Annotated in this window: 444 protein-coding genes, 12 tRNA genes and 6 pseudogenes (1 of these 462 only partly in view); 178 read left to right on the forward strand and 284 right to left on the reverse strand. The window is 30.2% G+C overall.

Going from position 1 to position 461,373, the window contains the following annotated elements:
- Positions 1-60: 60 nt before the first annotated feature.
- Genes CPIN18021_RS06150 through CPIN18021_RS06165 form a run of 4 tightly spaced genes read right to left on the reverse strand, consistent with a single transcriptional unit; the run spans position 61 to position 2,785 of the window.
- Positions 61-516 carry a hypothetical protein gene (locus tag CPIN18021_RS06150; RefSeq protein ID WP_078423580.1) on the reverse strand — a complete coding sequence of 152 codons (456 nt, stop codon included), beginning with the start codon at positions 514-516 and terminating at the stop codon, positions 61-63.
- Between the two features lie 10 nt (positions 517-526).
- Positions 527-1,216 carry a lysophospholipid acyltransferase family protein gene (locus CPIN18021_RS06155; RefSeq protein WP_226995905.1) on the reverse strand — a complete coding sequence of 230 codons (690 nt, stop codon included), beginning with the start codon at positions 1,214-1,216 and terminating at the stop codon, positions 527-529.
- A 28-nt stretch (positions 1,217-1,244) separates the two neighbouring features.
- Complete coding sequence (gene miaB / locus CPIN18021_RS06160; protein WP_193431660.1) at positions 1,245-2,546, reverse strand: tRNA (N6-isopentenyl adenosine(37)-C2)-methylthiotransferase MiaB; 1,302 nt, start codon at positions 2,544-2,546, stop codon at positions 1,245-1,247.
- The gene (locus tag CPIN18021_RS06165) at positions 2,543-2,785 is read right to left on the reverse strand and encodes an HP0268 family nuclease (RefSeq protein ID WP_069632526.1); all 243 of its coding nucleotides are present in this window, start codon (positions 2,783-2,785) and stop codon (positions 2,543-2,545) included. The genes miaB and CPIN18021_RS06165 overlap by 4 nt, the downstream gene beginning before the upstream one ends.
- A gap of 160 nt (positions 2,786-2,945) precedes the next feature.
- Here CPIN18021_RS06165 and nusA point away from each other — a divergent pair, with 160 nt between their 5' ends.
- Entirely contained in the window at positions 2,946-4,049 is a 1,104-nt protein-coding gene (gene nusA, locus CPIN18021_RS06170) for a transcription termination factor NusA (RefSeq protein WP_078423583.1), read from the forward strand.
- A gap of 42 nt (positions 4,050-4,091) precedes the next feature.
- Here nusA and CPIN18021_RS06175 read toward each other — a convergent pair whose 3' ends face one another.
- From CPIN18021_RS06175 to CPIN18021_RS06195, 6 genes are all read right to left on the reverse strand, one after another.
- A complete protein-coding gene (locus CPIN18021_RS06175; RefSeq protein ID WP_078423584.1) occupies positions 4,092-4,517 on the reverse strand; it encodes a copper resistance protein NlpE in 426 nt (141 codons plus the stop codon).
- Between the two features lie 69 nt (positions 4,518-4,586).
- Positions 4,587-5,384, reverse strand: coding sequence for a pyrroline-5-carboxylate reductase (gene proC, locus CPIN18021_RS06180; RefSeq protein ID WP_078424656.1), 798 nt, complete (start codon positions 5,382-5,384; stop codon positions 4,587-4,589).
- Positions 5,385-5,386: 2 nt separating this feature from the next.
- A complete protein-coding gene (locus CPIN18021_RS06185) occupies positions 5,387-6,634 on the reverse strand; it encodes a glutamate-5-semialdehyde dehydrogenase (protein WP_078423586.1) in 1,248 nt (415 codons plus the stop codon).
- Between the two features lie 3 nt (positions 6,635-6,637).
- The gene (gene proB / locus CPIN18021_RS06190) at positions 6,638-7,372 is read right to left on the reverse strand and encodes a glutamate 5-kinase (protein ID WP_236844860.1); all 735 of its coding nucleotides are present in this window, start codon (positions 7,370-7,372) and stop codon (positions 6,638-6,640) included.
- Positions 7,341-7,760 (reverse strand): amino acid kinase family protein, encoded by a 420-nt coding sequence (locus CPIN18021_RS09085; protein WP_236844861.1) that lies wholly within the window; start codon positions 7,758-7,760, stop codon positions 7,341-7,343. Before CPIN18021_RS09085 ends, proB begins: the two co-directional genes overlap by 32 nt.
- Before the next feature lie 8 nt (positions 7,761-7,768).
- Entirely contained in the window at positions 7,769-8,527 is a 759-nt protein-coding gene (locus CPIN18021_RS06195) for an exodeoxyribonuclease III (protein WP_078423588.1), read from the reverse strand.
- Between the two features lie 64 nt (positions 8,528-8,591).
- Here CPIN18021_RS06195 and CPIN18021_RS06200 point away from each other — a divergent pair, with 64 nt between their 5' ends.
- Entirely contained in the window at positions 8,592-8,828 is a 237-nt protein-coding gene (locus tag CPIN18021_RS06200) for a replication/maintenance protein RepL (RefSeq protein ID WP_078423589.1), read from the forward strand.
- Here the strand turns inward: CPIN18021_RS06200 and recO are convergent.
- The 54 genes and pseudogenes from recO to mscL all read right to left on the reverse strand — a co-directional run bounded on the left by recO (position 8,814) and on the right by mscL (position 56,772).
- A complete protein-coding gene (gene recO, locus CPIN18021_RS06205) occupies positions 8,814-9,428 on the reverse strand; it encodes a recombination protein RecO (RefSeq protein ID WP_078423590.1) in 615 nt (204 codons plus the stop codon). The genes CPIN18021_RS06200 and recO overlap by 15 nt on opposite strands.
- Positions 9,429-9,434: 6 nt before the next feature.
- Positions 9,435-10,352 (reverse strand): tRNA dihydrouridine synthase, encoded by a 918-nt coding sequence (locus tag CPIN18021_RS06210; RefSeq protein WP_078424657.1) that lies wholly within the window; start codon positions 10,350-10,352, stop codon positions 9,435-9,437.
- Positions 10,349-11,350 (reverse strand): uroporphyrinogen III synthase HEM4, encoded by a 1,002-nt coding sequence (locus CPIN18021_RS06215; RefSeq protein ID WP_078424658.1) that lies wholly within the window; start codon positions 11,348-11,350, stop codon positions 10,349-10,351. Before CPIN18021_RS06215 ends, CPIN18021_RS06210 begins: the two co-directional genes overlap by 4 nt.
- Positions 11,351-11,362: 12 nt before the next feature.
- Complete coding sequence (gene dksA / locus CPIN18021_RS06220; protein WP_078423593.1) at positions 11,363-11,719, reverse strand: RNA polymerase-binding protein DksA; 357 nt, start codon at positions 11,717-11,719, stop codon at positions 11,363-11,365.
- An 8-nt stretch (positions 11,720-11,727) separates the two neighbouring features.
- The gene (locus CPIN18021_RS06225; RefSeq protein WP_078423594.1) at positions 11,728-12,183 is read right to left on the reverse strand and encodes a 23S rRNA (pseudouridine(1915)-N(3))-methyltransferase RlmH; all 456 of its coding nucleotides are present in this window, start codon (positions 12,181-12,183) and stop codon (positions 11,728-11,730) included.
- Between the two features lie 34 nt (positions 12,184-12,217).
- Positions 12,218-13,069, reverse strand: coding sequence for an acetyl-CoA carboxylase, carboxyltransferase subunit beta (accD, locus tag CPIN18021_RS06230; protein ID WP_078423595.1), 852 nt, complete (start codon positions 13,067-13,069; stop codon positions 12,218-12,220).
- A gap of 87 nt (positions 13,070-13,156) precedes the next feature.
- Positions 13,157-13,930 carry a 3'(2'),5'-bisphosphate nucleotidase CysQ family protein gene (locus CPIN18021_RS06235; protein ID WP_226995906.1) on the reverse strand — a complete coding sequence of 258 codons (774 nt, stop codon included), beginning with the start codon at positions 13,928-13,930 and terminating at the stop codon, positions 13,157-13,159.
- Between the two features lies 1 nt (position 13,931).
- Positions 13,932-15,206: a citrate synthase gene (locus CPIN18021_RS06240; RefSeq protein WP_078424659.1), complete on the reverse strand. Its 1,275-nt coding sequence runs from the start codon at positions 15,204-15,206 to the stop codon at positions 13,932-13,934.
- Positions 15,203-16,372: a cation:proton antiporter gene (locus tag CPIN18021_RS06245; RefSeq protein WP_078423598.1), complete on the reverse strand. Its 1,170-nt coding sequence runs from the start codon at positions 16,370-16,372 to the stop codon at positions 15,203-15,205. Before CPIN18021_RS06245 ends, CPIN18021_RS06240 begins: the two co-directional genes overlap by 4 nt.
- Before the next feature lie 268 nt (positions 16,373-16,640).
- Positions 16,641-17,378: a tRNA 2-thiocytidine biosynthesis TtcA family protein gene (locus CPIN18021_RS06250; protein ID WP_078387909.1), complete on the reverse strand. Its 738-nt coding sequence runs from the start codon at positions 17,376-17,378 to the stop codon at positions 16,641-16,643.
- On the reverse strand, positions 17,375-18,058 hold the full coding sequence (locus CPIN18021_RS06255) for a 5'-methylthioadenosine/adenosylhomocysteine nucleosidase (RefSeq protein ID WP_078423599.1): 684 nt from the start codon (positions 18,056-18,058) through the stop codon (positions 17,375-17,377). Before CPIN18021_RS06255 ends, CPIN18021_RS06250 begins: the two co-directional genes overlap by 4 nt.
- On the reverse strand, positions 18,055-18,987 hold the full coding sequence (fabD, locus tag CPIN18021_RS06260; protein WP_078423600.1) for an ACP S-malonyltransferase: 933 nt from the start codon (positions 18,985-18,987) through the stop codon (positions 18,055-18,057). The genes CPIN18021_RS06255 and fabD overlap by 4 nt, the downstream gene beginning before the upstream one ends.
- Positions 18,988-18,989: 2 nt before the next feature.
- Complete coding sequence (locus tag CPIN18021_RS06265; RefSeq protein ID WP_078423601.1) at positions 18,990-19,604, reverse strand: FKBP-type peptidyl-prolyl cis-trans isomerase; 615 nt, start codon at positions 19,602-19,604, stop codon at positions 18,990-18,992.
- Between the two features lie 65 nt (positions 19,605-19,669).
- A complete protein-coding gene (locus CPIN18021_RS06270) occupies positions 19,670-20,509 on the reverse strand; it encodes a tetratricopeptide repeat protein (protein WP_078423602.1) in 840 nt (279 codons plus the stop codon).
- Positions 20,510-20,521: 12 nt separating this feature from the next.
- Complete coding sequence (locus CPIN18021_RS06275) at positions 20,522-21,037, reverse strand: OmpA family protein (RefSeq protein WP_078387914.1); 516 nt, start codon at positions 21,035-21,037, stop codon at positions 20,522-20,524.
- A gap of 57 nt (positions 21,038-21,094) precedes the next feature.
- The gene (gene tolB, locus CPIN18021_RS06280) at positions 21,095-22,357 is read right to left on the reverse strand and encodes a Tol-Pal system protein TolB (RefSeq protein WP_078423603.1); all 1,263 of its coding nucleotides are present in this window, start codon (positions 22,355-22,357) and stop codon (positions 21,095-21,097) included.
- Positions 22,358-22,458: 101 nt separating this feature from the next.
- Entirely contained in the window at positions 22,459-23,256 is a 798-nt protein-coding gene (locus CPIN18021_RS06285; RefSeq protein WP_193431643.1) for a TonB C-terminal domain-containing protein, read from the reverse strand.
- 8 nt (positions 23,257-23,264) lie between these two features.
- The gene (locus CPIN18021_RS06290; protein WP_372236849.1) at positions 23,265-23,663 is read right to left on the reverse strand and encodes a biopolymer transporter ExbD; all 399 of its coding nucleotides are present in this window, start codon (positions 23,661-23,663) and stop codon (positions 23,265-23,267) included.
- Positions 23,656-24,234, reverse strand: a complete 579-nt coding sequence (locus CPIN18021_RS06295) for a MotA/TolQ/ExbB proton channel family protein (RefSeq protein WP_078423605.1) — start codon at positions 24,232-24,234, stop codon at positions 23,656-23,658. The genes CPIN18021_RS06290 and CPIN18021_RS06295 overlap by 8 nt, the downstream gene beginning before the upstream one ends.
- Positions 24,234-24,623, reverse strand: a complete 390-nt coding sequence (gene atpC, locus CPIN18021_RS06300) for an ATP synthase F1 subunit epsilon (protein ID WP_078423606.1) — start codon at positions 24,621-24,623, stop codon at positions 24,234-24,236. The genes CPIN18021_RS06295 and atpC overlap by 1 nt, the downstream gene beginning before the upstream one ends.
- A 19-nt stretch (positions 24,624-24,642) precedes the next feature.
- Positions 24,643-26,040, reverse strand: a complete 1,398-nt coding sequence (gene atpD, locus CPIN18021_RS06305) for a F0F1 ATP synthase subunit beta (RefSeq protein ID WP_078423607.1) — start codon at positions 26,038-26,040, stop codon at positions 24,643-24,645.
- A gap of 14 nt (positions 26,041-26,054) precedes the next feature.
- Positions 26,055-26,942: an ATP synthase F1 subunit gamma gene (atpG, locus tag CPIN18021_RS06310; RefSeq protein WP_078423608.1), complete on the reverse strand. Its 888-nt coding sequence runs from the start codon at positions 26,940-26,942 to the stop codon at positions 26,055-26,057.
- A gap of 9 nt (positions 26,943-26,951) precedes the next feature.
- Positions 26,952-28,469 carry a F0F1 ATP synthase subunit alpha gene (atpA, locus tag CPIN18021_RS06315; protein ID WP_078424660.1) on the reverse strand — a complete coding sequence of 506 codons (1,518 nt, stop codon included), beginning with the start codon at positions 28,467-28,469 and terminating at the stop codon, positions 26,952-26,954.
- A 14-nt stretch (positions 28,470-28,483) separates the two neighbouring features.
- Entirely contained in the window at positions 28,484-29,014 is a 531-nt protein-coding gene (locus tag CPIN18021_RS06320; RefSeq protein ID WP_078423610.1) for a F0F1 ATP synthase subunit delta, read from the reverse strand.
- A complete protein-coding gene (locus CPIN18021_RS06325) occupies positions 29,014-29,526 on the reverse strand; it encodes a F0F1 ATP synthase subunit B (RefSeq protein WP_078424661.1) in 513 nt (170 codons plus the stop codon). The genes CPIN18021_RS06320 and CPIN18021_RS06325 overlap by 1 nt, the downstream gene beginning before the upstream one ends.
- Positions 29,527-29,529: 3 nt before the next feature.
- The gene (locus tag CPIN18021_RS06330) at positions 29,530-29,952 is read right to left on the reverse strand and encodes a FoF1 ATP synthase subunit B' (protein WP_078423612.1); all 423 of its coding nucleotides are present in this window, start codon (positions 29,950-29,952) and stop codon (positions 29,530-29,532) included.
- A gap of 85 nt (positions 29,953-30,037) precedes the next feature.
- Complete coding sequence (locus CPIN18021_RS06335; RefSeq protein ID WP_078423613.1) at positions 30,038-30,895, reverse strand: ParB/RepB/Spo0J family partition protein; 858 nt, start codon at positions 30,893-30,895, stop codon at positions 30,038-30,040.
- 2 nt (positions 30,896-30,897) lie between these two features.
- Entirely contained in the window at positions 30,898-31,683 is a 786-nt protein-coding gene (locus tag CPIN18021_RS06340) for a ParA family protein (protein WP_069633433.1), read from the reverse strand.
- Positions 31,680-32,315 carry a biotin--[acetyl-CoA-carboxylase] ligase gene (locus CPIN18021_RS06345; protein WP_078424884.1) on the reverse strand — a complete coding sequence of 212 codons (636 nt, stop codon included), beginning with the start codon at positions 32,313-32,315 and terminating at the stop codon, positions 31,680-31,682. Before CPIN18021_RS06345 ends, CPIN18021_RS06340 begins: the two co-directional genes overlap by 4 nt.
- Positions 32,296-33,201, reverse strand: a complete 906-nt coding sequence (fmt, locus tag CPIN18021_RS06350; RefSeq protein WP_078424662.1) for a methionyl-tRNA formyltransferase — start codon at positions 33,199-33,201, stop codon at positions 32,296-32,298. The genes CPIN18021_RS06345 and fmt overlap by 20 nt, the downstream gene beginning before the upstream one ends.
- Positions 33,202-33,542: 341 nt before the next feature.
- A tRNA-Leu gene (locus CPIN18021_RS06355) sits at positions 33,543-33,627 on the reverse strand.
- Positions 33,628-33,672: 45 nt separating this feature from the next.
- Complete coding sequence (locus CPIN18021_RS06360) at positions 33,673-33,993, reverse strand: F0F1 ATP synthase subunit C (protein ID WP_078423615.1); 321 nt, start codon at positions 33,991-33,993, stop codon at positions 33,673-33,675.
- A 145-nt stretch (positions 33,994-34,138) separates the two neighbouring features.
- Positions 34,139-34,909, reverse strand: a complete 771-nt coding sequence (locus CPIN18021_RS09095) for an MFS transporter (protein ID WP_219335848.1) — start codon at positions 34,907-34,909, stop codon at positions 34,139-34,141.
- Positions 34,897-35,594 (reverse strand): annotated as a pseudogene (locus CPIN18021_RS09100) (MFS transporter). Before CPIN18021_RS09100 ends, CPIN18021_RS09095 begins: the two are co-directional and overlap by 13 nt.
- Before the next feature lie 111 nt (positions 35,595-35,705).
- Positions 35,706-36,434 carry a CDP-diacylglycerol--serine O-phosphatidyltransferase gene (pssA, locus tag CPIN18021_RS06370; RefSeq protein WP_078423616.1) on the reverse strand — a complete coding sequence of 243 codons (729 nt, stop codon included), beginning with the start codon at positions 36,432-36,434 and terminating at the stop codon, positions 35,706-35,708.
- 67 nt (positions 36,435-36,501) lie between these two features.
- Positions 36,502-38,409, reverse strand: coding sequence for an ATP-dependent zinc metalloprotease FtsH (gene ftsH, locus CPIN18021_RS06375; RefSeq protein ID WP_078424663.1), 1,908 nt, complete (start codon positions 38,407-38,409; stop codon positions 36,502-36,504).
- 17 nt (positions 38,410-38,426) lie between these two features.
- Positions 38,427-39,254: a 50S ribosomal protein L11 methyltransferase gene (locus CPIN18021_RS06380; RefSeq protein WP_078424664.1), complete on the reverse strand. Its 828-nt coding sequence runs from the start codon at positions 39,252-39,254 to the stop codon at positions 38,427-38,429.
- Positions 39,254-39,619: a chemotaxis response regulator CheY gene (locus CPIN18021_RS06385; protein ID WP_078424665.1), complete on the reverse strand. Its 366-nt coding sequence runs from the start codon at positions 39,617-39,619 to the stop codon at positions 39,254-39,256. Before CPIN18021_RS06385 ends, CPIN18021_RS06380 begins: the two co-directional genes overlap by 1 nt.
- Before the next feature lie 168 nt (positions 39,620-39,787).
- A complete protein-coding gene (locus CPIN18021_RS06390; RefSeq protein WP_078424666.1) occupies positions 39,788-40,678 on the reverse strand; it encodes a PDC sensor domain-containing protein in 891 nt (296 codons plus the stop codon).
- A 3-nt stretch (positions 40,679-40,681) separates the two neighbouring features.
- The gene (pglF, locus tag CPIN18021_RS06395) at positions 40,682-42,466 is read right to left on the reverse strand and encodes a UDP-N-acetylglucosamine 4,6-dehydratase (configuration-retaining) (RefSeq protein WP_078424885.1); all 1,785 of its coding nucleotides are present in this window, start codon (positions 42,464-42,466) and stop codon (positions 40,682-40,684) included.
- Positions 42,460-43,557: a UDP-N-acetylbacillosamine transaminase gene (pglE, locus tag CPIN18021_RS06400; RefSeq protein WP_078423619.1), complete on the reverse strand. Its 1,098-nt coding sequence runs from the start codon at positions 43,555-43,557 to the stop codon at positions 42,460-42,462. The genes pglF and pglE overlap by 7 nt, the downstream gene beginning before the upstream one ends.
- 136 nt (positions 43,558-43,693) lie before the next feature.
- Positions 43,694-44,545, reverse strand: coding sequence for a universal stress protein (locus CPIN18021_RS06405; RefSeq protein ID WP_078424667.1), 852 nt, complete (start codon positions 44,543-44,545; stop codon positions 43,694-43,696).
- An 18-nt stretch (positions 44,546-44,563) separates the two neighbouring features.
- On the reverse strand, positions 44,564-46,738 hold the full coding sequence (locus CPIN18021_RS06410; RefSeq protein WP_078423621.1) for a polyribonucleotide nucleotidyltransferase: 2,175 nt from the start codon (positions 46,736-46,738) through the stop codon (positions 44,564-44,566).
- Positions 46,728-47,435, reverse strand: a complete 708-nt coding sequence (locus CPIN18021_RS06415; protein ID WP_078423622.1) for a phosphoribosyltransferase family protein — start codon at positions 47,433-47,435, stop codon at positions 46,728-46,730. The genes CPIN18021_RS06410 and CPIN18021_RS06415 overlap by 11 nt, the downstream gene beginning before the upstream one ends.
- Positions 47,432-49,576 carry an LPS-assembly protein LptD gene (locus tag CPIN18021_RS06420; protein WP_078424668.1) on the reverse strand — a complete coding sequence of 715 codons (2,145 nt, stop codon included), beginning with the start codon at positions 49,574-49,576 and terminating at the stop codon, positions 47,432-47,434. Before CPIN18021_RS06420 ends, CPIN18021_RS06415 begins: the two co-directional genes overlap by 4 nt.
- Positions 49,566-50,018, reverse strand: coding sequence for an RDD family protein (locus CPIN18021_RS06425; RefSeq protein WP_078424669.1), 453 nt, complete (start codon positions 50,016-50,018; stop codon positions 49,566-49,568). The genes CPIN18021_RS06420 and CPIN18021_RS06425 overlap by 11 nt, the downstream gene beginning before the upstream one ends.
- The gene (gene purD / locus CPIN18021_RS06430; RefSeq protein WP_078424670.1) at positions 50,008-51,261 is read right to left on the reverse strand and encodes a phosphoribosylamine--glycine ligase; all 1,254 of its coding nucleotides are present in this window, start codon (positions 51,259-51,261) and stop codon (positions 50,008-50,010) included. The genes CPIN18021_RS06425 and purD overlap by 11 nt, the downstream gene beginning before the upstream one ends.
- A gap of 232 nt (positions 51,262-51,493) precedes the next feature.
- A complete protein-coding gene (locus tag CPIN18021_RS06435; RefSeq protein WP_078424671.1) occupies positions 51,494-52,129 on the reverse strand; it encodes a uroporphyrinogen-III synthase in 636 nt (211 codons plus the stop codon).
- Positions 52,130-52,150: 21 nt separating this feature from the next.
- Complete coding sequence (locus tag CPIN18021_RS06440) at positions 52,151-52,603, reverse strand: hypothetical protein (RefSeq protein WP_078424672.1); 453 nt, start codon at positions 52,601-52,603, stop codon at positions 52,151-52,153.
- A 2-nt stretch (positions 52,604-52,605) separates the two neighbouring features.
- Positions 52,606-53,517: an SPFH domain-containing protein gene (locus tag CPIN18021_RS06445; protein ID WP_078424673.1), complete on the reverse strand. Its 912-nt coding sequence runs from the start codon at positions 53,515-53,517 to the stop codon at positions 52,606-52,608.
- Between the two features lie 135 nt (positions 53,518-53,652).
- Complete coding sequence (locus tag CPIN18021_RS06450) at positions 53,653-55,014, reverse strand: multiheme c-type cytochrome (protein ID WP_078423628.1); 1,362 nt, start codon at positions 55,012-55,014, stop codon at positions 53,653-53,655.
- A 3-nt stretch (positions 55,015-55,017) separates the two neighbouring features.
- Positions 55,018-55,590 (reverse strand): cytochrome c3 family protein, encoded by a 573-nt coding sequence (locus tag CPIN18021_RS06455; protein ID WP_069632361.1) that lies wholly within the window; start codon positions 55,588-55,590, stop codon positions 55,018-55,020.
- 122 nt (positions 55,591-55,712) lie between these two features.
- Positions 55,713-56,348: a Crp/Fnr family transcriptional regulator gene (locus CPIN18021_RS06460; RefSeq protein WP_089503414.1), complete on the reverse strand. Its 636-nt coding sequence runs from the start codon at positions 56,346-56,348 to the stop codon at positions 55,713-55,715.
- Between the two features lie 25 nt (positions 56,349-56,373).
- Positions 56,374-56,772 (reverse strand): large-conductance mechanosensitive channel protein MscL, encoded by a 399-nt coding sequence (gene mscL / locus CPIN18021_RS06465; RefSeq protein WP_078423630.1) that lies wholly within the window; start codon positions 56,770-56,772, stop codon positions 56,374-56,376.
- A gap of 131 nt (positions 56,773-56,903) precedes the next feature.
- Here mscL and CPIN18021_RS06470 point away from each other — a divergent pair, with 131 nt between their 5' ends.
- From CPIN18021_RS06470 to CPIN18021_RS06480, 3 genes are read left to right on the forward strand one after another with little or no spacing between them, the layout of a single operon-like run.
- Positions 56,904-58,178 (forward strand): glutamate--tRNA ligase, encoded by a 1,275-nt coding sequence (locus CPIN18021_RS06470; protein WP_078424675.1) that lies wholly within the window; start codon positions 56,904-56,906, stop codon positions 58,176-58,178.
- Positions 58,175-58,468: a YggT family protein gene (locus CPIN18021_RS06475; protein ID WP_078423632.1), complete on the forward strand. Its 294-nt coding sequence runs from the start codon at positions 58,175-58,177 to the stop codon at positions 58,466-58,468. The genes CPIN18021_RS06470 and CPIN18021_RS06475 overlap by 4 nt, the downstream gene beginning before the upstream one ends.
- Positions 58,446-60,080: a lytic transglycosylase domain-containing protein gene (locus tag CPIN18021_RS06480; protein ID WP_078424676.1), complete on the forward strand. Its 1,635-nt coding sequence runs from the start codon at positions 58,446-58,448 to the stop codon at positions 60,078-60,080. The genes CPIN18021_RS06475 and CPIN18021_RS06480 overlap by 23 nt, the downstream gene beginning before the upstream one ends.
- Here the strand turns inward: CPIN18021_RS06480 and CPIN18021_RS06485 are convergent.
- The gene (locus CPIN18021_RS06485) at positions 60,001-60,492 is read right to left on the reverse strand and encodes a hypothetical protein (protein ID WP_078424677.1); all 492 of its coding nucleotides are present in this window, start codon (positions 60,490-60,492) and stop codon (positions 60,001-60,003) included. The two genes, CPIN18021_RS06480 and CPIN18021_RS06485, sit on opposite strands and share 80 nt — an antisense overlap.
- 113 nt (positions 60,493-60,605) lie before the next feature.
- On the opposite strand from CPIN18021_RS06485, the gene mobB reads away from it, so the two are divergent.
- Genes mobB through CPIN18021_RS06510 form a run of 5 tightly spaced genes read left to right on the forward strand, consistent with a single transcriptional unit; the run spans position 60,606 to position 65,049 of the window.
- Complete coding sequence (mobB, locus tag CPIN18021_RS06490; RefSeq protein ID WP_069636826.1) at positions 60,606-61,088, forward strand: molybdopterin-guanine dinucleotide biosynthesis protein B; 483 nt, start codon at positions 60,606-60,608, stop codon at positions 61,086-61,088.
- A complete protein-coding gene (locus tag CPIN18021_RS06495; RefSeq protein WP_078423635.1) occupies positions 61,089-61,949 on the forward strand; it encodes a class 1 fructose-bisphosphatase in 861 nt (286 codons plus the stop codon).
- Positions 61,942-62,145 carry a hypothetical protein gene (locus CPIN18021_RS06500; protein ID WP_078423636.1) on the forward strand — a complete coding sequence of 68 codons (204 nt, stop codon included), beginning with the start codon at positions 61,942-61,944 and terminating at the stop codon, positions 62,143-62,145. The genes CPIN18021_RS06495 and CPIN18021_RS06500 overlap by 8 nt, the downstream gene beginning before the upstream one ends.
- Positions 62,146-62,166: 21 nt before the next feature.
- Positions 62,167-64,071, forward strand: coding sequence for a methionine--tRNA ligase (gene metG / locus CPIN18021_RS06505; RefSeq protein WP_078423637.1), 1,905 nt, complete (start codon positions 62,167-62,169; stop codon positions 64,069-64,071).
- A complete protein-coding gene (locus tag CPIN18021_RS06510; RefSeq protein WP_078423638.1) occupies positions 64,072-65,049 on the forward strand; it encodes a hypothetical protein in 978 nt (325 codons plus the stop codon). It abuts the gene before it with no gap.
- Between the two features lies 1 nt (position 65,050).
- On the opposite strand, the gene CPIN18021_RS06515 is transcribed toward CPIN18021_RS06510, so the two are convergent.
- Genes CPIN18021_RS06515 through CPIN18021_RS06525 form a run of 3 tightly spaced genes read right to left on the reverse strand, consistent with a single transcriptional unit; the run spans position 65,051 to position 67,096 of the window.
- Positions 65,051-65,584 (reverse strand): hypothetical protein, encoded by a 534-nt coding sequence (locus CPIN18021_RS06515; RefSeq protein WP_078423639.1) that lies wholly within the window; start codon positions 65,582-65,584, stop codon positions 65,051-65,053.
- Entirely contained in the window at positions 65,577-66,098 is a 522-nt protein-coding gene (locus CPIN18021_RS06520) for a hypothetical protein (RefSeq protein WP_078423640.1), read from the reverse strand. Before CPIN18021_RS06520 ends, CPIN18021_RS06515 begins: the two co-directional genes overlap by 8 nt.
- The gene (locus CPIN18021_RS06525; RefSeq protein WP_078423641.1) at positions 66,095-67,096 is read right to left on the reverse strand and encodes a DUF8341 domain-containing protein; all 1,002 of its coding nucleotides are present in this window, start codon (positions 67,094-67,096) and stop codon (positions 66,095-66,097) included. Before CPIN18021_RS06525 ends, CPIN18021_RS06520 begins: the two co-directional genes overlap by 4 nt.
- 114 nt (positions 67,097-67,210) lie before the next feature.
- Here CPIN18021_RS06525 and ciaB point away from each other — a divergent pair, with 114 nt between their 5' ends.
- Positions 67,211-69,034, forward strand: a complete 1,824-nt coding sequence (gene ciaB / locus CPIN18021_RS06530; RefSeq protein WP_078424678.1) for an invasion protein CiaB — start codon at positions 67,211-67,213, stop codon at positions 69,032-69,034.
- A gap of 617 nt (positions 69,035-69,651) precedes the next feature.
- On the opposite strand, the gene CPIN18021_RS08950 is transcribed toward ciaB, so the two are convergent.
- Complete coding sequence (locus tag CPIN18021_RS08950; protein WP_162272896.1) at positions 69,652-69,891, reverse strand: hypothetical protein; 240 nt, start codon at positions 69,889-69,891, stop codon at positions 69,652-69,654.
- Between the two features lie 43 nt (positions 69,892-69,934).
- Between CPIN18021_RS08950 and CPIN18021_RS08955 the strand changes: the two genes are divergently transcribed.
- Positions 69,935-71,413 carry an EAL domain-containing protein gene (locus CPIN18021_RS08955; protein WP_162272897.1) on the forward strand — a complete coding sequence of 493 codons (1,479 nt, stop codon included), beginning with the start codon at positions 69,935-69,937 and terminating at the stop codon, positions 71,411-71,413.
- Here CPIN18021_RS08955 and CPIN18021_RS06540 read toward each other — a convergent pair.
- Positions 71,405-71,944 carry a hypothetical protein gene (locus CPIN18021_RS06540; RefSeq protein ID WP_078423644.1) on the reverse strand — a complete coding sequence of 180 codons (540 nt, stop codon included), beginning with the start codon at positions 71,942-71,944 and terminating at the stop codon, positions 71,405-71,407. The two genes, CPIN18021_RS08955 and CPIN18021_RS06540, sit on opposite strands and share 9 nt — an antisense overlap.
- 93 nt (positions 71,945-72,037) lie before the next feature.
- On the opposite strand from CPIN18021_RS06540, the gene CPIN18021_RS06545 reads away from it, so the two are divergent.
- The 14 genes from CPIN18021_RS06545 to hemE all read left to right on the forward strand — a co-directional run bounded on the left by CPIN18021_RS06545 (position 72,038) and on the right by hemE (position 86,528).
- Positions 72,038-74,368, forward strand: a complete 2,331-nt coding sequence (locus CPIN18021_RS06545; RefSeq protein ID WP_078424680.1) for a GGDEF domain-containing phosphodiesterase — start codon at positions 72,038-72,040, stop codon at positions 74,366-74,368.
- Entirely contained in the window at positions 74,358-75,218 is an 861-nt protein-coding gene (locus tag CPIN18021_RS06550; protein ID WP_078424681.1) for an NAD(+) kinase, read from the forward strand. Before CPIN18021_RS06545 ends, CPIN18021_RS06550 begins: the two co-directional genes overlap by 11 nt.
- On the forward strand, positions 75,215-76,729 hold the full coding sequence (locus CPIN18021_RS06555; RefSeq protein ID WP_078424682.1) for an AAA family ATPase: 1,515 nt from the start codon (positions 75,215-75,217) through the stop codon (positions 76,727-76,729). Before CPIN18021_RS06550 ends, CPIN18021_RS06555 begins: the two co-directional genes overlap by 4 nt.
- Positions 76,730-76,833: 104 nt before the next feature.
- Positions 76,834-78,090, forward strand: coding sequence for a GGDEF domain-containing response regulator (locus CPIN18021_RS06560; RefSeq protein WP_078397712.1), 1,257 nt, complete (start codon positions 76,834-76,836; stop codon positions 78,088-78,090).
- Entirely contained in the window at positions 78,087-78,875 is a 789-nt protein-coding gene (locus CPIN18021_RS06565; RefSeq protein WP_078424683.1) for a TatD family hydrolase, read from the forward strand. The genes CPIN18021_RS06560 and CPIN18021_RS06565 overlap by 4 nt, the downstream gene beginning before the upstream one ends.
- An 8-nt stretch (positions 78,876-78,883) precedes the next feature.
- The gene (locus CPIN18021_RS06570) at positions 78,884-80,098 is read left to right on the forward strand and encodes a lytic transglycosylase domain-containing protein (RefSeq protein WP_078397714.1); all 1,215 of its coding nucleotides are present in this window, start codon (positions 78,884-78,886) and stop codon (positions 80,096-80,098) included.
- Positions 80,085-80,855 (forward strand): septal ring lytic transglycosylase RlpA family protein, encoded by a 771-nt coding sequence (locus tag CPIN18021_RS06575; RefSeq protein ID WP_418226050.1) that lies wholly within the window; start codon positions 80,085-80,087, stop codon positions 80,853-80,855. The genes CPIN18021_RS06570 and CPIN18021_RS06575 overlap by 14 nt, the downstream gene beginning before the upstream one ends.
- Positions 80,856-80,918: 63 nt before the next feature.
- Positions 80,919-81,407: a KdsC family phosphatase gene (locus tag CPIN18021_RS06580; RefSeq protein ID WP_069632337.1), complete on the forward strand. Its 489-nt coding sequence runs from the start codon at positions 80,919-80,921 to the stop codon at positions 81,405-81,407.
- Positions 81,398-81,916 (forward strand): LPS export ABC transporter periplasmic protein LptC, encoded by a 519-nt coding sequence (gene lptC / locus CPIN18021_RS06585; RefSeq protein WP_078423650.1) that lies wholly within the window; start codon positions 81,398-81,400, stop codon positions 81,914-81,916. Before CPIN18021_RS06580 ends, lptC begins: the two co-directional genes overlap by 10 nt.
- Positions 81,898-82,371, forward strand: a complete 474-nt coding sequence (gene lptA / locus CPIN18021_RS06590) for a lipopolysaccharide transport periplasmic protein LptA (protein ID WP_078423651.1) — start codon at positions 81,898-81,900, stop codon at positions 82,369-82,371. Before lptC ends, lptA begins: the two co-directional genes overlap by 19 nt.
- Positions 82,368-82,973: a ribosome biogenesis GTP-binding protein YihA/YsxC gene (gene yihA, locus CPIN18021_RS06595; RefSeq protein WP_078423652.1), complete on the forward strand. Its 606-nt coding sequence runs from the start codon at positions 82,368-82,370 to the stop codon at positions 82,971-82,973. The genes lptA and yihA overlap by 4 nt, the downstream gene beginning before the upstream one ends.
- A gap of 12 nt (positions 82,974-82,985) precedes the next feature.
- A complete protein-coding gene (locus tag CPIN18021_RS06600; RefSeq protein WP_078423653.1) occupies positions 82,986-83,477 on the forward strand; it encodes a hypothetical protein in 492 nt (163 codons plus the stop codon).
- Positions 83,474-85,303 carry a penicillin-binding protein 2 gene (gene mrdA, locus CPIN18021_RS06605; RefSeq protein WP_078424684.1) on the forward strand — a complete coding sequence of 610 codons (1,830 nt, stop codon included), beginning with the start codon at positions 83,474-83,476 and terminating at the stop codon, positions 85,301-85,303. Before CPIN18021_RS06600 ends, mrdA begins: the two co-directional genes overlap by 4 nt.
- Positions 85,304-85,505: 202 nt before the next feature.
- Positions 85,506-86,528 carry a uroporphyrinogen decarboxylase gene (hemE, locus tag CPIN18021_RS06610; RefSeq protein WP_078424685.1) on the forward strand — a complete coding sequence of 341 codons (1,023 nt, stop codon included), beginning with the start codon at positions 85,506-85,508 and terminating at the stop codon, positions 86,526-86,528.
- Positions 86,529-87,060: 532 nt separating this feature from the next.
- Here hemE and CPIN18021_RS08925 read toward each other — a convergent pair.
- The 5 genes from CPIN18021_RS08925 to tupB form a co-directional block, all read right to left on the reverse strand.
- Complete coding sequence (locus CPIN18021_RS08925) at positions 87,061-87,210, reverse strand: hypothetical protein (RefSeq protein ID WP_157886673.1); 150 nt, start codon at positions 87,208-87,210, stop codon at positions 87,061-87,063.
- Positions 87,211-87,375: 165 nt separating this feature from the next.
- Positions 87,376-88,590 carry a glucose-6-phosphate isomerase gene (locus CPIN18021_RS06615; RefSeq protein ID WP_078424686.1) on the reverse strand — a complete coding sequence of 405 codons (1,215 nt, stop codon included), beginning with the start codon at positions 88,588-88,590 and terminating at the stop codon, positions 87,376-87,378.
- A complete protein-coding gene (gene galU / locus CPIN18021_RS06620; protein WP_078423657.1) occupies positions 88,583-89,407 on the reverse strand; it encodes a UTP--glucose-1-phosphate uridylyltransferase GalU in 825 nt (274 codons plus the stop codon). The genes CPIN18021_RS06615 and galU overlap by 8 nt, the downstream gene beginning before the upstream one ends.
- Positions 89,408-89,447: 40 nt before the next feature.
- A complete protein-coding gene (gene tupC / locus CPIN18021_RS06625) occupies positions 89,448-90,404 on the reverse strand; it encodes a tungstate ABC transporter ATP-binding protein TupC (protein WP_078423658.1) in 957 nt (318 codons plus the stop codon).
- Positions 90,401-91,093, reverse strand: coding sequence for a tungstate ABC transporter permease TupB (tupB, locus tag CPIN18021_RS06630; RefSeq protein ID WP_078424059.1), 693 nt, complete (start codon positions 91,091-91,093; stop codon positions 90,401-90,403). The genes tupC and tupB overlap by 4 nt, the downstream gene beginning before the upstream one ends.
- Before the next feature lie 76 nt (positions 91,094-91,169).
- Between tupB and tupA the strand changes: the two genes are divergently transcribed.
- The 6 genes from tupA (at position 91,170) to CPIN18021_RS06660 (ending at position 97,078) form a co-directional block, all read left to right on the forward strand.
- Entirely contained in the window at positions 91,170-91,988 is an 819-nt protein-coding gene (gene tupA, locus CPIN18021_RS06635) for a tungstate ABC transporter substrate-binding protein TupA (protein WP_078423659.1), read from the forward strand.
- A gap of 34 nt (positions 91,989-92,022) precedes the next feature.
- The gene (locus CPIN18021_RS06640) at positions 92,023-92,646 is read left to right on the forward strand and encodes an IMPACT family protein (protein WP_078424687.1); all 624 of its coding nucleotides are present in this window, start codon (positions 92,023-92,025) and stop codon (positions 92,644-92,646) included.
- A gap of 93 nt (positions 92,647-92,739) precedes the next feature.
- Positions 92,740-93,555, forward strand: a complete 816-nt coding sequence (gene lgt / locus CPIN18021_RS06645; RefSeq protein WP_078424688.1) for a prolipoprotein diacylglyceryl transferase — start codon at positions 92,740-92,742, stop codon at positions 93,553-93,555.
- Between the two features lie 92 nt (positions 93,556-93,647).
- Positions 93,648-94,355 (forward strand): fumarate reductase cytochrome b subunit, encoded by a 708-nt coding sequence (locus CPIN18021_RS06650; protein ID WP_078424689.1) that lies wholly within the window; start codon positions 93,648-93,650, stop codon positions 94,353-94,355.
- Between the two features lie 22 nt (positions 94,356-94,377).
- Positions 94,378-96,366 carry a fumarate reductase flavoprotein subunit gene (locus tag CPIN18021_RS06655; protein WP_078424690.1) on the forward strand — a complete coding sequence of 663 codons (1,989 nt, stop codon included), beginning with the start codon at positions 94,378-94,380 and terminating at the stop codon, positions 96,364-96,366.
- The gene (locus CPIN18021_RS06660; RefSeq protein WP_078423664.1) at positions 96,359-97,078 is read left to right on the forward strand and encodes a fumarate reductase iron-sulfur subunit; all 720 of its coding nucleotides are present in this window, start codon (positions 96,359-96,361) and stop codon (positions 97,076-97,078) included. The genes CPIN18021_RS06655 and CPIN18021_RS06660 overlap by 8 nt, the downstream gene beginning before the upstream one ends.
- Before the next feature lie 150 nt (positions 97,079-97,228).
- On the opposite strand, the gene CPIN18021_RS06665 is transcribed toward CPIN18021_RS06660, so the two are convergent.
- From CPIN18021_RS06665 to CPIN18021_RS06700, 8 genes are read right to left on the reverse strand one after another with little or no spacing between them, the layout of a single operon-like run.
- Entirely contained in the window at positions 97,229-97,657 is a 429-nt protein-coding gene (locus CPIN18021_RS06665; protein ID WP_078423665.1) for a DoxX family protein, read from the reverse strand.
- 59 nt (positions 97,658-97,716) lie between these two features.
- The gene (locus CPIN18021_RS06670; protein WP_069632319.1) at positions 97,717-97,983 is read right to left on the reverse strand and encodes a FlhB-like flagellar biosynthesis protein; all 267 of its coding nucleotides are present in this window, start codon (positions 97,981-97,983) and stop codon (positions 97,717-97,719) included.
- Positions 97,983-99,632, reverse strand: coding sequence for a flagellar hook-length control protein FliK (locus tag CPIN18021_RS06675; protein ID WP_078423666.1), 1,650 nt, complete (start codon positions 99,630-99,632; stop codon positions 97,983-97,985). Before CPIN18021_RS06675 ends, CPIN18021_RS06670 begins: the two co-directional genes overlap by 1 nt.
- A gap of 3 nt (positions 99,633-99,635) precedes the next feature.
- Positions 99,636-100,874 (reverse strand): MFS transporter, encoded by a 1,239-nt coding sequence (locus CPIN18021_RS06680; protein WP_078397725.1) that lies wholly within the window; start codon positions 100,872-100,874, stop codon positions 99,636-99,638.
- 22 nt (positions 100,875-100,896) lie between these two features.
- Positions 100,897-101,403 carry a hypothetical protein gene (locus tag CPIN18021_RS06685; protein WP_078424691.1) on the reverse strand — a complete coding sequence of 169 codons (507 nt, stop codon included), beginning with the start codon at positions 101,401-101,403 and terminating at the stop codon, positions 100,897-100,899.
- A complete protein-coding gene (locus CPIN18021_RS06690) occupies positions 101,360-101,626 on the reverse strand; it encodes an AtpZ/AtpI family protein (RefSeq protein WP_078423668.1) in 267 nt (88 codons plus the stop codon). Before CPIN18021_RS06690 ends, CPIN18021_RS06685 begins: the two co-directional genes overlap by 44 nt.
- Positions 101,626-102,903, reverse strand: coding sequence for a glutamate-1-semialdehyde 2,1-aminomutase (hemL, locus tag CPIN18021_RS06695; RefSeq protein WP_078423669.1), 1,278 nt, complete (start codon positions 102,901-102,903; stop codon positions 101,626-101,628). Before hemL ends, CPIN18021_RS06690 begins: the two co-directional genes overlap by 1 nt.
- Positions 102,900-103,298 carry a c-type cytochrome gene (locus CPIN18021_RS06700; RefSeq protein ID WP_078424692.1) on the reverse strand — a complete coding sequence of 133 codons (399 nt, stop codon included), beginning with the start codon at positions 103,296-103,298 and terminating at the stop codon, positions 102,900-102,902. The genes hemL and CPIN18021_RS06700 overlap by 4 nt, the downstream gene beginning before the upstream one ends.
- 87 nt (positions 103,299-103,385) lie before the next feature.
- Here CPIN18021_RS06700 and folD point away from each other — a divergent pair, with 87 nt between their 5' ends.
- Genes folD through ychF form a run of 9 tightly spaced genes read left to right on the forward strand, consistent with a single transcriptional unit; the run spans position 103,386 to position 110,263 of the window.
- Positions 103,386-104,249, forward strand: coding sequence for a bifunctional methylenetetrahydrofolate dehydrogenase/methenyltetrahydrofolate cyclohydrolase FolD (folD, locus tag CPIN18021_RS06705; protein WP_078424693.1), 864 nt, complete (start codon positions 103,386-103,388; stop codon positions 104,247-104,249).
- 21 nt (positions 104,250-104,270) lie between these two features.
- Complete coding sequence (gene lepB, locus CPIN18021_RS06710) at positions 104,271-105,134, forward strand: signal peptidase I (protein ID WP_078423671.1); 864 nt, start codon at positions 104,271-104,273, stop codon at positions 105,132-105,134.
- A complete protein-coding gene (locus CPIN18021_RS06715) occupies positions 105,121-105,762 on the forward strand; it encodes a site-2 protease family protein (RefSeq protein WP_078423672.1) in 642 nt (213 codons plus the stop codon). The genes lepB and CPIN18021_RS06715 overlap by 14 nt, the downstream gene beginning before the upstream one ends.
- A 15-nt stretch (positions 105,763-105,777) precedes the next feature.
- Positions 105,778-106,221, forward strand: a complete 444-nt coding sequence (rpiB, locus tag CPIN18021_RS06720; RefSeq protein WP_078423673.1) for a ribose 5-phosphate isomerase B — start codon at positions 105,778-105,780, stop codon at positions 106,219-106,221.
- A complete protein-coding gene (locus CPIN18021_RS06725) occupies positions 106,221-106,550 on the forward strand; it encodes a hypothetical protein (RefSeq protein ID WP_372236781.1) in 330 nt (109 codons plus the stop codon). The genes rpiB and CPIN18021_RS06725 overlap by 1 nt, the downstream gene beginning before the upstream one ends.
- An 8-nt stretch (positions 106,551-106,558) precedes the next feature.
- Positions 106,559-107,107, forward strand: a complete 549-nt coding sequence (locus CPIN18021_RS06730) for an adenine phosphoribosyltransferase (protein ID WP_078424694.1) — start codon at positions 106,559-106,561, stop codon at positions 107,105-107,107.
- On the forward strand, positions 107,108-107,716 hold the full coding sequence (locus tag CPIN18021_RS06735; protein ID WP_078424695.1) for a DedA family protein: 609 nt from the start codon (positions 107,108-107,110) through the stop codon (positions 107,714-107,716).
- Complete coding sequence (locus CPIN18021_RS06740) at positions 107,706-109,160, forward strand: leucyl aminopeptidase (RefSeq protein ID WP_078424696.1); 1,455 nt, start codon at positions 107,706-107,708, stop codon at positions 109,158-109,160. Before CPIN18021_RS06735 ends, CPIN18021_RS06740 begins: the two co-directional genes overlap by 11 nt.
- Positions 109,160-110,263, forward strand: a complete 1,104-nt coding sequence (gene ychF, locus CPIN18021_RS06745; RefSeq protein ID WP_078424697.1) for a redox-regulated ATPase YchF — start codon at positions 109,160-109,162, stop codon at positions 110,261-110,263. The genes CPIN18021_RS06740 and ychF overlap by 1 nt, the downstream gene beginning before the upstream one ends.
- 12 nt (positions 110,264-110,275) lie before the next feature.
- On the opposite strand, the gene CPIN18021_RS06750 is transcribed toward ychF, so the two are convergent.
- From CPIN18021_RS06750 to CPIN18021_RS09215, 19 genes and pseudogenes are all read right to left on the reverse strand, one after another.
- The gene (locus CPIN18021_RS06750) at positions 110,276-110,833 is read right to left on the reverse strand and encodes an ABC-type transport auxiliary lipoprotein family protein (RefSeq protein WP_078423678.1); all 558 of its coding nucleotides are present in this window, start codon (positions 110,831-110,833) and stop codon (positions 110,276-110,278) included.
- Between the two features lie 3 nt (positions 110,834-110,836).
- Positions 110,837-111,745, reverse strand: coding sequence for an MlaD family protein (locus CPIN18021_RS06755; protein WP_078424698.1), 909 nt, complete (start codon positions 111,743-111,745; stop codon positions 110,837-110,839).
- Complete coding sequence (locus CPIN18021_RS06760) at positions 111,735-112,484, reverse strand: ABC transporter ATP-binding protein (protein WP_078423680.1); 750 nt, start codon at positions 112,482-112,484, stop codon at positions 111,735-111,737. The genes CPIN18021_RS06755 and CPIN18021_RS06760 overlap by 11 nt, the downstream gene beginning before the upstream one ends.
- The gene (locus CPIN18021_RS06765; protein WP_226995908.1) at positions 112,481-113,587 is read right to left on the reverse strand and encodes an MlaE family ABC transporter permease; all 1,107 of its coding nucleotides are present in this window, start codon (positions 113,585-113,587) and stop codon (positions 112,481-112,483) included. The genes CPIN18021_RS06760 and CPIN18021_RS06765 overlap by 4 nt, the downstream gene beginning before the upstream one ends.
- A 55-nt stretch (positions 113,588-113,642) precedes the next feature.
- Positions 113,643-115,085 carry an acetyl-CoA carboxylase subunit A gene (locus tag CPIN18021_RS06770; RefSeq protein WP_078423681.1) on the reverse strand — a complete coding sequence of 481 codons (1,443 nt, stop codon included), beginning with the start codon at positions 115,083-115,085 and terminating at the stop codon, positions 113,643-113,645.
- A gap of 41 nt (positions 115,086-115,126) precedes the next feature.
- Positions 115,127-116,950, reverse strand: a complete 1,824-nt coding sequence (selB, locus tag CPIN18021_RS06775; RefSeq protein ID WP_078424699.1) for a selenocysteine-specific translation elongation factor — start codon at positions 116,948-116,950, stop codon at positions 115,127-115,129.
- On the reverse strand, positions 116,943-118,271 hold the full coding sequence (gene selA, locus CPIN18021_RS06780; RefSeq protein WP_078423683.1) for an L-seryl-tRNA(Sec) selenium transferase: 1,329 nt from the start codon (positions 118,269-118,271) through the stop codon (positions 116,943-116,945). The genes selB and selA overlap by 8 nt, the downstream gene beginning before the upstream one ends.
- A gap of 29 nt (positions 118,272-118,300) precedes the next feature.
- The gene (locus CPIN18021_RS06785) at positions 118,301-119,953 is read right to left on the reverse strand and encodes a formate--tetrahydrofolate ligase (protein ID WP_078424700.1); all 1,653 of its coding nucleotides are present in this window, start codon (positions 119,951-119,953) and stop codon (positions 118,301-118,303) included.
- Positions 119,953-120,369, reverse strand: coding sequence for a ribosome maturation factor RimP (rimP, locus tag CPIN18021_RS06790; protein WP_078424701.1), 417 nt, complete (start codon positions 120,367-120,369; stop codon positions 119,953-119,955). The genes CPIN18021_RS06785 and rimP overlap by 1 nt, the downstream gene beginning before the upstream one ends.
- A complete protein-coding gene (gene rbfA, locus CPIN18021_RS06795; RefSeq protein WP_078423686.1) occupies positions 120,362-120,727 on the reverse strand; it encodes a 30S ribosome-binding factor RbfA in 366 nt (121 codons plus the stop codon). The genes rimP and rbfA overlap by 8 nt, the downstream gene beginning before the upstream one ends.
- Positions 120,724-123,357: a translation initiation factor IF-2 gene (infB, locus tag CPIN18021_RS06800; RefSeq protein WP_078423687.1), complete on the reverse strand. Its 2,634-nt coding sequence runs from the start codon at positions 123,355-123,357 to the stop codon at positions 120,724-120,726. Before infB ends, rbfA begins: the two co-directional genes overlap by 4 nt.
- The gene (locus tag CPIN18021_RS06805; RefSeq protein ID WP_078423688.1) at positions 123,350-123,595 is read right to left on the reverse strand and encodes a hypothetical protein; all 246 of its coding nucleotides are present in this window, start codon (positions 123,593-123,595) and stop codon (positions 123,350-123,352) included. The genes infB and CPIN18021_RS06805 overlap by 8 nt, the downstream gene beginning before the upstream one ends.
- 22 nt (positions 123,596-123,617) lie before the next feature.
- Positions 123,618-124,502 carry a homoserine kinase gene (gene thrB, locus CPIN18021_RS06810; protein WP_078424702.1) on the reverse strand — a complete coding sequence of 295 codons (885 nt, stop codon included), beginning with the start codon at positions 124,500-124,502 and terminating at the stop codon, positions 123,618-123,620.
- An 8-nt stretch (positions 124,503-124,510) separates the two neighbouring features.
- On the reverse strand, positions 124,511-124,915 hold the full coding sequence (locus tag CPIN18021_RS06815) for a glycoprotease (protein WP_078424703.1): 405 nt from the start codon (positions 124,913-124,915) through the stop codon (positions 124,511-124,513).
- 38 nt (positions 124,916-124,953) lie between these two features.
- Positions 124,954-125,838: a UDP-3-O-acyl-N-acetylglucosamine deacetylase gene (lpxC, locus tag CPIN18021_RS06820; protein WP_078424704.1), complete on the reverse strand. Its 885-nt coding sequence runs from the start codon at positions 125,836-125,838 to the stop codon at positions 124,954-124,956.
- Between the two features lie 13 nt (positions 125,839-125,851).
- Positions 125,852-127,222, reverse strand: a complete 1,371-nt coding sequence (pgp6, locus tag CPIN18021_RS06825; RefSeq protein ID WP_078423691.1) for a peptidoglycan metallopeptidase Pgp6 — start codon at positions 127,220-127,222, stop codon at positions 125,852-125,854.
- Positions 127,223-127,305: 83 nt separating this feature from the next.
- Complete coding sequence (locus tag CPIN18021_RS09205) at positions 127,306-127,497, reverse strand: prephenate dehydrogenase dimerization domain-containing protein (RefSeq protein ID WP_418225493.1); 192 nt, start codon at positions 127,495-127,497, stop codon at positions 127,306-127,308.
- A 26-nt stretch (positions 127,498-127,523) separates the two neighbouring features.
- The gene (locus tag CPIN18021_RS09210; RefSeq protein ID WP_418225639.1) at positions 127,524-127,652 is read right to left on the reverse strand and encodes a prephenate dehydrogenase dimerization domain-containing protein; all 129 of its coding nucleotides are present in this window, start codon (positions 127,650-127,652) and stop codon (positions 127,524-127,526) included.
- A gap of 48 nt (positions 127,653-127,700) precedes the next feature.
- A pseudogene (locus CPIN18021_RS09215) lies at positions 127,701-128,101 on the reverse strand (prephenate dehydrogenase/arogenate dehydrogenase family protein); the annotation flags it as partial.
- Between the two features lie 120 nt (positions 128,102-128,221).
- Between CPIN18021_RS09215 and bamA the strand changes: the two are divergent.
- From bamA to CPIN18021_RS06845, 3 genes are all read left to right on the forward strand, one after another.
- Complete coding sequence (bamA, locus tag CPIN18021_RS06835) at positions 128,222-130,456, forward strand: outer membrane protein assembly factor BamA (RefSeq protein WP_078423692.1); 2,235 nt, start codon at positions 128,222-128,224, stop codon at positions 130,454-130,456.
- A gap of 124 nt (positions 130,457-130,580) precedes the next feature.
- Entirely contained in the window at positions 130,581-132,959 is a 2,379-nt protein-coding gene (locus CPIN18021_RS06840) for a heavy metal translocating P-type ATPase (protein WP_078423693.1), read from the forward strand.
- A gap of 2 nt (positions 132,960-132,961) precedes the next feature.
- The gene (locus tag CPIN18021_RS06845; RefSeq protein WP_078423694.1) at positions 132,962-133,192 is read left to right on the forward strand and encodes a cbb3-type cytochrome oxidase assembly protein; all 231 of its coding nucleotides are present in this window, start codon (positions 132,962-132,964) and stop codon (positions 133,190-133,192) included.
- A gap of 3 nt (positions 133,193-133,195) precedes the next feature.
- Here CPIN18021_RS06845 and CPIN18021_RS06850 read toward each other — a convergent pair whose 3' ends face one another.
- The 10 genes from CPIN18021_RS06850 to CPIN18021_RS06895 all read right to left on the reverse strand — a co-directional run bounded on the left by CPIN18021_RS06850 (position 133,196) and on the right by CPIN18021_RS06895 (position 139,276).
- Positions 133,196-133,705 carry a YqhA family protein gene (locus tag CPIN18021_RS06850; RefSeq protein WP_069632287.1) on the reverse strand — a complete coding sequence of 170 codons (510 nt, stop codon included), beginning with the start codon at positions 133,703-133,705 and terminating at the stop codon, positions 133,196-133,198.
- A 71-nt stretch (positions 133,706-133,776) separates the two neighbouring features.
- Entirely contained in the window at positions 133,777-134,610 is an 834-nt protein-coding gene (gene modD, locus CPIN18021_RS06855; protein WP_226995910.1) for a ModD protein, read from the reverse strand.
- A complete protein-coding gene (locus CPIN18021_RS06860) occupies positions 134,597-134,869 on the reverse strand; it encodes a helicase (protein WP_078423696.1) in 273 nt (90 codons plus the stop codon). Before CPIN18021_RS06860 ends, modD begins: the two co-directional genes overlap by 14 nt.
- Positions 134,859-136,928 (reverse strand): heavy metal translocating P-type ATPase, encoded by a 2,070-nt coding sequence (locus CPIN18021_RS06865; protein WP_089503393.1) that lies wholly within the window; start codon positions 136,926-136,928, stop codon positions 134,859-134,861. The genes CPIN18021_RS06860 and CPIN18021_RS06865 overlap by 11 nt, the downstream gene beginning before the upstream one ends.
- On the reverse strand, positions 136,912-137,202 hold the full coding sequence (locus CPIN18021_RS06870) for an oxidoreductase (RefSeq protein ID WP_078423698.1): 291 nt from the start codon (positions 137,200-137,202) through the stop codon (positions 136,912-136,914). The genes CPIN18021_RS06865 and CPIN18021_RS06870 overlap by 17 nt, the downstream gene beginning before the upstream one ends.
- Before the next feature lie 15 nt (positions 137,203-137,217).
- Positions 137,218-137,520: a hypothetical protein gene (locus CPIN18021_RS06875; protein WP_078423699.1), complete on the reverse strand. Its 303-nt coding sequence runs from the start codon at positions 137,518-137,520 to the stop codon at positions 137,218-137,220.
- An 11-nt stretch (positions 137,521-137,531) separates the two neighbouring features.
- Positions 137,532-137,795, reverse strand: a complete 264-nt coding sequence (locus CPIN18021_RS06880; protein ID WP_078423700.1) for a hypothetical protein — start codon at positions 137,793-137,795, stop codon at positions 137,532-137,534.
- Position 137,796: 1 nt separating this feature from the next.
- Positions 137,797-138,435 carry a hypothetical protein gene (locus tag CPIN18021_RS06885; protein WP_078423701.1) on the reverse strand — a complete coding sequence of 213 codons (639 nt, stop codon included), beginning with the start codon at positions 138,433-138,435 and terminating at the stop codon, positions 137,797-137,799.
- Entirely contained in the window at positions 138,425-138,748 is a 324-nt protein-coding gene (locus CPIN18021_RS06890; RefSeq protein ID WP_078423702.1) for an HMA2 domain-containing protein, read from the reverse strand. The genes CPIN18021_RS06885 and CPIN18021_RS06890 overlap by 11 nt, the downstream gene beginning before the upstream one ends.
- An 81-nt stretch (positions 138,749-138,829) precedes the next feature.
- A complete protein-coding gene (locus CPIN18021_RS06895; RefSeq protein WP_078423703.1) occupies positions 138,830-139,276 on the reverse strand; it encodes a Fur family transcriptional regulator in 447 nt (148 codons plus the stop codon).
- A gap of 132 nt (positions 139,277-139,408) precedes the next feature.
- Between CPIN18021_RS06895 and CPIN18021_RS06900 the strand changes: the two genes are divergently transcribed.
- Positions 139,409-139,618, forward strand: coding sequence for a hypothetical protein (locus CPIN18021_RS06900; protein WP_069632279.1), 210 nt, complete (start codon positions 139,409-139,411; stop codon positions 139,616-139,618).
- Positions 139,619-139,642: 24 nt separating this feature from the next.
- Here the strand turns inward: CPIN18021_RS06900 and CPIN18021_RS06905 are convergent, their stop codons facing one another.
- Complete coding sequence (locus tag CPIN18021_RS06905) at positions 139,643-140,302, reverse strand: lipid-binding SYLF domain-containing protein (RefSeq protein WP_078424705.1); 660 nt, start codon at positions 140,300-140,302, stop codon at positions 139,643-139,645.
- A 142-nt stretch (positions 140,303-140,444) separates the two neighbouring features.
- Here CPIN18021_RS06905 and CPIN18021_RS06910 point away from each other — a divergent pair, with 142 nt between their 5' ends.
- From CPIN18021_RS06910 to CPIN18021_RS06925, 4 genes are all read left to right on the forward strand, one after another.
- Positions 140,445-141,059 carry a trimeric intracellular cation channel family protein gene (locus CPIN18021_RS06910; RefSeq protein WP_078423705.1) on the forward strand — a complete coding sequence of 205 codons (615 nt, stop codon included), beginning with the start codon at positions 140,445-140,447 and terminating at the stop codon, positions 141,057-141,059.
- 101 nt (positions 141,060-141,160) lie between these two features.
- Positions 141,161-141,760 (forward strand): peroxiredoxin, encoded by a 600-nt coding sequence (locus CPIN18021_RS06915; protein ID WP_078423706.1) that lies wholly within the window; start codon positions 141,161-141,163, stop codon positions 141,758-141,760.
- Positions 141,761-141,901: 141 nt separating this feature from the next.
- Entirely contained in the window at positions 141,902-142,984 is a 1,083-nt protein-coding gene (locus tag CPIN18021_RS06920; protein WP_078424706.1) for a PilZ domain-containing protein, read from the forward strand.
- Positions 142,981-145,245: an ATP-binding protein gene (locus CPIN18021_RS06925; RefSeq protein WP_078423708.1), complete on the forward strand. Its 2,265-nt coding sequence runs from the start codon at positions 142,981-142,983 to the stop codon at positions 145,243-145,245. The genes CPIN18021_RS06920 and CPIN18021_RS06925 overlap by 4 nt, the downstream gene beginning before the upstream one ends.
- A 3-nt stretch (positions 145,246-145,248) precedes the next feature.
- On the opposite strand, the gene CPIN18021_RS06930 is transcribed toward CPIN18021_RS06925, so the two are convergent.
- From CPIN18021_RS06930 to CPIN18021_RS06940, 3 genes are read right to left on the reverse strand one after another with little or no spacing between them, the layout of a single operon-like run.
- Positions 145,249-146,082, reverse strand: a complete 834-nt coding sequence (locus CPIN18021_RS06930; RefSeq protein ID WP_078424707.1) for an excinuclease ABC subunit A — start codon at positions 146,080-146,082, stop codon at positions 145,249-145,251.
- Positions 146,079-146,399, reverse strand: coding sequence for a flagellar motor switch protein FliN (gene fliN, locus CPIN18021_RS06935; protein ID WP_078423710.1), 321 nt, complete (start codon positions 146,397-146,399; stop codon positions 146,079-146,081). The genes CPIN18021_RS06930 and fliN overlap by 4 nt, the downstream gene beginning before the upstream one ends.
- Complete coding sequence (locus CPIN18021_RS06940) at positions 146,396-146,818, reverse strand: chemotaxis protein CheX (protein ID WP_078423711.1); 423 nt, start codon at positions 146,816-146,818, stop codon at positions 146,396-146,398. The genes fliN and CPIN18021_RS06940 overlap by 4 nt, the downstream gene beginning before the upstream one ends.
- Before the next feature lie 302 nt (positions 146,819-147,120).
- Here CPIN18021_RS06940 and CPIN18021_RS06945 point away from each other — a divergent pair, with 302 nt between their 5' ends.
- Together CPIN18021_RS06945 and CPIN18021_RS06950 are read left to right on the forward strand one after the other, a co-directional pair.
- A complete protein-coding gene (locus tag CPIN18021_RS06945; protein ID WP_078423712.1) occupies positions 147,121-147,852 on the forward strand; it encodes a sulfite exporter TauE/SafE family protein in 732 nt (243 codons plus the stop codon).
- Between the two features lie 85 nt (positions 147,853-147,937).
- Positions 147,938-148,849 (forward strand): glycosyltransferase family A protein, encoded by a 912-nt coding sequence (locus CPIN18021_RS06950; RefSeq protein ID WP_078423713.1) that lies wholly within the window; start codon positions 147,938-147,940, stop codon positions 148,847-148,849.
- Between the two features lie 30 nt (positions 148,850-148,879).
- Here the strand turns inward: CPIN18021_RS06950 and CPIN18021_RS06955 are convergent, their stop codons facing one another.
- On the reverse strand, positions 148,880-149,887 hold the full coding sequence (locus CPIN18021_RS06955) for a 3'-5' exonuclease (RefSeq protein ID WP_078424708.1): 1,008 nt from the start codon (positions 149,885-149,887) through the stop codon (positions 148,880-148,882).
- A 62-nt stretch (positions 149,888-149,949) separates the two neighbouring features.
- On the opposite strand from CPIN18021_RS06955, the gene waaC reads away from it, so the two are divergent.
- Genes waaC through rfaQ form a run of 4 tightly spaced genes read left to right on the forward strand, consistent with a single transcriptional unit; the run spans position 149,950 to position 153,580 of the window.
- Positions 149,950-150,915: a lipopolysaccharide heptosyltransferase I gene (waaC, locus tag CPIN18021_RS06960; RefSeq protein ID WP_078424709.1), complete on the forward strand. Its 966-nt coding sequence runs from the start codon at positions 149,950-149,952 to the stop codon at positions 150,913-150,915.
- Positions 150,908-151,810: a lipid A biosynthesis lauroyl acyltransferase gene (locus CPIN18021_RS06965; RefSeq protein ID WP_078423716.1), complete on the forward strand. Its 903-nt coding sequence runs from the start codon at positions 150,908-150,910 to the stop codon at positions 151,808-151,810. The genes waaC and CPIN18021_RS06965 overlap by 8 nt, the downstream gene beginning before the upstream one ends.
- Positions 151,800-152,507 (forward strand): glycosyltransferase family 2 protein, encoded by a 708-nt coding sequence (locus CPIN18021_RS06970; RefSeq protein ID WP_078424710.1) that lies wholly within the window; start codon positions 151,800-151,802, stop codon positions 152,505-152,507. Before CPIN18021_RS06965 ends, CPIN18021_RS06970 begins: the two co-directional genes overlap by 11 nt.
- Positions 152,504-153,580 (forward strand): putative lipopolysaccharide heptosyltransferase III, encoded by a 1,077-nt coding sequence (rfaQ, locus tag CPIN18021_RS06975; RefSeq protein WP_078424711.1) that lies wholly within the window; start codon positions 152,504-152,506, stop codon positions 153,578-153,580. Before CPIN18021_RS06970 ends, rfaQ begins: the two co-directional genes overlap by 4 nt.
- Here the strand turns inward: rfaQ and CPIN18021_RS06980 are convergent.
- The 5 genes from CPIN18021_RS06980 to CPIN18021_RS07000 all read right to left on the reverse strand — a co-directional run bounded on the left by CPIN18021_RS06980 (position 153,570) and on the right by CPIN18021_RS07000 (position 158,748).
- A complete protein-coding gene (locus CPIN18021_RS06980; RefSeq protein WP_078423719.1) occupies positions 153,570-154,340 on the reverse strand; it encodes a polysaccharide deacetylase family protein in 771 nt (256 codons plus the stop codon). The two genes, rfaQ and CPIN18021_RS06980, sit on opposite strands and share 11 nt — an antisense overlap.
- A 16-nt stretch (positions 154,341-154,356) precedes the next feature.
- Positions 154,357-155,427, reverse strand: coding sequence for a glycosyltransferase (locus CPIN18021_RS06985; protein ID WP_078424712.1), 1,071 nt, complete (start codon positions 155,425-155,427; stop codon positions 154,357-154,359).
- Between the two features lies 1 nt (position 155,428).
- Positions 155,429-156,508, reverse strand: a complete 1,080-nt coding sequence (locus CPIN18021_RS06990) for a glycosyltransferase family protein (RefSeq protein WP_078424713.1) — start codon at positions 156,506-156,508, stop codon at positions 155,429-155,431.
- A 127-nt stretch (positions 156,509-156,635) separates the two neighbouring features.
- Positions 156,636-157,718, reverse strand: a complete 1,083-nt coding sequence (locus CPIN18021_RS06995; protein WP_078424714.1) for a glycosyltransferase family 9 protein — start codon at positions 157,716-157,718, stop codon at positions 156,636-156,638.
- Positions 157,705-158,748, reverse strand: a complete 1,044-nt coding sequence (locus CPIN18021_RS07000) for a glycosyltransferase family 4 protein (protein ID WP_078424715.1) — start codon at positions 158,746-158,748, stop codon at positions 157,705-157,707. The genes CPIN18021_RS06995 and CPIN18021_RS07000 overlap by 14 nt, the downstream gene beginning before the upstream one ends.
- Positions 158,749-158,843: 95 nt before the next feature.
- Between CPIN18021_RS07000 and CPIN18021_RS07005 the strand changes: the two genes are divergently transcribed.
- The 3 genes from CPIN18021_RS07005 to CPIN18021_RS07015 are packed head-to-tail and all read left to right on the forward strand — an operon-like array spanning position 158,844 to position 161,295.
- Positions 158,844-159,878, forward strand: coding sequence for a glycosyltransferase family 4 protein (locus tag CPIN18021_RS07005; protein ID WP_078424716.1), 1,035 nt, complete (start codon positions 158,844-158,846; stop codon positions 159,876-159,878).
- On the forward strand, positions 159,875-160,804 hold the full coding sequence (waaF, locus tag CPIN18021_RS07010) for a lipopolysaccharide heptosyltransferase II (protein ID WP_078424717.1): 930 nt from the start codon (positions 159,875-159,877) through the stop codon (positions 160,802-160,804). Before CPIN18021_RS07005 ends, waaF begins: the two co-directional genes overlap by 4 nt.
- Positions 160,801-161,295 carry a hypothetical protein gene (locus tag CPIN18021_RS07015; RefSeq protein WP_078423727.1) on the forward strand — a complete coding sequence of 165 codons (495 nt, stop codon included), beginning with the start codon at positions 160,801-160,803 and terminating at the stop codon, positions 161,293-161,295. Before waaF ends, CPIN18021_RS07015 begins: the two co-directional genes overlap by 4 nt.
- Here the strand turns inward: CPIN18021_RS07015 and CPIN18021_RS07020 are convergent.
- The 17 genes from CPIN18021_RS07020 to CPIN18021_RS07100 all read right to left on the reverse strand — a co-directional run bounded on the left by CPIN18021_RS07020 (position 161,290) and on the right by CPIN18021_RS07100 (position 176,294).
- The gene (locus tag CPIN18021_RS07020) at positions 161,290-161,760 is read right to left on the reverse strand and encodes a thioredoxin domain-containing protein (RefSeq protein WP_226995911.1); all 471 of its coding nucleotides are present in this window, start codon (positions 161,758-161,760) and stop codon (positions 161,290-161,292) included. The two genes, CPIN18021_RS07015 and CPIN18021_RS07020, sit on opposite strands and share 6 nt — an antisense overlap.
- An 11-nt stretch (positions 161,761-161,771) precedes the next feature.
- The gene (gene modB, locus CPIN18021_RS07025; protein WP_078423728.1) at positions 161,772-162,449 is read right to left on the reverse strand and encodes a molybdate ABC transporter permease subunit; all 678 of its coding nucleotides are present in this window, start codon (positions 162,447-162,449) and stop codon (positions 161,772-161,774) included.
- Between the two features lie 95 nt (positions 162,450-162,544).
- Positions 162,545-167,053 carry a DNA-directed RNA polymerase subunit beta' gene (gene rpoC, locus CPIN18021_RS07030; protein WP_078423729.1) on the reverse strand — a complete coding sequence of 1,503 codons (4,509 nt, stop codon included), beginning with the start codon at positions 167,051-167,053 and terminating at the stop codon, positions 162,545-162,547.
- Positions 167,046-171,185: a DNA-directed RNA polymerase subunit beta gene (gene rpoB, locus CPIN18021_RS07035; protein WP_078423730.1), complete on the reverse strand. Its 4,140-nt coding sequence runs from the start codon at positions 171,183-171,185 to the stop codon at positions 167,046-167,048. Before rpoB ends, rpoC begins: the two co-directional genes overlap by 8 nt.
- A gap of 112 nt (positions 171,186-171,297) precedes the next feature.
- Positions 171,298-171,669 (reverse strand): 50S ribosomal protein L7/L12, encoded by a 372-nt coding sequence (gene rplL, locus CPIN18021_RS07040; protein ID WP_069636338.1) that lies wholly within the window; start codon positions 171,667-171,669, stop codon positions 171,298-171,300.
- 18 nt (positions 171,670-171,687) lie between these two features.
- Positions 171,688-172,173, reverse strand: a complete 486-nt coding sequence (gene rplJ, locus CPIN18021_RS07045; protein WP_078397758.1) for a 50S ribosomal protein L10 — start codon at positions 172,171-172,173, stop codon at positions 171,688-171,690.
- 99 nt (positions 172,174-172,272) lie between these two features.
- Entirely contained in the window at positions 172,273-172,974 is a 702-nt protein-coding gene (gene rplA / locus CPIN18021_RS07050) for a 50S ribosomal protein L1 (RefSeq protein ID WP_078397759.1), read from the reverse strand.
- A 65-nt stretch (positions 172,975-173,039) separates the two neighbouring features.
- Positions 173,040-173,465, reverse strand: a complete 426-nt coding sequence (gene rplK, locus CPIN18021_RS07055) for a 50S ribosomal protein L11 (RefSeq protein WP_069632250.1) — start codon at positions 173,463-173,465, stop codon at positions 173,040-173,042.
- Between the two features lie 11 nt (positions 173,466-173,476).
- Positions 173,477-174,007: a transcription termination/antitermination protein NusG gene (gene nusG, locus CPIN18021_RS07060; RefSeq protein ID WP_069632249.1), complete on the reverse strand. Its 531-nt coding sequence runs from the start codon at positions 174,005-174,007 to the stop codon at positions 173,477-173,479.
- Positions 174,008-174,018: 11 nt separating this feature from the next.
- Positions 174,019-174,198 (reverse strand): preprotein translocase subunit SecE, encoded by a 180-nt coding sequence (gene secE / locus CPIN18021_RS07065; protein ID WP_069632248.1) that lies wholly within the window; start codon positions 174,196-174,198, stop codon positions 174,019-174,021.
- A 16-nt stretch (positions 174,199-174,214) separates the two neighbouring features.
- A tRNA-Trp gene (locus CPIN18021_RS07070) sits at positions 174,215-174,290 on the reverse strand.
- Positions 174,291-174,302: 12 nt separating this feature from the next.
- Complete coding sequence (gene rpmG, locus CPIN18021_RS07075; RefSeq protein ID WP_069632247.1) at positions 174,303-174,461, reverse strand: 50S ribosomal protein L33; 159 nt, start codon at positions 174,459-174,461, stop codon at positions 174,303-174,305.
- Positions 174,462-174,518: 57 nt separating this feature from the next.
- Positions 174,519-175,718 (reverse strand): elongation factor Tu, encoded by a 1,200-nt coding sequence (gene tuf, locus CPIN18021_RS07080; protein ID WP_078423731.1) that lies wholly within the window; start codon positions 175,716-175,718, stop codon positions 174,519-174,521.
- A gap of 73 nt (positions 175,719-175,791) precedes the next feature.
- Positions 175,792-175,866, reverse strand: a tRNA-Thr gene (locus tag CPIN18021_RS07085).
- Positions 175,867-175,990: 124 nt separating this feature from the next.
- Positions 175,991-176,067, reverse strand: a tRNA-Gly gene (locus CPIN18021_RS07090).
- 8 nt (positions 176,068-176,075) lie between these two features.
- Positions 176,076-176,160 (reverse strand) — tRNA-Tyr (locus tag CPIN18021_RS07095).
- 58 nt (positions 176,161-176,218) lie between these two features.
- Positions 176,219-176,294, reverse strand: a tRNA-Thr gene (locus CPIN18021_RS07100).
- Between the two features lie 148 nt (positions 176,295-176,442).
- On the opposite strand from CPIN18021_RS07100, the gene CPIN18021_RS07105 reads away from it, so the two are divergent.
- On the forward strand, positions 176,443-176,679 hold the full coding sequence (locus tag CPIN18021_RS07105; RefSeq protein WP_078423732.1) for a flagellar biosynthesis protein: 237 nt from the start codon (positions 176,443-176,445) through the stop codon (positions 176,677-176,679).
- Here CPIN18021_RS07105 and CPIN18021_RS07110 read toward each other — a convergent pair.
- The 12 genes from CPIN18021_RS07110 to hemB all read right to left on the reverse strand — a co-directional run bounded on the left by CPIN18021_RS07110 (position 176,676) and on the right by hemB (position 190,450).
- Positions 176,676-177,299, reverse strand: coding sequence for a transglutaminase-like cysteine peptidase (locus CPIN18021_RS07110; protein WP_078424718.1), 624 nt, complete (start codon positions 177,297-177,299; stop codon positions 176,676-176,678). The two genes, CPIN18021_RS07105 and CPIN18021_RS07110, sit on opposite strands and share 4 nt — an antisense overlap.
- Positions 177,296-177,916, reverse strand: coding sequence for a helix-turn-helix transcriptional regulator (locus CPIN18021_RS07115; RefSeq protein ID WP_078424719.1), 621 nt, complete (start codon positions 177,914-177,916; stop codon positions 177,296-177,298). The genes CPIN18021_RS07110 and CPIN18021_RS07115 overlap by 4 nt, the downstream gene beginning before the upstream one ends.
- Position 177,917: 1 nt before the next feature.
- Complete coding sequence (locus CPIN18021_RS07120) at positions 177,918-178,427, reverse strand: DUF5416 family protein (protein ID WP_078423735.1); 510 nt, start codon at positions 178,425-178,427, stop codon at positions 177,918-177,920.
- Between the two features lie 10 nt (positions 178,428-178,437).
- The gene (locus CPIN18021_RS07125) at positions 178,438-179,730 is read right to left on the reverse strand and encodes an HlyD family type I secretion periplasmic adaptor subunit (RefSeq protein WP_372236852.1); all 1,293 of its coding nucleotides are present in this window, start codon (positions 179,728-179,730) and stop codon (positions 178,438-178,440) included.
- A gap of 162 nt (positions 179,731-179,892) precedes the next feature.
- Entirely contained in the window at positions 179,893-182,031 is a 2,139-nt protein-coding gene (locus CPIN18021_RS07130) for a type I secretion system permease/ATPase (protein WP_078424720.1), read from the reverse strand.
- 3 nt (positions 182,032-182,034) lie between these two features.
- Positions 182,035-183,984, reverse strand: coding sequence for a bifunctional diguanylate cyclase/phosphodiesterase (locus CPIN18021_RS07135; RefSeq protein ID WP_078423738.1), 1,950 nt, complete (start codon positions 183,982-183,984; stop codon positions 182,035-182,037).
- Positions 183,981-184,646 (reverse strand): transglutaminase-like cysteine peptidase, encoded by a 666-nt coding sequence (locus CPIN18021_RS07140; protein WP_078423739.1) that lies wholly within the window; start codon positions 184,644-184,646, stop codon positions 183,981-183,983. Before CPIN18021_RS07140 ends, CPIN18021_RS07135 begins: the two co-directional genes overlap by 4 nt.
- Positions 184,647-184,655: 9 nt before the next feature.
- Positions 184,656-185,981 (reverse strand): TolC family outer membrane protein, encoded by a 1,326-nt coding sequence (locus CPIN18021_RS07145; RefSeq protein ID WP_372236853.1) that lies wholly within the window; start codon positions 185,979-185,981, stop codon positions 184,656-184,658.
- A gap of 717 nt (positions 185,982-186,698) precedes the next feature.
- Positions 186,699-188,060 (reverse strand): oxygen-independent coproporphyrinogen III oxidase, encoded by a 1,362-nt coding sequence (gene hemN / locus CPIN18021_RS07150; protein WP_078424722.1) that lies wholly within the window; start codon positions 188,058-188,060, stop codon positions 186,699-186,701.
- On the reverse strand, positions 188,053-188,538 hold the full coding sequence (locus CPIN18021_RS07155) for a DUF2603 domain-containing protein (RefSeq protein ID WP_069637653.1): 486 nt from the start codon (positions 188,536-188,538) through the stop codon (positions 188,053-188,055). Before CPIN18021_RS07155 ends, hemN begins: the two co-directional genes overlap by 8 nt.
- Positions 188,539-188,561: 23 nt before the next feature.
- Positions 188,562-189,476 (reverse strand): ornithine carbamoyltransferase, encoded by a 915-nt coding sequence (argF, locus tag CPIN18021_RS07160; protein WP_078423742.1) that lies wholly within the window; start codon positions 189,474-189,476, stop codon positions 188,562-188,564.
- Positions 189,473-190,450 (reverse strand): porphobilinogen synthase, encoded by a 978-nt coding sequence (gene hemB / locus CPIN18021_RS07165; protein ID WP_078423743.1) that lies wholly within the window; start codon positions 190,448-190,450, stop codon positions 189,473-189,475. The genes argF and hemB overlap by 4 nt, the downstream gene beginning before the upstream one ends.
- Before the next feature lie 63 nt (positions 190,451-190,513).
- Between hemB and ribA the strand changes: the two genes are divergently transcribed.
- The 9 genes from ribA to CPIN18021_RS07210 all read left to right on the forward strand — a co-directional run bounded on the left by ribA (position 190,514) and on the right by CPIN18021_RS07210 (position 196,082).
- Positions 190,514-191,086, forward strand: a complete 573-nt coding sequence (ribA, locus tag CPIN18021_RS07170; RefSeq protein ID WP_078423744.1) for a GTP cyclohydrolase II — start codon at positions 190,514-190,516, stop codon at positions 191,084-191,086.
- Positions 191,079-191,606 carry a 16S rRNA (guanine(527)-N(7))-methyltransferase RsmG gene (gene rsmG / locus CPIN18021_RS07175; protein WP_078424723.1) on the forward strand — a complete coding sequence of 176 codons (528 nt, stop codon included), beginning with the start codon at positions 191,079-191,081 and terminating at the stop codon, positions 191,604-191,606. Before ribA ends, rsmG begins: the two co-directional genes overlap by 8 nt.
- Positions 191,603-191,806 (forward strand): PP0621 family protein, encoded by a 204-nt coding sequence (locus tag CPIN18021_RS07180; RefSeq protein WP_069637649.1) that lies wholly within the window; start codon positions 191,603-191,605, stop codon positions 191,804-191,806. Before rsmG ends, CPIN18021_RS07180 begins: the two co-directional genes overlap by 4 nt.
- Positions 191,807-192,181, forward strand: coding sequence for a hypothetical protein (locus CPIN18021_RS07185; protein ID WP_078423746.1), 375 nt, complete (start codon positions 191,807-191,809; stop codon positions 192,179-192,181).
- On the forward strand, positions 192,168-193,013 hold the full coding sequence (htpX, locus tag CPIN18021_RS07190) for a zinc metalloprotease HtpX (RefSeq protein ID WP_078424724.1): 846 nt from the start codon (positions 192,168-192,170) through the stop codon (positions 193,011-193,013). The genes CPIN18021_RS07185 and htpX overlap by 14 nt, the downstream gene beginning before the upstream one ends.
- A gap of 95 nt (positions 193,014-193,108) precedes the next feature.
- Complete coding sequence (locus tag CPIN18021_RS07195) at positions 193,109-194,452, forward strand: FAD-dependent oxidoreductase (protein ID WP_078423748.1); 1,344 nt, start codon at positions 193,109-193,111, stop codon at positions 194,450-194,452.
- A gap of 99 nt (positions 194,453-194,551) precedes the next feature.
- Complete coding sequence (locus CPIN18021_RS07200) at positions 194,552-194,986, forward strand: Dps family protein (RefSeq protein ID WP_078423749.1); 435 nt, start codon at positions 194,552-194,554, stop codon at positions 194,984-194,986.
- Positions 194,987-195,179: 193 nt separating this feature from the next.
- Positions 195,180-195,863 (forward strand): MqnA/MqnD/SBP family protein, encoded by a 684-nt coding sequence (locus CPIN18021_RS07205; RefSeq protein ID WP_078423750.1) that lies wholly within the window; start codon positions 195,180-195,182, stop codon positions 195,861-195,863.
- Positions 195,864-195,872: 9 nt separating this feature from the next.
- On the forward strand, positions 195,873-196,082 hold the full coding sequence (locus CPIN18021_RS07210; RefSeq protein WP_069633163.1) for an alkylphosphonate utilization protein: 210 nt from the start codon (positions 195,873-195,875) through the stop codon (positions 196,080-196,082).
- 51 nt (positions 196,083-196,133) lie between these two features.
- Here the strand turns inward: CPIN18021_RS07210 and CPIN18021_RS07215 are convergent, their stop codons facing one another.
- Complete coding sequence (locus CPIN18021_RS07215; protein ID WP_069633162.1) at positions 196,134-197,240, reverse strand: FtsW/RodA/SpoVE family cell cycle protein; 1,107 nt, start codon at positions 197,238-197,240, stop codon at positions 196,134-196,136.
- 47 nt (positions 197,241-197,287) lie between these two features.
- On the opposite strand from CPIN18021_RS07215, the gene CPIN18021_RS07220 reads away from it, so the two are divergent.
- From CPIN18021_RS07220 to bioA, 7 genes are read left to right on the forward strand one after another with little or no spacing between them, the layout of a single operon-like run.
- Positions 197,288-198,262, forward strand: coding sequence for an RluA family pseudouridine synthase (locus CPIN18021_RS07220; RefSeq protein ID WP_078424725.1), 975 nt, complete (start codon positions 197,288-197,290; stop codon positions 198,260-198,262).
- The gene (locus CPIN18021_RS07225) at positions 198,192-199,403 is read left to right on the forward strand and encodes a fibronectin type III domain-containing protein (RefSeq protein ID WP_078423752.1); all 1,212 of its coding nucleotides are present in this window, start codon (positions 198,192-198,194) and stop codon (positions 199,401-199,403) included. Before CPIN18021_RS07220 ends, CPIN18021_RS07225 begins: the two co-directional genes overlap by 71 nt.
- A complete protein-coding gene (gene trmB / locus CPIN18021_RS07230) occupies positions 199,403-200,587 on the forward strand; it encodes a tRNA (guanosine(46)-N7)-methyltransferase TrmB (protein WP_078423753.1) in 1,185 nt (394 codons plus the stop codon). The genes CPIN18021_RS07225 and trmB overlap by 1 nt, the downstream gene beginning before the upstream one ends.
- A complete protein-coding gene (locus CPIN18021_RS07235; RefSeq protein ID WP_078423754.1) occupies positions 200,575-201,246 on the forward strand; it encodes a cell division ATP-binding protein FtsE in 672 nt (223 codons plus the stop codon). Before trmB ends, CPIN18021_RS07235 begins: the two co-directional genes overlap by 13 nt.
- Entirely contained in the window at positions 201,233-202,033 is an 801-nt protein-coding gene (locus CPIN18021_RS07240; protein WP_078423755.1) for a cell division FtsX domain-containing protein, read from the forward strand. The genes CPIN18021_RS07235 and CPIN18021_RS07240 overlap by 14 nt, the downstream gene beginning before the upstream one ends.
- A gap of 6 nt (positions 202,034-202,039) precedes the next feature.
- Positions 202,040-203,251 (forward strand): murein hydrolase activator EnvC family protein, encoded by a 1,212-nt coding sequence (locus CPIN18021_RS07245; RefSeq protein ID WP_078423756.1) that lies wholly within the window; start codon positions 202,040-202,042, stop codon positions 203,249-203,251.
- 20 nt (positions 203,252-203,271) lie between these two features.
- Complete coding sequence (bioA, locus tag CPIN18021_RS07250; protein WP_078423757.1) at positions 203,272-204,615, forward strand: adenosylmethionine--8-amino-7-oxononanoate transaminase; 1,344 nt, start codon at positions 203,272-203,274, stop codon at positions 204,613-204,615.
- 4 nt (positions 204,616-204,619) lie between these two features.
- On the opposite strand, the gene bioD is transcribed toward bioA, so the two are convergent.
- Entirely contained in the window at positions 204,620-205,285 is a 666-nt protein-coding gene (bioD, locus tag CPIN18021_RS07255) for a dethiobiotin synthase (RefSeq protein WP_078424726.1), read from the reverse strand.
- A 109-nt stretch (positions 205,286-205,394) separates the two neighbouring features.
- Between bioD and pyrH the strand changes: the two genes are divergently transcribed.
- The 7 genes and pseudogenes from pyrH (at position 205,395) to mnmC (ending at position 214,045) form a co-directional block, all read left to right on the forward strand.
- Positions 205,395-206,111, forward strand: a complete 717-nt coding sequence (pyrH, locus tag CPIN18021_RS07260) for a UMP kinase (RefSeq protein ID WP_078423759.1) — start codon at positions 205,395-205,397, stop codon at positions 206,109-206,111.
- 14 nt (positions 206,112-206,125) lie between these two features.
- The gene (locus CPIN18021_RS07265) at positions 206,126-206,341 is read left to right on the forward strand and encodes a DNA-directed RNA polymerase subunit omega (RefSeq protein WP_069633152.1); all 216 of its coding nucleotides are present in this window, start codon (positions 206,126-206,128) and stop codon (positions 206,339-206,341) included.
- Positions 206,328-208,505: a RelA/SpoT family protein gene (locus CPIN18021_RS07270; protein WP_078424727.1), complete on the forward strand. Its 2,178-nt coding sequence runs from the start codon at positions 206,328-206,330 to the stop codon at positions 208,503-208,505. The genes CPIN18021_RS07265 and CPIN18021_RS07270 overlap by 14 nt, the downstream gene beginning before the upstream one ends.
- A gap of 23 nt (positions 208,506-208,528) precedes the next feature.
- Positions 208,529-209,731 carry a tyrosine--tRNA ligase gene (gene tyrS / locus CPIN18021_RS07275; RefSeq protein ID WP_226995961.1) on the forward strand — a complete coding sequence of 401 codons (1,203 nt, stop codon included), beginning with the start codon at positions 208,529-208,531 and terminating at the stop codon, positions 209,729-209,731.
- Entirely contained in the window at positions 209,732-210,829 is a 1,098-nt protein-coding gene (locus CPIN18021_RS07280) for a nitronate monooxygenase (protein WP_078424728.1), read from the forward strand.
- Between the two features lie 688 nt (positions 210,830-211,517).
- A pseudogene (locus CPIN18021_RS09250) lies at positions 211,518-212,201 on the forward strand (N-acetylmuramoyl-L-alanine amidase family protein); the annotation flags it as partial.
- The gene (mnmC, locus tag CPIN18021_RS07290; protein WP_078424730.1) at positions 212,198-214,045 is read left to right on the forward strand and encodes a bifunctional tRNA (5-methylaminomethyl-2-thiouridine)(34)-methyltransferase MnmC2/FAD-dependent 5-carboxymethylaminomethyl-2-thiouridine(34) oxidoreductase MnmC1; all 1,848 of its coding nucleotides are present in this window, start codon (positions 212,198-212,200) and stop codon (positions 214,043-214,045) included. The pseudogene CPIN18021_RS09250 and the gene mnmC, both read left to right, overlap by 4 nt.
- A gap of 27 nt (positions 214,046-214,072) precedes the next feature.
- Here the strand turns inward: mnmC and CPIN18021_RS08930 are convergent, their stop codons facing one another.
- From CPIN18021_RS08930 to ilvD, 10 genes are all read right to left on the reverse strand, one after another.
- The gene (locus CPIN18021_RS08930; RefSeq protein ID WP_157888052.1) at positions 214,073-214,234 is read right to left on the reverse strand and encodes a hypothetical protein; all 162 of its coding nucleotides are present in this window, start codon (positions 214,232-214,234) and stop codon (positions 214,073-214,075) included.
- 329 nt (positions 214,235-214,563) lie between these two features.
- On the reverse strand, positions 214,564-214,770 hold the full coding sequence (locus tag CPIN18021_RS09220) for a 5'-nucleotidase C-terminal domain-containing protein (RefSeq protein WP_078423763.1): 207 nt from the start codon (positions 214,768-214,770) through the stop codon (positions 214,564-214,566).
- Between the two features lie 433 nt (positions 214,771-215,203).
- Positions 215,204-215,485, reverse strand: a complete 282-nt coding sequence (locus CPIN18021_RS07300; RefSeq protein WP_078423764.1) for a hypothetical protein — start codon at positions 215,483-215,485, stop codon at positions 215,204-215,206.
- Between the two features lie 113 nt (positions 215,486-215,598).
- The gene (locus CPIN18021_RS07305; protein WP_180375146.1) at positions 215,599-216,360 is read right to left on the reverse strand and encodes a class I SAM-dependent methyltransferase; all 762 of its coding nucleotides are present in this window, start codon (positions 216,358-216,360) and stop codon (positions 215,599-215,601) included.
- Positions 216,361-216,507: 147 nt separating this feature from the next.
- Entirely contained in the window at positions 216,508-218,373 is a 1,866-nt protein-coding gene (gene mnmG / locus CPIN18021_RS07310; protein WP_078424731.1) for a tRNA uridine-5-carboxymethylaminomethyl(34) synthesis enzyme MnmG, read from the reverse strand.
- 83 nt (positions 218,374-218,456) lie between these two features.
- The gene (locus tag CPIN18021_RS07315) at positions 218,457-219,026 is read right to left on the reverse strand and encodes a hypothetical protein (protein WP_078423767.1); all 570 of its coding nucleotides are present in this window, start codon (positions 219,024-219,026) and stop codon (positions 218,457-218,459) included.
- A 21-nt stretch (positions 219,027-219,047) separates the two neighbouring features.
- The gene (locus tag CPIN18021_RS07320) at positions 219,048-219,638 is read right to left on the reverse strand and encodes a hypothetical protein (protein WP_157886674.1); all 591 of its coding nucleotides are present in this window, start codon (positions 219,636-219,638) and stop codon (positions 219,048-219,050) included.
- 67 nt (positions 219,639-219,705) lie between these two features.
- Complete coding sequence (locus CPIN18021_RS07325) at positions 219,706-220,404, reverse strand: hypothetical protein (RefSeq protein WP_078423769.1); 699 nt, start codon at positions 220,402-220,404, stop codon at positions 219,706-219,708.
- A gap of 80 nt (positions 220,405-220,484) precedes the next feature.
- Positions 220,485-221,006: an isoprenylcysteine carboxyl methyltransferase family protein gene (locus CPIN18021_RS07330; protein WP_078423770.1), complete on the reverse strand. Its 522-nt coding sequence runs from the start codon at positions 221,004-221,006 to the stop codon at positions 220,485-220,487.
- Between the two features lie 134 nt (positions 221,007-221,140).
- A complete protein-coding gene (ilvD, locus tag CPIN18021_RS07335; RefSeq protein WP_078424732.1) occupies positions 221,141-222,814 on the reverse strand; it encodes a dihydroxy-acid dehydratase in 1,674 nt (557 codons plus the stop codon).
- A 162-nt stretch (positions 222,815-222,976) separates the two neighbouring features.
- Between ilvD and CPIN18021_RS07340 the strand changes: the two genes are divergently transcribed.
- The gene (locus CPIN18021_RS07340; protein WP_078423772.1) at positions 222,977-224,344 is read left to right on the forward strand and encodes a Na+/H+ antiporter NhaC family protein; all 1,368 of its coding nucleotides are present in this window, start codon (positions 222,977-222,979) and stop codon (positions 224,342-224,344) included.
- A 44-nt stretch (positions 224,345-224,388) separates the two neighbouring features.
- Here CPIN18021_RS07340 and CPIN18021_RS07345 read toward each other — a convergent pair whose 3' ends face one another.
- The 5 genes from CPIN18021_RS07345 to CPIN18021_RS07365 form a co-directional block, all read right to left on the reverse strand.
- On the reverse strand, positions 224,389-225,075 hold the full coding sequence (locus tag CPIN18021_RS07345) for an NYN domain-containing protein (protein ID WP_078423773.1): 687 nt from the start codon (positions 225,073-225,075) through the stop codon (positions 224,389-224,391).
- Between the two features lie 244 nt (positions 225,076-225,319).
- On the reverse strand, positions 225,320-226,213 hold the full coding sequence (locus tag CPIN18021_RS07350; RefSeq protein WP_078423774.1) for a DMT family transporter: 894 nt from the start codon (positions 226,211-226,213) through the stop codon (positions 225,320-225,322).
- Positions 226,213-227,100 (reverse strand): DMT family transporter, encoded by an 888-nt coding sequence (locus CPIN18021_RS07355; RefSeq protein WP_226995977.1) that lies wholly within the window; start codon positions 227,098-227,100, stop codon positions 226,213-226,215. Before CPIN18021_RS07355 ends, CPIN18021_RS07350 begins: the two co-directional genes overlap by 1 nt.
- A 29-nt stretch (positions 227,101-227,129) precedes the next feature.
- The gene (locus CPIN18021_RS07360; protein WP_078424734.1) at positions 227,130-228,005 is read right to left on the reverse strand and encodes a DMT family transporter; all 876 of its coding nucleotides are present in this window, start codon (positions 228,003-228,005) and stop codon (positions 227,130-227,132) included.
- A gap of 12 nt (positions 228,006-228,017) precedes the next feature.
- Complete coding sequence (locus CPIN18021_RS07365; protein ID WP_078424735.1) at positions 228,018-228,770, reverse strand: DUF4197 domain-containing protein; 753 nt, start codon at positions 228,768-228,770, stop codon at positions 228,018-228,020.
- Positions 228,771-228,893: 123 nt separating this feature from the next.
- Between CPIN18021_RS07365 and CPIN18021_RS07370 the strand changes: the two genes are divergently transcribed.
- Positions 228,894-228,981: transfer RNA gene (locus CPIN18021_RS07370), tRNA-Ser, on the forward strand.
- A gap of 136 nt (positions 228,982-229,117) precedes the next feature.
- On the opposite strand, the gene CPIN18021_RS07375 is transcribed toward CPIN18021_RS07370, so the two are convergent.
- The 7 genes from CPIN18021_RS07375 to rpe all read right to left on the reverse strand — a co-directional run bounded on the left by CPIN18021_RS07375 (position 229,118) and on the right by rpe (position 234,913).
- Positions 229,118-230,443, reverse strand: coding sequence for an L-cystine transporter (locus tag CPIN18021_RS07375; RefSeq protein WP_078424736.1), 1,326 nt, complete (start codon positions 230,441-230,443; stop codon positions 229,118-229,120).
- 101 nt (positions 230,444-230,544) lie between these two features.
- The gene (locus tag CPIN18021_RS09140) at positions 230,545-230,673 is read right to left on the reverse strand and encodes a hypothetical protein (protein WP_257787926.1); all 129 of its coding nucleotides are present in this window, start codon (positions 230,671-230,673) and stop codon (positions 230,545-230,547) included.
- A 145-nt stretch (positions 230,674-230,818) separates the two neighbouring features.
- Positions 230,819-231,862 (reverse strand): AI-2E family transporter, encoded by a 1,044-nt coding sequence (locus tag CPIN18021_RS07380; RefSeq protein ID WP_226995962.1) that lies wholly within the window; start codon positions 231,860-231,862, stop codon positions 230,819-230,821.
- Positions 231,858-232,865 carry a Holliday junction branch migration DNA helicase RuvB gene (gene ruvB, locus CPIN18021_RS07385; RefSeq protein ID WP_078423779.1) on the reverse strand — a complete coding sequence of 336 codons (1,008 nt, stop codon included), beginning with the start codon at positions 232,863-232,865 and terminating at the stop codon, positions 231,858-231,860. Before ruvB ends, CPIN18021_RS07380 begins: the two co-directional genes overlap by 5 nt.
- Positions 232,866-232,988: 123 nt before the next feature.
- A complete protein-coding gene (locus tag CPIN18021_RS07390) occupies positions 232,989-233,402 on the reverse strand; it encodes an acyl-CoA thioesterase (RefSeq protein WP_069637621.1) in 414 nt (137 codons plus the stop codon).
- Between the two features lie 102 nt (positions 233,403-233,504).
- On the reverse strand, positions 233,505-234,269 hold the full coding sequence (locus tag CPIN18021_RS07395; RefSeq protein ID WP_078423780.1) for a 3'-5' exonuclease: 765 nt from the start codon (positions 234,267-234,269) through the stop codon (positions 233,505-233,507).
- Entirely contained in the window at positions 234,266-234,913 is a 648-nt protein-coding gene (rpe, locus tag CPIN18021_RS07400; protein ID WP_078423781.1) for a ribulose-phosphate 3-epimerase, read from the reverse strand. The genes CPIN18021_RS07395 and rpe overlap by 4 nt, the downstream gene beginning before the upstream one ends.
- 149 nt (positions 234,914-235,062) lie before the next feature.
- Here rpe and rpmB point away from each other — a divergent pair, with 149 nt between their 5' ends.
- From rpmB to rplT, 7 genes are all read left to right on the forward strand, one after another.
- On the forward strand, positions 235,063-235,254 hold the full coding sequence (gene rpmB, locus CPIN18021_RS07405) for a 50S ribosomal protein L28 (RefSeq protein WP_069633127.1): 192 nt from the start codon (positions 235,063-235,065) through the stop codon (positions 235,252-235,254).
- Between the two features lie 33 nt (positions 235,255-235,287).
- Entirely contained in the window at positions 235,288-236,418 is a 1,131-nt protein-coding gene (locus CPIN18021_RS07410; RefSeq protein ID WP_078423782.1) for a potassium channel family protein, read from the forward strand.
- Between the two features lie 115 nt (positions 236,419-236,533).
- Positions 236,534-238,324, forward strand: coding sequence for a translation elongation factor 4 (gene lepA / locus CPIN18021_RS07415; protein WP_078424737.1), 1,791 nt, complete (start codon positions 236,534-236,536; stop codon positions 238,322-238,324).
- A gap of 10 nt (positions 238,325-238,334) precedes the next feature.
- Entirely contained in the window at positions 238,335-239,057 is a 723-nt protein-coding gene (locus tag CPIN18021_RS07420; protein WP_078424738.1) for a YajG family lipoprotein, read from the forward strand.
- Positions 239,058-239,627 carry a ComF family protein gene (locus tag CPIN18021_RS07425; protein ID WP_078423785.1) on the forward strand — a complete coding sequence of 190 codons (570 nt, stop codon included), beginning with the start codon at positions 239,058-239,060 and terminating at the stop codon, positions 239,625-239,627. It abuts the gene before it with no gap.
- Between the two features lie 81 nt (positions 239,628-239,708).
- On the forward strand, positions 239,709-239,900 hold the full coding sequence (gene rpmI / locus CPIN18021_RS07430; RefSeq protein ID WP_069633122.1) for a 50S ribosomal protein L35: 192 nt from the start codon (positions 239,709-239,711) through the stop codon (positions 239,898-239,900).
- 110 nt (positions 239,901-240,010) lie between these two features.
- Entirely contained in the window at positions 240,011-240,367 is a 357-nt protein-coding gene (gene rplT, locus CPIN18021_RS07435; RefSeq protein ID WP_069633121.1) for a 50S ribosomal protein L20, read from the forward strand.
- Between the two features lie 477 nt (positions 240,368-240,844).
- On the opposite strand, the gene CPIN18021_RS07440 is transcribed toward rplT, so the two are convergent.
- The 6 genes from CPIN18021_RS07440 to secA all read right to left on the reverse strand — a co-directional run bounded on the left by CPIN18021_RS07440 (position 240,845) and on the right by secA (position 263,466).
- Entirely contained in the window at positions 240,845-256,969 is a 16,125-nt protein-coding gene (locus tag CPIN18021_RS07440; protein WP_078424739.1) for a hemagglutinin repeat-containing protein, read from the reverse strand.
- A gap of 15 nt (positions 256,970-256,984) precedes the next feature.
- Positions 256,985-258,406: a ShlB/FhaC/HecB family hemolysin secretion/activation protein gene (locus CPIN18021_RS07445; RefSeq protein ID WP_089503415.1), complete on the reverse strand. Its 1,422-nt coding sequence runs from the start codon at positions 258,404-258,406 to the stop codon at positions 256,985-256,987.
- A 26-nt stretch (positions 258,407-258,432) separates the two neighbouring features.
- Positions 258,433-258,687 (reverse strand): hypothetical protein, encoded by a 255-nt coding sequence (locus CPIN18021_RS08775; protein WP_089503416.1) that lies wholly within the window; start codon positions 258,685-258,687, stop codon positions 258,433-258,435.
- Positions 258,688-259,046: 359 nt separating this feature from the next.
- On the reverse strand, positions 259,047-259,532 hold the full coding sequence (locus CPIN18021_RS07450; RefSeq protein WP_078424740.1) for a hypothetical protein: 486 nt from the start codon (positions 259,530-259,532) through the stop codon (positions 259,047-259,049).
- Positions 259,533-259,645: 113 nt separating this feature from the next.
- Positions 259,646-260,842 carry an ABC transporter permease gene (locus CPIN18021_RS07455; RefSeq protein ID WP_078424887.1) on the reverse strand — a complete coding sequence of 399 codons (1,197 nt, stop codon included), beginning with the start codon at positions 260,840-260,842 and terminating at the stop codon, positions 259,646-259,648.
- A gap of 23 nt (positions 260,843-260,865) precedes the next feature.
- A complete protein-coding gene (gene secA, locus CPIN18021_RS07460; RefSeq protein ID WP_078424741.1) occupies positions 260,866-263,466 on the reverse strand; it encodes a preprotein translocase subunit SecA in 2,601 nt (866 codons plus the stop codon).
- Positions 263,467-263,566: 100 nt separating this feature from the next.
- On the opposite strand from secA, the gene lolA reads away from it, so the two are divergent.
- Complete coding sequence (gene lolA, locus CPIN18021_RS07465) at positions 263,567-264,079, forward strand: LolA-like outer membrane lipoprotein chaperone (RefSeq protein ID WP_078423790.1); 513 nt, start codon at positions 263,567-263,569, stop codon at positions 264,077-264,079.
- 2 nt (positions 264,080-264,081) lie between these two features.
- Here the strand turns inward: lolA and CPIN18021_RS07470 are convergent, their stop codons facing one another.
- Together CPIN18021_RS07470 and CPIN18021_RS07475 are read right to left on the reverse strand one after the other, a co-directional pair.
- Positions 264,082-264,591, reverse strand: coding sequence for a hypothetical protein (locus CPIN18021_RS07470; protein ID WP_078424742.1), 510 nt, complete (start codon positions 264,589-264,591; stop codon positions 264,082-264,084).
- Positions 264,592-264,593: 2 nt separating this feature from the next.
- The gene (locus CPIN18021_RS07475) at positions 264,594-265,916 is read right to left on the reverse strand and encodes an ATP-dependent DNA helicase (RefSeq protein WP_078424743.1); all 1,323 of its coding nucleotides are present in this window, start codon (positions 265,914-265,916) and stop codon (positions 264,594-264,596) included.
- Positions 265,917-266,007: 91 nt separating this feature from the next.
- Here CPIN18021_RS07475 and CPIN18021_RS07480 point away from each other — a divergent pair, with 91 nt between their 5' ends.
- On the forward strand, positions 266,008-267,282 hold the full coding sequence (locus CPIN18021_RS07480; RefSeq protein ID WP_078424744.1) for an SH3 domain-containing C40 family peptidase: 1,275 nt from the start codon (positions 266,008-266,010) through the stop codon (positions 267,280-267,282).
- 280 nt (positions 267,283-267,562) lie between these two features.
- Here the strand turns inward: CPIN18021_RS07480 and CPIN18021_RS07485 are convergent, their stop codons facing one another.
- The 3 genes from CPIN18021_RS07485 to ilvC are packed head-to-tail and all read right to left on the reverse strand — an operon-like array spanning position 267,563 to position 270,593.
- Positions 267,563-268,342, reverse strand: coding sequence for a DNA-processing protein DprA (locus CPIN18021_RS07485; RefSeq protein ID WP_078424745.1), 780 nt, complete (start codon positions 268,340-268,342; stop codon positions 267,563-267,565).
- Complete coding sequence (locus CPIN18021_RS07490) at positions 268,326-269,570, reverse strand: divergent polysaccharide deacetylase family protein (RefSeq protein ID WP_078424746.1); 1,245 nt, start codon at positions 269,568-269,570, stop codon at positions 268,326-268,328. The genes CPIN18021_RS07485 and CPIN18021_RS07490 overlap by 17 nt, the downstream gene beginning before the upstream one ends.
- Positions 269,571-270,593, reverse strand: coding sequence for a ketol-acid reductoisomerase (ilvC, locus tag CPIN18021_RS07495; RefSeq protein WP_078423796.1), 1,023 nt, complete (start codon positions 270,591-270,593; stop codon positions 269,571-269,573). It abuts the gene before it with no gap.
- A 184-nt stretch (positions 270,594-270,777) separates the two neighbouring features.
- Between ilvC and CPIN18021_RS07500 the strand changes: the two genes are divergently transcribed.
- The 7 genes from CPIN18021_RS07500 to CPIN18021_RS07530 all read left to right on the forward strand — a co-directional run bounded on the left by CPIN18021_RS07500 (position 270,778) and on the right by CPIN18021_RS07530 (position 276,156).
- A complete protein-coding gene (locus CPIN18021_RS07500) occupies positions 270,778-271,596 on the forward strand; it encodes an HDOD domain-containing protein (RefSeq protein WP_078424747.1) in 819 nt (272 codons plus the stop codon).
- Positions 271,593-273,503 (forward strand): RNB domain-containing ribonuclease, encoded by a 1,911-nt coding sequence (locus tag CPIN18021_RS07505; RefSeq protein WP_078424748.1) that lies wholly within the window; start codon positions 271,593-271,595, stop codon positions 273,501-273,503. The genes CPIN18021_RS07500 and CPIN18021_RS07505 overlap by 4 nt, the downstream gene beginning before the upstream one ends.
- A 4-nt stretch (positions 273,504-273,507) precedes the next feature.
- On the forward strand, positions 273,508-274,506 hold the full coding sequence (holA, locus tag CPIN18021_RS07510) for a DNA polymerase III subunit delta (RefSeq protein ID WP_078423799.1): 999 nt from the start codon (positions 273,508-273,510) through the stop codon (positions 274,504-274,506).
- A gap of 110 nt (positions 274,507-274,616) precedes the next feature.
- The gene (gene rpsF / locus CPIN18021_RS07515; protein ID WP_078423800.1) at positions 274,617-275,036 is read left to right on the forward strand and encodes a 30S ribosomal protein S6; all 420 of its coding nucleotides are present in this window, start codon (positions 274,617-274,619) and stop codon (positions 275,034-275,036) included.
- A 10-nt stretch (positions 275,037-275,046) separates the two neighbouring features.
- A complete protein-coding gene (locus CPIN18021_RS07520) occupies positions 275,047-275,616 on the forward strand; it encodes a single-stranded DNA-binding protein (protein ID WP_078424749.1) in 570 nt (189 codons plus the stop codon).
- A 12-nt stretch (positions 275,617-275,628) separates the two neighbouring features.
- Positions 275,629-275,889, forward strand: coding sequence for a 30S ribosomal protein S18 (gene rpsR, locus CPIN18021_RS07525; RefSeq protein ID WP_069632966.1), 261 nt, complete (start codon positions 275,629-275,631; stop codon positions 275,887-275,889).
- Between the two features lie 51 nt (positions 275,890-275,940).
- Positions 275,941-276,156, forward strand: coding sequence for an ATP-binding protein (locus CPIN18021_RS07530; RefSeq protein ID WP_069638266.1), 216 nt, complete (start codon positions 275,941-275,943; stop codon positions 276,154-276,156).
- Between the two features lie 297 nt (positions 276,157-276,453).
- On the opposite strand, the gene CPIN18021_RS07535 is transcribed toward CPIN18021_RS07530, so the two are convergent.
- The 35 genes from CPIN18021_RS07535 to CPIN18021_RS07705 all read right to left on the reverse strand — a co-directional run bounded on the left by CPIN18021_RS07535 (position 276,454) and on the right by CPIN18021_RS07705 (position 313,501).
- Positions 276,454-277,314: an autotransporter domain-containing protein gene (locus CPIN18021_RS07535; RefSeq protein ID WP_078424750.1), complete on the reverse strand. Its 861-nt coding sequence runs from the start codon at positions 277,312-277,314 to the stop codon at positions 276,454-276,456.
- Positions 277,315-277,943: 629 nt separating this feature from the next.
- Complete coding sequence (locus CPIN18021_RS07540; protein ID WP_078424751.1) at positions 277,944-278,732, reverse strand: undecaprenyl-diphosphate phosphatase; 789 nt, start codon at positions 278,730-278,732, stop codon at positions 277,944-277,946.
- The gene (gene tkt, locus CPIN18021_RS07545; protein WP_078423804.1) at positions 278,732-280,642 is read right to left on the reverse strand and encodes a transketolase; all 1,911 of its coding nucleotides are present in this window, start codon (positions 280,640-280,642) and stop codon (positions 278,732-278,734) included. Before tkt ends, CPIN18021_RS07540 begins: the two co-directional genes overlap by 1 nt.
- Positions 280,643-280,644: 2 nt before the next feature.
- A complete protein-coding gene (locus CPIN18021_RS07550; protein ID WP_078423805.1) occupies positions 280,645-281,490 on the reverse strand; it encodes a polyprenyl synthetase family protein in 846 nt (281 codons plus the stop codon).
- Positions 281,487-282,581, reverse strand: coding sequence for a DUF7488 domain-containing protein (locus CPIN18021_RS07555; protein ID WP_078424752.1), 1,095 nt, complete (start codon positions 282,579-282,581; stop codon positions 281,487-281,489). The genes CPIN18021_RS07550 and CPIN18021_RS07555 overlap by 4 nt, the downstream gene beginning before the upstream one ends.
- Before the next feature lie 9 nt (positions 282,582-282,590).
- On the reverse strand, positions 282,591-282,902 hold the full coding sequence (locus CPIN18021_RS07560; RefSeq protein WP_078423806.1) for a YbaB/EbfC family nucleoid-associated protein: 312 nt from the start codon (positions 282,900-282,902) through the stop codon (positions 282,591-282,593).
- 77 nt (positions 282,903-282,979) lie between these two features.
- The gene (locus CPIN18021_RS07565) at positions 282,980-284,473 is read right to left on the reverse strand and encodes a class I SAM-dependent methyltransferase (RefSeq protein WP_078424753.1); all 1,494 of its coding nucleotides are present in this window, start codon (positions 284,471-284,473) and stop codon (positions 282,980-282,982) included.
- A gap of 2 nt (positions 284,474-284,475) precedes the next feature.
- Complete coding sequence (locus CPIN18021_RS07570) at positions 284,476-285,579, reverse strand: DNA adenine methylase (protein ID WP_418226055.1); 1,104 nt, start codon at positions 285,577-285,579, stop codon at positions 284,476-284,478.
- A gap of 1 nt (position 285,580) precedes the next feature.
- A complete protein-coding gene (gene serC, locus CPIN18021_RS07575; protein ID WP_078424755.1) occupies positions 285,581-286,654 on the reverse strand; it encodes a phosphoserine transaminase in 1,074 nt (357 codons plus the stop codon).
- A gap of 9 nt (positions 286,655-286,663) precedes the next feature.
- Positions 286,664-287,830, reverse strand: a complete 1,167-nt coding sequence (gene xseA / locus CPIN18021_RS07580) for an exodeoxyribonuclease VII large subunit (protein WP_078424756.1) — start codon at positions 287,828-287,830, stop codon at positions 286,664-286,666.
- Positions 287,824-288,540: a bifunctional demethylmenaquinone methyltransferase/2-methoxy-6-polyprenyl-1,4-benzoquinol methylase UbiE gene (gene ubiE / locus CPIN18021_RS07585; protein ID WP_078423811.1), complete on the reverse strand. Its 717-nt coding sequence runs from the start codon at positions 288,538-288,540 to the stop codon at positions 287,824-287,826. The genes xseA and ubiE overlap by 7 nt, the downstream gene beginning before the upstream one ends.
- Before the next feature lie 16 nt (positions 288,541-288,556).
- Entirely contained in the window at positions 288,557-289,864 is a 1,308-nt protein-coding gene (locus tag CPIN18021_RS07590; protein WP_078424757.1) for a CYTH domain-containing protein, read from the reverse strand.
- A 100-nt stretch (positions 289,865-289,964) separates the two neighbouring features.
- Positions 289,965-290,375: a Fur family transcriptional regulator gene (locus CPIN18021_RS07595; protein WP_078423813.1), complete on the reverse strand. Its 411-nt coding sequence runs from the start codon at positions 290,373-290,375 to the stop codon at positions 289,965-289,967.
- A 71-nt stretch (positions 290,376-290,446) separates the two neighbouring features.
- Entirely contained in the window at positions 290,447-292,279 is a 1,833-nt protein-coding gene (gene dxs / locus CPIN18021_RS07600; RefSeq protein WP_078423814.1) for a 1-deoxy-D-xylulose-5-phosphate synthase, read from the reverse strand.
- 3 nt (positions 292,280-292,282) lie between these two features.
- Positions 292,283-293,107 carry a flagellar assembly protein FliH gene (fliH, locus tag CPIN18021_RS07605; protein ID WP_078423815.1) on the reverse strand — a complete coding sequence of 275 codons (825 nt, stop codon included), beginning with the start codon at positions 293,105-293,107 and terminating at the stop codon, positions 292,283-292,285.
- A complete protein-coding gene (gene fliG / locus CPIN18021_RS07610) occupies positions 293,107-294,138 on the reverse strand; it encodes a flagellar motor switch protein FliG (protein WP_069632982.1) in 1,032 nt (343 codons plus the stop codon). The genes fliH and fliG overlap by 1 nt, the downstream gene beginning before the upstream one ends.
- Complete coding sequence (fliF, locus tag CPIN18021_RS07615) at positions 294,139-295,836, reverse strand: flagellar basal-body MS-ring/collar protein FliF (RefSeq protein WP_078424758.1); 1,698 nt, start codon at positions 295,834-295,836, stop codon at positions 294,139-294,141.
- 4 nt (positions 295,837-295,840) lie between these two features.
- Positions 295,841-296,941, reverse strand: a complete 1,101-nt coding sequence (hisC, locus tag CPIN18021_RS07620) for a histidinol-phosphate transaminase (protein ID WP_078424759.1) — start codon at positions 296,939-296,941, stop codon at positions 295,841-295,843.
- Positions 296,938-298,017 carry a prephenate dehydratase gene (gene pheA, locus CPIN18021_RS07625; protein ID WP_078423818.1) on the reverse strand — a complete coding sequence of 360 codons (1,080 nt, stop codon included), beginning with the start codon at positions 298,015-298,017 and terminating at the stop codon, positions 296,938-296,940. The genes hisC and pheA overlap by 4 nt, the downstream gene beginning before the upstream one ends.
- On the reverse strand, positions 298,017-299,219 hold the full coding sequence (lysA, locus tag CPIN18021_RS07630; protein WP_078424760.1) for a diaminopimelate decarboxylase: 1,203 nt from the start codon (positions 299,217-299,219) through the stop codon (positions 298,017-298,019). Before lysA ends, pheA begins: the two co-directional genes overlap by 1 nt.
- 56 nt (positions 299,220-299,275) lie before the next feature.
- Positions 299,276-300,340, reverse strand: coding sequence for an LptF/LptG family permease (locus CPIN18021_RS07635; RefSeq protein ID WP_078423820.1), 1,065 nt, complete (start codon positions 300,338-300,340; stop codon positions 299,276-299,278).
- Between the two features lie 22 nt (positions 300,341-300,362).
- Complete coding sequence (gene pth, locus CPIN18021_RS07640) at positions 300,363-300,914, reverse strand: aminoacyl-tRNA hydrolase (protein WP_078424761.1); 552 nt, start codon at positions 300,912-300,914, stop codon at positions 300,363-300,365.
- A gap of 13 nt (positions 300,915-300,927) precedes the next feature.
- Complete coding sequence (locus CPIN18021_RS07645) at positions 300,928-301,464, reverse strand: 50S ribosomal protein L25/general stress protein Ctc (RefSeq protein WP_078397804.1); 537 nt, start codon at positions 301,462-301,464, stop codon at positions 300,928-300,930.
- 59 nt (positions 301,465-301,523) lie between these two features.
- The gene (locus CPIN18021_RS07650) at positions 301,524-302,738 is read right to left on the reverse strand and encodes a type IV pilus twitching motility protein PilT (protein WP_078423822.1); all 1,215 of its coding nucleotides are present in this window, start codon (positions 302,736-302,738) and stop codon (positions 301,524-301,526) included.
- Complete coding sequence (locus tag CPIN18021_RS07655; RefSeq protein WP_078424762.1) at positions 302,738-303,736, reverse strand: transaldolase; 999 nt, start codon at positions 303,734-303,736, stop codon at positions 302,738-302,740. The genes CPIN18021_RS07650 and CPIN18021_RS07655 overlap by 1 nt, the downstream gene beginning before the upstream one ends.
- 7 nt (positions 303,737-303,743) lie before the next feature.
- Entirely contained in the window at positions 303,744-304,367 is a 624-nt protein-coding gene (gene serB / locus CPIN18021_RS07660) for a phosphoserine phosphatase SerB (RefSeq protein ID WP_078423824.1), read from the reverse strand.
- 8 nt (positions 304,368-304,375) lie between these two features.
- The gene (locus CPIN18021_RS07665; RefSeq protein ID WP_078423825.1) at positions 304,376-304,876 is read right to left on the reverse strand and encodes a chemotaxis protein CheW; all 501 of its coding nucleotides are present in this window, start codon (positions 304,874-304,876) and stop codon (positions 304,376-304,378) included.
- Between the two features lie 10 nt (positions 304,877-304,886).
- The gene (locus CPIN18021_RS07670) at positions 304,887-307,190 is read right to left on the reverse strand and encodes a hybrid sensor histidine kinase/response regulator (protein WP_078424763.1); all 2,304 of its coding nucleotides are present in this window, start codon (positions 307,188-307,190) and stop codon (positions 304,887-304,889) included.
- A 9-nt stretch (positions 307,191-307,199) separates the two neighbouring features.
- Entirely contained in the window at positions 307,200-308,159 is a 960-nt protein-coding gene (locus tag CPIN18021_RS07675; RefSeq protein ID WP_078423827.1) for a chemotaxis protein, read from the reverse strand.
- A gap of 10 nt (positions 308,160-308,169) precedes the next feature.
- Positions 308,170-308,895, reverse strand: a complete 726-nt coding sequence (locus CPIN18021_RS07680) for a UDP-2,3-diacylglucosamine diphosphatase (protein ID WP_078423828.1) — start codon at positions 308,893-308,895, stop codon at positions 308,170-308,172.
- Positions 308,896-308,914: 19 nt separating this feature from the next.
- Positions 308,915-309,397 carry a transcription elongation factor GreA gene (gene greA, locus CPIN18021_RS07685; RefSeq protein ID WP_069638251.1) on the reverse strand — a complete coding sequence of 161 codons (483 nt, stop codon included), beginning with the start codon at positions 309,395-309,397 and terminating at the stop codon, positions 308,915-308,917.
- A complete protein-coding gene (gene lpxB / locus CPIN18021_RS07690; protein ID WP_078424764.1) occupies positions 309,390-310,433 on the reverse strand; it encodes a lipid-A-disaccharide synthase in 1,044 nt (347 codons plus the stop codon). The genes greA and lpxB overlap by 8 nt, the downstream gene beginning before the upstream one ends.
- Positions 310,434-310,439: 6 nt before the next feature.
- Positions 310,440-311,117, reverse strand: coding sequence for a tRNA threonylcarbamoyladenosine dehydratase (locus CPIN18021_RS07695; protein WP_078423830.1), 678 nt, complete (start codon positions 311,115-311,117; stop codon positions 310,440-310,442).
- 201 nt (positions 311,118-311,318) lie between these two features.
- A complete protein-coding gene (gene surE / locus CPIN18021_RS07700) occupies positions 311,319-312,089 on the reverse strand; it encodes a 5'/3'-nucleotidase SurE (RefSeq protein ID WP_078424765.1) in 771 nt (256 codons plus the stop codon).
- A gap of 8 nt (positions 312,090-312,097) precedes the next feature.
- Entirely contained in the window at positions 312,098-313,501 is a 1,404-nt protein-coding gene (locus CPIN18021_RS07705; RefSeq protein ID WP_078423832.1) for an alanine/glycine:cation symporter family protein, read from the reverse strand.
- Positions 313,502-313,835: 334 nt separating this feature from the next.
- Here CPIN18021_RS07705 and CPIN18021_RS07710 point away from each other — a divergent pair, with 334 nt between their 5' ends.
- From CPIN18021_RS07710 to CPIN18021_RS07755, 9 genes are all read left to right on the forward strand, one after another.
- The gene (locus CPIN18021_RS07710; protein WP_078424766.1) at positions 313,836-315,059 is read left to right on the forward strand and encodes an aromatic amino acid transport family protein; all 1,224 of its coding nucleotides are present in this window, start codon (positions 313,836-313,838) and stop codon (positions 315,057-315,059) included.
- Positions 315,060-315,064: 5 nt separating this feature from the next.
- Complete coding sequence (locus CPIN18021_RS07715; RefSeq protein WP_078423834.1) at positions 315,065-316,432, forward strand: L-serine ammonia-lyase; 1,368 nt, start codon at positions 315,065-315,067, stop codon at positions 316,430-316,432.
- 382 nt (positions 316,433-316,814) lie between these two features.
- Entirely contained in the window at positions 316,815-317,024 is a 210-nt protein-coding gene (locus tag CPIN18021_RS07720; RefSeq protein ID WP_078424767.1) for a Tat pathway signal protein, read from the forward strand.
- A gap of 10 nt (positions 317,025-317,034) precedes the next feature.
- Positions 317,035-319,989 carry a formate dehydrogenase subunit alpha gene (locus CPIN18021_RS07730; protein ID WP_226995978.1) on the forward strand — a complete coding sequence of 985 codons (2,955 nt, stop codon included), beginning with the start codon at positions 317,035-317,037 and terminating at the stop codon, positions 319,987-319,989.
- Positions 319,990-319,999: 10 nt separating this feature from the next.
- Positions 320,000-320,554 carry a formate dehydrogenase FDH3 subunit beta gene (fdh3B, locus tag CPIN18021_RS07735; RefSeq protein ID WP_078423838.1) on the forward strand — a complete coding sequence of 185 codons (555 nt, stop codon included), beginning with the start codon at positions 320,000-320,002 and terminating at the stop codon, positions 320,552-320,554.
- A 256-nt stretch (positions 320,555-320,810) separates the two neighbouring features.
- Positions 320,811-322,373 (forward strand): flagellin B, encoded by a 1,563-nt coding sequence (locus CPIN18021_RS07740; protein ID WP_078424770.1) that lies wholly within the window; start codon positions 320,811-320,813, stop codon positions 322,371-322,373.
- A 152-nt stretch (positions 322,374-322,525) separates the two neighbouring features.
- On the forward strand, positions 322,526-322,723 hold the full coding sequence (locus CPIN18021_RS07745) for a type II toxin-antitoxin system RelE/ParE family toxin (RefSeq protein ID WP_226996008.1): 198 nt from the start codon (positions 322,526-322,528) through the stop codon (positions 322,721-322,723).
- A complete protein-coding gene (locus tag CPIN18021_RS07750) occupies positions 322,710-322,988 on the forward strand; it encodes a helix-turn-helix domain-containing protein (protein WP_078423953.1) in 279 nt (92 codons plus the stop codon). The genes CPIN18021_RS07745 and CPIN18021_RS07750 overlap by 14 nt, the downstream gene beginning before the upstream one ends.
- A 326-nt stretch (positions 322,989-323,314) precedes the next feature.
- On the forward strand, positions 323,315-324,853 hold the full coding sequence (locus CPIN18021_RS07755; protein ID WP_078424771.1) for a flagellin B: 1,539 nt from the start codon (positions 323,315-323,317) through the stop codon (positions 324,851-324,853).
- Between the two features lie 60 nt (positions 324,854-324,913).
- On the opposite strand, the gene CPIN18021_RS07760 is transcribed toward CPIN18021_RS07755, so the two are convergent.
- Together CPIN18021_RS07760 and rdgB are read right to left on the reverse strand one after the other, a co-directional pair.
- Positions 324,914-326,137, reverse strand: coding sequence for a saccharopine dehydrogenase family protein (locus tag CPIN18021_RS07760; RefSeq protein WP_069636812.1), 1,224 nt, complete (start codon positions 326,135-326,137; stop codon positions 324,914-324,916).
- A 94-nt stretch (positions 326,138-326,231) separates the two neighbouring features.
- Positions 326,232-326,849: an RdgB/HAM1 family non-canonical purine NTP pyrophosphatase gene (gene rdgB, locus CPIN18021_RS07765; protein ID WP_078424772.1), complete on the reverse strand. Its 618-nt coding sequence runs from the start codon at positions 326,847-326,849 to the stop codon at positions 326,232-326,234.
- Between the two features lie 108 nt (positions 326,850-326,957).
- Here rdgB and CPIN18021_RS07770 point away from each other — a divergent pair, with 108 nt between their 5' ends.
- Positions 326,958-328,256 carry an MFS transporter gene (locus CPIN18021_RS07770; protein WP_078424773.1) on the forward strand — a complete coding sequence of 433 codons (1,299 nt, stop codon included), beginning with the start codon at positions 326,958-326,960 and terminating at the stop codon, positions 328,254-328,256.
- Between the two features lie 124 nt (positions 328,257-328,380).
- The gene (nifJ, locus tag CPIN18021_RS07775; RefSeq protein WP_078424774.1) at positions 328,381-331,947 is read left to right on the forward strand and encodes a pyruvate:ferredoxin (flavodoxin) oxidoreductase; all 3,567 of its coding nucleotides are present in this window, start codon (positions 328,381-328,383) and stop codon (positions 331,945-331,947) included.
- 493 nt (positions 331,948-332,440) lie between these two features.
- Here the strand turns inward: nifJ and CPIN18021_RS07780 are convergent, their stop codons facing one another.
- From CPIN18021_RS07780 to recA, 7 genes and pseudogenes are all read right to left on the reverse strand, one after another.
- Positions 332,441-334,657: an autotransporter outer membrane beta-barrel domain-containing protein gene (locus CPIN18021_RS07780; RefSeq protein WP_078424775.1), complete on the reverse strand. Its 2,217-nt coding sequence runs from the start codon at positions 334,655-334,657 to the stop codon at positions 332,441-332,443.
- Positions 334,658-334,863: 206 nt separating this feature from the next.
- Entirely contained in the window at positions 334,864-335,496 is a 633-nt protein-coding gene (locus tag CPIN18021_RS07785; RefSeq protein ID WP_078423846.1) for an NAD(P)H-dependent oxidoreductase, read from the reverse strand.
- A 17-nt stretch (positions 335,497-335,513) separates the two neighbouring features.
- A pseudogene (locus CPIN18021_RS07790) lies at positions 335,514-335,735 on the reverse strand (NAD(P)H-dependent oxidoreductase); the annotation flags it as partial.
- A 51-nt stretch (positions 335,736-335,786) separates the two neighbouring features.
- The gene (locus CPIN18021_RS07795; RefSeq protein WP_078424777.1) at positions 335,787-336,599 is read right to left on the reverse strand and encodes an AMIN domain-containing protein; all 813 of its coding nucleotides are present in this window, start codon (positions 336,597-336,599) and stop codon (positions 335,787-335,789) included.
- A gap of 5 nt (positions 336,600-336,604) precedes the next feature.
- Positions 336,605-336,892: a septum formation initiator gene (locus tag CPIN18021_RS07800; RefSeq protein WP_078423849.1), complete on the reverse strand. Its 288-nt coding sequence runs from the start codon at positions 336,890-336,892 to the stop codon at positions 336,605-336,607.
- On the reverse strand, positions 336,889-338,139 hold the full coding sequence (gene eno, locus CPIN18021_RS07805) for a phosphopyruvate hydratase (protein WP_078424778.1): 1,251 nt from the start codon (positions 338,137-338,139) through the stop codon (positions 336,889-336,891). Before eno ends, CPIN18021_RS07800 begins: the two co-directional genes overlap by 4 nt.
- Positions 338,139-339,236, reverse strand: a complete 1,098-nt coding sequence (gene recA, locus CPIN18021_RS07810) for a recombinase RecA (RefSeq protein ID WP_078424779.1) — start codon at positions 339,234-339,236, stop codon at positions 338,139-338,141. The genes eno and recA overlap by 1 nt, the downstream gene beginning before the upstream one ends.
- A gap of 542 nt (positions 339,237-339,778) precedes the next feature.
- Between recA and CPIN18021_RS07815 the strand changes: the two genes are divergently transcribed.
- Positions 339,779-341,236 (forward strand): alanine/glycine:cation symporter family protein, encoded by a 1,458-nt coding sequence (locus CPIN18021_RS07815; RefSeq protein WP_078423852.1) that lies wholly within the window; start codon positions 339,779-339,781, stop codon positions 341,234-341,236.
- Positions 341,237-341,490: 254 nt separating this feature from the next.
- Here CPIN18021_RS07815 and CPIN18021_RS07820 read toward each other — a convergent pair whose 3' ends face one another.
- The 3 genes from CPIN18021_RS07820 to CPIN18021_RS07830 are packed head-to-tail and all read right to left on the reverse strand — an operon-like array spanning position 341,491 to position 344,346.
- The gene (locus CPIN18021_RS07820; protein ID WP_226996009.1) at positions 341,491-342,618 is read right to left on the reverse strand and encodes a cytochrome d ubiquinol oxidase subunit II; all 1,128 of its coding nucleotides are present in this window, start codon (positions 342,616-342,618) and stop codon (positions 341,491-341,493) included.
- On the reverse strand, positions 342,612-344,129 hold the full coding sequence (locus CPIN18021_RS07825) for a cytochrome ubiquinol oxidase subunit I (protein WP_078424781.1): 1,518 nt from the start codon (positions 344,127-344,129) through the stop codon (positions 342,612-342,614). Before CPIN18021_RS07825 ends, CPIN18021_RS07820 begins: the two co-directional genes overlap by 7 nt.
- A 1-nt stretch (position 344,130) precedes the next feature.
- Positions 344,131-344,346: a DUF4492 domain-containing protein gene (locus tag CPIN18021_RS07830; RefSeq protein ID WP_078423855.1), complete on the reverse strand. Its 216-nt coding sequence runs from the start codon at positions 344,344-344,346 to the stop codon at positions 344,131-344,133.
- A gap of 162 nt (positions 344,347-344,508) precedes the next feature.
- Here CPIN18021_RS07830 and CPIN18021_RS07835 point away from each other — a divergent pair, with 162 nt between their 5' ends.
- A complete protein-coding gene (locus CPIN18021_RS07835) occupies positions 344,509-346,140 on the forward strand; it encodes a CTP synthase (protein WP_078423856.1) in 1,632 nt (543 codons plus the stop codon).
- On the forward strand, positions 346,124-347,701 hold the full coding sequence (gene recJ / locus CPIN18021_RS07840) for a single-stranded-DNA-specific exonuclease RecJ (protein WP_226995979.1): 1,578 nt from the start codon (positions 346,124-346,126) through the stop codon (positions 347,699-347,701). The genes CPIN18021_RS07835 and recJ overlap by 17 nt, the downstream gene beginning before the upstream one ends.
- 35 nt (positions 347,702-347,736) lie before the next feature.
- Here the strand turns inward: recJ and CPIN18021_RS07845 are convergent, their stop codons facing one another.
- The 15 genes from CPIN18021_RS07845 to CPIN18021_RS07920 all read right to left on the reverse strand — a co-directional run bounded on the left by CPIN18021_RS07845 (position 347,737) and on the right by CPIN18021_RS07920 (position 361,230).
- Positions 347,737-348,522, reverse strand: a complete 786-nt coding sequence (locus tag CPIN18021_RS07845) for a DNA-methyltransferase (protein WP_078424783.1) — start codon at positions 348,520-348,522, stop codon at positions 347,737-347,739.
- Positions 348,519-349,040, reverse strand: coding sequence for a PD-(D/E)XK nuclease superfamily protein (locus CPIN18021_RS07850; RefSeq protein ID WP_078424784.1), 522 nt, complete (start codon positions 349,038-349,040; stop codon positions 348,519-348,521). The genes CPIN18021_RS07845 and CPIN18021_RS07850 overlap by 4 nt, the downstream gene beginning before the upstream one ends.
- Positions 349,037-352,300, reverse strand: coding sequence for a carbamoyl-phosphate synthase large subunit (gene carB / locus CPIN18021_RS07855; RefSeq protein ID WP_078424785.1), 3,264 nt, complete (start codon positions 352,298-352,300; stop codon positions 349,037-349,039). The genes CPIN18021_RS07850 and carB overlap by 4 nt, the downstream gene beginning before the upstream one ends.
- Complete coding sequence (gene mreC / locus CPIN18021_RS07860; protein ID WP_078423859.1) at positions 352,300-353,055, reverse strand: rod shape-determining protein MreC; 756 nt, start codon at positions 353,053-353,055, stop codon at positions 352,300-352,302. The genes carB and mreC overlap by 1 nt, the downstream gene beginning before the upstream one ends.
- Entirely contained in the window at positions 353,045-354,082 is a 1,038-nt protein-coding gene (locus CPIN18021_RS07865) for a rod shape-determining protein (protein ID WP_069633276.1), read from the reverse strand. Before CPIN18021_RS07865 ends, mreC begins: the two co-directional genes overlap by 11 nt.
- Before the next feature lie 11 nt (positions 354,083-354,093).
- Positions 354,094-355,326, reverse strand: coding sequence for an ATP-dependent Clp protease ATP-binding subunit ClpX (gene clpX, locus CPIN18021_RS07870; RefSeq protein ID WP_078423860.1), 1,233 nt, complete (start codon positions 355,324-355,326; stop codon positions 354,094-354,096).
- Positions 355,326-356,114: an acyl-ACP--UDP-N-acetylglucosamine O-acyltransferase gene (lpxA, locus tag CPIN18021_RS07875; protein ID WP_078423861.1), complete on the reverse strand. Its 789-nt coding sequence runs from the start codon at positions 356,112-356,114 to the stop codon at positions 355,326-355,328. The genes clpX and lpxA overlap by 1 nt, the downstream gene beginning before the upstream one ends.
- 7 nt (positions 356,115-356,121) lie before the next feature.
- Positions 356,122-356,568 (reverse strand): 3-hydroxyacyl-ACP dehydratase FabZ, encoded by a 447-nt coding sequence (gene fabZ / locus CPIN18021_RS07880; RefSeq protein WP_069633273.1) that lies wholly within the window; start codon positions 356,566-356,568, stop codon positions 356,122-356,124.
- A 101-nt stretch (positions 356,569-356,669) separates the two neighbouring features.
- On the reverse strand, positions 356,670-357,077 hold the full coding sequence (locus CPIN18021_RS07885) for a prepilin-type N-terminal cleavage/methylation domain-containing protein (RefSeq protein ID WP_078423862.1): 408 nt from the start codon (positions 357,075-357,077) through the stop codon (positions 356,670-356,672).
- A gap of 9 nt (positions 357,078-357,086) precedes the next feature.
- Positions 357,087-357,638, reverse strand: a complete 552-nt coding sequence (locus CPIN18021_RS07890; RefSeq protein ID WP_078423863.1) for a DUF2393 family protein — start codon at positions 357,636-357,638, stop codon at positions 357,087-357,089.
- Complete coding sequence (locus CPIN18021_RS07895; RefSeq protein ID WP_078423864.1) at positions 357,638-358,168, reverse strand: DUF2393 family protein; 531 nt, start codon at positions 358,166-358,168, stop codon at positions 357,638-357,640. The genes CPIN18021_RS07890 and CPIN18021_RS07895 overlap by 1 nt, the downstream gene beginning before the upstream one ends.
- Before the next feature lie 227 nt (positions 358,169-358,395).
- On the reverse strand, positions 358,396-359,508 hold the full coding sequence (locus CPIN18021_RS07905; protein WP_078423866.1) for a prohibitin family protein: 1,113 nt from the start codon (positions 359,506-359,508) through the stop codon (positions 358,396-358,398).
- A 15-nt stretch (positions 359,509-359,523) separates the two neighbouring features.
- Positions 359,524-360,438, reverse strand: coding sequence for a branched-chain amino acid transaminase (locus CPIN18021_RS07910; RefSeq protein WP_078423867.1), 915 nt, complete (start codon positions 360,436-360,438; stop codon positions 359,524-359,526).
- An 88-nt stretch (positions 360,439-360,526) separates the two neighbouring features.
- A complete protein-coding gene (bcp, locus tag CPIN18021_RS07915; protein WP_078424786.1) occupies positions 360,527-361,030 on the reverse strand; it encodes a thioredoxin-dependent thiol peroxidase in 504 nt (167 codons plus the stop codon).
- Positions 361,027-361,230, reverse strand: coding sequence for a tautomerase family protein (locus tag CPIN18021_RS07920; protein ID WP_078423869.1), 204 nt, complete (start codon positions 361,228-361,230; stop codon positions 361,027-361,029). The genes bcp and CPIN18021_RS07920 overlap by 4 nt, the downstream gene beginning before the upstream one ends.
- A 109-nt stretch (positions 361,231-361,339) precedes the next feature.
- Between CPIN18021_RS07920 and CPIN18021_RS07925 the strand changes: the two genes are divergently transcribed.
- From CPIN18021_RS07925 to CPIN18021_RS07980, 12 genes are all read left to right on the forward strand, one after another.
- Positions 361,340-361,762, forward strand: a complete 423-nt coding sequence (locus CPIN18021_RS07925; protein WP_078424787.1) for a hypothetical protein — start codon at positions 361,340-361,342, stop codon at positions 361,760-361,762.
- A gap of 9 nt (positions 361,763-361,771) precedes the next feature.
- Complete coding sequence (locus tag CPIN18021_RS07930) at positions 361,772-361,954, forward strand: hypothetical protein (protein WP_078424788.1); 183 nt, start codon at positions 361,772-361,774, stop codon at positions 361,952-361,954.
- Positions 361,951-363,450, forward strand: coding sequence for a hypothetical protein (locus tag CPIN18021_RS07935; RefSeq protein WP_157888054.1), 1,500 nt, complete (start codon positions 361,951-361,953; stop codon positions 363,448-363,450). Before CPIN18021_RS07930 ends, CPIN18021_RS07935 begins: the two co-directional genes overlap by 4 nt.
- 257 nt (positions 363,451-363,707) lie before the next feature.
- Positions 363,708-365,339 (forward strand): ShlB/FhaC/HecB family hemolysin secretion/activation protein, encoded by a 1,632-nt coding sequence (locus CPIN18021_RS07940; RefSeq protein ID WP_078423873.1) that lies wholly within the window; start codon positions 363,708-363,710, stop codon positions 365,337-365,339.
- A 17-nt stretch (positions 365,340-365,356) separates the two neighbouring features.
- Complete coding sequence (locus tag CPIN18021_RS07945) at positions 365,357-373,987, forward strand: two-partner secretion domain-containing protein (protein WP_162273642.1); 8,631 nt, start codon at positions 365,357-365,359, stop codon at positions 373,985-373,987.
- Positions 373,984-375,468 carry a hypothetical protein gene (locus CPIN18021_RS07950; protein WP_078424791.1) on the forward strand — a complete coding sequence of 495 codons (1,485 nt, stop codon included), beginning with the start codon at positions 373,984-373,986 and terminating at the stop codon, positions 375,466-375,468. Before CPIN18021_RS07945 ends, CPIN18021_RS07950 begins: the two co-directional genes overlap by 4 nt.
- 243 nt (positions 375,469-375,711) lie before the next feature.
- Positions 375,712-377,817 (forward strand): hemagglutinin repeat-containing protein, encoded by a 2,106-nt coding sequence (locus CPIN18021_RS07955; RefSeq protein WP_078424792.1) that lies wholly within the window; start codon positions 375,712-375,714, stop codon positions 377,815-377,817.
- A complete protein-coding gene (locus CPIN18021_RS07960; RefSeq protein ID WP_157888055.1) occupies positions 377,814-379,304 on the forward strand; it encodes a hypothetical protein in 1,491 nt (496 codons plus the stop codon). Before CPIN18021_RS07955 ends, CPIN18021_RS07960 begins: the two co-directional genes overlap by 4 nt.
- Before the next feature lie 306 nt (positions 379,305-379,610).
- Positions 379,611-379,796, forward strand: a complete 186-nt coding sequence (locus CPIN18021_RS07965) for a hypothetical protein (protein WP_078423878.1) — start codon at positions 379,611-379,613, stop codon at positions 379,794-379,796.
- A 120-nt stretch (positions 379,797-379,916) separates the two neighbouring features.
- Positions 379,917-380,276: a hypothetical protein gene (locus CPIN18021_RS07970; RefSeq protein ID WP_078423879.1), complete on the forward strand. Its 360-nt coding sequence runs from the start codon at positions 379,917-379,919 to the stop codon at positions 380,274-380,276.
- 9 nt (positions 380,277-380,285) lie between these two features.
- The gene (locus CPIN18021_RS07975) at positions 380,286-381,431 is read left to right on the forward strand and encodes an iron-containing alcohol dehydrogenase (protein ID WP_078424794.1); all 1,146 of its coding nucleotides are present in this window, start codon (positions 380,286-380,288) and stop codon (positions 381,429-381,431) included.
- The gene (locus CPIN18021_RS07980) at positions 381,421-381,990 is read left to right on the forward strand and encodes a ribonuclease HII (protein ID WP_069638183.1); all 570 of its coding nucleotides are present in this window, start codon (positions 381,421-381,423) and stop codon (positions 381,988-381,990) included. Before CPIN18021_RS07975 ends, CPIN18021_RS07980 begins: the two co-directional genes overlap by 11 nt.
- 35 nt (positions 381,991-382,025) lie before the next feature.
- Here CPIN18021_RS07980 and CPIN18021_RS07985 read toward each other — a convergent pair whose 3' ends face one another.
- From CPIN18021_RS07985 to CPIN18021_RS08010, 6 genes are all read right to left on the reverse strand, one after another.
- Positions 382,026-385,130 (reverse strand): autotransporter domain-containing protein, encoded by a 3,105-nt coding sequence (locus CPIN18021_RS07985; protein WP_078424795.1) that lies wholly within the window; start codon positions 385,128-385,130, stop codon positions 382,026-382,028.
- Between the two features lie 113 nt (positions 385,131-385,243).
- The gene (locus CPIN18021_RS07990) at positions 385,244-385,882 is read right to left on the reverse strand and encodes a protein-L-isoaspartate(D-aspartate) O-methyltransferase (RefSeq protein WP_078424796.1); all 639 of its coding nucleotides are present in this window, start codon (positions 385,880-385,882) and stop codon (positions 385,244-385,246) included.
- Between the two features lie 2 nt (positions 385,883-385,884).
- Positions 385,885-386,967, reverse strand: a complete 1,083-nt coding sequence (locus CPIN18021_RS07995; protein WP_078424797.1) for a hypothetical protein — start codon at positions 386,965-386,967, stop codon at positions 385,885-385,887.
- Between the two features lie 11 nt (positions 386,968-386,978).
- Entirely contained in the window at positions 386,979-388,421 is a 1,443-nt protein-coding gene (locus CPIN18021_RS08000; RefSeq protein ID WP_078424798.1) for an MBOAT family O-acyltransferase, read from the reverse strand.
- A 1-nt stretch (position 388,422) separates the two neighbouring features.
- Positions 388,423-389,511, reverse strand: a complete 1,089-nt coding sequence (locus CPIN18021_RS08005; RefSeq protein WP_078424799.1) for a hypothetical protein — start codon at positions 389,509-389,511, stop codon at positions 388,423-388,425.
- A 185-nt stretch (positions 389,512-389,696) separates the two neighbouring features.
- Entirely contained in the window at positions 389,697-390,719 is a 1,023-nt protein-coding gene (locus CPIN18021_RS08010) for a ribonucleotide-diphosphate reductase subunit beta (protein ID WP_078423886.1), read from the reverse strand.
- A gap of 95 nt (positions 390,720-390,814) precedes the next feature.
- Between CPIN18021_RS08010 and CPIN18021_RS08015 the strand changes: the two genes are divergently transcribed.
- The 12 genes from CPIN18021_RS08015 to CPIN18021_RS08065 all read left to right on the forward strand — a co-directional run bounded on the left by CPIN18021_RS08015 (position 390,815) and on the right by CPIN18021_RS08065 (position 403,006).
- Positions 390,815-391,237: a Sua5 YciO YrdC YwlC family protein gene (locus CPIN18021_RS08015; protein WP_078423887.1), complete on the forward strand. Its 423-nt coding sequence runs from the start codon at positions 390,815-390,817 to the stop codon at positions 391,235-391,237.
- A gap of 87 nt (positions 391,238-391,324) precedes the next feature.
- A complete protein-coding gene (gene gdhA / locus CPIN18021_RS08020; protein WP_078424800.1) occupies positions 391,325-392,683 on the forward strand; it encodes an NADP-specific glutamate dehydrogenase in 1,359 nt (452 codons plus the stop codon).
- Positions 392,684-392,988: 305 nt separating this feature from the next.
- Positions 392,989-394,809, forward strand: coding sequence for a threonine--tRNA ligase (thrS, locus tag CPIN18021_RS08025; protein WP_078423889.1), 1,821 nt, complete (start codon positions 392,989-392,991; stop codon positions 394,807-394,809).
- Entirely contained in the window at positions 394,806-395,321 is a 516-nt protein-coding gene (infC, locus tag CPIN18021_RS08030; protein WP_078423890.1) for a translation initiation factor IF-3, read from the forward strand. Before thrS ends, infC begins: the two co-directional genes overlap by 4 nt.
- A 50-nt stretch (positions 395,322-395,371) precedes the next feature.
- Entirely contained in the window at positions 395,372-396,262 is an 891-nt protein-coding gene (locus CPIN18021_RS08035) for a choline kinase family protein (RefSeq protein ID WP_078424801.1), read from the forward strand.
- Complete coding sequence (locus CPIN18021_RS08040) at positions 396,256-396,984, forward strand: EamA family transporter (RefSeq protein ID WP_078424802.1); 729 nt, start codon at positions 396,256-396,258, stop codon at positions 396,982-396,984. Before CPIN18021_RS08035 ends, CPIN18021_RS08040 begins: the two co-directional genes overlap by 7 nt.
- Positions 396,936-397,118: a hypothetical protein gene (locus tag CPIN18021_RS09255; RefSeq protein WP_472297431.1), complete on the forward strand. Its 183-nt coding sequence runs from the start codon at positions 396,936-396,938 to the stop codon at positions 397,116-397,118. The genes CPIN18021_RS08040 and CPIN18021_RS09255 overlap by 49 nt, the downstream gene beginning before the upstream one ends.
- A gap of 8 nt (positions 397,119-397,126) precedes the next feature.
- On the forward strand, positions 397,127-397,825 hold the full coding sequence (locus CPIN18021_RS08045) for an NTP transferase domain-containing protein (protein WP_078424803.1): 699 nt from the start codon (positions 397,127-397,129) through the stop codon (positions 397,823-397,825).
- The gene (locus tag CPIN18021_RS08050) at positions 397,813-398,631 is read left to right on the forward strand and encodes a LicD family protein (RefSeq protein ID WP_078424804.1); all 819 of its coding nucleotides are present in this window, start codon (positions 397,813-397,815) and stop codon (positions 398,629-398,631) included. The genes CPIN18021_RS08045 and CPIN18021_RS08050 overlap by 13 nt, the downstream gene beginning before the upstream one ends.
- A 75-nt stretch (positions 398,632-398,706) precedes the next feature.
- The gene (locus CPIN18021_RS08055; protein WP_078423891.1) at positions 398,707-399,717 is read left to right on the forward strand and encodes a bifunctional 3,4-dihydroxy-2-butanone 4-phosphate synthase/GTP cyclohydrolase II; all 1,011 of its coding nucleotides are present in this window, start codon (positions 398,707-398,709) and stop codon (positions 399,715-399,717) included.
- A gap of 155 nt (positions 399,718-399,872) precedes the next feature.
- Positions 399,873-400,445 (forward strand): cytochrome C, encoded by a 573-nt coding sequence (locus tag CPIN18021_RS08060; protein ID WP_078423892.1) that lies wholly within the window; start codon positions 399,873-399,875, stop codon positions 400,443-400,445.
- Between the two features lie 56 nt (positions 400,446-400,501).
- On the forward strand, positions 400,502-403,006 hold the full coding sequence (locus tag CPIN18021_RS08065) for a molybdopterin-dependent oxidoreductase (RefSeq protein ID WP_418226056.1): 2,505 nt from the start codon (positions 400,502-400,504) through the stop codon (positions 403,004-403,006).
- A gap of 28 nt (positions 403,007-403,034) precedes the next feature.
- Here CPIN18021_RS08065 and CPIN18021_RS08070 read toward each other — a convergent pair whose 3' ends face one another.
- Positions 403,035-403,262: a DUF2798 domain-containing protein gene (locus CPIN18021_RS08070; RefSeq protein WP_078423894.1), complete on the reverse strand. Its 228-nt coding sequence runs from the start codon at positions 403,260-403,262 to the stop codon at positions 403,035-403,037.
- Positions 403,263-403,290: 28 nt separating this feature from the next.
- The gene (locus tag CPIN18021_RS08075; protein WP_226995915.1) at positions 403,291-403,815 is read right to left on the reverse strand and encodes a helix-turn-helix domain-containing protein; all 525 of its coding nucleotides are present in this window, start codon (positions 403,813-403,815) and stop codon (positions 403,291-403,293) included.
- A 278-nt stretch (positions 403,816-404,093) separates the two neighbouring features.
- Here CPIN18021_RS08075 and CPIN18021_RS08080 point away from each other — a divergent pair, with 278 nt between their 5' ends.
- A complete protein-coding gene (locus CPIN18021_RS08080) occupies positions 404,094-406,475 on the forward strand; it encodes a molybdopterin-dependent oxidoreductase (protein ID WP_078424806.1) in 2,382 nt (793 codons plus the stop codon).
- Positions 406,476-407,009: a hypothetical protein gene (locus tag CPIN18021_RS08085; RefSeq protein ID WP_078423896.1), complete on the forward strand. Its 534-nt coding sequence runs from the start codon at positions 406,476-406,478 to the stop codon at positions 407,007-407,009.
- Between the two features lie 503 nt (positions 407,010-407,512).
- On the opposite strand, the gene CPIN18021_RS08090 is transcribed toward CPIN18021_RS08085, so the two are convergent.
- Positions 407,513-407,588, reverse strand: a tRNA-Ala gene (locus tag CPIN18021_RS08090).
- Positions 407,589-407,721: 133 nt separating this feature from the next.
- Here CPIN18021_RS08090 and CPIN18021_RS08095 point away from each other — a divergent pair.
- From CPIN18021_RS08095 to fldA, 7 genes and pseudogenes are all read left to right on the forward strand, one after another.
- Positions 407,722-407,796: transfer RNA gene (locus CPIN18021_RS08095), tRNA-Gly, on the forward strand.
- Positions 407,797-407,808: 12 nt separating this feature from the next.
- Positions 407,809-407,894, forward strand: a tRNA-Leu gene (locus CPIN18021_RS08100).
- Positions 407,895-408,215: 321 nt separating this feature from the next.
- Positions 408,216-408,353, forward strand: a pseudogene (locus tag CPIN18021_RS09225) (Arm DNA-binding domain-containing protein); the annotation flags it as partial.
- Positions 408,354-408,581, forward strand: a complete 228-nt coding sequence (locus tag CPIN18021_RS09090) for a phage integrase central domain-containing protein (protein ID WP_236844863.1) — start codon at positions 408,354-408,356, stop codon at positions 408,579-408,581.
- A gap of 256 nt (positions 408,582-408,837) precedes the next feature.
- Positions 408,838-409,155 (forward strand): DUF2325 domain-containing protein, encoded by a 318-nt coding sequence (locus CPIN18021_RS08110; protein WP_069632762.1) that lies wholly within the window; start codon positions 408,838-408,840, stop codon positions 409,153-409,155.
- Complete coding sequence (locus tag CPIN18021_RS08115) at positions 409,156-409,890, forward strand: hypothetical protein (protein WP_078423898.1); 735 nt, start codon at positions 409,156-409,158, stop codon at positions 409,888-409,890. It begins immediately after the preceding gene.
- Complete coding sequence (gene fldA / locus CPIN18021_RS08120; protein ID WP_226995967.1) at positions 409,890-410,384, forward strand: flavodoxin FldA; 495 nt, start codon at positions 409,890-409,892, stop codon at positions 410,382-410,384. The genes CPIN18021_RS08115 and fldA overlap by 1 nt, the downstream gene beginning before the upstream one ends.
- A 37-nt stretch (positions 410,385-410,421) precedes the next feature.
- Here the strand turns inward: fldA and CPIN18021_RS08125 are convergent, their stop codons facing one another.
- Both CPIN18021_RS08125 and CPIN18021_RS08130 read right to left on the reverse strand, forming a co-directional pair.
- Complete coding sequence (locus tag CPIN18021_RS08125) at positions 410,422-410,811, reverse strand: thiamine-phosphate pyrophosphorylase (protein WP_078424067.1); 390 nt, start codon at positions 410,809-410,811, stop codon at positions 410,422-410,424.
- The gene (locus CPIN18021_RS08130; RefSeq protein WP_078424808.1) at positions 410,804-411,505 is read right to left on the reverse strand and encodes a Bax inhibitor-1/YccA family protein; all 702 of its coding nucleotides are present in this window, start codon (positions 411,503-411,505) and stop codon (positions 410,804-410,806) included. Before CPIN18021_RS08130 ends, CPIN18021_RS08125 begins: the two co-directional genes overlap by 8 nt.
- A 171-nt stretch (positions 411,506-411,676) precedes the next feature.
- On the opposite strand from CPIN18021_RS08130, the gene CPIN18021_RS08135 reads away from it, so the two are divergent.
- The 6 genes from CPIN18021_RS08135 to sodB all read left to right on the forward strand — a co-directional run bounded on the left by CPIN18021_RS08135 (position 411,677) and on the right by sodB (position 417,157).
- A complete protein-coding gene (locus CPIN18021_RS08135; protein WP_078423900.1) occupies positions 411,677-412,303 on the forward strand; it encodes a carbonic anhydrase in 627 nt (208 codons plus the stop codon).
- A gap of 8 nt (positions 412,304-412,311) precedes the next feature.
- Positions 412,312-414,132 carry a mechanosensitive ion channel family protein gene (locus CPIN18021_RS08140; protein WP_078423901.1) on the forward strand — a complete coding sequence of 607 codons (1,821 nt, stop codon included), beginning with the start codon at positions 412,312-412,314 and terminating at the stop codon, positions 414,130-414,132.
- A gap of 32 nt (positions 414,133-414,164) precedes the next feature.
- Positions 414,165-414,314, forward strand: a complete 150-nt coding sequence (locus CPIN18021_RS08935; RefSeq protein ID WP_153300950.1) for a hypothetical protein — start codon at positions 414,165-414,167, stop codon at positions 414,312-414,314.
- Between the two features lie 2 nt (positions 414,315-414,316).
- Positions 414,317-415,399 carry a GGDEF domain-containing protein gene (locus CPIN18021_RS08145; RefSeq protein ID WP_078423902.1) on the forward strand — a complete coding sequence of 361 codons (1,083 nt, stop codon included), beginning with the start codon at positions 414,317-414,319 and terminating at the stop codon, positions 415,397-415,399.
- A complete protein-coding gene (locus CPIN18021_RS08150) occupies positions 415,396-416,457 on the forward strand; it encodes a GGDEF domain-containing protein (RefSeq protein ID WP_078423903.1) in 1,062 nt (353 codons plus the stop codon). The genes CPIN18021_RS08145 and CPIN18021_RS08150 overlap by 4 nt, the downstream gene beginning before the upstream one ends.
- 82 nt (positions 416,458-416,539) lie before the next feature.
- Positions 416,540-417,157, forward strand: a complete 618-nt coding sequence (gene sodB / locus CPIN18021_RS08155) for a superoxide dismutase [Fe] (RefSeq protein WP_078424809.1) — start codon at positions 416,540-416,542, stop codon at positions 417,155-417,157.
- Between the two features lie 165 nt (positions 417,158-417,322).
- Here the strand turns inward: sodB and CPIN18021_RS08160 are convergent.
- Positions 417,323-417,397, reverse strand: a tRNA-Glu gene (locus tag CPIN18021_RS08160).
- 300 nt (positions 417,398-417,697) lie between these two features.
- Here CPIN18021_RS08160 and CPIN18021_RS08165 point away from each other — a divergent pair.
- From CPIN18021_RS08165 to tpx, 10 genes are all read left to right on the forward strand, one after another.
- Complete coding sequence (locus tag CPIN18021_RS08165) at positions 417,698-418,006, forward strand: hypothetical protein (RefSeq protein WP_141080396.1); 309 nt, start codon at positions 417,698-417,700, stop codon at positions 418,004-418,006.
- Entirely contained in the window at positions 418,003-418,857 is an 855-nt protein-coding gene (nfo, locus tag CPIN18021_RS08170) for a deoxyribonuclease IV (protein ID WP_078423906.1), read from the forward strand. The genes CPIN18021_RS08165 and nfo overlap by 4 nt, the downstream gene beginning before the upstream one ends.
- A complete protein-coding gene (locus tag CPIN18021_RS08175) occupies positions 418,850-420,112 on the forward strand; it encodes an OmpP1/FadL family transporter (RefSeq protein ID WP_078424810.1) in 1,263 nt (420 codons plus the stop codon). Before nfo ends, CPIN18021_RS08175 begins: the two co-directional genes overlap by 8 nt.
- A gap of 9 nt (positions 420,113-420,121) precedes the next feature.
- Positions 420,122-421,738: a long-chain-fatty-acid--CoA ligase gene (locus CPIN18021_RS08180; RefSeq protein WP_078423908.1), complete on the forward strand. Its 1,617-nt coding sequence runs from the start codon at positions 420,122-420,124 to the stop codon at positions 421,736-421,738.
- Positions 421,738-423,456: an ATP-binding protein gene (locus CPIN18021_RS08185; protein ID WP_078424811.1), complete on the forward strand. Its 1,719-nt coding sequence runs from the start codon at positions 421,738-421,740 to the stop codon at positions 423,454-423,456. Before CPIN18021_RS08180 ends, CPIN18021_RS08185 begins: the two co-directional genes overlap by 1 nt.
- Positions 423,457-423,605: 149 nt before the next feature.
- Entirely contained in the window at positions 423,606-423,932 is a 327-nt protein-coding gene (secG, locus tag CPIN18021_RS08190) for a preprotein translocase subunit SecG (protein ID WP_078423910.1), read from the forward strand.
- Positions 423,933-423,946: 14 nt separating this feature from the next.
- Positions 423,947-424,504 (forward strand): ribosome recycling factor, encoded by a 558-nt coding sequence (gene frr / locus CPIN18021_RS08195; protein WP_078398156.1) that lies wholly within the window; start codon positions 423,947-423,949, stop codon positions 424,502-424,504.
- A 5-nt stretch (positions 424,505-424,509) separates the two neighbouring features.
- Entirely contained in the window at positions 424,510-425,121 is a 612-nt protein-coding gene (gene pyrE, locus CPIN18021_RS08200; protein ID WP_078423911.1) for an orotate phosphoribosyltransferase, read from the forward strand.
- A 1-nt stretch (position 425,122) separates the two neighbouring features.
- Positions 425,123-425,554, forward strand: a complete 432-nt coding sequence (locus tag CPIN18021_RS08205; RefSeq protein WP_226995916.1) for an RDD family protein — start codon at positions 425,123-425,125, stop codon at positions 425,552-425,554.
- Positions 425,555-425,617: 63 nt separating this feature from the next.
- Positions 425,618-426,103 carry a thiol peroxidase gene (gene tpx, locus CPIN18021_RS08210; protein WP_078423912.1) on the forward strand — a complete coding sequence of 162 codons (486 nt, stop codon included), beginning with the start codon at positions 425,618-425,620 and terminating at the stop codon, positions 426,101-426,103.
- A 485-nt stretch (positions 426,104-426,588) separates the two neighbouring features.
- Here tpx and CPIN18021_RS08215 read toward each other — a convergent pair whose 3' ends face one another.
- Genes CPIN18021_RS08215 through gatC form a run of 9 tightly spaced genes read right to left on the reverse strand, consistent with a single transcriptional unit; the run spans position 426,589 to position 434,060 of the window.
- Positions 426,589-427,380 (reverse strand): shikimate dehydrogenase, encoded by a 792-nt coding sequence (locus tag CPIN18021_RS08215; protein WP_078423913.1) that lies wholly within the window; start codon positions 427,378-427,380, stop codon positions 426,589-426,591.
- 1 nt (position 427,381) lies between these two features.
- Complete coding sequence (locus tag CPIN18021_RS08220; RefSeq protein WP_078423914.1) at positions 427,382-428,230, reverse strand: SPOR domain-containing protein; 849 nt, start codon at positions 428,228-428,230, stop codon at positions 427,382-427,384.
- An 11-nt stretch (positions 428,231-428,241) separates the two neighbouring features.
- The gene (locus tag CPIN18021_RS08225; protein WP_078424069.1) at positions 428,242-428,784 is read right to left on the reverse strand and encodes a DUF1882 domain-containing protein; all 543 of its coding nucleotides are present in this window, start codon (positions 428,782-428,784) and stop codon (positions 428,242-428,244) included.
- Complete coding sequence (locus CPIN18021_RS08230; protein ID WP_078424812.1) at positions 428,784-430,028, reverse strand: serine hydroxymethyltransferase; 1,245 nt, start codon at positions 430,026-430,028, stop codon at positions 428,784-428,786. The genes CPIN18021_RS08225 and CPIN18021_RS08230 overlap by 1 nt, the downstream gene beginning before the upstream one ends.
- 2 nt (positions 430,029-430,030) lie before the next feature.
- Positions 430,031-431,539 carry a lysine--tRNA ligase gene (gene lysS, locus CPIN18021_RS08235; RefSeq protein ID WP_078423916.1) on the reverse strand — a complete coding sequence of 503 codons (1,509 nt, stop codon included), beginning with the start codon at positions 431,537-431,539 and terminating at the stop codon, positions 430,031-430,033.
- 2 nt (positions 431,540-431,541) lie between these two features.
- Positions 431,542-432,009 carry a Fur family transcriptional regulator gene (locus tag CPIN18021_RS08240; RefSeq protein WP_078423917.1) on the reverse strand — a complete coding sequence of 156 codons (468 nt, stop codon included), beginning with the start codon at positions 432,007-432,009 and terminating at the stop codon, positions 431,542-431,544.
- Positions 432,006-432,662: a CvpA family protein gene (locus CPIN18021_RS08245; protein ID WP_078423918.1), complete on the reverse strand. Its 657-nt coding sequence runs from the start codon at positions 432,660-432,662 to the stop codon at positions 432,006-432,008. Before CPIN18021_RS08245 ends, CPIN18021_RS08240 begins: the two co-directional genes overlap by 4 nt.
- Positions 432,662-433,759 carry a type IV pilus twitching motility protein PilT gene (locus CPIN18021_RS08250; protein ID WP_078424813.1) on the reverse strand — a complete coding sequence of 366 codons (1,098 nt, stop codon included), beginning with the start codon at positions 433,757-433,759 and terminating at the stop codon, positions 432,662-432,664. The genes CPIN18021_RS08245 and CPIN18021_RS08250 overlap by 1 nt, the downstream gene beginning before the upstream one ends.
- Before the next feature lie 13 nt (positions 433,760-433,772).
- Positions 433,773-434,060, reverse strand: a complete 288-nt coding sequence (gatC, locus tag CPIN18021_RS08255) for an Asp-tRNA(Asn)/Glu-tRNA(Gln) amidotransferase subunit GatC (protein ID WP_078423920.1) — start codon at positions 434,058-434,060, stop codon at positions 433,773-433,775.
- Between the two features lie 123 nt (positions 434,061-434,183).
- Here gatC and CPIN18021_RS08260 point away from each other — a divergent pair, with 123 nt between their 5' ends.
- The 5 genes and pseudogenes from CPIN18021_RS08260 (at position 434,184) to hisG (ending at position 437,293) form a co-directional block, all read left to right on the forward strand.
- On the forward strand, positions 434,184-434,747 hold the full coding sequence (locus CPIN18021_RS08260; protein ID WP_078423921.1) for a hypothetical protein: 564 nt from the start codon (positions 434,184-434,186) through the stop codon (positions 434,745-434,747).
- Entirely contained in the window at positions 434,744-435,748 is a 1,005-nt protein-coding gene (locus CPIN18021_RS08265; protein ID WP_078423922.1) for an L-seryl-tRNA selenium transferase, read from the forward strand. Before CPIN18021_RS08260 ends, CPIN18021_RS08265 begins: the two co-directional genes overlap by 4 nt.
- Positions 435,748-436,080 carry a hypothetical protein gene (locus tag CPIN18021_RS08270; protein ID WP_078423923.1) on the forward strand — a complete coding sequence of 111 codons (333 nt, stop codon included), beginning with the start codon at positions 435,748-435,750 and terminating at the stop codon, positions 436,078-436,080. Before CPIN18021_RS08265 ends, CPIN18021_RS08270 begins: the two co-directional genes overlap by 1 nt.
- The gene (locus tag CPIN18021_RS08275; RefSeq protein WP_078424814.1) at positions 436,067-436,693 is read left to right on the forward strand and encodes a type III pantothenate kinase; all 627 of its coding nucleotides are present in this window, start codon (positions 436,067-436,069) and stop codon (positions 436,691-436,693) included. The genes CPIN18021_RS08270 and CPIN18021_RS08275 overlap by 14 nt, the downstream gene beginning before the upstream one ends.
- Positions 436,687-437,293 (forward strand): annotated as a pseudogene (gene hisG / locus CPIN18021_RS09165) (ATP phosphoribosyltransferase). Before CPIN18021_RS08275 ends, hisG begins: the two are co-directional and overlap by 7 nt.
- Here the strand turns inward: hisG and CPIN18021_RS08285 are convergent.
- The 11 genes from CPIN18021_RS08285 to CPIN18021_RS08335 form a co-directional block, all read right to left on the reverse strand.
- Entirely contained in the window at positions 437,282-437,854 is a 573-nt protein-coding gene (locus CPIN18021_RS08285; RefSeq protein ID WP_078424815.1) for a MotE family protein, read from the reverse strand. The pseudogene hisG and the gene CPIN18021_RS08285 overlap by 12 nt on opposite strands.
- A complete protein-coding gene (locus tag CPIN18021_RS08290) occupies positions 437,851-438,276 on the reverse strand; it encodes a flagellar FliJ family protein (RefSeq protein WP_078424816.1) in 426 nt (141 codons plus the stop codon). The genes CPIN18021_RS08285 and CPIN18021_RS08290 overlap by 4 nt, the downstream gene beginning before the upstream one ends.
- Positions 438,273-439,523, reverse strand: a complete 1,251-nt coding sequence (locus CPIN18021_RS08295; RefSeq protein ID WP_078424817.1) for an adenylosuccinate synthase — start codon at positions 439,521-439,523, stop codon at positions 438,273-438,275. The genes CPIN18021_RS08290 and CPIN18021_RS08295 overlap by 4 nt, the downstream gene beginning before the upstream one ends.
- Positions 439,524-439,603: 80 nt before the next feature.
- On the reverse strand, positions 439,604-443,644 hold the full coding sequence (locus CPIN18021_RS08300; RefSeq protein ID WP_162272899.1) for an EAL domain-containing protein: 4,041 nt from the start codon (positions 443,642-443,644) through the stop codon (positions 439,604-439,606).
- 194 nt (positions 443,645-443,838) lie between these two features.
- The gene (gene dapE, locus CPIN18021_RS08305; protein WP_078423929.1) at positions 443,839-444,930 is read right to left on the reverse strand and encodes a succinyl-diaminopimelate desuccinylase; all 1,092 of its coding nucleotides are present in this window, start codon (positions 444,928-444,930) and stop codon (positions 443,839-443,841) included.
- Positions 444,927-446,819, reverse strand: a complete 1,893-nt coding sequence (locus CPIN18021_RS08310) for an EAL domain-containing protein (RefSeq protein ID WP_078424818.1) — start codon at positions 446,817-446,819, stop codon at positions 444,927-444,929. Before CPIN18021_RS08310 ends, dapE begins: the two co-directional genes overlap by 4 nt.
- A 63-nt stretch (positions 446,820-446,882) precedes the next feature.
- On the reverse strand, positions 446,883-449,099 hold the full coding sequence (locus CPIN18021_RS08315) for an endonuclease MutS2 (protein ID WP_078424819.1): 2,217 nt from the start codon (positions 449,097-449,099) through the stop codon (positions 446,883-446,885).
- The gene (locus tag CPIN18021_RS08320; protein ID WP_078423932.1) at positions 449,089-449,439 is read right to left on the reverse strand and encodes a hypothetical protein; all 351 of its coding nucleotides are present in this window, start codon (positions 449,437-449,439) and stop codon (positions 449,089-449,091) included. Before CPIN18021_RS08320 ends, CPIN18021_RS08315 begins: the two co-directional genes overlap by 11 nt.
- A complete protein-coding gene (locus CPIN18021_RS08325; protein ID WP_078424820.1) occupies positions 449,433-449,756 on the reverse strand; it encodes a hypothetical protein in 324 nt (107 codons plus the stop codon). Before CPIN18021_RS08325 ends, CPIN18021_RS08320 begins: the two co-directional genes overlap by 7 nt.
- Positions 449,756-451,063 carry a UDP-N-acetylmuramate--L-alanine ligase gene (murC, locus tag CPIN18021_RS08330; RefSeq protein WP_078424821.1) on the reverse strand — a complete coding sequence of 436 codons (1,308 nt, stop codon included), beginning with the start codon at positions 451,061-451,063 and terminating at the stop codon, positions 449,756-449,758. Before murC ends, CPIN18021_RS08325 begins: the two co-directional genes overlap by 1 nt.
- 35 nt (positions 451,064-451,098) lie before the next feature.
- Positions 451,099-451,659: a DNA-3-methyladenine glycosylase I gene (locus CPIN18021_RS08335; protein ID WP_418225516.1), complete on the reverse strand. Its 561-nt coding sequence runs from the start codon at positions 451,657-451,659 to the stop codon at positions 451,099-451,101.
- A gap of 249 nt (positions 451,660-451,908) precedes the next feature.
- Between CPIN18021_RS08335 and CPIN18021_RS08340 the strand changes: the two genes are divergently transcribed.
- The 7 genes from CPIN18021_RS08340 to CPIN18021_RS09145 all read left to right on the forward strand — a co-directional run bounded on the left by CPIN18021_RS08340 (position 451,909) and on the right by CPIN18021_RS09145 (position 455,743).
- Positions 451,909-452,283 carry a rhodanese-like domain-containing protein gene (locus CPIN18021_RS08340; protein ID WP_078423935.1) on the forward strand — a complete coding sequence of 125 codons (375 nt, stop codon included), beginning with the start codon at positions 451,909-451,911 and terminating at the stop codon, positions 452,281-452,283.
- Positions 452,284-452,285: 2 nt separating this feature from the next.
- Positions 452,286-452,660 (forward strand): rhodanese-like domain-containing protein, encoded by a 375-nt coding sequence (locus CPIN18021_RS08345; RefSeq protein ID WP_069638138.1) that lies wholly within the window; start codon positions 452,286-452,288, stop codon positions 452,658-452,660.
- A 77-nt stretch (positions 452,661-452,737) separates the two neighbouring features.
- A tRNA-Ile gene (locus CPIN18021_RS08350) sits at positions 452,738-452,814 on the forward strand.
- A gap of 203 nt (positions 452,815-453,017) precedes the next feature.
- Positions 453,018-453,686: a class I SAM-dependent methyltransferase gene (locus tag CPIN18021_RS08355; RefSeq protein WP_078423936.1), complete on the forward strand. Its 669-nt coding sequence runs from the start codon at positions 453,018-453,020 to the stop codon at positions 453,684-453,686.
- A gap of 45 nt (positions 453,687-453,731) precedes the next feature.
- The gene (locus CPIN18021_RS08360) at positions 453,732-455,234 is read left to right on the forward strand and encodes an AMP-binding protein (protein WP_226996012.1); all 1,503 of its coding nucleotides are present in this window, start codon (positions 453,732-453,734) and stop codon (positions 455,232-455,234) included.
- The gene (locus CPIN18021_RS08365) at positions 455,231-455,461 is read left to right on the forward strand and encodes an acyl carrier protein (RefSeq protein WP_078423938.1); all 231 of its coding nucleotides are present in this window, start codon (positions 455,231-455,233) and stop codon (positions 455,459-455,461) included. The genes CPIN18021_RS08360 and CPIN18021_RS08365 overlap by 4 nt, the downstream gene beginning before the upstream one ends.
- 147 nt (positions 455,462-455,608) lie before the next feature.
- Complete coding sequence (locus tag CPIN18021_RS09145; RefSeq protein ID WP_257617001.1) at positions 455,609-455,743, forward strand: hypothetical protein; 135 nt, start codon at positions 455,609-455,611, stop codon at positions 455,741-455,743.
- Positions 455,744-455,781: 38 nt separating this feature from the next.
- On the opposite strand, the gene CPIN18021_RS08370 is transcribed toward CPIN18021_RS09145, so the two are convergent.
- The gene (locus CPIN18021_RS08370) at positions 455,782-456,012 is read right to left on the reverse strand and encodes an acyl carrier protein (protein WP_078423939.1); all 231 of its coding nucleotides are present in this window, start codon (positions 456,010-456,012) and stop codon (positions 455,782-455,784) included.
- 136 nt (positions 456,013-456,148) lie between these two features.
- On the opposite strand from CPIN18021_RS08370, the gene CPIN18021_RS08375 reads away from it, so the two are divergent.
- Complete coding sequence (locus tag CPIN18021_RS08375; RefSeq protein ID WP_078424823.1) at positions 456,149-456,931, forward strand: AAC(3) family N-acetyltransferase; 783 nt, start codon at positions 456,149-456,151, stop codon at positions 456,929-456,931.
- 76 nt (positions 456,932-457,007) lie between these two features.
- Complete coding sequence (locus CPIN18021_RS08380) at positions 457,008-457,679, forward strand: class I SAM-dependent methyltransferase (protein ID WP_078423941.1); 672 nt, start codon at positions 457,008-457,010, stop codon at positions 457,677-457,679.
- Between the two features lie 189 nt (positions 457,680-457,868).
- Here CPIN18021_RS08380 and CPIN18021_RS08385 read toward each other — a convergent pair whose 3' ends face one another.
- Positions 457,869-458,108: a hypothetical protein gene (locus tag CPIN18021_RS08385; protein ID WP_078423942.1), complete on the reverse strand. Its 240-nt coding sequence runs from the start codon at positions 458,106-458,108 to the stop codon at positions 457,869-457,871.
- 47 nt (positions 458,109-458,155) lie between these two features.
- Positions 458,156-459,211 carry a Rossmann-fold NAD(P)-binding domain-containing protein gene (locus tag CPIN18021_RS08390; protein WP_078423943.1) on the reverse strand — a complete coding sequence of 352 codons (1,056 nt, stop codon included), beginning with the start codon at positions 459,209-459,211 and terminating at the stop codon, positions 458,156-458,158.
- A gap of 135 nt (positions 459,212-459,346) precedes the next feature.
- Between CPIN18021_RS08390 and CPIN18021_RS08395 the strand changes: the two genes are divergently transcribed.
- On the forward strand, positions 459,347-460,126 hold the full coding sequence (locus tag CPIN18021_RS08395) for an AAC(3) family N-acetyltransferase (protein WP_078423944.1): 780 nt from the start codon (positions 459,347-459,349) through the stop codon (positions 460,124-460,126).
- Positions 460,127-460,158: 32 nt separating this feature from the next.
- Here CPIN18021_RS08395 and CPIN18021_RS08400 read toward each other — a convergent pair whose 3' ends face one another.
- On the reverse strand, positions 460,159-461,373 hold the 3' portion of the coding sequence (locus CPIN18021_RS08400; RefSeq protein WP_078424889.1) for an amino acid adenylation domain-containing protein. 270 nt of this gene lie beyond the right edge of the window; 1,215 of the gene's 1,485 nt are visible here — the last part of the coding sequence; its start codon lies beyond the right edge, outside the window; it ends in the stop codon at positions 460,159-460,161.

Genomic DNA, 461,373 nt, shown 5'->3' on the forward strand with positions numbered 1-461,373 from the left:
AACACCTTATATATAATTAAATAATTTTAAAAGTATAATTTATTATATATACAAAAATGCTTAAATTTCAAAAAGTTCGTATTTTAATTTTTTAAAGATTTCTTGTTTTTTGGTAGCTTCTTCTAAAAACTGAGTATCTGATGTAGAGCTAACAACACTATCTAATTCATCTATCATAATATCACAAATTAGGCGTATTCTTTCTTTATTTGCTATACCAACCTTACCTTTTGAGATATCTTGTATCTTTTTTAGATACTCATTGGCTTGTGATATATATCTTTTGTATTTGAGTATATCTTCATTTTTTTTAAACAAAGACTGAGCCATTTTATTGTATTTATCAAGTTCGTATGATTTTTTGCTAAGTTCGTATGATTTGTCATAATTTTGTAGTTCATAATAAAATTTAGCTTTAAACGAAAGTTGGTAAGATTCATTTGTAGCAAAAAACAAAGCACAAGCACTTAGTATCAAAATAACTACAGCAACAGGCAAGGTCTTATTAAAAAGCATAGCTTATCTTTCAATGCTTTTTAGCATTTTTAGACCACCATTGTTTTAGGTTTAGTACAAATTCTTCTTTATGTTCTAAAATGCTTTTGCCATTAGGATTTTTTTCACTCTCAAGCCACATCTTAGTTTGAAGCTCTTCTTTTGCGGCATCAATATCAAGTTCATTAAAGCTCAAAGGCTTTGAGAGAGTAAAATTTATAGTAGAAAATGGCTTTGGAATTATCATTTTATCCCAGCTTCTTAGTTCCCAAAAAGAGCTTGCTTCGTAATTTAGGATATAAATATCTCTGTTTGTTTTTTGAGCTATTGCAATAGCCCCATCGGCTATACTATGTCTTGGTCCACGAGGACCATCTGGCGTAATGATAATATCAACACCCTCTTTTATATTTTTTAGTGCGTTTATCAAAACTTTAGCACCACCTTTTGAGCTACTACCTCTTATTGTAGATATGCCAAAAAATTTAATTATTCTTGTGATTATCTCGCCATCTCTATGATCACTTATAACAACCTTACCTTTTCTTTTTTTGTTAAAATCACAAGTCCAATACCTAAGGTAAGCAAAGCTCATAAAAGCCAGTCTTGAATGCCAAAATACAACAACACAGCTATCATTTGGAAGTTTATTTTTTGAATATGTTTTTTTACAAGTTAGAAATATAACCCAAACAAGTAGATAAAAAACATATACTATCAAATTGATAAATATGCTTTTTTTTATTCTACTATATGAGGTTTCCATATAAGACCATTCTTTTTGGATTGTCAACACGGACTTTAAGGGTCTTACCTAAAAGCTCCTCGCTTCCGTTTACTTGAACCAAAAAGTTATTAAAGCTCCTACCGGCTACTCCACCATTTGCGCGCAACTCTTCAAAATAAACATCAAAAATTTTATCTTTTTGAGCAGCTACAATCTCATCTAGAATTTCAGTATGCCTACTTTGTAAAAAAGTAAGCCTTTTTGAAGCAATATCCTCAGGAACTTGATTTGTAAACTCAGCCGCTTTTGTCATAGGGCGAGGAGAGTATTTAAAGCTAAAAATTTGTTCAAATCTAACTTTTTCTATAACGTCCATTGTATCCATAAACTCTTCATCGCTCTCGCCAGGAAAAGCAACTATAATATCAGTGCTAATACTAACATCAGGGCAAAGCGAGCGAAGTTTTAAGGCTCTATCTAAAAACCACTCCTTTGTATATCCCCTTTTCATCTCTTTTAAGACTTTTGTATTTCCACTTTGAAGTGGCATATGCATTGATTTACAAATTTTATCATTTTGGCTAAAAACTTCTAAAAATTTATCATCCATATGCAAAGGATGAGGACTTGTAAATCTAATACGTTCTAATCCATTTATTTCACTTAGTTTTACCAAAAGATCGCTAAAATCAATTTTTTCATGGCTACTTGAAAATCTTTTACCATAGTTATTTACGTTTTGACCCAATAAAAAAATCTCTTTTGCACCACTATCAATAGCTTTTTTTGCTTCGTTTAGAATTAAATTTAAAGGTATTGAAATTTCATCTCCACGAGTATGAGGCACTATACAATAGGTGCATTTTTTATCACAGCCTATTGATATATTTATGTATGACTTAAATGGAGAGCCTCTAAACTCGCCAAAAGCATAATCACTTTCATCGTAATTTATATCAGTACTTACAAACTTTGGGGTATTTACAGCGGTTGATATTTTACTGATATTTCTAGCCCCTAAAACAAAATCAACATAAGGGGCCTTTTTAAATATCTCACCTCCAAGATGACTAGCTGTACAACCACAAACACCTATCTTCGCACCTTTTTTCTTTACTTTTTCAAAAGCACCAACCTCGCTAAAAAGCTTATGCACAGGCTTTTCTCTAACCGAGCAGGTGTTTATAAGTATTAAATCAGCATCGCTTATATCTTGTGTTAATTCATAATTCTCTTTGCTTTTTAGCTCTGCGATCATATGCTCGCTATCACGAACATTCATCGCACAACCCAAAGTTTGAATAAAAAGCTTTTTACTCATTATAATATATGCACTTCATACATATAGTCTTTATCATCAAGACCATATTTAACAACACGATGATAAACACTTAGACCTTTTTCTTCAAAAAACTCAACTAATTCAATAAGTTGTTTATGACTATTATCTTTATCAAAATAAAAAATTTTCTGACCCTCTTTACTTACGGCAGCTTCAATCTTGTCCAAAGATATTGTTTTTGGCTTTGAACTAAGCTCGGATCTTGCAAGTTTTAACTCCATTTTTTATCCTTCCTTATAACTTTAAGCTGATTAGTATATCAAAAATGGCATAAAACATATATTAAAGTTTTTATTAGTAACAAAATTGTATAATCAGCACAAATCTTCAAAATTTTAAATTCCCTAGAATTTATCATTTATGACTACAAGTGGAGAAAAAATGGAAAGAATTTCAGATATCATAGAATCAATAGCAAATGAAAAAAATTTGGATATAGAAGATGTAAAGGAGCGTGTAAAAAGGGCTCTTATAAACACAGCAAAACATGTTTATGGTCACAACTACGAGTATGATGTTGCCATAGATACCAATAAAACAATAAAACTATATCAAAAAACAACAATTGTTTATGATGACGATGAGAGATTGGAAGAAGACAACGAACATTTTATAAGCCTAAAAGAGGCAAGAAATATTGACAATAGTGTTGAAGTTGGCGATGAGCTAACATATGAACTAAGCCTTGATAATCTAGGAAGAACAGCTGCACAAACATTGCATAAAGAGCTTGAGTATCATATCCAAAGGCTTGTTGAGGATAAAATTTTTGAAAAATACAACCAGATGCAAGGACAGATAGTTTTTGGAACTGTTGTAAGAGTTGATGAACAAGAAAATACATTTATCGAGATTGAAGAGTTAAGAGCTATTTTACCAAGAAAAAATAGAATAAAAGGCGAAATCTTTAAGGTAGGAAATGTAGTAAAAGCCGTTATAAGAAAAGTATTTGCTGACAAAAATTTGGGCATAAAAGTTGAGTTAAGCAGAACATCTCCAAGATTTTTAGACGCTCTTTTAAAGGCTGAAGTACCAGAAATAAACGATGGTGGAATCATAATTCAAAATAGCGCAAGAATACCGGGGGAAAGAGCTAAAGTAGCGCTTTCATCAGTATCTCCTATGATAGATCCAATTGGCGCTACTGTTGGAACAAAAGGTGTTAGAATAAATGCTGTAAGTAAAGAGTTAAATAATGAAAACATTGATGTAGTTGAGTATTCAAGCGAACCTGTTATTTTTATAACAAGAGCTATGAGTCCGGCAATAATTAATTCAGTTACAATAGAAGGACAAAAAGCTATAGTTTCTCTCGTAAGTGAACAAAAAAGCAAAGCTATAGGAAAAAGTGGTATTAATATAAGGCTTGCAAGTATGCTTACCGGATATGAGATAGAATTAAGAGATCTTGGAACAAGTTCTTCTGAATCACAAGAGTCAAATACTATGACAAAAGATTTAAAAGCCTTATTTGGGGATTTATAATAATTATTTTATAAAATCAGTGGTAAAACCACTGATTTGTTTTTACATTTTTTTAAACACGTAAAACTTAGCCATAGGTCCTGTAACTTCTTTACCTTCAGCATCTAGCATTTTTAAACTTTTATTATCCACTCTAAACATACTTGTTTTATTGTATTTATTTACAACTGTAACGATATCACCTTTTACACTATAAGTTCCGCTTGATTTTTCTGTATATTGTTCACCGCCTTTATACTCCATTAAAGACTCGAAATTACCATCATTTTTTAATACTAAAGTAGTATCTATAGCTTCGCAAGAAGCGCAAGGTAAGACAGCCTTATAAACACCAGCAACACTATACATATCGTAACTTGAAACAACTTTATCTTGCATATCGTTCATAGAAGAACTACTATTATTCATAGCGCAACCTGCAAATAAAGCAACTGTACAAACAGCTAAAAAACTATTTTTTATTTTCATCAAATATCCTTTTTTAAAAAATTTTACGTTATTATATTCAAATGTCTTAAAAATTAGATTAATAAAGCACTATTTATTTATATTTTTTGATTTTTTTGAAGCTAAAATCACAGCATCTATAACCAAACCCCTAAAACCACCATTCTCCAAAGATCTTACGGCCTCTATTGTGGTGCCATTAGGAGAACAAACTTTGTCTTTTAAAACAGATGGATGCATACCTGTTTTATTTATCATATATGCGCTTGAAGATACTGCATCTGCTGCTATTTTTATAGCCAAATCTTTTGGTAACCCCTCAAATACACCACCATCAGCCAAAGCATCTACAAACATACAAACATAAGCCGGAAGCGAACCTGATATACCTACAAATGCATGCATTTGTTCTTGGCTTATCTGATAAACTACACCAAAACTTTCAAGAAGTTTTATTGTATTTTTTTTATCATTTTCATTGCAATTTTCGTCAAAACAAACACCAGTTACAGATCTTAAAACACTAGCTGGTGTATTTGGCATAGCTCTTACTACTTTTGTATCTAAACCAAGTATATCTTTAATATCTTCTATAGTAATACCGGCTGCTATACTTAGCAAAATAGATTTTTTATCAAAAAATGGCTTTATTTTCTCTAATAATTTAGGATAAGAGTTTGGCTTAACGGCTGGAATTAAGATATCAACAACCTTTGCAACACTACACTCATCATCACATATATTTACACCAAGCTCTTTTAATCCATCTAGTTTATTTTCACTTTTATCAAACACAAAAATATCTTGTGCTTTTACGAAATTTGAGCTGTTTATGCCATCTGTTATGGCTTTACCCATATTTCCAAAACCTATAATTCCTATTTTCAAAATTACTCCCTTATTTGTCCGCTACCATAAACTACATATTTTTTTGAAGTAAGTGCTTCAAGACCCATAGGTCCTCTAGTATGCATTTTTTGAGTAGAAATTCCTATCTCAGAACCAAAACCAAACTCTCCACCATCACTAAATCTAGTGGAGGCATTTGCATACACAACAGCACTATCTATCAAATTTAAAAATTTATTTATATTATTATAATCTTTACTCAATATACTTTCTGAATGATGAGTTGAGTTTTGATTTATATATAAGATAGCTTCATCTATATCTTTCACTACTTTTACAGATAAAATAAAATCCAAAAATTCAGTAGAGAAATCCTCTCTCGTGGCTTTTTTAACATTATCAAACCCTTGAAAATTTTCAAATATTTTTTCATCTATTCTAAACTCAACATTTTCAAGTAAATTTAGCAATATAAGCAATATCTTCTCAGCTATGCTTTCATGCAAAACCAGGCATTCAAGCGAATTACAAGTGCTAGGTCTTTGTGTCTTAGCATTTTTGATAATTTTTAAAGCATCATCTATATCAGCACTCTTATCAACATATATATGGCAAATCCCCTCACCTGTTTGAATAACTGGTATAGTTGAGTTGTTTTTTATATAATCTTTTAATTTAGCTCCTCCACGGGGTATTAAAACATCTATAAATTTATCTTGTTTTACAAGCTCATCAAGCTCGCTCTTATCAGAACCTATTATCTGCAAAAACCCATCAGCAAGACCAAATTTTTTACCTATATCACGAAAAAGCTCACATAAACACAAATTTGAATTTATTGCATTTGATGAACCGCGAAGTATAAGTGCATTTTGGGTTTTTAGTGCGATAGCTGCTGAGTCTATCGTAACATTTGGTCTGCTTTCATATATCATAGCCACTACGCCAAGAGGAACACTTACCTGTGTTATTTGCATACCGCTTTGGTGTTTAAATCCATCAAGTATTTTTCCTATTGGATTTTTTTGATTTGCTATTTGCAATACACTATCAGCCATACTTTCTATACGTTCATTATTAAGAGTAAGCCTATCTATCAAAGCTTCACTTAAAGAACTCTCTCTTGCATTTTTTATATCTTTTTTGTTTGCCTCTTTTATAAGCTCTTTTTTAAGCAATAGCTCATTTGAAACAGCTCTAAGTATCTCATTTTTTTTACTTTCTGATAAACTTAAAAGTTCTTTACTTGCACTTTTTGCCAAAGAAACCATATCTATTATCTTGCTCATTTTTTAACCTTTGCCTAAAACTATATTATCTGCATGCATTATATCATCTTCATATTTATAAGCTAAAATTTGCTCTATTTCATCACTCTTTTTGCCTTTTATTAATGAAATTTGTTTTGAAGAATAATTACTTATGCCACGAGCTATAATCTCTTTATTATTTAAAATCTCAACGATTTCTCCTCTGTGAAAATCACCAATAACATCTAAAATTCCAACAGCAAGCAAGCTTTTGCCAGATTTTAGAGCGAGTTTAGCTCCATCATCAATTACAACCTCTCCTTTATTTTTTGCGCCATAAGCAAGCCAATATTTTTTCAAACTAACCTTTTTATCATTAGCCAAAAACAAAGTACCCTCATTTGAATCTTTTAAGACATTTAACAAAACATTATCTTTTTTACCATTTGCGATTATTAAATTAGTTCCTATTTGTGAAGTCATTTTGGCTGATTTTATCTTTGTTTTCATTCCGCCTGTACCAAATTTACTGCCCTCATCTCCAGCCATTTTTTCAATATCTTCATCTATATTTTTTACTAAATTTATAATCTTTGCATCTTTGTATAAATTTGGATTTTTATCATATAAACCATCAATATCGCTTAAAATTATAAGCAAATCAGCATCAATAAGACCAGCCACCAACGCACTTAATGTATCATTGTCCCCTACTTTTAACTCATCCGCGACAACGGTATCGTTTTCATTTATGATAGGTATGATATTTTTTTTCAAGCAATGCCGCACATACATTTCTAGCGTTTAAATATCTCTTTCTGTCTTCAAAATCACCACGAGTAAGCAAAATTTGTGCTATATTTTTTGAATAAGCCCAAAATATCCTCTCATAAAGATGCATAAGCGCAACCTGCCCAACAGCCGCAAGTGCTTGTTTTTGGTTTATATTTTTTGGTTTTTGAGCGATATTGAGTATACCCATACCAGCACCAACTGCGCCTGATGTTACTATAATTACTTGCTTGTTATCATCACATAGCTTGCAAATATCGGCTACTATATTTTTTATCAAGCCCTCATTTAAAGAACCATTTTCGTTTGTAAGAGTTGAAGTTCCTATCTTAATAACAATTTTTTTAGAATCTTTTAAAAGCTCTTTACGCATAGCATATCCTATATATCTATTTCTATTCCAACTGGACAATGATCGCTTCCTATTATATCACTTAAGATAAAGGCATTTTTAAGCCTATCTTTCAAGCCTTGTGATACGAAAAAATAATCAATTCTCCAACCTACATTTTTAGCCCTAGCACCAAAGCGATAACTCCACCAAGAATAAGCATCTATTTTATCTGGGTTAAAATGCCTAAATGTGTCTATAAAGCCATTTGATAAAACCTCATCTATCCAAGCTCTTTCAATGGGTAAAAATCCTGAAGTTTTTGAATTTGCCTTTGGGTTTTTAAGATCAATCTCTTGATGTGCGGTATTTACATCACCACAAAAAATAACATGCTTTCCACTATCTAAAATTTCATTACAATATTTTAAAAATGCGGCATAAAAATCCATCTTGTGTTTTAAGCGCTCATCATCTTTTTGACCATTTGGAAAGTATATATTAAAAAGAACAATATCACCAAATCTATGCTCTAAAACTCTGCCCTCGGTATCATCAAAAAATTGAGATTTTAAACAACTTGTTTGAAATTTACTAAGGCTCATAACCCCAGAATAACCGGCTTTTTGAGCTGAGTTTGAGTTTATTTCACTAAAACCAAGATTATACATTTGCGCTGGTATATCATCTTGTTTTGCCTTAATTTCTTGAAGTGCTAAAAAATCAGGCTTATGCTCATCCAACCACTCAAACGCATTTTTGGACACCACAGCACGAAGACCATTAACATTCCAACTTATTAATTTCAAATTTAATCCTTTTTTATTTGTTATAATACCGTTTAAAATTTAATAAATTAATAAGTGAGATATTTTGAACGATATAGAAAAGAGTATTTTTTCAGCGATTCATGGAGAGAAAAAAATACAAATTATAGATTTTTTGATACAAAATATAGGCGAACATGGTTTTATAAATTTAAAAATAGATGAAATATGCAAAGCAACTAACACAAGCAAACCCACAGTTTTACAGACATTTAAGCTTTTAGAAAATGCAAAAGTCTTTAAAAAAATAAAAAATGGAGTGTATGAGCTAAAAACCTTCTAACAAGATAGAATAAAGCTCATTTACATCACTCTCATCAAGCATTAATGTGCTTTTATTATCAAAAAGATATTCTATTTTTTTAAGCTCAAAAGAAAATTTATTTAAACAATTTTTATGTCCTGGCAAAAGACTACGAGCAAAACATACATTATCACTTATAACCTCATCACATATAAAGCATTCAAACTCACTATGAAGCCTACCCTCATGTTCTAAAATTTTAACATAAGATTGTAAAATCAATCGCTTTGGATTTTGTTTATCCATCCTTTTTGCACAAAAATCAATCTCATTAAAATAAATTTCATCAATATCTTCAACATCTTTTAAATGCATATATAAAAGTCTCATAAACTGTTGCCAAACTATAAATTTTTCCCTATCAAGTAGCCATTTAAAACCCATATGCAAAACAGTTCTTAAATGAGGTAAGAAATTCATACTACTTATAAGTTCAAAATCTATTTTATATCCATTCACTAAAATAGAATGTCTAGCCCCATAAAACCTATATGATTTTACAACAAATTTATCGGTTAATATATAAACAATAAGGTCTTCTTCTTTTACCTTTTGAGTATGTAAAATATAGCCTTGCATAAAAACTTAGAAAAATTCTTCAATTCTTTTTTTAATTAGTTCAGCTTGTTGTATTCTGTTTATTTCATTTCTAAAAGAAGCTGCATCATCCATGCCTTTGCTATATCTATGTAAATGCTTTCTAAAAATCACAGTTCCTTGATCTCCATAGTATTTAAGCATAGAATCAAAATGAGCCAAAATAATGTCACGCTTAAGTGAGTCTGATACTTGATTTTCATTTTTTATCTGTGAAAATATCCAAGGATTTCCGATACTAGCTCTGCCTATCATAATCCCGTCAGCATCTGTTATATCTAGTACTTGTTTGTAGTTATCAAAGCTAATGTCGCCATTTGCTATAACTGGAATTTTAACACTTCTTCTGGCTCTAGCTATGGCTTCATAATCTACATCTTGCGTATATCCACCGGCTCTAGTTCTTCCGTGAATAGCTATATAATCAGCTCCAGCTTCTTCACAGGCTTTTGCTATTTTTTCTGGTATTTTTTCATTAAAACCAAGTCTTACTTTAACACTAGTTGTTTTTTTATTTGATCTGTTTTTAATGATTTCAACAACTTTTTTTAAATGATCAAGATCTTGCAAAAGTGCTGAGCCACTTTTTTGCCTTACTACTTTTGGCACAGGACAGCCGCAATTTAAATCAATTCCATCAATTCCATCAATTTTATTTAAAATTTCAACAGCCTTTTTTACCACATCCAAATCAGTCCCAGCTATTTGAACTATATACGGATCTTCTAATGGTGATTTTTGTATCATTCTTAATGTTTTTGAGTTTTCATAAACCAAAGCATTAGAACTTATCATCTCACTAACTGTAACATCGCAACCAAATTGCTTAACAACCTCCCTTAATGGAAGGTCAGAAAAGCCAGCTAAAGGAGCTAAAAATAATACTTTTTTACTAAAATCAATCATTTAAAAAACAGTTCGCTTGAAATATTTTTATTGTTCTCTTTTAAAAATAAAAGTATTTTTATCTCAGCAAAATCATCAGCGTCAGTGCCTTGTAAATACTCTCTTAATTCATCCAATAAAACAAGTTCATAAAGCACATACAAATATGCCTTTGTAGCATTTTGATGATCATGCTTTATCTTTTCAAACATGCTTTTATATGATTCTGGTTTTAACTTAGTTTTTAAAATCATAGCTGCTTTTAGGTATTGCTCTTGATTAATACCTTGATTGTTTAAAATTTCATAAATTTCATCTGATGTCATATTTATATCATCATCACAATATCTTTGAAGAACATTTACAATATAATCTGTTTCTTTACTATTTAGCATATATCTTCTTATATCAGCAAAGCTTCCGCATTCTATTAATTTATTTAAAGCTGCTGCATCAATAAGGTCATTAAAACTATCTCGTTTTAAAATTTCCAAATAATAATCTTTTAATTTTTCAATCTTATTTAGTTCATTTTGTATAAACAAAGGATTATCTTTTGAAAGTCTATATTTTTTAAGATCAACTATTTCTCCAGCTTTTACTGATTTTACATTTTTTATAACCGTATCTAGCTCAGGATTATCAATCTCAATATTTTTATACAACCCCCAAGGAGATAATATTCTAGCTACAGCTGAAGAAGTTTTATGAAATTCTGTTCTAAATTCTTTATTACTAGGTAGTGCTAAAAATATCTCTTTAACAAACTCATTATAAAGACTTGTATCTCTTTTTATAAAATGTTTATATCTATAAAAGCCGATACTATGATAAAATATATGCAATGTAGCCAATACAGCAAATAAAGCTACAGGCAAAACAAACCAAATTGCTATTGGCAACTCAAGATTGTAGCTAAATACATTAATACTATAATTACCGTTGTTTAAAACATAAACTATAGCTGCAACTAGCAACAAATATATAAAAGAATACGCAATAAATGATCTAGTCTTCATAATCAAACTCCTTTATTTTGTAGATGTTTTTTCAACTATCTCTCTACAAGATATACAATACCTAGCATGAGGCTTAGCCTTGAGCCTAGCAATAGAAATATCTTCTTCGCACATTTCGCATATACCATATGTTTTATTAAAAATCTTACTTAAAGATCTATCTATTTCATCAAGCTCAAATTTTTGTTTTGAAGAGATAGATTGTTCTATTAATTCATCTGTATTTATAGATGCTATATCCATCTCATCACTAACGCCACTACCACGCAAACCATGAACCTCTTGGACAGCATCTGATATATTTTTCTTAATTTGCCATTTTCTATCTTCAAGCATTTTTTTAAAATAATCTAAATCATTTTGAGTCATCTATTTCCTTATTTATGATATGGGTGATTTGCTTTTATACAAAGACCTCTAAAAATTTGTTCAAACAAAACAAGTTTTGCTATCTTATGAGCCATAGTAAGCTTACTTAATCTAATAACTAAATTTGACTTGGACTTAAACTCTTCGCTTAATCCATAAGCGCCACCTATAAAAAATTTTATATCTGAATTTTGATCAAAAATCTTAGCAAATTCCTTGCTAGTAAATTCCTTTCCTCTTTCATCAAGAGATACACAAAAACCTCTCATGCTTGGTAAATAAATATCATCATAGGCCTTATAAGCCTCTTTTTGTCCTATGCTTTGGGCTTTTGCAATTTTGTCATTAAAAATTATATTATCATTTATTTTTGCATATTTTGATGACATTTTAATATAAGAGTCTATCTCTTCTTCAAAATTACCAAAACGACTTTTTTGTATACTAAAAACTGAAATTTCCACCAAAATATCCTAATTTTTAATGCTTCTAATTATCCTAAATTTCATCATTCTTGCAAAGCAAATCTATTATATCGCTTAAATATTTTTTATGCTCACTTCTAGGAACTATTGCATCAATCAAACCATGTTCTAATAAAAACTCAGCCCTTTGAAAGCCTTCTGGCAAATCAGCACCTATAGTTTGCTTAATAACTCTTTGACCAGCAAATCCTATAAGGGCTCCTGGTTCTGCTATGATTATATCTCCAAGCCAAGCAAAAGATGCACTAACTCCACCCATAGTAGGATCTGTTAATATGGAAATATATGGAACTTTGGCCTCATCCAGTAACTTCAAAGCAGCAGAAGTCTTTGACATTTGCATTAGCGAAAATGTGCTTTCTTGCATTCTAGCACCACCAGATGCGCTAACTATAACAAGTGGTTCTCTTTTCTCTAAAGCTCTTTTTATAGCTCTAACTATCTTTTCACCTTCAACTGATGCCAAAGAGCCACCCATAAAAGAAAAATCAAACACCACAAGCTGTATGTTGTGACCGCCACATTTAGCCTCTCCAGATATCACAGAGCTAAAACGACCAGTTTTATCTTCGCCTTCTAATATTCGCTTTTTATAAGATTTTTTATCTACAAATTTAAGCGGATCTACCGGTTTTAGCTTGGAATCAAACTCAACAAATGTATCTTCATCACATATCAAATTTATTCTATCGTGCGGATTTAATCTCATATGATAATTACATTTTGGACAAACATTATAAGAAGATTGAACCTCTTTATAATACATAAGAGCACCGCAATGATCACACTTAACCCAATGGCTAGGAGCCTCTTTTGGGTCTGGCTGTGTCTTTCTTATTTTAGAAAATATATCAATAAAACTCATATTTACAACCTAACTTTATTAAAGAAAATTGTCCGATTATATCCTAAATTTTCTTATCTTTACTTGTATTTTTCAATTTTATAAATTTTAAACCTCAAAAACATGCCTTAAAATCTCATCTTTTTTATCTATAAATTCTTTGCTTATGCATATAAAAAACGGACTTTTTAATTTTGTAACACTATAAGTCATTGGCTCTTTTGTATAAACATCGATAGCAATTCCACCACAAGATCTCATCAAAGCATCTCCAGCACAATTATCCCAAATGCTACTAGGTCCCATTCTTAGATAAATACCACTAGTTTCAGCCAAACGACAAAACTTTATAGCCGAGCCAAGTTTTTGTGGTCTAAAACCGAGCTTATTCGCCAAAGAATTATGCTTTATGTCATCTGACTGATGGCTAGCATAAACAATGCCCTTATCACAGACAATTTCATTTAAATTTATTACGCTATTAACTTTATAATTATTGTCTAATTTTTCTTTAAATGCACCGTTTTCACTACCATAAAAAAGCTCATTCGTCATTGGTATAAATATCACGCCTAGTATTGGAGTAAAGTTTTTCACCAAAGATATACAAATACAAAACTCACTACTTTTTTCTATAAAACCACTTGTTCCATCAAGTGGATCTATAAGCCAAAACATATCTGAGTTGTTTGTTAAAATTTTCTCTTCCGAACAAATAGGAATTTTAGTTTGTTCAAGTATTTTGAAGATAATGTTATTAGAGGCAATATCCGCTGTTGTTACAGGAGATTTGTCTTTTTTTAAACTTACTTCAAAATCATTATAATGTCTTAAAATTTCAAACCCGGCATTTATAGCTGCTTGCTTTGCTAAAAAAAGCAACTCATCTTGGTGCTTTATCTGTATCTCCTATGTATAATTGTCTTGGTCTAACTATCTTTATAGTATCTTGTTCTTTAAGTTCCATCCACTGGCTTATCCAACCAGGAGTTCTTCCTATAACAAAAATAACAGCAAACATATCATTTGGAATTCCAAGTGCTTTTAGAATAAGCCCAGAATGAAAATCAACATTTGGATAAAGGTTTCTTGAAACAAAATACTCATCGCTTAAAACTATCTCTTCTATTTTATTTGCTACCTTTATAAGTTCTGAGTTTATACCTATCTCATCTATAAGCTCATCTCTCATTGTCTTTAAAACTTTGGCACGAGGATCAAAATTCTTATAAACTCTATGCCCAAATCCCATAAGCCTAAAAGGATCGTTTTTGTCTTTAGCTCTTGCGATATACTTATCAACATTTTCAACACTACCTATCTCTTCCAGCTGTCTTATAACGCCTTCGTTAGCACCACCATGAGCCCAGCCCCACAATGCCCCTATTCCTGCTGATATACATGCGTATGGATGAGCATGAGTTGAACCAACTGTTCTAACAGTTGTTGTAGAGGCGTTTTGTTCGTGATCTGCGTGAAGCATAAAAACAGTATCTAAAGCCTTAATTTCAATAGGTTTTAAATCAACATGTTCGTAAGGATAAGCACGCATCATATATAAAAAATTTTCAGTAAATCCTCTGTCTAAATTCGGATATATAATAGGATATCCTCTTGAAAAACGATAACTAAAAGCAGCAATAGTTGGTATTTTTGCTATTATCCTCATAGCCATCTCTCTATACTCCTCTGGTTTATCCATATTTAAATGATCAGCATAAAAAGCAGAAAGAGCTGAAACAGAGGCTTGTAAGATAGCCATAGGATGAGCTTTACTTGGAAAAGCATCAAAAATTTTCATCATACCTTCATGTATATATGATCTTTTTTTAAGCTCATACCTAAAGTTATCGAACTCATCTTTAGTTGGTAATTTTTTATTTAAAAGCAAATAAGCGACATCTAAAAATGTTTTATTTTTAGCAAGATAGGCTATGTCATAGCCTCTATACATCAACTCACCTTTTAAACCATCTATATAAGTTATGCTAGAACGGCACATAGCTGTAGATGTATAACCACGGTCAAAAGTAAACATGCCTGTTTTGGAAAAGAATGATGATATATCTATCGCATCAGGACCTTTTGTCCCTTTTAATATATCAAATTCATAACTTTTACCATTTCTGTTGTCAATAAGAGTCGCTGTATTTTTCATGCTAAAACCTTTTTCTCTGTTTTTTGTTTTGTGTTGGCTATGATTTTTATACACACAAGCATAATTATAGCCTGAAGTAAGCTAGCAAGTATAAAAGATGAGTAATTTTCATCACTTATATTGCCTGCACTGTGTGCTATGGTAGCAAATGCAACTAAAAGCGTAAGCGGCATAGACTGAGAAAGTGAATACAAAATCATATCTTTAAAACTTAATATTCTTACAAATACCAAACTCGCAACAATGCGACAAATAAGCATTAAAAAAACAATAAAAAAGGCATATGTAACAACTGAACCTATAAGCAAATTATTAAGCTTTAGTGTTGTTCCTATATAAACAAAAAATATAGGAACTAAAAATCCAAATCCAAAACTACCAAGCTTATGTGGTAAATCTTTTTTATGATCAAAAAAGGTTGCTATAAACATACCTGCTATAAAAACACCAAATGCTATTTCAAGTTTTAGATATATCATGAGTGCTATCATTGCAAAAAACAGTGCTATGCTTAGTCTTATGTCTTTTTCGTTTTTATCATAATGAGGCATAAATATCACTTTTAAGTTTGGATACCACCAAAAAATAACAACCAATAACTTATATCCAATAGAACTAATAAGCAAAAACCCAATCAAATAAATAATGCTAAACCAAAACTCACTTGATGAACCAAATTCCAAAAATGAAGCTGTAAAAGTTAATATAACTATACTCACAACCTCTCCAATAGAGCCTATCAACATACTTAGATTTAGCCATTTAACATCTTTGCCATACTCTTTAAAAAGAGTAAAAATCATACCAACACTCATTATAGGTATTATGATTATAAAAATTTTATTAAGATTTAAGGCAAAGGTTACAATACTAGAAAGAACATAAAGAAGTACGATATATAAAAGTCCTTTTTTTATAGTGTTTTTATCTGCGCTTAAAACAACTCTTAAATCTATTTCCATTCCGGCTAAAAACATCAAAAACAAAAAAGCCACATGGCTTACCATTTCAAAAGTTTCATTATGCTGTATAAAGCCAAAATATCCAGCCAAACTTCCAAGTAATATCTCAATTGGAGCAACCGAAATATTTAGTAACCTAGAAAAATAAGGCGATGAAAAAATTATAAAAGCTAAAGCTATTAATATAGAAAGTCCATCATGCATGTAATTATCCAATAATTATTATTTATAATAAAAGCAATTATTATATCTTATATAATTATAAATTTATATAAATTGATAATATTTCAAACTTTTAAATTATAAAATTTTAATTACTCTGTGATGGATAATATAATTACCAATTAGGATTTTAATTAACGTTACAATAATATATTATTATTTATGAATTGGATTTTATTACAATTAAAGATATATAATATAACTTCAAAAAATAATAAAACCCAACAAAAAACTAAAAAATATATCAATACTAATTAAAAAAAGTATCTGTATGTATATTTTCAAATGCAGCTTTTAAAGATAAGAAAAGCTTTGGATTTTCTTTTTCTAAGCTTGCTAATAGTGCCTTAGTCTCAGCTCTTGCATGAGGCATCTTGACATCAAATCTCATTGCAGGACAAGCCTCATCTCCAACAACTGTTAGATTGTTTCTTATAGCATTTTCCCTTAAAGCTCTTTCTCTAACAAATATAAAAGGCCTTATTACTTCTATCCCATTTTTTGCTTTATATTTTGGAGCAAGAGTTCTTAATGCACCATTGTATGTAAAATTCATAAAAAAGCTTTCAGCGGCATCATCGAGATGATGAGCTATAGCTAATTTATTGAAATTATTATTTATAGCATATGTGTATAGATATCCTCTTCTCATTCTTGAAAAAAAACTACAAAAACTAGAGTTTTGTCTAATCTTTTCTTTAGAAATTTCAAAGATAGAACTATCTATAACTTCATGTTCTATACCATGTTCGTTACAATGCTTAGTTAGATAATCGTAGTTTTCGCCCATACCATAGCTTAAAGTTACAGCCTTAAACTCAAATTTATCTGGCGAAACATTTTGTATATGCTTTAAGACATGAGCTAAGGCCAAACTGTCCTTGCCGCCGCTTAAACCTAACAAAATTCTATCGTTTTTTTGTATCATCTTATATTTGGCATTAGTTTTACCAACTTTTGATAACAATTTTTTACTAATATCAATCATAATTCTTCAACCATACTTAAAACAAACTCGGCACTAAGCTTAGCTGAACTTTTAAGAAATTCATCAAAATCAAACTCAGCACCGCCACCAGCCTCATCACTTATCGCTCTAAGCATAAAAAATGGAATACCTAACTGTTTGCAAACTTGTGCAACACTTGCACCCTCCATCTCAACTACATCCGCCTTAAATGTATCTTTTATCCAGTCTTTGATGGATTGTTTACATATAAACTGATCGCCTGTTGCTATAATTCCACTTTTTAAATCTATAGACTTATTGCCAGCAACTTTTTTAGCTATCTCGTTTAATCCATCATCTGTTTTGGTAAAAATTTCTATACCAGGAACATATCCATTTGGATGTCCAAAAGCTGTAATGTCGAGGTCGTGTTGGGCTAGTGATGTAGCATAAAACAGATCACCGATTTTCAAATCATCCCTTAAAGCACCAGCAACCCCTGTAAAAATGAGTTTTTGTGCTTTAAATCTTTCAATCATAATACTAGCAGTTATAGTGGAATTTACCTTGCCTATCTTAGAATAAGCCACTACTATATCTTTGCCTTTATAGTTTGATATATAAAATTTATTTGTAGCATACGATATAGTTTCATAATTTTCAAGAGATTCTAAAATAGGTGTTATTTCTTCTTCCATTGCTCCAAGAATCGCTATCATTTACCCTCCAAAAAATCAATCACTTCATCCATACTTTTTACATCTGTAATGCTTAATGTTGGCTTATTTGTGATTTTCTTATTCATTCCTTTTAATATATTAGAACCTATTTCAATAAAACAATCAACATTATTTTCAAAATTCTTAATACTTTGTTTATATAAAACAGGTGAGACTAGTTGCTGTTTTAGCAATCCTAAGGCATTTGTTTTTTCTGTGTATACATTTGCATTTGCATTTGAGACAACAGGCAAAAAAGAATCTTTTATATATAATTCAAGTTTGCCATATAGTTTATCACTAGCACTTTCTAAAATAGGACAATGGCTAGCTACCGACATATTTAAAAGCATAGTTTTTTTTGCACCGGCCTCTTTAAAAGTTGGTTGAAGTGCATCTAGATCATCTTTTATGCCAGCAACTACTATTTGCCTATCACAATTATAGTTTGCAGCATATACTTGCTTTCCTTGCAATAATGCATTTTTACAAATATCTTCTACTTTTTGATCATCTAACCCTAGTATCACCATCATACCAGCACCTTTGCCATCGCAAGCTTCTTGCATAAATTTGCCTCTTAAATTCACGATTTTGATACCGTCTATAAAATCAAAAGCACCATTTACGCATAACGCACTAAATTCTCCAAGAGAGTGTCCTAAAGAAAATTCCTGATTAAGCTCTATCTTTGTTTTTAATGCTTCATAAGTCATTAATGAGTTTAATACTATTGCAGGTTGGGTAAATTCGCTAATATTTAATTCTTCATTTTCTGCAAAAAGTAATTTTTCAAAATCAATATCTAATGACTGACTGGCTTTATATAATAAATCTTTAGATTGTTGGAAATTTAGGTAAAAATCTTTACCCATTCCAACATTTTGAGAACCTTGACCTGCAAATATAAAAGCATATTTTAAAGACATTTTTAATGATGTCCTCCGCAGCAGCCACCTTCTTTATGATCATGGTGATGCCCATGTCCTCCACAACAACCGCCTTCTTCGTGGTCATGATGATGTCCATGTCCTCCGCAGCAGCCACCTTCTTTTTCTCCATGACTACCACAACCGCAACTATGTTTACCAGCAACTATTCCGGTAGCTAGTTCATCCTCGCTAGCATCTCTTACTTCTAATATTTCTACATTAAAAAGTAAATCTTTGCCAGCATAAGGATGATTAAAATCAACCATTACTTCATCTTCGCCTATTGCTTTTACAATAACTCTAACATTTGAACCATCTTCGCCTTGTCCAAACAATTCCATGCCTTCTCTTAATTCGATGCCAGCAAATTGCTCTTTTGGTAGGGCTTGAACTGCAGAGCTGTCGTATTCCCCGCAAGCATTAGCAGCTTTTATTGTTATAATTGTCTTATCACCTTCTTTAAGCTTTAAAATTTCATCCTCTAAATTTTGGATAATATGACCTCTTCCAGTCATAAATGAAATCCCACCATTTTCCATATTTGTTTCTAATACTTCACCAGTGTTTGCATCTTTTAATTCGTAAAACATAGTTATTACTTGATCTTTGTTCACAATAATCTCCTTAAATTTTTGATAATGGTTGAGATTATATCTAAAAAAGCTTAATTATTTTTTTACTATTTTCTATCTGGAGATGCTTGTGCTTCTTTTGTTTCTGGATATCCAATTTTTAGAGCTTTATAGAATCTATTAGCACTGCTAGTATCACCAACTTTATCAAAACTTATGGCGGTATGATATAAAAGTTTTGGTAGATAAGATGCTTTATCATCCATTTCTATACTTTTTTGGTAATATGCTATAGCATTGGCATATAGTTTATTTTTATATTCTATCTCACCAAGATAAAAATTGGATGTAGCTGGTCTATTGTTTTTTTCTATTAAGTATTCAAAGTGTTCTTTTGCATCATCTAGTTTATTTTCATTAAATAATTTTACAGCATTTTTATATATATCATTATTGCTTTTGCTAGAAAAATTATTCTTATTTGATTTAGTAGTTACTTTTTTTTCTTCTTTTGGTTTTATCTCTTTTTTGTCTATAAGAGTTCCTAACTGTTTTAGTGTTTTTGTTATTTTTGTGTAATTTTTTTCTTGAATTTTTCTTGTTTCTTCTACATATTGCTTTAGTGATTCAAATGAGGTATTTGAAGAGTTAAGATCGCTTAGCATTCTAGAGTCAATCTCATTAAGGCGTTGCTCTAATTTATAAATTCTAGCACTAAGGCTTTCAACAATACTTTGTAAACCTTGTATTTGTTCTTGATTTGTATTTAAATTTGATTCTAGTGTTGCTACATTGTGCTTGTTTTTTAAAACCTCTTTTTCACCTTCTGTTAACCCGTAAGGATTAGCTGTATCTAAATTTCCAGCATTAAATACAGAAATTTCACCTGCCAAAGAAGCAGCGGTTATAGAGCTTATAACCGCTAATGAAAAAATATTTTTTATCATAGTACTAAAAAATTAAGGTAGAACTTTAAATTCAACACGTCTATTTTGAGCATCGCAAGATTTTGATTTGCTAGCGCAAACTGGATTGCTTTCACCATAGCTTACAACTGATATTCTATCTGCCGAAACACCATTTTTTACTAGAGCATCTTTTGTGCTTTTTGCTCTTTTTAAACCAAGTGCGTAGTTATACTCATCTGTTCCCCACTCATCGCAGTTTCCTTCAACTTTTATAGATAAGTTGTTTGCTTGTGTGTTAGTAAATAAAGCAGCATTTAAACTAACTTTTCCTTGTTGATCAGCTGATATATTAAACTTATCAAAATCAAAATATATATTTTGAACTTTTGATTGTACGCTTGATATTAGAGCATTTAATCTATCGGTATCACTCATTTCGTACACAACTTCCTCAGCAGTTGATGGTTCTACAACGTCAGCACTCATATCTACCTCAGGGGTTTTTTGAGAACATCCAGCAAATAGCAATCCAGCCACAGCTAAACCAGTTAATAATACATTTTTCATAAATTTATACCTCTCTATGTTTGAAATTTATAATATTATATCACAATTTAAAATATATTACCAATCTATTGATTGAATTTTTCCTATTTTTAGTGGAAATTGAAAACTTTTATTTTCATTAATCCTAATAACACCTAACGAACTTTGGCTTCCAATTTGTTTTATAAATACTACGCTTTCTCCATCGCTTGAAAATCTAGGATAATTATTTTTTCCATTTGCCGTTAGTTGTCTTATAAAGTCTGTTTTTGTTGATATCATATAGATATTAAATGAATTACTTGGATCGCTACTATTTTCTCTACTAGAATAAACTATGTAATTTCCATAAGTAGTTACTGAATTGTTATTTTTTCCATGAAAGACCATTTGCTCAACACTTTTTGTATATATATCTGTAGCAAAAATATTTGGATAACCAAGTCTGTCAGATACAAAAACAATCCTGCTGTCGTTATCAACAAAGTTGCCATTTACATCTATGCCGATATAATTTGTTACTTGATTTAAGCTTTTAGTTTTTAAATCATATACATAAATATCTGGCTGATCTTGTGGAGCCATCGTTAATAAAATTTTTTGACCATCCTTGCTAACATCTGAAGCAATTAACATACCATTGCTATCAATTATTTTTGTTTTATTTCCATTAGTTAGATTGTATCTAAAAAGCGTAGGTTTATTATTTACATATCCAGTGTAGTAAAATATGCTTTGTTCTTTATTGCCCCATTTTGGAAAAATATTTAATTTACCACCTATTATTGTTTTTTGATATGTCAATGTATAGTCAGCCACAACTATATCACTCTCTTTTGCTGATGTGTATTTTGAAAAAATTATAAATTTTTCCATCCATTCAACAGATGGTAGATTTAGCTCTTTTGTTAGATCAACTATACTTTTGTGAGCTAAAAATGGATATTTTTCACCATTTAAAAGATAATTTTTTTGATACTTAGTTAAACCTGTTTTTGCGTCTATAAGTTTTGTTTGGAGTGTTATATCAGAATCGATAGAACCTTGTAGGGCATATCTAAATATAAATTGAGTTCCATCGTTTAATACATTTGTTAATTCATCACCTTCAAAGTTGGCAATATTTTCACTTTTAATGATTTCAAAATCAGCACTAACTTTTAAATCCCCAAGCATAATTTTAAAAAATTTCTCTTTTAAATTAAGATCTTGCATATTCTCACTAGCATCTTGAAGTGCTATTTTTGGCAATGCAATGCCTTGATTTATAACAGATATTGTTGCATCAGAAGCAAACATAAATGTTAACATAATATGTAAAGCTAAAATAATTTTCTTCATATATACTCCATTTTATTTTTTTATATCGTATAAAAAATATCCTTTTGTAAGGATAAAATATAGTAATATTTTAGTCTTTTATTTTAAATAATAAATTTCTTTTACAGCTTATCTTCTAAAAATAAATTTAAAGATATACTTCTATTGTTGTTTGAATGCGGAAATTTTTCTGTGGTTAACTTGTTTAAGAATTTTCTTACTTTTTTATTGAAATTATCATCAAGAGATAGCTTTATTATTTCATAATTAAAATTTCCGTAAGCGTCTATTAGAATTTTTATAAGAGCCTTATTATCGGAATCAGCCTTATAGCTTCTCCAAGCTCTTTCAATTTGATTTTGTATAGCACCTAGTAATGGATCATATGTTCCAGTACTTTGACTTTCTGGAGTTTTTGCTACTTCGTCTATTTTTAAACTTTCTATGATATTTGTCGCTTTGTTTATTTTTGTTGTTGAGTTTTTTTTCTCATCTTTTTTTCTGCTTTGTATTTTTGTACTTTTTTTCTCTTTTTGCTGTAATTGTTTTGTATCTATATCTTTAAATAAGTCTTTTAAACTAGGTTTTTTTTCACTAACTACAACTTGCTCTTCTTCTTTTTGTGCTGCCTGTGTTGTTTGTTTATTTGTGGTGTTTGTTTTTTCTTTTTCTTCTTGCTTCTTTTCAGGTTGATCTTCTTTTGCTATTTCTTTTTCTTCTTTCTTTTCTGGTGCTTTTATCTCAGTTGATAACTCTTGTTCTACGATCATAACATCCATAAAAGAATCTTTTTTATCTGTGTATTTTTTAATTGGATCTGTAAAAGTTGAAATATTTATTAAAATAATAGCAACAATACTTACATATAAGCAAAGAGAAACCAAAAAAGAGCTTATTGTGGGAAATTTAAAATTTAACATAAAGTTATTTAATTTGTTTGCAATGCTACTTTGGTAAATCCGGAGTTTTTAAGCGTTTTTAACGCAAACATAACATCATCATATTTTAGATTTTTATCGGCTTTTATGTAAACCGGCGAGTTTTTCTCATACTTTTGCCCAATTAACAATATATTATCTGGAAATTCTTCTAAAGACATTTTATGCTGTTCTATTTTAATTTCACGTTTTTCATTTATAAAAACGGTCAAATCTTTTTGTAAGGTATTTGATGACTTTGTTTTAGAACCGGTTGGCAAGTTGATATCTTCTTGATAAACTATAGTTGGCATAGTAACCATTAATATAGCTAATAATACAAGCATAATATCAACAAGTGGTGTTATGTTTAATTCTGGCACATCATCATCAAATTTAAAATCAGCCAATTTCATCCTTTATACCAAGTATTACATCGGCTTGACGCTGCAAAACACCTATAAGTTCATATGCTTTTCTTTTTATTAGAAGATTGAAAGTATATGCTGGTATAGCGACAAATATTCCAGCCCCAGTAGCGATAAGTGCTTCTGATATAGCAGGAGCGATAACATTTAAAGATGTATTAGCACTACTTCCTAAATTAGAAAATGTTTCTAAAATAGACACTACGGTTCCAAAAAGACCTATAAATGGAGATGTAGATGCAATAATTCCAAGCCATACTAGACCGCTAGTTGACTTTCTTTCAGCTAAATTTAAAGCTATATTTAGCTTTTCTTTTGTTAAGCCATTTGAAATAAATTTCTTAAAAAAAGAATCTCTTGGTAAATTTTTAGCACCCATCAACAAAGACTCAAGAGCATTTTGTTCTTTTCTTTGAAATGCTCCAAGTCCTGTCATTCTAGAAAATAATATTGTAAAACTTATTATAAAATATAAAGAAAGCCAAGATAATACAAATATGGTTATAAAGCTACTCTTAGAAAAATAGTTTAAAACAATATCTATAGATGTCATTACTTATTTCTCGCAATATTTTCCATTTTTGATATAGTAGCAGCAAATGCATTTTTATCACTACTTATACTATTAAATAACTCCTTAGCTTTATTTAGCGAATCAGATAAATCACTTTCGCTATTTCCTGATATATAAACAGCACCATCTGCAAGTATAGTTACTTTTTCTTCATCTATCTTAGCATAACCCCAATTTATAGCAACTATATCGTGCTTGTTATCCAAATCTTGTATGTCTATTATGCCTGCTTGAAGAAGTGAAACCAAGGAAGCATGACTTGGTAAAACACCAAATTCGCCATCGCTTCCAGGCAGTACAACACTACTTACATCGCCAGAAAAAACTTGCCCTTGAGGTGTAACTATTTCTAAATGTAATTTATTCATTTATGCTTCCTTTTTAGGCTTAAGACTTAAGTTTTTCAGCTTTAGCAATAGCCTCTTCTATACTTCCAACCATATAAAATGCTGCTTCCGGAAGTTCATCATATTTACCTTCTAATATGCCTTTAAATCCGGCTATACTTTCTTCAAGACTAACATATTTTCCAGGACTACCTGTAAAAACTTCAGCAACAAAGAATGGCTGAGATAAAAATCTCTCTATCTTTCTTGCTCTATCAACTGTTAATTTATCTTCTTCGCTAAGTTCATCCATACCTAATATAGCTATGATATCTTGCAAATCTTTATATTTTTGAAGCACAGCTTGAACACCACGAGCAACTTTATAGTGTTCTTCTCCAAGAATTTGTGGGTCTAGCATACGAGATGTTGAGTCGAGTGGATCAACTGCTGGGTAGATACCTTTTTCAGCTATAGCACGGTTTAGAACTGTTGTAGCATCAAGGTGAGCAAAAACAGTTGCCGGTGCTGGGTCTGTCAAGTCATCAGCTGGAACATAAACAGCTTGAACTGATGTAATTGAACCTTTTTTTGTAGATGTAATTCTTTCTTGGAATTTACCCATTTCACTTGCTAGTGTAGGTTGATAACCAACCGCTGATGGGATACGACCAAGTAAGGCTGACATCTCTGCACCTGATTGAGAAAAACGGAATATATTATCTATAAACATCAATACATCAAGACCCATTTCATCTCTAAAATACTCAGCCATTGTTAAACCAGTAAGTGCTATACGGTTTCTTGCTCCTGGTGGTTCGTTCATCTGTCCATAGCACAGTGCAACTTTATCCAATACGTTTGACTCTTTCATTTCATGATAAAGGTCATTACCCTCTCTTGTTCTTTCACCAACGCCAGCAAATACAGAATAACCACTATGTTTAAAAGCAACATTGTGAATAAGTTCCATAATAATGACTGTTTTTCCAACTCCAGCACCACCAAATAAGCCAACTTTTCCTCCCTTTGCATAAGGAGCTAGTAAGTCAACGACTTTTATACCTGTTTCAAAAATTTCACTTTTTGTGCTTTGTTCTTCAAATGGAGGCGGATCTCTATGGATAGACCAATGATTTTCAAATTTAATATCTTCACCTTCGTCAATCAAATCACCAACAACGTTAAAAATTCTACCCAAAACCTTTTCACCAACTGGTATGCTAATAGGTGTTCCTAATGCAGTAGCTTCAAGACCTCTTGTAAGCCCTTCACTCATATCCATCGCAATAGTTCTAACTCTATTATCTCCTAAGTGTGCAGCTACTTCTAAAACCAGTCTATTTTTTTTGCCTTCAACATCAAAGAAAACTTCAATAGCTTCATTAATCTTTGGCAAATAGTCATTAAAATCAACGTCTACTACGGGACCCATTACTTGACTAATAATACCCTTCATTTATACTCCTTATCTTATTTCATTGACTCAACACCACTTATTATCTCAATAAGTTCGGTGGTTATGGATTCTTGTCTAGCTTTGTTGTAAGCTAGGTTTAACTGCTTAACTCTTTCTTTAGCGTTATTTGTTGCATTGTCCATAGCTTGCATTCTTGCACTATGTTCAGCGGCTAATGAGTCAACCAGTGAAAAATACATATTGTATTCAAAATATTTTTTAAGCAATTCATCTAAAATTTTTGAACTACCATCTTCAGGTTCAAATTCTATCAATGAATCTGTCTTTACATCAGATGTTTTTGGTGGCTCTATCGGCGCAATATCTGTAATTTTTATCTCTTGCGAAATCATATTTTTATAGCCGTTATGAACCAATATTATCTTATCTGTTACACCATTTATAAAATCATTTATAGCATCTTGTATAATTTCCTGAGATTTTTCATATGTTGGAGAAGAGCTAACACCTGCATGCTTTTTAAGTAGCTCAACACCTTGAAAATTAAAAAACTCAATGCCTTTTTTTCCAACAGCACGCAAACGAACTTTTGCATTTTGTGATTTATATTCTTCTACTAATCTTCTCACATTTTTAATGGTTTGAACATTAAATCCGCCACACAATCCTTTGTCTGCGGTAACAAAAATAATATCTACCTTTTCAACTTTCTTAGAAATATTGAAAAAATTACTTTCATTTGCAACTGCTGTATATTGGTTTATTTTATATGCTATTTCTGATAAAACCTCATTTATTTTAAGAGCATAAACTCTAGACTTTCTCGCCGCCTCTTCTGCTTTTCTAAGTTTTGCAGTAGAGACAAGCTTCATAGCTCGAGTAGTCTTTTGAGTATTTTGAACACTCTTAATTTTTCTTTTTATATCTTTTAAATTTGACATTTTTTAGCCTTAATTAGAAGAAAAAGTCGCTTTAAACTCTTTAATTACTTTATGTAAAATCTCTTCTAGCTCTTTATCTATTGCTTTTTTTGTTCTTATTTGTTCAAAAATTTCTGGTGATTTTGCTTCAACATAAGGATATAATTCAGCTTCAAATTTTGTAACACTTGAAGTTTCAATATCATCAAGATATCCTTTAGAACCAGCAAATATTATCAATACTTGATTCTCAACAGGAAGTGGAGAATAAGGAGGTTGTTTTAAAACTTCAACCATTTTTTGTCCACGCTCTAGCTGCTTTCTCGAACTTTCATCAAGATCACTTGCAAATTGAGCAAATGCTTGAAGCTCACGATATTGGGCGAGGTCTAGTCTTAAATTTCCAGAAACTTGTTTAGTAGCCTTTATCTGTGCTGAACCACCAACCCTTGAAACAGAAAGTCCAACGTTGATAGCAGGGCGAATTCCTGAGTTAAACAAGTCTGATTCTAAGAATATCTGACCATCTGTTATTGATATAACGTTTGTTGGTATATATGCAGAAACGTCACCAGCTTGTGTTTCTATGATAGGTAAAGCTGTTAAAGAACCAGCACCAAGCTCATCATTTAGTTTACTAGCTCTTTCAAGCAATCTTGAGTGTAGATAAAATACATCTCCCGGATAAGCTTCACGACCTGGAGGACGACGTAAAATAAGAGACATTTCACGATATGCTACAGCGTGTTTTGATAAATCATCATATATAATCAATGCATGACGAGAGTTATCTCTAAAATATTCACCCATTGTTACACCAGCATATGGTGCAAGATATTGTAATGCAGCGGCATCACTTGCACCAGCACTTACAACGATAGTGTAGTCCATAGCTCCATATTCTTCAAGTTTTTTTACAACTTGTGCAACTGTTGATTGCTTTTGACCTATGGCAACATATATACATACTACATCTTGACCTCTTTGGTTTATTATAGTATCTATCGCAACAGTTGTTTTTCCTGTTTGTCTATCGCCAATTATTAATTCACGTTGTCCACGACCTATCGGAACAAGTGCATCAATAGCTTTAATACCTGTTTGAAGAGGCTCGTGAACTGATTTTCTAGCCATAATTCCCTTAGCTTTTTCTTCAACGAATCTAGTTTCTGTAGCTTCTATTGGTCCTTTTGCATCTATAGGTTCACCAAGTGCATTTACAACACGACCTATTAGAGCATCACCAACTGGAACACGAAGTAGCTTTTTTAATCTTTTTACAGATGTTCCTTCTGAAATAGTATTTGTTTTACCAAGTACAACTATACCAACACTACTTTCTTCAAGGTTAAGAGCCATTCCTCTTTCGCCACTTTCAAATTCAACCATCTCGCCAGCCATAATGTTTTTAAGTCCATAAACATTTGCAACACCATCAGCAACAGATATAACCTTACCTGTCTCTTCAACATCGATATTTAATTCAAAATTTTCAATTCTCTCTTTGATGATAGTGCTAATTTCATCAGCTTTATTTTTAACACTCACGCGTATGCTCCTTCTTAAATTGCTTTTAATATATATTCGTTAATTTGTGCCTTCAGTCTATCTACCGAAAAGCTAACCTCTATGCCTAATTCATCTAATTCTACTTTTATTCCATTGTATTTCTTTTTTACAACATCAAGCTTAATGTTTGCATTAAACTTCTTTGAGAATTTCTCTTCTATATCCTCTTTTTGTTTATTGTCTAATTCAACTTCGCCATATATTTTACCAATGTAAACATTTTGCATATTAGCTTTTTTTGTTTTTAGCTCAGCCAATATAGCTGGAATTAGTTCAAGTCTTTTATTTTTAGCTAACAATTTTATTAAATTATTAAATTTATCATTACTACTTGTAGCCAATGATATTAAAAAATCAACTTTTAAATCATTTTTTAAAGCTGGCATAGTTATGATATTTTGAAATTTTTCATTTTCAAAAGCACTAGATATATTTTCCAAATTCTCAATAAAAATATCCAAATCAGTTGAAGAAGAGCCATTTAAAATAGCTTTTACATATTTTTTTGCAACTATTTCATTCATTATGCAACCTTTTTAAGTATTATATTTACAAGCTCTTTTTGATCTAATTTTAAATCTTTATTGTCAAATATGTTGTTTAATATTTCATTTACTAGATTTTTAACCATCTTTCTTTCTTCAAATTCTTTTTGTTCTTTGAAACTTTTTTCTAGGTTTAAAATATCCAGTTCGCTCTCTTTTTTGATTTTTTCTTTTATAATAATAGCCTCTTTTTTAGCAGTTTCTATAAGATTTGCAGCATTTATTTTTGAGTCTTCAACTCTTCTTAATACTTCATCTCTTTTGTTGTTTGATGCTTTTAATTTTTCTTGTATGCTATCAAGTTTATTTGCTATTGAATTTATTCTATCTAGATACATTTGTTTCAAAGGTTTTGCTATAAAATATAACAATATACCAAAAAATAATAAAAAATTAAGAGTTCTTTCTACTATATCATAGTTTGCATGTTCTGAAGATGCTAGCAAAAAAACAGGGGTCATAAAAAATAATATTTTATATTTTGAGATCATGGTTTAAATCCTTGCTATTTTATTATTTAATATTTCTTTCAACTCAGGCACTTTCAGCATGAGTTCATTTTTTAATGCATCTTTTTTGCTGTTTAATTCTTCTGTAAATTTTAAATATTCTTCTTCAAGATGTAATTTTTTTTGTTTTATTTCAGCTTGTGCTAATGTTTTTGAAGAATTTAAAGCTTCTTGTTTTATAGCATTTGCTTCATTTCTTGCATTTGAAATAATGCTTTGTATCTCTTGTTCGTAAACTCCAAGGTCGCTGTTATTTTTGTTAACACTATCCTCTTTATCTTTTATAAAAGTATTTCTGTCATCTAGAAATTTAAGCATTGGCTTATAAAGCAATGAATTTAAAACAGCAATTAGAATCAGAAAAATAATAGCTGTTAAGATAACAAGACTAGGATTTATTTCTAACATCTATCCTCCTTAATTTTTATAAATAATTTAAATTACCAATGATTTTACAATAAAATACAAAAAAGTTATATTAAATTTTTGAAAATTATTCTAATTTATCTAAAAATGCTTGAATTTGCGAAACATCTTTAAATTCTAAAATAACTTTTTTATTTTGAATTTTTGTTTTTATTTTAAAATTTTCAAGTGATTTTTTTAATCTTATTAGCTCATTTTGATGTTCAAATTCCACGCTTTGTTTTTTATTGGTTGACACGTTTTTGGTTTTTAGTTTTTTTACTAATTTTTCCGTGTCTCTAACGTTTAGTTTTTGACCGATTATTGTATCTACGATAAGTTTTTCATTCTCAGGACTTAAACCAACTATGATTTTAGCATGACCCTGGGAAAGTTTTTCTTCTACCAATAAATCCTGTGTTGAAGGAAGTAAGGTTAACAATCTCATTGTGTTTGTTATTTGTGTTCTTGACTTATGTAAGATATCAGCCAAAGCCTCTTGTGTGATTTGATATTCGTTTATCAGCTCTTTGTATGATAATGCAAGCTCTATTGAGTTTAGGTTCTCTCTTTGTATATTTTCAATAAGAGCAAGTTCTCTTAGATTATTAGATTCTATATCGGCTATTATTGCTGAGATTTTTTCTTTGCCAAGAAGTTTTGTTGCCCTAAGTCTTCGCTCTCCTGCTATAAGCATATAGCCATCATCTTTTTGAATAACAACTATTGGTTGAATTAGTCCGTGTCTTTTTATGCTTTCGCTAAGTTCATCAAGTGCTTCTTTGTTGAAATTTTTTCTTGGTTGATATGGGTTATTTGATATAAGCGAGATATTTATTTGTTTTACTATGCTTTTATCGGTTTCAAATACTTTGTTGTAAGCGGCTTCAACATCGCTAAATACAACACCAAAATCTCTTCCGCCAAGTCCTGTTTTTTTTGCCATTATTACTCCAAGATAGAATATGCTAAGTTTTGATATGCTAAAGAACCAGCTGATTTTATATCATACAATATGACCGGTTTGCCAAAGCTAGGGCTTTCAGCTAGCTTAACATTTCTTGGGATTACAACCAAATCATCATCTGGGTTTAGTCCACACATAAAAAGCTTATGCTTAAAATGTTGTTTTAGATTTGTTACAACATCTTTTGCTAGATTATTTTGAGAGCTAAACATAGTTGGCAAAAATCCTTTTACGTTAAGCTTTGGATTTGTTTCACTTTTTACTAGTTTGATTGTATTTAACATCATTGCAAGACCTTCCAATGCATAAAATTCGCACTGAACAGGTATGATAACACTATCACTTGCACTTAATGCATTTATAGTCAGGCTTCCAAGCGCCGGAGGACTGTCTATTATAACAAAATCATAATCGCTTCTTATCTCATCAAGTTTGTTTTTTAATACAAGTTTAAAATCCCTGCTCTTATCATCAAATTCTCTTTCTATTCCTACTAAGCCTATATTTGCAGGTGCCAAAAATAGAGTTGGTATCTGTGTTTTTAGCACTATTTCTGATAATTTTTTTGATCCTGTTAAGACATGATAGATATTAAACTCATAATCACTTCTATTAAAGCCCATGCCAGTTGTAGCATTTGCTTGTGGATCTATATCTATAAGCAGAACTTTTTTTTCTGCTACAGCTAGAGAAGCTGCTAAATTTACAGCAGTTGTTGTTTTACCAACTCCACCTTTTTGGTTTGCTATAGTTATTACTTCACTCATCTTAAAGAATACACCTTTTTATTGTTTATAAAAATAGCTCCATCTTCACAAAGCGTAGCTTGCGACAGATCAACACTATATCCATCAATATGTGTTATGAACTTTTTTGATTTTTCGAATTCTATCTTAAATTTGCTAAAAATATGCTTCCATGAAATCATTTTATCTATTTGCTCGCAAAAGCCCCATACTATGCTATCTGCCGACAAATTTATATCTAAAATGTCCGCATTTTCTGGAGATTTAACTAAATTTAATCCTAAGCTAATTATGTAATTGTCGTTTATTTTTGTGCTTAAAATTCCACCTATTTTCCTATCATTTATATAAAAATCATTAGGCCATTTTACCCATACATTTGACCCAAATGATTTAAGATATTCTTTTAAAATCATAGAAAAATATATAGATATTGAGGCATCATTTAAATCATTTGGTATACTGTTTTTATCAACACAAACAGACAAAAAAAGATTGCCTTCATATCCAAGCCAACTATTACCACGACTACCAACACCATTTGTTTGTATCTTGGTTGATATAGTATGGGGCGGTTTTATGGCATTTGATTTTAGCAAATTTACTAAATGCAGATGTGTTGATTCACATTCATCAAGAAATTCTACTACCAACTTTAAGCCTCTTTCCATTTATAAAATCTATAGCCTTAACCGCCTTTTTACCAGGTTCTTGTATGCTAAAAATTTCTACCGAAAAATCACGTGTAGCAACAAAAAAGCTTTTTTCGGTTATATCTATTATTTCTTCGCAATTACCCTTTTTATTACTTGGTTTTAAATCAATAATTTTTAATCCATTTTCTAAAAATATACTAGGCCAAGGATCAAAAGCTCTAAATTTATTATAAATTTCAGCCGTTGTATCTTTAAAACTAACAAGCCCCATTTGTTTTGTGATTTTTTTGCAATAACTTGCATTGCCTTCATCTTGTTTTATATGTTTTAGAGTATTGAAATTTTTAAGTGTAGATATGATTAATCTCCCAGCCATTTGAGCTAATTCATCAAACAACTCTTTGCTTGTTTTGTGCTCACAGGTTGTATACTCAAACTCAAGCATATCGCCTGTATCAAGCCCTTCATTCATAAGCATCGTTGTTACTCCGGTTTGTTTTTCTCCAGCTAATAATGCTGATTGGATAGGGCTAGCGCCTCTATATTTTGGTAAAATAGATGCATGTAAGTTTATACAGGGGGTTATTTTTAAAATATCTTTTGGTAAAATTTTACCATAAGCAGCAACAACTATAAAATCAGGATTTAATTCTTTTATTTTTTTTATTGTATCCTCATCCCTCAAATTTTTTGGCTGAAAAATATCTATTTTGTATCCATTTTCTTGTAAAAATAGCTTCACACTTGGCGGTGTTAAAATTTGTTTTCTTCCCACTGGTCTATCTGGATTTGTAAAAACAGCTAATACTTCTATACCTTCAATTAAAATTTGACGCAAAATCTCAGTAGCATAATCAGGCGTTCCCATAAAAATTATCTTCATAAATTCCCCCTTTTTGATAAATTTCTAAATAAATAAAAAATGAATATTATCTTAAATATGATTAAAAAGCGTTTTAATCGAGAAAATTTATAAATGCAATAAATTTATATTTGATTAATATGTTTTATTTTATTATAGCGACACTCAATAAACTAAAAATAAAAAATTAATTCCAAGGATTAATGACGGATGCTATAAATTTTTAATAAAAATTTATAAAGGGCAATAAAGGCGAAAATAATACAGCAAAAGTTATTAGCAAAATTTTAAATAGCAAAGATAATCAAAATTATTATTTAATGCCAACAAGTAAGCATAGATGTATATAATAGAAAATTAGATGGTGCGACCTGCGAGACTTGAACTCGCACACCTACTGGCACTACCCCCTCAAGATAGCGTGTCTACCAATTCCACCAAGGTCGCAAAGATAATATGCCCTATAAAATATAGAGCATAAAAAATTATTTATTATCCAAGCATAGGGTTACCGTATAGAACGATAAGAGTTATAACCAATGCGTAAATAACTTGTGCTTCGACCATCGCAAGAGCAACAAACATGGTTGTCATAAGCTTACTAGCAACGCCGGGATTTCTAGCTGTTCCACTAATAGTAGCAGCAGCGGTATTTCCCATACCTATAGCACCACCAAGAGCAGCAAGGCCAAGACCTATACCAGCAGCTAAAACAGAAGCTGATCTAATCATTGAGTTGTTCATTTCACCATCTGCACCTGCAGCAAATGCAAAAGCAGTGAGAGATAAAAGTAATAAAACGATTTTTTTCATCGTCATTCTCCTTAAAATTTTAAAGCTTATTTCGGATCTATCCCCTACTTTATAAAGCCTTATGAGCTGAAATAATACATAAAAAAAGCTTTGTTTTACTTAAAATACACTATATATTTTCTAATTTTATGTTAAATATATTTTATTAGCTCATGCCTACAAAATGTTTTATGTTAGGTTTTTCTCCTTGATGATATGCATTAACTTCTGCTTGAAGCATAGCATCAACCTTAGAAACCCTATTGTGCTGCCTTAAATGCTCTGCCCAATTTTCAACAAAAAACCATTCAAGCAAAATTTCCTCATCGTGAGTGCTTTGAACTATCCCCCAAGCATACGCACCATCTTTTTTTCTATGTTCTGCTAGTTTTTTTATTTTATGTAAAAACTCTTCTTGGTCTGATTTTTTTACTAAATACTCAACTTGAACCAAAACAGGCGAACGATGTAAATCTATCTTAGAATGAGTATATGACTCTTCCCAATGCTGTGCTGGATTTAAATCATCTTCTCCAAGTGGTAGTTTTTTTCTACTAGCTAAAATATTTGCTACAACTAGCAAAATAGCAGCCCCAACCAAAGTAAGGCTTATACCAATATACTGAGCAACAACACCCCATATCAAACTACCAGCAGTCATTGCGCCATTAAAGGTAGTAATATATATGGCAAGTGAGCGACCACGAACCCAATTTGGCAATATAGTTTGAGTTACACTATTAAGAGTTGTTAAAGCTATAATCCAAGCTGAAGCTAAGAAAAATACAGCAATTACAGCTATAAATTTAGGTGGCGCAAAAGACAAACCAAGCATAACAATGCCGCTTAAAATAGCTGATAATACTATTAACTTGTCAGAATCAAACCTTTTTCTTAGTCTTGGAAGAACAATAGCACCAAGACCTATTGAAGCCAAAAGTATTCCGTAAAATCCAACATGCCTGATAAAAGCTTACGAGCGACCAAAGGAAGTAAAGCCCACATAGCACTAACAAATATAAAATATATAATAGTTCTAAACAAAACTGCATGTAAAGGTTTGCTTGATTTTGCATATCTAAGACCTGCTCTAAAAGCACCGCCAAAGTTTTCAAAAAGCTCATCTTTAACTTTTACTTGTGGCTTCCACCAAAGTAAAGCAGAGATAACAAAAACATAGCTTATAACATCCATTCCATAAGCAAAATAAGCACCAAACTGAGCTAAAACAACACCACCCACAGCAGGCCCAACAGCCCTTGCTATATTTATCACTAATGAATTTAAAGCGACTGCGTTTTTTAACTCTTTGCGTTGCACTAATTCAGGAACTATTGTCTGCCAAGTAGGTTCCATTAAAGCAGCACCTATACCACCAACAAAGGTAAACAAAACCAAAGTAGCAACAGACTGGAGTCCAGTCATAGATAAAAACATCAAGCTAATACTGCTTGAAGCTAATAAAAGCTGTATTGCTATTAGAAATTTACGCCTATCTAAAATACCCCAGCTGGTATAGCAAGTAAAAATACAGGTAATGTTGTAGCCGCTTGTATCAAAGAAACAGCAGCAGGTGAAGCAGAAAGGTCTGTTATAAGCCAACTACTTGCAACATCTCGTATAAATCTTGTATATTATTGAGTTAAAAGTGAAGTAATTTTACTACCTAAGTAGCAATAGAGGAAAGTTTTTATTTTCAAAAATAAATATTATGATTTTAGTAATACAAAAAATCATTTGCTCTCCTTTTTTAAATTTTTGCTATACATTATGCCAGCTCTTGCCAAACCATATAACACATAAGCGCTTGTTATAACCATAGAGCTTTCTAGTGGATATAAATACAACATGGAAAAGGTAACAACAAGTCCAATCAATGTTCTTAAAACATGCATCTGTTTTAGGTTTATCTTTTTAAAGCTAGGATAACGAATATTACTTACCATCAACATACCCAAAATGGCTTTAAAAAACATAAAAACTAGTTCAAACCCTTTCAAAAAATCATACTCTATATAAAATCCTACCCATACCACAGAAACTATAGCCGCGGTAGGTATAGGTAGTCCTATAAAAACATTTGGTTCATAAGTGCCAGTTGTTACATTAAAGCGAGCCAATCTTATGGCTCCAAAAACAACAAAAATAGCACTAATTAAAGCTCCAAATTTACCAAATTGATACCCAATAGCGAGATAAAAAAGAATACTTGGAGCAACACCAAAAGCAACCAAATCAGCTAAGCTATCAAATTCAACACCAAATTTACTAGTAGTTTTGGTAAGTCTTGCTACACGACCATCTAATCCATCAAAAATCAAAGACAAAAATACATAAAGTATAGCTTTAGAATACTGTCCATTGATAGATGAAATTATACTCACAACACCAGTAAAAGCACTAGCTGCTGTAAATAAATTTGGTAAGACATACATAAGCTGTATTTTTTTTAATTCATTCATAATTCAAAATCCAATAATTAATAAATTTTATAAAAATCTACGGATGATTTTACCGTAGATTTTTTAATTAAACCTTGTTGTCAGAAAAATCATCTTTTGAATTATCTAAGCGAGTAGGCATGTTATTTACTTCCTCATAATTTGCTATAATTTCTCTAACTTTTTCACCACTAATTGTTTCTTCTTCATATAATGCTTTTACCATATCTTCTATCGCACCGCTATAAGTTTTGAGTGTTTGTAAAACTTCGGCATATCTAGTATCAAGCATATTTTTTACAAATTCATCAACTTTTTCAGCCATCTTATCACTATAATCTTTTATGCTTTGACCACCTAAAAAATTATTTCTTTGTTTCTCAAGCACCATAAGTCCAGCAACATCACTCATGCCATAAATACTAATCATAGCTTTTAATATATCTGTTGCTCTTTCTAGATCATTGCTAGCGCCTGTTGAAATCTCTTTTATAAAAATCTCTTCGGCCGCTCTACCAGCAAGCAATACATCAACTTCAGCCAAAAGTTCATGCTTTTGCATCATAAATTTATTTTCTTCTGGAGTATTTAGCGTATACCCTAGAGCTGCCAAACCACGAGGTATAACAGAAACCTTACTAACCTTTTTAGCACCTTTAGTAACTTCAGCTATCAAGGCATGTCCACTTTCATGATAAGTTACTATCTTTTTCTCTTTAGGATTTACTCTGCGTGATTTTTTTTCTAGTCCAGCTATTGATCTCTCAACAGCCTCTACAAGATCATTTTGTTCTACAACTTTTTTTGAATTTCTACCAGCAAGTAAAGCTGCTTCATTTATTATATTTTGTAAATCAGCTCCAGCCAAACCAGTTGTTAATCTTCCGATCTCTTCTAAGTTTACATCATCTGAAACTTTAACATCTTTCATGTGAACTTTTAATATATCTATCCTGCCTTTAAAATCAGGTTTATCTACTAAAACTTGTCTATCAAAACGACCAGGTCTAAGTAAAGCAGCGTCCAAAACCTCTGGTCTATTTGTAGCAGCTATAACTATAACAGGAGCCTTATCAGCATCAAAACCATCCATTTCAGATAAAAGTTGATTTAAAGTTTGTTCTCTTTCATCGTTTCCTCCCATAGGGCTTGAGTTTCTACTCTTTCCTATAGCATCTATCTCATCTATAAAGACAATGGCTGGAGATTCTTTTTTTGCATTTTCAAAAAGATCCCTAACACGGCTAGCACCAACACCAACAAACATCTCTATAAAACTAGAAGCGGACATTGAGAAAAATGGAACATTTGCTTCGCCGGCAACAGCTCTTGCAAGCAATGTTTTACCTGTTCCTGGAGGCCCAACCAACAAAATGCCCTTTGGTATTTTTGCACCGAGACGAAGATATTTATCTGGATTTTTAAGATAATCAACAATCTCCTCAACTTCTTCTTTTGCTTCTTCTACGCCTGCAACATCATTAAATGTAGTTTTTGGTTTTTCAGAGTTTATAAGCTTTTTGGCACTTCCTATACCTAAAATTCCTCCGCCCATATTTTTTTGCATTCTACTAGCCAAAAACATCCAAATTCCAAAAAATATAAAAACAGGAAGAACCCAAGAAAAAAGTAACTCACTAAACCAATTCGTATCACTATATGCTCCAAACTCAACACCATTTTGCTCAAGCATAGGTATCAATGTTGGGTCAGAAACTCTTTTTACTATATAAACATATCTATCATTTGATACTGCTTTAATTGTGCTGTCTGATATAGCTACTTGTGTTATTTGTTTACCTCTAACCATATCTTTAAAATCAGAATATGCTATATTTTTCGTTTGAGCATTAGAGCCAATAGAGCCCATCATGCTGTCTCCAGTTAAACTTCTGAAAATCAATATAATCACAATAGAAAAAATAGCAAAAATAAAAATTGGATTCTTATTAAAGAAATTGCCATTATCGTTATTATTTTGTTTTTTATTATTCATTAATTTCCTCTTAAAAATTATTTTTTAAACACAAAACTAACCCAATCATTAAGCTGTTTTTGTTCAACTAATTCAAACTCTTTAAAAGTATCTTTGATACGAGTTTCATATTTTGCTAATATGCCCGACAAAACTAAGTATGCACCATCTTTTAAAATATTTTTTAAATCTTTTTCAAGCATAAATATAACATCAGCTATAATATTTGCAACAACAATATCATATTTAATATTTAAATCAGATATTGAACCTGTCCATATTTTATTATATTTAACATTATTTAATTTTGCATTTTCAATAGAGCTTTTAACAGCCTGCTCATCTGTATCACAAGCATCAACGACGCAACCAAGTTTTGACATCAATATACTAAGTATTCCGCTACCACAACCAACATCTATTGCATGTAAATTTTCTTTTGCATATTTTTGTAAAAATAAAACACAAGAGCTTGTGCTTTCATGATGACCTGACCCAAAAGCAAGTGCTGGGTCTATTATTATATTTTTGACACCATCAAGCTCTTTTTCCCAACTAGGGCGTATATAAAAATTATCCAACAAAATTGGTTTAATAGCTTGTTTATATTCATTTATCCAATCTTTGTTTTCTCTAATACTTAAATTAGTTACCAAATCACTATCAATATTTAAAGTTTGGCAAATTCTATCTATATATTCTTTTATACCCCACTCAACTTCACTCAAATCAGATTCATCGCGCAACAAAATTTCATTATTCTCACACTCTTCCACACAAGTAAAGCCAAGTAAAAAAATAAACTCCAATATCTCAGGGTAAAATTTAAGTGTTTTAACACTTAACTCATAAAAATTATCTTTCATTAACCTAAAACGTCTTCAAGTTTTTCTTTTAAAACTTGCGGTGTAAAAGGTTTTACTATGTAGTTATTTACACCGGCTTTTAAAGCAGTTATAACCTCAGCTTTTCCGCCTTCTGTTGTTACCATTATTATCGGCATATCAACATATTTTTCCTCTGCACGAACTTTTTTAACAAGCTCTAACCCATTCATTTCAGGCATATTCCAGTCAGTTATTAAAACATTAATATCACTATGTTGTCCTAATAAATTCCAAGCCTCGCTACCATGCTCGGCCTCTAAAATATCTTGATGGCCAAGCCTTTGCAAAGTATTTTTTATGATTCTTCTCATAGTTGAACTATCATCTACTACTAATATTTTCACATAATATCCTTTTTAAAAAAAATGCTTTATTCTATCAAAAAATCTATTTATTAAAGCTTTAATTATTCTAAAAGATAAAAAAAGCTCTCTTATTTTTATAATTATTACTATTTAAAAATAAAAAAAATAGCAATTAATTTTTAAAATAATAATTTTATTTTATAAAAATCATCTATCTTGCTTTTTTACACTAATTAAATAAATGCTAAGAGCCACCATAAGAAGTGCAACACCACCTATTAAATAAATAGCATTTATAATATTTTCCGGTGAAGTAATAGCAAATTTAAACACAAGCATAAGTGCCTCAATGGCAAGCGCTATTATAATAGAGCCAATAAATCTAACCATTGTTTTATATACCACGCTCGTTTCATCATGGTTTTTGCCCATAACCTCTTCTTCAAAAATAGTCTTTACTAAATCAAAAATAGCAAGTGCCAATGTCAATATAATGGTTGATTCAAAAATTTGTTCTATTTGGATATTTGATGTATGTGATATAAAACTTTTTACTCCATGCCAAAACAAAAAAGCACATATCATAAAAAGCGATCCACAAAATAAAGTATAAACGCTTTTTAAAAAATTACCAAAATGTCTTTCAATACCTCCACTATCAACAATGCTTAAAATATTTTCAAGAGATATATCTATACAAGCTATAAATTTTAACTCATTTTTTTCATTATAAACCGGCATACTTGCAGTAACACAAAGCTTACCATCTAGCACCGATGGATATGGGTCACTTAAAAAAAATCTTCTTAACTTTACAGTAGAATAATAATAAGCTTTATTGGCCCTATTTTCACCAGCTCCAACACAGTATTCCTTCTTTGCACTAAGAGCATTTTCTACCTGAACTCCATTTTTATCAAGTATATAAAATGCATCAAAATTCTCTATCTCATGAACAACCTTATCAAAACCATCTTTTATATTTTGCAAGTTTGCGCCTGGCAATCTATTTGGAATATTTCTTTCAAAAATATAACACAAATATGCTCTTGCTTTGTATCTTACATCGCTAAATCTTTGTATGTCTTTTATGACCAATTTTTAATCCTTTAAATTTAATTCGTGGTTGAAATCAGGAACTATATCTTTTAATACTTCACAAATTTTATCATTTTTTAAAGTGATAAGGTGCTGTATCTCTTTATTTAATTTCACAATATCATATTTTTCATATTTTGTAACAAATATTGATTCAAATTTTGTTTGAATATCATCTTTGTTAACAAGCAATTCTTCATATAATTTTTCACCCATTTTAAGACCAACAAATTTCACACCCAAATGCTCTTTATTTGAAAGAAAAAGCATTTTTTTAGCAAGGTCTAGTATCTTAACAGGCTCTCCCATATCAAGAACAAACAGCTCTCCACCAGAAGCTATAGATGCAGCTTGCAATACAAGTTGGCAAGCCTCGCTAGTAAGCATAAAATATCTAGTTATTTCAGGATGAGTTACACTTAAAGGTTTATTTTGAGCTATTTGTGATTTAAACTTTGGTATAACACTACCACTACTTCCTAAAACATTTCCAAAACGAACACAAACTATTTCGCAACTACTATCTTCATTAGAATTTAAAGCATACAATTCACAAACTCTTTTTGTAGCTCCCATAATATTTGTTGGTCTAACAGCCTTATCTGATGATATAACCACAACCTTTTTAACATTGTATTTTTTTGATAAATCTATAATATTTTTTGTTCCTATAATATTATTTTTAACAGCAGCCAAAGGATTTAATTCACACAAAAAAACATGTTTATAAGCAGCCGCATGTATAACTATATCAGGTTTATAATCTAAAAATATATTCTCTATATCTTGGAGATTTGTAATATCAACCATCTTACAAATACATCTAACATCGTTAGTTTCTTCTGATATTTTATAAAGATTAAACTCACTATTATCAGCTAAAATAATTTTTTTTGAACCAAATTTTAAACACTGTTTTACTATTTCAGAGCCTATACTTCCACCAGCTCCGGTTACCAAAACAACCTTATCACAAATAAATTTAGCAAGTATCTCTTGGTCTAAATCTTTTGGTTTTCTAGCCAACAAATCCTCTATACGAATGTCTTTTATTGGATTATCTTCAATCAATGAAAAAAGTTTAATATCTCGTATTCCATAAACCATAAGCTCATCAAAAAGTTCTTTTAACTCATTTTGATTTAAGTTCAAAGCTATTATAGCTGTTTTAACACTATAATCATCGACAATTTTTTTTATACTTGTTTTGTCTTGAACCAAAAATCCACCACAATAAGTGCCAATAAGCTCTTGTCTTTTATCAAAAACACCAACGGCATAAAAATCATCTATATAGCCATCTTTCAAGCCTTTAAAAATTTGTATAGTTTTGTTTGTAGCCCCGATAACGATACAAGCTTTACCCTGCTTTGTTTTTACTGAAAAATCCAAAAACATACGCTTTGATATCCTAAATCCACCGATAAACAAATAAGAAATAACAAAATCTATAAATATTACACTTCTAGGAAAGGGATTAAATAAATCTTGAAAATATAAAAATAAAAAATAAAAAGATACAAACGAAAAAAAATGAGCTATAAAAATTTTCCTAGCCTCATTAAGTCCAAAAAATCTCCACGGAACTCTATAAATTTTAAAAAACCACATAAAGAAAAGTTTTATTATATTTAATGACACCAAACTAATAAAAAAACCTGTATAAAAAACATCTGGTATAAAGCCATTAAACCTCAACAAAAAAGCAAAATATATAGATATGCAAAATAATACAATATCACCAAAAATAAAAAATATCAGTCTTTTTAATTTTGTAGTTTTTAACACTTTATCTCTTGTCTTATTAAATTTATAATTTTTTCTTGTGTAGCAATATCTAAACAACTGCCACTTGGTAGGCAAATCCCATCATTATATAAACTCTCACTAGTTCCATCAACAAAACTCAGACTATCTTTAAATAATGGCTGTAAGTGCATAGGTTTCCAAAGTGGTCTACTTTCTATGTTGTTTTTAGATAGTTTTTCAATTATTTTTAAATTTATATTTTTTTCTTTAAATACCCCGGTACTAAGCCATCTGTTTCCGCGAGAATTTTCAATTTCAGGCATGAAATCCAAAATATCACTTAAATGCTCTTTATAAATTTCAAACACAGCTCTTTTTTGCCTAACTCTTTCATCTAAAACTTCCATTTGAGCTAAACCGATAGCTCCTAAAACATTGCTTAATCTATAATTATATCCATACTCATTATGTTCATAATGAAGCATAGGTTCTCTTGCTTGAGTCGAATAAAACCTTGCTTTTTTTATAAGCTTATTATCCCCAACGAGCATTCCGCCTCCAGATGTAGTGATAATCTTATTTCCGTTAAAGCTATAAGCACCCAAATCACCACAACTTCCAAGCGCTTTATCTTTATAAAATCCACCAAGTGCTTCAGCAGCATCTTCTATTAAAAAGATACCTTCGTTTTTACAAATATCAGATATTTCATCCATTTTGCAAGATTGGCCATAAAGATGAGTTAGTATAAGAGCCTTTGGTTTTTTAGGACTATTTTTTATAGCTACTTTTAAAAGCTCTGGACTTAAATTCCAGCTATCATCACAATCTACAAAAACAGGAATGGCCTTTTCATAAAGAATTGGTGAGACAGATGCTATAAATGTAAATGTTGAAGCCAAAACTATATCATCTTGTTTTATTCCTAAAACTCTAAGCGCTAAATGTATTGCTGATGTAGCACTACTTAGTGCCAAAGCATCGTTTGATTTTGTGTATGCCTTAACTATATTTTCAAACTTATCAACATATTCTCCAAGAGGAGCTATATAGTTGCTTTTAAAAACATTTGATATATACTCTTCTTCTTTACCGCTCATATTCGGAGGGGATAAAAAAACTTTTTGCACAATAGACACCTTAAAAAATTTTAGAAATTGTATCAAGTAAAATTTAAAAGTAAATTATTTTTATAATAAAAAATACATGGCATAATAAATAAAATTCAAAACACCATGTAATTATTTTTCTATTTTTGTGTTGAAATTACATAAAAATCGGAACTTTTGTATGCTCTAAGAAAAATTTTGAAGTTCCGCCCAAAACCATCTCCCTTAGTCCATTTTCACCCTGTCTTCCAGCAACAACCAAATCAAAATTACCATCACTAGCAACTTTTGCAAGTGCTTTACCCGGAATCGAATAAGTATTAATAACCTCACAAGTTGCATTAATATCATGCATTTTTAAATAATCCTCTAATTTATTTATAGCATGTCCATTATCTTCATTAAAAGATTTCTTTGCTGTGATACAATGGATCCTATCTGCTTTTTTTAATAAATCAAGAGAGTTTGTTAAAGCCCTAGCACTATTTGGGGTAGAGGTCCAACTTACAAGTATATTTTTTGGCTCAAACTTAGTTAAATTTCTAGGAATAACTATACAATCTTTTCCGCTTTTCATAACAGCTGATTCAAATGTCCCGGTAATTTTACCAGTAATAGGAACAGCTGCAACGATAAGATCATAAAATTTAGATTCTCTTTCCACAACGACACTTCTTTTACCATCTTTAATAATAAAATTGGCACTAGCTTTGCCATTTATAGCATTATCACTAACCTCGATGTCAAGCTCTTTGCACATCTTGATAAAGGCATTTTTATTTTTCATATGCTCTTCTTCCAAATCAGCCTTTGCTGATTTTAAAAACTCTTCAAATAAAACACCGCCTCTTAATGTCATTTTCATATTATATACTATACTAGGATCTATCTGACAAGATAAAACTTCAATATGAACTTTAAGCCACTTTGCAACTTGCAAGGCGCCATAAATTATTGATGTTGCATCATCTCCTGCACCAATTGGAAAAAGAATCTTTTTATATTTCATTTTTATTCCTAACTATTTTTAAACCAATGATAAAGATACTTTTGAGCCTTTTTGTTCGCTTACGACAACTCTCACAATATCTCCAACATTTAAAGGATTTTGGATTTTGGATTTATGCAAAAGCCCATCAACACCATCTTTTAATTCAACAAACACACCAAAATCAACAACGCTTTTTACTTTACCATCAAACTCATCACCTATATTAAATACTGGTTTTTGTCTATGATTGTCTCTTCTGTCGTTTGATTTTCTATTAAATTTATTCTCTTTAGAAGTTAATTCTATAATATAATCTTTAGCACCATCTACACTATTTTTACTATTTCCAGAAATTTTTACTTCACCCTTTTCTCTATCCAAATCTATAGCAACACCAAATCTTTCAATGATTTCTTTGATTGTCTTTCCAGCTTGTCCGATTATATCAACTATCTTACTAGGCTCTATTTTAAAAAGCTCCATTTTAGGAAGTATTGCATCGTTTATAACTATTTCTTCATCTGCTTTTTGCATTAATTTAAGTATATGCTCTCTACCTTGCTTAGCCTGATATAAAGCTTCTCTTAAAACATCAAGACTAATGCCACCAAGTTTTATATCCATTTGAAGGGCTGTTATGCCATCAAATGTACCAGCAACTTTAAAGTCCATATCTCCATCATGATCTTCAAGACCCATTATATCAGTTAAAACAGCATGCTTATCATCTTCAAAAACAAGTCCCATTGCTATACCAGCAACTAGCTTTATTGTATCAACGCCAGCTGCACGAAGAGATAACGAACCACCGCAAACACTAGCCATAGAACTAGAACCATTACTCTCTAAAATTTCAGAAACAACCCTTAAAGTATATGCTGAGTTTATATCTATACTAGGCGCTAAGGCTCTTTTTGCTAAGTTTCCATGACCAAGTTCTCTTCTTCCAGGAGCCTTTAAAGGGCTAGCTTCACCGACACTAAATCCTGGAAAATTATAATTAAACATAAATTTTTCAACAGAAGCTGTATTTTCTGTTAGCATATCGTACATTTGAGCATCAGAGTCTGTTCCAAGTGTTGTAACAACAAGAGCTTGAGTCTGCCCTCTTGTAAATAAACAAGAGCCATGAACATTAGGTAAAATATTTGTTTCTATACTAATTGGTCTAACTTCATTTAGTTTTCTACCATCAGCTCTAATGCTTTCGTTTATAATTTGCTCTCTAACTATTTTCTTTTTATATTTTGATAAAACATTATTTATAAGCTTTTCATCCCAACCTTTTTGAGTAGCTTCATCATCACTCAAAATTCTTTTAGCTATATTTCCTAATTCACTAGCACGCTCGCTTTTAGCCATTTGATTTATAGCATTTTTAACATCATCTTTATAATTTTTATCTATATAAATAGCTACTTCATCATTTAATATCTCTGGCTTTAATTCCAAATCAGCATCTTCTTTTTTATGCTTACTAAAAGCTTCCTCATATGCTCTTGTGGCACGAAGTATAGCTTTGCCAGCAAAATCTATAGCCTCAACCATTTTATCTTCGCTAAATTCATTCATATTTTGTTTAAAAGCAAAATCAACACCAACACAAGAATCAACAGCAGGCATTAATTCATCATTAAGTTGAGGCATACTTCTCATTTCTATCATCAAAAGCTCATCTTTTGTTCCAGCCACATAAAGGTCCAAAGCACTTGTTTTAAGCTCTGAGTTTGTTGGATTAATAATAAACTCATCATTTATATAACCCACCCTAACGCCGCAAACTGGTCTATTTACAGGAATATCACTAAGATATAAAGCAACACTTGCAGCATTTAGCCCAACAACTTGAAGATCAACTTCAGGATCAGCTGATAAAACCATTACAACTATTTGAGTAGGATATGCGTAACCTTTTGGAAACAAAGGTCTTAGAGACCTATCAATAATACGGGATGTTAATGTTTCAAAATCACCTGGTTTTGTCTCTCTTTTTATATAACCACCAGGTATTTTACCAGCAGCATAACTTTTTTCTATATATTGAACCGTAAGTGGTAAAAAATCTTCTTCAACCAAAGTATCTTCTCTTGCCACAGTTGCCAGAACAACAGTATTTTTAACACGTAACAGCACCGCCCCAGATGCTTGTTTTGCAACCTTATTTAAATCAAAAATTTCAATCTGATTATTTACTTCTATACTATATTGCATTTTTATCTATATCTCCTTGTTGTTTTTGTAATGGCAAATATTTTGGACTTTCCTCTAAAATTGACATTATCAAATCATCATTTATTTCTATTTTTTCCTCATAATAACTATCAACATCTATAAAATTTACTATTTTATTTACCGTGTAAATATTATCAACCAAATCATATAAAGCCGCTGCTACATCACTAGCTATAACGGGTGTAGCATATGATATTGTTTTTGCTTTTGAGTTTATCAATGTTTTTACGCAAATCATAGCTGTCATACCAGTTTCAGACCCCTCATCAACAAACAATACATTTCTGCCTTCTATTTTTGACAAAAGATTTCCTTTTCTAAATTTATAAATATTTTTTAAAATTTTCTCTTCATATTTTCTATGTGCTTGTCCGTACACAAAATCATAACTTATGCCAAAGGAGTCTATTAATTGATCATTTATAATAACATCTTTTGTTTCACTAACCATAGCTATATCACACTCTGGATTATTTGGAGTTGGGATACTTTCACAAAAAAGCATCTCGTAATTTAGGTTAAGTAAATTACAAAGTTCGTTAACCAAAATAACAGACTCTATAGATACACACAAAACTAGTGTTTTAGAATCAGCAAGTTCCTTTTTTGGCAAAACTTCAAATAATTTTAAAGCTGCATCTAATTTATTTTTAAATTTTATTTGATTTTCTTTCATCTATTTCCTGTAGAATCATGCTCGATAGAAAAATCATAATGAACGCCACCCATTGGATAAAAATTAACATAAAGATAAAAACCATCTGTTTTTTTAGTAGCTGAACCTGAGCTTGTTGTCACTGGTTCTATATCTCTTTGATATACAAAATTATAATTCCAGCATTTTCTATTGTGATTTAAACCTGCTCTCCACATCTTTGTTTTATTGTTTTGCAAATCATACTGCCAAGAACCAGATAGCTTATAGTATCTAGGTAAATTTATAGATGCAGAGGAAGTCAAATAACTATCTTTTTGAAAGTTTATGTTATTTTTCAATGTATGATTAAGATTTAAAGAAAAAATATCTCCAGTATAATTTATACCAGAATGTATGGTTCTAATCTTATCATCTGTATGCGAATATTCAATCTTATTGTAAAGCGATAAATTTGAAAATGGATATAAAAATATACTATTTTTTAAATCTCCATATTCAGAATCTTTTATATATTTACCCTGAGATATACTATGTTTTAAAATTTTTCTTCCATTTGAAGTATATAAATATTGTGTTAAATACATTCTAAGTTCTTGTTCTCTTTCTTGTTTATACAAGAAATTTTCATAAGCAACACTGTCTTGATCATATATAAAATCTTCTGACAAATCACCTTTTTTATAGCCAGGAACTATATATTCAACACCATAATTTATTGTATGAAAAAAGTTATCATATGATTTTGCTACATCTGAGTGCATATCAAATCTATGTTCTATATTAATATATTGTTCACTTACATCATTGTTCTTGTTGAGTCTAGAGTTTGTCTTATTATTATAATTTATACTTGTTGCATAAAAATTATTATAAAAAGAAAATGTAAAATAATCATCAAATAATGGAATATTTAAAGATAATGGAATATTTAGCTCATTCTGAACAGCACTTACGCCTATTTTTCTATCATATCTATGAGACTGCAAATCAACAGAATATAATATATTTGGAATCCAGAGATCGGTTAAAAATTTATGATATTGCAAAGATGGCAACTCCTGCAAAGTATCTTTATTGCCATTTTTATTTCCTATCTTTTCAGTATCTATATAATAATTTGAGTAAATTCCAAAATAATTTTCATCACCAGATATATAATAATTTAATTTAGATGTTACAAGCGAATCATAATCTTCATTTTTACCCTGTAAATTAAGATACTCTATATCATTTAAAACAGTGGCATCAAGTAAAAATCCTTCTTGTAATGTGAAGTTAAAATAATTTTTAAATAGATTATCCCTATTATATTCAACTTCAATACCTTTATGAAGTTTATTTTTCAATTCAGAATTGTTAGAGTTGCTATTTGTTTGATTTCGCCTATAACTCTCTTTGTCATTAAAAAAACCAAAATTTATCGCCCCATTTGAATATTCAGAATCAACAAATCTAAATCCAGAGTAAAGACCAGCGCCTCTTAAAGTTCTAACTTGTGGATCTAGCTGAAAATCAAATTCATCATAAGGAGCAAAATATATAGGCTGTTTATAATAAATTCCCTCTTTTTTTCTATACCCTACTTCAGGAGTCAAAAGACCGCTACGCCTATGTTTGTCAATACTAAAACCAAAATAAGGAAGATAAAAAACAGGTACATTTCCTATCCTAAAAACAGGATTAAACATATGTAAAAATTTACTCTGTCTATTTAGTTTGGTGCTTGAAGCACTGATACTCCAATCAGGATCATTAACATTACAGCTAGACACAATAGCTTGTTTTATTGTATAGTATTTACTATCTGAGTTGCTTTGATTACTTTTTAGCCAAATTTCCATATCTTTATTCATCATAAAAAGCGACTTAAGATCTAAATCATTATTTTTTAAATTTAATTTTGCATAATTAGATCTAGAAATTTCTCCAGCACCTTTCATCATATTTACATTACCAAAAAGCTCAACTATTTGATTTTTTTGATCATATATAGCTTTATCTGCGGTTATTAAATATGCCTGAGAATAGACAACCACATTTTTATCAGCAACAATCACACCATCTTCATGAGAAATATTATCTGCTAAAAATTCAAAATTTTGAGTAGCTGCAAACAAACTAAAATTAACGGCACAACACAAAAAAATCTTACGATACATCTATGACCACCGTCTTTGATAGCTTGTCTTGCCAAGTTTGCTTAACTGGATTTCCAAAAGCCCATATAAAACCAAGATAAAAGGCACTTTCGCTTATATTTCTAACCAAAGCCCTAATTACGCTTGGTATAAATTTTGGTTTATCAAAATACTCTATATCAACACATGCTATTTTAACAGAAATCTTTCCGATAGTAGCGCCATAATACCACACAAAAAATGTCTGATAAATAAAACGAATCAAAACATATTGTAAAACTATTTTTGATATAGCATTAACCATATCTTGAGGATCATCATAAAGTTTAAAATAATCGTAAAATACAACCATAAATAAAACACTAACTAAAATTTCATCTATACCAAAAGCTACAGATCTCTTAGCTATGCTAGCTATTTTTATATTTTCTTTTTCTAATCTAAGCTCTAAGCTATCGCTCATTTAGCACCTGCCATGCTATATCTTTACGATATTGCATACCATTAAAGCTTATATTATCGCAAAGTAAATATGCATTCTTAGCTGCTTCATTTATATTTTTTCCATAACCAACACAGACTAAAACTCTACCACCATCGGCATATAATTCACCGTCTATTTCACTTACTCCAGCATATATAACATGTGTATTTTGAGGAATTTGTTTTACATCTATTTTTTCTTTTTTAGAACTAGAATATGGATATTTTTCACTTGCTATCACAACACCAACAGCATAATTATCTTTTAGTTTTATATCTTTTAATTTTCCTTTAGATGCATCAAGCAACAATTCGCTCAAATTTTCATCTATCAAAGGCATCAAAACCTCACATTCAGGGTCGCCAAAACGAACATTAAACTCAAGCACATAAGGCTCATTTTCAACAACCATTACACCGACAAACAAGACCCCACAAAAAGGTTCGTTTTCGTTTTGCATACCAACAAGAGTTGGTTTTACTACCTCTTCTTCTATTTTTTTAATTAAATTTTTATTAGCAAGTGGACTAGGCGCATAAGCCCCCATACCACCAGTATTTGGACCTTCATCGTTATCTAACAGTCTTTTGTGATCTTGAGCCACAGGTAAACTTACAAAATTCTTACCATCGCATATAGCAAAAAAACTAAGCTCAAATCCATCCAAATACTCTTCAATTATAACTCTTTTTCCAGCATCACCAAAACTACTACCACTAAGCATATCATCAACCGCATTTTTGGCTTCTTGATGATCTTGGCATATAATAACACCTTTTCCAGCACAAAGACCATCAGCTTTTACAACTAATGGTGTTTTTAATTGATCTATAAATTTATAAGCCTCATCTTTATTGTCTGTATTTAAATACTTTGCTGTTTTTATATTGTTTTTTGCCAAAAAGTCTTTCATATAAGCCTTGCTAGACTCTAGCCTAGCAGCATTTTTACTTGGTCCAAAAATGTTAAGATTGTATGTTTTAAAGATATCAACCACTCCATCACTAAGTGGTGCTTCTGGGCCAACTATTGTAAGATCTATTTCGTTTTCTTGTGCAAATTTAGCTAAATCTTTGTAATCTTTTATATCTAAATTTTGACCAATTCTAGAAGTAGCTCCATTTCCTGGTGCAAAATATATACTTTCTATATTTTTTTCTTCTTTGAGTTTTAAAGCGATAGAGTATTCCCTACCGCCACTTCCGATTATCAGGATTTTCATATATTCTCCGTATTTTTAAAACCCAAATGAGCGTTGCATAAAAGAGTGGCCCAAATTAAAGCCAATCTTGCAAATAGATAAGCGCTTAAAGGTTGCAACTTCTAATGTTAAACACACTCAAACAAAGCCACATCACAGAGCACCTATACATCTTCGCTAATACAAAAGTGTTGGACCCTGAAAAAATGCGTTGTCGCTTCACTCAGGCTTGGTAATTATATAAAAAATTTACTTAAAGTAATGTTTTAGCAAGCTCTATACAAGAATTTATTGTTTGTTTTTTTGATATTGTTATTTTTTTTGTAAAATTTATTCTATTTGCAGTTGTATTTCCAATACAAATAGCTTTATATGATTCATCCCAACCAAAATTCATAATAAAATTATCAACACTTGATGGAGAAGTAAAAACAATAATACTATTTTTTGTTGGTTTTTGTTTTAAATCTACAATTTTAGAAATATTCTCATAAGCAACCACATACTTTATATCTATTTTATTTTGAGTTAAAAAATCAAAAATATTCGAAACAACCTTTTTAGCTCTTAGATAAAGCACTTTTTTTGATTTTAAAAAAGGTAAAATTTCTATACCAAATTCATTTCCATGTGAATTTTTAGATGTATATATTTTTTTAAAACCAAATTTCAAAGCACGACTATAAGTTGCTTCGCCTATAACAAAAACTTCTATATTTTCACTTGGCTTTATATTGTTAAATTCAAGTGATTTTACACTATTTTTTGATGTCAATATCAAACAATCAAATGAGTTTAAATCAAGTTCAAGCTTAGCAAGCCTTATCTCATTTAAAACAAGAGTTTTAACACCGTCAAATTCTAAAGATGAACCAACCAAGTAAATCATCAAAACCTCTAAAACAAAAAATTATATTGTTAATTTTTCTATGTCCACACTATTGTCATTATTTAAATTTATAATTTTAACTTTTTCATTTTCATTAAGCTCATTAGAGTTTATGTTATTTATTTTAAACAACATCCCTCTAGCGTAAAGCATTTGATTTTTTATATGTCCATATTGTGTATTTAGTTTTAAATCTTTTGCCAAATCAACAAGGTCATTATTTTTTTTATTTTTAGTTAATTTTTTAGACACAATCATTGTCAAAATAGCAACAACAGCAAGAATAATTATTTGTAATATAAATGAAATATCATAAAAAAACATCACACCAGAAACAACTAAAGCTGCAAAACCTACAAAAGATATATTTTCAAGTATAAAAGCTTGAAAAAATATCAAAAAACAACCGATAATCAAATATCCATATGGTGTTTTTGTAAGTATATCAAAACCTTGTATTAATAAATCTTGCATTTTTAATCTTTTTGATTTTTAATAAAATCTTTAAACAAACTAAGCGAACCTATAAGTTCTGTAACCTCGTAAGGCACAATAACCTTGTCTTTAGATGGGCTGCTTGCTAGTTTGTTAAAAGCTTGTATTCTATCTTTTGCAAGTAAAAACTCAGCTGCCATATGATTTTTAGATAAACTTTCATTAAGCATATCAATACTCTCTTTTTGTGCATTTGCGATAGTTATCTGTTCGTATTTTTTAGCATCCGCCATTCTTTCTATAGCCTCAGCCTCTAAAACCTGCTGTTGCTTGAAAGCCTCAGCTTTTCTTATAAGAGCCTCTTTTTCAGCTTGAGCGTTTAGCTCTATAGCTCGTTTTTCTCTCTCGGCTTTCATCTGTAAATTCATTGACTCTTCTATTTCGTGAGGAACAGATATCTCAGATATCTCTATGCGAGTTATTTTAACTCCCCAGTTTGCAGCAGGATCTCCTAATGCTATTTGCAAAGATGCATTAAGCTTATCTCTTGAGCTTAGCGTATCATCTAAATTTAAAGAACCTATCTCTCCCCTAAGTGTAGTCATAGCAAGATTTGAAATAGCTTTAACATAATTTCCTACATTATAAACAGCGAGTTTTGGATCAAAAACAGCAAGATAGACTATACCATCAACAGAAATATTAACATTATCTTTTGTAATAACTTGTTGCTTAGGGATATTTAATATCTCTTCTTTTATAGAAAGCTCTACCCTTACTTTATCAAGTATAGGAATAATAAAATTCAAACCACTTTCAAGAGTTCTATTATATTTTCCCAATCTTTCTACTATATACACATTAGATTGTGGGACAATTTTAAACATTTTGCTAAACAATATAACTATTACAGATATTATAATCACAGAAAACACAATAGGATCTATACTCATTTTTTGCCTTCATTATAAAATCAATTCACACATAATCTTACAATAAAAACTCTTTAATAAAAATTTAAATTAGTTTAGTAGAATTTTAAGCCGAAAAAGATAGTTCTCTCTTTCGGCTTTTAAAAAGATTAAAAATTAGTGGATTTTACCAGTTTCTATTCTTTCTTTATATATTTTTCTAAGTTTTCTTATGTCATTTTTAACTTCAAAAACACCATGCCAGTGAGCATAATCAGGTCCATTCATCAAAGCACCTTGTCTCATACGACGACCTTCATGGTGCCATAAATGATAATAGATTTCCTGGAATTCATCTGACCACTCATCTTCTAATAATAATTTTTTAGATTTCAAATCATCTAACATTTTCTTAGCTTCATCAAAATAAACATTATATAGCTCAACATGCTTATCAGCCATAGTAAAGAAATTATCTGTACTTGTAGTAGAGTGACAAGACTTACAAACAAGTTTCATCTCTGCTCTAGCTGCTTCAGGACCTTCTGGGTGTCCAGCAAGAGCGGTTCCTATATTAAGTTTTCCTGTTTTTCTAAACTCTTCAACGGCTTTATCATTTCCGGCTGTTCTAAGATTTGACCTTGGAGCCCAAAGGTTATATTTTAGTCTTTTTGAAATATTGTGAGTTGTAACAGTTTCGCCAACACCACTCATATGGCAAGCCGAACAAGTAGGGGCTCTAAAATCAGGTACCTCCCAAGTATCAGGCGCACTATCATAATTCCAAGTATGTCCTTCAGAGTTAAATATATGACCATGTTTTGAGTTATTAAATATCTCTATATCTGGATGATCAGGTCCTAAGTGACAAGATGCACAAGCAGCTGGTTTTCTAGCTTCAGCAACACTAAATTTATGCATCGTATGGCAAGATTTACATCCACCTACCCCACCATCAGGATAAACAGTACCTATACCATATGTAGGCCATGTTTCTGGTGTTGGTTTTTTATTTGCATCAAGTTTTATTATACTTCCGTGACACATAGCACAACCAGTAGTGTCTGGAGACATCTTTAAGTCAGGATGATCGGCACCTTCATAATGATACATTAATTTAACCATTCCAGGTTTTGCATACATTTGCATAGCACCTCTAGCATGTCCGCTCTCTTCAAACTGTTTTACCTCTTCGGCATGACATTTTGCACAGGTTTTTGGACTTACTAACATAGAGATATGATTGTCAGAACCTTTAGGATGAACTTTTGCAGATGCCATAGGGCTATCGGCGTTTACAGAGTGACAATCAACACAGGTAACACCAGCATGAGAGTGACGACTTTGTTTCCAGTCAGCTACAACTCCAGGTGTTTTTTCTGCGTGACACTCAACACATTTTTTTGACATTTCTGTCATTTTATGACTTATTTTTATGTTCTTTACAAGATTTAATTTTACAGAGGTTTCATTTGAATCAGAACTTGCAAAAGAGAACGATAAAATACAGGCTAATAATATAGCAACTTTTTTAAGCATAAACTACTCCTTTCTACTTTGTTTTTCTAATTTTATTTTTTCAAATTTATCTATTTGTAATCCTAGATTTTTATGTCCTACATTTTTATGGCATTCAACACATGTTTTATTATTCTTGTTTCCAAGAACAAAATAATCCCTATGTGGTAAAAATGCTTTTCCTGACTGAATAACATTTTTTAAATTCGAATGACAGGTCATACATCCGCTATCATAAACAAAATGCGAAGCATGTTCTCTTTTTTTACGCCAGTCTATTTTGTCTGTATTGGTAAAAAAAGTCTTATAGCCATCGTTGATAGAAACTTTAATTTTTGTCAAAACATAAGTATAGGCGCTTGTATGATCAAGGTGACAGGCTGAACATTCTGCTTTTATACCTAGTTTATTTCTTCCACCATGAGTGTCTTCATTATATGCGGCATTCATAGCATCCATAGTATGGCACATGGTACAGGTATATCCACTTCCGGTAGCATGCAATACATCAGCTATACCCATAGAAGAAATTAGACCTATAAAAATACCTATTATAATGGAAGATAAAACAAAAACTTTTTTTTTGTTTTTTGTCAATTTATACCTCCTTGGAAAAATATTTATTAATACTAAATTAATAAAAAGAAAAGGATTATACAATAAGTTTTGTTAGAAAGAGTTGATTTAAATCAAATTCTATAAATTTTTATATAAATAATTTAGCAATCATAAATGTCAATCAAAGCTTCATCATCCTTAAAAATCAAATCATTATTATCAAATTTAATTAAATTAGAAGTTTTAAATTTATTTAAAATTCTAGAAAAGGTTTCGGGGGTTATATTTAATATAGAAGATATCTTTGTATATTTTAATTCATTAAATAAATCTTCATGCTCAACTATAAACTTAGCAACTCTAGCTTCTGAGTTTAAAACTAATTCTTGATGTAAAATATCGCTGGTTATTTTTAATTTTTCAGATAAAGATTTAATGATTTCAATTGAAATTTTAGGATTTATTAAAAATTCATCACGAAATTTAGAATAGTCAATCTTTAAAACCTCGCTAGAAACTGTAAAAACAGCATTTGCTGGGTATTTTATATTTTCAAAATTTGCAAGTTCTGCAACAAAATTCATTGGAGACAATTGATGTAAAAAAATTTCTTTGCCTTTTGGGCTATTTTTATAAAGCTTAACAGAGCCAGAAAGCAAGTAGATTAACCATCTAGGATCATCTCCCTCCATAAACAAGAACTCACCTTTTTTGTATTTTTTAATAATGGTTATGTCTTTTAATCTAGATAACTCATCATCTTTTAAATTACTAAAAATAGGTATTTTTCTTAACATTATTTTAATTCCATTTTAAAAATTATTATTTTTTTAAAAGATCTCTTATTTCTGTAAGCAAAACTATATCGGGTGGTGTTTGAGCTGGTTTTTCTGGAGCTGGTTTTTCTTTTTTCTTAAAAGAATTCATAGCCTTTATAACACAAAAAATGCATAAAGCAATTATTAAAAAATCAACTGTAGTTTGTATGAAATTTCCATAATTTATAGTTACAGCTGGAGCATCTCCGATAGATTCTTTTATAATAAATTTTAAATCATAAAAATTAACCCCACCTGTCAAAAAACCAACTACTGGCATTATGATATCAGATACTAATGATGAAACTATCTTTCCAAAAGCAGTGCCAATAACAACACCAATAGCCATATCAACAACATTACCTTTAACAGCAAAATCTTTAAATTCTTTTAAAAAACTCAAAATTATCCTTTTTTATCTTATTTTAAAATATTTAGTATTCTACAATCACAAAACTTTACAAAATATTAAGCGTTATAATTTAATATTGTTATGTTATAATGGTTTATTACAAAATAATTTTAAGGGATAATATGTATTGTTTTGCAAAATCTTCAATAGAAGATATGCATGTAGAAGATTTACGATTAGCAATATTTAATTATATATGTTCAGCAAAAGACAAAAAAGAATTTGTGCTAAAGTTAAAAAACATAAACGAACAACAAAACTCTAAAAATAAACAAAAAGATATAATAGAATTTTTAGCTAAATTTGACATAGTCGTAAAACAAATTTTTGCACAAAATCACAATTTAAAATTTCATAGACAACTGGCATCAAAACTACTAATAGACAAAAAAGCTTTTGTTTGTTTTTGCTCAGAAGAAGAGATAAAACATAAAAAAGAACAAGCAAAGCAAAGCAATAGCTCATATAGCTATGATGGCACTTGTGAAAAAATGAGCAATGATGAAGTTTTGGGTTGCGAAAAGCCGTTTGTTGTAAGAACAAAAAGACCAAAACAAACAATATCTTTTACAGACAATATAAAAGGTAAAATTAGTTTTAGTCCGGATGAAATTGATGATTTTATAATAGTAAAAAAAGATAAAACTCCTAGTTTTGATTTTGCTTGTGCTATAGATGATATGTTTCAAGACACAAGCTTTATAATAGACCAAGAAAACAACGAAATAAACACATCAAGACAAAATCTAATAAGACAATACTTAGGATATGAAAAACCTATAAGTTATGCTCATTTGCCAAAAATAGCAAACAAAGATGATATTGCAAGTATAAAATCTATGTTAGATGATGGTTTTATGCCAGAAGCCATAGCGAATTATCTGATTTTACTAGGAAACAAAACTCCAAAAGAAATTTTCACACTCCAAGAAGCAATTCATTGGTTTGATATAACAAAAATTTCCAACAAGCCTATAAATTTTGATATAAGAGAACTTAAAAAAATAAATCAAGAGCATATAAAATTAGCAAGTGATTTAAGACTAAATGAGCTTTTGGGGCTTGAAAAATCTTATAGCAATTTAATTCGTTTTTATGCAAATAAAATCTCACTTTTGACAAAAATAAAAGAAAAAATAGAAAAAATTTATTCAAAAAAGATAGCTCCAAAGGAGTTTGATAAGGAGTTTAAAATCATAAAAGAAGCTATAAAAAACCTAACTATAGAGTTTGAAACATTTGATGAGTTTAAGGATAAACTCATGCAAATTACAAAACTAACAGGCGAAAGTTTTCTAATCCCACTTACAGTTTTACTCACATCAGAAACACAAAATTCTGAATTAAATGAGTTATACCCATTAATAAAAAAAGATTTAAAGAAGATTACACAATGATACTTTCAACATTTATATCAGCACTTGCAAATATACTACACTCAATTATTCAAATATACATTTGGGTTGTTATAATATCGGCCTTAATTAGCTGGGTTAGACCTGACCCTTATAATCCAATAGTTCAATTACTAGCAAGACTAACAGAACCTGTTTATGGATTTATAAGGAAATTTATCCCAACTGTTTTTGGGGGCATAGATATAACACCTATAGTTTTATTACTAGCTCTTCAATTTATTGATTTATTTTTCATAAGGTTACTTTTTGCTTTTGCTGCGTCTGTTTAGTCTTATTATTATAAGTGTTTTAGGGCTAGGCGCTAAGGTCTTAGACTATAAAGAATTAAAAGACAAACCAAAAAGTCTTATAAAAGATTATTATATAAATAGACTCATAAACGAAGGAAAATATACAAAATCTCAAATTCAAGAATTATCAAAAGATATTTTTAGAAATGGTGGAGCTGTAAAAAAATCAATAGATCAAATACTACCACCAAAATACACACCTGGGGTTTGTAGCAAAGTCAATGCAAAAAATATATTAGATGCAAATGCGACTTGTCAAAATATGCTAACAAGCATTAGTTTTAGTTTAAAACTAGACAATCAAACAAGGGAAAAACTAGCTATAAGTTTAAACAATAAATTTAAGAACAAATCTCAAATTTTATTAAATCTAAACTCCAAAAATCCGGCTTTAGCTTTTGCAAAACAAGGAGATATGGACTCGTTTGTATCTTTATTTAAAGCTAGTTCACAAAAACAAAAAGATGAGTTTTTTGGTATTGAATTTAATAAAAAAACAATGGATATGTTTTATAACACAAAAGGTTTTATTCAAATATTAATGGACTTAGTTCTTAAAAGAGATTTTAATAAATTTAGACAAAATTTATTAAAAATAACACCAGAGATAACAGAACAAAAAGAGGCATTTTTCTTAGGGTTAAATGCAATCACTTTAGATAATACAAAAAAAGCAAAAGCATTTTTTAAAAGAGCAGCTGATACATATAAACTAACAAGACAAAAGGATAATGCTAATTTTTGGTTATATCTTTTAGGAGACAAAAATATCTTAAATGAACTTGCAAAAAGCAATGATATAAACATATACTCTTTATACGCGAAAGAGCTGACTCACTCCAAGCCTTTTAATATATATGCGCCAAGACCAAAAATTAAAAAATCAACTAAATACGATATAACAAATCCATTTGTTTGGCAACAAATAGCAGATAATGCAAAAGATAAAAATCAAAAAGAACTTGAAAAAATAGCTATTCAGTTTTATTCAAAAGATACAATTGCTGCCTATGTATATTTTATGCAAAAAGCCAATAATTGGGAGAAAAACTATTTTATAATTCCAGAAAATGAGGGTCTTAATGGTCTAAATAGTCTAAGAAAATCTATGATTTTTTCATTAGCAAGACAAGAGAGTCTATTTTTACCATCTGTCATATCAACATCTTATGCACTTGGAACAATGCAATTTATGCCATTTTTAGCTAATGCAATAGGTAAAAAAGAGCTAAAAATACAAAACTTTGATCAAGATGATATGTTTAATCCAACCATTGCATATAGATTTGCAAACCATCATCTTGATTATCTTGAAAAATATCTAAAACATCCACTTTTTATAGCTTATGCATATAATGGTGGCATAGGATTTACAAAAAGATTATTACTAAGAGATGATATGTTTAAAAATGGAAAATTTGAACCATTTTTGTCAATGGAGCTTATACCATACTCAGAAACAAGACTTTATGGGAAAAAAGTATTAGCAAATTATGTGATTTATAGAGCTCTTACTGGTTCCAATATAAAGATTTCGCGACTTTTTGAAATTCTAACTCAACCTGCTCTAACTGACAATTTTCGCAAATAGAAAACTTAAACAATAGCCTCAATTTATCACTATCTTGACTTGAAGCTATTATCTCATAATAATCTGACCAAGGCATAGTAAAACCAAGAGTTTTTAAACTTTCATCATCACTATTTAATTTATTTATTGCTTTTATGTTTTTACTATTTATGGTTATATTGTCTTTGTCTATTTCTATATTTTTTGGGTTTATTGATATGATAAATTTTTCATCTGCCTGCTTTTTATTGTTATTTTTAAGCATAGGGTTTATATAAGTGCCGACAATAAGCGCTCTACCATCTTTTGTTATAATATCTTTTTTGCTTGTATAGGCCAGAATTTCATTTTTAATTTCTTCTTTGGTGTATTGTTTATTTGAACATCCAAAAAAAATAATAAGCATTGCTAAAAATAATATATTTTTTTTCATAGTTTTATACCTTTTAATTAAAGCAAGATTTTATCAAATTTAATTACATTTATCAATATTTTTAAGCCTATTTTGGATATAATCAACCCATTTTACGAATAAGGGCTTTAATTATGAAGAGGTTAGCGGTCGCATTTTCTGGACCATCAAATAGTGGCAAAACCACCTTAATACTAAAAGTTGCACAAAATTTTATAAATAAAGGATTAAAAGTCGTGGTTATAAAACACGACCCAGCAGACAAAGCAAGATTTGATGTTGAGGGCAAAGATAGTTATAGATTTAGCCAAACTGGCGCAGATGTTGTCGTTTTAAGCCCAACCAGAACTACTTATTTTTCACAAGATAAATCAAATCTCAATGATGTTATAAAAATGATTGGGGACTTTGATCTACTGTTAGTCGAAGGACTTAAAACACTACCCTTACCTAGAATAAGTATATTTAAAGATGATATAGATGAAGACTATCTTGATTTTTCAAATGCAATTGCGACATATAAAAAAGATATATCATATCCAAATATAACAAATATAGATTTAGACAACATAGATGAAATTTGTGATTGGATATTAAAAAATTCAAAGGCTGTATAAATGGAAGAAATTATCAAAAACATAGGAAAAAGTGTAAAACAAATAAGCGAAGAGATAAAATACGCAGATCTTGGCTACACACAACATGCTAATGCAACTGGCGACACACAACTAAAACTAGATGTTTTAAGCGACAAGATAATAACACAAAACCTATCAAGCATAAGCTCAGTAAAAGCTATCGTGAGCGAGGAAAAAGATGAAATTTTATGGGTAAACAAAGATGCAAAATACATAATTGCTTATGATCCATTAGATGGTTCTAGTTTGGTTGATGTAAATTTTGCAATAGGTTCAATATTTGCAATATATGAAGATGAATTAAAACCTGAAAATCTTATATCAGCGATATACTCTATTTATGGACCTAGAGTTGAGCTTGTAAAAAATACACAAAAAAATGAATTACCAAAACTTTATAGGCTAGATAAAGAAAATAATTTTAAATTTATAAAAGATCTGAAGCTAGAACACAAAGGCAAGCTAAACGCTACAGGAGCAACACAAAAAGGCTGGAGTGATAATCATTGTAAGTTTATAAGAGAGCTATTTTTACAAGGATATAGACTAAGATATTCTGGTGCTATGGTTAGTGATTTACATCAAATTTTATTAAAAGGTGGAGGTATTTTTAGCTACCCAGCAACAACAGATGCTCCGAACGGAAAATTAAGAGTATTATTTGAAGTTTTACCTTTTGCATTTATATATGAAAATGCTGGTGGAGCGACAAGCAACGGATACTCAAAAACTCTTTTTGAAACAAAGATAGAAAAAATACACCAAACAACACCTTGCTTTTTTGGTTCAAAAGACGAGATAGAACTTCTTTATAAATTTTATGGTGACAAGAATGAGTGAAGAGCAAATCACAAAAGATGAATTTGAACTAAAATTAGAACAAGATTCAATTGCATTACAACAATGCCAAGCAGATAAAAATTTAAAAACTTGTTTTGATTGCGAAGCCTTGTTTAAATGTGAAATAAGGAAGAGTTATGTTTATAGCGTATACAACTCTATGTCAAAAGGACAACAAGGTGGATTTGAATTTTAGTAAGTTATTTAAGGAAAAAATATGAAAAAAGCATACATAACCACACCTATTTATTATGTGAACGATGTTGCACACATCGGACACGCATATACAACAATCATAGCAGACACTTTAGCTCGTTTTAAAAGACTTCAAGGATATGATACATATTTTATGACAGGAACTGATGAACACGGCCAAAAAATAGAACAAGCGGCTCAACAAAGAGGGAAAACACCAAAAGAGTATGCAGATGAAATTAGCGGTAAATTTAAAAAATTGTGGGATGATTTTGAGATAAGTTATGACCATTTCATAAGAACAACAGATGAAGAGCATATATTAACTGCACAAAATGCCTTTTTAAAAATGTATGAAAAAGGCGACATCTACAAAGGCGAATACGAAGGATTTTACTGTGTTAGCTGTGAAACATTTTTCACACAAACACAACTTCTTGAAAATAACTGCTGTCCTGATTGTGGAAAGCCAACAAATATAGTAAAAGAAGAGAGCTATTTTTTCCGTTTATCAAAATATCAAGATGCGATTTTGGATTGGTATGAGAAAAATGAGCAAAGTGTATTACCAAAAGGTAAAAAAAATGAGGTTGTAAGCTTTGTGAAAGGTGGATTAAAAGATTTATCCATCACAAGAACAAGCTTTGATTGGGGGATTAAACTTCCAAAACAGATAAATGATGAAAAACATGTTATGTATGTATGGCTTGATGCATTAGTAAATTATCTAACAACGCTTGGATACTCAAGAGATAACAAAAGAATGGACTTTTGGGATAATGCGATACACCTAGTCGGTAAAGATATTTTAAGATTTCATGCTGTTTATTGGCCTGCTTTTTTACTAAGCCTAGACCTACCTCTTCCAAAATCTGTAGCAGCTCACGGATGGTGGACAAGAGATGGTCAAAAAATGAGTAAAAGTAAAGGCAATGTAGTAAATCCAAAAGAGGTAGCTGATGCTTATGGACTTGAAAATTTTAGATATTTTTTATTGCGTGAAGTTCCTTTTGGTCAAGATGGAGATTTTAGTCAAAAAGCTATAATAGATAGAATAAATTCTGAATTAAACAACGGTCTTGGAAATTTACTAAATAGAATAATCGGAATGAGTGGAAAATATACAAATTTTGAAATACAAAGCAAAGATTTGGTTAAATTTTATAATCAAGAATTACAAGAAGCAAACGAATACATACAAAATGCTATTGCAAATCTAGAAAATATAATGCCAAATAGATATCTAGAAGAAATTTGGAAAATAGTATCTTTAGCAAATGGAGTGATAGCAAAATATGAGCCGTGGCAGCTAATAAAAGACTCAAAGCAAGATGAAGCAAATGCACTTGTTGCACTTTGTGCAAATCTTCTTACGAAAGTCGCCATACTACTAAATCCTTGTATGCCAAAAACAACACAAAAAATTGCAGATGCACTTGGATTTATAATTGATACGAAATCATATCAAGATATTATCTTAGAAAATAAAATCATTGATTATACAACAAAAAAGACAGAGCCATTATTTACACGAATAGAAGAAGAACTAATGAAAAAAGATACACAAACACAAGAACAACAGACACAAAAAGAAAAAGAAGATGATAGTATAAGCATAGATGATTTTTCAAAACTTGTTATCAAGGTCGGCGAAGTTCTTGAATGCGAGAGAGTCGAAGGAAGCGAGAAATTGCTTAAATTTCAAATAGACCTTGGCGAAGAAAAACCACGCCAAATTTTATCAGGAATAGCAAAATATTATGAGCCAAGCGAATTAATAGGCAAACAAGTATGTGTTTTAGCAAACTTAAAAGAGAGAAAGATAATGAAACAAATATCTCAAGGTATGATTTTAAGTGCTGAAGATGGAAAATTAACACTACTTACAACACATGCAAAAGTAAAAAATGGTGCAATAATAGGATAAATGAGACTAGAAAATCTATGTAGATTGTTAAACGGAACCTTACTCAACACTCCAGCGATATCCGAGATAAATGAGTTTGGTTTTGACGCAAAAGCCATAAAACGAGGATATGCATTTTTTTCAAACGATTCAAATGAAAATGACATATCCCAAGCCATAAGTAATGGCGCCTATGCGATCATAGCAACCAAGATAAACTCTATACAAGATAAAGAAGTAGCATATATAAAAGTTGAAGATATACAACTATCGATCATTAGGCTTGTTAGGTTTATGGCTTCCGAAAAATCACTTGTTTTTTATCACATAAACAAGATACAAATGTCAATTATTTCAAACATACATATAAAAAATGCAAAATTACTACCAAATAGGATTCATGATATTTTTAAAATTATTCAAAATGCTAATTTTAATGACATTTTTTTTAGTGATGATATAGAAATTTTAAATCAATTATCACCAAATTATCAGTCAACAGCACTTACAAAAAATATAGAAATAATAAACTCAAATTCTATGTTTTTTGTAAATTTTGTTTTTGATGAAATTTATTATCAAAATATAAATATACCACAAATATTTTTAAAAGATTTATGCTCACTTATAGAAACACTAAGTGGTAACAATATACATTTTAAGCTAAATGAAATAAAAAGTTTAGATCACTTCGAGCCTATATTTATAGATAAAAATTTCTATCCAGTAAGTTTTGGAACAAGTTTTAGAGCTATAATTGTAGAAAATGACATAGAACTTTTTAAACTAGAAGCAAATTATCTTGCTAATAAATTTGATCAATCAGATATAATAATAACAGCTAGTAAAAATACAAAGCTGGATATAGAAAATGTAGCGTATTTTAAAAACTTAAATGATATAAAAAGCTTTAAAAATTTCAGATATGTACTTATATTATGCAATAAAGAAGAGCTTATGGAAAGATTAAACGAAAAAGAAGAAGCAACTCTTTTTTAAACTATTTTTGTTTATTTCCATAAACTTTGATATTAAAAGTCATGTCTATATTTTTCCCATCACCAGTCATCTTGATAGGAAACTCGGCTTTTATTATGCTACTATATTTACCAAGGCTATCTAAAAAATCATAAAACTTCTTTGGAGTTTTTACCAAACTAGTAACTTTAAGCTCATACAAAAAATACTCACTATCATCTGTCTTATCTATTTGATTTAAAGATACATTTTTGAAAAACTTTGATGTAAATTTTATAAAATCATCTTTATCAAATTTGCTATCATAAGATTTTAGCAAAAATTGATTATCTTGTTTTATGCTATTTAAATTATTTGAATACATATCAAATACTTGTTTTACCTTAACATAAGATGCCATCTGAGAGTTGTTTTCTTTACTTAGTTTTCTATACTCTTTTATATTTGGAACTAAAAATCCAAAAACCATAATAAGGGCAATCAAAGCAAATATAAATATAAAAAGCAAAAGTTTAACTATGTCTATATTTTCTAAACTTGTATCTTTTTTACTCATTATATCCCTCTGAATTATCCATCTTATTTGTGCTAACAAATCCATACCATCCATTTTTTATCTGATAAAAACTTGTATTAGATGTGTTAAAAATTGATTTTAACGGCGTTGAAAGCAACTGATTAAAAACATTTTTTGTTGGTGTGATACCTCTTATGATGAGAGATGTCTTATCCATCATAACCTCTTCAAGAGTAATGCTATCAGGAACCAAATCAAAAAGATTGTGTAGGCTTTGTTTTAATAGAGAATTTGAAGTTTGTATATCTTTGCCGACCTCAATTTTTGAATTTAAATTATCAATCATTGAATTCATGCTTTCTATGTTCATATTAAGATCAATTTGTTGTTGTTTTAAGCTATTAGTATCGCTTTTTATGGAGTAGTTTTTATACAAAATAAACAAATTAGATAAGAACAAAAATACAAATAGAAATGATATCAAAATCATCCAAACTTTTGTAAAAATGCTAAAAATGGGTCTTGGTTCTGGTTTTATAAAACTAAAACTCATAAACTTATCTCCTTTTGCATTAACTCATTCATGCTTTTTAATGTATCCACCTGATGAACATATGTTTCTACAAAAAGCTCAGTTTGTATATATTGTAAGAAAGTAGCACTCGTTCTTGAGCTATCAAAAACAACTATATCTTGTATAAAATCACCATCATATAAAGGATTTAGGTAAAATTCTTTTATAGCTGACATTATATAACGATACATGCCCATATCACGCCCAAAAATAGAAACAGAAGCATCTACATCTTTTGATTCTGGCATATTTATATCATAACCCAAATCTTCAAATTCCTTAGGCTTTTCATCCTGGATTATATCATCAAGACTAGTTAAGCCATCTAAAGATGACATCTCCTCTTCATCTTTTACTATGAGATTGTCTATATCTGTAATATCCTCTTTATTAAATTCTGATTCATCAGAAACTGTATAATCATTTTTATCTAACTTAAAAAAAGTTGCAAATTTCATCTTTTTTTTGCTAAAAATAGCAAGTGCTGCTGAATCATTCATAGAATACAAATACAAAGATGTATTTTCAGAAATTCCTATCTTTGAAATTTCATGAAACATAAGAGCAATAGGCGAATAAAGAAGGTCTATACTGCCCTCACCAAATAAATTCTTAGCTTTATTGACAGCAACGATATCAGCATACACGCTAAAATTATCAATGCTAATAGTGAGCAAATCATCAGTTTTTATATTGTATTTTTCAAACTCTTCTTTATTAAGAGTTGGTAAAGCACCCTGAAAGTTGTCGTTATAAAAAAGTGATATATAAACAGCATAGTATGCATCTTCTTGTCGTTTTACATAAGCTATAATTTTATCGTCTATATTTTCAGTATCAATATCAGTAAATGTCGCTTCTAGGGTCTTTACAACCTTACCATTTTTAAATACACGACCATAAAACATGCATATAGAACCTTCTAAAACTACACTTAAAAATAAATTTGAAAAGATACGGCGTATAGAAAAGCTCATACTGCTCCTAAAATCACTTTATATTAATCAAAGCATATTACCGAAAAACGCATTAAAAAAGATTAAAAAATTACTGCTATAATTATAAAAACAAAAATAAAATTAGGTAATAATATGAATGATTTTAAAAAATTAAATAAATTAGTAAATGAAAATAGAGCAAAATTAAACTCGCTTTATAAGGATCTAGACAATGATATTATAAAACAAGCAATTGAAATTTTAAATTTACAAGGCACAAAAAGTGAGAGAATAGCCATATTAAGAAGAATAGTTGATCTAAAAATAGACCCCCTTAAAAATGAATTTACAAAGCTTGGAAAAAGTGAAGAAGAGCAAAAAATAGCGATAGAAAAAATGTATGATTTTACACGAAAGATTCATGAAAAAATGCATTTTGAACTTTTGATAAAAATAAAAAAAGAAAAGATATTAAATGAGTTTTTTACTGAGGTTATAACTCTTATGCATAGAGTTGGAATAAAAATCAACAAATGGCAAGAGTTGTGGCAATCACACATAATAGATGGCATAAACAAAGATTTTGATAAAAAATTTAAAAATTTAAAACAAGCAAGTGAATTTTGCGAGAAAAACAAGCTTTTTCAAACTGATGACAATCAAAAAGCAGATAGAACATATGGAGCCATCATAAAAACCGGCGAAAAATATCAATTTTTTCCATACGCAACTGTATTTAAAGATGAAGTATTAGATGTTGCAAACGAAATTGAGTTTGGTCTAATAAATTTAGAAAAACTTTGTAAAAATGAAAACGAAAAATCATATATAAATTATTTTAAAAGCATAAAAAATGCATTTTTAGAAAACGATAACGACAAGGTTATAAAAGCTTGGCAAGAAGCAGAAATTTGCTGGATGAATGTAAGAGATAAAATTCAACCAGCACATCCACTTGAATATTATGAAGATGCTTATACTCACGCTGTAGCATTAGAATGGGATATAAGGCTTGTCGATGAAGATGGCATAGACGAAGAAAGTTTTAAATCAAATATACAAAAAAGTTTTGAGCATATAAGCAAAGAGATAAATTTGCAAGATGAAAACATAAAAAATCAAGTTATATCAAATATACAAAGAACACAACTTTATGTTTCTGTGCCACTTGTTTATTATGGTGCCGAGCTAAATGGTCTATTTAGCGCTCAAGTTGTGCCAAATGATGAAAAAGTAAGTAAAATGTGTGGCAAAAAGATATTTGCTTTTGTAAATTATATATACGAAAGTGCAAAAGCGAAACCGTTCATGAAACTTAGTTCTGAGATATTTGAAAAAGATTTTTTAAATTTTGGAAGAGAAATACTTTATACAAAACCTGAAATTTGGAAAAAAGTATATGAAATTTCAACAATAGGACACGAATTTGGACATATTTTATTTATAGACAATGATACAGAACTGCTTATGAATAAAAACGGGGTATTTAAATTTATAGAAGAGTATAAGGCTACTACCGGCGGACTTGTAAATTTCTTTTTAAATAAAGATGAAAAGTATAAAATGGCTGTATTTCACGAGCTAATTGCACGTGCGATAGGGCTTATAGCTTGGATGGAAGTAGATGAAGTAAGAGCTTATTACTGCGAAGGGCTTATACACCTTAGCTTACTTTTTCAAAGCGGGGTTTTATCATTTAAGAACAAAAAACTTAGTATTGATTTTAGTGAATTGTCATATAAAAATTTTAAAGAAATTTGTCTAAACAACTATAAAAATCTAGCAAAACATTATGCCGACAAAAAAGAAGCGAGTGAATTTTTAAATATATTTTGCGAAGAGCATAAAAATACATTTTTACCAAAAGATGTAAACACCAAAGAATTTGTTTTGTATTTTTATGAAAGATACAAAGATATAGGAAATGATGTGGATGAAAGTGGAGAATGGGAAAAGTGGCAAAATATAATAAAATAATTTTTTTGTTATAATGCTCAAAAACTTAATATACTAGGTGAAACTTTGTTAAAACTAATAAACAATATTAAAAAAGATAATACTTCAACATTAATACAAATTATAACAATTTTTTGTGCCTATGCTATTAGTCTATTTCTTCATTATGATATTATTTCTCATGTATTAAGTGTTGTATTGAACTTATACATGTCTATAATAATTTACAAAAACATATCAATAGCAAACAATAAAATAAAAAAGTACTGGTTATTTACTTTCGGATATATTTTTGCATGGGGCATATGCGACACTTTATGGTTATTTTTATACTCCAACCAAAATAGTTTTATTATAAACTCAATATATCTAATCCCGACTTTAATTATACTTTGTACAACAATATGTATTTATAAAACCTACCTTAAAGATACAAATTCAAGACAAATTGCTACAGATATACTATTTACCAGTTTTATATCAATTAGTCTTTTTATATTTATTATTTTTGATAATGAATTTGAAGACATAGAAACATACAAAGATCATATCCTAAACGGACTATTTTTAATAATAGATATTTTTAATATAACAACAATAGCAATACTATACACTTGTATTGAAAATTTAAAAAAAGACTACTCATTATATCTATTAACGGTATCAATACTTATTTTTTCTGGAAACGATATTTTAGATATATTTGGTGCTATAAAAAATGAAAATATATCATATATAGTATCTGAAATATTTTTTTCTATTTCTTTTTTAGCAGCAACACTATCTAGCTTTTTAATACAAAAAGAAAATGATAAAAATTTTATAGCATCATTCGAGCCAACAAGCTCAAAATTAATAAAAAAGTTATCTTTTCTCATGTTAGTCCCAATATTGTCTAGTTTCTATATACAACACTTAAATATGACGTATATAATTTTTTCTATGTTGATTGTGGTTTTTTATAGTGTATTAACTTATCAACTTTCAAGCATAAAATACAACAAAGAGATGATTGAAAAAGAAAAAAAAGCGATCATAAGGCTAAATATAACCAAACAAAATAGACTAAACGAACTAAACAACACTAATATAAAGCTAAAAGAATTAGTAATGTATGATGCATTAACTAGAGTGTTTAATAGGCCATACTTTATAGCTCAATTGTCAGAATTAATTTCTACAAAATCATATCATACTGTGATTAGTTTATATATAATAAATATTAAAAATATTAAAAATATTAATAACACCTATAGTTATCAAATAGGAGATCAAATTATAGTACAAACCACAAATCGAATTAAAGAATTCATTTCCAAAAAATTATATTATATCATGGGAAGATTTGGAAGAGACGATATATTAATAGCGATAAAAGAAAAAAATACAGATATTGATTATAATGATTTTGCTAACGGCCTATTAAGCCATATACAAAAACCTCTAATTATAGAAAACAATAAAATAAAAATATCGGCAAAAATAGGAATAAGCTCAACTGAGACAAGCCAAATAAAAGTCCAAGACTTGATATCTCAAGCAAATATGGCTCTTAATGTAGCAAAAAAATATACACCAATACCATTTTATATATATACTGAAGATTTAAATATTATAAAATGGGAAGATTATCACATAAAAAATCTTTTAGAAAATGCTGATTTTGATAAAGAATTTAGACTTATATTTCAACCACAATTTAATATAAAAAATAAAAAGATAATTGGATTTGAAGCACTTCTTAGATGGAATTCTTCAAGCAAAGGCAATATACCACCTAGCAAATTTATCCCTATAGCAGAGCAAGATGCAACTATTATAAAAATAGGAAAATGGGTTGTAGTTAATTCAGTAAAATACATAAAATATATAAACGAAAAATACAAAACAAATTTATCAATAGGCATTAATATCTCTTCAAAACAAATGGACGGAATTAACTTTGCTAATAATATAATAAATTTAATCAAAAAAAATAATATAGATCCAAAATGGATAAACATAGAAATATCAGAACTAGACTTTAGTGACAACTATGATATAGCTAAAGAGATATTACATATATTCAAACAAAACAATATAAATATATCTATGGATAATTTTGGCACTGGCTTTTCATCAATTAGCGCAATCAAACAATTTAACATAAACAAATTAAAAATAACAAAAAAACTTATCGATGAAGTAAGAACAGATGTAATAAGCAAAGACATAGTGAAAGCGATTGTATCATTAGCAAAAGTTATGAACATAAAGACCATAGCAGAAGGTGTTTCAAGCGAAGAACAACTAGAAGTATTAAAAAATATAGGTTGTGATGAAATACAAGGATTTATATGGAGCGAACCATTAGAAAGTAAAGATTTTGAATGCTTTTTAAAAAATCAAATATCAGTTTAAAAAATCATTATAACTTAAACTTTCAAAAACCAATATATTCTTGTCGGCTTTTTTAGCTATATATCTTACTATATCTGTATTTTCTATATTTTTTGGAATAATTATATGAATACTATCAGATATAAATACAATAAATATATTTTTACACTCATAAATCTCACTAATATTATCAATTAAAAATGTATTTTCATCTTTTTTTGTATCACTATAAAATGCAATATAATTATCTGACACATCAATATACATATTTTTAATATTGTTGTTTATTTTAAAACTCTTAAGTATTTTTTTTTGTTTATTTTTTAAAAAAAATGGATAGAAAAATAGCCAAAAAAATGATAGAATAAACCCCACAATTATTAAAATATTTTTTTCCAACATAAACCCTAAGATAAAAAAGGCTATCATGATTTCACTAAAAACACCAATCGTGTTAAAAATTTTTGTATTTCTAGCTTTTTTTGAAGATGTAACCATAAAAGTATAAAAGTCTAGCAAATCATTATCTTTTAATAAAATATTTTTTGTCATATTTTGCCTCACCAATTTAAGATATCTGAAAAAGATTATATCTGAAAAATGTTTTATGGTATAATCTAAATCCAACAATAATTAGGAGAAAAATTGAATTTTAGATTCAAAGAGCTTGGTAAATTATACATAACAATGTTTATTTTACTATCAATTTTTATATCTTTTGTCTGTTATTTATTTAATTTTACATTCTTGTCTTACATGATAGAATTAATAGCTATGGCAGTAATTTCAAAAAAAATATATGCTTCGATATCTAAATTAGGAGAGCAAAGAGAACTTTGGATACTTTTAAGTCTATCTTCTATTCTTTGGATAGTTTGTGATTTAAATTGGTATATATATAAATTTATATTATTAAAAGATTATAATGAGTATAGTTTTTTACACATTGCGTATTTGATACCTACTTTTTTTATTTTAATTGGAACAGGCTCTTATTTTTATAAAAAGTTTAAACATGAAGCAGAAGATAAAATGCTAATATTAAACGATGCGCTTGGAATATTTTTAATGTTATCTGTATTTTTAATAAGCTTTTTTAAAGATTATAATTTTATACTCATAACAAAAAATATAACTCAATTTTCAGCATTTTTTTCTATTATTTTTAGCTTTATGATTTTATTTTTTGTATTAAATGCGCTTTTTGCTAGCAATAAGATATCAATAAATCTAAGTATTTTTTATGTAATCATATCATGCGTCATACTCTCTCTGATAAATATAACATATTTTAAAGATATGGTTGATTCAAATCATTTAGATAATAGATTCTTAAATATATTTTATATAATTCCATTTATGATAATAATGTTTGGGGCTTATGAGTTTCAAGGTGCAAATAGAGTTATTAAACAAAAAAATATCAATTTTTCAATAATAGCAAAGTGGATGCCTATAATAAGTATTATACCTGTAATATTTCAAAAAAATATAGAAGCTGAAATGTCAATCTTTATCCTTTTAATAATTTTTGGACATATTCTACTTAGCTATTATGTAAAAAATACAATATATAGCAACAAACTTTTAAAGAAAGAACAAAATTTAACAAATGAACTAGAAAAAAAAGTTGCAATGCACACAAATGAATTAATTATAGCAAACCTAAAGCTAAAAGAACTAATAGAAAAAGACTACTTAACAGGATTACACACCAATGATTTTATAATACACAAAATTAGCGAATTGTTAGAAAAACAAACAAAAAATGAATGTATAGCTGTATATTATATAAATATAAAACGATTCAAACTAACTAACTCTTGTTATGGATACATTGTTGGTGATAAAATTTTGAAAATTGTTGGCAAAAGATTATTGATTTTGTGTGATGAAAACAAACTAGTTGGTCGATTAAATGCTGATGAGTTTGTAATAGTGGCTAAATTCGAAGATAAAAACAAAAAAAACTTATTAAATTTTGCAAATCAAATAATAGGATCTATAAAAGAAAATATTCAAATAGAATCTTACAATTTTGCATTAGACTGCATAGTTGGAATAGGTATATCTGATTATAATAGCAAAAAAGATGCAAAATCAATAATAATAAATGCTGATAGAGCTATGAATTTTGCAAAAGAAGCGCCTTCTTTAAATCCTCTTATATATACAGAAGAAATAAGCAGGTTATTGCGACATGACTCTAAAATTGATATTTTATTAAACAACTCTCAAATTAACAAAGAATTTGAAATTTATCTCCAACCAGTATTGGATGCAAAAACAAATAAAATTGTTTCAGCTGAAGCACTACTGAGATGGAACAATCCAGAACTTGGATTTTTAGAAGCAAATAGCTTTATAGAAATAGCAAAAAAAACTGATATTGCTAATAAATTTTTTGAATTTGTTATACAAAAAATATCATCAACCATAAAAGATTTTAAATTATTAAATATAAAACCGCCAATAATAAGTATAAACATATTTTCTAATAAAATATATTTGTTAGAATTCATAGAAAAAATCCAAGAAAATTTAAAAAATTACGAAGTAAATCCAAAATATATCATGCTTGAATTAGATGAATCTATATGGATGAATTCAAAAGATATACTAGAAAATATATTTATAAGATTGCAACGTATTGGTGTAAATGTCTGTATAGATAATTTTGGAGCTGGATGTTCATCGCTATTGTACACTAGGACATATAAGATTAGTCATATAAAGATAGCAAATAAATTGATATCAAATATACATATAAGCAAAGATGAGCAAGAAATAATCCAATCAATTATAGAATTTGGAAAAATAATAGGCGCAAAAACAATTGCAAAAGGTTTAGAAAACAAGGAAACACTAGAATTAGTAAAAAAATTAAATTGCGATGAAGTGCAAGGATATATTGTTGCAAAACCTATGAGCATTGATAATTTTATAAATTTTTTAAGAAAAAATAATGAATCTTGATTATAAGAACATAAAATTTGTTGGCTTGGTTGCAAAAAAAACCTCAAACTTTACTCAAAATTTCAATAAATTAAAAAATATATTAAGTAAATATGGTGTTGAAATTTTACCAGAGGAAAGTATAGCCAATAAGCTAAATCAAACCGGGTATACATTAGAGGCTATCGCAAAAAAAAGTGATTTTATAATATCTCTTGGTGGAGATGGAACTATTATTTCTACGTGCAGAAAATGTTGTGATTTTTCACCATATGTTCTTGGTATACATGCTGGAAATTTAGGCTTTTTAACGGATATTACTATGGAGCAAACTGAGGATTTTTTTAGCGAGTTTTTTAATGGCAAATTTCAGATAGAAGAGCCTTTTATGCTTGATGTCATCCTAAAAAATAATCAAGAAGAAGAGATACATAAAATAGCATTTAATGATGCTGTTATAATGAGAGCAAAACCTGTATCAAATGCTTTGGTTGATGCTTATTTAAATGGAGAATATTTTAATTCTTATTTTGGAGATGGAGTTATAGCAACAACTCCTGTTGGCTCAACAGCATACAATATGAGTTCCGGTGGTTCAATAATATATCCACTTAGTGATGTATTTGCAATAACGCCTATTTGTTCTCACTCTCTAACTCAAAGACCGGTTATATTACCAAAAGATTTTTATGTAGAATTTAAAGCTTATAAAGATGAAGTCTTGGTTATAGATGGGCAAGATACATTCAAAATGAAAGATTATGATAGTATTAAAGTTAAATTGAGTCAAAAACGAGCAAGACTAATAAGACATATACAAAGGGATTATTTTCAAGTTTTAAAAGAAAAACTCAGATGGGGACAACAATGATAGAAAGAATTTATATAAAAAATCATTTAAGCTTTAGTGAAGTAGAAGTTAAGTTTAAAAAAGGACTTAGTGTTTTTACAGGAGTTAGCGGATCTGGAAAATCAGTGTTTATGTCTGCTATAATGAGTGCTTTTGGTCTTAGTGATAGCGAGGCAAAAGTAATAGAAGCTGATGTTAACTATCAGTTTGAAATGCAAGAATTTGGTATAGAAAATGAAGAGATAAATAGCTTCAAAATGACAAAAAACAACTCAACAAGATATTTTATAAACTCTCAAGCGATATCTAAAAAAAATCTTGCAAACATAGCAAATGAACATATAAAATTTCTATCAGCAAAACAAATAAATGAATTTGAAAATGAAAGATTTTTAAATATCATAGATACATTAGCAAACGACAAAGAACACAATGAAAATTTAAAACAATTAAGACAAATTAATTTAACTTATAAAAAAATAAAAAATGAGCTAGAAAAAATACAAAATGATGAAAAACAGATAGAAGAGCTTAAAGAATTTGCAAGATTTGAAATAGAAAAAATAAAAAACATAAATCCCAAAGATGGCGAATTTGAAGAGCTAATGCAAATAAAAAAAATGTTAAGCAAAAAAGATAAAATAGAACAAGCTTGGAATAAAGCTGAAAATATTTTTGAGTTTGAACATAGTGTTATAGAAGCCTTAAACATAAGCGATATAGATAGCTCTTTTTTTGAAGAAGCAATGAATGCATTAAGAATAGCAAGAGACGAGCTAAATATAGATGAACTTGATGATATAAACGTGGAAGAAATATTAGATAGAATTGAAGACTTAAACTCTATAATCAAAAGATATGGAAGCGAAAAAGAAGCAATAGTAACATTAAGAAAGAAAGAAGAAGAATTACAAAGATACGAAAATATAAGCTTTGAAAAAAAGAATTTACAAGCACAATATAGCCAAATAAGTGAACAACAAGATGAAATTTGTGAAAAAATAACAAATAAAAGAATATCTCTACTTTCAAATCTTCAAAACATCATAAACGAATATCTAAATAATTTATACATGCAAAACATAACACTAAAAATAGAACCTACAAATATAAGCGAATTCGGAAAAGATCTTATTATACTAACCCTAAACCAAACAAGCTTATCAAAGCTAAGCTCAGGTGAAATAAATAGACTACGACTTGCATTAATAGCAAGCGAAAGCAAGATAACAAACAGCGGAAATGGTGTAATTATACTTGATGAAATAGATGCAAATTTAAGTGGAAAAGAGGCGATGAGCATAGCAAATGTATTGGTTCAAATATCACAATTTTATCAAATTTTTGCCATATCACACCAGCCACAACTTAGTTCAAAAGCAAATTCTCATTTTTTAATAGAAAAAAAAGATAACTTATCAACCATAAAAGAACTAACAAATCAAGAAAGAATAAACGAACTTGCGAGAATGATAAGTGGCGAACATATCAGCAATGAAGCTATACAATTTGCCAAAGAACTCTTGAAATAATAAAATATAATTAATTTTTAATTTAAGATTTATCAAAAATTTTTTTGATAAAATGTTCATGATATAATTTATATTGCATAAATAAAAAACAAGGCATAAAACTCATGGAAAGAATTTTATTAGTTGATGACAATAAAACTTTATCAAAATTATTAGCTAGAAAAATTGCAAAAGAAATTGAAAATTTAGAGATAGATGTGGCATATAGTTTTGCTGAAGCACAGTTGTTTATGAATGAAAAAGATAAATATCTATTGTCTATATTAGATCTAAACTTACCAGATGCTCCAAATGGAGAGATAGTAGACTACGCTTTATCAAGAGGGTTAAATGTAATAGTTCTAACTGGAAGTGTTGATACAAAAACAAAAGAGGAATTTCTTCAAAAGAACATAATTGATTATGTTTATAAAAGCAATGTAAACGATGTGAATTATATATTTTCAACAATAAATCGCCTTATAAAAAATAGAAAATATAAAGTTATAATAGCGGAAGACTCTATGACGCTTAGAAACTCTATAAAAAACATATTAAAAAGTTTACAATTTGAAGTCTTTGCCGCAGCTCACGGTGAAGAAGCTATTAATTATTTTGAACAAAATCCAGATGTAAAACTTATTTTATCAGATTATAACATGCCTGTTAAAAACGGACTCGAGTTGCTGGATGAAATCAGACAAAATAAAGACAAAAATGAAGTTGGTTTTATAGCAATGACAACTCCTGATGCAAATGTTGGAACTTCAATGTTTTTAAAGCATGGAGCAAACGATTTTATAGCCAAACCTTTTGAAAAAGAAGAGATAATTTGCAGAGTAAATAATACAATAGAAGCCATAGAAAACATACAACAAATAGCAGATTTTGCAAATAAAGATTTTTTAACTGGTGCCTATAATAGAAGATACTTTTTTGACAATATGCTAAACTATACAATCCACGCATATGAGCAAAACGAACAATTTGCAATAGCATTATTTGATATAGATTTTTTCAAAAATGTTAATGACACATATGGACACGATTCTGGAGACATAGTACTTAAATGTTTTTCTAATATTCTTATTGGAAAGACAAAAGGTAATGACATAGTAGCTAGATTTGGCGGGGAAGAATTTTGTGTTGTCTTAAAAAATACAAGCAATGAAAATGCTGTTAAATTTTTTGTAACATTAAGAAACGAAATAGCAAATGAGCAGATAACTTTTAAAGATAAAACAATAAAAATAACATCATCAATAGGATTGGTATTCGGAAACGAAAACTACACTTTAGAAGAATTAATGGAGCTAGCAGATGAAGCCTTATATAGGGCAAAAGACAATGGCAGAAACAGAGTGGAGATAGCTAATTTATGATAATAGACACACATTGCCATCTTGATGATATAAAATATGATAGTGATTTAAGTCAAGTAATTAGCAATGCTAGAAAAAATGAGATAAAAGGGTTTTTGATACCTGGCGCAGATGGCGATGACTTGGAAAAAATCGTAAGTGTTAGCGAAAAATACGATGATGTTTTTTTTGCGATAGGTGTTCATCCTTATCACAAAGACACTTTTGATAAAAAAAGACTTATGAAGTTTGCAAAACACAAAAAATGTATCGCCGTTGGCGAATGCGGGTTGGATTATTACAGATTACCTAACGATGAAAATGCCAAAATAAAAGAAAAAGAGGAACAAAAAGAAATTTTTATAGAACAAATAAATATAGCAATTGAATTAAAAAAACCTCTAATACTACATATAAGAGATGCAAATGAAGATAGTTTTAATATACTTAAAAAATATTCTTCAAAACTTACAAGTGGAGCTATTTTACATTGTTATAATGCCTCTCCGTTATTATTGGAGTTAGCAAAAATAGGAAATTTTTATTTTGGGATAGGCGGGGTTTTGACTTTTAAGAATGCAAAAAATTTAGTTTCAATTTTACCAAAAATACCAACAGACAGGTTATTGATAGAGACTGATTCGCCATATCTTACACCCCATCCTTACAGAGGCGAAAGAAATGAACCTTTATATACAACTTTAGTTGCAAAAAAAATGTCTGAAATTTTACAAATAGAAGAAAGTGAGATAAAAAAAATAGTATTAGATAACACAAAAAGATTATTTAAAGTTTTTAATAACTAAGGAGAAAAATGAGAAATATAATAATTAAAATACTTTTAGTATTCGCATGTATTAGTGCTGTCAATGTAAATTTGTTTGCAAATATTTCACAAGAAAATCAATTAAAAATCTTAAAACAATTAGATATACCTTACAATTTTGCAAATACAAACTATTTTAAAAATATGACCGAAAGTATTACAAAAAATCAAGTAGATGATTTTTCAAGAAAATTAAAAAGTGGGTACAAATATATACCAACGATAAAAAATACTTTACAAGCAGCTAGTATGCCTGACATATTTTTTTATCTAGCAATGGTAGAATCTGGTTTTTCTAATAAGGTTATTTCAAATGCAAAAGCAGCTGGAATATGGCAATTTATGTCAACAACAGCTAAGGTTCATGGACTTAAAATAGACAAATATGTTGATGAAAGAAGAGATCCCGTAAAAGCTACAAAAGCAGCATCGGAGTATCTTAAAGGTCTAAAAAATAGATTTGGAAAATGGTATTTAGCGATATTAGCATACAATTGCGGCGAAGGAAAATTAAGAAAGGCTATAAGACAAGCAAATACTGATGATTTAGAAACTTTATTGGATCCTAAAAAAAGATATCTCCCAAAAGAAACTAGAAATTTTATAATGAAGATAATAAGGGCTTCTTTTATAGAACAAAATCAATACTTCACTTCATCTCCTGATTTTAATTTATTAAATAAAAAAGGTGCAAAATTAATAAGAGTAGCTATTCCAGGAGGCACTTCTTTAAAAAAAATTGGAGAGAGTATAGGTGTTGGTGTTAAGAAAATAAGAGATGATAATACACATCTAAACTTTGCATTTACTCCTCCAAATGCCAAAAATTACTATGTGTATATACCTGAAAACAAAAAAGATATTTTTAATCAAAATTTCAAACCAATAAAATACAATAATAGATTTTATACATATACAGTAAAAAAAGGTGATACATTAATCGGCATATCAAAAAGCTCAGGAGTAAGCCACAAAGCAATAAAAGAATATAACGATCTAACAACAAGTAAAATAGCGATAAATCAAAAAATAATAATACCAAGATCTGATAAAAATAAATTTCAAAACTATATAGTAAGAAAAGGTGACACCTTGGAAATATTATCTAAGAAATTTAATGTAAACATAAAAGACATAAAAGAGGCAAATGCTTTTGCTAGTTCTGATATACTAACAACAGGGGCATCTATTGTCATTCCTTAAAAAAATATCATTTATAGCTATACTTTTTTTATTAAATGGCTGTTTTTATACCAATTCATACTATCCAATTGGGCCAACTAATACACAAATAAATAATTCAAAAAGTATTCAAAAAGCAACAATGAGACCATATACAATAAATGGTAAAACATATTATCCCACAGTAGTAAAAGTAGGAGATACGCAAAGAGGAATAGCCAGTTGGTATGGCCCAAATTTTCATGGAAAAAAAACATCAAATGGCGAAATATTTAATATGTATAACCTAACAGCCGCTCATAAAACTTTACCAATGAACACAATCGTTAAAGTTACAAATTTAAATAATGGCAAAAATATAACAGTAAGAATAAACGATAGAGGTCCATTTGTATCAAACAGAATAATAGATCTTTCAAAAGCTGCTGCTGAAAAAATATCTATGATTTCAACAGGCACAGCACCTGTCATTTTAGATATAGTTGGCTTTGCAGGTCAAAACTTTTCAGAACAAAAAAATTATCCAAGCAATCAAAGCCAAAGCATAGTTGGTGGGAATTTTATGGTTCAAATAGGTGCTTTTAGAAACAAAAATGGTGCAATAATTTATCAAAATCAACACAAACAAATATTAGGTTACAAATCCATAATAAAAACATATATAATAGACAACCTTAAAATGTACAGAGTGTTTTTAACAGGATTTAAAAGTGAAGATGAGGCTAGAGATTTTGCAAAAAGTGGTCACTTTAATGGTGCTTATATACTAAGGGATTAGGAATTAGAAATAATCTTTTTTAATTATAGTAATAATTAATATTTCTAGCGCAAAGGGAATTTCATGATAGAGATAATTTTTTTAGATGTAGATGGTTGCTTAACTGATGGTAGCATAAATTACAGTTCAAACGGTGAATTATTTAAAAGCTTCAATGTTAAAGATGGTTATGCAATAGAAGGATGGCTAAAACTTGGTAAAAAAATAGCTATAATAACTGGGAGAAAATCAGAAATAGTAGAACGTAGAGCTGAGGATTTAAAAATAACACATGTGTATCAAGGCGTTAAAGACAAACTCCAAACAGCAATTGAAATTCTAAATTTTGAAGGACTTGAATTAAAAAATGCAGCTGCTATTGGAGATGACTATAATGATTTTCAGCTTTTAAACAGTGTAAAATGGAGTTTTAAGCCAAAAAATGCAATACCGGAGCTAAAAGTAAAAACAAAATTAAAAAACAAAGGTGGCAAAGGTGCCATTAGAGAAATGATAGAAATAATTATAAAAAAAGAAAATTTATACGATGAGTGGTCTAAAAATTGGTTATAAAAATATTTTACATAATAGTTACAATTTTTAGTATTTCTATGGTTTTTTTAGCATCTTCAAATCCATATATGGCTGAAAACTTTGCAACCGATTTTAGTATATCAAATATACAGATAAATGATGTTGTCGACTATGAAATTGATAATGAAAAAATATCAGCAAAATATGAAGCAAAAGAGATTAACAGATACAAAGCTAACGATGAGCTAGTACATTTTAGAGCAAATTTTATAAACTCTAATCTAAATAATTTCTTAAAAGCCGATAAGGCAATAATAAAAGGCGAAGAGATAAAATTGAGACAAAACGTAAATTATGAAAATAATCAAAGTTTAACATTTAAATCACAAGAAGCAATTTATCATAAAAAAGATAAAACACTTATGTCCAATACTGACTTTGTAATCACAAAAAATGAAAATAACATAACAGGAACAAATATAATATATGATTTAAATAACAAAATAACAAAAGCAAAAGGTGTCAAAATATGGATAAATCAAAATTAATAATTATATTTTTTCTAGCAATTTCAGCATTAAAGGCTCAGCAAATAGAGATAACTTCTGATAGTTTTTTTGCTGACGAGAAAAAACAAATTAGTGAATTTTTTGGAAACGTAAAGATAAAAAAAGGTAATTATGATGAGCTAAAAGCTGAAAAAGTTGTTGTAAATTTTAACAATGCAAGACAACCAATAAAATACACAGCGACAAACAATGTTTACTTTAAAGTAATGATACACGATAAAACATATGAAGGTAATGGAAATTTACTAACTTATGAGCCTCAACAAGAAATTTACACAATTGCAGGCAAAGCACATCTAAGAGAAATCCAAACAGACAAAAATGTATATGGACAACAAATAATAGTAAATCAAAAAACTGGTGTTTACAATGTAGTAAGTTCAGAACAACAGCCAGTTAAATTTATATTTCAAGTAAAAGAAGATAAAAAGTGATAAAAATAGTTTCAGCAAATTTCATAACCTCATCACCTAGTATAAAAGAAGCACCTGTATTTAATTCAAGCGAAATTGTCTTTTTAGGTCGATCTAATGTTGGCAAATCAAGCCTTATAAATTCACTAACAAAACATAACTCTTTAGCAAAAAGTTCATCTACACCAGGAAAAACGCAACTCATAAACTTTTTTGAAATTTGCTTGCTTGATGATGAAAAAGGAGAAAAATTTAATGTAATTTTCGTTGATTTACCAGGTTTTGGATATGCGAGAGTAGCCAAATCAACCCACAACGAATGGAAAAAAAACTTAGATGAGTTTTTAAAACTAAGGGAAACCATAAGGCTTTTTGTGCATTTGATAGACTCTAGACATTTTGATCTTGAAATAGATAAAAACGTAAATGACTACATAACAAGTTTTTTAAGACCTGATCAAAAACTTTTAAATTTATACACAAAATCAGATAAATTAAACCAAAGCCTTAAAAGTGCGGTATTAAAAAACGATCCAGATGGAATTTTAGTATCAACCCTAAATAAAAACGGGATAGAAAGAGCATTAAACACAATAATAAAAAAAGCACTTGGCAGCGAATAAATTTATATAAAAATGCAAAAAAATAACACGGACTTACAACATATAGGAAATTTTTTTGGTATTTTGTTGTTATTTGCATATGAAATGCTAACGACTATATTGGTTTATCTACCACCTTTATTTGGAATTTTTTTCACATACATGGTTATAGAATATGCAAGAAAACAGCAAAGAACATATATAGAATTTGGCTTTGGATGGTATTTAAGTATAGCTTTTTTACTTTTTGCTGAACAGGTTCATGGGTTTTATATTTTTTCAACAATAATTGCATTTTTTATTTTTTTCTATTTTATAGTGGATTGGCTATTTTCTACAATGAAATATAGAAATTTAATACTTATTATATTTGTAACAAGTGGATATATAGGCACATATCTAGTAAATAATGCTATAAACTATATTCAAAATAACGATTTTTTATATTTAGACATAGAATATATTATTTATATAGTTATAGAGTCTTTTGTAGCAATAATACTTTTTAGAGAGCGTATAGTATGAGAATGCGGATAGTTTTTGCAATTATCATAATTTTTTGGCTTATACTGCTTACAAGAATATATCATTTAAGTGTTAATTCAAATGCATATTATGAAGAAATAGCTGAACAAAATGCCATTAAAACACAATATATAGCTCCGGTAAGAGGTCTGATATTTGATTCAAAAGATAGACCTTTAGCAGTAAATAGACTTGGTTTTTCAGTGGCAATCAAGCCTCATCTCACAAAAGAGCCAGATGTATTAGATAGAGAAATTATTTTTTTAACATCAACTTTTGATGATTTAAATGCAACAAAAATACAAAAAGAATACAAAAAAAATGATTCTGCATATAATCAAGATTTTATAAATGTTATTGAATTTATAGACTATGATAAATTTATACCACATATAGCCAAACTATCTTTACATGAAAATTTAGAAATAAAACCTGCTTCAAAGAGACATTACCCTTATAATGATTTAGCATCTCATATAATAGGTTATGTTGGTCGTGCAAATCAACAAGATATGAATAATAATCCATTAGCAAAACTAACAAATCACACAGGAAGAAGTGGTATAGAAAGATATTATAATAATATCTTGCAAGGACAAGAAGGCAGTAGGAAAGTAAAAATCAATGCCTTAAATGAAGAACTAGAGCAGATAAATTATACTCCGCCTAGTAGCAAAAATATAAGACTAAGCATAGACTTAGAGCTTCAACAATTTGTATCTAATGTTTTTGGGAAAGATGCCGGTAGCGTGGTTGTAATGAGTCTAAAAGATGGTGCTATAGTAGCTGCTGGAAGTTTCCCCGAATACAACCTCAATCCATTTGTTACAGGAATAACACAAAATGAATGGGATAAACTCATCAAAGACTTAGATCACCCATTTACAAACAAAATGGTAAATGGTCTTTATCCTCCTGGCTCTGTTGTAAAAATGGCTATGGGTATGGCATTTTTAGATGCCGGAATAAGTAAAAATGAAGGTTATACTTGCAATGGCTCTTATGAACTTGGTGGTAGAAAATTTAGATGTTGGAATATTTATGGACATGGATTTATGAATCTAACTAGCGCTATTAGAGAAAGTTGTGATGATTATTTTTATAAAAGCAGTCAAAAAATAGGCATAGATGCAATAGCTCCGGTTATAGAGAGGCTCGGCTTTGGAACAAAAACTGGCGTTGATTTACCAAATGAGTTTTTAGGAACAGTTCCTAGCAGGGAATGGAAAATGAGAAAATACGGAAAATCTTGGTTTCAAGGTGAAACTCTCATCACATCAATAGGTCAAGGAAATTTCTTAACAACCCCTATGCAAGTCGCAAGACACACGGCTATGTTAGCCACAGGACTAAATATAGTTCCTCACTTTTTACAAAGTATAGACAACGAAATTTCAGATTTTACCCCAAAAGATAATATATTTACAAAATTTGAAAAGGCACAGCTTCCAACAATAAGACACGCTATGTATGAAGTAGCAAACCATCCAAAAGGAACAGCAAGACGATACTTCACAGAATCAAATGTAACAGTAGCTGCAAAAACGGGAACAGCTCAGGTAATAGGAATATCACAAACAGAAAAAAAACGTGCAAGAGAAGAAGATATGGAATATCTAAAAAGATCTCATGCTTGGCTTACCACATATGCACCTTATGAAGACCCACAATATGTTATTACAATGATAATAGAACACGGTGGACACGGTGGTTCAGCAGCTGGACCAAAGGTATCTAGAATTTACAATAAATTACTAGAGCTAGGTTATATAAAACTAGACAAAGTAAATCAATCCAAAAAATCAAAAAAGAAAAAATCAAAATAATTTTTAACAAGGGTTGATTTTTTTATATTTGAATAACATTTTTTGTATCACCATAACTTATCTATTTTAAACTATCACAAACTAATAAATTTCAACAATATTCACCACAATACATATTGTGTTTTAATACAAAAACTTATTATTAAAGATTGTTTTTTTATATTTTTTGTATAATCATTATAAATAAACCAAAAGGAAAGTTATGATTTTTGTAGATGCATGTCTTAAAAAAGACACACCTTACACACCGGTTTGGATGATGCGTCAAGCTGGGAGATATTTACCTGAATACATGCAAGTTAGAAAACAAGCTGGTGATTTTTTATCGCTTTGCAAAGATTATAAAAAAGCAAGTGAAGTAACGCTACAGCCTATTGATATTTTAGGAGTTGATGCCGCAATATTATTTAGTGATATACTAGTTGTTCCTCTTGAAATGGGCATGGAGCTTGAGTTTGTTAAAGGCGAAGGTCCTATATTTAAATCCCCTATAAAAAATATACAAGACCTACAAGCACTAGATGAAGAAAAAGCTGTAAAAAATTTATCTTATGTATATGATACAATAAAACTAACAAGAGAAAAGTTAGATAAAAATAAGGCTTTGATTGGATTTTTAGGTGCTCCATGGACTTTGGCTACATATATGACAGAAGGTCAAGGAAGTAAGACATATGCTATAAGTAAAAAAATGCTTTATCAAAATCCTGAACTAATGCATAAAATTTTAGAAAAAACGACAAATGCTTTGATAGGTTATACTAAAACCCAAATAAAATCAGGTGTCAACGCTATACAAATTTTTGACAGCTGGGCTTCAGCTCTTGAGGAAAGTGCATTTTTTGAATTTAGTTGGAATTATATAATAAAAATAGTAGATGCTATAAAATCTGAATTTCCACATATACCTATTATAGTATTTCCAAAAGGAATAAGTGGCTATCTTGATAAGATAGATGGAAATTTTGATGTTTTTGGTGTTGATTGGAGTACTCCGATAGAACTTGCAAAAGAAAAATTAGGACATAAATATGTATTGCAAGGAAATATGGAGCCTACAAGACTATACTCAAAACAAGCCATAGATGAAGGTATAGATAAAATTTTAAATGTAATGCAAAATAAACACCATATATTTAACCTAGGGCATGGGATACTACCTGATGTGCCTGTTGAAAATGCAAAATACTTTATAAAACAGGTTCAAGAAAAAAGTAAAAGATAAAGTTTTATACAAATAATAATTAGCCCATAATAAGGCTAATTATTTTGATACCAATTCACAAAGCCAATTTTATTATAAATTAAAATAGACAAACCCTTTATAAATATTATGGAAATATTATACGAAATTATGTCAAATTCATTAAAAGTTAAAAGATAGTAAAATTTATTGTATTACAATTAATTATTAGCTTGGTCTTGAAAATTTATATACAAACAAAGAGATTCACAAAACAAAGCGATAATAGATTTTATATAAATAAAATTAGATTTTAAAAAACCAAAAGCACGTACATTTTAAGATAGCAGATATTATAACCTCAGTATTAAAATCTACTTATAAATATCAAAAATGACCTTTAAAGATAATTAAAAAGCGATTCAAAATGATATTATTTATATCAATGCAAGACATAGCCAAACAACAAAATTTAAACTTTAAGCTTACCACAAGCTCACTATCAAATAGCTATTTAATTTATCTTTTTGATTTAATCTATTATCTCATTTACCGATTTTAATACTTCTTTATGCTATTTTGTATTTTGAATCCATACTTGATTTACAATCCGAGCATTTATGTGAAATACTAAGTTTATGGTTGTATCTATTTCTAATAAAGATTTGTATTTTTTAGCTACTTGTCTTGCTTTATTAGCAACAACTACAAACCCTCCTACCATGTTCTACTGCTCTTGCAAATTCTATAGCTGCGTTTAAGAGAGCTAGTAAACTTGAAATTTAAAATAATATATCATGATAAATATCAAACCTAAATACCAAGCGAGCCTGAAATCACAAGACTTTTTATAACCAAATTTATCTTTTGCCGAAATTTAATTCATTGTTTATTTTAAAAGCATATTTTTAAGTATTCTCTTACCTATTTCAACACCTGGTTGATTATAAGTATCAATACCTAGCATAATTCCTGTTGCTGATGTTAAGAGTTCATAATAATAAACCAAGTATCCCATATGCCACTCATCAATCATGTCAAGTTCTATAACATCAACACTAAGTCCTTCTTGAACCAATGCCATCTTGGTAGAATCGCACTGAAAATTTATAAGCTCACCAAGCTGTAAACCATCAACAAAATCACAGTCTTTAAAGTGAGAAATATTTAAAGATGGAATTTTTACAGAGTTGGTGTTTTTTACCTTGATAAAAGTTATTGTTTTATCTTTAACACCATCCATAATAAGCTGTAAAAAACTATGTTGGTCTTTGCTACCTATAAGCCCAACAGGTGTGCGGCCTATGCGCTTATATCCATTTTTTTTACCAAGACTTTCAGCCCAAAGCTGAACATACCAGTCATTAAATCCATCAAGCAAACTAGAATAACTAAAAACGACATTTATATCAGCATTTCTGTGAGTTGCATAGTGATAAGCTTTCGAGATGATAGAATTATCATTTTCATCTATGTATTGTTTTTTGCAATACATAGCACCATCAAGTAAAAGTGATATATCATATCCACAAAAAGCCAAAGGCACAAGCCCTATAACACTCAAAACACTAAACCTACCACCAACATTTTTAGGAATATTGAAAAAATTTATATTATTTTCTTTTGCATATTGCTCTAAGGTTGTATTTTCATCTGTTATTATCAAAAAATTTCTACTTAAATCAGCTGGTTTGTAAATATCAATAAGACATTTAAATATACTTATAGTTTCTATTGTATTGCCTGATTTTGAGCTTATTATAAACAAACTCTCTTCAAAATTTATATGCTTATTTACCATTTCAAAAACGCTAGGGTCTACATTATCTATAAAAAAAAGCTCTCTTGTGTGCTGTTTTTGAGCCATAGCCATTTTTAAAGCCTTGACACCCAAAGAACTACCACCAATACCAACTAGCACAATATTTTTTATGCCTTTTAGATTTTTTTCGTATTCTAAAATTTTATCAAGCTCTTTTTTGTTCAAATCAGGAAGATGATAATACCCTATTTCACCACTATCGTGTTCCAAATTTACACGCTTAGCATATTCATTTATTATATTTTCATCATCAAAATTAAAATAAAAACTATTTTTAATCATTTTTTAACTTATAAAAATAATTTGTTGCTTCCACAAAGCCATCTAAACTTCCACAATCAAACCTACGACCCTTAAATTTATAAGCCAAAACCATACCTCTTTTAGCCTGCATTTTTAAGGCATCTGTGATTTGGATTTCTCCGTTTTTGCCTGGTTGTGTTTTTTCTAATATATTAAAAATATCAGGAGTTAAAATATATCTTCCAATTATAGCTAGATTACTAGGTGCTTCTTTTGGGTCTGGTTTTTCTACCATATCATCAACCATCAAAAGACCATCCTCAATAGCTCTTCCAGACACCACACCATAGCTTTTTGTGCGTTCTTTTGGAACCTCCATCACAGCAACAACAGAACAACGATATCTTTCATAAATTTTTATCATTTGAGACAAAACACCTTCGCCATCTTCATTGATACACAAATCATCAGCTAAAACAACACCAAAAGCCTCATCTTTTACTAGTGATTTTCCAGTATAGATAGCGTCTCCAAGCCCTTTCATCTCATTTTGTCTAGTAAAACAAAATGTTGCACTTTGCATAAGCTTTCTTATATCATCTAAAAGTGGCTCTTTGCTTGTTCCAGCTATTTGATGTTCAAGCTCATAACTTATATCAAAATAATCCTCCAAAGCTCTTTTGCCACGACCAACAACAAAAGCCATATTGTCCATTCCAGCTTCTAAAGCCTCGTCAACACCATAATGAATCAATGGCTTTGTTAAAATAGGTAACATTTCCTTGGGTAAAGATTTTGTTGCTGGCAAAAACCTAGTTCCATAACCAGCTGCCGGAAAAAGACAAGTTTGTATCATTTTGATTTCCTAAAACTAAAATTTTAATTGTGTTATTTTATCATTCCAAACTTAAAAATGCTTTCTCATTTACTGAAAAAAATATCTCTTTTCCTGTTGTGTATTCACCTATTTTAGCATTTTTAACAACGCATTTTATCAAAAAATCACCGGCTTTTATTTTAAGCAAAATATCGTTTTTGTATATCAAAGAAACAGAGTGCAAGACACCTTTTATATTATCATCTGATTTTGTAAAACTTAGATTTATGAGATTTTGGTTTATTGCTATTTTTTTACTATTTTTAAACTCTTTTGGCAAATCGATTTTAAAATTTCCAAAATCAATAATACCATTTGAAGCATTAAATATATTTTTAAGTTCAAATTCACTCACCCTACCCTCATGCAAAAAAAAGCTCTGATCACTAATAGCACTTAACCATTTTTCATCATGAGAAGCTATGATAAATCCGCTTTTATATTGATCTTTCATAAACTGTATAGCTTTGGCAAATTGTTTAGCTGTGCTTAAATCAACAGCATTTGTAGGTTCATCAAGTAAGTTTAACTTAGCTCTTAAGCAGATAATCAAGGCAAAAGCTATGCGCTTGTTTTGTCCTGAACTTAACTCATAATGTTGTTTTTGCAACAAACTATCATCAAGTCCAACAAGTTCTAAAGCTTCGTATACATATTTATCAAATTTATCCAAATTCCCTCTTGATTTTAGAGCAAATTTAAAGTTGTCTATAACATTTCTTTTTAAAAGCATAGGCTCTGGCAAAAGTATAGAAATATCTTTTAACTCATCCAAACTAAGTCTATCTTTGCCCCAAATTTTAATACTCCCACTTGTTGGTTTTATAAGATGTGCGATAGCTTTTAAAAGTGTGCTTTTCCCACTACCATTAAAGCCTAAAAGTGCAGTATTTGAATTTGTATTTATGTTTAATTTTTCTATATCAATAGCACGAAAATTACCATAATCTACTTTTAAATTTGATATCTCAATCACTTATCAAGCCTTTTTAAAAAATGAATAGATAAATTTACCAAAAAGGCTATAGATATCAAAACAATAGCCAAAGCTATGCCTCTTTCAAATTGACCCTTGTTTGTTTCAAGTGAAATAGCTGTTGTTATCGTTCTTGTAAAATATTTTATATTTCCACCAATAAGCATTGCAACACCAACCTCAGCAACAATCCTACCATAGGCATTAGCTACAACAACCATCAAAGAATATCTTAACTCATAAATAACGACCATAACAAGCTTTGGATTACTAAGTCTGTAAGACATTATAGTAAAATAGTGCTTTTCATCCATATTTTCAATAATACTAGAACTCAAAGATATAATGATTGGCAAAGCTAAAACTAATTGTCCAATAACTATAGCCTTTAATGTAAACAATAATCCAAACTCTCCAAAAGGACCATTTCTAGTGATAAAAGCATATATTATAAGGCCTATTGCAACAGTCGGCATAGCAAGCATAGTATCACTTATAAATTTTAAAACTTTAGCTCCAAAAAAATTATAAAAACCCAATATAAAGCCAATAGGAAGACCTATAATTAAAGCAAGAATGATTGATATGCTAGATGTGTAAAGTGTAGCTTTGACAGCAGAATATGTCTCAACATCTAAGTTTATAAGCAGCTTAAAGGCCGTAAAAGTACCATCTATAATAAATTCCAACTTAACAATTCCTAAATTTATATAATTTATGCTATGATAGCATATATAAAATAAAATTTCACAAGAAAGGTAATTTATGAAAAAAATATTTATATCATCACTTATAGCAGTTTGTGCGCTTTTTGGAGCTGATTCTGATTTAAACATGGCTACAACAACAAGCACTGACAACACAGGGCTTTTAGACGCTATATATCCTGTCTATAAGGCAAAAACCGGAGTTGATTTAAAATGGACCGCAGTTGGAACTGGTGCTGCTTTGAAAATGGGAGAAAACTGCGATGTTGATATACTTTTTGTTCACTCTCCAAAAGTAGAAATGGACTTTATAAATAATGGCTATGGGGTTGAGAGAAAAGCTGTTATGTATAATGATTTTGTTTTGATAGCTGATAAAAGCATTGCTGATAAATTTAAAGGCAAAGATTTAAAAGATGCATTTGAAGTAATAAACAAAGAAAAAATTCCGTTCTTTTCAAGAGGCGATAAATCAGGAACAGATAATAAAGAAAAAGGAATTTGGAAAAAAATAACAAACGGTATTCCTGAAAACGAAGCTTGGTATCGCCAAACAGGTCAAGGAATGCTAGCTACAATAAAAGCTGCAGAGGAACAAAAAGGTGCCAGCTTTACTGACAGAGGAACATATATAAAATATGAAGCAAATGCTAAAGGAAATCCTGATTTGGTTATAGTAAATGAAGGTGATGAAAGTCTTAAAAATCTATACTCAATCATAGCTGTAAATCCAAAACACTGCAAAAATGCAGATATAGAAAATGCAAATAAATTTATAAACTGGATAATTAGCGACGAGGGTCAAAAATTTGTTGGCGATTTTAAATTGTTAAACAAACAACTATTCACTCCTGATGCTAAAACAAGAAAAAATTAATAAATAGGTGGGTTCTGTCCACCTTATTTTAACTATGCTAAAAACAACAAACGACACATTTAAAGCCCAAATAGATATAAAAAAATCTAACTTTTTAGCTTTTTTAACACCTTTTGAAAATTTCAAAACGCTACACGAATCGCTAAAACAAGAACACCCAAAAGCCGTGCATATAGTATGGGCTTATAGAGTTATAAATAAATACGGGCAAATTATTGAAAACCAAAGCGATGATGGAGAACCAAAAGGAACAAGTGGTCCACCGGCACTTAATGCATTAAGGGGTGCAAGCCTAATAAACTCAGCAATATTTATAGTAAGATATTTTGGCGGAATAAAACTTGGAACAGGCGGTCTTGTAAGGGCTTATTCAACAGCTACAAATTTAGCTATAAATGAGGCAAATTTAATTGATTTTATACAAAAAGAGGTTGTTGTATTTTTTACAAATTTCTCACTTATTTCAAGATTTGAACACTATTTTCAGACAAACAATATTTTTGATATCAAAAAAGATTTTAACGAAAAAGGTGCTAAGTGGGAGATAGACCTAACAATGCAAGAGTTTTTAAATTTGTATAATTTTCTAAAAACAATACAAACAAACGACTTTGAATTTTTAGCGTTACCAATATACGCAAAAGACAGTATAAACTAATTTTAAAGATATAATTTTATACAAATTTTATCAAAACAATAAGTTTTATATTGTAAAATCTTAGCTTGCATATTACAACATGAAAGATTTTATATGACTTTTTGGAATGAAATTTACACTCACTTTAATCCCGTAGCATTTAGTATTTTTGGAATAAATGTCCATTGGTATGGAATAATGTATGTTTTAGCGCTATTAGTAGCATTAAGAATGGCTAAGTATTTTGTTAAAAAAGACAAAATACCCATAAGCAACTCCATGCTTGATAATTATTTTTTTTGGGTTGAAATTGGAGTTATTCTTGGCGCTAGAATTGGTTACATACTTATTTATTCTGATAATACATTATGGTATATAACCCACCCTTGGCAAATTTTTAATCCTTTTTATGATGGAGTTTTTGTTGGAATTCGTGGCATGAGTTATCATGGAGCTGTTGTTGGGTTTTTGTTGGCTACATTTGCATACTGCAAAAAATACAAACAAAATAGCTTAATATTTTTGGATTTGTGTGCTATATCAATACCACTTGGATACTTTTTTGGTCGTATAGGAAATTTTTTAAATCAAGAGTTGTTTGGAAGAGCCACTGATGTAGCTTGGGCAATAAAGGTAGGTGGTATTATGAGACACCCTTCTCAGCTTTATGAAGCTGTGCTTGAAGGCTTAATAGTTTTTATTATTTTATTTTTTTATAGGAAATTTAAGAAATTTAATGGAGAGCTTATTGCATTATATGCTATTTTATATGCCATTGCTAGGTTTGTATCAGAGTTTTTTAGGGAACCTGATTATAATCTAGGCTTTATATTTTTAAATTTATCTATGGGTCATTTGTTATCTTTAGCAATGATTTTTATAGGTTGCTTTACACACTTTTATTTAAAAAAACAATTTAAATTTAGCTAAAGTATTTTTTTTATATAATTACAAAATTATTAATTTTATTTAATTATATTAATTAAGATTTTATTAATATAATTTCAAAGTAAGGAGTATTCATGACTGGGCTTATTGAGGGTTTTTTAGGTGTTCGCTCAGACTGCAAAAAAAGTCGTTGCACTGCCAGCTGGGATAGATTGCAAAGTATAACGGGGTTGGTTCTAGCCTGTTTTATACTATGCCATATGGTTTTCACATCTACGATAATCTTTGGCAAAGATGCATTTAATGCAGTTGTAGAGTTTGCAGAAGCTAGTTTTTTATTTGAAGGCGGATTGCCAATAATAACAAATTTAATCGCTGCTTTTATATTTGTTGTTTTTATGGTTCATGCATTTTTAGCAATGAGAAAGTTTCCAGCTAACTTCAAACAATATATAATGTTTGTAGGCCATAAAAATCGCATAAAACATTTTGATACTACACTATGGTGGTTTCAATTTTTAACAGGATTTGTTCTATTTTTTACAGCAAGCGCTCATCTTGTTGATATTATGTTTAATCCAACCAAAATAACAGCTGAAACATCTGCTACAAATTTTGAAACATTGGAATTTTTCTATCTTGCACTTCTTATTTTTATGGTTGTTCATGCAAGCATTGGCATGTACAGGTTATATGTAAAATGGATAAGCATTGATGGTGCTAACAGACAAGAGATGCTAGAAAAAAGAAATAAAGCTAGAACAATAATTTTTGCTGTTTTTGGTGTACTTGCAACAATAGCATTAATAGCTGATTTTATATGGATTGGCCTTGGCCATTAATTGGGAATAGGAGCTTATAAAAATGAATGTAAAATATTGTGATGCGCTAGTTATTGGTGGTGGACTTGCTGGGCTTAGAGCTGCTGTTGCGGCTGGAGAAAAAGGTCTTAGCACTATCGTGTTAAGTCTTATTCCGGTTAAACGATCACACTCTGCCGCTGCGCAAGGTGGTATGCAAGCAAGCCTAGGAAACTCAAAAATGAGTGAGGGTGATAACGAAGATGTTCACTTTGCAGATACCGTAAAAGGAAGCGATTGGGGGTGCGACCAAGATGTTGCTAGAATGTTTTGCCAAACTGCACCAAAAGCTATTCGCGAATTAGCGGCTTGGGGTGTTCCATGGACAAGAATAAAAAAAGGTGAAAGAAGTGCAATTATAAACGCACAAAAAACAACAATAGTTGAAAAAGAAGAGGTGCATGGTCTTATACACTCTAGGGATTTTGGTGGAACAAAAAAATGGAGAACCTGTTATACAGCTGATGCAACAGGACACACAATGCTATTTGCTGTTGCAAACGAAGCATTAAAGCACAATGTTGTAATTGAAGACAGAAAAGAGGCTATAGCTTTAATTCATGAGAACAACCGTTGCTATGGTGCTATAGTTCGCGATTTAATAACTGGAGATATAACCGCTTATGTATCAAAAGGAACACTTATAGCAACCGGTGGATATGGAAGAGTCTATAAACATACCACAAATGCTGTTGTTTGTGAGGGTATAGGTGCAGCAATAGCTCTTGAAACAGGAGTAGCAAGACTAGGAAATATGGAAGCTGTGCAGTTTCACCCAACACCTATAGTTCCAAGTGGAATTTTGCTAACAGAGGGATGCCGTGGGGATGGTGGAATATTGCGTGATGTTGATGGATATAGATTTATGCCTGATTACGAACCAGAAAAGAAAGAACTTGCTAGCCGTGATGTTGTAAGTCGTAGAATTATGGAACACATAAGAAAAGGCAAAGGTGTAAAAAGTGCTTATGGGGATCATGTTTGGCTTGATATAAGTATACTTGGTCGCGAACATATAGAGAAAAATTTACGTGATGTTCAAGAAATTTGCCAAATTTTTAATGGTATAGATCCGGCAGATGAAGGTCCTAAAGGTTGGGCTCCTATTTTACCTATGCAACATTATTCAATGGGCGGAATTAAAACAAATGCAAAAGGAGAAAGTCCAACACTTCAAGGTCTATTTAGTGCGGGAGAAGCTGCTTGTTGGGATATGCATGGATTTAATAGACTTGGAGGAAATTCTGTTTCTGAAACAGTTGTTGCCGGTATGATTGTTGGTGATTATTTTGCTGATTACTGCAATACTCACGAAATAGAGATAAAAACACAAAACATAAATAAATTTGTCCAAGATCAAATAGACTATATGCAAAATCTAATAAAAAAAGATGGTCATTTCAATGTTTTTGAGATTAAAAACAAGATGAAAGATATAATGTGGGAGCATGTTGCGATATTTAGAACGGGCGAAGGACTTGAAAAGGCAGTAAAAGAGCTTGAAGAATTATACAAACACTCACTTGATGTAAAAGTAAGTAATAAAAATTTATTCGGCAATCCTGAACTTGAAGAGGCATACAGAGTTCCAAAAATGCTAAAGCTAGCTCTTTGTATAGCTTACGGCGCTCTTTTAAGAACAGAAAGTCGTGGAGCACACTATAGAGAAGACTACACAAAAAGAGATGATTTAAATTGGTTAAGTAGAACTCTTACAAGCTGGAAAGAAGGCGATACAATGCCTACGGTAGAATATGAAAAACTTGATATTATGAAAATGGAAATGCCTCCAGCATTTAGAGGATATGGTGCAAAAGGAAACATAATAGAACACCCTGATAGTGCCATAAGACAAGCTCAAGTTGATGAAATTCGTTCAAAAATGCAAGCTGAAGGCAAAAGCAGACAAGAGATACAAGAAGCACTTATGCATTATGAATTACAACCAAAATATAAAGCACCAAATGAAAGAGCAGGTATAGGATATGAGTAGAAAAATAACAATTAAAGCATTTAAATATAACCCATTAAGCAAAATTTCAAAACCATATTTTGCAACCTATGAGCTAGAAGAAACGCCTGGAATGACTATTTTTATAGCATTAAACTATATAAGAGAAAGACACGACCCGGATCTAAGCTTTGATTTTGTGTGTCGTGCGGGAATTTGTGGTAGCTGTGGAATGCTAATAAACGGAAAGCCTAGTTTAGCATGTAGAACACTTACAAAAGATTTTGAAAGTGGTGTTATAGAGCTTATGCCACTTCCTGTATTTAGACTCATTAAAGATTTAAGCGTTGATACTGGAAATTGGATGAATGCTATGAGTAAAAGGGTTGAGAGTTGGATACACACAGATCACAAAACAGATATATCAAAACTTGAAGAAAAGGTTGAGCCAGAAGTAGCACAAGAAGTATTTGAGCTTGATAGATGTATAGAATGCGGTATTTGCGTTGCTGCTTGTGGAACCGCTATTATGAGAAAAGATTTTATAGGTGCTGTTGGATTAAATAGAGTAGCTAGATTTAAAATTGATGCGCTTGACAAAAGAACAGATGAAGACTTTTATGAGCTTATAGGCGACGATGATGGAGTCTTTGGTTGTATGAGCTTGCTTGCTTGTGAAGATAACTGTCCAAAACACTTACCTTTACAAAGCAAAATAGCTTATATGAGAAGAAAACTAGCAAGTGTAAAATAAATACCAGATAATCTAAAATGAGGTAAAAAATAAATTTTAAGCATTGAAAAATGCTTAAAATTTATTCAAACAATACCAACAAACCACTTTCAAAATTTAAAACAATAAAAATAAAAAAGAGCAATATAAAATTGCTTTTAATAATATCTCTTAGTCTTTTCTAAGAGCGTATTTACCGCTTCCGGCAAATATTATTGCAAGTGAAGTAATTAAATAAAAATATGCTTCTGCATAAACTAAACCACCAGTATGCGCATCAAGTCCAAGTATAGCGACACCTTTTACAAGGAATATAAATAAAGAAGTTCCTAATATAAAAACACCTGCTAATCTACTAAATATACCTAATATAAGCATGATTGGAGCTAGAATTTCACCAACATAAACAAAATAAGCAAAACCATTTGCTATAAATTCAGGAAAACCAAGACCAACTAACGAACCTTGTATTTTACTAATGCCATGAATGATTTTTGCAATACCATGTAAAATAATAGTGCCAGCAAGACCAAGTCTTATAAAAAGCATAGCAAGGTCAACATTGTGTAATTTTTTTGCACATGAATAATAAAATTTCATAATATCTCCTTTACTTAAAGTGGTTTGGGTGCTGGATTATATCATTTTTGTTTAAATCATCAAGACTTATTTGTCATCTTATACAAAAAGCTAAATATCTCAGCAACAGCCTTATATAAGTTTGATGGTATCTCTTGATTTACTTCAACCTTGCTTAAAATTTCTATAAGATCAGGGTCTTCTTTTATTGGAATTTTATGCTCTTTTGCTAAATTTATAATATTGTTTGCCACCTCGCCACTACCGCTAGCCATAACCTTTGGGGCATTATCTTTTTTCTTATTGTAACCTAGGGCAACAGCTTTTTTCTTAATAATATTTGCCATCAAGCCTTCTTATCAAAACCAAATTCAAGACCTGAAAAATCTTTAAATTTTGCAGCAATTTCATTTTTAGATAGTACCTTTAAATTAAAATTAGAAACAATTAAACCAAGTTTTGAGATAGAGCTTTTAAGCTCCTTTGCTTCATTAAATATTATATCTTTAAGTGATTTTTGAGCAGTGGCGATAGATATATCTATATATTTCTTATCTATAAGTCCAACCATTATATTAACTTTGCCATATTGCTTAAAATTTAAATCTATTTGAGCATAATATCTATCTCTTTTGCCTTGCTTAAAAGCTATACTTCCACCATCAACCCCATCCCAAATATATGGCAAATATGTCTGAATTCCACCACCTATACTAGAAACCATTTGATGTATCTCTATCTGAGATAACATCTTTTCACTTATTTGATTTATCTGAGATGAGTTATTTAATCCTGCCGATTTTTCTTGTATAGAGAGCAAGGTGCTTTTTATATCACTACTAATTATTTTTGCGACATCTATGTTATTTTTTTCAATATTAATTATATCATTTGATGCTATCTTTAGCTGATTTGAGATATGTTTTATCTCTTTTAGTTTATTACTCGCATCACTTGCATTATTATCTATAAAAGTTAAACTAGCACTAAGCCTTCTTGCTGCACTTTGTAACTTAAACTGCAAATTTGAATTACTACCATCAAGTAAATCATCAAAAGATTTTACAAGATTGATCTCATCTCCAATATTGTTTAATGATTTTAATGTATTTTGTATATCTTTTAAAGCTATTTTTAAATCTTTAAAATTTGAAGAAAAACCAGAAATTTGATTTAATTTTTCATTTGTATTTAAAGAGTTTATTTTATTATCAAGTTTTGATACAAAATCTTGCAATTTATCAACATAAAGTTTAACCTTATCTCCACTGTTTTCAATATTTATCTGAAATTTACTAAGGAATTTAGATATATTATCAAGCTTATTTACATCTGTCAATAAGCCTTTTATATTTGAATTGTTTAATGTTTTTAAAAGCACCGTTTCTTCATTTTTTAAAATTTCTTTTAATTTTAAAAACGAATCATTATCGTTTAAATTTTCATTTTTTGATAAAGTTAAAATTTTATCAAGCAAATCATTATTTGAAAGATTTTTTATATCAAATAAAAGTTTATTTATAGAGCTTGGAAGCTTTTGTGGATTTAATGCTTCTTTTAAATTACCCTCAAGCATAACACCTGAATTTTTTATCTGTTCGTTTAAAGTGGCGGTTTTTATATCAGCTATTGGTTTTAAAAATTCTTTTAATTTTAAAGCTAAATCTTTTAAAGCTGGATTGTTTTGTATGCTTTCATCATTTTCAATAAGCTTGGCGACATTTTGTATATCGTTTGCTAAATTTGGTGCTATTTTTGTATCTTTTACCATTTGCAAAATTTTGTTTGTCTGATTTTTGGTTTTTGCACCAGAAAGCTCATTCATAACTTTATTTATAAACTTATCTACATTTTCAAGATCTAATTTATCTCTAGAAATAGTATCTTTTGTATTAGGCTGTGGTTGTTTTTTAAAAATTTGACCAGTCTGTTTTACATTTGTATTAAGACCGGTCTGATTGATACTATTTTGTATATTTGTTGTTATATCTGCCATTAATTAAATTTGCTTTGATTCTTGATTTTCATACTCTATATTTAACTCATCTATCACAGTTGTTTTAATAGTATGAGGGTTATAGCTTATTCTATCTTCTTTTGGTATACTCTCTTTTGTTAACGCAAATACTATAAGCACAAAAAGCAAAACAATATAAACATATATAAAACCAAAATTTCCAAAAAAATTCATAGCAAAACCAATAACAATAGATGAAACCAAAGAACCAAAAGAGTAGCTAAACAAAAGCGTTCTTCCGATCTCCATGCTTTTTGATTTATGCTCTAGCATATCATTTGCCCTAGCCAAGGACAAAACATAAAGACAAAAAATACCACCACCAAGAAAAAATGATAAAACATACTGCAAAATAATATTATTGCCGACAAATAAAAAACCAATTGATGCAAAAAAACCAACCAAAGAAGATGATATAATAGCAAACTTTCTACCAAGTGTATCTGATAAATAACCCATAATAAACTGAGAAACAAATCCACCAAGCATTGCTATGGTCATAAAAAATGATACATTAGTTAAAGAAAACCCTTGTGATAATATAAATAAACTTGCCATAGAGAAAAATCCATTTATTAAAACACCAGCAACAACACTTCCAACAAGTGCAAGAGGTGCTACTGAAAAAATTTTAGGAAAACTTGCATTTTGTCTTTGAGGAATAGCTGGTTGTCTTATCTTTGTTAAATTCAAAGGTATACTTGAAAGCATAATAAAAGCAGCCGATATTATAAAAATCTGAGTAGGTTTTAAGTTTAAAGCTAAAATCAAAATACCCACACCAAAAGATACATAAAAAACTCCCTCATAAAAGGCTAGTATTCTTGAGCGATTTTTATTTCTTGCTTTTTCATTTAACCAACTTTCTATAACAACTAAAAGGGCATAGTAACAATAACCTAAACACCCTCTTAAAAATGCCCAAAAATACAAATTTGCGCCAAGCTCATACACCATAGAACAAACACCAAAAAACGCGCTAAAAATAGCAAATGAACGAATATGCCCTACTTTTGAAATTATAATGTGAGATGTTAAAGTACTAAGTATAGCTCCAACAAAAAAGCATGCATTTATAAGACCTATAGTCACATTATCAATATTCATTTGCTTAAGCAATGTAGAAAGAGAACTAACAACTAGTCCATTTCCGACAAATAAAAGACTCATACCCAAAAACAGAGGCATCATAGTCTTTATAATGCGTTTGCTATTTGACATTTCTATCCTTAAAATTTATTAATTATTTTGTTTCGTTTCTTTGTAAAAAACCAAGCACCAAAGCACCAATAGGCATCATACTTAAGCCAACAAGTAATCCAAAAACATTTAAAACATCATGTCGTTTTAGTAAAAAAAATCCGATAACAAAAAAAGCATAGGCAAACAAACGATAAGGAACAAACGCCATATCTAAATTCATATCTTTTAGTCTTATTTTTTTTGTTTTTAACCTTCGCTTTTCATCTTCTAAACTTACATCATCATTGAGTTGCTCTTCTTCATATTCTTCTTCAAATTCATCTAACTCATTTTTGTCTTTTAATTTTTTTAGAACACGCCTTTTATAACTTTTATAACTAACAAAAGCTATAAAAATGGAACAAAAATATCCAATCTGAGAGCTATAAAAGAAATCATCAGCAAAAGCTAGTCCAAAACCACTAAGACACAACCAAAAAATCAAATAAACAATAAAAAGTTTTTTAAATTTCATTGTTGTCTTTTGAAAATTTATATCTATTTTCATCTTTTAATTCATCCAAACTTTTTATCTGCTGTTCATATGCCTTTTTGATATTTAAAACAGCTGCTGCGATACCAAATCCAACTCCAACCCAAAGCATAAATCCAAGTCCGGTAATATTTTTTAGCCACATACCAAGCCCGACTCCAATCAAAACAGCAACAACTATAGATATACCTAAGCTAAGATGCTGAGCAGCACCAACGACATCTTTTATTTTTGCCATTATTTTGTTATCTCCTTAAATGCCTCATTTGCAGCATTTACAGCAAACTCTATATCTTCATCTGTCATGGTTGTGCAAATAAATCCTGTTTCAAACTGACTAGGGGCTAGATACACACCCTTGTTGAGCATTGCTTGATGAAACAAAGCATACATTTTTGTATCACTTTTTAAAGCATCATCGTAATTTAAAACTTCATTTTTATTAAAGAAAAATCCAAACATCGAACCACGGACATTTATCTGAATATCAACACCATATTTAGCTCCAGCTTGTTTAAAACCATTTACCAAGTTATTTGCCATAGTTTCTAATCTTTTATAAATTTCTGGATTTTCATTTATCTTTTTGATAGAAGCTATACCAGCGGCCATAGCCAGAGGATTTCCGCTTAATGTTCCAGCTTGATACACCGCTCCATTTGGACTAAGACAATCCATTATCTCATTCTTACCACCAAAAGCAGCAACATTCATACCACCGCCTATTACTTTTCCAAATGTAATCATATCAGCAAGAACACCGTGATAAGGCAAAGAACCAAACTCTGAAGCCCTAAAACCACTCATAACCTCATCAAATATTAACACCGCTTTATATTCATCACAAAGTTTTCTTAGGCCTTGTAAGAATTCTTTTTTGGCAGGAACTAAGCCCATGTTCCCAGCTATTGGTTCTATTATAACAGCGCCAATACTTTGAGTTTTAAAAATATTTTCAACACTTTGCAAGTCATTATAGATAGCCAAATGTGTATCTTTTACTGTATTTTCAGGAACTCCCGCACTTGATGCATGAAGATAAGTAGTAGCACCACTACCAGCTTTTACCAAAAGTGCATCTGAGTGTCCGTGATAGCAACCTTCAAATTTTATAAGTCCATCTTTTTTCGCATAACCCCTAGCCACTCTTATAGCGCTCATTGTAGCCTCTGTGCCTGAACTAACGAAACGAATTTTATCTATGTTTTTAAATTTATCACATACTATTTTAGCAAGTGTAGTCTCATTTAGACTAGGAGCGCCGTAGCTGATACCATAGCTTAAAGCCGAACTTATAGCATTTTGTATATCTTTATCACAATGTCCAAATATAAGCGGCCCCCAGCTTTGTATAAAATCAATATATTTTTTACCCTCCACATCATACAAATAAGATCCATCTCCTTTTTGTATCACGATAGGAACCGCATTAACACTTTTAAAAGCTCTAACTGGAGAGTTTACACCACCTGGTATAAATTTTTTAGCTTCGTTAAACGCATCTTTATTTGTCATTTTTTATCCTTTAAATTTACTACATATTCATATAATATCTTAATCTCATCATCTGTTAAAAAATAGCTAGGCATTATACTATCTGATCTTGTTTTTTTTACAACACCCTTACAAATAAAATTCAAACTTGTCTTTTTTAGGGTATTTTTAAAACAATCAAATTCAACATCATTTATACTAGGCGATGTAAGTTCTTTTGGTATAAGTTGTTTTGTTTTTTTGTCTTGTGTTTTGTATTTTGCAATAACCATACCTTCACCATTTTGTCCGTGACAAAGATTGCAACCTATACCCCTTGGATTTGAATAGAGCATCTTAGCATACTCTTTTTTTGTGATAAAATCTGTCCCGAAACAAAAATGCAAAAATGCAAAAAAAACAAAAACTATTTTCATTAACTTCCAAATTTCTAAATTTTTAAATAAATTTTAGGTATGATACAACTTTTGTGATTAAAAACGCTTTTAATTTAAGGAATTTATATGAAAATTTTAGATGGCAAAATAAGTAGTGCAAATGCAAAAGAGCAGATAAAGCACGATACAGAAGTCTTAAAAAATATAGGAGTGGAGCCTGCACTTGCTGTTATCTTGGTTGGTGAAAACAAGGCTAGTCAAACCTATGTTGCCTCAAAAGAAAAAGCTTGCATACAAACAGGAATAAAATCCATAATGCACCGTTTGCCAGAAAGCACAACCCAAAGTGAACTTTTAGCACTTATTAATGTATTAAATTTAGATGATGGAGTGGATGGAATTTTAGTTCAACTTCCTTTACCAAAACACATAGACACAAATACTGTTTTAGAAAATATCAGATGCGATAAGGATGTTGATGGTTTTCACGCTATAAATGTCGGAAAACTAGCAAGTGGTTTTAAAGATGGATTTGTACCCTGTACCCCTTTGGGAATAATGAATATGTTAAATGAGTATAACATTGATCCAGCTGGAAAAAATGCTGTAATAATCGGAAGAAGCAATATCGTAGGAAAACCTATGGCGAGCTTACTTTTAAACGCAAACGCAACAATAACAATAACACACTCTAAAACTAAAAATTTAAAAGAAATTTGTAAAAATGCGGATATAATAGTAGCTGCAATAGGAAAGCCTAATTTTGTAACTAAAGATATGGTTAAAGATGGTGCTATTGTTATTGATGTCGGTATAAACAGACTTGATGATGGCTCTCTTTGTGGAGATGTTGATTTTAAAAATGTAGCTGAAAAAACTAGCTATATAACTCCAGTTCCAGGCGGAGTTGGACCTATGACTATAGCAATGCTTTTAAAAAACACAATAAAATCAACACAAAATAGAGCCAAAAAACTTGGCTTAGTTTAATTTATAATTTGAAAGAAGTATATGAAAAAATTTTTAAGTAAGTTATATGATTTTTCTAGCTCTTGGACTGGAACTATAATAATTGTATTGTTTGTTATTTTCTTTATAGCACAAGCATTTGTAATACCTAGCGGTTCTATGAAAAACACTCTTCTTGTAGGTGATTTTTTATTTGCAAAAAAGTTTAGTTATGGGATTCCAATACCTAGAATACCTTGGCTTGAGATGAGAGTTTTACCTGATTTTAATGAAAACGACCACCTCATAACCGATGAAGGCCCAAAAAGAGGAGATATAGTAATTTTTAGATATCCACACAATGAAAAAATACATTATGTAAAAAGATGTTTTGGTATCGGTGGAGATGAGATAATTTTTACAGAAAAACAAACTTTTTTAAGACCAAAAGAGGGTGATGATTTTATAAAAGCAACCTACGACAAAGATGACATAACAACACTAAACGGAAAGTTATTTGTAAAAGAGCCGTATAAATTCCATGGGATACATTATGACAAAAATGCAAATATGTTTGAACAAATGATTTATTATTATAACTCAAAAAAACTTGCAATGACTCCAGTTGATGTAAAAGAACTAGATAGTGTTATAAATGGACTTCCATTTAATGCATTTTATGTAAAAGTGCCTGAAAATGAGTATTTTATGATGGGCGACAATAGAGATCATTCAAATGACAGTAGATTTTGGGGAAGCGTTAAATATAGATATATAGTTGGCAAACCTTGGTTTGTTTATTTTAGCTGGGACAAGGACTACAAAATCAGATGGGAAAGAATAGGAAGATTTGTAGACACCTTAGAAAACGATAAACAAATAATAGACTCAGCTATAAAAGAGGATGATATAGATGGACTTTACTAATATTAATCTAGAGGAGATACTATTTTTACTTTTAGCGTTGATAATTGCGATAGTAGGACATGAGATAATGCACGGCTGGGTTGCTTATAAATTTGGAGACAGCACCGCAAAATCCCAAAATAGACTGAGCATAAATCCTATTCGCCATATAGACCCGATAGGAACTATTATACTTCCAGCTATACTTTATTTTAGTGGCGGTTTTTTATTTGGTTGGGCAAAACCAGTTCCTGTAAATATAAACGTAGTTGTAAAAAATGGTGGTTATAAAGCTGGTGTATTTGTGGCACTTGCTGGCATATTTTACAATATCGTGTTAGCTATTTTTTCTCTTTTTATACTTATGAATTTTACAGAAACCTTAAATAATAGTACTGCAAAATTTTTATATATACTTTTTAATATAAATCTTTTTTTAGGTCTTTTAAATTTATATCCAATACCACCATTAGATGGTTCCAAAGCATTAATATATACGCTTTTACAATTTGGATTTAATAAAATAGCAAGTAAAATTTATTCGCTTGAAAGATATGGAATGGTAATACTTATTGTAATAATTATAAGCCCTATTTCAAAATATTTTTTTGCACCAATTGATTATATTTTTAAGTTATTTTTAAATTAGATATTGAGGAACATAATGAAGATAAATAAAATTTATATAGCAAGTGACCACGCTGGATTTGATTTAAAAGAGCGTGTAAAAGATTTTTTAAAATCAAAATTTGAAGTTATAGATTTAGGCACAAATAGTTCAGATGTTAGTGTAGATTATCCTGATTTTGCACATGAGTTAGCTTTGAGATTAAAAGATGATGATTATGGGATACTTATTTGTGGAACAGGGATTGGCATATCCATAGCTGCAAATAGACATGAAAATATAAGATGTGCTCTTTGTCATGATCATCTAGGAGCAAAACTATCAAGAGAACACAATAATGCAAATGTAATAGCATTTGGAGCAAGAGTTGTCGGAGATGAAGTTGCTTATGATATGCTAAATACATTTTTTAGCACAGAATTTGCAGGTCAAAGACACGAAAAAAGAGTAATAAAAATAAATTATAAAGAGAGTAGATAATGAGCGAATGGCTTTTTCTAACAGCTTTGATATGTGTTTGTTTGTATCTTGTGGTAATGGTTTTTTATTTTAAAACATTACTTAAAAAAGAAAGAAGCACAAAAGATTTTATGAAAAACAATCTTCAAGATACTGAGATTGTTATAAGAAAACTTCAAATTCAGTTGCAAAGAAGTTTGGGGAATATAGATATATTAACAGAAGAATTAAATAAAACAAAAAATGATGTTACATCACTTAGAACAAGAAATTCACAATACAGACTAGAAAATGACAAACTAAGAGGAAGAATAAGAGAGCTTGAAGGAAAGATAGAAGCACTACTATAAGGAATAAAATGTTACATTTAAACGAAGAAGAAAAAAAATATTTATTAGATTCTATTAGAAGTATAAAAGATTTTCCAAAACCTGGAATTGTTTTTAAAGATATCACAACACTACTAAATAATGCAAAGGCATTTGGGTTTTTAATGAACCATTTAGAACAAAGATACAAAAGTTTTGATTTGGATTTTATAGTTGGAATAGAAAGTCGTGGCTTTATATTTGGTGCAGCGCTAGCCACAAGACTTAAAATCGGCTTTGTTCCTATAAGAAAACCAAAAAAACTACCATATATAACAATATCTCAAAAATATAGTTTAGAATATGGTGTAGATGAGGTTCAAATGCATGTTGATGCTTTTGCAAACAAATCAGGTGCAAAAGTACTTTTAATAGATGATTTAATAGCGACTGGTGGAACAGCAAAAGCTAGTATAGAACTCATAAAACAAACAAATGCTAATTGTGTTGAAGCTTGTTTTTTAATAAATTTAAAAGATCTTGGTGGAGATAAAGAAATTTCAAAACTAACAAATATTTACAATGTATTAGAGATTTAAATGGAAGAAATTTTCATTAACTTAATACATGATTATAGCTACATAATCATATTTATATGGTGTATGCTCGAAGGAGAAATGGCTCTTATAATGGCAGGAATATTATCTCATACTGGAGTTATTATCTTACCATTAGCCATATTTGTAGCAGCACTGGGTGGCTTTGCTGGAGATCAGCTATATTTTTATATAGGCAGATACAACAAAAGTAAGATATCAAAAAAATTAAAATCACAAAGAAGAAAATTTGCTATAGCTCACCTGCTTATGAAAAAATATGGCTCTTGGATTATATTTATACAAAGATATCTGTATGGTCTTAGAACAATTTTACCAATAAGCATAGGTCTTACAAGATACAGTGCTAAGAAATTTGCGTTTATAAATTTCATAAGTGCTTTAGCATGGGCTAGCATAACAATACTACCTTCATATATATTAGGTGATAAAATTATAAAAGTATTAGAACATTCAAAAAATCATTGGTATATAGCAATACCTTTGGTGATAATATTTTTGTCAATATTGATTTTTGCATTTAAAAAATTTGAAGATAATATTTTAAACAAAAGACATGAAATTAAAAAAAGGAAAAGAAATGAAATTTGAAATCATAAATCAGCCATTAGATCAAATTCAAGCTGATTTAACATTGGTTTTTGTAATAGACAAAAACTTGAAACATAAATTTATAAAAGATGAAAAAGAATTTGATTTTTTTGGATTTGATGGTTCTGGAAGTGTTTTGATACAAAAAACAAAAACTCTTTATATTGGGATAGAAAATCTTGATTATGAAGAGCTAAGGCTTGGTGCTTGCAAGGCATTTGAAGCAGTAAAATCTTTGAATATAAAAAGCATAAAACTTGCATCTTATCTCTCAAAATGCCAAAAAATGAGTTTTCAAAGTATAGTTGAAGGATTTATTCTGGGAAGTTATGAATTTAACAAATACAAAAAAGAAAAAAAAGAATCAAAGCTTCAAAATATAATATTCTCAACGCAAGAAGAACTAAACGATGAAACAATTGATGTAAACAAAGCTGAACTTGGTCTAAAAAATGGTCAAATAATAGCAAATGCAACAAACTTTACAAAAAATATCGTAAACGAAATACCAGAAATATATACTCCTATAAAAATGGCTAATGATGCTAAAAACCTAGCAAAAGAGCTAAAAAATGTAACCTGCGAAGTTTACGATGAAGAATTTTTGAAAAAAGAAAATATGAATGCATTTTTGGCTGTAAATAGAGCAAGTGTTCATCCACCTAGACTTATTCATATGATCTACAAACCACAAAATGCAAAAAAAAGAGTAATATTTGTAGGCAAGGGATTAACATATGATAGCGGCGGTCTTAGCTTAAAACCAGCTGATTATATGGTAACAATGAAAGCTGACAAAAGTGGAGCCGCGGCAGCACTTGGTATCATAAAAGGGGCAAGTGAGCTTGAGCTTGATATAGAAGTGCATGCTATACTTGGAGCAACTGAAAATATGATAGGTGGAAATGCCTATAAACCTGATGATGTTATTATGTCTCGTGAAGGTGTTAGCATAGAGGTTAAAAATACCGATGCCGAGGGAAGACTTGTTTTGGCTGATTGTTTAAGCTGGGCGCAAGATTTTAAACCAGATATTTTAATAGATATGGCTACATTAACTGGAGCTTGCGTTGTTGGTCTTGGAGAATACACAAGTGGTATAATGGGAAACAATGAAGAATTAAAAGAGGATTTTAGAAAAAAAATATCAAAAAGTGGCGAATTAACTACAATTTTTCATTTTAATAAGCACCTAAAAGAACTTATAAAAACACCTATTGCGGATGTTTGCAATATATCTAGTTCAAGATATGGTGGTGCTATAACAGCTGGATTATTTTTAGATAAGTTTATAAGAGATGAAAATAAACAAAAATGGATGCACCAAGATATAGCCGGCCCAGCATATGTTCAAAAAGCTTGGGGATACAACCAACATGGAGCTAGCGGTGCTGGTGTAAGAATGAACTTATATTATCTAAATGAAATTGCGAAGGAGGCATAATGGGTTTAAGTGTAGGCATAGTAGGACTTCCAAACGTAGGTAAATCAACAACTTTTAATGCTTTGACCAAAGCTCAAAATGCACAAAGTGCAAACTATCCATTTTGCACGATAGAGCCAAACAAGGCAATAGTTGCTGTTCCTGATAAAAGACTAAACGAGTTAGCAAAAATCGTAAATCCAAATAAAATACAGTATTCAACAATAGAATTTGTTGATATTGCTGGACTTGTAAAAGGCGCTAGTAAGGGCGAAGGACTTGGTAATAAGTTTTTATCAAATATAAGAGAAACAGAGGTTATACTTCATATGGTTCGTTGTTTTGATGATGAAAACATTACCCATGTTGAGGGCAAAGTTGATCCGGTTAGAGATATAGAGATAATACAAACTGAGCTAATCTTAGCTGATATAGAACAGATAAATAAAAAAATAGAAAAACTAAACAAAGAAGCAAAAGCAAATGTAAAGGGCGCAAAAGATAGCTTAGAAATAGCAAATAAACTTTTAGCACACTTAAATGATGGATTAAGTGCTAGTAGCTTTGATGAACGAGATAATGATATATATAAGGCTTTAAATAAAGAGCTTAGGCTTTTAAGCGCAAAAGAAGTTATATATGGCGCTAACGTAGATGAAGGCTTTATAGCAAGTGATAATGAATATGTTACACAATTAAAAGAGTATGCAAAAAAATCAAACCATGAAGTTATAAAACTTTGCGCAAAGATAGAAGAAGAATTAATAGGGCTTGATGATGCTGAGGCACACGAACTTTTATCATCACTTGGCGCTAGTGAAAGTGGGCTTGAAAAAATAATAAGAACATCGTTTGCGAAATTAAATTTAATAAGCTATTTTACAGCAGGTGTTGTGGAAGTAAGAGCTTGGACTATAACAAATGGTTGGAAGGCTCCAAAAGCAGCAAGTGTGATACATAATGACTTTGAACGTGGCTTTATAAGAGCTGAGGTTATAAGTTATGATGATTATATAGCCAACGGAGGCGAAAACGGAGCAAAAGAAGCTGGCAAAATGCGCCTAGAAGGCAAAGACTATGTAGTTGTTGATGGAGATGTTATGCATTTTAGATTTAATGTCTAAAATGCAAAAACATTATAAAATTTGTATCAAAAGTTCATCTATTATCTCATTGCTTGATTTATTTATAGCATTGAAAATAGTTGATGAACTTTTATCCTCAAAAGAATTTCTTTTTTCAATTATTCCTGATTTTAGCACTTTTTCATCTTGTTTTAGTTCATAAGCGATAGAAATTTCAGCATAGTTATCTCTTGCATGCATTGCAAGCAATTTGACACTTAATTTTAAATCACCCTTATTATAAGTAAAAACTGGTTTTGCATTGCAATTTGCATAAAACCCTTTTAATAATGCCTTATAAAACATCTCGCTAGGCAAAGAAGCATATCTTGCATCATTTAGATACTTTATCTGATTTTTGTCAGCATAAACTAAAATTTGTCTAGTATCTACTAACTCTAAAGCCTTAACATTTTCTATATATATTTTTTTAGGATTTATTTTTGCTACACAGCCTTGTTGATTATAATAAAAATCATATTTAATTGGTGCTTTTGCCTCTGTTTTAAAACTACACCCATAAATCAAAAAGACAAAAATAGCAATACAAAATAATTTTATTTTTATCATTTCCTACCTCTCCTTTACATCTTTAAAGAAAAATTCATAAGGATTATCTTCAAGTCTATTTAATGTATTTCTTATCTGACGTAGTGTTTTTTCAAAATTTGTTAAAAATTCTTTAGTTTGATCAAGTGTTGGTTGAAGTGTTTGTTTAAAATCATACTCCCCACTACTCAACTTTGAGTTTAATTTTTCTTGGACACCATCAAAACCCCCAATAAGACCATTAAATTTTACAACCATATTGTTTGCATTATTAACTAAATTATTTAAATTAATAACAAGTTCATTAATTTTAGTATCTTTTATATTGGCAGATATCCCATTTAAATTTTTAAGTATTTCATTGATATTTTTAAGATTTGCTTCATCTGATAAGCTTTTTGTTAAAATATCTATATTAACAAGAGTGGTTTGCAAATGTTTTAAATTCTCATCCGATATAAGCTTATCAACATTAACAAACATATCATTTATTCTATCACTTATATTTTGTGCCTTATTTGTTAGTTGCGAAAAAAGACCCTCTTTTAAATTTATTATCTTATAATTTGTATCAAATTCCTCGCTTCCACGACTTATATTTAAGGTTGATATTCCACTTACTATTTGATACTCAACATCAGCCAAACTATCTTTTTTAATAGGGACATCGCTTCTTATTTTTAAGGTTAGTCTGATTCTTTCTGGTACACTTTTTTCAAATTCTATTTTACTAACACTTCCAACAACAACACCAACAAACTTCACCTGAGACTCAACCCTTATACCAGAAGGAAGCTCATCAGCTATAATATAATACTCTTCATAACTTATATTTTTATCAGAATCACTCATCCACCACATAAAAACAGCAAACAAAATAATACAAAGCGTAAAAAACAGTCCAACTATGGTATATGAGTTTCTATTTTCCATTATTTTTCCTCATTTTAAATAATTCTTCAAGAGGGTTTATATCTATCTTTTCAAGCTCTTTTAAATTTCCCTCAAAAGCTATCTTTTTATTATCAATAATCAAAAAACGATCCAGTATATCAAATATAGAATCAGCGTCGTGAGTAACCATAACAATAGTTATACCAAGGCTGTCTCTTAAACTACAAACAAGCTTATCCATCTCACGACTACTAACCGGATCAAGACCACTATTTGGCTCATCCAAAAATAAAACCTTAGGGCTTAACACAAGCGCCCTAGCAAGAGCTGCTCGTTTTTTCATACCACCACTAAGCTCAGCTGGATATAAAAAAGCAGCTTGTTTTTTAAGTCCTACTTTTTGTATCCAAAACATAGAAATTTCATCTATCTGAGACTGCTTAAAATCAGAATATTCTTTTAACATAACTCCAACATTTTGCAATATATTCATAGAACCAAACAAAGCACCAAACTGAAACATACTACCGCAACTAAGCTTTATATCTTTGATTTGCTCTTGCGAGCTATTCCATATATCTTTTTGTTCAAAAAATATATTTCCATTATCTGGTTTTTTTAAATACATCATAGTCTTCATAAGAGTGGTCTTACCACTTCCACTTCCACCTAAAAAACCATAAATTTCAGACTGATTTATGTTCCAACTAACATTATCGTGTATGGTTGTATTTCCATATGTAGTTGTTATATTAACACCCATAAGTATATTTTTCATATTCCATACCACATAAAAAATATAGCAAAAACGGAATCAAGGGCTATAACACAAAAAATAGCATTAACAACACTTGTTGTAGTTTTTTCACCTAAACTTTGAGCATTTTGATTTACTTCAAAACCTCTTAAGCAGCCTATTATTGCTATTATGGCTCCAAAAAAAGGTGCTTTTATCATACCAACCCAAAAATGCTTTAAATCAACACTATCCTTAAATCTGCTGATATACTCACTAAAATCTATATCTAAAATATTTTTAGAAACAAGCATTTGTCCTAAAATACTTACACCATCAGCGAGAAAAATCACCAAAGGCACAGATAAAACCATAGCCATAACCCTAGGAAAAACTAAAACAGCAACAGGATCAAGCCCCATAGTTTTCATAGCATCTATCTCTTCTGTTATTTTCATAACACCGATTTGAGCAGCAAAACTAGAAGATGAGCGGCCAGCTATAACTATAGTTGCTATCAAAGGAGCAACCTCTCTGAGGGTTAAAACACCCATAATATCAACGATAAAAATACTTGCACCAAAATTAGCAAGCATTGCGCTTCCTAAATAAGCTAAAACTATACCTATCAAAAATGAAGTTAAAAGCACTATAAAAATAGCATTAATCCCGCCGTCTTTTATATAATTACTCAACTCTTTTAAGCGAAAATTTTTTGGATTGTAAAAAGAACATAGACTTTTTACTAAAAACTCTCCAAAAAAGCTACAAAAACAAAGCAGAGAATCAACAACAACTAAAACTTTTTTACCAATTGTCTGTATTAAATTTAAGCCTTCGCCGTATTGTTTATGCTCAAAGTGAGATTCTTGTTGTCTAACAAAATCAAAAATTTTAATAATATTATCATTTTGATTTATAAACTTAACATTATTGTATTTTGATAAGAATATATCAAGCAAGATAGCAACCGAATAATCAATACTATTAAGGTTTAAAAAATCAATTTGTATGTTTTTATATTTTTTAACCCCAAGCAAAAACACATTTAACTCTTTTGCGTTTTTGTATGTCAAATCGCCATTTAAATAAATCGTAGTAAGGTCAAGATTAGCTTGTATTTTGACATTTTGTTTTATATTCAAATTTTACCCTTGTTAAGCATAAAAAAATATTTTATCAAAAACAAGCTAAATTTTATTATTTACCATAAACTTTTCTATGCTTATTTATGGCTTGATTTATGACTGTTTTTAGTTCTTCCTCGCCACCATGAGTGCTATCATGAGTATTTTCAAGTATAGAGTTTAGATTTTTTTCAACATAACTTGTATCAAAAAATCCTCGTCTAAACTCACGAGATTTACTAATAGCAAGCAAGAAAGGTATAATAGTCTGAACACCTTCTATCGTAAATTCTTCAAGTGCTCTTTCAAGTTTATTTATCATCAAATCATAATCAGTTGCTTTTACTATAAGCTTTGCAACCAAAGAGTCATAATAAGGTGGGATAGTATAATCTTTATATGCATGACTATCAACCCTAACAGATGGTCCAAGTGCTGGATAATAACCCAAAATTTTACCCGGCGTTGGAACAAAGTTTTGCCAAACATTTTCAGCAGTTATCCTTGCTTCTATGGCATAACCTTGAGGTTTTATGTCACTTTGCTCAAGTTCTAGTATCTCCCCTGCAGCTGTTCTAATCTGTCTAACAACCAAGTCAACTCCCGTTATCTCTTCTGTAACCCCATGTTCAACTTGTATTCTTGTGTTCATCTCCATAAAATAAAATTGATTATCATCATCTAATAAAAACTCTATAGTTCCTACATTTGAATACCCAACAGCTTTTGCGGCAGCCACAGCTGTAACACCCATAATTTTACGTAAATTTTCACTTATAGAAGGACAAGGGGCTATCTCAATAATCTTTTGATGTCTTCTTTGTATAGAACAATCTCTTTCACAAAGGTGTATTATATTGCCATAATTATCGCCTAAAATTTGAAACTCAATGTGTCTTGGATTTACAACAAGTTTTTCCATAAAAACTTCATCATTATTAAAATAAGCTTTAGCCTCTCTCTTACAAGAGTTGTAAGCATCTTCTAACTCATCTTCTTTAAAAACTTTTCTAATGCCTCGTCCGCCACCACCACCGCTGGCTTTTAATATAACCGGATATCCAATCTTTAAAGCATATTCTTTTATCTTCTCCATAGGCTCATCATTTAATTTTTCTGTGCCTGGAACTATTGGGATTCCATTTCTTTTCATCAAATATCTTGCAATATTTTTATCGCCCATTTTGCGAATTACATCAGATTTAGGACCAATAAAAATAAGTCCAGAATCCTCAACAAGTTTTGCAAACTCATAATTTTCACTTAAAAATCCATACCCAGGATGTATTGCATCAGCGCCACAACTCTTAGCGATTTCTACTATAGATTTTGCATTAAGATACCCTTTTATAGGTTCATCACCTATCATATGAGCTTCATCAGCAATCTTAACATGCAAGCATTCAGCATCTGGTTTTGTATAAATGGCTACACTTTTTATGTGCAAATCTCTACAAGCACGAACTATCCTAACAGCTATTTCCCCACGATTTGCTATAAGAATTTTATGAATCATAAAAACACCTCCGATTTTATAAACATATAAAAATTAATAAATTAATTACTCCTAAAAACCCTGTTTTGTCCATTTTTAATTATATCGCTATCCAAATCAAGTTTTTCAAGATATGCAATTATATATTTTCTACTTAAATTAAGTCTATTTTTTGCATTCTGAACATTTACAAAACCATCTTCTTTTATTAAATTTTTTAGATATTTAAGCACTTCTGTAAGATTTTTAGATGTTATAAAAAGATTATGTGCAAGTCTTATAACACGGCCATTTGCTGTTAATTTTTTTAATGCATTATCTCCACTTAACCTGTCTATTTCAAGCTCATCATATATATTATAAGGTGCTTTTGGAGCAAATTTATCATTATCTAAAATTTTATAAATTTCATCTTCTAACTTGATTTTTAACTCACTAAAATCAACGCCTTTTTTTGTATAAACTCCACTATTTTTTTCAATAATACCACTATTATAAAGCTCATCTATGCAAGACTGAGTTAGCTTTTCACTAGCCCAACCAAGCTTTAAGCTTATGCTAGAAGCTGAAAAAATAGCAAATTTATTTTTGTCTATTATAAATTTAATAAACTCAATTATTCTATATTTTACCTCTTCATCATATACATTCAAAGCATCTTCATCTACAAAACTATTTGGTAAAGTTTTTGCTATATCAACAGCTTGCTTATGAGTTAAATTAAACCTTTGAGTAGAGCTTATAAGTCCAAATCCATTTTTATGAGTAAGTTTTAAAATTTCAAAAACCCTTTTGAAATCAAGATTATTTAAAGCTATCAAAAGAGCTATCTTACCTTGTTTTTTCATAGGTTCACTTATAGGATTTAAAACCCTTCCGCCACCTATAACGCGACCATTTAAAAGTAAAACAAACGGCTCATTAAATATTAAAAACATATCTTTTTCAAATTTAAAACTTACAAATTTATCTTTTTCATCGCTTAAAACAACAGCTTTTGTTGCTACTTGTTTTGAACCAACACAAAAAGTTAGGTTTTGATTATGCTTTAAATCATCCGCAAAAACTATAGTATCAACCTCTTTAAATCCCCTAAAAAAACCTTTTTTGCTAAGAATATGTCCTTTTTTAAGTTCACTAAGTTGCACGCCTGTTAGATTAAGAGCAGCTCTATTGCTAGTTGTTGCAACATTTTCATTTTTATCGTGAAGTTGGATACTTCTAACACTCACATCCTTAGATATATCATAATCAAAAAGTTTATCTCCAACGCTAACTTTTCCACTAATAACGCTACCAGTAACTACAGAACCTATACCTTTTATACTAAAAATCCTATCTATATAATAACGAAAAACTCCATCTGTATCTCTTTTTTTTGGTCTTAATGTAAAGAGATATTTTTTTAATTCTTCTATTGCATTTGAATCTTTTATACTTGTATAAAAAGTTTTTAAAATATTTAAGTTCGTGCTGTTTTTGATATATTCTTTTGCTTTATTTTCTAAGCTATGCATTGTATCACTATCAACCAGGTCAATCTTTGTAACAACCAAGATAACATCTTTAACACCCAATAAACTCAAAACATTCATATGCTCTTTTGTTTGTGGCATTATCCCATCATTTGCGGCAATCACAAGCATGCAAGCATCAAAAGCAAAAGCGCCACTTATCATAGTTTTTACTAGATTTTCGTGTCCAGGAACATCTATAAAGGCTATATTTGTATCATTGTTTTGCAAATTTGAAAAGCTTAGATCTATAGTGATCCCCCTACTCTTTTCTTGCTCTAAAGAGTCGCCATCAAAGCCATTTAAAGCTCTTATCAAAGATGTTTTTCCGTGGTCTATATGCCCCGATGTTCCTATTATAAGACTATTCATTTTCAAGCTCATTTATTATTTTTATCAAATCATCGACATCTTTATCAAGTATGCTTCTTAAATCAAAAATAAAACTATTATTTTCAATCCTTCCAATAACATTTTTTTCTCTATATTTTTGTTCATTTTTAATAGCATTACCCATAATAGCTAATGCCACACTAGGTATATTTTTGTTTGGTAAACTACCGCCACCAACAAAGGTTGTAGTTTTTAAAATTTTAAGTGGTTTTGATAGTTTTGAGTTTATAAAATTAGCCAAATCAAACAAGTCGTTTTCTTTTTTGTTTATTAAATTAATTGTAGTTATAAGACTTAATTCTTTATTTATATAAGCTTTGATACTTTCGCAAAGTATACTAAGAACAACCTTATCAACCCTTAGCATTCTAAGAAGCTGATTTTTGCGAAGTTTTGATATAAGCTCTTTTTTTCCCAAAATAATACCGCTTTGAACAGAGCCAAAAAGCTTATCGCCACTAAAACTAACCAAGCTAACTCCATCTTGAAGCAACCTTGAAATACTTGGCTCATCCTTGCTTAAATTATATCCAAGCTCATTTACATAACCACTTCCAAGATCATAATAATCAATAAGCCCATTTTCTTTTGCAATATTTATAATATCTTTCATAGCAACACTTTGAGTAAAACCAACTATATCAAAGTTTGATTTGTGTGCCTTAAAAAGCATATTTGTATCTTGTGTGATTGCATTTTTATAATCATAAATATTTGTTTTATTTGTTGTGCCTACTTCTTTTAAAATAGCTCCCGAGTTTAACATAACATCTGGTATCCTAAAACTACCGCCTATTTCAACAAGCTCACCTCTACTAACCACAACTTCTTTGTTTTTTGCAAATGTATTTAGTATCAAAAAAACAGCACTAGCATTGTTATTTACAACCAAAGCATCTTCGCAACCAAATAAAACCTTGCACAAATTGGAGACATAATCATACCTATTGCCACGAGAACCACTTTGTAAATCAAACTCTAAATTCGAATAAGAACATATTACATCTTTTGCTCTTTTTAAAATTTCTTCATCAATAATGCTTCTTCCTAGATTTGTATGCATAACAACACCGGTAGCATTGATTACTTTTTGGAATGAAAACCTTTGAAACTCAGCATATCTTTGAGAAATTTCATTTATTATTTCATCTTTTGATAATGATGGCTTTTTTTGTATTATAAGCTTTCTTTGTTCATCCAAAACCACCCTTGATATTGTTGCTAGCAATGGTTTTGAATAAAGCTTAAACTCTTCAAGATTTAAAATCTTATCAACTTGTAAAAGGTCTTTAAAATCCATCAAAATCTCCAAGTTTTTTGAAATTTATATTATGCCAAACCTGTTATCTCACCAGTTTTTGTATCTATCTTCATATTTAGAGCATTTGGATGAGCTGAAAGTCCTGGCATTAGCATAATCTTACCACAAACAGCAACAATAAAACCAGCACCTGAACGAATTTGCAAATCTTTAACTCTAAACTCAAACCCAGTAGGTCTGCCAAGCATATTTGCATCATCGCTAAAAGAATACTGTGTTTTTGCTATACAAACCGGAAAATGCTCAAGATTAAGCTCTTTTATGTTTTTCAGTGCTTTTAAAGCATCGTCTTCAAAGATAACATCATTAGCACCATAAATTTGTTTTGCTATTTTTTCTATTTTTGTTTGGATACTGTCACTATTTTCATAAGTAAAATTTATCTTGTAAGGCTTGTCAATCTCTTCTAAAACTAAATTTGCAAGTTCTACAGCACCTTTTCCACCATTTGCAAAATTTTCACAAACTGCTACTTTTACATTAAATTTAGCACAATAATCTTTAACAAAATCAATCTCTTCTTTTGTATCTGTAGCAAATTTATTTAAAGCCACAACTAAATTTAAGCCGAATTTTGTTTTTAAATTTTCTATATGACCACCAAGATTTTTTATACCATCTTGTAATGCTTTTAAATTTGGTTTTGCTATATCTTCTTTGCTTACACCACCATTGTATTTTATAGATCTAATGGTACTTACTAAAACCGTAGCATCTGGCAATATATCCGCTTTTTTGCATTTTATATCTATAAATTTCTCAGCACCAAGTTCTGAACCAAATCCAGCCTCAGTAACAACATAATCAGCCAAATTTAAAGCTGTTTTTGTTGCTATGATTGAGTTACATCCGTGAGCTATGTTTGCAAAAGGGCCTCCGTGAACCAATGTCGGAGTATTTTCTAATGTTTGAAATAAATTTGGTTTTAACGCATCTTTTAAAAGTATAACAACAGCATCCTCACAACCCAGATCACGCACATAAATAGGCTCTGATTTTGAGTTTAATGCCACTATAATGTTTGATATTTTTTCTTTTAAATCACCCAAACTATCACAAAGACACAAAATAGCCATAATCTCACTAGCTGCTGTTATATTAAAGCTATCTTGTCTTTCCACGCCATCAAATTTGCCACCTTGACCGACAGTAATATGTCTCAAAGCTCTATCATTCATATCCATACAACGATTCCATAAAACCTGTTGTATGTCGAGTAGATTATTTTGATAAATACTATTGTCTATCACTGCTGATATTAAGTTATTTGCGGATGTAATAGCATGAAAATCACCGGTAAAATGCAAATTTAAATCTTGCATAGGGGCTATCTGAGAATAACCTCCACCGGCCGCTCCACCTTTTATTCCAAAAACTGGACCAAGAGAAGGCTCTCTTAACGCCAAACATACATTTTTACCTATATGTTTAAGTGCATCTGCGAGACCTATAGAAGTTGTTGTTTTTCCTTCGCCATAAGGTGTTGGATTTGTTGCTGTGACTAAGATAAGTTTTGAGTTTGATTTTTGTAGTTTTGGATTAATTTTTGCTTTATATTTGCCATATAATTCAAGTTCATCTTCTGATAAGCCCAAATTACTGGCAACATCTTTTATATTTATTAAATTTGCGCTTGTAGCTATTTGAATATCACTTAACATTACCACTCCAAATAAGTTTTTGCTTTTTTTATGTCTGCAAAATTTATGGTAACATCTCCATCATTATTTTGTAATATAATAGAAGTATTATTTACAGATATTAATCTTCCTTTAAATGTTGTTTCGTTTGTTTTAATTTTTAAAAGTTCACCTATGCTGGATATAAAATGCTTTGGTTGCTCTAATTTTCTCTCCAAGCCAGGACTGCTTACTTCTAATATATAATCACCAGATATTGGTGGTGTTACGTCAAAGATAGGCGATAAAAATCTACTAACTTTTTCACAATCTTCAAGATTAACTCCACCATTTTTTGTTATATAAACCCTAAAAATAGCTTTTGAGTTTTCGTTTGCTATCTCTGTATCATAAAGCTCTACACCACACTCTTTTACTAGTTCACTTAAATTATCCATTTTTATTTAAATCCTTAGAAATTTTATCAAAAAGCTTATCAATATGATTTTGATACTCAAGCCTATCATCAAATTGAAAATGAAAATTTGGGCATCTATACCAACCTTCAGCTGCCATGCAATGATTTTGTAAATGCTTACAAACTCTTCTTAAATGAGATAATATATAAGCTTGTTCTCTTTCATCAAAGGCCATTTTATCAAGATAGACAAAAGCATCATATCTACCCTTTTTACATTCAACCTCTGTTACACAAAGGCTTTGCAAAATTTGATCTTCAAGAGTTGCTAAAGCCTCAGGTATAAGCTCTTTTAAAATACTTTCTGTTCTAAGTCTTTTAATTTCTGACTGGTTCATAAACTAGCTTGTTCCTCTATCTGTTTAAAACTTTCTATATAGTCATTTTCTCTAATATCATTATAACCATCTATACCGACACCACACTCATAGCCCTTAGCAACCTCTTTAACATCATCTTTAAAGCGTTTTAATGAGCTTACAGTTCCTTCATAAACAACTACCCCATCTCTAATTAGGCGAATTTTTGCTCCACGATTTATCGTTCCATCTGTAACCATACATCCAGCAATTGCACCTATTTTAGGAACATTTATTACTTGGCGAACTTGAGCTTGACCCAATTGTTCTTCTCTTATAACAGGCGACATCAAACCACCAAGTAGTGATTTAACATCATCTATAAGATTATAAATAACATTATATGTTTTTATCTCGCAACCACTATCTTTTGCTTTTTCTTTTATCTCACCAGTAGGTCTTATATTAAATCCTAATATTACACTATTTTTACTAGCTGCTGCAAGTGCTATGTCACTCTGTGTTATACCGCCTATACCAGAATGTATGATATTAACCTTGATTTCATCATTGGCAAGTTTTTCTAAGCTAGATTTTATAGCTTCAAGGGATCCTTGAACATCTGCCTTTACAATAACAGGAAGAGTTTTTAACTCGCCTTCTGCTATTTTAGCACTTAATTCATCTATGCTTACTTTTGTTGATCTACTAAGCTCTTTTTGTCTTAAATACTCAGCTTTTTTATGAGCATATTCTCTTGCTTCTTTATCACTTTTTACACTTATAAGTGTCTCACCAGCTTCTGGAACCTCACTAAGACCAACTATAACGCCACACTCACCAGGTTTAATTTCTTTAAGAGATTTACCTTGGTCATCAAGCAAGCTTCTAAGTCTTCCGTAAGCAACCCCAGCAACTATAGTATCTCCTACTTTAAGCGTTCCATTTTCTACGATAACGGTAGCAACAGGTCCTCTACCTTTTTGTAAAGAGCTCTCAACAACAGTAGCTTTCGCATTTGTTTTTGCATTTGCTTTAAGCTCAAGTATTTCAGCTTGTAAAAGCACTATTTCAAGCAAATCATCAATACCCATTCCTGTTTTTGCAGAAATAGGAACAAACTCATAAGAACCGCCCCACTCCGTAGGAACAATATCAAGTTCTGCTAGTCCTGTTTTTACAAACTCTGGATTTGCAGCCTCTTTATCCATTTTATTTATAGCTATAATGATAGGCACGCCAGCGGCTTTTGCATGAGCAACAGCCTCTTTTGTTTGTGGTTTGACACCATCATCAGCTGCAACAACTATTATAACAATATCAGTTACGCCAGCGCCTCTTGCTCTCATAGCTGTAAAAGCTTCGTGTCCAGGAGTGTCTATGAAAGTGATTTTCTTGTCATTTTTTGTAACCATATAAGCACCAACGTGCTGTGTAATACCGCCAGCTTCACCACTAGCAACTCTAGAGCTTCTTATATAATCAAGTAAAGATGTTTTTCCATGATCAACGTGTCCCATTATGGTTATAACAGGAACTCTTTGAGTTAAATTTTTATCATCTTGTTCATCTTCATATGCCTTAACATAATCAAACTCTTCTTGAGTATCTATAATATTTACTTCTATGTTAAACTCATCAGCTAAAATTTCTATAGCATCTTCATCTAAAAAGTCATTTTTAGTAGTCATAACACCAAGCATAAATAATTTTCCTATTATTTCACTTGCTTGTTTGTTTAATTTTTCAGCAAATTCATAAACGCGTATCTCTTTTGGAATATTAACAGATGTTACATTTTCATTATTTTGTTTATTTTCTGTTTTTTTGTGTTTCTTGCGAGATCTTCTGTGTATACCACCTTCTATAAAAGAATTAGCAGAATTGCCAGATGTGCTTCTTAAAAAGTTATGTTCTCTTGGTTTTTGAGCAGGTGGTGGAGTAGGTGCTTTAAATGTCAAGTCTGGTAAAACAACTTCATTTTCATCTTCAAGCTCAATATCTTTAAAATCATAAGCACCTAGAAGATCAACTTTTTGTGCATTACTTTTTTTGTGCGTATGGGATACTTTTTTCTCTTTTTTCTTTTTCTTGCCTGTATTTTCATCTAAATTTGAAAACATACTTTCAAGACTAGGTATATTAATAGCTGGTGTGCTTTGCTTTTGAGAAAGTTTTTGTCTTGATGAGGAATCTACGCTATTTTTTTTCTTTACTATAACAAGACCTCTTCTTTTTTGAAGGCTAACATCAGCCAAACTCTCTTTTGGCTTAATTTCTTCATCGCTTGTAGTTTTCTCAGGCACCTTATCACTGACTTTTACATCATTTTTTTTGTCGCCAACTTTTATTTTTTTCTCCTCGGTTTTTGTTTCCTGAGTTTTATTAGATTTTTCAATACTTTTTTCTACTTTTTCTGAAGCCTTTTTTGGTTTTACTTGTTTAGCAACTGGCTCATCTTGTTTTTTAGTCTCTTTTTTATTTGAAGTTTTTTTCTTAAAAACATCAGATATTTCACCAGTTTGAATGTATGTATATATACCTTCGGCCTCTTCTTCACTAACAGAACTAGAATGCGTTTTAACTTTTAAGCCTAGCTCCTGTGCTTTTTCTAAGACTTCTTTATTAGAAAATCCTATATCATTTGCAATCTCTGAAATTTTAACCATTTAAGGGCTTCTCCTTTAACCTTGATACATCAAAATTTGAATTTTTTGTATGTTTTTCAAGTATTTTTTTTAGTATTTTATCATCTTTTTTTAGGCATTCATCACATAAATAAAAACTTCTTCCAAAACCAGCACCAATTTCAAGAGTGCCATTTATAAATCTATATCTATTTAATAGTGGTTGTGAAAATTTGTTTTTACATAAAACGCATGTCCTTATTGGATTGTTATTTTTCATTATATCTTTTTTTAACTTTTTTTTAGCTTTTTGTTATAATAAATCCATCGTTATCAAATGAAAAAATTTCAACTCTAAATTCATTAAACTGTTCATGTAATTTTGTTTTTAATTTTTCAGCATCATCACTATAAACTATATTTAAAAATGATGAACCGGAACCAGAAAGAGCGCTCATTAAAGATCCATTATTATAGGCAACCTCTTTGACTTTAAAAAGCTCTGGTAGATTTTGCATTCTTCTTTCTTCGTGCAACATATCTTTGCAAGCTAATCTCAATAAATCATATTTTTTATCAAAAAAACAAGCCGTTAAAAATGAAGAATGGGCTATATTATTCACACATTCTTTTATCGTATAATGTTTTGGCAAAATTTGCCTAGATTTATTTGTACTCATTGGTTTATTTGGTACAACGACAACAGCCTTTAAACTATCATCTACATTAATTTTATTTGTATATATACTGCCATCAACAACAATAGAGCTAACAAAACCACCAAAAACAGCTGGCGCTATATTATCAGGATGATTTTCATAAAGCAAAGCTCTATTTAAAATAACATTTTTATCAATCTTAAATCCAGCCATCTCGTAAGCACAAGCTATTGCTGATACAATAACAGCCGAAGAACTGCCAAGCCCTCTTGAAAAAGGTATTTTATTATCAAAAACAAATTTAAAATTTACTTCTTCTTTTGTTAATTCTTTAAAAATTTCATTAAAAATACTTATAAAAATATTATTTTTTTTTAATTTAACATTCTCGCTTCCTTCTCCTTTGATAGAGATACAAGAAAATTTTGACCTTTTAACATCTACTTCATTATAAAGCTTTAAACTAAGACCTAAACTATCAAATCCCGGACCTAAATTTGCACTAGTGGCTGGAACTAAGATATTCAATAAAACTCCTAAACTGCTTGTATTACATAATTTGGTAGTGTATCTGAATTTAGTTTTAAATTTTCTAAATTTAAAGGTAATGATAAATTTGCATTTTCAACTTTTTTTAAAACAACATCATCTTTATCTTTGACAAATGACAAAATTTTATTTGCCTTAATCGGCATATTATTTGTAAGCTCAAATCCACTAATAGCAAAAAAATCACAATTTTTAATAATACTAAAAGTCTTTAAAACTACATATGCAACTTTAAGCCCCATAAAACTTCCTGGAGTATTTGCATAAATTATTTTTTTTATATCATAAGAATTTGATATATCATCTAGTATGCAAACCAATGCTTCGCTTACTCTTTCATCTGTCTCAATCTTTCTTATAAGACTTCCATTGCTATAAATTCCAACAAGCAAAGGAGATGTTAAAGAAGCAACTAATATCTCAACCTCTTTTATGCAAACACCTTTGCATAGTCTTTAACGAGCTCTTTATCCATCTTGACTATTTCATAATTTTTTTCATCAGCAAAAATAGCCAATGTTAATTTATGATTTAAGTCATGACTGCCAGCAAAAGCCGTATAATCAGCCATCAAAGAAACACCCAAAAGACTTAAATCACCAATAGCATCTAAAATTTTATGCCTAACAAACTCATCTTGAAATCTAAGACCCTCTGGATTTAAAATATGAGTATCATCAATTGCAACTGCGTTATCAAGAGATGCGCCGAGTGCTAGATTTTGAGCTTGTAATTTTTGCAAATCTTTTAAGAATCCAAATGTTCTAGCTCTTGCTATCTCTTTAATAAAATTGCTTTTACTAAACTCAAAAACATATCTTTGTTCGCCAATTACAGGATGATTAAAATTTATAGTATAATCAAATTTTGGTTTCAATGAAGATGAAACACGAACAAATTTACTACCTTCTACTACTTCTAACTCTTTTTTTAGTAGCATTATTTTTTTTGGTTCTTCAAGAAAATCAATTCCAGCCTCTTCCAATAGCATACAAAAACTTATAGCACTACCATCCATGACAGGCACTTCATTTGCATCTACTGATATTTTTATGTTGTCTATACCATAACCATGTATAGCTCCCAAAAGATGCTCTATTGTACTTACAAATCCTTGTTCATTTCCTATAACTGTGGCCATTTGTGTATTTATAACATTTTGTGGCTCTAGCTTGAAACTAATACCCAAATCAGTTCTTGATACAATTATACCCATATTTGCATCAAGAGGCTCAAGGACTAATTTTATTGGCTCGCCCTTATGAAGACCTATACCAACAGCTTCTATTTTCCTAGCTATCGTAGTCTGTTTCACTTTAATTCCTTAGTTAATTTCTATCTATTATTTTTTTAGCAACATTTAGCACATTAATGATGTTGTCTTTCATCCACTTATTATCAAACCATTGTTGTGGTCTAACCTCTTCGCCTTGCACTAAAATTCCAAAATGTAAATGATCGCCCAAAGCAAGACCACTTGTTCCAGTATTTGCTATATGATCTCCTGCTTTTACAGTATCGTTTAATTTAACTTTAGCACTCGAACAATGTGCGTAAAGAGAGTAAAGACCAAAACCATGATCTATAATAATATTTAAACCATAAATTCCATTATCTCCAACAAACACAACCTTACCATCATTGCTACTAATTATTCGAGCTGCAGCAACACTTGCTAAATCAAGCCCCATATGCCAAGCCTCACTAACTTGTTGATTGTTATATGTATAAAATCTATGATCGGCAAAATCAGCAACTTTTTTAGCATTTTTTAAAGGATAAAAAGTATTTAGATAAAATTTATTAATCATCTCTTTTGATACAACAGAAGTTATTTTTGATATTTTATTGGTATTTTCATTTCTTAAATCTTCATTTATAAACTTCATTTTCTCTAATCTACTCATATCTTTTGTGCTTTTTGAATACACTTCAGCCAATTGAGATATTTTCCCATCCAAGAAACTATCTCGTAAAGGTATTGTTGATGTCCTATAATTATTTTTTTTATAAAAGTATCTAATATGAGATTTTGTTTCATTACCGGCATTATCCAAAGCAACAACTTCGGCACTAAAATTATCTACAGAAACAGGCCAAGCAATCAATGCAGCATAATATCCTTCTTTGTAAAAAGGAGTAGGAATAAATTTTTTGCCATAATTTGTCTGAATATAAACATCTTTTAAATCATTATCTGTAGCTTTAAAAACAACAGCGGCGGCACCACCATTAGATATAGAATAGGAATTTGAAAGCACATAAACATCTGGTTTTGTTGTATCTAGTATAATCTCAACGTTTTTATTAGTTTTATTCCCTGTAAAAAAATTCCATTTACTGGTATCTGTGGCTTCTATGCTCATAGTATATTTATCTTTTATACTAAAAAAACTGGTTTTTGGTATAGTCAAATTAACATCAAACTCGCTCATAGGATTAGATAAAAGCTGATTTAACATATTTATATTATTTTGTCCATCACTCATGCTTATTCTAAGAAATTTAATACCACTATCATCTTTAAACTTAACATTTAAAGGGGTTTTTAAATTCCAATAAATTTTATCTTTTATTAGTATTTGAGGAGCGTTTTTTTCAAATTCTTTTGATGTTAAAATATACCACGAACAACCTAAAACTAAAAATAAAATTAAAAAAACCACAAAAGATTTTGCATTAAAACCACGTCTTCTCAAAATAAAACCACCTAAACTTAATAAATTATTTCAAATAAATTTACAAAAAAATGTTAAATGCTTGGCTAACAAATCAAGATAATCTATAAAATTTCCCTAATAGTTCTAGCATCAGACATCCACTTATAAACTTCATCCCATTTTTCATTTGATATCATATATTCACACTGATTTAATTCTTTTTTAAACATATCAATCGAATCTAAAATATTATCCTTATTTTGCTTAAATATATCAGTCCACATTTTAGAAGAACTCTTTGCGACACGTATCATACCCCTAAAAGTAGGACCTCCTAAAGCTATAATATTTTTTTATCTTCTTCGCTCAAAACACCATTAACCAAAGAAAAAGATATAGCATGTGGCAAATGAGATATTATAGCAACGTGACGATCATGATCTTTTGCACTCATAAAAACTATCTTCATTCCTATATGAGAAAAAAGCTCAGCTGAACATTTTATATGCAATTCTCCACTTTGCTCAAAATCACACACAACAATAACAGCATCCTTATAAAGACTTTTAAAAGCCGCTTCTGGACCGGAGTATTCTGTTCCTGCCATAGGATGTGCTGCTATGAAATTTTTTCTAATGCTTTGTGGTATTGAGTTTAAAATTTTCTCTTTAGTTGAACCAAAATCCACAATAGTTGTTGTTTGTTTTATATCTTGCAAATTTTGAGCAACACTAATAAATCTTCAACAGGAATTGCTAAAAATATAATGTCACATTTTTCTTTCATTTCATCAAGAGTCAAAATTTCATGAACCAAGCCAAGACTTAAAGCTTTTTCTTGGTGTAAACTACTTAAATCAAAACCACTAATGCAAGATATTAGTTTTTGATGCTTTAAGAGCCGATCCAAGCGATCCACCAATTAATCCAAGCCCTACTATGACTATTTTCGCTAAAAAACCTTTTAATTTTTGTCTATTTTAAAAATATTTATGTTATTATATCAACTTTACGATTAAAAATTATTAGGTTAAATTATATGAAAAAAAATTTATTTTTATGTTTAATGGTTATTTGTGGTTTAAATGCTGAACAAATTCGTTCAATAAATTTTTCAGGGCTAATACACTTATCACAAGATGTTGCAAAAGATATAAGTGGGTTAAAAATAGGAGATACATTAAACGGTCAAAATACCGACAAAGCAATTATAAATCTTTTTAAGCAAGGATACTTCAAAGATATATATATAACAAGTGATGACAACGGAAACGTAACAATCAATCTAAAAGAAAAGCCTAGCATAGCAAAAATAGAGCTAGAGGGTGTTGTAACAAATGATAAAACAGCAATAGAATCTTTAATAAACATAAAACCTGGAAATATGTATGATGAAGTTTCATTGGAAAAAACAATTGAAAAAATTAGACAATTTTATGAAGCAAAAGGATATTTTGATACAGTTGTTGATGTAAATAAAGAATTTATACAAGGAAATGAAAGCTCAGTCGCACTCACACTAAATGTAAATCGCGGCGAAAATATGATTATAGATGATATTAAATTAATAGGAGCAAATGTATTTAGTTACTCCGATATAGAACCAATCGTTGCAAATAAAAGCCGAGAATTTCTTGGATGGATGTGGGGAAGAAATGATGGAAAGGTAAAGCTTTTTGAATTACCATCAGATCCACATAGAATTCAAGATAAATATTTTCAAAAAGGCTACTTAGATGCAACAGTATCACAGCCATTTTTGAATGCTTCGTTCGATAGCTACAAATCTGATTTAACATACTATATAAAAGAAGGAAAACCTTATAATGTTTCTGATGTAAAAATAAATGCTCCAGAATTTTTAGACATAAACAAAGAAAAACTAATAAAAGATTTTAAATTAGAAGCTGGCGACAGAATGAATTCTGAACGCTTAAGAAAAGATATGAAAGTCTTAGATAATTTGGTTGCTGACAAAGGATATGCTTTTGTAAAAGTCTATCCAAATACAAACAAGCATGAAGATAATCAAACAGTAGAGATAGAATATAAAATAGAACCTGGCGAACAAGTATATATAAGAAATGTTCAAATTTCAGGAAACGAAAGAACTGCTGACAGAGTAGTTAGAAGAGAGTTATATCTCACAGAAGGAAACTTATACAACAGAACCGATCTTAAGGATTCCGAAGACTCTTTGAGAAGAACAAGCTATTTTGAAGATGTTCAAATACAAGAAGAGCGCATAGACCCAAACACTATAGACTTAATTGTTAATGTAAAAGAGGCATCAACCGGCTCAATTAGTGGTGGTATAGGTTATGGTAGTTCTGATGGATTATTATTAAATGCAAGTTTATCAGACACAAATATATTTGGTTCAGGCATGAATGGAGGCATAAGCGTAGAAAAAAGTGATGATGAGCTTTCTGGTCAAATAAGCCTAACAAATCCAAGATTAAATGATTCAGAATATAGTCTTGGTGGATCAATTTATGCAAATGACTACAAAAGAAACAGCTATAAACAAAAATCATATGGTTTTAACACAACTTTAGGCAGAAGATTAACAAGAAACTTAAGCACATCTTTAACATATGTGATACAGCAAAGTCAAATTTCTGGTCTTAGTAGGGCTCTTTTACAAATAGGGCATAAAGAGGGTAAAAATCTAAAAAGTTCTTTAATACCTGCTATAAATTATAATAGCACTGATGATTATTATCTTCCTAGAAGAGGTATAACAGCAGGGGCATCTGTAGAGTTTACAGGAATTGGCGGAGATGAAAAATTTACAAAATTTAGAACAAATTTTAACTACTATCTAGGATTAAAAGATTATATAGATTATGATTTTATTTTAAGATATAAATCAGCGTTTAGTAAAATATGGAATAATGGATATGTGCCTATAAATGAAAAATTCTACCTTGGTGGATTAAGAGATCTTCGTGGATATGAAAACAGAACTGTATCTCCAAAAGTATCTTATAATAAAGAATGGTATGAAACTGGTGGCGAAATATCTTTTAACAACTCATTTGAGTTTAGTTTTCCTATCATAGATCGCGTAAAAATGCGTGGGGTATTATTTTTTGATTACGGTGCTATTGGAGAGAAAAACTTAAGCGAGATAACAAGAATGTCAACTGGTGCTGGTATAGAATGGATTACACCTATTGGTCCTTTACAACTTATATATGCAAAACCAATTAACCCATCAAGGAGCGATGAAACAAATAGATTTGAATTTAGCATAGGAAGAAGATTTTAATATATAATTTTATTTTATAAGTTAATGATATTAAAATTATCATTAACTTATAACAACCTATCACTAGCAAATACGACTTTTTTAAATACATAAAGCAAAAAATATATAATCCGGAAGCAAAATTATGGCAAAAGATAGATGTACTCATTGCAAACTTATTTTTGATACTAACTCTATGATAAAGACAGATAATGGTATATTTTGTTGTAATGGTTGCAAAAATGTATACGAAATAATTAAAAACAATGGATTTGAGGAATTTTATTCAAGGCTTGGAAACAACAACCTAAACCCAGCAAAAAACTCAAATTTAATAGAATCAAATCTTGAAAATTTATACAAAAACTATGTTACAAGAAAAGATGGTTTTAACCAAATAAGCCTAATAATAGAGGGAATTCATTGTAGTGCTTGCATATGGCTAAATGAAAAAATACTATTTTCAACTAGGGGAATTTTAGAAGTTAACATAAACTCTATAAACAATAAAGCAACCATTCTTTGGGATGAAAATGAAACAAATTTAAAAGAGATTTTAACAAAAATAAACTCTATAGGTTACAAGGCTCTTGTTTATGATTCATCAAAAGAAGACACTATTTTAAATGCAAAAAGAAGAGATTTTTATATCAAACTTCTAGTTGGAATTTTTGCGCTTATGAATATAATGTGGATAGCAATAGCCCAATATGCAGGATATTTTAGTGGCATGGATAAAGACATAAAAGATATCTTAAATTTTGCAGAGTTTATACTAGCAAGCCCTGTGCTTTTTTATACAGGTGGTAGCTTTTTTAATGGCTTTAAAATAGCGTTAAAAACTAAAACTCCAAATATGGACATGCTTGTAGCAACAGGTGCATCACTAGCTTATTTTTATTCTATATACGCTATGTTTTCAAGAAAAGCAGAGGTCTATTTTGACTCTGTTGCTATGATTATCACATTTGTTTTTATAGGAAAATTCTTAGAAGTTTTAAGCAAAAAAAGAGCTAGTGATACTCTTGATACCTTAAATTCAATGGTTTTAAATGAGGTAAATATAAAAACCGAAGGCAAAATCATATCAAAAAATATTCACGAAATTATGGTCGGTGAAACGATAGTATTAAAAGCCGGAGATAAAGTTGTTATAGATGGAATTATAACCAGTGGAGAGGCTAGTTTTGACTGCTCTAGCTTAAGTGGAGAAAGCATACCTATCACACTTGGTCCATCTGATGAACTAAAAAGCTCTAGTGTGTGTCTAGATGGGTGCATAGAGTATAAAGCAACATCTGAGTTTAAAAATTCTTTTTTAAATAAAATAATAAACCTAATACAAAACTCAAGCTCAAACAAACCAAACCTTCAACAACTTGCAAACAAAATTGCATCTAAATTTTCACTTACTATTTTAATCATAGCAATTTTTACATTTTTCTTTTGGTTTTTAAAATCAGATTTTCAAACCGCTCTTGTCATTGCAATATCTGTTATAATCATAGCTTGTCCTTGCGCCTTAGCTCTTGCAACACCAGTTAGCACACTTGTAGGCATAGGTGCTGGGCTTAAAAACAATGTTATATTTAAACAATCAAAAACAATAGAAACACTAGCAAAATGCGATACCATAGTTTTTGATAAAACAGGAACACTAACAAAAGCAAAACTAAAAGTAGATAGGTTTGAGCAAATAAACGATATAAATTTAGAGCTTATTGCATCATTATGTAAAACCTCAAAACATCCAGTTAGTGTCGCTATTTTTGAGTTTTTAAAACAAAAAAATATCACATCAAATATAAATTTAACAAACATTAAAGAAATTTCAGCAAAAGGGGTAATGGCTAATTTTAACAATAAAACACTAATTGGAGGAAATAAAAAATTCCTACAAGAAAATGGAACAACAATAAATAGCAATCAAAATTCAACTGAATATTTTGTTGCATTTGATAAAGTTTTAGTAGCAAAATTTAGCTTAAGCGATGAGATAAAAGAAGATGCAAAAAGCTATATAGAAAAACTAAAAAAACTTAATTTGGATATTTATATGCTTACTGGAGATAATGAAATTACAGCAAAAAAAGTAGCAAACCAACTTGGTATCAAAAATATAAAATATGAAATGCTACCAGATGAAAAAGCAAATTTCATATCAACCCTTAATAAAAATAACAAAAAAGTATTAATGGTTGGAGATGGAATAAACGATGCCATCGCTATGAGCTATTCGCATGTAGCAATATGCATGGGAAGTGGATCTGACATAAGTTTAGAAAAAAGCGATGTGATTATATTGGATGATTCATTAAAATCATTAACCAAAGCTATATTAATAAGCAAAAAAACTATGTCTATTATAAAACAAAATTTATTTTTCTCATTAAGCTATAATGCTCTTACTATACCTTTAGCCGTAATGGGATTTATAATACCCCTATTTGCAGCTTTATCTATGTCATTTAGTTCAATAATAGTGATACTAAATTCTCTTCGCATAAAAAAATCAAAGGAATAAAAATGAGTAATGGTGTAATAGCAACTATGCTTTTTATATCCATAACGCTTGGTGCATTTGCACTTTTTGGACTAATATGGGGTATAAAAAATAAACAATTTGAAGACTATAGAAAGTTTTTAGATGGAAACAAATTTGATGATGAAGATGCATTAAATGATGCTTATGAACTAGAAAAAAGAAAAAAAGAGGCACTTAAGAAACAAAAAAAAAGCTACATGCCTCCTGATTAAGATTTAATGTTTTTCACCTTTATGTAAAAAATAAATTCCAAGACAAATAGCCAATATACTAAGAGCAAGATATGACATTTCTAATGGTGTTTTAAACTCTGCATGCAAAACTCTTTGGAAAAAATTCACAATCAAAACCATTATGATTACTTTAGCTAATTTATCTTTTAATTCATCCAAAGAATGAACTTCAAGCACACTTGAATGCTTTGAACTTTTCATAATCTCAACTTCGCTTATAAAAAGCTCATAAATACCAAATCCAAATATAAAAAGCACTAATGCCATAAGATAAAGATCTATAGCACCAACTATGCCGCCAACCACGCTTGAATGAAAGTCATCCGGATGAAAACCATTGAAAAAATAAGCATAAACATCTTTAAAAACATTGAAAACATCATAACTAGCTATAATAAAAATAACTATAGCACCAAGAATACAAAATATAACCGGTAAAACAGAAAAAATTCTACTAGACCACATTATTTTTTCAAAAAACTTTTCTAACATCATAAATCCTTAATTTTTTAAAGCCCGTATTGTATAATATTTTTTACATAATTTAACTGAAATTTATAATTTTATATAATTTCACAACCTAAATTTACAACACCTTGAGTATAAGGAGCGGAAGTTACTATGCCATCTATGCCTATTTTAGCATAATCAAAACAATTATCTAAATTAATGCCACCAGAAGCAGTAATATTTATATTTTTATGGCTTTTATCCCTTAAAGATAGACAATCTTGTAATTGTTTTAAGCTAAATTTATCGCACTGAATAACATCTGGATCATAACTAAGAAGCAATTTAAAATCATCAAAATCGCCACACTCAACCATTATCTTTTTTTCTGGCATTTTTATCTTAAAAATCTTTATTTTTTCACAAAATTCATTAAAGTTTTTATAAAATTTAATGTGGTTATCAAAAAACAAAACACTATCAAAAAGCCCAAATCTATGAATATTTCCGCCGCCAGATAAAACAGCTTGAACACAAAGTTCTTTTGAAAAAGGAAATGTTTTTCTTGTAGTGAGCAAAGCACAATTTGCATTTGCCTTTTTTATCTGAGAAACCATATCATATGTATATGTTGAAATTTTACACGAATATTCAAATAAAACCTGTATTAGTTTCCAAGCCTTATGGATATCAAAATATCTACCTTTGATTGAAAAAATTTCATCTTTTGGCATAAAAATATCTGAGTTTTTACCTATTTTTAACACTTCGCAGTTAAATTTCTTAGCAATATCCAAAGCCATTAAAACACCACTTAAAATAAGCCTTTCTCTGGTATAAATTTTAAGTGTAACGTATTTATCATAAAACTCATCATCTGATTGTAGGCTAGTGGTCAAATCCTCAAAGCCTACATCAGAAAATATATAATCATCAAGATTTGTCACTATCTTTTTTAACTCTCTTAATTTTACTTGATTGTTTTAATATCATTTTTTTAAAAATACCATTATCATAAAGACCAGCATGATAAACACTAAACGCAACCATAGCAATACCGGCAACAGTATGAGCTTTTTTAAATGTTTTATTTTTCATTTTAAAAGCAGTTAATGTTAAAACGCCCAAAGACACGCTCATGCCAACTTTTGCAAATTTTCTTTGAGTATTTAAATCAAGCAACTGTCCGCTTATATTATTTTTCAAATTTTATACCTTTCATTGAATTTAACAATAGCCATATAGTAGTGCCATTGTGCAAAACAGCTGTGGATATAGGATTTAATAATCCAAATGTAGCAGCACCCAATATGGCTGAGTTTATGCCTACTGTTAGCTTGAAATTTGAGCCTATAAGACTCATAGTTTTTACAGCTATCTCTTTTGCTATAGCAACACTCATAATATCATCTTTTAACAAGCTAATATCAGCTGCGGCTTTTGCTATATCAGCGCCCTTATGCATACTAATTCCAACATTTGCTTTTGTTAAAGATGGAGCATCATTGATACCATCGCCTACAAAAGCTACATTAGCACCCTCAGACTTTAGCTCTTCTATAATTCTTGATTTGTCAGTAGGCAAACAATCAGCATAAAATCTATCTATGCCAAGCTCATCTGCTACTTCTTTAGCCTTTAACTCAACATCTCCAGTAAGCATTATAATCTGTTTAACACCTGATTTTCTAAGTTTGGCTATCATGTTTTTTGTATTTTCTCTCATCTCATCTTTCATAGCAATAACGCCAGCAAGTTCTTTATCATATCCTATATAAAGAAGGGTAAGACCATTATTTAAAGCATCTTGTATAGTTTTTTCGTGTTTAGAGAAATCTATCTTTTCATCATCTTCCAAAAAATGTCTAGAACCTATTACAACCTCTTTTGTATTCATCTGAGTTTTTACTCCATGAGCCACTATGAACTCAACCTCATCGTGATGAATATGATCAAACCCTCTTTTTCTAGCAGCATCAACTATAGCTTCGGCAACCGGATGAAAATAGTGTTCTTCTGCGCTAGCGGTTAAGTTCAAAAGCTCATCTTCATTCATACCATCTTTAAATGGATATATCCCAACGACAGCCAAGCTGCCTTTTGTAAGAGTTCCTGTCTTGTCAAAGACAAATGTATCAGCAGCACCTAAAGCCTCTATAGCCTTTGCCCCTTTTATCAAAATTCCATTTCTTCCAGCTTTTGATATGCTTGATTTAAATGACACTGGCGTTGCTAGCTTTAAAGCACAAGAGTAATCAGCCTGCAAAACAGAAGCAACGCTATCTGTATTTTTATTGACCAAATATGAAATACCAGCTAGAGAAAGAGTAACAGGCACTAAGCTATCTGCTAATTTTGTAGCTTTTAGCCCTATGCTTGATTTTTCATTTAAAGAGGTTTGAATATATTCTTTAATCCTAGCTGTAGCCGTATCACTACCGACATTTTCAGCCCAAATTTTTATCTTTCCCTCTTCTACTATCGTGCCACTTATTACCCTATCGCCTCTTTTTTTCATAACTGGCTCAGCTTCACCCGTCATAGAAACCTGATTTACACTAGCTTCACCACCAACTATATAGCCATCTATGCCGATATTTTCCCCAGCTCCAACAACAACTATATCGCCTTTGGATAAATTTTGAGTTTTTACCTTATTTAATGTTTTTTGACCATTTTGATTAGTCTCAACCCAAACCTCTTCTATGTTTGGCTTTGCTAGTTCCTTTATCAAATCATCGCTTTTATGAACAGTGCTTTCTTCCATATATTCGCCCAAAGCAAGCATTAAATTTGTGCTATTTGCAGCAAGATAATCTTTTCTTGCTAGACTTACACCAACGGCCATTGATTCAAGAACCCTTGAAGTAAGACCATCGTTTTTAAACTCTTTAAGCCCATCAAGTAAGATAGGAGCAGAGCTATAAACACTAATTGCTGCTTTTAATTTTGGACTTGCAAGAAGTGGCTCAATAACCAAAGAAGCCCCCGCCTTGTAAATATCAGCTTTACTTATACCGTGAACTTTTGGCTTTGTTTTTAGATCCAAATTACAAACAAACTCAATAATCTTTTCAAGTTGCGATAAATACTCTATAACTATGCTTTTTGTATATTTATTTACGCGAACATTATTTACATTACTAAGTTCGGCAATACTAGCCTCTATGTAGCTTATATCGCTAGTCTCTTTTAGCTCATTAACCCTAAGCCTAACTCTATTTTTGCAACTATGTAAGATAGTTACATTATTCTTCTGCTTCAAGCTCAGCCTTAACATCCTCAAATCGCTCTTTCAACTCTTCAATACCAGCATTTATTAAAGAGCCACCTTTTATAATCGCCTTAAAAATATACTCTTGAGCCTTAGGATTTGTAAGCACATAAGCAGCCAAACCACCCAAAACAAGACCTTTTACAAAGCCTGCTGCATTAAAATTATTAGGAACAAAAGGTATATCTTTAGCCGCATGATTTATGGCTTTATCTATACCATTTTGCTCAACTTGTTGATTATTGTTTATATATGGATTTTTCATTTTAGCTCCTAAAAATTATTTTAATGTTTTTTCTATCAGTAAAGCACCGCTAACACCGGCAACTAAACCAAATCCAGCTTCTAAATACTTACCTTTTGCAATTGAATTTGCTGCATAAATAGCGCTTGCAGCTGCAATCCCAGCTATTGCACCATTTTTTAATAGTTTTTTTACATCTATATTTGATAATTGTGAGTTCTTATTAGACTCAAGCACCAAAGTCGCGATAGTCGAAGCCAATGCGCCGCTTACAAAATGATCCAAAGGAAGTCTTGTTGTAGACATTTGAGATATTTTAGATAAATTTGTATTATTCATTTTTAAGCGCCCTAGTCTTTATTTTCTTTTGTTGTTTTTGATTTGCCAGTTGTAGATCTTTTTCTTGTAGTAGTCTTTTTTGTTTTTAGGTTTTCTTCATCTTTACTAGATAAAACATTACTTATTTTATCTTTGCTTTTTTGAATGTTTTCAACTAGTAAATCTTTACCTTTTTGCATCTCATGACAAGCTTTTTGCTTTAGTTCATCTCTTTTATTCCAAGCAAGAACCGTCAAAGCTCCTGCGGCTATTCCTACTATAAATGGTAATGGCATGTTAATCCTTTTTATTGTTTTCATCTTCTTGTATGTTTTTAGCTATAAAACTAGCACCTAGCACACCCAATGCTGCACCGGATAAAAAAGAAAAATTTGGACTATTTAAAATTTTCATTATATCTTTCTTGTCAGCTTTACCTGAAAGTATATTTTCAAGCTGTGAACTTATTTGTGAAAATTCTTGCTGATAATTTCCAAACATATTTTGTAAATTATCGCTATTTAAAGTTTCATCACTTAAATCTTTTGTTGATTTATCAAACATTTGATGCCTCAAAAGCTCTTTTAGAGTCGGTATATATTCATTAGCGCAAGTAGCCCACAATCTAAAAAATATATCTTTTAAATGTTCATCACTTGTATTATCTATCAAACTCTCGTAAGTTTTACATAGTGAATTTTCATAATTTATAATAAATATCAAAATATCTTCCAAATTTTCAGGCATAAAAGCAATATCTATATCATCATATTGCAAATCTATTTTATTTAATTTTGCAAAATCGCTTAATAGCTTTAAGCCATTTTCTCTAATATTTTTTATCTGAACAAAAACTTCACAATACTCAGATATCTTTTCATATATTTTATATGCACTTTTTTCCGCCACATAGGCTATACTCAATTCATCCTGCATATACTTCCTTTGCAATATTATTTATTTTTTCAGATATATTTTCTATATTATTTCCATTTAGCAAATCATCCCAAATTTGTTTATCAAAAACCATCTTGTCATACTCAATAGTCACAGAGCCTATTAGTTTATTAATTTTAACATTATTTATACCATTAATTCTATTAATAATACTATCTAAATTATTTAAATCAATCTCACTTGCAAGCTCTTTTATCTTAGGATTTACTCTAACTCTTAACCTACCAGGAGTATGGCTAATAGGCTTAAAATAAGATACAACTTTTAGTATATCTCGTGTATTTATATCCATATATTTCCTTGATTTTTATTCATTAGCACATTATGTTATTTTATAACTTATATGCGACTTAAAGCTTTTTGCATATCATTATCAATACTTTTTGATATTTTGACATTTTTTGCAGATTCCATATAAAATCATTGTATGCCCAATAAGATTAAATTTATTATCGCCAGATACGATATGTTGTCTTTTTTCTATATCTTCATCAAAGAAAGTAATTATTTTATTGCATTTTTCACAAATTAAATGATCATGATGAGAGCTTAAATTCAGTTCATACTCTCTAATATTATTTTTATTATATACATTAACCAAATTACATTCTGTCAAAAAATTTAAAAAAGAATAAATGGTTGTTAAAGAAATTTGTTCTTTATATTGTTTTTTAAAAATATCTTGGATATCAACTGCATTTAAATGAGCGTTTGAGACATATAAAATATTTAAAATTTTTTCTTTAATATATGAGTTTTTATAATTTAAATCGCTCAACAATTCAGAAAAGCTTTTATAAATTTTGTCAAATTTATCCATATTTTTAGTAACTTATATTATTAAAATTTTAATAAATTTTATCATATAGCACTTAATAAAACCTAAAAATAAAGCATATTATAAGTTTGTTTTGGTATAGTGTCGCAATTTTTTTAATTAAAGGTAATAAAAATGACATATGATGAATTAGAATTAGATGCTGTTTTACTTGAAATATTAGAAAACAATGGAAGCTTTGATTCTTTAGATGATGAAGAGCTTTATGAACTAATAGAACAAGTAGCACAATATACTGATGGAGATATAGAGGAAGCATTTGAATATATGACCCAATTTTCCCCTATCCCAAAAAAAAGATTTGCTTCTTTATTTATGGTTTAATTTTAAACCATAAATACAATTTATTTAGAAAAATTTACTAGCAATTTCTTTTAGTTTTAGAGTATATTTGCTTTCTTTTGGACTATTGTTCAATATATCTTCATATGTATACATTCTTTCATAATAATCATTTAGATTTTGCCTATTTATGCTCATTCTAGCAACATCAAGACTAGAACCTATAAACCAACCACTACTATTACCTTTTATTAGCATATAGGCTGAGAGTTCAGGAAAATCAGTAGAAACACCATCTCTTATGCCTTTATTCATAGCAGATGCTTCAAAATTTAAACTAATTGTATCCTCATTATCAGTAAATAATTTATCATAAGATCTTGAGCTTTTGAAAAATATAATAAGGTCGCTAGAGGTTATACCAATTTGTGGACCAAAACCGCCACTAGTGTAGTTTATAAAAAACGGGTTTGACCATTCACTATTATCATTTTTAGCTATAAAAATTCCTTCGCTTTTTGACACACTAGCTAAAAAACCTATTTTTGAAACACTTGGAACAATAGCTATTGCTTTTATATCACCCTTTTTTAAACTATTTTGTTTAGAATTAGCAAAATCATTTAAAATATTAATAGCTGTTTTAATGTTTTGATTTTGAACTACATCAGCATTTAAAAAATTAAATATGAATAAAGCTACACAAAAAGTTTTTAAAAAATTCATAAAAATATCTCCTTATAATTTTCAAATATTTTAGATATATTAACATTATAATATAATAAAAGTTAAAAAGTAAATATTTTTATATAATTTTATGGCTATATTTCATACAATATATATAAAATAAGAACTTTAAAGACAACTTATGAAATTTATACTTTTTTTTGAATATATAGGTATAGCATCTGCAGCTCTTAGCGGGTTTTTGTTTGCTATAAAAAAAGATTGCGATTGGCTTGGAGCTTTTCTTGCATCATTTTTAACAGCTCTTGGGGGAGGAATTTTAAGAGATATAATGCTTGGTAAAAGCATATACTCTTTTACTCATTATACACCAACTCTTATTGTTTTATTTGTGCTTTTTGTTGCTAATTTCTTTAAAATTTATAGACACAGAGAGAAAATTGAGAGAAAATTTATATTTATTTTTGCTGATGCAATAGATGTTATTTGTTTTTCTATAGTAGGAGCAATGGTTGCTATAAAATACGATTATAATGTATTTGGAGTAGCATTTATAGCATTTTTTAATGGTGTCGGCGGAGGCATATTAAGGGATATCTTACTAAATGAGATTCCGTGGTTTTTAACAACTGGTCTTTACGGCACAATTAGTTTTAGTGTTGGAATTTGTTATTACTTGCTATATATTTTAAACCTAAATAATCCCTTCTTTGTTGTGTTGCTTTTTGCACTAGGAATAATGCTTAGAATATTAGCTTATTATAAAGGGTGGTCTTTACCTCCATTAAAAAAATAGAGTTTTTAATATATAAAACATGAATATTTTAGCATTAAGTTTTTATTTAAACTTAATCTATATAATTTCGTAATTAATAAATTTTATTACAAGGAGAATTAATGTTAGTAACAAAAAAAGCACAAGATTTTACTGCCGCTGCTGTACTAGGAAACAATCAAATAGTTGAAGATTTTAATCTTTATAAGAATATAGGCGAAAAGGGAGCTGTAGTATTTTTCTACCCTATGGATTTTACATTTGTTTGTCCAAGCGAAATCATAGCTTTTGATAAGAGATATGATGAGTTTAAATCTCGTGGTATAGAAGTAATTGCTGTAAGCACAGACAATGAATTTTCTCACTTTGCTTGGAAAGAAACACCAGTAAACAAAGGCGGTATAGGCCAAGTTCGCTTCCCTATAGTAGCTGACAGAAATCATGAAATATCAAAAGCATTTGATGTTCTTTTAGAAGAAGCTGGTATAGCTCTTCGTGGATCATTCTTGCTAGACAAAGATGGAACAATTCGCCACGCGGTTGTAAACGATCTTCCATTAGGCAGAAATATAGATGAAATGGTAAGAATGGTTGATACAATGATATTTACAAATGAGCATGGCGAAGTATGCCCAGCTGGATGGAATAAAGGTGATGCTGGTATGAAACCAAGCACAGATGGTGTTGCAGACTATCTTGATAAAAACGCTAACAAACTATAATTTTTAAATGCGGGAGAGAATTTGCTCTTCCGCTAAAAAACATCCGCTATATCACTACATTTTTTATTTTTACAAAACCTAAAATTTTTAAAAGCAAACTTTAATTATAATACTACTTTAATAACCTTAAGGACTATCCCTATGATATTTATGGATGAATATTTTCAAACCCAAAAAATTGTATTTAATGAACTAAAGAGTAGTTTTATTGATTCTGGATTACATTTTTGCGAGCAAAATACAAAAACTTTAAACAAAGAGGATATTGCAACTTTTTTTGAAGATTTGTATTGTAATATAATTAATGAAAAAGAAAATATGTCCTCCTTGCAAAATGATTTCAAAAAATTTAGTAGCGAGAATAAGCTTTTTAAATATAGTTTAGACTATGTATTGATAAATTTTATTTTTTTATATTCAAAAAAAAGCGATAACGATACATTTTTAAAACAGATGATATCAAGAATAGAATTTATAAAAAAATCCATGCTTGCAAGAATAACACTTGATTCACCAAGCTCAACTTTTAAAATTAATACCGATACCTTTTTTGAACATCCTATAAACACATTTAAAAAAATGAAAGATTTAGACAAAGAGGTTGTATTCTTAAATTTATATGATGGTGTTAATGTAAAAAATAGTGGTCACATAATAAGCACTTCTGATTCTAGTGTTACAATACAAGTTGATATTATACAAATTTTAGCAATGAAAGAAGAAGGCAATGCCTTTATACTTCAAAATGAATTTTTCTCAAAACACTTAAAAGCAGATATTATAGATTTTAACATTACCGCTCAAACTGTCACACTAAGTAATTTTAAAAGAATGGATATAATGAATGCCAACAGAAGAAAACATCAGCGTGTGACTCCGAATAAATTCACAAAAGTATTGCTAAAAGGAACACAAGATGAAGTCTTAGGCAATATGTATGACATCTCAAAAGGTGGTCTTAGTGTTTTAACTTCACAAGATATTAAATTCAAGCAAGGCGAAGAGATAAAAGCTATTTTTAAGCTTGTGTCAAACAATGAAGATGAAGGCTTTGATGTAACTTTAAACCTCAAACTTGTTGTTCAAATGAATTATAATGGTTTTATGAGATATTGTATGCAAAACAGTAGTGAAACAATAGAACCTACTTTGGATAAATTTATAGATAAAAGAGTTGATGATATTTTTAAAGAATTAAAAGAGTTAAAAAAACTATATATATGATAGAAAAAAACATTCAAGAAAACTTAAAACTTTTTTATATTGGCTTAGAAAATAACGAACCATTTTTATACAAAAATAAAGACTTAACAACTCATGCAACAATAATAGGAATGACAGGAAGCGGTAAAACTGGTCTTGGAATTTCTATTTTAGAAGAAGCTTGTATAGACAATATTCCATCTATCATAATAGATCCAAAAGGTGACATGACAAACTTATGCCTATCGTTTGAAAATCTAAATAAAAATGATTTTTTACCATATATAGATGAAGTAGAAGCAAATAATGAAAATTTAAGCAAAGAAGAGTTATCTGAAAAATTAAGCAAAAGATGGAGTGAAGGCTTAAGCTCAAGCTTTCAGGATATTTCAAGAATAAAATTATTTAAAGAAAGTGTTGATTTTACGATATATACACCAAAAAGCAATGCCGGAGTGAGCATAGCCTTGCTTGGTAATTTTGAAGCCCCAAACACTGATGATGAGGAGTTTTTAAACTCTTATATAAACTCCACAACAAGCTCAATATTATCACTTTTAAATATAAAAGTGGATGAAACTTCAAAAGAACATATACTTATATCAAATATTTTTGCTTACAAATTTAGCAGCAATGAAAGCATAAACATACAAGAACTAATCTTATCAATACTAAATCCCCCATTTGACAAAATAGGTGTTTTTAGCTTAGAGCAATTTTATCCAAGCAATGAAAGAATGAAGCTAAGTTTAAAATTAAACACCTTAATATCTAGCAATAATTTTAAGGCATATACAAAAGGAGAAGATTTAGATATAGGCAAAATGCTTTTTAATAAAGACAAAAAAGCAAAATGTAATATCTTCACAATATCACACTTAAATGATAATGAAAGAATGTTTTTTGTAACAATCTTACTTAACAAAATAATAACATGGATGAGAAGCACAAATGGCACAAGCTCATTAAGAGCTATTTTATATATGGATGAAATTTTTGGATTTTTCCCTCCGAATGCAAACCCTCCATCAAAACAACCAATGCTTCTTTTGCTAAAACAAGCAAGAGCTTTTGGGGTAGGATGTGTATTAAGCACACAAAATCCAGTAGATCTTGACTATAGAGGATTGAGTAATATAGGAACTTGGTTTATAGGAAGACTTCAAACCAAACAAGATAAAGCAAAGGTTGCGTCAGGGCTGAGCGGAATATCCGATACCAGTAATAAAGAGCTTGAAAACACTATATCAAATTTAGAAAAAAGACATTTTTTGGTTAAAAATACAAACGAAAGCAAACTTCACTTAATAAAAACTCGCTGGGCTTTAAGCTATCTAAAAGGTCCTCTTTCCAAAGAACACATATCAATACTAATGAAAAATAAAAAGTCAAAAGATAAAAAATCTTTAGATAATTTTAGCCATTCAAAACCGCTATTTTCTAGCAATATAACACAAATATTTGCTAGTAGCGATGATGAATTAAGTGGAAATTTATTAGCCGCTGCCAATGTAAAATTTTACAATCAAAAACTTGGCATAGATACAACAAAAAAATTAAATTTCATAATACAATTAGACAAATCCGATACCAGTGTAAATTGGGACAAAGCTATAAAAAATAAAAAAATAATTCAATTACAGCCCAACAAAAATCCAAAATTTAAGCCCATTCCTGATTTTATTTTAAATATAAAAAACACAAATGAATTAAAAAAAGATTTTAAAGATTTTATATACCAAAATGAAAACTTAACTATATTATCAGCCCTTGGCATAACATCAAATTTAGATGAAAGCAAAGAGGAGTTTTGTGTAAGAGTGCAAGATATTTGCAATGAAATACTTGAAGAAAAAACACAAGATATTATAGATAAGTTTAAAAAAGAAGAAAATAAGTTATTGCAAAAACTTCAAAAAGCAACCTACCAATTGGACAAAGAAGAAAATGATCTTACATCTAGCAAATTAGATGCTATAATAAATATAGGAACGAGTATTATTAGTGCATTTTTTGGTTCTAAAGCAAGAAATCCAAGAACGATAGCAAATGGAGTTAAAAAAGCAAGTAAGGTCATAAAAGAAAAAAATGATGTAACAATGCTACAAGATTTAATAGATGATATAAATATTAAGCTAGATGAGTTATCGCAAAAAATGCAAGAAGAAATTTCAAATCTAAAAGCACAAAACGACATAAAAAATATAGAAATTAAAGAGATAAAAGTTATGCCCAAAAAATCAGATATTTTTAATGAAGAAATTTCTATTTTATGGACATAAAAACTAAAACGAATCTTGACTAAGCTTATCTTTATAGCTATTTAAACTATTTTGTCTATCTTGTAAAAAATTACCTAGTTTCTTTTTATTCTCTTCAAAAAATACAGCAAAGTCTTCTTGTGATTGTATTTTTTCTTCTCCAAAACTATCAAGCAAAACATTTGTAGAACCAACCAAAACAAGATATTTTTTTTCTTCATAACTAAACAAAACGACTTTATTTAGTCTATCTATATATTTTTCATATATTATATTTATCTTTGCATTATTGCCTTTTATAAGCCATGGCATACTATTTGTATTTTTTACTTTTCCATCTTTTGTTAATATAATTTTTTTAACTAAAAATAAAAATATCAATAATAACAGTAAAACACCGACGACTAAAAAATACCTACTATCAAGCAATCCATCATCTTCTTTTGTCTTTTGCCCAACCATAATACTGGCTTTGGGGATATTTGCTAGTTTTTCTGGTGTGTTTTTCAAACTAGCTCTTATTCTAAGACCAAAACCATCTGTTGTTTTTGATGCATTTACGAGTATTGGTTCTTTTGATTTTAACTTTAATATTAAAGAACTTTGCCTTGGTTCAAAATCAAATTCTTGAACTATGTCTGATTTTAAAATTTTATTTATATTTTCCTCAAAATTAAGCAAATTTAAAACCAAAGATGTATAATCTTTATCTCTTTTTTGAAATATATTACCCTCATAAGGAGCATCAAAACTAAGCATAATGTCAACTCTATCTGTTCTTTCATAAACATTATATGTAAGTAAATTTACAGCATTGATATTTGACAATAAAAGTAAAAATAAAAGCAAAAATCTCATAAAAGCTCTTTTTTAAAATATTGTATCACTGACTTAGAATCTAATATCTCATTTATACGAATGGCTAAGTTTTTTTCATATACCATTACTTCACCTTTGCCAAATATTCTATTGTTTATATAAAGCTCTACACTCTCACCTGCTGGTTTTTCTAAGTCTATAACTGATCCCGGTTCAAATTTTAAAAGCTCATTTATACTTATTGTAGTAGTGCCAAGTTCTGCTATAAAATCAACACTTATATCCATAAGCTCATCATAGCTTTTAAAAAGTCCTAAATTTTCAAATATTTCTACAACTTCACTATCTTCGGTCATACTTTTTTATATCCTATTTGAAATGTTCTGTTTTTAATTTTATATATTATTTTATTATCTAATTTTATATTAAAATTTGTAACTTCACCTAAAAACTCAGGTGTTCCAAGCTTGTATTGTGATTTATCATTTGAATTGTTTAAAACAACTTTTACTCTGCCAATTATTTGATTTGATATCTCTTTTGACAAATCATCAAAATCAGCCTCACTAACATCATCTTGCCCCAAAAAAGCCTTAGCAAAATTTTTTAGTGTGTCTTTTTTAAAAAAAAGATAAAAATTAAACTCCGTATCATCTTTGTATAAAGGTATACTAGCCCCATAAAAGCCTTTTCCTAATGATTTTGCACTCTTGACATCAAATCCCAATGTTTGAACACAAAGATAATTAACAGCATCATTTATAATAGATTTCATTAATTTTTCCTTTTAATTTACTTGACTGTTTATTATACTTTTGTTTTTATAAAATCGTTATAAAACCAAAATAAGCTATTTATCTATTTTTAATGTGTTTTCACATTTTAAGCATCTTTTTACATTAAATCAAATAACAAAAAATTTATAAAGATTTTGTTGTAATTTTTTAAACCCATTAGTGCTAAATTCATTAAAGTTTTTTATGCCTTAAAACAAAAGCTTTTGTTTTTTAAATTTTAATTTTACTAATACCATTTTATGATAAACTTTAATAATAAAAAATAATTATAGGACAAATTATGCTATTGTTTTTACTTATTTTTGGAGTTTTTGTAGGCTTCATCGCTGGTTTTTTTGGCATAGGTGGCGGGGCTATTATAGTTCCGGCCATGTTAATGCTTGGTTTTGAAATGAAAGCAGCAATTGGTATAAGTGTTTTTCAAATGCTTTTTAGCTCAGTTTTTGGCTCTTATTTTAACTACAAAGATGGAAATCTAAAATTAGACAATGGCATATTTTTAGGGCTTGGTGGTGCTGTTGGAGCTAGTTTTAGTGGATATATAGTGTCTATAACTCCAGATATTGTGCTGAAATTAGCCTTACTTTCAATATTTATTATTTCAATAATAAAACTTTATTATAACCCAAAACAAGCAAAAACACTAATAATATCAAAAGCTATTTTATTTGCCATAGGCATTGGTGTTGGGACTCTTGCTATTAGTGTTGGCATAGGTGGCTCTGTCTTCATCACCCCTATACTTGTTGGATTTTTAGGGCTTGATATTAAAAAAGCATCTTCCATGGGTCTATTTTTTGTTATATTTAGCTCATTTTCTGGATTTTTATCATTTGCATATCACGGATACATTGCATATTTGGATGGAGCTTTAATAGGTTTTGGGTCTATTTTTGGTGTGTTTTTTGGAACAAGAGCTTCAAATAAAATTGACAAAAAACTTTTAAAAAAGTATTTTTTAGGACTATACCTATTTATGAGTGCATTTTTGATTTATAAGATACTTTTTTAATAAAAATATAAATTTATTTTTTACAAAATTTAAATATGCTATTATGTGTAAATTAAGATATTTAAAATAAAAATTTAGGAAAAACATGTCTGCATTTAATCAACAAAAAGAGATATCAAGAATAAATAAAAACTATCCGAACAGACATCAACTAGATGCTTCTCATATAAATTTAAGCTACATAACTCATTTTTATTGCAATCAAGAAAACATAGACTCAGTCATATCTTTACTTAGAAAATATGAACAATATTCGCCGGATTTGTTGGATCAAATTGAGTTTATTATAGTAGATGATGGATCGCCAATACAATACGAAATACCAGAGTTTGATTTAAATATAAGATGGCTTAAAATAAACGAAGATATACAATGGAACCAAGCAGGCGCCAGAAATCTAGGAGCCACATATGCAAGAAGTGACAAGATTGTAATGTTAGATTTGGACCACTATATACACGAAAACACACTTTGGTATATGGCAAATAAAAGACCCTTAGGGAGAAATATATATAAAATTTATAGAACTTCTGCCAACAATGATGGCAAAATAAGAAAAGGGCATGCTAATTTATTTTTTATGAGCAGGGCTAGATTTATGAGGTTTTATGGATATGATGAAGAATTTGCAGGGCATTATGGAAGTGAAGATTTTAGATTTGTAAAATTTCATAAAGCACATGGCTCAAAACAATCATACCTCCCTAAAAAATATCTTTGTTCAACAAGAGATAATAATACTGATTTAAAAGATAATGTAAATAGAGAAAAATCATATCATACTTTAAAAAGAGATTTGTCATACAACACACCAGTAGATCTTAGAAAAAAAATAGAAAATCGTAATTTTGGAGCAGAATATGGGCATTCTAGGATTTTTCTTAATTTCACATGGACAATTTTAAGCGAACAATATAGAAAAAATATACCTAATCCTAAAAGCAAAAAATGGTGGTATTACTTATGGTATTTTCGTTGGCTATTTGGGAATAATTAATAAATTAGCCATTAATAATGGCTAATTTATCTACTCATCATCTAGATTTATCTCAGGAATTTGCTCATCTATTTTCATCTTTGCATTAGATGGTTTTAACTCACTTGCTTTTTTTAATACATTTTCAAGTCCATTTTTGGCCATATGTTCGTCTAAATTTTCAAGTGAAACTCTTTGAATATCATCAAAAGCTGTTTTTTTTATCTTACTTATATATTTATACCCATCTTTATTTTGCAATCTATAAAGTTCTTGAGATATAAAATCACAAAAAATATCTGTATAGTTCTTATTTTTACAATTAGTATTTAAAAAATTACTCATAGTGTTTAAAAAATAGGCATAATCATCAAGTGTTATTTGACCTTGCAAAAGTTCAAATTTCAAAAATAACCAATATGTATTTAAAACATCCGACTCACAATATTCGTTTATTTTTAAAATTTCATTTTCATAATAAAGCTGCAATACCTGATCTCCATGAACATCATATTTCCCCGGCAAATTTAAACTCGCGCAAAGCAAATCAAGTTTAAGCCCTCTAACAGCACCAAAATCGCTAATATGATCAAGCAAATCAAGATGAAATCTAGCATCATACCTTGAACGATAATTCTCCCATTTGCTTTTATTAAGCTCTTTATTATCAGTTTCATAATAAGCATTTGCGGTTAAATTATATCTCATAGCCCTAGCCATAATCATAGGCAAATCAAACCCTCTTCCATTAAAGCTAACAAGGCGTGGATTTAGTCTATTTATGAAGTTTACAAACTTAGAAAGTATGTCCCTCTCATCTTCGCCCTCCATAGTATTAACTCGCTCAAATTTACCATATTCATCAGCTATAACAGCAGAGATAGCTACAACCTTATGAAACATAACAGGCAAAAACTCGCTACCACTTATACTTTTTTGATATTCAAATGCTTGCAAACTCACATCCATGTCATCACCATCAAAACCATAAACTCGCCTCAACAAATCCACATCTGGAACAGTCTCACAATCAAACACACAAATACAATTTTTTGCCATTTTAAGCCTTTTTTAGACATTTTTTTATAAAATGATATCAAAATTTCAATTTAAAGTAGATAATGAAAAATAAAAACAAAATAGCTATAGTAAAACTTTCCGCACTTGGTGATATAGTGCATTCGGTTATAGTTTTGCAATTTATAAAGAAACATGTACCAAACTCACATATAACATGGATAGTAGATGAGCGTTTTGCAGATATCTTAAGAGATCATTCATTGATAGATGAGCTTGTTGAAATACCACTAAAAGATAAAAAAATACTAAAATGTTATAAAATATTAAAAAATTTAGATAATTTTGATGTGGTTATAGATATGCAGGGGCTTTTAAAATCAGCTATAGTATCAAGAATAATAGGAAAAAATATATATGGTTTTGGCATAGATAGCGTAAAAGAAAACATAGCTTCATTATTTTACAAACACAAACTCAAAATTGACTATAATGAAAATATCATAATAAGAAATTTATCACTTGTATCTTTTGCTCTTGATTTTAAATTTGACAAAAATGACATAATAAACAAAAATCCTTGTTTTGATATAAGCCCAAAAGAAAAAAACAGCAAAAATACAATAATCATAGCCCCATTTGCAAGTGAAGATAATAAATGTTATGATAAATTTAAAGATGTTATAAATTTATTAAAAGAGTATGAAATTTATATAACTCACGCAAACGATAAAGAGCTAAAATCAGCCGAAAAACTAACAAAAAATACCCATGCAAAACTGTTAGAAAGAAAAAATCTAAAAGAGATGATAAAAGCAATATCTCAAACTGATTTAGTAATAGGAAATGATAGCGGATTAACTCATATTGCATGGGCTGTAAATACCCCATCAATCACTCTTTTTGGAAATAGGCCAAGTAAAAGAAATGCATTTAAAACAAATGTAAATTTGGTAGTAGATATGGGAAAACAACCTGATGCAAAAAGTATCAACAAAAACGACTTTTGCATAAAAGAGATACTTCCTGAAACAGTTGCAAATTTCGCAAAAAGGATATTAAATGGATAAAGTTTACATATTTGGTTTTTACTTTTTAAAAACTTTAATAGCCATAACTCCATCATGTATCCACAATATTTTTATTAAATTTATGGCCTTTGTATATATGAAAACAAACAAAAAAAGATTTAAGGTCATTATGACAAATCTTGATTTAGCTTTTGAAGATAGCCTTACATATGAGCAAAAACTAAATATAGCAAATAAAGTATATATAAATTTCGCAAATTTTTTAGGAATAAATTTTATAAAGAACCAAGATTCAACAAAAGAAAAAATTTTAGATAGGGTTGTTTTTAAAAACGAAAATTTCTTAACAAAAGCTATAAAAGACAAAAGAAGCATAATAATACAAAGCGCTCATTGTGGTGAATGGGAGCTTATACCTTTAGCAATAGCTGCAAAATTTGGAAAAGGAAGTGTTATAGGAAGAAAATTGGACAGTAATGCTATGCAAAAAATTTTACAAAAAAATAGAACACAATTTAATCTTGAATTGATAGATAAAAAAGACGGGATAAAACAAATATTAAAATCAATAAAAGATGGAAGAATGATTGGAATATTAGTAGATCAAAATACAGCAAAAAAAGAAGGAATTGAAGTAAGCTTTTTTAACAAAAGAGCTTTACATACCCCATCAGCAAGTGTAATTGCAGAAAAAACAAATTCAATAATTATACCAACTTTGATTCACAAATTAAATGAGAACAAAAACGAAATTTGTTTTTTTGAACCAATAGACCCAAATGATTATCAAAACATGAAAAAGCATGAAGCAATACTACAAATGACACAAAAACAAGCTGATATAACAGAATATTTTATAAGACAAAATCCAGATGAGTATTTTTGGTTTCATAAAAGATTTAAGCATTTTTACGAGGATAAATATGAAAATTAGCATTGTAATGCTAACTTTTAATAGCGAAAAATACCTAAAAAAAGCTCTTAAAAGCATTGAGTTTGCAGATGAAGTCGTGATAATAGACAATGGCTCAACTGATAAAACTAAACAAATATGTAGCGAGTTTAAAAATACCAAATTTATCTTTCAGCAATGGCTTGGATTTGGCAAACAAAAATCATTTGGAGTAAATCAAGCAAAAAATGATTGGATTTTCGTGCTTGATAGTGATGAAATTTTTACAAAAAAACTAGAAAATGAAATCAAATATTTATTGCAAAATCCAAAGTTCTTTGCTTACAAAGTAGCTAGGCTTAATTATTTTTTTGACAAACCCATAAAACAAATGGGGCTTTATCCTGATCATAGTGTGAGATTTTTTAATAAAAATCATGCTAATTTTAACGATAAAGAAGTTCACGAAAGTGTTGTTTTATTTGATGATAAAAATAAAATTGGGGTTTTAAAAAATCATTTTTTGCATTATGCCTATGAAAACATAGAGCAGTTTATAAATAAACAAAACAGATATTCAACTCTTGGAGCTAAGAAAAATAGGTTAAAAGCAATAATAAATCCTGCCTGGACATTTTTTAAGCTTTTTGTTTTAAAAGGCGGATTTATGGCTGGTTGGCGTGGGTATGTCATAGCGAAAATTTATTCACAATACACTTTTTGGAAATACATAAAATGAAAATACTAGTAATGAAATTTAGAAACATAGGGGATGTTTTATTAACAACACCGCTTTTATCAAACCTAAAACACCATTTTCCTGATGCACAAATAGACTTTGCATTAAATAAAGGATGCGAAGCTGTTTTACAAGATAATCCAAATATAAACAAAATACACATCTATGATAGACAAGCTACTAAAAGCAATGGAATTTTCAAAAGAATACTTACTGAGCTTAGATTTATAAAGGCTATCAAAAAAGAAAAATACGACATAGCGATACAAACAACAACTGGCGATAGAGGTATTATAATAGCAAAATATGCCAAAATAAAAAAAATCATTAGTTTTGAAGGCAAAAATAAAGCTATAAATAAACTAATAACCGATAAAGTGTTAAAATCAAAATGGGACACACATACCATTGATAGAAATTTAGAGATTTTAAAAGTTCTAAATTTAAAACCTATACATAAAAAAGTAGAGATTTTTTTTGACAAAAACAATATAAACCATTTAGACTTACCAGAAAATTTTATACATGTTCATCTAACCAGTAGATGGATATTTAAATGTATCAAAGATGAAACAATGGCAGAGATAATAGATTTTTGTGAAAATAAAATGCAGACAAAAGTAGTAATAACAGCAGATAATAACGAGATAGAAAAAAACAAAGTAAAATCTGTAATTAATATATGCAAAAGCAGTCCAATAAATTTAAGCGGTAAGTTAAGCCTAAAACAAGTAGCAGCCCTAAATAAAAAATCATTACTTTTTATAGGTGTTGATACAGCCATAATGCATATAGCAGCCGCCAATGATACACCAGTTATAGCATTTTTTGGTCCTAGTGGGGTTTTTGAATGGGGCCCGTGGGATAATAATTTAACGCAAAATGAATACAAAAATATAAATGGAAATCAAAAAATGGGCAAACATTGTGTTTTTCAAAAAAATTGGGACTGTGTTCCTTGTGGGCAGGATGGATGTAATGGAAGCAAAATTAGCAACTGCCTTATGGATTTTGATATCGACGATATAAAAAATGCAATATCATCAAATATAAAAAATAAACTTACTTTTTAATCTTTGAATATATATCAAAAATCATCTTGTTTTGATATATAAACATAGTTTTTGCAAGCCAAAAGGAGCTATTTTTAACAGCTATTCTTTTAACTTCATCCAAAACACCATCATTTAAATTCATACCTCTTTTTGTTGTATAAAACATCTCATAGCCTATGTCTTTGGCTATTTGAAGCTTTTGATTATCATATTTTCCTCTTGGCCAGCAAAGCTGTTTATCATCAAAGCCGAGTCTAGTTTTTATAGTGTTTTTGCATTGCATAAGATCTTGTTCAAATGGCAAATCTTCAAAATATCCATCTGTATGTCCATCTGTATGCGAATGAAAGTCAAACACATCTTTCATTTTATAAATTTCATCCCAATTTAAAAAAACTCCAGCTGGATTTATTGGAGCACTTTTTTTAGCTTCATTATGTTGAAGTGGTAAAAACTCCGCTTTTTTTATAGAGTTTTGTTCGCTTGCTTTTTCTATCCAAGATGTAACCAAAAAAATCGTAGCTTTAAGACCTAATTCTTTTAAGATAGGATAAGCATAGTAATAATTATTTCTCCAGCCATCATCAAATGTTATAAAAACTGATTTTTTGGGTATATCTATCAAGCCTTTTTTATAGTCAAAAAACTCATCCGATGTCAAGGTCTTATATCCATTTTTTGCTAAAAAACTCATTTGGCTTTTAAACTGCTCTACACTACTAGATATAAATCCAGCCTTTGGTAAAATATGATGATACATTAAAACTACTACACTCAATGTAAGCCTTTTGTATTTACAATAATTCTTTTTTTGGTTTTCTTGAAAAAAGTCTATTTATTTTATCAAATAAAATAAGTGTTTTGCAAATTTTATTCAAGTCATCTGTTTTATGGATATATTTTAATAATATTTTATATTTAAGTCTAATCTTTTTAAACTCATCATATTCAAATATTTCAGAAATATTTTCTTTTATAAATGTTAATAACTTTACATAATTTTCATTTTGTAAATTTGGATAAAATCTTAAAAACTCTATATATATTCTTTTTATTTTCCTTTGTTGTATTTTTTTAATTAATTCTTGCGAATAATTAAAATTAGTTTTTATTAAAAAATCAGTAATATCGGCACAAACATAATAAAAATCAACAAAGCCACTATAACTAATTCTAGCTATACTACTCATATTACTATCCCCTACTCGATAATAATAAAACGCTTCATCTAGTTTTACTATTTTATTAGATAAAAAGATATTTTTAGTAGTAATACAAAAATCTTCTGATAAAAATACTCCAGCAGGAAAACTATGTTTTTTTATAATATCAGTTTTTATAATTTTATTCCAAATAGCATTTTTAACACTTCTACCAGATAATATTGAATTCAAACAATCATTTTTATCAACAATGCTAATTTTATCATTAATTTGCTTATTTGTTAAAAGAACACAATCTTTCATATATCTTGGTGTATGGGGGGGGGTATGACCATAATGTTCATAATAGTCGGTAACAACCATATCTGCATTATGCTTTTTAGCGATATTGTATGTTTTTTCAGCATAATCGTCTTTTACAAAGTCATCTGCATCAACAAATATGACATATTCGCCTTGAGCCAATTCTATTCCATGATTTCTAGCAGCACTAGAGCCTTGATTTGACTGTGTTACTATTTTTAATCTTTCATCATTATGGCTTTGCAAAATTTCAATAGTTTTATCAGTGCTTCCATCATTTATTGCTATTATTTCTATATCTTTTAAGGTTTGATTTATTAGACTATCTATACACTCTTTTAGATGTTTTTCTTTATTATATATTGGAACAATAAAACTCACTTTTATATTTTTTTGCATTTTATTCCTTTTTAGTTTCTATAAAATTAAACAAATCATCGGCTATTATTTTATAATTTCTATTACTCAAAAGAGATTCAAGCCCTAAATTATTCATATTATTTAACTCTTGTCTATCCACACCACATATTACATCAACAGTTTTGGCTATATTATTATCAACAAAAAACATACTATTTTTATCAAATAGACTATTGCACTCATTGACTTTTGAACTAAAGCTAACCAAACCACAAGCATAATAGTCCATTACTTTTGTAGGCGAGCAAAGATCATAAAGCTTATTTATAGGAACATAAAAACAACCTATATCAAAATCTTGCATAATCTCAAAAATACGATTTTTTTCAACAAAATGATGCAATAAAAAACGACTATCATTTGGTAATATTTTTTTGGTATATTCATAGTCTTTGGTATAAATTTCAAATACAAAATCACTTTTTGCTTTTGAAAATTCATTAAAGAAATATTTCAAATTTCTATTTATATCAACAGCCCCTATATAGATAAACTTTTTTATGCCTTGTTTGTTTGTTTTAGTATATTTTACATCTTCTTCATTTAAACCCATTGGTAGCGGCAGAACTTTTGTTTTAATGCCTTTGAAAAATTCATCTACCATTAAATTTGATATGGGGAAAAACCCATCGCACTTATTTATAAATTTTCTATATAAAAATAAGTTAATTTTATATTTTATAAATTTAAAAAGAACATTTTTATTTTTTATCTTTGCTTCGTGATAAGGCCTATAAAAATGAGGAAAACTTAATTGAAAATACAATTTAAATCCAAATTTTAATTTTAGTCTTACTGCGTTTCTTAAAACATCTAAAAAGTTCCTAACCATGACAAAATCAACACAATCTAACTTTAAAAATTTATCATTTATGATTTCCAATGCCTTACTTCTATCTTTTTTTAGTATATAAATATCATTATTTACAAGCTTGCAAGTATCGGTAAAATAAACAATATACACATTAAAATAATTTTTTAAATACCCATTTATAACATTTTGTATAAAACTGTGATTAAAATTCTCATCTTTGTCGCTTATAAATAAAAGTGTTTTCATTTATATTTTATTCTCCTACCTTATTATTAATTTTTTAAAATTTCCAAAATTAATATATTTAAAGTTGGTTTATACTCAAGAATCTAATTTTAAAAATTGTAAAAAACATGATAAATTTTTATAGTATTTATAAAGCATTAATAACCTCTTGTAATTTTATATAAACATTATTTGCTGTTATTTTTTCCATCAAATAACTATAGTCTTTGTGTTTTGAATATGTTTCATCTGCTATAAAATCTACTTTTATAAACTTATGCAAATCAGTATCAAAATTTGGCATCAATAAATAAGGATTTGTAACACCAAACAATGCTATTATAGGGGTTCTTAATGCTGCGGCTATATGTAAAGGCCCTGTATCCAAAGTAACCAAAGCATCAAGCTCGCCAATAATAGCAGCAGCCTCTGAAAGGTTAAATTTTCCAGCTATATTTAAAACCCTATTGTTGTTTATTTTTTCTTCTAAAATATTAGTTAAAACTTTTTCTTGTGGGCTACCCGTTAAAACTATTCTAGTATTATTATTTTTAAGTATCAAATTAGCAAGTTCACACCATCTTTCAATTGTCCACATTCTAGAATTAGTACTAGCACATATTTGAAAGCCTATAATTTTTTGACCATGTTTGCGTTTTAATATTGTTCTTGCTATATTTCTATCGTTTTCATTTAAAAAAAGTTGCATTCTTGTATCTGTGCTTTTAATGCCTATAAATTCTAATTGTTGAAGCCTACTTAAAACTACATGTGTATTTTCAGGGTAAGGAGTTGGTTTATTTGAGTTTAAAAAATTAAAATAATTTCTATCATTTGGCAATTTAAAAATATATTTTACACCGCTTAAAAAAGCCAAAGGTGTAGCTTGCGGTTCATTTGAATGCAATAAAAATGCTATATCTATATTTTTAGATTTTAAGATATTTCTTATTTTTAAAAAACTTTTCCAACGACCATTATACAAAACTATTTCATCTAAATTTGGATCATTTTCAAAAAGCTTTGCATTTTTTGGATTTAATAAAGCTATGGTTTTTACATCGGGGTAGTGTTGTTTAAAAACTCTAAAAACAGGAGTGCTAAACAATGTATCTCCTATAGCTGTATTGCTAAAAAAACAAACTGTCTTAAAAGGCTCTTTTACCAAATCTGTTTTTACAACACTCTTGTTTTTTAAAATAAACTTTAAAAGCCTTTCAGATAGTTTCATATAAAATCTCCGTTTTTTTAACCATTTGTTCTATTGAAAAATTATTATAGACATATTCTCTTGCGTTTTTGCCAAATTTATATCTTAGCCCCTTGTCTTGCACTAATTTAAATATTGCATTTTTAAGCTCTTCTTTATTATCTAAATTAAAAACAAATCCTGTTTTATTATCCAAAACAACTTCCACAATACCACCAACATTACTTCCTATGCAAGGCACTTCACAACTTCCGGCTTCCAATAAAACAGTGCCAAGTGCCTCCATTTTAGAAGGTAAAACAAAAATATCAAAACTACCCATAAAATCAGCAACATCAGTCCTGTTTCCAAGCATAAATATGTTTTTATTGTCTTTTGTTATCTCTTTTAAATAATCTTCTTGCGGCCCATCACCGACAATAATCAAAGCACATTTTTCTAGATTAAGTTCATTGAAGGCATTTATTAAAAATTCGTGATTTTTAGCACCTCTTAATACAGCTACAATACCAATAACAACCGTATTAGATGCCAAATTTAGCTCTTTTTTTATATCTTTTTTGAAATTTGGGTTAAACTTTTTAGTATCAACACCCGTATAAACAACATCTATTAAATTTTCTTTAACACCTTTGTTAATTAAACTATATTTTGTAGCATTTGATACAGCAACAACTTTGGTGCATAAATTATAACTCATTGAAGAACTTATAGGAGTTTGTAAATGCCTTGTCCTAATAACTTTAACTTTACAAATTTTACCAACTATAGAGCCTATTATTCCATCTTTTCCTGAGTGGGTTGATATAATTTTAATATCATTTTTTTTAACAAAACGACATATTTTAATAATTTCAAAAATATTATAAATTTTTCTAAGATCAAACTCAACGAATTCACAATCTATATCTTTTATAAAACTAGTAGAACCTTTATTTAAACCATAAAAAACTTTAAATTTTTGTTTATTGAGTCCATTTATGACACGCTGGGTTCTATGCTCTTGACCACCAAACCCTTTGGAACTTTCAAGCTCAAGTATATTTATCATTCTTATCCTAAAATTAGTTTAAAACACAATAATTGTAGTATGGGTTTAATAAGATTATAACCAAATTTTTATTAATTTTATTATAAAATCGTTGAATGAAAAAATTAACATTTTTAAGAATGAATCCAAAAGCAGTTGGTGGAGCAGAGATTTATCTATCAAGACTAACACAAGCTTTAAAAAATGAAAATATACGTTGTGAGATAAAAAGCCTAAAAATGCCAAAGCTTATAAGCTCTTGGATAAAGGCTTTGATATTCAACAAATATGCAAGGTTTTCAAAAAAAGATGATATTTATTTTAGTTTAGAAAGAATTGACTCAGCCGATATTTATAGGGCTGGGGATGGCGTTCATAAAGTATATATGAAAAGTAAAAAATTTTGGTTTTCAAACCCTTTAAATTTCGTATATCCATACCTTGAAAAAAAATGCTTTACAAACTCAAAACTTATAATAGCAAACTCAAATTTTATAAAAAAACAGATTGTTGATACATATGATATAAAAAATGAAAAAATAAAAGTTATATATAATGGTGTAAAACTACAAGATGATTTTGACAAAAATGAGTTTAAACAAGCAATATGCAAAGAGTTAAATATAGACATAAAAACACCGATAATACTCTTTGTTGGAAGTGGTTTTAAAAGAAAAGGCGTTGATGTCTTTTTAAATATGCTTTCAAAAATGGATCAAAATTTCAATGCCATCATAATAGGAAAAGATAAAAAATTAAATAATTACAAGAGCAAATCAAAAGAACTTGGGCTAGAAAACAAGGTCTTTTTTATGGGTGCCAGAAAAGATGTAGATAGATATTATAAAGCTAGTGATATTTTTATATTTCCTACAAAATACGAGCCATTTTCAAATGTAGTTTTGGAAGCATTAAGCTTTAAGAATGTCGTATTTACAACATCTAGCAATGGAGCAAGTGAAATTTTATCAGAAAAATTTGTGATAAAAAATGATGATTTTATTCAAAATATAAAGTTTATAAATAAGTTGTTGGCCGATAAAGATTTGTTGCAAAAAGAACAAAATAGCTCTTTTGAACTCGTTAAAAATTTCAGCATAGAAAAAAATGCAAAAGAAACTATATCAGCTATAAAAAGCATTGTAAAATGAGAATTTTCATAGAACTTCCAACTTGGCTTGGCGACTGCATAATGGCAACACCTGCTATACAAAGCTTGGTGGAAAATTTTCCGGATTGTAAGATAGTTTTTTTTGGCTCTTTTGTTAGTACGGAAATTTTAAAATCTCACAAAAACTGCGAATTTACAATCATAGACGAAAGCAAAAAACATAGCTTTAGATGGCTTTATATTTTTAAGATTTGTAAAAAAATAGGCAAATTTGATCTTGGCATTAGTTTTAGAAGCTCATTTACAAGCTATGTATTGCTTAAATTTATCAAAGCAAATAAAAAACTACAGTTTAAAAAAATAAAAACAAGCATTCATCAAGCAAACAAATATCTAAATTTTGTAAAAGATAGTTTAAACATAAAAAAAATAAACGATGATTTGTATATACCAATAAATAAAGAAGATACAAAAAACTATATAGGAATAAACCCTGGTGCTACATATGGAAGTGCTAAAAAATGGTATCCTGAATACTTTGCAGAAGTTGCAATAAAAATGGATAGAAATTATGAATTTTTAATATTTGGTTCAAAAAATGAATCAAAAATTTGTGATGAAATATCTGAAATTTTACAAAAAAACGATATAAATTTTAAAAATTTATGCGGAAAAACAAATATACAAGAACTTTGCAAATACATAAGCTCTTTAAAGCTCTTTATTACAAACGATAGCGGACCTATGCATATAGCGGCTAATTACAAAATACCAACGATAGCTCTTTTTGGTCCAACAAAATATAACGAAACAAGTCCTTTCAAAAACAAAAACGCACATTTGTTGCACCTAGATCTGACCTGTCAGCCTTGCATGAAAAGAATATGCCCCATAAAAACTCACGAGTGCATGAAAAACCTAACTCCTGATATAGTTATAAAAAAAATAAAGGAAATTGGATTTTGAAATTAGAGTTTTTGATGGATATACAAACACAAGATTATTTTTTTGAGTTTATAACACAACTTGATTGTGATCTTATAATAATGAAAAACCTAAACATACTAAAAACCAAAAATCCATATGATTTTATGCAGGAAAATGGATATATAAATTTCTTCATTCATTCGCCTATATTTGGAGAGCTTGATATACATACAGACAATAATTTTATAGGTTTTAGTGAACTCACATCACCTATTATATTTTTTAATAACTCGCCAATATTTGAAAAAGAAAGAACAATAAAAAAAGGTAAAATTTATATAAGACCAAACTATATGAAAGATAATGAAATACAAAAAAAATCAGAAAATTTGATAAATTATTACAGTAAAATAAGTTATTGGATAAACAAAAACATACCATTAAAGCAGATAAATACTGAGTTTAATAGTATGCAAATCAGAATATCGGATAGTATTTTTAGCAAAATACAAAATTATAAAATCTTATAAAGACTCAATAAATTTTAGAGTTTGAGATGCATCGCTTTGAACATCTTTAACATCGTGTTGATGTATTAATTTTGAGTTTTTAAAAATCAATGTTTGTCTAAAATAAAATTTATTACCATCATTTGTTGTAAAAGTTTTAAGCCCTAGCTCTTGTTCTAGTATAAATTTTTCATCATTTAAAAATATAAAATCAGCTCCAACTTCTTGCTTAAAGGCCTTTTGTTTTTCAAAACCATGTGAACCTAATGCAACTATCTTGAAATTATTTTTCAAAAACTCATTTTTTAAATCTTGATAGCTTTTAGTTTGCAAGGTGCAACCTGTCATACCCTCTTTGTTTTTCAAATCATCATCTAAAAACTTACTGCTTTGACCCATTTTTGGATACAAAAACACAACACAATCATTGGTTTTTATAAACTCTGAAAAATCAAATTCTACACCATCTATGTCTTTTAAAATCACATTATTTCCTTTTATTTAAAATTATTTTTTGTTTTTAAATTTAAAAAGTATAACAAAAATAAAATACCAAAACTAAAAACAAGCATGCACATAGAGTATATATTTGCTTTGTCATAATCAAGCATTTCAACTGATTCAAATATCGCTATACTAGCAACCCTCGTCTCATCTCCTATACTTCCACCTATCATCAAAACAACCCCGAACTCTCCCATAGTATGAGCAAAACTTATAACCAAAGCTGTAAGCAAACTTGATTTTATATTTGGCAAAGCAACAAAACAAAGAGTTGCAAGCCTTCCTTTACCAAGAGAATAACTTGCTTCAAAAAGATTATTTTTTAAATTTGCAAAACCAGATTGAAGTGGTGAGAACATAAAAGGTAAGGAATAAATACAGCTGGCAACAACCAAACCATAAAAATTAAAAACCAAGCGAATATCAAAAGTATTTTCTATAAATTTTCCAAAAGTAGAATATGGAGATAAAAAAAGCAATAGATAAAATCCAAGCACACTAGGCGGCAATACCAAAGGAAGCGATACAAGAGATTCAAAAAATGGTTTAAATCTAAAATCAAATCTTGCAAAAAAATATGCCAAAGGTGTAACTAATATAAATAAAATAAAAGTAGTAATTAAAGAGAGTTTTAACGATACGTAAAAAGGGGAAAAATCTATACTAAACATAAACGATCCAAATGTAAAATTATTTTTTTATATTTTACATAATAGATAATAAATTGTGGTTTAAAAAGCCAACTCAAAAAAGAGTTGGCTAAAAATTAAAGAGCTTTTATTTTTACATTATAGTCTTTGTATAAACCTGTTCCAACTGGAATCATACGACCAAGTATAACGTTTTCTTTTAGATCTTCTAAATAATCAAATTTAGCTGCAATAGAAGCCTCTGTCAGTACCTTTGTAGTTTCTTGGAAAGAAGCAGCAGATATAACACTATCACTTCCAATGGCAGCCCTAGTAACACCAAGCAATACAGGTTCTGCGATAGCAGGCTCTCCACCTATTCTCATAATACGCTCGTTTTCTTCTTTAAACTTAGCTCTAGAGATGAGGTCTCCAACGATAAAGTTAGTATTTCCACTATCAACTATCTTAACTTGACGCAACATTTGAGAAACTATTATTTCAATATGTTTATCAGCTATCGCAACACCTTGACTACGATAAACTTGCTGAATTTCACTTATCAAATAATAATGTAACGCTTTTTCACCAAGTATTCTTAATATATCATGGCTTGATATAAGACCATCTGTTAGTTTTTCGCCAGCATGAACAAACTCCCCGCTTCTTACTTGAATTTGACGTGTTTTATCTATCAAGTATTCAGCACTTGTTCCATCTTCGGCTTCAATAATAATTCTTTCCTTAGAGCGAAGAGGTTTATCAAATCTAACAACACCATCAATTTCAGCAATAACAGCTGTATTTTTAGGACGTCTTGCTTCAAACAACTCACTAACGCGAGGAAGACCACCAGTAATATCTTTTGACTTAGCAACAGCTTTTGGAGTCTTAGCCAAAATATCAGCCTGAGCAACACTAGCTCCATCTGAAACAAATATAGCTGTCTTAGGATCTAACTGATATCTTATCAAGCCACCATTTTTAGTAGCTACTATAATAGTAGGCTTAACACCACTTGGAAGATATTCATTTACAACCAAACGACTTTGACCTGTTGCTTCATCAAATTGTTCTGATACGCTATATCCAGGTTCTATATCTTCAAAACTAACAACGCCTGATTCCTCAGCAATAATAGGAGTAGAATAAGGATCCCACTCAGCAATAATAAGCTTATCGTTACTATCAGGAAGAGCTACTACACTACTTGCAGACACATCTGAATTATCATCTAATTCTATTATAGAGTTTCTAGGAATATAATGTCTAACAGCTTCTCTTCCATCTTTATCAGAAACTATTACAAATAAACCTTTTTGCTCTACTTTTTGACCTTTTTTGATATCTTTTACCCTATCTAGATAATCGCCTTTTAGAATAAAGTATTTTATAGCTCCTTCAGCACCAGCTAATATCTTCTGAGTTACAGGTTCACCGTCTTGTATTTTAAGTTCACTTGCAAAAGGAATACGATTTGGAACATTCCATCCCTCTTTAATTACTTCAACTATACTTTCGTTTTCAGCTATCTCATCACCATTAGAATAAGGAATATAAAGCTTTCCTTCTATCTTTCCACTTACACCAGCAAGCTCATTAGGTTTAGCTAAATCACCACGTCTTATGGTATATTTAACCTCTTCTTTTTTATTCTTAACAGTTACATTTATATCTTCGTGAGCTGTTTCTATCTCTATAGTACCATTTATGGCAGATTTTATTTTTGGTTCAACCAAAAGTACAGCAGCACTTCTTCTATTAGCTACTATAATCTTTCCATTATTTTCATAAGTATTTAAATTATAATACCTTATAAAGCCCTCTTTTTGAGCCACTATCTGTCTATCTTGCTGTTCAGTAGAAGCAGTACCACCTATGTGGAATGTTCTAAGAGTAAGCTGTGTTCCTGGCTCACCAATAGACTGAGCTGAAATAATACCAACAGCCTCGCCTGGTTTGACTAATTTACCCTCTCCTAGGTTTATACCATAACATTTAGCACAAACGCCTTTTGCAGCTTTACAAGTTATAGGAGTTCTTATACTAACAGCTTTGATTCCTGATTCGCTAAGTACTTTTGACTTCTCTTCATCCATCAAAGTGCCTTCGCTAAATAAAATTTCATTTGTTATAGGATCAATAACATCATCAGCTAAAACTCTACCAAGAACTCTTTCTTCAAGGCTTTCTATAAGCTCACCATTTTCAGTGATTTCAGTTATTTCAACACCTTCGTGAGTACCGCAATCGTGCATAGTAACCTTAACATTTTGAGCAACATCTATTAGTTTTCTTGTTAGATAACCAGCATTCGCTGTTTTTAGTGCAGTATCCGCAAGACCTTTTCTAGCACCGTGGGTAGAGATGAAGTATTCCATCATATTTAGACCTTCACGGAAGTTAGAAACGATAGGTGTTTCAATAATAGAGCCATCAGGTTTTGCCATAAGACCACGCATACCAGCAAGCTGACGAATCTGAGCCGCACTACCCCTAGCACCAGAGTCTGCCATCATATAAATTGAGTTAAATCCGCCTTTATCATTCTTAACAAGGTTCATCATCTCACTAGCAACAGAGTTGTTTGTATCTGTCCAGATATCAACTATTTTGTTGTATCTTTCAGAATCTGTCAACAAACCACCACCATACTGTTTTTGTATATCGCGAACTTTTTTCTTAGCTTCATCTATAAGCTTTTGTTTATTTTCAGGAACAATAATATCAGCAATAGATATAGAAATACCAGCTTTTGTAGCATATCTAAAACCTAAATTTTTAAGCTTATCTAAAAACTCAGCTGTAACTTCTAATCCGCCATTTTTATAAACATAATCAACCAACGCTGATATATCTTTTTTCTTCATAACCTTGTTCCATAAATTTTCAGGAACAAAATCAGGTATGATAGAACGAAGTATAAGTCTACCAGCAGTTGTAAATATAGTACGTCCATCAACTATTGTTTTTATCTTAGCATGCAGGCCTAAAGAGTGTGCTTCTTCGGCTATCATAACTTCATCAACGCTAGCAAAAATTTTATTTGCGCCCAATACATCATCTCTTTGTAAGCTTAGATAATAAATTCCTAAAACCATGTCCTGCGAAGGAACTGTTATAGCCTTACCGCTTGCTGGAAGCAAGATATTCATGGAACTAAGCATAAGTATCTTACATTCTGAAATAGCTTCTTGGCTAAGTGGAACGTGAACAGCCATCTGGTCACCATCAAAGTCAGCATTAAATGCAGCACAAACAAGAGGGTGTAGTTGTATAGCTTTACCTTCAACCAAAACAGGGTGAAATGCTTGAATTGACAATTTATGTAGTGTAGGTGCACGGTTTAACATAACTGGATGGTCTTTAACAACCTCTTCAAGACACTCCCAAACCTCATTAGTCTTGTCTTCTATCATCTTTTTGGCTTGTTTTACAGTTGTAGCATATCCTTTTTCTTCAAGACGAGCTAGCAAATGTGGCTTAAATAATTCAAGTGCCATTTTCTTAGGCAATCCGCACTGATCCATTCTTAACTTTGGTCCAACAACAATAACTGAACGACCAGAGAAGTCGACACGCTTACCAAGCAAGTTTTGACGGAAACGTCCTTGCTTTCCTTTTATTATTTCAGAAAGTGATTTTAAAGGACGCTTATTTGCACCTTTTACTGCATTTGCTCTTCTACCATTATCAAAAAGTGCATCAACTGCTTCTTGAAGCATTCTTTTTTCATTTCTAATAATAATCTCAGGCGCATCAAGTTCCATTAAACGCTTTAATCTACTATTTCTATTTATAACTCTACGATACAAGTCATTTACATCAGATACAGCAAATTTTCCACCATCAAGACTAACAAGAGGTCTTAGGTCAGGTGGTAAAACAGGTAAATTGGTTATCATCATCCATTCAGGGCGGTTACCAGAGTTTAAAAAGCTTTCAACGACTTTTAGGCGTTTTACGATACTTTTTTTCTTAGCCTCTGAATTTGTAGTTTCCATATCTGCTTTAAGATTAAATAAAATATCAGTTAAATCAAGCTCTGCAAGCATATCGTGAATAACTTCACCCCCCATTCTTGCAGAAAAACCATTATTTTCATAACGTTGCAATAAAAGCTGATATTGCTCTTCATTTAAAACATCATATTTTTCTACTTTTTTTGTATTTTCATTATCATAAAAAGCATCTCCTGGAGTTTCAACTATATATGCTTCATAGTATAACACACGCTCCAAGTCTTTCATTTTTATACCAAGCAATGTACCTATTCTACTTGGCAAAGAGTTAACATACCAAATATGAGCAACTGGAGTTACTAGCTCTATATGTCCCATACGAGATCTTCTAACTTTAGAACTTGTTACTTCAACACCACATTTTTCACACTTAATACCTTTGTAACGCATTTTTTTGTATTTTCCACAAAGGCACTCATAATCACGAATAGGGCCAAAAATTTTTGCACAAAAAAGACCATCGCGCTCAGGTTTTAAAGTTCTATAGTTTATAGTTTCTGGTTTTTTTACCTCTCCGTAGCTCCAAGATTTGATTCTCTCAGGGCTAGCCAAACGAAGTTGAAAGGCCTCAAAATCACGAGGTCTTTGCTCTTCTTTTATCTCAATAGGTTTTAACTCATTCATCTGATTCATCCTTATCATATATCTCAACATCAAGTGCCAATGATTTTAACTCATTTGTAAGAACAAAAAATGTTTCAGGAATTCCTGTCTCAGGAACATTTTCACCACGAGTCAACGCCTTGTAAGCTGACAATCTTCCCTCTATATCATCTGATTTAACTGTTAACATTTCACGAAGTGTATGAGCCGCTCCATAAGCTTCAAGCGCCCAAACCTCCATCTCTCCAAATCTTTGACCACCAAATAATGCTTTGCCACCAACTGGTTGCTGAGTAACCAAGCTATAAGGTCCTGTACTTCTTGCATGCACTTTCTCATCAACAAGGTGGTGAAGTTTTAACATATACATACAACCAACATTAACTCTTTCTCTTATCTTAGAGCCAGTTCTTCCATCATAAAGTTCAGTTTTACCATCGCTATCAATCTTAGCCATTTCAAAAAGTTTTGCAAATTCTTCTGGTTTTACACCTTCAAAGATAGGAGTAGCAAATCTGACACCTTTACTCCAATCTCTAGCATACTTAATAAGCTCTTCATCACTTAAAGCATTTAGTGCTTTTTCAGCGTTCATAAGACTAGAAACACTTGCTATTTCTATCATTTTAGCTCTTAAATTAGCTACCCATTCGCCTTTTTTATCTTCAAAAATTTCAGCTATTTGCTCACCCAAACGATATCCAACAAGACCCAAATGGCTTTCTAAAATTTGACCTATATTCATACGGCTTGGAACACCAAGTGGATTTAGAACTATATCTACAATCTGACCACTTGGAAGATATGGCATATCAACCTCTGGAACTATATTTGAAACGATACCTTTATTACCGTGACGACCAGCCATTTTATCACCGACTTTTAGTTTTCTCTTGGTAGCTATATAAACTTTAACAAGTTTGACAACACCACTAGGTAAAATATCATCTTTGCCTAAAATTTCTATCTTAGCGTCATGTTCTTCTTTTAGTTTTTTCTTCTCATTTTGGAAGTGATTTTTTAACTCTTCATATTGTTTTTGAATTTCTTTAGAAAAACTTTTAACTATTGAGTTTAAAGTAAAACGGTTAATACTTTCAAACTCAGCCTTATCTATAATATCACCTTTTTTATACTCTTTTTTGTTTACAACTTGTTCTACAGCCAAAGGATTTTTTGATAATAAAGATGTAACTTTTAACATCTCTTCTCTATCAAGCATTAAAAGTCTATCATGATGTTCTTTTTCTAATTCAGCTTTTTCATCCTCGTAGGCTTTATTAGCTCTATTATCTTTTTCATAACCTTTTTTTGTGAAAATTTTAACATCAACAACAACACCTTCCATAGAAGCTGTAGCATAAAGTGATTTATTTACAACATGTCCGGCTTTTTCTCCAAAAATGGCACGCAATAAACGCTCTTCTGGAGTTGGTTTGACTTCACCCTTTGGAGAAACTTTACCAACTAAAATCATGCCTGGTTTTACTTCGGTACCTATCTTGACAATTCCGCTCTCATCAAGATGTAACAAATCTTCTTCTTTTATATTTGGTATATCTTTTGTTATCTCTTCAACGCCATCTTTAAGCTCTCTAGCTTCTATCTCTTTTTCATAAATATGAACACTTGTAAATGCATCTTCACGAATCATTCTTTCGTTTATAACAATAGCATCCTCATAGTTATATCCATTCCAAGGCATGAAAGCTATTAGGGCGTTTTTACCTATAGCAAGTTCGCCTAGTTCCATACTAGAACCATCGGCTATAATTTGACCAGCTTTTATTTCTTCACCTTTTCTTACAATAGGATGTTGAGAAAAAGTAGTGTTCTGGTTTGTTCTAAGATTTTTTTCAAGAGAGTAGTGATCTATAAATGGGCCAGCCTCATCTTCGCCTAATATAAATATATTTTTATTATCGACTTTCTCAACAACACCGCCACGTTTAGCTTTTATATTTTCCCAAGCATCACGAGCAATAACACTCTCCATACCAGTACCAACAATAGGAGCTGTAGCTTGCAATAAAGGCACAGCCTGTCTTTGCATGTTTGAACCCATCAAAGCACGGTTAGCATCATCATGTTCCAAAAATGGTATCAAAGAAGCAGCAACACCAGCTATCATACCAGAACATAAGTCTATAAGAGTTACTTCTTCACGACGAGCAAGCATCATCTCTCCATCTCGTCTAACTTCAAGTAAATCTTCTATAATATATCCATTTTTATCTAGACCTGTTGACGCTGGAGCAATTACATTATTTTCTTCTTGTGTAGCAGTTAAATAAACTATCTCATCAATCACTTTGCCATCAACAACTTTTTTATAAGGTGCCTCAACAAAACCAAGATCATTAACCTTAGCATATGTAGAAAGTGTATTTATAAGACCTATATTTTGACCTTCTGGGGTTTCAACAGGACAAATCCTTCCATAGTGTGTCGGGTGAACGTCACGTACTTCAAATCCAGCACGTTCTTTAACCAAACCACCTTCACCAAGCGCAGACAATCTTCTTTTGTGTGTTACTTCGCTAAGCGGGTTTGTTTGATCCATAAACTGACTAAGCTGTCCACCTGTGAAGAATTCCATAATAGTCGCCGTTATCATCTTTGGATTAATTAAATCATAAGGCATAACTTCATCTATATTGTTGCTAAGACCTGTAAATTTATCACGAATAGCTTTTTGCATTTTAACAAAACCAAGATGAAGCTCATTAGCTAATAATTCTCCAATTGAACGTATTCTACGATTACCAAGGTGATCTCTGTCGTCTATATGACCTTGTCCATTTTTAACCTTAATAAGATATTTAGCTGTTTTTAATATATCTTCGTTTGTCAAAACAGAGACATATTCTGGGACATCTATACCAAGTTTATGATTCATTTTCATACGACCAACACTTGTTAGATCATATCTTTCAGGATTAAAGAATATATCATTAACAAAAGTTTTAGCAGCTTCTTTAACAACAGGTTCACCAGGTCTCATAACCTTATAAATTCTTATAGCTGATAAATCATTTTCATCATCAATACCTTCTGACTGCTTAAGAAGCTTTAAAGTCTCTGCGTCAGCAATAAATGAGTTAATAATTGCATCATCTACACCTAAAGCAGAGTTGTTTATTATCTCCATCTCTGTGTATTCATTTACGATTTTTATAAGTTTATTTTCATCAAGTTGAGACAATGTATCATAAAGAACCTCTCCGCTCTCAGCATTTACAAGAGGGCTTGCAAGATATCTACCAATCAATCCTTCAATAGGATATTCAACGGTTTTAAGACCATCTTCTATCAATTTGTCTATTTTTTTCTTAGTTAATCTTTTTCCAGCCTGATGAACAACATTTCCATTTTCATCTTTAATATCATATTCAACCCTTCCTATATAATCATCTGGGTTAAAAGGGGTTAAAAATTTATTATTTTTAATATATAAAGTTTGTATAGGATAAAATAATTTAATTATATCTTGTTTTTTATAACCAAGTGCTCTAAACAATATAGTAACAGGCACTTTTCTACGTTTATTAATTCTTACATATAAAACATCTTTTGTATCATATTCAAAATACAGCCAAGAACCTCTATCAGGTATAATTTGAGCTGTGTATATTAATTTATTTACAACTGTTGAGCTTTCTTCTTGTTTGAAAATAACTCCTGGGCTTCTGTGTAATTGATTTACAACAACACGTTCAACACCATTTATTATAAATGAAATTCTATCTGTCATTAGTGGAATTTCACGTATAAAAATTTCTTGTTCTTTTATATCTTTTATGCCAATTTTTTCGCCAGTTTTTTCATCTTTTTCATGAACTATTAGACGAATTTTCATTTTTAAATTAACAGAGTATGTAAGACCTCTTTCTATACATTCTCTTATTGTGTATTTTGGTTTTCCTATTTCTGAGCTAACATATTCCAAACTTAAACGATTTTGTGCATCATGTATAGGAAAAATTGATCTAAAAACTTTTTCTATTCCACTTTCTGTTTGTGAATTATCTAAATTTAAAAAATTATCAAAGCTTTTTTTTTGCAATTGTAATAAGTTAGGAACATCTATCTCTTTAACAACATCCGAAAAATCAACTCTTAATCGATTTCCTGAGTATAAACTATTTAACATTGATCTACCTCGTGGTAATTTTGAAAGAAAAGTATTGAGCCTTTTATAAGGCATCTAAATTTAAAATAAGAGAGCAAAGGCTCTCTTATGGGAATTTTCATAAATATTAAAATTATTTAAGCTCCACTTTAGCACCAGCTTCTTCAAGCTCTTTTTTAGCTGCTTCAGCTTCATCTTTACTAACACCTTCTTTAAGAACAGATGGAGTTGCTTCAACTGCATCTTTAGCTTCTTTAAGACCAAGACCTGTAAGAGCTCTAACAACCTTAATAACGTTGATTTTCTTATCGCCAGAGTCAAGAAGAACAATATTAAATTCTGTCTTCTCTTCAGCTGCTTCACCAGCAGCACCAGCAGCACCAGCAACCATAACAGGTGCAGCGCTAACGCCAAATTTTTCTTCAAATTCTTTAACTAATTCACTAAGTTCTAAAACTGAAAGATTAGATATAAACTCTAATACATCTTCTTTAGTAATTGCCATTATTTTTCTCCTAATTTTTTATACTGCTTGTTCTTTTTTTTCTTTAAGCGCATTTAATCCAATTGTGAAATTTTGAATTGGCGCATTCCAAACTTGCAAAAGCATTGCAATAAGTTCATCACGGCTAGGCATTTTAGACAATGCTCTAACTTTATTTGCATCTGCAACTTCACCGTCTATATGTGCTAATTTGATTTTAAAAAGATCACTATTGTTTTCTTCAAATTTAGCAACAACTTTTGTAACAGATAACTGATCTTCGCCCCAAACATATATGTTTGTATCTTTAAGCTCAAGACCATCTTTATTAACATTATTTAATGCTATATTAGCAAGTGTATTTTTTACAACTTGAACTTTAACACCCTGCTCTCTAGCAGAATTTCTTAATACTTCAAGTTTTTTTACATTTAAACCACGATAATCACAAACAACTATGGCTTGTGCTTCTTTAAATTCGTTTTCTAAACCTAATATAACTTCAGATTTTTTGCTACGTGTCACTTCTTCTCCTTTCCGACCAGCGATTTCAGTAGAGAGGGTCGAACAATTAAGCTTTTAAGCCTCTACTTTCTCTAATCTAAGATAAAAAATTGAATTATTTTATTTTAAATCTATAACTTCTTGAGTATCAAGAGTAACAGATGGACTCATTGTCAATGACAATTTAGCATTTTTAACATATCTACCTTTAGCAGCAGATGGCTTATGTTTATTAATAGCTTTAATAAATGCTGTTGCATTATCAAGTATTTGCTCTTTAGTAAAGCTAACTTTGCCTATACCAGCATGTATATTTCCCTGCTTATCAACACGGAAATTTACCTGTCCGCCTTTTGCATTATTAATAGCTTGTGCAACATCCATAGTAACTGTGCCTGTTTTAGGATTAGGCATTAAACCTTTTGGTCCTAATAATCTACCAACTTTTCCAACAAGACCCATTAGATTTGGTGTAGCAATAAGAACATCAAAATTAATAACACCTTTTTGAATATCTTCTATCAAATCATCAGAACCTACTATATCTGCACCTGCATTTTTAGCCTCATCTGCTTTAGCATCTTTAGCTATAACAGCAACACGAACAGTTTTTCCTGTTCCGGCTGGTAAAATAACAGAACCTCTAACCATTTGATCAGCATGTCTTGGATCAACATTTAATTTTAATGCAATCTCTACTGTTTCATCAAATTTAGCAGAAGCTAAATTTTTAACAGTTTCAACACCTTCAACTAAACTATATGTTTTAGTATTGTCAACTTTTTTTAATAATTCTTCAAATCTTTTAGTAGTTTTTCCCATAAAATATCTCCGCATTTTAAAGTGCTTCCGCCTACTGAAAATCAACCCGGCGGTTTAGGCTTTTATCAATCTATAACTTCAACACCCATAGAACGAGCTGAACCAGCTATAATTTTAGCAGCTTGCTCTCTATCTTTTGTATTTAAGTCAGCTATTTTCTTCTCAACGATATCAAGAACTTGAGCTTTAGTTATCTTTGCAACTTTATTTTTTAAAGGATTATCTGTTCCTTTTGTAATACCAGCAGCTTTTTTAATAAGATCCGTTGCTGGTGGTTGCTTTGTAATAAATGTAAAACTTTTATCAGCATAAACTGTAATAACAACTGGTATATTAAAACCAACCATATCTTTAGTCTTCTCATTAAAAGCTTTACAAAACTCCATTATATTAACACCTCTTTGTCCAAGAGCTGGACCTACAGGTGGGCTAGGATTTGCTTTAGTAGCAGCAATCTGTAATTTTATTTCGCCTATAACTTTTTTAGCCATAAACCTTCTCCTTAAATTATCTTCTCAACTTGTGAATATAAAATATCAACCGGTGTGCTTCTTCCAAATATAGAAACATTTAAACGAAGTTTCCCATGTATCATATCATACTCTTCAACAACACCTATAAAATTTGCAAAAGGGCCTTCAGTTATACGAACATTTTCCCCTTCTTCAAAATAAATTTTTGGTTTAGGAGCTGCTCTTTTTTCAACTTTTTCTAAAATCGTATTTATATCTTTTTCTGTTAAAGGTGTTGGTTTTTTTGATTCACCTATGAATCTTCCAACCTTAGGTAAAGACTGAATCTTATGCCACAAAGATGTATTTAAATCTAAATGAGCAAAAGCATATCCAGGATAAAGAGTTCTCTCGTTTATCTTTTGCTTTCCATTTTTAATTTCTATAACATCCTCAGTAGGAACTATAACTTCCTTAAGCTGATCTTCTATACCATGCTCTTTAACTAAATTTTCTATACCTCTTTTTACAGCCATTTCACTTCCAGCATATGTCTGAATAGCATACCATTTATGAGCCATTACAAACACTCCTATATCAAACTAGAAAGAGAAAAAGCCATTAAGGCATCGATTATTGCTAAAAAAAGTGATACCACAGTTACAACAATAAAAACAGTAATAAAAGCATTTCTAATTTGCTCTTTTGTTGGGAATATAACCTTCAAAATCTCAGCTTTAGAAAGCTTTATATAATTTATTATTTTTTCCATATTATACCTTAACTTATGGCAGGGCAAGAGGGATTCGAACCCCCAACCATTGGATTTGGAATCCAGCGCTCTACCGTTGGAGCTATTGCCCTAACAGAATTATATTAACTCTTTAGCTTAACTTCTTTATGAACAGTATGCTTTTTAAGTCTCGGACAATATTTTTTTAATTCTAACTTCTCTGTCATAGTCTTACTATTTTTAGTTGTGCTGTAGTTTATATCTCCACTTTCAACACATTTTAAACCTACTTTAATTCTCATAAAAAATCCTTAAAAAATTATGAGTGAAATAAAATATTCCACTCATATATAATATTATTATGCTAGTATTTTTGAAACAACACCAGAACCAACAGTTCTACCACCCTCACGAATAGCAAAACGTGTTCCCTCTTCAAGTGCGATCGGAGCTATAAGTTCAACACTAATTTTTAAGTTATCGCCAGGCATAACCATTTCAGTTCCTTCAGGAAGTGTAATAGAACCTGTAACGTCTGTTGTTCTTACATAAAATTGAGGTCTATAGTTGTTAAAGAATGGAGTGTGTCTTCCGCCTTCTTCTTTAGTTAGGATATAAACTTCGCCTTCGAATTTTGTATGAGGAGTTATAGATTTTGGCTTACATAAAACCATACCACGCTCAACATCTTCTTTTTTTGTTCCTCTTAATAATACACCAACGTTATCGCCAGCTTCACCTTGATCCATCTCTTTTCTAAACATCTCAACACCTGTAACAGTTGTTGTTTGAGTGTCTCTAATACCAACGATTTCAATAGTGTCACCAACTTTAACAACACCTTTTTCTATTCTACCTGTAACAACTGTACCACGACCAGAAATAGAGAATACGTCCTCTATAGGCATAAGTAGATCTTTATCTGTATCACGAACTGGATTTGGAATATAACTATCAACTGCAGCCATTAATTCCATAACTTTAGCTGACCATTCTCCCTCGGTGCCATTTTTTGCTTCTTCTAAAGCTTTTAAAGCAGAACCTGAAACTATTGGAGTATCATCACCAGGGAAACTATATTCATTTAGAAGTTCACGGATTTCCATTTCAACTAATTCAAGAAGTTCAGCATCATCAACCATATCAGCTTTATTCATAAATACAACTATATATGGAACACCAACTTGGCGTGAAAGAAGAATGTGCTCTCTAGTTTGTGGCATAGGGCCATCAGCTGCAGAAACAACCAAAATAGCGCCATCCATTTGAGCAGCACCAGTAATCATATTTTTAACGTAGTCAGCGTGACCTGGACAGTCAACGTGAGCATAGTGACGATTTTCTGTTTCATACTCAATGTGAGAAGTAGCGATAGTTATACCACGCTCTTTTTCTTCTGGAGCGTTATCTATATTATCATAATCCTTAAGCTCAGCAAGACCTTTTCTTGAAAGAACAGCAGAAATAGCAGCTGTCAAAGTAGTTTTACCATGGTCAACGTGACCTATAGTACCAATATTTACATGTGGCTTGTTACGTGAAAATTTTTCTTTAGCCATCTTGTCCTCCATTATAATTATGTGACTTTTAAAACTAATAATTTGTATATTTTAAACCATATCGTATAAACCGTGGAGCTCATAGCGGGACTTGAACCCGCGACCTCTTCCTTACCAAGGAAGTGCTCTACCTCTGAGCCATATGAGCGTTAAAACTCTTGGCAGAGACGACATAAAAAAATACAAATTAAACCAAAAAACTTATATAGGATAAAACTGAATTGCAGATAAAAAATACCTTACAGCTCCCAGTTAATATCCAAGTTTATCTTTGGAGCGGGAAACGGGACTCGAACCCGCGACCCTCAGCTTGGAAGGCTGATGCTCTAGCCAACTGAGCTACTCCCGCAAATAGCATGGTGGTGAGACGTGGATTCGAACCACGGAAGACATAGTCAGCAGATTTACAGTCTGCCCTCGTTGGCCGCTTGAGTATCTCACCCTATTAAAATTATGCTTTGTATTCTGGTCAAACACTGTTATTTTCTATTAAAAATAAATGGAGCTGGTGAACGGAATCGAACCGCCGACCTACTGCTTACAAGGCAGTAGCTCTACCATCTGAGCTACACCAGCTTGTTTTGAAAAGTGAATTATAGCTCAAAAAAAAATAAATGTCAAGAGTTATTTTATTTTTTTATTTAAAATAATATATTTTTTAACCGTATTTTAAATCTTAGAACCCTATAATACAACAAATTTAATAAAAACATGTGAGGAAATAATGAAATTTTTACCATGGATTATAATAATAATACTTGCTTATATAGTATATTACCTAAGTACAAAATATGAAAGAAAAATAAAAATGCTTGAAAAATTAATAGACCAAAATAAAAACAACATAGCAGAAAATAAAGATTTAATAGAAAAAAATAGACTACTAATAGAAAAAAATAAACATAGTATAGAAACAAATAAACAAAATATTACTAAAATAGATATAGATATAGAGGATTAATTCTTCCAGAATTTTTCTTTGGTTTGTTTTTGTAATAGTTGCTCGTAGCTTTTTATTCTAATATTGATTGGCTCTAGTTGTTTGCCATGATTTTTAAATTTAAAATATTTTCCATTCATCAAACAATACATTGGTTTTAGATCGTATCTTTTAGAAATTGGTAAAATTCTAAAGCTAAGATTATCAAGAATAACTGGCTCTTCTCCATCTTTTTTCCACAAAGCCAAAACCATATGATAACCACCTATCATTTTTTCCTCAACAACCAGAAGACAACTACTATTTTTAACACCAAGATCTTTAAGACTATCTTGTTTACTTATAGCATACTCTTCACAATCGCCACCACCAATTCTTAAAAACTCACTCCTTGTACTCCAAGTATCAATGTTTTTATTATAAAAATCATCATAACGTGGCATTATTGTATTTATATAAGAATTTACAAGCTCTAATTTTCTATCAAAAGTTTCATTTTTTGTTTTATTCATAAACTGAGCATAATGATTTAAAATATTTTTGCAAAGAGTATTAGAACCACAAAGTGACAAAATTTTATCACTTAATTCATAAGAGTTAGCATAGATAAAAGTAAAAAATAAAAATAGGAACTTAATCATTTTTTTTTCATTAACAAGACAAGGCCAATACGATCTTTTACACCCATTTTATTATAAATAGATGTAACATGAGCTTTTACAGTTCTTAATGTTATATCTGTCTTTTCCGATATTTCTTTATTGCTTAGCCCCTGTTGAACAAACTCGGCTATTTGAATTTCTCTATCTGTAAGTTCTTTTAATAAATGAGTATTTACTATGTGAACATCATTTATATTATCAACGATTTCACCTATCATTTGTTGTATAAATTCAGGATACAACCAAACTTTTTTATCACTTATGGTTTCCACAGCATCTACAAAATGTACTTCTTTCATATGTGAGTTTGCATATCCCTTAATACCATAAGATAAAAGAGTCTTGCCTTTATTGAATTTTGGCTCATTTGAAAGAGCAATAATTTTTATATCTTGATTGTTTTCAATTATATTTTTAATAAAATCATTAGAATTATCCAATGAATCCAAATCAATACAAAATATAGCATCTTTATTAAGTTTTATTTGCTTTGCAAATTCATTAATATTAGTCAAAATCACAGTATCTTGCGAAATATTATAACTCATCCATAAATTATAAAGCGAATTGCTTTTTGTAAATAAAACAACTTTCATACTATAATCTCCCTATATTTTTTATTTGATTGTCATAAACCAAATCCCCATTAATATATAAAAACACACTTTTATCACAAGGATTTAAAAATTTATATTTTATAGTATAAAGAAATTCTTTTACACTAAAAAAATCATTGTCAACATTAACGTTGATATCTATGCTTTTATCTGTTATAGAATACCTATAAGGTGATTTTAGATTTAAACTTTTCATATCAAATTCAAGTTTATCGTGATTTTCATCATAACCTTTTAAAATCAACTTAAGCAAATAAACTCTATCTTTAAAATCATCAAGTTTAACTTCATCTCTAAACAAAAAAATTTCAACGTATCTATCTAAAAATTCAGAAATTTCTTTTTCACAATCTTTAAAAACTAATTTTTCTATATCAGAATTTATTATATCACAAACATTATTGCTCTTTAATATTAATAAATTATAATCATTATTAGCAATCAAGCTATAATCATTAAAATTTTTATCATAATAAGCAATATTATTCATAATACACCATCTATCTCTCTGTTAAAGCATTGTTTTTTGCTTTTAAAATAGGTTTTAACAAATAATCTAAGATCGTTTTCTTGCCAGTAATAATATCGGCACTCACAATCATACCTACTTTAATTTTAAGTTGTTTTTTCTCATTACCCAAATAATTTTTATCAGTCTCGACCCTTACAAGATAGTAACTATCTCCGGTTTTCTCATTTGTCTCGGTATCGGCACTTATTTGGGTAACTTTACCTTTTAATCCACCATAAATACTAAAATCATAAGCTGTAAACTTAACAACTGTATCAAGCCCTTGTCTCAAAAATGCAACATCAGCCGGTTTAACCTTAATCTCAGCAACAAGCTTATCTTCAACAGGAACTATCTCAGCTATGTTTTCTCCAGGTTTTATAACTCCAGAAACAGTATGAATCATAAGCTTACTAACAATACCGTTAACAGGAGACCTAACAAATGTTCGATCAACCCTATCGCTTAAATTTATTTGAGATTCATTCAAGCGTGCCATTTCTGCCGAAACTTCATTTAATTCTTTCTTCGCATTGTTTTTAAAAGCTAGTTTTGACTCTTCTATTTTGTTCTCAACTTCATTGATTGTTGATTGGACCCTAGATATAGATAGTTTTGCTAAATCAAGCTCCCCTTTTAAATCATTAAGTCTTCTTCTAAACTGTAAATACTCAACCTCACTAACAAGACCTTTTTTAAACAAAGGCTCCATTATGTCTTTTTCTTTAACAGACAAAGAATAACTTCTCTCTGTTTGTTCTATCTTATTTCTTAACTCTCTTAATTCACTTTGACGCTGAATTAGTTGTTCTGTAAGTATCATTAGTTGTTCATTAAGTTGTGCCTTATTAGAATTATATAAACTTACTTCATAAAATATAGCCTTGCTATTATTAACATCTCTAACTGAATCGAATTTAAATTCTTTGTCATTAGCTTCGGCATCAAGCCTTAGAAATTTAGCCTGCAGCTCTTTAAACCTTATTTGTGATTCACCATAACTACTTGAAAAATTTTTGTTATTAATCTTTAAAATAACCTGATCTTTTTTTACTTCATCGCCCTCTTTTACTAAAATTTCTTGAACAATACCACCTTCTAGATTTTGTATTGATTGATTTTTGCCTGAAGGAATGATTTTTCCTGTGCCTCTTGTTATCTCATCTATTTCCGCTTGAGATGACCAAAAAACTAACCAAAAAATAGTAAAAAATATAATATAAAGCAAATTTCTTGAATTTGAAGGTGCTTTAGCCAAAACAGCCTCTGAAAGACTTGACATGAATCTTATATCATGTGCATCATAATTTTTATTTTTAACATTACAATTGATTCTTTTTGCGGTATTATAAATTTCATTTCCAACATCATTTTGAATTTCTATATTTTTATTCAAATTATCTTTAGTAGAATTAATCATTTGATTATTATCTGTATTCATTATTTATTTCCCGCTTAATTTTTTTAAAATCTCATCTCTATTACCATCAAGTAATACTTTGCCATTATCAAGAACTATAATTCTATCTACCAAATCAAGTAAAGACATTCTGTGAGTAACTAAAACCATCGTTTTATTTGCTAAGTTTATTTTTAAATTTTGTTTTAGTTTGTTTTCAACGGTGCTATCTAAGGAATTTGTAGGCTCATCGAGCAAAATTATAGGACTATCAAGCAAAAATGCTCTTGCTAGCGCTATACTTTGTCTTTGGCCTCCACTTATACCATCTCCACGCTCAAGAACTGGCATATCAAAACCCAAAGGATGCATGTTAACATATTCATCAACGCCACTTATTTTTGCAGCTCTAATAATTTGCATATCATCAGCATAAGGTGCTTTTTGAACTATATTTTCCCTAACCGTTCCTTTAAATAACAAAACATCTTGTGGAACATATGCTATATTTCTTCTTAAGTCAGCTGGATCGATTTGATTTATATCGATTCCATCTATAAGCACAGAACCATCTGTCGGTGCATATAAGCCAAGCATAAGCTTTTGTATAGTTGTTTTTCCAGAGCCATTTCTTCCAATTATTGCAACTTTTTCTCCAACTTGTATTGTAAAATTAACTCTATCCAAAGAACCTTTTACTGTTTCAGGATATGCAAAGCTAACATTTTTAAATTCTATTTTACCTTGAAAAGTATTTCTTCTAACAAATTTTTTACCTTCTGGTCTTTCAACTGGCATATTCATGATATTATCTATACCTTTATATGCTGTTTTTGTTTGTTCAAAATTAGCCACAAGCGCAGCTACTTGCCCCATTGGAGCAATAGCACGCCCAGAGAGAATAACAGTTGCTATCAAACCACCCATAGTAAGGTTAGTATCTTTAATCATATAAACACCCATAACAACGATCGCAATTGTGTTAAGATGTACCAAGAAAGCAGTTATTGTAGTTATAGATGTTGTTATCATCTTTGATTTTATGCTTCTGCTAGATATTTCACCAGTAGCCTCTTCCCAATTCCACTGAACATGACCACTTGCACCAAGTGTTTTTATCGTTTCAAGTCCATTTAGACTTTCTATTAATATACCATTTTTTGCAGCAGACGCCTCAAATGTGCTTTTTATTGCATTTTGCAAAGGATTTTTAATTGAAAATGTGTATATAAGTATAATAAACATAGTTGCAATAGGTGCAAAAACCAAATAGCTACCTATAAAATAAATAGTAAGCAAAAATATTATAGAAAATGGTAAATCAACAATAGCAGCCAAAGATGCCGAAGAAAAGAAATTTCTTATAACATCAAATTCTTTAAGATTACTAGCAAAAGAGCCTACTGATTTTGGTCTATTTGTTAATTTTAAATCCATAACTCTTTCAAAAAGAATAGAGCTCATAATAATATCGCTTTTTTTACCAGCAATTTCAAGAAAATAAGACCTTATAAATTTTAAGAAAAAATCTATCAAATACACAACTAAAACACCAATAGCCAAAACCCATAATGTTTCAACAGCATTATTAGGAACAACCCTATCATAAACATTCATTGTAAAAAGAGGACTAGCAAGAACAAATAAATTTATAATAAAAGTAGCTATAATAACATCAAAATATATTTTTTTTGATTTTTTAAGTGTTCCCCAAAACCAATGCTCTTTAGTATTTTCAAGCAAATGTGAAGAACTAGACTCATCTGGAGAAAATTCTTTTTTTAGATAATAAGCATAGCCAAGGTATTCATTCTTTAATTTTTCTAATTCTATAGTGCTAACACCATTTGCTATATCTGGAACTATAATATTTGCTGTAGTTTTATCTGAGTTTATACTCTGAAGTATGCAAGCTCTTTTACCTCTTAGCATTAATATACAAGGTAAAACAAGAGGGGATATGTCTTCAAGTTGTTTTTTTACAAGAGTAGAAGCAAACCCTGCCCTCATAGCAGCTCTTGAAAAAAGTGATTTTGAACCACTTAATGAAAACAGCTCAACCTCTTCTCCATCTTCAACAGGAAGACCTATGGTTAGGGCATCTGCACTATAAGGATTGTTATGAAGCTTTGTAAAAATGACAAGACATTCTAATAATTCATCTTTTTTTACTGTATTTAACATTTTTTATCCAATATTTTTTGTGTTATCAATATAATTTCCTTGCATGCTTTTTATACCAAGTTCAATCAATTTATTTTTTTGTTCTTCATTTTCTACACCTATAGCTATTATATCAATTCCTTTTGAACTTGTTATAGTATCTAGTGATTTTTTGGTATATTCACCCTCTTTATCACCAAAGAAATCTATAATATTTACCGATCTAATTTTAACATAATCAGGGCTCAAGTCTTTTAGTTTTTCTATGCTCCTAGGGTTTATGTCAAAATGATCTAAACCAAAGCCAAACCTATATTCTCTTAAAATAGAAGCGAGTTTTAATACTCTAGATATAGATATATCATCCTTATTTGGAATTTCTATATATATTTTAGTTTTTGAACTAAGCCTAATATTTTTAAACAAATTTGTTAATTTATCAAAATTTTCATCAGAGCTTACTACTTCTTTGCCCAGGTTAATTGCAATAGCATTTTCATTAAAAATATTCTCTGATATCATATTTTTTACTTTTTCTATTACGTAAAAATCAAGTAACGCGCTCAAACCAAGCTCGTTCACCATAGGCATAAAATAAGAAGCCATCTGCCATTTATTATTTTTATCAACCAATCTTAAATATAACTCCATATGTTCTAAATCACCATCTAAATTTAAAACATTTTGAGAAGCAAATTTAAACATATCATCTCTCATTGAGTTCATTATAAGAGTTCTATACTCTTCTTTACCTAGCACTAATGTATGTTTTTTGTTTTCAAAAATTTTATAATTAAAGCTTCCGTTTGCTTTAGATTCTGCCAATGTAAAATCTGCTGATGTTAAAATTTGCTTTAAACTACTCTCTGGACCATAATCAACAATAGCCATATTTACACCAAAAATATTATCATTCACCCCAAAACATGATATAGAACTCTTGACATCTTTTATGCTATTATCAATAAAATTTAAAATTTTATTTGAAGATAATCCGGCAAACAAAACCATAAAATCACTATCTGATATTTTAGAAACAAAAGATGTTTTATCTATATCTTGTGAATTTTTATTAAAACTTTGTGAAATTTCTTTTAAAAAGCTCTGCAACCTTTCAAAGCCTAAATTATTTTTAAGATTTATTAAATTGTTGCAACTAATCAACACAATGCAACCTCTAGAATACTCCTCACTAGAAAGATATTCAGAAAACTTTGTTTGAAAATATCTTCTATTATAAAGCCCTGTTGCAGAATCCATATAGAGCAATTCTTGATATTTATTTAAAGTCTGGGCTTCTTTTTCAAATATATTTTTTACCTTATCAACCATTGAGTTCATAGCTAAGACCATATGTTTTAAATCTGTAGTAAAAGGTATTTCATCTTGTATAATAAATTTATTTCCAAGAATAGCTTCTGCTTGGGTTTGAGCCCTTGTAAGAGGTCTAAATATAAACTTTAATCCAACATAAACAAATAAAATCATAGTAATAAAAATTAAAGAAAGAGCAATAAATATGCTTTTGATACTATTATACAATTCATAATAAGCCATTCCTATACTACTTTGAACATAAAGTGTACCAAACTGACTCCAACCTGACATGATTTCACTTTTTGCAACAGGAGAATTAAATTTTATATTTTTAGCAAACCAATCAGGAATTCCAGCAAGCGAAAGCTTTTGGTTATTTTCGACTAAAACATTTCCATCAACATCAACTAATTTAATCATTTGATAATATCCACTATCAAAAATAGAATTAATCATAGTTTCAACCAATGTAGTATCTCCGGCTTCAATTGATGGTTTAATAGACAATCCCAAAGAAGTTGCTGTATGACTAGCGTTAGTACCCAACTGGTCATCTATATAATTATTTAAACTATTGAAATTTATAAAACCTACTGCTAAAAATATAATAAACCCAAAAGCAATAATAGCAACCATAATTTGTTTAAAAAGTGTCATAAACCCTCTTTCTTTATTCTATCAACCAAATCAACCCATTTAGGATTTTGTTTTTTATTCCCTCCTGGAACAACCTGCCCTAGACCTTCTTGCTTGGCTAAATATAAAGAATCTCCATTAAAACTATATACTGGAATTAAATCTTTTCTTTGTGTAGCAATTTTAATATTTCCATTAATATTATCTAAAATAAGTGGTATTGATTTTGGTGTTTCGTAGTATGATAAAACCATGTGAGCTTGATTATATTTAATAGCTTTTACATAAGTGAAATAAAGTTTATTTGTATCAATACCAAGCTGTTTTAAAGTAAAATATTTGGCTATAACATAATCTTCACAATCGCCAGCGCCTTTACCTACAAACTCCATTCTAGTAGCCCAATAATCTTTTTTATTCCAAACCTTCAAGTCATCTTGCCATCTAAATGAATTAAAAAAATTATTAACTCGGACTAATTTTTCACTTTCACTTGCATTGGCAATTGAACTCATTAAGCTATTTAAAGCAACAGCTCTTCTTCTTGCACTTTCTCCATAACGTATCTCAATATTTTTAATAGCTGATGATTTTATAAAATCATCAGCTAAAACAAAAAAAATATAACAAAATAAAAATATAAAAGGTAAATTAAAAAAAATTTTACCTTTATTTTTGATCATTTAAGGAAATTACCTCAAATCATTCTCAATACTGCATGCACCTTGTATATATTTTTTAGCAAATCCTGGTTCAAAACTATCAGTTATAAGACCCATATTGTCTAATAATCTATATTTAGCATACAATAAAGCTGTTTCGTTATCTATAGTCTCTTTTAAAGCGCTATTATACTCATTTTCAGCATCTAGCAAATTAATTAAATCTCTACGACCTATTTTAAATTCATCCTGATATGAATCGAGAGTTAATTTAGCATACTCAACATGCTCGTTTAAATAAGCCATTTTCTTTTGTTCTAATACATAATTTTGCCAAGAAAATTTCAAACTTTCTTGCAAATCTCTAGTAAGGGCATCTAAAGCTTGCTGCTCTTGTGATACAAGTAGCTGACTCTTTTCTTTATCTAATTTATCTATGCCTTTATTATAAATATTATATTTAAATCTGAGCAATGCATCAAATGTTGCATCTTCATAATTATCATATAAAACATTACTATGATCATATTTTCCAGAAACTTCTAAATCAAGCTTTGGTTTAAAAGGCGCTTCTTTTTCTTTTACAACAGATTCAGACATTGCTATATTTGATTTTTGAACTAATATAGAAGGATTGCACAGCATAGCTCTATCATAAACATCTTTTTCTGAACTAGGTAATATTATTTGAAATTCTGGAAATGTTAATTTTTCAACTTCAACTTTATGTCCATATAGTTTTTCAAATGTTGTAACGGCATCTATATAATTATTTTGAGCTGAGATTAAATTAGACTGAGCCAAAGTATATCTAGAACCAGCTTGTCTCTCTTCTGATGCAACACCAAAACCAGCCTGAGCCCTTTCTCTTATTTGGTTGTAAATTTCTTCATGACTTTTTACGCTTTGCTCTTCGATATCAAGTATCTTTTTAGTTTTTATAAGTTCCAAATAAGCATTAACAACCTGCAAAGATAATCTATCCGCAGTTTGAGAAATACTATATGCAGCAGAATCAAGCCTTGCATTTTGAGAATTTATTCTATTTTTATCAGCACCACCATTATAGATATTTTCTGTTAATGTCAATGTTGAACCACTTACCCTTCCATCACCTTTTCTTGTAGAAGAACCATCATCTAGACGTTTTGATTCATAGCCAACATGGGACGAAAGATCAAGAGTGGGATAATAAGCATTTTTTGCTATTTTCAAATCTTTTCCAACTTGTAAATAACTAAACTCCGAAGCTTTAATATTAGGATTTTCATTTAAAACAGTTTTTACAACGCTATCTAAGGATAATGTTTTTTTATTTATGAAGTTAGATTGTTCATCTGCTTTATCAATTGGCATATCGTTTACTACCGGTTGAGATAAATATTCATCTATTAATGGCTTGTGTTGACTAGTTTGAACATCTTTGATATTTTCACTAACAATTTTATAGTCACTTTCTTTTTTTATTTTTATAAAGGAATCTTCATGTCCAGAAACTTGTCTTATTTTAGACAAAAGTTTATCGGCTTCGACTTTAGAAATTGGTTTTGTATCAACAAATAAAACTTTTTGCTTATTGCCAGACACATAACTGTCAAATTTATATAAATCACCAGCACCTTTTACTCTTTCTTGTAATTCATTGATAACACTGCTTATAGCTTCATCACTTCTATTTTTATCATAAGTACCAACAAAAATTCTATAGGCTAAATCTTCAGCATTTAAACAAGAAATACCAAGAGCCACAAAAACACTAACAGAGACAACTTTTTTCATATTATTTAACATCCTTTTCTGCGAATTAATAAAAATTCAGCTAATTATAATTATACTTTAATTATGATTAAAAATCAATATAAAAAAATATTTTAATCTATATTTAATTATTGTATTTTTATTTACAAAATATTAGGCCAAGCCTGATTGTATTTTAAATAAAAGATTTTTACTTTAAGTTTTATCTTGCAAGTTGGTCAAGAATATTTTAAAATTAACTTTTATTTAATTCTGTTATGATTTTACTATACAATTATAATTCCGTAAAAGTCATTTATATGCCTTTAATTATAGTTATATAGTTTTTGAAAAGCGTCTTAAATTTTCAGGAAGCTTCTTTAAGTACTCATCAAAACACATAGCTATATTTCTAATTATCATACTGCCAGTCTGATTTACAATTATTTTCTTATCTTTTATCTCAAAAAAGTCTTTTAAATAATCAAGCTCTTGCAATTCATCATTAAAATGATCAAAAAAGTCTATACTAAACTCATCTTCTATTGATTTTATATCAAGCATAAAATTGCTCATTAGGCTCATTATTACAGCTTTTCTAAGGAGATCTTCATCACTTAGATAAATACCTTTTGAATAAGGAAGCCTATCATTGTCAATAGCTTGTTCGTACAAATCCAAATCTTTATGATTTTGAGAATAATGGCGTTTGCATTCAGATATACTAGTAACGCCTATACCTATAAGATCAGATCCGCCCTTTGTCGTATATCCTTGGAAATTTCTATGCAAACTACCATTTTTTAAAGCCTTAAACAACTCATCATTTGGCTTTGCAAAGTGATCCATTCCTATCATGCTATAGCCATTACTTGTAAAAAATTCTATCGTATGTTTTAAAATTTCAAGTTTTGTTTTCGGATTTGGCAATGTCGCCTCATCAAATTTTCTCATAGTCTTCTTAATCCAAGGAACATGAGCATAATTAAACACAGCAAGCCTATCAGGGTTTAATATAAGTGCCTTTTGTAAGGTATCTTTAAAACTATCTAAACTCTGATAAGGAAGGCCGTAAATAAGATCCATATTAATTGAGTTTATGCCATATCTTCTAGCTAATTCTACTGCATTTTTAGTAACTTCAAATGGCTGAATTCTATGAATTTCTTTTTGGACATCATCATTAAAATCTTGAACACCATAGCTAATTCTATTAAATCCGTGAGATGTTAAAACTTTTATCTGATCTTCATTTAAAAATCTAGGATCGATCTCACAGCTTATCTCGGCATCATCTGTGAAATTTGTAAATTTAGACTTAATTATATTTATAATTCTATCTAGTTGCTCTGCGCTATAAAAAGTTGGAGTTCCTCCACCAAAATGAAGCTGTAAAACAGGTATTTTGGTATCAAGATATCTGCTTAGGATTTCTATCTCTTTTTGCAAATATCCTATATAACGCTCTTTTTTATCTTCTTTGCTGGTATAAATGACATTACAGCCACAAAAATAACAGGCACTTCTACAAAATGGAAGATGAAAATAAAGAGATAATGGTCTTGACTTATCTTTGCTTTGTAGTTGTTTTAAATAATCTTCATAGCTAAACTTATCGCTAAACTCGGGTGCCGTCGGATAACTTGTATATCTAGGACCAGGTCTTGAATGCTTTACATAAGCGTCAAAATCAATCATTACTTGCCTCTTTTTTAATTTTCATAATCTCTTTCATGTCTACAAATAAATTTGGATATTGTTTTTTAATAGTTCTTAAAAGTTTATCAAGATCCACACTAAATCCATTTTTGTTTTCATTTTTTGCTATTTTTTTAATCTCATCCATAGCAACAACCCAAACATCACTAAAATCAATAGGGATATTTTGCCATATTGTCTTTTCAAGTTTTAGATCAAAATTTTCTTTTTGTGTTTTTCTATAAGCTTGTATCAAATCAGAAAGAGATTTTACAGACACCATTGTATGTAAATTTTGATTTTCATCTATACCAAACCAAGGTTCTATGCCATCCCAAGAGCCACTTTTTAAGCTCAAAGCTCTCTCGTTTGGATTTTCAGTTGGAGTTATTTCAAATATAGTTCTTTCTTCTTCTTCCAATCCAAGAGAGTTACTTATCTCATCTATTTTTTCATAAGCACTTTTCTTTTCATTCATAATCTAATTCCTTAATTATAACTTTATCTATATTTATCAAGCCAAACCATTATAGCTTTTTGTATATGCAATCTATTTTCAGCTTCATCAAAAATTTCATCACTGTGTTTCTCAAAAACGCTCTCACTAACCTCATACTCCTTATAAGCAGGAAGACAATGTAAAAACATAGCATTTTTAGAAGCTAATTTCATCATATCATCATTAACAGTAAAGCCTTTAAAATCACGAATTCTTTGAGCTTTTTGCTCTTCTTGACCCATAGATATCCAAGTATCAGTGGTTACAACATCGGCATTTTCAATAGCTTTTTTTATATCATTTGTTATGATTATTTTTGCACATGATTTTTCTGAATTTTTAAGAGCTTTTGACAATACCTCATTATTTACTTCATAGCCAACAGGCGTAGCTACCCTTAGTTCAAATCCAATTTTTGAAGCTAGCATAAGCCAAGAATGAGCTATATTATTTCCATCGCCAATATAAGCGACACTTCCTAAATGGTCTCTTTCAACCATAGTAAGGTAATCAGCTAAAATTTGACAAGGATGATAGATATCACTTAATCCATTAATAACAGGTATTGATGAAAACTTAGCAAACTCATCTAATGTATCGTGAGAATTTACCCTAAGCATAGCCATATCACACATTCTACTAATAACCCTTGATGTATCTTTTATGCTCTCTCCACGACCTATTTGAATATCTTTTTTTGATAAAAAAAGCGCATAACCGCCAAGCTCAAACATCCCAACCTCAAAACTAACCCTTGTTCTAGTAGAGCTTTTTTCAAATATCATAGCAAGTTTTTGATTTTTCAGATAAGACTTAAAATTTTTCTCTTTACTCTCTTTTTTGATACTAATAGCAAGCTGTATTATCTCATTTATATCATCTTTGCTAAAATCATCCAAGGTCAAGAAATGTCTCATTTTGCACTCTTTAATGCCAAAGCAACCTCTTTTGCGTGATATGTTATTATCAAATCAGCTCCAGCCCTTTTAAACCCTATCAATGTTTCAAACATAACTCTATCATAGTCAACAACGCCAGCTTTTGCAGCAGCTTTTAACATAGCATATTCGCCACTAACATTATAAGCACAGATTGGAAGCCTAGTAGCATCTCTTAGTTCTCTTATTATGTCAAGGTAAGCAAGTGCTGGTTTTACCATAAGTATATCAGCGCCTTGTTTTTCATCTTCTAAGCTCTCATTTATAGCCTCAAGTCTATTAGCACTATCCATCTGATAACTTCTTCTATCACCAAAGCTAGGTGTTGATTCAGCTACATCACGAAAAGGTCCATAATAAGCGGATGCAAATTTTGTAGAATAAGCCATGATAGGAAGATTTTCATAACCATTGCTATCAAGAGAGCTTCTTAAAGTTTGTATTATTCCATCCATCATGCCACTTGGAGCTATCATATCCGCACCATTTCTAGCGTGAATCAAAGCCTGTTTTGCTGAAATTTCAAGAGTAGCATCATTATCAACCGTTTGATAAACATGATCTAATATACCGCAATGTCCATGGTCTGTATATTCACAAAAACAAAGATCAGTTATAACAAATAATTTTGGAAACTTGCTTTTTATAGCACGAAGTGTTTTTGCAATAATTCCATCATCACTCAAAGCGTCACTTCCTATACTATCTTTTATCTCAGGTATACCAAATAAAATAATTGACTTTATGCCTAGATTTATTATCTCTTCACACTCTTTTAAAATTTCATCTTGACTAAGTTGAAAAACGCCCGGCATAGAAGATATCTCTTTTTTTATATTTGTTCCAGGAACCACAAAAAGCGGATATATTAAGTCATTAGAACTAAGTGTTGTCTCTTTAACCATCTCTCGTAAATTTTCATTTATCCTAAGTCTTCTAAAACGCTTAAACATAATTTTGCCTTTTATTTGATAAAATGTTTGATAAAAGTTTATCATAGTTGGAGTAAATTTAAAATGAAAATAGAAATTTCTGATGTTGCAAATTTGCCTTCTAGGTTTGGAAAGTATAAGTTAAAAGCATTTAAAGAAAACGAAAAAGAACATCTAGCAATATATAAAGAACCTTTAAAAGAAATAGTAAATGTAAGGATACATTCTGAATGTCTAACAGGAGATGCAATAGGAAGCTTAAAGTGCGACTGTAGAGATCAACTTGAAGCTAGTTTAAGTTTCATAGAAAAAAATAGCGGCATGGTTATTTACCTAAGACAAGAAGGAAGAAACATAGGGCTTTTAAACAAAATCAACGCTTATGCTTTACAAGATAAAGGGTTTGACACAATACAGGCAAATCATCAGCTTGGTTTTAAAGCAGATGAAAGAACCTACGAAATAGTTGATTTTATACTAGAACATTTTGGCATCAAAAAGATAAATTTACTAACAAACAATCCAGAAAAACTCAAAGGGCTTAAAAAAGTTGAGATAGTTTCAAGAATTCCTGTTGTAATAAAATCAAACAAATTTAATGAATCTTATCTAAAAATCAAGCAAGAACAAATGGGACATATGCTTAAAGATGAGTAATTTTGAAGAAAATGTGGCTAAATTTGGTGAAATTTTAAAACAATTTAATAAAATTCATAGCCTTACAAATTATAAAGATATAAAAAACCAAGTTATGGATAGTATAGCGCCACTTGAGTTTTTAGATATAAATCCAAAAATAGCCATAGATATAGGATCTGGAGCTGGTTTCCCAGCTATATTTTTAGCCATGAAAATACAAGAATGCGAGTGGCATCTGTTTGAGCCAAATTTAAAAAAATCATCTTTTCTTAGCTATGCAAAGATAAATCTTGGATTAAAAAACATAACAGTTCATAGCAAAAAAATTCAAGAAGGTGAAAAATTTAAAGCTGATTTGATAACTTCAAGAGCGTTAATGAAAACAAAAGATTTGATAAAAATTTGTGATGGTTTTTATGATGAAAATACAAAATTTATGCTATATAAGGGTTCTAGTGTTGTAGATGAATTAGATGGACTTAAAGCAAAAATTTATAATAATAAAAATAGAAATTATATAATAATGAGCGTAAAATGATAGCTAAATTTTTAACACTTGCGACAATACTTTTTATTCTTTATGTTTTGTTTTTTAAAAAGAAAAAACAAGCGCCAAAGGAAGAAAAAGAGATAGAAAATTTTGTTCAATGTTCAAAATGTGGAACTTTTGTAACAACAAAAAGTGCGATTTTAAGCAGTGGACAATACATATGTAAAGACTGTATAAAAGGCAAATAAATGAAAATCATAGGTCATCCATTAATAAAAAGCAAGGATATATTTTTTGTAGACAAGATAGATGAAAATCTTAAAGAAAAGAGTATTATTTTTAGGTACAATCAAGAACTTATAAAAAAGGCCACAGAGCTTGGTTTGGAATTTAGCATAGAGTGTTTTAATGCACAACAAGCACTTATTGCAAACGCTGTAAATGCCGAGCTTATAATATGCGATGAAAATACGGCATTGAAATTTAGCAAACTTGCTGAGTTTTATATGTTTGATAGCAAAATTGCTTGTGTTATACAAGATGAAAACGAACTTGAAAAACTAGCAAAATTAAAGGTTGATGTGGCTATTTTTAGAGAAGCGATAAAAAATGGAAATTTTTAAAACAACTATTTTAATGCTATCTTTGATGGTGGTTTTTATATTTACCGGTGGCTTAATTGGCGGAAAAGAGGGAATGTTTATAGCATTTTTAATAGCTCTTGGTTCCAATTTTTTCTCATATTTTTTTAGCGATAAGCTAGTTTTAAAAAGATACAATGCAATAAAAGTGGATGAACACAATGCACAAGGATTATTTAAAATAGTAAAAAATCTTTGTAAAAAGGCAAATATCCAAATGCCGGCAATATACATAATCCCTGAAAAATCACCAAATGCTTTTGCAACAGGGAGAAACCCCAAACATGCAGCAGTTGCTGTAACAGAAGGACTTTTAGACTTGCTAAATGAAGAAGAAATAGAGGGTGTAATCGCACACGAATTAAGCCACATAAAGCATTATGATATATTAACAGGAAGCATAGTAGCTGTAATGGCGGGCGCTATAGCCATGACTGCTAATTTTGCTAAGTTTGGAGCAATAACAAACAATTCAAAAAATTCAAATAAGTTTTTGATAATAGTATTTGCGATAATAATGCCAATTGTAGCAAGTATAATTCAAATGGCAATATCAAGAGAAAGAGAATACAAAGCAGATAAAGGCGCAGCACTTATAACCAAAAAACCACAACACCTAGCAAGTGCTTTAATGAAACTTGAAAATTATGCCAATAGCTACCGAATGAAAAATGCATCAGAACAAAGCGCGCATATGTTTATAATAAATCCATTTAGTGGTATAAGTGGTAGGTTATCGCAGCTATTTCGCACACATCCTAACACAAATGACAGAATACAAGCTTTAAGAAAACTGCAAGAGGAGATAAATTAATAATATATAACAATTTTACATTTATTTGAATATTTTTGCATCAAACAAACTTATATAATTTTATCAATCAAATAAAACAGCCATAAGGAGAATACATGAAGCAAAAACACTATGAAGTAGTTATTGTGGGAGGCGGTATTAGTGGATGTGCATTATTTTATTCACTTGCAAATTTTACAGACATAAAAAGTGCTGCTATTATAGAAAAATACGAAGACATTGCCACGTTAAACACAAAAGGAAATTGTAATTCTCAGACTATTCATTGTGGAGATATAGAGACTAATTACTCAAAAGAAAAAGCATCAAATGTCGCTAAAGTAGCAAAAATGACTGTAAATTATGCTCTAAAATACAATTACAATGAAAAATTTATGTTTTCTCATCAAAAAATGGTTCTTGGAGTTGGAGAAAAAGAGGTAAATCTAATAAAATCAAGATATGAAGATTTTAAAGAAATTTATCCAAATTTACAGCTTTTTGACAAAGAAAAATTAAAACAGATAGAGCCGAATGTTGTTTTTGATTCAGCACTAAATGAAAGAAAAGAAGAGATCATAGCTATGGGTGTTGAAAAAGGTGAATACACTACGATGGATTATGGAGCTATGAGCGATTCGCTTGTAAAAAATGCAAAAAACATAGGTGGAGAACAATATAAACTTTATCTAAATTCAGAAGTAAAAGATATAAAAAAAATAGGCGATACTTTTTATATAAAAACAAACAACAATCTGTCTATAACAGCTGATTTTGTGGTGGTTAATGCGGGAACATACTCCCTTTATCTAGCGCATAAAATGGGATATGGTTTACATTTAAGCACTCTTCCGATAGCTGGAAGTTTTTACTTTGCAAAAAGAAAAATTTTAAACGGAAAAGTCTATATGGTTCAAAATCACAAACTTCCATTTGCTGCACTTCATGCAGACCCTGATATACTAGCTGGAGAAAAGACAAGATTTGGGCCCACAGCATTTGTAATACCAAAATTAGAAAGATACAAAAACCTAGATAGCTTTTTTGATTTTTTTGAATCTTTAAAGCTAGATAAAAAAGTTATAGATATATTTTGGAATTTATTAAAAGATAAAGACATAAGAGATTATACTTTGAGAAATTTATTATTTGAATTGCCACTGTTAAACAAACAAGTATTTACAAAAAATGCAAGAAAAATAGTACCTAGCCTTAAAGATGATGAGCTTTATTATGCTAAAGAATTTGGTGGAGTGAGGCCTCAGGTTATTGACAAACAAAGTAAAAGACTTGAGTTTGGACAAGGAAAAATAAATACTGATGATGGGATAGTATTTAATATGACTCCAAGTCCTGGCGCTACAAGCTGTTTTGAAACAGCAAGGGTTGATATAGAAAAAATCTGTGAATTTTTAGGTAAGAATTTTGATACTTCAAAGTTCAATGATGAGCTATTATAATTAATTTTATCAATTAATAGTTTTATTATTTAGTTTATGATGTATTAAATATTTTGTGATATAATTTTAATAATTTATAAAGATATAAAGGAGACAAAAATGTCAAAGGTAATTGCTCAATTAAATCAAATACAAGCTGATACTCATGCTTTATATATAAAACTTCATGATTTGCATTGGAATGTAAAAGGAATTCAGTTTTATAGTATACATGAATATACAGAACAAGCTTATGAAGATATGCATGATATGTTTGATGATATTGCTGAAAGAGCTATAATGCTAGGCGGTAAAGCTATAGTAAAAGGTGATGAACTATTAAAGATGTCTCATATAACACATACTCCAAAAGATAGCTATGCTCCAACAGAAGTATTAGAATTAGTATTAGCTGATTATAAACACCTATTAGGTGAGTTTAAAAAATTAGATGAATTAGCTGAGGGTGATACTACAACTCAAGCTTATGCTCAAGAAAAGATAGCTAAATATGAAAAAAGCATTTGGATGCTTGAATCTAGTTTAAACAAATAATACAAACACAACAAAAAATAAAATAAAAGATAGAGAAAAACTCTCTATCTTTTAACTAATTATTCTCTTTATTTATAATATTTTAAGAAATTTAATCGTATATAGCACCAAATAATTCTATTTTAACTGTTTGTTTGGTTTTTTTTGATAAACTATATAATTAACAAAAAGAATTTTAAAGTAAAGTGTATATATGAACTTTGGAAAGATTGATTATTTAAATTTATTACCTTTTCATATATTTTTGAAAAAAAGCAACCTAAAAAGCTATGTTAAAAAAAGTATAGAACATAAAAAAGATGTTCCAAGCAAACTAAACAAAGCTCTTTTGAGATCAAAAATAGATGCTGCTATAATTTCAAGTATAGAAAGCAGAAGAACAAAATATAAAAAGCTTGACTTTGGAATAATAGCCAAAAACGATGTAAAAAGTGTCTTAGTAAGAAAAAACTCAAAACCAAAACTAGATAGCGCAAGTGATAGCTCAAACATGCTAGCAAGAGTTTTAAATATAAAAGGCGAGGTTATCATAGGAGATAGAGCATTAAAAGCTTTTTTAAATGAAGGCAAAGATAACTTTTTTGATTTAGGAAAAACATGGAGACAAAAAACAAACTTACCATTTGTTTTTGGTAGATTTTGTTATGTAAAAAATGCAAGTATATACAAAAAACTTGTGTCGTCTTTTTGCAAACAAAATGTAAAAATTCCTACTTATATACTTAAAAAGTATTCATTATCAAGACAAATACCAGAAAAAGATATAAGATGGTATTTAAAATTTATAACATATAAAATGGGTAAAAAAGAGAATAAGGCTTTAAAAATTTTTATAAATAGAGCAAGAGAATTAAACTTTAATCCAAATTTTAAATAAAGGAGATACATGGCAAAAGATGCAAATGGAACAGAACTAAATGCTGGAGATAGTGTAACACTAATCAAAGACTTAAAGGTAAAAGGTGCTGGTTCAACGATAAAAAGAGGAACACTTGTTAAAAATATAAAACTAACAAACAAAGACAATGAAATAGAATGTAGAATTGATAAAATGGGAGTTATTGTTTTAAAAACCGAATTCCTAAAAAAAGCTTAATAACTTAAAAAAATGACATTTTGTAAATTTGTCATTTTTTTGCACCATTATCTATCTTTGAAATTTTAAGAATTTCCCAGCAAAATCATATCTAAATGTAAGCAAATTTTCCAACATCCCAAAAAGAACCATAAAAGTCACAAAACTAGTTCCCCCATAACTAAAAAATGGCAAAGGAACACCAACAACCGGTGCAAAACCTATAGTCATAGATATATTTACACCAACATATATAAAAATCATAACAGCAATACCAGTAGTCATAACTTGCGTAAAATGATCATTTTTAAGCATATAATTTAAACTCAAAAGATGAGCTATCAAAGCTCCATAAAAACCAAGTAATCCAAGAGCTCCATAAAAACCAAATCTCTCAATAGTATATGCAAATATAAAATCACTTGTAGCTATAGGTAAAAACTTAAAATGTGTTTGAGTTGCCTCATCTTTTGGCTTACCTTTTAGCCCACCACTACCTATAGCTATAATACTTTGTCTAACGTGATAGCTAGGCTTTTCAGAGATAAAATCCAAAATTCTCTTTTTTTGATAATCGTGTAAATTTTCATACAAAACAGGAGCCAAACAGGCTATCGCAACAAAAATTGTTATCCAAATTCTCTTATTTACGCCTATTACAAACAAAACAGCGTAACCGACTAGCAAAAGTATAAGAGCAGTACCCAAATCAGGTTCTTTGGCTATTAAAACAAATGGCAAAAGTATATAAAAACTAAGCCTTAAAAACTCTTTTAAATTATACCCTTCTTCATCAGGTGGTCGCTTTTTAATAAGATAAGCAAGCATAAGCAAAAGTGCTGGCTTCATCATCTCAGAAGGTTGAAGTGTAAAATGCACAAAAGGAATATCAAGCCACCTTTGAGCACCAAGTTTACTAATACCAAAAAACTCAACACTAACTAGTAAAACGATATTAAACCAATAAACAGTCGGAATTATCCATTGAAGTCTTCTTATGGGCATTAAAAAAAATAGACAAAAAAGCATAAATCCGGCACTAAAATATACAATTTGTTTTCCAGCCAAAGTTGTATTTACCTCAGATACTAAAATATATGATAAAATAATTATCGGTATAATCAAAAATAACTGAAAAAAATCAAAATGTGTTAAAATACGTCTATCAAGTCTTATCAAGCATTAGCCCTATTTTTTAGCAAATATTAACATAAAAAGGTAAAAATTTGGTTGAATTTATTACAAAAAACGAACAAAGATTGGATGTTTGTATCTCAAATGAGCTACAAATTTCAAGGAACCAAGCATTAAACTTAATAAAAGATGGGCTTGTAAAAGTCAACACAAAACAGACAACAAAGCCATCTTTTAAAGTTTACATAGATGATAATATCTTGGTTGAATTTGCCAAGCCAAAGATAAAAGAGGACAAATTCCAAGCTGATTTTGATGTTCCTATAATATACGAAGATGATGATTTACTTGTTATAAATAAACCACCGCATATCGCCGTTCACGGAGCAAGTAGCTTAAAAGAGGCTAGCTTAGTTGAGTGGCTTAATCAAAATAATTTTATGCTATCAAATTTAAACGGAGACATAAGAGCTGGCATTGTTCATAGGCTTGACAAAGGAACAAGTGGGGCTTTGGTGGTTGCAAAAAATAATACAGCACATACAATTTTAAGTAATCAACTTCTAGATAAAAGCATGGGAAGAATTTATCTAGCACTTAGTGATTTTGCTTTAAAAGAAAATTGCATAATACAAAGACCGATAGGAAGAAATAACAAAAATCGCTTAAAAAAAGCAATAATACAAGGCGGAAGAGATGCAAAAACAGCATTTTTAAACCTAATACCATCAAAAAATGCAAACCTAATAGCCGCTAAACTTTTTACAGGAAGAACCCATCAAATAAGAGTTCACTTAGAAAGCATAAATAGACATATTTTGGGCGATGATTTATACGGATTTAAGAGCGAAAAAGATAAAATTAGTAGAGTTATGCTACATGCCTATATGCTTTATTTTATTCATCCAACTACAAAACAAAGGATGGAATTTAAAGCTCCATTTTATGATGATTTTAAGCAAATAGCATTTAAAAATTTTTCAAAGGAATTATTTTATGAAAAAACTGAAACTAATTTTATCAATGACTCTTTTTGCGATCTTGATAGCTGGATGTGCATCAAATAGTATTCCGACACAGCCAAGTGCGTCATTACCAAACATAACAAGTTTAAAAACAATAACCGACATAAATGAAATAGGCTTTGAGTGGTTGGCTATAAATGATGAAAATGTTATAGGGTATCAACTTTATAGAATGAATAAAAAGGGTGAAAATTTCAAACCAGTAGCGATAATACCAGATAGATTTGCTACCCACTATGTTGATAAAGGTTTATCACCAAACACAACCTATACATATATGCTGAAAACATATTCTAAAACAGCAATTTCAAATGGCGGAGATAGCGTTGAAGCTACGACTAAACCATTAATAGAATCTGTGCCTTTTGCTGTTGCGATAGCGGGTCTTCCCGGCCGTGTAAAAATCATATGGAGACCTCATCCAAGCACAAGCGTAGTAAGCTATATAATAAAAAGAGCAAATTTCAACTCAGATAATTTTAGAGAAATAGCCGAAGTAAAAGGAAGACTTAACGCTGAGTTTATAGATTCTAGCGTAAAACACGGCAACACGTATAAATACATAATTGAAGTAAAAACTGGTAATGGCGTGGTATCAAAACCTAGTGAAATAATAAAAGCAACAACAAAAGAGCTACCAAAAGGTGTAATAAATTTAACTGCAACACAAAATGCGCCTAAAAAGATTATTTTGTCTTGGGATGGAGTTGCAATGGATGATTTTTCACACTATAACGTATATCGTTCTATTAGCAAATTTTTACCATATACATACCTCGCAAAAACAACAAGCAATCATTTTGAAGATCTTATAAACTCAAATGGCGCAACAAGATATTATAAAGTAACTGTAGTTGATAAAGATGAGCTAGAAAGTATAAAACAAGATGCGCCAGTAGAAGGAAAAACACTTGAATCTCCTATAGCCCCTGAGTTTATATCATACAACTTTAATGGAAGTAGTATAAATTTAAATTGGAATAATATACAAAGAGCTGTGTCATATACACTTTACAGAAAAGACAACAACTCAAATGAAAAAATCATTAACAACATAAAACAGCCTTATTATGAAGATAATGATATTGAGCTTAATGCAACCTACACATATAAAGTTATAGCTATTGATAAATATGATTTGGTTTCAAAACACTCAAATTCATTAGAAGTAAGTGCTAAATAATGCCAAATTTCATAGCAAAGAGTATATGCGACAAACCATATCCTTTTGGAAAGGATGATGTCGAGTTTTTATGGGAAGTAAGCGGCAGAAAAGAAAAACTCATATATAGCAAAAGCATGGATCAGAGTTTTTTCATAATCTCAAAACTAAATGAAAAAAATAGCTATACAATAAAAGGCGAAAAGATAACCAGACCATCAAGGGTTGGGCTTTTGCAAAAGGCATTAAGTGTATATAAAGATGAAAACACTAAAGATGTTGTAAGCGAAGCTATGGCTTTTAAAAAAACAAGACTTCTAGAAAAACCAGAATACATAGTCGGTATAAATGAGTTTTTAGAAGAATTTGAAAAGCTAAAATATAATTTTAAACAAATTTTTATAGAGATAGGATTTGGCTCAGGAAGACACTTGCTTTATCAAGCAAGAAACAATCCAAATACACTTATAATAGGTATAGAAATATACAAACCAAGTATAGAGCAAGTAACAAAACTAGCTAAAAGCGAAAACTTACACAATGTAAAACTAGTAGATACCGATGCTAGATTGCTATTATCATTAATTGATTCAAACTTGATAGATAAGATATTTTTACATTTTCCGGTGCCTTGGGATAAGGCAGAACACAGAAGAGTTGTATCTTATGAGTTTGCAAAAGAGTGTGAAAGAACACTGAAAATAGGTGGAAATTTTGAACTAAGAACAGATAGCAAAGAGTATTTTGATTTTAGTTTGTCTCTCTTCTTGGCTTTGGAAAATTCACAAATAAATATCAAAAAAAATCAAGATCTATCAGTAAGTAGCAAGTATGAAGATAGATGGAAAAAGATGGAAAAAGATATCTATGATATGAGTTATACTTGTATAAAAAATAGCGAAGAGATAAAAAAAGAGAGTGATTTTTCTTTTAAAAATAGATATGATTTATCAAAAATAGCTCTAAATTTTAACAACCATACAATAAAAGAAGAGGATTATTTTTTACATTTTGAAGAGCTATACAAGAGCGATGAAAGACTGATCATAAAACTAGCTTTGGGTGCATTTAATAAACCCGAACGCTGCTATATAAAATTAGAAAACGAAACTTGTGAATACTTTATAAAGCAACCTCTTTTTACAAGAGAAAACTTAAAAGCACACAAAATTTTAGAGGATTTTTTAAATCAATGCAAAATATAATAACTGCTAGAAATTTAATCCTTGCTTATGAACACGAAGAAATTGTTATAAAGGGTGCAAATTTAGATATAAAAACTAATGATTTTGCATTTATAACAGGTAAAAGTGGTAGCGGAAAATCAACTCTACTAAAATCATTTTATGGGGATATAAAGCCAAAAGTTGGCGATCTTAATGTGTGCTTAACCAAACTAAACAATATAAGTCAAAATGAGCTAAATAGATTAAGACAAAGAATAGGAATAATTTTTCAAAACTACCGATTGATAAATGAGTGGAGTGTTGAACAAAATGTCATGCTTCCACTTTTGATAAAAGGAATTTCTCAAAGTATATGCAAAAAACAAGCAGCAAAGCTACTAAAACATGTCAATATGTTACACAAAGCACATAAATATCCATTAGAATTAAGTGGTGGCGAACAACAAAGAGTTGCAATGGCAAGAGCTTTGGCGCATAATCCAAATTTATTATTATGTGATGAACCGACAGGAAACCTAGATGAGTATTCAAGTGATGTTATATGGTCTTTGCTTATGTCAGCTAGGGAATTTTTAGGAACAACAGTTGTTGTGGTAACTCACCATATACCATCAAATTTAAGAATACCATATAGACATTTTATGATAGAAAATGGAGATATAAATGAGATTGCTTAGAAATAATTTTAGCTTTATATTAGCACTAATAGCAATCTTGTTTTCAATACAATTTAGCATTCTTGCAAATAATACAGTAAAAAATTATGAAAAACTTATGAACAACGATTATAATATAGTTATAGTCTCAACAAAAGAGTTAAGCGAAGCAGTTATAAAACCACTTATAAACACATTTTCTTCAATTTCACAAATTAGTTCAGATAAGATATTAAATAGGCTACAAAATGATATTTCAAATAAAAATTTATCAATCCTAAAAAACACACTACCTAAATTTTATAGTCTAAAACTAAACTCCTTGCCAAGCACAAAATATATGAACGAAATACGCCAAAAATTACTAAAAGTAGATGGAATAAATAAGATAGAAACATTTGCAAAAACTCATGACAAAGTATACAAAACATTAAAACTCACAAAATCAATAGCATATATATTTATGTTTTTAGTTGCATTTATAGGGTTATTGCTTATGTCAAAACAGATCCGAATTTGGGTTTATGAACACAAAGAAAGGATAGAAATAATGAGTCTTTTTGGTGCGGGTTTTTGGCTAAAAAGCTCTGTTTTATATAAAAGTGCGATATTTTGTGCGATATTTTCAACATTAATAATATCTTTGATATTTTATTTTTTACCTAATATAAATTTTATAAAAGAAGAAGTAGAACAAATAAGCATAAATATATCAAAAATTTCTTTATATGACAGCCTAACATTACTAGTTTCAGCATTGGTTTTTAGCTTTTTTGCTGTAAGTGTGGTTATGAAAAAGGCTAAATAAAATAAAATGAAAAAAATTCTTATAATAATACTATCTACATTAGTGTTATTTGCAGCTAAAACAACCACACAAAAAAAAATAGAAACAAACAAAAGCTCACTTCACTCATCAGAAATTTTATCAAAACAACTAAATAAAAAGCTTGATGATTTAGCAAAAGATGTACTAGAAAGTGAAAATAAACTAAAAAATATAGCAAACGATATAACAAAAATAAAAGACCAAATAAACGAACTACAAGACAACGAAACAGAAACAAACAAAGAATTAAATACATTAAGTGAACAAAACAAAGAACTTATAAAAAATCAAAAAGAGATAGAGCAAAATATAATAAGAATAATAGCTCAAGATTTTTCTATGGATTTAATGCTAGAAAACGATGGGCTTGATGAGAGTTATGACGCCATAATGTCATCAACTATTTTATCAAAACTCAATGATGTTTTAAAAAATAATTTAAAAAAAATGTCAAAAAATTATGAAGAAACCTCAAATCTAATAAAAGAAAAATCAGACAAAATAGCAAAAATCCAAAATAGGATAAAAGAGCATAAAGATAAGCAAAATGAGCTAATTAGCCTAAGAAATGAACAAAAAAATACAATTAGAAATTTAAAACGTGATAAAGAAATTTATACAAAAAAACTTCAAAAACTTCAAATCCAGCAAGATGAATTAAGACAAACACTTGAACAATTAGCTATAGTTGAAAAACGAGAAAAAGAGGCAAAAAAAGATACAAAATCACAGACTTTAAACTCATCACAAGCAAATATATCAAACATAAAACAGCTAGGCTCAAGCTACCAAAAAACATCAGTCAAAAAATATACTGGAGCAAAAACAATAGCCCCTCTTGATAGCTTTAGCGTAAAACAAAAATTTGGAAACTACGTAGACCCTGTTTATAATATAAAAATCTTTAATGAATCAGTTGTTCTTAATTCAAAAACAGCAAATGCAAAGGTTAAAACAGTGCTAGATGGCAAGGTTGTATTTGCAAAACAAACACAACTACTTGATAAAGTAATAATCATACAACATAGTAATGGTATTCACACAATATATGCTCATTTAAATCAAATAGCACCAACTATAAAAGTTGGTAAAAATGTAAAAAAAGGATACGTGATAGGAAGAGTTTTAGATGACCTAACATTTGAAGTTACACAAAAAAACTATCATATAGATCCACTTGAGCTTATAAAATCATAACAACTAAAAAAAGGTAAGCAATGACATTAGAAGAACTTGATTTAAAATATATATGGCATCCATGTTCTCAAATGAAAGATTATGAAGAGCTACCTCCAATCATCATCAAAAAAGCAAAAGGTATATATCTATACGACAAAGATGATAAGCAATATATAGATATAGTTAGTTCTTGGTGGTGTAATTTACTTGGGCATTGTAATGAAACAATAAATAATAATATAAAAAAACAACTAGATAAATTAGAGCACGTTATATTTGCAAATTTTAGCCACGAAGGAGCCATAGAACTTACAAAACAATTAAGCGAAATTGTTCCAAAAGGACTTTGTAAATTTAACTTTTCAGACAACGGAAGCTCCGCTGTTGAGAGTGCTTTAAAAATGAGCTTTCAATATCACTATCAAACAAATAATCCACAAAAAACAAAATTTATGTGCCTTGATGGCGGCTATCATGGAGAAACGATAGGAGCTTTATCTGTTGGGGCCATGGATTTATATGCTAAAATTTACAAGCCCATATTAATAGACAGCATACGTATAAAATCACCTGATTGCTATAGATGTGAGTTTAACAAAACAAGGCAAACATGCGATACTGAGTGTTTTGAACATGTAAAAAAAGAGTTTAAAAAACATGGAAAAAACACAGCTGCAATCATAATAGAACCCCTGCTTCAAGGTGCTGCTGGTATGAAAATATATCCAGCTAAATATTTAAAAAAACTTCGTGAAATTTGTAACGAATATAAAGTTTTAATCATAGCAGATGAGATAGCAACTGGATTTGGTAGAACCGGAAAGATGTTTGCTTTTGAACACGCACAAGTTAGCCCTGACATAATGGTAATTTCAAAGGGGCTTACCGGTGGATATATGCCAATGTCTATAACCATAACTACACAAGAAATTTATGACGCTTTTTATGCACCTTACAGCGAAGGCAAGGCATTTATGCACTCGCATACCTATAGTGGAAATCCCTTAGGGTGTGCAGCTGCACTTGGTGTATTAAAAGTAATAAAAGATGAAAACATACTAAAAATAGCTCAAAAAAATGCAAAATATCTAAATGAAAATATAAACTTAGCATTAAAAAATCATAAAAATGTTGGCGAAATTAGAAACATAGGTCTTATAAATGCAATTGAGCTTGTACTTGATAAAGATAAAAAAATAGATTTTAATCCAAAAGATAGAGTTGGCTATCAAATTTATAAAAAAGCCCTTAAAAACGGTCTTTTATTAAGACCATTAGGCAATGTTTTGTATTTTAACCCACCCTTAAATATAAAAAAAGATGAGATAGACAAAGCTATCTCTCTTTGTCTAAAAAGCATGGAAGAGATTTTGGATAAATAAAAAGCTAAACACTCAAATTAATATCCATATCTGTGTCTTTTGGCTTTACAATTCCTAAAATTTCAACCTTGCCTATTTGTTCTATCATAATTTTATTATCGTTGCAAATATCACTTGATTCATCAAAGTTATTCAAAACAATACCTTTTATTTTGATATTTTGATCTCTTAAATATTCAATCGTTAAAATAGTTGAGTTTATACCTCCAAGTCCAGCATCTGCAACTATCAAAACTTCACAACCCAATAAGCGAACGATGTCTATTTGCATAATTTTTTCATCATCCCATCTAAGAGGACACACAATCCCCCCACTACCCTCAATAACTAAAAAATCACTATCATTAAAAATCAATTCTATATCTTTTAAAATCTTATCCATTTTTGGTGGATTTTTTTCAAATTTACAGGCAAGATGTGGAGAATACGCTCTTTCGTAAGCAAAAGAATACATCTTTTTTTCATCAAATTTTATGCCAGAAAATTCCTTAACAAAACGCACATCGCCAACTATTAAATTCCCATTTTTATCTTTTATGTTTCCACTTGCAACAGGTTTAAAATAGCCAACATTTATATTTTTTGCAATCATATGTTTACATATCAAAGCACTTATATAAGTCTTACCGATATCTGTTGAAGTTCCGGTTATAAAAATAGCATTTTCCATAAAATTACCTTCTTTATAAAATAATACAATATTATACTCAATACTCCATATTATTATCTTATTTTAAATGTGTTTTAGATAAAATAATAGAATTTTCAAGGAGCGCAATATGGTCAAAAGAAAACGTGTTTTAGTTAAATTCTCAGGTGAAGCATTAGCCGGTAATACTGGTTTTGGAATAGATAATTCGGTAGTAAAATTTATAGCACAAGAGATAAAAGAGCTTGTAAAAAACGATATTGAAGTAGGAATAGTAATAGGTGGTGGCAACATCATAAGAGGTGTAAGTGCAGCTAAAGATGGCATAATAAAAAGAACAAGTGGTGATCACATGGGTATGCTTTCAACAGTCATAAACTCAATAGCGATGAGAGAGGCTTTAGAACACACTGGTGTTTGTGTAAGGGTTCAAAGTGCTATTAAAATGGAAGCAATATGCGAAACATTCATCATGGGCAGAGCACAAAGACACCTTGAAAAAGGTAGAGTTGTAATTTTTGCGGCAGGAACCGGAAATCCATTTTTTACAACAGATACCGCAGCTACATTAAGAGCGATAGAGATTAATTCTGATATGATAATAAAAGCTACAAAAGTAGATGGAGTATATGACAAAGATCCTGAAAAATTTGAAGACGCAAACCTTCTTAATACTTTAAGCTATAAAGAAGCTATGGAAGATAACATAAAAGTAATGGATGATACATCAATAGCATTAGCACAAGATAATAATTTACCAATTATCGTTTGCAATATGTTCAAAAAAGGAAATTTATTAAGTATAATACAAGGCGATGAAAATGCCGTTTATTCAATAGTAAAATAATTTAAAGGAAGATAATGAGAACAGAACAAATAACAGCAAAAGCACTAAAACAAGTTGGCGACGACAGATATAAACTAGCACTTGTTGTATCAAAAAGAGCAGAAGCTATCGCAAATGGAGCTGATGTTTTAGTTGAATTAGGAAATGAAAAATTAAAACCAGCAGATATAGCACTTCTTGAAGTAGCCGAGGGCAAAATAGGACTAGACGCCATTGTTGAAAAAAAATAATATTTTCTTAGAACAACTACTAGATGAGATAGTTGTTTGTAAAAGCATACCAGATGCAAAAGAATTGCTGTTTTCCTTATGCGAGAAAAATGAAAACATTATAAAAGCGATAGATCTTTGCATACTAGCACACGCTGGACAATATAGAAAAAGTGGAGAACCTTATGCCATACATCCAATTTTGGTTGCTTGTATAGTTGCTTATATGGGTGGCGGTGAAAGCATGATAATGGCCGCCATACTTCACGATGTAGTAGAAGACACCGTAAAAACACAAGAAGATATAAAAGTTGAGTTTGGGGAAGAGGTTTCTAAACTAGTTGAGGGTTTAACAAAGATAGTAAACATAAGAGAAGATAAATTAGCAAGCTCAAGCAGTAACGAAAAACTAGCAAATTCGGCACTAAATTTTAGAAAAATGCTTCTTATATCCATTGAAGATGTTAGAGCATTGGTTGTAAAACTATGTGATAGACTTCACAACATGCTAACACTAGAAGCACTAAAACCAGAAAAGCAAAAAAGAATCGCTGAAGAAACAATGATGGTGTATGCACCAATAGCACATAGATTGGGGATATCATCTATAAAAAACATACTAGAAGATTTGAGCTTTAAATATATACTTCCAGAAGAATACGAAAAAATAGATAAGTATTTAAATGAACACAAGCAACAACTTACATTAAAACTAAATTCATTTCTTGAAAAAATAGGTCAAATTTTATTAAAAAATGGCTTTATAGATGGAAGTTTTGAAATGCAAAAAAGAATAAAACATTACTATTCTATATACCTTAAAATGCAAAGAAAAGGTTTTAGTATAGAAGAAGTATTGGATTTATTAGCAGTTAGAATATTAGTAAAAAATCCGCTTGATTGTTATTTGGCGCTTGGAAATTTACATATAAACTTTAACCCTTTAATATCAAGATTTAAAGACTATATAGCACTTCCAAAACAAAATGGATATCAGACAATTCATACAACAATTTTTGATGATAAAAGCATATTTGAAGTTCAAATAAGAACATTTGATATGCATAAAACTGCCGAATTTGGAGTAGCTGCGCACTGGAAATACAAAGGTGGAAGTATGCTAAATCCAAAACTAGACTGGCTAAATGACATAGGAATGCAAAACGAAGCTGAAAATAATCCAGAAGAGCTATATGAATATGCAAAAGATAGTCTTTACACAGAAGATATAGCAGTGTATTCTCCAAAGGGTGGTATTTTTACACTTCCAAGGGGTGCAACTGTTCTTGATTATGCTTATGAAGTTCACACAGAAATAGGACTATATGCAAAAGAAGCATTTGTAAACAGAGTCAAAGTACCGCTTTTAACAGAGCTTAAAAATGGAGATATAGTAAAAATAATCACATCGGATGAGCCAAAACACAGATGTTCTTGGATACAAAGCGTTAAAACAGGAAAAGCAAAAGCAACAATCCGTGCATTGTGCAATCAAAAATTAAAAGATTTAAACAATACAATTGCTATTGAAATTTTACAAAGTATTTTTGATGTGCCTAGAAAAAAAGTTTTATCATGGATAGAAAAAGAAAATCTAAGTAAAAAAATCCACAGGATTGCAACAGACTCTATATACCTACAAGAAGTTGTAAATTTATTCAAAAAACATATAAAAAAAGATAGACCTTTTATATTAACTCTTGGTGATAAATATAGTGTTAAAAAACAAAAATTTGAAAATATAGTAATTTATTCAAACCACAAAATAACAAATGTAGAGTTTGATTATTGCTGTAATCCAAAAAGAGGCGATGATATAATAGGCTTTAGACAAAATCATAATGCGATAGTTCATCATAAGCTTTGTGAAAGAGCAAATAAGTTTATAAGTGATAAAAATGAGATGATTTTTGTAAAATGGACAAGAAATGCACCTCATAGATATAAAATCATACTAAGCCTAGAAAATAGAAAAGGTTCTTTGGCTGAGTTCTTAGCATATTTAACAAAATTTGGAATCAATCTAGCCACTATAAGTTTAAATGAAAGCTCAGGAGTAACAAGCAATATTTTTATATTAAGTGTTGAGATATGTGATGGAATAAGTGTTGATATGGTTAAAAAACGACTAAAAGAGAGATTTAAAATTATTGATTTTATATCTGAAAATGATGCTTATATTTAAAAATTTAATAGGGAGAAAAAGTGATTGATTTAAACAAAATAATGCAAGACATCAAACGAGGTGTAGCTGAGTTTATAGATGAATCTCGTATTTTTGATTTGATAAAAAATTATTATGAAAAGGGTGAAAATTTTTATGTAAAAGCTGGATTTGATCCAACGGCGCCTGATTTACACCTGGGACATACTGTGATCTTAAACAAAATGGCTTTATTGCAAAAACACGGCGCAATAGTTCAATTTTTAATAGGCGATTTTACAGCTCAGATTGGTGATCCAACAGGAAAGTCAGCAACAAGAAAAAAACTAGATAACGAAACGGTTGTAAAAAATGCAAAAACATATGAAGAACAAGTTTTTAAAATTTTAGATAAAAGCAAAACAAAAGTTATGTTTAATGCAAAATGGCTAAATGAACTTGGTGCAGCTGGTATAGTTGAGCTAACAAGCGTATTTGCAGTTGCCAGAATGTTGGAAAGAGATGATTTTGAAAAAAGATACAAATCAGGAAACTCAATATCAATAAGCGAATTTTTATACCCGCTTTTACAAGGATATGATAGTGTTGCTATGAAATGTGACATAGAAATGGGTGGAACGGATCAGAAATTTAATCTTTTAATGGGAAGAACTCTTCAAAGAACATACAATATCGGAAAAGAACAAGCCATAATAATGATGCCACTTCTTGAAGGTCTTGATGGCGTAAATAAAATGAGCAAGAGTCTTGGAAACTATATAGGCGTTACAGAAAATGAAAATGATATGTTTGCAAAAGTGCTTAGTATATCAGATGAGCTTATGTGGAGATGGTATGAACTTTTAAGCCAAAGAAGCAACGACGAGATAAATACCTTAAAAAAACAGGTAGAAAACGGAGAATATCATCCAAAAAAAGCAAAAGAAGACTTGGCTTTTGAAATAACAAAAAGATATCACGGCGAAGAAAAAGCAAAAAAAGCACAGAATGAATTTAATAGCATACATACAAAAAATGAGCTTCCAACAGATATGCCAACTTTTGAAATGAATGCTCCAGCATGGATTGTAGAAGCTTTAAGCTTTTGCAAACTATCACCAACAAATTCACAAGCAAGAAGAGATTTAGCAGCAAATGCTGTAAGTATAGATCAAGTAAAAACAAAAGATGACCAACTTAAGCTAAAAAACGGAGAATATGTTCTTCAAGTTGGAAAAAGAAAATTTGCAAAACTTAAGGTAATATAAATGGAACTAAAATCAGTAAAAATAGGAAAATATGAGATAAAACACCCAATAATACAAGGTGGAATGGGTCTTGGCATAAGTTGGGATAGGCTTGCAGGAAATGTAAGTCTAAACGGCGGACTTGGTGTAATTAGTTCAGTCGGAACTGGGTATTATGAAAATAGAGCACACATAAGCAAAGAACTAAGCTCAAAGCCACTTGGTAGTGATAATTTTTACTCAACAAAAGGCTTAAAAGCAGTTATAGACAATGCAAGAAAAATATGCGGGGACTTACCTCTTGGTGTAAACATAATGTGCGCTGCAAATGATTATGCTAGAGTTGCAAAAGATGCATGTGAAGCTGGAATAAATATCATAATATCAGGTGCTGGACTTCCTACAAACCTGCCAGAATTTACTCAAAATTTTAAAGATGTAGCTTTAGTTCCGATAGTTTCATCAGCGAAAGCTTTAAAAATAATATGTAAAAGATGGACACAAAGATACAATAGACTACCAGATGCAGTTGTCTTAGAAGGACCACTTAGTGGAGGGCATCAAGGCTTTACATATGAACAATGCCTGGATCCAAATTATCAACTAGAAAACTTGGTAAAACCAGTTCTTGAAGAGATAAAACAATGGGGCAATTTTCCTTTATTTACAGCTGGTGGAGTATGGGATAATGCAGACATTAAAAAATTTATATCTCTTGGTGCAAGCGGAGTTCAAATGGGAACTAGGTTTATAGGAACACACGAATGCGATGCTAGTGATGGCTTCAAAGAGGTTTTATTAGCTTCTGAGAAAAAAGATATTGAGCTTTTAAAAAGTCCTGTAGGATATCCTGCAAGAGGCATAAGAACAAATCTAATTGAATTAGTAAGCAAAAACGCAGGACCAAAAATACAATGCATAAGCAACTGCGTAAGCCCGTGCGAAAGAGGCAAAGAGGCAAAAAAAGTTGGATACTGCATAGCTGATAGACTCTTTGATGCTTATAGTGGCAAAAAAGAGAGTGGTCTATTTTTTACTGGTGCAAACGGATATAGACTAAAAGAGATTATAAGCGTAAAAGAACTTATAAAAAAATTAACAGAAGGCGAAGATGGCTAGATTTTTTTTAGCCATCTTGGTTTTTTTTATTTGTGCATTTGGAGCTAATACAAATGAAATTTTAAGTAATTTTGATAATAAATTTAATAGCTCAAGTCATCAAACAAAGCTACAAATTCATAATCAAATCAAAGACTTATACATACAATCATTAATAAAAAATAATGATGAGCTAAAATATCAAACATTATCAAGGCTTATTAAAAGCTCAAAAGCACTAAAACTAAATTACAAAGTATATGAAGATGACTTTAAAAAGATAAAAGGCTCACATAAAGAATTTAAAAAAGTTGTTGCAAAACCAAAAAGAGAGTCAACAAACCAAAACCAAAAAGAGAGTTTGCCTTATTTACTTAGCGCAACAAAGCAAAAAGATGTTTTGGTACTTAAATTTAATAAAAACATAAACCGAGATACAATAAAAACTTTTTCGTTAGTTAAAAAACCATACCATAGAAATGTTTTAGATATCAAAGCTATTTTAAATGGTGGAAGACTAGTTTATAGTAAATTTTTAGTTGATGAGATACTTATAGCACAAAACAATAAAACAACAGTGCGAATGGTTTTTAGAGACACAAAACCTAATTCATTAAAAACAGACATAAAAGACAATATGCTATATGTTGGCATAAAATCAAACTCACCAAAACAAAATCAAAAAGCAACACCACCGGTCTCAAAACCTAAAAAAACAAAAACAATAGTAATAGACCCCGGTCACGGAGGGAATGATCCCGGTGCAATAAACGGCAAACTAAAAGAAAAAAATGCTGTTTTAGAAGTAGGGAAAAAGCTAGGTAAAGAGTTAGAAAAAAGAGGGTATAAGGTATTTTATACAAGGTCAAAAGATGTTTTTATAAATCTTAGAACAAGAACAAAATTCGCAAATGATAAATCAGCTGATTTGTTTATATCAGTGCATGCAAATGCCGCTCCAAACGCAAAAAAAGCTAAAGAGATGAGAGGTGTAGAGACATTTTTCTTATCTCCAGCAAGGTCTGAAAGAAGCAAAAATGCAGCGGCACTTGAAAACAAATCTGATTTAGATGAGATGAATTTCTTTTTAAAAGAAACATTTTTGAACTTTTTAAATCGTGAGAAAATAATATCTTCAAACAAACTAGGTATAGATATGCAATCTCAAATTTTAAAAAGCATAAAAAGTAAAAAATACAAAGTAGTAGATGGCGGAGTAAGAGAAGCTCCATTTTGGGTGCTAGTTGGTGCTTTAATGCCGGCCGTATTGATAGAAATAGGATACATAACGCATCCTGAAGAAGGAAAGCTGTTATTTAACAACAACTATCAAAACGCATTAGCAACTGGTATAGCAAACGGCGTAGATGCATACTTTATAAAAAATCAATGAAAAATGCAGATATAAATTTTAAAGAAAATACAGCTTTTAGTGTTGAGTTTGATGATGTTTATTTTAATACAAATAAACCACAAAACGAAAGCGAACATGTATTTGTAAGTGCGATAAATGAAATATGGGAAAAACAAGATAGTTTTATAGTGGCAGAGGCTGGTTTTGGAGCTGGACTCAATTTTTTAACGCTTTGTAAAAGATTTAAAAACACAGATAAAAAACTACATTTTGTAAGCATAGAAGGTTATCCTCTTTCAAAACAAAATTTACAAGACATCTATAATAAACTCGGGATATTTAAAAGGCTAAGTAAGGATTTGATATCTGTATATCCCCCAAGCACAAAAGGCATTCATAGAATAGAATTTAAAGAAAATATAATACTTGATTTGTGCTTTGGAGATATAAATGAAGTATTAAAAGAGCTTGATTTTAAAGCTGATATATGGTTTTTGGATGGTTTTAGTCCCAAAAAAAATCCAAAAATGTGGAGCATGGAAGTTTTTGATGAAATTTCAAAACTCACAAAAGAAAATGGAATAATAAGAAGCTACTCTTGTTCAAAACCGGTTAGAGATGGACTTAGTAATTTTGGCTTTAATTTACAATTAAGAGCAGGATACGGCAAAAAAAGACAAATGAGCCACGCGGTATTTAAAGCACAGCAAAACAAAGAAGAAAAAGATATTTGGTTTCAAAGAATCGAGATTGATAGCAAAAAAGCAAAAGATGTGCTAATAATAGGTGCTGGTGTTGCCGGATGCGTAAGTGCTTACAAACTAAAAAATAGTGGATTTAATGTAACGATAGCAGAAAAAAGAGATAAAATAGCTCAAAATGGCTCAGGAAATCATTGCGGGATACTAATGCCTCTTATAACAAAACCTGATGTAAATCTAGGCAAAATGCATAAAAATGCTTTTTTACAAGCTGTTAGGTTTTACAAAAAAACCATGAACAAGCAAGAGATAAATTTTAGCGGATGTGCTGAATACGCATACGATGAAACCTTAGTTCAAAGATACTTTTTGAATGATGATAGTATATTTGAGTTTTATAAAGATGAAAAGCCATATCCTTATGTATTGATAAAAGATGGGGCTTATGCAAGACCAAGAAAATTATGCAAAAAAGCCTCAAAAAATATAGATATAAAATTTAATTTTGAATATAAAAGCCACAAACATCTAAAAAATGGAAAAATAAACGTTAAGTTTAAAAATAACAATACAATAAAAACTGATATTTTGATATTTACCACCGGAAGCGAAAGTGTAGAAATTTTTAAAAACTTGCCGATAAGCTTTGTAAGAGGACAAGTAACACATATAAAACCTATCCTAGATAACAAAATACCACTAAGCGCAAAAGGATACATAACCCCAGCTGTTGATGACATACAAGTAATCGGAGCAACATACGCAAGAAATGAATCAAACAATAAAGCAACAGATGTCGACAACGAAGAAAACATAAACAAGATAAGTGAATTTGTAGATACAAAAAATATCAAAATACAAGGCGCTAGAGTAGGATATAGAAGTTATAGCAGCGATAGGTTTCCAATAATAGGCAACTTGCATGATGAGAACTTTTACAAAGAAAAATATAAAGATTTATTTTGGACAAAACACAAAGGTTCAATAATAAAACCAAAATACCAAAATAATGTTTTTATAAACATAGCACACGGCTCTCGTGGACTTTGCACAGCTGTTTTAGGCGCTAATATAATTAGTGATCTGATACTAAACAGACCGCTTTGTATAGAAAAGTCATTATTTAATGAACTTCATCCAGCTAGGTTTTTGATAAGGCAATTAAAAAAAGGAAAGTTGTAAAACCAACACAACCCAAATTATATAATTTTACATATAATTAAAATGAACAAATTCATTGCATCCTGTTTTTTTGGCTTCATACAAAGCTTTATTTTCTTTTGCTAAATTTTTAAGGCAATAATGACAATATTGATTATCAAATGTATTTATAATATAAGATATCTCATCATTGCCCATATCATTAATCATTTTGACATCTTTTTGAAGTTAAGTCTATAGTCAATATATCTATTAAAATTACTCAAACTTAATATAATTTTATTTCCAAAAAAAGACCTTAAAACAAAAGAGCAAAAAATATAAGATAAATGGATAATATGTTATTTTTACTTAATGTAAACAAACATTTTTTATTTTTGTCTATTTTAAATGCTTGAGCCTATAATGCCTTTTGATGTAATAGCCAGTTAACACCGTAGACAAAAAAGAATGATTATATTTATCTTCTTCTATGGATTCAAAATCTTTTATTATATTAAATATATTTGAGCATTTTATCCTTGCAAGAATAATGGTATCTAAGAGAGGTTGGCTACTATATCTTTTCTAGTCAAAATTGTTCCTGCTTTATATAGTTTATTTCCCCTAATTACACAGCTATTGATAACAGCAATATCTGAATTAACATATTCTCTTATCAAATCAGCCAATATATTTACAAAAATATTCTCTTTTGTTCTAACAAGAGTTCTATTTGTATCAAGTTCTACTTTTGTTATTCCTATCTCTTTATTTAAAACATATCAATTTTGCCTTAATAATACAACAAATGTTTGCTTATATAATCATCTTCTTTATAATCTAACAAAGATTCTTTTTTGCTTGCAATTTTTATTTGATTATTATCTTTTAAATATCAATAACAGCTATTTCATCAGGCTCAAAAAAGATATTTTTTCTTTTGTTATATATTTTTATTCACAATATGCTCATTTTTTAAAAAAAGATAAACCAATAATATCTTTCATCAAGCATTTGATTTACTTTATCCGACAATGAGCTAGAAGCCTGCTCTCGTAGTTTTTTAGCATTTTTTGAATTTCATAATATCACATCATCTACAACTATATCATTTGCACAATGTTTAGTCTTACTTATTTTGATTAAAGCCTGCAAAATACCTATTTAAATACTTTTGTTTTGTAATAATTATATTTTTCATAGTTCCGTAAATTGTACTATTATCGAGATTTGATGCATTTGATAAGACAAAAAAAGTGGGGGGGGGTCAACCTCATTGGTTTTTAATAAAAGCCCATCTTTTGAGAAAATAAAATCACTATGGGCTACATCATAAGCATCTGTTTTGATATAATTTAAAATATCTATTATATGAGTACTTTTGTCCGTACTAGATGTCGATACTATACCCATACTATTGTTACAAAATAAAAATACAACATCATTATCTTTTTTATAAGATTTTAATAGTGTCGCCAAAGTTCAATCATTTAAGAAAAACTAAAATATATTTTATACCAAATTTCACTAAAGCAATCCTAATTAATAATTTTTATTCAAAACATAATTATATAATAATTTTAAAAGTTGTTTTATTGTTTATCTTTATTAGAATGCCAAATAGCTATAGACCCAGGATTTGTGGGATCTTCCGGTAAACTATTTTCTAAGAGAGTATCATCTAAAACAATAGTCTCTTTATTTGTAGCATCTATCAAAACTTGTGCGAAATTTAAATTCCAATGATTTTTTTCCATAAATTTTTGATGTCTTTGACTGATTTCACTCAAATATTTAACTTGAAAACCAAACGGCTCAAGATGAACACCAACAACTTCATCAGCCGCACCAGCTACTACTTTAAACCAATCATCAGATATCTCTCTAACCTGCTCTATAGAATGACAAGTAAATATTAAAGCTCTTTTGCCAAAATCAAATCCATTTAAATCTGGCTTTAAATGGTTAAAATGAAAAAACTTTGTTTTCATATTTGGAGTTGCGGTAGCAAGCTCGGTAGCTATCTCTACACCTGATTTTGTAAACTCGCCTCCAAAATAAGGCACATCTATAGGACCGCCCCTATAAAAAATCTCAAATAAATTTCTACCATAGCCACAGCCAAGCTCAACTATACTATCATAAGGGCCTGTCCTATCATAGATATCTATAAGCAAATCAGAAAAATTGTAACTAAAATGGTAAGGAACTGTTAATAAATTACCATAAGCTGATGTATTTGTTGCTATTGGAATATTTGCAAAGTCTAATTTATTGTCATCTTTAAATTCTCTTGCATTCCATTGAACACTTTCATCTGCAGTTGTCATAGAAAGCTCGTAAAGTCTTTCCATATTAGAAAGTTTATGTATAATTTGATATGTATTTAACCCCCCCATTTAAAAGAGATCTCATAAAGTCAGCCCTAAAAGCCCATGCGTTTTCATAAAATTTTTGCCAAAATAGCTCCTGATGTGCCACTGTTTATCCTTGTCTTTATTCTATTTTTTCTTATTAAATTGCTTAATATATATATTTAATATATCAATAGCTGCCGGTGTTATACCACTTATTTGTGAAGCAGAAAATAGAGTCGGCGGGGCAAATTTCTCAAGTTTTTCAACCACTTCATTACTAAGCCCACTAATCCCTCTAAAACTAAATCCATCAGGTATTTTGATATTTATCATATCTTTCATTCGCTCTATCTGTGCTTTTTGCTCATCTATATAGTGCTGATATTTACTTTCAATCAAAATTTGTTCCAAACTATCATCATCAAGCTTATCAAAAAACTCATCCATCTTTTTAAGTTTTTGGATATCAAAACTTTTTCTAGCAACTATCTTTTGCAAGGTTGTTTTTTCACTTATCACATCTTCATTTATAGAAGCCAAAAACTCCAAATTTTGCTTTGATGGAGTTATCTCTTTTTCATTTAGGTATTTTAATCCAAACTCCAAATTAGAAGCTATTTTTTGTATCCTTGAAAATGTTTCATCATCTAAAAGACCAAGATTGTGCCCGTATTCTCCAAGCCTCAACACAGCATTATCTTCTCTTAATAAAAGCCTATATTCAGCCCTGCTCGTAAATACCCTATAAGGCTCTTTTGTCCCTTTTGTAACCAAATCATCGATCAAAACACCTATATATCCCTCATCTCTTCTAAGCACCAAAGGCTCTTTATCATCAAGGCTCAAAGCCGCATTTATACCAGCCATCAGACCCTGAGCGCCAGCCTCTTCATAGCCTGTTGTTCCATTTATCTGACCCGCCAGAAATAGACCTTTTATTTTTTTGGTTTCAAGAGAGTGTTTAAGCTCTGTTGGCTGGACATAATCATACTCTATCGCATATCCGTGTCTTACTATCTTTGCATTCTCAAAGCCTTTTATTGAGCGAATCATTTGAAGTTGTACATCATAAGGCAAACTTGTAGAAAAACCATTTATATAATACTCAGTAGCATCAAGAGTTTGTGGCTCTACAAACAAATGATGTCTCTCTTTATCCGCAAAACGATTTATTTTATCCTCAATGCTAGGACAATACCTAGGTCCAACACCTTCTATCTGTCCGGTAAAAAGTGGAGCTTTATCAAAATTTGATCTTATAGTATCATGTGTATTTTCATTTGTATAAGCAACATAACAAGGTAGCTGTGTCGGCGCAAAATCTCTCGTTCTAAAGCTAAATGGTTTTGGTTTTTCATCGCCATCTTGAATTTCTAAAACATCAAAGTTTATACTCTTTGCATCTATTCTAGGACAAGTTCCGGTTTTTAGTCTACCCATTTCAAGACCAAGTTCAAACAAGCTTTTACTTAGCTCAACAGAGCTTAGCTCCCCTACCCTTCCGGCTTTTAGTTTGTTTGTCCCGACATGTATAAGTCCGTTTAAAAATGTTCCAGTTGTTATTATGAGTTTTGATGTGTTGTATATATTTCCTAGATTTGTTTTAACACCGGTTATTTCATTATCTGTTGTTAAAATTTCAGTAGCTATCTCTTGTGTTACTTCTAAATTTGGTGTATTTAAAAGCACATTTCTCATGTATATACGGTATTTATCCATATCTATTTGCGCTCTTGAACCCCTAACAGCAGGACCTTTGCTTTCGTTTAATATACGAAACTGTATCCCGGTTGCATCAGTAGTAAGCCCCATTTGACCGCCAAGTGCATCTATCTCTTTTACTAAATGCCCCTTTGCTAAGCCACCTATTGCAGGGTTGCAACTAGCCGCACCTATTTGTTCAGCCAGTATGGTTATCAAAAGAGTTTTCTTACCCATTCTAGCACAAGCTAAACACGCTTCAATCCCAGCGTGTCCACCACCAACAACAACAACATCAAATTTTTGCATAATCAAATCTCCATTTAAAAAGCTATGATTATACTACAAAATAGCTCTTATATTTTTGAATTTCAAACACAAAAAGGCATTTATCAAATCATATTTTGTATATAGTTTGTGATATCAGGCTCATCAAAAGGACATTCTCTTACAAAAATAGGATCAAGATGTGTTAAAAAATGCCACTTATTATTATCTTGCTTTTTGAAAACTATAGCCTCTCCATCCTCAGAACCCTTATAAGCCCTACTTACTTCAAAGCCCATTTTTTCTAGAATTTGCTTTACTTTTAGATATAAGCTTTCTCTTTTTGTGATATAGCTCTTAACCTCATCATTATTTATAAGATAAGCATCAACCAAAGTCGCTTCGCCTACTATTTTATTTAAGCTTTTATCTAAGTTTGGCAATTCTTTCCATTCTATATAAATTTGATCTTCATCTCTAAACATAAACTTACTAAATGGCAAGATATTTGTCTTATATTCTACTTCAAAATACTCATTAAAAGCTTGATAGTCCAAAGTTTCATATTCAAAACCATCTTTTATAAAATACTTATAGCTTGGCAATTTTTTCACAAACTCTCGCCCGCTTTCAAGAGTTTCAAACAAACCTATCATTGTTTCATTGCTATTTTGCCTTAAAGTTAGTAGATACAATTTTTCTCCATATTTATAATACTAATTTAGTATATTACTCTCTTTTATTTTAAAGTCTTTAAAAATTGTTTTATTATTATCATTACTCTTAAAGTCTTTAAATTTTATATCATAATTTTTTATCTCAATAGTTTTATTATTATCTAAATTTTCATAACAAGTTGTATTTTCCTTTTTATTACATTCAGATATATTAATATTTGATAAATTAAAATCATATTTTATAGGCATGCCCGCTCTAAGATAATAAGTATCATCCTTTTTTAATCTAATTAATAAGTTATTAAAGGCGACTTGATTTTCATTTGTCATATCTTTATCTATACAAGTAAAATTATAATTATTAAAACAATATGGTAAATTTAATAAGCTTTTTGGAACAAATTCTTTTTTTATTGTAAGGCTATCTTTATAGTTTCCGATATCTGAATATTTAACTGCACTAGGTGCAATTAAAAATGTTGCTAAACATGCAAAAATTAGATTGAAAAATACTGATACTTTATAATCAAAATATTGAATTTTATAATAAGCAATTTGAGGCAACAGATAGGATGCTATTGCAAACAATAATAACAATATATCTACATCATCCCATCTAAAATATATCACTAATATGAAAATAATATCTAATAAAGAAAATAAAAAACATAAAATAATATTTAATAAAATATCTTTTTTATTTTTTAAAAACAAGATGAATAATAGAAAAAAAACCAACAATTAAATAATTAAACAATATAAATAGTATAAGTATAGCAAATACTCTGCCTAGTAATATATATTTATGTGGTTTTTTGTTAGCAACAATAATATCTAACACAAAAATAGGTACCATCATGTTCAACAATACAAAATAAGTTATGAAAAACAAAGAAACTATACCTAGACTTAATAAGTGTTCTTTTAGGTTAATAAAATTTATTGATATCTCAAAACCATTTGCTGTAAGATAAACATTATATATAATAACACCTATTATAATCAAAATAACACTAAAAAGTGTCGTAAACAAACCTGCATTCTTTTTGATATTTTTTGCACAATCAAAAAAGTCATAAGTCAAAGACCAAAACAAATGAGCTTGACTATATTGATTTGAATAATACTTTAAAAACATAGGATAAAATCTATTGTAAATTGAGTTTTCGTTTTTTAAAATTTCTGCGTTTAATCTTTTTCGTTCTACTTTATCTATACTTTTTATATGTTTTAGCATAGTTTCTTTTTGATTTATAAGAAGATGTATAAATAACTCTAAGCTTATTTTTTGATTTTCTGACATTTCTTTATTATGATTTGATTGTATTTTCTTTAAATCTTCAATCTCTTCATCTATCTTTTTTATATTATTAAGATTATAACTTCCTTCAAACATAATTCACCCACCTTAAAAAATATTTTAATTTATTTGAACTAAAAAAATAAATATGCATTATTTGAATTATACTGCATATTTTATTTAATACTATTCGGAATTATAACCTCACTTAAAAGTTTATTTTCATCTTTTATCCTAACGCCTAAAACCAAAGCATAAAATACACCCAAAACAATGCTAGTATACAAAGCATGGCACAACATACATAAGCCGATCAATTCAGGAATGATATTTAAAAAATAATTTGGATGTTTCACCATCCTAAATAGCCAGTGGTTGTTAAATTTATGATCTTTTACTAGCATTAGCTTAACAGTCCATATCCCTTTTAAAAGACGTATTACAACATAAAGCATTATCATAGAAAACACAAGCAATCCAGCTCCAATACCACTAACGACATCAAAATTTGCTCCTCTTAAAAGTGCCTCAACAACAGCAAAAATATAAAATAAAATATGCAAAACAGTAAGTCTTTTGGAATTTGTTACACTATATTCTTTACCACCATTAGCTAAAATTTCTTTTTCATTTTTGATAGAAACTTTTAAAAACACTAACCTAACCACAAACACAACAGCCACAATAGCATAAATCAAATATTATCCTTTATATAAAAATTTATTTTTTTAAGAAAAAATATCATATAGCACCATTTTGTTTTGATGCTATATAGTTTTAAATAGATCTTTTTAGGACTAAGACCTATTAATAAAAGTTTCAAGCAACAAAATCAAGCTTCCAAAACAGCTCCATTGCTTGCATTAGTTACTAGTTTTCTATATTGTCTTAGCCATTTTGAGCTTAGCTCTTTCTCATAAGGCTTGAAATTTGCAAGGCGAGTTTTTATCTCATCAGCACTAAGCTCAACATTTATCTCATACTTATCAACATCTATATTTATTATATCGCCATCTTGCAAAAGTCCTATCATTCCGCCCTCAGCAGCCTCTGGGCTTACATGTCCTATACTAAGACCTCTAGTAGCGCCACTAAATCTTCCATCAGTAATAAGCGCAACATCAGCACCAAGTCCCATGCCCATTATAAGAGATGTTGGGCTAAGCATTTCTTGCATACCAGGACCACCCTTTGGACCTTCATAGCGAATAACCACAACATCGCCTTTTTGAACCTTACCGCCTGAAATGCCTTTTATAGCTTCATCTTGTGAATTAAAGCAAATAGCCTTACCCTTAAATCTTCTTTCACCTATTATACCAGCCGTTTTTATAACACAACCTTGCTCGGCTAAATTTCCAAACAAAATAGCAAGTCCGCCAACAGGAGAATATGCGTTTTCAACCTTACGAATAACGCTCTCATCCTTAATATCACTTTGACCTACTCTCTCGCCCAAGCTATCGCCACTAACTGTAAGGTTATCAAGGCAAAGCATTCCATTATCTCGTCTTGAAATTTCTTTTATAACAGCATTTATTCCACCAGCGGCTCCAACATCTTGCATATGAACATTTGGTAAAGACGGAGAAATTTTAGCTATATGGGCGATATTTTGACTTATTTTATTCAAATCACCAACATTCAAATCAACCCCAGCCTCTCTTGCAATAGCAAGCATATGAAGCACGGTATTTGAGCTTCCGCCCATAGCCATATCAACAACAAGAGCATTTTTCACAGCTTTTTTATTTAATATATTTTTTATCTTAAATCTCTCATCTAAAGCTATCTCACAAATTCTTCTTGCGGCCTTTCTAACAAGCTCTTCTCTTTCAGGTGTAAGAGCAAGGATTGTGCCATTTCCACTAAGCGCAATACCCATAGCCTCACAAAGAGTATTCATTGAGTTTGCGGTAAACATACCACTACAACTTCCACCGCTAGGACAAGCATTGCATTCTATATCTTTAAGCTCAGCTTCGTTTATTTGATCGTTTTCAAATTTGCCAACCGCTTCAAAAGCACTTGCTAGATCAATAGGCTCGCCCTTATCCGTATATCCTTTTTTCATAGGGCCACCGCTTACAAAAATCGTAGGCACATTTACACGAAGCGCCCCCATAATCATACCAGGCACTATCTTATCGCAGTTTGGCATGCAAACAAGAGCATCCAAACTATGAGCATTCATAACAGTTTCAACCGAATTTGCGATAATTTCACGACTTGGTAAACTATAAAGCATGCCACCATGCCCCATCGCAATACCATCATCAACACCAATACAGTTAAACTCAAAAGGAATACAGCCATTTTTACGAATTTCATCTTTTAAAATTTCAGCATATTTATTTAAAAAGAAATGTCCAGGAATAATCTCAATAAAGCTATTTGCCACGCCTATAAAAGGCTTATTAAAATCATCATCACCCAAGCCAGTAGCCCTCAACAAAGAACGATGAGGGGTTCTTGTGTAGCCTTTTTTTATAACATCGCTTCTCATGTTTTTGTCCTTAAAAATAATTAATTTTTAATATTTTATCAAACTATATTAAAAATAAAAACCATGTTGGTTAAAAAAAATATATATTTAAAGATAATTTAAAGATTTTTTTTGCATATATTTGTAATAATACACGAACAATAAATTTTATAAAGGAAAAACATGCTTGGTAACCCAGTCGTTTTGAGTATAATTTTAATGATTATACTGTGTCTGTTTAGGTTTAACATATTGTTATCAATACTAGTATCAGCTTTACTTGCTGGGGTTATATCACATCACGGTTTTTCTGGCTTTAGTGATGGAATTTCAGTAGGATTTCAGACTCTTTTTACATCAATGGCAGATACAACCTCTACATTGATAACAGGAATGAAAGGTAATCTAACAACATCTCTTAGTTATATATTACTCGGTGCATTGGCAGCAGCTATCGCAAACACAAACTTAACAGCTATTTTGATAAATGCTATAAGCAAAATTTTAAGCCAAACAAGAACTTGGTTTGTGCTTTCTATAGCTTTTATAGCTTGCTTTTCACAAAACCTTATACCCGTCCACATAGCTTTTATACCTATCTTGATACCGCCGCTTTTGCCACTTATGAATAAGCTAAACATAGACCGTAGAGCAGTTGCTTGCGCACTCACATTTGGACTAAAAGCACCCTATGTTAGCTTAAGTGTTGGTTTTGGATTGTTATTTCACAATATACTTCAACAAGAGCTAGAAAACAATGGTGTAAAAGTTGAAATCGGCGATATTTCAAGCGTAATGTGGATAGGTGGTCTATCTATGCTTGTAGGGCTTTTATTGGCTGTTTTTATATTTTATTCTAGAAAAAGAGTCTATCAAAATACAGCTTTTGAAGCAAAAGAAACAGAAGAAGCAAACATAACAAAAAGTCTAAAAATGACAAAAAAAGAGTGGGCAGTTTTAATAGGTTCTGTTATAGCATTTAGTGTTCAATTATATACAGACTCTTTACCGCTTGGAGCACTTCTTGGACTTGTTTTTATGATAGCATTTAAAGGTATTGAATACAACAAAGTAGATGATATAATGGATAACGGACTAGCTATGATGGGCTTTATAGCTTTTATAATGTTAGTAGCAGCTGGTTTTGGTTCTGTTTTAAGAGAGAGTGGCGGCATAGAATCGCTTGTAAGCTTTGCTAGTCAAATAGCAGGTGGCAAAATAGGTGGTGCGTTACTTATGCTTATCATAGGATTATTAGTAACTATAGGTATAGGAACCAGCTTTGGAACCATACCTATCATAGCTTCTATTTATGTTCCATTATCATTACAGCTTGGATTTTCTCCAGCAGCTATAATCTTACTTGTAGGTATAGCTGCAGCGCTTGGGGATGCCGGTAGCCCAGCAAGTGATAGCACACTAGGTCCTACATCAGGACTTAACGCCGATGAGCAACACAATCATATCTATGACACCTGCGTTCCTACATTTTTATTTTTCAATATCCCGCTAATCATAGGGGCCACAATAGGAGCAATAGTTCTTTCATAAAATAACAGTGTAGCTAGTTTTGCTACACTGATTTATTTTTAAAATTAAGATTTTTTATTTTTAACCGCAAACATACTTTTTTCTTTATTTAAATAGCAAATTTCAAATTCATCTGGAAATTTTTTTATTATATTTCCCCATGTTCTAGCACCAAAATTTTTGGGATTATATGATGAATTTTTATTTTTTAGATACATTCCTACTTTAGATACAAGACTATATTCTCCATCATCATTTGTGTTGTTTATAGCTTCTTTTAAAATATCAACGACTTTTTTATCTAAAATATCTTGTTGCTTATCTTTTATAGGAAGTTCTATAAAATCAGAATAGGCATTTTTTAAAGATGCTGGAGTTTTTGACTCACCAAATCCAATCGCTTCAAATCCGTTGGATTTTATACTCATAACCAAATCTCTAAAATCACTATCGCTAGTTACTAAAGCTATTATGTCAATATTTTTTTGATTCATTGTTTCAAAAACAGCTCTTTGAATTCTCAAATCAGCTGTGTTTTTATAGTTTTTATTAGAAAAAACTTGTATTGGTTCTATTGCAAATTCTTCGTGTAACTCTTTATTCCAAGCTTTGCTATTTGAGTTCTCCCAGTCCTTAAAAGACTGTTTTATTATAGCTTCTCCGTATTTTGCCAAATCATCAAAAATTTCTTCCACATATTTAGCTGAAATATTTTCGCAGTCAAAAAATACTGCTATTTTTTTATTTTTCATATCATATTCCTAATATTATTATAATTATATTTTAACAAATATGCATTTAAGAAAATATGTTTTTTATAATTTTCACAGTAGATTTTCAGCTTACACATAAATTAAGTATTTTTAAATTTTGCCGTTATTAAGCTTAATTACACATAAACAAAGAGTTTAAACAACATTTAAAAAATAAAATATTCTTTTAGGTAACAATATAAAAACTATGCAAAATAGATGTATTTTGCATAGTAAAATATTTTTATATCTTTGAACTTTTTTTATTCAGATAAGGACCAACTTCGCTTATTAAAATTCCAATTATTATGATACAAGCACCAAGTATTTGTATACGATTTAGATCCTCTCCGCCAAAGAAATACCCCAAAAATCCAGCGGTAACAGACTTAAAAATAAATATTATAGCCGCCTTAACAGGAGTTGTATATCTAAGCATAAGACCTTCTATACCAAAGCCTATTACGGTTGAGAAAAATATAGTTATGAACATGGCTTTATAAAAAGCATAATCCAAAGTAGGAACCACCCCGCCCCTAAATGCATAAGAAAACAAAAAACAACATATAGAAATAACCAAAAACTGAGAAGCTAAAAATGTAAAAAGCTCACTTTTTTTAGTAAAGTATCCCATAAATACTATATGAAAAGCTAAACTAACAGCTGAACATATGCTTAAAATTTCACCTTTTCCAAAACCAAATTCAAGATTTCGTTTCAATAAAAAAAGTCCTAAAACGCCAAAAAACATACCCACATAAGAGTAAATTCCAACCTTTTTCTTAAACAACATAAAAGACATAAATGGTATAAAAAGTATATACAAACTAACTATAAAAGATACACTTGAACTATATGTATATTTTAAAGCCGATGTTTGAAAAGATGTTCCAAGAAACAATGTAAGCCCTAAAATAGAGCCATACTTAATAGCTTGTTTGTCAAAAAACTTATCAAATTTATAAGCTATAAGCCCCATAATCAAAGCCGAAATAAAAAATCTCCAAAACAAAATTGTAAAAACATCATTTGTCTTTAAAGATGCAACTATCGGCAAAAGAGCAGCGCCCCATATAAAAGCTGTTATTAAAAGAGCAAAATCGGCTTTAGACTCAGTTATTTGTCTATTTAAAAACATTAATTTGCCCTTTTATTGTTTATATATGAGCCAATCTCACTTATCAAAATTCCAGCTATTATAATAATGCCTCCAAAAATTTGTAATCCAGTCAAATGCTCATTACCTATAAAATATCCTAAAAATCCAGCAGTAACTGGTTCAAAAGTAAAAAGTAATGCGGCTTTTATAGGGCTTGTATGAGCCAACATAACACTTTGCATTATAAAACCAAATATAGTAGAAAAAGCGATGGTAATAAACATAACCTTATAAAAATCATCATCCAAAATAGGAACTATGCTGCCATGACTACCTATTCCAAAAATAGCACTTAAGATAAATATCACAGCAAATTGTGTGGTTATGAGTGTAAAAGTTTCACATTTTTTTACAAACTCACTAGTAAAAACTATATGCAAAGCCCAAGAAAAAGCACAAACCAAACTCAAAGCCTCACCAAGACCAAAACCGACTTTTGAGTCTGTCAAAAAATAAAGCCCGATTGATCCAAGAACTATACCAACATAAGCTTGTATGTAAATTTTTCTTCTAAATATTAAAAATACAACAAATGGAACAACAGCAACATTAAGCCCTGATATGAATGAAACACTTGAACTATATGTATGTGTCAAAGCAAAGGTTTGCGAAGTAAAACCCAAAAACAAAAATAGACCCAAAATAAGACCGTATTTGATACTGTTTTTATCAAACTTTTTATCAAACTTTAATGCGACCGCTCCCATTATAAAAAATGAGATAAAAAATCTCCAAAAAAGTATAGTAAAAACATCGTTGCTATCTGCAGCATTTGACATAGGTAGCAAACTAGCACCCCAAACAACAGCCGTAAAAAGTAAGGCTATATCAGCACGAAATTCTGTGATTTGAAATTTAAAAGACAACATATCTCCTTTTATGTTTAAAATTAATTTTAATGTAAATGTTTTTTGTAAGAACCAATTTCGCTTATGCTTATACCGAATAAAATAGCAAAAGCTCCGATTATTTGAGTTTGACCAAGGTTCTCTTTACCTATAAAATAACCAACTATTCCAGCAGTAACTGGCTCAAACGTAAAGATCAAAGATGTTTTTATAGGCGATGCAAATTCTTGTGCTTTTGTTTGAACATAAAAAGCTATAACGGTTGCAAAAATTGATGTAATCAAAACAGCAGTGACAAAATCAAAATTCACAACCGGAATCGCATCGCCCTCAAACAAAATAGCACATATAAAATTCAAAATAGTTACAACTAAAAATTGGACATTGACTAAAACAATTGTATCACTCTTTTTTGCAAATTCAGAAGTTAAAACTATATGTAAAGTATAAGCTAAAGCACAAATAATACTAAGAAACTCACCTTTTGTAAAGCCAAGTTCTGTGTTTGATAACAAATAAAGTCCAAGAGCACTTAAAAAAGCACCCATATATGAGTATATGGCTATCTTTTTTGCAAAAAAGACAAATACCACAAATGGCACAAAAACAACATTAAGACCAGTTATAAAAGCCACTGTAGAACTTGGTATATACTTTAACGCAAATGTTTGAACAGCGAACCCCATAAATAAAAAAATACCAAGAATAGCGCCATGTTTTATAGAGTTCTTATCAGCTTTTTTTATAAATTTAAACGATATTAAAAACATAAGCAAAAAAGCTATCAAAAACCTCCAAAAAAGTATAGTAAAAACACCGTTGGTGTGAAGTGCTTTTGACATAGGTAAAAAAGTAATACCCCAAACAATGGCAACTAAAAAAAGCGATATATCAGAATAAAGTTCTTTAGCTCTTGATGTCATTTATGCATTTGCTTATTTTGAAATTTTATTTAGCAAATCCATACCTTTGCTAATAGTTCCTGTTTTAAGGCTTGATTCTTTTTCTCCCATCAAGGCAAAAAGACCATCAAGAGTTTTTCTAGTAATGTAATCGTTTAAATCCTCATCTGTGTTTGGTATGTATTTATCAGCACCGAAATTTCCAGCTAAGTTTTTTAGATTTTTTACTGTATCATTTTTTAATAGTGAGTTATTTTTTACAAAGGAATTGAGTCCATTATAGGCAGTAGCAAATGTATTTTCACTCATCATTTTTTCAATTATAGGCTTAAATACAGCAGATAATTTATCGCTTGCATTTGTTTGAAGATATTTCGTAAAGCTATTTTCTTTGTCTAAAAGCAGACCCTTTATCTCATCTTCTTTCATATTTTGAATAACATCATAAAAAACCTTAGAAGCACCACCAACAGCCTTTGTTGCACTTTGATTTATAGACTTTGTAAGCTCATTTGCCCATTTTTCTCCGCCTACTTTTTTTGCTAAATTTGCAGCTGCTTGAATATGCTCTGGCAAAGGAATTTTTGCTACACTATTATTTAAAAATCCACTTTCACTTAACTCTTTTACAGACAACTCCAATGCCTTTTCAACCATACTTTTATAGTTGTTATTTGTATTTTTATCACTCATTATATCTTTTGCAGCATTTACGACACTTGAAAAATCAAATGCGCTCAGAGAAAGAGCCGTAAAGACAGAAAAACAAACAAAAATCTTTTTCATAAACTATATCCTTTAAAATTTAAAGACATAAGTCTATCCAAAAACACTTTAATTAATGTTAATATTCAAAATTTCAAGCCAACAAAAGCAATAATACTGTATAATTTATTTTCCAATATTTTTGGGTAGATGTCCGAGTGGTTGAAGGAGCACGCCTGGAACGCGTGTAGGTGTAACAGCCTCGTGGGTTCGAATCCCACTTTACCCGCCACTATACTTTTTTATCTAGAATTATAAAATACAATACATGATAGTTATTAATTAAAAGTCCTCAATAAAGCATTTTAAAAAACAAACACAAACGACAAGTTTTAAAACTCATCGTTTGGATGTTTAGTGGTTTACTTTTATCTTTTGTTTAAAATTCTATCGCTCAAAGTTCCAGCAACCATAGCACCATTTACATTTAAAGCCGTTCTTCCCATATCTATCAAAGGTTCAATAGATATAAGCAAACCAACCAAAGCAAGTGGTAAGTTTAAAGCAGACAACACAACAATAGCAGCAAATGTAGCGCCACCACCAACACCAGCTATACCAAATGACGAAATAGCTACGATTAAAATAAGGCTAAAAATATACTGGACACTAAAAGGGTCTATACCAACCGTTGGTGCAACCATAACTGCAAGCATCGCAGGATAAATTCCAGCACAACCGTTTTGTCCTATCGTAGCACCAAATGTAGCCGCAAAGTTTGCTATAACACTATCATTTCCAAGTTTATCTGTTTGAATTTCTATATTTAAAGGTATTGTAGCTGCGCTTGAACGAGAACTAAAAGCAAAACTTAGAACAGGTAATACCTTTTTGTAATAATCCAATGGATTTATTTTAAATACAAAAAGCAATAAACCGTGAATTACAAACATTGATAACAATGCAAGATAAGAAGCTATTATAAAGTTACCTAAGTTTACTACATCAGACCAAGCAGATACCGCCGCCATCTTTGTCATCAAGGCAAATACGCCATAAGGAGTTAAACGAATTATAAAACGAACTAGGCATATTATCCATTGATTTAACAACTCAACACCACTAGCTATTCTTTCGCCAAATTCTTGATTTTGCTTAGCCAAATTTAAAGCTGCTATGCCAAGTAATGCCGCAAAAATAACAGTGCTAATTATAGAAGTAGGATTTGCGCCAGTAAGTTCGGCAAATGGATTTTTTGGTATAAAAGATATAAGCATTGAAGGTATTGTTAAGCTACTTATTTTTTCAGCTCTACCACTTATACTAAGTTGTGCGGCCAATTCTCTTTCCCCAGCTACCAAACCCTCAGCCGATAAGTCAAACATATAGGCCATAGCAATACCTACAGCGGCTGCGATAGCTGTAGTAAGAAGCAAAACAGATAAAACACTAAGACTAACTTTGCCTAGTGATTTTGAGTTGTGCAGTCTAGTAATGGCTGCCAAAATAGAGATAAAAACTAATGGCATTACAATCATTTGAAGCAAACGAACATAGCCACTGCCAACTATATTTATCCAATCAAGCGTAGAACTAATAATTGTTTTATCATAAAAGTTTTGCATCAAAGCACCACTGATAAGACCTAAAAACAAACCAACAAATACTGTTAAACCTAATTTTTGAGTGCTTTGAAACACCCTAAACAATACAAATAATAAAATAATAAAAACTATTAAATTTAAAATAATCATATTAAATCCTTAAAAAATAAAACAATGACAAAATACACTGCCATTAAAAATACTAATAAATTTAAAACACAAATTTACAACTTAAAAATAATAAAAAATATTTACAATCCTAATTTAAGATGAAAAGTATTGTTACAACAGTATCCGGCAGTTACTTCTGGAGTTTTTAAAGAATAATCGTTTACAGTCAAAGCATAACTATCAAGTAAACGAAATAAAATACTGTTCATAATAAACCTTTCATTAAAGTGAAAGAATTTTATCATATTTTATTAAACTACCGTTCAATAAAATACAATTTTTCTTTAAATTAATAAAATTAGAAACTAATTTTTATCATTATCTACTCAATTAATACTTTATAAGCTTAAAAAATCAATCAATAAATTTTCTTTTTATAAGTGTATAAAGTTTTATATTTGATATAAAAAATGTAACTATCGCTGGACCTAGTATAAGCCCCCAAAAACCAAATGTGCTAATACCAGCTATCATTGAGAAAAATAGCAAAAGTTCGTTTATCTTGGTTGGAATTTTTACAAGTTTTGAATTTATAAATTTTATAATAAGTGGCTTTAAAAAAGTATCAGCTATAACCGAAATAACGATTATTGTATATAAAGCTATTACTATTGCAGCAGTTGTATTTAGATTTGCAAACTCGTAAAGACTTATAGGGAGCCACAAAAGAAGACCTCCTATAACAGGTATAAGCGAACTAAATCCAAATAAAATTCCAGTCAAAAACCCATCATACCCATAAATACTTGTTATAAATGCAAAAAGACAACCTTGAAAAATCGTATTTATAATAATAGAATAAAAGACAACACTCATAACATTTGCAACTTCACTTAATACAAACTCACTATCTTTTATATTCATAGGAAGTGCTTTCTTAAGATAGCCTATCAACTCGCTTCCATACAAGATACAAAAAAAGAAAAAAACAAGTATAAAAACCATATCTATCATAAACCTAGCACTTAATTTTCCTACATTTGCTATATTTGAAACAACAGTGTTAAACAAAAATTTCACATCAATACTTGAAATTATTTCTTTTATTTTTGGTGTTAAAAATTCAAAGCTTTTTGGTAGATTAAAATCATAATTCTTTAAATAATCAACAGTTGTATTTATGGTATTTATGTCTATATTTGCTGCATATTTTGCAACACTAACAACAGCATATAAAAATGGTGCCATAAACAAGCTAAACAGAGCAACGGTAGTAAGAAAAGCCGAAAGTGTCTTTTTATTATTTGTTATTTGCAAAAGTTTTACATTTATATTTGATGTGGCAACCGCAAGTAAAGCTGCTATAAATATATTTAATAAAAATGGCTTAAAAAGATACAAGACCAAACAAAGAGAAAAGATTACGAAAAATCCAACATAAACCCTGCCATTATTAATCATCAAACAAGCCTTTATTTATCTTAATATTAAAAAGTTCAAAACTCTTCATACTTGCTATCCTACCTCTTGCTGTTCGTTCAATATAACCATTTGCAAGCAAATAAGGCTCAAGCACATCTTCAACCGTGCCTTCATCTTCGCTTAAAGCGGCCGCAATAGTGCTAAGTCCGAGCGGTCTACGTCTTGCTTGAGTTAAAATTTCAAGATAGCGAATATCCATCTCATCAAATCCAAGATCATTAACCCCAAGTGCATCAAGCCCCTCTTTTGAACGCTCATGAGATATGAAATTTTCATCTCTTACTTCAGCAAAGTCGCGAATTCTTTTTAATAATCTCAAAGCTATCCTTGGAGTCCCCCTTGAACGCTTTGCTATTTCCAAGGAAGCATTTTTATCACACTCTTTTGAGAGCTTAGATGATGCGATTTGAACGATTTTTGATAGTTCGTTTGTGGTATAAAATTGAAGTCTAAAATCCATACCAAAACGATCTCTTAACGGAGCTGAAATCATACCAGCACGAGTCGTAGCGCCTATAAGTGTAAATTTCGGAAGATCTATTTTTATGGTTTGTGCAGCTGGCCCTGAGCCTATAATAATATCAAGCCTAAAATCCTCCATAGCAGGATAAAGTACCTCTTCTATAGCTGGGCTTAGTCTATGTATCTCATCTATAAAAAGAACATCGCCCTCTTGTAAATTTGTCAAAATAGCAGCCAAATCTCCACTCTTTTCTATCATAGGAGCGGCTGTCATCTTTATGCTGACATTCATTTCATTTGCTATAATATGCGCTAATGTTGTCTTTCCAAGTCCTGGTGGTCCATAAAACAAAACATGATCAAGGCATTCATTTCTTTTCTTTGCAGCTTGTATAAATATGCTTAGATTTTGTTTGATTTTCTCTTGCCCTATATAATCATCAAAAACACTAGGGCGTAAAGATACTTCAAAATCATTTTCAAAATTTACTTTTTCTATTTCAACTATTCTATCCATTTATTTTTTACATTTCGTAGTTTAATTTTTAAATGGATTTTACTTAAAAATTGATAATGTAAGGCTGAAAAACAAAAAAGTCAAAAAATCACGACAAATAATTTAACACCATGATTTATAATATTAAAATCCGTGTAATCTTTTTAATTCAGGGTCTATTGGTTTTTTAACACCATCTTTTGTAACACTAACAAATGTCGCAAATGCACTTGTAACCTGAACACATTCTGTAAACCCATCATCATTTTGTCTAAGTGCTGTTACTTCTATCTGTGTTTTTATGGATGTCGTTCCAACCTTGATAACCTTTGCATAACAGCTTATCAAATCGCCAACATAAACAGGCTCTTTAAATATAATCTCATCCATAGATATAGTAACAACCCTTTCAGGTGCTAACTCTCTTGCTGCTATCACACCAGCCATATCTATCTGAGACATTATCCAACCACCAAATATATTTCCAGATGAGTTTGTATCCTTTGGAAGAGCAACTATTTTTATTCTAGCTTCACCAAAAGAAGTTAAATCTTTCATTTTTTATTTCCTTTTTTTATTTTTTGTGGGATTTTACTCATCAAGTATAAATTTAAAACTAATCTTTTTACAATACTCTTGCTTAATTTTAAATGAGATTGATTATTGATTTATTTTAACTTTATTGGAATTTTTTGTAAATCTTATAAGTTCTTCTACTGTTTTTACATTTTGAGGAAGCTTACTAAGAGATATCTTAAATATCTCACAAGCTGATATCGCATCGTTTAAAGCCCTATGATGGGTATTGTTTATGCCAAGCAATTCTTTTAAATAACCAAGTCCATATCTCTCTGATGGTATAGTTCTTTTTGCCAACTCTATTGTGCATATTTTACGGTTTAAAAGTATTCCAAAATCGGTATTTTTCATGCTATTTGATATAAAGTTATAATCAAAATTTACGTTATGAGCAATAAAAACACTTTTATTTAAAAAAACTCTAAATTTTTCAAGAACGTGATTTAAATTTGGGGCATTTTTTAAATCTTCTTGTCTAATTCCAGTTAGTTCGGTTATGCTCTCAGGAACCTCCTTTGCATAAACTAAACTCTCAAATCTCCCTATCTCAACCCCATTTTTAATTTTAACGGCACCGATTTCTATTATTTGTCCGCTACTCATACCACCATTTGTCTCTATATCAACTACACAAAACTCTTGTTCTGATATAGGTCTTACTCTTGTATTTAACTCGACTTTATGTATATTTCTAGATATATCAAGTCCCAGAGCTTGCCATATATCTATATCTCTGATATCAAAAATTTCCGTCAATTCATCAACTAGTTTTGCCCTAGCAATAAAATCATAATAACTAAGATTTCTATTTGAAAGTAAATTTAACAGATTTTCTAAATGTTTCAAAACTCAAGCTTTATAGCACGAATAGCTTCTGCATAAGAATTCGAAGAAAATATATAATTACCTGCGACCAAAACATCGGCTCCAGCTTCTTCTAAATCAGGAGCATTAAGTCCATTTACACCACCATCAACTTCTATCAGACATTTTGCATTTTTTTTATCTATCAATTCTCTTAAAAGTTTTATTTTTTCTACAACATCGGGTATAAATTTTTGTCCGCCAAATCCTGGATTTACGCTCATAAGCAATACCATATCAACCTCTTTTATTATGTATTCGAGACTTGATATTGGAGTATGAGGATTTAAAACAATGCCCGGGCTCACTCCATTTTGTCTTATATGATCAATAAGTCTTAATGGGTGCTTTTCTTCTTCTATATGAAATGTAATAAACTTTGGCTTTAGTGGTAAAAAAAGATCAACAAAAAAAGTATTATTTTGCACCATTAGATGTATATCAAGTGGCTTTGTTGCCGCTTTTGCAACTGCTTTTACTACAAGTGGACCTATTGTTAAATTTGGGACAAAATGACCATCCATTACATCAACGTGAATCAAATCACAGCCAGCTTCACAAATAGCCTTAATTTCAGCATCTAAATTCCCAAAATCAGCCGACAATATACTCGGTGCTACATACATTTTATACCTTTTAGTTTTAAAAATTGGGGTAATTTTACTTTAAATATGGTTTAAAAGTCCATAAAAATAAAAATTCATAAATTTAAGCGTTTTTTTTGTTTTTTTTAGATAACATCACACATTAAATTTTGTTTTTTTAAGGAAAAGATATGTCAAGAAGATGTGATATTACAGGAAAAGGTCCTATGGTTGGTAACAATGTTAGCCACGCCAATAACAAAACAAAGAGAAGATTTTTACCAAATCTTAGAACTATCCGTGTTACTCTTGAAGATGGTACAACTAGAAAGATTAAAGTTGCTGCTTCTACTTTAAGAACAATGAAAAAGCAGTCAAACTAGGATTAAAATCTATGAAACACTAAAGAGGAATTTATGCTTTTTTTAACGAAGCTTAAAAAATTCCTCAACTGGTCTACATCCTCAAAACCAGAAATAAATTTAAATACAGAGTTATATGAACAACTAAAACCTTTTAGAATTCCGCTAATCTCAGTTGTCTTAATGATGATGTTTGGCTCATTAGGATATGTATTTATAGATGATTTTTCATTGATAGATGGAATTTATCAAGCGGGTATGACTTTTACAACTGTTGGATTTACAGAGGTGGCACCTATTTCCGTAAAAGGTAGAATATTTACGATAGTTTTTATTTTGCTTGGTTTTGCGGTTTTTACATTTTCTATAGGGGTTGTTGTAGAGGTATTTAAAAAAGGCTCATTGTTAGCTATTATAAAGGAGAGTCATATGCTTTATAAAATCGCTAGGCTTAAAAATCATTTTGTTATTTGTTATCACAATTTATATACAATAGAACTTAGCGCTCAATTTCGTGAAAATCATATACCATTTGTAGTTGTTGATAACAGAGAAGACCTACCGGAACTTGCTCAAAAATACAAGTATCCATACTACATAAAAGCTGCGCCGCACACGCAATTAGCATTTTTAAAAACTCATCTTTCAAGCGCAAAAGGTGTTATAGCCATAAGTTCCAACATTGCCGATAATATAGCACTTATAGCATCTGTAAGACTTTACGAAAAAGAGATAAATAGAAAAAGACCATACTTTATAATGACAAACTCTGACAATGAAGACGACACAGAAAGACTTAAAAAACTTGGTGCAAACAGTGTAGTAAGCCCATCAAAACTAGTAGCACAAAGGCTAAGTGCCATGAGCGTTAGACCTGATATGGAAAACTTATTAGAGCATTTTCTATACAAAAAAGATTCTCCTATAGATATAGAAGAAATTTTAGTTCCTGAATACTCTTGGCTTAGATTTAAAAGACTAAAAGAGACAAACCTAAGAAATATAACTGGTTGTGATGTTGTTGGAATTTTAGATACAAACAATAAATTTACAGCGATGCCAAATGGAGATACCCTAATAGGAACAAACTCAAAACTACTTGTTATAGGAACAGCTCATGGCATAAGAGCTACAAAAAAAGTAATCAAAAGCAAGTATAAACTTGAAGAGTTTAAAATAAGCTAATTTTAAAATTCATATTTGCCAAACTATCTGTATAAATTCTATTTTTGAACTTTATGCTTTTTTAAATGATTTTTTGGCAATATAAAAGATAAAAATAAAATAAAAAAGTAGGTATATGAAAAATATAAGAAATTTTAGTATTATAGCACATATAGATCACGGAAAAAGCACACTTGCAGATAGACTTATCCAAGAATGCGGAGCCGTTAGCGATAGACAAATGAGCTCTCAAATAATGGACACAATGGACATAGAAAAAGAACGTGGAATAACAATAAAAGCACAAAGTGTAAGACTTAATTATAAGAACAAAGATGGCGAATTTATACTAAATCTAATAGACACTCCTGGACACGTTGACTTTAGCTACGAGGTAAGCAGAAGTTTAGCAAGTTGTGAGGGTGCTCTTTTGGTTGTAGATGCTTCACAAGGTGTTGAAGCACAGACTATTGCAAATGTATATATAGCACTTGAACATAATCTTGAAATAATACCAGTAATAAATAAAATAGACCTACCGGCAGCAGATCCTGAACGAGTAAAAGATGAGATAGAACACATAATAGGGCTTGATTGCACAAATGCAATAGAAGTAAGTGCAAAATCAGGCATAGGCATAAGCGATTTGCTTGAAGCAATAGTTTCAAGAATACCAGCTCCAGTTACAGATGAGGTTTTACCTACAAAAGCACTTATATATGATAGCTGGTTTGATAACTACCTTGGAGCCTTGGCATTAGTTAGAGTATACGATGGTAAGATTTCAAAAAATGATGAAATTCTTGTTATGGGAACAAATAAAAAGCATACAGTTTTAGATCTAATGTATCCAAATCCAATAGCACCTATAAAAACTACTTCTTTAAATGCCGGCGAGGTTGGCATTGTTATTTTAGGGCTTAAAAATGTTAGCGATGTTCAGGTTGGTGATACCATAACTATGTCAAAAAATCCAACAAAAGAGCCAGTTGGTGGATTTGAAAGAGCAAAACCATTTGTCTTTGCAGGAATTTATCCAATAGATACAGATAAATTTGAAGACCTCAGAGATGCGCTTGACAAGCTAAAACTAAATGACAGCTCAATAAGCTATGAACCAGAAACATCGATAGCACTTGGTTTTGGATTTAGGGTTGGCTTTTTGGGACTTTTGCATATGGAAGTTATCAAAGAAAGACTTGAAAGAGAATTTGGACTTGATCTTATAGCTACAGCTCCAACTGTTACTTATGAAATAGTTCAAACCGATGGCACAATACTAAAAATACAAAATCCAAGTGAACTGCCGGCTGTAAATAAAATAGAACAGATAAAAGAACCCTATGTAAAATCAACAATTATAACACCTACTGATTTTTTAGGAAATATCATAACCCTTTTAAACAACAGAAGAGGCGTTCAGACAAAGATGGATTATATAACGCCTGAAAGAGTTTTATTAGAATACGATATTCCTATGAATGAGATTGTGATGGATTTTTATGACAAGCTAAAATCGGCTACAAAAGGGTATGCTAGTTTTGACTATGAACCAAGCGAATATAGAGCTGGGGATCTTGTAAAACTAGATGTAAGAGTTGCTGGAGAGATAGTTGATGCACTATCCATAATCGTGCCTGAAAGCAAAGCAACAACAAAAGGAAGAGATTTTGTAAAAGCTATGAAAGAGATAGTTCCACGCCAACTTTTTGAAGTGGCTATACAAGCCAGTATAGGAAACAAGGTCATAGCAAGAGAAAATGTAAAATCAATGGGCAAAAATGTAACAGCAAAATGCTACGGTGGAGACATAACAAGAAAAAGAAAACTTCTTGAAAAGCAAAAAGAAGGTAAAAAAAGAATGAAAGCTATCGGTAAAGTTCATTTACCACAAGAGGCATTCCTTAGCGTTTTAAAGATAGATTAAAGGATAATAAATGCTAAAAATCAAATCTGTATTTTTATATTTTTTAATGGCAATGTTTTTTTATGGTTGTGCTAGTTTAAATCCATTTAGCACAAATGAAATTGAAGATAAATATTTTCAAATAGCAAGCAAAGATGAAACACTATTTAAAGATATAATGAGAATAAAAGTTGATTGCACAAAAGAAAATTCTGTCGGAACAAGAAGAGTGCTGATAAACGGAGCCGAATATTCAAGCGACATAGCTATAAAATACTGTTTGCGCAAAAATTTGGTTGATACAAATGTGGGGCTTAAAAAAGTTTTTTTACATAGAATTGTAGATGGCAGAAAAGATGCTTCTGTTTTTTCTTATACAAAAAGAAAAGGCAAGATAACAGCACTTGATTCAAGTCCATCTTTGGAGGCACTTTATTATATGTTTTTAAAGCAAGAACTCAACTCTCGCGGTATAATGGTGGTTGAAACTCAAACATCTCCATATACATATAGATTAGACTTTACATTCAACAAAACAGATGGCTTTTATGATAGAACAAATCAGACTTTAGATGGAAAACTTGAAGCTAAGCTAAATATTTCTAATATAAATTTCAATAAAGATTTTAATATAAACACAAAACAATATGTTAAAAATCTAAAAATCAGAAACTCTGATGAGTTTGATTTTTTTGTAGGTCTTTTAGTAAAACAAGCAGCAATAAAAACAGCAAACATTATAACAAAATTTTAAATGCGTTGCTTTAAATGTGGCGCATTTACTATCTTTACATTTTGTAAAGTTTGCTCAAAAATTCTAAGCAATCCAACTACAAATATAAGAGAAATAAATGGCTTTAAAATTTATAGCTTTTACAACTATTCTGAAATAAAAGATTTAATTACCTCAAAACATAAAATTCACGGAAGATATATCTTTAATGAACTAGCAAAACTTAGTTTTAAAAAATTTACTATAAATTTTAACCCAAAAATAATAATAAACGCAATACCCATAGATGACAAAAATACCGATGGATACTCACATACAGCCATACTTGCAAAAAGTTTAAAATCCAAACAAATCAAGCCCTTGTTTCATACTTTACATTCAACAAACAATATAACTTATAGTGGGAAAGATTTAAAATTTCGTAAAAATAATCCAAGAAATTTTAAACTCTTAAAAAATATAAAAAATCCAGTAATACTCATAGACGATATAGTTACCACTGGCTCTACTATAATGGAAGCTAAGAATTTTTTAGAAAAAAATGGCGTAAATGTTTTATGCGCCATAGTTTTATCTGACGCAAGATATTAGATTTAAATTTATTAAAGAAATATTTTGGTATAATCCATCCCTTATGCTACAAACAGCATAAAATACACTAAAGGATTTAGTATGCCAAAAATGAAAACCGTTCGCGGTGCTGCTAAACGCTTTAAAGTGGGTAAAAACAAGATAAAAAGAGGCTCTGCTTTTAGAAGCCATATCTTGACAAAAAAACCAAGTAAGCGTATGAGAGATTTGCGCCAACCACAATATGTGGACAGCACAAATGTCAAAGCAGTTAAGAAGATGCTAGGAGTTTGATACTAGCAATTAGCTAAAGTTTTTGACAAAAGTCATTCAAAACTCCCCTAAATTTTATATGTTTTAGGGAAAGACCCTTAAAATGGGCGCCGATTTGTAAAAGGATAAATATGGCAAGAGTAAAAACAGGCGTAGTAAGAAGAAGACGCCATAAAAAAGTTTTAAAACTTGCGCGTGGTTTTTTCAGCGCGAGACACAAACACTTTAGAAAAGCTAAAGAACAACTTGAAAGAAGTTTAGTTTATGCATACCGCGATAGACGTCAGAAGAAGAGAGATTTCCGTCGTTTATGGATAGTTCGTATAAATGCTGCTTGCAGACTTAACGATATAAGCTACTCAAGATTTATAAGTGGCTTAAAGAAAGCAGGTATTGAGCTTGATAGAAAAATTTTAGCTGATTTAGCTATGAATGATGCAAAAGCATTCCAAACGCTCGCTAATAACGCAAAAGACGCTTTAAAATAAAAAACAAGCCCTTTTTTAAGGGCTTACCAAAAATTATATTTGCTTTTTAAAAATTGAAAATCTTAACAATAACAAAAATACTTAAACTTTATTTTTTAATAATGTCATAAGAAATTTGTTTTAAAATAATAATTTACTTACTACTAGTTATTAGCCTGCATATTTAAATATCAAATCACTACATCCCGTAAAAAATGCAAAGAAATGGGATTTATAGCACAATTTAAACCATATTATCATAGGAATATATTAAAAGCACTCATACAAAAATTTATATTATAAAAAAGTGTAAATATAGTTTTACAAGACATAAAATAAAAAAACATTATCAAAAGAAAATATTTTATAAGTATAGTAGTAAAATTTAAATATTTTTATAAAAAATTATTTAAGTAATTAGTAGCTATTGATATATAATGAGGAAATAAGAAATATTTCTTATTTCCTACATATAAAACATTATAATGTTTAAATCAACTACTTAGAAGGCTTAATCTCAAGTGTCTTTAATGGATTCTCGATTACATGGTCTTTTATTGTAAATTTCAAGTTTGGATTATCTTTATAATTTTCATATAGATATCTTAACTCTCTTGATGTAACCGCATTATAGTAAGGATTTTTTTCATCAAATAAATCTTTTAAGCGATCCATATCTATTTTTGTATTTTTAGTAAAGCTAGTACTATCTGTTGCTAATCCATCCAATGCGAAATATAACTTTCCGCCTCTTTCTAAAGTTTCTTTTGCTATAAGTTTTGTCTTTTCTGTAAAGAAATCCATTCTAGCATTATTTAACTCGTTTTGAAGATTATTATAATCTCTAATTTGTTTGTTTTGTTCATCAGTGAAACGTGAAGACTCTTTTGGATTATCCAAATCTAAAAATTCATTCTTTCTCATCTCTGTAAAAACATTATCAACTTTTTCACTAAGTTCTCCAACTTTCTTTAGAGAATCTACTGCTTTTTCATTTTTTAGTAATTCAGTCATGATTTTTTTATTATCATCTGAATTAGCAGCATTTATTCTACTTCTTGACTCAGTTTTTCTAGCATGCGCTGCACCTGGATCTTGAAAGTTTGCTATATCTGCTATATCTGCATCTGTCACTTCGCCTTTATTTAACTTTTTAGCGAAATCTGTTAAGTTTGCGAATTCAAATCCTAAGTTTAGCTTTCCTATATAACTATCAGCCAAGGTTGGGTTTTTACCCTCTTTATCTGCTTCATTAGCTTTTCCAATTAGCTCTTGTCTTCCATATTTTAATCCATAGATTAAAGCACTATCACCCAACTCAGCTTTTGCAGATTTTTTGGTTTCTAGGTTATTTATTTTATTTGGTAAATGTTCGATATTTTTAATTTCTTTTACCTCAGTTTTATCTCCTGTATAACCTTTATCTACCAACTTACTTAATTGTTCTCCTAATTTATGTCCTGATATAAAAGCCTCTCTTTCTAGAGGTTGGTTTTTATATGCTGAGAAATTTTTTAAATCTGAGTTAATATAATAACTTTCATTTAATGACAATAAATCAGCATCTGCCTTAATTGCATCTGGCAATTTTTTGTTTTTATTTCCTGTTATTTGAGCTTGATCATGATGGGTTAATTCATGAACTATAGTATCTAAAATTTCCTTATTGTTTTGTTTTTTAGTTCTTAAGAAACTAATAATAGGAGTTGCGTTCATATGAACCTCATTATCACTATAATATCCTTGTTTCATAGATAATGGTCCATTTTCTTTATTTAGTTCCAATGTTGCTTTTTTACCTTTAATTCCAGTTACCTCTTTTAAAGATTCTCTTTTAGCGCTTTCAACCATATCAAATAATTTTTTTATTCCTTCTTCATTTCCAGAAAGTTTTTCTTTCATTAGATCATGGAATTCTTTACTTGAATCAAGTTTTTCTACTATTTTTTTGTTGATTTCTTCTCTAGCTTTAATATAACTTTCATCAAATTTGATATTCTTTAGAACTTCTCCCATATTCTTAACATTTTTACCCTCAAATCCCTCTATAACAACCGGTCTATTTATTTTTAGTCCTGTCTCGGAAGATTTCTTTATCAATTCTACTGAATCTTGCATACCTAGTCCGTATGCAATTTCATTTACAGCTTTTAATAAATGTTCTTTTGGAAGATTTTTAGAATTTTTTGCCAATAGAGCTAATTTAGCCTCTGCTTCTTTTGCTTGGTCTCTATTTTTAGCTTTTTCTTTAGCTTCTTTAAATAGTTTATCTTTTTCTTGTTTTGATAATTTCTCAGGAACATATTTTGTATTTCCTATTCCATCATTGATCTTATCTGTTTTTTGCTCACTTATTTTCTTTACAAGATTTTCACCATTAGCCTCTGAGAACTTATATGTATACTGTTTTAATATATTATTTAATATTTCAGTATTTTGTTGTTGTTTGTTTGAAGCTTTTGAAGTGTTAGGTACAGCTTCTTTTAAAACTAATTCTGATTTTGGTATATTAGTTTCACCCAATTGCTCTAAAGAATTTTTCTTAGCTCTTGATACGATGTCAACCAATTCTTTTACTTTTTCAGGATTTCCATTAATTTCACTACTCATCAATTTCTTAAATTGAGGGTCAGCAGAAAGGTTTTCTAATAACTTAGTATCTGCATTTTTCCTAAACTTAGTATATGTGTCAGTAAATTCTGATTTATTGTTTTTCTTGGCTTTTTTCTCAAGCTTTTTCTTTTCTTTTTCGCTTATTTTTTTAGGTTTATAGTCAGTGTTGCCGAAACCTGACACATCACTTTGTAATGCTTGTTTATTACCATCTATTTCATTTTTAGTATTTGCTTTTTTAGCAAATGGATTTTTTAATTCTGGAAGAAATCTCTTCTCAAAATTTTGAACATTTTTCTTACTAGCTTCTTCACCAGAAGGCTTAATCTCAAGTGTCTTTAATGGATTCTCGATTACATGGTCTTTTATTGTAAATTTCAAGTTTGGATTATCTTTATAATTTTCATATAGATATCTTAACTCTCTTGATGTAACCGCATTATAGTAAGGATTTTTTTCATCAAATAAATCTTTTAAGCGATCCATATCTATTTTTGTATTTTTAGTAAAGCTAGTACTATCTGTTGCTAATCCATCCAATGCGAAATATAACTTTCCGCCTCTTTCTAAAGTTTCTTTTGCTATAAGTTTTGTCTTTTCTGTAAAGAAATCCATTCTAGCATTATTTAACTCGTTTTGAAGATTATTATAATCTCTAATTTGTTTGTTTTGTTCATCAGTGAAACGTGAAGACTCTTTTGGATTATCCAAATCTAAAAATTCATTCTTTCTCATCTCTGTAAAAACATTATCAACTTTTTCACTAAGTTCTCCAACTTTCTTTAGAGAATCTACTGCTTTTTCATTTTTTAGTAATTCAGTCATGATTTTTTTATTATCATCTGAATTAGCAGCATTTATTCTACTTCTTGACTCAGTTTTTCTAGCATGCGCTGCACCTGGATCTTGAAAGTTTGCTATATCTGCTATATCTGCATCTGTCACTTCGCCTTTATTTAACTTTTTAGCGAAATCTGTTAAGTTTGCGAATTCAAATCCTAAGTTTAGCTTTCCTATATAACTATCAGCCAAGGTTGGGTTTTTACCCTCTTTATCTGCTTCATTAGCTTTTCCAATTAGCTCTTGTCTTCCATATTTTAATCCATAGATTAAAGCACTATCACCCAACTCAGCTTTTGCAGATTTTTTGGTTTCTAGGTTATTTATTTTATTTGGTAAATGTTCGATATTTTTAATTTCTTTTACCTCAGTTTTATCTCCTGTATAACCTTTATCTACCAACTTACTTAATTGTTCTCCTAATTTATGTCCTGATATAAAAGCCTCTCTTTCTAGAGGTTGGTTTTTATATGCTGAGAAATTTTTTAAATCTGAGTTAATATAATAACTTTCATTTAATGACAATAAATCAGCATCTGCCTTAATTGCATCTGGCAATTTTTTGTTTTTATTTCCTGTTATTTGAGCTTGATCATGATGGGTTAATTCATGAACTATAGTATCTAAAATTTCCTTATTGTTTTGTTTTTTAGTTCTTAAGAAACTAATAATAGGAGTTGCGTTCATATGAACCTCATTATCACTATAATATCCTTGTTTCATAGATAATGGTCCATTTTCTTTATTTAGTTCCAATGTTGCTTTTTTACCTTTAATTCCAGTTACCTCTTTTAAAGATTCTCTTTTAGCGCTTTCAACCATATCAAATAATTTTTTTATTCCTTCTTCATTTCCAGAAAGTTTTTCTTTCATTAGATCATGGAATTCTTTACTTGAATCAAGTTTTTCTACTATTTTTTTGTTGATTTCTTCTCTAGCTTTAATATAACTTTCATCAAATTTGATATTCTTTAGAACTTCTCCCATATTCTTAACATTTTTACCCTCAAATCCCTCTATAACAACCGGTCTATTTATTTTTAGTCCTGTCTCGGAAGATTTCTTTATCAATTCTACTGAATCTTGCATACCTAGTCCGTATGCAATTTCATTTACAGCTTTTAATAAATGTTCTTTTGGAAGATTTTTAGAATTTTTTGCCAATAGAGCTAATTTAGCCTCTGCTTCTTTTGCTTGGTCTCTATTTTTAGCTTTTTCTTTAGCTTCTTTAAATAGTTTATCTTTTTCTTGTTTTGATAATTTCTCAGGAACATATTTTGTATTTCCTATTCCATCATTGATCTTATCTGTTTTTTGCTCACTTATTTTCTTTACAAGATTTTCACCATTAGCCTCTGAGAACTTATATGTATACTGTTTTAATATATTATTTAATATTTCAGTATTTTGTTGTTGTTTGTTTGAAGCTTTTGAAGTGTTAGGTACAGCTTCTTTTAAAACTAATTCTGATTTTGGTATATTAGTTTCACCCAATTGCTCTAAAGAATTTTTCTTAGCTCTTGATACGATGTCAACCAATTCTTTTACTTTTTCAGGATTTCCATTAATTTCACTACTCATCAATTTCTTAAATTGAGGGTCAGCAGAAAGGTTTTCTAATAACTTAGTATCTGCATTTTTCCTAAACTTAGTATATGTGTCAGTAAATTCTGATTTATTGTTTTTCTTGGCTTTTTTCTCAAGCTTTTTCTTTTCTTTTTCGCTTATTTTTTTAGGTTTATAGTCAGTGTTGCCGAAACCTGACACATCACTTTGTAATGCTTGTTTATTACCATCTATTTCATTTTTAGTATTTGCTTTTTTAGCAAATGGATTTTTTAATTCTGGAAGAAATCTCTTCTCAAAATTTTGAACATTTTTCTTACTAGCTTCTTCACCAGAAGGCTTAATCTCAAGTGTCTTTAATGGATTCTCGATTACATGGTCTTTTATTGTAAATTTCAAGTTTGGATTATCTTTATAATTTTCATATAGATATCTTAACTCTCTTGATGTAACCGCATTATAGTAAGGATTTTTTTCATCAAATAAATCTTTTAAGCGATCCATATCTATTTTTGTATTTTTAGTAAAGCTAGTACTATCTGTTGCTAATCCATCCAATGCGAAATATAACTTTCCGCCTCTTTCTAAAGTTTCTTTTGCTATAAGTTTTGTCTTTTCTGTAAAGAAATCCATTCTAGCATTATTTAACTCGTTTTGAAGATTATTATAATCTCTAATTTGTTTGTTTTGTTCATCAGTGAAACGTGAAGACTCTTTTGGATTATCCAAATCTAAAAATTCATTCTTTCTCATCTCTGTAAAAACATTATCAACTTTTTCACTAAGTTCTCCAACTTTCTTTAGAGAATCTACTGCTTTTTCATTTTTTAGTAATTCAGTCATGATTTTTTTATTATCATCTGAATTAGCAGCATTTATTCTACTTCTTGACTCAGTTTTTCTAGCATGCGCTGCACCTGGATCTTGAAAGTTTGCTATATCTGCTATATCTGCATCTGTCACTTCGCCTTTATTTAACTTTTTAGCGAAATCTGTTAAGTTTGCGAATTCAAATCCTAAGTTTAGCTTTCCTATATAACTATCAGCCAAGGTTGGGTTTTTACCCTCTTTATCTGCTTCATTAGCTTTTCCAATTAGCTCTTGTCTTCCATATTTTAATCCATAGATTAAAGCACTATCACCCAACTCAGCTTTTGCAGATTTTTTGGTTTCTAGGTTATTTATTTTATTTGGTAAATGTTCGATATTTTTAATTTCTTTTACCTCAGTTTTATCTCCTGTATAACCTTTATCTACCAACTTACTTAATTGTTCTCCTAATTTATGTCCTGATATAAAAGCCTCTCTTTCTAGAGGTTGGTTTTTATATGCTGAGAAATTTTTTAAATCTGAGTTAATATAATAACTTTCATTTAATGACAATAAATCAGCATCTGCCTTAATTGCATCTGGCAATTTTTTGTTTTTATTTCCTGTTATTTGAGCTTGATCATGATGGGTTAATTCATGAACTATAGTATCTAAAATTTCCTTATTGTTTTGTTTTTTAGTTCTTAAGAAACTAATAATAGGAGTTGCGTTCATATGAACCTCATTATCACTATAATATCCTTGTTTCATAGATAATGGTCCATTTTCTTTATTTAGTTCCAATGTTGCTTTTTTACCTTTAATTCCAGTTACCTCTTTTAAAGATTCTCTTTTAGCGCTTTCAACCATATCAAATAATTTTTTTATTCCTTCTTCATTTCCAGAAAGTTTTTCTTTCATTAGATCATGGAATTCTTTACTTGAATCAAGTTTTTCTACTATTTTTTTGTTGATTTCTTCTCTAGCTTTAATATAACTTTCATCAAATTTGATATTCTTTAGAACTTCTCCCATATTCTTAACATTTTTACCCTCAAATCCCTCTATAACAACCGGTCTATTTATTTTTAGTCCTGTCTCGGAAGATTTCTTTATCAATTCTACTGAATCTTGCATACCTAGTCCGTATGCAATTTCATTTACAGCTTTTAATAAATGTTCTTTTGGAAGATTTTTAGAATTTTTTGCCAATAGAGCTAATTTAGCCTCTGCTTCTTTTGCTTGGTCTCTATTTTTAGCTTTTTCTTTAGCTTCTTTAAATAGTTTATCTTTTTCTTGTTTTGATAATTTCTCAGGAACATATTTTGTATTTCCTATTCCATCATTGATCTTATCTGTTTTTTGCTCACTTATTTTCTTTACAAGATTTTCACCATTAGCCTCTGAGAACTTATATGTATACTGTTTTAATATATTATTTAATATTTCAGTATTTTGTTGTTGTTTGTTTGAAGCTTTTGAAGTGTTAGGTACAGCTTCTTTTAAAACTAATTCTGATTTTGGTATATTAGTTTCACCCAATTGCTCTAAAGAATTTTTCTTAGCTCTTGATACGATGTCAACCAATTCTTTTACTTTTTCAGGATTTCCATTAATTTCACTACTCATCAATTTCTTAAATTGAGGGTCAGCAGAAAGGTTTTCTAATAACTTAGTATCTGCATTTTTCCTAAACTTAGTATATGTGTCAGTAAATTCTGATTTATTGTTTTTCTTGGCTTTTTTCTCAAGCTTTTTCTTTTCTTTTTCGCTTATTTTTTTAGGTTTATAGTCAGTGTTGCCGAAACTAGATGAGTTATCTTTATACACATCTTTAATCAATCTATCACTTAAGCTATCTCCTGCATTAAATGCATCACTCTCTAGTGGTTGCTTCTTATAGTTTTCTCCCTTTTGAACATAAAGATTTTGATTTAGAGAGAACATATCAGCATCTATTTTTAAATCTTTTCTTAAATTTGCATTATTTCTATTTTCAGCCAAATATGCCTGATCATGATGTGTTAATTCATGTATCATTGTATTTAGTAATTCTTTATTTTGTGCTAATTTTTCCTTTGATGGAATTGGAGCAACATCATTCATTCTTACTAAATCTCCATCGTAATCTCCATGAATATGTTTATGCTTTTTAGATGAAGACAATAATTCCAATTTAGGTGTTGGAATATCTATTCCTCCGATTTGTTTAAATGCATCTTTTTTGCTTTCAGAAACAATTTTAAATAGCTCTTTTAGTTTTTCTTGATTTCCACTTAAATTATCATTCATAAGCTCATTAAATCTAGGATTTTCTTTTAGATTTTCGTAAATTTTTTGATCTACATCTTTTCTAAATTCTTTATATCCATCGCCAAGAGGAGTTTTGTTAAACACTTTTCCTATCTCATTTTTCTCATTAGCAGTCAGTTTATTTACATCAAAAGTATCTGGCACAACTATTTTACTGTTTTCTTGCGCAGACTTAGTTACTAGCTCAATGACTTGATCGTTATTATATCCATCTCTTAATTCATTCAATTTAGAAATAAGAGCTTCTTTTGGAATATTATTTGAATCATTTGCTATTTTTTTAAGCTTTTTTACAGCCTCTTTATGAGGATTTAATTTTTCAGCTTTTTTCTTAACTTCATCAAATCTTCTATTTCTCTCTTCTGCACTTAATTGTTTTGGAGTATAGTTTGTATTTGTAATAGCAACTATTTTATCGTTTATAGTTACATATTTTTCATTAAATACATTGTCTTTTGTAACTCCACTGCCAGCTCCTTCTATCAATCCGTGATATTCAGATTTTGGTTTATTAGCAATCGGCGCTTTTTCTTCATCAGCCAACGAAATTTCTTCAAATTTATTAGATTTATCAAAATCTGAATCATCTGTCTTGTATTTTTTACCTTCTACCTCACCTTTAAATGCACCAAAATCTACATCATCAGCCATTTTATATTTTATATTTTTTAGCTCATTTCTGATTTTATCTAAATCTTCGTAATCGCTTTCCTTAACCCTCTTGTTTTCTATTTCATTTTTATTTGAAATAATGCTATACGGATCTTCATATATTTTTTCTCTAGTAGTTTCTACATCTAAAGATTTTTGTGTTTTAACATCTTCACTAGGAAGTTTTGGTAGCTCTCTTTGTGCTTTATTAGCTATTTCTTCAGCTCTTCCTTTTCTTTGAATAGTCATGTAAGTAGCGTTATCAGGGCTTACTACACTTTCTTTTGGTCCATATTTTTGTGTATTTTCTTGATCTACTCTAGCTTGTCTCTCTGCTTCTGTTTCTACTTTTACTTTTTTCTTAGATGGATCTATTTGTGCGTAGATTGGTTCTTTAGTTGATTCTGCTTTTCTAGATAAAGTTTCTTGTGATCTTTTTTGATTTGGCGATAAGAACTCTCTGATTTTATCTAAATCCTCATAATCGCTTTCTTGAATTTTTTCTACCTCATTTTTTCTTGGAAGGATGCTGTCTAGATCTTCATAAATTTTCTCTCTTGAAACTTCTGCTTCTAAAGATTTGCGTGATTTAGCTTCTTCTCCTGGAAGTTTTAGCAGTTCTCTTTTTGCTTTGTTAGCTATTTCTTCTGCTTTTCCTCTTCTTTGGATAGTCGCATATAAATCATTATCAGGATTTACTACGCTTTCTTTTGGACCATATTTTTGTGTATTTTCTTGAGCTATTCTAGCTTGTCTATCTGCTTCTGACTCAACTTTTGGTGTCTTTTTAGATCGATCTATTTGTGCATAGATTGGTTCTTTAGTTGATTCTGCTTTTCTAGATAAAGTTTCTTGTGATCTTTTTTGATTTGGCGATAAGAACTCTCTGATTTTATCTAAATCTTCGTAATCGCTCTCCTTAACCCTCTTGTTTTCTATTTCATTTTTATTTGAAATAATGCTATACGGATCTTCATATATTTTTTCTCTAGTAGTTTCTAAGTCTAAAGATTTTCGTGCTTTAACATCTTCACTAGGAAGTTTTGGTAGCTCTCTTTGTGCTTTATTAGCTATTTCTTCAGCTCTTCCTTTTCTTTGAATAGTCATGTAAGTAGCGTTATCAGGGCTTACTACACTTTCTTTTGGTCCATATTTTTGTGTATTTTCTTGAGCTATTCTAGCTTGTCTATCTGCTTCTGACTCAACTTTTGGTGTCTTTTTAGATCGATCTATTTGTGCATAGATTGGTTCTTTAGTTGATTCACTTGAAGAAGAATCATCTATTCTTTCTTGTGCTCTTTTGCTTTCTGCTTCATTTCTACTCGAAAAAGCACTACTTATATCTTCATAATCACTTCGAGATTTTTGTCCATTTTCTTGTGTGCTTCTCTTAGATCTCGGTTTTGCACTTCCTAGAAGTTTTTTAGTATCTTTAACAGAAAAACTTAGACTTGCACTACCACCCTTCTCAAACACATCTTTTAGTGTCTCTTGTTCTTCTTTCTTGTCTGTTCTTAAACTATCTGTTTCTGTTTTTTGACCATTCAAGCTTATCTTGTTAGAAGATATATTTTCTTTTTCTAGACTTATTATAGAATTTTGAGCAACTTGTTTATCTTTCTTATCTCCAATTTCAACATCTGCTCCAATTTCTCCAGTTATTCCACCTGAAATTCCAACAATTGCTCCACCGGCTTGCTCTTTTAATACTCTTTCTGTTATTTTTGTCTCTCCATCAACTTTTAATGAACCTTTTTTTGTATCACTTCCAATAGTTGCTGAGTCTAAATTAAGATTATTCCCTACTTCTGCTTCAAATTCTTCACCTGCAGTTATACTAGATCTTCCTGAAATTTTTTCTCCATTACCATAGATATGTCCGCCTCCAGCTGAAGCACTAACATTTCCCGCACCAATTGTATTACTTCCCAATCCTGCTGACAATGTTGCTGAAGCATTGCTTTTTATTTTTGAAGTATTATATGTATCTATTGGGCTTTCAACATTAAGGTCTCTCTCTGCTTTAACTTTTGCTTTTTTATCAGCTCTAATCTCCGCACCCTTAACATTAACATCTCTTCCAGCATTTATTCTTACATTTTTACCTTTTATTCTTGAGTTGCTATGCGTTAATGATTCTTCGCTACCACGTTCATAGTCAAATGAAGCTCCGCCCCCAGCTTGAACATTAGAACCAAATATAGCACTAACTCCAGCTGTTTGTTGAGCATGAATTTCTGCGGAAAAATTATTATTAGTTGATTTTTCTTCTATTTTTCCACCAGCAACATTAACATCACGTTTTGCAGTTAAATCAACATCTCCTTTGCTTTCTATATCTACATTATTTAAATTAACATCTTCCTCAGTAGCTGTTATAGATATACCCTCTCCTGCTTTTATTTTGGATTTTTTATCTTTAGTAACTTCTTTATTAGAATCTGTATAATTAAATCCTAATTCTTGCTTAGAATTGCCTCCTATTGTATCATTAAACAATAAGTTAGTAACAGCTCCTGCGGCTTTTAATCCTGCCAAGCCTTGATTTAATTGACCCTTCATAGCATCTTCTGTAATCTCTTTTGAGCTATTCATAGCATCCAATATACTACTTGTAGCACCTAAACTTTGTTTTCCTGTAAGACTAAATCCAGTAGTTTTTTCTTTATGAGTATCTTTATAAACCTTGGACTCTACTTTTTCTGCTGTAATATCCAAACGCTTTTTAGTTATTATATCGGTTCCACCGATATCAACTTGCTCTTTTCCTTTTATATTGAAGCTACCTTCACTAGCTTCCAGAGTTCCATTTTTCCATTTTTTATCTTCCGTCTCTATTTTGTTATTTGAAATTTTTAATCCAATTTCTCCATTTGCAAGACTAGATAATTTAGACTGACCTGGTTTGCTACTTAATCCTTTTTTAGGGGCATAATTGTTTATAATTTCTGTACTCGATTTATTATGAGCACTATCAAATTCGGCTTTTACTCCCAAATCTCCAATTCCGGCTGAAGCAGAACCAACAAATCCAATAGATGTTTCCGTCTCTGTTACTTTATGTGTTTCTTCTACAGCATTAAAATTAACTTTTTTCTTTTTCGAGACTATATCTCCACCTGAGCCTTTGATATTAGAACCGGTAACATCAACATCTTCTTCCGCTTGTATATTTACTTTTCCACCTGCAATTATATTACTAGCTCTTGAGCTTCCTTTTTCCTCTGCTTTTTTGTAGTAAGTTGAACCCACCAACCCCATACTAGAAGCACTTTCGTTAGTTTTTTCTTCTTCTTTTGCATCTTCTATGTTAATTTTTCCACCTGCTTTTAAGCCTATATTCTCCTTAGCTACTATGTCACTTCCCTTTACGTTTATATCCTTTTCAGCTTCTATCTCTACATTTTTTGCTTGAATTTTACTAGCATTTTGAGTTGTTTTTTCGGTATCTTTATTTTTAAATGCAGCTAACTCAGGTAATCCAGATTTATATTTTCCGCCTGTTTGATTGGTTATTTTTTCTATATCTTTTGTTTTGCTTGATTGTATATCAACATCTTTTGCACTTATTCTTGCTTTTTCTTCAGCTTTGATGTTGCTTCCTTTTATTTTTGCTTTTTCTCCTGCAGCTATATTTACATTTTTTCCTTTGATGTTAGATGCTTTACTACTTTGTATTTCTCTTGTTAATTCTGTAGTTTCATTGGTAGTAGTTGTTCTTTCATTTTCAATGATTTTTTCTGAATCTGTTTCTATTTTATCTTCCACATTAACTTTTTCTTCTGCTTCAAGATTTACATCTCCACCTATTGAATAAAGATCAGCTCCTACTATATCTATATTTCTGGCTTGAATATCCAAACCTTCATCCGCAATTATCTCTGAAAGTTCTAATTTTACATTTTCTCTTGCTTGGATATTTGCTTTTCCTTTTGCAACAATATCTGTTTTGATGTCTTTAGAGCCTTCGTTTTTAAAATCTTTCGATGAAGTAAATAGATTATTTCCGGCAAAAATTTGTGAATTTTTATTATTAAATTTTTCCGCATCTACAACTAAATCTTTTCCGGCTTTTATTTTTCCTAGTGTATCCTCTTCTTTATCTTTTTCTATTTTTTTTAAGCTATCTTGTGCATCTTTACTATACACATATTTATTATATTTTCTATTCTTAATCTCTCCTGCTTTTTCATAAATTCCTTTTTTGTTTTTTGTATCCCTATTTTTTTCCCAAGTTAGTAAAGTTTCATCTGTGCTTATAGAATCATTATAAACATCTCCCTTTACAAAGATATTTTTCTCAGCTAAAACTTGTCCACGACTATCAGCAGAGTAGTATTCGATTTTTTCTCCATCTAAGAGATTAGGAATTTCATCTTTTGATTTCCAATCAGATCCTAAAGCTATGCTCATTAATTTATCTAAACCTGGATCATTAATACTTCTTAACAAGTTCCAGTATTGATATTTTCTTAAAACATCTTTATCTTTTAATAATTTTAGTAACGAAACTTCTTCTGCATCTTTTCCTGTATTAAGAATTCCTCCATTAACCAATGAATTGGTATTCCAATTTAAAGTAATTTTTATATCATTAAGCATCGTTTCTAAATTTCTAGTTTTAGTTGTAGTTAAGTTATTTAAATCTCCTAAAACATATAGATTTTCTTTAGCTGCTATACTAGAGTCTTTATTGTATACTTTAGTTTTGCTATCTCTTCCTTTATCATATGAAGAAATAACAATATTTTTATCAGAATGAATTAGTGATGCCGTATTTCCAATATTTACAGATTCTTTTGGTATTTTTACTTCAACACTATATCCGTTATACCATGCTTTCCACATTGACTCTCTTACATTTGTACTCTTAGAAAGTTTTTTATACCCTTCGTTTTTAATTTCATAATTAAAATTTCCTGTGTTTTCAAGTTCATTTGTTTGAAGTCTTAAATTTTCCTTTGAGCTAATTTGAGATCCAACGTTGAGAATTTTTTTAGCTCTTACTACTCCTGCTTCATTTGAATGAACAAGAGCTTTATTAACATTTTGAATTTCATCTTGGGCATCTATATATAATTGTTTATCTGAAACAATTGCTGATGAATCATTTCTTAAAACTTTTCCTTCTATCTTTAGACCATCTTTTGCTGAGATAAATGCTCCATCTGTGTTTTCTATATAATCCCCTGATATTTGAACAATATTTCCTGAAATTTCATTTTTATTTATAAGCTTATCGTTTGAGTATATGGCTAAATTATTTTTTGCCGACAACACGCCTTCATTTTGATAATCATCCAATGTTGCTTTAACATTTTTTGAAGTAACTTTTCCTTTATTAACTCCGGTTCCAGCAGTTAGATCAACATATTTTTTTGATGTGATTTCTCCATAATTTTCTAAATTACGTCCTTTTACCGTTGTGCTTAAAGTTGAGTCTATTTTTCCTTTATTTATTAAATTTTTACCAGAAACAAAAACATCATTAGAGTTTATCTCACCATCGTTTATTATGTTTCCTTTAGATAATACTCTTGCATCTTTACCTTTTATTTTTCCCTGATTTTTCAGGTTTTTACTTGCTTGTAAAAATAAACGATTTGAATCCAAAGTAGCTTCTTTTGATATCTCAATTTGTCCACTATCTACAATAGAAAGCTTATCTACTTTCGTATTAGCATTAACCAATACCTTTCCATCATTATCCTTAAATATATGCTGTTTTCCGCTTGAATCAGACATCTGATATTTTCCTGAGCTTAATGTAAGCTCGCCAACATTTTCAAAACGACCACCATTAACGATAATTCCGTTTTCGTTAGCAATAATAACATCAGATTTCTTTCCTAAGACTTCAAGTCCTCCAGCTAGTTTAGTAGCACCTCTATCATTCATTCCAACTTCATTGATAATCAAACTTGCAGATTTTCCATCAAGATTTTTATTTGATGAAAATTGTTGACCATTTAGAAGCTTACTTCCCACTTTTCCACCGCTACTATTATTATTTAGCAATACGTTTTCATCAGATTCTATACTAAATTCATTATATAAGTTATGAGAAATTCCATTGCTATTAGTTTTTGCTATCTGGACTAAGGTTGATTTGTCATTTCCATCAACTTTTTCCAACTGCGTTTTAGTTGTATCCGCTACCTCTATATGGTTTAATTTTTTTATAGGAGTATCTACTTTTTTCTCAGTATTAGTTTTACTAGGAACAGACACAGGAGTAATTTTTTGAGCAGATAAAGTAGCTACTTCGGCTTTTTTAAGCTCTAAAGTATTTTCATTAGATGCATTATCTGCTTTAGTTGTTTTTACTGTTTTTGCTTCATCTGATAATTGTGTGTCATCTAATTGCTTTTCTAGCTTCTCTGTTTTTTCACCAGTAGTTGCGCTTGCAAGAGATACAAGAGTAAAATTTTGAGTAGGCTCAGTAGCTTCCTCGCCTTGATTAAGCTCTAAACCATTTTCAGCAGATTCGCCATCTGATTTAATTTTTATTGATCTTGGTTTGATTGCAATTGGTTCTTGTGTATCTTTTGTTTGTTTTGCTGTTTTATATACTTTTTCGGCAGGAGAGAAACTAGTAAGAGCTACTGGTAAAATTCCTGTGAAAGATGCGTCATCTAACGATATATCATCTTCGCTTTTATTGAAATTTATACTAGGGGTGCTATTAGCTGACTTTGTGTCTAATTTTTGTGCTTCGGCTACATATTTTACTTGTTTTGATGGCTCCTGTATTATCTTAGTGCTTGCCATAGTAGGAAGAGCTGCTCTGTCAAGCTTTTGACTATATACTACAGGTAGAGATAAACTATCCTGACCCTTTGATGCGATAGCGCCTGTTTTTTTGTCTATTTCTAATGTTTTGCTATTAACTCTTTGAAGTGAATACAACGAGCTATATCCTTCTTGAGTGCTTGGTTTGATAATAATTTTATTTTCATACATAGAAGGATTTGCTGTTCTTGCAGAAGCTTTAAGAATTTCTAAATTTTTAATCTCTTTCTTTAATTCTTTTTCTAAAGACTTTATTATTTCTGATTCTTTTTTTGAGATTTTAATTCTCTTTTCCATCTCTTCTATATTTTTATTTATATCTTTTATTTTTTCTTTTTCGATTTTATCTTTTTGTTTTTCTATTTCTTTTTCTATTTCTTTTATTTTTTCTATAGTATCAGTTATGCTTTTTTGTGTATTTTCGTCTATTAAATGTGTATGTTTTTCTTCATATTTTTGATTTTTTATATCATTTATATTATTTCCAAAAATAACTCTATTAACATTAATGTATTTTTGATTATTTACTTTTATTCCATTTTCATTTGCAAAGATCAAATCAGCTTTTTTTCCAGCTACTTCAACATTTCCAGATAAACTGCTTGGACTTCCACCTACAATTTCATTTATTATAACACTTGCACCAGTTTTGGCTCCATCAAAATTTCTATTTTGCATTAGTGGAGGTTCTAAAAGTTGACTTTGATATTCTTCAGCGGTATCTTTATCAACATTATTAAAAACAGTTCTATCATCTGCTGTCATATCAAATTTATCATAAATATTATGAGAAACACCTTTATCATTAGGTTTTTCTATCTCAATTATTACCGGGCCTCTACGTTCTTTTCTTTCTATTTTCAACTGTTTGCTTTTTTCATTTTTTACTATATTATCTACTTTATTTTCTTCTGCTAAAGTCCTTATACCCATACTAGTTAAAAAAAATGCCATAGCTACAGTTGCTACTTTTTTTATTTTTTGTAAATTTTGTTTTAAAAAACTTTCAATTTTTTTAAAAAATATCGACGATTTCATTTTCTCTTCCTTAAATTAAAATGAATGACCAAAATTAAATGAGATCACATTTCCCTCATTTTTGTGTCTTGATTCTTTTTTTAAAGCTCTGCTAACCATTAAACTCCCATTAAACCCATTTTTTTGAAATTTTACTCCGTATACCATTCCAATTATACTTTCTCTAGAGCTATTATCTTTATCCCTTACTGTTCCTGCATCTAAACCCACAAAAGGATTTATAACATGCATATATGGATGTTTCTCTTCTGAGAAATAGTATGTAAGTGTATTGCTTATATAAGCACCTTTTTCTCCCGAAATAGAATTTTCCTTAAAACCCCTCACTGTATAATCATCTCCTATACTCATTTTATTTATATTTAACAATCTATCATTTGAATACACACCTAAGAAACTTGATCTAAATCCCAAAACATCTTTGTTTTGTAAAAGGAAGTATCTTCCCCAATCAACATTTAAAGAATACTTTTGAAACTCTTTTTTAGGCAATTTAGGATTATAGTTTTTATCTCCCTCTGCCCTAAACCAAGGAACTCCTTTTTCATATTCTAATCCTAAATAAATATTTCCACCCAAAAACTTATCAGAATAATTTACACCAAGACCAGTTGTAGAATATGTTTTGCTATTTATTAAAATTTTTTCATTATTTATATAGGTTTCATTCTCTCTTTGGCCAAAAAACACATAACCTGTCATTTTATTATACTTACCTCTGGTTATAATCCTAGATAGTTTAAATTTTTGTTTTTTTACCTTACCATCTCTTGTTATATTAGTCGTATTTCCCTTAACAACTGAATGTGTTTTGTTTACTCCTAAATTATATGAAAATTTATAATACCCAAATGGTATTGCGTAAGAAAAGTTTAAATTCTCATCTTTATTTTTAGTATAATCTTTTCCTAAATTTGTAGAATAAGATACTCCAAATGAATCATTTATTGGGAGTATATTTCCTCCATTATAATTAAACGCTAATTTATTTCTATCTTTTTCAATTGGGCTATTGTCATAGTTTATTCCAAAATTTCCAATATCCTCTTTTTGGCGTATAATAATATCTGAATATCCTTCTTTATCGCTTTGAACTATCTCTAATTGATTTTGTTTTCGCCCCATACTTAAATTTTCTATTCCTTGATCTAAATACTTTGTATTTAAAACTTTGTCTTTATAATATGGAAATGCGAAAAAAATCTCTTGTCTTTCTCTAAAACCTTTGTCTTTTTTGGTCTCGAAATAAATTTCGTTTATTTTTCCTGCTTTTATTTCTAATTCAAGATAACCATCATAAACATTTCCATTTTTAAAAGAACTAAAGCTTGTAACATAACCATCTTCCACTAAACGTTTATTTATATATTCTATTATTAGGTAGATGTTTTTTTCGTTCATTTCAGCATTTAAAAATTTTTCTATTTCTTTTTGCAACTTTTCTTTTAAAGGATGTTCTCCGTCTAAAAATATTTTTTTAGACTTATATCTTGTTTTTTTATATCAATTTTATTTATTTTATTTTCTTCTTTTATATAGTCTATATCTATATTATCTAATTTTTGATTGTCTATATTTTGTATTTTCCTATCTATCTCATTTTTAAGCTTTCTATTTTCTTCTATCTTTTCATTTCTAATATTTAATTGCTGATAGGCTCTTGCTTCAAAACAAGTTATATAAAAAAGTGATAAAATAATTAAAAAATTATTTTTCATTTTAATCAAGCTCCTCCCCCCTTTTTTTTTCTTTACTTTTTGAATTTGTGTATTTCGGATTTTAGATCACGTATACTACTATATTTTTTTTAAAAAATCAATAACAAATAGCTATATTTTATATATATTTTATATATATTAACTTATATATTATATAATATAAGAAATAAATAATACTTTAAAAATATTTTTTACATTTATAAATAAAAATTATTACAATTACTTTAATATAAAAATTATTATAAATAACAAAATATACTAAAAATATAACAATAATAATTCTAAGTTTGATAGCCTATTTGCTTATATATCTACTGATTATGGTTATATATCACAAATATAACAAAATACAATGATTATTATAAAAATTTACTAACTTGAATTCCATTTATTTTAGAATTTATCTCTATAAGACCATCTTTATCAGTTACTTGTCTAACCAAATCAGCTATCTTAACGCCAAGTTTTCTAAATGTTATACGATTTATAGGTTCTTTAATTTCAAGTTCAACACCTCTACTTGCTCCGTATTTCATATATGCTACCGTTATAACTTTATCTTTAAATTCTTTCAATATGGCCTTTTCTACATCATTTGAGTTTTTTATATCACTTTTTAATTCAATCTCTGGCATACTTCTTAATTGAAAATTTTGCATCATATCATGATTCATCACATGTTCTTTATGTGTATGCATAAAATCATCTGTAAAGTGTATGGGCATATCATGATGATTGTGATAAGCGTGGTTTATGTTTTCTTGTTTTTTTTGGACTGTATTATGAGATGCTGTAGCGCATCCAACAAAAAATATAGCCACTACTAAAGTAATAATTTTTTTCATAATTATATTTCCTTGTTTTGCATATTTAATAATCCTTATCAATATAATAACAAAATAATATTAAATTTAATATAAAAATTATTTAACAAAGAAAGTTGCTATCACAACAAATACTATTCATTTCTTAATGTTGTTAGTATATTTATCTTTGTAGCTTTTTTTGCTGGATAATAAGATGATAAAGCAACTATAACAACAGCCCCACCAACTATCATAAAAAAATCAACCAAAGAAAGTTCTAATGGTAAGTTAGAGCTTCCATAAACATCCGCTGGTAAATTTATAATATCAAAATTTCCAAGTAGCCATATACCAAATAAACCAAGCAAAACACCAAATAAAATACCACCAAGTCCTATAACAAGACCTTGGTAAAAAAAGCTTTTTTTAATCTCACTTGTAGTCGAACCAAGCGCCAAGAGCAATGCTATCTCTTGTCTTCTATTCATAACTGTCATTAAAAGTGAACTTACTATATTTAGTGAAGCAACCAAAATAATAAGCATAAGAACTATAAATAAAGCCCTCTTCTCAAGTTGTAATGCTGAAAAGAAATTTCCATTTTGTTGCCACCAGCCAATAGCTTTGAAGCTAAAAGGTAAAGCATTTTGTAATAAAACAATATCTTCAAAAGGTTTATCAGAATAGACATGAACACCATCATAAACACCATCTGGATAATCTAAAATTTTAGCCAAAGCTTTGGAAGAAGTATAAGAATATGACTTATCATAAGCTATAAGTCCTGATGTGAAACTATCTTTAACAACAAATCTTTTCATCTTTGGAATAAGACTAAACCCACTAGGATCGGCTTTTGTAAATATCAAAGTAAGCTTATCGCCATTAAGTAAGTTAAAATCGCTTTGTATCCCACTACCTATTAAAATATCATATCCATCTAGGTTTTTATCACCAAGAGCCTCTTTTACTACAGAGTTTATATGCTTTTCATCATTTGAGTTTATGCCAAATAAAATTCCACCATCAAGTCGCTCTTGTCCTTTAAATATAACCTGAGTGCTTATATATGGGCTAAATTTTAAGTTTGGAAATTTTTGTTTTAGTTCATCTACAAATTTATCATTGACATTACCCTTAAAGCCACTTATTATGGTTAAAGGGTAATTCATAGTAAATAATTTTCGTTCAAATTCTTTATCAAAACCGTTCATTATAGCCATTGCTACTATAAGAACCATCAAGCCAATACTAACACCTAAAAAAGCAAGCACTGCGCTTAATGTTATAAAAGGCTGTGACTTATCAAACCTAAGGTATTTAAAAAGTAAATACCTAGGAAGGCTTATTTGCTTTGCTTTATCATTATCTATCAAGCAAGCCAGCCTTTTTTAGGACCACTTTTACCGCAACACTCTTTATATTTTTTACCACTGCCGCAATGGCAAGGTGAGTTTCTAGTGATTTTTTTCTCTCTAACAGGAGTGTTTTGAGCATTGTTTTCAGTTATTAATTCATCTTGTTTTTTTTGCATTGATGATTTCATGCTGTCAACATTATTTTCTTGCTCTTTATTCTCTCTAAGTCTTAAAAGTTGAAGTATCTTTACACTTTCTGTTTTAAGTCTTGAAACAAGTTCAACAAATAGGTTATAGCTCTCTTTTTTGTATTCAGTAAGTGGGTCTTTTTGGTTATATCCACGTAGTCCTATACCTGTTTTTAACATATCCATTTGGTATAAGTGTTCTCTCCAAGCATCATCAAGCACTTGTAAGAAAATCATCTTTTGTATATCTACTTTTTGAGCTTCGTCAACAACGCTCATCTTAGCATTGTATCTATCGGTTAAAATTTGAACTATTTTATCAACCAATTCATCATAATCAAGCCCCTTAAGCTCTTCTTCACCGATATTCTCTCCACAATCACTTAAAATAAAAGCACATAATTTAGTCAAATCAAAATCTTCTTTTAAGCCACCAGCCAAAATATCAACATTTTCAAGCATCAAAATAGCATATTCTCTTCTATTTTGATCTATCTTGTCGCTCATATCAAATTCTTTATCCAATAATTCATCGCGATATTTGTATATAGTTTTTCTTTGTTCGTTAGCCACATCATCGTATTCAAGTAGATGCTTTCTTGATTCAAAATGAAGGCTCTCTACCTTTTTTTGAGCATTTTCAACAGCTCTTGTAACCATCTTACTCTCTATACTTTCGCCCTCTTCTATACCGAGTCTGTCCATGATAGCTTTAATCCTATCAGAACCAAAAATTCTAAGTAAGTTATCTTCTAAGCTTAAATAAAATCTACTAACACCAGGATCTCCTTGACGACCAGCTCTACCTCTTAGCTGATTGTCTATCCTTCTACTTTCATGTCTTTCTGTTCCTATGATATAAAGTCCGCCCAAAGCCCTAACTTCATCATCTATACGGATATCAACACCACGACCAGCCATATTTGTAGCTATAGTAACAGCACCTTTTACACCAGCTGAAGCGATTATCTCAGCCTCTTTTTCGTGATTTTTTGCATTCAAAACAGAGTGCGCTATACCAGTTTTTGCAAGCATAGAATGAAGCAATTCACTACGCTCAATACTAGCTGTTCCAACAAGAACAGGTTGTCCTTTTTCGTTTGCTTTTTTTATCTCATCAATAACAGCTTTAAATTTCTCATCTTGTGTCTTATAAATAAGATCGTTTTTGTCTATCCTGGCAACAGGAACATTTGTAGGTATAGAGATAACATCTAATTTATAAATTTGAGAAAACTCAGTAGCCTCTGTCTGCGCTGTTCCTGTCATACCAGCAAGTTTATTATACATTCTAAAATAATTTTGATAAGTTGTATCGGCTAGTGTCTGACTCTCTTCTTGTATCTTTACGCCCTCTTTCGCTTCTAGTGCCTGATGAAGCCCTTCGCTAAATCTTCTACCCTCGCTAAGTCTTCCCGTAAATTCATCAACTATAATAACCTCATTATCACGCACAACATAATGAACATCTTTTTCAAAAAGATTATGCGCCTTCAAAGCTTGATCTAGATGATGGCTTAAAATCGCATTTTCAAGGTCATATAGGTTGCCAACGCCAAATAATTTCTCAGCTTTATTTATACCTTCTTCGGTGATTAAAATAGTTCTATTTTTTTCATCAGCAACAAAATCACCAGTAGGTTTTGAGTTTGGCACATTTGGATCAGCAGCCTCACCACGAATTAACTTTTTAGCTACTTCATTTGCTTTTATATAACCATCAAGTGTTCTATTTGTAGAACCTGAGATTATAAGTGGGGTTCTTGCTTCATCTATCAAGATACTGTCAACCTCATCAACTATAACAAAGTTATGTTTTCTTTGCACCTTATCGCTCATTGAAAATTTCATATTGTCACGCAAATAATCAAATCCGAACTCAGAGTTTGTTCCGTAAGTTATATCTGAATCATAAGCCCTTTTTCGCACCTCATCATCATAAACACCACTAAGCACAACATCTACACTAAGTCCTAAAAAGGTATAAAGCTCTCCCATTTGAGTTGCATCACGCTTTGCAAGATAATCATTTACAGTAACTACGTGAACGCCTTTTCCGCTCATAGCATTTAAAACAACAGGTAAAGTGGCAACCAAAGTCTTACCCTCACCTGTTTTCATTTCAGCTATCCTGCCCTCATGAAGTACCATACCACCTATAAGCTGAACATCAAAATGACGCATATTTAAAACCCTTTTGCTACTTTCTCTAACAATAGCAAAAACATCATTTAAAACATCATCCTCGGTTTTTTTACCACTTAGCACAAGCTCTTTTAATTTTGCAAATACTGCTTTTAACTCTTCATCAGATATATCTTTATAAACTTTTTCAAGCTCATTTATGCCTTTTAATCTTTTTAAATATTTTTTAATTTCTCGGTCGTTCTTTGTTCCAAAAATTGCTTTAAATACAGCACCAATCATATAATCTACCTCTATTTAATTTTTAAATTCGCAGATTGTATCATACTTTAACTATTTATTTAATTAAACTTGGTTAAAATGGGCTTTTAAAGGAGTAAAAATGAAACAAATCATAGCTTTATTGGCAATATATATATATTCACACGCTTCGGTTTTAGATTTCACAACATTACAAAGCGATTTTACCCAAACACTAAATAGTAATGATAAAAAAGCAAATTATAGCGGTAAATTTTATATAAAAAACAACAATGAAGCACTTTGGATATATAAAAAACCAAACCCAAAAAAGATATATTTTACCAATTCAAAAATCATAATGATAGAAGATGAGTTAGAACAAGCAATCATATCAAATTTCAATGAAAATATAAATTTAAGCGAAATTTTACTAAATGCAAAAAAAATCACAGACTCGCTTTACGAAGCAGATTTTCAAGATACAAAATACAAAATAACCATAAAAGAAAATCTTCCTTTTAATATAAGCTATGAAGATAAATTGGGCAATAAAATAGACATCACGCTTTCAAATGTTGTAAAAGATAAAGAAATTTCACAAGATATACTAACACCAAAAATACCAAATGGTTATGACATCATAACCCAATAAAATCAAAACTCATCTATGCTATTTAAATCAATAGGTCTTTGATTTGAGTTTTTAAATTTTGAAGATATGGTTTTCTCATTTTGTCTTTTTATCTCATCAATATCGCCATTTGGAGTTGAATAACCACATAAATTTCTCGATTTTATAGCTTCTATAATCTCATCAAGTTCTAAGTCATTTACTATCTTTAAAGACCTTATTAAAACCTCATCAATATCAACTGAGTGCTTTTTTGCAGTATATTTTTTCAAAGTCTCTTTTAACTTTTCCTTACCGGCAGATGTGAGTAAATCCTCAGCATAAAAACTTCCTATAACAACGTTTAAACCATCTAATACATAAGCGTTATTTTCTTCTACATCTCTACCAATGATATCTAAATTAAGCTCTATTTTTTTAGCAAGCCCTTTTGAAAATTTTGAATAAACATCAGCTTTGAAGTCATCTATACTAATAACATCACAAAATCCAAAAACAGAACAAAAAACTATCACCAAAATATTTTTTAACATTATCACACTTCCTCTATCATTTCAAATTTTGTTTTTGCATAAAAATCAGCCACTTCTTTATCTATTTTAACGACACTTTTTAAATAAGAGTTGAAATTTAAACTTTTTCCATAAAAAAGCTTTAAATTTTTTGGATTTATCGCTCTTGAAAGTGCTACATAAAGCTGACCATTTGTAAAAATATGGCTTAAATCACACATTAAATTGTTTATACTCATTCCTTGTGATTTGTGGATAGTTAAGGCATAGGCTAATTTAAATGGAAATTGCTCAAAAGTTGCCAAAACTTGTTGTTGTATATTATCACCATCTTTTACAAATTTTGTATATGTAAAAATATGCTTTTGCACCTCAAGAATTTCGCCATTTTCTTTTTGCACAAAAACACTAAGAACTCCATTTTCATTTTTTATCTCTATTATCTTTCCTTGTTCACCGTTATAATATCCCATAAATGGGTAATTTACTATAAATATTATCTTTGCTCCAATTTTTAGTTGAAGCTCTTTTGGGCTATTTAGGGCATCTACCCAGCTTTGAACGCTTTTTTCGTGAACGCTTTCATCTAAAATTTTTACATCAGCAAGGCTTGTTTGCATCGGTGTTTGTAAACGATTTAACATTACTTCATTTACTTCATTTACATCTTTATTTCTTCCAAAAAGCATAGTAATATTTTCATCTAAAAAATACTGATTTACACGAAGTGAGTTTATGTACTCAAAAACATAATTATCTATCTCTCCAACCCTAATCTTTTTTAAGATATTATAAAATTCCTTATCTTGTGTTCTTTTTGAAATTTTAAGCTCTATATTTTTAAACTCAAAACCACTCCAAGAACTTGAATTAAAAGCATAGACAAAATTAAATAAATTTGTCTGGGTTTCGTTTTTTGTATTTTGAACCGGCGGTAGCTGATAAAAATCTCCAACTATAAGCAACTTGCCCTTAAATTTTGAAACATCAAGGCGAAATCTTATCATCTCCATAAGCTCGGAACTAACCATTGAAATTTCATCTATCACTATCAAATCGGCAACATCAAGCATATCATAAACTTTTTTTAGTTTTTGCTTTTGTCTTCTATCATAAGCCGCAAGTTCTAAAAAATCTTTACAAATTCCAAATTTAAAAAAACTATGTATGCTTACTCCGCCGATATTTACAGCACTAATGCCTGTAGAACCCAGCTTGATAACATTTTTTGATAAGCTATTGTAATGATCAACAATAGCCTGAGTAAGATATGTCTTGCCTACTCCACCGCCACCAGTTAAAAAAACATTATGTTCTTTTAGTAAATTTAAAACTTGTTCTAACAAAACCTCACCTAAAAAATTATTAATAAAAATTATATCAAATTTTAAAAATTTTAAGATAAAATCAACTATTCACTTATGCAAAGGCCACTTTATGAAAAACTTAATTTTTTTATCTTTTATTGTTATATTTTTTATATCTTGTTCAACCAAACAAGAAAGCAATATAAGCGTGTTAAATCTTGAAAATCAAAATGCCTATACTATGCCAAAAATTTTATCAAATCAAAAGATAGAAGGTGGCGAACTCTTAGAAAAAAGATTTAGTGTATTTTCATACACACCAAATAAAGATGATATAAAAGATGCGTTTTGGGCTTTTGATATATATACTCCTAAAAAAAATAAAACATACTATGGCTCAAACTTCAAACCAATTTTGCCAAGTTGGTTTGAAGAACAAGAAAAAAATGCAAACAAAGATGAGTTTTTAAAATTATCGCGTTTGGCAATCAGCGTAACAAATACAGCTATAAGAAATTTTCCAACAAACGAACCAATTTTTTACAACCCTAACAAAGCTGGCGAGGGGTATCCGTTTGATTATTTACAAGCTTCAAACATAAGCATAGCAAAGCCAATATTTGTATCACATCTATCGCTCGATAGGGCTTGGGCGATGGTAAAAGATGACACCGTTTGGGGCTGGGTTAAGATAAATAATATAAAGTTTATAAACGATAAAGAAGCAACAAAACTTCAAAACTCAAAATTTATCATACTCACAAAAGATAAAATGCCTATTTATGACACCCAAAACAATTTTTTATTTTATGGTAAGATTGGGGCTTTGTTGCCCTATTATAAACAAGATGATTTAAGCTTTATAGGTGAAATACAAACTATTTCTGGTATCAAAAAATACAAAATTCCAAAAGCTTTTTCTACAAAATACCCAGCTGAATTAAACGATGAAAATATACAAAAAATAGCAAGTTCTCTTTTAGGACAACCTTATGGCTGGGGTGGCTTGGATGATCTTAGGGATTGTTCTTTGTTTACAAAAGATTTTTTAGGAAGCTTTGGAATTTGGCTACCTAGAAACTCATCAGCACAATCAAAAATAGGAACAAAAATAGAGCTTGAAGGGCTAAGCAACGAAGAAAAACTAAACATCATAAAAGAAAAAGGCATTCCTTATACAACCTTGTTTTATCTAAACGGACATATAATGCTTTATATAGGAATAAAAGATGATAAAGTTCTTGCTTTGCACGATGCTTGGGGCATAAGAACAAAAGACAATGGTCGTGCATTAATTGGTCAAATAGCGATAACACCTTTGGATATAGGAGCAAATCTAAAAAATGTTGATAAAAAAAGCCTGCTTTTGTCAAAAATAAAATCAATGAATATCATAACAAAATAGCGAGTGTAGTGATGGAGCCGATATTGAAGATATGATTGGTAATCATAATGCATTTGGTTAAATTGGCAAAGATTTAAGCGATGTTGGAAGATATAGAAATTATAAATTGTCCAACAAAATTTACAAAAACAGCAAAAAAGTAACAATTATTAAAGATGGCACAAAAACTATAAATTTTAATACCTAAAAAGATTGTGGATATATTTGAAAAAACGACTTTATTTTAGGCGGAAGATGGAAGCACTTTAGTGTAATGCATTTTGAGTACAGGCCAGAGCTTTTAGATAACAGTAACTCTTAAATTTTCTATTTTTATAAGCCCATTAAGCTCGTATTCGTATACAATATCACCAAATTTATCCAAAGCATATTGCAAACTTATGCCATTCTTGCAAAACTCCAAAAACTCATCCGTGGTTGCTTCTTGTGTGTAGTTTATACCGCTAAAACTAGTGGCAAATTCATTAAAATCACCTATCAATCTTGCTTTTAAATTAGCCAAAAGATAGTTTGTGCCATCGCTTTCATTGTATCTTTGAGCTAAAACATAGACAGGAATTCCAAGTTCGTATGCCATCTTTGCGCTTTGCATAGAGCCACTTTTTATATCAGCTTGAGCTATCACAACAGCATCGCACAAAGAGACTACTATCCTATTTCTTTGTATAAATTTATACGCTACTGGTAAAGAGTCAGGTTCATACTCACTCAAAGCCAAACCGTGCTTATAAATTTCTCTTATAGTTTTTTCGTTTGTTTTTGGATAGATTGTATTAAGACCATTTGCAAAGACTCCGATTGTATTTGGCATAGCACCAACATGAGCTAAAATATCAACTCCCAAAGCCCCACCACTAACAACACAAATGCCATGATTTTTAAGCACACTAGCTAGTTGCAAAACACAATTTTTAGTATAAACACTGGCCTTTCTTGACCCAACTATAGCTATTTTTGGAAGTTTGAGTAAAGATTTATCTCCTACATAAAATAGCTTTTTAGGTGGATTTTTAAGTCTGTTTAATGCCTCTGGCAATTCTTGTTTATCTATAAAATCCATAAAGATCTTTCACATAAACAAGCTCTACATTATCCAAGATATAAGAACGATTTTGCTTTAAAACTTCTATTGTATTTTTTCTAGGATGTCCGATAGCTATCGCGTAACCTTTTTGCTTTGCTGTATTTATAGCATTTTTTATCTCTTCATTTATGCTAGCTTTATTGTCTTTATCATCCAAAAATACATCTCTTGATATATACGGTTTTTTATATTTTTTTGCTACTTTTTTTACCTTGGTGGTGGATATTGTTTTACTATCAATAAATATAAAATCATATTTTATAAAAGCCTTATATGCTTTCTCCATTGCGCTAAAATCGCTTGTAAATTTACTTCCAGTATGATTATTCATAAACTTTGCATTAGGAAAATCAGCTCTTATGTCTTTTATCTTTTTATCAATAAGCTTTTCACTGTCTTGCACATTTAGTGTATTTATCTCAGGGCTTGAAAAATGCTGTGCTTGCATAGGCAAATGTATCATATAAAACTCAAATTCTTTTGCTAATTTTGGAGTATCTAAATGGTGTTTTGTCTTTGGAAAAAACGAAGGCGTCATTTTAATACCAACAGAACGAATCATATCAACATGATGTCTATTTGCAACATCATCTATAACGATGGCTAGTTTTGGCTTTTTTATCTTTGTATTTTTATTTTTTATGACCTTGGTTTCTATTTTTTTGATGGCTATATTTTTATCTGTTGTTTTATTATTTTCCCTTGTTACCCTTTTACTATCGTTGTTTTGGATTTTTTTCTCTTGTGATATAACGGTTATATTCTTGTCAGAGAAAACACTATAATTTATATTTGTATTTTCTTTTTTTGTATCAGTTCTTTCTTTTTTATCTTTATCTAGCTGTCTTAAAAAGTAGGTTTCATCCTTTGTATTTGTATCCAAAAAAAGCTTACTTAAATTCTCATCTTTATCAAATTTAACTACTGTTTTTGTTTTAGCTTTTGTGTCTTTATGTGATTTTTTGGCAATATTTTCTTTTGGTATTTTTTTATCTATATTTTTTTTATGATTAACTTCTGTTTTTTGAATATGCTCTTGCTTTTTTTTGATATCAAAATCGTAATTTTTAAAAAACAAGTAAGAAGATGCCGATATGATTGCTAAAATAACAAATAACCATAAAACAAAGCGTCCTTTTTTGGCTTTTTTAGCCCTTGGACGCCTTTTTTTTGGTTTATTGTCTGTTTTTTTTAACTTAGCCAATTAGTTTTTGTCTTTATCTATAAGTTTTCCGGCACTTATCCAAGGCATCATAGCTCTAAGTTTTTTGCCGGTTTGATTTAGTAAAGATCTCTCATCAATAGCACGCTCGGCATTCATCCTTGTATATCCAGCTGCTTTTTCAAGGATAAAATCTTTAGCAAATTTACCAGTTTGGATATCTTTTAAAATACCTTTCATAGCCTTTTTACTTTCATCAGTTATAACGCGTTGTCCGCTAACATAATCACCATATTCAGCTGTATTTGAAATAGAATATCTCATATCATCCATACCACCTTGATACATCAAATCAACTATTAGTTTTAACTCATGCAAACACTCAAAATAAGCCATTTCAGGCTCATATCCAGCCTCAACTAAAGTTTCAAATCCAGCATTTACTAAAGCACATAAACCGCCACATAAAACAGCTTGTTCGCCAAATAAATCAGTCTCTGTTTCATCTTTAAATGTAGTTTCTATAATACCAGTTCTTCCGCCACCTATAGCACTCGCATAGCTTAAAGCAATCTCTTTTGCTTTACCGCTAGCGTTTTGTTCAACAGCGATTAGATCAGGAATACCACCACCTTTAATAAATTCACTTCTTACAGTATGTCCTGGTGCCTTAGGAGCTATCATAATAACATCTATATTTTTAGGTGCATTTATCTGTCCAAAATGAACATTAAACCCGTGTCCAAAAGCTATAGCAGCACCATCTTTTAGATTTGGCTCTATTTCTTCTTTATATATCTGAGCTTGAAGCTCATCAGGTGCTAATATCATAATTACATCGGCATCTTTTGTGGCTTCAGCAACTGTTTTTACTTCAAAATTTTTAGCTTCCGCTTTAGCCCAACTTTTTCCACCTTTTGCAAGACCAATAACAACATTTACTCCGCTATCTCTAAGGTTTTCAGCATGCGCATGTCCTTGTGAACCAAAGCCGATAACAGCAACTTTTCTACTTTTTATAAGATTTAAATCACAGTCTTTATCATAATAAACAGTTATAGCCATAATAGCTCCTTAATAGTAAATATTTTTGTGTAAAATTATACATTCCAACAACTCAAATAACGCTGAAATAAAATAATATTGCTATTTTTAAGTTTCTTAAAAAGCCAATTTTGATAAAATCACAATAATAGAAAACATTAAGCTAATCAATGTTTAAAAAATCGAAAAAAGAGTAAAAATAAAAATGAATGATTCTATCTTTTTAAAAATAAAAAGCCTACCACCACTAGATGACAGCGTAGTGCAAATACAGCAGATATGTTCTAATGAAAATAGTTCAATGAACGATTTAACAAAGGTTATAGAAAAAGACCCTATGCTTACCGCGAACATACTTCACTCAGCGAACTCACCACTTTATGGTTTTAGTAAAGAGATAACAACAATTTCTCGTGCCATATCTTTGTTTGGAATGGCTACAATTCGTGGTTTTGCACTTTCTAGCTCAATAAAAAAGAGTTTTTCTATCAATTTAGATCCATATATGATAACAACTCATGATTTTTTAAATATATCTGTAATGCAAAATGCATTAATGTATAATTGGTACTCAAAAATAAAACCAAAAGATCTAGAAATACTCTCTCCGGCATCATTTATGATGGAAATAGGAAAGATAGTTTTATCAAAAGAAATTATAGAAAATTCTCTTGATGCGGATTTTAAAGAAAAACTAAAAGAAGCTAAGCATCCTACGGATTTAATAATTTTAGAAAATAGCTTTTTAAAAATAACAAACGAAGAGGTAACGGCTAAAATTTTTGAACAATGGAATCTGGAAAATGAATTAGTTGGAGCAATACTTCACTCAAACGATCCAGATAGTGCTCCAAAATATCTAAGGGATTATGCAAGAGCGCTAAAAGTAGTTAAAACAGCTATAAATATCTTTAATCAAATAGATGATATAAGCATACAAAACACTCTTCCTTTACTTGATGAATATGAGCTTAATCACGATACATTTTTAATGGCTGTAGCAAAAGTAAAAGATAATCTTTGAAACAATTTCTTACATCTCTCGCAAACGGAATTTGCCAAAAAGAGGTTTCAAATCAAGACTTAGAAACATTAAGAGTTTTAACAAATCTAAAAGCCGTTTGCGAGCATAATAATAAATTTTATATAAATAACGGTTTTGTCTGTGGAAGACTTGATATAAGTTCAGGTGGAACCGGATTTATAACACCGTTTGATAATAACTTCAAAGAAGACATTCTAGTAGAAAACAAGAACTTAAATGGCTCAAATCTTGGGGATATAGTTCTTGCAAAAATAATAAAAGGTAAAAGAAAAAGGCAAAGTGCAAAAGTAGTAATAAGCCTAAAACTAGCAAACGAAACAAGTCTTGTATATACTAAGTTTTTTAAATCAGCCGTGCTTGGTGTAAATATCAAAACCGGATTGAATATAACCTTAAAAGCATCACAAAAAAGTCTTAGGGCATTACCTCCTGGAACTATACTAAAAATAAACAATCATAACGGCGAGATAACCGAAGTTATAGGTAATATAAACAACCCTATGAGTGATGAAAAAATATCACTATCAATATACAATAAAAGTGATAATTTTACACAAGAATGCGAAAATGAAGCAAATGCATGGGGTGATGAAGTAGATCCAAATATGTATCCAGATAGGATAAATTTAGAAAATTTTGATTTTTGTACTATAGACCCGGTTGATGCAAAAGATTTTGATGATGCTATATATTTTGATGAAAAAAATATGCAAATTTATGTTGCTATAGCTGATGTAAGCGAATATGTAAACACCTATAATAATATAGACACGGAAGCTAAAAAACGTGGATTTTCTATATATTTTCCGCATAAATCAGTCCCAATGCTACCAAGGAATTTAAGCGAAAACATCTGTTCTCTTAAACCAAATGTATATAGACTTGCTTTTTGTTTTAAAATTTCTTTAGATAAAAATTGTGAAGTAATCAAAGAAGAATTATTTAATGCCATCATAAAATCAAAAAAGAGATTTAATTATGATGAGATTGATGAGATATTACAAGATAAAAAAGATAGTCCTATAAGCTGGATAAAGCCTTTACATAAAATCACTTCAAAACTAAGAAAAAAAAGGCTTGAAAATGCTTTTGATTTTAGAACTACAGAGCTAAGAATAGGACTAAATGAAGATGGAGATATAAGCTCAACTCATTTTGAAACAGATAGTGTCTCACATCAGTTAGTAGAAGACTGTATGCTTTTGGCAAATAAGGCGGCTGCAAAAAAAATCAAAAATGGAATTTTTAGAAATCACGGTAAGCCTGATCTGAGAAAAATATATAATCTCTTAGATGAATTAGCTCTTTTAGGACTTGAGTTTGCTTACGAAAATGACTTGGTAAAATTAATCAAAAAAATTCAAGCCAAAAGTCACTCTTTGCCAAACTATGAAGAGATAGATAAGCTAATAATAAGAGCGCAAAAAAAGGCTGAATATTCAAGCCAAAATTTAGGGCATTTTGGTCTTGGTTTTGATAGGTATACGCATTTTACAAGCCCTATTAGAAGGTATTCTGACCTTATCCTACACAGACTTTTAAAAGCAACCATAAAAAACGATGAAAAACTATATAGATATTTGCTTTTAAATATAGAAGATACTTGTCAAAATTTAAGCGAACTTGAAAGAGAAGCCGACAAAGTAGCTTATGATTTTATAGATAGAAAATTTGCAAGATGGGCGAATGAAAATATCGGAAATACATTTAAATGCTATGTCTGCGAAAATAAAAATATACTAATAGCAAGACTTGATGACAAACTCAAGGGGGCTAGAATTTTTATACCTAGCTACACAGCACCTTTGCTTAGTTATGTCAATGTTAAAATAACAGAAGTTGATATACCTAGTGCTAAGATTTTTGGCAAGGTACTCAAGGCATAATATAGTGTATAAAAAAGAACTAGATACTCTTTTAGAGACAAAAAAAATAAACAATTTTTTCTTGTTATTTGGGGCGGAAGAATATCAAATACAAGATTACACCGAAGAAATACTATCAATTTTTATAAATGAAGATACAAATTTGCTTACACTTTATTTTGATGAGTATGAGTTTAAGAAAGCTGTAAATCATCTAAGTGAGCCATCTTTATTTGCAAGCCAAAATATACTACATATAAAAACTGACAAAAAAATTCCAACAAAAGATTTAAAAGCACTAATATCTTTGTGTAAAGATAACAAAGATAATAAATTTATACTAGAATTATATGAAAGTGATACAAAAATAACAAGCGAAATATCAAAAGCATTTGGAACAAATTTTGTAAGATTTTTCAAGCCAAATACACCTGATGAAGCTATAAACATCCTAGCAAAAACATCAAGAAAAATGGGACTAAACATAACTAAAAACGCACTTTATGATATATATTTTATACACAATGAAAATTTATATTTAGCAGCTAGTGAATTAAATAAACTTTCTAGTTTAAATTTGCATATAGATCAAGAAATAGTAAAAAAATTAGTTTTTAGTCTTTCGAGCATAGGTTTTGATGAATTTTTTAATAAACTATTTAATCTACAAGATATAAAAAATGATTTTTTTCAAATCGAACAAAGTCCTAGTTTTAATGAAATAGCTCTATTAAACTCGTTTTATAAACTATTTTTTAGACTTTTTAAACTTCATTCATATATAAAAATAAATGGAAAATTTGACATAAAAGAGGCTATTGGATACAAACCGCCTATAAATATAGAAAATACACTAAAGCAACAGAGTTTAATGCTAAATTTAAAAAATTATGAAGAAATTTTTAAAGTATTAAATTTAGCCGAATTAGAACTAAAAACAAACTCATCAATAGACAAAAGTGCATTTTTAATATCTATGATTTTAAATCTACAAAATATCATATCAAAAGCAAAATTTAAGTAGTTTTGAGATAAAATCTTAAGTTTCTTGTATTAAAAAGCAAGGAATCCTTGCCTATTTTTATAATAAAATAAAAATCAAAAAGTAGGCTTAATACCCATAAGGAGAAATTTATGAGACATTACGAGCTTTTATTTATTCTAAAGCCAACATTGACTGAAGAAGAAGCTAAAGCAAGAGTTGACTTCGTTAAAGAAGTTATTACAAAAAATGGTGGTGAGATAGCAACCGTTGTTGAAATGGGCACTCGCAAACTAGCATACAAAATACAAAAATATGAGCGTGGAACATATTTTGTTATATACTACAAAGCGCCTCCAGCACTATTAACTGAGCTTACAAGAAACATCAGAATAACTGAAGATATTATAAGATTTTTAAGCGTAAAATATGAAAACAAGAGCGAAATAGCTGCTTGGGACAGACTATGCAAAGGAATCAAACAAACAATAAAAACACAAACACGTGAGCCAAGAGCATATCGTGAGCCAAGAGCAGAAAAACCAACAGAAGAAGCTGCTTCAGAAAAATAGGAAATAAAAAATGTTCAATAAAGTAGTTTTAGTAGGAAACTTAACTAGAGATATAGAGTTAAGATATACAACGACTGGTGTTGCTATCGGGAATTCAGGTATAGCTGTAACAAGAAAATTTACAACAAATGGCGAAAAACGCGAAGAGACTTGCTTTATTGATATATCATTTTTTGGAAAACAAGCAGAAATTGCCAACCAATATCTAAGCAAAGGGTCTAAACTTTTAGTTGAAGGTCGTTTAAAACTTGACCAATGGACTGACAGCAACGGACAAAATAGAAGTAAGCACAGTGTAAGTGTTGAAAATATGGAAATGCTTGGCGGTGGTAACCAAATGCAAAATCAAGGTGGTGGTTTTAATCAAAATCAAGGCTGGAACAATCAGCAAAGTTATGATAACCAAAGCTATAATAACAATAATAACTATGGCAAGCAAAATAACTTTAATAACCAAGAACAAACACCAGCTTTCAATAAACAAAACAATGATTTTGTCAAAACTCAACAAAATAATAAATTTGATGATACTCAAGATATAAACGACGAGTATGATTCAGATGATAGTATACCGTTTTAAAAAGGAAAGACAATGGCAGAGAAAAGAAAATATTCACGCAAATATTGCAAATACACAGAAGCTAAAATAGATTTTATAGACTACAAAGACACATCTCTTTTAAAGTACTGCTTATCAGAGAGATTTAAAATTATGCCTAGAAGATTAACAGGCACATCTAAAAAATATCAAGAGATGGTTGAAAAAGCTATAAAAAGAGCTAGACACGCAGCTATTATACCTTACATAATAGACCGTGATAGCGTAGTTTCAAATCCTTTTGAAGGACTATAATAAATAATAGTGTATAGCTTTTTGCTATACACAAAAAATAAAGGAGTTAGTATGTTTAAAGTTTTATTTTCTGTTCCAGTTTTTTTAATAGCCATAGTAGCCGGTGTTGGTCTTTGGTTTTTAATAGACTATTTGGAACAATTTAGACTATATTCAACTCTTGCTGACATTGGAACTATCTTTGCAATGGCAGCTGTTTTTGGACTAACATTTTATGTTGCTATAGCTATTTTTGCGATACCAATAAGAAGCGTATTTTACAAATAATATAATAATATAACTATTAAAGACTATTGTTTTATTTTAAATTTTAACCTATATAAAACTTACCAATAAGCAACAAACAATATCTTATATTATATTTTGATAAATCAAAATAACAAAGTATTTTTTAATAAAATACAACTCAAAGCAAATTAAATTTTTATCTTGTATATTTGTTGCTATTATTTAGATAATTATTAAAAACTAAATATATTCTATACTATTTGGAGCTATTATTTATATGGTTTTAATTTAAATTATTTAAGAGCTACTCTCATAACCCTTAAATGTAAGCTTTAATTAAAAGCTATATTTTAAACCAATATTTCCATTGTAGTATTTTTCTTTAGATCTTGTTTTAGCTCCAAAGTTTATATTTAGTTTTAATACTTCACTTAGTTTAAAGTCAGCACCTGTGCTTACTACAGTATATGTTTTCTTTTTCTTATCAGTATTAAATACAATTTTAGAATCAGTTTTTGCTTTAGCAAAGCTAAGGTAACTACTAGCTATTACATTATCAAATGCTTTATCATATCCCAATGTTACTCCAAATACTTTAGAGTCTGTATCAGAACTATCACCTTTTATCTTAGCTTTAGAACCTATTATATTTCCCCATACATTGTTATCGTTATTAAATCTATCTGTATAAGCTTTAACTAAATTTGATAAACCATTACCAGCATCAGCAAATTTATTATCTTTTAGATTGTTTATAGCATAAGCTAATGCTAGATCATTATTGTATAGATTTGTAAGTTTAGCAAGTCTTGTTTGTGTTGAAAGATTTGATGAAAACTTAGCAACATCTGTTGCAGATGATGTTGTTAAAGAATTTGTAGTATCTTTAACAGATGTTGTTAGTTCTTTTACAAAGTTAATTGTTTTTTGCTTACCTTCTTTTGTTTTAGTGTCTAGTATTAAACTACTTACTAATTCATTACTAGCTATATCACCCAATGCTTTAAACACAGTTTTGGTATCATTATCTAGTTTATTTGCTGGGTTGTTTGCTATGGCTATAGTTACTGCTTTTTTAGCCTCTTTATTTGCATTATTGTTAGTTTGCTTATTGCTATATTTTCTTGTTTTTGGTTTTGGCTGGTGATGTCGAATCTTTTTTGGATTTTCTATATTTTCATTTGGTTTTTTGGACATTTGAATCTATCTTTATTTGAAATTTTTTTATAGCCATTTTTTATTAAATCTGTTACTAACTTACGATATCTATCAAGCAGGTATCGCTCTTCTAATGTAAATTATCAATACTATTACTTATCTTACTTGCTAAGTTTGTTAGTTTTCGCTGCTAATTCCAGTATCGCTTGTTATAACTCCGTTGCCCTTAAGCTTTTTTATAGCAATATTATTATTATTTACATCTAATCTAATTAAGTGTTTATTTCCATCTTTGGTGATTAATATGTCTTGATCTTATCTTATTAACTCTTTATAATTCCAGCCTTCTTTTAAATATCTTAAAATTTCTTTCATAAAGTCACTTAGTGCTTTATGTTCTCCATTATTTTAAAGATTAACTAATAACATTTTCACGCCATTGTTAAAATTCTTAACAGTATTGTCTTTATTGCTGGTAATATATTTAGTAAATTAACAAATTCTTCTAATGAATATATGTCGTTAATATTTTTAAGATTGAAGAACAATTTTTATCTGCTATTTTCAGCTCGTATTTGCTTTAACGCTTGATGTTTTTTTATTAGTTATCTTGTGCGATAGAGATCATTGATTTAAATTTAATGCCTTTATAAATTTACACCATTCTTTTAAAGAAACCAAAATAATAAAAAACAACCAAGTAATATACGATAAATAACGAATGGTAGCATACTCATTTTTGATATTATAGATATAAATAATTTAACACAAATATATGCGCTAATTCCGCTAACAAACATACCTATAAGCAAATCAGAGACAACAACATCACTACTATTTATTTTCAAAAGCTTTACGCCGCCGGCTAAAATTATTATTGGTATGGATAATAAAAAAGAAAAATTTGCACTAGCAACCCTAGAAAATCCAAGCAACAATGCCATACTAATAGTAACTCCTGACCTAGAAACACCCGGTATTAAAGCAAATGCTTGAGCAAGGCCTATAACAAGGGCTATCTTGATACTTATATCACTCTCTTGCCTGTTTCCATTTTTTTTGTCTGCAAAAAATAAAATAATGCCAAAAATAATTGTAGTCAAAGCTATAACGAGCCCATTTCTAGCATAATCCTCTATAACATCCTCGACAAGAAGTCCAATTATGCCAGCCGGAATGGTTCCAAACCCAACCGCCCAAACTAGTCTACTTTGCCCGACATTCTTTTTTAATTTTATAGAACAAAAAAAATCTTTCAATGCAGAAAAAACCATATCTCTAAAATAAAAGACTATAGCAAACAAAGTTCCTATATGAACAGCTACATCAAAAACAAGCCCTTGGTCTTTCCAACCAAGAAGCTCGGGAACCAAAATCAAATGAGCAGAGCTAGAGATAGGTAAAAACTCACTAAAGCCCTGAACAAGGGCTAAAACGATAGTTTGAACAAAATCCACTAAAGTTTCTCTTTTATAAAGCTATAAAGTGCATTTGGCTCAAACCCAAAATGCTTAAATAACTCATCAGCTTTTCCACTTTCACCAAATGTTTTCATGCCATATACATCATCAGCAAATTTATACCACTCTAATGCGCTAGAAGCTTCTACTGCGATTTTATATGTATCTTTTTGTATTATTTTATCTATGTATTGTTTATCTTGATTGCAAAGCAAATCATAACAAGGGGCAGAAACAACATTCGCTCCTATACCATCGTTATCTAGTAGCTCAGCAGTTTTTAATACCAAAGATACTTCACTTCCACTAGCTATCAAAGTTACCTTTGCATTATTGCTCTGTTTCAAAAGATAAGCACCGTTTGAAACATCACCAAAAACAGAACCTTCCAATGGCTCTAATCCTTGTCTTGAACAAACAAAAGCACAAGGAGCATTTAATCCAAGAGCAACCTGCCAAGATTTTACATTTTCATTACCATCTGCTGGACGGAATGTATAAAAATTAGGCATAGCTCTAAATTGGCTCAATTGCTCAATAGGCTGATGGGTTGGTCCATCTTCGCCAACACCTATGCTATCGTGTGTAAATATAAAATAATGTTTTAATTTCATCAGAGCTGCCATTCTGGCACCAGATTTCATATAATCACTAAATATAAAAAATGTAGCTGAAAATGGCATAAACAATCCATATCTTGCAAAAGCATTGTTTATAGCAGCCATTGAGTGCTCTCTTATACCAAAATGTATATTTCTACCATTTGGAAAATCACCCATATTTTTAAGCTCTGTTTTGTTTGATGGAGCAAGGTCTGCACTACCACCAATAAATCCAGGCAAAGCATTGGCTATAGCATTTATTATAAGACCATTTGTATCCCTAGTAGCCATTTTTTTGCCACCAAAATCAGGATAGCTTATCTTTGAAAAATCAGGATTTAAAAGAGAGTTTAACAATTTTTTGCCATCATTATCTAGTTTATCAACTTGTTCTTGCCACAAAGTTTGTGCCAAATCACCCTTTTCAAGAGCAACTCTAAATCTCAACAATACATCTTCATCTATATGAAATTTTTTATCTGGATCAAACCCAGCATTTTGTTTTGCAATTTTAATAATATCCTCTCCAAGCGGAGCACCGTGAGAGTGATGGCTGCCTTCAAGCTCTCCAGCACCTTTTGCGATACAAGTATTTGCTATTATCAAATAAGGTTTTGTCTTATTTTTAGCCTCTTTTAAAGCAAACTCAATCTCATCATAATCATGTCCGTTTATCTTTGCTACTTCAAAACCTTGTGCCTCAAAACGTGACTTAACATCTTCATTCCAAGCTAAATTTGTATCGCCTTCTATAGTTATATTATTTGAATCATATATTATTACAAGATTATCAAGATTTAATTTTCCAGCCATAGCACAAGCCTCATAGCTTATACCCTCTTGCAAATCACCATCACCACAAAGACAATACACCTTATGATCTATAATTTTATTTTTAGGAGCATTAAGGATATTTGCAGCATATTTTGCAGCCATAGCAAAACCAACAGCATTAGCCACACCTTGTCCTAAAGGACCTGTTGCTATCTCAACACCATTTGTTTCAATTTCTGGATGACCTGGAGTTTTTGAACCAAGTTGTCTAAAATTTTGCAATTCTTCAAAACTTAAATCATAACCACTTAAATACAAAAAGCTATATACTAAAGAACTAGCATGTCCTCCACTAAATACTAATCTATCACGGTTTAGCCACTTTGGATCTTTTGGATTGTGTTTTAAATTTTGCATAAGCACTACCATGATATCAGCAAGCCCCATAGGTGCACCAGGATGGCCACTATTTGCCTTTTGCACCATATCGGCACACAAAAATCTTATAGTATCAGCTTGTTTTTTAAGCATTATCAACCTTTCAAATATTTATTTATTAATTTTTCAATAACCGGTCTTAATTCAGATGGAACAATTTCAAGTTCTTTTATGATTGCTCTTATTAGTTCTTCTTTGCTATTTTTTGCACCATCTAACCCCATTAAATTTATAAAAGAATTTTTTATATCATCATTATGAACTGGCTTTCCAGCCTCGGCCTCATTACTTGTAGCATCTATAATATCATCTTGTATCTGAAAAGCAAGACCCAAATCAAGACCTATTTTATACAAACTAGAGCAAGTGTTTTCATCGCAACTAGCTATAACGGCACCCATTTGCAAACTTGCAGCTATAAGCTTTGCAGTCTTATGTATATGCAAAAACTCAACCTGTTTTAGATCTAGCTTTTTGCCCTCAAAATAACAATCCAAAGCTTGACCTAAAACCATTCCATTTACACCACCATTAAAGCTTAGAATTTCAATACATTTAAGCAAAATATCTGATGGCAAATCAGACCTTGAAATTTCAAAAAAAGCATGTGTATTAAGTGCATCACCGACCAAGATAGCCGTCACTTCATCATATTTTACATGCAAAGTCTCAACACCTCTTCTAAGCGGGGCATTGTCCATGGCTGGTAAATCATCATGTATCAAAGAATAAGTGTGCAAAAGCTCTACACCAAGAGCAACGCGCATAGCTTTATCGGTTAGTTCTGGCTTGATAGCATTAACAACACCTAAAAGCAATGAAGCTCTAAAATGTTTACCACCAGCCTTTAAAACATGACTTAAGGCTTCAGAATAATAAGGATGAAAAGACTCGGAAGTTGGCAAATTTTCATTTAAAAAATCTACAAATTTATCACTCATCTAACAACCCTTGCGAAAAAATCAAAGTCATCTCTTCTAAAAAGCAATAAAAAGCTAGTTTGTTTTCCTATTTTTTCAAGCAATTGCTTTCTGTTTTTAACATCATCGCTATTTAGTTGAAGTATTTTATCGCTTGGTTTTATTCCAAACTCTTCTGCTTTAGAACCATCAATAACCTTTTTAACAACCAAATTATTATCAACAAAAATGCCCCATTGCATTAGTATCTCATCTAATAAATTTGATTGAGCATTTTGATTGTTTTTTTCAATCTGTGTGGTTTTATCTTTTATTCTTTCTTGTATTGAATTGTCTTTTAAACCAATATCACCGGAAACAGGTATGTAAAATTTTATTTCCTCATTATCTCTTTTAATCTTAAATTCAAGCAAAGAGCCTTTTGGTGCAAAAAGCACAGTTTCATTTAAAAGCCTTAAAGACTTTGGCTTATCTGAGTTTACACTAAGAATTTCATCGCCTTTCATCAAAGCCTTTCCACGACCAATTGGGTCTACACTTTTTACAAAAAACTTATCGCCTTTTTGCTCAAAAACAACACCAATATCACCATAATAAATATCATCATACATAGCAAAATGTTTTAAATATCTATTTGGTATAAATTTATTACCGCCTACGCTTATACCAGCCATTTTACAACAACCTGTATTTAATTCAGAAACAGAATTTACATCAAAGTTAAGAGTATCAAAGTCTCCAAGACCTGAGCCAAACTCTTTAACATGCCCCATAACAGTTGAATTGTTATCGCTTAAATTTCCTATCCAAGTTGATTTATTAAACTTTACATCATCATTTTCATCAGCCATCACAGCAGGCTCTAGTTTTTTATCGCTTTTTACAAGATAAAGCCCTAAATAAGAATCAAACTTAACATAATCATTCAAAGGGGTTTGAGAATTTTTTGCAACCGCAATAAGATTTTCTGTTATAGCAACACCATAATTACCGTTAACTGATATTATTGAGTTTTTATTTTTCTCATAACAAGCATTAAAATCATCCTGTGTAGGACGAGGAGCAGAAAATGCAAAAACAACACAACAAAAAAGTAAAAATATTTTTTTCAATTTCATTCCTTAGAATTTAAATCCACCCAAAGAACCAAGCATATTTGATGCCATAGCTTTTTTATCATCTTCAACCATTTTTACAACATCATTTATTGCACTTATAAGAAGTATTTGCATACTCTCTTTATCTTCTAATAAACTATCATCTATGCTAATATCAAGTATCTCGCCAAGACCATTTGCCTTAACACTTATAAGACCGCCACCACTTTTTACGCTAAATTGCTTTTCTTCACGCTCTTTTTCAAGCTCTTGTGCCTTAGCTTGAGCTTGTGATAACATATCTCCCATTTTAGAAAAATCAAAATTTTCAAACATAAAAACAACCTTAATAATATTTATAAAATTATAACAAATTTTATCTGAAACTTTTTATACAAACACAAAGTCTATTTTTAAAAACTCTCAAAAAAATAAGCCTTTTGCAAAATAGAATAGACCTTTGAAACACTATCTTTATCAAATTTTTTCTCTAAAAAATCAATACTATTTTTTCCATCAAATTCCAAAGCTATCTTTGCTAAGCTAGTGTCTAGTTCAACTTTTTGATTTAAAGCATCAGCAAATAAAATCACAGGCTCATCTGCATTTGCAAAATACCTCACATACCCTCTTATATCTTCTTTTAATCTTGTTTTACCGACAACATAATCAAGCTTTTTAAACTCTTTTGTAGCAATCACAGTATTTACATCACTAATAAGCTCTAAAAACGCATATAAAACATTTTGAGTATCCTTATCCTTAAAATCACTCATATTTAAACTGCTAGGATAAGCCTCATAAAATCTTTCAAAAACATCGTTAAAACTGCTATTTAAAGCCCTATCTTTGATATAAAAAATATCATCTTTTTTGCTTAATTTTACAATCAAATTTAACTTAGAAATTTCATCAATACCTATTTGCACATCAAAATCATCATTAGAGCCTAAAATTTCACTATTCATAACTAAACTTTTTCTAAATGAGCGATTTTGAAAAAAATCTTTCATCTGCTCTTTTTGCACCCTTTTTGGATAATTTTTCTCAATATGCTCATCAAACCTAAAAACACCAAAAGATGAGTTAAAAATATCATCAAGAGTAGAATCAAGTAAATAACAAAGTCCAGCTTCTTGTATCTCTTTTATAAATTTATTAAAGTATATGGGCTTATTACAAGTTTCTAAAAAATCATGCAAGATATAATAATCATTCTTTTTATCTTTTGTGATATTTTTTAAAAAATCAAGTTGAGTTAAAAGCAACTTTGTAGAATCTCTTAATGTTGGGTTTTGTATATTTTGAAGATTCATTCTTAAAAAATTTTTAAAAAACTCAAGCTCATCTTTTGACTTTTGCAACCTACCTTGATAGCTACTCTCATCACTACTTACAAAAAGCATATATTCTCTTAAAATTTCAAAGCTATTCCAACCAGGATATACATTATAAGATATATAAGAGATCCCATCAACCGAGAGAACATTTTTTATAAGCTTTAAAACGGATTTTTTTACATCATCATCCACCCAACTATAAAGACCGTGAGCGATAATATAATCAAATTTACCAAGTTTTTTGTAATCATCTTGTGTAAGATCTAGTATATTTTTTTGTATCAATTTAAAATTTTTAACCCCAGCTTCCTTTGCTATTTTATTGCCTATACTAACTTGAGTTTTTGACATATCAATACCTACAACATCGGCATTTTTATTATGAATAGCAAATGGTAAAATATTTCCACCGTAAGAACAGCCAAGCTCTAAAACTCGGGCATTTTCCAAGCTCTTGTTTTTTATGTTTAAAAATGTTACTACAGCTTGCAACCTAAAAGGCGAAGAATCCACAAAAGCTGCTGAAAAATAAGGCACATCATCATAAGTATCTTTTGTTTGTAGCATTTTTATTCCTTGTTTTGTTTTTTTAATATATATAAATACTCTATAACATGTAGTTGTCTGTTTTTTAAATTTCTACTTGCTTTAAATGTATTGTATTTTTGTTCAAGTATCTTAACTTTTCCAAATTTACAAAGCTCTTGCTCGAACTTTTCACGACTAATAAACCCTTCAGAATTAAACGATATAAGGATAAATTTTGCTTTTAAATTCCTTATGAGTTCAAAAAAAGCATCCGAAGCAAAGGCTTTTTTGTTATAAGCTGACCTGTTCCAATCTTTTGTTATTCCTGAAACTTTTGAAATTTCTTTTGGCTCATCGTATTTTGCTATTAGATTTAACATAAAATAGTTAGACCCATAAGGATGCTGATTATAAGGGGGGTCTAAGTATATCAAATCAAGCTCATCAAGTTCATTTGCAAGTTCATTTGAGTCTTTATTAAACACATCATATTTGACATTAAAATTTGAAAAGACAGGCACAGGCAATACAATATCAGCCATTATCCTTTTTAATGCGTTTTTGCCACTACCACCAAACTCACCCTTGCCATCTTTATTTTTATAAAATCCTTTAAAAACACCACTTGTGTTTGCTTTATTGCTAGCTTCATACAAAAGAGGTGCTATAAAAAACTTTTTTAAATCCTCATCTAGGCTTTGTATCTCTTGCCTTGCTGTATCTAAAAAAATTGCATTTTTCCTAGTATAAAACACCCTTTCATTATCTTTTATATCATCATCGCACAAAGGTGCATAAAGCCTTGACAAAAAGCCATCTTTTAAGCTTGTTTGTATATTTTGATTTAGCTTTTTATTTAGATCTTCAAGCTCTTTTTTAAACTCAAAATCGGCATTAAACAAATAACATTCATTGGTTATCTTAGAATAAAGCTCTAAATCATTTGCGACAATATAACTGGCATGTTGCTTTAAATTCCTAGAAACGATGCCTGAACCAGAAAATAAATCCCCGACACTAAGTTTATCTTTTGAAAGCTCTTTTTTGGCTATATCAACACCTTGATTTATAAAGCCTAACAAAGAGCGTTTGTTTCCAAGATAAGTTAAAATTTGTTCTTTTAAATAAGCATCGTTTTCTTTTATATTAGCCATTTTTTCTAGCAAATTCCTTCATAAAATCAGCTAAAATAGACACATCTTCAACACTAACAGCATTATATATAGAAGCCCTTATGCCACCTAAATGCCTATGCCCTTTTAATCCAAGCATATTATTTTTTAAAGCTTCACTTACAAAAATAGGTTCTAAATCTTTATTTTTGATACCAAAACTGACATTCATCACAGACCTATCCTCTTTTTTTGCATGTCCTATATAAAAATCATCAGAGCTATCTATAACGCTATATAAAATTTCAGCTTTTTTTGTATTTATTTGATCAATAGCTTTAAGTCCGCCACGATCTAAAAGCCATTGCATATTTAGATTTAAAAGATAAACAGCAAATGTTGGAGGTGTATTATATAAAGATTTAGCGTCTGCATGAGTTTTGTATCTCAAAAACATAGGAACATTGTTTGAACTAACCCTATCAATCAAATCTTTTCTTATTATAACAATAGTAACACCACTGGGACCGGCATTTTTTTGAGCTCCTCCATATAAAACACCAATATCGCTAAAATCAAGTGGGCGAGAGAAAAAATCACTAGAACTATCTACAACCAAAGGTGCTTTGCTTTTTGGTAGTGATTTGTATTGGGTTCCATAAATCGTATTATTAGAACAAATATAACTAAAATCAGCATTATCGTCAAAATTAATATCAGGGATGTGGTTAAAATTATCATCTTTAGAACTAGCAACAACTTTGTGATTTATGCCTAAAATTTGAGCCTCTTTTATAGCTTTTGAAGTCCAAACACCAGTATCTACATACTCAGTAACACCGCCTTGATAAAGATTTAGAGGTATCATGCTAAATTGTAAATGAGCGCCACCTTGCAAAAATAAAATATCAAAATCATCTGAAATATTATACAACTCTCTTATTTTTTGCATAGCACCAAAGTGAACCTCTTCATAAGTCTTTGAGCGATGACTTATTTCCATTATGCTATAACCTTCATTATGATAATTCACAAACTCAGATTGTGCTTTTTGCAAAACCTCAAGAGGAAGCCCTGTTGGTCCTGCGCTAAAATTTATCATTCTCATTCTCGCTCCTTATCTTGTTATTTTTGCTTGTCGTGATACATTTTGCGAAATAATTTGTATCTCATCGTTTACATTTAAATCTTGTAAATTTATATTTTTACCAAACATTCTTATCTCTACTAAATTCTCAGTTTTTTTAAAAAAATCCTCTCTTGTGTCAAAGCCGATTTTTAAAGCTCTTATATCAGATGTAAGAAGTGAAATTTTATTTAAAATAATATTTTCAAGACTCATTTTTAAGTTATTTATCTTTGAAATTTTTGTATCTATTTTTGCTAAAATTGTATCTGTTGAAAGTTTTACATTTAGTAGCTCTATCTTGCTTTGAAGATTTTTGAATTTCACATCAATGGCTTTAGAAATATCATTTGAAATAGTGTCTATATATTGAAAATAAGCATCTTCATCAGGCAAAAGATCAAACATAGCAGCACTTGGTGTCAAAGCTCTTTTATCAGCAACAAAATCGCTGATCACATAATCTATCTCATGTCCTATAGCACTTATCACAGGTGTTTTGGTGTTAAAAATTTCACGAGCCAAGCCTTCATCATTAAAACACCAAAGATCCTCTTTACTACCACCACCACGAGCCAAAACTATAACATCAACACCATAACTATCAGCTTTTTTTAAAGATTTTATCAAAGATTGTGGTGCATTTTCGCCTTGTGTTAAAGAATCAAATATAAAAATTTCACTAAGTTTCCATTTTTGAGATAAAACCCTTAGCATATCTTGCAAAGCAGCGGATGTTGCTGATGTAACAAGGGCTATTTTTTTGGGTAAGTGAGGTATTGGTTTTTTATATGCTGGATCAAACAAGCCCTCCAAGGCAAGTTTTTGTTTTAGCTGATTAAATGCTAATTCAAGCTCTCCTATGCCATCTGGTCTTAACGAGTTTACGATGACTTGATAAGAGCCACTTGGAACATACAAAGATACCTTTGCATAAACTATAACCTTCATACCATCAGTAACATTAAAACCTAGTTTTAAGTTATTCATTTTATACATTACAGCAGCAACACTTGAACTATCATCTTTTAATGTAAAGTACCAATGTCCTGAACCATGTTTGGTTAAGCGTGAAATTTCACCAGCTATCTCAACATAACCAAAGGTTGTATCAAGTAGAGTCTTGGCCTTTTCATTTAGCTCTGTTACGCTTAACATGATTTAACTTTTTTTGCTATAAACAATGTAGATATATCCATGCTAAAACCCTTGCATTCAACTATCTCAAAACCGGCTCTAACAAGCTCTTTGCAAAATGATTCCGAGTCCAAAAAGCTATCTATGGAGCTTGGCAAATATTCATATGCTTCTTTGTCTTTTGATATAAATGCACCTATTTTAGGCAATATAGAACTAAGGTAAAAATCGCGAATTCTTGTTATAGGACCAGCTTTTTTTCTTTTTGTAAACTCAAGCACAACAACATATCCACCCATTTTTAACACTCTATTAAACTCAGCCAAAGCCTCTTTTCTTGCAACGACATTTCTAATCCCATAACTAATACTCAAAATATCAGCAAAATTGCTATCAAGGCCTGTATTATCGGCAAATGCTTGTTTAAATATAAAATTTGGAAATTTTTCTTGCCCTTGTTTTAACATACCAGAAGATGGATCAATACCGATTAAATTATGTATATCTTTATCCATATCATCAGCTATATTCTTCCACATACCCATCATATCACCGGTTCCACAAGCAACATCTACGATATTTAGATCATCTTGATCTATTTTAAGTAGTGTTTGTTTACAAGCATATTTTCTCCAACTAATATCAATACCCATACTCAAAACCCTATTTGCAACATCGTAAGTAGGGGCTATATTGTCAAACATTTTTACTATTTGTTCTTGTTTTTGCATAATCTTTTAAACCTTTTTAATAATAAATTTTAATATTTTTAGAAAAAATATGTAATGTTTTTACAGCTTTGGCTGATTTTTTTACTATATTTTTACGAACTTTATAAATTTTTTCATATATTTTTGTAGAAATTTTATCCTTTTTCTTTTGAGACAAAAAAGAGCTATCAAGCACCTTTAAAAACAAATCATAACTATAAAGCTTTTCTAAAAGTAAATTTATAATAGCAACTCTCTTTTTCATCTTTTTAAATACAGAAATATCATAAAAATTTGAAAAATAAAATATCAAGCAAGATAAATTTTTTATATTGCTTTGTATATTATACAAAAAATCATTAGTCGTTTTTAAATCTATATTTCGAAGTGATTTTAAAACCCTTAAACTCTCAAGCCTAAGAGCATAAGAAACTAAATTTATAATTTTTTTATCGGCAAAATCTCCATCATAAAAGCTACTATCTTCTTGTAAAAAAAGCTCCCAATCACTCAAGATGTCTTTGCTTTTTATTTTATCTAATTCATTTTTTATATTTTCATTTTCAATAACCAAAGCATCGTTTATAAAATCTTTTAAATCACCACAATCTTTGATATCTTGCATAACATTAACACAAGACAAAAGCTCTAATTTTATTTTATAAATTTGATTTATCTTTTTAAAATTATCTTTAAAAGCGTTTGTTAATTCAAAATCAAACACCTTATCAAAAATACTTAAAAGCATCATTTCATCTTCAAAACCATAACTTTGTCTATCAATATTTTTTAAAAAAATATATTTAAGGGCATTTTTGGAGTGTGAGCTTTTTGAATCGCTATCAAAATCTTTTTTAAGATATCCAAAAAGAGATAAGTTTTTATCGCTAAATTCATTCTTATCACTAACATCTTGCAATACAAAATCACCAAAAGGCTCTTTGATTTTAAAAAATATACCATAAAGCTCATTTTTAAACTCTATATCAAGCATGCAAAGATCTGATAAATCGCCCATATATTCATCAATATAAGAGTTATTATTATTTATCATAAAAGCATAACGTTTTTTATAAATAACAGAACCTAATTTATATTTTAATGCATCATTAAATTCATCTTCGCTTATTTTTTGAGAGTCAGTTTTTACTGAGTTATTTGAAGTTATTTTTCTTATTTTTATAAATGCATTATCATTGTTTTTATAAATTATTTCTTCTTGTGGTGTGATTTTTGTATAAAATTGAGTAGTGTTGTATGCATTAAAAAATACACCAAGAGATGTTAAAAATTCAAGAAGCTTGTTATCTTTAAGTAAGAATCTACGCTGTATAAATAACTCCATAAAGCCTCCATAGTATTTAACTCTATTTTAGCAAGTTATGGCTTAAAAATTTAGTATTTTTAGAACAAAATTTGGTTTTATAATGAGCTAAAAAAGCTCATTATCTACATTTTTTGCAAGTTTTGACATTAGCAACTAGATTTAATCGCTCTATAATATTACCTAGATTTTTTTCAAGATTTTCTTGGTATTTATTAAGTTCAGCATCATCATAGCTAACATCTTGAACATATCCACAATTATCACAAACAACATGAATGTGAGGGTGTTCGTATATATCATATCTTGGTTTTTGATTTATTATATTAACCTCAACTACCAAACCTTCATCTTTTAGTGTGTTTAAATTCTTATATACAGTAGCCAACGAAACAGATGGATTTTCTTTTTTTATCTCTTCATATAGTTCATCTATAGTTGGGTGTGTGTGTTTATCTAAAACTTTTAGAACACTAAGTCTTTGGGGCGTTACTTTTAAGCCAAACCGCTTCAATAAGGAAACATGTTGCATAAGCACTCCTTTAAATTTATTTTAGTCTATTTTAAATATACTAAAAATGTGCTTAAAGTATTCTTTATTAATTAATATTTATTATTTATTAGTATTTTTTGAGCTATTAAATTCGGCGATATTCCCATACTTTCTTCAACTAAATTTGTATTTCCATGAGTTATAAATTTATCATCATACTCAAAACTCACAACACTAACATCAAAAATATTATTTTCTTGTAAAAATGAGCTTAATATATCTCCAACCCCTCCTTTTTTTACACTATCACTAAAGATATACCATTTTTTTGTTTTCTTAGATAAGTTTATCAAAAACTCACGGTCTAGTGGCTTTATAAAGACTAAATCAACTAAATTTACATCCAATCTATCTTTTATGATATTTCTAACCGCATTAGCTTTACCAACACCATTTCCATACCCTATAAAAGCTATATCACTATCTGTTTGAGCAAGCATTTCAGACTTGCCTAGTTCTAGCTTATTGGCCTTAAAATCCGAATCATCTATGCCAAAAGATCCCCTTGGAAATCTAAATGCACTAACACCTTTGTATTCATACGCAAATTCCATTGCAAATTTTAAGCTATTTTGTGAGCGTGGTGCAAACAAAACCATATTTGGTATTGCATTTAAAAAACTTATATCAAAAGCACCCTGATGAGTCTCTCCATCTTCTCCTACAATACCTGCTCTATCCATAGCAAAAGTCATATTTAGATTTGATATACAGGCATCATGAATAATTTGATCATAAGCTCTTTGCAAAAACGTAGAGTAAATAACCACAAAAGGCTTAAAACCCTCTTTTGCCATTGCTGCCATTGATGTAACACCGTGTTGTTCTGCTATCGCAACATCCCAAAATCTATCAGGATAAGCCTCTATCAAAGCATCCATACCGGTTCCTGTTGGCATTGCGGCTGTTATACCAACTATATTTTTATGCTCATCTGCCATCTTCAAAAGATGATCACTAAAAATCTTAGTAGCTTGAACTTTTGAGTTTGTTTTCTTTATCACTTCACCAGTTTTTACATCAAATGGTCCAACTCCATGCCAAGAAGCAAAATGCCCTTCTGCATTTTTGTAACCTTTACCTTTTAAGGTCTGAGCGTGAATAATTACTGGCTTATTCATTGATTTTGCTGTTTCAAAAGTAGATATGAGCTCACTTAATTTATGTCCATTTACAGGACCTATATATTCAAGTCCAAGCTCTTCAAAAATTATACCGGGGGTAATTAGCTTAATGCTTTCTTCCATTCTTCTTGCCATATATGCAGCCGAATCAGGCATATATGAAAGAAATTTTTCAACCCCACCTTTAAATTTCTGATAAGACTTTCCGGCCATAATATGACTTAAATACTTGCTTAAAGCACCTATTGGCCGACTTATACTCATTTCGTTATCATTTAGTATAATCACACAAGGATATTTTCTATCCCCGAGTTCATTTAATGCCTCATATGCCATTCCAGCACTCATAGAGCCATCTCCTATCAAAGCTACAGGTAGTCTGTCTTCACATTTGAGTTTGATTGATTTTGCTGCGCCGACAGCCAATGAGATAGATGTCGAGCTGTGTCCAGCTATAAAATAATCAGCTTCACTTTCGCTTGGCTTTGAAAAGCCACTTATGCCACCAAATTGCCTAAGTGTTTCAAAATCATCCCATCTATCCGTTAAAAGTTTATGTGCATAAGATTGGTGGCTTACATCAAAAATAAATGGATCTTTTTTAACATCAAAAACATAATGCATAGCTACTATAAGCTCAACTGCCCCTATATTTGAACTAAGATGTCCTCCATTTTTACTAACTACATCTATTATTCTTTTTCTTATTTTTTCACACAGCTGGTTTAGTTCTTCTAAATTTAAATTTTTTATATCCATTTTTTATTCCATCAAAGTCTTTAATTTTTCAATTCTAGTTTGAAGCGTTGCATCAATATTGCCCAGCTCACTTATAATAACAACACCGCCCTTGCTAATAGCATCATCTAATTCTATTTTAATGTGTGAATTTTCTAAAAAAGCATTTTTTAGATACTCGCCATCATCAGGATTTACTCTAAGAGTTATATTTTTTGCATCTTTTATATCTTGAAGTAAATTTTTAGTTACCGCATAAGCTATTTTTTCTGATTTTTGTTCTACTTCAGAACCAATAACCTCTTTTGCTATACTTATTGATGTTTCGGCCAAGTCCTGCTCGTTTTTAAGTATAAATTCATCAAGTTCATTAAATTTAACTGCGAGTTTTTCAATGGAAGCATTAAATTTATCATTTAGCTCTTTAAGTTTTGCGTCAAAAGCCGAATTTGACTCAGCGATGCCTTCATTTTTACCATCTTCTTTTGCTCTTGCAACTTCTGCCTCTAGCCTTTTTGTAAACTCACTCTCTTGGTTTTCTATCTGCATTTGAAGTTTTATCATATTTGAGCTAAGCTCATCTGTTTTTTTAAGCAATTCTTCAACAAATCCTGCATCAAAATTTGATGATTTATTTTGAGTTTCATAAGACTGTATATTTTGTTGGTTAATATTATTTTGTTGTGGCTCTATATTTTTATTATTTTCATCTTCAGAAGAAGACGAGGTGTGTTGCTCATGCGAAATCTTATCTTTTTCATTAGACATATCACTACCCAAAACTTTAAAACGATAATTTTCAACAAAATGCTTATTGGCAATTTCGTTTGTTATAACACTGCTTTTCATTATTCTATCATCTCATCTGCTTCACCAACTTGGAACACACCTTGTTCTGCTAGTGCTTGAACAGCCTCAACTATGCGTCTTTGGGAATCTTCCACATCCTTAACTCTAACAGCACCCAAATACCCCATCTCCTCTTTAAAAGCTTCAGCTGCTCTTTGAGACATGTTGGATAAAAATTTATCTTTTAAGCTATCACTGCTACCTTTAAGTGCAACCATAAGATCCTTCTTCTCTACATTTTTTAAAATCTCACGTATAGCGTTAGCATTAAGTGTGCTAATATCTTCAAATGTAAACATAAGCTCTTTAATGGTGTTTGCTAGTTTTTCATCATTTTGCTCTATATATGATATGGTTGCCTTAGAAGCTTTTTGACCTAGTCTATTAAGCATTTCAGCAACAGCCCTTGGTCCACCAACTTCAACCTTGTAAGATGTAAGACTTTCAAGCTTACCTTCAAGGACTGTTGATACACGTTTTATGACAGATGGGCTAATATCGCCTAAATTAGCCATTCTTATAACAACATCGCTTCTTAATTCATCTGGAAAATAAGCAAGTGTTTCGGCGGCCCCCGTAGCATCCATGTGTGCTAAAATAAGAGCTATTGTTTGTGGGTGTTCTTTTACTATAAAATCAGCAAGTTGTTGCGGTTTTATCTTTGTAAGATAACCAAAGCTTTTTGTATTTTCCATACTTTTTGCTAATTTATCAAGAATCTTTTGAGCTGCTTCAGGTCCAAATGTCCTATACAAAATTTCCTTAGCATACTCAAGACCACCACTTCTCATATATTGGTTTGATTGCATTAACGCATAAAACTCTTCAAGTATAGCACCAGCCACTTGTTTATCAATATTTTTAGAAGTTGCTATATAACCTGAGATATCAGTTATAACATCAACATCCATATGAGAAAATAACAAACTTGTAGATTCCTCTCCAAGCTGTATTAAAAGTATAGCAATCTTTTCTGGCATTGATAAATCGTCATATATGAGCTTTTGTTGATCTGATAGTTTTATAGCCATTTACAACTCCTTGCGAACATTAAAATCGCTGTCATTTTTTACCATATCTTGAAGCAAAATTGATATCTCTTCGCTTCTTTCTTGAACTATACCCTTCATCTTTTCAAGCAATACATCGTATTTAAGCTCATCTTCATTAAACTCACCAGTAAGACCAAGCTGCTCTTCGACTTTTTTCTTGGCTGCCTTAAATTTCTCCAAGGTGTCCTCATCATCTATCTCTAAATTTTCAAGGTGATCGATACCCAAGTCATCTTCATCTTCTTTAATATCTTCAAGCATCTTTTGCATAAATACAACGATAACTTTTTTGTAGAATAAATATAGCAAAAATATAGCAAAAATATATTTAAGCAAAGGCATAAAAGGAATAATATAATCTTGCATAAACCCATTTACTTTTTGGGTTGGAGAGACCCTTGTTAAATTTTTAAACTCAAAGTTATCAAGCGTTACCTCATCGCCCCTACTAGCATTAAAACCAATAGCTTGTTTTATCAAATTTGTAATTGAAGCTTTTTGAGAGTCGTTTAAAGATATATATTCAAATTCATCTAATAAATTTCCATTTTCATCTTTTTTATTCTGATAAATACCATCAACAACAACGGCTGCGCTAACTCTTAAAATAGTAGCAAACTGACCTTTTACATTTGTAATTTTTTTAGAAATTTCATAATTTGTTTGCTGAGAACTTTTATTATACTGTTCTTCCAATTTGTTATCATCAAGACCTTCTACAGGACCTATGTTGCTTACAGCGCCAGGAACACCTTGGATATCATTTTTTGTCCTGCCCTGTCTTTTTTCTTCTACGTTACTTTCGCTTCTAACAACATTGTTTGGATCATAAACCTCACTTTGAGAGTCTTTTTTGTCAAAATCAAACTCTATATTTACCTTAGCAACAACTTTGTTAGTTCCGCCAACTATTGGTGCTAGCACGTTTATTATTTTTTGTTCGTAATTATTTTCAAATTCTTTTTTGTAGCGAATTTGCTGAATTATCATCTCACTATCAAAGCCATCTTCTTCACCTAATGCTACACCATCTTGATTTACTATTTTTACATTTTCTAAGGTTAAATTTGTAACAGAAGCTGCGACTAGATTTTTAATACCAAAAATTTGCTTTGCACCAAGAGAACCACCTGATTTTAACTCAAGCACAACAGATGCTGTTGGTGGGCTTTGTCTTTCTGTAAATACCGTTTCTTTTGGAAATGCTATTCTGATTGTAGCCTTGGTTATTGGAGCAAGGCTTTCTATCGTTCTTGCAAGCTCACCTTCTAATGCTCTTTGATATTTAACCCTTTGCTCGACATCTGTGGCTCCAAATTCTTGCTTGTCAAAAATTTCAAATCCAATCTTGCTCTCTTTTGGGATACCAAGAGTTGCAACAGATATTCGTTCCTTATAAACATCAGCATTTGGAACAAGTATAGTGCCTTCATTTACAAGTTTATAATCCACCCCATCTTTTGTGAGCTGATCTATAATTAAAGCTGAATCATTTGCGCTTATATTTTCAAATAAAACACTATATCCAGCATAGGTATTTGTCTTTGACTTAAACAGAGTCAAAAAAACCAAAAAACCAACAACAACAACAACCGAACTAGCTATTACTATTTTTTGTCTTAAAGATAATTTTTGATAAACTTGACTTATTTGTTGAAGTAATGCTTTTAAATCCATGCTTTTACTTTAAAATTTCCCTTAAATGTTCTAAAACTTTAGTGTTTTGTTCTGATGTGCCTATCGTAATACGAATAGCATTCAAACCATAGCTTTGCAAATCTCTTAAAATTATACCTTTTTTTAAGAGATTTTGACATATATCTGTGCTATTTTGCTCTTTAAATTTAAGAGTTATAAAATTTGCATAGCTTGGTATATACTCTATATTTAAACTATCGGCAACAGTTTCATATCTTTTCATTTCCAAAAAATTGCTCTTTACACATTCATCAACAAAATTTTGATCTTGTAATGCCAAAATAGCAGCCCTTAAACTAAGAGTTGTTATATTAAAAGGTGGTCTTAATTTATTTAATTCAGAGATTATAAATTTATTTGCAATCCCATAACCAATACGCATTCCACCAAGCCCATAAGCTTTTGAAAATGTTCCTAAAAATATAGCATTTTCAAAATTTTCAATCAAATATTTAGCTTGTATAAGCTTATCTTTATCCTTAAAACTAGCAAATTCCATATAAGCACAATCAACAACGACCAAAACATTCTTTTTGATTTTGTTTATAAATTTATAAACATCTTTTGCATCAGCACACTCACCAAGTGGATTGTTTGGCAGACACAAAAATATAATGCTTATTTTGTCTTTATTTGCCTTATAAAGTTCTTTTAGCTCTTTTAAATTATGTGTTTTTGATTTTGTTCTAATAATCTCAGCGCCAACCTGTTTGGCATAAATTTCATACATAGCAAATGTTGCACCAGCCATCAAAACAGCACTTTTTTTATTTGCCTTTGTATGCACACAAAACTCAATAATCTGATCACTTCCAGCTCCAATTATAATATTTGAGGATTGAACATTATGTTTATTTGCCAAAACATCTTTTAACTCATAATAGCTATCATCAGGATATAAATATGCATTCTTGAACACCTCTTGCATACCCTGCTCAACCATTTTACTAACACCAAAAGGATTTTCATTGCTGGCTAATTTTACAACATCTTCTGGATTTGTGCCAAACTCACAAACAACTAGTTCTATTGGTTTTCCTGTTTCATAGTTTTTTAAATTTGATAAAATTTTATTAAATTTCATCCCTCATCTCCATTGAGATAACTCCCAAGCCATGTTACCTCTATCCCGATTTTCTTACATGATTTTAATACATTTTGAACTCTATCATCATCTATATGCCCATCAAAATCAATAAAAAACAAAGATCTAAACTCACGCTGTTTTATAGGTCTGCTTTCTAGCTTGCTAAGATTTATATTTTCAGATTTAAAAAGATTTAACAAATCAGCCAAAGAACCCGGAAGATGATCTGTTTTTGCAAGTATTGATGTTTTTGAGTGCTTTGTCTTATTTGTTTTAAAATCACTCAAAACAAAAAACCTAGTTCTATTTGCCATATTATCTTCAATTGTTTCAAACATTATAGGAACATTATAAAGTTTAGCAGCTATCTTAGAACAAATCGCGGCTGATTCTTTATCTTTAGAAGCCAAAAAGGCAGCATGTGCTGTTGATTTTGCAGCAATAAAAGTAACACCTGAAAGCATATGACTTTCCAAAAAATTTCTGCACTGATTATAACCTTGTGGATGAGAATATATTGTTTTTATATTTTTTAGATTTTCATTTAGACTAATAAAACTATGATGAATATCCAAATAAATTTCTGAAACTATTTTAACATTTTCAAACTTAGCCAAACAATCAAAAGTAGCACCGACTGCACCTTCTGTATTGTTTTCTATCGGAACAACTCCGTATTTAACCTCTTTTTGAGATAACTTTGTAAATACTGATTCGATACTTGCAAGTGCTAGGTATTCGCTCATTGCTCCAAAACGACTCTCTGCAGCTTGATAAGTATATGTGCCTTCTGGCCCAAGATATGCTATTTTTTGTGGCATTTCAATATTTCTACTTACCGCAAAAATTTCAAGATATATTGATTCAATTGCTGATTTATTTAAAAGATTATCCTCATAACTTTCTAAGCGATTTAATATAGCCTTTTCACGCTCAGGTCTATAAATAGGAGAGCCATTAGTTTGTTTTAACTCCCCTATTTTCTTGACAAATTTCATTCTTTGATTTAATTTTTCTAAAATCAAATCATCAATATCATCAATATCTTTTCTTAAATCATCAATATCTTGCATTATTCCAAACACTCCTTTTCAAGAGCTATAACATCATCAAAGCTTTCTCTTTTTCTTATAAGCTTGTCCTTATTGCTTATGATTGCCACCTCAGCAACCCTAGGTCTTGTGTTATAATTAGAACTCATACTAAACCCGTATGCCCCAGCACTTTTAACAACAATCAAATCGCCGCTTTCGCATATAGGCAACTTTATGTTTTTAGCCAAAAAATCACCGCTTTCACATATAGGACCAACTACATCACAAATTGTATGATCTTTATCTTTTCCAACAACACTAATTCCATGATAAGCATTATACAAACTAGGTCTTAAAAGATCATTCATAGCACCATCTACAATAACAAATCTTTTGTCTTTATTTCTCTTTTCATATAAAACCTTGGTTAAAAACTCACCGGCATTGCCAACTAAAAACCTACCAGGCTCACACACTATAGTTATATCATGACCTGAAAGATTTTTTAAAATTCCTTGTGCGTAATCATATAAGCTTACATCTCGCTCATCATTATAAACTATACCGATACCACCACCAATATCAAAAAATTTAATATCAATATCAACTGATTTAAGTTCAGTCAATAGTTTGCTTACTATGCCAGAAGCTTGTATTATAGAGCTTATATCTGTTATCTGAGAACCTATGTGAAAATGTATTCCTATTGGTTGCAAGTTATCTGATTTTTTTGCTTTTATATACATTTTTTTAGCTGTATCTATATCAACACCGAATTTATTTTCATTTAATCCTGTAGAGATATAAGGATGAGTATTTGCATCAACATCTGGATTTACTCTTATGCTAATTCTTGCTACTTTTTGTAGCTCCCTAGCGATGTTCTCAACTCTTTCAAGTTCAGCTTCGCTTTCTAAATTTATCATAAAGATATCGTTTGTCAAAGCATACTTTATCTCATCATCTCTTTTTCCAACACCACTAAATATCATCTGATAAGGCTTTGCACCAGCAATCAATGCTCTTTTTATTTCTCCCACGCTAACACAATCAAATCCAGCACCCAAAGAGGCTAAAAATTTAAGCAAACTTAAGTTTGAGTTTGCTTTTACTGCATAGCAAACAAGAGATTTTCTACCGCTAAAAGCTTGTTTTAGGTCACTATATCTTAAAGCAATTTTGTCAAAATCATATATATAAAGCGGAGTATCATACTTTTGTGCTAAGCCGAAGTAATCCATAAAAAACCTTATTGTAAAAATGGATAGATTTTACAAAAAAAATGCCAAAAATTGGCTTAACGATTGAGCCTAAACAGATAAATAGAATAAAATGCCAATAAAACAACAGGCATAACAATACCTAGCTCTGGAATCAATGCTCCAGTAGCTGAAAATTTGGCAAGTATAAATAAAACTCCCCATATTATAAGAGTTACTAACACATATACAAAACTAGCCAATGCTAGATTAAAAAACCTACCCACAACAGGCAAATGATAATATAATATAAAAACTAAAATCGGAGCGAATAATGGTGCTATTGTTAGAGTATAAAATATAGATTTTGCATTATTTATAGATGCACCCTCTCCTTGAAATGTTGTTATAAAATCAATGGTATCTAAAACGGAAAGGCTTATTCTTTCATCGCTATTTGCACTTTGTATATTTTTGGGAGTAAAGCCTTTTAACGAATGAACGTTGGAATTTGTTTTTATATCTAAACCTTTTTCTCCAACTTGTAATTTTTTAGGCAATACTATAGTTTTTGTATCATTTAAAATCCACTCATCTGAACTAAATTTGGCATTATTGGCAAACATAATATTGTTTAATGTTGTGTTGTTTATATCAAAAATGGCAATATCTGAGATACTTTGCTCTAAAGGGTTGAGTTCTTTAATATATATAAATTTTCCATCAAATTTTAAAAAAGAGTCAGTTGTGTTTCTTTTTACACTAAACCCGTCTTTAATACTCTTTTGATAATCATACATATATGCAAAAGATGTAAAATTAAGCAAAATATACAAAACTGTAATGGCACATGATATCAAAAATGGAATTTTTATCAAAGAATTTTTATAAACGCCTAAAGCATAAAAGCTTACAAACTCATTTGAACGAGCTATACCTATAAAACAGACAACTGTTGCTAAAACCAAAGAAATGGGCATTGTATATGATATGGCAGTTAAAAAAGTAGCGCCCACATATAAAAGTTGCAAACCAGCAGAGACTGGTAAGTCTTTGAAATTTGAAAGCAAATCAATCCCAACATAAAACAATTCCAAAGCTAAAAATATAATCAAAAATGTCTTAAAATAAATCCAGCCAATATATCTAGAATAAAGTTTCAAAACATTACCTTAAATTTTATATCTAAACAGCATTTTGCCATTTTTTTAGTGTAAATTTTTGCGAGGCATAAGAAATATCATTTTTTATAAGTTCCAAAATAGCATTTTTAGCATACTCTAAAATATCATCTAAAATCTTTTTTTCATTATCATTAAAATCACCTAAAACAAAATTTGTAACATTGCCAGCACGACCGATACCTATTCTGACTCTCTCATAATCATTTCCGATTAAATTATCTATTGATTTAATGCCATTATGGCCTCCGCTACTACCGCCTTTTTTAAACTTAATAGCACCGAAGCTTAAATCAAGATCATCATGAACAACAATAATGCGATCTGGCTTATAAAAATCATTAACAGCTTTTACGCTGTTTCCGGAAAGATTCATATAAGTATTTGGTTTTAGAAGCAATGTATTTTTATGCTTATAAACATCGCCTTGAAATTTAGATGAGCTAACATCCACAAAATCGGAATTTAAAAGCTTGTCTATAAGCATAAATCCGATATTGTGTCTAGTATTTTTGTATTGTTCAGTGGGGTTACCTAGCCCCACGATAAGAATCATTATAAGACTTCTTTTATCTAGCTTTTATTACCCCAAGAACTGCTATACGGTCAGCATCTACCATAGTAACACCATCTGGAACAACAATATCGCGAACCAATATAGTATCATCTATATCAAGTTTGCTAACATCAATATCAAAAGAGTTTGGTAAATTCTCAGCAGTACACTTAACAGCTATACGTCTTTTTGATTGTATTAAAACACCTTTGTTTTTAAGACCTATTGGAGTGCCATAAGGCTTAACAGGTATAAGATATTTTGAAACAAGACCAGGAATAGCTACTTTAAGATCAACGTGTTTTAAATTATTTGTAACAGCATCTCTTTGATAATCAACGATAACGACTTTGTATACATTCTCGCCAACTTTTACATCAAATGCAAGGGTCTCTTTTTTGCGAGCTTCTTTTATAAATTCATTTACTTTAAAAGCTGCTGCAACATTCTCTAATCCCTTACCATAAATGTTCGCGATTAGATAACCATCTCTTCTCAAAGCCTTTGCAGACTTCTTACCGATACTCTCTCTAACGATACCTTCTAACATCGTCATCCTTTCATAAAAAAATAGGTACGGATTATACCTAAAAATTAATAAATTTTATATTAGTCACCATCTTGAATTTGTTTAAGTGCAATTATACTATCTTTAAATCTATCATCTTGAGAATGCTTTTTAACACCTATCACATTTTCTTGCTTAGCAAGATTTGAATTTTTTATTTTGATTTCAAGGTCATTTGGTCTACTAGCCTTTTCAAGAGCTTCTTCTCTATCTATAACGCCCTCTTCATAAAGCTCTAATAAATGCTGGTCAAATGTCTGCATACCATAGGTATTTTTGCTTTCAGAAATAGCTGTAAAAATTTCATCTTCTCTGTTGTTTGCGATTATATCTCTTATTCTTATATTTTTAATCAAAACCTCAACAGCTGCTCTTCTTTTTCCATCTTTTGTTTTTACAAGTCTTTGAGAAATTATAGCAGCAAGCACGGAAGAAAGTGTCATTTTTACCCTATTTTGTTCCTCTTTAGAAAACATACTAACTACACGACCAATAGTCTCTTTGGCGTCTACTGTATGAAGAGTGGAAAGCACTAAGTGTCCTGTTTCTGCTGCGTGTAAAGCTGTTTCTACTGTTTCAAGATCTCTCATTTCACCAACCAATATAACATCTGGATCTTCACGCAAAGATGCTCGCAATGCTTCTGAGAAATTTCTGGCATCTTGCCCTACTGAACGTTGATTTATAAGACACTGTTCATCACTATAAACATATTCGATAGGATCTTCTATTGTTATAATATGCTTTTTTTTTGTCTTATTCATATGATTTATCATGCTAGCAAGGGTTGTTGTTTTTCCGCTCCCTGTTGGTCCAGTAACCAAGATGATACCTCTATGGAAATTTTCACATATTTTTTTGATAACAGGTGGAAGTTTTAAATCATCCATTGTTGGAAGTTTTGTAGGAATAGTTCTAAAAACTGCAGAAACGCCATCCATTTGAAAAAATATATTTACGCGAAATCTATAATCATCATTTAATTTATAAGTAAAATCAACATTTCTTTGCTCTACAAGATCTTTGAAATTTGTTCTAAGCAACTCTTTTGCTAAAGTAATCCCGTCTTGCTTACTTAAAATTTTATCACTCATAATTTGCATTTCGCCATTAAATCTACCACGAATATAGCTATTTGATTTAATATGTAAGTCACTTCCTTCACGCTCTATAAGTTGTCTTAAATAAGCATTAAGCTCATCTCTTAGCTTAAAATCAAGCTTGGAAACATCAACATCATGTTGATTATCAAGCATTATTTTAATCCTTTTAATATGTCATCAAATGCAACAACAAATGCTTTTAGACCATCATTTAACAAATCCCTATAAGCTGTTTGAAGATCTATATTTGCATTTTTTAAAACACTAAAAAAACTATCTACATTTTCTTTACTTGTGGCTACTTTTGGCTCAGCCTTTTGCTTTATAAATTCCTTTATCGTATCCAACGGAGCTGTATTGATAGTATTTTCAAACATAAGCTCACGAACATAATAATCAGCCCTTAACTCGTTCCCCTTAACACCAGTGCTTGCAAATAAAGCTCTAACATTACTTAAATTCTCATCTTTTATCATATGATATATTTTAGTAGCATTCATTATGCCGATTTGAGATTTAGGGAGACTTTTTTCTTGCATTTTATCATCAAGCAATCTATCAAAACGACTGACAAAAATACTTATAACGCCTTGTGGTAGCATAGTATTTACAAAACGCTTTTGATACTGAGCTACACCATCTTTAAAGGCATCCAAACATCCTCTAGCTTGCTCAGGAGAAAAAATTAAAGTAGCATTTACGCTAATTCCATCTGCCATCAAAGCACTCATTGCTTCAAATCCTTCTTTTGTGGCAGGAACTTTTATCATAACATTTGGCATTTTGATCATCTGATGAAGTCTCTTACCTTCTTCCACAGTGGCATTAACATTATCATGCAAATTTGGATCAACCTCAATGCTAACAAAACCATCATCATTATTTGCATAATTTTTTAAAAGCTTGCAAGCTGCCATTTTGATATCTTGAGTAGCTAAAGTTTCATATATATCTTTTGGATGTCTTTTGTGGCTATTTTTAATAGCTGTCTTATAAGCTTCACTTCCAACGAAAGCTGATTTAAAAATAGCAGGGTTGCTAGTAGCACCATTTATAATATCTTTGCTGATCAAATCAACAAATTCGTTATTTAAAAATTCTCTTTCAATAAAATCGCACCAAAGCGAAAAATTAATATTTTTGTTATACATTTTTTACCTAAATAAGTTTTAAAATTTCTCGTAGATCTTTTTTATCAACACAATGTGTAGCGTTTTGTTTTAAAATTTCATTAGCACAAAAAGCAATTTTGAGACTTGAATACTCAAACATAGAAATATCATTAGCACCATCTCCAACACACATAGTATTAGAAATATCTACATTAATTATTTTTTGAATTTTTTGAAGCATTTTGCCTTTTGAAAAGCCAAACATCATCTCTCCGCCAACTCTGCCCGTAAGTTTTCCATCTTTTTGGTGCAAGATATTTGCAAAACTAGCATCAAAATTTAATTTTTTTTGCATAGCATTGGTGCCTAAATCAAACCCTCCGCTAAATACAATAACCTTAATGCCTTTAGCTTTTAAATTTTCAATAAGCTCTTTAGCACCATTCATAACAGGTAAATTCTCGCATATATCTTTTGCAAGAAAATACGACATCCCCTCTAGCAAAGAGACTCTAGAGGTTAAGCTTTCAAAAAAGTCAAGCTCGCCAGCCATAGCCTTTTTTGTTATATTTTTTACCTCATCTCCAACACCATATGATTGGGCGAGAATATCAATAGTCTCGCCATCCATTAGTGTTGAATCAAAGTCAAAAATACAGAGTTTTATCAAAACAAACCTTAAAAGTCACGCTTTAAAAGGCTTTCAACCTTTAAAATAGTAAGTATATTTTGATCTCTTTTACCTATACCGTATATCATTCCTTTATCTTTTACCAAAGTCTCAGGCGGCGGATCAATCCTGTTTCTATTTATACGAATAGCTTCTGTCAATCTATCTATAACAAATCCAGCAATATTCTCATCATCTTTCATAACAATATATCTAGTGCTGCTACTTTGCTTTCCTGCATTTAAAGCAAATCTCTTTCTTAAGTCTATAAGAGGTATAACATTACCTCTTAAATTAAATACACCCAAAACATACTCAGGAACACTTGGAACACGAGTATACTCTATCGGCTTTATTATCTCTTGAATGTTTAAAATTGGTATAGCATATTCTTCATCACCAACCACAAAGCCGACTAATTGAATAATATCTTCGCTTCTAGTATCTTCAGGACCTTCTATCTGTTTTTTTTGCTTTTGTAAGACTTCATTTAATTTATTATTGCTCATATCTTACTCCCTATGGTAACTTGATATTTTTTCTAACAACGTTTTCAAGATATTCTGAAGAGTAAGGTTTTGTAATATACTCTGTCATTCCTACCTCAACACCACGCAATCTATCTGTTTTAGATGTTCTAGATGTAACGGCTATTAATGGTAAATTTCTATATTTTGAATATTTCCTTATCTCACCGGCTAAGGTATATCCATCCATTCTAGGCATTTCTATATCTATCAATATAGCATCAAATGCATGCTCTCCTGATTTTATTAAGCTAAGAGCCTCAACACCATTTGTAGCTTCTATAACAGTCACACCTGTTGGTTCAAGTGATTTTTGCATTATAGTTCTATCCATTTTTGAATCATCCACTATAAGAACCTTATAATCACTTGGTTTTTCTTTTACATTTTTAGATTCAGCATCCAATTCGGCTCTAATATTTACTTTAATATCTTTTGCCATTTCCATCATAGCAGCAACATCAATAATTAAAGTAACTCTACCATCACCGCGTATAGTAGCGCCTGCTATACCATGTATATTTTGCAAATAATCGCCCATTGATTTTATAACAATTTCCTCTTGTCCAACAAGAGTATCAACTATAATACCAAGCTTTGCTTCTGCAACACCTATAATAACAACATAGGTTTGTTCTCCACCATCAAATACTTTATTTACACCAAATACATCAGAAAGCCTAACTAGAGATAAAACCTCATCACGAAGTCTAAGAACATTTTTACCATCTATTGTATATATATCATCTATAGGCACACGAACTGTTTCTAAAACACTAGCTAATGGTATAGCATAAAACTCCTCTTGAGTTCCAACTAATAAAGACTGAATAATAGCCAAAGTTAAAGGTATTTTTAATTTCATTACAGTACCTTTACCAACTTCACTATCTATATCAATAATACCATTTAGTTTTTCTATGTTAGTCTTAACAACGTCCATACCAACGCCACGACCACTTACATTTGTTACCTTGGCGGCTGTTGAAAATCCAGGCTTAAATATAAGACCAAAAGCCTCTTTATCGCTCATAGCATCAGCTTCTCTTTCGGTAATAATACCTTTTTCTATTGATTTTGCTTTAAGCATATGAGCATCAAGACCTTTTCCATCATCAACTATCTCTATAACTATATGATTGCCCTCATTATATGCTTTTAGTTGAACGAGACCTTTTTCATTTTTACCGGCAATTTTTCTTACCTCTGGATCTTCTATACCATGATCGCAAGAGTTTCTAATGATGTGAACTAACGGATCGCCTATCTCTTCTACGATAGATTTATCAAGCTCTGTTTCCTCACCTGAAATTTCAAGATCTATCTGTTTTCCAAGTTCACGGCTTAAGTCCCTAATCATTCTTGGGAATTTATTAAACACTTTTGCTATAGGAAGCATTCTTGTTTTCATAACAGCAAGCTGAATATCGGTAGTTACTATGCTTAGGCTTGAAACAACTTGATTAAGCTCTTCAAGGAATTTCTCACCCTCATATCTCTCTTCAACATCATCATAAATTTTAAGCAAACGGTTTTTACCAAGAACAAGTTCACCTATTAAGTTCATTAAGTGATCAAGTCTTTTTACTTCAACCCTGATAGTTTGTTCTTGTGCTACTGCTCCACTAGATTGAACAGGAACTTTTTTAGCAGGTTCTTCTTTTAGTTTAGGGGCTGCCGCGGGAGTTGGCTTAGGAGCTTCTGTTTTTTGAGCTGATTTTTTACTTTCGCGTCTAGCCTTATCTTCTGCTTTTCTAACCTGTAAAAGCCTTTCTATCTCGGCTTCAACCTCATCATCACTAAGCTTTGATAGCTCTTCATCACTTATCTCTGGCTCTGGTTCAGCTTGAACAACAGGCTCAGGCTCTTTTTCTGTCTCTTGAGATGCAGAGGCTTTACTATCATCGCCTTCTGATATAGCGGTTAAGCGCTTACAAATATTTTCTATCTCTATACCAACATCTGTATCGTTTCCATGATCTCTAATTCCATGCAAAAGACCTTTCATCATATCTACTGACTCAAGAACCACATCCATAACATCAGGTGTTATTTTTAGCTCATCTTTTCTTGCTTTATTAAGCACATCTTCCATATGATGAGTAAGCTTTGTTAAAATATCAAAATTTAAAAATGAAGAGCTTCCTTTGACTGTATGCGCAACCCTAAAAATTCTATTCAATAATTCAAGGTCTTCAGGATTTGACTCTAGCTCAACAAGATCATGATCTATTTGTTCTATAAGTTCAAAGGCTTCTATCAAGAAGTCTTCCATTATTTCTCTCATATCATCCATAAATCACTCCTAATTAATATTTTTTGAGTGTGCCTCTATAACTTTTAGCACCTCTTGATAAAATACACTTGCATCAAATTTAGTAAGGTAAGCAGCACCGCCAGCTTCTTTACTTTGAACTTCGCTAAATTCATTACTTAAAGATGAACTAAATACTATAGGTATATTTTTAAATCTCTCATCATTTTTTACATTTGAAGCAAAATGATAGCCATCCATTTGAGGCATCTCTATATCACTTAAAATAACACGAACTTCTTTTGATATATCATCGCCAAACCTATCATAAAGTTCGCTCATTCTTTCTAAGCCCTCGACTCCATTTTTTGCTTCTGTGACAGTAAGTCCCATTTTTTCTAATGCATCTTTAACAAGTTTTCTTGCTGTTGCACTATCATCTAAAACAACTGCAATACCACGTATTTTTTTACTTTCATCTATTTCAACATCTAGCTTAGGAGAATAAATTCCAAGCTCTTCAACTATACTTTCAAGATCAAGTATAAGCAAAACTTCATCATTCTCTATACGAGTAACACCTGTTATTTTACCCTTATCAAGTGTCCCGGCACCTGTTCCAGATGCAAAACTAGCTGGCTCAATGTCTTTCCAGCTTATACGCCTAATTCTTTTTGCTTCATGAACTATAAAACCAATAAGTATGCCGCTAAACTCAGCTATTATAACACGAGGTTTTATACTAACTTCATCTGTTGGCTCAACTATATTCATCCATCTAGCAAGATTTATAACAGGTATAACAACTCCACGAAGGTCAAAAATACCCTCTATATAATCAGGAACTCCTGGCAACTCTGTAAGATTTGGCATCTTAATGATTTCGCGAACTTTTGCAACATTTACACCGTATATACCTTCATATACTTTTTTATCTGTTTTTTTAAAGATACGAAAATCAACAAGCTCCATCTCGTTTGAACCCGTTTTCAATACGTCGTCTCCAAACATCAATGTCCTTTCAGATTTTTTTAATGAATTTTATTTTATCATTTTCGTATTCTACTATAAAATAACTTTGGTTGCACGCAAAACATGGTAAATTTATATATTTTTTATTTTCTATATCAAAAATACAACCTTGATGATAATGTCCTTCAATGACATAATCAGCATTGTAATGACTTAATTTAGGTTCTATAACCTCTTTGAAATTTGGTATTTTATAATCAAGTTTTTTAAATTTTAGTTTATTTAAAATCCACTTAGAAATTTTAAAATTAAATATCCTATCTACAAAATTCATAAAAACCAAAAATGATTTTACACGCAAAAAAAGCAATGCATATTTACTTATAAATGGTAAGAAATTATCACCATGAGCTATCTCGATATTTGAGTTTAATGCCTTAAATTTAACCGGTTGAGATGATATTTCAAAAACCTTAACACTTGTGTCCTTAAATAAATTTGACATTCTAAAATCATGATTTCCCTCTATAAAAAAAACCTCTATTTCATTAGAAATTTCCTTTATAAGTCTTATATGTTCATCATAAAATTTCATTGAATACTCGGTGTAACCGGTTATAAAATCAAAAATATCTCCAAGTAAAAAAAGCTGAGTAGTCTGTATCTTTTTATCTTTTATATCTCTTAAAAAAACCAAAAGCTTATCTCTATTTTCGTTCTCATGTGCATCAGAAACAAAAATAGCACCATCTTTTATATCATACAAACTACTCATTAATCCTCAAAAAAATTATTTAAAATTCAATCGGCTTATAACAAACCTCAATGATTTCAACATCTTTAACACCATTTGGTAGTCTAAGTGTTACCTCATCACCTTCACTTTTACCTATTAATTGTTTTGCTAAAGGTGAGTTTATAGAGATAAGTCCTTTATCTAAATCACTCTCACTAACACCAACAATAGTATAAGCCTTTTCCTCTTCTGTATCCAAATCCATTATAGTAACGTTTGATCCAAACCTAACCTTATCATGCTCATAAGAACTAGGATCCACAACTTCTGCTTTTGTTAACAATGCGCCAAGTTCAGCAATTCTAGCCTCTATAAAAGCTTGTTTTTCCTTAGCTGCGTGATATTCTGCATTTTCTTTCAAGTCACCATAACTTCTAGCAACATCTATCTCTTTTACTATTTGAGGTCTTTGAACTTGCTTTAAGTCTTTTAATTCAGCTTCAATTTTTTCATACCCATAAATAGTCATAGGTTCACTCATTTTTTCCTCCATTTATCATATTTGCAACATTTTGGCTACTTCCATGTTTTAAAAAATTCCTAAGCTCATTACAAGATGACAAAAATATATCTCTATCGCACTCCTTGTATGATTTTAATAAATTTTCAACACTAACATCATCTTGAATAAGCTCATCGTGAATAGCCCTTTTGCCTATAAAATCAAAAATAATATTTGCAAGTCCTGCGTATTTTATCTTCAAAAACTTTCTAGCAAGCCATACATCTAAGGCCTTAGCTTTATAACAAAGAACAAAAGGCGTTCCGATAAGAGCCGCTTCAAGGGTGGCAGTGCCTGAACATATAAACGCAAACTCACTTTCAAAAAGAGTTTTGGGCGTGTCGTTTGAAATTTCAAACTCACTCAAATCACCATAAATTTCATCCAAACTATCCATAAGATGTTTTGGCACACAAATAACTTTTTTTGTATTTATATGTGTTGCTAACTCTTTAAAAATCGGCATAAGTCTTGTTATCTCACTCTTTCTTGAACCGGGCAAAAAAGCTATTTGCGAGTTAGAGCTTATGTCTGTTTTTTTAAATTTAATCTCATCTAACAAAGGATGGCCTACATACTGGCTTTTTGAATAATACCTATCATCAAATGGCAAAATTGATGCTAGATTATCACAATAACGTTCAACCTTAGCCACCCTTTTTTCTTTCCAAGCCCAAACTTGTGGAAGTATATAATATGTAATCTTAGCCTTAACTCCTGCCTCTTTTAAGCTTTTTGCAAAAGGAAGATTAAAAGCTGGACTATCTATTAAAAGAATACTATCAACATCTTTTGCTAGTTTTACAAGTTCTTTCATGGCTTTTTTTGCCTTAAAAACAAGTGGTAAAACCTCAATAAATCCCATAGCTGAAAACTCAGAGCTTTTCATATAAGGCTTTCCAAATTTTTCATCAAAAATACCCAAAAGCTCATAATCTTTCAGTTTTAACAAAACTTGCTCTAAATGCAAATTTGCAGATGGTTCAAGCGCGCAAACTAAAATTTTATTACTCATATTTACCTAATTTTTATTTTGATTATAACCCATTTTACTTGAATTTAAAAGCTTTCTAATAGCCAATGATGCTAAATTTAGTCCAAAAACAGCAGTTACTCCCATAAAACTACCTAGTTTTTGACATCTTGGTAGCTCGCTTGAAAAAACAACATCATAATTACCTTTAAAATTTGCCTTTTTAAGTTCATATCTTATCTTTCTTGCAAAAGGGTCGTTATATGTTTTATAAATTGAAGCTATCTTTACTTGGGTAGCATCTATACGTTTTGCTCCACCCATCGAGGAGATGAGTTTTTTATGAGTTTTTAAAGCAAGAGCAACCTTAGCCGGAACATCATCTATAGCATCTATAACGATATCAAAGCTTGAAAAATCAAATTTATCCACAAACTCAGGTGTTACTATATCGCAAATAGCTTCAATATTTTCATATCTTTTTTTAAACTCATCAACTTTTATATTGCCAACAGCTTCGCTATAAATTTGGCGGTTTTGATTTGTTATATCAAATTTATCCTTATCAACCACAATAATTTTACCAACACCACTGCGAGCCAAGGCATCAACACATATTCCACCAACTCCACCAACTCCAAAGACTATGATTTTTGAATTTGAAATTACATCAAAATCATCTTCAAAAAGCCATCTAGAACGGGTAAACCTATCAATTTTATCCATAAAATTCCTTAAATTTTTAGCGTAATTTTATAAAAAGATTTTTAATCTTGGCTTTATTATTCAATAATGTTTTTTATAACTCTTAATATGATGAAAAACTTAACAAAATAAAATATTTGTTTTTAACAAGAAATAAATATTTATATAAACATAGCAACTAAATAAAAAGCTGAATAATCAAAAGCCTTAAAAGGTTTAAAGTCAAAAAACCTTTTTAAGACTATCAATGCTTTCATAAGCTGTTAGATCAACTTTTATTGGTGTTATGGTTGCATATCCTGCATTGATTTCACTTAGATCATTTTCTTCATTTATTTGAGTAAAATCAGGTTTTAAGTTCCCAAGCCAATAATACTCAACACCCCTTGGATTTCGGTTAAGCATAGCATCAGTGCCGTATTTTCTATTTCCTATTGGAACTACTTTATAACCTTTAAAGTCTGATCTTTTAACGCTAGGTATATTAACATTTAAAAATTGTCTTTTTGGCAAACACACATCGCCGTTAAGCACTTTTTTGGTTATGTATTTTACAACATCTTTAGCTAGATCAAAGCCTAGCTCGCTTAGTGAATTATTTTTATAAAATTGAGAAAAAGCAATACTTGGAACATCTTGCAAAATACTTTCCATACAAGCACCACAAGTACCAGAATAAGTAATATCCTCTCCTAAATTTGAACCATGATTTATACCAGATATAACCAAATCTGGCTTTTTGTTAAAAAGTGCGTGAAAAGAAAGATAAACACAATCGCTAGGAGTTGCATCCTCTAACTTAAAAAAATCATCATCTATTTTTATAAATCTCAAAGGTTTAGTAAGAGTAAGAGAGTGGGCGCAAGCTGATTTTTCAGAACTAGGGGCGACAACTGTCACCCTTACATCTCCTAGTTCTAGCAAAGCATTTCTTAATTCAATCAGTCCATTAGCTTCATAACCATCATCATTTGTTATTAGAATTTCCTTCAAAAATATCCTTATTTTATATAATTATCTTTATTATATTCTTTTTTGTCATCATAGTCTTTTAAAAGCTTTACAACAATTGGGCTAAGTATCAAAACCGCTATAAGGTTTGGTAACACCATAAGTCCATTAAACATATCGGCCAATTCCCAGACCAAATCTACCTTTTGCAAGCTTCCATAAAAAACAAAAAATACAACACAAATCTGAAAAAATATTATCCCTTTTTTTCCAAACAGATAACGAACATTTATCTCACCAAAATAATACCATCCAACAATAGTAGTAAATGCGAAAAAGAAAAGACAAATAGCTATAAAAGCATAACCAAGTGTGTGTCCTAGCAAATGCGAAGAAAACGCCTCTTGAACAAGAGTAATACCTATATAAACTGATTTACCATCAACAAATTCAACTACTCCTGATGAAAGTATAACAAAAACTGTGATATTTAAAACAACAAATGTATCTATAAAAACAGACATTACACCAAGAACAGCTTGCTCAACTGGATGTTTTACTTTTGCTGTGGCGTGAGAGTGTGGGGTTGAACCCATACCTGCCTCATTACTAAAAAGACCTCTTGCTATACCATAACGCATTGCAGATGAGATAGTAGCTCCAGTAGCACCGCCCCAAGCAGCGCTAGGGTTAAATGCACTTTCAAATATCAAAGAAAAAACAGAAGAAATTTCTGAAACATTAGAAACTATAATAGCAACTCCTACAATTACATAACAGATTGCCATTATAGGGACAACTTTTTCAGCGACACGAGTTATTCTCTTTACACCGCCTATAAAAACTATAGTACATATAAGTGATAAAATAGCTCCACTAAAATATTTTGAAACACCAAAAGCACTTTCAAAACCATCTGTAATTGAGTTTGCTTGAACCATATTTCCCATAAAACCAAGAGCCAATATTATAGCTATGGCAAAAAAACCTGCCAAAAATTTACCTAATTTTCCTCCAAGCCCTCTTGATATATAAAAAGCAGGTCCGCCTATAGTATGACCGCTATCATCTTTAGTTTTATAAATTTGAGCAAGACAAATTTCAGCAAAATTTGTAGCCATACCAAAAAAAGCTGCTATCCACATCCAAAAAATAGCACCAGGTCCTCCCATTATAAGTGCTGTTGAAGCACCAACTAAATTTCCAGTTCCTACCTGTGCAGCTATAGAGGTAGCAACAGCCTGAAAAGATGTCATACCCTCTTTTCCAGCGGCATCTCCATGCAATGAAAAACTACCAAAAAGTCTACGAACAGCTATTTTAAATTTAAATAATTGAACAAATTTAAGCCTTATTGTAAAATAAATGCCAGTTCCGCAAAGCAAAGCTATAAGCACATAAGGTCCCCAAAGATAAGAATTTATATTCTTAACAAGACTATCTAAAAAATCCAAATCTTACCTCCTTAGTAAAAAATTCGCATGATTTTACTTCAAAAAAGTTAAAAGATAAATGAAACTATTAAAATTTTATTTATTTTTTAGACTAACTATAAAATCAAGTTATATATTTATTATAGCATACATTAATATAAAACTAAAATACCATTAATATAAATTTATTTTAAATTTATATTATATTTTTTGTATATTAAATAATAAAAATATTATAAATAGTTACATAATGTAATATTTTGTACTTAAAATAGTAAAATAATATTTTTTTAAAGGTTATTTTATAAATTTATAAATACAATTTGAAAGTAAATTATTTTTTAAAGGTTATTTTATGAAAATAAATTCTTTTCATGCACGTTGGATGCTATCGCTTTTTGGAACCGCTGTAGGTGCAGGTATTTTATTTTTACCTATTAGAGCAGGAACGGGTGGTTTTTGGCCTATTGTTATAATGTGTTTTTTAGTTTTTCCTATGACATATTTAAGCCACAAAAACTTGGCTCGTTTTGTTAACTCAGGTTCTAAGCCTCAAATGGACATAACACAAGTCGTAACAGAGCATTTTGGTCAAGGCTGGGGTGTTGCTATTACATTTCTTTACTTTTTTGCTATCTTTCCTATTTGTTTAGCATACGGTGTCGGTATAACAAATACAGTAAATTCATTTATAGTTCACCAACTTGGTTTTGCTGAACCTAATCGCTTCATTTTAGCTTTTGCTTTGGTTAGTGTTATGATGTTTGTACTTGTATTTAGCGAAGAGATAGTTACAAAGATATGTAGCGCCCTTGTTTATCCTCTTTGTGCTATATTACTTGCTTTTTCATTATATCTAATGCCACATTGGAAATTTGACACTATAGCAAATGTTCCAGCAATGGGTGATTTTTTAGGTGTTATTTGGCTAACTCTTCCTGTGCTTGTATTTTCTTTTAACCATAGTCCAATTGTCTCAACATTTGCACAAAGTGTTCAAAGAGAGTATCCAAATGATACTGATGCAAATGCAGGCAAAATTGAATTTGGTGCTAGTGTTATACTTTTGTTATTTGTTATGATATTTGTTTTTTCAAGTGTTTTATGCTTAAATCCTGATGATTTTGCAAAAGCTCGTGCTGCAAATATTCCTGTACTTTCATATTTTGCAAATGAATTTGATAGTCCAATCATAGCTTATGCTGGTCCTTTAGTAGCGCTACTTGCTATTGCTTCATCTTTCTTTGGACACTACTATGGTGCCTATGAAGGACTTTGCGGAATACTACATAAAACAAAAGGTAAAGATGGCAAACCAAATAGCCGTGCTGCAAAAATTGGTGCAACTATATTTTTATACATAAGCACCGTTGTTGTAGGCTATATAAATCCAAGTATATTAGGTTTTATAGAGGACTTGGGTGGGCCAATTATAGCAGCTATATTATTCATAATGCCAATTATTGCGATATATAAAATTCCTGCAATGGCTAAGTTTAAAAATCCACTATTTGATGGTTTTGTATTTTTAATGGGTGCTCTAACCATCTTAAGTGTTGTTTATGGCAAAATGGTATAAAAATCATGGATAGCATTTTATCTATTTTTAAAATAGGCGTAGGGCCTAGTAGTTCTCATACAATAGGCCCTATAGTAGCTATGAATAAATTTTGTGAACTTCTTGGGGATAAAGTCAATGATGTTCATAGAGTGCAAGTTGTCTTGCATGGATCTCTTAGCCTGACAGGCAAGGGACACTTGACTGATATAGGGTGTATTATAGGACTTTGTGGTGTTGCTCCAAAAGATGTAACACCTGAAGGAAAGCGTGAGATTATACATAATGCTATTAGCAATAACAAGTTAATTTTATCTGGCATAAATGAAATAGAATTTATATATGATAGAGATATAGTTTTTGATGATTCTATGCTTCCTCTGCACGAAAATGGATTAATAGCAAGTGCTTTTGATAAGGATAATAATACAATCATTACTCAAACTTACTATTCTACCGGTGGTGGTTTTGTAGCAACACCTAATGAGATAGGCGGTAAAACTAATGGTTTTACAAAAAAAGAGATCAATAGTTTTGAGTTTGAAAGCGCCCAAAGACTATCGGAACTTTGCAATATACATAAACACTCTATACCTGAGATTGTAATGCTTAGAGAGAGTGAGCATATGAGCAAAAAAGACATAAAGGCATATTGTCTTGAAATTTATGATGCTATGATGGAGTGCTATAATAACGGTATAACAAGCAAAGAAAGAACTTTGCCAGGCATTATAAACCTAAAGCGATTGGCTCCAGCTATCAAAAAAAGACTCGATGAAAATCAAAAAGAGGATCTAGATCCACTTGCTATGATTGATTATGTTTCAATGTATGCAAGAGCCGTAGCAGAAGAAAATGCAAGTGGAGGTAAAGTTGTTACAGCACCAACAAATGGTGCTTGTGGTGTCATACCTGCTGTGCTTTTATATATCCAAAATCATCGTTTTTATATGGATGAAGAAAAAATAATTAATTTTATTCTAACAGCTGCTGCTATTGGTTATTTATACAAAAAGAATGCAAGCATAAGTGGTGCTGAGGCTGGATGTCAAGCTGAGATAGGTGTTGCTAGTTCTATGGCAGCGGCAGCTATGGCTATAGTTAGTGGTGCAAGCACCGAACAAGTCTTTAATGCCGCTGAAATCGCAATGGAACATCACTTAGGTCTTACATGTGATCCCGTTGGTGGTTTGGTTCAAATACCTTGTATAGAAAGAAATGTCTTAGGTGCTATAAAGGCTATAAGTGCAGCCAAGATGGTTTTATATGGGGATGCAACAGGTAGAGTTAGCTTAGATGAGGTAATTATAACCATGTATAAAACAGGTAAAGACATGAACTCAAAATACAAAGAAACTTCACTTGGCGGCCTAGCTAAAATGGTAAATTGTTAGTTTTTGCTCTCTTTTTTAGAGAGCAAAAAATATTATCTTCTTCTTTTATGATTGCAAAACAAATCTCTTAGTATATTTATTTTTTATCTATCTCAAAACTATATTAATTATATAAAAGTTACTTCAAAGGTCTAAAAAGGCATTTTTACTTAAACAAATATGAAAAAATAACATTATTTTTTAAATTAATTTATTATTTTTAATGAGTGTGCTAAATTTGCATATTTGTAAATTTTTTAGAATTTTACTAATAAATTTTTATAAATTTTCAGTTTTTTATGATTTAGGCTGCCCAGAAATGGGCTTTATAAATAAATTGTAATTTTTGCTTTTTATAAATATGCAAATTTTACATATAAACTATGAAACAGGGGTTGCAATCATGAAGGTAAATCGCAGAGAGTTTTTAAGAAAAGCTCTTAAAGTTTCAACACTAGCAGGTGGAGTTGTTGCAACAAATACACTAGCAGATACAGCAAAAATTTCTGATTTGGCTGACAGTAATGGTGTAGTAGTTGGCAAATCCAATAAAAAAGAGGTGCTTTATCACAAAACACAAATGTGGGAGCATTTTTATAAAATCGCTTATTAGGGGTTGATTTATGAACAATGAAAAAATAGGAAGACGTTCGTTTCTCAAACTCGCAGCACTTGGAGCTGGCAGTGTTGCTTGTTTTGGCAATAAAAACGAAACACTTCAAAAAGGCAAGAATACAGCTATACCAAATCCATACGAGGGTTCTAAAACCGTAAGAACTATATGTTCTATATGCTCTGCTGGCTGTGGTATAGAAGCAGAGGTAAAAGATGGGGTTTGGGTTCGCCAAGATATGGCGATTCATCATCCAATTTCACAAGGTAGCCACTGCTGTAAGGGGATAGATCAAATAGATCTAACAAAGAGCAAACAAAGAATAAAATACCCGATGAAAAAAGTTGATGGTAAGTGGCAAAGAATAAGCTGGGAAACAGCAATTAATGAAATCGGTGACAAAATGCTTGAAATAAGAAAAGAGCATGGTCCTGATTGTGTTGAATTTCTTGGGTCTGCTAAGTTTAACAACGAACAATCTTGGTATTTTAGAAAATTCGCAGCATTTTGGGGAACAAATAACATAGATCACGTTGCAAGAATTTGACATAGTGCTTCAGTTGCGGGTGCCGCAAATACTTGGGGTTATGGCGCTATGACAAATCACTTTGGTGATGTTACAGCGAATTCAAAAGCAATACTTTTAATAGGTGCAAACTCAGCAGTTGCAAATCCAATAGGATTTAAACACATGCTACAAGCAAAAGATAGAAACAATTGTAAATTAATAGTTGTTGATCCAATTTTTACAAAATCAGCAGCAAGAGCTGATCATTATGTGAGATTAAGACCTGGTACAGATATAGCTTTTGTGTATGGAATGCTACACTTGATATTTAAAAACGGCTGGGAAGACAAAGAATATATAAAAAACAGATCTTACGGAATAGACAAAATAAAAGAAGAAGCTAAAAAATGGACACCTGAGGAAACAAGTAATGTTACAGGAGTTCCTGCTGATCAAATAATACAAATAACAAAATTATTTGCTACCACAAAACCAGCTACTGTTGCTTGGTCACTTGGTATCACACAACACTCAGTTGGTAGCTCAAATACAAGAATTTTATCTATATTACAAACAGTTCTTGGAAATATGGGTAAACCAGGCGGCGGATGTAATATAATAAGAGGGCACGATAATGTTCAAGGTGCAACCGATATGGGCAACCTAGCAGATACACTTCCTACGTATTATGGTCTTGGAGATAAAGCATGGAGATATTTCTGCAAAGGATGGGGTGTTGAATTTGATGACTTTGTCAAAAGATTTGCAGTTTCAACCAAAGAAGAAAAGATTAGTAAAGAAGCTGTAAAAGGAACAAAATTCCAAGAGTATTTTTATCACAACCCTAAAAATCCAGAAGACAGGAATTGGAGAAACGAAAAAGGATGGTCTTTGGCTAAATGGTGGCAAGGTGTATTAAAAGAGGAAAAAACATTTTCAAGTGGAGAGTTAAAAGTTCTTTGGGTTCAAGGAACTGGCATCGCTTCAATGTCTCATCTTCATAAAATACAACAAGCGGTAGATAAACTTGATTTATTGGTTGTTGCTGAACCATTTGTAAATGAGGTTGCAATTCTTAGTGATAGAAAAGATGGGGTTTATATCTTGCCTGTTGCAACCCAATTTGAAAATGAAGGAACAGTTGTTGCAACAAATAGAGCTGGACAGTGGAGAAGTCAAGTTGTGAAACCACTATATGAAAGCAAGCCAGATCATGAGGTAATGTTTGAATTTGCTAAAAAATGGGGCTTTTATGATGAATTTACAAAATCTTTAAAAATGGAAGTTGTTGACGGAGAACTAAAAGTAGTTAAGGATACTTTTGTTTGGCCTGATGATGCCACAAATGAGATGGCTAGAATGGGCAAAAGTATAGGACTTACAGGCTGGAGAGCAGAAAGACTAAGAAGACATCAAGCTAACTGGCAAAATTTTGATCCTGACACACAACTTGGTATAGCAGGAGAAGTAAAAGGCGAATATTACGCACTTCCTTGGCCTTGTTGGGATGAAAAACATAGTGGAACTCCTATACTATATCGCCCTGATGTTCCTTATACTCAAGGTGGTTCTGGTTTTAGAAATCGCTTTGGCTTAGAACATGATGGCGAAAGCTTGATAGCAAGTGAGGCTATAAGCATAAAAGATGCTAAAGTAAAAGGTGGGTATCCTCAAATAACAAAAGCAAATATAGAAAAAGTTCTCGGTATACAACTTACAGAGGAAGAAAAAGCAAAAATGGGTGATGATTGGATGACTGATTATAGCGGAATCATCCTCGAAAAATGCCGTGAAGCTGGTATTACACCTTATGGAAATGCAAAAGCAAGGGCTATTGTTTGGGAATTTATAGATCAAATTCCAAAACACAGAGAGCCTATCCACTCGCCACGCCCTGATTTGGTAGAAAAATATCCAACATTTGATGACCAAGAGAAAAATTTCCGTGTTGAAACTAAATTTAAAAGCGAACAAACCAAAGAAAACTGGAGTAAAGAATTCCCAACTATTATCAGTACAATGAGACTTGTAAACCTAAGTGGTGCTGGTATGATAGAAAGAACAAGTAAGTACCTATCAGCGATAACTCCTGAAATGTTTGCGTATGTAAACCCTGAGCTTGCATTAGAATATGAAATACTTGATGGTGATATGATGTGGATACACTCACCAACAGGCACAAAGATAAAGGTAAAATGCTATCACAACCACAGCGTTACACCTGATAGAATTTGTCTTCCATATAACTTTGCTGGCATTATGCAAGGTGTTGATTTATCAGACAGATATCCAGAAGGCACAAAGCCTTATACGATAGGCGAAAGCTCAAACACTATAACAAACTACGGTTTTGACCCGGTAACACAAATTTCTGAGTTTAATGCCGGTCTTTGTCGTTTAGAAAAAGCTGAGCCTATGGGCTTTAAAACAAATTTCTTAGATGAGATAGCAAAGTAAGGAGCAAGATATGGCAAGAATGAAATTTTATGTTGATAACAACAGATGTATTAGTTGTTTTGCTTGTCAAGTGGCTTGCTCTTCAGCTCATGAAACTCCAGTTGGGATAAATCGCCGTAAGGTAATAACTTTAAATGATGGCATAGTTGGCAAAGAGATTTCAACAACCATAGCTTGTCAACACTGCACAGATGCACCTTGCGAGCAGGTTTGTCCTGTAAATTGTTTTTATATTCGTGAAGATGGTATCGTTTTGCATGACAAGGATAAATGTATAGGTTGTGGATACTGCTTGTATGCTTGTCCATTTGGTGCGCCTCAATTTCCAAGAGATGGGGCTTTTGGTATCAAAGGAGAAATGGATAAATGCACTATGTGTGCTGGCGGCCCGGCTCCTACAAACTCACACCAAGAAAGGGAGTTATACGGACAAAATCGCATTGCAGAGGGAAAAGTTCCTATGTGTGCTGCTGTTTGTGCAACAAATGCTCTTTTAGTCGGTGATGCTACAGAGGTATCAAATGTATATAGAAAACGTGTTACTTTAAGGGGAACTGGTTTTTAAAATATCACTGAAGGGCTTTTGCCCTTCTTGTTATTTTTTTGTTTTATTCAAGCTCTCATATAAAATTCCACAAACTTAATTTTATCTTTAACAAATTCTCATGTAAATTTTAAAAAATTCACAAAATTCCTAAAAAATTTGCATTTTTTTCGCATTTTATTGCTCCCCCCCCCCTAAAGGTTCTAAATTTTGAACCGATTTAATTATCAAATAACCATAAGGATAGGTTATTAATTAAACATTAAAAGGATTTATAATGAGCTTTAGAATTAATACAAACGTTAATGCTATGAACTCACATGCTAATGCAGTTGGTAACAACAGAAACTTAGCTAACTCACTAGGTAGACTTTCATCAGGTTTGAGAATTCAAACAGCAGCAGATGATGCTTCTGGTCTAGCTATTGCAGATAGTTTAAGATCACAAGCAAGTGCTTTAGGTCAAGCTATAGCAAATGGTAATGATGCTATAGGTATCATACAAGTAGCTGATAAAGCTATGGATGAGCAACTTAAAATACTTGATACTATCAAAGTAAAAGCTACTCAAGCAGCTCAAGATGGTCAAACTACAAGATCAAGACAAGCACTACAAGCTGACATAGTAAGACTTATGGAAGAACTAGATAACATAGGTAACTCTACATCATTTAATGGTCAACAACTACTAAATGGAACATTCTCAAATAAAGAGTTTCAAATAGGTGCATACTCAAACCAAACAGTAAAAGCAAGTATTGGTGCTACTACATCTGATAAGATAGGTTTAACTAGGTTTGAGAGTAGTAAGTTTATAACAGCTGCTGGTAAAGTAACACTTACCTTTATAAACGTTGATGGTATAAACAATGTAAAAGTTGCAGCTACTGTTATATCAACAGGTCTTGGTAAAGGTCTTGGTGCTTTAGCTGAAAACATCAACAAAGTAGCAGATCAAACAGGTGTAAGGGCTTCATTTGATGTTACTTGGGTTGGCGCAAAAGCGGTTGTATCTGGAAATATGCAAAGCCTAACTATTAATGGTATAAAAATAGGAGATCTTGCTGTTAAAACAAACGATAGCAACGGAACACTAGTAAATGCTATAAATCAAGTAAAAGATCAAACGGGCGTAGAAGCATCTATAGATCCACAAGGTAAACTTGTTCTTACAAGTAGAGATGGTAGGGTTATAAGTGTTGCTGGTGGCGGACCTGCAGAAGGGGATAAAATTTCAACAGTATTTGGGTATGGAACTAAAGGTGAAGAAATGCCAGGTTCTGCTTTAAGTAAAGGTTTTATTGGTCGTCTAAACCTTGTTCGTCTTGATGGTAGAGATATTAAGATAAGTGGTGGAAATGCTGGTAATGCTAATGGATCTTTCTCTACAGCATTTAGTGCTTCATCAAAGGAAAAAAGTAACGGCGGTGCAGAAGCATCAGTATCTCTTAGGGAGATAAAAGGTCAGATAAACTCAAAAACAGCTGCCGCTATGGGCTTTCATAGAATGAGTGGTAATGCTATGACCTCTGCCCAAGCAGCTGGAGTTATGACACTACGTGGTGCTATGGCTGTTATGGATATAGCTGAGTCAGCTCAAAGAACACTAGACTTTATTAGATCTGACCTTGGTTCTGTCCAAAACCAACTAGTAGCTACTGTAAATAACATAACAGTAACACAAGTAAATGTTAAATCAGCAGAATCACAAATAAGAGATGTAGACTTTGCAGCAGAATCAGCAAACTTCTCAAAATACAACATACTAGCTCAATCAGGCTCTTATGCTATGAGTCAAGCTAATAGTGTTCAACAAAACGTATTAAAATTATTACAATAGTTTTAATTTATATAAATCTTTAGCCAAAGGGGTAAACCTTTTGGCTTTTTTATTATTTATGAGTTTTAAAAGTATTATTATAGGTTTTAATAAAATAAATTAGAATTACAAATCCATAAAATCAAATTTAAAGCACTATCTATAACATAAATATAAAAAAGTTTACAGGATGGGTTTTTGAAATACGAGCAAAATCAAGTGAAGGTATAGCACGAAGTATTTATTGTTATCAAAAAGGAAAACAAATTTTAATACTTATAAGTGTAGTTAAGAAAAAAGATAAACTACCAAAATCAATAATGCAAATAGCAAAGTATAGATTAAAGGAATTTGAAAATGGGAACAATTAGTTTTGATAGTGTATTTAACGAGATGATAAAAGATGAAGAGTTTAAAAAAGAGTATGAAGCTTTGATACCAGAGTTTGAACTTAAAAAACAACTTATAAAAGCTAGAATCAAAAGTAATATGACACAAACTCAAATTGCCAAAAAGATGAATATGAAACAGTCAAATTTGGCTAGATTTGAACAATCAATAGACTCAAAATTTAGCACGATTTTAAGATATGCTAAGGCGGTAGGGCTTAAAGAGCTTACAATTTCTATACAATAAACTTTAACTTAATAATTCCTTAAAGATTATGAGAAATCTTTAAGAGACTTAAAATACATAACTTTTGTATGGCGAGTTGTATTTTTGAGTTTAATTTTACTTTTATCTGCCAAGTCTTACTATTTTTAACAAACTCACAAACTTAATTTTATCTTTAACAAATTCTCATGTAAATTTTAAAAAATTCACAAAATTCCTAAAAAATTTGCATTTTTTTCGCATTTTCTTGCTCCCCCCCCCCCCCTAAAGGTTCTAAATTTTGAACCGATTTAATTATCAAATAACCATAAGGATAGGTTATTAATTAAACATTAAAAGGATTTATAATGAGCTTTAGAATTAATACAAACGTTAATGCTATGAACTCACATGCTAATGCAGTTGGTAACAACAGAAACTTAGCTAACTCACTAGGTAGACTTTCATCAGGTTTGAGAATTCAAACAGCAGCAGATGATGCTTCTGGTCTAGCTATTGCAGATAGCTTAAGATCACAAGCAAGTGCTTTAGGTCAAGCTATAGCAAATGGTAATGATGCTATAGGTATCATACAAGTAGCTGATAAAGCTATGGATGAGCAACTTAAAATACTTGATACTATCAAAGTAAAAGCTACTCAAGCAGCTCAAGATGGTCAAACAACAAGATCAAGACAAGCACTACAAGCTGACATAGTAAGACTTATGGAAGAACTAGATAACATAGGTAACTCTACATCATTTAACGGTCAACAACTACTAAATGGAACATTCTCAAATAAAGAGTTTCAAATAGGTGCATACTCAAACCAAACAGTAAAAGCTAGTATAGGTGCTACTACATCTGATAAGATAGGTTTAACTAGGTTTGAGAGTAGTAAGCTGATAACAGCAACAGGAAAAGGCGCTGTTAGCTTAACATTTATAAACGTTGATGGTATAAACAATGTAAAAGTTGCAGCAACAGAACTATCTTATGGTCTTGGTAAAGGTATCGGTGCTTTAGCTGAAAACATAAACAAAGTAGCAGATCAAAGTGGTGTAAGGGCTACGTTTGATGTTACCATTATAGCTAGTAAAGCTATTACTGCTGGATCTATAGTCTCGTTAAATATAAACGGTGTTAAGATAGGTGACCTTGAAGTTAAAGCAAATGATAGCAACGGAACACTAGTAAATGCTATAAATGCTGTAAAAGATCAAACAGGTGTAGAAGCATCTATAGATCCACAAGGCAAGCTTGTATTAACAAGTCGTGATGGTCGTGCTATAAAAATTTCTGGTGGTTCCGAAGCTGGTAAACAAGACATTGGTAAACGTTTAGGTGTATCAGATAAGATTTCGCTAAGTAAAAACATGTTTATAGGTCGCCTTAACCTTGTTCGTCTTGATGGTAGAGATATAAAGATAAGTAGTGGTGATGATAGTGGTAAATTTTCTGTAGCATTTACTGCTGCTGCTGATGGTAGTGGTGGAAATCAAAAATCTGTCTCTCTTAGAGAGATAAAAGGACAGATAGCATCAGACACAGCTGCCGCTATGGGATTTCAACGTATGTCTAAAGCCGCTATGACCTCTGCCCAAGCAGCAGGTGTTATGACTCTACGTGGTGCTATGGCTGTTATGGATATAGCTGAGTCAGCTCAAAGAACACTAGACTTTATTAGATCTGACCTAGGTTCTGTTCAAAACCAACTAGTAGCTACTGTAAACAACATAACAGTAACACAAGTAAATGTTAAATCAGCAGAATCACAAATAAGAGATGTAGACTTTGCAGCAGAATCAGCAAACTTCTCAAAATACAACATACTAGCTCAATCAGGCTCTTATGCTATGAGTCAAGCTAATAGTGTTCAACAAAACGTATTAAAATTACTTCAGTAGTTTAATCACTCTTTACAGCCAAAATTTTGGCTGTAAAATTTATATCATAAAAAGCAAAAATTAAATTTTTCTTATCATTTCGTATCTCTCGCCCGGTTTCATTTCTATTATCTCCCAAGGAAGTCCTTGTTTGTTTAACTCATCCATAAATTCTTTGGCATTGAAATTTTCCATATTAAATACACCTTTGCCATTCCAAATACCTTTCGCTACCATCATAGAGCCTATCATAGCAGGAACACCTGTTGTGTAGCTAACAGCTTGGGCGCCAGTCTCTTTATAACACTCTTCGTGATCACATACATTATATATATAAACTTGTCTCTCTTTTCCTTGATGTATACCTCTTATCACACAACCTATATTTGTCTTGCCCTTTGTTCTAGGACCAAGACTAGCAGGATCTGGCAAAAGTGTCTTTAAAAACTGAATAGGCACTATCTTAACACCGTTATGCTCTACCTCATCAATACGTAACATTCCCACATTTTGTAAGCATTGCATATGCGTTAGATAGCTTTGTCCAAAAGTCATAAAAAATCTTATTCTTTTAAGCCCTTTTATGTTTTTTATCAAGCTTTCAAGCTCTTCGTGATAAAGCAGATAACTATCCTTTACACCAACCTTTGGATAATCCCAAGCAAAAGAAATCTCCATAGGCTTTGTCTCTATCCACTCGCCATTTTCCCAGTATCTTCCGTTTGCTGATACCTCTCTAAGGTTTATCTCGGGATTAAAATTTGTAGCAAAAGGATATCCGTGATCTCCGGCATTACAGTCTAAGATATCGATCTCATGTATCTCATCAAATAAATTTTGCTGAGCATAAGCACAAAAAACATTTGTAACACCAGGGTCAAATCCACTTCCAAGCAACGCCATTGTGTTTGCATTTTTAAAGTTTTCATCTTTTTCCCATTGAAGCTTATACTCAAACTTTGCAGTATCTGGATGTTCATAGTTTGCAGTATCTATATAAGGAATTCCAGCCTTTACGCAAGCATCCATCAAAGTAAGGTCCTGATAAGGCAAAGCCACATTTAAAAGCAAATCAGCACCTGTCTTTTTTATAAGCTCTACAACTGCATCGGTGTCATCAGCATCAATTTGCTCGGTTTTTATATCAACTCCAACTTTTTGTTTTATAAAAGCAGCTATCGCATCACATTTGCTTTTTGTCCTACTTGCCAGTGTTATGCTTGTAAAAACATCGCTATTCATAGCGCATTTAACGGTAGCTACTTGACTTACACCGCCAGCGCCTATTATCAATATATTTGACATTAATAATCCTTTTTAAAAATTTGTGTGATTATATTATATTTAGGCTTATTTTAAAAATTTACACTAATAAGCCAGCTTAATTCAAAAGCTAAATTTATCTAGCAAACTTTTTTTGTAAAGTTTTTAGCACTATTTTTGCCAACTCTAAGCCCTTTGAGCGATGAGAAATTTCTAGTTTTGTCTGATAATCAAGCTCACCAACAGTCTTATCAAAACCATTTGGCACAAACATAAAGTCATAGCCAAAGCCGTTATCTCCACGCTCCTCATTAATCACATCTCCATACATAAATCCATGAGTACAAAACTCTCCAAATTTAGAAGAAATCGCTATACAGGCTACATAGTGCGCTTGTGCGGTTGTGATATTTAGTCCATTTAGCTCTTGTATGAGCTTTGTTCTATTGCTCTTATCTGTTGCATTTTCACCACTAAAACGAGCAGAGTAAATCCCAGGTCTTCCACCAAGCACATCAACACAAATTCCACTATCATCACTAAGGGCTACAAACTCATCATCAAGTCCAAGCTCTTTTAGCTTATCATATACGGCATTTGATTTTATAAGCGCATTTTCCTTAAATGTAGAGCCACTTTCTACTATTTCAAATGGTTGCATTATCTCACTTAAGGCATAAATTTCATAATCTTTTAGAAATTCCTTGATCTCTTTTACTTTATCTTTATTTGAAGTAGCTAAAACAATTTTCAATTTTAGACCTTTTTTTGTATTTTTAAAATCTCTTTATTTTATCAAAATGTTGTTTAAATTTAAAAAGTGTGCTAAAATTGACATTTACACAAAAAATAGGGAAGAAATATGCTTAAAAGTGTTTTACCGCTTAGTTTTATTGTTGGAAATAGATTTTTTGGCATCTTTATAGTTTTGCCAGTGCTTAGTTTATATGCACTAAAATTAGATGGTGCAAACGAAAAATTAGTTGGTTTTTTAATAGGTGGCTATGCGATAACACAGATGATCTTTCAAATACCATTTGGTATTTTATCCGACAAAATAGGAAGAAAAAAAACACTTACGATAGGCTTACTTATATTTATAGCAGGCTCTTTCATAGCAGCAAATGCAACAGATATATATACGATGATAGCAGGCAGACTGCTTCAAGGTGTAGGAGCCATAGGGGCTGTCGTAACGGCTATGATTAGTGATTGTACCACAGAAGAAAATCGCTCAAAAGCAATGGCTATAATGGGTATTTTTATAGGTATTGCTTTTTCAGCATCCATGTCATTAAGCCCTATTTTAAGTGAAAAATACGGCATAGGTTCTTTATTTTATATAAGCGGACTGCTTAGCGTATTATGTATAATACTTTTATTTACAGCTGTTCCAAAAGAGAAAAAGATACTAAATCACAAAAATAAAGAAAAATTTTCTTTATTGCAATTATTTTCACAAAAAGACCTTATGATAATAAATCTCACAAGTCTTATACAAAAAATGTTAACAAGCATAGCATTTTTAACCATACCAATTATACTAGTTAAAAATCTTGGATATCCTAAATCTGATCTATCAACAGTTTATGCCACTAGTACGTTATTTGGATTTATTGCGATGGGCATTGGTGGGTTTATAGGTGACAAAAAAGGAATGTCAAAATACATTTTGCTAATCGGAGTTGTGTTATTTATAAGCTGTTATAGTGTGTTTAGTATTGCAAAAACACCATTTGTATTTATAGCTGGTGTTGTGATATTTTTTATAGGATTTAACTTACATGAGCCTATAATGCAATCTTGTGCAACAAAATTTGTAAAAACACAACAAAGAGGAAGTGCTTTAGGTGTATTTAATGCATTTGGTTATCTTGGAAGCTCCATAGGTGGCATACTTGGGGGATATATACTTCACGAATACGGCATGTTCGAACTAGCTATACTTTGTGTTATTATATGTTTATTGTGGTTTATAGCACTATTAAACATGAAAGATCCAAGAGTTTTTAAAATAATAGAATTAGAAAAAGATGTTGATTTAAAAAAAATAATAAGACTAAAAGGTGTGTTTGATATATTTGCAGATGAAAATAATAAATTTATAAAATATGACAGCACTCTATTAACTGAAGAAAATATAAAAAAATTATTAAATTAAAAATATATATTTATAATATGATTTTATACTTAATTTTTTTTAAAAAAAATTAAGTAATAGTTAAAAAAATTATAATATAATTTAAGTTTGAAAAAACAAATACCTTAAAGAAAAGGATACGAACATGAGTAAACCAACGAAACCAATGAAAACAATGGATGGTAATGAAGCAGCTGCTTATTCTGCTTATGCCTTTACAGAAGTTGCTGGTATTTATCCAATAACACCTAGTTCGCCTATGGCTGATTATACAGATGTATGGGCTAGCCAAGGAAAGAAAAATATCTTTGGAATGCCTGTTAAGATTATAGAAATGCAAAGTGAAGCAGGTGCGGCTGGTGTTGTACATGGTTCTTTGCAAGCAGGTGCTTTAACTACAACATATACAGCATCGCAAGGTCTTTTACTTAAAATACCAAACATGTATAAGATGGCTGGTCAGCTATTGCCTGCTGTAATACATGTTAGTGCTAGAAGTATCGCGGCACAAGCGCTTTCTATCTTTGGAGATCACCAAGATATATATGCCTGTCGTCAAACTGGATTTGCAATGCTTGCTAGTGGTTCTGTCCAAGAAACAATGGATCTAGCTGGTGTAGCTCACTTATCAGCCATAAAAGGTAGAGTTCCTTTCTTGCATTTCTTTGATGGTTTTAGAACAAGCCATGAAATACAAAAAGTTGAGCTTATGGATTATGCCCATTTTGATAGACTTGTTGATAGAGATGCTATAGCTAAGTTTAGAGATGAAGCTATAAACTCTGAAAGTCCTAAAACAAGAGGAACAGCACAAAATGATGACATATATTTCCAAACAAGAGAATTATCAAACAAATACTATGATGCTGTGCCTGATATAGTAGCTGGTTATTTAAAAGAAATTTCACAAATAACAGGAAGAGATTATAAACCTTTTAACTATTACGGACACCCTGAAGCTGACAGAATAATAATTGCAATTGGTTCTGTTACACAAACATTAGAAGAAGTTATAGATCATCTAATAGAAAAAGGCGAAAAAGTAGGTGTTATAAAAGTTCATCTATATCGTCCATTTAGTACAAAATATCTATTTGATGTTATGCCAAAAACTGTTAAAAAAATCGCTGTTTTAGATAGAACAAAAGAGCCTGGTTCATTAGGTGAGCCTTTATATCTTGATATAAAAACAGCATTTTACGGTAGCGAGTTAAATCCTATCATAGTAGGTGGAAGATATGGTCTAAGCTCGAAAGACGTAGATCCTGCTCAAATGATAGCTGTTTATGACAACCTAAAACTAGACAATCCTAAAAATGGCTTCACTGTTGGTATCGTTGATGATGTTACATTTAAGTCATTAGAGGTTGGAGAAAAAATTTCACTAAGCGACAAAGATGCTATAGAGTGCCTATTCTATGGTCTTGGTGCTGATGGTACAGTTGGTGCTAACAAAAACTCAATTAAAATTATCGGAGACAAAACAGATCTTTATGCACAAGCTTATTTTGCATATGATAGTAAAAAATCTGGTGGTTACACAAGAAGCCACTTGAGATTTGGAAAAAATCCTATAAGATCTACTTATCTAGTTTCAACTCCTCACTTTGTTGCATGCTCTGTTGCTGCGTATCTTGATATCTATGATGTTATAGGTGGAATTAGAGAGAACGGAACATTCCTTCTTAACTCTATTTGGGATGCAGAAGAAACAATCGCAAAAATTCCAAACAAAGTAAAAAGAATACTTGCTAAGAAAAAAGTTAATTTTTATATCATTAATGCAACAAAATTAGCTCACGAAATAGGATTGAAAAATAGAACAAATACTATTATGCAATCTGCATTCTTTAAACTTGCAAAAATTATACCTTTTGAAGATGCTCAAAAATATATGAAAGAGTATGCATACAAAACTTATAACAAAAAAGGTGAAGCTATAGTTGAAATGAACTATCAAGCTATAGACAGAGGTGCTGATGAGCTTGTAAAAGTTGAAGTTGACCCTAGCTGGGCAAATTTAGAAGATGAGAAAAAAGTAGAAACAAATAACTATGTTGGTAGTGAATTTATTGAAAAAGTTGTAAAACCTATCAATGCAGCAAAAGGCGACCAATTACCTGTTTCAGCCTTTATAGGATTTGAAGATGGACACTTTGAGTCAGGAACAACAGCTTATGAAAAACGTGGTGTTGGTGTAACAGTTCCAAAATGGATAGAAGAAAATTGTATCCAATGTAACCAATGTGCGTTTGTTTGCCCACACGCTGTTATTCGCCCATTCCTTATAAACGATGAAGAGTTAGAAAAAGCTCCTCAAACAGTTAAAGATCACGTTCTAGAGGCAAAAGGTAAAGAAGTTAAAGGATTAAAATACAAAATCCAAGTTAGCCCTCTTGACTGTACAGGTTGTGAACTTTGCGCACAAAACTGCCCAAGCAAAGAAAAATCACTTGTAATGGTTCCACTTGAAGAAGAGATGGATAAAAATGAGCAAGTAAATGCTGATTATCTATTTAAAGAAGTTACATACAAAGATGATATAACTGGAAAAGACAATGTTAAAAATGTAGGTTTTGCTCAACCTTTATTTGAATTCCACGGTGCTTGCCCTGGATGTGGCGAAACTCCTTACATAACACTTTTAACAAGATTGTTTGGCGATCATATGATAATCGCAAATGCAACTGGTTGTAGTTCAATCTATGGTGGCTCTGCGCCTTCAACTCCTTATACTAAAAACTCAAAAGGTCGTGGTGTAGCTTGGGCTAACTCACTATTTGAAGACAATGCTGAGTTTGGTATGGGTATGAAGATAGCTTCTGAAACTATGCGTCATCGTATAGAAGATATAATGCTTAGAACAAAAGATCAAGTTCCAAATTCTCTTGCAGCATTATATAATGACTGGTTGGAGCGCAGAAATGACTCTGTTGCAAGTATGCAAATAGCAGATAAGCTTATAGAAATACTAAATCAAAACAAAGATGTTGAAGGTGTTAATGAACTACTATGCCTTAAAAAATACTTCAACTCAAAATCTCAATGGATAATAGGTGGTGATGGCTGGGCTTATGATATAGGCTTTGGTGGTCTTGACCATGTTTTAGCTAGTGGTGAAAATATAAATGTACTGGTTCTAGATACAGAGGTTTATTCTAACACTGGTGGCCAAAGCTCAAAATCATCAAGAACTGGCTCAATAGCACAATTTACAGCTAGCGGAAAACCTGTTCAGAAAAAAGACCTTGGTTATATAGCAATGAGTTATGGCAATATATTTGTTGCTCAAGTAAACTCAAATGCTTCACAAGTAAATGTTATAAAAGCGATGTTAGCAGCTGAAGCATATAATGGCCCTAGCCTTGTAATAGCATACTCTCCTTGTATAGCTCACGGTATCAAAGGTGGTCTATCACAATCAGGTAACCAAGCTGAACTAGCAACAAAATGTGGTTACTGGCCAACTTATATTTATGATCCAGAGCTATTAAGAGCTGGTAAAAACCCAATCAAAATAACCTCTAAAGAGCCTGATTGGAGTCTTTATGAGTCATTCTTACTAAACGAAGTAAGATATAACGCTCTTAAAAAAGCAAATGCTGAGCATGCACAAGAGTTGTTTGATCACAACAAGGCAGATGCTCAAAGAAGATATCGCCAATTAAAACGTTTAGCTACAGCTGATTTTAGCGACGAAATAGCCGAATAAACCTCATTTGGTTGCACATTTAAGTGCAACCAACTATTATTATAAAAAATATTTTCCCCATAAAATACTGATTATTAATTTATCAAACTGAGCAAAAAAATATTAAAAAATAAATATCAAATTTAGATAAACCAATACGACAAATTAAACCCAGACAAATCAAGTAGTATAAATTTTAAGGATTTACAAGAGCTTCAACGCACTAAAAATCTTTCAAAAATTTAGCAATAAATGATAAATAAAAAATCAAATAACAAAATCATAGAAGTAAATCACAAGGCTCTTAAAGAACACTACTTGTTTATTACTATTTTATAGGTGGATTTGTTAAGCCTAGAAGAAGTAAACGATTTATTTTAAGCTATTTTGCATTATGAGACACATTAAAACAAATTATTTGATATAAAAATTAGTTTTTTACAAAGAAAAAATATAAATATAACACATAACAACCACCAACATAAATCAGTGGTTGTTATAGTTTATCTAGACATTAAAACTTATAAGAAAGTCCTACAGTTCCATTGTAGTATTTTGATTCTGATTTAGCTTTTACGCCAAAGTTTATATTTGTAGATAGATTATCAGTTAGTTTCATCTCTGCACCTGTTTTAAGTGTAAAGAATGTATGCTTATCTTTTTTAGATGCATATTTGATATTTTCTGTTGAGTTTACAAATGCTAGTTCTGTATCTTTCATACTTTTACGTAACTCTTTTTGGATACCTGGAGTTATGTATAAGAAGTTACCGTTTGCTATGTATTTTCTAAACTCTACTGCTGCTTTAGCTGATAGTGTTTTTACAGTAGTTCCTTTAAAGCTTACAGGAACTTTACCAGTTTCTTTAAAGCCTTTAGTACTTACATGGCTATATTCTAAACCAATCATTGGTTTCATAAAAGAGTTGTTGTTTGTATCAAATATATGACCATAATCAATACTTGCATCAAAGAATTTAGTATTATATTTACCATTAGCATCAAAGTCTGGGTTTGTAGTTACTTTTCTATCTAGTTTGTTTTTACCTTTACCATAAGATACTTTAGCATCTATTTCGTTTTGATCAATATACATTCTAGTATAAGCACCAAAGTGGTAGTTATCTGATTTGGTTGTTAGTGTATTGCTTGATGACTTAGCATTAGTATATCCAGCATATCCACCAATTATCATATTATCAAATGCTTTATCATAACCTAGCATAAATCCATAAGTATTTGTATTTGCTTGAGATTTTAATTTAGCTTTACCACCCATGATATTTCCCCATAGGTTGCTGTCATAGTTAAATCTATTTGTATACTCTTTTACTACACTTGAAAGAGTATCTGCATTATCTGCAAATTTATTATCACTTAGATTTTTTATAGCATAAGCTAATGCTAGATCATCATTTAATGGATTGCTTAGTTTAGCAAGTCTTGAGTTTATAGCTGAACCAACACTTGATAAAAGTGTATCTACTGTTTTATTGTCTTTAAACTCTTTTGAAACTTCTTCTAATGTGCTATTTATATTTTTAGCTAAAGTAGCTATGTCTTTGGCTTTAACATTAAGTAGTAAATTTTCAACCTCTTTATTATTAACAACAGATAATAAAGATGATGTTGTTTGAGCTTCATCTTTGTTTAGTTCTAAATTTTTATCACTTGATATAGCCTCTGCTCTATCTTTTTTGGCTTTTTCTAGTTTTTCATCTAGTTCTGCTAAGGCTTTTTTTCTTGCTTCTGGGTCTTTTGCTAATTTAGCTAGTTCTTGGGCTTGTTTTAGTTCTTTTTCGGCTTGTTCTAGTTTTGGTTCTAAATCTTGTAATGCTTTTTCGGCTTCTTTTTTGGCTTGTTCTAGTTCTTGTTGTGCTTTATTTAGTTTTGGTTTTAACTCTTCTATTAATTTTTCTTGTTTTGTGATTTTATTAGTTTCTTCTTGGATTTTATCTCTAGCTGTAATTATTTTTTCTAATTCTTTTTTAATATTATCTGCTTCATCTCTCACATGTCCTATTAGTTTTATTAAACCTTCGCCATTATTATTGCCTATAATACCATTTAGCTCTTCTGTCAATTCTTTCTTTTTATCTTTTTCTTTTTCTAATTTAAGTTCGTTAAACTTTGCTTCAACAACCAAACCTATTTTATGTAGTTTTTCTAATATATCTATTTTTTGATCATTGTTAATGCCCTCTTTATCTTTTGCTAATTTTTCGAATTTGTCATAAGCATAGTCACCGTCACCTTTTAAAATATCAATAGCTTCTCTAAGATCCTTTTTAGAACCTTTAAAATTCTTATAATTTAATTCCTGTAATGCACCGTATAATTCAACTTGTTCTTCAATTGTTTTATTTAAAATAGTTTTTGTTTTTCCATCTTTTTCAAATGCTTTTGTTTCTGCTTGTTTTTTTGCTTCTTCAGCCGCTTTTCTTTGTTCTTTTGCTATTTCTGCTGCTGTTTTTGCTTGTTGGGCTTGTTCTTTTAATTTTTCTACTTCTTTTTGTGGTTTTAAAATTTGATCTTTTTCTTTTTCAATTTTTTCTTTTTCTTGTTTAAGTTTTTCAAGATATCCATCTTTACTAGCTTCTTCTAGTTTTTTTATCAAGTCTGATTTTTCTTTTTGTGCATTATTTATTTCATCCAAAGATGAACCACCATAAGCATTTATCGTTATCATTGCACCTATAATAGTTGCACTAGCAATCATTGAAATTTTCATTTTTTCTCCTTAAATAAATTTAGCTAGGTATTTTACCCCCCCCCCCTATTAAAATAAGCTAAATATTTAGAATAAATTTGTATATCTTAATAAAATTTTAAAGCAATATGCCTGACAAAAACAACAAATTCAAATTTGTATTTTAATGGAAGTATTTTATATGTATAGATAAGATTTCAAGCCCAAAAACTAGGCTTGAAAAGTATTTATTTGATCCAAGACACTAGGCTTTTTATATCTCGGCGATATTTAACAGGCTGTTCGTTTAGACGATATCCAACCGGTAGCATTATAGCTATGCGATGTTTTCTTGGGTCTAAGCCAAGTATCTCGCCGACAGCTAATCTATCAAAACCTTCCATAGGACAACTATCTATACCTTTAAATGCAGCAGCATTCATCATATTTGTAACAGCAAACATAGCTTGCGCATGAGCCCAAGTATAAAGTAGCTCTTCTTCATCTTTAAAACTATTTTTTAGAAAATTTCTATAAAACTCAACTCTTTTGGCCTTTTCTTCTTCGTTTTTATCTGGTCTCATACCAACAACTTGTTTTACATAATCACCATCACTTTTAAGCTCTGAAAGCTTAGATAGTATAAGTATCAAATGAGAAGAAGTGGTAACTTGCTGTTGATTATAACTTTTTTCTTGTATCTTTTTGCGAAGTTCTTTGTTTTCAACCACTAAAAAATCCCAAGGCTCAAAACCCATAGAGCTAGGACTAAGCCTGCCTGCTTCTAGTATATAGTTTACATCATCATCAGATACTTTTTTGTTTTCATCAAAAATTTTAGTAGCATGACGAAATTTCAAAATGTCAAGATAATCTTGCATAATTCTTCCTTTATAAATTAGTTTTTAAGAAGAGTTACATACTTATCTGCATAGTTTTTGATATCATCATCACTTGCATTTAAAGCACCGCCACTTACAAATATTTTATTGATATTCATACCGCAATAGCCACCTGTTGTTTGAAGTGGCAACAAAAGCTCATCATAAGCAAGAGCTACTTTACCTTGTTTAGAATACTCAGCTTCAGCCACTCCTGAACTCACTGCTATTTGAAATTGCTTACCTTTGAGACATAATCACAACTGTTTTCATTTTTTGCTCCTTAAAAGTTACTTGTGTAACTTTATACTATATCCACTTAAATTTTGCAAATTTAAAAAACTATACTTATATTTTTTATCTAATTTAATAACCACACGATAATAGCCATTATGCCAACCAACTGTGATATCTTTAAAAGCACCACAATCAACATTTACATTGCTTGTTTTAAGCCTATTTTTTCTTTTAAAATCAATAACAATCTTATTTTTTTCATACTTAAAGTGTTTAACGACCTTATCAGGTGTTAAAATTTTCATACTCATTGGGTTGATATCAAATTTTAAAAAGTCAAACACTTTGATGATTTTTAGCGGAATTTGAACTTGCGATATAGATATATTTTGTGTGTCTTTAATATCTATTTTTGTATTTTCATTTGATGCAACAGATGATATTTTCATCTCTTCTGGCACTGAGATTATTTTTTTTGTTTTATTGTCATCTTGTGTTGAGTTTATATCAAGAATCTTAATGCTGCTTTTTTCTGGCATAGTAACAGAAACATCAAGTTTTTCACTCTTTGGAATTTCTAGATCTTTTATCTTAGCAATCACATATTTATTTTTGAAATTTATAGTTTCATTTATGTCTAGTTTTTTCTCTTTTATATTGCCATCACTTGCTCTATATTTAAATTTAACATCAAGAAGCAAAGAGGCATCGCTAGGAAAACTTACATTTTTCTTTTCAAATTCTTTATACTCTTCTTTTATATTTGTAGTAACTACACTTGTGTTTAAATCACTCATAGAAACAAAAGGATTTTCTCTTGCATAAGCACCAAAAACCAAAACAAATATCAATAAAATTTTATTCATCACACTCACTTTTTATTCACATCGGATTCAAGATCTTTTAGTTCAAAATACTCTTTTTGCAATCTAGAATTTTCTTTTTTCAGATACTCAACATCTTTGATTAAGTTTTCTTTTTTGTTTTGCAAACTAAGCATAACATCCAAAGACCTCTTTCCAAATAACATATTTCCTATATATATGCCAAACAAAATAACACAGCTAATAACACCAATGTATTTTAAAATTTCAAAAAAAGAGTATTTTTTCTTGAGCTTTTTTTGCTCTTTGTCATACTCTTTTAAAATTTCACTCAAATTTTATTTCCCAAAAATTCACTAGTTTCTAACTCTATTTCAAGAAGTCTGTTGTATTTTGCATTTCTTTCGCTTCTACTTGTAGCACCAGTCTTTATCTCGCCTGTATTTAAAGCAACGGCAAAATCAGCAATAAAACTATCTTCACTTTCGCCACTTCTATGACTCATTATACAACGATAGCCATTTCTTTGAGCAAGGCGAACTGTTTGCATTGTTTGAGACACAGAGCCTATCTGATTTGGCTTTATCAAGATAGCATTTGCGATACCTTTTTGTATGCCTTCATTTAGTATCTCTTCATTTGTTACAAATAAATCATCGCCTACCAACTGAACCTTGCTTCCAAGCTTATCTGTTAGGATTTTCCATCCATCCCAGTCATCTTCGCTAAGCCCATCTTCTATAGAAAAGATAGGATATTTATCGCACAATCCAACATAATAATCAACAAGTTGTTCACTGCTTAATTTCTCTCCACAAACTTCATATTTTCCATCTTTATAAAGTTCACTAGATGCTACATCAAGTGCTAGTTTTATCTGCTCTCCAGCTTTGTATCCAGCTTCTTGTATAGCTTGCATTATTAGTTTTATAGGCTCTTCATTGTCTTTTAAATTTGGAGCAAAACCACCTTCATCGCCAACTGCCGTGCTATGTCCTGCATTATTTAATATGTTTTTTAGTTTGTGATAAATTTCAGTAGCCGCTCTTAAAGCATCACTAAAATTTGAAAAACCAAAAGGCATAATCATAAACTCTTGAAAATCAACACTATTGTTTGCATGAGCACCGCCGTTTATTATATTAAACATTGGAACCGGAAGCACACTAGCATTTGCACCACCAAGATATCTATACAAAGGCATATTTAAGCTTTTTGCTGCTGCCCTAGCTACTGCCATAGAAACACCCAAAACTGCATTTGCACCTAAATTTGAATAGTTTTTAGTTCCATCAAGTTCAAGCATCTCGTCATCAATCGCTTTTTGATTGTAAGCATCAAGGCCTATTATGGCTTCTGCGATTTTTTCATTTACATTTGAAACCGCAGTTAAAACACCTTTCCCACAATATCTTTCATCTTTATCTCTTAATTCAAGAGCTTCTTTTTTACCAGTGCTTGCACCACTTGGCACTATCGCACTCTCAACAGTTCCATCACTTAATGTAACAAAGGCTTTTATCGTTGGGTTGCCTCTACTATCTAAAACCTCTATAGCACTTACATCTTCAATATATACCATTATTCATCCCCCAAATCATCTTCTGTTTTATTATCATCTTTATCGTTGGTTAAAATTTGAGCTACCCCCATAGAACTTTTTATAGTTTCTATAATCTCATTTGCGATATCTTGATTTTCTTTCAAATAAGCCTTTGAGTTCTCTCTACCCTGACCCAATTTACTTGTTTTATAACTAAACCAAGCTCCGGACTTATCTATAACATCAAGCTTAACACCATAATCAATAATCTCACCTTCTCTACTTATACCCTCGCCAAACATTATGTCAAACTCAGCTGTTTTAAAAGGTGGCGCCACTTTGTTTTTAACAACTTTGACTTTAGCTCTATTTCCTATTGGTTCATCGTTTTGTTTTAGTGTAGCAACTTTTCTTACATCAAGTCTAACAGAGGCATAAAATTTAAGTGCATTTCCACCTGTTGTTGTTTCAGGTGTTCCATATCCCATTGCACCTATTTTCATACGAATTTGATTTATAAAAATAACAGTTGTTCCCATTTTATGAACAACGCCAGTTAGCTTTCTAAGTGCTTGGCTCATAAGTCTTGCTTGAAGTCCAACGTGCTGATCACCCATATCGCCCTCTATCTCGCTTTTTGGAGTTAGTGCAGCAACACTATCAACTACTATAAGATCAATAGCTCCACTTCTTGCTAGTGTTTCTACTATATCCAAAGCTTGTTCGCCAAAATCAGGCTGAGAAACATATAAGTTGTCAGTATCAACACCTAAATTTGAAGCATATTTTACATCAAGGGCATGTTCTGCATCCACAAATGCACAAGTTCCACCCGCCTTTTGAGCTTGTGCTATGACATGAAGCGTTAAAGTAGTCTTACCTGAGCTCTCAGGACCATATATCTCTACAATACGACCTTTAGGAACACCGCCTATACCAAGAGCCAAGTCAAGCCCCAAAGAACCAGTTGGTATAGAATCAATAGGCTCAACTTCTTTATCGCCAAGTCTCACCATAGTGCCTTTACCAAAAGCTTTATCTATCTGCTTTAAGGCAAGGTCTAATGCCTTTTTTTTCTCTGTATCATTTTTCGTTTCTATAGTTTCTTTATCTTTTTTTTTCGTATCTTTTTCCATATATTACCTTAAATAAAAATTTACTAGATTTTATCCAAAAAATATGAAAATTCACTTTAAATAACTACAATTATAGTTGCATAAATATTTTTAAACTCCATTTTCTATTATCGATACCATTAAACTTCTTGACATGAGCCACCTTTTGACTTTCATTAAGAGTTTTTGGTATCTTTGTAAAGACTTTTATCTATAATTTATATCTTTAAGTATGTTTTTTCTAGCTGTGAATCACAAAATACATCATCAAATAAATAGCTACTTGCTACTATATCTTCATCTTGTTCTATGTCTAAATTTGCAGTGCTACATCTTTTAAAATCTTTAAATTATCCAAATTCATCATTATGCTTGCCTTATCTTGGATTTTTTGTTCTTGCAAAATTAAGATTTTTACAAGATTAAAAAACCAAAAAATTCAAGTAAACTTTACACCAATTCTCAAACAATAATAAAATAAAACACTTTTTAACAAAATATTACTAAAATTAAAGTGTTTTTAGCATAAAATAAAAAACTTAAATATTTTAAAAGGAAGGTAAGTGAGTGAACTATCAAATAATCTATTAACAATTTTAACTCAAATTGTTAATACTCTAAACAACTACTTATGGAGTAGTTTGGTTTATATACTTCTTGCTGTTGGTATATATTTTACAATTCGCACAAGATTTTTACAGATTAGGCTTTTTAAACAAAGTATCCGAAGAATGGTTGTAGGAAAAAGAGTTTCGACCCATGCCATAAGTCCGTTTCAAGCTTTTGCAACTGGTCTTGCTAGCAGGGTAGGTACGGGAAATGTAGCTGGCGTTGCCATAGCAATTAGCCTAGGTGGTGCTGGCGCTGTGTTTTGGATGTGGGTTACGGCGCTCATAGGCATGTCTTCAGCCTTTGTAGAAAGCTCATTAGCTCAACTTTATAAGATAAAAAATCCTGATGGAAGAGGATATAGAGGTGGTCCAGCATACTACATCACTCAAGGTCTAGGAATGAGATGGCTTGGCGTAGCTTTTGCTGTATCTTTAATACTAGCTTTTGGTTTTGTTTTTAACTCTGTTCAAGCAAACACAATAACAGCAGTTACATCAAAAGCATGGGATTGGAATATAGAGTACGTAGCTGTTGGGCTAGTTATATTGACCGCACCTATTATATTTGGTGGTATAAAAAGAGTTGCCAAGGTGGCTGAGAAAATAGTTCCTATAATGGCTTTGGCTTATTTACTAATAGCTGTTTACATCATTATCGCAAATTTTGGTGAAGTTCCTGTTGTTTTTGGTAAAATATTTGAAGATGCCTTTAATTTTAGCGCAGCCGGTGGTGGAGTTGTAGGTGGTCTTACGGCAGCTATGCTAAATGGTATAAAAAGAGGACTTTTCTCAAATGAAGCTGGCATGGGTTCGGCTCCAAATGCGGCAGCAGCAAGTGATGCTTGGCACCCTGCGAACCAAGGTCTTATACAAATGCTTGGTGTTTTTGTGGATACTATAGTAGTTTGTTCTTGCACAGCATTTATCATACTTCTTAGTGGAGCTATTGGCACTGAGGGTATAGACGGCGCTCAAATAACACAGCTTGCTATACAGCACAGTGTTGGCGACTGGGGTGGAAGCTTCCTTGCTATATTGTTATTCTTCTTCTGTTTTAGCTCTATCATAGGAAACTATGCTTATGCGGAAAGCAACATGCAATTTATCAAAAACTCCCCAATTACATTAACTATATTTCGTATAATTGTGCTATTTATGGTGTATTTTGGATCGGTTCAAAAGGTAGGTTTGGTATGGGATATGGCAGATGCCTCAATGGCTATAATGGCTGTTATAAACTTAATTGTGATTGTAATAATGGCACCTACAGCTATACTTTTATTAAAAGACTTTGAAGAACAAGTAAAAGAACACCATAGCCCTGAATTTGACATTAGCAAATATCCAGAACTACATAAAAAAGTCGGATCTGATGTATGGGTCAAAGGTAAAACTGAACACGGCTTTTGATATCAAATATGGTATAAAACATAAAGCAACCTTGGTGTATAGAGTTTAATGCCAAGGTTAAAATCTTATAATATAATAAAAGATTCTATAATAAAGTGGTCTTAAAAATAGCTAGGTTTTATACTAGCTATTTTGACTCATTTTTTTCTCGTTTTTCTGTCTCTTTTATATTTAAAATAACAAATTTATAACTTAAAAATAGGGATAAAATCCATAAAAAAAGAAAAAATAGTGCTGATGTCATCTAAAACTCCTTAATAAGCATGATGATCATTTTTTATCTCATCAGCTGTTATTTTTTTACTATCCATTGATCTCCAAACAACAAAGATATACCCCAATACAAATGGTATAAGCAAACTAACATAAAACATAGTATTTAAAGTATAATGGCTAGAACTAGCATTTTTTATAGTAAGCGAACTTTGCAAATCATAAAAAGATGGATAAAATGCTGTATTGTTTAATCCAGTTGCTAAAAATAGTGCGGTTACAGCCATAACAATGCCAAATCCATAATAAACAATAGCATAAATACTTTTTGTAAAAGCACCTTTAAATATACCATAAAGTGTCAAAACAACACCAATAACAAGCATAGCAAAAACGGCTGGTAAGTTTAAAAGATTGATAAAATATTTGTATTTAACCATAGAAACCAAACCATCTTGTGAGTATTCAAAACCATCTTTTAAAAATACCCAAGCCAAAAATACTAAAAATATAGGTAAAAATATAAGTGTGTTTTTTAAAACTGCCTTTCTGGCATTTAGTCTTATCTCATCATCGTTTATATTATTTATAAGGTATAAACACCCCCCTATCCTTGCAAGAAAAAACAAAGAAAGTCCAAGAGTATAAAGCATTGGATTACTAAGTGCTTCAAGTCCACGCATAGAATTTTGCCACTGGACAAAATTATGATCGTTTAGACTAAAACTACTACCTGAAAAAAATGTAGCGACCGCCATTCCTATAAGGATAACACCCACAGAACCATTTATAAAAAGAAAAATTTCATATGTCTTTGTGCCTAAAAAATTATCCGGTTTTTTTCGGTATTCATAACTTACAGCTTGAATAATAAAACAAAAAAGTATTCCAAGCCAAACCCAATATGCTCCACCAAAACTAGTTGAATAAAAAAGCGGGAAAGCTGCAAAACAAGCACCACCAAACATAACAAGGGTAGTAAATGTAAGCTCCCATTTTCGCCCTACTGAGTTTATTATCATATCTTTTTGTAAGTCATCTTTTGCAAGCGTAAAAACTAATGTTTGTCCACCTTGAACAAACATCATGAAAACAAGTAATCCGCCAAGTAAACTTACCAAAAACCACCAATAAATTTGTAAAAATTCTAACCCTATCATAATCAAAATCCTAACTTTATCTGTTTTAACATAATTTTTATTTCGGCTATCAAAAGCACTGTAAACAATACAGCAAAAGCAAAAAATGATATCTTCACATTCACATCAGATAAATTTGTAGCACCTACGCTAGTTGGCATAAGATCTTGAACAACCCAAGGCTGTCTACCAACTTCAGCCACAACCCAACCTGCCTCAGCCGCGATGTAACCAAGTGGAATACTTAAAACACATATCCAAAGAAGTTTTTTAAATTTAGTTATATCGTTTGCCATACACAAATAAGTAACAACTAAAAATAAAAATATAAAAAAGCTTCCTAAAGCAACCATTATATGAAAGCTATAAAACGTAGTAGCAACCGGCGGTATAGCATCTGTTGGGTCTTTTAAGTAACCATATCCAAGGTATTTGATATTTTCATCGAGGGTTGATTTTGCACTACTCATCATATCAATATCTTGATTTTTTTTAGCTTCTTTATACTCCCTTAAAGCATTTACGGCAATTTTACCTTTATCAATTTTAGATATTATACTCTCGACTCCGTGTTCTTCATTTCCATAAATCAAATCATCTATACCTGCGACAAATGCTTTATAATCCCTTTGCCCCAACAAAGAAAGTAAATAAGGAACTTCTATATCAAAAACGAAAGGCTTTTTCTTATCACCGGGTTGCTTGTTTGTATCAAGCAATCCAAATGCGATCAAACCTTGTCTTTGATTTCCTTCATAAAGTCCCTCCATAGCAGCTAGTTTCATTGGCTGAACCTGTGTTACTTGATATGCGCTTTCATCTCCACTAAAAAGGAAAAATAAAGATGTTATAAGACCAAAAGAGGTAGCTACTATCATAGATTTTTTAGCCATTATGATATTTTTACCTTTTAATATAAACCAAGCCGATATTCCTATAACAAATAAAGCAGATATTGTATAACCACTAGTTACTGTATGTAAAAATTTTATAAAGCCAACAGGACTAAGCGCAACTTCAAGGAAACTTTGCATTTCCATCCTTGCCGTATCTGGGTTAAATTGCATACCTATTGGGTATTGCATCCAGCCATTGGCTATCAAAATCCACATAGCACTAAAGTTTGAACCAATAGCAACTAACCAAGTTGATATAAGATGAAATTTCTTACTTACTCTGTCCCATCCAAAAAACATAACAGCAAAAAATGTGCTTTCAAGGAAAAATGCAACAATGCCTTCTATAGCCAAAGGAGCTCCAAAAATATCTCCAACAAACCAACTATAGTTTGCCCAATTTGTCCCAAACTCAAACTCCATAATAATACCTGTCGCAACACCTATTGCAAAGTTTATACCAAAAAGCTTGAGCCAAAATTTAGTTATTCTAAGCCACTCTTCACTGCCTGTTTTTATATAAATACTCTCCATTATAGCAACAATAAAACTAAGACCCAAAGTTAATGGAACAAACAAAAAATGATATATTGAAGTAAGAGCAAACTGAGCTCTAGACCAATCAACAGAACTTAATTCAGCCATTTTATTCCTTTGTTAGATTTAAAAGCACGAAATCACTTTTTTCTTGATTTGATTTAAATTTAGAATTTAAAGTATTATCAAACACAAAAACTTTAAGAACACCAAACATAATTACAAGCTTAATTATTATAATAAACCAAAGCTTTCTTCCAAGCTTCATATTCTTAAAGCCATCAATATAAAATTTAAAAAAATTAGTTATATATTTCTTATACATTTAAGTGAAATTTTATAATAATAAAACTTAAACATTTATTTCATCTGCACTAAAAATTTTAAACCAACAAAGTATACACTTATGATATTAAATAATTAATCATATTTAAAATTTTAAAAAGATATAATTTGTCTATAAAAAATAATAGATGAAGGAAAAATTATGTCAAAGCAAACAAAGTATATTTTTGTAACAGGCGGGGTGCTAAGCTCACTTGGCAAAGGCATAGCGGCTGCTAGTATTGGGACACTACTTAAAAATGCTAATTTAAAAGTAAGTATTTTAAAGGCTGACCCATACATAAATGTAGACCCTGGCACAATGAGTCCGCTCGAACATGGAGAGGTTTTTGTAACAGATGATGGAGCTGAAACAGACCTTGATTTGGGACACTATGAGCGTTTTTTGGACGAGAACTTGAGTCAAAACAACAACTTTACAACAGGAAGAGTTTATAGCGCTGTTATAGAAAAAGAGAGAAGAGGCGACTATCTTGGTAAGACTATTCAGGTTATACCACATATAGTTGGTGAAATAGTTGATAGAATCAAAAAAGCCGGAGAAGGCAATGATATACTTATAGTAGAAATCGGCGGAACGGTAGGAGATATAGAAGGGCTTCCTTTTTTAGAAGCAATTAGGGCTTTAAGAACCGAAGTTGGCAGAAAAAATGCGATGAATATTCACCTTACTTTGGTGCCTTTTATAAAAGTTGCTGGCGAACTAAAAACAAAGCCTACTCAACATAGTGTTGGAGAACTTCGCCGTATAGGCATAACACCTGACATGATTATTTGCAGAAGCGAAATGCCTTTAAACCGTGAATTAAAAGATAAAATAGCTCTTAGTTGTGGGGTAGAGAAAAACTGTGTAATAGAAAGTGCTGATAGCACTAGTATATATCAAATTCCACTAGCATTTTTAAAACAAGATATACTTACCCCGATAGCTGAGACATTAGAGCTTGGGAAATTAACACCTGATATGCAAAACTGGGACAGCTTGGTCAAAAGAATCATAGCTCCAACAGGAGAGACAACAATAGCATTTGTTGGAAAATATATTGATTTAAAAGAGAGTTACAAAAGTCTTACAGAAAGCATTATACACGCTGGTGCAAACCTAGATGCAAAAATAAACCTAAAATGGGTAGATAGCGAAAAAGTAGAAAAAGACAATGTCAATGAAATTTTAAAAGATGTAGATGGTGTGTTGGTTGCTGGTGGGTTTGGAGAACGGGGAGTAAGTGGCAAAATACTAGCTATACAATTTGCTAGAGAGAACAAAAAACCATATCTTGGAATTTGTCTTGGTATGCAACTTGCACTAATTGAATTTGCTAGAAATGTTTTGAAGCTACAAGATGCAAACTCAATTGAGTTTAATGAAAACTGCGAAAATCCTATAATCTATCTAATAGATAGCTTTATTGATGCGCACGGAAAAGAGCAAATAAGGACACACAAAAGCCCACTAGGTGGCACAATGAGACTTGGAGCTTATGAGTGCAATGTAAAACCGAACTCTATTTTGTCAAAAATTTATTCAAACCAAAAAGTTATAAAAGAAAGACATCGCCATCGCTATGAAGCAAATCCAAAATACAAAGAAAGTTTTGAAAAAAATGGTCTTATGATAAGCGGAACAAGCAATGGGTTAATTGAGACAGTTGAGCTAAAAGACCATCCATTTTTTATAGGAGTCCAATTTCATCCAGAGTTTACATCTCGCTTAACAAAACCAAATCCGACAATATTAGGTTTTATAAAATCAAGCATTGAAAATGCTAAATAAAGATGATATAAGGAATTTACTTGAGCTAAGATTTAGTAAAGACATTCATAAAAAGCTCTCCGAAATTCCTAAGCCCTGCGACTTAAAAGACACATTTAAGGGCGCAGAGCGAATAAAACAAGCCATACAAAACAACGAAAACATAGTTATTGTCGGAGACTATGATGTTGATGGTGTTATATCTTGTGTGATAATGGCTGATTTTTTTGATGATTTAAAAGTTAAAAATTATAAAGTTAGAATCCCAAATAGATTTAAAGATGGCTATGGACTAAATCCAGCTATAATAGATGAGTTTAAAAATGCTGATTTAATCATAACCGTAGATAATGGAATAAGCGCCAATGAAGCCGCTAATATGTGCAAAAAATTAGGCATAGATCTTATAATAACAGATCATCATATGCCGCTACCCGTATTGCCAGATGCCTATGCGATAATAAACCCAAAACAAGAAGATTGTTGTTTTCCAAATATTGAAATTTGTGGAGCACAAGTAGCTTGGTATCTAATCGGTGCTTTAAAAGAGGTATTTGGTATAAAATACGACATGGGTAAGTTTTTAGACCTGCTATCTATAGCCATCATAGCTGATATGATGGAACTTCGCGACATGAATAGAATACTTGTAAAATTAGGCATAGAAAAATTAAACAAATCAAGAAGAGTTGCATTTTGTGCCATTAGGGATTTTTACGGGAAAGATAGATTTGAATGCGATGATATAAGCTTTTTAATAGCGCCTTTGATCAACTCAGCCGGAAGAATGGACGATGCTATAAATTCATTTAATTTTTTACGAACAAAAAATATTAATGATGCATACAAATATCTTGATGTGATAGTTGAGTTTAATAACTCAAGAAAAGAGGAAGAAAGAATACTCTTTGAAGATTCTAAAAAATGCGTAAATGAAAATGAACACATTATCGTTACTTGGGGTGAAAATTGGCATGAGGGAGTTATCGGAATAGTAGCTAGTCGTCTTGCTAAACATTTTAAAAAACCAGCAATAGTATTTAGTGTAGATAAAGACAAAGCAAAAGGAAGTGCGAGAAGCATAGGAAAGATAGATATTTTATCTTTGATAGCTGAACACGAAGAGCTTTTAATGAGCTTTGGTGGACACAAAGGAGCGGCTGGACTTGTATGCGATCCTATAAATTTAGATAAATTTAAAGAGTCTATAAACAACAGTTGCTTTTTAATGGACTTGCATAAATTTAGCACAAATGATGAGTTTTTAGGAGAAATTAGCCCTAAAGAGATAGATTATTCTTTGCTTGAAATTTTAGAATACTTTGAGCCTTACGGACAAAAAAACCCTCGCCCTATATTTAAAATTCAAAACATGACCGTAAAAAACGATAAATTAATAGGAAAAGAACAAAACCACCTAAAGCTCATTTTGCAAAAGGGCGAAAAAACGCTTGAAGCATTGTTTTTTAATTTTACAAGACACGTAAGAACTGGAGAAAAGATAGATATAGTTTTTTCTGTATCAAAAAATTCTTTCAGAGGACTTATCACACCTCAACTTCTAATAAAAGAGATAATTTGAACCTTGGCGACCATTTTTTGGTCGCCAAATGATAATTATAAAAACTTAAAATCGGAAATTTTACTTTTAAAAAACTCGTATTTCACATCTAATTCTTTTTTTCTATTTAACGACATTTGAACGAATTCAGACTCTTTTTCTATACCTATAAAATTTCTGCCTATTAAATTAGCTGCAATTCCTGTTGTTGATGAGCCAGAAAAAGGATCGCAGATTAACGAGTTTTTATTACTAGCCATTAATATTAACCTTACCAAAAGAGAGAGTGGCTTTTGTGTTGGGTGTTTTCCAAAACTTTTTTCCCAAGGAGCGATGGCAGGAAAACTCCAAACATCTTTCATTTGTTTATTTTGATTGATTTTTTTCATAAGTTCATAATTAAAAATATGCTTATGCTTTTGACTTTTTCTAGCCCAAATAATTTGCTCAGTTGAATGTGTTAAATATCTACAACTAAAATTTGGCGGTGGATTTGTCTTTTGCCAAGTTATGATATTTAAAATTTTATAATCTAATTTTTGTAAAGCCCTACCTATGGAAAAAATATTATGGTATGTCCCGCTTATCATAATACTACCATTATCTGTTAAAGAGTTCTTTGCTAAATCAAGCCAATTTAAATTAAATTTATCTATCTCATCAATACCATAGCTTTTATCCCATTCTCCCTTATTCACAGAAACTATTTTACCACTTTGTATAGATAAACCATCATTAGATAAAAAGTAAGGCGGATCGGCAAAAATAAGTTCAAACTGTGATTTAAAATTTGGCAAAATTTCAAAAGTATCACCATTATATATTTGAAATTCTTTTTTCATGGAACGGGCAACCCTAAAACATCAAGCGGAATATAATTAAAATAATATCTACATCTAACACTTATAATATAATCTAAAACATCTCTGTATTCTGGTTTTTTAAACCAATCGCTTAAAAGGTAAATATATTCAACTTCCATATTAAGACGAGATAATAATTTTATATATTGTTTCTTCTTAAAATCACAAGTTTGTAATTTTTCATCAACCGAACCTGCCACTTTTTGAAATTTACATTCAATTATAAAAAAAGTATTGTTGATAATTACATAAATACTATCATCTGGCAGCAACTTCTTTGATATAATATTTTTCCAATTAACATTATTTTCTTCAAGAAATTTATAAAAACTATGCTTTTTAAAAATCCTACCAACAATCTCATCATTATAAAAAACATCAAAATTTTCACCAATTCTATAACCGGATTGATTTGATAAAAAAGTAGCTAAATCAACCTTGCCTTCAAAAACAAGACCTGTTATTGTATTACCTCCACCTATACCACCTTCAATCATACGTTTTGCTCCAAATAATCTTGAATAGATACGACCTCATATACTAAACCATCTTGAACACTTTTTATGGATTTTGCAGCAGCCTGAGCAGCAGCTATAGTTGTAAAATAAGGTATTTTAAATCTAAGCACACTTTGTCTTATTTTTTTGCCATCATCGGCATTTGATTTACTGTCACTCGTATTTATAACAAGTGCAATTTCGCCATTTTTCAATCTATCTTCTATATTTGGTCTTCCTTCACTTATCTTATAAACAAACTCAGCATCCAAATCATACTCTTTTAAAACCTTATATGTTCCGCCAGTAGCTATAATCTTAAATCCTAAATCCATAAGTTCTTTTGCCAGTTTTACCGCATAAATTTTATCTACATCAGCAAGTGTTAAAAAGACATTTCCACTAGTTGGAAGTGTATTATTTGCAGCAATCTGTGATTTTGCAAATGATTTTGCGAAATTGTTGCTAATACCCATAACCTCGCCTGTTGATTTCATCTCAGGACCCAAAATCAAATCAGCCCCATTTAGCTTATTAAACGGCAGAACAACCTCTTTTACGCAAATATGGTTTTGCGATTTTGGTATAAAAATTCCATTATCATAAGTTACTACATTATATTTATCATAGTATTTAAGAGCCTCTCGTAAATCCCCTTGCCACATAACCCTAGTAGCTACTTTTGCAATCGGAACACCGGTAGCTTTACTGACAAAAGGAACGGTTCTTGATGCTCTTGGATTTACCTCTATCATATAAAGCTCATTTTCATATATAGCAAACTGAATATTTAAAAGCCCAACAACACCCAAGTTTAGAGCTATCTCTTTCGTTTGATTTCTTACTTTTGCTATCATTTCATCTTTTAAATTCAAAGCAGGAAGTATGCAAGCACTATCGCCTGAGTGTATTCCAGCCTCTTCAATATGCTCCATCACAGCAGCCACATAAACATCTTTGCCATCACTTACAGCATCAACATCAAGCTCTGTTGCATTTTGTAAAAACTTATCAAGCAATACAGGAGAATTATTGCTAACACTTACAGCCTCGTTCATATACTCCCTAAGCTCACTCTCGTTATGAACTCTTCTCATAGCTCTACCACCAAGAACATAGCTAGGGCGAACCAGCACAGGATAGCCTATCTCGGCAGCCTTTTTTATAGCCTCATCTTCGCTAGTTGCGGTATCATTTTTTGGTTGTTTAACGCCGATTTTATTTATAAACTCACTAAATTTCTTTCTATCCTCAGCAATATCAATAGTCCTAGCACTAGTTCCTATTATTTTTGCTCCAGCTATACTTAATCTTTTTGAAAATTTAAGTGGCGTTTGACCACCAAAATGAACGATAACCCCATCTGGTTTTTCATGCTCTATTACAGCTCTTAAATGCTCAAAATCAATAGGCTCAAAATAAAGCACATCACTAGTATCATAATCAGTAGAAACGGTTTCTGGGTTACAGTTGTACATTATAGTTTTTATTCCCAAGTCTTTAAGAGCATAACTAGCGTGAACACAACAATAATCAAACTCTATACCTTGACCTATTCTGTTTGGTCCGCCGCCTATTATCATTACTTTTTTATCTTCCGAAACTTCTGTTTTTTGTGGTATCTTTGTGATATTTGTGCTTGAATAAAGATAAGGTGTTAAGGCTTTAAACTCACCACCACAAGTATCAACTTCGCTATATTCTAAACCAATATCTAATTTTGAACGCGCAAAAAATATGTCATTTTGGCTTAATTCTAAATTATCTTTTTCGTTTATCAAAATCGCAAGCATCTTGTCAGAAAAGCCCATTGTTTTAGCTTTTCTTAATAAATTTTCATCATTTAAAATATCCATATCAACTTGCTTTTCAAACTCAACTATCTCTTTGATTTGATTTAAAAAATATCTGTCTATCTTGGTATATTCATAAACATCTTCTATATCAAAACCATCTCTAAAAGCTTGTGCTAACATCAAAATTCGCTTTTCGTTTGCATGTCTTAGACCATACACAAGCTCATCTTTGCTAAGTTTTAACATATCAAAACCGCTCAAATCTCTTTCCAAAGAACAAAGTGCTTTTTGGATACTTTCCTTAAAAGTCCTTCCAATAGCCATAACCTCACCAACAGACTTCATCGCTGTTCCTAGATATGGATTTGAGCCAGGAAATTTCTCAAATGTAAAGCGTGGAATTTTTGTAACTATATAATCAATAACTGGCTCAAAAGAAGCTGGGGTTCCTGTTATATCGTTTTTTATCTCATCAAGACTAAAACCAACAGCTAATAATGTAGCAACCTTTGCGATAGGATAACCAGTAGCCTTGCTAGCAAGAGCTGATGATCTACTAACTCTTGGGTTCATCTCTATCACTATCATTCTTCCAGTTTGTGGATGAAAGGCGAATTGAACATTGCTTCCGCCAGTATCCACACCTATTTCACGAAGTATAGCAAAAGAGGCATCACGCATCATTTGATATTCTTTATCTGTTAATGTTAGTGCTGGAGCTATCGTTATACTATCTCCCGTATGAACACCCATTGGATCAAGGTTTTCTATCGAGCATACAATAATGCAGTTATCATTTTTATCTCTAATAACTTCCATCTCATACTCTTTCCAACCAAGCAAGCTCTCTTCTATTAAAATTTCATGTATTGGAGATGCTTCAAGACCAAACAGCGCAAGTTCTTTAAACTCATCAATATTATAAGCAACACCGGAACCAGCACCACCAAGAGTAAAAGATGCCCTAATGATAAGCGGAAAGCCTATTTCATTAGCAGCACTTATAGCTTCTTCATAGTTATAAGCATATGCTGACTTTGGTAAATCCATACCAATTTTTTTCATAACCTCTTTAAAAATTTGTCTATCTTCACCCTTTTTTATGGCTTCTGGATTTGCACCTAAGAATTTAACATCACCAAGCATATCATTCTCATAAAGTTCCATAGCAACATTTAAAGCGACTTGTCCACCCATGGTTGGTAAAATAGCATCAACTTTTTCTTTTAAGATGATATTTTTTATGCTCTCTTTTGTTATAGGTTCTATATATGTAGCATCAGCAAAGTCAGGATCAGTCATAATGGTAGCTGGATTTGAGTTTATCAAAACGACACGGTAACCAAGCTCTTTTAATGTCTTAGCGGCTTGTGTGCCGGAATAATCAAACTCACAAGCTTGGCCTATAACAATTGGGCCTGAGCCTATTAGTAAAACACTCTTAATATCATCTCTTTTTGGCATTATTTTTCCTTTATAACAACATATAAATAGCTTGGTATATTAACCTTAACATAAGGTTCAACAATGGCACTCTGATAAGAACTTTCTTCATAAATTTTGGTTATTTTCCCGACTGGAACACCACTAAAAAATATACCATCAAGCCCACTTGTAAAAACCTCATCTCCAACTTTTAAAGAAAGCCACTGAGGTATATACTTAATAATTATTCCATGTTTATTTCCGTGTGCAACACCAGGTATCTTTTCATCTCCTATATAAACAGAAAATATGCTTTTTGGATCATTTTGCAATAAAGCCATAGGTTTATTTTCTTTTGGAACAACTATACCAGCACTTCTGCCTTGATACATAAGCCCATAAATTTTTGAAGAATTATAATCTCTAAATCTACTAATCCAAATTTTATTATAATCGCTTATATTTACATAACTCAAACTCTTAACTAAAGCGACTTTAGGCATATAAGAACTTGATTTTTTATCTTGTAAAATTTGATTTAATTCGTTTGCAAAAGTTGATAACAAGGTTGCTGAATGCTCAAGCTCTAAATTTTGAGTTCTTAGGGTTTGAATTTCATCAACCTGTCTAAAATGTTCGTTTATCTTATCTTTAATAGTCTTTGTAATATCAATATAGACATTAACAACAAAATTGTTCAAGCCAACAGAAACACTGCTTATGCTTGAACCTTTTTTTATTGAAAATACAACCAATAAAACAATAAAGATAAAAAAAATAATTTTAGTCTTCATTAGTTAACTGTTGAAGCAGTCCTATCTCCCCTAAGGCCTTACCAGTTCCCATAGCAACTGCTAAAAGTGGCTCATCCGCTATACTAACAGGAAGTTTGACTATATCAGATAGATACCTATCAAGTCCTCTTATCAAAGCACCGCCACCAGTTAAAACTATACCATTTTCAACAATATCCCCAGCTAAATCAGGTGGCATCATTTCAAGAACTGTCTTTAAAGCATCTGCTATCTCTTTTAGCGGCTCCCTCATAGCTTCTCTTACATCTTCACTTGTAAGCTCTATCCTACTTAATAAACCAGTCATTTGGTCTCTACCCTTTACGACAATATTAAGTTCTCTTTCAAGCTGAACAGCTGAGCCTATACTTATCTTTATATCTTCGCCAGTTCTTTCGCCGATTAATAAATTATATTTTTCTTTTATATAATTTACAATGCTAGCGTCCATCTTATCTCCAGCTGTTCTTATTGATTTACTAATAACCAAACCACCAAGCGAAACAACTCCTATCTCGGTAGTCCCCCCACCTATATCAACAATAAGACTTCCTTGTGGCTCTTTTATAGGTAAATTTGCGCCTATTGCTGCAGCCATTGGTTCCTCTATCAAAAAAACCTCTCTCGCACCTGCACTTAATGCACTCTCTCTAACAGCTTTTCTTTCAACCTGAGTAAGTCCATAAGGAACAGATATAATAATACGAGGTCTTAAAAAACTCTTTCTTTTGTGCGTCTTTTCTATAAAATATCTAATCATTTTTTCAGTCATATCAAAATCAGCAATAACACCATCTCTCATGGGTCTTATTGCCTCAATATCACCTGGGGTTTTTCCAACCATCTCTTTTGCAGCATGACCTACGGCTAATATTTTTTGCTTGCCATATCTCTCTCTTTGAACCGCAACAACTGATGGTTCGTTTATGATTATTCCTTTGTCTTTAACAAGCACTAAAGTATTTGCAGTACCCAAATCTATACCCATATCACTTGAAAAAAAACCAATTAATTGATCTAAAATCATCTGTTTCCTTTTTATTCCGCACTTTTATTTTGCTTTATAAGCAAAGGCTTTTCGCCATTTTTAACAACATCTTTTGATATAACAATCTCGTATCCGGAAAGCTCTGGCAAATCATACATTAAATCCATCATAAGCTCTTCCATTATACTTCTAAGACCCCTAGCTCCGGTCTTTCTCTCTATAGCAAGAGATGCAACTTGAGCCAAAGCCTCATCATCAAATTTCAAACTAGCACCATCTATGGCAAATAGTTTTTCATATTGTTTTAAGATAGAGTTTTTAGGCTCTGTTAAAATTTTAACCATATCTTCTTTTGTGATTTCATTTAATGTAGCGACAACGTGAAGTCTACCAATAAGTTCTGGTATAAGACCGAAATGAACCAAATCATCAGGTTCTAATAAATTTAAAAGCTCTTCTCTTTCGCTTTTGTTTCGCTTTTCTTGATTAAAACCAAGTGTATTTTTCCCAACTCTTCTTTCTATAATATCAAGAAGTCCATCAAAAGCACCACCACAAACAAATAAGATATTAGTAGTATCAATTTGTATAAAATCTTGGTTTGGATGTTTTCTGCCCCCTTTTGGTGGAATATTTACAACACTTCCTTCTATGATTTTTAAAAGAGCTTGTTGGACGCCTTCTCCAGAAACATCACGAGTAATGCTTCTATTTTCACTCATTCTTGCTATCTTATCTATCTCATCTACAAAAACTATGCCTCTTTCGGCTCTTTTCACATCACCGTTTGCAGCTTGAAGTAAACGAGTAAGTATGTTTTCTACATCTTCGCCAACATAACCAGCCTCTGTAAGACTAGTGGCATCACAAATAGCAATAGGAACATCTAGGAATTTAGCCAAGGTTTGAGCCATTAGCGTTTTACCGCTTCCAGTTGGGCCAACAAGCAATATATTTGATTTTGCTAATTCTATATCATCTTTTATATCTTTTTGTTTGAAAATTCTCTTGTAGTGATTATAAACACCAACACTAAAAACCTTTTTTGCCTTATCTTGACCTATCACATAACTATCAAGAACGGCTTTTAGCTCTTTTGGGGTTAAATTTTGATTTTCTTCGCTTTTATTTATCGTTGTTTCTTCTAAGCTTTCTTCGCCATAAAGCACATTATAAGCAGCATTAGCACAATATTCGCATATAAAAACACTATCATCCTCATTTGACAATACACGTCTATCGCTAGATTCATATTCGCCACAAAAATTACATTTTTTTGCCATTAATTTCTTCCTTTTGCGAGCGGTATCCCACGTTTAGTATTTATAATAAACTCGCACATTTTTTTTACATTTATATCATCAGTTTTTGCATAAAGCTCATTTGCTTGTTCTTTTAAGCCAATACCTTGATTAAATAAAAACCTATAAGCACTTACTAAATTTTCAACCTGTTTTTTATCAAATCTACGACGGATTCCTACCAAATTCAAGCTTCTTATATAAGCTCTGTTTCCTTCAGCCAAACAAAACGGAACAACATCTTGAGATAAAGCAGAAGCCCCGGCTATCATGCAACTCTCACCAACTTTTACAAACTGATGAACAGGGGTAAGGCCTCCTACAACAGAAAAATCTCCCAGTTCAACATGACCAGCCAGGGTAGCATTGTTTGCAAGTATTATATTATCTCCCAGCAAGCAATCATGAGCAACATGACAATAAGCCATAATAAAAGCATTATTGCCTATTCTTGTTATACCATCGCCCTTATGGGTTCCTGAGTTTATAGTACAAAACTCTCTGATCGTAGCGTTTTTTCCTATGATAACACCTGTATTGGTTTCATTTTTGTAGCTTATATCTTGCGGTATATCACCAACGATAGCATAACTAAAAATACGAGAATTATCTCCTATATTTGTCTTACCTATTATCCTCGCACCTTGTTTTACTGTCACATTGTTTCCAAGCACGGCATCCTTGCTTATATAAGAATAGGCTTCTAAGACACAATCATCTCCTATGATAGCACCATCTTCTACAACTGCTGTTTGATGTATCTTTTTCATTTTTATCCTATTTGTCTACTATCATAGCTTTTAGCTCAGCCTCAGCGCACAATTTATCATCGACATAAGCTTCGCCCTTTAAAACCCAAATATTACCTTTATGTTTTAAGACATCTAAACGATATTCGAGCTTATCTCCTGGTCTAACAGGACTTCTAAACTTACAACCATCAATACTCATAAAATATACAACTTTATTGTGAATATCTGCTTGATGTTCATCACTCATACTCTTAAACGCCAAAACACCGCCGGCTTGTGCCATGCCTTCAATTATCATAACACCTGGATATATCGGATGATCTGGAAAATGACCTTGAAAAATAGGCTCAGCTATGCTTACATTTTTATACGCAACTATATTTTTTTCCGGAATTATATCTACAACTCTATCTATAAGTAAAAATGGAAATCTATGAGGAAGGATCTTTTGAATTTCAATAACATCTATCACCGTTAGCAACCTTTTGAATAATAATAAAAATTGCTAGATTCTATCAAAAAATTGCTAAGAGTTAGTTTATTAAATTAAAAAATAATTTTTTGTTTTTAATATTATTGAAATTTAACACTCATTGGAGCAAGGTTTAATCTTCCTCCATTTGCAATTATATTATCTTTTAGTTCTCTAAATTTAGAAAAAGCCCAAACATCAGAACATAAGCCATCATCTTTTATTTCAATTATTAACTCTGTTCCAACAACAGCAGTTATCCTAAGGCATACATCATTTTTAATCTTTACTGGGGGAATAACACTTGACATATCTTTCATTTTACTAAGTTTATCCCTTGTTAAGTAATATGTTTTTAAATCACTAAGTAATATATTAATATTTGTAGCTGCTTTTACAATCTCAGCATCATCTCTAGTTGCTATAATTCTTGGTATTGCTATAGCAGCTAAAACACCCAATATAACAATAACAATTATAAGCTCTATCATAGAAAATGCTTTTTTCACATTATCTCCCTAATAACAATTTAATTTATTTATAATCATACTTTTTGAAAAGTATGGGGGAAATGGCATAGACACGCTAAAAGAAGCTGTTTTTTTAGGCTTAAGATCTTGAGCTACACTAAAACTATATTCAACCGTATTTGGCTTTTCATCATCATTGCTATCAAAAAACCAAGAAAACAAAGAAGCTCCACTGGATTTAAAAAATGAATTGCCTGAAACATTATGAGTATTTAATGCTTGATTTACGATTTTAACTCCAAAATCACACTTGCTAATTTGGAATTTACCAATATTTTTCACTTCACCATTAAAAACAATAGTCTCGTTAATCAAGATTCTATGATGTTTAACATTTTGTAAAACACCTTTTTTTGTATATTTATCAAGTATTGGCATTAAAAAACCGGCAGTAACACTACAAGCTAAGATATTTGTAAAAAGTAAAGACCAAAATAACTTCTTCTCTGCCTTAAAAGACAAAACAAAAAACAATATAAATAGAGCAAAAATAACACACAAAACCAAAATATGAATTATTGTGAAATAACCTATACTCACTAAAAACAATCCATTCTAGTTGCAATATTATAATCAACAAAGGCAAAATTATTTACTGTTATTTTCATATTTCTCATTTCATTTACACCTATAGGTTCTTTTATAAAAACGCTTTTAACCAAAAATGGCCTTGCCGAATTTATATAATTTTTAAACTTATTTTTGGATATTGTATAGAAATTTACATCAAATTTGCAAATTTTTAACTTATGTTTTGATTTATTAGTTATATTTAAATCCAATATTAGTGTATTAGAGTACTTGAGTTGCTTTGTCTTAATCTCTGAAATATCAACATTTCTTAAAATTTTATTTAAATTGATATTTGCAAAATAAAGACCAATAAAAAATCCAACAAAACTAGCAAAAAAAACCAAAAAGCCTATTTGCCAATACCATTTTATAGTAAAAAAAATACTTAATACAACCATGAAAATAAAAGCAAGAAAAATCCAGCCATAGGAAAGATAATCTATCAAAGTTGCATTTTTAAAAATAAAAAATATAGTATGTTTTATATTTTCTAGCATCTTATCAATTTACTTTTGTTTATATTTTTCAACATTCTATTTCTAGTTCTAGAAAAATAGTGAGCAAATCTTGTTTTTATACTTAAATTAAAAAATTCTTGATTCATATAAGCAAAAATTAAAAAATATTTACTTTTACACTCTTGAACCACACACAGAATAAGTCCTGATGCCCTACTCCGATTTATATTTATATTGCTCACATATTTTCCTAATTCTTATCAAATTTAATGATTTATAGAACTCTGAGTAGCCTTATCTTTTGTATCAACCCAAATATTTGGCACAGCCCCACCTGGAGTTAAGAAAATTTTAGTATCTTTGTTTTCACGCAAGGCTTCATTAAATTTAGCCTGTGTTTCTATCTGTTTTAAATTTAACAAATTATTATCTAAACTCTTGGCAATCTCTCTATTTGCATAAGCATGAGCTTCTGCTTCTATCTTAACGGCATCCGCTTTTGCTTTTGCATTTATGATAGCCGCCTTTGCGGAACCCTCTGCCAAAGCTGCTTGTTTTAACGCCTCTTGATTAGCTCTTTCAACCTCATATTTTGTTCTTTCAGCCTCTTGCTTTGCTATTTGAACTCTTTCTATTTGCTCTTTAACCTTAGCTGGCAATATAATCTCTCTAAGCTGAACTGTAAGTAACTCAACAGGTCTATTTGGCTGAGCATCAATATCTTTTCTTATGCCTTGGTCTATTTGTATAGCTATCTCATTTCTTTTTGTAGGAAGCTCTTCTGCTGTATATTTTCCTGTTACACTTCTAACAACATCTCTAACAACAGGATCAACTATCTTGCTCTCCCAGCTAAAACCCCAAGATGCTATTGTTTGAGGTGCATTTTCGGGATTTAAACGATATTGAACAGTTATATCTATACTAACCGGTAAGTTTCTAGCATCAAGAACAGATATTGAGTTTTTTCTTATAATCCCAACATTTGATCCACCAAATGTCTTTATATTGCTTTCACCCATGTCTTCACCAGATGTATAGTTTATAAGTCTAACTCTAGTATCAACTACTGCAACTCTTTGAATCAAAGGCACAAAAAAGTGAAATCCTGGTTGAAGTGGGAGCGGTTCATACTTACCGGCGGTTGATTTTATACCAACCTCACCAGAATTTATTATGACAAATGGCTGAGCTATTGCAATAATAGCAATAATAGCAATAATTATATATGCAAATACTCCAAATTTTCCAACCCCATTTGGCAACTTAGGACCTTTGAAATTCGGTCTTTGTCTTCTTGGCTCATCATCATTTGAGTTATTATCGTTTTGGCTAGAGCCTTTGCGTTTATTAAAATAATCGTTTAAATCTGCTGGCATTTATTTCCTTTTTTATTAAATATAAGTTAAAAATGATGCGTATTTTTCATTGCGTCCATAAACCACATCAAAATACGCATCTTGAATTTTTTTAGTAATTTCACCTCTTACCCCGCTGCCGATAATTCTAGCATCTATATTGCTTATCGGAGTAACTTCTGCCGCCGTTCCAGTAAAAAATGCCTCGTCGGCCGTATAAGCCTGATCTCTTGTTATACGCTCTCTTCTTACTTCTATGCCGAGATCTTTTGCTATTTTGATAACCGTATCTTGCGTTATACTAACCAAGCTATTATCATTTGGAGGGCTTATCAATACACCATCTTGAATGATAAAAAAGCACTCGCCAGAACCCTCAGCAACAAAACCATCCTCATCTAAAAGTAAAGCCTCATCATATCCAGCCTCTTTTGCCTCATAATTTGCCATTTGAGAATTCAAGTAGTTAGAACTAGCCTTTGCCTTGCCCATCTGGCTTTTGATTGAATTTCTTGCAAAACTAGAAATTTTTACTTTTATACCTTTAGTTAAACCATCTTCACCAAGATAAGCACCCCACTCCCAAGCTGCAATAGCTGTATTTACAGGTGCTTTTGTATGAGAAACACCCATCACACCATAACCCAAATAAATAAGTGGGCGAATATAAACATTTGAGTCAAAATTATTTGCTTTAAGCACTTGTATTTGTGCATCTTCAAGCTCTTTTTGAGTATAAGAAACATTTATAGCTGTCATTTTTGCAGAGTTCAAAAGACGCTTAGTGTGCTCTTTAAGTCTAAATATAGCCAAACCTTTATCTGTTTTATAAGCTCTTGTGCCTTCAAAAACAGCATTTGCATAGTGCAAAGAATGAGTAAGAACATGAACCTTAGCATCATCCCATTTTACAAGTTTGCCATCCATCCAGATAAAATCTGAAGTATTCATTTTTGACCTTTCATTAAATATAAAATCATCAATAGTCTATCAAAAAATTATTAATACACTATACTTTATAATTTAATTTTAAATATTTTTACAAACCTTTGGTTATATCAGCTAAAACCTTTACAGCATGTTCTTTTGCTTTTACACTTTTATATACTTTTAAAATTTTACCATCTTTTCCTATAACAAAAGTTGTTCTAACTATGCCCAAATACTCTCTTCCATAGTTTTTACGAACTTGCCATACTCCATAATCCTTAGCAACTTGTCTTGTTTCATCGCTTAATAATATATGCTTTAAACTATGTTTTTGTATAAAACCTGCATGAGATTTTACAGAATCAGGGCTTACGCCTATAATTACAGTATCATTTTTTATAAATTCATCATAATTTTGTGTAAATTCACAAGCTTCTGTCGTGCAACCAGGTGTATTATCCTTTGGGTAAAAATACAAAATAACATTTTTACCAACAAAATCTTTAAGGCTTATTTTAACACCATCTTGATTTTCAAGCTCAAAAATTGGAGCATCGTCACCTTTTTGCAAAACAACTTTTCTTTCTATATCTTCTTTACTAAAATCACTCATTTGCTTTCCTCTTTGATCTTTTTTATACTTTTTCCGCCTACACCTATGTCATCATCTTTTAAAGTTTCTAGCATAACCATAACTCTTTCTTTGTTTTTTCCAAGAACCCTAACCATAGTGTCTGTCACCTCTTGTATGATTTGTTCTTTTTGTTCGCTGGTAGGCTCTGGACCTGCCATTTTTATATTTATAAAAGGCATTTTTACTCCTTTTGAATTTTTTATTACTTTAAATAATTTTATTAAATTTTAGCTTTTGTTTAACTTTTAAATTTTAAAATACAAAAACAAGTAAAGCAAGGAGTAACAAATGGATTACAACAAAGAAGATAAAGGTGTTGTTTGCTTTATGTATAAAACATGCAACAAAAGAACGGTATATTTTGCTTTTGCTTTTATAATTGCACTATTATGGGGTTTTTTGGCACTATCATATAACTTTGAACAAAGCGAGTTTTCATACCTTATGATTGGCTTTGGAGTAATTACAATTTCAGCACTTTTTATATCAATAAATCCTCATATTTTTTTACTTAAACTTGTAGGATTTTTAGCATCTTTGGCAGGAATTTTGATCGCTCTTCACAATATAAATGAGTTAAAAAACATTACCGAAAATAGCATTTTTAACACTTATTTTATAATTATTTCAGCCTGTGGCTTTGTTATACTTTTTACTCTGCTAAGCTGGTTTGTGTATAATGCAAGAAGTAGTGAAGTAAATCAAATTTAAGGATTATAAATGAAAAATTTTAGTTTTTATAGCCCAACAAAAATTGAGTTTGGAATAGATAAGCAAGCAGATATATTAGATAGATTAAATTTAATAAATATATTTAAGCTTTTTACATCTGATTCTCCACATAGTTCATATATATGTGAGGATTATGAAAATATTGGTGTAGTATGTGGGTATAGAGAATGAAAAAGATAATTTTATTTATAATCGTAACAATATTTTTTAGTGGATGCATTAATGACCTTCCTGTTAATGGCAAGGAAGTTATTATGCAAGATGATACAAGAGTTTATAGTATAAATAGAAAATTTTCAGCTATGGCTAGAAGTGATATTAAGAAGCCACCTTTCAATGGCTATTATAGATTTGATGAAGAGCTTGTTGTATTTGATAGAGACATCCCAAATATGATGAATGAGGATATAAGGATATTTTCATATGAGCTTAATAAAACAAAAGAAAGACACAAGCTAGTATATGATTTATTGTCTAAACATAAAACACACTATGATTATTATATCAATGCTCCCTTAAGTGACTTTGATTTAGAAGATGATATAGAATCAAGAACAGAATATTATAAAAGATATATTGATTATATAGCAGGGCTTAAATGCTATACTTATACTTATTCTAAAAATATAGGCATGGGTTTAGGAAATAAAAATCATGATACCATTTGTCCATATTATGACATAAATGGAAAAGAGACACTTATAAGAATTCACTATGACTTTGTCTTTACGGCTGGTGGAACAGTGTTAGAAGGTTCTAAACAATCAAGCACAAAAAACTACACTCCACAACAAATGAATTATGCATTTAAACAAGATGTAAAAGAGATATTTGACTCTTTAGAAATTTATGATATAGATAAAGATAGAATGATAAAACAAGGAATGTATTATCCAGATAAAAAGTATGATATAAATGCAGATAATAAGGTAAAAAACTTTTATACCAATATAGATTTAAATCCAAATGAAAAAGCAACAAGTCCTTATTTTACTTTTAATATTCCAAACTCTTATCCTGAGCATAAATTTAAATCATATTTTAATGGTATCAATACTAAATATAATGAGATATATTTTTTTAGAGAAATTCCAAATATTTTAAATGATGGTAGAATGAAAGAAAGTGCAAGAGTATATACTTTTAGTATTTATGATCCAAAATTTAATACCTTGTCTACACTTTATAATAAAACCCCTAAAGAGTTAATTCATGATCTACTCACAAACCCAAAATCTTCTTATAAACATTATTTAGGGATGTCTTTTAATGAAGATGAACTTAGTAGTAATGGATATAAATACACAGGGGGTAGATATATTAATTATATAGCAGGATTAAAATGTTATACAAGTTTAAAATATACAAAAGAGATAAATTATCACAATTATACTTATTATTATGCAACATGCCCATATTATAATAAAAATGGAGAAGAAGATGCTATTGTGGTTGAGCATAAATTTCAATTTAGTAAATTTCATACAACCAACGAAGAACTTGAAAATTTACATTTAAATTATATGAATGGTATAAAACAAATGATAGATTCTATTGTAATTAAAAACATAGATATAAACAAGATGAAAAGACTTAATATCTACTATCCAAATAAAAAATATGATATAAATGCAGAAGATAAGATAAGAAGCTATTATACTAAATAGTTAAATTTAAAGGGAACCTAAATGCTAAAACATGTATTATCACTTATAACGGCATTTAGTTTCTCTTATGCAAATTTATATTTAAAAGAAAATTTACAAGTAAACAAATATAGTTCGTAAAACTACACATAAGATTTATAAATCTAAAATAGACTATTAAAAATTTAATATATTTTAAACAAAAATATATTAATATGAATGCTAAAAAGTTGTATATAAATTTATAGATATATTAATATACAAAAAAAGGTATCCGCATGAGATTATTGTTTTTAATCTTTGCCATCATATCTTCCTCCTGCGCTACAATCTCCCCTGAAAACATTGTTAAGCAAAAACAGAAAGATTTTGTCCAAAAACAGATTTATAAAGAGCAAATAGATACTAAAAATAAAAGTAGATTTTATAATATAGACCTACTTGATATAAACAAAACCTCTAAATTTAGTGAAAATTGCATACAGATTAATAAAATAAATATTTCAGATATTAGGGTATTTAAGATTAAAGATATCAATAAGATACTAGATAGATATCTAAATAGGTGCAATACCATTAGTGATTTAAAAAATCTAACTAATGAGATAACAAATAAATATATTAAAAAGGGATATACCACAAGCAAGGCATACTTAAAGATCCAAGATTTAAGTGATGGTGTTTTAGATATAAGCATTCTTGAAGGAAAGGTAGAAAAAGTCTTAGCAGATGATATAAATATGGTAAATCTATATAATGGCTACAAAGGAAGGATATTAAATTTAAGAGATTTAGAGGTCGCTTTGCAACAAGGCGAAAGACTGCAATCACAGGCTTTAAAGATGGAGCTAATTCCATCTTCTTTGGATGAACATACCATAATTAAAGTTTCAAATGGTAGTGATAAGAATAGAATCTATGGAAATATTGGTACAAACAATTATGGTTTTAAAAAAACAGGTAAATATCAAATCTATAATAATTTTAATCTTGAAAATCCATTTAAAATAAATGACATTTTAAATCTAAACCTCAACTTTACAAATAAAGTATTTAAAAGCAATGACAATACGCTTGGAACGTCAATAAGTTATAGTGTTCCCTATGAGAGATTTTTATTTGATATATATTATAACTATTCAAACTACAAACAGATAAACAATGATGAGTTTGGTACTATATTTAAAACAGATGGGAGCAACAACTCAAAAGGTATAAATCTATCTTATAAAACGTTTCATTCACTTGATCATGCATTGGAGTTTATCTTAAGATATGACAATAAGAAATCAAAAAATTTTTTAAATAATATAAAACTGGATTTACAAAGTTACTCTAGCTCATCTTTAGGCATAGGTTTTAGACACAGCTATAAGGGAGGCGAATTTGATTATTATAGTCAGCTTTTAATCCACAAAGGGGTAGATGGAAGTAAAGACAAAGAGGCTTCAGCTAAGATATATTATGACAAATATGTGGTTGATTTAGGATTTAATAGATATTTTAATACAGACAATTACCTAAAATATAATTTTTATTTAAGAGGACAATATAGTAATGATGAGCTTTTTGGTAGCGATGAGATATCTATGGGTGGAATTTATAGCGTAAGAGGTTTTAAAAATACAGGGCTTAGCGGAAGCAGTGGTTTTTATACTAGAAACGAGCTATCTGTGCAATACAAAATAAAAGATGCCATATTTATGCCATATTTAGCAGTTGATTATGGATATGTTAAAAAAGATAAAAATAGTATATTTGGAAAAATTACAGGTTCTAGTATAGGTTCAAGAATATACTTAGATAGATTAAATTTAGAACTATTTTATAATATTCCTTTAAGGGATACAGATTATACAAAAGAGCATAGTTCAAAGTTTTTTGGGTTTAATATAGTTTATAACTATTAAATATTATGGAGCAAAAAATGAAACAAGTATTTAAAAAGATAGTATCTGTTATTATAAGTTCAATGCTTATAGTTCAACAAGGATTACTAGCAAGCAGTATTGATATAGACACAAACGCTCCTATAAAAAATAGAGCCTCGCTAGACAAAGCAAGAAATGGTGTACCCATAGTAAACATAGTTAAGCCAAACAACGAAGGACTATCTCATAATAAATTTTCTAATTACAATGTGGAGAAAAAAGGGGCTATACTTAATAATTCAAACAAAAGAGATGTGAACACAAAACTCTCTGGATATATATATGGGAATAAAAATTTAGCAAATAGCAAGACAGCAAAAATAATATTAAATGAGGTAACAAGCAAAAGAAAGACAAGACTTGAGGGATTTACTGAGGTTGCAGGAGATAGAGCATCTGTAGTCATATCAAATCCAAATGGTATATATATTAATGGTGCAGGGTTTATAAATACAAAAAAAGCGACTATAACAACAGCAAATCCAAGTATAAAAAATGAAAAAATAGATAGTTATGAGATAGATAAAGGACTAATACAGATAGAAAAAGATGGGCTAAATACTAAAAATGTTGATAAAGCAGAGCTCTATGCAAATACTATAGAGTTAAATGCTAAAATACATGCCAATGACTTAGAAATAATAACTGGCAAAAATAAGATTCTCAATAACGAAACCATAATTTCAAAAAATGATACAGAATCTAACAAGGTTTCACTAGACTCATCATCTCTTGGTGGAATATATGCAAATAGGATAAAATTGATTGGTACAAGTAGAGGTGTTGGTGTAAACCTAAAAGGAGAGATATCAGCACAAAATAACCTAGAGATAAACTCTAGAGGTAAGATAGTTTTAAATAAAGCACTATCTGGATCAAAAGTAGAGATTAAAACAGATGACAATTTAGAATCAAACACAATATATGGATCAAATATAGATATAGAAGCAAAAAACAATATTCATAACAAAGATATAATTGCCTCAAAAACAGATATAAAGATAAAATCTAAGTCATTAATAAATGATAATGTGATTGCTTCAGGAATAGAGGCTGATTTAAAGGTTGCTAAAAGAGGTAGTTTAAATATTCAATCAGATAAAGTTGTAAACAAAAATACCTTTTATGCAAAAGATGACGTATATTTAAGTTCTAAATTTATTAAAAACACTAAGAATTCACAGATAAACTCAGGTAAAAATATAGCTATAAAAACCAAAACTATTGACAATGAAGAAAGTGTTAAAATTATAGCAGAAGATAAAATAGATATAATAAATACAAACGATATAAAATCAAACAGAGCAAATATAGAAGCTAAAGATATTTTTATAGACTCAAATGTATTTAATTCTGAAAACTCCAACATAGTTGCCACAAAAGGAAATTTAAATATAAACTCAAACATTATAAATTTAGATAACTCTAGGCAGATAGCAGCTCTAAATGATATAAGCCTTACATCAGACAATATAAGTCTAAATGGAGCAAATCTCTTATCTCAAAACTCAAACATCAATATAGACTCATCAAATTTAAACGCCATAAAAGCAAATATTGGTGCAAATTTACTAACAACTATAAAATCAAAAAACTATATAAAAGCTAATGGCATAAGTCTTGAATCTGGAAAGATAGATATATTTACAAAAAATCTTATATTATCAGATGTAAATATGGACTCTAAAAACTACTCTTCTAAATTGCTATCAAAATCTTTATTGGATATAAAAGCAAGTGATATTTTAAATACAAATGGATACATTGGCGCCTTAAAAGATATAAGCATAACCTCAAGTAGCTTAGACAATACAAAAGGCACTATATCTTCTAATGAAAATATAAATATAATAGTTAATTCTTTAAAAAATACATCTGGTTTAATAAGTAGTAAAAATCATTTAACATTAAAGTTAGATGATTATAAAGATGTAGGCTCAATTCTTCAAAGTGGGGATTTAAGGCTTAATGGACAAAGTTTAAATTTACATAATTCAAAAATAATATCAACAAATAAAGATATAAATTTAAATATTTATGGAAATAGTAGTTTTAACGATGTTATTTTATATTCTAACAAAGATATTAACCTAGATTCTAAAAATATAAATGGAGTTAAATTAAAATCACAAGCAAAAGAAAATATAAAATTTAATGCTTCAAATTTGGAATTTGAAAATAGCACTATTTATAATATTGCCGATATAGATAAAAAATACAAAAATGGATATAGGCAAGGTGATATTAGTTTTATATCAAATTCTATCTCTTTAAAAAACTCAAATTTAGCATCTAAAAATTTAACAATCGAATCAAAAGACAAGCTTAATATCTTAAGCTTAAATAATTCACTACTAGAAGCAAACAATAATATAAATATCTTAACCAAAAAGTTTAGTACAATTAGCTCTACACTTAGCACTTTAAATGATTTAAATCTTAAAATAAATAGCATAGAAAACGGAGTGCAAAATTCGAATTTTAATGGTAAAAATGTAGATATAAAAATAGATGGTGATCTTTTACTTCAAAAAGATAACTCCATAAAGGCAACAAACAGCATAAAACTACAATCTAACTCAATTATAAATAAAGCAAACATAATATCTGATAATGATATTTTTATAGAAGCTAAAGACTATATAACAAACAACAATCAAATATCATCCAAAACTTTAAAGTTAAAAGCTAAAAACCATATAAATAATGAAAGGTTAAACGATGATATAGTTTCTATAAAAGGTGCTTTTTTAGATATAAATACAGATAAATTAACAAACAAAGCTTTGTTATACTCCATATATGACATGAATATAAATACCAAAAATTTAGATAACTATGGAGCTATTGCATCATCAAACAATAATAATTATAGTTCAAATTTAAATATAATATCTAACAACTTAAAAAATTATAACACAATATATTCAAGTAATAATTTAAACCTATATATTAAAGATTCTCTTATAAACCAAACAGATAAAATAAAAGTTGATTTAGGAGATGAAAAAGCAATAATATTTGCTAAAAATGATATAAATATCAAAGGGGATAAAGATAAGAGTTTAAGAACTGAAAGTATATTAAATGACAAAGCTACAATACAGACTCAAAATAAAGATATAAATATATTTGCTAAGAGCTTGAAAAATATATCGGATAAACCAGACCTCATAGGTAAATATGATAAAGCTAAAGAGATAGTTTCTGATGGAAAAAGAACTTATCTAGAAAAAAAGGAAAGAGTTAGCACAGGCGGTCCGCATTATAATTTAGTTACTAGATATATAGATGAGATGTATGTGGTTCCCAAAAAATCCCCAAATGCAGAAATTATTTCAGGTATGGATATAAAATTTGATGTAGATTATATAAATAATGAATTTTCTAAAATAATATCTGGAAATAATATATATTTTAATTCTAAAAACATATTAAACCAGGAGCATGAATTAGTAAAACTTACTACAACTGAAAAAGAAGTATATAGAAATGAAAGATATTGTAAGCATAGAATACTTGGACATTGTGTAGACCATGGCGATAAAATGTTTTATAAAGGGACACAAACAAGCAAGGAAAAAGAAACTTTTAAAATTGGTTCACTAATATTTGCAAAAAATAATTTAATTGGAAAAACAGATGGTTTAGTTAACGGCAACATAGATAGCGTTGTTCAAAATTCAGTCTACAACCCAAATTTAGATATAAAACTAACTAAAACAAATCTGTCATCTAATAAAATAAACATTAAAGATAGTTTAATCAATCAAGCTGATATAAATTTAGATACCATAGATAAAACAAACTTTAATAGAGTAGTAAACACCATAAAAGATGATTTTAACTTACCTAAAAATAGATATTCGTTTTTTATACACAACCCTAATAATCCAAACTATTTAATAGAGTCAAATCCGCTTTATACAGAGTTATCAAACTATTTAGGAAGTAGTTATTTTTTACAAAAAATAAACTATAGGGGCGACAGAAAGATAAAAAGTATAGGTGATGCAGCTTATGAAACAAAGCTTGTAAGTGATGCATTAAGAAGACATTTAGGAAGAGCTTATATAAATGATAACTATTTTACAAATCCAAATGCTCAGTATATAAAATTTATGGATAATGCTGTAAATCAAAGCTCTATTTTGGGTTTAACCTTAGGTAAAGAGCTAACACAGGAGCAATTAGCAAATTTAAAAGAGGATATAGTTTGGTATGTAAGTAAAGTTATAAATAATGAAGAGGTATTAGTTCCTGTCGTTTATTTAGCAAAAGATTATAAAAAAATAGATGGTGCGACAATTACTGCAAAAAATGTAAAGCTAGATGTAAAAGATAAGTTAGTAAACTCCGGAAGCATTATTTCAAAAGAGTATTTAAATTTACAAGCTAATACTATAGTAAACAACACAGGATTATTACTATCACATAAAAAACTTAATCTTATAGCCAACAAAGATATAGCAAACAAAAATGGTGCAACCATTAAAGCTGGTGATATAAATATTGTATCAAAAGATGGAAGTGTTATAAATGAAACATTTGTTAAGCAAGTAAGAAGTGGAGATAATTATAATAACACAACATATACTCAAATAAGCAAACCATCATCTATAATTGCAACAAATAACAACTTAATAATAAATGCAAAAAAAGATATTAAAGACATAGCTGGCAACCTTGAAGCAAAAAACACCATAAGATTATCTACTATAACAGGAAATATAGATATAAACTCTAAAGAGTTAAAAGATGAATTTAATAGTGAAGGAGGTAGCAATTTTTATAAAACCAAAAATACAGACTATCTTAGTTCAAATTTAAATGCAAACAATATCATAATCTCTTCAAATAAAGATGTAAACATAGAGGCTAGCAATTTAAAAGCAGATAATATTATAGGTATCAATGCAGATAAAAACCTAAATATAACTGCTTTAAATAGTATAAGGTATAAAGATATACAAACTCATTCGAAAGGTTTTTTTAGCTCTAAAACAACAAGAGATATGAGCTATAAAGAAAGTGTAAACTCTTCTTTACTAAAAGCTAAAAATATACTCTTAAACTCTAATAATGATATAAATTTAGAAGCAACTAGTATTAAAGCAAAAGATAATATAGTAGCAAATGCCAAAAATGATATAAATCTCTTAGCAAAAGATTATGCAATTAAAGAGCTTCACTACACAAATAAAAAAGGATTTGGAGGATTTAGTAGAAGTGTGAGTTTAAACTCAAATGATAATTTAAACTTACATAGTACAAAGCTTCAAACAGAGGCTAAAAATATAGTCTTAAACTCAAAAAAAGATATAAATATATTAGCAAGTGAGGTATTAAGTGCTGGCGATATAGAGCTTAAAGCCTTAAATGATGTATTGATCTCCTCTAGGCAAGAATTAGAAAAAAATGTAAATTATAGTAAAAAAACTAAGTTTAATCCACTAGGTGCATTAAACTTAGTAGGTATGGACATTACACCTCTATACTCGCAAAAACTTCACGAAGATGAGTTAGTAAAATCTAAAAGCAAAGAAAGTCTTTTAGTTTCTAAGGGTAATACAATTATAGATAGCGGTAGTGCAGCTCTAGTTGGGTCAAATTTAAACTCGGATAAAAATATATACATTAAAGCTGATACTGGTAAAATAGATATACTTCCAAGCGTTGATAACTCAAATAAGCAAACCTTAGATAAAAAAGCAGAGGTTAAGGTATCAAATTTAGTTAATCAAATTAAAAATGATATTAAGGAATTGAAAAAATTTGATACAAAAGTAAAAGCACAAATAGCAGAGGCAAGTTATGATAAAGAGGCAAAAATACTAAAAGATACGCTAAATCTTTCTTCAAATTTAATTGCTAAAGAGAATATTATAGCTAACTCTCTTGATGATTTAAATATAAAAGGAAGTAATTTAAAAGCTGGTGGTAATGTAGTTTTAAACTCAAAGATTGGAGATGTAAATATACTTAACTCAACCGATACTAAAGATAAAAGCATAAAAGAAGAGCATTTAAAAGCCTCTTTAAGTCTCACTGCTCAAAATGAATATGTGGAGATAGCAACTGCTGTAATGCAAGCTCAAGAAGCCGCTAAGCAATTAAAACAGACAAAGAGTAATTATACTAAGTATAAAAAAGAAGTAAAAAAATTAGAAAATAAATTAGGCGAATTAAAAAATGATTATAAAAACAAAAAGATTGGAGTTGATTATAGTGATATAGAGGATTTGGTAGATATAATAGATAATCTAAAATCACAAGAAAAATACTATCTAGCAAATATAGGTGCTGCAACTATAAATCTAGCCACTAAAACAACAGCCATAGCTTCTCAAGCAGCTGCTGCTGCAGCTTCAAGTGCAACCTACGGCTTTTCTGCAGGAATAAGTGCGGATATAAATGGAGAAAAATCAAATACTAAATCAACTACTAATATCTCTACACCTTCAAATGTAAAAGCTTCAAATATCTTAATAAACACAAACAAAAAACTAAATACAAATACAATTATAAAAGGAAGTAATCTTATAGCCAAAGATGAGCTTAATATAAATACTCATAATTTAGATATAAGTGCAAGTAATGACTTTGGCTCTACTAATAAAAATACTAAATCAACAAATGGTAGTGTAAACTTTACTATGTATGGAGGTGGAGGAGGATCTGCTTTACTTAGTTATGGACAAAGTAGATATGACTCTAGCTCTTCAACATTTAATAACTCAAATTTAAAATCAAACAATATAAATATAGATGTAGCAAATGATGCTTTATTTAAAGGAGCAACTCTAAGAGCTAATGATACATTAAATTTAAATGTAGGAAACAACTTAGATGTAATATCTTTACAAGATGAATATACTTATAGCAATAAAGGCTTTAATGTAAATACAGGAGTAGGATTTAAAGGAGATAATGCAAAAGCCAATAGGGTTCCAAGTATAGAAGTAAACGAAGCATCTTCAGCAAATACAGGCTTTAATATAAATAACTCTATAGGATTAAATAAGCAAAGTGTATTAACATCTTTAACAGGAACTAATGTAAATATAGATGTTAAAAACAATACCCATTTAAAAGGTTCGCTAATAGCTAGTGGTAAATTTGATGATAAAGCTAACTTTATAGATAATAAAAAGCTAAACTTTAAAACAAATACTCTTACCTTTGAAAACCTATCAAATACTAATTACAATAGTTCTAAATCAATAGGCATAAATTTAAATCTAAGCTCAAAAGATAATAAAGATAATTTAAACGATAAAGATAATAAAAATTTAGCATTATCAGATAGTGATAGCAAAGATAGTCTAAACAATAAAGTAAATGGTGTATCTAATACTATCTCATCACTAGGTTATAACCAATCAAACTCACTAAATATGAATAACTCTAAAACTCTAGCTACACTAGGTAAAGGAAGTATAACAATACTTGATAAAGCTAACTCAGATGATTTACAAAGACTAAACACAGATACATCTAAACTATCAAATGAGTTATATAGTTCACAAACCAACTCTAAGGTAGATGCTAGCTTAGATACAAGACTACTTAGCAAAGAGGGAAGAGAGCAGATGAAACATGATTATGAGAATATGAATAAAAATATGAACATAGTAGCCTCAACCCTTCCAGATGAATATAGCGATAATAAAGTAGAAGCAGCTTTTGGAAAGGCATTAAATGTGTTAGCTACAGCAACCCTTGGAATACTTCCAAACAATGGACGAGGGGGTTTACTTGCAAATTTACCTGTACTTACAGGAACAGCTGATTCTGAGCATAGAGTATTGCAGATTATAAATGGAAAGTCTCCTAAATTCAAAGAAGAAGACTATACAGAGATAGAAAAATCTAAATTCTATAAAAGATTAGATGAAAAAGGAAGAAAAAAATTAAAAGGTTTAGGGCTTTATATATCTAAAAAACCAGTCACCATCTCAAAAGTTACAGTTACCTCTCAAAACTCAGTAAATGGAATTTTAAATCCAGAAATTAATGCTATAATAAATGGTCTAGAACAAACAGGACAATCCAAAGCAACAACAGATAAACCAGTAGAATTAAATGTGGCTTATAACCCAACATATGGATTTATGCCAGACTTACTAGAATCATTAGTTGATAAAGCAGGTCTTTGGTCAACAGGTATTGCAAAGCAAACGGGAAGATTTATTAAAGACACAATAGAAGGCAGAGGAGGTGAAGAGGTTAACTTTGCCTTTCATTCACAAGCAAATTTGCTTGGTAAAAGTGGAATAAAATATATTAATAAATATGAAGGAGGTTTTATGAAGATAGAAGATGGTAAACGTAAACCAAGTTTTTCATCATTTGGTTCGCCTGTAAATGCAAAAGATATGAGCGATTTAATCGCAAATAAACCATCTGAAGGAGGATTGGGTTATAAGTATAACTCTGTAGTTAAAGATGGTGATTTTGTAGGAGAGGGTTTAGGTGGAAATAAAGGGGTAAACAAACAAGCAGATATATTAGATAGATTAAATTTAATAAATATATTTAAGCTTTTTACATCTGATTCTCCACATAGTTCATATATATGTGAGGATTATGAAAATATTGGTGTAGTATGTGGGTATAGAGAATGAAAAAGATAATTTTATTTATAATCGTAACAATATTTTTTAGTGGATGTTCTTACAAATCTCATTATATAGAAGTAGGACCAAATACTAAATTAAGTGCACCAAAATTTGCTTTTACAATCCCTAACTCTTATCCAAATTATCCTTTTGAAACAAGCGAGATGTATAATCCTGATGATACTGTTTTTATTCTTAGAGACATCCCAAATATGATGAATGAGGATATAAGGATATTTTCATATGAGCTTAATAAAACAAAAGAAAGACACAAGCTAGTATATGATTTATTGTCTAAACATAAAACACACTATGATTATTATATCAATGCTCCCTTAAGCGACTTTGATTTAGAAGATGATATAGAATCAAGAACAGAATATTATAAAAGATATATTGATTATATAGCAGGGCTTAAATGCTATACTTATACTTATTCTAAAAATATAGGCATGGGTTTAGGAAATAAAAATCATGATACCATTTGTCCATATTATGACATAAATGGAAAAGAGACACTTATAAGAATTCACTATGACTTTGTCTTTACGGCTGGTGGAACAGTGTTAGAAGGTTCTAAACAATCAAGCACAAAAAACTACACTCCACAACAAATGAATTATGCATTTAAACAAGATGTAAAAGAGATATTTGACTCTTTAGAAATTTATGATATAGATAAAGATAGAATGATAAAACAAGGAATGTATTATCCAGATAAAAAGTATGATATAAATGCAGATAATAAGGTAAAAAACTTTTATACCAATATAGATTTAAATCCAAATGAAAAAGCAACAAGTCCTTATTTTACTTTTAATATTCCAAACTCTTATCCTGAGTATAAATTTAAATCATATTTTAATGGTATCAATACTAAATATAATGAGATATATTTTTTTAGAGAAATTCCAAATATTTTAAATGATGGTAGAATGAAAGAAAGTGCAAGAGTATATACTTTTAGTATTTATGATCCAAAATTTAATACCTTATCTACACTTTATAATAAAACCCCTAAAGAGTTAATTCATGATCTACTCACAAACCCAAAATCTTCTTATAAACATTATTTAGGGATGTCTTTTAATGAAGATGAGCTTAGTAGTAATGGATATAAATACACAGGAGGCAGATATATTAATTATATAGCAGGATTAAAATGCTATACAAGTTTAAAATATACAAAAGAGATAAATTATCACAATTATACTTATTATTATGCAACATGCCCATATTATAATAAAAATGGAGAAGAAGATGCTATTGTGGTTGAGCATAAATTTCAATTTAGTAAATTTCATACAACCAACGAAGAACTTGAAAATTTACATTTAAATTATATGAATGGTATAAAACAAATGATAGATTCTATTGTAATTAAAAACATAGATATAAACAAGATGAAAAGACTTAATATCTACTATCCAAATAAAAAGTATGATATAAATGCAGATGATAAGATAAGAAGCTATTATATCAAATAGTTAAATTTAAAGAGAACCTAAATGCTAAAACATATATTATCACTTATAACGGCATTTAGTTTCTCTTATGCAAATTTATATTTAAAAGAAAATTTACAAGTAAACCAACAACTAAATTCATATTTAAACTTATATGAGAGTTTAAATATAAGCTAAACTCTAAATTTAAATAATCTAAATTTAACCAAATTCCAAAATTTAAGCAGAAGCTTAAACACAAACAAAAAACTAAATACAAATACAATTATAAAAGGAAGTAATCTTATAGCCAAAGATGAGCTTAATATAAATACTCATAATTTAGATATAAGTGCAAGTAATGACTTTGGCTCTACTAATAAAAATACTAAATCAACAAATGGTAGTGTAAACTTTACTATGTATGGAGGTGGAGGAGGATCTGCTTTACTTAGTTATGGACAAAGTAGATATGACTCTAGCTCTTCAACATTTAATAACTCAAATTTAAAATCAAACAATATAAATATAGATGTAGCAAATGATGCTTTATTTAAAGGAGCAACTCTAAGAGCTAATGATACATTAAATTTAAATGTAGGAAACAACTTAGATGTAATATCTTTACAAGATGAATATACTTATAGCAATAAAGGCTTTAATGTAAATACAGGAGTAGGATTTAAAGGAGATAATGCAAAAGCCAATAGGGTTCCAAGTATAGAAGTAAACGAAGCATCTTCAGCAAATACAGGCTTTAATATAAATAACTCTATAGGATTAAATAAGCAAAGTGTATTAACATCTTTAACAGGAACTAATGTAAATATAGATGTTAAAAACAATACCCATTTAAAAGGTTCGCTAATAGCTAGTGGTAAATTTGATGATAAAGCTAACTTTATAGATAATAAAAAGCTAAACTTTAAAACAAATACTCTTACCTTTGAAAACCTATCAAATACTAATTACAATAGTTCTAAATCAATAGGCATAAATTTAAATCTAAGCTCAAAAGATAATAAAGATAATTTAAACGATAAAGATAATAAAAATTTAGCATTATCAGATAGTGATAGCAAAGATAGTCTAAACAATAAAGTAAATGGTGTATCTAATACTATCTCATCACTAGGTTATAACCAATCAAACTCACTAAATATGAATAACTCTAAAACTCTAGCTACACTAGGTAAAGGAAGTATAACAATACTTGATAAAGCTAACTCAGATGATTTACAAAGACTAAACACAGATACATCTAAACTATCAAATGAGTTATATAGTTCACAAACCAACTCTAAGGTAGATGCTAGCTTAGATACAAGACTACTTAGCAAAGAGGGAAGAGAGCAGATGAAACATGATTATGAGAATATGAATAAAAATATGAACATAGTAGCCTCAACCCTTCCAGATGAATATAGCGATAATAAAGTAGAAGCAGCTTTTGGAAAGGCATTAAATGTGTTAGCTACAGCAACCCTTGGAATACTTCCAAACAATGGACGAGGGGGTTTACTTGCAAATTTACCTGTACTTACAGGAACAGCTGATTCTGAGCATAGAGTATTGCAGATTATAAATGGAAAGTCTCCTAAATTCAAAGAAGAAGACTATACAGAGATAGAAAAATCTAAATTCTATAAAAGATTAGATGAAAAAGGAAGAAAAAAATTAAAAGGTTTAGGGCTTTATATATCTAAAAAACCAGTCACCATCTCAAAAGTTACAGTTACCTCTCAAAACTCAGTAAATGGAATTTTAAATCCAGAAATTAATGCTATAATAAATGGTCTAGAACAAACAGGACAATCCAAAGCAACAACAGATAAACCAGTAGAATTAAATGTGGCTTATAACCCAACATATGGATTTATGCCAGACTTACTAGAATCATTAGTTGATAAAGCAGGTCTTTGGTCAACAGGTATTGCAAAGCAAACGGGAAGATTTATTAAAGACACAATAGAAGGCAGAGGAGGTGAAGAGGTTAACTTTGCCTTTCATTCACAAGCAAATTTGCTTGGTAAAAGTGGAATAAAATATATTAATAAATATGAAGGAGGTTTTATGAAGATAGAAGATGGTAAACGTAAACCAAGTTTTTCATCATTTGGTTCGCCTGTAAATGCAAAAGATATGAGCGATTTAATCGCAAATAAACCATCTGAAGGAGGATTGGGTTATAAGTATAACTCTGTAGTTAAAGATGGTGATTTTGTAGGAGAGGGTTTAGGTGGAAATAAAGGGGTAAACAAACAAGCAGATATATTAGATAGATTAAATTTAATAAATATATTTAAGCTTTTTACATCTGATTCTCCACATAGTTCATATATATGTGAGGATTATGAAAATATTGGTGTAGTATGTGGGTATAGAGAATGAAAAAGATAATTTTATTTATAATCGTAACAATATTTTTTAGTGGATGCATTAATGACCTTCCTGTTAATGGCAAGGAAGTTATTATGCAAGATGATACAAGAGTTTATAGTATAAATAGAAAATTTTCAGCTATGGCTAGAAGTGATATTAAGAAGCCACCTTTCAATGGCTATTATAGATTTGATGAAGAGCTTGTTGTATTTGATAGAGACATCCCAAATATGATGAATGAGGATATAAGGATATTTTCATATGAGCTTAATAAAACAAAAGAAAGACACAAGCTAGTATATGATTTATTGTCTAAACATAAAACACACTATGATTATTATATCAATGCTCCCTTAAGTGACTTTGATTTAGAAGATGATATAGAATCAAGAACAGAATATTATAAAAGATATATTGATTATATAGCAGGGCTTAAATGCTATACTTATACTTATTCTAAAAATATAGGCATGGGTTTAGGAAATAAAAATCATGATACCATTTGTCCATATTATGACATAAATGGAAAAGAGACACTTATAAGAATTCACTATGACTTTGTCTTTACGGCTGGTGGAACAGTGTTAGAAGGTTCTAAACAATCAAGCACAAAAAACTACACTCCACAACAAATGAATTATGCATTTAAACAAGATGTAAAAGAGATATTTGACTCTTTAGAAATTTATGATATAGATAAAGATAGAATGATAAAACAAGGAATGTATTATCCAGATAAAAAGTATGATATAAATGCAGATAATAAGGTAAAAAACTTTTATACCAATATAGATTTAAATCCAAATGAAAAAGCAACAAGTCCTTATTTTACTTTTAATATTCCAAACTCTTATCCTGAGCATAAATTTAAATCATATTTTAATGGTATCAATACTAAATATAATGAGATATATTTTTTTAGAGAAATTCCAAATATTTTAAATGATGGTAGAATGAAAGAAAGTGCAAGAGTATATACTTTTAGTATTTATGATCCAAAATTTAATACCTTGTCTACACTTTATAATAAAACCCCTAAAGAGTTAATTCATGATCTACTCACAAACCCAAAATCTTCTTATAAACATTATTTAGGGATGTCTTTTAATGAAGATGAGTTAAAGTATAGAGCTAGTGGTATGAGATATATTAATTATGTAGCAGGATTAAAATGTTATACAAGTTTAATATATAGAAAAGAGCTAGATTATCATAGCTTTGCTTATTATGATACAACATGCCCATATTATAATAAAAATGGAGAAGAAGATGCTATTGTAATTCAATATAAGTTTGAGTTTACAAAAGAAAACTCAACCAACGAAGAATTTGAAAATTTACATTTAAATTATATGAATGGTATAAAACAAATGATAGATTCTATTGTAATTAAAAACATAGATATAAACAAGATGAAAAGACTTAATATCTACTATCCAAATAAGAAATATGATATAAGTGCAGATGAAAAGATAAGAAGCTATTATACTAAATAGTTAAATTTAAAGAGAAACTAAATACTAAAACATATATTATCACTTATAACGGCATTTAGTTTCTCTTATGTAAATTTATATTTAAAAGAAAATTTACAGATAAACCAATATATAAATTTAATGACAATTTAAAAGATATAATCTAAACCAACAGGTATATTAGTAGGTGGATTAATAGATGAAAACAAAGGAGCAAACTTAGGCTATAACATATATACTAGTGCACAACTAAACAATAGACAATTACATCAAGAAGAGATAAAATTTATACAAGAAAATGCAAAGGATTATGCTAAAACAAATAATATGTCAGAAGAAAAAGCAAAAGATACACCTGAGTATTGGGGAGCTTATTATAAAGGTATTGAAATGCTATATGACCCAAGAGTAACTACAACAGGAGTGGGCGGAGTGTCTGTGATTAATGATATTTTTAATGGCGCTTTTCTCCTGTTTCGGAAAAATTTTTCGGTTCTATGGGTTTTCTTATGAAAAACACATATAGTATAATTAAAGATACAAACAAAAAAGGACAAACATGAATACTAAATTTGGATTGTTCATTCTTGGATTGATTTTTATAATTGAAGGTTTGTTATTGCAAGGATGAGCTTGATTGATGGAGTGGCTCCAAGTAGAATGAAAGCTTTAAGTGATAGTTTATATTTTCCAAAAGCAGCAATGCATTTAAACAAACAATTAAAAATACAAAAAGCTCCATCAAGAATTGAAAAAGTTACCACTAGAAGAAATGAACATATGAAGAATTTGCAGGAGAAAAAAATGACTGAGTGGATTATGACAGGAATTTTGATCACTCTTCACAATATAAATGAGTTAAAAAACATTACAGAAAATAGCATTTTTGGCACTTATTTTATAATTATTTCAGCCTGTGGCTTTGTCATACTTTTTACTTTACTAAGCTGGTTTGTGTATAATGCAAGAAGTAGTGAAGTAAATCAAATTTAAGGATTATAAATGAAAAATTTTAGTTTTTGCAACCCAACAAAAATTGAGTTTGGGATAGATAAAGAAAAACAAATTGGTAAATACATGAAAGATTTTAATGTCAAAAAAACATTAATCTTATATGGTAGTGAGAGAATAAAACAAAACGGACTTTTTGATACAACAACAAATAGCCTGAATGAAAACGACATAAAGTATGAAGCGATAGGCGGAATAAAAAGCAATCCTATCTTAAGCAAAGTAAAAGAAGCGATAAATGTAGCAAAAGAACTAAACGTGGATAGTATTTTAGCTATTGGTGGTGGTTCTGTTTTAGATAGCGCAAAAGCTGTGGCAGCTGGAGCCTGTTATGATGGTGATGTCTGGGATTTTTTCACAAATACAAAGCCAAAAACAGCACTTAAAATTTTTGACATAATAACTTTAGCTGCAACCGGTAGTGAAATGAACAGCGGAAGCGTTATAACAAATGACATAACAAATCAAAAATATTCATTTTCATCGCCGGTTACATTTCCAACATTATCTGTAGTAAACCCGGATTTACATAAAACTGTAAGTAAAGAGTATTTAGCATATTCGGCGGCTGATGTTATAGCACACTGCATAGAGGGGTATTTTACAGCTACATACCACCCAACAATAACAAGGATGTATATAGAATCAAATATCAAAAGCATAATAAAAAATACAGAAATTTTACTTAAAAACCCAGATGATTATAATGCAAGAGCTGAGTTTGCTTGGGCTGCAACAATGTCGCTTAATGGACTGTCTCAACTGGGGGTCGATAAGTTTTATTTTCCAAATCATATGATAGAACATGCAATGAGTGCTATAACAGACTGTCCTCACGGAGCTGGTTTATCAGTCATAATGCCTGCTTGGATGATGTGGTATAAGGATCAAAATTTAGATGCTTTTAAGAGATTTGCTAAAGAAATTTTTAATAAAGAATCAGCAAAAGATGGCATAACCTCACTAAAAGAGTGGTTTGACAAAATAAACACTCCAACTAGTCTAAAACAATTAAATATAGACAACAATACATTAGAAAAAATCATTCAAAATGCCTTTGAAAACTCAAAAAGAGCAAAAATGAATGATGTTTACAATCAAAATAGCATAAAAGAAATTTTTGATTTTGCAAAGTAAATCATTAAAAATATGCGGGATTGATGAGGCCGGTCGTGGCGCCTTAGCTGGGGACTTGGTGATTGCTGGCTGTGTTTTACTAAAAGACATAAAAGGGCTTAATGACTCAAAAAAATTAAGCCCTAAAAAAAGAGAAGAACTTTTTGATAAAATAATCAAAAACTCAAAATACCTAATAATATACTTTTCAAACTCTCAAATTGATGAGTTGGGGCTTAGCAAATGTCTAAAAAGTGCTTTGATGTGTTTTAAACGATACTTTAAAGATTATGAGTTAATTTTTGATGGAAATACTGATTATAAAACAAATATAAAAACAATTATAAAAGCAGATAGTGTTATAAAAGAGGTAAGCGCAGCTAGTATTTTGGCAAAGGTAAGTAGAGATAAGAGCATGGAGCTTTTAGATAATGTATATCCAAACTACGGTTATAAAAAGCACAAAGGGTATGGCACAAAAGCACATTTAGAAGCGATACAAAAATATGGACCAACCCCTCTTTTAAGAAAAAGTTTTAAGATAAAGAGGGAAGAGAAAAGTCTTTTTGATACAAATTAGTGTGATTAGATAAAAATATCTAATCACTTAAAATTTTAGAACTTATAAGTTGCGCCTACAGTAAAAATACTACTATCTTTTTTCTTATCTTGAATAGACAGATCATAACTAGTTTGCAACATCAAACCATCTAACAATGAATAAGAAATTCCAAATCCCAACCAAGATATATTTCTTGACTGTTTAGCTCCTTTTATTTTTGCTAAACTTACTGCATTATTTTGTCCATCTACAAAAAATGCATTAAAACCAAAATCATTTGGTTTTACATCATACATATGAGCAATATTTGCACTTAAATTTAAACTATCTATTTTTGCATTTGCTCTAAATCCTGCGACCAACGAAGAAGAGTTATAGCTTTTAGAATCAGCACTTATACCAAGAGCCTCCTTCTCCTCAAAAGATCCACGGACAAGTTTATTAAAAGAATACCCGATATATGGATTTATATAAAGCTCATCTATTTTAAAATTCTTTCCAAGTTCTGTGTATAAACTATAATCTTTGCTATTATATTTTACTTTAGAATTCACATCTAAGATATCTCTATTTACTTTCACTCTTGAACTATCAAAACCAAGCACACTGGATAAATACAAATGGTCAAAATCATACATACCATATACAAAAATACCCATAGAATCTATATCTATATCGCCTGCATTTTTTGAGAATTTAGCCTCTGATTTATTTTGAGCAATGACGGCACCAATTAAAGTATTATCTATTTTTTTAGTATCAGCACCAAACATAGCACCTTTTGTATTTGCTTTTGCGCTAGCAAATCCTTTTTTGTTTATAGATGTTTCTCCAAAAATTCCATCAACATAAAAGTTATTTTTATCACTTGTATCGCCAAAAGAATCCATAATCCTGTTGCTTACTTTTTTATTTAATAATCTATTTTGTTTAAATAAAATATCTTGAGATGATGAATAAATTTCAGCAGAAAGAGAATCAAATGCAGCAGGAAGAACATAAGGACTCATTTTAAATATGCTTTTAATTTTAGCACTAAAAGCGGTATTGTTATACAAATCACTAGAATCAATTATTCCTGCAATATCCTCAAAATTATTAGCAGTATTCATAGCTGCTGCTGGAGTATAGTTAATTTTTTGCAAAACTTTAATCGAGCTATTTCTTTTATAGCTTACGCTAATACTTTTATTTTGAATGTCAAAATTAGAAACATCCAAGTAAGGAATATTGTCTGATTTTAAACTAATAATTTTATCTCGGTTTGCACTTATTTCATTGGCTTCAACAACTTTTCTTGTTTTGACTTCACGTGACATATCACTTGTAAATGTTTCAACATCTGCAACAAGTTTACTATTATCAGCTAGACTCATTTTCCCTTTAACTTCTAAATTAGACTTATCTATATCTATAACTATTCTAGAATTTTCTTTTCCTTCATAATCTCCATTTATAGTTAATCCATTTCCATAAACATTTAAAGAACCTTTATTAACTAATGAATAGTTATTTTGATTTGTTGTGCCTAAAATAACTTTTTTATTTATGCTACGATCCGAATTGTTTTTTGCAAGCAAAGTTCCTTTTTGCAAAATATAAACTTGTGAATTTAAAGAGTCGCCGATACCCAAAATACCATCTTCTATTATAGTTTTACCAGCATATGTGTTTTTGCCACTTAGGTATAAAGACCCAGTTCCCTTCTTCAAGATCCCGGCATCGCCAGCTATATCATTATCCCAAGTTAACTTACTTTTATCTATGTAGTTTCTATAATCAAAATTTACAACAAGTAAATCGCGTTGATTTTTATATTGACTTTCTTTACCATCTTTATAATACATCTCATTATCTGTTGTTGATATCGCATCCTTATTTGTTAAAAGTAGTTTATCAAATCTAGCAGGACCATTCAAAGCTCTTTCTTTATTTAAAAGCCCCCATCCAAATTTTTTATTAGGCTTAGTAGTAACATCTCCACACATTTTTGTAGAATCATTATTGCATGGTCTATAAGTTTCAGCATCATCAGCAGTAGAAAGAACACTCACAACAACCAAATGGTTGTCCATCCATGGAAATTTTTGCCATACATTTGAAGCAATCGCTGAAACTCTTGGTGTCGCACCAGATGTTCCAGCTACTTGGATTCTATGATTAACCTTATCCTTTTCTTTATCTTTTATCCAAATTGCATAAAATCCCTGGGTTGCTATACCCCAAGTTTTAGCTTCTTCTCCTATATAGTTTGAGGCACTTTTTTCGCTGTATATCATGCGTTCTCTCCCAGGATTAGAACCTGAAAACTTAACATCGGCAACACTTATCCAACCATTTCTAGCATCATCATCTATAGTAGGATACATTGACTCCGGTGTTCCAAAATCTTTATATTCATTTCCTGCAGCCCAAACAAACACACTATCCTCTTTAGCATATTTAATAATATTACTATTCATATTATAACTTCCGTAGCCCGTAGGTCTGCTTCCCCATGAATGACTAAATATCCTAAGCCCATGTTTGTGAGCATGAGTAAAATACTCACTACGAGGATTAATACTCCCAGAGTAACCATCTGCATTATAAGAATAAAATTTTATTCCTTGTTTTGCATATCTATTTAATACAGAAGCAACCATTGTTCCATGAGAGTGATAGCTAGATTGTTCTCCATTAACAACAACGAGCCTATCTCCGAAACTTTTACTCTTATAGGCAAGATCATCGATAATCACAACACCATGAGACAAGTGTTCATCATTTATATATCCATTTTTTGCATATTTTTCTAGTTTTTCAATATTTATATTACCAAACCTAAGACCATTGTATTCTGAATTTTTATAAATACGTTGTTCTAATAGTTTTTGTTGAATTAGATTAGCAATCCAGGATTGAACTGATTTTTCTACAGATTTTAAATACTCAACTGATTTTATAGTTAGCGGGGCTACATATTCTGTTGACGCTATATATTTTGGTGAAACTTGTGTAGTAGTATATGATAAGACATTGGATTTATTGCTATAATCACCATATATAGCTAAAGGAGTAGTGGTTTGTTCCACCGCCGCTATCACCGCCACAGGCAAAAAAACCACTGAAGCGATAGACAAAAGATAATATTTTTTATTTTTAACTAACACATCCATTATAGACCTTATTTTCGTTATTATTATATTATTTTTTTTAAAAAATGGGATTTTATCCAATGTGAAATTAATATTATATTAATTTCACGTTAATAATACTTTTTATAGTTAAATTACAAACTTTGAACATTATTTAATAACGGTACAAACAAACACTCATCAGATTGTAAAACTTCTATATCTTTTTCACCATGTTTTATAAATTTAGTAATATATTGTTTACCATTTTTTTCAATTGGTGCAACTAAAACACCACCAACTTTTAGCTGTTCAAAAAGCCTTTCAGGCACACTAGCTGTAGCTGCTGAAAGTAAAATTCTATCATAAGGAGCATATGCTCTCCAGCCATTATTGCCATCATCAAAACGAACATGAACATTTTTTATTTTCAAAATATCAAATCTTTTTTTTGCCTCATTAGCTAATTTTTGTATCCGTTCTATGCTAAAAATTCTATGTCCCAATTTTGATAATATAGCAGACTGATAGCCGCTCCCACACCCTACTTCAAGGATATTATCAACATTTTCACACTCTAAAGCCATTGTCATTTTTGCAACAGTCAAAGGAGAACTAATCCACTGATTTGCATCTATTGGCTGAGCATCAAGACTATACGCATGAGCATTTATAGGGACAAAAATCTCTCTTTCGGTATCTTTTATGGCATTATATAAAAGTGGGGTTAAGGCTATCTCATCGGCTATCTCATCGGCTAATTTTTTACATTTTAGTTGTTGTAATGAATCCAAACTTATTCCTTCTTAAAATTTTCTTGAGTTATAAAATCAGGTAATTGGTATTCATATACTTGATTTTTTAAATCCTCAATTAAACTCTTATAATTTTCATTGGTTACTAAGTATTTATAATCTCTCATTTGCTCCAACATCCAAGTATTTATTTTGTAATTATAATGTCCCAAATCTAGATATAAATTCAAATTATGAGTTATATTTTTATCTACCTGAAAATCATAAATTTCAACATTTTTAAGCTTTAAAAGCTCACTTAAAGCATATTCTTTAAACTTAAATGCATCTTTTATAACATTCATACTTTCCCATTTTTTAAAAAACAATACAGAATAAGGTGGTAAAAATATTTTAAACCTTATATTTGGATTTTCTTTTATAGTTTTTATCCAATATTTATCAAAATTCTCTTTTAAGTCTTTAAAGATTATAACATGAGAATTTGTATTATTGTGCATGCCTGTTGCATGCCAACTTTTTGCTATCTCTTTAAGATTAGAATCATTTTCATCATGTTTATAATAAGAACAATACATACAGTTAAAATCAACAATGTATTTATTTTTATAGCCTCTAATTAAATCCCTAATACCTTTTAGTGAATATTTAAATATGTAAAAATTTAGCAAATATTTTTGTGTAATTTCCATAAAACTATTATCTTTATACATATCCCATGGAAATCTACTTGCGTTAAAGACATCGCTCATAGCAAAAATATCCAAGCTCCAAAGAACGTCATTTAATTTTTGATATCTTATGGCCCTATTAAGGGCAGCTACTTGCTCTCTTGAAACACTTCCAGTCATAGTTAATTTAATTGTATTTTGATAACCTAACATATCTTCAACTTCATTTATTAAAAAATTCTCAGTCATTGATGTGCCAACCACAACAGAATTAAGTTTATAATTTTTTGCCAACCCAGCATTTAAATATCGCTGTTCTTCAAATTTTATATCATAAAAATTAGATATTCTAAATTGTTGGAATGGATCTACGGTATAATTTACAACAGCAACAAAAATTATAGAAAAAAGACATGATACAAAAAACCATTTTAGCCACTTCATTTCATTCAATATTATCTCCTTTAAAAATTAAAATATAAAAATTCACTAACCCTATAAAAAGAAAATATACTTGTCACAAAAAATATAATACTTAACACCAAGTTAAATTTTGATGGCTTAAAATTCTCTCTTAATGCAATTGAGTTTTTTAATAATAAAGCAGCAACAATAGCACCTAAAATATATCTAATTATAGAATGACCTGTATTTAGATGAATAAAAATTTCATCAAACCTAACTCCATTTGAAGCAAAAAAAGAAAAATATTTTTGCATACTTGGAGCCAACACAACATCTTGCAAACTAAACATAGAACTAAGCACTTTTATAGCATCATCCCAAGTATTTGCCCTAAAAAATATCCAAGCTATATTTACAAAGTTAAATGTTATAAACCAAGCTAGGATTTTATTCATCTTAAAGCCAAAACTTGTCCATATCCTATGAATAACTATAGCTATACCATGCAAAAATCCCCAAAACACAAAGGTCCAACCAGCGCCATGCCAAATACCACCGATGATAAATGTAGCTAATAAATTTACATAAGTTCTAAGCTTACCATTTTTATTGCCACCAAGCGGTATATAAACATAATCTTTTAAAAACCTAGATAGTGTCATATGCCATCGTCTCCAAAAATCTTGAATATCAAGTGCTTTATATGGGGAGTTAAAGTTATTTGGAAGCTTTATATTAAACATTAGAGCTATACCTATAGCCATATCGGTGTAGCCACTAAAATCAAAATATAATTGTATCGTATAAGAAAGCGAAGTAGCCCAAGCTTCTAGCAAATTTAGGCTTGCTGCTATATCAAAGCCACTAGTAGCATACCCTGCAAATTTATCAGCTATAACAACTTTCTTAAAAAGACCTATTGAAAATATAAAAATGCCACAAGCTATATTTTTATAAATTTTAATTTTATTATTTGAATCAGCAAACTGTGGCATCATCTCTTTATGATGAACTATAGGACCTGCTATAAGTTGTGGAAAAAAGCTAACAAAAAGTGCATAATCAAGCCAACTTTGCTTATGGGTATTGATACCTTTATAACTATCAACAAGATACGCTATTTGCTGAAATGTAAAAAAAGATATTGCAAGTGGAAGCAAAATATTAAGTTGTGCAATATTTGCACCTAACATATTTAAATTCATTATAAAAAAGTCTGCATACTTAAAATATCCAAGCAATGCAACATTACACACGATACCTAAAACAAGAGTGGTTTTATTTTTATTTTTTATCAAAGATTGAGACACAAAATAATTAAAACCCATAGAAACAAGTATTATTGGAAGATACTTTATATTCCAATATGAATAAAAAAACAAAGAAGATATAACCAAAAATAATTTAGCCATATCAAATTTGTTTATGCTGTTTAGATAAAAATATCCAAAAAACACTAACGGTAAAAAAAGAAAAATAAATTCAAATGAATTAAATAGCATTTTATTCCTTCTTAAAATTTTCTTGAGTTATAAAATCAGGTAATTGGTATTCATATACTTGATTTTTCAAATCCTCAATTAAACTCTTATAATTTTCATTGGTTACTAAGTATTTATGTTCTTTTATATACTCGAGTATCAAAGTATTAATTTTTTGATGATAATGAGAAATATCTTTATATAGCGATAAATTATGAGTTATATTTTTATCTACTTGAAAATCATAAATTTCAACATTTTTAAGCTTTAAAAGCTCACTTAAAGCATATTCTTTAAACTTAAATGCATCTTTTATAACATTCATACTTTCCCATTTTTTAAAAAACAATACAGAATAAGGTGGTAAAAATATTTTAAACCTTATATTTGGATTTTCTTTTATAGTTTTTATCCAATATTTATCAAAATTCTCTTTTAGATCTGCAAATGCTATTCTATTAGAATGAATATTACCTGGTTCATTTTCATTCCAGCTTTTATATATATTTTCTTCACTATAAGAAGAGTCATCGACAAACAAAGACCAGCAATATATACAGTTTAAGTCTAAATTAGCCATTGTACCCCCCCCCATAATAAAATTATGTATAATGCTTTTGATATATTTGTAAGAATTTTTAAAAATAAAAGAATTTAACAAATAATCTTTGATTGATTTAAAACTATATTCTTCATACAAAAACCAAGGAAATCTATTTTTATCAAAATTATCACTTAATGAAAAAATATCAAGCCCAAATAACACATCATCTATTTTATTGTGTTTAATAGCGGTATTTAATGTAGTTATTAGCTCTTTAGTAACCCCTCCGCTTATTGATAATTTAATAACATTTTTATAATTTAATTTTTCTTCAATTTCGTTGATTAAGAAATTCTCAGTCATTGATGTACCAAGAACAACTGAATTGATTTTATAATTTTTTGCCAACCCAGCATTTAAATATCGCTGTTCTTTAAATTTTATATCATAAAAATTAGATATTCTAAATTGTTGGAATGGATCTACGGTATAATTTACAACAGCAACAAAAATTATAGAAAAAAGACATGATACAAAAAACCATTTTAGCCATTTAATTTCATTCACAAAACAATTCCTCTCTAATTCCATAAACATTTCAATTAAAGCATAATGTAAAATATTCTAATTTTATTTTTTTAATGCTCATAAATTATATTTTAAAACATTAAAATTATAGATTCGCTCTTTATTGATAGTTTTTTAAAACTTTCTTTGTTTAAAGCAAACCATAAGTAAAGATACAAACAAAATCAGAAGTCATCAAAACTTAAACTTCCCTTAGAATAATTTGTTACCTTGCTTTCAAAGAAATTAGACTTTTGATCATTAAATTTAGAAAAATCATCCACCCATTTTATAGGATGTTTTGCATTATAAATTCTTTTTAATCCAATAGCAACCAAACGCTGATCCACAAGATAATGAATATACTCCTGTATGATATCATCAGTAAAGCCCATGATTTGATTTTGAGTTATATATTTACCCCATTTTATCTCTAAATCACCAGCTTTTTTAAACATATCATATATGGTTTCTTCAACCTCGGCAGTAAAAAGCTCAGGTCTTTCATTTCTTACAGAGTTTATCATGTTTTGAAACAAAAGCAAATGTGTTATCTCATCTCTTTGAATAAATCTTATCATCTGAGCCGAACCAAGCATTTTTCCAGCTCTAGCAAGTGCATATATCGCTGTGAATCCGCTATAAAAATATATTCCTTCTAAAATTTGATTTGCAACCATAGCAAGCAAAAGCTTAACATCAGTAACCTCTCCTGCTAATTCCTCATACAAGCCAGAAATATAGTCATTTTTCTCTCTTAAAACATCATCGTGTTTTTCCATCTCATAAATAAGGTCTGTATTATCAGATATAGCCTCTACCATAACCGCGTAAGACTTGCTGTGGTTTGCCTCTTCGTAAGCTTGACGAGCCAAACAGGCATTTATCTCAGGTGCTGTTATATATGGATTTATATTATCTGCTAGGTTATTTGTTTGAAAACTATCCATTGATATAAGCTGACTCCATACTAGATCATACATTCTTCTTTCCGCTTGTGTTAAATTATAATTATAATCCCTAACATCAGCACTAACGTCAACCTCTTTTGGAAACCAAGTGTTTGCTTCCATTAAATCCCAAAGCTTTAAAGCCCACTGATATTTTGCTTTTGTGAAATTTAGTATCCCGTGAGGATTTCCGTTAAACACTCTTCTATCAGTTAGAGTTTCGTTTGATTTTGGGTTATAAATCTTTTTTCTTTCCATGTTTTTACCTTAAATTTATTATAAATTTTGCAAGATTTTACCAAAATATAATTAAAATAAACACAGATAAAATATAATCACATTAGGATTTCAATATGATTTTTTTAGCACAAACAGATACAACAGCTGGATTTTTAAGTAAAAATGCAAATGAAATAAATAAAATAAAAAATAGACAATTAGACAAACCTTGTGTCATAACAACATCTAAATTTAAAATTTTATCAGAACTAACAAGAGTGCCAAATAAATTTAAAAACAGGATTAGAAAATCAAAAAAAACAACTTTCTTATATCCAAATTTAAAAGCCATAAGAGTTATAAAAGATGGTAGACACTCTAATTTTTTGGATTTGCACGGATGGATGTTTTCTAGTTCTGCAAATTTACATGAAAAACCTTTTGATGAAGCATGGGCGAGAAGCGTTGCTGATGTCGTTGTTGATGAAAATTTTAAAAACAATAGTCCATCTAAAATTTTAAAAGTTTCAATTAGTAACATCAAACAACTAAGATAAAATTATTAATTTAAAATTAAACTAAAAAAAATTATAGGCATGTTAATATTTAAAATATAAATTTCAAAAAATAAGGAGATGTCTAGCATGAGTGCTTATATAAATAAAATTTTAGAAGATTTAAAAAAATCGTGCATCGGACAAGAGGTTTTTATACAAGCGGCAACAGAGGTTCTTTCTAGCCTTGAGCCACTACTAAACAGTGATAAAAAATATGAAAAACATGCTATTTTAGAAAGAATAACAATCCCCGAGCGTGTTGTAAGCTTTAGAGTTACCTATGTAGATGACAATGGAAAACCACGGGTAAATAATGGCTATAGAGTTCAGTTTAATTCAGCAATTGGACCATATAAAGGTGGTCTTAGATTTCATCCAAGTGTAAATTTAGGCGTTTTAAAATTTTTAGGATTTGAACAAATTTTTAAAAACTCACTAACAGGTGTAAGCATGGGTGGCGGAAAAGGCGGAAGTGATTTTGATCCAAAGGGAAAGAGTGATAACGAAATTATGAGATTTTGCCAAAACTTTATGAGTGAATTATATCGCCACATAGGAAATACAACAGATGTCCCGGCTGGAGATATCGGTGTTGGAGGTCGTGAGATAGGATATCTTTTCGGACAATACAAAAAAATAACTGGTCTTTATGATGGAATTTTGACAGGCAAAGGTCTAAACTGGGGTGGAAGCTTAGCAAGAACGCAAGCAACCGGATATGGCTCTGTGTATTTTATAAACAACATGCTTAAAAAAGCTGGTCTTGGGCTAGAAGGTAAAAAATGTGCCGTAAGTGGCTCTGGCAATGTTGCTATATATACAGTTGAAAAACTAAAACAACTTGGAGCAACAGCTATAACAGTATCTGATTCAAACGGCTTTGTATATGACCCTGATGGTATTGATGTGGCACTTCTTAAAGAACTTAAAGAGATAAAAAGAGCTAGGCTTAGCGAATATGTAAAATCAAAACCAAATGCAAAATACACACCTAGCACAGAATATAAAGCTGGAACAAATGGTGTTTGGAGTGTTCCTTGCGATGGCGCATTCCCAAGTGCTACCCAAAATGAACTAAACTTAGAAGATATAAAAACGCTATATGCTAATGGTTGCCGTTTTGTTTGTGAGGGTGCAAATATGCCAAGCACACTTGAAGCTATTGACTTTATGCTAGCACAAAAAGATTTTTACTTTGCTCCTGCTAAGGCTGCAAATGCTGGTGGTGTTGCAACAAGTGGTCTTGAAATGATGCAAAATGCAGGCATGACTTCTTGGAGCTTTGATGAAGTTGATACAAAATTACAAGGCATAATGAAACACATTTTTGAACTTTCTTATGAAACAAGTAAAGAATTTGGACAAGAAGGAAATATAGTATTAGGTTCTAATATAGCTGGATTTAGAAAAGTTGCTGATGCTATGATAGATCAAGGATACCTATAAGATAAAATTTGGATGTGAGACTACCACATCCAAATAATCTTTATTGGAGAAAATAATCAAAGACGATTATTTTTTAAAATCAGCGTAATTATATGTCTAATTTTCTTAAAATATTATAATTTATATTTATAAAATATATAAATTATATTTTTAATCTAAAACATTGTAAAAAAACCGCAACATATAAATTATCAAATAACCACAAAATAAATTATTAAGTATTGTTTAAAAACCATTTAGATAAAATCGTGCTTAGTTCTTTTAATGTAAAAAAGACAATTTGATATAAAAAGGAAATTTGTAAAATGAGCGAAATAATCGCATATAAACTAAATGGTGAGATAATAGACACTCAAAGTATAGCTGGAAGAGAAAATCTGGCTGAGCCTATATATTTTGACAACTCAAAAGATGCACTACATGTGATAAGACACTCCTGTGCACACTTAATGGCAGAAGCCATCAAGTCAATATACCCAGAAGCTAAGTTTTTCGTAGGTCCAAATGTTGAAGATGGATTTTATTATGATTTTAGAGTAGATGAAAACGGAACGAAACTTGGTGAAAGTGATCTTGACGTTATAGAAAAAAAGATGAAAGAGTTAGCTGACAAAAGAAATGATATAGTAAAAACTAGTTCAACAAAATCAGCAATGACTGAAAAATTTAAAAACGATGATTTAAAACAGGAAGTATTAAAAAGAATTCCAGATGGCGAAGTAAGTAGCTACTCTCAGGGTGAATTTGAAGACCTATGTAGAGGACCACATGTTCCAAATACAAAATTTTTAAGATTTTTTAAACTAACTCGTGTAGCTGGTGCATATCTTGGTGGTGATGAAAACAGAGAGATGTTAAATAGAATTTACGGAACCGCATATGCAGACAAAGAGAGCCTAAAAGAGCATATCCGTATAATAGAAGAAGCAAAAAAACGCGACCATAGAAGACTTGGTGTGGATATGAAATTATTCGCATTTGATGAAGAGATCGGTGGTGGACTTGCTATGTGGTTACCAAATGGTGGAAGATTGCGCTCTAAATTAGAACAACTTTTATACAAAGCACACAGAGAACGCGGGTATGAGCCCGTTCGTGGTCCAGAGCTTTTAAAAGCGGATGTTTGGAAAAAAAGCGGACACTATGCAAACTACAAAGAAAATATGTACTTTACAACCATAGATGATGCCGAGTATGGAATAAAACCAATGAACTGTGTAGGACATATAAAAGTTTATCAAACAGATATAAGATCTTATAGAGATTTACCACTTAAATTTTTTGAATACGGAGTAGTTCATAGACACGAAAAAAGTGGTGTTTTACATGGATTGTTTAGAGTAAGAGAATTTGCACAGGATGACTCTCATATATTTTGTATGCCTAGCCAGATAAAAGAAAACATACTTGAAATTTTAAAATTTGCTGGCGCCATAATGAAAAGTTTTGGGTTTGAATATGAAATGGAAATCTCAACAAAACCAGCTAAGGCGATAGGCGATGATGAAATTTGGGAAGTTGCGACAAAAGCCTTAAAAGAAGCACTTGATGAAAATGGATTTAAATACGGAATAGATGAAGGTGGCGGTGCTTTTTATGGACCAAAGATAGATATAAAAATCACAGATGCACTAAAGCGTAAATGGCAATGCGGAACGATACAAGTGGACTTTAACTTGCCTGAACGTTTTGATCTAGGATACATTGATAGCAACAATGAAAGACAAAGACCTGTAATGCTTCACCGTGCATTACTTGGTAGTTTTGAGAGATTTATAGGAATTTTACTTGAGCATACAGCAGGCGAATTGCCATTTTTTATAGCACCTACACAAGTAGTTATAGTTCCTATATCAGATACTCATTTAGACTATGCAAAACAAATCGCTAGCGAATTAAGAAAGATAAATGTTGATAGCGAAGTTGCAAGTAAAAATGAGAGTCTAAACAAAAGAATAAGAACGGCTGAAAAACAAAAGGTGCCTATGATAGTAGTAATTGGTGATAGTGAAGTTGCCAACAAAACAGTTGCTCTAAGAGATAGGCAAGCAAGAACACAAAGCGATATGAGCTTAGTGGATTTTATAAATTTAACAAAGGAAAAACTTAGTGAGGTACATTTTTGAGTAGAGAAAATGAAGTATTGCTCAACGAGGACATAAGAGCAAACGAGGTTAGATGTATTGGCGATGATGGCACAGCGTATGGTGTTATATCAAGAGCAGAGGCTTTAAAAATAGCCCAAAATGCTGGAATGGATTTGGTTTTAATAGCCCCTGATGGTAAACCACCAGTTTGTAAAGTGATGGACTATGGAAAGTTTCGTTATCAACAAGAGAAGAAACAAAAAGAGGCCAAGAAAAAGCAAAAAGTTATTGAGGTAAAAGAGATAAAACTTTCTGTAAAAATAGCACAAAACGATATAAATTACAAAGTTAAGCACGCACTTGAGTTCTTATCAGAAGGCAAACATGTTAAATTTCGTGTATTCTTAAAAGGTAGAGAAATGAGCTCGCCCGAGGCTGGCGTTGCAATACTTGAAAAAGTATGGGAAACTGTAAAAGAATATGCCGACAGAGATAAAGAGCCAATCATTGAAGGCAGATATGTAAATATGCTTACAACCCCTAAAAAATAACTCCATAATACCCTCTTTACACAAAAGAGGGTTTTTCAAAAAGGCGATATTTGAACAACGAAGATAAAATAAAACTTATTTTTAATTCTGTATTAAATATAAAACTTGATCGCATTAATGCCTTGGGTGGAATGACAAATTTTAATTTTTTAGCTTACTCTGGAGAAGATAAATTTGTTGTCAGGCTACCAGGTAATAGCTCAAACAAAATGATAAATAGAGAATTTGAAAAAATTAATCAATCAGAATCTTCTAAGTATGGATTTAATGTTGAGACTTTAGTCTTCTCTGAAGAAAGCGGAGTAAAAATAACTAGATTTTTAGAAAATTCTCAGACACTTAAGCAAGAAACTATATGTAATTATTTGACATTAATAGCTACAAAATTAAAAGAAATTCATAATTCCGATATGCAATTTAAAAATTTATTCAATCCATCAAATGAACTAAAAAAATATTTAACACTTGTAAATAGTGATTCATTTAATATTTTTAGTGATTTTAAAAAATCAATAGACTTGTTTGATAAGTTGGTTGAAAAAATTAATTTTATAAACAAAAACAACAAAAACTATAAACTAGCTCCAACTCATGGGGATTTGGTTCCTGAAAATATTTTATATTGCGAAAAAGATAAAAGAATTTATATTATTGACTGGGAATACTCTGGGTTAAATGATATATGTTGGGACATAGCTTCTTTATTTTTAGAAGGTAACTTATCAAAAAAGCAAGAAAATATTTTTTTAGATACTTATAAAATCAAGGATAACGAATATGAAAAAATTGAAATTTTTAAAAGCATACAAGATATATTATGGTGCACATGGACCTTGGTCAAACTAAGCAATAAAAATATAATAAATAGGGGTGAAATAGAACACGAATATAGAAAATATGCCGCTAAAAGATTAAAAAATGCTCTGCTAAGAAAATGCTAAATTATTTTTTTGGACTACTTAGTGGTGTTTTTTGGGGAGCAGACACATATATTTTAAGCCTTACAACCATAAATTCATTAATACTGGCTTTTATTCACGATTTTTTTAGTTTTATTATAGTTTTTATTTTTATATTGGCAAACAAACGATTTTTATATCAATTAAAATCAATAAACCTAAATGGAACAAAAATTGTAATAATTGCATCATTTTTTGGTAGTTTTGTAGGGATGGGTTCTTTTATAATGTCGATCAAATATATAGGCGTTAGTGCATCTATTTTAAGTGCATTATATCCTTTGATTGGTGTTATTTTTTCAAAAATAATACTAAAAGAAAAATTGTCTAAAATAGCTAGTATTGGCTTTATGATTTCAATTTTATCTACAATGTGTACATCTATTGTATTATATAATGATATAGAATTTAATAGTTATGGAATTTTATTTGGGTTATTGTGTGCTTTTGGTTGGGGTATGGAATGTGTTATAATTAATTTAGCACTAAAAGAACATATCCATCCAATAAGCATAGTATTCATAAGACAATTCACAAGCTCCATATTGTTTATGTTTTGTATTGTTTTTTCTATATATTTTACAAAAAACAATATGCTTAGTATTCAAAATTATAATTATTTAAATCTTATTATTTTGTCTTCCTTTTTGGAACAATGTCTTATTTTTTATATTACAAAAGCATTGACAGGCTTGGCACTATAAAAGCAATGGGACTAAACATATCATATCCATTTTGGGCTATTGTTATCAGCTATTTATTTGGCGATAATATAACATTTGAAATAATAATAGCCTCAATTTTTATTATTTTTGGTTCTATTATGACTAACTTATAAGGATAAAAATGAATGCAATTATTTTAGCAGCAGGATTAGGTTCTAGATTAAAAGAACTTACTAAGAATAAACATAAAGCTCTTTTTGAAATAGATGGAATTCCAAACATAGAAAGAACTATTAAATTTTTAAATAAGTCTGGAGTGTTTGATATATACATTGTAACTGGCTATTTGGCAGAAAATTTTAAATTTTTAGAAGAAAAATATAATATTAAATTACTACATAATGAGCTATACAAAAAATATAATAATGCATATTCTTTGAAAGTCGCATTAGAGCATTTTGGAGATAGTTTTTTAATAGATGCAGATGTTGTATTGTTAAAAAACATATTTACAAAATACAATTATTCTAGATATTATACAACTACTAGAAAAAAAAGCGATAAAAAAGAATGGGTTGTAAAAACACACAATAACAGAATAATCGGGATAGAAATTTCAAATGAAGTAGCGCCATCTTTGCTTGGTATGAGTTTTTTTAATAAAGAAGATGCAAACATTATAAAAGAACAAATTTTAAACTTGCCTATAAGTTTTTTTGAAGATTCAAAGCTATATTACGACAACATAATTATTAAAAATTTAAACAAGATAAACATACAAAACGAATATATTGAAAATAAATTTGTAGGCGAAATAGATGATAAAACCGACTTAGAGGAAATACAACAAAAATTAAAAGGATTAAAATGCGATATATAACTATTGATCAAGCCAAACAAGTTATGCTTGAAATGATGGACTACATACATGATATATGTATCAAAAATGATATCAAATACTCACTTGCTTACGGAACATTAATAGGTGCTGTAAGACATAAAGGTTTTATACCATGGGATGATGATTTTGATATTTTTCTAACAAGAGAAAATTATGAAAAATTGTTAAAATTATTAGAGAAGTCAGGAGATTATTTTATTGTTAACTACAATACAGATAGCAATTCATGCAATCATTATTCTCATTTTTGTTCCAAAAAATACAAATGTGAACAAAGTAATAAAACTTTAACACAAATGACAAATTTTGGTGTTTTTATAGATATTTTTCCTTTAGATTATTTGGACAAAGACAATCCTAAAAAACAATTATTGGAAATCAAACAATCGCTAAAAAAATTAAAATTAACTAGTTTTTTAAATTATAATAAAACTGGTAAAAAATATACAACATATTTAAAAGCTATAACAAATTTTCCAAGATTTTTATATTATAAATTTATAATAAAGAGAAAGAAAATCATAGAAGAAATAAATTTAAAACTAACAAAAAACAACAAAAAAAAGACAAATATCTTAGGAGAATACTCTAGCCGCATGAACGAGATATATGATCGAAAAGATTTTGAAGAATACATATTTGGTGATTTTGAAAACCGTAAATACATGATGATTAAAAACTTTGATACCGTATTAAAAATACATTATGGAGATTACAACAAACTTCCGCCGGAAGAAGAAAGAAAAAATGGCCATGCTCATTTTAAATATTTTATAGATGAATAAACACTATAACAGGCTTTAATCTTTTTTAATTCACTTATGGCTATAATTTAAGTAATTTTTAGATTAAGGAAAATTATGAAATTTCAAAAAGTAAAACAAGCTATACAAGATTTGCAAAATGGCAAAATGATTGTTATGGTTGATGATGAAGATAGAGAAAATGAAGGTGATTTGGTTTTTCCAGCAGCATTAAGCGATATGCAAAAGGTAAATTTTGCAATCACACATGCAAAAGGTGTATTATGCCTTGCAATGGATCAAGAAAATGCAAAAAGGCTAGATCTACCACTTATGGTTTCTAAAAACACATCTAGTCACGAAACAGCTTTTACAATAACAATAGATGCAAAAGAGGTAACAACTGGAGTTAGCGCATACGAAAGAGATTTTACTATGAGACTTGCTGCAAATCCTCTTTCAAAACCTGATGATTTTGTAAGGCCTGGACATATATTTCCACTTATAGCAAAAAATGGAGGGGTTCTTGAAAGAACAGGACACACAGAAGGCTCTGTTGATATATGCAAACTCGCAGGACTTGCACCAATGGCTTCAATATGCGAGATAGTAAAAGAAGATGGGACTATGGCTCGCAGGGATTATTTAGAAGAGTTTTGTGCTAAATATGATTTAAACATGGTTTCTGTTTCTGATTTGGTTGAATATCGTTTAAATAGTGAAAGCCTGATAACTGTAGAAAGCTCAAGTGATTCTTCATTGTTTGATTTTGAATGCAAAAAATATGAAATCAAAGATCACAAAAACCTAACACATGTTGCATTTACATTTGGAGAAATAAACCCCCAAACAAGTGTTAAATTTCAAAAAATCGCAAAAGACTATGAACTTCTAAGCTCCTTAAAATTTGATGAGTTTGTGCAAAGTATAAAATACCTAAAAGAAAATGGTGGAATTTTAGTATTTTTAGATAGTGAAAAAAATGAGGCAAACACAAAAGACTATGGCATAGGAGCACAAATTTTAAAATATTTTGGAGTAAAAGATATCGAACTACTAAGCTCCAGCAAGAACAAAGAATTTGTTGGAATAAGCGGCTTTGGACTAAATATAACATCTTATAAATAATCTCTTAATTTCTCCACAAAAAGTCAAGTGACCTTGACTTTTTATATTATATTAAAATTACATAAAAAAATCTTTTTAATTATTAAAATATATAAATAAATTATTTTTTAATTATTTTCCGTATATAATACTTGAAGTTATTTTAAGGAGACTAAATGAAAAAACTACTGCTTTCATCACTATTAATATGTTTTTCATATGCAAATAGTGAAGTTTATACAGATGTTGTAAAACCGGTGTTTGCTGATACAAAGGCTACAAAATCAATAGGAAGACTACTTCCAACAAATGGTGTTAAAATTCTAGAAAAGAACAAAGATATACTAAAATTAGAGGTTCAAGGCTATCAGAACCCTGATGTAAAAAATGTAATATATTTCAATAATTCTGAGCGTATTTTTACACTTGCTTTATCAAAAACAGCAAAAATAGACATAAAAGTCATAGAAGAAGGAAAAAATGGTAAATGGAATCTAGTAAAAACAGAAGTTTTTGCAAAAGATGGTGGTTTTAGCAGTGATTTGCAACCAATATTCAATAAAGCCAAAAACATTTACGAAAATAATTGTGGCACTTGCCACTCGCTTCATAAACCAACAAGCTATAAGGCAAATCAGTGGCCTAGTTTATTAAAATCAATGCTAAGCAGAACAGCTATTGATAAAAAAGATGAGTGGCTTGTTATACAGTACCTTCAAAAAAACGCATCAGATAAAAACGCTAAATAAAGGAGAAAATCATGCAAAGACGAGATGCTTTAAAATTAGGTGGTTTAGTTGCCAGTATGCCATTAATTTCAAATGTAACGGCTTTAAATTTAATGGCAGATGAGCTAAATACTGGTCTTATAAAAAATGGAAAAGTTCTAACTGGTGCTCACTGGGGAATGCTTGAAGTTGATGTTAAAGACGGAAAAATAATTGGCTCAAAACCATATCAAAAAACAAGTGAAATTTATAACCCACTTCAATACTACACACAAGATATGGTTTACAAAACTCGTGTCAAATACCCTATGGTAAGAAAAAGCTACCTTGAAAATCCAGATGATCCAAAGCCTGAACTTAGGGGCAAAGATGAATGGGTAAGAGTTAAATATGAAGATGCGATTAAGCTTGTTGCAAACGAGCTTAAAAAGACAAGAAAGCAAAAAGGCAACACAGCTGTATTTGCAGGAAGTTATGGATGGAAATCAAGTGGAAATGTTCACAATTCAAGAATTTTATTGCATAGATTTATGAACTTAAGCGGTGGATTTGTTGGGTCTTTGGGGGATTATTCTACAGCCGCATCACAAATAATAATGCCACACGTAGTAGGAAGCATAGAAGTTTATGAGCAACAAACAAGTTGGCCTGTGGTGCTAGAAAGTTCTCAAGTAGTCGTTATCTGGGGAGCAAATCCTATATCAACACTAAGAATTGCATGGACTGCCACAGATGAGCAAGGCTTTAAGTATTTCGAACAGCTCAAGAAAAGTAATAAAAAAGTGATAATAATAGACCCTATAAGATCAGAAACAGCACAATATTTTGATAAGGCTGAATGGATAGCACCAAGACCAAACACAGATGTAGCTTTGATGATGGGTATAGCACATTATCTATATACAAACAACAAATACGACAAAGATTTTATACAAGATTATACAGTTGGTTTTGATAAATTTATACCTTATTTGACTGGTAAAGAAGATGGTATAGCAAAAGACACAAAATGGGCAAGTGACATAACCAAAATAAGCGAAGAAAAGATAAAACAATTAGCCGAAACTTTCTTTAACAATAGAACAATGCTAATGAGTGGTTGGGGAATGCAAAGGGCGCAGTATGGAGAACAACCACATTGGATGCTTGTTACATTAGCTTGTATGCTTGGACAAATAGGCCTAGAAGGTGGTGGTTTCGGTCTTAGCTATCATTACTCAAACGGCGGAGTACCTACTGCCAAAGGTGGTGTTATAAGTGGCGTTAATAGTGCAAGTGTTGGAATTTTTAATAAAAAAGGCGAATTTGTAGGAACAAGCAATGGTGCTTTTGATAAAAATGGAAGATTTGTAGCAAAGACAAATACAGATAATGGCACTGGACAAAGTTGGCTACAAGAAGCAACAAAATATGCATTTCCTGTTGCCAGAATAGCCGATGCATTGCTAAATCCAGGAAAAACGATAGATCATAACGGCAACAAAATAACCTACCCTGATATAGATTTCATATATTGGGTTGGCGGAAATCCTTTTGTTCACCATCAAAATACAAACAAACTAAGAAAAGCTTGGCAAAAACCAAGAACCATTGTTGTAAACGAACCATACTGGACACCGACAGCAAAAATGGCAGATATCGTATTTCCAGCAACAACATCAAACGAAAGAAATGATATAACCATGACTGGGGATTACTCAAACATGAATATCGTTCCTATGAAACAAGTTGTTGAAAAATTCGAAGAGTCAAAAGATGATTATCAAATCTTTTCTGATTTGTCAAAAGCATACGATGAAAAATTAGCAATAGCATATACAGATAATGGAAAAACAGAATTTGATTGGATAAAACAATATTACGATGGGGCATACAAACAAGTAAAATCAATACCTGATTTATATACAGAAATGAAACCATTTGAAGAATTTTGGAATAGCAATAAACCGGTAACATTTTCATCAACTCCTGAGAGCGAATCATGGGTTAGATTTGGTGAGTTTAGAGAAGACCCGATATTAAATGCTCTTGGAACACCATCTGGGCTTATTGAAATTTATTCTGAAACTATAGAAAATATGAACTATGATGATTGTAAACCTCATCCAACTTGGTTTGAACCAATAGAATGGCTTGGAATGAAAGACAAACCAGCACAATTTCATATGCTAAGCCCGCACCCAGCGGATAGACTTCACTCTCAGCTTAGTCACACATCTTTAAGAGACAAATACTCAATAACAGATAGAGAGCCTATATGGATAAATGAAAAAGATGCTTTAAATCTAGGAATTAAAACAGGTGATCTTGTAAGAGTGTTTAATGAAAGGGGACAAATTTTAGCAGGTGCTCTTGTAACAAACAACGTATCTCAAGGTGTTGTAAAACTTGCTGAAGGCGCTTGGTATGATCCAGATAAAAATGGACTTTGCAAAAATGGTTGTGCAAATGTGTTAGCTCTTGATATACCTACCTCAAAACTAGCAAATGGAAATATATCACATACAGCACTTGTAAATATTGAAAAATTTAAAGGTGAAGCTCCAAAGCTTACAGCTTTTAGCAACCCTAGTATAATATAACATAGTAATGCCACAAATTTTTGTGGCATTAATCTTTGCTACAAATTTTATTTGCCATTCTTGCAACAAAAGGAGAAATAATAAGTATTGTAGGATAAGCAACAACAAATGCTTTTATTTGACCAGATATCCAAATTTTTAAAAATCCATCAACCAAACCTAAATTTATATAACTAAGAATTCCTGACATGAATGCTGTCATAAATAATGCCATAAACAATGAATGAATATACTTATAATATTTCTTTGATATCATGATTTTCTTCCTAAAAAAAATAAAAATTTTAATTAATACTGTGCAACATATAACCAGATGAACGAATGCTTTTGATTTTCAATCCTAATTTTCTTCTTAACTGCCCTACTAAATTTTGCATTGCTATTTTTGATGGACACTCTCCATCATAAACAATATTGTCAATGATTTCAAATGTTGTCAATTTATTGATGTTTTGAATCAAAAGAAGTATTAGTTTATGCTCCAAATTTGTTAAAAAAATTTGAGAGTCATTTTTATATAATCTTTCTCCAAAAACATCAAAGGATACATTATGATTTAAATTTATAATCTGTTTTGAGTCTTTTTTATTCAACAATAAAATGTTATCAAATATTGCTGTTAGTTTTATAGGTTTAAAGAACACAACAGAACCACTGCCTGTGAAATTTTTTAAAATTTTTTTATAGGTTTTTATATTTTTAGCTAAAAATATAAACTGCTGATGAGAACAAATAGATAACATTTGCTCAAAATCAATATTTTTATTATTTTGATAAAAAGGATCTAAATCAACAATAACTATATCCAAATTTGTATTACAATTTATATAAAAATTTAAAAAATTTTCACTACAAGAAAAATATAGATTTTTGAATCTATATTTTTGCGATTTTAGCACAATATTGATATTGTTATCATCATTTACAAAAAGTATATTTAAATTTTTAAACCTCAATTTATCATCCTAAATTCTAATTGAGTATTTTAGTATAATAAGCTTATTTTAAGTTTAAAAGTGAAAATGTAATGATAATTTTTATTATAATGTCTAACTTCGCAAAAATTTAAATTTATAAAGGAGAATAGATGTCAATTTCAAGAAGAAATTTCTTAAAATCATCCGCAGCAACAGCACTTGCAATTTCATCAAATTCTGTTTTGGCAAAAGATGAAAATATAAAAACAATACCACATGCTTCAAACTTAGGTGCTTTTTATGCTGATGTACAAGATGGAAAAATAGTAAAAATTCACTCGCAAGTATCAGACAAAGACCCAAAATTCCCAGGAAATGAAGCTTGGATAGATAGAGTTTATTCAGATACTAGAATAAAATATCCTTGCGTTAGAAAAAGCTACTTAGAAGGCAAAAACTCACCAGAACTTCGTGGAAAAGAAGAGTTTGTTCGTGTTAGCTGGGACAAGGCAATGCAACTTATAGTAGATAAATTAAAAACACTTAAACCAGAAGAGATACACAATGCAAGCTATAGTGGTTGGGGACACCCTGGACTTTTACACAACTGCGGTGCGGTAGCTGGAAGATTTTTTAATACTTCTATCGGTGGAGCAGTTGGAACTGATGGCGAATACAGCAACGGTGCGGCCGGTAAAGTAAATGCAACTATCATGGGTGATTTAGAAGTTTATTCACTTCAAACATCTCATGAGGTTATACTTGAAAATACAAAAGTATATGTTATGTGGGGCGCTGATTTACTAAAATGTAATCAAATTGATTATAAAATTGCAAATCGTGGAAATAACCCTTATTATGACAAATATGAAAAATCAGGCATAAAATTTATAACAATTGACCCTCAATATACTGAAATAGCAAACCGCTTTGGTGCTGAGTGGATCAAAATTCGCCCAAATACAGATGTCGCTTTAATGCTTGGTATGGCTCACTATCTTTATACAAGCAAACAATATGACAAAGATTTTATAGAAAAATATACATTTGGTTTTAATAAATTTCTACCTTATTTACTTGGAAAAACAGAAGATAAAGTAGAAAAAACTCCAGCTTGGGCTGCTAAAATAACAGGCGTAGATGAAAAAATTATAAAAGCGCTTGCTGATACATTTGTAAAAAATAGAACATTCCTAGCTGGCAACTGGTCTATGCAAAGAGCTCATCACGGCGAACAAGCTGACTGGATGCTTATGGTTCTTGCAGCTATGATAGGACAAGTTGGCTTACCTGGTGGTGGATTTGGCTTTTCAATGCACTATAGTGGCGGTGGACAAGCATTTTCTGGTGCGATGCTTCCTGGTGGCTTACCACAAGGCAAAAACAAAGTAGATGTAAGCATACCTGCATCTCGTATAAGCGAAGCTATCTTAAATCCTGGAAAGAAGATAAACTTCAAAGGTGGTCATATGACATATCCCGATCTAAAAATGCTATATATCACAGGTGCTACACTATTAGGACACCATCCAAACACTAACGAACTTATAAAAGCTATACGCACACTTGATACAGTTGTAGTTCATGAGCCGTGGTGGACACCTATGGCAAAAATGGCCGATATAGTTTTACCATCTACAACACCACTTGAAAGAGATGATATAAGCTATGGTGGCTCATACTCTCAAGATTATGTTTATGCGATGAAAAAAGTAATAGAACCACTATGGGAAGCTAGAAACGACTATGATATATTTGCTGATATGGCAAAAATGATAAGCGATAAAGCATATCGTAAATTTACAGGTAGCAAAACAAAAGAAGAGAGAATAAAAGGCCTATATGACAAGAGCGATTGTCCAAACTATATGAGCTTTGAAGAGTTTTGGGACAAAGGATATCTTTATTTTGAGCCTAGCGAAGATGCAAAAAAATTCGTTCGCCATGCTGAGTTTAGAAAGGATCCTGTTGCAAATAAACTTGCTACAGAAACTGGTAAAATACAAATTTTCTCTCAAAAATTTGCTGATTTTAAACTAGAAGATTTCAAAGGTCATCCAATCTGGCTAGAACCAGCTGAATGGCTTGGAGATGAAGAAAAAACTAAAAAATACCCACTTCATGTATTAAGCCCACATCCAAAATACAGAATCCACTCTCAACTTGATAACTCATTTATAAGAAAAGCTTATAAAGTTACGAACAGAGAGCCTGTTGTTATAAATGATGAAGATGCAAAAAAATTCGGAATCAAAGATGGTGATGTTGTAGAAGTTTACAATGATAGAGGTGCTATACTATGTGGTGCTGCTGTAAGCAAAAACATCATGCAAGGTGTTATAGCTGTTGAGGAAGGTGCTTGGTATGACCCAGAAAATGTAAACGATGAAAAACCAAGATGTAAAGCAGGACATGTGAATCTACTTACTACATCTATACCTACATCAACTATGGCTCAAGCAACATCTGTAAATACTTGCTTGGCTGCGATTAGAAAAGTTGATGCAAAAGCATATGAAGGTGTAAAAGCACCTAAAGTAAAAGGAGCATAAATGAAAAAATTTATAGTAATTTTAGCAATATTTTTAGCAGATTTTGCATTTGCCCAAACTATGTATATAAACAATATCAAAGCGGATCTTATGGATCCGCAAACAAAAAAAGTTGTCGGCGAAATATACGAAGGAACTTCTGTTGAAGTATTAAAAAAAGATGGTGATATGAGCCTTGTTCAAATAAGTGGTGCGGTTTCAGACACAAACAAAAAAGTAGTTGCTCTAAAAAAAGACCCATTCTTTGTATTTTATAAACTAAACGACAAAGATGCCCAAAGCAAAGATACTTTTTTAGTAAAAACTAAAGAGCTAACAGATGATGAGCTTACATCTTGGGAAGAGATAGATCTGACTTACTATGATACATGTAGCTCATGCCACGCCGCACATAAACCAAAAGAGCATTTAATGTCAGAGTGGGAAGCATATCTTTTAGCAATGCAAACATTTGCTAAGATAAACGATAAAGAAAAAGATAGAATACTTCGCTATCTTCAAGCTTTTGCAAAAGATGGTGTTGTAAAAGAATAAACCAATTTTTGAGTTGCTTATTTCAAGCAACTCATGTTTATCATATTAATAGCATGCAAATTTAATAAAAAATTAAAACACAATAACTAAAAAATACATCAATATTAATTATTCATATCTTCAATAAATATAAAACCACTTTTTTATTTAAAATAAATTTCCTATTGTCTATTTTATCGGTTAGATTATTTTTTAACAAAAACCCTACTTCCAAATAATTTACAAGACTTTTTGTTATTTGAAGGTATAGTTTTATTTATATTTTACAAATTAACAAACATTACAAGCTCTTTAATTACACTTTATAAAAAACGCTTATATTTTCTATGCTCATCTTTTGGCTTAAGGATTTTAATGACCGTATCTTGCTTATTCTTAGCATAGACAAACCTCTACTTATTTTTTAACTGACTTTTTATATTAAGTCTAATTTAGTTCGTTAAAATTGCTTAAAATAAGGTTAAACAAAATAAAAGAAAATGAATAAGGGGAAAATATGTAAATGGTGGAGTTAAGCGGGATCGAACCGCCGACCTCTTGAATGCCATTCAAGCGCTCTCCCAGCTGAGCTATAACCCCATATATGGTTAATGTGTAGATAATTGTATCAAAAAACTCTTATAATTTTTTGAAAATTTATAAAATTTTTCACAAATAAAATAAATTTTTAAGCAAACATTGGATATTATTCCAATTCCTAAAAAGAATATAAGCGGGAATAGCTCAGGGGTAGAGCATAACCTTGCCAAGGTTAGGGTCGCGAGTTCGAATCTCGTTTCCCGCTCCATTTTTTTATTTTGCCCAGGTGGTGGAATGGTAGACACAAGGGACTTAAAATCCCTCGGAAATTTTTCCGTGCCGGTTCAAGTCCGGCTCTGGGCACCACTAATATTTTTTTATTCCCTTTTATTCTATTCAAAAATCACTTATAGAACACGATAAAAAGGCACTTTTGAAGTGTTTATTCTCTTTTATTCCATTCAATTACTTTTTATTACTTTCAAACTTTTTTATTGACTGAGTTATTGACTAATAAAAAAAATATTGGATAAATTTCTATTTTAGTCAATAAAAAAAGGAATAATATGCCAAAAATCGCTACCGCACTAACTGCATTGTAAATCAAGAATTTAAAGCCAAAGGATAAACCTTATTTTATAAGTGATGGTTTTAATTTGCTCTTAAAAGTGAACAAATGGGACTAAAACTTTTATCTTTAACTACAAAAGTCCAAAGACAAATAAGCAAAGAAGATACACGATAGGTAATTTTCCTAGAATAAGCCTAGCAGAGGCAAGAGAGGCTCGTTTAAAACTTCAAAAAGATATAGATAGTGGTATAGATATGCTAAAACAAACTCATTTTAAAGATTTTGAAACAATTTATCAAGAATACATCAAAACAAGAACAAACATAAGCCCAAAACACCTACAAAGGATAAAAAGTTTTTTTGAGAGATTTTTGCTACCAAATTTTACAAATTCCGATATAAAGAAAATAACAAGAAAGGATGTAGTAAGGGCGTTATCTCCCTTACCTGAAAATCCTGAAAGTATAAAAAAGCACTTATAGAACTTAATCAAATGTATAAATATGCCCTACTTTATGAATATACTGAGCATAATATAATTAATGACATTGATAAGAAAACACTGATAGGGAAAGTAGAAGTTAAGCATTATGCTTTTTTAAAATATGTTTAGTTTTGTATTTTAACTATTTTTAATGATATTTATTATCATAATTAAGTTTTATTTTAGAATAGTTTTTATATAATCACACTATCAAAATAATAATTATAATCAATAAAAGAAGAGAGAAAAATACAATGTCAGTTTTAGTTATAGGTGCAGATGAAATTACCCCGATAAAGGCTGTTTTGCATGACCTTGGCGCACAAAAGATAGAGCATTGGGATGCAAGAAATGAGAATAGAGTAAATAGAAAGCCTATTCCTCAGGATACTAAATGTGTCGTTATGCTTACAAGTTTTTTAAATCACAATACAATGAAAACCATAAAAACTCAAGCTAAAAAGAGAAATATTCCTATAGTTTGTGCAAAAAGAAGTGTTAGTTGCGTATTTTGCGAATATTGTAAGGTTTTTGGTTTGGATAGGGAATTTGGATGCAAAAAGGAATTTTAAATGAAGTTCGGATACTTATCAGATATTGGAGAAATAACTCCGGATATTTTTTCAAATCTTGATTCTGTCTCAAGGCTAAAAACATTTATAAAGCTTTATAACTCTTGTGTCGAACAAGAGTTAAAGCTACCACTTCACTACTCAAAATATAAAAATATAAAAAATGCTTTTAAGCATAGGATACAAGACTTATTAGAATTTGATTCAAATCTCAAAAAAACAAAAGTCAAAACTTTTTGCGCTGTATCAAATTTAATAATATTTTATTATAAAAATAAACAATTTGACAACATAAAATATATTACAAAACAACCAAAAAATAAAGCTGCGAAAATGATTAAAATGTTATATATAAATTCGCATTTTGAGTTATGTTTTGATGCAAATTTTATGTTTTCTCAGTTTGTTTATGATAGAATTGCTTACAAGAATTTTGATAAAGATGTCTCTTTTCAAAATGACTCAATCTGTATATGCAAAGATAGCAAAAAACTATTATGTGTTTTAACGAGTTTTAAAAACTTTAGTTTAGATGATACATCAAGCTTATCAAGTGAAATAAGCTCAGCAGTTAAAGCTATCAAAGAATATGGATTTGACAGGGTTTATGTAGTTATGCCTAGAAATGATAATTTTAGGAAACACATAGAGGTTAGGCATTGTGAATGTGATTTTAACCAAATCAAACTTGTGCCTTATGCTATTGATAATAAAAAAACTAAAAAAGGAATATAATAATGGTAGGAATAATATACGGAAGCAGCATGGGAAATACTGAAGAGGTTGCAAATTTTATTTCTGAAAATTTGGGTCTTGAAAACGAAGTTGTAAATGTAAGCGATGCTGATGCTGATAAAATAAATGGATATGATAAATTAATCCTTGCTACATCAACTTGGGGTAGTGGCGATTTACAAGATGATTGGGATGCTTTTGATTTCAGCGGTCTATCTCTTAGCGGAAAAACAGTTGCGCTTTTTGGCCTAGGTGATTCAGAAAGCTATTCTGATGACTATTGCAGTGGTATGGGAAAACTTTATGATGAAGTTGTAAAAGCTGGAGCAAAAGTTGTCGGTGGTGTATCTACAGATGATTATACTTTTGATGAATCTGAAGCTGTGAGAGATGGAAAATTTGTAGGTCTGGCTCTTGATGCTGAAAATGAAAGTGACAAAACAGAAGCTAGAGTTTTAGCTTGGATAGAAACTATCAAATCTGAACTTGCATAATAAAAAAGAGGAAGCTATTTATTTTGCTTCCTCTAAATTAACTTATAAAAATATCTTTTTCTATCGTATAAATTTCATATCTTATTTTTTTAAATAACTCAGATTTTTCAGTATCTATTATCTTAAAACACTCTTCTAAAACCCTAGAACTTTCCTGCGCTCTTTTTAAATTTGCGATCAAAATTTCATTCAAGTTTTCTCTTTTTTGTTCGGATTTTGTGCTTGTTTTAAGAACATCGTTTGAAGAATCTCTAAAATTTATATACCCAGTCTGGTCTATTTTTGTTTGGTGTCTTATCTGTTTAAGTCTAAGTGAGATAGGCTGGTTGTTAAACCCATATCTACATATGTCTTCAACAACCCTAATTCCTTCTCTTAGCCTATTTAGATTGGCATCTATAACTCTGTATAGATTTTCGTTATTCATCTCTTCCAAGTATTCCTAGAATTTGCAATAAAGAGGTAAATAAATTTAAAAAATCTAAATATAAAGCGACAGCACCTTCAACTGGTGTTTCGTAGTTACCTTTGATAATATTTTGTGTATCATATAATATAAATGCACTAAAAACTATAGCTGCAATACTAGATATAGCAAGCTGCATTATAGGGCTTCCTAAAAATATATTAATAAGTCCTGCAACTATAAGAACTATAACTGCTATGAAAAGCATTTTACCCATTGTCGTAAAATCTCTTTTTGTATTCATCGCAAAAATGCTTAGTCCACCAAAAGCTACTGTTGTTAGCATAAATGCTTGCGCTACTATGCTGGCTCCGCTCGGAAGATTTAAAACCATATAAAGCAAAGGCGTAAGCGTAAGACCGCTTATAAATGTAAATGCAAATAGCAATATGGTGTTTAACCCAGCTTTTCTCTTAGCTGCCATTAAACCAAACAACAAAGCAAACTCAACTATAACCAATCCCCAAAATAATATTTTATTTTGTATCAAAGTAGCCGCTAAAAAGTATATACCAGTATAAGCGCCTGCTGTTGCTGACAGTAAAGAAGCTGCAAATAACTGATATGTTTGCTTTATAAATGTACTAAGCGAACTTTGTGCATAACTTTGTTCGTATTCGTTAGACCTAGCACAATCTCTATCATATAGACTCATGTTTATTCCTTTATTTTTTAATTTTGTCTTATATAAATTTAACAAAAAATAGGTAAATAAAATTTAAAAAATATCTTAAATAATGTTTAATTTTTTACTAATATCTAATATAAATATTTTTTTGATATAATATTTGTCCTAAAATTTATAAACCGATGGAGATGATAAATAATGGAATCATTGCTCGAGCGAGCCGTTAACTTTATGGAAGAAGGTTTTTTGGAACATAGGGATCTTTTTGAAAGTTTAAGCAACACGCAAAATCCAAAAGTTTTATTTGTATCCTGCGCTGATTCTAGAGTTGATCCAAATTTAATAACAAAAAGCCTACCAGGAGATTTATTTACAATAAGAAACATAGCCAATATAGTCCCAGCTTATCGAGTAAGTGATGAGTTTTTAGCAACTACTTCGGCTATAGAATATGCTTTGTCTGTATTAAATATTAAAACAATTATTGTTTGTGGACACTCCAATTGTGGTGGATGCAAGGCTTTGTACGAGGATGACTCAAAATTTAGTAGCTCTCCAAATTTTAAAAGCTGGATAAAAATCATGCAGCCTATTAAAAATAAAGTAATAGCATTTGGCACGAAAGATCCAGCCAAAAGAGGTTGGCTAACAGAAAGATTAAATGTTATAAACTCTATACAAAATTTACTAACATACCCAAATGTTGAAGATGAGTATAACGCAGGTGAACTAGAAATTTATGGTTGGCATTACATAATAGAAACCGGAGAGATTTTTAGTTATGATTTAAAAAAAGGAAGTTTTGAGCTTCTAAGTACTAAATAAGGATTTATATGTATAAAATTTTAAGATTTTTTGTTGTTTTTACTCTGTTTTTTTCTTTTTTAAAAGCCGCCGATATAAAATCAACGGATATAATTAATGCATTTAATGATTTAAATAGGATAAATTCACAGATTTATATTTTAACGCTTGATTTAAATTCAACCGATTCAAACAGTCTAAGTAGTCTTAATGTGAAAAAAAATAAAATAATTAGCGATTTGCCAAATTATATACTTAAAACAGAATTTTCAAAAAAAGATTTAAATAAATTTGAGAACAAAAAAGTTGTTCTTCAAAAAAATATGCTTACTTATAGTAAAAATAAAAGTAGTGATGGTTATGCAAAGAATTTTATAGAACTCAAACAAGTGGAGATTGAAGAGATACTTTTTAAAAATATTTTTGAGGTTGCGCAACTTTTAAAAAGTGGTTCAAAATCATCAGAAATAAGAAACTTGCTAGAAAATTCAATCATAGAGCTTAATGTTAATTCATATACTGATTCAAGTGCATATGGTGTTCAGCACAGCGAAGCCTTGCATGACATAAAGATACAAAAACAAACAGCTGAAGAGATATTGTCGTATCTTAAAAATAATGTTGAGCTTTTAAGTTCCAGTTTTGCATTAAATGAGCTAAATCTAAATACTGGGATTGATTATATAAATAATATGATACCTATTCATATTAGATATTTAAATTTTGGTAAAATAATTTTAATTGTTTTTATTTTTGGTTTTTTTGTATCACTTACAAGACTGCTGTCTAAATTTACTTTTTGGTTTTTAACCTTATTTTTACCAAAAGGGGTTCATTCTGATGCTATGAAGGACCAAATTTTAAAAATCATCAAAAGACCAATAGCGACTATACTTATAGCGTATGCCTTAAAAATTTGTGCTAGTGTCGGATACTATCCTCTACCAATGCCTTTAAATATCATAAACTTTTTCAATATATTTTACACAGTTCTTATATGTTGGCTTGTAATAACAGCTTTAAATGGTTATGGAATGTTTGTTATAAGCGAGATAGCAAAAAAAAGTGGTCGCAAAGAAGTAGTAAATTTAATTATAAAAATAGTAAATTTTATAATTATAATTATAGCCTTGCTTTTAGTTTTATCTCGTTTAGGATTTGACATCTCAGCCATAATAGCATCTTTGGGAATAGGTGGTTTGGCTGTTGCTTTTGCTGCAAAAGATATAATAGCAAACTTTTTTGCATCAGTTATGCTTTTGTTTGACAATTCATTTTCTCAAGATGATTTTATAGTTTGTGGAAATATTGAAGGAACTATTGTTGAAATAGGACTAAGAAAAACCACAATTAGAAGCTTTGATAACGCTCTTATATCTGTTCCAAATTCAACACTAACAAATGAGCCTATTATAAATTGGTCTCGCAGAAAAATAGGTCGTATTATAAACATCACCATAGGACTTACCTATGATTCAACTCCTGATAGTTTAAAAAAATGCATAGCTGATATAAAAGATATGCTCGCTGTTCATCCAGATATTTCAAGAGAGGATAATGGAGGTTCCTTAAGCTCAAATAGTCATTTGAGATTTAGAAAAAATATAGTTAGTATAGACGAGCTAGCTGGTTGCAAAAGTGATATTTATGTAGCACTAAATACCCTAAATAGTAGTTCTATAGATATAGCTATAATTTGTTACACAAAAGCGGTTGGAAAATTGGAATATATGAAAGTTAGAGAGGATGTTATATTTAAGATAATGGATATAGTTGCAAACAATGGACTAGATTTTGCTTTCCCTAGCCAGAGTTTGTATTTTCAAAACCAACCAGAAGTAAAAAATTAACCAAATAATTTATATTTTTATAGGAGTTTAAAATGATAAAAGATTATGATGAAGAATTTGAGTATGATGATTTACAAAATTACGATGAAGAGGAAATCGATACGGGTTATAGTTATAGTTATGATGACGATGATTATGAATACAACGATGAAAACGATGAAGAAAGTTATGATAGCTATTAAAAATGCTTAGTCAAAAAATTATAGATAGAAAAATAAGTCAAAATAAATACAAATCAGTAGAGTATATTTATAAATTTATAATAAATATACTCCTTGTAGGACATATAATATCTTTTGTTCTTCTTGTGATTTTTGACCTTGGTCTATCTATATATTCTCTTATCGTTCTAATTTTTTCTTTTTATATAAAATACAAATACAACAAAAAATTTCAAAATTTAGTTTCACTATGGTTTCACCTTAACACACTTATACTGTCTGCTATTTTTACATACAAATTTGGATGGAATAGTGGTTTTTGGTATTTTGTTTTTGGATTAATATTTATTAGTTATTTTTGTGCTTTTGATAATCTTATATTTACATATTCTTTATCTGCTTTTGAAACCATTTTTATAGTTTCTTTGTATTTTTTTACAAAAGACAAAATAAATCCAAATATCGATGCTACAACATATCAAATTATGTATATAACTTGTTTTACCATAACTTTTTTTATTGTTTTTAGAATGTATTTATTTGCCAGCATTATAACATCTCAAGATTACAAAAGTTTGATCAAAGAGCAGCTTGAATTAGAAAAAATTTCACAATATGACCAATTGACTGGAATTTTAAATAGGCGCAGCATGCAAAAACTTGTAGAAATAGATGAAGAATTTATAAAGCAAAATAGAATCAAAACTAATAGTGTATTATTGCTTGGCGATATAGATGATTTTAAACATATTAACGATACTTTTGGGCATATTTATGGAGATAAAGTTATTAAAGATGTCTCTAGTGCTCTTAAGAATACATTTAGAAAAAATGATTTAGTGTGTAGATGGGGAGGCGAAGAATTTTTGATAGTATTAAATGATGTTAATGTAGAGTTTATATATGATCTTTCAGATAGGCTTTTAAAAAATATTAGCCTAATCAAATTACCAAATAATAATCCCATAACCATGACATTTGGAATGGTTGTTAATTTAAATTCAACCTCTAATAGCTTTGAAGACAATATTAAAAAAGCAGATGAACTACTATATAAAGGAAAAAGAGACGGCAAAGATAAAGTTAAAATGAAGATAATAAAATGAGTAGTTCATTTACTTTAACCAAAGATTTATATAGCAAAATAGAATACATTTTGAGAATAACAAATATTTTAGCTTTTGCTATCCATGCTTCATATTTTCTTATATTTTTAATAATGGAACAATATATATTAGTTACAGTAAATTCATTTTCTATTATTATATACTTGTTTATACAAGCAGCTTACACCAACTCTCCAAATAATTCAAAAATATTACTTACATTATTTCAATTTGAGATAATAATACATGCTTTAATTTGCATAATGGTTCTTGGCTGGGGATACGGATTTGAGATGATTTTTATAACTTTTATAATCACAATATTTTTTGTTGAAACTAGTTATAAAAAAGTTACATATTTTTTAACATTTGTTCAATTTGTTTTATTTATCATATGTTGTCTTAAATTTTATGATATCGCAGCAAAAAATACATTTTGGAAAGACTTTTGCTTTATCTATAATTTTATTATTATGTCATTTTTAGCAATGGTATTATCATATATGCTTGAAATTTCAAATCAAGTAGCATATCTAAATGCGCAAAGAGAAAAAGAGAATATAAAAAATATTTCAAACCAAGATCCACTAACAAAACTATCAAATAGACATTCTTTACAAGGTTTTATAAAAGAGTATTTGAGTAAAGATAAACAATTTATATTGGTTTTATCTGATATAGATGATTTTAAAAAAGCAAATGATTTTTATGGACACAATGTTGGTGATTCTATATTAGTTCATATTTCTAGTTTATTAAAAAATATATTAAGAGAAGATGATTTTTTGTGTAGATGGGGAGGCGAAGAGTTTTTGATAATTATGCTAGACATAGATAAAAACAGTGCTTTAAATGTCATAAAACGAGCTAAAAATATTCTAAATACCACATTCGTAAAGCATGGTGATTATGAGATAAAAACAACGATGACATTTGGTGCTGTTTATCATGATAAAGATGAAGAATTTGATATAGAGACTATGATTAAAAAAGCTGATGATTTGATGTACAAGGGCAAAAAAACCGGTAAAAATAAGATACTGCATGATTTCAAATAGACTATTTTATAAAATATTAATAGATGGTTTAATAAAAATATATTATAATCTTAAATATAATTTTTATTAAAAAGGAAAAAATATGTTTAAATTAAGAGATTTACCATTTGATTCAAAATCAAATCTTGTTGTTAGTGAAAAAACCTGTGAATACCATCACGGTAAGCACCATGCTACATATGTAGCTAATCTAAATAATCTTATAAAAGATACAGAATTTGCAAATTCATCTTTTTATGAGATCTTGGTTGGTGCAAAAGGTGGCCTTTATAACAATGTTGCACAAGTTTATAATCATGATTTTTATTGGGATTGTATAGCTAAAAAAAGTGAAATGAGTGATGAGTTTAAAACAGCTTTGCAAGCAGAATTCCCTAACTTTAAGGAAGACTTTGTAAAAGCAGCTACTACACTTTTTGGTTCTGGTTGGGCTTGGCTTGTGTTTGATCCAAAAACTTCTAAATTAGAAATCGTTCAAACATCAAATGCAGCAACTCCTGTAAATGATGAAAAAGTTCCTGTTTTGGTTGTTGATGTTTGGGAACATGCTTATTATATAGATAACTTTAATGCTCGTCCAAAATATCTAGAAACATTCTTTGAAAATATAAACTGGGAATTTGTCTCAGAAGCTTATGAGTGGGCTAAAAAAGAAGGTTTAGGTTCAGTACAACACTACACTCAAAAAATCCACGGTTAATTCTATGCCTAGCTTCGGCTAGGCTTTATCTTATATGATCAAATCATAAAAAAATAATTTTCAATTATAGCTAACATTATTATTTAAATTTACAAAATCCAAAAATATATTAAAACAATAACTTTTAAAAAATAAGAAAATAAAAAGAGATATTTAAAAAATAAGTGGTGACCCATACGAGACTCGAACTCGTGTTACCGCCGTGAAAGGGCGATGTCCTAACCGCTAGACGAATGGGCCACTTCTTCTGAAGTTGAATTGGGATTATATTACAAGAACACTTAAAAATAACTTAAAATATTAAATTTTATTAAAAATATTTGCGATAATATATTTTTTATTGTATTATATGGAACAAATAATATTAATTAAGGTTTTATATTGAAACATTTTATCTTATTTTTTGCTATTGTTTTTTTTTACGGGTGTTCATTTAGACCAACACCTACAAGCTCACAGGTTTTTAATCTTACTTTAGTTTCCCCCATGATAAAGATAAATGACATTGTATTTTTGCATAAACATAAAAAAGGCTTAAATTTGCAAATATACAACACCGCATTAAATATAGCCAATATAAAAGTTTATAATAAAATATGCATAAATAGTGCATGTTTTGAAAAAATAGAATTTAATAAAAGATTTTTTTTAAATTCTTACTATGATGATATATTTGAAGATATTTTATTGCAAAAACCAATTTATAATAGAAAAAATTTACAAAAGACAGAATGTGGCTTTAACCAAAATATAAATAACAATTTAATACAATACGAGGTTTGCGCTAATAATGTTAAATTTATAGACACCAAAAACAAGATAAAAATAATATTAAGAGAGAATAAATGAAATATATAGGTGCTCATGTTAGTGCTAGCGGTGGAGTTGAGAATGCACCACTTAATGCAGCAAAAATAGGAGCTGATGCTTTTGCACTTTTTGTTAAAAATCAAAGGCAATGGACTGCGGCTGATTTATCAGAAAAAAGCATTGTGACTTTTAAACAAAATTGTGAAAAAGCAAATATTAAGCCAGAACATATACTCCCTCATGATAGCTATCTTATAAATTTAGGTCATTTTGATGATGAAAAAAGAGAAAAATCTTTTAATGCTTTTTTGGATGAGATAAAAAGAGTTCATCTGCTTGGATTAAAACTTTTAAATTTTCATCCAGGGTCTCATCTAAAAGAGATAAGTGAAAAAGAGTGTTTAGATAATATTGTAAAATGTTTAAATTTAGCCCTACAAGAGACTAGAGATGTTAAGCTTGTTATAGAAAATACAGCAGGACAAGGGTCAAATTTAGGCTATAAATTTGAACATCTTGCCTATTTGATAGAAAATGTTATTGATAAAACTAGAATAGGTGTGTGTATAGACACATGTCATCTTTTTGCGGCTGGTTATGATATAAGAGATGAAAAATCATACAATAAAACAATGAAAGAATTCGATGATATTATAGGATATGAGTTTTTATCCGCAATGCATATTAATGATTCTAAATTTGATATTAATTCAAGAAAAGATAGACACGAAAGTCTTGGCAAAGGATTTTTGGGTTTAAATGCCTTTAAAAATATTATGAATGATGAAAAAATAGATGATATTCCTTTGATACTTGAAACAATAGATGATAGTATATGGGATAAAGAAATTGAAATATTAAGAAATTTTACGAGGAGAAATGATGTTTAAAAAAGTTGTTTTTGGCACTGTTGCTTTTGCTTCTTTACTAAATGCAGCTGGATATAAGGTGCCCGAACAAAGTTCAGATGCCGTATCGCTTCTATCAAGCAATATTGCTACTAGTTTTGGTGCAGATGCGGCATACTATAACCCTGCTAATATGATGTTTTTGCCAGAAAATAGGCACTATTTTGAGGCTAATTTGGCATGGTTTCATATAAATTCAGTGAAATTTAATTCAAATAATTCAAAAAGTTACAAATCTAATAAGTTTGATTCGCTTGCAAGCACTATGCATTCTGTCTCACCAGAATATTATGAAAATTTTCGTTTTGGTATGAGTTTGGCTGTCCCTGCTGGTGTTGGAATATCATGGGATGACCCGGATACTGCCTTTACAGCAAAAAGATTTAAACTAAAAGTTGTTGAATTAAATCCTAGTGTTGCTTATAGGGTTAGTGATAATTTTGCGGTTGCTACTGGTCTTAGAGTTGCTTATACAAAAGGAATGCTAGCAAATGAATTATATGGATTAGGCGATCGTGCTTTACATGGTGATGGAGTGGATTTTGGATACAATCTCGCCCTGACATACAAACCAACACCTAATTGGTCTTTGGCTGCAACATATCGTTCTAAGATAGATTTAGACATAAAAGGTAATTCTAAAATAAACGTAAAAAAACTTGGTATAAACTATAATGGAAAAGTTGAAGTAAATATACCTCTTCCAGCTCAACTGGCATTAGCAACATCTTATAAGATACAAGATACAACCTTGATGTTTTCATATGAAAGAACATATTGGTCTAAATTTACGGGGTATGATTTTGAATATCCTGGAAGAAACCCTATACAAAATAAATTAGCAGAAGGTTTTTTTCAATTAGCGTTTGACAATAAAGTTATAAGAGATTATAGAGATACAAATACATATCGTTTTGGCGTAGCTCATGATGCGACTGACAGATTAAGACTGATGGCTGGTTTTGTCTATGATCAAAAAGCAGCCAAGAACAAGCAGAGTGTAAGTCTTGAACTACCAGACACTACTTCTTTGGCTTATTCTTTGGGTCTAAATTATAAAATCAATGATAATTTAGAGTTATCATTAGGCGGACTTTACCAAGATAGAAAGAAAAATGATTCGAGTATAAAAATGGCAAAGTTAGACAACGGTATGCCAATGCCTTTTAATCAGGATGGCGAAATATCAAAAGCTGCTATATGGATAATAAATAGCGGCATTAAATATAAATTCTAGGTAACCTACATGATCTATAAATATCAAAATCTATATGAAAATTTAGAGGTAATAGTTAAAGCTAATCCAAAATCTGTTGCTATATTTGAAGACAATAAAAAAATAAGCTATAAAGAGCTTAAAAATAAGATAGATAAGGTAGGTGCTTATCTTGAAAATGCAGGTATTAGACATGGAGATAAGGTTGGAATTTTAATTACTAACTCGCAAGAGTTTATAATTAGCTATTATGCTATTACTGCTATCGGAGCAGTTGCGGTTCCATTAAATACATTTTTAAAATCAGATGAAATAAAATATATCCTTAAAGATTGTGAAGCTAAAGCACTATTCTTATCCACCTCTTTTCAAAAAGAACTGCAAAAAGTAGATGATATGTCTATAAGTAATTTTATATGGGCGGGTGGAGTTCCAAAAACATTTACAAAAACTGATCTTTTGTATACACAATCTTGCAATGAAGATACTGAAAGTTTGTATCTTGAAAATGAAACTGATGAGACTATAAAGCATATTTGCTTTGAAGAGCTTTACACTTTTCCTAAAGAAATAGATTTTGTCAAAAAACCTATACTTGATGATTTGTGTCATATTATATACACATCAGGTACAACTGGAAAACCAAAAGGCGCTATGATCACATACAAAAATATTTTTTCAAACGTAGTTAAAACAAGCGAACGTTTTAAGGCATCTAAAAAAGATAGATTTGTTGTATTTTTACCTATGTTTCATAGTTTTACTTTAACATTAATGGTTATACTTCCTTTATGTTATGGTTCATCCATCATCCTTGTAAAATCTGTTTTTCCATTTTCAAATGTTTTAAAACAAACATTATTAAAAAGAGCAACTATATTTTTAGGTGTTCCGGCAATTTATACGGCTATAGGAAAGGCTAAAATTCCATGGTATTTTAAATGGTTTAACAATGTTCGTCTTTTTGTGTGTGGTGCCGCACCTTTAGCAAAACAAACTATTGATGATTTTAGTGCTAAATTTCCAAGAGCAAGTCTTGTGGAGGGCTATGGTCTTAGCGAATGCTCTCCTGTTGTTGCATCAAATTTATATGAAAAACAAAAACCACTTAGTGTTGGAATTCCGCTTGATGGCTATAAGGTTAAGATAGTTAATGATGAGATGGTAGAGATTCCAATTGGTCAAGTTGGTGAGATAATAGTAAAAGGTGATTGTGTTATGAAGGGCTATTATGGTATGGATAATAGTGATGTCATAATAAACGGATGGCTAAGAACTGGCGATCTTGGCAAGATTGATGAAGATGGTTTTATATATATAGTTGATAGGAAAAAAGACCTTATTATATCAAAGGGAATAAATATATACCCAAGAGAAATTGAAGAGGTTATTTATCAGCTTGAAGAGGTTGAGGCTGCTGCTGTTATAGGCGTTAGCGATGAACATGCTGATGAGGAAGTTGTTGCTTTTGTCCAGTTAAAAGAAGGTATGAATATTGACGAGAAATATCTTAAAAAATATCTTAAAAAATATCTTGCTAATTTTAAAATTCCTAAAAATATTTATTTTTCAGAGGAACTTCCTAGAAATGCAACAGGAAAGGTTTTAAAACGAGTTTTAAAAGAGCAATTAAAGGATAAAATTTAGTGCAATATTTGATTGATTTTTTAAATTCCAATGAAAAAGATATTGGAATTTCAAAAATATTAAATACAAGTGAAGATCAAACAAAAATATTAAGACACTTGAGTAAAAGCTATGTTGATGGGGTTTTTTCATTGTCTGTTTTTGATATTTTAAGCTCTGTTTTTACAATAGAAAATTTTAACCACATTGAACATCTTAAAGACATAAAGTCTCTTATAGAAAATGGTTGGATTGTTCAAAATTTTGGTGTTTTCAGAACAGAACAAAAGATGAGCCAATCTTTACTACCTCTTTTAAATTGCGAAGTTTCTCTATCTTTAAACTTTTTAAAAATACTAGAAGATGGCGATTTGAATCTTGAGTTACCAAATGCTGTGGCTTATGATGAAAATTTACAATACCTAAAAGATCAATTTCTAAGAATTGAATTATATGAAAAAAAATCACTGCTATCGGCAAAAAGTGAAGTAAGGTTAAAGATAAATAATCAGATATCAAAACTAGAAGATTATATAAAACAAAGAATTGAATTAAGCAAAATAGATATCGTTACAGAACAAATTTTTAAAGACAATACTTTAAATGAAAAAGAAGAACTTGTTTTTCTAACTCTTTTAAGGCAAGAGTATAGCAATGATTTTGAAAATCAAAGAGAAGTAGACAATCTAATATCATTAGTTAGCGAAGATGAGTTTGAATGCGTAAAAAATCGATCACTTTTAGATGATAACTCAAAATTGCTCGATAGTGGACTTATTGAATACGATGAAATTTTAAACTCATATTCTACTATAAGCAAGAATTTTTTTATAAATGAAGATGTGCTTCAAAGTATTATGCACCCCAAAAACTCAAAAAAAGAGAAAAAAATAAAAGTTGATAGCATAATCAAAGATTATCAGATATTTGAGCTTATAGAACCAACAACAAATATAAACGATGTGGTTTTAAACGAAAAGACAAAAGAGCTTTTGGATACAATACTAAAACAAGTTGATAAAAAGGTTCTTAATAGATTAAATAGCTGGGGTATAAAAAATAGAAAAAGCATAGATGCAAAAATCATTTTTTATGGTGAAGCTGGGACTGGTAAGACAATGAGTGCTGTTAGTCTTGCTAAGAGTCTTAAAAAGCAGGTACTTAGCTTTGATTGTTCTAAAATTTTAAGCAAATATGTTGGCGAGAGTGAACAAAATGTAAGAAAGATCTTTGATTCATATAATGAAATTTGTAAAAAAACAAAAACAGAGCCAGTACTACTTTTAAACGAAGCTGATCAGTTTTTAAGCACTAGAATAGAAAGTTCTAGTGGTGCTGAAAAAATGCATAATCAAATGCAAAATATATTTTTAGAGCAAATTGAAAGATTTAATGGCGTGCTTATAGCGACAACAAATTTTTTACAAACTCTTGATAGTGCTTTTTCTAGAAGATTTGATTATAAGATTGAGTTTAAAAAGCCTGATTTTGATTCTAGGCTTGCTATATGGCGTAAGGTTTTACCACAAAATGCTGACTTTGAAGATAATTTTGATATAAAAAACCTTGCTAAATACAATTTAAGCGGTGCTCAAATAGTTCTTATTATGAAAAATACAGCATTGAAAGTAGCAGTAAAAGATGAGCCAATATTTTTATTTGATGATTTTAAAAGCACAATAGAAAGAGAGTTAAACTCTGCTTTTGGTGAAGATAAAAAAGTTGGATTTGGTTCTTAAGTATTAACTCATAAAATTAAACAGGTAGCTAATATTTAAAATAAAGTATAACAAGATATCTTTTTATGCTTTTATCAAAATACATTTTAATATAAATTCAAATTTTTTTTGTATAATATCTAAAAATATAGTTTAAAAAGGAAAATTAAGTGAGTTCTTTATTTTTAATTTTACAATTTGTATTAGCTGTAATTATAACAATAGCAGTTTTACTACAAAAAAGCTCTTCAATAGGCTTAGGTGCATACAGCGGTAGCAATGAAAGTTTGTTTGGGGCAAAAGGTCCTGCTGGATTTTTAGCGAAATTTACATTTATAGCTGCGGTTTTGTTTATACTAAACACATTAACTCTTGGATATTCTTACAACAAAGAGATGAAAAAATCTTTATTTGACAATATAGATACAAAAACATTAAATATCCCTAAAGCAGCTGAACAAAAAGAAACTTCTGCACCAGCAGCGCCTGAAAAATAAAAAAGGAATAAACTATGATAAATGATATTTATAAAAATCAAAAGGAAAATAACGACAAAGCATTAGTTGCTTTAAAAAGAGATTTTACGACATTAAGAACTGGAAAAGTTAATATAAATATATTAGATCATGTTTATGTTGATTATTATGGAACACCAACAGCATTAAATCAAGTTGCTACGGTTATAGCGACAGATGCATCTACGATAACTATCACTCCTTGGGAAAAAACAATGATTAAAGAAATATCTACAGCTATCCAAGCTGCAAATATTGGTGTAAACCCAAATAGTGATGGTGATAGTGTTAAATTATTTTTCCCGCCTATGACTATGGAACAAAGAAAAGAGAATGCAAAACAAGCTAAAGCAATGGGAGAAAAAGCAAAAGTAAGCATCAGAAATGTAAGAAAAGATGCAAACGATGAAGTTAAAAAACTTGAAAAAGAAAAAGCAGTAAGCGAAGATGAGATAAAAAAAGCTCAAGATGAAATTCAAAAAATTACTGATGATTATAACTCCAAAATTGATGCTATAGTCAAAGAAAAAGAAGCAGAACTTTTAAAGGTATAATAACTGTGAATATAGAAAAAATTTACAAAGAGTGCGGGGCATATTTACAGGGTCATTTCTTGCTTAGTAGTGGAAAGCACTCTGAGTTTTATCTGCAAAGTGCAAAAGTTCTTGAAAATCCATCTTTAGCTGGAAGCTTAGCGGATGAATTGGCTAGCATTATAAATAATTCAGGTGTTGAATTTGATAGTGTTTGTTCGCCAGCACTTGGTGGTTTGCTTGCCGGATATGAACTAGCAAGAGCTAGCAAGAAAAGGTTTATTTTTACCGAAAGAGTAGAAGGTAAAATGTCTTTAAGGCGTGGATTTGAAGTTTTAAATGGAGAAAAATTTATAATTTGCGAAGACATTATTACGACTGGTGGTTCTGCCTTAGAAAGTGCAAAAATTATTGAAGAACTTGGCGGAGTTGTTGTTGGTTTTGCAGCTTTAGCAAATAGAGGATTTTGTAAATTAACAAATTTAGATACGAAGTCAAAACCGGAATGCAAACTACCATTTAATAAGCCACTATTTGCACTTGGTAATTTTGAGTTTGAAATTTACGATGAAGAAAATTGTCCCCTTTGTAAAAATGGCACAAAAGCCATAAAGCCTGGAAGTAGAGGTAACAACTAATTTGGCACAAAAAGCCAAAGCAAAAATTGCTCCTATTAGCCTAAGAATCAAAGCTTTCATTGTTGATACGTTTATGATTCTTATGCCTATTTTATATATCACAACATACATAATACTAGATGGAAAAGAAGACTTTCAAAACTCTCAAATAGCAATCTTTGCTTGCAATGCAATGTTTTGTATTGTACTATCTATATTTTTTGCAAAATTAGCACAAACACCTGGTTATAAGTCACAACAAATATATCTAATAAGTTTAAAAAGTGGGAAAAAGATAACATTTTTTCAAGCAGTTTTTAGATACATATGTTTTGTATTTGCTGGATGTAGCATAGTTGGTTTATTGCTTTGTTTTTTTAGAAAAGATAGATTAAATTTGCATGACTTGATGACAAAAACAGCGGCAGTATTACCAAATAGCAAAGCAAAATAAATTTAATATTTTAAAGTTTATTTAGGTAAAATTAAAATCATTTTAATAAAAAGAGGAGAGAAAATGACAAAATTTCAAGGAAACCCAGTAAAATTATTCGGAACACAAATTAAAGTAGGTGACAAAGCACCAGCAGTAGAAGTAGTAGGAAAAGATCTTAACGCTATTAAAATCGGCGAGGCTGGCAAAACTCAAGTAGTTGTAGTAGTGCCTTCGCTAGATACTCCTGTATGTGCTTCAGAAGCTCGCAAATTTAATGAAAAAGCTGCAAGCAAGACTGGTGTAGAGGTTGTTGTTGTAAGCATGGACTTACCGTTTGCTATGGGTCGTTTCTGCACCACAGAAGGCATAGAAAATGTACAAGTAGGTAGTGACTTTAGAGGTGCTGAGTTTGGTAAAGCCTATGGTGTTCTTATTGAAGATTCTGTTCTTAAAGGTTTGCTTGCTCGTGCTATTTTTGTTCTTAAGGATGGTAAAGTAGCATATACCCAAATAGTTCCTGAAGTAACAGAAGAACCTGATTACGAAGCAGTTTTCGCTGCTCTATAATTTACCACGATACGACCGAACAAAATCGGTCGTATTCTACACACAACATCTTATAAATTAAAAAATCTTTATTGAATTTATATTTTACTACTCTAGCATTAAGATTTAAAACATTAAAACTATATGATTTTTTATCCAAAAAGCTTCAAATTTGTTTAACACTTATTTTAATGAGCTTGAGGTGATTATGTATCAGAGTAGAGCTTTCTAGTTTGGCTTGCGTTAGTTTTTTACTTTTAGGCCAAGTTTATAAATGTTTTACTAAGCTAATTTATGAAACAAATTTCCATATCTTTCAAAGCTTGTCTTACATTGTTTTAGAACTTCAGTATTTGATTATATAATTACTTATTACAGCCTACAAAACTATATACAAAGAAAAATATATCAAAGAATTTATATTAGTTACTAGCTTGGATTTGGTTATTAGGAAACTTTACTTATAAAAAATATAATCTATATTTCAAAAAATCTCAAATAGTATTTTATAATTTAAGATTTAAAACTTCTCTCATTGATTTTTCTATTTTTTCTTCATCAAAAGCATTATCGAAGAACAAATTAAAAGCTAATACAGCTTGAAACAATAGCATATCCTTGCCATCTTTATATGTAAGATTGTATTTGTCTGCGAGTTTTAAAAAAGGTGTTTTTTTACCATATATGACATCAAATGCAAATTGACTATCACATAAAACTTGTTCTAACAATTCTATAGGTGTACATAAACTATCATCTTTTAAACCAGCAGATGTTGTATTTACAACTATATCAAATTGCTCTGATTTAAAATCTGTCCAATCATAACATCTAAAATTTATAAAATCAGAAAATCTATGCTTACTCCTATTTAAAATACAAACTTCTATATCATTTTTATTAAGTATATAAGATATGGCTTTTGCTGTCCCACCAGCACCTATTACTAATGCTTTTTTTATGCCTTTAAAATCTTTTATCGACTTTAAAAAACCATCAGCATCTGTATTGTATGCATATATTTTTTGATTTTTTAAAACAAGTGTATTTGCGGAACCTATTGCTTTTGCTGTATCGCAAACTTTATCGCTTAAATTTAGAGCAAACTCTTTATATGGAACTGTAACATTTGCACCAGATAAAGAGAGTGCTTTAAATTTAGAAATAATATCGCTACCGTTAGATAATTCAAACCTAGAGTATGAACACTCTAATCCTAAATCCAACATCGCCTTATTGTGCAAAATAGGCGATATGGAGTGTGTTATTGGATTACCAATAACAGCAAATAATTTCATTTTATTTTACTCTATAAACAAATGCGCCTTTATTTATAGTTTTTCTAATTTTTTCTAACTCAGTTTTTAGTTTAGAACTATCAAAAGGACCTATTAACACTTTTGTAGTACTTCCAACTCTTAGAGTCTTATATTCATATCCCTTAATTAAGATATTATTTAATTCTTTTTTATCTGGCTCTACTTTTGAAGTTGCTGAAACCTGAATATAGGCACCTGCCGTTATTTTGCTTTCTTTGGAAACATTATTTTGAGCCTTTTTTACATCTTTTGTCTCTTTATTTAAAGAAGCTCTAGTTTCTTTTATGACTTTTTCTACAACAGGTTTTTTAGCAGTAGATTGTTTATTTGTTTTTTTATCTTTTACTTCTTTTTTTGCTATTTCTTTCTCTGGTTGTTTTACTGTTTCAGGTAATTGTTCTTGAACTTCTTTTATTACTTTGTTAGTTTCTTGTTCTTTAGTTGCTTCTTTTGGTGCTACTTCTTGCTTAACATTTTCTTTTTCTTTCAATCTTTTTACCATATCTTCAAAATCATCTTGCGATTTATTTTCTGGCAATATTGGCACTTGTTCAAATAATTGCTCATTGTTACCCGAGTTATTTACAGAAGAAATTAAATTTTGTTCAGGTTTTTCATCAGGAATAGGAGGCAAAGCTAATCTAGAATCCAGCTCATTATCAGAAGAAACATTATTATCATTGGAATTTATAATTTTCATTGTAGCTATAACTATTAAAAAAAGTATACTCAAAGCAGCAACTAATATTAAAACTTTTTTAAGCTTTAAATTCTTGGTATCATCCTCATTATCTAAAAGTATATCTTTTAATTCGTCACTATTTTGCATAATATTCCTTTTTACATATGTTTTGACCAGCTAGCCCCGCGCTCTTTTTGATACAGCTTATAAGGCAATGCTAATATATTAAATTCTTTTGGTAGTTCCATTGTTGGAAACATTCTCCATTCTCTAGCCAATCGCTGTGATAACTTCATACTTAACATATTTGCAAGTTGGCAAGCTTCATTAAATGTAGTATGTCCTTTATGAACATAAAGATGTAAATGACCTTCGGTCTTGCTTTCATAAGCAGTGAAGTTTATAAAACCCTCTTCTCTAAGCAAAAGTTGGGCTCTATGCCAAAAACGTTCGGGTGTTCTACCGTTATAATCAAATACTATATTTTCAACTTTATCAAAGTTATTGATAAGTGAATGAGCTGCTATTATATTTTTATCATCATGATCTTTGATGACTTTATAGTTTAGCATCTCATCGACTTTTTCAAATTTATCAAAAAAAGTCTTACCCTTATACTCAATTTTATTTACTATATTATCTCTTTTTATATAATAATGATTGGTAATCATTTTTATAAGAGTTATGTCTATATTTTGCATCAAAACATCGCTTTATCATATATAATAAATTTATTAGCAAGTTCTTTAAGCTCACCTTTAATCTTTTCTTGTAAAGAAGTGTTGTTTATATCATCTAAAACATCAGCAATTTTATTTCCTATAAACTCAAATTCTTGCTCTTTCATACCCCTTGCTGTTAAAGCTGGAGAACCTATACGAACACCACTTGTCACAAAAGGACTTCTTGTCTCTCCCGGAACTGTGTTTTTATTTACAGTTATACCGGCATTTCCTAAAGCAATATCCGCATCTTTTCCACTAAATTCTTTATTTAAAAAGCTTAACAATATAAGGTGATTATCAGTTCCACCACTTACCAAATCATAACCTCTAGAAATCATAACCTCGCCTAGTTTTTTTGCATTAGCTTTTACTTGTTTTGCATACTCTTTCCATTCAGGACTTAGATTGTGTTTAAACCCAACTGCTTTACCGGCAATAACATGCATTAATGGACCACCTTGGATACCTGGGAAAATACTAGAGTTTATTTTCTTTGCATAATCTTCATTATTTGTCATAATGATACCACCTCTTGGGCCACGCAATGTCTTATGAGTTGTTGAACTAACAACATCACAATAAGGAAAAGGATGATTATGCTCACCAGCAACAACAAGACCGGCAATATGTGCCACATCAGCAAATAAAAATGCGCCTACTTCATCAGCAATTTGTCTAAATTTAGAAAAATCTATCTCTCTAGCATAAGCGCTAGCGCCACAAACTATAAGCTTTGGTCTTACTATTTTAGCGATCTCCAAAACTTTATCGTAGTTTATACGACCATCTAATTCGACACCATAAAAAAAGCTCTCATAAATTTTACCAGAACTACTAACTTTTGCTCCATGAGTAAGGTGTCCTCCGTGACTTAAGTCCATACCTAAAATTTTATCTCCGGACTGCAAGAAAGCTCCATAAACACCCTGATTTGCTTGAGAACCTGAATTTGGTTGAACATTTGCAAACTCACATCCAAAAAGTTGCTTACATCTATCTATAGCAATTTGTTCAATTTGATCAACAAATTCACATCCGCCGTAATACCTCTTATTTGGGTATCCTTCAGCATATTTGTTTGTAAGAATAGAGCCCATAACTTCCATAACCTCGGGATATGTAAAATTTTCACTTGCTATCATTTCAAGGTGATGTGTTTGACGTTGTAACTCTTTTTGCGCTAAATCAAAAATCTCTTTATCAAAATTTTCAACACTCATCTCTATTCTCCTTTTTTATTTTCAGATTTTAAAGGTCTCATCGCTGGGAACAATATAACATCTCTAATTGATTTTTTGTTTGTAAGCAGCATAACAAGTCTGTCTATACCAAGCCCCTCTCCTGCAGTAGGAGGCATACCATGACTTAAGGCTCTAACATAATCTTCATCCATTTCATGAGCTTCATCATCACCTGCTTTTTTTCCTTCAATCTGAGCAGCAAAACGTTCATATTGATCAATAGGATCATTTAATTCGTTAAATCCGTTTGCAAGCTCTCTTCCTGCAATAAAAAGCTCAAATCTTTCAGCAACCATTGGATTATCATCACTTCTTCTTGAAAGCGGACTTATTGATATAGGAAAATCAACTATAAATGTTGGATTGATTAATTTTTCTTCAACATAGTTATCAAAAAGTTCTGCCTGAAGATGTCCTAAATCTAATTTATCATTAGCCAAAAATCCATCGGCATTTAGTTTTTCTAAAATTTTCTCTCTATCTTCAACTATCTCAGGATCTATTCCGCCTATTTCAACAATGGCTTTTTTATAATTTATTCTTGCAAATGGTTTTGAAAAATCTAATTTCATACCATCAAATTCAATAATCTTATCCATATCAAGCGCATCTAAAAGAGTACTAAATAGCTCTTCTGTTAAATTCATCAAATCCCTATATGTATGATAAGCCCAATAAAACTCTATACTTGTAAACTCGGGATTATGAGTTAAATCCATACCCTCGTTTCTAAAACATCTATTCATCTCATAAACAGCTTCAAAACCACCAACAACTAAACGTTTTAAGTATAACTCTGGTGCAATTCTTAAAAATCTATCAACGCCTAATGTATTATGGAATGTAACAAAAGGTCTTGCATTTGCACCACCAGCTATAGGGTGCATCATTGGAGTTTCAACTTCCAAAAAGCCCTTTTCTTCTATAAATTTTCTAATAGTACTAATCACTATAGAACGGGTCTTAAAATCTTTTTTAACATCTGGATTCATTATCATATCGAGATATCTTTGGCGATATCTTATTTCTATATCTACAAGTCCATGATATTTTTCTGGCAACGGAGATATGGCTTTAGTTGCTAATTGCAACTCGTTTACATGCAATGAAAACTCACCTTTTTGAGTAACAAAAGCATATCCTCTAACCCTTATAATATCGCCTACTTCAATATTATTTTTAACTTCATTAAACCAATCATCTCCCAAAGTGTTTTTATTAAAATATATTTGTATGCTTCCGCTTTCATCTTCTATATTTGCAAAAACAGCCTTGCCCGCTATACGCATAAGCTTTATACGCCCAGCCAAAGAAACCAAAATACTATCTTCTTTTTTATCATCAAGCTCTGTTATGTAGTTAAATTTTGATTTAAACTTAGCTACACTCATATCTTTTCTAATAAAATGCGGATAAGGATTTATACCTTTTTCTTTTAATTCATTTGCTGTTTTAAGTCTTTGAGTTTCAAGTTGGTTATAAGAAATCACTATTATTTACCTTTTATATTATTTTTTGAGCACTTTTCACACACACCATATAATTGCATCATGTGTCCAGTTAGCCTAAAGCCATTTTCTTTAGCAATGGCCGTTTGTCTTTTTTCAATTATAGAATCTTCAAACTCAACTATAAGACCACATTTTTTACAAATCAAATGATCATGATGTGGTTTAGTTGCGAGTTCAAATTTTTTACCCTGAGAACCAAAACTTATGGAGGTAACCATGTCTGATTCTTCTAATAAATTTAATGTTCTATAAACTGTCGCTATTCCAACGTTAAGCTCAGGATACTCTTCTTTTATTGCTATATATAATTTTTCCGGAGTAAAATGCTCATCGCTATTATAAAGAGTTTTTATTAAAACCTCTCTTTGCTTTGTGTATTTTAGACCATTATCACGAAGAATTTTTTTAAACTTCTCAAGTATTGCATCATATTCTAAATTTTCTATCATTTTTGCTCTCCTTGGGTAGTATTTATATCTCCCATTTCTATTAGTAATTTTTCATTACTAATGTTGTTATCCTTTGTTATTTCTTCTGTTGATAGATTGATTAAATTATCAATTTTGACATCCTTAGCTGGTCTGTTTACGATATTTGCAACATCATTTTTAATAGCCTGAACATCCATGTTTATTATCCATTTTCCAGACTGCAAAAGCACTGGATAAACCTTACTATTTTTAAAAAATGGCGCTATTGTGGAGTTTAAGTTAGTATTTGAAATAACTGCTAAAACAGCAGCAAGAGTTAGGAAAATTTTACCACTTCCAGCTAAAAATCCACCAAATCTATCTATAAAACCAAGACCACTGGCACCAACCAATTTTGCCAAAAACTTACCTATTAGTATACAAAGTATCCAAAAACAGATCCACAAACAAATAAAGCTTATAAATTCAAGCATTGATGGATTATTTATTTTATAAATATTTTTATCAATAAAATCGCCAGCTAAATTTGAAAACCTGCTAGATACAACAAGACCACCAATAAGACCAATAAGACCAAAAACTTCTCTTATAAGACCGTTTATCAGACCCTTAATACCTAGTATTAAAACAATTCCTACTATCGCGATATCAAACCATTCAACTATTTGCATTATATTCCCGAATTAATTAAATTTGAAAGCTCTGTTTGGTTTGTAGAATACCTTAGAGCATTTTCCTTTGTTATATAGCCACTTTTTAAAGCTTTTAACAACGCCTGTGTTTGTGTCTGCATACCAGTTTGTTGCTGGTTTAATTGCATTTGTGAATAAACTTGGTGGATCTTATTTTCACGAATAAGATTCGAAGTTGCAGCATTGTTTAAGAAAATTTCATGAACAGCCACCCTGCCCCCACCAACTTTTGGTATAAGACTCTGAGATATAATAGTGGCGAGTGATATACTGAGCATATTTCTAATCTGAACTTGCTCGCTACCATCGAAACTATCAACAATTCTATTTATAGTCTGTATTGCTGAGTTTGTATGCAGTGTTCCAAAAACCAAGTGTCCAGTTTCGGCAGCCGTAATAGCAGTTGAAACAGTCTCTCTGTCTCTCAACTCACCAACAAGTATAATATCTGGATCTTGGCGCAATGCATATTTTAAGGCTCTTGCATAAGATTGTGTGTCAGTACCTATATTTCTATATGAAAATAAAGATTTTTTATTTTCATGAACAAACTCAACTGGATCCTCAACGGTAATTATATGCTTTCGCTCTCTTAAATTTATTTCATTTAACATAGCCGCAAGAGTTGTTGATTTTCCGCTTCCTGTTGGTCCAGTAACAAGAATAAGACCTTTTTCTCTTCTTATAAGTTCTTTAAAAACAGCAGGGGATTTTAATTGATCCAAAGATGGCACATCTAAAGGAATGATACGAAAAGCTGCTGCCAATTCACCATTATTCGTATAATAATAATTACCCCTAAAACGACCTATATTTGGCAACTCTATTGCAAAGTCAAGTTCTTTATTAGTTTCAAGTTCGCTTTTTTGAGTATCTGTTATAAGAGCATAACAAAGATTTTCTATATCTTTACCATGTAAAACACCGAGTTCCAAAGGCCTTAAAACACCATCTATTCTTATTTGAGGTTCTGCGTTAGTTATAAGATGCAAATCACTTGCTTTATTAAAGACAACTGTTTTTAATAAAGTTTCGATATCTGTATTTATATTACTTCTTACTTCCAGATTATCCATAATTTTTCCATTTTTATTCTATTATTTTTGGAACCACAAAAAAATTCACTTCTCTAGATGGGGAATTTTTTAAAACATCATCTATAACATAAGATGCGGTAATTTTATCCTCTCTTAAAGGTGTTCCGCCACTTGTAATACTTACGACTGCATTATCTTTACTTAAATCAAGCTCATTTAAAATATCAACAAAAGATACTATTTCGCTAAGTTGCTGTTTTATCTCTTCTCTCTTTTCATCTTTTATTTTTATTGAGGAAAGTTTTTCTAGTTTATCAAGCAATTTATCATCTATATTCACAAAATAATCCTAACTTTTAAATTTAAATTTTTAGCATTATAACACATTAAGCTTTAATTTTGTGCCTATTTTGTATTATTTATGCTACAATTAGCTTCTAAAATTTATAAAAAAGGAATTATTTTGGCCATACAAGATGACTTGAAAGTAATTAAACAAGAAATTAGCACAGAAGAACATTTTTTGGAAAATATAATTAAAGGTGAAAGATTTTTTAAAAGATACAAAAAGTTTTTTATATCTTTAGTCATAATTGCAGTTATTGTACTTGTTGCTTTTTACACAAATAAATTTATAAATCAAAATAGAATAGAAGCAGCAAATAAAGCATACTCGGAACTTATTTTGGATCCAAATAACCAAAATGCACTAAATACATTAAAAGATAAAGAGCCATCTTTATATGCTCTTTTTAAATTTAAAGCATATAGAGACAATAACCAATCAGAAATAAAAAAATTATTAAATGAACCAATAGATCCTATGTTAAAAGAAATTTTTTCTATGCAAATTGGGGATAGCAACTCAGAAATAGGTTCTGATTATGCAATACTAATGAACGCTTTTAACTACCTAAAACAAAATAAAATAAAAGAAGCTAATGCTGAATTTGCCAAAATTCCACTAAACTCACCTTTAGCAAATTTAGTAAAAAGCCTACAACATTATCAAGGATATAAAAAATGAAAAAATTATTAATATTAGCTAGTATATCTATAGTCTTAATAATCTCTGGATGTAGCACAAAAAGACAATATTTTGAGCCAGAAAAAGTAGATATGAACGCTAAATTTGACTCATCTTTAGACTCAAAAATAACACATACAAGTATTTCAGGAGCCACATTAGAAAATGGGGAAATCATAACAATTGATGGAATTAATAAAAATATTAAGCTACCAAAAGGTTTTAAACTTCTTGGTGTTGACAATAACAATGTCATAGCAAGTGATATATATGGCGAATTAAAAGTTATAAACAAGAAAGATAATAGCGATGTCTTTTCAAAAAAATTCCCTGAAGCTATAGTTTCTGCAGCAATAGAAAACAATCTTTTAGCTGCCGTAAGTGCGGCAAATAGTATTTATTTGATAGACATATATTCAGCTAAAACAATGATGGAATACAAATCAGAAGATGTTTTTGCAATTGATTCTAGAGTTGCTCAACCACTATTTTTAAACTCAATAATTATATATCCTTCGCTAGATGGAAAAATTTATGTAACACAAAAAAATGGACAAATTATAAAAGACATAGTAATAAGCTCTGAATCATTTTTTAATAATATAATATATCTAGATGTTATAGATGATTACATGATAGCAGCTACCGCGAAGAAAATTATGGTTATAACACCTAGTCAAACTGTCTTTTTAAATAAAGAAATTAAAAATATATTAAGAAATGAAAAAGATATTTATATATTTGAAAAAGATGGAACAGTAACAAAAACCGACCTAACATTGACAAAATTAGCAGATACTTATTTTAAATTTGCTATTTTTTCAAATGCAACCGTTGTAAACAACAAATTATATATAGTGGAAAAAACTGGATATATTTTCCAAACTGATTTAAACTTAAAAAATCAAAATATTATTAAAATAAATAGCGAAATACAAGATAAAATTTTTGTTGCAAAAGATATTTTATATCATGATAAAGAGTATATGAAGTTCGAATAATGAATGAAAAAGTTTTTGAGCTTTTTGAAAATAAAAAAATACTTTTAAGGAACTTACAAAAACTTAATTTATCAGAATTTACCAAAATTCGCACTATTAGTGCTTATTTTGGTGTTGATATGAAGGGTTTTTATACAATTGTTTTCATAAGTGTAGCAAAATCTAGGTTTATGAAAAAAAATTATATTTTTTTAGATGATATTTGTGATAAGTATGAAAAGAAATTCGACACAGCTATAAAAAAGCGAATTTTGTTTTATAGATCAAATATTTGCTCTAAAACCCTGCATGAATTAAAATCAAATAGCTGGAGATGCTATGATTTTATGTGATATAGGCAATACAAATGCTACTTTTTGTGAAGATGGTAAAATATCACAAATTGGTATAGATAAATTTAAAGAATACAAGCCAAATCAAAAAGTTTATTACATATGTGTAAATGACCAAATACAAAAAATAATTAAAGAACAAAAATATTTTATAAATTTAGAGCCTTACTATAAAATAGATACAATATATCAAGGTTTAGGAATAGATAGAATAGCAGCATGTTCTAATATAACAAATGGTGTTGTTGTGGATGCTGGAAGTGCTATAACTGTTGATATCATGCTAAACTCTCTACATATAGGTGGATATATTTTACCAGGAATAGCTCATATGTTAAAAGCTTATGAAAATATATCGCCTAGACTCAAAATACCAATAAACTCACAAATAGATCTAGATGCTTTTCCACAGCGAACAACAGATGCTATAAGCTATGGAATAATAAAACCCATAATAACGCTACTAGAAAAGGTTGCTTTTGGACAAAATGTATATTTTACTGGTGGTGATGGACAATTTTTATCAAAATTTTTTAAAAATGCAATATATGATAGAATGCTTGTTTTTAGATCTATGCAAAAAATTATAAACGAAAAAGTATTAGCATGTTGACAATAGCTTTATCAAAAAGAAGGCGATAGCCAACGACACACTATCATCTTTTAAAAAAATTTTAATTCCAACTTTGCATTTTAAAATAGAAAACTTATCTTAAAAAGATAATTTCACTTTTTTAATGGCTAGAAATCAAGACATCTCTACATATGTAGCAGAAGGCGCAACCAATATAGGAGTGATTGGTCTTTTGATGTATCAGAAGAGCAAAAAGTTGACATAGTAAGGCTATATTATACGAAAATGCGATATTTGCATTGGAGTAAAAAAGGTCTTAAGCTAGACTATACACAACCGCAATTAAAGATAGCTACCAAAATGCCAAATTAGCCAAAGTTTATTTAATAAAAAACCATAGCATTAAAAGTAATTAAACTATATGGATTCTATAGAGCTAGCACCACTAGTTGGTTTTAGCAACGCTATAGTTGATATTGCAAAACAGGTGCAACAATGAAACAAAATGGTCTCGAGGCAGCAGAAACAATTATAAAAGTTTTGCTTACATGATAGCAAACAAAAATAGTTTTCTAATAAAAAGATGAAATACTAGATCTTTATATAAAAATAAAAAAACCAAATAAACTAAAAATCTAAAATATTTCCTTCCGGGGCTTGTTTCTCATCTTGTTTTTTAATGTCTTTAAACGGTGGTCCTTTAGTAAGCATTATAGTTATATCAGAGGCAACATTTGGTTGCATTTTAGCCATTATGGCAGATATTTTTTTAGGCTCAAGGGCATACATGATACTAGCAGCTTGCGCTACACTCATATCAGAAAGAATATCTGCTGCCGCCTGATCTTTCATCTTTGCATATGAAGCACTAACTTTATCAGTTGTCATATTTTTTAATTCTTGTAAAATTTTATTATTTTTTTCTATTAGAGTGTCTATTTCTTTTTTTTTATTTTCTATCGTTTTTAAAGTAGAGTTTATATCTAATTCTTTTTTGTTTAAATTTGATATTTTTTCATCATACAAAGACTTAACACTAGCTCTAAATGCCTCTAAAGCTTGTCTTTGCTCATCAATCCTATCAAGCTCTTTTAATATCTCGCCTTTTCTTGCTTCAAAAATTTGATTGCAATCAACAGATGCATCATCAGCATATACAAAACTACATAAAAATATAAAAATATAAAATATATTTTTCATATATCAGTCCTTTGAGAACTAAATTTTATTGTAGCAAATTCATCTAATTCCATCATCTCTTTTTGCTTTATCTTTTTGATTTCTTTTTTAAATTCTTCTTGTTCTAAGTATTTCATTTTCTCATATTCTAAATTAGCATTTTTATATTGATGAGTAAAGTGCATAACCTCTTTTTGGGCTATATTTAACTTTTCATTCAACAACAAAATATCATTTTTCATTATATTTATTAAGTGAAGCTCTTGTCTCAATTCACTTATATTTCCAGTTTTTGGAAGCAAGGTTTGCGAAAGTCTATCTTTCGCTGTTTGAATATTTAGCTCACAAGTACGCACATTATTTCTAGCTTTTGCCAATTTCGCCTCAACTTTATCTAAAATCTGTTTTTTTACACGCACTATAGAGCTAAATTTATTTGTCATTTGATAATAGTATCGCTTCTTTCAGGGCTTGTTGATATAAGTCCTATTTTAACACCCGTAAGCTCTTCTATTCTTTCTATATATCTTTTTGCATTTTCTGGTAGGTCATCATATCTAGTAATACCAGCTGTTTTACCCCATCCAGGAATCTCTTCATATATAGGCGCAACATTTTCTAAATCAGTAGGAACATAGTCTATTGTTTCGCCTTTGTATTGATAAGCTTTGCATATTTTTATCGTATCAAATCCATCCAAAACATCAAGTTTCATAAGCGCGTATTTATCAACGGCATCTAGTCTTGAAGCATATTTTACACTAACAGCATCAAACCAACCGCAACGTCTTTTTCTTCCCGTGGTAGTTCCAAACTCTTTACCTATCTCACAAAGCATATCGCCGTATTTCGTATTATCTTCTGTTGGAAAAGGTCCAAAACCAACTCGTGTGCTATATGCCTTAATAACACCTACAACATCGCCTATTTCTTTTGGATTTAGACCAAGTCCTGTACAAGCTCCAGCACTTATAGTATTTGAGCTAGTTACATAAGGATATGTTCCATGATCTATATCTAAAAGAGTGCCTTGCGCACCTTCTAATAACACTTTTTTATTTTTGTCTATAGCCTCCCAAACAATTTGAGTAGTATTTGCTATATACGGTTCTAATGCTTCCTTGTAGCGTTTTAGATCAGCCAAAAGCTCTTGCTCATTTGGAATTTTAACGCCAAGTGCCTCAAAAATTGTCTTATTTGCCTCAAAATCACTCATCAAAGACTCACAAAGTCTTTCTGGTTCTAAAAGTTCTCCAACTCTATGTCCTGTTCTGCTTATTTTATCAGCATAAGTTGGCCCTATGCCTTTTCCAGTTGTTCCTATTGCTTTTTCGCCTTTCAATCTCTCTTTTGCTTGATCGACCAAACTATGATGATTTAAATTCAAATGAGCCTTATCACTTATATAAAGTCTGCCTTTTATATTGTCAAATTGAGCCATTTCTGCTATCAAAACTTCTGGATTTACAACAACTCCATTGCCTATTATATTAACTATGTTTTCATGCAAAATACCACTTGGCATTAGATGAAGAGCATATCTTACACCGTCTACCCATATTGTATGGCCAGCATTATGGCCACCTTGAGAACGACAAACCATATCATAATTTTGAGATAGCATATCTACTATCTTTCCTTTACCTTCATCTCCCCATTGCACGCCAACCACTATATCAGCTTTTCTCATTTTCTACCTTTCAATTATTTTTATTAAAAAATTATTTTATACAAAAACTCTACTATTAATTTATAAAAACTAAAAGTGGATTATTTTTGACCAATATCTAAAATTTTCATACACTCTATATTTGCTAATCTAGCCAAATGCAAAGACTCCTCTTTATCTGATGTATTTAAACTTTCTACAATTATACTACTTATATTTTTATAAGAATTATCTTGTGTATTAAGCTTTGTTAATATCTCTTGTCTGATACCCTCAAAACTATCTTCATCACTATTGAAATCTTTATTAACAAGATGATTTATTATACTCTGAGCATACTCTTTTAGCATTATACAATCTTTTAATTCATTAAATTTATTATCATCTATATGATTATTAAAATCCAACCCTTCTATTCCTTTAAATTTATAATCAACTATCTCTTCAATACTTATTGGTTTTTGAAAGAAATTACCCTGAAAGGTATAAAAACCAAGACCGATCAGCACTTTAAGAGTGCTTATATCTTGTAGGTTTTTTATGGTTGCATGTTTATCAAAAATATCGGATAAATTCTTAAGCATTCTAACCGTTATAAATGCTTTTTTATTAAAAAACATATATGTACATATATTTTTATCTATCTTTATCTTATCTATAGGTAAAAGCTCTAAAGCATCAAAAGAACTTGATTTTGATGCAAAATCGTCTAGCACAAACTTAACACCAAATCTTTTATATTTATGTAAAAATTTACTAGCATACTCCAAACTTGGAGTTGAATTAGCATCAATTATTTCTATCTGTAATGCGCCAGGGTTTAACTTTTTATCTTGACTTATTAGATTTTTAAATTTCTCAAAAAACAAAGGCTTGCAAATTTGTTCTATACTTAAATTTACACACACACCTGCATCAACGCCTTTTGCGCTCCATTCACTTTGTGCTTTTAAAGAGCTGCTTAACGAGAAAAATGACAAATCATCTATAACTTTTTGTTTTTTAATCAACGGAAAGAAATCATTAGGATAAGCCATTTCTCCATTTCTTTTCCATCTTATCAAGGCTTCATAGCTAAGAATCTTATTCGTTCTTATATCAATTTCTGGCTGATATTCCATAAAAAATTCATCATTAGATAAAGCTGTTAAAATTTTATTATTATCCTCATACTGATTTTTAAAATGTCTATCTTTGGTAATATCAAACACATAATAGCGATTTTTACCACTAAGTTTTGCTTGATACATAGCCCAATCTGCTTGATCTAAAAGATTTTCTGGTGTAACTCTATTTTCAATACTACGCATACTTACACCTATACTAGCACTAATCTTTAATTTGACACCTTCATGGCAAACCTCTTCTCTGGTAATACGAAGTATGTTTTCAACAAATTCATAAACTTCTCCAAATTTTTCATAAAGTATGATAGCAACAAACTCATCTCCACCAATTCTTGCAAACATATCTTTTTCATAAAAAATAGAATCAATACGAGATGAAATATCAGTCAAAAACTTATCTCCGGCTTTATGCCCATAAGTATCATTAATCTCTTTAAAACCATCTAAATCAAGATAAGCAATAGCAACTTCTTTGTTATTTTTTGTAGTTCTAATTAGCTCTTCGAGCTTTTGTGAAAATAAAAATCTATTAGGCAGTTTTGTTAAAGGATCGTGATATGCAATATGTTCTAAATAGTCTTGATTATTTTTAATTTCACCAACACTTGATATTATGACAGCATAGCAAGAAAAATTATTATCAGCATCATCTATCGATGTTATATTTACAAAATGCAAACAATCTTCACTGTTTTTATACTTAAACCACATTTTACCATACCATTGACCATTTTTTTCAACATCAGATATAATTTTATCGTATGTCTCACTATCATTAAATTTTGATTTAAGTAAACTAATATTTGAGCCCAAAGTTTCTTCTTTTAGATAACCACTTAGCAATAAAAAAGTATCATTTGCATCTGTGATATTCCACTCTAAATCAAGAATTAATATTCCATCTTTTGAGTAAGAAAACAACTTTGCAACCAAATCTTGATATATAAAGGCTAACTTCTTGTCTGTAATATTTTCAACCACCCCGCTGATAAAAATAGGATTTTCATTTTTATCAACTTCCAAAGCTCTACCACTCAAGCTCAACCATATAATATCTTTATTGATAGTGTAGAGTTTAATATCTGTCTTAAACGTGTTGTTTTCAGATTTTATAGAAGAAAAGAACTTGTCAAATGATTCAAATTCATCAACAATCAAATGCCTCATTTTGTCTTCATTAAAAGACATGCTATCTTGATTGTCAAACCCCAATAATGATGCAAACTTGCTATTAATCCTAATGGTTTTTAATTTTGAATTATAGTCCCAAGTAGCAACATCTGAAGCTAATATAATATTTTTGTATTGATTAATTTCGTTTTCATACTTTTCTTTGACAGTTTGTTGTTCCAAGCAATCACTGATAGAATAAACAGCTCCTTTAAATTTACCATCTGTATCTTTCAGAAATTTAGTTTCTATTTTAAAAGGAATAATCTCATCTTTATTTTTTATTACTTTATAAATTGAGCTTATTTTATCTTTCGCTGCATGTATATTTAAAAATAATCGCTTATTAAGATTAATCTCATTCGCAAAAGATACCCTTTCGGATTCAAAAATAATATCCCTTATATCAAGACCTTTTAAAAGAATATTATTATAATCTATATCTAGTATATTTTTAATATTGTTAGTTGCATATTTGATAAAAAAAGGATCATCTTTGCTTGAAATCATAATAATATTTTTAAAAAAAGACACAGACTTATACACGATATCGCTATTTTGTTCTACTCTTTTATAATAACCAACATCTTCAACTGTTAAAAATACGTATCTTGAATCTTTTAAATTTATCACACTAGATTTACATTCAACATCTAGAACTTTTCCATTTTTTGTTTTATGAGTTGTTCTTAATGCTATTTTGTTCTCGCTGTCTTCAATTAAATTTTTTCTAAAAAATAAATCATTTTCAAAATTTACATTAGATATTTCAGTCATAGTGATAGAAGTTATCTCATCGTAAGAATAACAATAAAATTTTAAAGCCGCATTACTAGCATCAATTATTTTTCCGCTATATGCATCATAAAGAAGTAAAATCAAAGGACTTTTTTCAAATATATAACCAAATCTTGTCTTGTAATCATCCAACATTCCATTTAAGCTATCAATTTTTTCATACAATCCTTTTATGCCTAATTTTATTGATTTAAAGTCTTCTAAAGGACTGTCACATTCTTGTTCCAATTCTTTATCTTTTAAAAAATCAGAAATAGCTTTAACAGGGAAAATAATTTTATTTTTTACAAATTTCAAATTAATAAGTGTGCTTACGGTATATAAAATCAAAGTAACAAACGCAAAGAAAATTACTATAAGATGAATCAATATGCTTTTGTTGTTTAATTCTTGGCTTACAACAAATAAATTATAGTCACTCATATATTCCGAAAGTTCGGAACTCATATCAAAATAATGAAAAATAACATCTTTGTCATCAACAAATAATTTATCTATATTTTGAGGGTCTTGATAGTCATCCTTTTTATAACCATGTTCGCCATAAACACCACCTATATAATTACCATTATAATCTAAAACAAAAGCTGACTTTTCTTCTTTTTGTATAATTTTATTTATATTAGATTTTATATAGTTTACATCTACTTCAGCAACCAATATAAAATCAAATGAGATATTATATGCAACAAAAAAAGTGTCCAATACTTTATCATCATTAAACACAAAATTTGATATTACATATCTTTTGTTTTTAAGTCTATCAATCCAAGGAGTATTAAAATTTATATGAGAAGAATTGCTAAATTTTTTTTCATAAATAATATTTTTATCTTTATCTAGAACATATAAAGCTTTAAAATAATCATGAATAGAATAATCCTTGATATTTTCCAAAGAAAAAATATCTGCATTTGAATTTATGATTTGACCATAAAATTCAACTTGTTTTTTTATCTTATCAAAACTATCATCTATGGTTTTTTGTATTTTAAAATTAAAAACCCTAAGCTGGTATTTTGCTTCATCTATATTTGATGTTAACATATACACAATAAGAGAAATAATTGCAATAATTACAAGAGGATAAGTGAATAAAAATCTAAAAATAATATTTGAAAATATGCCATTTCTACTAAATTTTTTTAGAATTTTTAACATAAATCGTTTAAACCTTATTAATCATTTTTTATAAGCTACTATTTTATCAAAGCTTTACTTTTTATAATATTATAAAGAAATTAAAATTTAATTAATAGCTTTTCAAAAATACTACAAAGTTGCCTAATCTCACTTATCTTAACTCTTTCATTTATAGAGTGAATTCTATCATTTATAACACCAAACTCAACAACATTTACACCAAATTCAGACAAATATCTAGCATCACTTGTACCGCCTTTGGAATTTAACAAAGGTTTTACACCAAGAACTTCATTTATGCTTTCACATAGTTTTTTTACAATCAAACTATCCTTATCTGTAAAATAATAATTAGAGCTTTGCTTTATATCCAACTCAAAATCAAAATCACTAAGTGTATTTTGTATATATGTTTTTATGTCATTAAGTGTTGTTAAATTTGAGTTTCTTACATTAAACATAACTTTAACATCACCTGCCGTTACATTACAAACTTGCATTCCACCACGAATATCAGTAATCACAATCTTACTTGGCTCAAAAAACTCACTTCCACTATCCATATCATGATCTGCTATTTTGTCTATTACCTTTGCAAGTTGATGTATAGGATTTACGCATTTATTTGGATATGCGACATGACCTTGTAAACCTTTTATAACAAAGCTACCATTTACAGATCCTCTTCTTGCTATCTTAACGCTATCTCCAAATTTTTCATTGCATGTCGGCTCTGCAACTAAAGCAAAATCTGGTAGCTCATCAACATCTTTCATATACTTTAATACTTCTTTAGTCCCATATATAGCATCGCCCTCTTCATCGCTTGTTAATATGATACTTATTTTTCCATTAAAATTTTTTATTTTTTTACAAGCATATAAAAATGCAGCTACTCCGCTTTTCATATCTTGAGCGCCCCTAGCATAAATATAATCATCTTTTGTAGTTGGGGAAAAAGGATCACTATCCCATCCATCTCCAGCAGGAACGACATCAACATGTCCTGCAAAGGCAAAATGGACACCTTTTGGACTAAATTCTTTTGTTAGAAGTAAATTTTTAACACCATTTTTATCTATTCTTTTAGCTTTAAAATCGCCCATATAATCTTGTATAAAATCTAAAATACCATCGTCATCTGGTGTTATTGATTTAAATTTTAACAATGTTGACAGCAATTCTATCACATTTCAACTTTCTCACTAGGAACACCTAGATAAAATCCTTGAAATTCATCAACACCAAGCTTTTTACAAATATCTAAAACATCAGCTGAATGTATATACTCTGCTACTGTTTTAATACCCAAATCTCTTGCAAAATACACAATAGCACGAGTAATCATATAAGAATCATTACTTGAATCAATATTTTTTATTATAGAGCCGTCGATTTTGATAAAATCTGGTTTTAGTTTTAAGATGTAAGAAAAATTTGAATATCCTGAACCAAAATCATCTATAGCTATGCGCACACCCATCTTTTTAACTTTATCTATAAATTTCTCAATTCTCTCAACATTTTCCAAGTTCTCATCTTCTACAAGCTCAAAAATAAGTCTATCAGCAACATCGTTATTTGCTAATAGCTTTAAGATAGTAAGACTAACATCTCCATCAATCATATCTCTTCCAGATAAATTTACAGATAATACTAAATTTAAATTTTGACTCAATTCTTCAATAGCTTTTTCTACAACTTTTTTTTGCAACTCTGTGTATCTTTTTATTCTTTTTGCAACATCTAAAAACTTATGAGGAGAGAGAATTTCGTCACTATTTATCATCCTAATAAGACTTTCATATTTTGTTATGTTGCCATCTCTGTCAAAAATTGGCTGATAATAAGGAAGCACTTTATCGCCGATTATTGCTTGCCTTATCATTAAAGATCGCTCTATTTGTATTTTATATTCATCTTTTTTATTAAGACCTTTAAAATAGCAAACATAGTCTTTTCCTGTATTTTTAGCAACCTTTAAAGCCGTTGTAGCTTTCATCAAAGTATCATCCTCATCAACGGAAAAACCTATGGTAGTATGTATTTCAATACTAATACTATCACTACTATTTGGAACTTTTATCGAAGTCATTCGACCCTTAAATCTACCTATAAGTTCATTTGCCAAATCTTCATATTTTTCTACGATAAACTCTCCATTTTCAACCAATGCAAATCTATCAGCACCCAAACAATAAGCTTTCATCTTATTTGTGGTTGCAAAATCACTTATCAAACCAGCTATATATACCAATATCGCATCACAAATATCTTTACCATAATAATCATTCATTACACCAAAATCATCTATATCCAAGATAATAACTTTTGGTTTATCAAGTTTTTTTAGATTATTCATTAGCATGGTTTTATTTGATAGGTTAGTCAAAGGATCAATATAAAGCTGTTTTTTTATCTCTTTAAGCTCATTTTTTAATTTCAACTTATCTTTTATGTACTCAGCTCTTAAATCATAATATCTATTTATAGACCACAAAACAGCAAGAATTAGAAAAATAGTTATAACACCAGTAAGAATAAAATACGGAGCGACATTTTTTAAAACCCATTGTTTAAACTCACTGTCATGGCTATCAGATACGGTATGGTAAAAAGAAACACTGAGACCCATTATATAATCATGTTTTTTTTCAAAGAGACAAATGTTGATTTTATTTTCAGGTAAAACCTGTTTTGAGTAAAATATTTTTTTGAAATTATGAGTAAAAATTTCCTCACAATCTCGCTTTAATCTTTTTTCATCACCATGATTACTCGAAGCTAATAAATTTAGATTGCTTTCAATGTCAGTTTTTAGCAAATAGATATCGCCAATTAAACCAGAGTCTAAAAAACTTTGAAATTTATCCTTGTCTTTTTCTAGTGATTCAAACTCATCAGAATACTTATCTAATAAAAATTGTGCATTTTTTTGATAATCAACCTTATTATAAGTAATAGAATTAGAGTATTTGTAATAAAAAATTGATATATCGACAACCAAAAGTGTAAATAAGATTAGATTTAAGCAAATAATTACTGTAGCAGTTTTTTTATTTTTCCCAGATTGCACCATCAAATTCCTTTTTACCAGTCACAAAATTATACCACTATTTTTGCTTTTTTAAAAATTTTAAGGCTAAAAACGAACTATTTTTGCTCCAAATCCACCTTGATTTGGAGGAGCATCAAAAAAATCCTTAACACTCGGATGAGATTTTAAAAACTCCTTAACAGCAAAAGCCAATTTTCCGGTTCCAATCCCATGATAAACGCTAACCTCATCAAATCCCATAATAAGACTATCACTTATAAACTTATCAAGTTTTCCTATCGCCTCATCAGCTCTTAAACCGTGCAAATCCAAAACTACATTTGCTGTTTTTGGCTTTTGAACCTTGACCTTTACTTGAGATTTCGTTGTTTGCGGTTGTTGTGCATTTTCATTTTTTGATAAAAAACTAAGAGGCACACGAAGTTTAATCCCATCGCTTTGTATCATAGCATCGTTTTTTGTGATAGATATAATTACACCTTTTATTTTATTGTATTTTATATTGTCGCCTACTTTTAGCTCTTTTGGTTTTTGATTTTGTGGCTTTTGTATATACTTTTTCATCTCGTGAGCAGCATTTATGACTCTATGTTTTTCCTTTATATCTTTTAGATTTATTGACTCTTTTGCTTTATTTATAGCCATCATATATTCGTGTTCTAATTTGCTTATGGTTTGTGAAATTTTTAGTTCATCTTTTTCTTTTTGCTCTTTTAAATTAGCAAGCAAACTGTCTAGTTTTTGCTCTTTTTTATTTGTCTCATCAAGCTTGGTTTTTAGCTCACTTTGTAGATTTAATGTCTTTGTGATAATTTCATTTAGATTTTCTTTATCTTCACCGTAAGCCTTTTTTGATTCACTTACTAAATTTGAAGGTATGCCGTATCTCAAAGCCGTTTCAAAAGCATAAGATTTGCCTATGGTTCCTTTTAAAAACTCAAATTTTGGTCTTTGCAAAACCTCATCATAAAGCGCAGCTACAAGCTCTACATTTTCATTTTTTGATAAAAGCATTGCAAGGCGTTTATGATGAGTTGTTATAACCATCTTTATATCTTGCGATATAAGCTTTTGTATAAGCACACTATATAAACTTGCAGCCTCTTCAAAATCAGTTCCAAGTTCTATCTCATCAACACCTATAACGAAAGATTTTTTTGAAAAAAGTTTTGAAAAATTAACCATTCTTCCAGCAAATGTCGAGATATCATTTTTTACATTTTGTGGATCTTCTATGATTGCATCAAATTCTTTAAAAGAGCCTATCTTAGACTCATTTGGGTTTATTCTCATTGGCATTAGATATTTTGCTAGCAAACAAGATGTTATTATGGATTTTAAAAGCATCGATTTTCCACCTGCATTTACGCCGGTTATCAAAAGAACCTTTTTAGAAAAATCCACACTTATACTTTTTGGATTTTTTAATGCTGGATGGGCGAAGTCTTTAAGCCTTATATCATTGCTATTATCAGGTAAAACAAAGTCAAAATCATAAGTTTTAGCCATCAAAACTCTAGCTTGATAAGCATCAAAAACATCAAAAGCATTATTTATAAATTTCAAAAATGGCAAAGCCTTATTCATCAAAGCACTAAATTGTTTTGCATATTCAAAAACTATCTCTTCTTTCTTACTAATAAGTTCGCTTTGCTCTTTTTTTAGATTTTCGATACTACTTGGCATAACATAAAAATACCCGCCAGAACTTCTTGCTATAACCACACCTTTTAAAAAGTGATTAAACCCTCCCCTAACCAAAAGAGTTTCGCTATCATTTATAAAATGCACCTGAGTATCTACAAGATAAGGGCTTAAGCTTTTTGTATAAATAAGCCTTCTAAGCTCGGCATCTATCTGTTTTTTCTTTATGCTTATGCTCTCTTTTATCTGCAAAAATCTCTCATCAACACTATCTTTTAACTCGCCTTTTTTATCAAAGCTTTTTGCAAGTTCAAGCATTGTTGGAAATATATCAATTTTTGCTATCCATTCGCCAAGTCTATTTTCAAATTTCAGACCCTTTAAATACAAAAAATAGTTTAAAATTTTAGAAAATTCGCCTATTTCTGTTATATGCAAAATGCCTTGTTTTCCAAGTCTAGCAAGGGCGTCATCTAAATTTTGTATCTTTTGAGGAGAATCAAAATCATACTTGCAAAGCTCTAAAATATTTTCATAATGTATATTTCTATCTCCACTTATAAAAAGTGTTTTCTCTCTTGATAAAAAAGAGTTTAAATGATCCAAATACTCATTTAAATCAAGCTTTGAAAAAATCTCATCTAAATTATTTTTCATATTCACACTCTGAAATATTTACTATAACTCCTGAAAGCTCTATAAATTCTCGCTTTGCCATAAAAGAAGAGGTTCCAAACTCATAATTAAATTTATCTTTGCTAATATTTTGATCACCACAAATTATAGTTTTACCTTGTCTAAATTGATTTAAAATACTCATATTTTTTTCACCTATATCATCAACATTGCTCTCATAAAAATATGCAAAACCTATGAAAAGCAACACGATAAAAACGATAAAAGCTTTAAATTTTTTATTAAGTTGTTCATCTTTTATAGCCCAAATAGCCATAAGAAAAATAACAAAAGCAACTATCAAAAATAAAATTCTTACCATTTTAGCTCCTTTGCTTCTTGTAAAAGTTCTTCGTATAATTTTGGCATTTTATTCATCTTTTTTAGTATTAGCTCTTTATTTTCAGGGCTTATCTCTTGATTTTTTACGATCATTTTTATACCCATATAAGGAGAGTTTTCTATCATCATAGATATATGTTCTTGTGTGAGTTTTTGATGTCTGGCAAGATGTATTAGTATATCTTTTTTACCTGTATTTATAAGCTTTTGAATATTAGCTTCATCTATCGTTTCGTTTTTTATGATTTTTAAAATTTCATTTTCTTGTTTTGTTTCTAGGTCTAAAATTTCTTGCACTATTTATTTCCTCTTAGTTGAATACTTATACTTCCGGCACCAAAGCCTACAACTATACCATCAGTCAAACGATGTTTTACACCAAACTCATCATCAAATTCAATGCCATAATCAACCCTTTTTATCTCATCAGCAAATATCGGATTGTATTGTTTAAAGCCCTCTTTTAGATCTATATGCTCCTCAGCTTCACCAGCCGCATAAACAGGAAGTATAACAAGTCCGCTAACCCCCTCAAAGCACTCCGCAAAACCTTGCAAATTTGCTTTTAGTCTTGAATATCTATGTGGCTGAAATATAGCTGTTACACGAGTGATACCAAGCAATTTTGCATACTCAAACACAGAGCTTAAAGTAGCTTTTATCTCTGTTGGATGATGTCCATAATCATCTATAAGAACATACTCTTTATCGGCATGTAATATATCAAATCTCTTCTTGATACCACAAAAATTTAATAAATTCTCTCTTATTTCTTTAAGAGGTCTATCATGCATAGCTGCTAAAATAGCAAGTGAAGCATCGATAGCTATATGTCTACCCATTCCAAACACTTCAAACTTACCCAAATCTTTAAGCAAAAAACTTGTATATGGCTTAAAATCTCTCACAACCATACTCATTTGAGTTATGTCCTTGCTTGGATAAAGCTTTATGGCTTCTATATCAAGTGTTTTTAAAAAATCATCTTCAGCATTTATAACTCTAACTTTTGCTCTTTCTAAAAAACCACGGTAAGCAGCATAAAATTTTTCCAAGTCATAGTTATAATGCTCCATATGTTCAGGCTCCGCATTTGTAACTATGGCCAAGTATGGATTTGAGTTTAAAAAGCTAGAATCACTCTCATCTGCTTCAAAAACTATATTTTCACTTTGTGCATATCGCATATTTGAACCAAATTGTTTAGAAACCGCACCTATTATCGTAGAGCCTTCTATCAAGCTAGCAAGCATAGCTGTTGTAGTGCTTTTTCCATGCGCTCCAGCTATAGCAAATACCTTTTTATCATCCAAAACATAAGGCAAAGCCTCTTTTCTAGATAAGCAGTTTATGCCCTTTTTTCTTGCTGTGATTAGCTCTATATTGTCATCTTTTATAGCGGCTGAATACACTACAAAATCCTGATCTTTTATAGCCTCTTTGCAGTGTGGTACCAAAACCTCAATGCCTTCATTTCTAAGCTCTTTTGTAGTTTTACTATCTGCTATATCGCTACCGCTTATTTTATAACCTTTTTCATTTAAAAATCTCGCAATAGCACTAATACCAATACCGCCAATGCCTATAAAATGAACCTTTTTCAATTTTAGCCTTTTTTAAGTTTTATACAAAATTTTAGCTAATTTTCCTTAAATTTAAAACAATACGATAAATGATCGTTAACAACACCACAAGCTTGCAAAAAAGAGTATATCCCTATACTTCCCACAAATTTAAATCCTCGCTTTTTTAAATCCTTTGAAACAATATCGCTCAAATTTGTTTTTGTTGGTATCTGTTTTATATTATCGTATCTATTTTTTATCTGTTTGAAATTTGTAAATTTCCATATATAGTTGTAAAATGAACCAAACTCATCACATATGCTTAAAAAAGCTTTTGCATTTATAGGTAAAGATGAAATTTTTAGTCTATTTTTGATAATTAAACTATTTTTTAATAAATCATCTATCTTTTCATCATCATAAAGGGCTATTTTATTTGGATCAAACTCATCAAAAGCAACTCTCATATCTTCTCTTTTTTTAAGCACCGTATGCCAAGAAAGTCCGGCTTGCATTATCTCAAGGATCAAAAACTCAAAAAATTTCCTATCGTCATCAAAGATTTCTCCCCACTCATTATCGTGGTAGTTTCTATAAATTTCATCTTTTTCACACCATTCACATCTTTTTATCACAGCACCAACCAAATCTAAAATATTTATACATTATAATTTTTGTTTTTTATAATTTTACTAAATTTTAATTATCTTTCGCTTGTATGCGATGACTATTAAATATTATGTATTACATACTTTTAAATATATTTTTATTTTTTTTATTTTCTTTATGTATAAATATTATAATAAAAAATTGTGTTTTTATTTAGTTTTTTATTATATATTATGCTCAATATAATAAAAAAAATATTAAGGATAAAAAAATTTATGAACAAGTCGCTACTTCCATTTGCCTGCTGCGCTACTCTTTTTGGAGAGATTGTAAGTATACCAGCTGATATTGATAATATATCAAAAATAGATCAAATAGTAGACATAAGAACTCCCGCAGAATGGCGCGAAACAGGAATCATCAAAGGAGCCAAAACTATAACTCTTATCAATGACAAAAATGAGTTCATGGACAGCTTAAAATCAAGCATAGATATAAAAAAGCCATTTGCTTTGATATGCAGAAGTGGACACAGAAGCATGATGGCTACTCATATGATAGACTCTCCTGATATTAAAGTTATAAATTTAGAGGGCGGAATGATGAAAATTATGAGCGAAGGTTATAAGACAGTACCTTATAAGGATTAAAAATGAAAAAGATATACATATTAGCATTTTGTGTGCTAGACCTGTTTTCACAAGTTGCATCTATTCCAGCAACCCCTGCGAATGTAGAAAAATTTGATCAAATCATAGATATGAGAGTGCCAATAGAAATAAGAGAAACAGGGATCATAAAAGGCGCAAAGATAATTGAGTTTAGCAAAGATAAAAGAAAACTTTGGAGTGAAATCAGCGATGAAGTAGATATGACAAAACCATTTGCTATTATTTGTAGAAGTGGAAGAAGAAGTGCTTTTGTTGCCGATCTTATAGATACACCTGATTTAAATATAACCATATTTGAAGGTGGAATGAGGGCTCTTAGCAAACAAGGATATATAACTACACCTTATGAAAAATAATAATTGGATTATCTAAAAATTTATTTTTATATAAGGTTATTTTTTGTATAATTCCAACTTCTTTAACTTAACTTAGTGGGTTCATAGCTCAGTTGGTTAGAGCATCCGGCTCATAACCGGATGGTCCCAGGTTCGAGTCCTGGTGAACCCACCACTATTTTTCAAAATTTATACACAGTTTTTTAACACATGCCTTATAATTTACAAAAAACATAAAATGCCACTCTTTTCTCATGTATTTTTTATCAAATCACAAATATCATGTTTAATATCACAATAAACAATCTTTAGATTTAATGCTTAATTAATATCATGTTGTTTATAATACTAAATTAATTAAAATCTAGGGGATCTAATATGTCAAATGTATCGCATTGGAATGATTTTTTACAAGATAAAAAACATCATGCAAGATACCCAGAATCAGAACTAGTAAGCTTTGCCTTTATAAATTTTCCAAAAAATGGAAATATATTAGATCTTTATTGTGGTGGGGGAAGACATACTAAGTTTTTAGCCGAAAATGGATTTAATACTTATGCTTGTGATGTAACTACAAGCGGTGTTGAACATACTAAAAATCTATTGCAAGAATCAAATTTAAAAGCGGATGTGAAATTTATCAAGGCTGGTGATGATTTACCATATAATGATAACTTTTTTGATGGCATAGTTTGCTATGGTGCATTATACTATGCAACAAAAGAAGAGATAGAAAAATCAGCCTATGAATTTTATAGAATTTTAAAAAATGGCGCTAAAGCATATATAAAAGTAAGAAGCATACAAGATTATAGATATACAAATAGTATAAAAAATAGTAAATATGAAATAATAATAAACGAGCAAGATAACAAAAAACAAGCATACAAAGAAAATGGATTAAAGTGTTATTATTTTGACAAGGAAGAAGCCTTGAGGATATTTTCCAAGACATTTAAAAATATACAAATAGATAGATTTTCTTTAAGTCACGGAAACGATACGTTTTTAGATGATCAATTATTGATAACATTGACAAAATAAAAAATATAATTTTGCGAATAACATAAAAAATTAAGGATAAAATCTCTGGAAAATAATGTACTATATTGGCTAGAAAAACAAGCAAACGAAAATCCAAGTAAAATAGCATTTAAAGATATAAATGGCGAAATAAATTTTAAAAAACTACTAATGCTTTCACAGCAAGCTGGAAGTTATTTTAATACAGATCAACCAATAGTTATATATATGGAAAAATCAATAAAATGCCTAGCTATAATGTTTGGTAGCGTTTATGCTGGTGGATTTTATAGCATTATAGACACATCGCTACCAAAACAAAGAGCATTAAAAATAGCAAATGCACTAAATGCTTCTATAGTAGTATGCGATAATGATAATTATGAAAAAGCTATTGAAATTTTTGGTAATAATATGGTTGTAAAAGCCGATATTATATTAAATACAAATATCAACAATAAAAAATTAAAAGCTACAAGAGAATCGCATACAGATTTAAAACCTTTGTATTGCAATTTCACAAGCGGAAGTACTGGAGAGCCAAAAGGAGTGCTAACAAACCATTCTAATGTGCTTGATTTTATACCGATTTTCACTAAAACATTAAAAATCTCAAGCGAAGATATACTTGCAAACCAAGCTCCATTTGATTTTGATTTAAGCGTGAAAGACATATATTCTGGGCTATATTTGGGTGCAACCGTGGTATTGATACCTAAAAAATACTTCACAAACCCTATATCTTTGATGGATTATTTGCATAATTCAAAAGCAAATACTCTAATATGGGCCGTTAGTGCTTTAGTATTTTTATCAACTATGCGAGCTTTGAGCTATAAAAAGTTAGATATAAAAAAGATAATTTATAGTGGTGAAATAATGCCAAAAATGCATTTAAATAGAATAAAAGATTATTTGCCAGACTGCACATTTATAAACGCTTATGGCCCAACAGAGATTACTTGCAACTGTACCTATCATATACTAAAAGATGAAGACTTTGATAAGGATAGCGTGCCCATAGGCAAGGCCTTTGAAAACAGAAAAGTATTTTTAATGCAGGATGAAAAAATCATAAACGAGCCAAATAAAATAGGCGAAATTTGCGTATCCGGTCGTTGCTTGGCTATTGGGTATTTAAATTTTATAAAAGAAGATGCCTTTATACAAAATCCTATGAATTTAAGCTACAACGAGAGAGTGTATAAAACTGGTGATTTAGGTTTTTTAGATGAGCAAGGTGACTTGCACTACAAAGGTAGGGCTGATTTTCAGATAAAAAGATTAGGACACAGGATAGAGCTAATAGAGATAGAAACTGAGGTTTTAAATTTAGGACTTGATATAGAAAGAGCTTGTGCAGTATGGGAAAAAGAGAAATTAGCCTTGTTTTTTGAAGGAAATGCCGATAAAAATGAGATTTTAAATACGCTAAAGCAAAGACTTCCTATGTTTATGCTACCAAATATTATCTACAAAGAAGACAAACTTCCTATAAATAAAAATGGCAAGATAGATAGAGTAAAATTAAATAAAAAAATATGCGATGGTAACAAAGGTAAAATATGAAAGAAATAATAAATATTTTAAAAAAGATAAACAACACAATTGACTACGAAAAAGAAATCAACATGGTAGAGCGTGGACTATTTTCATCATTTGATATCTTGCAATGCATTACTGAAATTGAAGAAGAGTTTGATATACAAATTCCACCAGAATATATAAATCATGATAATTTTAGTTCTGCTCAAAACATACATAAAATGATAGAAAATATAAAATCAAAGATATAAAATAAAAAATATTTTCCATTTAAAACAGAATTTTTGATGATTTGATAAAATATACAGTAGCACATACTATCACTAAACACTATGGACTATTATTGAATATTTACAAAGAATATCAAGTATTTTATATAAAAATTCATAAGGTAAATCTTGTATTATGAATTAGTCTTTTATAGACTGCAAGAGTTGCAACACTTAAAAAATAGCATACCAAAAGCCAAGAAATTAGTGAGTTTATTATGTGCGGTTGATACTAAAAATCTGGAACTTGTTAACGATGCTTAATTTTAACATAATACTAGAGCATAATAGATATCATATATTTAATTTAATGTTTGTATTTTTTTAATCATTTTGCTAATATTTTTTACTGACTGAAAATTATCTTGTTTTATATAACTAGCTGGAATTTTTATGCTAAAATTTTTCTCAATCAAAGCAATACATTCTATTATATCAAAAGATGAAAAAAGACCATCGTCTATAAGTTTTTCCTCTTTATCATAATCAATCTCATCGTTTATTTCTTGTAGTAAATCTCTAATTTTTTTCATAATTTCGCCTGAAAGATAATATTTTATTAATTTAATATATTATACTAAAGTTTTATTTATATATACTTTTTTAAAAATTTATTATTTAATATAGCTGAAATATAATATAATATAAAAAAATTTAAAAGAATAAAATATGAAAGAATTATTTAGTTTTGATGATAAAAAATTTACAGATAAAGATTTGCTTGAATGCCTAAAAAGATTAGGTATAAAAGATGGTGATTGTATATGTATACATAGTAGAATATTTGAATTTGGGAAACCTCTTTTAAAGCCAGATGAACTACTATATAGTATATGTGATGTATTTTTAGATACTGTTGGAGAAAAAGGAACAGTTTTAATGCCAACTTTCACATATAGTTTTTGTAAAAATGAGATATATGACAAGGTAAATTCGAAAAGCAGGGTTGGGGTATTGGGTGAGTTTTTTAGAAAAATGGATGGAGTTAAAAGAACAAACGATCCTATATTTTCTTTTGCTGTATATGGAAAAAGAGCAGATGAGTTTTTAGTAGAAACAGATAATTGTTTTGGCGAAAATAGTCCTTATGATGTTCTAGCCAAAAACGATGGAAAAATGCTTATGTTTGGGCTTAAAGAAGATGGATATACATTTTACATCTATACAGAACAACAAGCAAATGTCAGTTATAGATATTTTAAAAAATTTAATGGAATTATTATAGATGAATATGGAAAATCCAAAGAAAAAACCATTGAATACTATGTTAGAAACTTGGACATAAATCCTATATTGGATTCTAATAAAAGATTAAAAATACTTGAAGATAATAATATACTAAAAGTTGAAAATTTTGCTGGTTCTATCATATGCTCTATAGATGCAAAAAAAGATTTAGAGCTTGCATTGTCAACACTTAAAACAGACGAGTTGTATTTTAATCTTAAATAAACTATAACTATTAAATTTATCCTTTACGATAAATAAGATATAATATGATAATTTAAATTTATAAAAAGGAATAAATATGCAATCAAACAAAGATTTTTGGTCAGACACATTTAAAAACAAAAAAGACAACACAAGATATCCAGATACGGAATTTGTAGGATTTTGTTTTAGAAATTTACCAAAAAAAGCAAGTGTTTTGGATGTTTGTTGTGGAGCTGGAAGACATGTAAGGTTTTTATCGGAGAATGATTTTAAAACTTATGCATGCGATGTAGCAGAAGGTGCTATAGAATACACAGGCAATCTAATAAACTCATTAAATTTAAAAGCCGATTTAAAGGTTATCAAGACTATAGCAAATTTACCTTATGATAATAATGCCTTTGATGCCCTAATATCTTCTAACGCATTATTTTATGCAACAAAAGATGAATTGGAACAAAATGCACATGAAATATATAGAGTTTTAAAAGAAGGCGGAAAAGCCTTTTTAACCCTAAGAAGCATAAATGATTATAGACATATAAATGCAGTACAAAATGGAAAATATGATGTTATAGTATATGAAAAAGATAATTCTAGACAAGGTTATAAAGAAAATGGTATGAAATGTCACAACTTTGACAAAGAAGAAGTTTTGAGGATATATTCCAAAGCTTTTAAAAATATAGAAATCAACAAAAGCACCATATCTCGTCAAAATGATACTATTTTAGATGAAAGCTTTATTGTTATACTAACAAAATAATACATAATGGCTAGTTTAGCCATTATATTTAATGATGTTTTTAATTATATTAAATCATATACGTTGGTTTCACACCATAAGCCACGTATATCAATAGTCTCTTTATCACAAAAGATTATAAATTCTAAAACAAGTTCTCAAGAACTAATTAATAAATAAATTAATGTTATTTAACTCAATATCGTATTATCAAGCAGTGGGGGAGGTATGCTGCAATTTATTAATCATTTTATGCATTGCTTTTGCTGATTGAAAATTTTCCTCTACTATATATTCTATGGGTATTGTTATGCCAAATTCTTCTTCAAATGCAGTTATGCTTTCCAAAATCTCAAATGATGAAAAAATAGCATCATCAATCAAATGTTCTTCAACTTCATAATCAATCTCGTCGTTTATATTTCTTAAAATCTCATAAAGTTTTTCCACTACCACCTCCCTACTTTATCTTAACTAGCTATAGAAAATAAATGTCTCTAAAATATCTTATGTCCTATTTTTAACTCTTTTGCTTTTTGATACACCCTAAAACCTAAGGCTAAATCCTCTAAAGATAATCCGCTACTTGAAAATATAGTTGGTAAATCATTATCTTTTATTTGGATTTTTTTAGTAATTATTTCCCCAATATCAAAAATATCAGACTTTTTTATTTTTCCTTCCAAATACAAATCAGCAAATTTATTTCCTATAAAACTAGCATACTTATATGCAGGAAACCCTAGCTCATTTTCATAACTTTCATACATTGCAAAAAGATCACAAACTTTGTTTGAACCATTTATTAAAACACTATCCGGAAAATAAGCAAAGGCGGAACATAAAAATAAAGATTTTGGCTTCATCCAATCTTTTTTAACAAAAGGCATATCAGATATTTTATCAAAAGACAACAAAGTATTTATGCTTACTATATCAGCATCTTTTACAGCATCTTCAACTTTACTAACTATATGTATTTTTACATCTTTATATTTATCTTGAATCTTTTGCACAAAGATATCTATGCTTTTTTTACCTCTTCCCTTTACAAAAATTTCTTTTATATTTTTGAAATGATTTAAAATCCCAGTAGTTATTAAGGTATTTATTACACCTGGTCCTACTATAGCCAAACTCTTTGCTTCTTTTTGTGCTAAAAACATTGCGGCTAACACACTAACAGCTGCTGTTCTGTATTGTGTTATTAAATTCGCATCCATAATAGTCAAAGGAACTCCACTAAAAGCATCATTAAGAACTAATAAATACCTTGATTCTTTATCTAAATTTGGTAGTTTTAGCATAGGTCCGTGCCACTTGGTTCCGGTGATATTAAATTCTCCTCCAAGATAGCCTGGCATTGCTATAAATATTCTTTCTTTATCTTGCTTTTTATAAGATATTCTTGCACCATGTGATGCACCAAGCTTACCACTTAAGCTGTAGTCTTTGTTGCTAATAGCAATAAAACATTCTTTCATTACTTCCGTAACCAGATCTATATTATCTTGTATAATATTTTTAATATCATTATCGCTTATATAGATCACTTAAAATTCCTCAGTATTAAAATATTAATATCTTACCACAAGTTATTTTAAATTTATATATAAAATAATAGGTCGTAAAAGTGATAATTTATTGATTTTTTGCTAACATTGAATAAAAATAAAAACGAGGATTGCATGAAAGAATTATTTGCTTTTGATAAAAAAACTTTTTCCAATGAAGACTTATCTCAGTGTTTAAGTGAGCTTGGTATAAAAAATGGCGATATCATATGCATACATAGTAGCATATTTAAATTTGGAAAACCTCTTGCCAAACCAGATGAATTACTTTTAAGCATTTGCAACACTTTTATCAAAGCAGTTGGAAAAGATGGAACCATTCTTATGCCAACATTTACATATAGCTTTTGCAAAAATCAAATATATGACAAAACAAATTCAAAAAGCACAGTAGGAGTGTTGGGTGAGTTTTTTAGAAATATGAACGGCGTAAAAAGAACAAACGATCCTATATTTTCTTTTGCTGTATATGGAAAAAGAGCAGATGAGTTTTTGGTAGAAACTGATAATTGTTTTGGAGAAAATAGTCCTTATGATGTTTTGGCAAAAAATAATGGCAAAATTATTATGCTTGGTCTAAAAGAAGATGGTTATTCTTTTCATATGTATGTAGAACAACGAGCAAAAATAAGCTATAGATATTTTAAAACTTTTAGTGGAATATTAGTAGATGAAAATGGAAATAAAAGAAAAAAGAGTATAGATTATTTTGTTAGAGATTTAGATATAAATCCAAAAACCGATAGAGAAAAAAGAGCTAAAACACTTGAAGAAAATAATATATTAAAAAGCAAAAACTTTGCTGGTTCTATAGTGTGTGTAGTTGATGCTAAGAAAAATTTAGAACTTTTCTTAGAAATGTTTAAAAAAGATGAAAATTGTTTTATAATTTAAAATAAAACACTAAACCCAAACATTCATCTTTATCATACTCCTAGGTGTTGTCTATCTATCTTGCCATTTTGATTATACCTAAAACCATCTAATTTTATATATTTTCTTGGAATCATATACACTGGTAATTTATCTTTTAAAAACTCTTTTATATTTATATCTTTATCTGACTCATAAAAGCAATGTATTTTATCATCTAAAAATACACAAGCACAATTTAATATATCTTTATGTGAGTTTATAATGCTTTCTATCTCACCAAGTTCAACCCTATGACCTAAAACTTTTATTTGTCCGTCAGATCTTCCGAGACATAAAAGCTCTCCATGCTCATTATACTTTACTATATCGCCGGTTTTGTAAATTTTATCTTCATAATTATCATGCAAAGGATTTTGTATAAAAGCCTTGTTTGTCTTTTCTTTATCACCGTAATACCCAACACTAAGCCCTGTACCTCTTACATAAAGCTCACCTTTTGACTGTGTATTGTTATTATCAATCAAACTCATATCATCATCAAATACCAAAAGCTGCATATTTTTACAAGCTCTGCCTATAGGAAGTATATCATCATCTCTAAACTCTCTATCGCATATATAATAAGAGCAAACATCGGTTATCTCTGTAGGGCCATATAAATTTGCAAAAATTGTATCTTTTAAGCACCTTCTTAATATATTTAATTGTTTATTTGGCATTGGCTCACCGCAAAACAAAACTTTTTTTAAACATGGCAAACAAACATCTTCAAAAGCGTTTGTATTTGCAAAATAGATTAGCACAGATGGAACCCAAAATATAAAAGATACTTTATGTTTTTTTATATACTCTATTATTTTTATTGGAAAAGAAAAAAGACTATTTGGAACTATATGTAAAGTAGCTCCGGTCTTAATGGTACTAAATATATCAAGTATAGAATTATCAAAATAAAAAGGTGCCTGGTTTGCCAATATCTCATCTTTTGTTATATCAAATGTTTCGCAAACCCAAGATGTATAGTCTATAACGCTTTTGTGAGTTATACTAACCCCTTTTGGAATACCGGTAGAACCGGATGTAAAAAATACATAAAGCAAGTCAGTATCTATTTGATTTTCTTTTGCTATTTTTAATTTATTTTCATCTATGCCAAAGTCTTCAAAGTCTTCACAAAATATAGCATGTAAGTTTAAAAAATCTAGTTTATTTTCTTTACTTGTTATTAAAACACTTGGTTTTAATGTTTCTACTATTTTAAGAAT

It is taken from the genome of Campylobacter pinnipediorum subsp. caledonicus (genome assembly GCF_002022005.1).
In the GTDB taxonomy this organism is placed as follows: Bacteria; Campylobacterota; Campylobacteria; order Campylobacterales; family Campylobacteraceae; genus Campylobacter_A; species Campylobacter_A caledonicus.

Coding starts and splice junctions, on each gene's coding strand:
- CPIN18021_RS06150 (WP_078423580.1), bottom strand. CDS start 516: ATGCTTTTTAATAAGACCTTGCCTGTTGCTGTAGTTATTTTGATACTA.
- CPIN18021_RS06165 (WP_069632526.1), bottom strand. CDS start 2,785: ATGGAGTTAAAACTTGCAAGATCCGAGCTTAGTTCAAAGCCAAAAACA.
- nusA (WP_078423583.1), top strand. CDS start 2,946: ATGGAAAGAATTTCAGATATCATAGAATCAATAGCAAATGAAAAAAAT.
- CPIN18021_RS06175 (WP_078423584.1), bottom strand. CDS start 4,517: ATGAAAATAAAAAATAGTTTTTTAGCTGTTTGTACAGTTGCTTTATTT.
- CPIN18021_RS06185 (WP_078423586.1), bottom strand. CDS start 6,634: ATGAGCAAGATAATAGATATGGTTTCTTTGGCAAAAAGTGCAAGTAAA.
- CPIN18021_RS09085 (WP_236844861.1), bottom strand. CDS start 7,760: ATGCGTAAAGAGCTTTTAAAAGATTCTAAAAAAATTGTTATTAAGATA.
- recO (WP_078423590.1), bottom strand. CDS start 9,428: ATGCAAGGCTATATTTTACATACTCAAAAGGTAAAAGAAGAAGACCTT.
- CPIN18021_RS06210 (WP_078424657.1), bottom strand. CDS start 10,352: ATGATTGATTTTAGTAAAAAAGTATTATTTTTAGCTCCTTTAGCTGGC.
- CPIN18021_RS06215 (WP_078424658.1), bottom strand. CDS start 11,350: ATGAAGACTAGATCATTTATTGCGTATTCTTTTATATATTTGTTGCTA.
- dksA (WP_078423593.1), bottom strand. CDS start 11,719: ATGACTCAAAATGATTTAGATTATTTTAAAAAAATGCTTGAAGATAGA.
- accD (WP_078423595.1), bottom strand. CDS start 13,069: ATGAGTTTTATTGATATATTTTCTAAAATAAGAAAGACACAGCCAGAC.
- CPIN18021_RS06240 (WP_078424659.1), bottom strand. CDS start 15,206: ATGAAAAATACAGCGACTCTTATTGACAACAGAAATGGTAAAAGTTAT.
- CPIN18021_RS06245 (WP_078423598.1), bottom strand. CDS start 16,372: ATGCATGATGGACTTTCTATATTAATAGCTTTAGCTTTTATAATTTTT.
- CPIN18021_RS06250 (WP_078387909.1), bottom strand. CDS start 17,378: ATGATTGATATTAGTAAAAAATTGTTATCAAAAGTTGGTAAAACTAAT.
- CPIN18021_RS06255 (WP_078423599.1), bottom strand. CDS start 18,058: ATGATAGCGATTCTTGGAGCAATGGAAGAAGAAATAACACCTATTTTA.
- fabD (WP_078423600.1), bottom strand. CDS start 18,987: ATGTCTTTAAAATATGCTTTTATATTTGCAGGTCAAGGTTCTCAAAAT.
- CPIN18021_RS06270 (WP_078423602.1), bottom strand. CDS start 20,509: ATGATAAAAAATATTTTTTCATTAGCGGTTATAAGCTCTATAACCGCT.
- CPIN18021_RS06275 (WP_078387914.1), bottom strand. CDS start 21,037: ATGAAAAATGTATTATTAACTGGTTTAGCTGTGGCTGGATTGCTATTT.
- tolB (WP_078423603.1), bottom strand. CDS start 22,357: ATGAAGAAAATTATTTTAGCTTTACATATTATGTTAACATTTATGTTT.
- CPIN18021_RS06285 (WP_193431643.1), bottom strand. CDS start 23,256: ATGTTAAATTTTAAATTTCCCACAATAAGCTCTTTTTTGGTTTCTCTT.
- CPIN18021_RS06295 (WP_078423605.1), bottom strand. CDS start 24,234: ATGACATCTATAGATATTGTTTTAAACTATTTTTCTAAGAGTAGCTTT.
- atpC (WP_078423606.1), bottom strand. CDS start 24,623: ATGAATAAATTACATTTAGAAATAGTTACACCTCAAGGGCAAGTTTTT.
- atpD (WP_078423607.1), bottom strand. CDS start 26,040: ATGAAGGGTATTATTAGTCAAGTAATGGGTCCCGTAGTAGACGTTGAT.
- atpG (WP_078423608.1), bottom strand. CDS start 26,942: ATGTCAAATTTAAAAGATATAAAAAGAAAAATTAAGAGTGTTCAAAAT.
- CPIN18021_RS06320 (WP_078423610.1), bottom strand. CDS start 29,014: ATGAATGAAATAGTTGCAAAAAAATATGTAAAAGCTATTTTAAATGGC.
- CPIN18021_RS06325 (WP_078424661.1), bottom strand. CDS start 29,526: ATGATCTCAAAATATAAAATATTATTTTTTATGACCCCTGTTTTTTTG.
- CPIN18021_RS06330 (WP_078423612.1), bottom strand. CDS start 29,952: ATGTTAGAAATAAATCCTAGTCTTGTTATCTTAACAGCTATTATTTTT.
- CPIN18021_RS06335 (WP_078423613.1), bottom strand. CDS start 30,895: ATGGCAAAAAAAACAGGACTTGGCGGAAGAGATTTTGGTGTTGTATTT.
- CPIN18021_RS06340 (WP_069633433.1), bottom strand. CDS start 31,683: ATGAGTGAAGTAATAACTATAGCAAACCAAAAAGGTGGAGTTGGTAAA.
- fmt (WP_078424662.1), bottom strand. CDS start 33,201: ATGAAGATAATTTTTATGGGAACGCCTGATTATGCTACTGAGATTTTG.
- CPIN18021_RS06360 (WP_078423615.1), bottom strand. CDS start 33,993: ATGAAAAAAATCGTTTTATTACTTTTATCTCTCACTGCTTTTGCATTT.
- pssA (WP_078423616.1), bottom strand. CDS start 36,434: ATGAATGAATTAAAAAAAATACAGCTTATGTATGTCTTACCAAATTTA.
- ftsH (WP_078424663.1), bottom strand. CDS start 38,409: ATGAATAATAAAAAACAAAATAATAACGATAATGGCAATTTCTTTAAT.
- CPIN18021_RS06380 (WP_078424664.1), bottom strand. CDS start 39,254: ATGAAAGATAATTTTTATGAGTTAAGTGTTAAAACACTTAAATTTTAC.
- CPIN18021_RS06405 (WP_078424667.1), bottom strand. CDS start 44,545: ATGAAATATAAAAAGATTCTTTTTCCAATTGGTGCAGGAGATGATGCA.
- CPIN18021_RS06410 (WP_078423621.1), bottom strand. CDS start 46,738: ATGCAATATAGTATAGAAGTAAATAATCAGATTGAAATTTTTGATTTA.
- CPIN18021_RS06415 (WP_078423622.1), bottom strand. CDS start 47,435: ATGAAAGAAAATCAAATAAAATTTAAAAATAAATTAGATGCAGCTTTA.
- CPIN18021_RS06420 (WP_078424668.1), bottom strand. CDS start 49,576: ATGTATCGTAAGATTTTTTTGTGTTGTGCCGTTAATTTTAGTTTGTTT.
- CPIN18021_RS06425 (WP_078424669.1), bottom strand. CDS start 50,018: ATGAGCGATAGCTTAGAGCTTAGATTAGAAAAAGAAAATATAAAAATA.
- purD (WP_078424670.1), bottom strand. CDS start 51,261: ATGAAAATCCTGATAATCGGAAGTGGCGGTAGGGAATACTCTATCGCT.
- CPIN18021_RS06435 (WP_078424671.1), bottom strand. CDS start 52,129: ATGATTTACTTGGTTGGTTCATCTTTAGAATTTGACGGTGTTAAAACT.
- CPIN18021_RS06440 (WP_078424672.1), bottom strand. CDS start 52,603: ATGCAAGATTTATTAATACAAGGTTTTGATATACTTACAAAAACACCA.
- CPIN18021_RS06445 (WP_078424673.1), bottom strand. CDS start 53,517: ATGAGTATAGATCCTATTGTGTTTTCTGTGATTATAATATCTGTAATA.
- CPIN18021_RS06450 (WP_078423628.1), bottom strand. CDS start 55,014: ATGCTTAAAAAAGTTGCTATATTATTAGCCTGTATTTTATCGTTCTCT.
- CPIN18021_RS06460 (WP_089503414.1), bottom strand. CDS start 56,348: ATGTTAAGAAAAATACCTATTTTTAGTAATTTAAAAGATGATGAGTTA.
- CPIN18021_RS06470 (WP_078424675.1), top strand. CDS start 56,904: ATGTATTGTTTTGCAAAATCTTCAATAGAAGATATGCATGTAGAAGAT.
- CPIN18021_RS06475 (WP_078423632.1), top strand. CDS start 58,175: ATGATACTTTCAACATTTATATCAGCACTTGCAAATATACTACACTCA.
- CPIN18021_RS06485 (WP_078424677.1), bottom strand. CDS start 60,492: ATGAAAAAAAATATATTATTTTTAGCAATGCTTATTATTTTTTTTGGA.
- mobB (WP_069636826.1), top strand. CDS start 60,606: ATGAAGAGGTTAGCGGTCGCATTTTCTGGACCATCAAATAGTGGCAAA.
- CPIN18021_RS06495 (WP_078423635.1), top strand. CDS start 61,089: ATGGAAGAAATTATCAAAAACATAGGAAAAAGTGTAAAACAAATAAGC.
- CPIN18021_RS06500 (WP_078423636.1), top strand. CDS start 61,942: ATGAGTGAAGAGCAAATCACAAAAGATGAATTTGAACTAAAATTAGAA.
- metG (WP_078423637.1), top strand. CDS start 62,167: ATGAAAAAAGCATACATAACCACACCTATTTATTATGTGAACGATGTT.
- CPIN18021_RS06510 (WP_078423638.1), top strand. CDS start 64,072: ATGAGACTAGAAAATCTATGTAGATTGTTAAACGGAACCTTACTCAAC.
- CPIN18021_RS06515 (WP_078423639.1), bottom strand. CDS start 65,584: ATGAGTAAAAAAGATACAAGTTTAGAAAATATAGACATAGTTAAACTT.
- CPIN18021_RS06520 (WP_078423640.1), bottom strand. CDS start 66,098: ATGAGTTTTAGTTTTATAAAACCAGAACCAAGACCCATTTTTAGCATT.
- CPIN18021_RS06525 (WP_078423641.1), bottom strand. CDS start 67,096: ATGAGCTTTTCTATACGCCGTATCTTTTCAAATTTATTTTTAAGTGTA.
- ciaB (WP_078424678.1), top strand. CDS start 67,211: ATGAATGATTTTAAAAAATTAAATAAATTAGTAAATGAAAATAGAGCA.
- CPIN18021_RS08950 (WP_162272896.1), bottom strand. CDS start 69,891: ATGAGAAAAGATAACTTTTTTATTAATTTTGAGCTTGTTGGCTCGAAT.
- CPIN18021_RS08955 (WP_162272897.1), top strand. CDS start 69,935: ATGACGTATATAATTTTTTCTATGTTGATTGTGGTTTTTTATAGTGTA.
- CPIN18021_RS06540 (WP_078423644.1), bottom strand. CDS start 71,944: ATGACAAAAAATATTTTATTAAAAGATAATGATTTGCTAGACTTTTAT.
- CPIN18021_RS06550 (WP_078424681.1), top strand. CDS start 74,358: ATGAATCTTGATTATAAGAACATAAAATTTGTTGGCTTGGTTGCAAAA.
- CPIN18021_RS06555 (WP_078424682.1), top strand. CDS start 75,215: ATGATAGAAAGAATTTATATAAAAAATCATTTAAGCTTTAGTGAAGTA.
- CPIN18021_RS06560 (WP_078397712.1), top strand. CDS start 76,834: ATGGAAAGAATTTTATTAGTTGATGACAATAAAACTTTATCAAAATTA.
- CPIN18021_RS06565 (WP_078424683.1), top strand. CDS start 78,087: ATGATAATAGACACACATTGCCATCTTGATGATATAAAATATGATAGT.
- CPIN18021_RS06570 (WP_078397714.1), top strand. CDS start 78,884: ATGAGAAATATAATAATTAAAATACTTTTAGTATTCGCATGTATTAGT.
- CPIN18021_RS06580 (WP_069632337.1), top strand. CDS start 80,919: ATGATAGAGATAATTTTTTTAGATGTAGATGGTTGCTTAACTGATGGT.
- lptA (WP_078423651.1), top strand. CDS start 81,898: ATGGATAAATCAAAATTAATAATTATATTTTTTCTAGCAATTTCAGCA.
- CPIN18021_RS06600 (WP_078423653.1), top strand. CDS start 82,986: ATGCAAAAAAATAACACGGACTTACAACATATAGGAAATTTTTTTGGT.
- mrdA (WP_078424684.1), top strand. CDS start 83,474: ATGAGAATGCGGATAGTTTTTGCAATTATCATAATTTTTTGGCTTATA.
- hemE (WP_078424685.1), top strand. CDS start 85,506: ATGATTTTTGTAGATGCATGTCTTAAAAAAGACACACCTTACACACCG.
- CPIN18021_RS08925 (WP_157886673.1), bottom strand. CDS start 87,210: ATGGTAGGAGGGTTTGTAGTTGTTGCTAATAAAGCAAGACAAGTAGCT.
- CPIN18021_RS06615 (WP_078424686.1), bottom strand. CDS start 88,590: ATGATTAAAAATAGTTTTTATTTTAATTTTGATGATGAAAATATAATA.
- galU (WP_078423657.1), bottom strand. CDS start 89,407: ATGATACAAACTTGTCTTTTTCCGGCAGCTGGTTATGGAACTAGGTTT.
- tupA (WP_078423659.1), top strand. CDS start 91,170: ATGAAAAAAATATTTATATCATCACTTATAGCAGTTTGTGCGCTTTTT.
- CPIN18021_RS06640 (WP_078424687.1), top strand. CDS start 92,023: ATGCTAAAAACAACAAACGACACATTTAAAGCCCAAATAGATATAAAA.
- lgt (WP_078424688.1), top strand. CDS start 92,740: ATGACTTTTTGGAATGAAATTTACACTCACTTTAATCCCGTAGCATTT.
- CPIN18021_RS06650 (WP_078424689.1), top strand. CDS start 93,648: ATGACTGGGCTTATTGAGGGTTTTTTAGGTGTTCGCTCAGACTGCAAA.
- CPIN18021_RS06655 (WP_078424690.1), top strand. CDS start 94,378: ATGAATGTAAAATATTGTGATGCGCTAGTTATTGGTGGTGGACTTGCT.
- CPIN18021_RS06660 (WP_078423664.1), top strand. CDS start 96,359: ATGAGTAGAAAAATAACAATTAAAGCATTTAAATATAACCCATTAAGC.
- CPIN18021_RS06665 (WP_078423665.1), bottom strand. CDS start 97,657: ATGAAATTTTATTATTCATGTGCAAAAAAATTACACAATGTTGACCTT.
- CPIN18021_RS06670 (WP_069632319.1), bottom strand. CDS start 97,983: ATGGCAAATATTATTAAGAAAAAAGCTGTTGCCCTAGGTTACAATAAG.
- CPIN18021_RS06675 (WP_078423666.1), bottom strand. CDS start 99,632: ATGGCAGATATAACAACAAATATACAAAATAGTATCAATCAGACCGGT.
- CPIN18021_RS06680 (WP_078397725.1), bottom strand. CDS start 100,874: ATGTCAAATAGCAAACGCATTATAAAGACTATGATGCCTCTGTTTTTG.
- CPIN18021_RS06685 (WP_078424691.1), bottom strand. CDS start 101,403: ATGAAAATAGATATAAATTTTCAAAAGACAACAATGAAATTTAAAAAA.
- CPIN18021_RS06690 (WP_078423668.1), bottom strand. CDS start 101,626: ATGGCAAAAATAAAAGATGTCGTTGGTGCTGCTCAGCATCTTAGCTTA.
- hemL (WP_078423669.1), bottom strand. CDS start 102,903: ATGACAAATAAAGATGCGTTTAACGAAGCTAAAAAATTTATACCAGGT.
- CPIN18021_RS06700 (WP_078424692.1), bottom strand. CDS start 103,298: ATGAAAATAGTTTTTGTTTTTTTTGCATTTTTGCATTTTTGTTTCGGG.
- folD (WP_078424693.1), top strand. CDS start 103,386: ATGAAAATTTTAGATGGCAAAATAAGTAGTGCAAATGCAAAAGAGCAG.
- lepB (WP_078423671.1), top strand. CDS start 104,271: ATGAAAAAATTTTTAAGTAAGTTATATGATTTTTCTAGCTCTTGGACT.
- CPIN18021_RS06715 (WP_078423672.1), top strand. CDS start 105,121: ATGGACTTTACTAATATTAATCTAGAGGAGATACTATTTTTACTTTTA.
- rpiB (WP_078423673.1), top strand. CDS start 105,778: ATGAAGATAAATAAAATTTATATAGCAAGTGACCACGCTGGATTTGAT.
- CPIN18021_RS06725 (WP_372236781.1), top strand. CDS start 106,221: ATGAGCGAATGGCTTTTTCTAACAGCTTTGATATGTGTTTGTTTGTAT.
- CPIN18021_RS06730 (WP_078424694.1), top strand. CDS start 106,559: ATGTTACATTTAAACGAAGAAGAAAAAAAATATTTATTAGATTCTATT.
- CPIN18021_RS06735 (WP_078424695.1), top strand. CDS start 107,108: ATGGAAGAAATTTTCATTAACTTAATACATGATTATAGCTACATAATC.
- CPIN18021_RS06740 (WP_078424696.1), top strand. CDS start 107,706: ATGAAATTTGAAATCATAAATCAGCCATTAGATCAAATTCAAGCTGAT.
- ychF (WP_078424697.1), top strand. CDS start 109,160: ATGGGTTTAAGTGTAGGCATAGTAGGACTTCCAAACGTAGGTAAATCA.
- CPIN18021_RS06750 (WP_078423678.1), bottom strand. CDS start 110,833: ATGATAAAAATAAAATTATTTTGTATTGCTATTTTTGTCTTTTTGATT.
- CPIN18021_RS06755 (WP_078424698.1), bottom strand. CDS start 111,745: ATGGAAAATAGAAACTCATATACCATAGTTGGACTGTTTTTTACGCTT.
- CPIN18021_RS06760 (WP_078423680.1), bottom strand. CDS start 112,484: ATGAAAAATATACTTATGGGTGTTAATATAACAACTACATATGGAAAT.
- CPIN18021_RS06770 (WP_078423681.1), bottom strand. CDS start 115,085: ATGATTCATAAAATTCTTATAGCAAATCGTGGGGAAATAGCTGTTAGG.
- selB (WP_078424699.1), bottom strand. CDS start 116,950: ATGAATAGTCTTATAATAGGAACATCGGGGCATATAGACCACGGAAAA.
- selA (WP_078423683.1), bottom strand. CDS start 118,271: ATGGATTTTAAAGACCTTTTACAAGTTGATAAGATTTTAAATCTTGAA.
- CPIN18021_RS06785 (WP_078424700.1), bottom strand. CDS start 119,953: ATGTTAAGTGATATTCAAATAGCTACAAGCGCAAATTTAATAAATATA.
- rimP (WP_078424701.1), bottom strand. CDS start 120,369: ATGGATAATTTAAGTGAACTAGTAAAAGAGTGTGGTGTAGAGCTTTAT.
- rbfA (WP_078423686.1), bottom strand. CDS start 120,727: ATGAACCAGTCAGAAATTAAAAGACTTAGAACAGAAAGTATTTTAAAA.
- infB (WP_078423687.1), bottom strand. CDS start 123,357: ATGGTTAAAATTTCAGAGATTGCAAATGATATAGGATTTTCTAATAAA.
- CPIN18021_RS06805 (WP_078423688.1), bottom strand. CDS start 123,595: ATGAAAAATAACAATCCAATAAGGACATGCGTTTTATGTAAAAACAAA.
- CPIN18021_RS09205 (WP_418225493.1), bottom strand. CDS start 127,497: ATGATACGTGTCGCAAAGAGTTCTTCTAAAATGTGGACTGATATATTT.
- CPIN18021_RS09210 (WP_418225639.1), bottom strand. CDS start 127,652: ATGAAGATAGTTTTTATGAGTGCAAAAGATCATGATCGTCACGTTGCT.
- bamA (WP_078423692.1), top strand. CDS start 128,222: ATGAAAAAAAATTTATTTTTATGTTTAATGGTTATTTGTGGTTTAAAT.
- CPIN18021_RS06840 (WP_078423693.1), top strand. CDS start 130,581: ATGGCAAAAGATAGATGTACTCATTGCAAACTTATTTTTGATACTAAC.
- CPIN18021_RS06845 (WP_078423694.1), top strand. CDS start 132,962: ATGAGTAATGGTGTAATAGCAACTATGCTTTTTATATCCATAACGCTT.
- CPIN18021_RS06850 (WP_069632287.1), bottom strand. CDS start 133,705: ATGTTAGAAAAGTTTTTTGAAAAAATAATGTGGTCTAGTAGAATTTTT.
- CPIN18021_RS06870 (WP_078423698.1), bottom strand. CDS start 137,202: ATGAAAAATCCATATATAAACAATAATCAACAAGTTGAGCAAAATGGT.
- CPIN18021_RS06875 (WP_078423699.1), bottom strand. CDS start 137,520: ATGAATAATACAAATTTATCTAAAATATCTCAAATGTCTACAACAAGA.
- CPIN18021_RS06880 (WP_078423700.1), bottom strand. CDS start 137,795: ATGCCATTACCATTTATAGTAGGAATAGCCGCAGGAGCTTTGACGGTT.
- CPIN18021_RS06885 (WP_078423701.1), bottom strand. CDS start 138,435: ATGCAGGATGAATTGAGTATAGCCTATGTGGCGGAAAAAAGTGCATAT.
- CPIN18021_RS06890 (WP_078423702.1), bottom strand. CDS start 138,748: ATGGATATAAATACACGAGATATACTAAAAGTTGTATCTTATTTTAAG.
- CPIN18021_RS06895 (WP_078423703.1), bottom strand. CDS start 139,276: ATGGATAAATTTGACAAAATTTATAAAAGCTTTTCTGAATTGTTGAGC.
- CPIN18021_RS06900 (WP_069632279.1), top strand. CDS start 139,409: ATGACATATGATGAATTAGAATTAGATGCTGTTTTACTTGAAATATTA.
- CPIN18021_RS06905 (WP_078424705.1), bottom strand. CDS start 140,302: ATGAATTTTTTAAAAACTTTTTGTGTAGCTTTATTCATATTTAATTTT.
- CPIN18021_RS06910 (WP_078423705.1), top strand. CDS start 140,445: ATGAAATTTATACTTTTTTTTGAATATATAGGTATAGCATCTGCAGCT.
- CPIN18021_RS06915 (WP_078423706.1), top strand. CDS start 141,161: ATGTTAGTAACAAAAAAAGCACAAGATTTTACTGCCGCTGCTGTACTA.
- CPIN18021_RS06920 (WP_078424706.1), top strand. CDS start 141,902: ATGATATTTATGGATGAATATTTTCAAACCCAAAAAATTGTATTTAAT.
- CPIN18021_RS06925 (WP_078423708.1), top strand. CDS start 142,981: ATGATAGAAAAAAACATTCAAGAAAACTTAAAACTTTTTTATATTGGC.
- CPIN18021_RS06930 (WP_078424707.1), bottom strand. CDS start 146,082: ATGAGATTTTTGCTTTTATTTTTACTTTTATTGTCAAATATCAATGCT.
- fliN (WP_078423710.1), bottom strand. CDS start 146,399: ATGACCGAAGATAGTGAAGTTGTAGAAATATTTGAAAATTTAGGACTT.
- CPIN18021_RS06940 (WP_078423711.1), bottom strand. CDS start 146,818: ATGAAATCTATTATAAATGATGCTGTTAATTATCTTTGTGTTCAAACA.
- CPIN18021_RS06945 (WP_078423712.1), top strand. CDS start 147,121: ATGCTATTGTTTTTACTTATTTTTGGAGTTTTTGTAGGCTTCATCGCT.
- CPIN18021_RS06950 (WP_078423713.1), top strand. CDS start 147,938: ATGTCTGCATTTAATCAACAAAAAGAGATATCAAGAATAAATAAAAAC.
- CPIN18021_RS06955 (WP_078424708.1), bottom strand. CDS start 149,887: ATGGCAAAAAATTGTATTTGTGTGTTTGATTGTGAGACTGTTCCAGAT.
- waaC (WP_078424709.1), top strand. CDS start 149,950: ATGAAAAATAAAAACAAAATAGCTATAGTAAAACTTTCCGCACTTGGT.
- CPIN18021_RS06965 (WP_078423716.1), top strand. CDS start 150,908: ATGGATAAAGTTTACATATTTGGTTTTTACTTTTTAAAAACTTTAATA.
- CPIN18021_RS06970 (WP_078424710.1), top strand. CDS start 151,800: ATGAAAATTAGCATTGTAATGCTAACTTTTAATAGCGAAAAATACCTA.
- rfaQ (WP_078424711.1), top strand. CDS start 152,504: ATGAAAATACTAGTAATGAAATTTAGAAACATAGGGGATGTTTTATTA.
- CPIN18021_RS06985 (WP_078424712.1), bottom strand. CDS start 155,427: ATGCAAAAAAATATAAAAGTGAGTTTTATTGTTCCAATATATAATAAA.
- CPIN18021_RS06990 (WP_078424713.1), bottom strand. CDS start 156,508: ATGAAAACACTTTTATTTATAAGCGACAAAGATGAGAATTTTAATCAC.
- CPIN18021_RS06995 (WP_078424714.1), bottom strand. CDS start 157,718: ATGAAACTATCTGAAAGGCTTTTAAAGTTTATTTTAAAAAACAAGAGT.
- CPIN18021_RS07000 (WP_078424715.1), bottom strand. CDS start 158,748: ATGATAAATATACTTGAGCTTGAAAGTTCCAAAGGGTTTGGTGGTCAA.
- CPIN18021_RS07005 (WP_078424716.1), top strand. CDS start 158,844: ATGAAAAAATTAACATTTTTAAGAATGAATCCAAAAGCAGTTGGTGGA.
- waaF (WP_078424717.1), top strand. CDS start 159,875: ATGAGAATTTTCATAGAACTTCCAACTTGGCTTGGCGACTGCATAATG.
- modB (WP_078423728.1), bottom strand. CDS start 162,449: ATGTTTAGTATAGATTTTTCCCCTTTTTACGTATCGTTAAAACTCTCT.
- rpoC (WP_078423729.1), bottom strand. CDS start 167,053: ATGAATGAGTTAAAACCTATTGAGATAAAAGAAGAGCAAAGACCTCGT.
- rpoB (WP_078423730.1), bottom strand. CDS start 171,185: ATGTTAAATAGTTTATACTCAGGAAATCGATTAAGAGTTGATTTTTCG.
- rplL (WP_069636338.1), bottom strand. CDS start 171,669: ATGGCAATTACTAAAGAAGATGTATTAGAGTTTATATCTAATCTTTCA.
- rplA (WP_078397759.1), bottom strand. CDS start 172,974: ATGGGAAAAACTACTAAAAGATTTGAAGAATTATTAAAAAAAGTTGAC.
- rplK (WP_069632250.1), bottom strand. CDS start 173,465: ATGGCTAAAAAAGTTATAGGCGAAATAAAATTACAGATTGCTGCTACT.
- nusG (WP_069632249.1), bottom strand. CDS start 174,007: ATGGCTCATAAATGGTATGCTATTCAGACATATGCTGGAAGTGAAATG.
- secE (WP_069632248.1), bottom strand. CDS start 174,198: ATGGAAAAAATAATAAATTATATAAAGCTTTCTAAAGCTGAGATTTTG.
- rpmG (WP_069632247.1), bottom strand. CDS start 174,461: ATGAGAATTAAAGTAGGTTTAAAATGTGTTGAAAGTGGAGATATAAAC.
- tuf (WP_078423731.1), bottom strand. CDS start 175,718: ATGGCTAAAGAAAAATTTTCACGTAACAAGCCACATGTAAATATTGGT.
- CPIN18021_RS07105 (WP_078423732.1), top strand. CDS start 176,443: ATGAAATTTTTACCATGGATTATAATAATAATACTTGCTTATATAGTA.
- CPIN18021_RS07110 (WP_078424718.1), bottom strand. CDS start 177,299: ATGATTAAGTTCCTATTTTTATTTTTTACTTTTATCTATGCTAACTCT.
- CPIN18021_RS07115 (WP_078424719.1), bottom strand. CDS start 177,916: ATGAAAGTTGTTTTATTTACAAAAAGCAATTCGCTTTATAATTTATGG.
- CPIN18021_RS07120 (WP_078423735.1), bottom strand. CDS start 178,427: ATGAATAATATTGCTTATTATGATAAAAATTTTAATGATTATAGCTTG.
- CPIN18021_RS07125 (WP_372236852.1), bottom strand. CDS start 179,730: ATGTCAAGTCTTTCAGAGGCTGTTTTGGCTAAAGCACCTTCAAATTCA.
- CPIN18021_RS07130 (WP_078424720.1), bottom strand. CDS start 182,031: ATGTTAAATACAGTAAAAAAAGATGAATTATTAGAATGTCTTGTCATT.
- CPIN18021_RS07135 (WP_078423738.1), bottom strand. CDS start 183,984: ATGACACTTTTTAAACAAATTATGGTTGCTATTATTGCTTTTGGGTTT.
- CPIN18021_RS07140 (WP_078423739.1), bottom strand. CDS start 184,646: ATGATCAAAAATAAAGGTAAAATTTTTTTTAATTTACCTTTTATATTT.
- CPIN18021_RS07145 (WP_372236853.1), bottom strand. CDS start 185,981: ATGCCAATTGATAAAGCAGATGAACAATCTAACTTCATAAATAAAAAA.
- hemN (WP_078424722.1), bottom strand. CDS start 188,060: ATGATTGATTTTGACGCTTATGTAAAGCATTCAAGACCTGGTCCTAGA.
- CPIN18021_RS07155 (WP_069637653.1), bottom strand. CDS start 188,538: ATGAATGAAAAGAAAAGTGCTTATGAAAAAATAGATGAGATAAGTAAC.
- argF (WP_078423742.1), bottom strand. CDS start 189,476: ATGAGACATTTCTTGACCTTGGATGATTTTAGCAAAGATGATATAAAT.
- hemB (WP_078423743.1), bottom strand. CDS start 190,450: ATGTTTAAGCGTTTTAGAAGACTTAGGATAAATGAAAATTTACGAGAG.
- ribA (WP_078423744.1), top strand. CDS start 190,514: ATGAAAATAGAAATTTCTGATGTTGCAAATTTGCCTTCTAGGTTTGGA.
- rsmG (WP_078424723.1), top strand. CDS start 191,079: ATGAGTAATTTTGAAGAAAATGTGGCTAAATTTGGTGAAATTTTAAAA.
- CPIN18021_RS07180 (WP_069637649.1), top strand. CDS start 191,603: ATGATAGCTAAATTTTTAACACTTGCGACAATACTTTTTATTCTTTAT.
- CPIN18021_RS07185 (WP_078423746.1), top strand. CDS start 191,807: ATGAAAATCATAGGTCATCCATTAATAAAAAGCAAGGATATATTTTTT.
- htpX (WP_078424724.1), top strand. CDS start 192,168: ATGGAAATTTTTAAAACAACTATTTTAATGCTATCTTTGATGGTGGTT.
- CPIN18021_RS07195 (WP_078423748.1), top strand. CDS start 193,109: ATGAAGCAAAAACACTATGAAGTAGTTATTGTGGGAGGCGGTATTAGT.
- CPIN18021_RS07200 (WP_078423749.1), top strand. CDS start 194,552: ATGTCAAAGGTAATTGCTCAATTAAATCAAATACAAGCTGATACTCAT.
- CPIN18021_RS07205 (WP_078423750.1), top strand. CDS start 195,180: ATGAACTTTGGAAAGATTGATTATTTAAATTTATTACCTTTTCATATA.
- CPIN18021_RS07210 (WP_069633163.1), top strand. CDS start 195,873: ATGGCAAAAGATGCAAATGGAACAGAACTAAATGCTGGAGATAGTGTA.
- CPIN18021_RS07225 (WP_078423752.1), top strand. CDS start 198,192: ATGAAAAAACTGAAACTAATTTTATCAATGACTCTTTTTGCGATCTTG.
- trmB (WP_078423753.1), top strand. CDS start 199,403: ATGCCAAATTTCATAGCAAAGAGTATATGCGACAAACCATATCCTTTT.
- CPIN18021_RS07235 (WP_078423754.1), top strand. CDS start 200,575: ATGCAAAATATAATAACTGCTAGAAATTTAATCCTTGCTTATGAACAC.
- CPIN18021_RS07240 (WP_078423755.1), top strand. CDS start 201,233: ATGAGATTGCTTAGAAATAATTTTAGCTTTATATTAGCACTAATAGCA.
- CPIN18021_RS07245 (WP_078423756.1), top strand. CDS start 202,040: ATGAAAAAAATTCTTATAATAATACTATCTACATTAGTGTTATTTGCA.
- bioA (WP_078423757.1), top strand. CDS start 203,272: ATGACATTAGAAGAACTTGATTTAAAATATATATGGCATCCATGTTCT.
- bioD (WP_078424726.1), bottom strand. CDS start 205,285: ATGGAAAATGCTATTTTTATAACCGGAACTTCAACAGATATCGGTAAG.
- pyrH (WP_078423759.1), top strand. CDS start 205,395: ATGGTCAAAAGAAAACGTGTTTTAGTTAAATTCTCAGGTGAAGCATTA.
- CPIN18021_RS07265 (WP_069633152.1), top strand. CDS start 206,126: ATGAGAACAGAACAAATAACAGCAAAAGCACTAAAACAAGTTGGCGAC.
- CPIN18021_RS07280 (WP_078424728.1), top strand. CDS start 209,732: ATGGAACTAAAATCAGTAAAAATAGGAAAATATGAGATAAAACACCCA.
- mnmC (WP_078424730.1), top strand. CDS start 212,198: ATGAAAAATGCAGATATAAATTTTAAAGAAAATACAGCTTTTAGTGTT.
- CPIN18021_RS08930 (WP_157888052.1), bottom strand. CDS start 214,234: ATGATTAATGATATGGGCAATGATGAGATATCTTATATTATAAATACA.
- CPIN18021_RS07305 (WP_180375146.1), bottom strand. CDS start 216,360: ATGGAAAGACTTTACGAGCTTTCTATGACAACTGCAGATGAAAGTGTT.
- mnmG (WP_078424731.1), bottom strand. CDS start 218,373: ATGCAAAAATTTGATGTTGTTGTTGTTGGTGGTGGACACGCTGGGATT.
- CPIN18021_RS07325 (WP_078423769.1), bottom strand. CDS start 220,404: ATGTTTGAAGGAAGTTATAATCTTAATAATATAAAAAAGATAGATGAA.
- ilvD (WP_078424732.1), bottom strand. CDS start 222,814: ATGAGAAGCGATGTTATAAAAAAAGGCTACACAAGAACCCCTCATCGT.
- CPIN18021_RS07340 (WP_078423772.1), top strand. CDS start 222,977: ATGCTTGGTAACCCAGTCGTTTTGAGTATAATTTTAATGATTATACTG.
- CPIN18021_RS07345 (WP_078423773.1), bottom strand. CDS start 225,075: ATGAAAAATAAAAAAATAGCAGTATTTTTTGACTGCGAAAATATTTCA.
- CPIN18021_RS07350 (WP_078423774.1), bottom strand. CDS start 226,213: ATGTTTTTAAATAGACAAATAACTGAGTCTAAAGCCGATTTTGCTCTT.
- CPIN18021_RS07360 (WP_078424734.1), bottom strand. CDS start 228,005: ATGACATCAAGAGCTAAAGAACTTTATTCTGATATATCGCTTTTTTTA.
- CPIN18021_RS07365 (WP_078424735.1), bottom strand. CDS start 228,770: ATGAAAAAGATTTTTGTTTGTTTTTCTGTCTTTACGGCTCTTTCTCTG.
- CPIN18021_RS07375 (WP_078424736.1), bottom strand. CDS start 230,443: ATGATTATTTTAAATTTAATAGTTTTTATTATTTTATTATTTGTATTG.
- CPIN18021_RS09140 (WP_257787926.1), bottom strand. CDS start 230,673: ATGAACAGTATTTTATTTCGTTTACTTGATAGTTATGCTTTGACTGTA.
- ruvB (WP_078423779.1), bottom strand. CDS start 232,865: ATGGATAGAATAGTTGAAATAGAAAAAGTAAATTTTGAAAATGATTTT.
- CPIN18021_RS07390 (WP_069637621.1), bottom strand. CDS start 233,402: ATGAAAGATTTAACTTCTTTTGGTGAAGCTAGAATAAAAATAGTTGCT.
- rpe (WP_078423781.1), bottom strand. CDS start 234,913: ATGTATGTAGCACCGAGTATATTGTCGGCTGATTTTGGGAATTTAGAT.
- rpmB (WP_069633127.1), top strand. CDS start 235,063: ATGTCAAGAAGATGTGATATTACAGGAAAAGGTCCTATGGTTGGTAAC.
- CPIN18021_RS07410 (WP_078423782.1), top strand. CDS start 235,288: ATGCTTTTTTTAACGAAGCTTAAAAAATTCCTCAACTGGTCTACATCC.
- lepA (WP_078424737.1), top strand. CDS start 236,534: ATGAAAAATATAAGAAATTTTAGTATTATAGCACATATAGATCACGGA.
- CPIN18021_RS07420 (WP_078424738.1), top strand. CDS start 238,335: ATGCTAAAAATCAAATCTGTATTTTTATATTTTTTAATGGCAATGTTT.
- CPIN18021_RS07425 (WP_078423785.1), top strand. CDS start 239,058: ATGCGTTGCTTTAAATGTGGCGCATTTACTATCTTTACATTTTGTAAA.
- rpmI (WP_069633122.1), top strand. CDS start 239,709: ATGCCAAAAATGAAAACCGTTCGCGGTGCTGCTAAACGCTTTAAAGTG.
- rplT (WP_069633121.1), top strand. CDS start 240,011: ATGGCAAGAGTAAAAACAGGCGTAGTAAGAAGAAGACGCCATAAAAAA.
- CPIN18021_RS07440 (WP_078424739.1), bottom strand. CDS start 256,969: ATGAAATCGTCGATATTTTTTAAAAAAATTGAAAGTTTTTTAAAACAA.
- CPIN18021_RS08775 (WP_089503416.1), bottom strand. CDS start 258,687: ATGAAAAATAATTTTTTAATTATTTTATCACTTTTTTATATAACTTGT.
- CPIN18021_RS07450 (WP_078424740.1), bottom strand. CDS start 259,532: ATGAAAAAAATTATTACTTTAGTAGTGGCTATATTTTTTGTTGGATGC.
- secA (WP_078424741.1), bottom strand. CDS start 263,466: ATGATTGGTGCTGTATTTAAAGCAATTTTTGGAACAAAGAACGACCGA.
- lolA (WP_078423790.1), top strand. CDS start 263,567: ATGAAACAAATCATAGCTTTATTGGCAATATATATATATTCACACGCT.
- CPIN18021_RS07470 (WP_078424742.1), bottom strand. CDS start 264,591: ATGTTAAAAAATATTTTGGTGATAGTTTTTTGTTCTGTTTTTGGATTT.
- CPIN18021_RS07480 (WP_078424744.1), top strand. CDS start 266,008: ATGAAAAACTTAATTTTTTTATCTTTTATTGTTATATTTTTTATATCT.
- CPIN18021_RS07485 (WP_078424745.1), bottom strand. CDS start 268,342: ATGGATTTTATAGATAAACAAGAATTGCCAGAGGCATTAAACAGACTT.
- ilvC (WP_078423796.1), bottom strand. CDS start 270,593: ATGGCTATAACTGTTTATTATGATAAAGACTGTGATTTAAATCTTATA.
- CPIN18021_RS07500 (WP_078424747.1), top strand. CDS start 270,778: ATGAATGATTCTATCTTTTTAAAAATAAAAAGCCTACCACCACTAGAT.
- rpsF (WP_078423800.1), top strand. CDS start 274,617: ATGAGACATTACGAGCTTTTATTTATTCTAAAGCCAACATTGACTGAA.
- CPIN18021_RS07520 (WP_078424749.1), top strand. CDS start 275,047: ATGTTCAATAAAGTAGTTTTAGTAGGAAACTTAACTAGAGATATAGAG.
- rpsR (WP_069632966.1), top strand. CDS start 275,629: ATGGCAGAGAAAAGAAAATATTCACGCAAATATTGCAAATACACAGAA.
- CPIN18021_RS07530 (WP_069638266.1), top strand. CDS start 275,941: ATGTTTAAAGTTTTATTTTCTGTTCCAGTTTTTTTAATAGCCATAGTA.
- CPIN18021_RS07535 (WP_078424750.1), bottom strand. CDS start 277,314: ATGTCCAAAAAACCAAATGAAAATATAGAAAATCCAAAAAAGATTCGA.
- tkt (WP_078423804.1), bottom strand. CDS start 280,642: ATGCTTAAAAAACAAGCTGATACTATAAGATTTTTGTGTGCCGATATG.
- CPIN18021_RS07550 (WP_078423805.1), bottom strand. CDS start 281,490: ATGAGTGATAAATTTGTAGATTTTTTAAATGAAAATTTGCCAACTTCC.
- CPIN18021_RS07560 (WP_078423806.1), bottom strand. CDS start 282,902: ATGTTTGAAAATTTTGATTTTTCTAAAATGGGAGATATGTTATCACAA.
- CPIN18021_RS07565 (WP_078424753.1), bottom strand. CDS start 284,473: ATGCTACAAACAAAAGATACTTATGATGATGTGCCTTATTTTTCAGCA.
- serC (WP_078424755.1), bottom strand. CDS start 286,654: ATGAGAATGATAAATTTTAGCGCAGGACCAACAGGGCTTCCTCTTGAG.
- xseA (WP_078424756.1), bottom strand. CDS start 287,830: ATGTTAAGCGTAACAGAGCTAAATGAAAAGGCCAAGACTCTACTTGAT.
- ubiE (WP_078423811.1), bottom strand. CDS start 288,540: ATGCAAAAACAAGAACAAATAGTAAAAATGTTTGACAATATAGCCCCT.
- CPIN18021_RS07590 (WP_078424757.1), bottom strand. CDS start 289,864: ATGGAGTTATTTATACAGCGTAGATTCTTACTTAAAGATAACAAGCTT.
- CPIN18021_RS07595 (WP_078423813.1), bottom strand. CDS start 290,375: ATGCAACATGTTTCCTTATTGAAGCGGTTTGGCTTAAAAGTAACGCCC.
- dxs (WP_078423814.1), bottom strand. CDS start 292,279: ATGGATATAAAAAATTTAAATTTAGAAGAACTAAACCAGCTGTGTGAA.
- fliH (WP_078423815.1), bottom strand. CDS start 293,107: ATGAAAAGCAGTGTTATAACAAACGAAATTGCCAATAAGCATTTTGTT.
- fliG (WP_069632982.1), bottom strand. CDS start 294,138: ATGGCTATAAAACTATCAGATCAACAAAAGCTCATATATGACGATTTA.
- fliF (WP_078424758.1), bottom strand. CDS start 295,836: ATGGATTTAAAAGCATTACTTCAACAAATAAGTCAAGTTTATCAAAAA.
- hisC (WP_078424759.1), bottom strand. CDS start 296,941: ATGAAATTTAATAAAATTTTATCAAATTTAAAAAACTATGAAACAGGA.
- pheA (WP_078423818.1), bottom strand. CDS start 298,017: ATGCAAGATATTGATGATTTAAGAAAAGATATTGATGATATTGATGAT.
- lysA (WP_078424760.1), bottom strand. CDS start 299,219: ATGGATTACTTCGGCTTAGCACAAAAGTATGATACTCCGCTTTATATA.
- pth (WP_078424761.1), bottom strand. CDS start 300,914: ATGATTCTTATCGTGGGGCTAGGTAACCCCACTGAACAATACAAAAAT.
- CPIN18021_RS07645 (WP_078397804.1), bottom strand. CDS start 301,464: ATGTTAGAAGGTATCGTTAGAGAGAGTATCGGTAAGAAGTCTGCAAAG.
- CPIN18021_RS07650 (WP_078423822.1), bottom strand. CDS start 302,738: ATGCTTGATAATCAACATGATGTTGATGTTTCCAAGCTTGATTTTAAG.
- CPIN18021_RS07655 (WP_078424762.1), bottom strand. CDS start 303,736: ATGTATAACAAAAATATTAATTTTTCGCTTTGGTGCGATTTTATTGAA.
- CPIN18021_RS07665 (WP_078423825.1), bottom strand. CDS start 304,876: ATGAGCAATAATAAATTAAATGAAGTCTTACAAAAGCAAAAAAAACAG.
- CPIN18021_RS07670 (WP_078424763.1), bottom strand. CDS start 307,190: ATGGATGATATGAGAGAAATAATGGAAGACTTCTTGATAGAAGCCTTT.
- CPIN18021_RS07675 (WP_078423827.1), bottom strand. CDS start 308,159: ATGTTTGGAGACGACGTATTGAAAACGGGTTCAAACGAGATGGAGCTT.
- CPIN18021_RS07680 (WP_078423828.1), bottom strand. CDS start 308,895: ATGAGTAGTTTGTATGATATAAAAGATGGTGCTATTTTTGTTTCTGAT.
- greA (WP_069638251.1), bottom strand. CDS start 309,397: ATGAGTGAACCTATGACTATTTATGGGTATGAAAAAATTGAAGCTGAA.
- lpxB (WP_078424764.1), bottom strand. CDS start 310,433: ATGAGTAATAAAATTTTAGTTTGCGCGCTTGAACCATCTGCAAATTTG.
- CPIN18021_RS07695 (WP_078423830.1), bottom strand. CDS start 311,117: ATGGATAAAATTGATAGGTTTACCCGTTCTAGATGGCTTTTTGAAGAT.
- CPIN18021_RS07710 (WP_078424766.1), top strand. CDS start 313,836: ATGAAAATAAATTCTTTTCATGCACGTTGGATGCTATCGCTTTTTGGA.
- CPIN18021_RS07715 (WP_078423834.1), top strand. CDS start 315,065: ATGGATAGCATTTTATCTATTTTTAAAATAGGCGTAGGGCCTAGTAGT.
- CPIN18021_RS07720 (WP_078424767.1), top strand. CDS start 316,815: ATGAAGGTAAATCGCAGAGAGTTTTTAAGAAAAGCTCTTAAAGTTTCA.
- fdh3B (WP_078423838.1), top strand. CDS start 320,000: ATGGCAAGAATGAAATTTTATGTTGATAACAACAGATGTATTAGTTGT.
- CPIN18021_RS07740 (WP_078424770.1), top strand. CDS start 320,811: ATGAGCTTTAGAATTAATACAAACGTTAATGCTATGAACTCACATGCT.
- CPIN18021_RS07750 (WP_078423953.1), top strand. CDS start 322,710: ATGGGAACAATTAGTTTTGATAGTGTATTTAACGAGATGATAAAAGAT.
- CPIN18021_RS07755 (WP_078424771.1), top strand. CDS start 323,315: ATGAGCTTTAGAATTAATACAAACGTTAATGCTATGAACTCACATGCT.
- CPIN18021_RS07760 (WP_069636812.1), bottom strand. CDS start 326,137: ATGTCAAATATATTGATAATAGGCGCTGGCGGTGTAAGTCAAGTAGCT.
- CPIN18021_RS07770 (WP_078424773.1), top strand. CDS start 326,958: ATGCTTAAAAGTGTTTTACCGCTTAGTTTTATTGTTGGAAATAGATTT.
- nifJ (WP_078424774.1), top strand. CDS start 328,381: ATGAGTAAACCAACGAAACCAATGAAAACAATGGATGGTAATGAAGCA.
- CPIN18021_RS07780 (WP_078424775.1), bottom strand. CDS start 334,657: ATGAAAATTTCAATGATTGCTAGTGCAACTATTATAGGTGCAATGATA.
- CPIN18021_RS07785 (WP_078423846.1), bottom strand. CDS start 335,496: ATGCAAGATTATCTTGACATTTTGAAATTTCGTCATGCTACTAAAATT.
- CPIN18021_RS07795 (WP_078424777.1), bottom strand. CDS start 336,599: ATGAATAAAATTTTATTGATATTTGTTTTGGTTTTTGGTGCTTATGCA.
- eno (WP_078424778.1), bottom strand. CDS start 338,139: ATGGTATATATTGAAGATGTAAGTGCTATAGAGGTTTTAGATAGTAGA.
- recA (WP_078424779.1), bottom strand. CDS start 339,236: ATGGAAAAAGATACGAAAAAAAAAGATAAAGAAACTATAGAAACGAAA.
- CPIN18021_RS07825 (WP_078424781.1), bottom strand. CDS start 344,129: ATGGCTGAATTAAGTTCTGTTGATTGGTCTAGAGCTCAGTTTGCTCTT.
- CPIN18021_RS07830 (WP_078423855.1), bottom strand. CDS start 344,346: ATGTATAAGAAATATATAACTAATTTTTTTAAATTTTATATTGATGGC.
- CPIN18021_RS07835 (WP_078423856.1), top strand. CDS start 344,509: ATGTCAAAGCAAACAAAGTATATTTTTGTAACAGGCGGGGTGCTAAGC.
- CPIN18021_RS07845 (WP_078424783.1), bottom strand. CDS start 348,522: ATGAAAAAAGAATTTCAAATATATAATGGTGATACTTTTGAAATTTTG.
- CPIN18021_RS07850 (WP_078424784.1), bottom strand. CDS start 349,040: ATGATTGAAGGTGGTATAGGTGGAGGTAATACAATAACAGGTCTTGTT.
- carB (WP_078424785.1), bottom strand. CDS start 352,300: ATGCCAAAAAGAGATGATATTAAGAGTGTTTTACTAATAGGCTCAGGC.
- mreC (WP_078423859.1), bottom strand. CDS start 353,055: ATGAAGACTAAAATTATTTTTTTTATCTTTATTGTTTTATTGGTTGTA.
- CPIN18021_RS07865 (WP_069633276.1), bottom strand. CDS start 354,082: ATGATTTTAGATCAATTAATTGGTTTTTTTTCAAGTGATATGGGTATA.
- clpX (WP_078423860.1), bottom strand. CDS start 355,326: ATGGCAAAAAAATGTAATTTTTGTGGCGAATATGAATCTAGCGATAGA.
- lpxA (WP_078423861.1), bottom strand. CDS start 356,114: ATGAAAAAGATACATCAAACAGCAGTTGTAGAAGATGGTGCTATCATA.
- CPIN18021_RS07895 (WP_078423864.1), bottom strand. CDS start 358,168: ATGCTAGAAAATATAAAACATACTATATTTTTTATTTTTAAAAATGCA.
- CPIN18021_RS07905 (WP_078423866.1), bottom strand. CDS start 359,508: ATGCCAGCAGATTTAAACGATTATTTTAATAAACGCAAAGGCTCTAGC.
- CPIN18021_RS07910 (WP_078423867.1), bottom strand. CDS start 360,438: ATGAATACTTCAGATTTTATCTGGATGGATGGCAAACTTGTAAAATGG.
- bcp (WP_078424786.1), bottom strand. CDS start 361,030: ATGAGTGATTTTAGTAAAGAAGATATAGAAAGAAAAGTTGTTTTGCAA.
- CPIN18021_RS07920 (WP_078423869.1), bottom strand. CDS start 361,230: ATGCCTTTTATAAATATAAAAATGGCAGGTCCAGAGCCTACCAGCGAA.
- CPIN18021_RS07925 (WP_078424787.1), top strand. CDS start 361,340: ATGGATTACAACAAAGAAGATAAAGGTGTTGTTTGCTTTATGTATAAA.
- CPIN18021_RS07930 (WP_078424788.1), top strand. CDS start 361,772: ATGAAAAATTTTAGTTTTTATAGCCCAACAAAAATTGAGTTTGGAATA.
- CPIN18021_RS07935 (WP_157888054.1), top strand. CDS start 361,951: ATGAAAAAGATAATTTTATTTATAATCGTAACAATATTTTTTAGTGGA.
- CPIN18021_RS07940 (WP_078423873.1), top strand. CDS start 363,708: ATGAGATTATTGTTTTTAATCTTTGCCATCATATCTTCCTCCTGCGCT.
- CPIN18021_RS07945 (WP_162273642.1), top strand. CDS start 365,357: ATGAAACAAGTATTTAAAAAGATAGTATCTGTTATTATAAGTTCAATG.
- CPIN18021_RS07950 (WP_078424791.1), top strand. CDS start 373,984: ATGAAAAAGATAATTTTATTTATAATCGTAACAATATTTTTTAGTGGA.
- CPIN18021_RS07960 (WP_157888055.1), top strand. CDS start 377,814: ATGAAAAAGATAATTTTATTTATAATCGTAACAATATTTTTTAGTGGA.
- CPIN18021_RS07965 (WP_078423878.1), top strand. CDS start 379,611: ATGTCAGAAGAAAAAGCAAAAGATACACCTGAGTATTGGGGAGCTTAT.
- CPIN18021_RS07975 (WP_078424794.1), top strand. CDS start 380,286: ATGAAAAATTTTAGTTTTTGCAACCCAACAAAAATTGAGTTTGGGATA.
- CPIN18021_RS07985 (WP_078424795.1), bottom strand. CDS start 385,130: ATGGATGTGTTAGTTAAAAATAAAAAATATTATCTTTTGTCTATCGCT.
- CPIN18021_RS08000 (WP_078424798.1), bottom strand. CDS start 388,421: ATGCTATTTAATTCATTTGAATTTATTTTTCTTTTTTTACCGTTAGTG.
- CPIN18021_RS08010 (WP_078423886.1), bottom strand. CDS start 390,719: ATGGAAAGAAAAAAGATTTATAACCCAAAATCAAACGAAACTCTAACT.
- CPIN18021_RS08015 (WP_078423887.1), top strand. CDS start 390,815: ATGATTTTTTTAGCACAAACAGATACAACAGCTGGATTTTTAAGTAAA.
- gdhA (WP_078424800.1), top strand. CDS start 391,325: ATGAGTGCTTATATAAATAAAATTTTAGAAGATTTAAAAAAATCGTGC.
- thrS (WP_078423889.1), top strand. CDS start 392,989: ATGAGCGAAATAATCGCATATAAACTAAATGGTGAGATAATAGACACT.
- CPIN18021_RS08040 (WP_078424802.1), top strand. CDS start 396,256: ATGCTAAATTATTTTTTTGGACTACTTAGTGGTGTTTTTTGGGGAGCA.
- CPIN18021_RS09255 (WP_472297431.1), top strand. CDS start 396,936: ATGTCTTATTTTTTATATTACAAAAGCATTGACAGGCTTGGCACTATA.
- CPIN18021_RS08045 (WP_078424803.1), top strand. CDS start 397,127: ATGAATGCAATTATTTTAGCAGCAGGATTAGGTTCTAGATTAAAAGAA.
- CPIN18021_RS08050 (WP_078424804.1), top strand. CDS start 397,813: ATGCGATATATAACTATTGATCAAGCCAAACAAGTTATGCTTGAAATG.
- CPIN18021_RS08055 (WP_078423891.1), top strand. CDS start 398,707: ATGAAATTTCAAAAAGTAAAACAAGCTATACAAGATTTGCAAAATGGC.
- CPIN18021_RS08060 (WP_078423892.1), top strand. CDS start 399,873: ATGAAAAAACTACTGCTTTCATCACTATTAATATGTTTTTCATATGCA.
- CPIN18021_RS08065 (WP_418226056.1), top strand. CDS start 400,502: ATGCCATTAATTTCAAATGTAACGGCTTTAAATTTAATGGCAGATGAG.
- CPIN18021_RS08070 (WP_078423894.1), bottom strand. CDS start 403,262: ATGATATCAAAGAAATATTATAAGTATATTCATTCATTGTTTATGGCA.
- CPIN18021_RS08080 (WP_078424806.1), top strand. CDS start 404,094: ATGTCAATTTCAAGAAGAAATTTCTTAAAATCATCCGCAGCAACAGCA.
- CPIN18021_RS08085 (WP_078423896.1), top strand. CDS start 406,476: ATGAAAAAATTTATAGTAATTTTAGCAATATTTTTAGCAGATTTTGCA.
- CPIN18021_RS09090 (WP_236844863.1), top strand. CDS start 408,354: ATGCTAAAACAAACTCATTTTAAAGATTTTGAAACAATTTATCAAGAA.
- CPIN18021_RS08110 (WP_069632762.1), top strand. CDS start 408,838: ATGTCAGTTTTAGTTATAGGTGCAGATGAAATTACCCCGATAAAGGCT.
- CPIN18021_RS08115 (WP_078423898.1), top strand. CDS start 409,156: ATGAAGTTCGGATACTTATCAGATATTGGAGAAATAACTCCGGATATT.
- CPIN18021_RS08125 (WP_078424067.1), bottom strand. CDS start 410,811: ATGAATAACGAAAATCTATACAGAGTTATAGATGCCAATCTAAATAGG.
- CPIN18021_RS08130 (WP_078424808.1), bottom strand. CDS start 411,505: ATGAGTCTATATGATAGAGATTGTGCTAGGTCTAACGAATACGAACAA.
- CPIN18021_RS08135 (WP_078423900.1), top strand. CDS start 411,677: ATGGAATCATTGCTCGAGCGAGCCGTTAACTTTATGGAAGAAGGTTTT.
- CPIN18021_RS08140 (WP_078423901.1), top strand. CDS start 412,312: ATGTATAAAATTTTAAGATTTTTTGTTGTTTTTACTCTGTTTTTTTCT.
- CPIN18021_RS08935 (WP_153300950.1), top strand. CDS start 414,165: ATGATAAAAGATTATGATGAAGAATTTGAGTATGATGATTTACAAAAT.
- CPIN18021_RS08145 (WP_078423902.1), top strand. CDS start 414,317: ATGCTTAGTCAAAAAATTATAGATAGAAAAATAAGTCAAAATAAATAC.
- CPIN18021_RS08150 (WP_078423903.1), top strand. CDS start 415,396: ATGAGTAGTTCATTTACTTTAACCAAAGATTTATATAGCAAAATAGAA.
- sodB (WP_078424809.1), top strand. CDS start 416,540: ATGTTTAAATTAAGAGATTTACCATTTGATTCAAAATCAAATCTTGTT.
- nfo (WP_078423906.1), top strand. CDS start 418,003: ATGAAATATATAGGTGCTCATGTTAGTGCTAGCGGTGGAGTTGAGAAT.
- CPIN18021_RS08175 (WP_078424810.1), top strand. CDS start 418,850: ATGTTTAAAAAAGTTGTTTTTGGCACTGTTGCTTTTGCTTCTTTACTA.
- CPIN18021_RS08180 (WP_078423908.1), top strand. CDS start 420,122: ATGATCTATAAATATCAAAATCTATATGAAAATTTAGAGGTAATAGTT.
- frr (WP_078398156.1), top strand. CDS start 423,947: ATGATAAATGATATTTATAAAAATCAAAAGGAAAATAACGACAAAGCA.
- tpx (WP_078423912.1), top strand. CDS start 425,618: ATGACAAAATTTCAAGGAAACCCAGTAAAATTATTCGGAACACAAATT.
- CPIN18021_RS08215 (WP_078423913.1), bottom strand. CDS start 427,380: ATGAAATTATTTGCTGTTATTGGTAATCCAATAACACACTCCATATCG.
- CPIN18021_RS08220 (WP_078423914.1), bottom strand. CDS start 428,230: ATGCAAAATAGTGACGAATTAAAAGATATACTTTTAGATAATGAGGAT.
- CPIN18021_RS08225 (WP_078424069.1), bottom strand. CDS start 428,784: ATGCAAAATATAGACATAACTCTTATAAAAATGATTACCAATCATTAT.
- CPIN18021_RS08230 (WP_078424812.1), bottom strand. CDS start 430,028: ATGAGTGTTGAAAATTTTGATAAAGAGATTTTTGATTTAGCGCAAAAA.
- CPIN18021_RS08240 (WP_078423917.1), bottom strand. CDS start 432,009: ATGATAGAAAATTTAGAATATGATGCAATACTTGAGAAGTTTAAAAAA.
- CPIN18021_RS08245 (WP_078423918.1), bottom strand. CDS start 432,662: ATGCAAATAGTTGAATGGTTTGATATCGCGATAGTAGGAATTGTTTTA.
- CPIN18021_RS08250 (WP_078424813.1), bottom strand. CDS start 433,759: ATGGATAATCTGGAAGTAAGAAGTAATATAAATACAGATATCGAAACT.
- CPIN18021_RS08265 (WP_078423922.1), top strand. CDS start 434,744: ATGAAAAAATTATTAATATTAGCTAGTATATCTATAGTCTTAATAATC.
- CPIN18021_RS08270 (WP_078423923.1), top strand. CDS start 435,748: ATGAATGAAAAAGTTTTTGAGCTTTTTGAAAATAAAAAAATACTTTTA.
- CPIN18021_RS08275 (WP_078424814.1), top strand. CDS start 436,067: ATGATTTTATGTGATATAGGCAATACAAATGCTACTTTTTGTGAAGAT.
- CPIN18021_RS08285 (WP_078424815.1), bottom strand. CDS start 437,854: ATGAAAAATATATTTTATATTTTTATATTTTTATGTAGTTTTGTATAT.
- CPIN18021_RS08290 (WP_078424816.1), bottom strand. CDS start 438,276: ATGACAAATAAATTTAGCTCTATAGTGCGTGTAAAAAAACAGATTTTA.
- CPIN18021_RS08295 (WP_078424817.1), bottom strand. CDS start 439,523: ATGAGAAAAGCTGATATAGTGGTTGGCGTGCAATGGGGAGATGAAGGT.
- CPIN18021_RS08300 (WP_162272899.1), bottom strand. CDS start 443,644: ATGTTAACATCAAATATAGATGAAGCAAAATACCAGCTTAGGGTTTTT.
- CPIN18021_RS08310 (WP_078424818.1), bottom strand. CDS start 446,819: ATGGTGCAATCTGGGAAAAATAAAAAAACTGCTACAGTAATTATTTGC.
- CPIN18021_RS08315 (WP_078424819.1), bottom strand. CDS start 449,099: ATGAAAAATAATTTAGATGAGATTTTTTCAAAGCTTGATTTAAATGAG.
- CPIN18021_RS08320 (WP_078423932.1), bottom strand. CDS start 449,439: ATGGTAAGAATTTTATTTTTGATAGTTGCTTTTGTTATTTTTCTTATG.
- CPIN18021_RS08340 (WP_078423935.1), top strand. CDS start 451,909: ATGAACAAGTCGCTACTTCCATTTGCCTGCTGCGCTACTCTTTTTGGA.
- CPIN18021_RS08345 (WP_069638138.1), top strand. CDS start 452,286: ATGAAAAAGATATACATATTAGCATTTTGTGTGCTAGACCTGTTTTCA.
- CPIN18021_RS08355 (WP_078423936.1), top strand. CDS start 453,018: ATGTCAAATGTATCGCATTGGAATGATTTTTTACAAGATAAAAAACAT.
- CPIN18021_RS08365 (WP_078423938.1), top strand. CDS start 455,231: ATGAAAGAAATAATAAATATTTTAAAAAAGATAAACAACACAATTGAC.
- CPIN18021_RS08370 (WP_078423939.1), bottom strand. CDS start 456,012: ATGAAAAAAATTAGAGATTTACTACAAGAAATAAACGATGAGATTGAT.
- CPIN18021_RS08375 (WP_078424823.1), top strand. CDS start 456,149: ATGAAAGAATTATTTAGTTTTGATGATAAAAAATTTACAGATAAAGAT.
- CPIN18021_RS08380 (WP_078423941.1), top strand. CDS start 457,008: ATGCAATCAAACAAAGATTTTTGGTCAGACACATTTAAAAACAAAAAA.
- CPIN18021_RS08395 (WP_078423944.1), top strand. CDS start 459,347: ATGAAAGAATTATTTGCTTTTGATAAAAAAACTTTTTCCAATGAAGAC.